We start from the raw sequence: 461373 nt of genomic DNA, 5'->3' as shown, positions 1-461373 counted from the left end.
TTTACATCTGGGCGATCAATAGTGGCAACGCGCTGGAAGCCAGCCTTGGCTATTACATCATGCCGTTGGTCATGCTGATTTTGGGGCGGATTTTCTTTGGCGAAAAGCTCAACCGGATTCAGATGCTATCGGTTGCGATTTGCACCGTCGGGGTTTTGAACCTTCTGGTGTTTTATGGCCACCTGCCATGGATTGCGCTCAGCCTGTCTACCCTGTTTGCCTTTTACGGTGTGATTCGCAAATTTGTGCCAGCCGACCCGATTGCCGGTCTTTTTGTTGAATGCGCCCTGCTTACACCAGCATCCTTGGCCTATATGGTCTGGCTGCAACGCCACGGCGACTTGGCATTTGGCAATATCGGGATTGAACAGGACGCGCTGTTGATCGGGCTTGGCATCTGTACGACGATACCGCTTGTGCTGTTTGCCTTTGCCGCACGCAACATGAAGTTTTCCGCTCTTGGTTTGATGCAATACCTCAACCCGACGATACAGTTCATCATCGCGGTTATGGTCTTTGGCGAGGCTTTCACCACAGCCCATATGGTGACATACGCGCTAGTATGGATCGGACTTGGCGTTTACAGCTGGGATAACCTGCGCACAGCACGCCAAAATCGCCGCAAGAGTTGACAGAACCGCAGGTTCCAGCCATATCTTCGACCATAAAGTTTAACTATTCCCGCGGCGGAAAAATCCCCGCCCAAAGCCAAGGACAATCATTATGACCGACAATCCGGTTTTCGAGCGTATCCAGAAGGACATCAACGATAACGATATCGTCGTGTTCATGAAGGGGACTGCGATGTTCCCGCAGTGTGGTTTCTCTGCTGCTGTTGTTCAAGTCATGGCTGAACTTGGTGTTCAGTTCAAAGACATCAACGTTCTGGTTGACCCGGCAATCCGTCAGGGCATCAAGGACTTTTCAAACTGGCCGACCATTCCGCAGCTTTACGTCAAGGGCGAGTTCCTTGGTGGCTGTGACATCGTCCGTGAGATGTTTGCATCGGGCGAATTGGCCCAGCACCTTAAAGAAAAGGGCGTTGCGGTCGCTGCCTAAGGCACCTGACCGGCATCCCAAAGAATTTAAAACGCGCTGTGCTTTGGCCAGCGCGTTTTTTCATACATGCATGTTACCAATGCGGTCGGCCTTGACGCATCATCTTACGCGCCAACGCCACACCTTCTGCGATCATAACCGCATGTGTCGTGAAACTATTTCTTGATGCTCACCCCAAATGTCCCCATCTTTGTCAGATAGAATTCTGCGCGTAACAGGGGATAATGAGCGGGATGAAATCAGCAATCAAAACAACGATCTGTATGGCACTTTGGCTTTTTGCCATTTGCGTCATCACCCCGCCTCCCCCCGCACATGCGCAAATGGCCGCCGTTGCCGCGATGGCCGGTTCGGGCGATGATGATCAAACCAGCATTGATCCAGCAACTCCCACCGACGATGCCGCAGCAAACGCTTTTAGCTATTACGGATTCCTTGACGCGGGTGTCGCGCGTACCAAAGAACGGATTGAACGCACCATAGAAGGCCTCTCGGCCTTCCCCAATGAACTTGATGCCACTGGCACCTTCATGTCGTCTGACATGGGACGCACCGGGCTGATGAAGTTGATCCTCTTTACCGCTGTTTTTGTTGCTGTCGGGGTGATTGCTGAAATCATCTATCGCCGGGTGGCGGCTCCGATGTGCGCCCATCTTGAAGCGCAGTCCCCCGTCAAATTTACGGATCGCCTCAAACAGATTGTCACGCTTTGCGTTCTGTCGCTGCTTTCGCTTGGTGTGTTTGCCATCGGATCGATCGGGACGTTCATGATTTTTGACTGGCCGCCGATTATGAAAAGCGCGCTGATGTCGCTTTTGATGGCGTTTTTCCTGCTGCGCATCCTCATGATCATTCTGCAATTCCTGTTCGCACCCAAGGCCGAAGGCCTGCGCATGATCAATGTTGATCCGCATACTGCCGCAGTTCTGACCCGCAGCCTGACACTGGCCGCAGGCGTTTCACTGTTTTCCTTTGGCCTCGCCGGTGTGTTTAGTGCTGCCCCCACCATGGTTCTGGGCGATATCATCCTGTTTGATATTGCCGTGGTGATTTCGGTGATTTCATTTTGTGTTGCCGCTGTTTCGCTTGGCCGCTTTTTTGCCGCGAACAAAGTCAGCGGCAATGTTGAAAAGCTTGCCTTGCCAACGTCCATCGCACGGCTTTGGCCCGTCATTGTCTGTGCGTGGCTGGTTCTGGTTGGTGGCGTTGCGGTCATTGGGGCCGAACGGATGCTAAAGGCCCTGCTGGCGATTGGCCTTGCCTGCCTGTTTGATGTCATCCTGCGCAATATCATCGAAAGCCAGCATCACAAGAAGGTCCTGATCGCCGATCAGGAAGCCGCCGACAAAAATGCCGCCGCACTGGCACATGCGACCGAACATGACGAAGAGTTCGAACCGGTAAAACCAAACCACCCGGTCTTTACCAAGGTTCTTAAACGTGGCGTGCGGTTGCTCGCCCTTGTATTTGTTCTGGCCAGTATGTGGCGCATCTGGGGTCTTGATCGTCTTGCCACGGCCAACGATGCCGGGATACTTGCCCGCATCATTGATGCCTCGACCGAGATCATCATGATCTTGCTGATTGCTGATCTGATCTGGTCGCTGATCAAGGCGTTTCTTGATGAACGCATGAATGCCTCAGGAGGCGATCACGGCAACGATGAAGGCGGTGGCACCGGCCTATCGCGGATTGAAACGCTGCTGCCGCTGCTTAAGAACTTTTCCTTCACGGTCATCGTCATCATGGTCACCATGGTCACATTGTCGTCCCTTGGCGTTGATATCGGCCCGCTGATTGCCGGTGCTGGCGTGGTTGGTCTGGCCCTTGGCTTTGGCAGTCAGGCGCTTGTGCGCGACGTTGTGGCGGGTGTGTTCTTCCTGCTCGATGATGCGTTCCGGCTTGGCGAATATATCGAGGTGGAAAACCTGCGCGGACGGGTGGAAAACATCTCGATCCGCTCGATGCAATTGCGCCATCACCGCGGTCCGTTGCAAACTGTACCGTTTGGCGAAATTAAATCCATCGTCAACCACAGCCGCGACTGGGTGATTGTCAAACTTGAATTCCGCGTGCCGTTCGAAACCGACGTCAACAAGATCAAAAAGCTGATCAAGAAACTCTCGGCCGACTTGCTGGAAGATCCGCTGATTGGCGACAGCTTCATCGAACCGCTGAAATCGCAAGGCGTGCGTCGGATGGAAGAATTCAACATGGTGATCGGGTTGAAATACACCTCAAAACCGGGCGAACAATTCACCATCCGCAAAGCCGTCTATCAAAGCGTGCTTGCGATGTTCAAGGAAAACGGCATCCAGATGGCATCGCGCAATGTGAAGGTCGATGTGCCGCCCGATGCTACGCCCGAACAAAAAAGCGAAGCCGTTGCGGCTGCGGCCCAGCAGGCCTCCGAACAGCTCAACCCACCAAAACCGTAACCAGTCGGTTCGATCCCAACGTCGCGAACGTAAAACAGCCCGGTGCCGTCCATCTGCACCGGGCTGTTTTGTATGTTGGACCCGCTGGCCGCACCCTAAGGCGCAATCGCCAAGCCCTTCGTAAAACAGAGATGTTAGCGCTAACATGGTCTAAGACGCCGACCCTTTAGACAAACAAAAACGCCCGCTGTTTCCAGCGGGCGTTTCGTATGGATCGTCGCGAAATCCGGTAAGGATTAACGCGAGTAGAATTCGATGACCAGATTCGGCTGCATCTGAACCGGGTAAGGAATTTCTGCGAATTTCGGTACGCGAACGAAGGTGCCTTTGAAGGCCTTCGCGTCAACGTCGAGATATTCCGGAACGTCACGTTCGTTCAGGGTCGCAGCTTCGATAACCATCGGGATTTCACGTGAAGCCTGTTTGACTTCAACAACGTCACCTTCTTTAACGAGGAATGACGGAATGGTCACTTTCTTGCCGTTGACAAGAATATGACCGTGGTTAACGAACTGACGCGCAGCAAAAACGGTCGGAACGAATTTCATGCGGTAGATCACAGCATCAAGGCGCTGTTCAAGAATACCAACGAGGGTTTCGGAGGTATCACCCGGACGACGCGATGCTTCTTTGAAGTAACGCAGGAACTGTTTTTCAGAGATGGAACCGTAGTAGCCTTTGAGCTGCTGTTTGGCGAACAGCTGGATACCGAAATCGGTCGGTTTTTTACGGCGGGTTGCGCCGTGCATGCCCGGTGCATATTCGCGCTTGTTCAGCGGCGATTTTGCACGACCCCAAAGGTTCACACCAAGGCGGCGGTCAATCTTATGCTTTGCAGCAATACGTTTCGACATTTGATAACTCTCTTTTTTAAGATCACTTTATTGTCCCGATAGTTTCCGTAACCCCAAACGCTTTAACAGCAGGACATACGGAACGGGGACGAAAACACCTGTTTCGACCCACTTTCTCGGAAGTAAGGCGCAATATAGAGATGATTGACCAAGAGTCAAACATTAATCACCGCATCCAAGCCCTGCATTTCTGCCGCTCTCTGATGCTTTGGCAGATCGCTTCTATGACCTGAATATCATCAGGCGAAACCAACCTCCCACCCCATAGGGTTTCACGGTCTAACCCGCTGGAATATATCGGGTAAGACCGTTCAATCCTGCGGCTTGTACTTCCCACCGCGCATGGCAACAATCATCCCGCGCAAGGTCTGGACTTCCTGGTGGGTCAGGTTGGACCTGTTAAAAATATTGCGGATGTTGCGCGCCATGTTGGGACGCTTGGCTTCAACACGGTAAAACCCGGACTCATAAAGTTCGTGTTCAAGATGAACAAACAGCCGCTCCAGATCTTCCTTGGTGGCCGGGAACGTATCATTCATCAGCATCTGATAATCGGGCACGTCAACACCAGCCTGCCACCATTCATACCCGATCAATAAAACCGCCTGCGCAAGGTTAAGCGACGTAAATCCGGGGTTCAACGGCACGGTAACAACAGCATCGGCCATCGCAATATGTTCGTTGCGCACCCCTGTCCGTTCCGGCCCAAACAACACGCCAACCTTTTCACCCTTGGCAACAACGCTGCGCAATTCGGGTGCCAGCCCCTTGGGCGTAAAGACCGGCTTGATTGCATCGCGGGTGCGCGCGGTTGTCACATAGACCCGGTTTAAATCGGCAACCGCATCTTCGTCGCGCTCAAACACCTTGGCATTGTCGATCACGATGTCTGCACCAGCCGCATTCGCAGTTGCGCGTTCATTGGGCCAGCCATCGCGGGGACGCACCAGGCGCAGATCAACCAGCCCGCAATTGAGCATCGCGCGCGCAGCCTTGCCGATATTGTCGCCAAGCTGCGGTTCAATCAGAATGATCACTGGCGGATTGGCAATGCCACCCGTTTCGGGAATAGCAGCACCTCGGGCGTCGCTCATCGCGTGGTTTCTCCGGTCGTCAAAGAAAGTCTGGGTACCGACATTCGGTCAATATTGGCGTTTCTTTAGCAAAAGCCAACTGGCAACGCCAGCATCCTTTGCGCCCCCACTCATCCCCAAAACAGCAAAACGGCCAGACAGAAAAACTGCCCGGCCGTTTAAATGACACCAACTGTCTTGAGCGAACGTCTTAGCCGTGCTGGCTGCGCACGCCGGACTTAAACAGCTTATAGGTAATTGAATCACGCAATGCGTTATAGGACGCCTCGATAATGTTGGTTGAAACGCCAACCGTAGACCAATTATGCCCTTCTGAATCCCGGCTTTCAATCATCACACGGGTCATTGCACGCGTGCCATCGCCACGCGTAATGATGCGTACCTTGTAATCGATCAGCTCGATTTGTTGAACGGCTTCAACATATTCTGGCACCGTCAAAAGCACCTTCCGCAGGGCCGCATCAAGCGCGTTGACCGGACCATTACCCTCGGCAACCGACATAAATTGATTTTCGCCGACAACGACCTTCACAGTTGCTTCGGACATAGTGATAACTTGTTCTTCCTGCTCATCACCCCATCGACGTTCATCAATCACCCGGAACGATGTGACTCGGAAATACCGAACCAACTCTCCCATAGCTTTGCGCGCCAAAAGTTCGAAACTTGCCTCCGCCCCGTCATAGGCATAGCCATCAAATTCACGCTGTTTTACATTTTCAACCAGCTTGCCAACCGCTTCAGATTTTGGGTCGACTTCCACCCCGATTTCACGGAACCGTGCCAGAATGTTTGACCGCCCGGCTTGATCCGACACCAGAATATGGCGCCGATTGCCAATCAATTCAGGTTCGACATGCTCGTAACAAGCCGGGTTCTTTTCCACGGCCGACACATGTAAGCCACCTTTGTGGGCAAAAGCGCTGTCGCCAACATATGCGGCCTGACGGGTCGGGTCACGGCTTAGCCGTTCATCAAGAATATGCGAAATCCGGCGCAACTGGGTCAGTTGTTCTTTTGAAACACCAACATCAAATCCCATTTTCAGCATCAGGGTCGGAATGATCGAAATCAGGTTGGCGTTGCCACACCGTTCCCCCAACCCATTCAACGTTCCCTGTACTTGACGCGCGCCGGCACGGACGGCGGCCAGTGAATTGGCCACCGCATTTTCCGTATCATTGTGGCAATGAATACCAACGTGGCCACCGGGGATCTGGCTGCAAACATCGGTTACGATATCAAAAATCTCGTCGGGCAGCGTGCCACCATTGGTGTCACACAAAACAACCCAGCGTGCCCCTGCTTCATAGGCGGCCTTGATCGCGGATAACGCATAGTCGCGGTTGGCTTTATAACCATCAAAGAAATGTTCAGCATCGAACATCACTTCGGACACTTTGGTTTTAAGATGCGCGACGGAATCCGCGATCATCGCCAGGTTTTCATCAAGTTCGATACCAAGGGCCTCGGTCACCTGAAAATCCCAGCTTTTCCCGACCATGCAGACAATCGGTGCATTCTGCGCCAAAGTCGCAAGCCCCGGATCATTCGATGCCGACCGCCCGGCACGGCGTGTCATGCCAAAGGCCGTCAGCTTGGAATTCTTCAATTTCGGCGGGTTGGCAAAGAATGCGTCATCGGTTGGATTGGCCCCGGGCCAGCCGCCTTCAATATAGTCAATCGACAATTCGTCCAGCGCCTTGGCAATTGCGGTTTTATCTGCGGCCGAAAAATCCACGCCCTGGGTTTGCTGCCCATCACGCAAGGTACTGTCATAAAGATAGACGCGCTTGTCTGACATATTCATTCCAACTGATCGTAGTCTTTCGAATCCAGAAACCGACCGGCCCCGGCGAGTCAGGCAAATTGCCGGAAAAGTGCCATCAGCGCAACAGCATTACGCAAATCCGACAATCGGAGCCGTTTTCCACTCATTTCGGTGGAAATACCCCTCTTTAGGATAGCAAACCTGTCCCCTTGGACTGTTGCGCCCCTCCTTATTCAATGCTTAACTCTACCATACATTGCAAAGTGTTTGGTTGCTGCTCCACCAATTGATGTAACCATCCACTGTCAAAGGACAAACGCCATGGCATTGAAAGCCACCACCGGCATCGACGTCATGATGCTTGCAGGGCTGACTTGGGAAAGATCAGGTAAGAACTGCTGGACGGCAACGGACCGGTTTGCCCATTACACCATTTTCCGCGACATTGACCAACGCTGGTACGGCGAATGGGAACGTGACGGGGAAAAAACCCGTGCCGACTGGTCATGCCCCATTTTGGAAACCTTTGCCGAATATATGGTTGATCACGCACGCCGTCAGCCAAACGAAAACGCCCACTAAGCCTACGCCATTGGACGCGCTTCACCTCTCCTCGCGACACCACCGTTTTTAATCATTTATGTGCGGCCAATGACGTGCGCCCGACAGGAAGATGACATTTTTTCTGTTATGTGATCGATGATCTGTTCTTGCGTTTGCTGTCACAGCGATTATGTGATGGACCATCACACGGTTTCATAACGCAAGGAAAATTCATGACGGACGCCATCCCTTTGCAGATCGACATTGTTTCAGACGTGGTCTGCCCATGGTGCATTATCGGCTACAAAAACCTCGAAGAAGCCGTTGCGCGACTGGATGGGCAAGTTGACATCACAGTCCGCTGGCACCCTTATGAGCTGAACCCGAATATGGGACCAGAAGGCCAAGACCTTTCCGAACATATCACCGAAAAATACGGCTTAAGCCCCGATCAAAGTGCAGATAACCGCGCACGGATCACCATGATGGGTGAAAATGTTGACTTTCCGATCCATTTCAGCTCCGACAGCCGCATCTACAATACGTTTGATGCCCACCGTCTGCTCTATTGGGCGGGTAAGGAAGGCAAAAAAGCACAGCAAACAGCCCTGACACTGGCCCTTTTCACCGCCTACTTCCAGGACGGCGAAAATCCCGGTGACCACGGGGTTCTGAACCGCGCTGTCGAAGAAGTCGGTCTGTCACCGGAACGTGCGGCCGAAATTCTGGCGAGTGATGAATTCGCCAAAGAAGTCCGCGCCGAGGAAGAAGAATTCGGCAATGCCGGCATCAGTTCGGTGCCGACTTATGTGGTTAATGGCAAGTTCGCCATTTCCGGCGGCCACCCGCCAGAAGTTTTCGAACAGGCGCTGAGCGAAATTGCCCGTCAGGGAGATGAAATTCTCGCTGATGCAGAGGCCAACCAGTAAGCCTTACAGAACTGAACGCCCCATAAAAAAAGAGCCCCAGCAAAATGCTCGGGCTCTTTTTTGCGCTTGGGATCAAGGCGACGTATCGAAACCTAGGGCAGGTAATCGGCCATTTCGGCATTAAAATAGGTTTTCGACCGGGGGCCGGTGATGATCGGATCAATCCGACGCACACATTCCTTGTAATGCTCGGTCTGGCGATGGGCCTGAAAATCGTCGTCAGAACGAAACACTTCGTAGATCATGAATTTGTGTTCGTTTTCTGGATCGCGCAGCACATCAAAACGAAGGTTACCCTCTTCGTGCGCACGCGTTCCTTCGTAATTGATGCGGAACGCTTCGATGAACTCATCGACATGGCCCAGCTTAACTTCGATATGCACCATTTGTACAAGCATGATGTGTCCTGTTTTTGTTTCTTGCGTTTAAATCAATTGCCGTGCGGGATTAAAGCCCCGGCGCTTTCCACATAGAGGTCGTCACCCCCTGATCGACCAATTGGCGCTGTGCGGCATATGCCTGCGCCCAGCGATCGCCCAACTCGTCATAAGCAGATTTAAGGGCCGCATTGGGCTCAAACGTGTTTTCCCACCGCACCCATTCCCGACCAAGGGCGGCCAGATCGTTATGAAGTCCGCCGCCAACGGCCGCTGCCGCGGCACAGCCAAGCGCGGTTGCTTCTTTAATCACCGGGGTTGCAACGGGAATGCCCGCCACATCGGCCAGCATCTGCGACCAATGCGGGCTTTTGGCGGCCCCGGCGGCAAAGACGATCTTGTCCGGGCGCTGACCACTTAGCGCGAAAATCGCATCAAGGTTGCGGGCCGCAACGATGCAGGCATTTTCCTGCAAGGCGCGGAACAAAACAGCCTTGCCTGATTTTGCCGGATCAATACTGAGATTCAGGAACGAAGGTGCTGCGTGATACCAACTGCCATATCGCATCACATCGGAAAAAATCGGGATCACACCGTACGCACCAAGCGGTACGTCCTTCGACAGCTTTTCCAGCAGGGTATAGGCCTTGCCCGGATCATCAACCTTGGCCAATTCTTCCTGGCCAAACGCATCGCGGAACCAGCGCATCACCGCCCCAACAAAGAAGCTGATGGCTTCGGCCTGATTAAGCCCGGTAATCACATGCGGGTTGATCCGCAAATTCATCGACGGATCAATCAGACTGGAATCAACATTGACAATCTGCTGCCAGAACGTGCCGCCCAAAACCGCACAATCGCCGATCCCGGTCACACCCAGCCCCGCCGTGCCAAGCTGGCAATCGCCACCACCGACAACAACGGTTGTTTTTGTTGACAACCCGGTTTCAGACGCGGCCTTTGCCGTCACATGCCCAACCGCCGTGCCCGTTTCATGGGCGGGCGGGAAAATATCATCGCGCAGACCCACCGCGCGCATGGCATCTGGCAGCCAGTTGCGTTCGCGCAAACCGAAAATACCGGTCGTCCCGGCATTGGACGGATCAGACGCAATCACGCCTGACAGTCGGGCAACAACCCAATCTGACAACATCGCAATGCGATCAATCTTGTCATAGATATCGGGCATCTGTTGGCGCAGCCAAAGAAGCCGTGGCAACGCGCCAAGGGCAAAGGTCTGGCCAGTCTGTTTATAAAGGTCTTCCTCAACGCCGGGGAATTCATCCTTAAGCTGGCGCACCTGATTGACGGCCCGGCCATCAACGTTCGCACAGGCCCAAATTTCCTGACCATCCTTATCAAACGCGACAATTGCCTCGCGCATGGATGTTGCACTGACCGCGGCAATATCATCGCCACTAATCTTTGCTTCTGACAGCGCGCCTGCAATGCAGTCACAAATTAGCTGCCAGTTGCCATCAACATCGAAATCCATTGAACCGGGAAAACGCGGATCTTCCTTGTGCCACCATTCACGCTGGCACGACCCACGTTGATTTCCGTCTTGATCAAATACCACTGCCCGACCGCTGCCTGTTCCGGCATCAATCGCAAGCAGGTAATCACCCGCTGACATTTCCTAGACGTCCTCCAACAATTTTTCTGCCGTTTTTTCATCCGTAATCAGGATGTTCAACATATTTTCCTTTAAGGGCGGCACGAATGGCGCGCACCTTTGCTTCCCCGCCCGCAGCGGCAATCACATTCTTGGATTTATTAAGCGATGCCAGCCGCGCCCCAATCACGCGTTCATGCAGCGAAAGATCGAGCACATCGCCGTTATCATCAAAAAACTGGCACAAGATATCGCCAACAGCGCCCTTGCGGCGCAGCGGTTCAACCTCGTCAGGCGTGACATAGCCACTGCGCACAACGGTCGAATCGCTATTGAGCTCGCCAATCCCCACCAGCTGATAGGCCGCATTCATCGCCATTTCGAGAACATTGGAAATGCCTGGTTCCCCCATCAGGGCCGATGCCACTGACGCGTCAGATACCACCAAGGGTGCGGGTAAAAGATGCACGCTGCTGCCCCAGTTGGCTGTCCGCATGCCATCGACATAGGTCGCAACACCGCCGGTCAAACTCACCAGCGACACATTGCGTTCATTTGCCATATGGCCAAGACGCTGGATGGTGTGACTAACCGTCGAGCCCCAGCCAACCGCGAGCAAATCATCACTGCCCAACCGCTGCATCAGGAACTGGGCCGCTGCCTGCCCCAGACGTTCATTGAGATCGCCATTTTCAAGATTGGGCACGACACGTACTTCGCGAAGGCCCCAAACATCCTGAAGACGCTGCTCGTATTCAAGGCACCCCTGATGGCGCGAATTAATCCGAACCTGAATGATGCCGGTGCGTTGACCACTTTCGAGCATGCGCGACACCTTGATCCGCGACAGACCAAGCTTGTCGCCGATTTCGCCCTGGGTCATGCCGTCGTTGTAGTAGTACCATGCAATACGGGTTAGAGTTTCCTCCTCCGCGTCCGCATAGCTCCAGTCACTTCCTTCCGACGCCATTTTCATATCCCTGCATCTTGACGATCTGTTCATTTGATTATTCATAAAACAAATGATCACGTCAACCATTGTCAGCGCCACTTCAAATTGCAGCTATTTATGCTGCGATGCAGCGTTAAATTTGGCTCATTATGGTCATATATTTACCTTCCTGTTTAAAAAATCATGGTTGTTGACGGATTTGGAATCATGTGATCAAATGTTTCTCATAAAAACAAATGAACAGGCCTCTAGGGATGGAAAACAACATAGAACCCCGGACATCGGTCCGTGTTACCGACATATGGAAATCCTATGGCGGCACAGCGGTCCTTAAGGGAATCAACATCGAACTGCTCGCAGGTCAGGTTCACGCGCTTTTGGGCGGGAACGGTGCGGGCAAGTCAACTTTGATGAAAACAATTGCCGGCCTGGTCAGCCCCGATCAGGGATCGGTGGAAATCAATGAACAGGTTCTGGGGTCTGCGTCCCCCGCTGCGGCTCAGGCGCTTGGCCTTTATCTTGTGCCGCAAGAAGCGCACATCCTGCCCAATCAATCTGTCTTGGAAAATATCTGCCTTGGCCTAAAAGCCAAACCGCGTGCGCTGCGCGACCAAGCAGAAGCCCTGCTGCGCGATCTTGCGGTGTCGCTTGATCTTGATGCGCAGGCCGCCACCCTTGAAATTGCCGACCGCCAGATTGTTGAAATCATGCGCGGCCTGATCCGCAAGGCCAGTGTCCTTATTCTGGATGAGCCGACCTCGGCACTGACCCCGCATGAAGCAAACGCGCTTTTTGATCGTGTGCGTCAGTTGCAGGCACAAGGTGTTGGCATCTTCTTTATTTCCCACAAGCTGCGCGAAATCCGTGAAATATGCAGCGTCATCAGCGTTCTGCGTGATGGGGCGATTGTTCTGTCGGGTGCGCTTTCCGATTACGATGACAATCATATCGTCGAAGCTATGACCAAAACCGTGCAATCAGCCGCCCCCACCACACGCGCCAACACGGATGTCGATTTCGAAGCCCGCGACATTTTGCTTGAAATCGATGGCTTCAGTGGCGAAGGATTTCGCGATATTTCCTTCAATGTCCGGGCTGGTGAGATTGTCGGTCTGGCCGGGGTCGTCGGTGCAGGCCGCTCGGAACTGGCTGAAACCCTGTTTGGCTTGCGCGATGCGCGCAGTGGCACGCTCAATCTGCATGGTGCGCCACTGACCAAACGCTCCCCCCGCGATTGTGTCGATGCCGGGCTTGTCTATCTGCCCGAAGACCGTCAGCAAAACGGATTGTTTCTTGAAGCATCCCTTGGCTGGAACATGTCGAGCTACACCATGCATCGTCTTGGGTTCTTCCCCAAACGTCAGGCCGAAACGGCTGCATTTAACGCGTTCCGCGACAGCCTTGGCATCAAATGCGAAGGCGAAGATCAGTCCGTTGGCCGTCTTTCAGGCGGCAATCAGCAAAAAGTCCTGATGGCCAAATGTCTCGCCGCCGACCCCAAGGTTCTGATTTTGGATGAACCAACGCGCGGTGTTGACGTTGCGGCACGTAATGATATTTACCGACTGATCCACGAACTGGCGGCCAAGGGGCTTGGGGTTGTTCTGATTTCATCAGATTTTGACGAAATCGAACAGCTCGCAGACCGGGTTGTGGTGATGGCGCATGGTGTGCAATGCGGCGCGCTCGAACGTGATGCCGTCACGGTTGATGCTATTGCCCATCTTGCCTTCGAGTCCGGGAGCCCTTCACATGCTTGATTTCTTCGCACGCAACCGCGTGGCGACCCTGTGTGCTGTCACCGTTCTGGCGTTTTTGCTAATCGGCGCTGCGGCACCGGGCTATTTGTCGCTCTCGACAGCGTCTGTTGTCATGTCCAACAGCCTCGTTTTGATGTCGGTCGCCCTTGGCACCATGCTGGTGATCCTGACCCGCAATATTGATGTTTCAAGCGGTTCGGTACTTGGCCTTAGTGCCGTTGTGCTGGGTCTTATGCTTAATGACGGTCACAGCCTTGGCGTTGCCATTGCCGCCTGCCTTGTGACCGGTGCTGTTGCCGGGCTGATCAATGGTCTTTTGGTGACCATGCTCAATGTGCCATCGATCATTGCGACGCTGGGCACACTTGGCCTGTTTCGCGGTGTGATGCTGATCCTCACGGGTGGCAACTGGATCGAAGAACTGCCCCAGTCGCTTAAAGGATTGGCCATCAATGGGACCTTGGGCGTTTCCATCCTGACGGTGATTGTCGTGGTGGCCCTGATTATTGTCGGGATTTGCGTCCGCCAGACCCGTTTCGGGCGTTATTTCTATGCGGTTGGCGATAACCGCGAAGCATCCCGCCATCTCGGCATCCCGGTGAAACTCGTGCAAATCGCGGCCTTTGTCGCCGCGGGCGTTTTGGCCGCCATCGCCGGAATGATCTTTGCCGCACAGATCGGCTTCATCCCCAATCAGGCTGGTAACGGGCTGGAACTCAAAGCCATCGCCGCAAACGTTCTGGGCGGGGTTAGCCTTCTGGGCGGGACCGGCACGGTTCCGGGCATTTTTGTTGGGGTAATTTTCTTGACCTCAATCGACAGTGCGCTGGTGTTCTTGAAAATTCCGGCATTTTGGAATGATTTCATCGCCGGTGCGGTTTTGCTGTTGGTGCTGTTGCTCGATGGGCGTGTGCGCATGGCCGTTGACCGCGCCATCCGCGCCAAACGCTATGCCGTTCATCACCACACCAACACCAATCAACCCGACCAATCCAATACATCCAATCGCGATGGCGCATCCGCGTCCCGCCCGCAGGAGGCAGGTGAATGATCAAACGTTATCTTCTGCGCTGGGAAACCGCCCTTCTGTTCATGCTGATCGCCGAATTTGCGATCTTTGGCATGATCAATCCGCGCTTCCTTAATCTGTCAAACCTGCTTTACAGCACCAGCGACTTTGCCCAGATCGGCATCGTTGCCCTGCCGCTGACCATCGTGATCATCGCGGGCGGGATTGATGTGTCCTTTGCGTCTGCTGTTGGCTTGTGCGCGATCGTGTTTGGCATTGCCAACTTCTTTGGTATGCCGCTGCCGATTTCCATTCTGGCGTCCCTTTTGACCGGTGCGATGGCGGGCCTGTTTAACGCCACCATGATCCATGTCTCACGCATCCAGCCGCTGGTTGTCACCCTTGGCAGTCTGTACCTGTTTGGCGGTGCGGCAACGGTTCTGTCGGGTGTTGTAGGTGCAGGCGGCTATGAAGGGATCGGCAACTTCCCCGATGTCTTTACGTCCTTTGCCTATGTTGAACTGACCGGTCTGCCCGCACCGTTTTTGGTGTTGCTGGTCGAAGCCTTGATCTTGTTTATCGTTTTGCACTATTCGCGCTTTGGCCGGTCGGTCTTTATGTGCGGGCTCAGCGAACATGCCGCGCGCTATAGCGGCCTTCGCATCAAAACGATCCAAACCATCACCTATGTCCTGACCGGCGTTTTTGCTGCGGTCGCAGGGCTTGTTTTGTCGTCCTATTTTGGATCGGCGCGTGTTGATCTTGGCACGGCAACATTGTTGCCCGCGATCACGGCGGCCGTTCTTGGTGGGGCCTCTATCTACGGTGGGCAGGGGTCGATTGTCGGCACCCTTCTGGCCACCCTGGTCATCGGTTATCTGCAGCAAGGCCTGCAAATGAGCGGTGTTCCCAGTCAGATTTCCAGTGCGCTCTCCGGTGCGTTGCTGGTGGTTGCGGTCGCATTGCGCCACGGAAGCGCAGTGTTGGCCGATTTTATAGCTGCGCGAATAATGGCGACGAACCGCAAACGCGCAGCATCATGAGGAGGAAAGAAATGTCAGGAAAAACTTTTAAATGGATGACTGCTGCGGCCTTTGCAGGCTCGCTTCTGGCAGCAGCTCCGGCCTTTGCCGAAAACCAGATCGCCTTTATCCCGAAACTGGTGGGCGTTGGCTTCTTCACCAGTGGCGGCAATGGTGCGACCACCGCAGGTAAGGAACTTGGGATTGATGTCACCTATGACGGCCCGACCGAACCAAGCGTTTCCGGTCAGGTCCAGTTCGTAAACAACTTCGTTAATCAGGGCTATAACGGCATTATCTTGTCGTCCGTCTCCCCGGATGGCCTGTGCCCGGCTCTGGAACGTGCGATGAAACGCGATGTTCTGGTCATGACCTGGGACAGCGACGTGAAACCGGAATGCCGCAGCTACTATATCAACCAAGGCACCCCGGAACAGCTTGGTGGTCTTTTGGTCAACATGGCCAATGACGGCGTCAAAAAAGAAAAGGCAAAAGTCGCCTTCTTCTATTCCAGCCCGACCGTCACCGATCAGAACGCCTGGGCAAATGCTGCCAAGGCCAAAATCGAAGCCGAACATCCGAGCTGGGAAGTTGTTACCACCCAGTATGGCTATAACGATGCGCAGAAATCTCTTCAGACCGCCGAAAGCATCCTCAAAGCTTACCCGGATCTTGACGCGATCATCGCACCCGATGCCAATGCCCTTCCAGCCGCAGCACAGGCTGCTGAAAACCTTGACCGCGCGGGCAAAGTTGCCATCGTTGGTTTCTCGACCCCGAATGTGATGCGCCCGTATGTCAAACGCGGCACGGTGGAGCGTTTTGGTCTTTGGGACGTTACCGAACAGGGTAAAATTTCAGTCTATGTTGCCAATCACGTTCTTGATAACGGCCCGATGAATGTGGGCGATACGCTCGATATTCCAGGTGTTGGCACCGTTGAAGTCTCCCCGAACAGTGTTCAGGGATACGAGTACGAAGCAGATGGCAACGGCATCATCCTGCTGCCAAACCGCACCGTCTTTACCAAAGACAATATCGACGACTTCGATTTCTGATCTTTGGACGAACGGGTACGGCCCTCCTGGGGGTGGGCCGTACCCGGATTTTCTTGCTGATTTTTTGATGGATTTACGGATACAGCCCGATGGAAAACCTTTGGAACGATAACGACGCGGCACGCTATGCCAATGACGCCAAAACAGCCGGTCAACCCGAAGCATTGGGCTTGCGCGTTTATACATCTCGCATCATCGGCCAGGTTGCCGACCTCGTCTTGCATGGCGGCGGCAACACCTCGGTAAAAGTAACCGATAATGACGGTAACGCCATCATGCATGTAAAAGGCAGCGGCTGGGATCTTGAAACCATCGAAGCCCCCGGCTTGCCTGCGGTGAAGCTCGCCCCACTTCACGCCGCACGCACAGAAAAAAAGCTTTCTGATCCGCAAATGGTTGCGCTTTTGCGCAGCAACCTGCTTGACCCCTCCGCGCCAAACCCGTCGGTCGAAGCCTTACTGCATGCCTATCTGCCGTTTGATTTTGTCGACCACACCCATTCCACTGCCGTCCTGGCCCTTGCCAACCAAGACAAATCCGAAGACATCATGCGCGAAATCTACGGCGACCGTCTGGCATTTCTGCCCTATGTCATGCCGGGCTACGACCTGTCGATTGCCGGTGCCGATCTTTTTGATCGTTTCCCCACTTGCGAAGGCCTGTGGCTTAAAAACCACGGATTGTTCACCTTTGGCACAACCGCCAAACAATCCTATGACCGTATGATTGATTTCGTCACCGATGCGGAAAACTATCTGACCGCCAAGGGCATTGCCCTTCCGGGACCAGAAACATCGGACCGCGATCTTGATCCAGCCATTGCCGATAAACTCAACACCGCCCTTCGTGCTGACGGCTCGCCCTTTGCCGATGCCATGGCGATGGATTTCCGAAGCACCCCATCGATCCGCAAATATCTGTCAAATGACGCGCTTGAAACCATTGCGGTGCGCGGCACGGCAACACCCGATCACGTGATCCGCATTAAACCGTTCCCGCTGATCATTGCTGCCGATGCCAGTCTTCAGGATATCGCGTCAGCGCTTGAGGATTACAAAGCCCGCTACCGCGCCTATTTCGAACGCAACGCCCCCAATGCCAGCGAAGAAAAAGTCATGCTTGATCCATGGCCGCGCATGGTCCTGATCAAGGGTCTTGGCCTTGTCGGGCTTGGTGCCAATGACAAGGCTGCGCGCATCGCAGGCGACCTTGGCGAACAAACCGCGCGCATCATCAATGCCGCCGAAGAAGTTGGAACGTTCCAGCCGATCAACGAGGCCGATCTGTTTGATATGGAATACTGGTCGCTTGAACAGGCAAAACTTCAGAAGAAATAACTCCCGCGGCTTCGGTGTTTTTCCCTTTGTTCCGCACCAAAGCTTAGCAAGCTCCCTTGACCCCTGCCTTTTGGCGGGGGTTCTTTTTTGCATGCTCGACAGACGGGAATGACCGGCATAGTCTTTGGCACCACCACCGCCAAACAGGAACGCCCCCATGCCTGAGCTTACAGAAATCACACAATACCTGCCCGGTATTTTGCTATCGTACCTTGCCTTGCTTGTGGGCGTCATCAGCCCCGGCCCAGCCTTGCTTGGACTGATGGGTGTTTCACTTGATCGCGGACGCCTTGCGGGGCAAAGCTTTGCCCTTGGCATCGGCACGGGTTCCTTTTCCATCGGGCTTTTAACCCTGACCGGGTTGTCGGCGGTTTTGGCGGCCTATGCTGATGCGATGACCGCCATTCGTATTTTTGGTGGGCTTTATTTGCTGTGGCTGTCGTATCGCGCATTTCGCACCGCATTTCGCAAACCCGTTCCTGCAAGTGCAAACGACGACGTTCCGGTGAGCGACCCAATCAGCAGGCGTGGCTATTATCTGCGTGGCTTGGCACTGCATCTTACCAATCCAAAGGCAATCCTGACCTGGATCGCGATCATTTCAATCGGCTTTACCCATGGTGCGCCGCTTTGGGTGGGGGCTGCCATCGTGATCGGGTGCGGGATGATTTCAACCTGTATGCATCTGATCTATGCCACAGCCTTTTCAACCGCCCCGGCGATTTCGATTTACCGGCGTGCCGCCGGATGGATCAATGGGGTACTTGGCGTTTTCTTTGCCATGGTCGGTATCAGGTTGCTGTTTAATCGATAAAGTTGGCATCAGGGCCGCGCCGGATCTTCTTTCTCGGTTTCTGATTCTGCTTCCGCTTCGGCCTCTGCTTCAGCCTGCTCTGCGGCCCACACGCCTGCGGTTTCCACAGCCATCGGCGACGCTGTTGGCAACACGCCCAGATAACTTTCGGTCTCATCGGCCGGCATCGCCTCACGCTTGGTCATGCGATAGAGCGCATAAAGCGCAATGGCGCCAAATGTTACGACAAGAACCAACCAGAATGCATATGGACCAAACTGCTGCATCGCCCAACCGGTGACAAGCGGGCCCGAAATGGCCCCAATGCCAAAGGTCAGAACCAGCGCCCCAGACGCGGCTGGCATTTCCTCAAGCGTCAGAAAATCATTGGTGTAGGCCAAGAACAATGCGTAAAGCGGCGTTGTCATGCCACCGGCAAAGAATGCCGCAGCCATCAGTGGCCAAAGCTGATCGCCGGCCATCCAGCCCAGTGCACAGGATATCCCCCCCATTAACGCCGCGCCAAAGATCAGCTTGCGCCGATCCATCCGGTCCGACAACCAGCCGATGGGATATTGAAACAGCAAGGCACCGGCAAACAGCATCCCAATAAACAACGCGATCTGTGCGGTGGTCAGGTCAATCTTGGTGCCAAAAACTGCCCCCATGCCTGATTGCGTGGCATACACACTGCCCAGCAAGAAAATCCCGACAGTACTTAGCGGTGCCTCGACAAACAATTCGCGTAACGGCATTGCTTTCGCAGCTTCGGTCACCGGAACCGAGGATACCGACAAAAGGATCGGCGCGAAAGAAACCGACACAAGGATTGAGGCCCCAATGAACAGCACCGATGTCCCGGCATCGCCCAGTGTCAAAAGCCCCTGCGCACCGATAATACCCAGCGTCTGTGCAATCATATAGGCCGACAGAACCTTACCGCGTGTTTCATTGGTCGCAGCATCATTAAGCCAGCTTTCCGCCGTGACATAGATGCCCGACATGCAAAACCCGACAAGAATGCGAAGTGGCGTCCACGCCCATGGCTCCGTCAATAAGGGGAAGGCAATCAGTGCCGCCGACATGAAGCTGCCAAGGGCGGCAAAAACACGCACATGTCCCACACGGCGCAGCATCACCGGGGTCAGGCGCGCACCCGACAAAAATCCGGCAAAATAGGCCGATGTGACAATGGCCAGTTCTGCTGAGGAAAAGTTTTCGATCCCGCCACGGACACCGATAAGGGTCGAATGCATGCCATTGCCCAGCATGATCAGGACGATCCCAAGCAAAAGCGCCCAGACACTAGACAAAACCTTGAACATCGAATGCCCTCTCACGCATGACAGTGGCGCCGGATCGTTGAGTTATGGATGGCTCAACGGACTGCTTGGCGTCTTGTTCACCATGATCGGCATCGGGCTTTTGATCAACCGATAATACAGCACGACAACACAGTAATTAATCAGTGGGTTCAACCAGTTCTGCCTGCGTCATCCGGCGGGTCGTCACCCCGTTTTTAAGATCAAGCCAGCAGCAAAAGACCGTTAGCCAAACCGCAATGAGCGGGACGACGGCGATTTCCTGATCCATCACCCACAACGTGGCACTGGCAATCAAACACCAGATCAAAGGAACCGGCACCAAAAGCCATCGCCAGGTCCCGCGTGCCATCAAAACAAAACCAAGCGTACCGAGGGTTGTTGGATCTGCTGCACTGCCAAACAGCTCGGCCTGCATAAGGTCCCGTCCTTCGAACAACCCGACGAACGGATAGACCACCAAGGCAATGCCGATAAACGCGGCCCCAATCATGGATGAAAAATCCCCGCGCCAGCCAAACCGCAACGGCAAGGGGCGTGCAGCAAAAACAGCCAAAAGCACGATCTCTGCGACGAACCCAGGCAGGACATAGGGCACAACCCAGTTGATCGGTTGATAGTATTGCCACATGAAACCGTAACTTACCCATGCCCAGATCAGCGACAGCACCACCAGAATAACCCGGTTGCCGCGATGGCCATGGCGTATCGCCAAACCTGCCGCAATGACCCCGGCAACAAGGGCCGATACCACCGCCAGCCCCCATGTTGTATTCATCGTTTCAAACAGCCGGAAATACACCCGCGGTGAAAACAGCAGGAAATCGGCTAAGCCATAGCTCCACCATTCGCTCATGACCGTGCCCCCTTCATATTAGAACCCCGATCACCGCAGCGATCTGTTCGCGCATTTTGTCATCGGGTAAAAGCCCGGTCGCCGCACGCATGTTTTCGGCTGCGTGCGCCGGTTTGGTCGTGGCCGGGATAGGACAAGTCACCGCCGGATGGGCAATCAGATATTTCAAAATCAGCTGCGCCCAGCTTTGCACCTGAAGTTCAGCGGCAAATTCCGGCAATGGCTCACCTTCGAGTTTCTCAACAAGGCTACCGCCCCGAAACGGACGGTTCACAATCACCGCAATCCCGCGATCATAGGCCATCGGCAACAGGTATTCTTCGACATCGCGGTCAATCGGGTTGTAGGTAACCTGAACGAAATCAAGGCGTTCGTTCTTCATCACCGCCATTAAATCTTCGGTGCGCCGTCCGTGTGACGTCGTCACCCCGACATAGCGCAGAAGACCTTGGTCTTTCAGCTTGAACAACAGTGGCAGATTTTCATTAATCCCCAACAGGTTATGCACCTGCAAAAGGTCAAACTTTTTAAGGCTCCAGCGGGCTTCGGTCTCGGAAAGCTGTTCCATTCCATCGCCAGCGGTCCAGATTTTGTCGGTTGAAAAGACCTGATCGCGGGCACCGAGCTTATCAAGCCCATAGCCGATAACATCCTGCGACGATCCATACATCGGGGAACTGTCAATCATCCGCCCGCCTGCAGAAAAGAAGGCCGACATCACGTCCGCACATTGATCGCGCAGTTCCATATCATTGCCGACATTAAAGGTGATCCAGCTGCCCAGTCCGACCGCCGGAATTTCTTCACCGGTTGACGCAATCGCCTTGCGGATCACATCGGGGCGTTTTTGCCCGGCAATTGTTTGCGCCCACAGCGGGCCCGCCCCGCCAAGCGCCGTCGCAGCGCCCAAGGCACTGAACGCACTGGCCGATTTCAAAAATGTTCGACGATCAAATTCAGACATGGTCCACCCCGTCTTACTGTTTCGTCCTTCATATTCCACAAGAATTGGGCAGAATTCTGCCATAACGCAACGGTTCCTGCATAAACCATACCAAACACCGCAGGAATCCGCGCATGTGCTGGGCTGCCCACTGTTGCTTACCAGGCGGCCAAAACAAAAGGCCACGACATAATATCGTGGCCTTTGATCGTATCAGATAAGATAGCTGAAACGTTTAAACCCGTTTCCAGCTCGTGCCATCTTTGAAGTCTTCCAGCAGAATGCCGCGTGCCAGCAAATCATTGCGGATTTTATCGGCTGTTGCGAAATCCTTGTTCTTTTTGGCGTCCGCCCGCTGATTGATCAGATCATCAATCTCGGCGGCTTCGTCTTCGCCCGCACTGCCGGTAAACCAATCTTCCGGGTCGGCTTCAAGAATACCAAGCAGCTTGGCCGCGGCGAGAATTTCGCCCTTGGCTTCCGCACGCTCGTATTTCTTTTCGGCCTTGTTGAACCGAGTGACCAGATTGTGGAATTCCGCAATCGCCAGTGGTGTATTGAGGTCATCACACAGCGCTTCAAGGAACAGACGCGGTACCGGCATATCTTCCGGCGTCACATCGGCACTTTGACGCAATGCTGTATAGAACCGATCAAGTGATTCCTTAGCCTGACGCAGGTTATCTTCGGTCCAGTTAATCGGCTGGTGATAATGGGTGCCGATCATTGCAAGGCGGATTGCTTCCCCCGGCCAGCTTTCCAGCAAATCATGCACGGTGACGAAATTGCCCAAAGACTTGGACATTTTTTCGCCTTCAACCATCAGGTGGCCGTTATGCATCCAGTATTTGGCATAGCTTGACCCCTGATTGGCACAGCAGCTTTGCGCCAATTCGTTTTCATGATGCGGGAACACAAGGTCCGAACCACCGCCATGAATGTCGAAATTCTCGCCCAGATAGCGCGTCAACATGGCCGAGCATTCAATATGCCAGCCTGGACGGCCCCGACCCCATGGGCTTTCCCAGCCCGGAATGTCGTCTTCGGACGGTTTCCACAAAACGAAATCTGCCGGGTCTTTCTTGTACGGTGCGACTTCAACCCGCGCACCCGCAATCATTTCCTTACGATCACGGCGCGACAGCTTGCCATAGCCATCAAACTTATCGACCGAAAACAGAACATGTCCTTCGGCGGCATAGGCAAAACCTTGTTCGATCAGGCTTTCACACATGGCAATCATTTCGGCGATATGTTCGGTCGCACGCGGCTCGATATCTGGCTTGGCCGCGTTCAAGGCGCCCATATCATCAAGATAGGCCTGATGGGTGCGTTTGGTGATGTCGGAAATCGTCTCGCCGCTGTCTTTGGCGCGCGCGTTGATTTTATCATCAACGTCGGTGACGTTTCGAACGTAGGTCACCTTGGGATAGATATGGCGCAAAACACGCACCAGCGTATCAAACACAACAACCGGGCGCGCATTACCAACATGGGCGTAATCATACACCGTCGGCCCGCACACATAGAGGCGCACGTTATTGGCGTCAATCGGCTCAAACACCTGTTTTTCGCGGGTGAGCGTGTCAAAGATACGAAGGGTCTTGTTCATTATAATTGTCCGTTTGGCTGTGGTGTCGGGTTAAATGCAGGCATTTATCGGCGATCAAAGCAGAATGCTTAGACCGCCTTCCCACACAGCCGGTTACGTGCTTTATCCCCGCCAATCAGAACCAGCATGGTCAACATTTCCGGGCCATGTTCACGTGCGGTCAGCGCCTTGCGCAATGGCATGAACAATTCCTTGCCCTTACGACCAGTCGCATCCTTAACCGCCGTCGTCCAAGACTTCCAGCTCGTCCCGTCAAGCGCGCCTTCAGGCAACAATTCCGCCGCCTGCTTTAAGAACTCGCCATCTTTATCGTCAATTTCCGGCACCACGGGCTGATGGATCACATCCCACCATTCCAGTGCCTCGGACACGCGCCAGCAGTTGCCACGCACCGCGTTCCAGAAGGTTTCATCGGCGGTTGCCATGCCCGCAGTAATCAGTTTGGGCCGTGCGGCTTCAAACGACATGTCATGAATGACTTTTTCATTCAGGCTGGCCAATTCGGCCGGATCGAATTTCGGGGTTGAACGCCCGTAATGATCGAGATCGAATTTCTCAAGCACTTCAGACAGACTTGCCGGTTCGATTTTATCGGACGCGCCAAGACCGGTCAAAAGACCGACCAATGCTTCGACCTCAAACCCGTCATTGCGCAGTTCACGAAGCGACAGGCTGCCCAACCGTTTTGAAAGCTGCGATCCACCAGGCCCCGCCAAAAGCGGCATATGGGCAAATTCAAGCGCACCGGGTTTCCCACCGAGGGCAAGATACAGCAAAATCTGCGACACGGTATTGGTCACATGGTCTTCGCCGCGAATGATGTGGGAAACACCCATTTCAAGGTCATCCACCACGGAACCAAGCATATACAGCAACGACCCGTCTTCACGGATCAAAACCGGGTCCGACACATGTTCGGTATCAAACGAACAGACCCCGCGCGCCAAATCATCCCATTCGACCATGCCGTCGGTCAGGATAAAACGCCAATGCGGTTTGCGGCCTTCGGCTTCCAGCGCAGCAATTTCATCATCGCTCAGCGTCAATGCCTTACGGTCATAGATAAACGCCTGATGACGCTGGCGGGCAGCCTTGCGTTTCCAGTTAAGTTCACCTTCGGTCTCGTAACACGGATACAGCAACTCGCGCTTTTTCAGATCAGCGATCGCCGCGTCGTATTTATCCTGACGCAGGGACTGGCGTTCTTCACGGTCCCAGTCAATGCCAAGCCATCTCAGGTCTTCACGGATGGCATCGACATATTCGTCTTTGGAACGAACTGGATCGGTGTCATCAAACCGCAGGATGAATTCGCCGCCTGATTTCCGGGCATAAAGCCAGTTCATCAGGGCAACACGGGCGTTCCCGACATGGAGAAGCCCGGTTGGGCTGGGTGCAAATCGCAGGACAGGTTTTGTCATTTCAAACTTTTCAGTTCAAGTGGTTCAGGTCACGAGGTTCGTGAAACCATTTGTAATAGGATAGCGTCTGTCACGGCCAAAGGCGCGCGGCGTAATCTTGACCCCCGGCGGGGCCTGACGGCGTTTATATTCCGCCCGATCGAGCAATCGCCAAACCCGGCGCACAGTCGCCTCGTCATGACCGCTATCCACGATATCGCGTACAGACCGCTCACCTTCAATCATCTGATGCAAAATATCATCAAGAACATCATAAGGCGGCAGGCTGTCTTCGTCTTTCTGATCCGGCCGCAATTCAGCAGATGGCGGCTTGGTAATGATCCGTTCGGGGATCACCATACCATCCGGGCCCATCGCACCAGCCGGTGTATTTTCATTGCGCCAATGGCATAGGTCAAACACGGTCGTTTTATAAAGGTCTTTCAAAACAGAATAGCCACCGCACATGTCGCCATACAGTGTCGCATAGCCGACCGACATTTCCGACTTATTGCCGGTCGTCAGCACCATGTGGCCAAACTTGTTTGAAAGCGCCATCAGGATCATCCCGCGCGAACGGGCCTGAATGTTTTCTTCGGCAATATCAGGATCACGTCCTTCAAATGCAGGAGCCAGCATTTGATCAAACGCGCCCATTGCCGGACCGATATTAATGCTTTCGATCCCGGTTCGCAGCATATTCGCACACAGTTCGGCATCCTCAAGGCTATCAGCCGAGGTATAAGGTGACGGCATCATCACCAGCCGCACGCGATCCGATCCCAGCGCATCGACCGCAACCGCGGCCGACAACGCACTGTCGATCCCGCCCGACATGCCAATGACAACGCCGGGAAAACCATTTTTATTGACGTAGTCACGCAAGCCCAGAACAAGGGTCTGATAAATCGCATCAAGGCCGGTCGGGTGTGCGACCTTGGGCGCATCGGATGCGCAGGCCCATGTGCCATCATCACCCTTGACCCAGTTTGATGTGACAACCCCCTCGGCAAAGCACGGCAATGCAACGCCAAGCGATCCATCACCGTTCAAACCAAACGAGCCGCCATCAAAAACCAGCTCGTCCTGACCACCCACTTCGTTGCAATAGATCATCGGCGCGCCGGTTTCACCGACGCGGTCTGCAATCAGTTGACGACGCAAGCCCCCCTTGTGGGCTTCAAACGGTGATCCGTTGGGCACGAGGAAAATCTCGGTCCCAGCCTTGGCAAGATGGGCCACCACATTGGGCGTCCAGACATCTTCACAGATTGGCACACCAATTTTGACGCCCTTGAATGAAATCGGCTCGGGCATGGGACCGGCGGCAAAGACGCGCTTTTCATCAAACACGCCATAGTTCGGCAGGTCCTGCTTGGCCCGGACGTCAACAATCTTGCCCTGCTCGATCAAAAGAACTGCGTTAAAGCGTGTGCCATCAATGTCCCATGGTGTCGTCAACAGCAATGCCGGACCCTTGGTGCGTTTGGCCGTATGGGTGCAAATCGTATCCACCGCTTCGCGCAGATGGCGCATGAACGCAGGCTTCATCACCAGATCCTCGGGCGGATAGCCCGACAGAACCAGTTCAGAATACAAAACGATATCCGCGCCCTGATCAGCCGCAGTTTCCCAGGCCGCCACAACCTTGTCCCGGTTACCGGTTACATCACCGACAATCGGGTTGAGCTGGGCAATCGCAATGGCAAGCATATTTGTCATGATGTTGGAATAGGAGCCCCCCCGCGTGCTGTCAATTGCCGAATAACGAATATCGCCTGTTCCAAACTTGCAATGCCGGGAAAATTTCACCCAAAACCGGATCAAGTCATTGTGTTTAAACGCCTTGGATCAGCAAACACTAATTGATAATGACTTGCAAAATCGATCAAAGATCGCTCTATTGCCCGCGCTGTAAAGTGCAGCGCACAAAAAATCAAAATTTAAAATACGAGCAAACACATGAGCACCACCAAAAATTCAACGGCCCCTATGCCCGCCGTCACCGTTTCCTATATCCCCGGACGCGAAGCTTCCGAAAACCTTGGCATTGTTTTTGGCAGTTCGGTCAGAAGCCGCAACTTCCTGTTTGATATTTTTGCCGCATTCAAAAACCTGTTTGGCGGTGAAGTACGGTCCTATACCCGTCTTCTCGACGACGCGCAGAGCGAAGCGACCAGCCGCATGCTCGAACAGGCCAAAAAGCTTGATGCAGATGCTGTTGTTGATGTGCATTTTGCCACGTCACAGGTTGCCTATAAAGCGGCTGAAATCTTCGCCTATGGCACCGCTGTTCGCCTGAAATAACGGTTAGGATTCCCAAAAATGGAAGAAATCATTCTTCCGGGAATTTTGCTGACCATCCTGATCGGAATTGCCTATCTGACCGGCCGCGTGGCCGATGGGGTACATGACCGCGCGCTAAAACGCGATGAGTCGTTACTGCCCCGGCAGGTTCTTGATTCAGGAAGCAACATTCCCGGTGACATAAAACTGCACGACACTGCCATGGTAACCGGCAAAGTCGTGATTGCCGAAGATCGTTTTCGCAATCTTCTGGCACGTTTGCGCATTTTTGTCGGTGGGCGCCTTAGTGCGCATGAAGCATCGATAACCCGCGCCAAACGCGAGGCCATGTTGCGCCTGCGCACCAACGCCAAGGGTGCCAGCCATATTATCGGTATTCGGTTTGATTCCGCACAACTAAGTCGCGGCATGATCGAAATGATTGTATCTGGCACCGCCCTTTATACCGATCATCGACCAAAGGGCGGCTTTCCATCCGCGCTGCCCGATGACGGGGTCAATATCAGCCACCGTAACCTGCTCGTCGAATTCCTGTCGGCAAGCACGGCATTTCTTCTGATTTGCTGGGGAATTTATGCGGCCAGCGGCCTGTTGGTCGAATGGGCCAGCCATGAAATCTCGGTCGAGGACGAAGTTGCCATCTGGTCGCAGCTTGAACCCGAGCTGATCAACCATCACCGCACCTCAGACGACCGCAGTCTGGCGGAAAACTATCTGGTTGATCTGATCAATTCGATCCCCAAAACGGCTCTAGGTCCGGCAGCGGCCTATGATTTTGACGTCGTGATCGTTCCCGATCCGACACCAAATGCTGCGGCCCTTCCCGGCGGATTGATCCTTGTTCATACGGGCATGATTGATCTGGTCGAAAGTGAAAATGAACTGCTATCGATCCTGGGTCATGAAATCGGCCATTACAACGGGCGCGATCACCTTGAAGGATTGGGCCGCGAAGTTGTCGGCGTTGCCCTGTCAGCCATGATGTTTCAGACCGATGCGGTTTTGACCACCTGGATTGCCGGTTGGCCAAAAATGCTGACCGACCTTGATTATTCACGCAGTCAGGAACTTGATGCCGATAATTGGAGCCTCAAAATCCTGATGGCGAAATATGGGCATGTTGGTGAAGTTGCCCGAACGTTTGAAAAGCTTGGTCAAATGCAGGGCGGGCACAGTGTCATGGATTATCTGGCAACCCACCCGCACCCGCAGGACCGGGTTGACCGGCTGTATAAAATGGCCCGCGACCAAAACCTTCCGATGGGCGAACCTGTCAACCTGGAAGAAGCCTTCGAAGACTTCCTTGTGCGTACCGGCGAAATTCCGGAAAGCGCGCGTGAGGAAGGCCGTAAATTTAGCCTCACAACCACGAAAGACTGATACCCATGCGTGGATTTCTTTTCCCCTTCCGCTTCCTAAGCGTAAGTGGTCGCCCGAACATCGAGTTTTGGCTCACCCAATGCGTCATTTTGGCATCCACAATAATCGGTGTGTATCTGGCAAGTTTTGCGGGTTTTCAGATCGCCGTTGACTTTGATCGGTATCAGACGATGTCCGATGTCAGCAATCTGGAAAAATCGCTCGAAGCTGAGTTTGGCGACAATATCGAAAAGGTCGAAACATGGATCGCCGATTATCCAGAGGCCCCGATGACGTGGCACGCCCAAACGCTAGCACCGCGCGAAGCCCACAAACTCGACGATATGGTTTGGCAAACCATGCGCTATTCCGACCGCACGCTTGAGGTAAACCCAAAAGTTTTGACCGGTGTGCGCCGCTTTTATGGCGATATCGAAGCACAGATGACCATTTTGTTCATGCAGCAGAATGCAAATGGCTATGCCCGCAAAGCCATGGAAAAAATGACAACAATCGTTGCCACGGCCCGTCGAGACGTCCTGCCGCTACTGCAATCGGAAATCAAACGTTTGGATAGTGAATTGGCTGATATGGCCAATTAGGCTCGATTGACACCGAAACAAGACACATCAAACAAACCGGGGCGACATCAGTGGCCCCGGTTTTGTTTTGTCTTCGATGTGATTTTGGCAGGAACCGTGAAAGCTACAAATCCAGTGCAGCGTCGATTTCGTCCTGGCTCATGGTTTTGGCCGATCCATGAATGATCCCGCTGGCAACATCCATGAACCGTTGCAGCGATTTGGTGACGGCATTGGCGGTTTCACGCAGCAGTTCCTCGTTGCCCTCAGCAATGATCGCATCAAGCTGCGTATTGGCGTGGCCCACAATCGTATTGAGGTGATTAATGGTTTCTTCAAATGGATCGCGGAACCGGCTTGGCACATGATCATAGGCCTCAATCGCCAGTTCGCGGTCGGAAAAGGCACTATCGCGGAAATGATCCTGATAGCTTTTTGGAGCCCACTCTTTGCAATCCTCGATCATGTCAGGCATGTCAGGGACCATTTCGAGCAACATGACGATTTCGTTGAAGTGATTCAGATAATCGGTCGCCAAAAGCGTCGTGGAGGAAATATTCGTTCCCTCAACCTTTTTCTGCCACGCAGCAAAATCCGCTTCATTCGTCATATTTATGTGCGACCCTCAATCCCTAATATCCATCAGGTATTAGCCTGTATTTGTCTATACTTAAGAATATTCGATGCCGTTGGGTAGAGGTAAAATGAAACAATCAGCGTCAATTGATGCGGATTTGCTGTTTTTCAATCGAATGAAGACCAACAAAATCACGTAAAACGTGTTCTGACCTCAAAGTTGACGTCTAAAGGATGTCATGGACCTCATCAGCACCAAGTACCAACCGCCGGTCCACCATGTGCCATAGCTAACAAAACAAAGGCGCCCGGTTTCCCGGACGCCTTTGCCAAAACAGATCAATCCCAAGACAGATCAGGCAGAAGCCGCAAGCAGCTCACGCGCATCATCGCGTTCCTGTTTGATCATCTCAGCCATCAGGAACGCCAGTTCCAATGCCTGCCCGCCATTCAGGCGCGGGTCACAATGGGTGTGATAACGATCAGACAGGCTGTCTACCGTCACTTCACGTGCCCCACCGATGCACTCGGTCACATCGGTTCCGGTCATTTCAAAATGAACACCCCCGGCATGGGTCCCTTCGGCTTTGTGCACGTCAAAGAACGATTTAACTTCCGAAAGAATCGCATCGAACGGACGGGTTTTATACCCGTTGGTGGCCTTGATCGTGTTGCCATGCATCGGATCGCACGACCAAACCACCTTGCGGCCTTCGGCCTTAACACGCTTGACCAGACGCGGCAGATGATCATTGACCTTCTCTGCGCCCATGCGGGCAATCAGGGTCAAACGACCAGCTTCGTTTTTCGGGTTCAGAATATCGATCAGACGGATCAAATCATCCTCGTCCATCGTCGGGCCACATTTCATGCCAATCGGGTTGTTCACACCGCGCAAGAATTCGACATGGGCCTCATCGGCCTTACGTGTCCGGTCCCCGATCCACAGCATGTGCGCCGAACAGTCGTACCAATCCCCTGTCAGACTGTCCTGACGGGTCAATGCCTGCTCATAGCCCAGCAAAAGCGCCTCGTGGGAAGTATAGAAATCGGTTTCGCGCATCTGCGGTGCGGTTTCGGCAGTGATGCCGCACGCCTGCATGAAGGCAACCGCTTCATCAATCTGGGTGGTCATTTTGCTATAACGCTCACCGGCCGGGCTGCCATCGACAAATGACAGGTTCCAACGGTGGATTTTGCTGAGATCAGCAAAGCCCCCTTGTGCAAACGCACGCAGAAGGTTCAACGTCGATGCCGATTGGTTATAGGCACGGATCTGGCGCTGCGGGTCGGGAATGCGGGCTTCTGGCGTGAACTCGATGCCGTTGATGTTGTCACCACGGTAACTTGGCAGTTCAACACCATTGATGGTTTCGGTATCGGCCGAACGCGGTTTGGCAAATTGACCGGCCATACGACCGACCTTGACCACCGGGCATGCTGCGCCATAGGTCAGAACAACCGCCATCTGCAACATGACCTTAAAGGTGTCGCGGATGTTGTTGGGATGAAATTCCTTAAAGCTCTCGGCGCAATCGCCGCCCTGCAGCAGGAAGGCCTTGCCTTCTGCAACCGCACCAAGCTTTTCTTTCAACGCGCGTGCTTCGCCAGCAAATACCAAAGGAGGATAGCTGCCGAGCTTCTTGCTCTACGGCCCCGAGGGCCTGTGCATCCGGATAAGTCGGCATCTGCTTTACAGGCAGGTTGCGCCAGCTATCAATGCTCCAGCTCTTGCTCATTTGCTTCCTCTCAATCGTGCATGATCATTGTCATGCCGCATTATAACACAAATCCACTTCGCCAGCGGAATTCCGCCGTGCCGTCGGTCATTTAACCGGGCCAAACTTGATACGGGTTTTACCACCGCATTTCCACCCCTTCTCGACTTAAGGATGATAAAAACCCGCAATTTTTTGCCAAGACACATAAAATTCACGCAAAATTCCACTCAAGACCAGCAATTTGCGATGGGGTGGTCGCCGATTGCCTCTTGCTCCTGACATTGATGTATGTGCGAATCCGCCGATCCGCAATCATCAGACCATTTGCGCATCGCAAAGATAAAGGGCACACTGCGCCGCGCCAGCCACCATCATTCGGAAACCCGATGTCCATAGAAACAATTGCCATTATTGCCTGCGCCTATTTTATTGCGGCATTCGTAAAGGGTGCAACGGGCTTGGGGTTCTCGACATCGGCCCTGCCAATTCTGGCACTTGGCATCGGGTTAAAGGCCGCCATGCCGCTTGTGATCATCCCGTCATTGGTCAGCAACAGCATTATCATGGTGCAAGCCGGACATTTCCGCGAAACCGTCAGTCGCTTTTGGCCAATGTTTCTGGCGACCATTCCGGGACTTCTGATCGGGCTTGCCGTCCTGGAAATGGTCGATGGCCTGATGGCTGGGGCCATATTGGGACTGGTGCTGATGAATTACGGGATGTTTACGCTATTGCGCCCCGGTCGCCCGATGTCAGATCGCGTTGCCGACCGCATTGCGCCGATTTCGGGCTTTGCCACCGGATTGGTCAATGGCATTACCGGGTCACAGGTTATGCCGGTTTTGCCGTTTCTACTGTCGGTCCGGCTTGATCCCAAACGCTTCATTCAGGCGATCAACATTTCCTTTAGCTTATCAAGCATCGTCATGGCCTTTGGCCTGTCGCGTCTGGGGCTGATGACACTTGATTCCGTCTGGATATCACTTGCCGGACTGATACCGGTGTTTTTGGGGACCAAGCTCGGCGGCATCGTGCGTAACCGCATGGATGCCGCCACCTTCCGCAAGGTCGTTCTGGTCATGCTGATCATTTTTGGCGTGATGCTGATTGGTAAGTACGCGACTCTTTAGCACTATCTTCTAGCGACACCTTACTAGCGATCCGGCCAAGGCTTTGCTATCAACGCATGATGAAAACAATTGCCCGACCGGCTTATGCCGAAACCGAAGAAAAGAAATCACGTTTTCTGGCCGAGCTGGTTTTCTATGAAGACCTTGCAACGCGCATCGGGGAACTGCGCAGTCTTCACCCCAAAGCCAATCACCACGTCACGGCCTATCGTTATCTCAATGATGAAGAACAGCTAATTGAACATGGCAAGGATGACGGCGAACCATCCGGCACATCGGGTGTTCCCTGCCTTAAGGTCTTGCAAGGACGCGACCTGATCAATGTCGCGGTCATTGTTACGCGTTATTTTGGCGGCACAAAACTTGGTACGGGCGGGCTTGTGCGCGCCTATAGCGGTGCGGCCAATGCCGCCTGTAGCGAAGCCGAGATTATCGATTACATCCAGCAAGGCGAAGCCGAGCTTTTTGCCGAATTTTCCGATGCCGGAACACTCGAACAGGCCTGTGGTCAGGATGGGATCACGGTGCTGGACCGGCAATTTGACACCACAGGCACACGTATCAAAATCGCCGGACCGCGTGACACCCTGAAAGAACTTTCCGCACGCTTTTCGCCACCCGAGAAGACAGAAGATTAAGCTTTCGCAGCGCGTGACGTGCTTTGGCGGACCTGTAATTCAAATCCGAGATCGACAATCTTTTTGTCCGGGGTTTCGCCCGAAAGGACGGATTAAATCATCTCAACCGCATGTCTGCCAATCGCATAACGATCCGTGCGGATTGAGGTCAGCGATGGGTGGGCTGCCGCCATCATTTCAAGATCGTTAAACCCGATAATCCCGATGTCGTCGGGAACGGAAAGCCCTGCCTTCTGGCAGCCAAACAAGGCACCAAGCGCCATGTCATCATTGTTACAAAAAACCGCGTCCAGATCAGGACGCCGGGCGCAAAACTGTGCGATCAGTTCAGCCCCAAGTGAAACACTTGATGATACGGTGGTGGTCATAATCAGATCAGGGTCATAGCGCCCCCCGAACTGAAGGGCTTCCTTAAATCCTTCAAGACGGCGATGTGACCTTGGGTCCATACGCGCACCAAGAAAACCAATGCGCTTATACCCTTGCTGCACCAGATGAAGCCCGGCGGCCTTACCGCCCTCAAAATGCGAAAAGCCAACAATCATATCAATCGGGTCATCGCCAACATCCATGATTTGCACCACCGGACATTCGGCATTTTCCAACAATTGACGGGTTACATCTGTCTGATCGGTTCCGGCAACAATCATCGCCGATGGGCGCTGCCCCAAAAATGTGCGCACCAGTCGTTCTTCTTCGGCCGGGACGTAGCGCGAGTTGCCCAGTTGAACCTGAAACGCGCCCTGACCGAACGCGTCGTAAATCGCGCGCAAACTTTCGGCAAAGACGTTATTGGTCAGAGACGGCACGATCACACCGATAATATTGGACCGCGTTGATGCCAACGCACTGGCATGCGAATGGGGCACATAATTGAGTTTTCGCACCGCATTGTTGATTTTACGGCGCAGGTGATCGGACACCATTGATGGATCGCGCAAGGCGCGTGAAACGGTGATGGTGCTGACCCCGGCCTTGTTGGCAACATCAGCAATTGTTGGCCGCCCGGCCCCTTTGCGTTTCCTCATACCCTTACATTTATTACGTCTTTTGATAATGGACAAGTCTCTTGTGAATTAGGCTGTTGACTCGATGTTAGCGCTAACATTATGTTAGCGCTAACATCGCAAACAACAGGGCAAACAAAAGCGTAAAGCTGCCCTTTTATAAAAAAGAGTCGGGCGGAAATATCTTGATGGATCGGCAGATCAGCTATGTCGTTGTTATGGGCGTCTCGGGGTCGGGAAAAACCGAAATCGCCCGGCGCGTTGCAAAGGCAACCCGCAGCCAGTGGCTTGATGCCGACGATCATCATCCGATTGAAAACGTCGAACATATGCGCAGCGGCAAACCGCTTACCGATGACATGCGCTGGCCATGGCTAGCCGCGGTTGCCGATGCGGCCCTTGCAAAGGCAGACACCCGTGCGTCGGACCTGTGTTCAGACACTGTTTTTATCGCCTGTTCTGCGCTCAAGCAAAGCTACCGCGATTTTTTATGCCGGAAACTCAGCCCGGCGACATTTGTGTTTTTGGACGGCACACGTGATGTGATCCAAACGCGGCTTGAAAGCCGGGTAGGACATTTCATGCCGTCCGCACTGCTAGACAGTCAGCTTGCAGTCCTCGAACCGCCGGGGCCGGACGAGAACTGCGTGACTGTCTCGATAGATGCCCCGATCGATACTGTTGTTGCCACGGTCACCGAACGTTTAAAGGCCAGCGAAAACAGCAGTCCTTCCTTTGTCAAAGAAAACACCGCCGGAAAACCGGTATTCCAGGGAGAAGATACATGACCAAGACCCTTAAATCGCTCGTAGGAGCAACCTTTGTTGCCAGCCTGATTGCAGCGGCCCCGTTTTCGGCCAATGCGCAGGAATTCACCCTTAAAATGCAGTCGAGTGACTCTGCTGGCGTTCCAAACTTTGAATTGGAACAGGACTGGGCAAAACGCGTTGGCGTTATGACCGGTGGCCGTGTTGAAGTTGAAATGCTTCCGGTCAACTCGATCGTTGAACATGCCGAAACACAAGATGCCATCGCAGCCGGCATTCTTGACGGCCACATCACCGACACCAGCTATTTCTCCGGTAAAGATCCGGCTTTCGGCCTGATTGCAAACCCGGTCGGTGCATGGTCTGCACCATCTGAAATGCTGCGTTTCGTCGAATATGGCGGCGGCAAAGAACTGATGAACAGCCTTTTGAACCCACGTGGCTTGCAGTTCATCGGTGCCGTTACTCCGGGTCTCGAAGCCTTTGTATCATCGGTCCCGCTTGATGGCGTTGCCGATCTTAAGGGCCTGAAAATGCGTGCCCCTGAAGGCATGGTACAGCAGGTATTTGCCGCAGCTGGTGCTTCGCCGGTGAACATCCCGCAGTCCGAAGTCTTTACGTCCCTTGATAAAAAAGTGATTGATGCGGCGGATGCCACCGTGTTCTCGACCAACCAGGCGATGGGCCTGCATGACATTGCCAAACATCCTGTCTATCCGGGCTTCCATTCCATGCCGATGCTGGAAGTTTCGGTCAACAAGACCAAATGGGATTCGATGCCAGCAGACCTCCAGGCCATCCTGGAAATGTCCATCCGTGATCTTGCCCATGACATGGACGCACGTCTTGCGATGAAAGACATGGAAGCTGTTGCTGCTGCCCGTAAAGACGGTGGTGTCACCATCCATAACTGGTCTGCCGAAGAGCGTGCCAAATTCCGCCAGATTGCCACCAGCCAGTGGGAAAAAGTGGCAGCACGTTCAGAAGACGCACAGCGCGTTTATGACACCCTGGTCAAATACCTGACCGCACAGGGCATGATCTAATCTTTTGATCACAAGACGGTTTACCGGCGGCATGGATCATGTCCGCCGGTAACGACTTGAATACAATCCGGCCGCATCCTGTATAAGAGACGATACCGGGTGACGAGGTCCTCCCTGTTGCCGGATTGTATTCACCGCATCGCAAGGAATGCTGAATATGGCTGTCAGCCCTGTAGACCCGACACATAATGATATCCCCGCAAGCATCGTACCTGATGCACTCCCCGAACAGGTTCCGGAAGTTTCCGGCCTGATGGGTCACGCAGTGGATAAGGTTAGTTCGGTTTTTGCCTATGGCTTCATACTTGCCATGGGCATTCTGATTTTTGAAATTTTCATGCGTCATGTTTTCAATAGCCCCACGCTGTGGGTCCATGAAACCACGACCTTCCTGTCTGCCATCGGCTTCGTGTTCGGCGGGCTTTATTGTGCCGCGCGTGACAAACATATCCGGGTTGTCATTTTCTATGACATTGTCGGGCCGAAAATGCGCAAATCCCTTGATGTCGCCATTTCGATTGTCTGCATGACGGCATCGGGTTTCTTTGCCTGGGCGGCATGGCTTATGGTCAAACGCGCAACACTCACCCCGACAGGTGACATTCATTTTGAAACCACAGGCAGTGCGTTTAACGCTCCCTATCCGGGCATACTGAAACTGTTCTTGCTGGTGATCCTGATCCTGCTGGTGGTTCAGTTTCTGATACATGCCATCAATTATGTCCGCAAAACGCCTGTCATGCCCGCGACCGCGAAAGAATGACACCCGTTTCAAGTTGATACCCCCATCAGTCATTGCACGGTCACCCATCTGATCGGCGCGACAGGATAGATTAAATGTTTGAATTACAGTCCCTAGGCATTGAATACGGCACACTTGCCATGTTCGTCCTGCTGCTTGGTTTTCTTCTAACGGGCATGCCGCTTGCGTTCGTAACGCTTCTGATCGCCCTTATATTCACCCTTGGCTGGTTTGGCCCGATGGCGGTGCCATTGATCACCAGCAGGGTATTTTCATTCGTTTCATCCTTTGTTTTTGTTTCCGTCCCGATGTTCGTCATGATGGCGGCCATCCTAGATCGATCGGGCATTGCCCGCGATCTGTTTGATGCCATGCGCCTGTTTGGCGGGCGTCTTAAGGGCGGGGTTGCGGTTCAGACGATCTTTGTTGCCGTCATTCTTGCTGCCATGAGTGGCATTATCGGTGGCGAAATCGTGTTGCTTGGCATGCTTGCCCTGCCCCAGATGCTGCGTCAGGGGTACGATAAAAACCTTGCTATCGGGGTGGTTTGTGCCGGTGGGTCGCTTGGCACCATGGTCCCGCCATCGATTGTCCTGATTATTTATGGTCTGACGGCAAACGTATCTATTGGTGATCTGTTTACCTCGGCCTTTATTCCGGGCTTCATGCTGGCGGGCTTTTATGTCGCCTATATCCTGTTCCGTTCTTATACCGGCAAAAACATTGCCCCACCGCCGAAAACCGAACATATCCCGCGCGAAGAGAAACTGCGTCTGCTTAAAGGTCTGTTCTTGCCGATGCTGGTCGTGTTCTGTGTTCTTGGCTCGATCTATGGCGGCATCGCATCCGTGACCGAGGCATCGGCCGTTGGGGTTGCCGGGGTTATTGCATCGACCATTGTCCGGCGTGAATTTTCGCTCGCGATGCTTAAAAGTGCGGCCCTTCAAACACTTTCGACCTGTGGCATGATTGTCTGGATCGGGATTGGCGCATCCGCCCTTGTCGGCGTGTTTAACCTGATGGGCGGGATCAAGTTTGTTTCGGCCCTGATTACGGGCATTTCGGACGACCCAACCACCATCATTCTGTTCATGATGCTGATCCTGTTTATCCTCGGGATGTTCCTTGACTGGGTCGGCATTGCGCTTTTGACCATGCCGATCTTTGTCCCGATCGTTAAAGACCTCGGTTACGACCCGATCTGGTTCGGGGTGCTGTTTGCCATGAACATGCAGGTCAGCTTCCTGTCACCGCCGTTCGGGCCCGCCGCGTTTTACCTTAAATCCGTAGCGCCCCCCGACATATCACTGGGCGATATTTTCAAGTCATTGCTGCCGTTTATCTGTTTGCAGATTTTGGCGGTCGCCCTGCTGATCATCTTCCCGGGCATTACCGGACGCTAACACACAAAGGCGGAGCCAACAGGCTCCGCCTTTGTTCATTTTTGCCATCCAGTATGATCTAACCGCGCTAGCCGTTGCGATAGAGATAGCTATAAGCATTAATCGCAGGCACCCCGCCAAGATGGGCATAAAGCACCCTAGATCCCTTGGGGAAATAGCCCTTGCGCACCAGATCAATCATGCCTTGCATCGATTTTCCTTCATAAACCGGATCTGTCATCATGCCTTCAAGACGACCGCAAAGACGGATCGCTTCGTTGGTTTCATCGGACGGCACACCGTACAGTGGATAGGCATAATCCTCGATTAATGTAATGTCGCGATCAGAAATGCCACCATCAAGCTCGACTAGGTCGGCGGTTTTCTGTGCAATTGCCAGAACCTGTTCACGGGTTTGTTCTGGTGTGGCCGAGGCATCAATCCCCACCACCTTGTCCGCCCGGCCATCGGCAGCAAAGCCAACCGCCATCCCCGCATGGGTTGACCCGGTAACGGTACAAACAACGACATAATCGAACTTAAAGCCAAGCTCGGCTTCTTGGGCGCGGACCTCTTCGGCAAAGCCAACAAAGCCAAGACCGCCATATTTATGCACCGATGCGCCAGCCGGGATTGGATAAGGCACCCCGCCATTGGCTTTTACATCCGCAAGGGCGGCTTCCCAACTTTCGCGAATACCAATGTCGAAACCTTCATCGACCAGCTCAATCTCCGCCCCCATGACGCGGCTCATCAAGATATTGCCAACCCGGTCATAAACCGCGTCGTTAAATGGCACCCAGCTTTCCTGAACCAGACGGCATTTCATACCAATCTTCGCAGCAATAGCAGCAACCTGCCGTGTGTGGTTGGATTGCACGCCACCAATCGTCACCAACGTATCGGCACCCGATTTGATCGCATCAGGCACGATATATTCCATCTTACGGACCTTGTTACCGCCAAAAGCCAGACCGGAATTGCAATCTTCGCGCTTGGCATACAATGCGACATCGCCGCCAAGATGTTCGGACAAACGCGGCAGAGATTCAATCGGCGTCGGGCCAAAGGTCAGCGGGTATTTTTCAAACTTGTTCAAGTTCATCGAGCACTCCCTGAAAACGGATTGGAACCGTGTTCAGGCTAGCGCAGCCAATATGAAAGGTGCTCTCGAGTTTAAGACAATAATTTCCGCCCAAGACTTACTTTAACCATTTAATATGGATATCCTTCCACAATATTACATCAAAATGAAAGGATATTGCATGCCCTCAGAGCTAGACAAGATTGATTACAAGATTTTACGCCTGTTGCAGCAAGATGGTCGCACGGGCAATGCGGAAATCGCCAAACGGGTCAATGTCAGTGCCGCAACTTGCCACCGCCGAACCCAGCGTTTGTTTGAAGACGGCTATATCCAGAACGTCCGCGCTCAGATCGCGCCCCACAAAGTAGATCGCGGGGCACTGGTGATGGTCGGTGTGGTGCTGGATCGCTCAACACCAGAAAGCTTTGGCGCGTTTGAAGCCGCCTGCCGCGCGTTACCGTTTATCCTTGATTGCCATCTGGTGGCCGGGGATTTCGACTATTTCCTTAAAATCCGCGTGCGCGACATGGCGGATTTCAATCATCTGCACGGCGATCAACTGATTGCCCTGCCCGGTGTGCGCCAAACGCGGACATTTTTTGTCATGAAAGAAGTCGTCGATAACGCGCCGTTGGCGTTTTGACCAATATCAGGAAACAAAAAAGGCGACATCCTGATCAATGAATGTCGCCTTGGGATCACATCCAGCTTCCTTGGTTTTAATCGCCAACCGGGAAGCGCATCGTCACAAATTCTTCGGCCGCCGAAGGATGAACCGCCACAGTTTGATCGAACTGGGCCTTGGTTGCACCCATGCGCACCGCAATGCCAATACCCTGAATGATCTCCGCCGCGTCCGGGCCGACCATATGGGCGCCAAGCACAACGTCCGTGGTTTTATCGACGATCAATTTCATCAGCGTTTTTTCATCGCGGCCTGAGAGCGTGTGACGCATCGGCTTAAAGGTGGATTTGTAAATCACCACTTCACCGCCCTTGGCGCGTGCTTCTTCTTCGGACAGGCCGACCGTGCCAACCGGGGGCTGACTGAAAACAGCGGTCGGGATGGCGTGATACGACATCGCGGATGGTTTACCGCCATAGATGGTATCGGCAAAGGCCATGCCTTCCTTGATCGCAATCGGAGTCAGTTGGACATGGTCGGTGACGTCCCCTACGGCATAAATGTTTTCAACACTGGTTTGCAGACCCTTGTTGATTTTGATCGCACCATTGTCCTTGGTGTCAATCCCGACCTGTTCAAGCCCAAGCCCCTTGGTGTTGGGTGCGCGTCCGGTGGCGAACATTATGGCGTCCACCTCCATCTCGCCGCCGCCGGTCAAAGTCAGTTTCAGGGTGCCGTCCGATTGCTTGGCAATCGCGGTGACATTGGTGTTCAGACGCAGATCAACACCCTTTTTAACGATTTCCTCGGCCAGATGATTACGGATGTCGTTATCAAAGCCGCGCAGGATTTGTTCACTGCGATAAAGTTGGGTGACCTGTGATCCCAGACCGGCAAAAATACCGGCAAATTCGACCGCGATATAACCACCGCCAACAATCACGATGCGTTTTGGCTGTTCCTCAAGGTGGAACGCCTCATTCGAGGTGATTGCGTGCTCGGCACCGGGGATGTCTGGCGTGGTCGGGTGGCCGCCCACTGCAACCAGGATACGTTCGGCGGTGACGTCCTTGCCATCGACGACAACGGTATGTGCATCCTTAAATGTCGCACGATGTTCAAACAGTGTGACGTTCGATCCGGCCAGAAGCTTGTGATAGATGCCGTTCAGGCGATCAATTTCCTTGTCCTTATTGGCGATCAGGGTTTTCCAGCTAAAGGTCGGCTCGCCGGGAAGGGTCCAGCCATAGGCCGATGCATCTTCGAAATCTTCGGCAAAATGCGCGCCATAGACCAACAGTTTCTTGGGCACGCAGCCCCGGATAACGCAGGTGCCGCCAACGCGGCTTTCTTCGGCGATGGCGACCTTGGCCCCATAGCCGGATGCAACACGGGCCGCACGCACACCGCCCGATCCGGCACCAATAACAAACAAATCAAAATCATAGTCGGACATACGACGATCCTTATTCTCGGTCATTTTGTGATATGGCGCCAAATGTAGGCAGATAATCCCAAGAGTCGAGGCATAATCAGGGATTATTGCCGTAAAATTCCCGTTACCGCATATGCCAATCGCAACAGGATCGTAGTACCGCCAACCAGAGATAGCATTTTTAAACTTTCTCGCTATATGTTGAATAGACGCAATGGGGATTGCAAAAACGATACAGGATTATCTTTATGAACGACCAAATGCACGGTCAGGACGCGTCCTTTAACACTGCACCAAGCTTTGTCGATGAACGTGGCGGCAATACCGCTCTTGTCTGCTATGGCTTGATGATTGCGACCTTGTTTACCGCCTTTGCCACCGGGTTGATTGCGCTGATCGTGTCTTATGTCGCACGCGAAGACGACGATCACTGGACCAACAGCCACTACACGTTCCTTATTCGCACCTTCTGGATCAGCATCCTCTATGCCATCATACTTGGGTTCTTTACCTTTGTGATTGGCTGGATCCCGCTTATTGGCTGGGCTGTTGTCGGACTTATGGGGCTTTTCGTCACCGCATGGTTTGTCGGTCGCAACGTCATTGGTCTTTTGCGGGCCCTTAGTGGTCGCCCGATTGATAATCCGCGCAGCTGGTTGTTTGGTTAAGCCCAGCCGGGTTTAAGGCAATAACTTGGTGCAATCGGCTTTGTCTGATTGCACCCGACTCCCCACATCGCTAAAGTCACCCGCAAGAACATTGGTTTGATACGGACAGGGAGTCGCACCGCCATGACATTGGCGTCGCAAGCCCCCGGTGACAAAATGCGCTGGGAAAATCTTCTTTCATCACATCGGCTGGAATTTCGGGATGGCAAAATACGCCTGCCCGAGGGTGCGCCTTATCCAACGCCTGATGGCAGAAGCCCGTTTCAGATTGATGTCGACCGGGTGATTTTCTCATCTTCGTTCCGGCGTTTGCAAAACAAGACGCAGGTCCATCCGCTGTCGGAAAATGACCATGTTCATACCCGCCTGACCCACACGATTGAGGTCGGGTCGGTCGGACAATCACTGGGCCTAATGGCCGGTGCGCATATTGTAAAACAGTTGCCCGATGATAGTGAAACAACCGTGGCCGATATCGGCTATATGGTGCAGGCGGCGTGTTTGGCGCACGATATTGGAAATCCCCCCTTTGGTCATTCCGGCGAAGACGCCATCAATGAATGGTTCACCACATCACGCCTTGCCAAGGATGAACTGACATCACGTTTGTCGGGTCCCGAACTTGAGGACCTCCGCCATTTTGAGGGCAATGCCCAAGGGTTGCGGATTATCAGCCAGCTTGAGATGAAGCGGTTTGACGGGGGGTTGAACCTGACCTACGGGACGCTGGGCAGTTTTATCAAATACCCACGCAGCACATCGGTGCCAGACAGTCGCCGCCGCGAATATACCGGCCTTAAAAAACCGGGTTATTATCAGGCCGAACGCGATATTGCGTCTGCCATTGCCAAGGTGTGTGGCATGTCCCCGCTGGACGGGTTTGATGGGGCATGGCGCCGTCATCCGCTGGTTTACCTGGTCGAGGCGGCCGATGATATTTGTTATTCCGTGGTTGATCTTGAAGATGGCTGGGAATTGGGCTGTGTGACGTTTGAGGAAGTCGAACGGGCCCTGGCCCCGATTGCGCGCCATCCTGATAAATATGATGGGGATGCCAATCAACGCTGGACCGATTTGCGCACGGAAAGCTGGTACACCGAAAAATCGGAAAATGACCGCATCGGGTTCTTGCGCGGCAAGGCGATTGGCAATCTGGTCAAGGCCGCAGTTGATGCCTTTATCGCCAATGAAGACGCGCTTTTGACTGGCACGATTGAAGGGGACCTTCTGGCCAACACTCCACTTGGCGTTGATGCCAAGGCGTGTAAAAAACTCGCGGTCGAAAAGATTTATAACGCGCCGCATGTCCTGCCGATTGAGATGGCCGGGTTTGAGGTGATTAATGGCCTGCTCAACAGCTTTGTCCGGGCCACCATCGATATTGACGAGCATATCAATCACGGCAAGCGCCTGCCGCCGCAGGCTGACCGGATTGACAAGCTGCTGTCTGGCAAGATTTCAGACGCGCCCGACCTTTATAGCCGCCTGATGCGGGTGATGGATTACATTTCGGGCATGACGGACCGCTATGCGGTGACGCTGTTTCGAAAGCTGCAGGGCATTACGATTTGAGCATAAAAAACCCGGCCTGATTTGGCCGGGTTTTTATTTGGGTCTTTTGCGCCATCAAATGATGTAATGAATGCCGCATTCGGTTTTGTCCTGCCCGGCCCAACGCCCGGCACGGACATCGGTTGTGCCCGGATCGACCCGATCGGTGCAGGGCATGCAGCCAATGGACAGGAAACCTTCGGCCTGAAGGGGATGGCGCGGCAGGGCGCGGTGTTCGAAAATATCATCGATATCTTCGGGCTTATAGCCTGCCAACGGATTGATCTTGATCCGGGTGCCCGCGGCCTCGATTGCGGGAAGCGCGTCGCGTTCCCCACCATGGAAACGCTTGCGCCCGGTCATCCATGCGTCATAGCCCTCAAGCGCACGTTGAAGCGGCTCGACTTTGCGCAAATAGCAGCATTTCGCCACGTCAGAGGCAAACAGCATCCCGTCGGGATCGTCGGCTTTGAGCTTTTGCTCGTCCGGGTGCATGATACGGATGTTGGTCAGGCCAAGCTGATCGACCAGTTTTTCGCGATATGTATGGGTTTCACCAAACAATTTGCGCGTATCAAGGAAAATGACCGGCAGATTGGCATCGACCTCAGCCACCAAGGCCAGCAAGGCGGCAGCTTCTGTACCGAAAGACGAGGTCATGGTGATCTTGCCGTTGAATTCTTCATGTACCATCGGCTCGATCAGAGCAGCACCCTGCAAATTACCATAGCGGCTCATCAAAGATGCAACACGATCCGTGGCCTCTTCAAGAGACATGGAGCCGCCAGTCAGGATGTCTTCTTCACGCAATACATTCATGGCAACCATCCACGACGATCAATATATTCATCTGTCTTTTCAAGCAGCTGCTGCATATTTGCACCATTGGCTTTCCACTTTTCTCGTTCGGCAGAAAGCGCAGTAAGCCGATCTGACCAGTTTGGTTCCAGCCACTTATCTATCGCACGTCGTATACGTCCTGCAAGTCTTGGGCTATGACCGTTGGTAGAAATCGTGATCATCAGGTCACCACGCTGAACGCGCGCTGGCGAGAAAAAATCACAGTATTCCTTGACGTCTTCGACATTGGCAATCGTGCCGACCGCCTTGGCAATGGCGGCCAACTCGGCGGACTTTTCTTCGCCAAGGTCGATAATAAACATAATGGACGCCGCATTGACATCTGCCGAATTTGGCAAATAACGATGCAGCCGGTCACCAGCCTGTCGGGCCAGTTCAGGTATCGGGTCTTCAGAATAGACGGTGACGTATTTCGCCCCATCACCGTCAAGCTGTTGCAAACGGTTCAGCGTGGGCTGACCGTTGCCGACCAATGCGACCGAAAGCCGCGTCAGGTCCAGATTGATGGGAAACATCGTCGATCCTCTAAAGGGTTTCTATTGGTTAACGCTGACAATGAGTGTGGAGATTAAAAAATTCAATACATTTTTTATGTGTTTTTAATTTATACAACACTATATAATGTGTTTATTTAACATAGGCCTGAGTGATCTGGAGGCATTGAGATATCCGTACAGCTTTTCATGCATTTTTTGGAAAACCACCCTATATTGGGCCAAATTCCGCCAGCAAGCGTGCCAGCGCGCACTGAATGACGAGAGAACCACCAAATGCCCAATAGTGCCCCCTCCACCTTGTCAGGTAAGGTCCTTCAAAATCCGGCCCCTGATACAGTCGCCCATAAGAATGTCGCCATCTGGCTGTTTTCCTGTGCCGCACTTGTGTTCATCATGGTGGTGATTGGCGGGCTAACACGCCTTACGGAGTCGGGACTTTCAATTGTTGAGTGGCGACCATTTACCGGGATCATCCCGCCATTAAACGACGCGGACTGGGCTGCGCTTTATGCCAAATACAGCCAATACCCGGAATTTCAGAAAGTAAACGCCTGGATGTCCGTGGATGATTTCAAAAACATCTTCTGGCTGGAATTCATTCACCGGCTTTGGGGCCGTTTGATTGGCATTGTGTTCTTCATCCCATTCGTCTGGTTCCTTGCCAAACGCTCCATCGACGGTGCAACCAAGTGGAAACTGTGGGGACTTTTCATCCTTGGCGGGCTTCAAGGCCTGATGGGCTGGTACATGGTGATGAGCGGCCTGGTGGACCGCCCCGATGTCAGCCAGTATCGTTTGACCGCCCATTTCGGATTGGCGTTGGTGATTTTCATCGCTCTTTTGTGGGTTGGACTTAATCAGTACGCCCCGCGCCCCGTTGGCACAAACGGATCAAAACGTGGCTGGCAATTGCTGTGTCTGATTCTCTTTACAGCCCTTTCGGGTGGCTTTGTTGCCGGGCTGGATGCCGGATATGCCTTTAACACCTTCCCGCTGATGGATGGGCAACTGATCCCGGACGGCCTTTATGTGTTTGATCCAACGTGGCTGGCCCCGTTTGAAGACCATATGACCGTGCAATGGGATCACCGCTGGCTGGCCAAACTGACCTTTGTTCTGGTGCTGGTATTCTGGTGGCGGGCCGGAAAATGGGACCTGACATCTAATCAACGCTTTGCAACACATCTGGTCTTGGCCGCAGCCTGCCTTCAGGTGGCACTTGGCATTTCGACCCTGCTGTCCATTGTCTGGTTGCCGCTTGGCGTCGCGCATCAGGCTGGTGCGGTAGTACTCGTCGGAACCGCAACCTATGCAGCCTACAAGCTGCGCCGCGCAAACTGAAAAAACCATAAAAATTGCAACATCGCAAAAGGGCAGCCCGCGGGCTGCCCTTGTTTACCGTACACCCCTCATACCGATTTAGGTATCGGCGCGGTGCAGTGCCTTTCTAATCCGACGCATCGAAATCCAGATCGCAGCCAATACCACCGGCACCGCCAACCCGGTCGCCATCCGATCATTGATTGGAACGCCCGCATCCTTAAGTGCCTTAAACAAATAGCCCAGCAGACCCACCGCATAATATGTAATAGCGGCAACAGACAAGCCTTCGACGGTTTGTTGCAGGCGGAGCTGCAATTTGACCCGGCGGTCCATGCTGGCCAGCAGATCTCGGTTTTGGGCTTCCAGCAGGATATCAACGCGGGTACGCAGCAGGTTATTGGCGCGTGCCACACGTTTCGACAAAACCTCCAACCGATCCCCGATATTTTGGCAGGTCCGCATGGCGGGCGCCAAGCGGCGCTCCATGAACTCGGTGATGGTTTGCAGGCCTTCGACCCGTTCTTCGCGAAGTTCGATCAGGCGGGCCTGAACTATACGGTAGTAAGCGCGCGCCGCACTGAAACGGTAATTGAGCGATGCCGCCATTTCTTCGGTCTGGGCGGCAAGGTCGGTCAGTTTCGACAGCGTTTCTTCGTCATTGGTTTGTGTCTTGCTGGCCATTTCAGCGGTGATGTCTGACAGCCGGGTGTCAATCTCGGAAACCTTGGGGGTTGCACAATGGGCCAATGGAAAGGCCAGCAACGCCATCATGCGATAGACTTCGATTTCCTTGAGACGTTGAACCAAACGCCCGGTTTGAAGCTGTTCCATCCCCTGATCACGGATCAGAATGCGGCCAAATCCATCGCCATGCAGGCGAAAGTCCGTCCAGACCTTTGCCGTGCCACCCAAAACACGGCTGCCGGTCAGGCCGTTATGATCAAACAGGCGTGAAATTTCTTCGTCGTTACGCCCGGTTTTCTCAACCGCGATGTGCAGGCCAACAATCAACTGTCCGGGTGTCGCTGACAACCAATCCTGTGGGATCAAATTAATCACCGAGTCTTCGAACGGATCGTCAAACTCGGCGGACCTTTTAAAGACATAGACCGTGAATTCCGCATGACGTTCCCAAATGACGGTGAAACCGTCACAGGCAGCTTCGTAATATTTCTGGTCGGCCGCCGGGGGTGTCAGGCTGTATCGGCGGCAAAAAGACAGGAAGTGATCGCGTACGTCATCGTCAAGGTCTTCGCCCGCGTGAAACGCAATGCAAGAACATCGCGCCGGGCTTGAAACCCCACCAAACGGGCGGGCATGGATTTCATTATGGAGTGCGACACGCTGGGGATGTTCAACAAACATTGCCACGGGCTTTCATAATTGGCCATTGCGGTCTATATAAAACGTTCGGACTGCGGTTTTGAAACGTCGTTTTGAACCGCAAACCGACACACCCTGTATAGACGAAAGTCCAAGGTGACAGAAACCCCAGAAAGCATAAGGGAAAATACTGTCACAAGTGCTTTCATCATATGGGGAAAATCATTTGCCCGGCCAACGCTTTGACGGCCCCCAAGGAGGTTTCATGACCGATCTTCGCACCACCGACAATCTGTTTTTCGCCAAAGGTGATCTTGATCGCGAACGGCTTGAAAATCAGGTCAATGACGCGCTCGGCGCCGCAGAAGACGGGGAACTGTTTTTGGAATACCGCCAGTCTGAAAGTCTGGTCTGGGATGATGGCCGCCTGCGCAGTGCCAATTTTGATACTGCACAGGGGTTTGGCCTGCGCGCTGTTGCCGACGAAGCCACCGCGTTTTCGCACTCCAACGAACTCTCGAACGATGCGGTTGCCCGGGCTGCCGAGACCGTTAAGGCGGTTGGACAAGGGCGTTCCGGCAAAGTCGATCTTGGATCGATTGGTACCAATATATCGCTTTATTCGGATGTGAACCCGCTGGGCGAGGCAACGTTTGAAGCCAAAGTTGACCTTCTGGCACAGATTGATGCCTATGCCCGATCACGTGATCCGCGCGTAGCCCAAGTATCCGCATCGATTTCAGGCAATTGGCAGGCGGTGCAAATCTGGCGTTCTGGCGGGCAGCGCATTGGCGATATTCGCCCATTGGTTCGGTTCAACGTGTCGGTTGTCGTCAAACAGGGCGACCGGATGGAATCGGGCTCCCACGGTGAAGGCGGGCGGATTGGCTATGACGGTTTCTTTGACGAGAAAACCTGGAAATCTGCCGTCGACGAGGCGCTGCGTCAGGCCGTTGTGAATCTGGACTCCGTCGCCGCACCGGCAGGTGAAATGACTGTGGTGCTCGGTCCGGGTTGGCCGGGGATTTTGCTGCATGAAGCCATCGGTCACGGGCTTGAAGGCGATTTCAATCGTAAAGGCACATCGGCCTTTGCCGGTCTGTTGGGTCAGCGCATTGCATCCCCCGGCGTTACCGTTGTCGATGACGGTACCATCAATGATCGGCGTGGGTCGCTTTCGATTGATGATGAAGGCACCCCGACCCAGCAAACCGTTTTGATCGAAGACGGTATCCTTAAAGGGTTCATGCAGGACCGCCTGAATGCGCGTTTGACCGGGGTAAAGTCCACCGGCAATGGTCGGCGTCAATCCTATGCCCATGCCCCGATGCCGCGCATGACCAACACCTATATGCTGGGCGGTGACAAAGACCCTGCTGAAATACTGGCATCGGTCAAAAACGGTATCTATGCCGTCAATTTTGCCGGCGGGCAGGTTGATATCACCTCGGGTAAATTCGTGTTTTCCGCCTCAGAAGCCTACTTGATCGAAAATGGCAAACTTGGCGCGCCGGTCAAGGGTGCGACCCTGATTGGTAATGGCCCCGACAGCCTGACCAAGGTCTCCATGGTTGGCAACGACATGAAACTTGATAATGGCATCGGGACATGCGGAAAGGATGGACAGGGCGTTCCTGTGGGTGTCGGCCAACCGACCCTGCGCATTGACGGCCTGACCGTGGGCGGAACGGCGGTATAACCCGCCTCCCCTCCCGCACAGGGGAATGACCTGTTTTCATACAGATAACTTATCCTATTGTATGGTGATACTATGCTGATCATCACGAGGACACCCATCGGGCGCATGGCTTACATCATGCGCCCGTACCTCATAATCTGTCTAAAGTAGATTCAAAAAGATTTCGGATGCAGTCTGCCGGGTTTCGACACCTGAGCACCTTGCATTCGACCGGTTGGGAGACCGGAAAAATCTGCGAGATTTTGGGGGATGACTTGAAGACAAGCCGATCGCGGCACGGCACAGCATTATTGGCTGTGCTCGGGGTCTTGGTAATGGGGACAACCGGTGCCAATGCGCAACAAGGCGTTGATGTGCGCACCGACGAAGCACGTCAGTTTTCCGCTGATTTTGACCGGCTTACCGATGTTACCGAACGGGCGAACCGTTTGCTTAAAACCGATGATGGCGGCGACATCACCTATGGCGACATTCTGGCCAATCCTGATAACATTGTTTTGAATTTCCGCTGGGCCAAGGCACAACTTGGACGCGGTGATGTGCGCGGCGCATCGGCAACCCTTGAACGTATTCTGGTTCTTGATCCCGACCTTGCGCCGGTGCGTTTGTATTACGCGATTGTTCTGTATCGCCTTGATAGTCTTGATGAAGCACGTGCGCAGTTTGATCGCCTAAGGGGGATGAACGTATCGCCAGAAGTTGCTGCCGATATTGATCGGTATATCTCAGCCATTGAACGCCGTCGCAAACGCCTGCGGCAGGCCGTTACCCTGACACTGGGCAGTCAGATCGACAGCAACCGAAATGCCGCCGCATCAGACAAGGAACAGCTGGTAACCGGAACATTGACTCAAATCACGTCAAGTTCGGACAAACCAACCAATGACATCGCCTATATCGGGGCTTTGCGCTATGATCTGAGCTACGACCTTGGCTATCAGGAAGGTCATGAACTCTTTGCCAGTATGACCGGCTATGCCAGTGATCAGGTGCAACTGGACTCCCTTGACCTTGGATCGTTTTCGGTTGATGCCGGGGCGCGTATTCGCGGCGGATATTGGGTTTTGACACCGTCGGTCAACCAAACCGCACAATCGCTTTCCAAGGAAAAGTACCTGACATCGCGCACGGGGCGACTGCGCCTTGATTGGAACCCGCGCCCGTTCTTTAATTTGAACGGTGATATCAGCTATTCTGACGAACGCTATCAAAACACCTCTGAGTCCAGCGCACTGCGTCTGCATTCCGGGCAACGCTATGGCGCACGACTTGGCGGTAACTACACGTGGACACCCAATAACCGCACTACGGTTAATCTTTTTGCGGGTGAAAAAGACGCTGCCCGCAACTATTATAGTTATGACAGCTTGAGCGGCGAGCTAATCCATGCTTATCTATTTGGCGGGGGAAGTTACATAAGCGGAAGTATCCGCCATGGTATTGATCGTTATCGCGGCCCGGATTTTCTGGTGACCGGCAATTCGCCGCAACACCGAACGGATCGCAGCACACGGACACGGTTGACCTATGGCGCACCACTTTCGCAATTGCTGCCGTCTGATTTGTTTGGGGATAGCAAAGCGGCAGATCAGGTATACAGCTTTTTGGCACCGATCAATTGGTCCATCACGGGTGAATATCTGAACACAAAATCAAACATTCCCAATTACGAATATCACAATGCCCGGGCGCAGATATACCTGACCCGGCGATGGGAGTTCTAGGAATGCTAGACCATGTAACCGCCACCCGTCCCAACCGTCACTTTGCGCGATGGATGAAAACCTTTGCATTTGGTAGTGCCCTTGCGCTCTGCATGTCACTAACAGCACCGGCAAAAGCCGACCTTAACGCCGAAATGGCCGGTGTTTCTGCGGCGGTGACCGGGGAAGTTATCCTCGCGAAATCGGCGGGCGAAATCGGCACGTTGGTTGAAAGTGGCATGCCAGTTTATCTTGGGGATCGCATTACCACATCGCCCAATGCCGGGATGCAGATCCTGCTGCTGGACGAGACGGTTTTTACCATTGGCCCGAACAGCGACATTGCAATTGATGAATTTGTCTATGACCCGGTAACCGGCGATGGCCGCATTGTGGCCGACATGGCGCGCGGAGTGATGCGCTTTGTCACAGGTAAAATCCCACTCAACAATCCGGCCAGCATGAACATCAACCTCCCGGTTGGCTCCATCGGTATTCGTGGCACCATTGGCTTGATCCGCTCGGTCTCCGCCGAGCAAGCCAATGAAATTATGCCCGGCACATTTGATACATCCAGTCGGGATGGCGCCAATCAGCAGATTTTCATGGCAGTTAACCAAGGCCCCGGCCTGTCGCGCAATGACACCACATCGCGCCCCGGCGCCTTTGCCGTATCCGATCAGACCGGCAACAGCGAAAACATCACCGGTGAGAATTTCGGCGTCTTTGTCAGCAACTCGGTTGTAACCGAACCGGCGCGCTTTCCGCTTGGTGTAGCGACCTATGATTTTTCGGCCAATATTGTGCGCACGGCATTACGCCGGACCACGACCGACGGTGCCGAAACATCGAGCGCCACCACAGGGAACCAGCAGCCAACCCTGACATCGGGACAAGCCAGTCAGGCTAACACCCAGACGGGTTCGACCATGGCCGGGACCCTTGATGTTGCGATGGCACAAGCCAGTTCTACCGGCCCATCTTCGACAAAAGATGAAACGACGGAAATCCTAAACAATATTGAAAGCGTCAATAGCTCAGATGGTACCGATGATGCCGACAGTCCGTTTACGTATGATGGGCTACGTATGGTTACGAGCGGCACGGCAACAACTGGTAACCTGGCTGTAAGTGGCGGTGGGATTTCATACACTTTTGCCAGCACTATTGACTATGCAAACCGGCAAGTAAGCGTGTCATTTACTAATATTAATGACGGTGTCGGCACGGGCGGACAAGCATCATTTAGCAATATTGATTACACTGGATCTACTGGAAACGTGGCATTTGACAATAACGATTTCAGTTACAATGGTGCTTGCAACACGATGAATTGTAACCCATCCGCGACATTCACCGATGCCACAAATGTTGATTTCAATGTGAAAACGACGAATGTGCCCAATGGTAATGCATCCTCAGGCACATTGAACTGATCGTGTTAAAGCATCCAGATACATGCGTCTGAGTAAATCGCACCTTCTGACCGGACTACATTATTTGATCCCCTTGGCCGTCCTGCTGACCTGTATCTTTTTGCGGTGGCAGGATGTTCCGTTTGTGGATCAGTTGCGCCTGAGCGTTTTTGATACCTATCAGCGTATTTCACCACGGACTTACGAAGATGTCGGGGTGCGAATTGTCGATATTGACGAGCGCAGCCTTGAGGAACTTGGTCAATGGCCGTGGCCACGCACACGGCTGGCTGGGCTTCTATACCGTTTGCGGTCAGCTGGTGCGCAGGTTGTCGGGTTTGACATTGTGTTTGCCGAACCGGACCGAACATCCCCCGTCCGTGTTGTCAACGACTGGCCATCGGGTCCGGACACCGATAAAATCAAGGCTCTGGCCGATAACCTTCCCGATCATGATGCGCTGTTTGCCCAGTTCATTCGTGGCACGGGACAGGTGGTTACCGCCATCCAGCTGACCACCAAGAAAATCGATGAGTTGCCGCGCCAGATCGGCAATTTCAGCGTTGCTGGCGAGGCCGGACGCACACTTTCCGATTTTATTCCGGTGCTGCCCGGGGCGGCCAAAAACCTTGAAGCGATTGAGGACGCCGCCAGTGGCAATGCATTGGTCAATGTATCGCCCGAACAGGATGGCATTGTCCGCCGGGTGCCATTGCTCGCCGCCCTTGATCATGAGCTTCCCGCCATTGGCATGCCGGTATATCCCACACTATCGATGGAAATGTTGCGTGTGCTGCAAGATGCACCGCGCACCATGAATGTGCGGATGTCAGGCGCAAGTGGCAGCGAACGCTGGACACAATCACAGGGGATTGAGGCCATCCGGGTTGGCAACATCACAATCCCGACCGATCATGCCGGACACATGTGGGTACATTTCACCGGCCATCAGACGGATCGGTATATTTCCGCAGCCGACGTTATGAATGACGCGCTACCCAGCGGCAGTCTGCAAAACAAAGTTGTTCTGATCGGAACAAGTGCGGCGGGGCTTCTTGATTTGCGGTCCACGCCGCTTGACCGGGTTTTACCCGGTGTGGAAGTTCATGCCGAGATGCTTGAACAAATGATCCTTGAACATTTTCTGATCCGCCCCTATTGGGCGGCAGAGGCCGAAACCATTGCCTTATTGATACTCGGTCTATTTTTTGTTCTGGCCGTTCCACGTCTGGGTGCAATTTGGCCAGCGGTCATTGGCGGCAGCTTAGCCCTTGGCGCAATCACCTTTTCCTGGTGGGCCTATGACAGCCAATTGTTGCTGATTGATCCGGCCTATCCACTGATCAGTCTTTTGGCGGTGTATCTTGCGACCAGCTTGATCGGCTTTATGCGTACCGAGGGCGAACGCCGACAAGTCAGGTCTGCCTTTGCCAACTATCTGTCCCCGGCTCTGGTCGAACAGCTTGCCCGTCACCCTGATCGGTTGAAACTTGGCGGGGAAACCCGTGACATGACATTGATATTTTGTGATGTGCGCGGATTTACCGCGATTTCCGAGGGGTTCAAATCCAATCCGCAAGGCTTAACCCGCCTTATCAATCGGCTTCTGACCCCACTTACCGACTGCATCCTTCGACGTGAAGGTACGATTGATAAATATATGGGCGACTGCATCATGGCATTCTGGAATGCGCCACTTGATGTCAAAAACCATGCTCATCAAGCCTGTCAAAGCGCGCTTGCCATGCGCCGCGCACTTGACGAACTCAATACCGAACGCCAAACCGAAGCCACAAATGAAAACAGCCCGTTTATGCCGCTAAATGTGGGGATTGGGATAAATTGCGGAGACTGTCTTGTTGGCAACATGGGGTCTGATCAGCGGTTTGATTATTCGGTTCTGGGGGATGCGGTAAATCTGGCATCGCGTCTTGAGGGACAGTCGAAAAATTATGGCGTTGATATCGTTCTGGGCGAAGCTATCGCGAAACGTGTTGAAGACGATTTTGCCATTCTCGAACTTGATCTGATTGCGGTAAAAGGCAAAAGTGAAGCGGTCCATATCCATGCGCTGTTGGGCGATGCACGCTTGCGAAACTCGGATGGGTTTGCCTTGCACCGTAACGCACATCAAAACATGATAAGCGCATATCGCGCCCAGAATTGGGACGCCGCCGCGGCCTTGCTTGGTCAATGCCGTGAAATATCGCGCACCGCTGACAACTCTGGGCCGCTCGACGGACTTTATGATCTTTATGAAGAACGGATCCGCCTCTTCCGCGCAACACCGCCGCCCACCGACTGGAGCGGTGTTTTTGTTGCGATCAGCAAATAGTGCCTCTTGCCATGTGGTCGAAATCACAACACTCTGCTGAAGGCTAACCATTCCAGCCCCACCAGAAGACCACCGCCACCAAAGCGACAAAGAGGATTTGATGAACTTCTCATCTGACAATGTTTCGCCGATCTGCCCCGAAATCCTGTCTGCCATCGCAGCGGAAAGTGAAAGTGCCGCCCTGCCCTATGGCGCGGATGAGCAAAGTCAAAAGCTTGATGCCGTCTTTTCCGACCTGTTTGGCACAGAAGTCGCGGTTGTACCCGTCGCAACCGGCACGGCGGCAAACCTCATCGGTCTTTCTGGTCTGGTATCACCGTTTGGTGGAATTGTTTGCCACCATCACGCCCATATCAATATGACGGAATCAACCGGTGTTGCCTTTTATGGCGGGGGTGCAAAGCTTCTTGGCATGGATGGACCATTGGCCAAGATCGAGGCAGCGACACTTGATGCGTATTTGACCGCACACAGCCCCAATGGCATGCATTCGGTTGATCCAGAATGTGTCGCCATTACCCAGACCACAGAGTTTGGCACCGTCTATACTGTCGATGAAACCCATGCGATTGGCACGGTATGTCAGCAACACGACATGCGGCTGTTCATGGATGGTGCACGGTTTGCCAACGCGGTTGCCCATCTGGGCTGTCATCCGGCCGATATCACGTGGAAGGCAGGGGTCGATGTGTTGAGTTTTGGGGCGACCAAAAACGGCGCTTTGGCGGTGGATGCGATTATCCTGTTTGACCCGGAATTGCGCCGTCATACAGAAAAAAGCCGCAAGCGCGGTGGGCATCTGTTTTCCAAGCACCGTTACCTTGCCGCACAGCTTCTGGCCTATGTGCAAGATGACCTTTGGCTGCGCAATGCGCGCCATGCCAATGATGCGGCAATGACCTTGATGGACAGCCTGCAATCGCTTGGTGCGAAGGCGTCCTTCGCACCACAGGGCAATGAGCTGTTTATACATATGACTGACGAGCTTGCCGGCAAACTGCGCGATAGCGGACTGGTGTTTCGCCCGTGGGCATCCATCGGCCCGGATGCCTATCGTTTTGTTTGCGCTTGGAACAGCCCGATTGATGTGATCAGGGCCCTTCCCAAAACCATCGCCGGGTAACAGCGATCATTTTCAAAACACAGACGGCCTTGTACGGATGGTGGCGACCATTGCCATCATCAAGGATTGCGTGTGATAACGTCGTTCATAAACACAAACGGCCCCATCCGCTTTAGCCACCAAGATACATGCGAGAAAACCGATGAATTTTGCGTCTGATAACGTATCGCCCTTTTGCCCCGAAGTCCTTGAAGCCATCAGCCATGAGGGCAAAAGCAACGCCCCGGCATATGGCGGCGACGATATCAGCCAGCAACTTGATGCGGCCTTCTCAGACCTGTTTGACAAGGACGTCGCGGTTATTCCCGTTGCCACGGGCACCGCAGCAAACTGCATCAGCTTATCCGCCCTTGTATCGCCGTATGGCGGTGTGATTTGCCATCACGAAGCCCACATCAACGAAGATGAAAGCACGGGCGTTGCCTTTTTCACCGGCGGGGCCAAGCTTCTGCCAATGGATGGGCCGACGGCAAAGCTTGAAGCCAGCACCCTTGACCAGTTTATCGCCGGGCAGGTTAATCGCGGCGTGCATTCTGTTTCACCAGAATGTGTTGCCATTACCCAAGCAACGGAACTGGGAACGGTGTATACGCAGGCTGAAGTCGGCGCAATTGGTGACGTTTGTAAAAAACACGGCTTGCGCCTGTTTATGGATGGGGCACGCTTTGCCAATGCGGTTGCGCATCTAGGTTGCCATCCCGCCGACATCACGTGGAAAGCTGGCGTTGATGCCATCAGCTTTGGCGCGACCAAGAACGGCGCGATGGCCGTCGATGCGATTGTGCTATTTGACACCAGCCTGAAAACCCGCGTTGAACAGGCACGTAAACGCAGCGGACATTTGCATTCCAAACACCGGTATCTTGCGACCCAGCTTCTGGCTTATGTCAAAAACGATGTTTGGCTGAAAAATGCGGGCCATGCGAATGATGCAGCAACAGTTCTTGCCGATATTCTGTGCCAGCACGGAGCCACACTTGCCCATCCGTCAGACGGCAATGAATTGTTCGTAAATCTTGACACCGATCTTGCCGAGAAACTGCTTACGGCTGGTGTTCAATTTCATCCGTGGCCGTCGCTTGGTGCGACTGTTTATCGTTTTGTCGCGGCATGGAGCACGGATATCGCGCAAGTCCAAGAACTTAATGCACGCATAAGTTAGTTTCTGGTGCTTGCGGGGGACGTTATTCAAACGAATCATTGAAATTCAATGGGATATGAATCGTTTAAAACCACATCTCCAACACGTGATATTCGCGTTTCCCCGCCTAAGCCCCGAAAAAAATGCACACCTCCCATACGCAAACGCGGGGGTGATTTTCATAAAAATAACAAACACTTGACATAAATTCATCATTCAAGGGGCTTGCCTTATCTACGTAGAACCACGCAGCAAGCGTTGACGATACCTAGAAACCCTGATTATTTTCCCTCGTCGATTACCAACATAGAGTGTTGTTGGATCGGGTAACCCCGTCCGTTCCAATGCGCACACTGCCAAGCATGACTTTCAACAAGATCATGTGGTGTGTGCCATTGTGTTCGGGCCAGCCTTGAGGGAGGCATTTAATGAAAGCGAATTTCGTCAAAGCGGCAATTGGTGCAGGTCTGCTTGCAGCGACCGCACTTGCTGCTCCGACTGCTGCTTCGGCAAAAACCTTGGTATATTGCTCGGAAGGTAGCCCGGAAGGCTTTAACCCGTCGCTTTACACCGCAGGCACCACCTTCGACGCCTCCTCGCGTCAGGTCTTTAACCGTCTGGTACAGTTCAAGCGCGGCACCACCACCATCGTTCCGGGTCTTGCGACCAGCTGGGACGTGTCGGCTGATGGTCAGGAATACACCTTTAATTTGCGTAAAGGCGTCAAGTTCCATACCACCGATGCCTTCACCCCGACCCGTGATTTCAATGCTGATGACGTGATCTTTACCTTCATGCGTCAGTTTGACAAAAATCACCCGTACCATGGTGTTTCAGGCGGCTCGTACGAGTACTTCAACGCCATGTCGATGCCCGACCTGGTCAAAGACATTGTCAAAGTTGATGATTACACCGTCAAATTTGTTCTGAACCGTCCGGAAGCCCCGTTCATCGCCAATATGGCCATGGATTTTGCATCCGTCCTGTCGGGTGAATATGCTGATGCGATGATGGAAGCAGGCACGCCTGAAAATGTTGACTTGAACCCGGTTGGCACAGGTCCCTTCCAGCTTGTTCAGTATCAAAAAGATGCGGTTATCCGTTACAAAGCATTCCCGGAATACTGGGAAGGCAAAGCGGCAATCGACAATCTAATCTTTGCCATTACGCCTGACAGCACTGTTCGTTATCAGAAGCTGAAAGCTGGCGAATGCCATGTCATGCCTTATCCGAACCCGGCTGACCTGACGGCAATGGATGCGGACAAAGACATCACCCTGCTCAGCCAGGAAGGTCTGAACGTTGGTTATCTTGGGTACAACACCCAGAAAGAACCATTCACCGATGTGAAGGTTCGTAAAGCACTGACCATGGCGATCAACAAAGACGCCATCATCGAAGGTGTTTATCAGGGTGCCGGTTCGGCTGCGAAAAACCCGATCCCGCCAACGATCTGGTCATACAACAATGATACCGTTGATGATCCCTATGATCCGGAAGCTGCCAAAGCCATGCTGGCAGAAGCAGGTTATCCGGACGGGTTCAAAACCGATATCTGGGCCATGCCAGTTCAGCGTCCTTACAACCCGAACGCACGCCGTATGGCAGAGCTTGTTCAGGCTGACTGGGCAAAAATCGGTGTTGAAGCTGAAATCGTTTCCTACGAGTGGGGTGAATACCTTGATCGCACCAAAAAAGGTGAACAGGGTACCTTCATGCTCGGCTGGACCGGCGATAACGGCGATCCCGATAACTTCCTGGCAGTTCTGCTTGGCTGTGATGCCGTTGGCGGCTCAAACCGTGCACAGTGGTGCAACGAAGAGTTCGACAACCTGATTCAGCAGGCAAAAACCACTGCGGACGTTCTTGAGCGTACCCGTCTGTACGAAGAAGCTCAGGTTGTCTTCAAACGTGAAGCACCTTGGGCAACCATCGCACACTCGATCGTTTTCGAACCGATCCGTAACGAAGTTGTTGACTACAAGATTGATCCGTTTGGTGGTCACATCTTCTATGGTGTTGACATCAAAGAATAAGACGCACCAAAACCTTGTCGAAGAGGCCCGGACTTCCGGGCCTCTTTGCAATTCCGCAAAATAGAGAGAGACATCCACCCACAACCCTACCTGTGCGTGGATGCAATAAAGGCCCGATGGCATGCTAGGTTTCCTTTTACGCCGTTTGGGTGACGTCATACCCACCTTCTTTGGCGTTACCATTCTGGTGTTTCTGATGATCCACCTGATCCCGAGCGACCCGATCCAGATGATGGCGGGTGAACGCGGCGTTGATCCCGCACGTTACGCCGAACTGCAAAAGGAATTCGGCTTTGATAAGCCGCTTGTGGTTCAGTATTTCAATTATCTCGGCGGCGTATTGCAGGGCGATCTGGGTAAATCCTTTGTCACCAAACGCCCGGTGATTGAGGAATTCGCAACCCTGTTCCCAGCAACCATCGAGCTAAGTGTGATGGGCATATTATTTGCCGTCATAATCGGCCTGCCTCTTGGGGTAATAGCAGCAATAAACAGGGGGAAATGGCTCGACCATCTGACGATGAGCTTGTCGTTAACCGGCTACTCGATGCCAATCTTCTGGTGGGCATTGCTGCTGATCATGTTCTTTTCGACAACCCTTGGCTGGACTCCAGTGTCCGGACGTTTGTCGGTCTTTTACTATATCGAACCCACTACGGGCTTCATGCTGATCGATACTTTGCTCAGTGGCGAAAAAGGCGCGTTTACAAGTGCGCTCAGCCACTTGATCCTTCCGACCATAGCACTGGGAACCATTCCCATGGCGGTGATCGCACGTATGACACGGTCATCAATGCTCGAAGTTCTGGGCGAGGAATATATTCGTGTCGCACGCGCCAAGGGCTTAACCCCCATGCGCGTCATCATGGTTCATGCCCTGCGTAATGCACTGATCCCGGTGATCACGGTCATTGGCCTTCAGGTGGGTGTACTGTTTGCCGGTGCGATCCTGACCGAAACCATCTTTTCGTGGCCCGGCATTGGCAAATGGATTGTCGAGGCACTAAACCGTCGCGATTACCCGACCATTCAGGGTGGCATTTTGATGATTGCCTTTGTCGTGATGGGGGTGAACCTGTTTGTTGATCTGATGTATGGGGTGATTAATCCCCGTATCCGGCATAAACGTTAAGGAGCGCGGGACATGACAAGTCAAAACACGCCGTCGACCGCGCCGCAAAATGCCGCAGACGACACCATGAGCAAGCCACCAAGCCCGTTCATGGAAACATGGAACTATTTCCGTAAAAACCGCGGGGCTTACGCCGGATTGATCGTTATTGCGATCATCCTGTTTGTCGCCGCGTTCGCGACCTTTATCTCCCCCTATGATCCAATTATGCAGGACCGCTCCGCGTTCCTCAAACCACCAATCTGGATGGAAGGAGCCGATCCGCGCTATATCCTTGGCACCGATGCGGTGGGCCGCGATATTTTGTCGCGCCTGATCCATGGGGCACAGCTTTCAGTTTCCATTGGCGTTTTTGTGGTCATCATATCGATGGTCGCCGGGATCATGCTTGGCGTGACCGCCGGGTATTTCCGCGGCTGGATCGAAGTCGCCATCATGCGCATGATGGATACCATGCTGGCCCTCCCAAGCCTGATCATGGCGATGGCGATTGTCGCCATCCTCGGTCCGGGACTTGAAAATGCCATGCTGGCCATCGCGATTGTGCAGCTTCCCCACTATGTCCGCCTGTCGCGTGCATCGGTGGTGACGGAGCTTAACAAGGAATATGTTATCGCGTCCCAGATTGCCGGTGCCGGTCATATGCGCCAGATGTTTATCAACATCCTGCCCAACTGCATGGCACCGCTGATTGTTCAGGGGACACTTGGTATTTCCAGCGCCATTCTTGATGCTGCGGCCCTTGGCTTCCTGGGTCTCGGTGCGCAGCCGCCGCTGCCCGAATGGGGCACCATGCTGGCCGAAGCCCGCGAATTTGTTGGCTCCGCCTGGTGGGTGATCACCTTCCCCGGTCTTTGCATCCTCGTCACCGTGCTTGCCTTCAACCTGATGGGTGATGGTCTGCGCGATGCCCTTGATCCTAAAATGAAGCGGTAAGTTATGGCTCTTCTCGAAGTTAAAAACCTGACAGTCGAGTTCGGCTCCGAAGACAAGCCGTTTCGTGCTGTTGATTCAGTAAGCTACTCGGTTGATCGCGGCGAAGTCCTTGGCATCGTCGGTGAATCGGGCTCTGGTAAATCTGTGTCGTCGCTTGCGATTATGGGGTTGATCGATTTTCCCGGTCGCGTGACAGCAGACAGCCTGACCTTTGATGGTCAGGACCTTCTCAAAATGCCTGCCAAGAAACGCCGTGCGATTACGGGCAAAGACATCGCCATGATCTTTCAGGATCCGATGTCGGCCCTTAATCCATGCTTTACGGTTGAAGCCCAAATCATGGAGGCGCTTAAGGTCCATGAAGGCGGCAACAAAAAGCAGCGTCGTGAACGGACACTTGATCTGCTTAATCAGGTCGGCATTCCCGATCCGAAGTCACGCATGACGGCCTATCCGCACCAACTGTCGGGCGGCATGAGCCAGCGTATCGTCATTGCCATGGCGATTGCCTGTCAACCGCGCCTTCTGATTGCCGATGAGCCGACCACGGCATTGGATGTGACCATTCAGGCCCAGATCATCGACCTTCTGCTTAAATTGCAGGACGACAGCGACATGGGACTGCTTTTGATCACCCATGACCTTGCACTGGTGTCAGAAGCCGCCAACCGCATTCAGGTCATGTATGCCGGTCAGCTGTTTGAAAGTGGCCCAGCCGACAGCATCTTTGCAGCACCGCGTCATCCCTATACGCAGGCCCTGCTTGAAGCATTGCCAGAACGTTCAACAGGCAATGACCGACTGAGCACCATCCCCGGCGTGGTTCCGGGTCAGTATGACCGCCCGAAAGGCTGTTTGCTGGCACCGCGTTGCCGTTACGCCAATGATCACTGCATCCAGGATCGCCCGGAAGTCACCGATTTTAACGGACGTGATGTTCGGTGTTTTTATCCACTGAATGACCAAGGCCAGCCGACAGGTCAAGCCACCGACCAAACTACCGGGGAGACAGTATAATGAGCTTTCTCGATACCAAACCCGGTGTTCCGTTGCTGGAATCCGATGATCTTGTCCGCCACTACGATGTTAATCGTGGCCTTGGCAAACCCAGTGCCACGGTCAAGGCGCTGGACGGTGTTTCGTTTACGCTTGAAGCCCAAAAGACTTTGGCGGTTGTTGGGGAATCTGGCTGTGGCAAATCGACCCTTGGCCGTCAGTTGACCCTGATTGAAAAGCCAAGTGCCGGACAGCTTAAAATCAATGGTGAGGCTGTCGGTGATCTTTCCGACAAAGACGCCAAGATGTTCCGTCGCACGGTTCAGATGATTTTCCAGAACCCGTATGGGTCACTGAACCCGCGCAAAAAAGTCGGTCAGATCCTTGGCGAGCCGGTGTTGCTTAATATGGATCACCTTGGCCGTAAGGAACGCGAAGAACGGGTGCGCGACACAATGGCCAAGGTTGGCCTGCGCCCTGAGTTCTATGGCCGCTATCCACACATGTTTTCCGGTGGGCAGCGTCAACGCATCTCGATTGCGCGTGCGCTGATTTTGGAACCGAAAGTCATCGTAGCCGACGAACCGGTTTCCGCCCTTGACGTGTCGGTTCAGGCACAGGTTCTCAATCTGATGATGGACCTGCAGGAAGAGATGAATGTCGCCTATGTTTTCATCTCGCACGATCTTTCTGTTGTCAGACATATTGCAGATGACGTCATGGTGATGTATCTCGGTCGCGTCGCGGAAAAAGGACCGACCGAAGAAATCTTTGCCAAGCCATTACACCCCTATACACGGGCACTTTTGGCATCGGCGCCAAAGATTGATCCGGCACAACGCGTGAAGGCAGAACCGCTTACCGGTGAGCTGCCTTCGCCGATCAACCCGCCATCGGGCTGTGCGTTTCATAAACGCTGCCCGTTCGCCAACGAACACTGTGCACGGGTCCGCCCGGAACTGCGCATGTTCGAAGGCCGCGAGGTTGCGTGCCATCGGGTCGAAGAAATCGCCTGACAACAGGTGATCGCCCGGATTGCCAAACAGGTTTTCCGGGTAGACAAGGGAGCAAGGGGGCGCGCTGTAACCAGCTGCGCCCCTGCGCATTTCAGGGGTGTTTCCGCATACTACTGTCGGGATGATCAGACCGCGCTTCGTGACCGGCTGGTAAAGGCCAGCAAAACACCCGCTGCCATCAACAACGAACCGCTGATACGGTTGAGCCCGCGCATGTGGCGTGCTGAGCGGATCACACCCTTGACCTGACCACCGATCAGCCCGTAGCCCAGTAAAACCATGCCTTCAAGTGCGATAAACGTTGCCCCCATCACGGCAAACTGCCCGCCATAGGCGACATCGGGTGCCAAAAATTGCGGAAAAAGGGCGGTGAAAAACAGGATCGCTTTTGGGTTGCCGATGGCGGTAAAGAATTCCGTGCGCGCCAAAGTCTTCGCACCGGGATAGGGCATCAGGGCTTCAGCCGTGCCATCAGAACCAACATCCTTTCCTTCCGATACTTTGGCAAACCAGCTTTTAAGGCCAAGATAGACCAGATAAACCGCCCCGCCCCATTTGATGATCCCAAAGGCGATTTCGCTGGCACCCAAAACAATGCCAAGCCCCATCGCCGTCACAGTGATCATCAAGGCAAAGGCAATCAGCCGACCAATCCCGCCCACAGCCGCCGCGGACACACCGTGCCGCGCGCCGTTGAACATCGCCAGAAGATTGTTGGGCCCAGGGGCGATTGACACAAAGAATGTCGTACCTATGAATAAAAGCCATGTTTCAAGCTGCATATCGAAACGTCCTGATCGAAAATAAGTGACGCCCTGATTGCGCCCTAAAATCAATCGCGCGTCAATGACGTAATCATTTCCGATGCGGCGGGCCATTTCCCCGTGAGTGCCGTACGCTTGCCCATCGAGAAATCGGAAAAATCAAATCCGGGTGCCACGGTACAGCCCAAAAGTGCGAACTTTCCGCCCGGTTTCAGGCGGGCCCCTTGCCATACATTTTTCGGCACAACCATTTGCGGGGTTTGCCCGGCGAAAAGATCGGTTCCGATTTCAACATGCTTATGCGTGCCATCTTCAAACAGCTGAAGCTGTTCAACCACATCGCCCAGATAATGATGGAAAATCTCGTCACTGGTCAGGATGTGCATGCCTGAAAAGGTATCTGGGGTCAGAAGATAGTAAATCGCTGTTCCCGTACTGCGCACTCCCAGATACCGGTTGCCCGGATTACAGGTTTCGAAAGACCGGAATGTTTCGGCGTAATATCCGCCTTCGGGGTGGGGTTGCAGGCCGAGTTTTGCGATCAGGTCGTCAATCGTGATGGCATCTGGCATGGAGTACTTCCCTTTAATCAACGGCATTTATTTCCCGACATCATGACGAAGAAAGGGGAAAGGCGCAAACCTTCCCCCTGATATATTCAGCCCGACTTGATGGGGTCACACACCTAGTTGGTTTTGTGATCCATCTTGTCATGGTCCATTTCGCCGTGGTTCATCTCGCCATGATCCATTTCGCCCATGCCAGCCGGCCCTTTGGCAAGCGGACCAAGCACATTGATCATCACCGGCACATCACCCGCTTTTTCAAATTCAAGCGTCACGTTGATCATTTCGCCTTCGGTAAGCGGCTTTTTCAGGCCCATCAGCATGACGTGATAGCTGCCCGGCTTGAACATGACAGTGCCGTGCATCGGCACATCAATACCGCCTTCGACCTGGCGCATCTTCATGACGTTGTTGGCCATGATGTGGGTATGCAGTTCGGTTTTTTCCGCCAGATCACTGCGTACGCCAACAACCCGATCCGCGTCACCGTGATTGACGACTTCAAGGAAAGCAACACCGTTACGCACCTGACCAAGCGATGCTTTGGACCATGCGTCCTTGATTTCGATATCCGCGGCGAAGGCGCTGGAAACAACAAACAGCGATGTGATGGTCGCGATAACAGCAAACAGTTTTTTCATGGGATTTCATCCGTCTTTTGGCCTGTAATCCGTGCAAGGCCAATTTCATCAATGGGTTGTGGTTTGAAATCAGACAGAAACCGGTGGTGCACGCGAATGACGGATACGCGGAATTTCATGGCCCGCTGCCACGCCGATGGCATGGGCATAGGTGATGTGACCGATCTTTGACATCGGAGCAATGTCAGGCACACCCAGATCAACAAATACACCATGGTGAGTCGCACAAAGGGAACAGAACCCGTGCGCGGTATTATTCTCGCCATCTGGCGTCGGCAAGTCCTCCCCACTGAGCGATACGGCGCGAATACCATCGGGTGTGCAGATCAGCAGAAGATCACCACCGGGTGCGGCCTGTGCGCCAGAAACACCGATCCCCTGCCCGCCCAAAAATGCCGGGATAAAGCCCGATTGTGTAACACCGGCCAGCAAAACAACACACGCCATGCCCCAGACCTGAAGCAAACGGCTTAAAAGTCGGGCATAACTGGCACTATGTGAACAGGCAAAAACAGGCATATCCCTGATATGCACGATATAGCGTCCCTTCGCAATGACATTGATCATTGTAAAGCCATCGCAAACACATGATTATGACCACGCCAAAATAATGCGATTGGCCCCCTCCATGCATACATATGCAATTGCCAATCCCGTCACTCTGCCTCACCCAGCACTGCCAGATGCGGATTGGGCGGACAGTTTTTCCATCACCACATCCGACACGGGCATCACCCCTGAAATCGCCGCGCAAAAGATCATGCATTCCCGACCGGTCTGGGTCGCTCGATTGATGCAAGTTCGCGATCTTGTCATGCGACCATTCGGCTTAAAGCCCGGCGTAAATGACCCTGACAACCCCAACATTATTGGAATTTTCCCCGTGATCGCACGGGCGGACGACTCAATCACTCTGGGGCTGAACGACAAGCACCTTGATTTCCGACTTGTCATTGAAATTGATCATGTCGCAGAGGGGCAGACCGCGATCCGCGCCATCACGGCCGTAAAACGCCATAATATTCTTGGCCAAGCGTACTTGGCGACCATAACGCCGTTCCACCGCAAGATTGTTCCGACGATGCTCAATGCGGCCTATGGCGGTTAAGCTCTAACAACAAAGGCCGGACTGATATCCGCCCGGCCTTTGATCCAAAAAATGCGATGCCTGCGCGATCAGATCATGTCACGCGCCTGAACCAGTTCATCGAATTTATCCCCGTCAAGGAAACCAAGTGCGATGGTTGCTTCTTTCAGGCTACTACGATCCTTATGCGCCTTTTTGGCAACGGCGGCGGCATTGTCATAGCCAATATGCGGCGCCAAGGCCGTCACCAGCATCAGACTTTGTTCGACATAGTGATCGATCTTTTCCTGATCGGCTTCCAGCCCGGCAATGCAATTGTCGGCAAAGCTTGCGGATGCGTCGGCGATCAGGCGGATCGATTGCAGCAGGTTATAAATGATCACCGGTTTAAACACATTAAGGTCAAGATGCCCGTTTGATCCTCCAACCGTCACCGCAACATGATTGCCGATAACCTGCGCGCAGACCATGGTAAGCGCCTCGGCCTGCGTCGGGTTGACCTTGCCCGGCATGATCGACGATCCCGGTTCGTTGGCTGGCAGGACCAATTCACCCAACCCGCAACGCGGCCCCGATCCAAGCAGGCGAATATCATTGCCAATCTTCATTAGAGACGCCGCAAGAACGTTCATAACACCCGACATTTCAACGCAGGCATCATGGGCAGCCAAGGCTTCGAACTTGTTTTGGGCGGTTTCAAACGCAATGCCAGTGATGTCAGATGCCTGTTTGGCAAATTCAATATCAAAGCCCTTTGGCGCATTCAGCCCGGTGCCCAATGCAGTCCCGCCTTGGGCGAGTTTACGTAAACGTTTCATCGCATCATCAATGCGGTCCAGACCAAGTTCAATTTGCATGGCATAGCCGGAAAATTCCTGCCCCAGTGTCAGGGGCACGGCATCCTGCATATGGGTTCGGCCAATTTTCACGATATCGGCAAACGTTTTTTCCTTGGCTTCAAGGGTACTGCGCAGATGCTTTAACGCCGGTTTGAGGGTTTCCTCAATCTCGACCACGGCCGCAATATGCATGGCCGCCGGGAAACTGTCGTTCGATGATTGCCCACGGTTCACATGGTCATTGGGATGGACAGGATCACGCAGCCCCATCGGTTTACCAAGGATTTCACAGGCGCGGTTTGCGATCACTTCATTGGTGTTCATGTTGGTCTGGGTACCCGACCCTGTTTGCCAGACAACCAATGGAAAATGATCCAGCAACTTGCCATCGGCCACTTCACGCGCCGCCGTTTCAATCGCACGTGCAAGTTCCCCGTCCAGATTTCCAAGCGCAACATTGGCCCGTGCTGCAGCAAGTTTTTGAATACCAAACGCCTTGATCAGCGCATCTGGCATCCGCTCCCCGCCAATGCGGAAATTCTGGGTGGAACGCTGTGTTTGCGCCCCCCAATACCGGTCTGCGGGCACATCAATGGCCCCCATGGTATCTTGCTCGGTACGGGTGGTCACTTGATTGGTCACGATAGAAATCCTCCGTGTCAGAAAACAAACTGACCGGGGCGGGAAACCCGGCACGGCAATCCTCTCGGTACTGCCATTTGGGGAATATGGTCTGGAACCTGACATAACGCAAATCCGATTGAGACCAATTCTTAAGATGTCAGGCGATCTTCGTTTGGGCGTCCTGCCACGTCACAAGCTTGATGCCTGCGCGCTGAAGTTGCGAGATGGTTTTCTGCGACGGCACCAGATCCGTGATGATCCCGGTCAGGGCCTCAATCGGGGCGACATTTTCAAGATAACGCTGATCAAATTTGGTGTGATCCACCATCAACCAGGTTTCGTCAGACCGCTCCATCATCGCACGTTTGACCGCAACCGCACGCCGGTTTACATCACTAAAGCCCGGCCAAGAGACACCCGACGCACCGATAAAGGCGATATTGGCGTGAAACCGGCGCAGGAAATCAATGGTGTCACTTCCGTACACGGCATTTTCGCGAACATCAAAGCCACCCGGACACATCACCACGTCATCACGGTCGGCCACATCGCCCATGCCATGAACCACCGCATAGCAGTTGGTGATAAATGTGCGTGCCTGTGTTCCGCCGTTTAGTGCAAGATACGGTGCCAGCTGGGCCACTGTTGATCCGGCATCAATCATCACAACATCACCCGGGCGCACCAGATTGGCCGCAAGCATACCAATACGGTCCAGTCCGGCCACTGCGGTTGATTGACGTTCGATCAGGTCAGGCTGATGTCCCATGGGGCCCGCCGATGCCCCGCCGAACTCGCGCTTGATCAAGCCATCTTCGCTGAGCGCATCAAGATCACGGCGAATGGTTTCGGTCGCAACGTCGAATCGCTCCGCCAATGTGGCAACTCTCACATGCGGATGGAGCTTGAGTTCCTGCAGAATGCTCTGCTGGCGTTGTTTTTTTCCAATTCGCAAAGCAATTCCTCCCCCAATACTGGCGTTTTACCTGACTTACGGAGAACTTTAGCAATATTGATGGAAACCTTTTGTTACAGTTTTGTGTTGATTTCCAAACTTTTTCAAATTCATAATGTTGGGAAAAGTAACAATACCAAAACCACAAAATCACAAAATCGCTGGGAAAACCCGGCTTTCATAGGGAAGAAAGGTCACAACATCGTGTTTTCACATTCGAAAAAAACAGACACATTGAAGCTCACCACCTTGCTCGCAGCAATCGGTATGGTTGGCATGGCATCCGCTCCGGCTCATGCGGCGGATGATTGCATTGCGCGCGGCGATCTTGATCAGATCTATTGCGATATGGATGGCGATCTGGTTGCAGATGCACCGGCTGCGGATCAGCTGGTTGATCCTGATACCCTCGTCTTTGCCTATACCCCGGTCGAAGACCCTGCGGTTTATGCAGATATCTGGAATCCGTTCCTTGAACATCTCGAAAAAGTCACTGGCAAAGACGTTCACTTCTTTGCAGTTCAGTCGAACTCTGCCGAAGTTGAAGCCATGCGTTCAGGCCGCCTGCATGTTGCCGGCTTCTCGACCGGGCCGACCCCGTTTGCGGTGAACCTTGCCGGTGCGGTTCCGTTTGCCCTGATGGGTGCGGATGATGGTCGTTTTGGTTATACGCTTCAGCTTTATACCCGCACCGACAGCGGCATTGACACGGTTGCCGACCTTAAGGGCAAGCGCGTTGCGCACACCTCACCGACCTCGAACTCGGGCAACCTTGCTCCGCGTGCACTTCTTCCGGGTCAGGGCATCGTTCCTGAACAGGATTACGAAGTTGTCTATTCCGGCTCGCACGACCAGTCGATCCTTGGCGTTGTTGCTGGCGACTATGACGCTGCCCCGGTCGCATCCGAGGTGGTTGAACGTATGGCGCAGCGTGATCTGTATGATCCCAAAGAAGTCAAAATCATTTACGAGAGCAAGCCTTTCCCGACCACTTCGTTCAACTATGCCCACAATCTGAAGCCTGAACTGGTCGAGAAAATCAAAGAAGCCTTCTTTACCTTCGACATGAAGGGCACTGCCCTTGGCGAAGAGTTCAAAGGTGTCTCGAAATTCCTGCCGGTCACCTATCAGGATGACTGGGCCGTTATTCGCGAAATTCAGGCTGCCAACGGTGTCAAATACACCCCTGACAACCTGAAATAATTCACACCATCGCACACCACAGCAGGGCCTGATGATTTCGGGCCCTGCAATGGCCCATTTATATCCGGGGTAACGCAATGCTGCGTATCAAAGAACTCGTAAAACGCTATGGCGACGAAAAGGCAGTGTTGAAAAACCTGAACCTAGAAGTGCCGGGCGAAAGTGTCGTTTCAATCATCGGCGCGTCTGGTGCTGGTAAAAGCACCTTGTTGCGCTGTATCAACCGCCTTGTTGAGCCATCTTCAGGCTCCATCGAATTAAACGGCACTGAACTGACCAAGCTGGAAGGTAAGTCGCTGCGCCTCGCGCGCCGCCGCATTGGTATGGTGTTTCAGGGCTTTAATCTGATTGAACGCCTGACGGTCATGGAAAACGTTCAATCTGGCCGTCTCGGTTACCTTCCGGCATGGCGCGCTGTCAGCCGCAAATATCCGCAAGAAGACATCGACCGCGCTTTCCATCTGATGGAACGTGTCGGCATTGCCCACTATGCCAATAAACGTGCCAGTGAACTTTCCGGTGGTGAACGCCAACGTGTTGGTGTTGTGCGCGCCCTGATGCAGGAACCGGAAATTCTGCTGGCCGACGAGCCGACCGCATCGCTGGATCCGAAAACATCGCGTCAGATCATGGAACTGTTGCGCGCACTCGCATCCGAGCTGCAGCTGCCGGTTCTGATCAACATCCATAATGTTAACGAAGCCAAGGAATATACCCAGCGTATCGTTGGGATGCGGTTTGGTCGCATCATTTTCGATGGCGAACCTGTCGATCTGAGCAATGACGCCATGGATGAAATCTATGCCGGTGTTCCGGCCGAAGAACGCGGCGGCGCCGAAAGCAGCACTCATTTGCGTGAGGTTGCGGCAAAATGAATACGACCGTTGAAAAAACGGGTCGCACCTGGAAAAAGCCCCCCTTCATCGCCAATCCGGCGATCCGTTGGGCGCTGATCATTGGGATTGCGGCCTATGTCTGGTGGGCGATCACCACCCTACCATTCGATTGGGAACGTATTCAGCAAGGCATCCCGCGCGCCATACGTATCTTTAAGGGGGCCTTCCCCCCCAGCTTCCTACGCGGTGAATTGCTGTTTGACGGCTTTATGGAAAGCATCAAGATCGCGATTGTCTCGACCTTGCTTGGTCTGGCTCTTAGCATTCCGATTGCCTTTGCATCGGCCTCAAACGTTGCGCCCAAATGGCTTTACACCATTGGGCGTGGCGTGATCATCGTCGCACGTTCCTTCCATCCGGTGATCGTTGCCATCCTCTTTGTGAAGGCAGTTGGTTTTGGTCCCCTGGCTGGCATCTTGACCCTGACCATCTATTCCATCGGGTTCGTGGCCAAAATGCTGGCCGAACGGATTGAGGAAATCGATTGGGGTCAGGTCGAAGCCATTAAAGCAGCCGGGGGTGGCACGTTCGTCACCATGCTCTATGCCGTGATCCCGCAAATCATGCCGCGTCAGATTGGTCTTTCGATCTATCAGCTTGATAGCAACCTGCGTGCATCCGCCATTGTTGGCATCGTCGGGGCCGGTGGTATCGGATCGACCCTGCTCAATGCGTTTGGGCGCTATGACTATGACTTCGCGCTGGCGATTACGCTGTGCATCATTGCCGTTATCCTTGTCAGTGAAGCCATCAGCGGCCGGATCAGGAGGAACCTATGGTAGCCACCACACAAAATTCCGGCCCTGACGCCATCGCGCATCGCGAATGGGCGCGCTATACCTCCAAGCAACGCTGGCAGCGTTTTGGGGCGATGGGGCTTGTCGCACTTGCGGTTGTCTGGTCACTATCGACGATCAATGTCATCTGGCCATGGTTGTGGGATGCCCCGCAACAGATGGGCGATCTGTTTGGTCGTATGTTCCCGCCTTCGCTTGAGGGCTGGAAAGACATCGCATGGACGCTTTTGGAAACGATCAATATCGCGACCATCGCGACATTCTTTGCCGTTTTCCTATCCTTGCCGATTGCGCTGATTTCGGCCCAGAACACAACGCCAAACCGCTATACCCTGTGGCTTGGCCGGTTCATTCTGGTGTCGTCACGCTCGGTCAACACCATTATCTGGGCATTGCTGTTTGTCGCGGTGTTTGGCCCGGGGGTTCTGGCTGGTATTCTGGCCATTGTCTTCAGATCGCTTGGCTTCCTTGGCAAATTGCTTGGCGAGGCGATTGAGGAAATTGACCGTGCTCCGATCGAGGCCCTTGAGGCAGTTGGTGCATCGCGGTTCAAAATCCTGATTTACGGCGTAATCCCGCAAGTCATGCCGACCTTCTTTGCCGTATCGATCCTGCGTTGGGACATCAACCTTCGCGAAAGCACGGTTCTCGGTCTTGTCGGGGCTGGTGGTATCGGCATCATCCTTCAGGGTGCGATTGATACGTTTGCCTGGCAAACCGTTGCGACGATCCTTCTGGCGATTATCGGTCTTGTCATCATTGGCGAGGCGATCTCGGCTTACTTGCGTAAGAAGGTGATCTAACGTGACAAAAACGTACGACCTTCTGGTCGTAGGCGGCGGCATCAATGGGGCTGGTATTGCCCGTGATGCCGCCGGTCGCGGACTGTCTGTTCTTTTGGTCGAACAGCGCGACCTTGCCTCGGCCACGTCTTCCTCCTCGACCAAACTTATCCATGGCGGCCTTAGATATCTTGAACATTACGAATTCCGGTTGGTGCGCGAAGCCCTTCAGGAACGTGAAATTCTGTTATCCGCTGCCCCTCATATTATCTGGCCCCTGACCTTTGTTTTGCCGCACCATAAAGGTTTGCGCCCAAAATGGATGCTGCGGGCCGGGCTATTTTTGTATGACCATCTGGCAAGGCGTAAACGCTTGCCCGGATCGCGTTCCGTATCACTTAACGGGACGCCCAAAGGTGATCCGTTAAAGGCAACATTTGGCAGCGGCTTTTCCTATTCCGACTGCTGGGTCGATGATGCACGTCTTGTTGTGCTTAATGCGCAGGACGCACAGGCACATGGCGCTGAAATTCGCACCCGGACACAATGTAAAAGTCTGGTCCGTCATGCGGATCACTGGAACGCCCAACTGTCGCAAGACGATGGCTCAACGCAAGTGGTCCGGGCCCGTTCGGTGGTCAATGCCGCCGGTCCATGGGTAACCGAAATGGTGCAGAATGCCGGACTTGGGGATAAGGCCGCTGGCCTGCGTCTGGTCAAGGGCAGCCACATCATTGTCCCGCGCATTCACGACCATGATCATTGCTATATCTTCCAGAACGGCGATGGACGGATTGCCTTTGCCATCCCCTATCAGCGCGAATACACCCTGATCGGCACCACCGACATTCCCTATGACGGTGATCCGGCCAAAGTCAAAATCAGCAGCGATGAAATCGACTACCTGCTTGAACTGGTCAATGGGTATCTCGCCAAACCCGTCACGCGCGATGAAATCGTTTGGGACTATGCTGGTGTGCGTCCGCTTTATGATGACAAGAACGCCAATGCATCTGCCGTAACCCGCGATTATGTGTTTGATCTTGATACCGAGGACACCGAAAACGCCCCGGCGATCCTGTCGATCTATGGCGGCAAAATAACCACCTATCGCAGGCTTGCCGAACACGCGATGCAAAAGCTTGGCCCGGTTCTGGGCAACACTGCACCAGACTGGACAGCCTCGGCCATCCTTCCGGGCGGGGATATGGAGGATGGCGATTTTGATCGTTTCCTTGCCACCGCCAAGGCCAGGTTCGACTGGGTGCCGGATGTACTTTTGCACCGTCTGGCCCGATGCTATGGCACGGCCCTTTACAGGATTATTGGCGATGCCTCTGAAATTTCACAATTAGGACAAGAGGTTGCGCCAAATCTGTATGAATGTGAGTTGCTCTACCTGATTGCCAATGAATGGGCCACCACCACAGACGATGTTTTGTGGCGCCGGACCAAGCTTGGCCTCGGGATGCAGTCTGATCAGGTCGACGCAGTTACCCACTGGTTTGCCACCCAAGCCCGACTTGGTCAGGCTGCACAATAACCCCAAGGAACACGAAACTTAATCGCGCAGGTCATCCCATTTGATGAATTCATGGGCAATGAAATCTTCCATCATTGCGCGCCACATGCGTTCAGCCATGTCTTCGTCAAACCCATCAATGCGACACTGCGCCTTTATCTTGGCAATCACATCCTCGATGCGGTCTTCATCACGGACCGCATCGCGGGATGGCTTAATCCGTGCGGCCTGTTCGATATAGTTCAACCGTTCGGCCATCAATGCGACCAACAATCGATCAACACGATCCACATTTTCACGAACGTCAAACATGGTTTCGCAGTGATTGGCTTTGGCAGACATGGCAGCAAGGTTTCCTGATGTGTTTTCATGACAAAAAAGGCGGTGATTTCTCACCGCCTGATCCGTTGCCTTAGTAGGCATATTCCTTGAACAGCGGATCGACCGATCCGTTCCATTCAGTTTCATATTTATCCAAAAATTCCTCGGCCAAGGTCCGACCGCTTTCGGCGACGTCTTCGAGGCTGTCAAGGAAGTGGCTTTCATCATCGCCATAGCCATCCATGCGGCCACGGTTTTTCAAGCCTTGCTTGGCGATTGCCAGAACCTCTTTGGACAGGTCCTGAACCGTGCCGTTTTTGAACTTGGTGGCAAGGGCCGTGCGCGGCACATCGTTGCGCAATGCTTCGCGCTCGGAGGTGCTCAAATCACTGACCAAATTCCATGCCGCGTCCAGTGCCGCGTCATCATAAAGCAAGCCAACCCAGAACGCCGGCAACGCACAAATGCGTTTCCACGGGCCGCCATCCGCCCCACGCATCTCAAGAAACTTTTTAAGACGCACTTCCGGGAAGGCTGTGGTCATATGATCTGACCAGTCATTCATGGTCGGGCGTTCACCGGGCAAAACATCAAGTTTGCCATCCATGAAATCACGGAATGATTTGCCCGCCGCATTGATGTATTTGCCATCGCGGTAGACAAAATACATCGGCACATCAAGCATGTAATCGACATAGCGTTCAAAGCCAAAACCGTCTTCAAACACAAATGGCAACATGCCGCAGCGATCCGGGTCGGTATCGGTCCAGACGTTCGACCGTGCAGACAGAAAACCACTTGGCTTGCCATCAACAAACGGGGACGCGGCAAAAAGGGCTGTCGCAACTGGCTGCAAAGCCAAAGACGTTCTGAATTTTTTGACCATGTCGGCCTCGGACGCGTAGTCCAGATTGACCTGAATGGTCGAGGTCCGCAGCATCATATCAAGGCCGAGATTACCGACCTTTGGCATATATTCGCCCATGATCGCGTAGCGCCCCTTGGGCATCCACGGGATATCCTCACGCGCCCATTTCGGATTATGCCCGACACCAAGCATATCGATGCCAAGACCATCGCAAATTTCGCGCACTTCATGAAGATGGGTATGCACTTCACCACAGGTCTGGTGAATGTTTTTAAGTGGAGCACCCGACAATTCAATCTGCCCACCCGGTTCGAGAGATACAGAACATTTGTCTTTGGTAAGGGCAATCACATTGCCGTTTTCAATGACCGGTTCCCAGTCAAATCTTCGGGCAAGTTCGGTAAGAAGGGTTTTAACACCGCGTTCCCCCTCGTAGGGGATCGGGCGAAGATCATCGCGGGTAAAGGCGAATTTTTCGTGTTCGGTACCGATGGCCCAGTCACTTTTTGGCGTAGAGCCGGACTCGAACCATTCGACAAGCTGGTGCCGGCTTTCAATGGCCGGACTATCACCAGTGGAGGCGCTGACAGTCATAAGGGCTTCCCCTAATCTCTCGCAACCGGTTGGTTTGACCAATCGCCGAGGCGATCCTGAAACACCGTTAAAGCAGCAATTGCCGCCGTTTCAGCACGCAGGATTCGCGGACCGAGACTGACAGGTGTGGCAAAAGACTGTTTGCGGATACGTTCAAGTTCGTCGGCGCTAAAGCCGCCTTCAGGTCCAATCACGAGTGCATGGTTAATAACATTGACATTGTCGATAGCCGAGCCAGCGCCCTTTGCCAATAGCTGACTTAGCACTTCACCAATTGGTGACCCGGATCCCGTTTCGTCACAGAACAGCAAATGGTGGTTTTCCGGGCAATTTGCCACCCAATCGAGAAGACGCACTGGTTTAAATATTTCTGGCACCGTCAGGCGTTCGCACTGCTCGGCCGCTTCAATCACCTGTGCCTGCAATCGATCAATGCGCACTTTATCGGTAATGCCGTGCTGCGTAATGACGGGCTGCAGTCGCCCGACCCCCATTTCGACAGCCTTTTCGATCAGGAAATCAAGCCGCTGCTTTTTGATCGGGGCAAAGACAAGTGTCGGCCCGACTTCGGTCCCTTGTGCGCGCAATTGACTTTCAACAGCGACACTTCCCTTCTTTTTACGAAGCTCGCTTATGGTTGCCAACCACTCGCCATCAAGACCATTAAATATCTTTACCGGCGTTCCGGGCTTGAGCCGCATCACATGTTCAAGGTAATGAGACTGTTCAGGGGAAAGTTCGATCTCGCATCCCGGCGTGATAGGATCAGAGACGAAAAGGCGTTGGCGCGCACGGGCGGCGTCTGCTGTCATGGATATCCTCAAACATAGCCCAAAGCCGATAAATGGCCGGGTTTGAATTCGTTAGGCGTTACATAGGTCGATTATGACACAGGTCAACCAACCAATACAGACTGGCAAAAATGATATGCCCCAAGACGGCTGGATTGACCGTTTTGTACCAGCCCCCGCACGCCCCTATCTGAAATTGCTGCGCCTTGACCGGCCGATTGGCACGTGGCTTTTGCTGTTGCCCTGCTGGTGGTCAACCGCCATGGCGGGCAGCATAACCGCCGACATCACCGCAAAGCAGATTGTCATCATGATGGCACTGTTTGGGGTTGGTGCCCTGATCATGCGCGGGGCTGGCTGTGTGATCAATGATCTGGCGGATCGTAATTTTGATGGCAAGGTCGAACGCACCACCACGCGCCCGCTTCCCAGTGGTCAGGTAAAAGTCTGGCAGGCGTTGCTGTTCCTTGGTGTCATCTTGTTGCTGGGCCTCGCCATTCTGGTGCAGTTCCGTATTGAGGCGATCATTGTCGGCGTTTGTTCCTTACCGATCATCATCACCTACCCGTTCATGAAACGCGTCACCTATTGGCCGCAGGCCTGCCTTGGTCTGGCGTTTAACTGGGGTGCCTTGGTCGGGTGGACGGCGATAACCGGAACGGTGGAACCCGCCGCCATTGCAATGTACGCCGCCGGGTTCTTCTGGACGCTGGGCTATGACACGATTTACGCCCATCAGGACAAGGACGATGATGAAAAAATCGGCCTGAAATCACTGGCCCTGCGTCTGGGGGATGCAACCCCGAAATGGGCCAAGGGGTTTTATACCATGACCACCTTGTTGCTTGGCGTTGCCGGGATGCTGGCCGATCTGCACTGGTCGTATTTCGTCCTTCTGGGCCTTGCAGGCATTCATCTTGGCTGGCAGGTCGCGACGGTGAAACTTGATGATGCGGCAAACTGTCTGAAACGATTTAAATCCAACCGCGATTACGGTTTGCTGGTTCTCGGCGCAATCGTGATTTCGCACCTGATTGCCATTGCCTGATATCTAACGCGGTGGGGCTGGGTTTTTGAAATCAGCACACCATCTGTCTGATATCATTTTGTTTATAAGGGCGTGTTTATGACTGCACCGCTGGCCTTGATGATTGCCGGATTGATCCTTGCCGGGGTTGGCGCCCAATGGATGGCGTGGCGTGCTGGCGTGCCCGCCATCGTATTACTTTCCGCCCTCGGACTGATTCTTGGTCCGGGGACCGGGTTGCTGGATCCGGTGACCGATTTTGGCGCGCTGTTACAGCCCCTTGTTGCGGTTGCGGTGGCTGTCATCCTGTTTGAAGGCGGTCTGGCACTCGATTTTCGCGAACTCCGCCACAGTGTGAGCGGCATCTTGCGCCTCACCACCATCGCCCCGCTTCTGGCGTGGCTTCTTGGTGCGTTTGCAGCCCACTATCTGGCCGATTTGTCATGGCCGGTGGCCGCCCTGTTTGGCGGGATCATGATTGTGACGGGCCCAACCGTGATCGCGCCACTGTTGCGCCACGCGCGTATGGCCAAACACCCCAGCACCCTTTTGAAATGGGAAGGCATTGTTAATGACCCGATTGGCGCGCTGTTTGCCGTTCTGGCCTATGAAATCATTGTCGCCAGCCAGCGGGGAAACGGCCTGAGTGCCGCGATTGGGCATCTGGCCTTTAACATCCTGATTGCCATTGCAATTGGTCTGGTCGCCGGGCTTTGCACCGTGCAGGTGTTTCGTCGGGGCTGGATACCTGAATTCCTTAAAGCGCCGCTGGTTCTGGGTGTCCTTCTGACCTGCTTTGCCGGGGCGAACATTGTTCAGGAAGAAACCGGACTTTTGGCGGTCACCGTATTGGGACTTGTCATTGGCAATGCGCATTTGATGGCGATTGATGAAATCCGCCGGTTTAAGGAAACCCTGACCGTCATTCTGGTTTCAAGTGTCTTCATCATCCTGACCGCGACATTGGAATGGTCGATGGTTGAAGAACTCACATGGGGGCATGGGCTTTTTGTCATAGCGATGCTGTTTGTTGTTCGGCCTGTCTCAATCATCGGCGCATTGTCCTTTTCCAAAATAAACTGGCGCGAACGCATTCTGGTCGGCTGGATTGCTCCGCGCGGGATTGTCGCCGTCGCCATTTGCGGCTTGTTTGGTACCGAGCTTGTTGAACTGGGATATACCGATGGCGCGCTTTTGATCCCGCTTGCCTTTGCCATGGTGTTTTCCACGGTTGTCTTGCACGGCTTTTCAATCCGCCCGATGGCGCGATACCTTGATCTTGCGGTCAATGGGCCGCCCGGTGTGTTGATTGTCGGTGCACACCGCTGGACCATTGATCTCGCCACCCGTCTGGATGAACTCGACATCCCGGTGGTAATTACCGATTCACGCTGGCACAGCCTGCGCGCGGCCCGTGAAGCAGGATTGACCACGTTTTACGGTGAAGTCCTGTCCGAAGTGTTTGAGCATCACCTTGACACATCGGCCTTGGGCAAGCTGATCGCCACCACAGATAACGATGCATACAACACGCTTGTCTGTACCGACTTTGCACCGGAATTCGGGCGAAGGTCCGTGTTTCAGACCGGCATTCATCGCGCGCCCGATGATCGCAGTCGCCACAGTGCCAGTCAAACACTGGGTGGCCTGCCATTTTGTTCTGATCCACTGACCACAGATGACATTCGCAATGCCTATCGCAATGAGGCCAGCATCCGGCAAACCCGACTGACCGACAGTTTTGGCTGGGACGATTTTCTGGGTCACCATGAACAGGCGCCGCCGGTATTGGCACTCGTGCGCGGCAATCAGCTTTTTATCGGCACAGACATCCCCAAGGCCAAGGCACGTGATGTGATTTTGTATCTGGGCAATGGTGAAACAGATAGCACGGCGTAAAGAACCGCTTGCTCCACAGGGTCAAAGCCGATACTCCCGGCACATGATCATAGCCAAAGCACCAAAGCCCAGAGCACCCAAACCATGAGCGAAAACGTCTTTGCCGATGCCTTGGTACCCGACGTCGACGATCCGCAATTTTCCGATCTGATCGAAACCTTTACCGTGCCTGCGCGCGTACCGCTTGCACCGGAAATCGAGATGCATCTGGCGACCCACATCACCCCGCTTTGGCAGGCGACCGAGGATATGCTGGGTGTGCTTGATATCCCGCCCCCCTATTGGGCCTTTGCATGGCCGGGTGGACAGGCCATCACGCGCTACATCCTTGATCATCCCGAAATGGTCAGCGGTAAGCGGGTTCTTGATTTTGCCTGTGGTGGTGGCATGCAGGCCATTGCATGCGTCATGGCTGAGGCGGGTGAAATTCTGGCAAATGACATCGACCCGGTGGCCATCACTGCAACGCGCCTGAATGCCAAGCACAACGGTGTTGCCTTTCCGACCACAACCAAAAATCTTGTCGGCACCAGTGCGCCGGAAAAACGCTGGGATGTGATTTTTGCCGGGGACGTCTGTTATCAACAGGACATGGCAAATGCCGTTCTACAATGGCTGATGGCGGAAGCCCGCCTTGGCACGCGGGTTATTCTGGCCGATCCGGGGCGGACCTATGCCCCGGCCCATAACATTGACGAGCTGGAAACCTATGAGGTTCCGGTCGATGTCGCCGTCGAGGACACCGATACAAAATTCACCCGAATCTGGCAGTTATTGCCAGACCGGGAAAATTCTGTTTGATTGCTGGTCGCGTTAGCCCGCAATGCTCTTCACACAGCTGTTGAGCTCGTTAATGCCGTTAAACACGAACTGAATGTTTTTGGAAATATCGTGGGTGACACTTGTCTGTTCTTCGACAGCAGACGCAACCGTGTTGACATAATCACTGACCGATCCTGCCGATTCCGAGATTTCCCGTGTTGAATCAACCACCCGCTTGGTAATGCTCAGCATCGAGTTAATCTGCGCTTCGATCTGGTCGGTTGCCTTGGCCGTTTGGGTCGCAAGGTTTTTGACCTCGCCTGCGACAACGGCAAAGCCCTTGCCCGCATCGCCCGCGCGTGCGGCCTCAATCGTGGCGTTCAGTGCCAAAAGGTTCACCTGCTCGGCCAAATCGCGAATAATCTGAACCACACCGGACATTGATTCCGATGTGCTTTCCAGTTCCGTGCGAATGCCATCGGCCATTTCTGACTTGGCAACGATGTCATTCACCGCGATCTGGGACCGGTGCATGCTTTCACTGATTTCCTGAATGGCCGCCAGCATTTCTTCGGACGCACTGGCAACCGTCTCGGCACTGGCACTTGATCCTTCTGCAAGCCCCTCGGCGGTTGTGCGGGTCATGACCTGCTTGGTAACATCGGAGGCATATTTGACAACCTTGAACGGTCGCCCGTTCATGTCAAAAACCGGGTTGTAGCTGGCACTGATCCAGACGTCCTTGCCGCCCTTGCCCATGCGTTTGAACTCACCAGACTGATACTCGCCCCGTCTAAGCGCCTCCCAGAAATCTTTATACGCATCAGTTTTGACATACTCGGGATCAACGCACATGCTGTGGTTTCTCCCCTTCAAATCGGTCAGCTTGTATCCCATGGCGTTCAGGAAGTTTTCATTGGCATCAATAATTGTGCCGTCCATCTCAAACGAAATCACGGCCTGGGACTTACCGATTGCCTCAATCTGGCCTGCATAATCCGCCGCGCGCAGCTTTTCAGCCGTAACGTCGGTTGCGTATTTTACCACTTTGAACGGTCAACCATTCATATCAAGGATCGGATTATAACTGGCTTGAATCCAGACTTCCTTTCCGCCCTTGCCAAATCGCTGATACTCGGCGGACATGTATTTTCCAGACCGGAGCGTTTCCCAGAACTTCTTGTATTCCGGGCTTTTTGCATAAGCTTGCTCGACAAACATCTGGTGATGCTTGCCCTGCACTTCCGCAAGCGTATAGCCCATTGCATCAAGGAAATTCTGATTGGCCGCCAGGATCTTGCCGTCCATATCAAATTCAATGACGGCTTGTGACTTTCCAATGGCCTCAATCTGGCCTGCATAGTCAGACTGTTGGCGTTTCTGATCGGTTACATCGCTGGCGACTTTGAAAACTTTGTACGGCTTGCCATGTTTGTTGAGAACCGGGCAATAGGTCGCCTGAATCCACACGTCCTTGCCACCTTTGCCAAAACGATGGAACTCGGCTGTGAAAAACTCCCCGGTGGCAAGCCTTTCCCAGAACTCTCTGTATTCGGGACTTTTTGCATATTCCGGATCAACAAACATGCTGTGATGTTTGCCTTTAACCTCTTCAAGCTCATATCCAAGCAGTGACAGAAAATTTTTGTTCGCGGTGATGATCTTGCCATCCATCGTAAACTCGATCGTGCCCTGCGACCGCTTGATCGCGTCGATGATGTGCCCATCATCGTTTCCTGCACCAAACATCATCTTCTCCCTCTATATCAACAAGGTCCTGCCCCTAAGCCTTGACACGCAAATTTCCAGTTGCAGGAAACGGCATCCCCTCTACTTCCCCCCAGAAGCATCGTTTGTTTGGATGTTAGGTATGCTTTGCCCAAGCATCCCAGATCGCTCCGCCTTAGCAGTCAGTCAATCTGTTTGTGCATCAGCGTTATGTTGCCAGGAATTTATCTATTGCCGTCAAAATCCATCACCGCAATCTTTAAGTGCATAATAGATGTTCACAGAAACTGATCAAAATGAAACGCTATTTCGGAACACTAGTTCTACGTGGTGTCGGATTAGGCGTTTTTAAATAGCGCCCCACCAGTTTTCGTCGCAAGTCCGCATCATCTATCAACTTTAAAACGAATGTTGGATGCGGCGCATGCCCGGCGCGTCTGGCGATCTGGGATAACATTTCCCATTGACTGCGCGCGACAAAGCGTCGATTGCGCGCGGGAATATCGATAAGAGCAAAGGTATCGCCGTGATCAAATACGTGTCCGGCAACAGATTGATAACTGCCAACCCGGCCTGTTTTCAACCCACAATCAAGTGTGATTTTCGTGCCGTCGAGCTGACAGTATTGATAATGATCGGGCACTGATTCCGTGCTGTGCATATGACTAAGCTGCGTGGGTGTTAGCCATGTAACCGCCACCCTGACCGTTGACCCAGGCGAGGATGCCAAAGTTGCCGGAAGCGCCCCGTAACCGGCCATATGCGTGGAATAGACAATATCGTGGTCGTCCATCCAACCGAACGTCACCGGAACAGGTTCTTCATGATGATGGGGTGCTGCGAATTTGCGGGCCAATTGAACCGGCGCGCGGTTGGACCCAACGGCCAGAACCGGGGTCCGTCCAGCCGTCAGACGGTCTATATCCCCTGCAACCATCTGCCTGACTGTGCCATCCGCAAACAGGAAATCATAATCTGGCGCGTCATAGGGATACAAAAACGCGCGCAGGATTTCCTGCGCGCGTGGATGCTGTTCGATCTGCTCGCGCAACACGGGATCCGTGATTTTATGCGCATCAGAAATCGAAAACATGCAAAAGTCTGTCCCGCTTAGTCTTCGACAACGCGATAACGGCAATTGCAGTTATCGACATGTTGCCACGCCAGCTTTGACCATGCCTTTTCGGCATCTTCAAAAGTTTTATACGGACCATGGCGTTCTTCTTTGCCACCGACAGGGGTTTCAAATTCGGTGGTTTCATATTCACCACCGACAACCCAGTATTCGTCAGAACGTTCGATGCGATACCGCGAATTTGCGTCATCGACCGACTGCCAGGCCATTTTAGACCACTGTTTTTCCGCGTCTTCGAAGCTGCCAAACGGACCAACTTTGGTTTCTTCGCCAATCGGCTTATCAAAACCGGTATCCTGATAGGTGCCCCCGATAACCCAATATTTGGCCATCTGTGCGTCCTTCATGCTTTTGGTGATTTTCCATGCCGCGCGCTGTGGGTCACGCGACTCAATTCCTTGCCCTTGTATACCGAAATGATACGTCAACCAAAACCGCAAAGTTTCGTATAACCTTGCAACGCAGCATCCCGACTGTATTTGGGGACGCTGTTACAAAGTTACAAACGCTTCTTTGCCAACAAGCATGGTTGTCCCCAGACGCAGCAAAGCGTATGAAGACAATCAGATTTTAGTGCTCAGCAGATGACAGGTGCCATGCCCTATCAATCCCTTCGTGACTTCATGGATGCGCTGGAAAAAACCGGCCGTCTTGTTCGCGTCACTGAACCGGTTTCCCCCAACCTTGAAATGACGGAAATACAGACGCGTCTTCTGGCCGAAGGCGGCCCGGCGGTGTTGTTTGAAAATGTTGTCGGGGATGACGGCAAAAAATATGACATGCCGGTTCTGGTCAATCTGTTTGGCACGGTGGACCGCGTGGCAGAGGGCATGAACAGAAAGCCCGAAGAGCTGCGCGAAGTCGGCGAAACGCTGGCCTTCCTCAAACAGCCCGAACCGCCCGGCAGCCTCAAAGAAGCCTTTTCGATGCTGCCGTTGGCCAAGACCGTGATGGCGATGAAACCCAAAACGGTTTCAAAGGCGCCCTGTCAGGACGTCGTCATGATGGGCGATGATGTTGATCTGTCAAAAATCCCCATTCAGTCGTGCTGGCCGGGCGAACCGGCCCCGCTGATTACATGGCCGCTGGTCGTGACCCAAGGACCGTCGGCGGGTAAAAATGGCGGCGACAAACGCGATGTGTTTAACCTTGGCATCTATCGCATGCAGGTGCTGGGCAAGAACAAAACCATCATGCGCTGGCTCAAACATCGTGGTGGTGCGCAACATCACGCGCGCTGGAAAAAGGAAAAGCCTGATCCGCTGCCTGCCGCCATTGTCCTTGGTGCCGATCCCGGCACCATTCTGGCCGCCGTAACGCCTGTGCCCGATACTCTTTCGGAATATCAGTTTGCCGGGCTTCTGCGTGGTGCCAAGGTGGAGCTGGTCGATTGCAAAACCGTCCCGCTTAAAGTGCCCGCCACCGCCGAGATTGTGCTGGAGGGCTATGTCTCGCTGGATGAATACGCGCCCGAAGGCCCTTATGGCGATCACACGGGCTATTATAACTCGGTCGATGATTTCCCGGTGTTTAACATCACCGCGATCACCATGCGCAAAGACCCGATTTACCTCTCGACCTTTACCGGTCGCCCGCCAGATGAACCCTCGGTTCTGGGCGAAGCATTGAATGATGTGTTTGTGCCGATCTTGCAGCAGCAATTTACCGAAATCGTTGACTTCTGGCTGCCGCCCGAAGGATGTAGCTACCGGATTGCAGTGGTGTCGATGAAGAAGGCCTATGCCGGTCATGCCAAGCGCGTGATGATGGGCGTTTGGTCGTTCCTGAGGCAATTCATGTACACCAAATTCGTCATCGTCGTGGATGACGATATTGATGTGCGTGACTGGAAAGACGTCATGTGGGCAATCTCAACCCGGATGGACCCGGTGCGCGATATTACCACGGTGACCGACACCCCGATTGATTATCTTGATTTCGCATCCCCGGTCAGCGGCCTTGGCGGCAAGCTTGGCCTTGATGCCACCAACAAGTTCCCCGGCGAAACCAACCGCGAATGGGGCGAAAAAATCTATATGGACGATGACATCATCGACCGTGTCGATCAGAAATGGGAACGCTATGGCCTGCCCGGTTCAGGTAAGAAAATCTGGAAAGACTAAGATCGGTTCAATCGCGGGATTAAATCCCGTGAAAAACCATATCCAATGCGTTGGTGAGCTTGAAGGCATCTTCAAATTCACCAACCTTCTCCCCCAATTCAGATGTGCTGAGCGTCGCTATAAACTGCGGCAACAGCACCCAATCATCCCCACCAACTTTAATCACCGGATTAAGCCTGTCGGCAGGTTTTGGGAATTGGGAAATCGGTTTTAGGGGAACCACGACGCGGGTGCGCAGGTCCGATAGCAGATCCGACTGCACATCAACGACATACCCGGTTTCAAACCGGAAAATATCACCTTTTGCCATCAGAATTTTCGATGAGATGCCAACGGGATACCGTGTCGATCAACATAGCTGTTACTGGCATCGATCGCCGCCTTGTTTTCCTGCTTCCAAAGGGCAGCACGCTGCTTGGCGACAGCTTCGCGCAAACCCAATTCAGCAGTGCGGGAAATATTGATCCCCAGCGCCTTTGCTTCGTTCAAAAGATCAACATCTAGACTGATATTGGTAGGTTTTCGGTGTGGTTTGGCAGCGGTTACTGTCATTTCGACCTCCCCTTCATGCGCAAAACTTATGCGCATACTTTACCAACAAACCGACATTAACTCAATTGCGGAAAAACAGCCAGTGATCGCCATTGCCTGCTGGTTCTTGCGAATAGAAGAACTGCGGCGCATCGCACATGAAATCATCGACCCGGATCGCAAAGTTGCACAGCCTGTCATCGCCGATCACCTCGGCCATGAACTCGGTGCTATTTTCCTGCCAGCTCATGATCGGCGGGGCGGTTTCATCATGAATGCACAGCGCAACCTGTTCGGAGCTTTCAAACGGAAGATAGCGGATCTCACTTTGACCCTTGCCACCATGATTAGTGACAAACAGCATTGCAAATCGCGGACCTTCCGGACTGTCCAGATCAACCCACCCGGCAATCCGGTCGACCACATCATCACAGGTAAAGTCACCGGTCAGCATCTGATGACGGTAATTTTGCGCATATTGGCCACCTTGAATGCGCATTTCGGAATAAAGCTGATTGGTGGATACCGGATCGACCGTGTTCCCATCATTCAGAGGCGTCTCAGCATCTGCATTTGGACTTTCGCCGGCATACGCAAGACCGCCCGGCCCAGCAGAGATCGCGAAAAAAAGCCCCATCAACATTGCCTGCTTGCTCATATTTTTCCCGTGTGTATTTCGGCTTTCACAGCCATTTATGTGCCGTTTCTTTGAGTATAGCAAAACGGCGACAAAAATCGTCAAAAGACATACCCTTGCCGATCCCCCTTTATCGCGCCACCTTTGGGGCAGCAAGGCAAATGAACCAAAGACGAAACCTCTTTTTGTTTCGCCCCTTTGCGAATGCGCCTGCGCGCCCTATAAAGTAGCCATCACATTCCGAATTAAGGGAGCTTCCATGCCCAAGACCGACATGACACTTGATCGCATCACCGATCTTCTGGCCCGCGCGAAAAAAGCCGGTGCCGATGATGCCGACGCCGTTTATGTCGAAGGAACGTCGCTTTCGGTGGCCCAGCGTCTGGGCAAGATGGAAAAGCTTGAACGTTCCGAAGGGGCTGATCTTGGCCTGCGGGTTCTGATTGGCAAACAACAGGCGGTTGTTTCATCTTCCGACACCAGCGACGCTGCCTTGAATGAACTGATCGAACGCGCGGTCGCGATGGCCAAAAACGCGCCAGAAGACCCCTATTGCGGGATTGCTGATCCGTCTGAACTGGCCGAAACGTTCGATGTTGACGCGCTTGAGCTGTGTGAACCGGGCGAAGTCGATCAGGCAAAAATGATCGAATGGGCAACCGCCTGCGAAGAAGCCGCGCGCTCGGTCGAAGGCATCACCAATTCGGAAGGATCCGAAGCTGGCTGGGGCCGCCATCAGGTGACACTGGCGGCAACCAACGGCTTTGCCAATTGCTATGCCGGGTCCGGCAGCCACATTTCGGTTTCTGTTATCGCCGGGTCCGGCACGGCGATGGAACGCGATTACGATTATGACAGTGCCGTCTTTTCGACCGATCTGCGCGATCCGGTTGATATTGGCAAAAAGGCTGCCGAAAAAACCCTGCGCCGTCTGAATCCGCGCAAGGTCAAAAGCGCACATGTGCCGGTGATTTTGGACCCACGTGTATCGGCCTCCATCGTCGGGCACCTGTCAGGGGCGATCAACGGGTCGGGCATCGCGCGCGGGACGAGCTTCCTGCTCGATGCGATGGGCAGCGAGATTTTCGCTCCGCATATCAACATCATTGATGACCCGCATCGCAAACGTGGTCTTCGCTCCAAACCGTTTGATGCGGAAGGTGTCGCCAACCAGAAACGTCACCTGATTGAAAATGGTGTACTTAAAACCTGGATCATGGATTTACGCTCCGCCCGTCAGCTTGGTCTGAAATCAACTGGCAACGCATCGCGCGGTGCCGGCAGTCTTCCGGGGCCATCGACCACCAATCTGTATATGGAACCGGGCACGATTTCGCCCGCCGATATGATCAAGGAGATCAAATCGGGGCTCTATATCACTGAAATGATCGGCAGCAGCGTCAACGGTGTCACCGGCGATTATTCGCGCGGCGCATCAGGCTATTGGATTGAAAATGGTGTTCTGGCGTATCCGGTATCGGAAATCACAGTCGCCGGGAACCTCAAGGACATGTTCAAAACAGTCGTTCCCGCAAACGACCTGACCTTCAAATACGGTACCAACGCACCAACTTTGCGCATTGATGGCATGACCTTGGCCGGACAATAAGCTACGGTGAGAACCCATTAGATACACGACAAAATACCCGATCAGACTTTTGATCGGGTATTTTTTGTTGGAGCAGTACTGTTTTCGTTCTGAAGGTACTGGCTATTACCAAACCGGTTTCAAGGCCTGTCTCGCGCCCGTTTAACAAATAAGGCTCATTTCCCGTCAAATCTTGCAGTGGTTTGCTAGTCCGCTGAGATCTGCAAAACTGGCCTGGCACCTTTCGCGGTGGCATGGGCTTGCGCATTATGCTGCGTCGCATAAGCAGATGGCACCATCAGGCGCACCGGATAGGGCGACAGGCTGATTTCGCAGGGTAGTTTTCCGGCATTTTCGCCGTCAATCTGCAAGGGTGCAGGGCCGCAATGGCTTTTGATCGTCAGGCGTTCGGTGCGCACCAGCGACACATCACTTTGTTTGTGTAACCGGTTTAACGTCAAAGCCAAACCATAGCGCGCCAAAGCCCAGATGCCATTACCCGGCATCAACAAAACATCAAGCTGATTTGACGTCAGAGACGCATCATCGGATATCACAAACGCACCGCCATAATGTTTGGCATGGGTGACGATAACCCCAGATGTCCGGTAATTTTCGCGCCCGATGTTGACTTCAAAGTCGCGGTGACGCGGGAAAAAGATACTGCGCAATCCTTCAAGAACGTATGCGCCCTTGCCGATAAGGCGTTTTAGCCGCAAGGACACATTATCCACCGTATCGGCATCGGCCCCCATCCCGACCATCAGGAAAAACGCTCGGCCATTTACAACACCAGGCCGCACCCAAACCATGCCGGGATTATTGATATAGTCGGCAATTGCCGTGGCGCGCAGATTAAGCCCAACTTCGACCGCAAGCACATTGGCTGTGCCCAATGGAAGAATGCCAAGGGGTGGAACTTCATGACCATCAATCTGCGCATCCAGCAAACCATTCAATGCTTCGTTTAGCGAACCATCCCCACCGGCAACAAATAACCGTTTGTGCGCGCGGACCTTGCGCGCCAATTCACGGGCATGACCGGGATGGGTGGTTTGTAGCAGTTCAACCTTCACCCCGGCATGTTGCAGAATTTCTGAAAGAAACCGTTGTTTATTCCCACCGGCACGCGGATTGAAAATGATGGTCATTTCGGGCTGGGACATTCAGGTGCGACTTCCGCAATAAAACCGAAATAAAAAGTAAGTACCCGCTAGCATATGAAGAAAAATATGTAACAGTTGCTTTACAGAACCGCGAAATTTATGTGAACGGGTTATATATTCGCGCGATTTATTTTAAACCGATACTGGTTGGAGACAGTATCTGGCATCTTTAAAGTCAGTTTCCAGCCATCCTTTTGGCAGGATACGGAGGAGCGGCAATGACAGCGATGACGCTGCAACCGCATTACCGCACGGTCTGGATTTCGGACGTCCACTTGGGGACACGTGGATGTCAGGCAGATCTTCTTTTGGATTTCCTCAATGAAGTAACGGCAGACACCTATTATCTGGTGGGCGACATTATTGATGGCTGGCGTCTTAAGAAAAGCTGGCATTGGCCCGAAAGCCACCACGCCGTTATAACCACAATCATGGATAAGGCCAAGAACGGCGCCAAGGTCATCTTTGTGCCCGGCAACCATGATGAATTTGCCCGTGAATTTGTCGATATGACCTTTGGGCATATCGAAGTCAAAATGAACGACATCCATGAAACGGCCGATGGCAAACGCCTTTTGGTAATTCATGGCGATGAATTTGACGGTGTTGTCAAATATGCCCGATGGCTCGCCTATCTTGGCGATACGGCCTACAACTTCGCCATCACCCTTAACCGCTATTACAACGGCATTCGCCGTCGCCTTGGATATGGATACTGGTCGCTTTCGGCCTATCTTAAAAACCGGGTGAAGAACGCGGTTCAATTTATCTGCAACTTTGAAAATGCCGTCGCCCATGCCGCCGCCAAACGCAAGGTGGATGGTGTGGTCTGCGGGCACATCCATCATGCCGAAAAACGCATGATTGGGGATGTGCTTTATTGCAATGATGGTGACTGGGTCGAAAGTTGCACCGCCCTTGTCGAAGACATGAACGGCAAGCTTGAACTTCTCCATTGGGCGGAAATGCGCCAGATGGCCATGACCCATTCCACACCGGGCCGCGATGCTGCCAGTGCTCCGTCGCTTGGCCTTGGCAAACTGATTTCCATGTTCCGTATCGCCCATACTTCAGGCAAATCCGCATCTGCCGCGTCTGAAAAGCGCGGCGATGCACCGATTGGAAAGACTGCATGAAAATACTGATCGTAACCGATGCCTGGTATCCACAGGTCAACGGTGTTGTCCGTACCCTTGAAACCGTACGCGGCGAGTTGGGCGAGATGGGCCACGAGGTTCATGTCATCTCGCCTGATCAGTTTAAGACCATTCCGTGCCCGACGTACCCGGAAATCCGCTTGGCCCTGTTTGCCAAACGTAAAATGGCCAAGATGATCAAGGCCCTGCACCCGGTTGCCATTCATATTTCGACCGAGGGTCCATTGGGGCAGGCCGCCCGGGCCTATTGCCTAAAACAGGGACTGCCATTCTCGACTGCCTATCACACGCGGTTCCCTGAATACATCCACGCACGGTGGCGTTTACCGTTGTCGATTTCCTATCGTGGAATGCGCAAGTTCCATTCAAAATCACAATCGGTGATGGTCGCGACCGAAAGCCTGCGCGAAGAACTTTCTGACTGGGGGTTTGATAACCTGCATATCTGGTCGCGCGGGGTTGACCTTGACCTTTTCCGCCCACGTCCAGACGCAAGTTTTGGCGATTTTCCCAAACCACACTGGCTGTTTGTCGGACGGGTCGCTGTGGAAAAGAACATTGGCCATTTTCTGGATCTTGATTTGCCCGGCACAAAATTCGTGGTCGGTGATGGGCCGCAGCTGGCGGACTTGCGCCAGAAACACCCCAATGCGCAATTCCTTGGCAAAAAGGTCGGTGAAGACCTTGCAAACGCCTTTGCGTCCGCAGATGTTTTTGTTTTCCCCAGCAAAACCGACACATTCGGGTTGGTTATCCTCGAAGCATTGGCATCAGGCACACCGGTTGCGGTTTTCCCGGTTCAGGGACCCGCCGATATTGTCCGGGGCACAAAAGCCGGTGCAATTGACGCCGATCTTGGCAAAGCCGCCATGGCCGCCCTTGAACTCAAACCCGAAGATGCCCGCGCCTTGGCCGAACAATACAGCTGGCAAAATTCCGCTGGCCAGTTCCTGCACAACCTTGCACCATTTTCAGGTGGGTTTGACGGGCTGGAAGCCATCCGCATATCGGTTGATGATGCGGCACGTACGGTGGCATCTTTCACCACCGACGACGACACCACCGCGATCAGCGATCAACCACTTGGTCAGCCAGCGCAGTAATGCGCTGGTACGACCTTGGCGGATTAACCGTGGTTCAGGCTTTTGCGAAGAATACGATAAGCCAAAAGCCCATTGATCGCATCCGTCCCCAACCAGCTCCGAAACGGGCGCAGCATAAGGTAAACCGGGCGGAGAACCTTAACGATTTTGCGAAGCGGGACCATCTGAGGTGCGTCAAATCCGGCCTGATCGACATAGGCGCGCCACCCCGCGCGCAACAATTCAGGGCGTTTTTTAAATTCGCGCTGGATCGAAAAAACAAACAGCAGGATATCACGCGCCTGCGCATCAATGATCGGCATGCGTTCATTGGGATCTTCTTCAAAATCGATAAAGCCGATTTTATCATCATCCCGGATGGTCAGGTTACGCAGCAAGGGAGCACCATGCGCAACGCCCGCCTGATGAAGTTGAGCCAATCCTTTGCCCGCGGAATTAATCAATTTCGTGACGGCTTCATGATCCCCTGCACGAATAAATTCTTCGATCCGGGTTTGTAAAATGCCACCATTATCCCCAATCGCGATCCAGTTTTCGGTCACACAGACCAAATCGGGCACCAGAATGCCTCGTTCAGACAATTTGCGCAAAGTGTTTGCTTCGGTTTCAAGACCTTCTTCGCCGCCAGGCGAGACAGTCGGGCGCAACAAGGCAATGCCCGTAATGTTTGCAAAAAACCGTTGCAAATGATGCCAGCCCTTTTGTTTGGCCGGCACAGCTTGCTTGATCCAGATACGTCTATTCTTCCAGCGCAGCGCGAAAACGCGTGCCCCGACACCTTGCGCCATTGTATGTTCTACAAGTGCGTGCAGTTGCTCGTTCATTTTTTTATCTTATATGTCGTTGCGCGTAACCTGCTGATTGGCGGGTCAAATTTGTATCTCTCACATGCGCGCTGCAGCTTGCCGCCCATGCTCGAGCATGCTAGCAACAGCGCATATAGATCGACACACTTTGAAGCCCTATTCCATATAGAGTGTATCATATTGATACAACTTGGAAATGGCCGGAACGACTAGGAACAAATCATTGCCGAAGAATCCGATGGACCACACTGCTGAACACTGGCGCACTTGGCCCTTGGTCAAACGTATCGTGCAAGATGCGGTAAAGCCTTACTTCGGCAAGATTGTTCTCGCTCTGATTTGCATGGCACTTATGGCGGGTGCGACTGGTGGCTATGCCTATTTAATGGACCCGGTCATCAACGAAGTGTTTGTCAAACAAAACGGTGCAATGCTGGTTCCGGTCGGCGTGGCTGTTCTGTTCGCATTTGCCCTGAAGGGCTTTGCCAACTATGGCCAGTCCGTGTTGATGAGCTATGTCGGCGGGCGTATTCTTGCTGATATCCAGAACAAGCTTTACGAACATGTCATCCGGCTCGACATTGGTTTCTTCCATAGTACGAATACCGGTAAGCTTATAACGCGTTTCACCAGTGATATTACGTCCATGCGCGCGGCTGTTTCTGTCGCTCTGACCGGGTTTGGTAAGGATCTTCTGACGGCTATCGTCTTGATCGGTGTGATGTTCTATCAGGATTGGCAACTGGCCATCATCGCGTTCACAGTCTTTCCTGCGGCCATTTTACCGATTGCCCGGCTTGGCAAACGCATGCGCAAGGTATCAGCCAATACCCAGCAGCAAATCGGCGAATTTGCCACCCTTCTCGAACAGACTTTTCAAGGTGTGCGTCACGTCAAAGCCTATGGCATGGAGCCATACGAATGTTCGCGTATGGAAAAACTGGTCGAGACTGTTTTTCAGTTGAGCTTCAAGGCGCAAAAAGTCAGTGCCCGGTCCTCCCCCATAATGGAAACACTCGGCGGTGCAGCGATCACGACAATCATCATTTACGGCGGCAGCCGGGTCATTGATGGTGCAAGTGATCCGGGTAGTTTCTTCTCGTTCATTACCGCCCTTTTGCTGGCCTACGAACCGGTAAAGCGTCTGGCAAATATCAACATGAATTTGCAGTCAGGCCTTGCCGCGTCCCAGCGCGTGTTTATGGTGATGGACCTTGAGCCCGAAATCAAAAACGCCCCGGATGCCAAGAAACTTAGCGTGTCGGGTGGGAACATCAATTTCAAGAATGTTTCCTTCGCCTACAACCCGGAAATCACAGCCCTTCGTGATATTGACCTTGATATTAAGGCCGGTGAAACGGTTGCACTTGTCGGGCCTTCGGGGGCGGGAAAATCAACCATCCTGAACCTGATCCCGCGCTTTTACGATATTGATAACGGCGCCATCACTGTTGATGGTCAGGACATCCGCGACTTAACACTTGAAAGCCTGCGCCGTGCGACCGCACTGGTCAGCCAGGAAATCACCCTGTTTGATGACACTGTGCGCGCCAATATTGCCTATGGCCGTTCGGGTGCGACCGAAACCGAGATCGAAGAAGCCGCGCGCAATGCCGCGGCTCATGACTTTGTTGGGCAGCTTGAAGACGGTTATGACACCATCGTCGGCGAACATGGGGTTAAGCTTTCTGGTGGGCAGCGACAGCGTATCGCGATTGCCCGTGCAATGCTTAAAAACGCGCCGATCCTGTTGCTCGATGAGGCAACATCCGCACTTGATACCGAATCAGAACGCCATATTCAGGACGCGCTTGCGAAATTGATGAAAGGGCGCACCACCCTTGTCATTGCGCACCGGCTGTCGACCATTATTGATGCGGACAAAATTTGTGTGATCAATAATGGCCGCGTGACGGAACAAGGAAAACACGATGAATTGCTTGCACTTGGAGGGGCTTACGCACACCTCTATAATCTGCAATTCTCAGAAGAAAATGAAAACTGATCCGGGTAATTTCGGGATTTACGGGCGTGCAGTTGCATAAACGCATTATCAGAAGCGAAACCACGCGCAGCACCTTGTGTTGGCTTGCGGCGTCATATGTGCGCCTGATCCACGCAACCGGGCGTTGGCGCACCAAGGGCGGTGACCTTCCGGCGCATTACCTGACCGAGGGCAAACCGTTTATCGTCGCATTCTGGCATCAGCGCCTGTTGATGATGCCCTATACGTGGCGCTCGGTCGGGGGTGATCGTCCGTTTAACATGTTGATTTCATCGCACCGCGACGGGGAAATCATTTCGCGCACCATTGCCTATTTCGGGCCAAAGACCATTGCCGGCTCAACTGGTAAGGACAAAGGCGGTGCTGCTGCCTTACGTCAGATTCTAAAGGTACTAAAGGCAGGTGAAGTTGTAGGCATGACCCCGGACGGCCCACGCGGCCCTCGCATGCGCGCCTCAGACGGCATCATTCAGGCTGCCCGCATGGCTAATGTTCCGATTTTTCCGCTGACCTATTCGGCCTCCAACCGCAAAGTTCTTGGCAGTTGGGACCGTTTTATTCTGCCCTTACCCTTTTCGCGCGGCGTCTATCACTGGGGCGATCCAATCTATGTGGATCGTAAACTCGACGCGGCGGGTATCGAAGCCAAACGCCTTGAACTTGAAAATGCGCTGACCGAGCTCACTCAGAAAACCGACAGCGCACTCGGGCTTAGAATCATTCCGCCTGCGGGCCTTGACGCACTCCCCAAGCAGAAACGGTCGGCGATCGCAGCGGGGGAAACCGGTAAATGAGCCTGTTTTACGCCTATCGTGCGGCGACACGCCTGCTGGGTCCGGCTCTGTATCTGTATCTCAACCGTCGAAAAAATCTCGGCAAGGAAGATCCGGGCCGGATTGGCGAACGGTTTGGTCACCCAAGTGCTCCACGGCCCAAAGGCAAACTTGTCTGGATACATGGCGCAAGTGTTGGGGAATCTCTCTCTGCCCTGCCTGTGATTGATGAAATCCATCGTCGCTATCCCGACGTTTCAGTCCTTGTGACGACGGGTACAGTGACCTCGGCTGCCTTAATGCATGAACGCCTGCCAAAAGGCGCCATTCATCAATTCATCCCGATTGATCGCCAAGTATGTGTCGCGCGGTTCCTCCATCACTGGAAACCCGATCTGGCACTTTGGCTTGAAAGCGACCTTTGGCCCAATATCCTGACCAAGGCCAAGAAGGCAGGCACGCGCTTGGTTCTGGTCAACGGTCGCATCTCGGGAAAAAGCTTTAAGGGCTATTCGCGCTTTCCATCCTTTATCCGCCCGGTCATTGCCGCGTTTGATCTGATCCTGACACAGGGCGTGGAAGAAACGGAACGGTTTACCGCCCTTGGTGCAACCAATATCAAGGCTGTTGGCAACCTCAAATTCGCTGCACCGCCGTTGCCCGCCAATGACGAGGAACTTGGCAAATTGCGCGACCAAATCGGCAATCGCCCTGTGTGGTTGGCATCAAGCACCTTTGACGGTGAAGAACGCATTTCCGGTCAGGTGCATCAGAACCTTGCGCCTGCGCATCCGGGCCTTCTGACCATCATCGTCCCGCGCCATCCTGTGCGTGCGAATGACATCGAAGCAGAGCTGATTGCGCAAGGGTTGCAGGTATCGCGCCGCAGCCTGGGCCACCAGATCACCGAACAAACAGAAATCTATCTTGCCGACACCATGGGCGAGCTTGGCCTGTTTTACCGCATCGCGCCGGTGTGTTTTATGGGCAAATCTTTGTGTTCGACTGGTGGTCAAAATCCGCTGGAACCGGCCCGATTGGACTGCGCAATCCTGCATGGCCCGGATATGAGCAATTTTGCCATCATCAGCCAAGAGATGCTGGCTGCCGGAGCCTGCCGCCCTGCATCTGACGCAGATGACCTGACACGGCAACTTGGCGGGTTCCTCCGCGACCCGGCATCGGCACAAAAAGTCGCCGCGGCTGGCTTAGCCTATGTCAGTTCCAAGGCAGAAGTGCTTAACCGCACTCTTGATGCCATTGCACCTCTGATTGCAGACATGCCAACAAGCGGGGGCAACAATGCGTGATCCCCGTTTCTGGCAAGAAGACGGATTTCTTGCAACGGCAATGACCCCGCTTTCCTTACTTTGGCGCGCTGGCGGATGTGTTCGCACGATAAAAACAACGCCGCGCCATCCCGGATGCCCGGTGTTTTGTGTCGGCAACTTCACCGTTGGGGGTGCGGGGAAAACACCAACAGCACTTGCCCTTTTCGATCTATTGACCGCACTAGGCCGAACACCGCATTTCGTCAGCCGCGGATATGGCGGCTCCATGCGCGGGCCACACCGGGTTGACCCGGTATCTGATCGTGCAGATCAGGTAGGCGATGAACCGCTTTTACTCGCGGCACGTGGACCGACATGGGTGTCACGCGAACGGTTCCTTGGTGCTGAAATGGCCCGTGCTGCCGGGGCGGATGTCATTATTCTTGATGATGGATTACAAAACCCGTCTCTGATCAAGGATTGTAGCTTTGCCGTCATCGACAGCCAATACGGCATTGGCAATGGCCGGGTAATCCCGGCGGGCCCAATGCGCGAACCGCTGGATTCAGGGCTAGAAAAGGTCCGGGCCATTATTCTGATTGGTGATGAAACCCCGGACTTCATCACCAACCTTCATGCATCGGTTCCGGTCGTGCGTGCGCGCATTGAAACGGAAAATGGTGCCGATTTCGCCCACCAGCGGGTTCTTGCCTTTGCCGGGATCGGACGCCCTGCGAAATTCTATGAAAGCCTGCACCAATGCGGCGCGATGATCGCCGAGACCCAAGACTTTGCCGATCATCACCCGTTTAGCACACAGGAACTTTCCAATCTGCGCACGCGTGCACAAACACTGGGCGCACGTCTTGTCACCACACAAAAAGACCTGATGCGCTTGCCAAGTGAAAATCGCAGCGGCATAAGCAGCCTTAACATCCGTCTGGTGTTTGACGCACCAGATCAGCTGACCCAGATTGTTAAAACGGTGCTTGCCGATGGATAAGAACAGCAAATTTTACAAGATGCGCCAAAAATACCTTTCTCATCCGCTTCAAGGATTGGGCGCGCATATCCTGTATTGGTTCTTTGCGGCGATGCCGATTGATATGGCATCAAATTTTGCCGGTTGCCTGATGCGGAACCTCGGCCCAAAACTGGGCCAAACAAAAAAGGCCCGTAACAATCTCACCCGAGCCTTCCCGGAAAAATCCAAAGACGAAATCGAAGAAATCGTTGCCGATATGTGGGAAAATCTTGGCCGGTCGGCGGGAGAAATCCCCCATCTTCACAAGCTCCAACCCGGCAGCCCCCGCATCGAAATTGTCGGTCTTGAGCACGGGCTGGCATCGCGCGATGACGGTAAACCGGGATTATTCTTTACCGGTCATATCGGCAACTGGGAAGTCAGCATGTGCATCGCAACCGTCCTTGGGATGGATATGATGAGCGTTTATCGCGCGCCGGATAATCCATGGGTCGATAATCTGTTCACCCGCGCGCGCAAAACATTCAGTGGCGAGTTGGTCAAAAAGGGGCCGGATGGTGCCCGCAAACTGACGCGCTGCATGAAAGACGGCGGCCATGCCTGCATGCTGGTCGATCAAAAAATGACGGACGGCATCGCGGTTCCGTTCTTTGGGCGTGATGCCATGACCGCCCCGGCACTGGCACAGTTTGCGCTTAAATATGATGCCCCGATTGTACCCGTTCGTGTTGAACGGTTGAATGGTGCCTATTTCCGTATGACGTTTTATCCCGCCCTGACGATCCAGAAAACCGGTGATCGCCGCGCCGATATTGCCAACATCATGACGGAGATCAATGCCATCATGGAAAGCTGGATACGCGAACGCCCGGCCCAGTGGCTTTGGCCTCATAAACGCTGGCCGAACTGATCGGCGCACGCAAATGTTGCGCAGGGATAAAACGATGTTTCTGTCATTAACGGAATAAGAACTCCCATCGGGCACACTCGGCATTTGACGATGTTCGCATGACCTCAGGAGCCAGTTTGCCTTGTCCCGCATATTGATCATTATTTGCATGATACTGGCGGGATCAGTGTTTCTTTCCTGGCCCGGCATGGCGCTGGACAGTCAAACAGATCAAATCAAGGAAACGGCGCGCGAAATCCGTTTGCAGATTTCGCAACTGGACCTGCAATTAAAGGAACATTTACGAAAGGCGCTTGAAGAATTTGGCGATCGTCCGGTCGAATGCGCCCCGAATGAAGCCCGCCAAAGCCTTTCTGATTGTATTGCTGAAGACGGCGACACACTGACCCACACAACGATCACCGTCGCCAAAGTCAGCAAACAGGATGACGATCCGCTGGGGGATCTCAAAGATACCGAAGAACGGTTTGCCCTGTTCACCGAACAACTCAACAAAACAAATGATCTTTTGGCCAGTGCCGGTGCAACACTGTATCGCAGCGGCTTTGACATTACGCCTGAAATGGATCAGCTGCGCCGCAACGTGATTGTCTATGTTGAACGCAAACAGGCCAATGACCTGCGCACAAAACAGGCCCTTTTAATCGCAACGGTTGCCATCATTCTGATTGCGATATTCGGATTAATCTTCGCTGTGATCCGCCGCTTCCGATAGGGTTTGTGTCTGACATAAAATATCATGAGACAAATCACCTTGAACAATTTGGGAAAGCCCGTTACCCGGTAACAGACATTTCGCACCGTTGCAGTTCGCCAGTACGGTGCGATTGGTACTTGGCTCTCATAAGGAAACATCATGAGCGAAGCCTACTGGCAGGACATTCTCGTGGCCCTGCGCCAGATTATCCGGGCGACCGATTTGCATTCAAAACGGATGATGAAAAACTGCGGCCTGACCATTCCGCAAGTCATGGTGTTGCGCGCGATTGACGAGCTGCAAAATGTCACGGTCAAACGCATTTCCAACCATGTTTCGCTTAGTCAGGCGACAGTGACTACGATCTTAAACCGCCTAGAACAGCGAAACCTTGCCGAACGCCGCCGCAGCACCACCGATAAACGTGTGGTCAATACGGTCCTGACCGATGCCGGGCGCGAAATCCTGTCAACCGCGCCGACCATGCTGCATGAAGAGTTTATTTCCCAATTCGAAGCCTTGCCCGATTGGGAAAAGACCCAGCTCCTCACATCCATGCAGCGCGTGGCCTTCATGATGGACGCGGAAAAGATTGATGCCGCCCCGATCCTTGACCTTAGGTCTGATCCGACCCGGTAACGATCCGATGCCCATTCCGCCGGGCGTCCCCCACGGCAGAAAACGTTGCGCCATCTGCACTGACCTTGGCCGCATGCACCCCGCCAAAGAACATATCCTCAAACTCCCAACGTTGTTGGTTTTTGATGCTTAAGCCATCAAGAAGTGCCTCATCAAAGCCCGGCTCAACCGACAGAAGATCGTCTTCAACATGTAGTCTTGGGGCCGCAACCGCGCCATGCAGGGTCATGTCAAAGGCATCCATGTTCAGCATCACCTGAAGCATGGTGGATCGAATGCGGTTTGATCCACCTGATCCCAAGGCAACCGATGATCCATCCGCCCCCAGATAAAGGGCCGGGGTCATCATCGATGTCATCCGAACCCCACAAGGCCATTGATGGAAACCATCGGATGACAAATCTGCCTCACCCAGCATGTTGTTCATCATGATGCCGATTTTGGGCACCACCCGCCCGGATGACGACCCGTTTGATAGGGTTGCCGCCGCAAGGTTACCATCCTGATCAACAACCGAAATATGGGTTGTTCCGCGCTGACTAAGCGGGCGCTCGCCAATCATCATACGATAACTTTCGCACAACTCATCTGACAGGATAACCGGCGACGCACCGTACTCACCACGCGCAAGCCCGGTGGCATGTAAAACGCCCGACACGGCTTCAAGATGGCGGGCAGACCCAAACGACCCCAAGGCCATATCACGCGCCAGTTTAAGACCAAACCCAACCAGAACCCCTCCCGATGCAGGCGGGGGGTTCAGCACAAAGCGGCCTTTACGCCCGGCAACCAAAAGCGGGTCACGAACCAACACCCGGTAAGCCGCCAAATCCTTACGGGTCAAATAGCCACCTGATGCACGGCTTTCGCGCACAAGCGCATCGCCAAGGTCACCGTGATAAAACCCGTCAACACCGGTCCGGACCAGATAATCAATGCTGTGCGCTAAATCGGCTTGGTGATGAAGAACGCCGTCATCAAGCAATTCGAAGCCGTCCTCATCCTGATGACCGGGTTTGCCAAAGATTTTCCGGCTGTCGGGTGAAAACCCAAGTAACGGCTCAACAATACCCATCACATAGCGCTGAAACGCATCCAGTTCGATCCCGTCACGCGCAGCCATGATCGCAGGTTCGGCCAATTGCGCCATGGGTAAACCCGCAAGGTCGTCATGAATTTTAAACAGTCCGGCGACAACGCCCGGTGTTGCCACCGATCCGTAACCACCATGAAATTCCTGCGTGACCCCGCCAGCAAATGTCGCAAGGCGGCTTTCAAATTCCAGATTCTCACGCGCGCGTTTTTCAAGCGGGGTTTCAACAAAGAAATCATAAAGACGTGGTGGCTTACCAGCCGGTCGGGCCATCACAAACCCGCCGCCGCCAAGGGATGCCAAAACTGGTTCAGCCACACAGGCTGCCCACATCGCGGCAATCACTGCATCAAAGGCGTTGCCACCTTCCTCAAGCACACGGGCAGCGGCACCTGCGGTAACATCATGTCCTGCGGCAACGGCCCCGTGCTTTTTCATGGCATGCGTTTCCCGTTAGTTATTGGCGTTTGCCGCCTTTTGTGCGTCTTCCATCGGCGGGACCAGCAGTTGCGCATCCACGCGCGCCGCCCCGACATTGATCCGCCAATCCAAATGCGGTCCGGTGGCCCGGCCCGATGCACCGACTTTGCCGATCAAATCACCCTGTTTGACCACATCGCCAACTTTGACGTCGATTTCCGACAGGTGCAAGAATGCCGACACCATGCCAAGACCATGATCAAGAAACAGCGTCGCCCCGGAAAAATACATATCCGGGTGGGCCAAAGTCACGATCCCATCGGCTGGCGCAACCACGGGCGTTCCGGTCGGAACTGCAATGTCCACGCCCCAATGTGGGGACCGTGGCTCGCCGTTTAAAATCCGTTGTGATCCATAGACACCACTGATCGGCCCTAACGCAGGCCAGATAAAACTGCTTTCGAGGAATTTTTCGGTGAACCGTTCGGTGCGCGCTTCGCGGGCCTGACGGGAATCATCCTTGATCCGGTCCATCACGGCGGGGTCAGGTGTGACCATTTTCTTGGGCAAACCATCAATCCGCTGAATATCAAATTCACGATCCCCGATATCATAGGCAAAGTCTTCGACACTGCCATCCGCATGCTTGATCGTCAGTTTGGCGGGACCCTCATAATCGCGCGGGAAACCCAGAACAAACCGGCCATCGTCTGCAACCGTATCAATCGCCGCGCCATCTAGCAGAACCTGATCCCCGGCGTCAGTTTGACCAAACACAATTCCACCCTGAACAAATTGTCCCTGATAGGCTGGTTCTGCGGCCCTGACTGTGGTGGCCGCGAAGAGTCCAGCAGCTGCGATAAGGGTGGTGATTGCCAAGCGCATTACAAAAGGCTCCCTTGCCTGTCATCGTCTTTTGGTTGTGGGTCTTTCTTTTTGACGGCTTTTGGTTTGCTGGCCGTTTCGGGCTTTGATGTGGCAACCGCTTTAACTGGCATATCTTCGCCATCACGCGAACCACCTGACGTCGGGGCTGTCGGCGTTGATACAGGCCCAATTGTCGCATCGCCAGCCGTAACACGGGTCACGCCATCACCCAGCTCAAGATCATATCCCTGCCCGGTGATAATATCGGCGGATTTTTCCACCAGATTCCCCGCCCCGTCGCGCACCACGGCAAAGCCGCGTTTCAGGACATTGCGATAAGAATAACTTTCCAGCAGACGATCATAGCGCGCCAGTCCTTCGGCTTCACGCGTCAGGGTATTTTTAACCGCTGCACCCATGCGTGTACCAAGATCCGTAATCTGTTTGCGGGCCCGATCAACATCGCGTTTGGCGTCACTTGGGCGCAACCCGGCAGACGCGCGGTCTAGACGGGACTTTTGCAGTTGCAAGGCCGACTTCATCGCCCCGTCCAGCCGCACAGCAGCATTTTCAAGCCGCCCGCGTTTTTCCGAAAGCTGTTCACGCGGACTGACCAGCCGTGCGCTGGTTTCATTGAGCCGCGCACGGGCTTGGCTCACGACATTGACCGCCGAACGCGGCAACCGATCCGCCCAGTTGTCCAACATCTGATTGCGTTCTTCGAGCATCCTTTTGGGATCGCCCAAACCCCGCGCCAGACTCTCAAGGGCCGTCTTCTTTTCGACACCCAACCGCCGGACCGCTTGCGACAACCGCAATCCGTTTTCTTCGATCTGACCGATCAGGTCTCCTCGCACAGGCACGGCCTTTTCCGCCGCCCCGGTCGGGGTGGGTGCACGCAGATCAGATACAAAATCAATCAGGGTGGTATCGGTTTCATGCCCGACGGCGGAAATCACCGGAATGTCAGAATAGGCCACCGCACGGGCAACCACTTCCTCGTTAAAGGCCCATAAGTCTTCAAGCGATCCACCGCCACGCGCGACAATCAACACATCGGGGCGCGGAATATGGCCATAGGGCAAAAGATCGTTAAAACCCCGCACGGCTTCGGCCACCTGTTCGGCAGACCCTTTTCCCTGCACAATCACCGGCCATAACAAAACCCGGCGCGGAAAACGATCGCGCAGGCGATGCATGATGTCGCGGATCACTGCCCCCGTCGGGGATGTCACAATGCCAATCACATCGGGCAAAAACGGGATCGGCTTTTTGCGGTCCGCGTCAAACAGGCCTTCGCCCGCCAGCTTCTTTTTACGTTCTTCCAGAAGTTTTAAAAGCGCGCCTTCGCCCGCAACTTCCATCGTTTCGATGACAATCTGGTATTTCGACCGTCCGGGAAATGTAGTCAACCGCCCGGTAACGATGACTTCCATACCGTCTTCGGGCACAAGGCCAAGCTTCCCCGCCTGCCCGCGCCAGCAGACCCCGTCCAGAACCGCCTTATCGTCCTTAAGCGCTAGATACATATGGCCGCTGCTGGCACGCTTGAACCCGGAAATTTCACCGCGCACGCGCACAAACGAAAAGGCATCTTCAACGGTGTTCTTTAACGCGTTGGACAGGTCGGACACCGAAAATTCGGGCGCATTTCCCGATTTCGCGGGGGTTTCAGGAACCGGGGCAAAAGGGTCGAACAAATCTTGCGTCATCAAGGGCACTTTATGCTAAAAGCCCGCTTTAAATCATTGGCGGGATGAACTGTGCCACAAGCCTAGTTCATCCCGCACGGACCATCAAGCAATCGGACAAGTCGAAGGATAAAGTCATGAAGGTTCTGGTCGTTGGCGGCGGTGGACGCGAGCACGCACTTTGCTGGGCAATTGCGCGCAGCCCGCGCATTTCCAAACTCTGGTGCGCACCGGGCAATGCCGGAATCGCGGATTCGGCCGAATGCGTGACGATTTCCGATGGCGATGTTGACGGTCTGGTGACGTTTGCCAAGGACAACGCGGTTGATCTGGTCGTGGTTGGTCCCGAGGCCCCACTGGTTGCCGGCCTTGTCGATGCACTTGATGCCGCCGGGATCAAATCGTTTGGCTGTTCCAAGGCCGCCGCCCAGCTTGAAGGCTCCAAGGGCTTCATGAAGGACATGGTGGCAAAGTTCGGTGTGCCGACTGCTGCCTATGGACGGTTCACAACCCCGGATGATGCCAAAGTGTTTGTCAAAACACACGGCGCGCCGATTGTGGTTAAGACCGATGGCCTTGCCGCCGGTAAAGGCGTGATCATTTGTATGACAATTGACGAAGCCTTTGCTGCGATTGACGAATGCATGGTCGGCGGCAAGTTTGGCGATGCCGGTGCAGAAATTGTCATTGAAGAATTCCTTGTTGGCGAAGAAGCATCCTTCTTTGCGGTGTGTGACGGCGAAAACGTCATTCCACTGGTCGCTGCACAGGACCACAAGGCGGTTGGCGAAGGCGACACCGGCCCCAATACCGGCGGCATGGGCGCTTATTCCCCGGCCCCGGTTTTCACCAAGGACGTCGAAACCAAGGTCATGGAACAAATCATTGTGCCCACGGTTAAGGGCATGGCCGACGAAGGCCATCCGTTCAAGGGCGTTTTGTTTGCCGGTCTGATGATTGATGACGCGGGCAATCCGAAACTGATCGAATACAACATTCGCTTTGGCGACCCGGAATGTCAGGTCCTGATGACCCGGCTTAAATCAGACGTTCTTGATATCCTTGATGGGGCGGCCAGCGGAACCCTCGATACCGTCAAACCACAATGGTATGAGGAAACCGCCATGGTGGTTGTGATGGCGGCAAAAGGATATCCGGGGTCTTATGAAAAAGGCACCGAGATCAAAAACGTCGCCGCGGCAGACGCCATGGACAAGGTCAAGGTTCTGCATGCCGGAACCAAAATGGCTGGTGATAAGCTGACCGCGACGGGGGGCCGCGTTTTGGGGGTTACCGCACGCGGTGCGACTGTCACCGAAACGCAAAAACGCGCCTATGAGGCGGTTGATGCAATTGACTGGCAGGATGGTTTTTGCCGCCGGGATATCGGCTGGCGCGCGGTTGCTCGCGAACAGAAATAAGCCACCGCACCATCGCACTTTCAAAAGACCGGATTTACGCAATCCGGTCTTTTTTTATGTCTGCTTTCATTTCCGTGAAATCTGACACGACGTCTGTGTCTGTATTTGCACCCCCGGCATGATAGCGGATCATGCAGCGCCCCGGATGGATATCATCGGGTTCCACCGTTGCCGACACCCCAAAAACATCGCGCAGATTTTCTGGTATGAGGATATCTTGCGGGGTCCCAATTGCGCGTAATTTTCCACCATCCATCATCGCGATCCGGTCACAAAACATCGCCGCATGGTTCAAATCATGCAAGGCCGCAACCACTGTTACCGGCAATCGTCGGACCAGTTCAAGAATGCCCAGCTGATGACGGATATCAAGATGGTTGGTTGGTTCATCAAGCAACAGAAATTCCGGTTCCTGTGCCAGTGCGCGGGCGATATGGACCCGCTGTTTTTCACCGCCCGAAAGCGTGTGCCACATGCGGTCTTTCATCGATCGCATATCGACCGCGTCAAGGGCATCGTCCACCACCACATCATCATTTTGCGACCATGGCGACAGCAAACTGAGATACGGCGTCCTGCCAAGCGACACCGCCTCGGTCACCGTGATCCGGTCAATGGTGTCGGCCTGTTGTTCGACAAATCCGATGCGCCGCGCAAGATTGCGCCGCCCGATGTTTTTTAACGCCTGCCCATCCAAAATGGCATCGCCGCGCGATGGTCGACGAAGGCCGCCCAAAACCGACATCAATGTGGTTTTACCCGAGCCGTTCGGCCCGATCAGGCCAAGGAACTCGCCGGGTTTTACCGCGATTGTCACATCGGAAATGATTTTTTTAAAACCGGCCCGCCAATCAACATTTCGCAATTCAAAACTCATCGAAGGACCCTTCCATGACAGAGGATCAAGGCAAAGGCCGGCGCACCGATCAAGGCCGTGATCACCCCGATGGGCAGGACCTGACCCGGCACAATCATGCGTGAGAAAATATCGGCACAGACAAGAAACAGCGCACCAATAAGGGCCGATACCGGCAAAAGAGCACTATGGCGTGTGCCGACAAAAAACCGTGCGGCATGCGGAATTACCAAGCCAACAAACCCGATAGACCCAACAATACTGACCATCACAGCCGTCATCAGGGCGGCACAGCCAATCAGCACGACATAGGCGCGCCGAACAGGCACACCAAGGGAAGCGGCTGAATCCCGGCCAAAGGTGAAGGCATCCAGAGCACGCGAATAGCCAAAACAGATTACAAGACCAACAATGGCCACCGGCAAGGCCAACCAGACGTCGGGCCAGCGCACACCACTTAGATTGCCCAGCAACCAGAACATGATCCCGCGGGCTTCTTCAGCACTGGCAGATTTGGTCACGATAAAAGAGGTCATCGCATTGAAAAGTTGCGACCCGGCAACGCCAGCCAGAATGATGGCCCCGGTTCCCCTGCCCGCCTGAAGCGACAATAAGGCAACAAATGCAAATGCCACCAGCGACCCGATAAAGGCCCCGACCGACAACCCAAGTACCCCGGCCCCCAATCCAAGAATTGCGACACTGACCGCCCCGGTCGATGCCCCGGCCGAAATCCCCAACAAATAGGGATCGGCCAACGCATTGCGCAGCAAGCCCTGCAATACAGCACCGGCGACCGCCAATGATGCCCCGCAACTCGCCGCAACCACCGCACGGCTTAACCGGTAATTCCAGACAATGCCTGCATCAATGACATCAACCTCATGCCCGGCATTCCAGACATGATTGGCAATGGTATTGATGACGGTTTGCATTGGAATGGCCGTCTCACCAACTGATGCGGCAAAGGCCAATGTCACGCACAGAAGCATCAGCGCGGCAAGCGTCGCGCTGATGCGGTTGGTGAAGGCAAGTGAAAGCAGACCGATCAATTGCTGGCGTCCGTATGGAAGCCTTCAACGGCGTCGGCCAGTTTTTCGATGCCGTTGATCGTGCGGATCGTCGGGTTCATCGACAACGCATCAAGGACGATCACATGATCATTTTTAACCGCGTTCATTTGACGTGTGACCGGATCCGATTGTAGGAATTTCATCTTGAGTTCCCAGTCATCGGCCGGGAAGCGACGACGGTCCATCTTGCCAATCGCAATGATGTCGGGGTTGGATCGTGCAATTGTTTCCCAACCAACTTTTGGCCATTCATCGTCACTTTCGATGACGTTTTTCACGCCCAGTACATTGGCGATATAGGCCGATGCGCCTTTTTGCCCGGCAACAAACGGATCAACATCAAGTTCCGCACTTGAGAACCAGAACAGGGCACTGATCCCACGACCATCAACGTCACTGACGCGATCACGCGCCGCCTGTTCACGCGCACGAAGGTCCGCCGTCAGTTCGGCGCCGCGTTCTTCAACATCAAAAATCTGCGCCATTTCGGTAATCGTGCGATAAATCAAATCCATAGAAAACGCGTCAATGCGCGTGCCATCGCCGCCGGTGGTATTGTCCTTGCCCACGCAATCGGCGGGTGCGGTATAGACCGGAATGGAAAGCTCGGAAAACTGTTTAATGGTCCCCACCGCCCCATTGGGCCCGACATGCCACTGATATTGGTTGGTCACCAGATCGGGCTTCTGTCCGACGACACTTTCGAAACTGGGATCATTATCGGCGAGACGCGTTATTTTGGCATTGGCGTCGCGGTATTCCTCGGCAACCGGATTAAACCATACAGCCGTCCCGACAACCCGGTCGGCCAGCCCCAGCATATAAAGAATTTCGGTATTGCTTTGTCCAAGCGAAACAACACGTGTTGGCGCCTGATCGAAGGTCACCGTACGACCGCAATTTTCCAAGGTCAGCGGATAATCCGTTGCCGATGCATTTTGTGAAACAGATGCCAGCCCCGCAGCAAACACCCCGGCTGCAAGAACATGTTTGTTCAATGTGATCACTTTGTACCCTTTCCAAGGATTATGACGGCCAAGGAGACTTTTCCTGAAACCGAACATCCCAAATCAATACATGTTATGTTATAACATAACATAACCATTCCTGTCGTCAATGGACTGGCAAAAGTGTCGGGAAATGGCGGACGGTATCAGGGCCAAAGAAAGGGCGGGATGATTGATATCCTGCCAGCGACCGTAACACATGGCCGACATTTTCCGGGGCACCCCGCCCGGTCCAGTGTCGTGATGTTGGCAGGTCTCCTGGCTCGCGGGTCGTCACACTTTTTCTGCCTTCCCAGGGTAAACCCCAGTGGCATTTCATCAGAAAAGTACTCACCGCCTACAGTTGCGGGGGCAGCTTCGGTTGGCAACCTTGCCAATTGGCGCGGCTGCGTCGAATTCCCTTTATCCTTTACGGATACCAACACAATGAGGATGTCACACAGCCCCCCGTACCCGTCAAGCGAATTGCGGACAACACACGTCGCAGACGCATTTTAGCGTGCCTAATGAACGGAAGGTTCCGCCCCATCAAGCCCTGATGGCTGGCTTAGAATTGACGCCACGTCACGCATCGGTGGCGCCCCAAACATGCGGGCATATTCGCGGCTGAACTGGGATGTACTTTCGTATCCCACCTCATAGGCCGCACTGGCCGCATCCTTCATTTCGGCCAACATGATTTGCCGGGCCGTGGTTAAGCGCAGGCGTTTTTGATACTGCAGTGGGCTCATGGCGGTCACCTGCTTGAAATGATGATGGAAGGAAGACGCGCTCATATTGGCATGACTGGCCAATTCATCGACCCGGAGCGGTTTGTGGAAATTATCCTTCATCAAACGCAGCACGGCTGAAATCCGCTGCATATTGCTGCCGCCCATCGCCAGACGGGCAATCAAGGCACCCTGCCCGGTTCTTAACAGGCGGTAATGCACTTCGCGCATCAAAAGCGGCAACATCACCGGTATTTCTTCGGGGTGTTCGAGAAGCTCAACGACACGCAAGACCGCATCAACAAGTCCTGCGGATGTTTCTTCGACGAACAGGCCCCTGAAACTGTCGCCGTCGCCCCCGATGTTCAAATCCATGCAGGCAACAAGATCGCCAAGAATTTTCCCATCGAGATCAAGAGACAAACTGCGATAGGGCAGATCAGGTGTCGCATCAGTCACATGCCCGACCAATGGCAAGTCCACCGACGCCGCAAGCAACTGCCCCGGCGCATAGCGATAGACTTCCTGACCGAGCGTAACTTCCTTGGCACCGGAAATGATCAGACACAGACAGGGCTTGTAAATCGTTGGCACCTTAAGGGTTGGGCCGGTCGAACGATACATCCATACCGGTTCAACCGCTGTGCGCACAGCCCCATCCGGTTCACAGTATTTGTCAATTAAGTGACATAGCCGTTGAAAGTTATCCATCACCCAAACCCTTTGTTTTCCATGGCTCCAGTATACACCGCGAAACAGCATCGCAAAGTGCCTCAAACCAGATTTGGAGGATTAGGCAATCGATGTCGAGTTCTGTGTATTCATCAAACGCATCGAAAACGACACAGTAAGGCCATGACACAAACACACGGAGGATGTCATGTCGAACCCAGCCAATCACGTCGAAAACAAAACCGTTATCATCACCGGTGCCAGCAGCGGCATCGGCGAAGCCACCGCCAAACTTCTGGCCAGCCGTGGTGCAAACGTCGTTCTGGGTGCGCGCCGCACCGAACGACTTGACCAACTTGCCACCGAAATCGAAGCATCGGGTGGCAAAGCAATGGCGCGCGCGGTCGATGTCACCAACGGCGAAAGTGTCGAAGCACTTGTCTATCATGCAAAGAACATGTTTGGCCGTGTAGATGCGATCTTCAACAATGCTGGTGTCATGCCGCTTTCCCATATGGCGGAACTTAAAACCGACGAATGGGACAATATGATCAATGTCAATATTCGCGGCGTTTTGAATGGCATTGCCGCGGTCCTTCCGATCTTTAAGGAACAGGGCATCGGGCATGTAATCAATACCGCATCTATTGCCGCCCATGTCATCGCACCAAGTGCCGCCGTTTACTGTGCGACCAAATATGCCGTTTGGGCCATTTCCGAAGGACTGCGTCAAGAAAGCGAAAATGTTCGCGTGACGATCATTTCACCGGGCGTGGTCGAAACCGAACTTGGCCATGACATCACGGATGAAACCGGCAAGGAAATGCTAAAGCAGTTCCGTCAAATTGCCCTTTCCCCGGATGCCATTGCACGTGCTGTTCTTTACGCGCTTGATCAACCGGCAGATGTCAACGTCAACGAAGTCATCGTCCGTCCAACCGCGTCGGCATTCTAACTAATTCGAACCAAGACGCAGGCTTCCATCATGAGACGTCACGTTTTCTTATCACGTTTGATACTCCTGCTGATGGTGTTCGCACCATCAGCAGCCTTCCCGCAGGAGACAGAGATGAGAACAGCATTACAAACGTCACCGCATCCTTATGTCGGCATGTGGGTCACCGAGGATGGGTATGTCCGCCAGGAGTTGCGTTCTGACGGTCGCTATGACGAGGCACGCGGAACACAACAATCGGCCTATCAGGGCGATTATCAAATTTCGGGAAACTACGTTACCTATCAGGATGACACCGGTTTTACCGCCGATGGATATTTTGAAAATGATGTGCTGTATCACGGCGGCATGATGATGTTTCGCCAAGATCAAACCAACTGATCCCAGCACGCACCCGCAACCGCCCGGCAACTGTCGTCACGTTTATTTCAAGTATCGCAACTCCACCAAGATCGATATCGCCCGGCGGTATCGTTCTTTCTTATGAAATGCTATTCCTGCGGGGTACCATGCATAAGATGCAGTGATTACGACCTTGAATTTGCCATCATTTGTCCCGATTACCTCCACACTGTCAGGTATTATTCCGGCATATTCGATAAACGGGACTTGGTGAATGACAACTTCTTTGGAACGCAGACGTTTTTTGAAATCCGTGGCCGCCGCAGGTGTCATCCTGCCGGGCATGTCGATGTTTGGTGCGGCAATGGCCGCGAACGACACGCTTGAGCTTGGCGATGCGCAGAACTTTGATTTTGACGCACTGATCAACCGGGCGCGTACGATGGCAACGAAGGACTATGTTGCCCCCATCGCACCCGACCCCGAGATTGTCGGCAAGATCGATTACGACACCCACGGAAAGCTGCATTACAAACGCGACCATTCGCCGTTTGCCGATGGGTCGGGCACTTATCCGATGACGTTCTTCCACTTGGGTATGTATTTCGCCAAGCCGGTGCACATGTATCTGCTTGAAGACGGGGCGGCGCGTGAAGTTATCTATCGTCCGGATTACTTTGACATGCCCGAAGACAGCATTGCGCGTAAACTGTCCGACAACAGTGGCTTTGCCGGATTCCGCCTGCATGAAAACCTTGAACGCGATGACTGGAAAACCCAGGATTGGGCGGCATTTCTTGGTGCATCCTATTTCCGCGCCATCGGCGATGAAGGCCAGTATGGCCTGTCCGCACGTGGCATCACGGTCAATACCGCGACATCCGTCCCCGAAGAATTCCCCGATTTTCGCGAATTTTACATCGAACCTGCCAAATCGGCCGAAGACCCGGTAACCATCTATGCCCTGCTCGATGGGCCCAGCATTTCGGGTGCGTATAAATTCCTACTCTATCGTGGCAAAGGGGTCACGATGGACATCGAAAAGCACCTGTTTATCCGCAAAGACATCGAACGTCTTGGCATTGCGCCGCTGACCAGCATGTTCTGGTATTCCGAACAAAACAAATCATTCCGGTTTGACTGGCGCCCGGAAGTCCACGATTCCGACGGTTTGGAGCTTTGGACCGGCAGTGGTGAACGTATCTGGCGACAGCTCAACAACCCCGAAGTCATCCGCGCTTCCGCCTTTGGCGATCACACGCCACGTGGTTTTGGTTTGATGCAGCGCGACCGTGAGGTCAGCCATTATCTTGATGGGGTGCGCTATCACCGCCGTCCCAGCCTGTGGGTTGAACCGCTTGAAGACTGGAACAAGGGCGCTGTTCAGCTGATTGAAATTCCGACCGATGACGAAATTCACGACAATATTGCGTCATTCTGGGTGCCTGATGAACCGGCCAAGGCCGGCAACAGTTATCAGTTCAAATATCGTTTGTACTGGCAGGCTGAAAATCCGTTCCCGGTTGAAAAACTGGCCAAGGTCACCGCAACCCGCATGGGTCGCGGCGGGGAACCCGGTACGAACCGCCCCAAAGACGAGATCAAGTTTTCCGTCGAGTTCGAAGGCGATATTCTGGGCACCCTTGAATACGGCGAGTTCCCGGAAGTCATCGTTTCGACATCACGCGGCGAGATTGTCCGCACCAAGATAGAACCGATCATGGATACAAGGATCTGGCGGGCTGCGTTCGATCTTAAGGCAACCGGCACCGATCCGGTTGATCTACGCATGTATCTGAAACTTGATGATGCACCGCTCAGTGAAACCTGGATGTTCCAGCATCTGCCGGGACTTACCAACCAGCAGCAAGGCTAAGTCGGTACATACCGAAATACGACGGACCGGCATCATGACGATGTCGGTCCGTTTGCATTTAAGGTTTGCCGGTTAACCTTTGCGCTCAAGGGCGATGACCGTGTCGAGCACCATGCCTTCTTCGCCGTTCGGGCCCTTTGCCAAACGGTCAAGGTTATCGACGCAGATCTGCGTCCATTCAGTCAGGTCAAGGCTTAGGTTTTCGAGCGCCTCTTTTGGTTTTGGGTAGCATTTATCGGGCTTTTCCCATGACCATGATGGCACCGACCCATGCGACGTCACTAACAGCAATCCCCCTGGCGCAACCAGACGCGATGCACAGTTGATAATCGAATTACGTGCAAACACCACCGGGGATTCAAGAAACTGTGCGGTCACCAACGTAAAACTACCCGTGGGAAAATCGGTCATAAGATCTCGTTGATCAAATGTGATCTTTTCCAAAACGCCGTTGCGCACCGCGTTGGCGCGCGCATAGCCCATCGCGGTTGCGGAAATATCAATCGCGGTCACAGCCCAGCCATTTCTCGCCAGCCAGACCGCGTCGTCCCCCTTGCCACATCCAAGTTCCAGTGCCGCGCCGGGAGTCCGGCCAGTTACGAATTTCTTTAGCACCGCCGTTGGCAGACCGCTGGTTTGGGGTGAGGCCTTTTCATAATGCTGTTGCCAAAATTCCGTCGGGTCCATGTTCGGGTCAATCTTCATGTCGTGCCTCAATTCAATGACAAGTGCGTTCTCAAAAGCGAATCATGTATCATTTAAAGTTACATGATTCGCTGCACCTGTCAATTTCATGTATCTTTGGTTGTTTCATGTGTTAAAGATCAGACAGGATCGACCGACCAACAGGAGCCCTTTGATGCGTCAAGACAACCGCATGCCACGTGTGCTGCATGCCCTTTTGCACCTTGACCAGATGACGGATCCGGCAACATCCGATCTGCTTGCCGGGATGCTCAACACCAATGCGGCTGTTGTCCGGCGTACCATGGCGGGATTGCGCGATCAGGGGTTCGTCACCTCGACCAAGGGGCATGGCGGGGGCTGGGTTTTGGCCAAACCGCTGTCTGAGATCACACTGGCCGGGATTTATGACGCGCTTGGCGCGCCCAAACTTTTTGCGCTGGGCTGTGGCAACGAAGAATCACACTGTTTGATGGAACAGGCCGCCAATGCGGCGACCGCCAAAGCTTTGCGCGTGGCCTCAGAAACATTTCTAAGCGCGCTTTCGGCAATCACGATGGCCGATCTTGCCCGTGATTATGAAACCCGGATGAAAGAACTTGGCTTAAACCCGGATGATTACCGGTTTGATTCCAGCAAAATCCCCTAAGCTCCGATGCCGGGTATCAGCGCAGGCTGCCAAAGAAATCCTTCAGCAACTTACCGGCTTCAATCTCGCCAATGCCGCCATACACTTCCGGACGGTGATGGCATGATGAGCTTTCAAACACGCGTGGCCCGTGGTCAACGCCACCGCCTTTCGGGTCATAAGCGCCGAAATAAACCCGGCGCAGACGGGCAAAGGAAATGGCCGTGGCACACATCGGGCAAGGTTCAAGCGTGACATACAGATCGCAATTGGGAAGCCTTGGCTCGCCCTTGGCCCCGGCTGCCGCCCGAATGACAAGGATTTCGGCATGCGCAGTCGGATCGTTGAGTTCCTCGGTCAAGTTGCCTGCACGTGCAAGGACTTCGCCCGTATCGGCATCGACCAGAACCGCCCCCACCGGCACTTCACCGCGACGGGCGGCGGCACGGGCTTCTTCAAGGGCCATATCCATAAAGCTGTCTGCGCTCATGATTTTTCCATCCCGATCACGCACTGCACGGAGCAAGCGGCACAACTTGCCAGAGCGGCGTTTGTTTTTACTTGATGTTAGGGCCCGTTTAGGGTCTGAACCCAATAGGGTTATGCCCTCGCCATATGACAGTGCAATCTCGCACAGGATCGGTCAAGAGATCATCATGGGATGGTCCGTTGGATGATGCCAGTTTGGCCTTTGCACACAACGCATAGACCATCGGCGTGAATTGCCGTTGCCCTTAGGCGGTTGCAAGGGTAGTTTCCGCCAAGAATTATTCGCCGTAGGGTCAGGACCTATTAATTTGATTGAAATGGCAGTCGTTATATTTGCCAAATCCAAGGAAAAGCCCGCAGAACGGGTCGGCATCCCGAACAAGGGATTTGACGCAGGAGTTGACAAATATAACGACTGTCCTTCGGATCAATCGGATTTGCACGGGCTACTTTGTCGCAAAAACTTGAAAGATATATATCTTTCTGCATTCTTGCTTCGCCTATCCGCACAAATCTGATTGACCATTTCAGCCAAATTAATAGGCCCTGACCCTAGCATTACCACAAGCAAAGTTGCACCCGACATGACCACGCGCAAGCCGATCATTGGTATTACACTCGATTCCGAAGAACCGGGCGGTTATTCGAAATTCCCGTGGTATGCGCTGCGTGAAAACTATGCCGGTGCAGTTACGGCGGCCGGTGGTATTCCGATGCCGCTTCCCCACGAAGTTGATCTGGTGCCTGATCTTCTTGATCTGATTGATGGGCTGGTCGTGACCGGCGGTGCCTTTGATGTTTCGCCGTCCCTGTTTGGTGCGGACGAAGTCCATGATACGGTTGTCACCAAGGATCGCCGCACCAAATTTGAATGGGCCATGGCCGAAGGTGCCCTTAAACGCGATATGCCGGTTTTGGGCATTTGTGGCGGGCAGCAATTGTTGAACGTGATCCTGGGTGGGTCGCTTATTCAGCATATCCCCGACAGTGTCGAAAACTGTCTGGCCCACGAACAGCCTAATCCGCGCGATGAAGCCGGGCACGATGTCACGGTGGAGCCCGGCACGTTGCTTGCGAAAATTGTTGGCGATATCAAAACGCTTTCGGTCAATTCCGCCCACCATCAGGCGGTTGATGGGGTTGGCCCGGATGTCATCATTAATTCGGTCGCCCCTGACGGCGTGATCGAAGGCATTGAACATCCGAAATACCGTTATTGTCTCGGGGTCCAGTGGCATCCCGAATTTCATATCAGTTCGGGCGATGCGAAAATTTTCGACGCCCTGATTTCCGAGGCCCGCACATGAACGACAAGACCCCGACACCAGACGACAATGATGCCGACACCAAATCCGAACGCATAGCCAAACGCATTGCGCGGTCCGGTGTGTGTTCGCGTCGCGATGCCGAACGCATGATCGAAGAAGGTCTGGTTAAACTGAATGGCAAGGTGCTTGATACACCGGCCGTAACCGTCACCGACGAAGACGAGATTTATGTCAATGGTAAGCCATTGCCCGCAAAGGAAAAACCGCGTCTTTGGCGCCTGTTTAAAAAGCGCGGCCTGGTCACCAGCCACCGCGATGAACAGGGCCGCGACACGGTATTTGAACATCTGCCAAGCTATGTGCCGCGTGTCATTTCAGTCGGACGTCTTGATTTGAACTCCGAAGGGTTGTTGTTGCTGACCAACGACGGCGAATTGGCCCGTTATCTGGAACTGCCAGCAACCGGCTGGGCGCGCCGCTATCGTGTGCGTGTGCATGGCCGTATTGAAGAATCAAAGCTTAAACAGCTTGAAGAAGGTGTCACCGTTGATGGTGTGCACTACGGATCGATCCATGCCGAGGTTGATGTTCAAAAAGATTCCAACGCCTGGATGACGGTGACCTTGCGCGAAGGCAAAAACCGCGAAATCCGGCGCGTGATGGAACATCTTGGCTGGCCGGTCACGCGTTTGATGCGCGTGTCCTATGGTCCGTTCCAGTTGGGCAGCCTTGCCCCGGGTGATTGCGAAGAAATCACCGGCAAGGTGATGAAAGAACAACTCGCAGCCTTCTTTAAGGGTGATTACAGCAAGGTTTCTGAAAAGAAATCCGTGGCACGTGGCGGCACATCGCGCCCCAAAGCACCGCGCACTGTTTTTGGCCAACCCGCACAACGTAAACGTCAGCAAGGCGGTCCGGGCCAAAACCCGAACGCAAATGCCAATGGCACCGATGACGAGCAGCGCGATAGCCGTGCAGGCCGTCCAAGCCTTGGCCGTCCGGGGGCGGGTCGCTCCTATGGACGCCCATCGGACCGTTCCGAGGGTGACCGCAACGAGGCGGGTCGTGATGGCGGCAATGACCGTCGTGGCAATGATACCCCTCGTGGTGGGGCCTCGCGTGATGATAAGCGCAGTGCTTCGTCGCGCTCGGAAAAGCCGCGTATCGGCGCAGCCCCCCGTCCGGGTGGCCGTGGGAAACCGGCTGCCAGCAACGCCCGTCCAGAACGCGACGACCGTGATGATCGTAGTGATCGCAGTTCGGGCCGTCCGACCGACAAGGGACGCGGACGGTATGCGCCGGGTGGGACGTCAGGTTCTGACAAACCCGGTCGCGGCAGATTTGCCGGTTCCGATTCCAGAGATAGTCGTGGCCGAGATGGCTTTGGACGCGATGGCGCCAGAGATTCTGGTGGCAGAGACTCTGGTGGCAGAGACAGTGGAAACCGCGATAGCGGTGCGCGCGGCACAGGACCACGCGGCAGTACCGGCGGACGGAGCAGCAATGCCCGTGATGGCGGGCGTGACAGTGCGGGACGCGACAGCGGTGGACGCGACTCTGGAAACCGTGACGGGGGTTCACGCGGCACCGGTGCACGTGGCACTGGTCCACGGGGCAGCACAGCCCGTGATGGTGGCCGCGATACTGGACGTGGCGGTTCTCGCGATAGTGCCCGTGACAGCGGCCGGCGCGATGGTGCCGGGTTCGCGGGCGGTCGCGGCAAGCCGGGTGGCAAACCTGCCGGTCGTTCAGGCAATAGCACAAGCACCCCGGGCCGCAAGCCCGCAGGCAACCGCCCACGCGGCAAGAAGGACTAATCGAACATGCGGATTGTAGGTGGCAGTCATCGCGGCCGGGCTCTGATCCCGCCGGCAGGACGTGAAACACGCCCGACCCTTGATCGTGTACGCGAAGCACTTTTTAGCATCCTGTCGCATGCATCGCGCTGGTATGAGGATGATTTCCATCCGCTGTTTGATGGCGTGATCCTTGATGCCTATGCCGGATCGGGGGCCTTGGGCCTTGAAGCGATTTCACGTGGGGCAAGCAAGGCGGTTTTGTTTGACACCGACCGCAGCGCTCTGGCGGTGATCGAAGAAAACATCACCAATTTGAAGCTTGGCGAGCAAGCACGCGTCCAGCGTGCCGATGCCACCAAGCCTCCACGCTCATCTGTCCCCGCCAGCATGGTTTTCCTTGATCCGCCCTATGGCAAGCAATTGCTTGAAACCAGCATTACTGCCCTTGCTGCTGCGGGCTGGATTGATGGCAACACATTGATCATTGCCGAACGTGATCCACGCGACCCCGAAATCACGCTGGACGGGTTTGAACTGTGTGACAGCCGCAAATACGGAAAATGCCAGATCGATATCGGTCGATTTTCGGCCTGACCTAATATCCTTTGCGTAAAGCTGGCCGCCACATCTGCCTGCTGCAAAAACCCCTGATTTGTGGTAGCGTTTTGACGTTAAACGATATGGTTGAGCGCAATGAAACCCTTGCCCCAAATAGCACCAGACGTAGAATTTGGCCGTCGCCTGCGCCATTGGCGTCGCGAAAGCGACATCAAGCAGGCACGCCTTGCCGATATTCTGGGCGTCACGCAGGCAACCGTTTCGCGCTGGGAAAAGGGTATGCAACGTCCCGCCCCTGTGCAGCTTGACCTGATTGATCAGATGATGACGCGCAAGCGCAATTTCCGTCTGGATCAGGCAATCAAACGGCTTGTCATTCATTCGAACCAGCGCGTGCACCTGATCGAAGACCGATCACACCGGTTGCTCTGTGCATCACAGGCCCGCGAACATGAATGGCAACGTGATTGTTCCGATCTGCTGGGCACATCACTTTGGCGGTTTGCCACACCGGAAATTGCAGTTGCGGAAAAAAGCCTGCATGTCCTTGGCTGGCACGAAGATCAAACCGACCACCTGACATTTGAAACATCGCGACGCGACGGGGCACCAATGCGCATTGTCGATAGCTACATCCTGTGGGAACGTTTTTTCCTGTCAGATGGAACGGCCGTGCGGCTGACAACCGGGTTTGATCACGCGCCTCACACCATCTAACGCATTTTGCCATAACCACGCATATTTCATTCGTGGATATTCAAGGCGGTTTTCAGGTACATCTGAAATCCGCCTTTTGCATGTTTGCCAAGATTTAAAAGCACCGGCAAAACTGCACAACAAACCAAAAATAAAAGACACCAAACGGACACGCCCCACATGCCACCGATCATTGCAATTTCGATCCTGTATGGACTTGGACTGACAGCCTCAATGCAGGTTGGCTTAATCGGCCCTATTGCACCAGATCTGCGCGCGGGTTTTGGATTAAGTCAGGCGGAATTTGGCCTTGTGGCATCACTGATTACCGCTGCGGGTGCGCTGACCGCCATTCCAACCGGTGTTTGGGCCGCCCGCGCCGGATTGCGTAAATCGCTTGTTCTGGGCTGTTTGATGATGATCCTTGGCGCAACCATTTTTGCCACGGCCGATGTCGCCGTCATGCTGTATGTCGGACGGGTTGTTACCAGCATCGGCTATCTTTTGATCGTCGTCGGCGCACCAAGCTGGATGGCAGGATTTGATAATCCAAAAATTGTCGCCATGGCCATGAGCATCTGGGGCACGTTTATTCCGGTCGGCATTGCCATGGGCAACTGGGTCAGTGCGGCGGTGCTGGTTTGGCTTGACTGGCGGCTGGCGGTGGTGGCCTGCACGGTTCCGGTTGTGATCCTGTTACCATTGCTTGCCATTATGACGCCCCCCGCGACAAGCACACCACGTAAATCGCTTCTGGTCGGGGTAATGGGGGTTTTAAAATCACGTGCGGCCTTACGTGTCGCGCTGACATTTTCGGCCTTTGCCGGGGCGACCTCAGCCGCCCTTGCCTTCATGCCCGCAATGCTTGCCGATAATCTTGATATCGGCATCGCACCCGCCGCTGGAATCATTGGCACCACAGCCATTGTCGGCAATATCATCGGCAGCGTCGGGGCTGGCATGGCATTGGGCCGAAATATTGCCGGACGTCGGATTTTGATGCTGTTTTTACCCATAATGGCAGTTGCGATTTCCACCCTTTTTGTCAGCACGCATATGCCACTGAGCCTGACGGCACTGATCATATTTAACATCGGTCAAGGGGCGGTTGCGGGTACATGCTTTGCCCTTTTGCCCGGCATTGCCAAAGGTGGGCTTTCGATGCCCGCCCTTCAGGGGATGCTTGCCCAATTCGCCGAGATTTTTGTCGTGATTGTCCCACCTGTTGCTGGTGCGATGATCGATCGGAGCGGCTGGTCCGGGGCAGCGGGGGTTCTTGGCGCGCTTTACTTTGCCGGCTTCCTGATTTCACTGGGAAAATCGTCACAGAAACGCAGTGCAACATAAGGCGACCTATACGATACGATGACTTGACCTGTCCATCGAAGCAGGCGACTCTCATGCTCTGAAGCAGTCGGGAGTACTGCGAAGCTCGTAACAGGGAAAACGGAATGAAACTGATCAAGGCCATCTTTATCGGCACGATATTGCTTGGTCTTATGGTTGTTTCCGGCTTTTTCATCTGGCTTGCCCCGATCGGCGCCGGTTACAGCGCAAAGATCATGTGTTCGGCCATTTTTGTAAACAGGCTGCCATCCAGCCGGGCGCAGGCCGAAGATGTTCTGGCTGATAACAACCCGCTATTGTCATTGATTACGATCAATGTTGATCTGCGCAACCAGACTGTTAGCGCACATGCCTTTGGTTTTCGCAAACGCTGGGCGGTGTATCGACCACATCTGGGTTGCGTTCTAGCCAATGACGCAGACCAGATCACCCGTTTACGCAACAGCACCCCGCTTATCAGCCCCATCACGGCAAGGCCGCTTTTAACCGGACCATTGCCAATTGATGTCGAACGCCGTGCACTTACCGGCCTGTTGTTTGACGCGATGGATGAACCCGGCCCGAAACCAACACGGCGCACCCGCGCCCTTGTCATTTTGCATCAAGGCAAGGTGATTGCAGAACGTTATGACGACGGGATTTCGGCCAACACGCCCCTTCCCGGCTGGTCGATGACCAAAAGCGTGTTTAATGCGCTGCTTGGTCGGATGCAGTTCGAAGGCATGATTGGCGACATGGCCGACCCGGTCCTGATCAATGAATGGCACGCAGAAGCAGGCGACCCACGCGCGACCATCACCTATGACAACTTACTGCATATGAGCAGTGGTCTCGAATTTGATGAAAGCTATGCCAACCCGTTATCAGACGTTGTGCAGATGCTGTTTATCGAGCCGGCCGCCGCCGGGTTTGCCGTGTCCCAACCACTTGCCAATCCGCCCGGGGAGGTCTTTTCCTATAACTCCGGGACAACCAACATTCTATCGGCTGCAATCCGCAATCTGAGCGGATCGCGCGAAACATACCAAAAACGTCCGGCAGAACTTCTGTTCCGTCCGCTTGGCATTAACAATGCCGTGATTGAAACCGATCAGGATGGCTACTTTATCGCATCAAGCTTCATGCATGCCACCGCGCGCGATTGGGCAAAAATCGGCCAGTTGTTCCTGCAAGACGGCGTATGGGACGGCGAACGTCTTTTACCCAAAGAATGGGTGACGTATTCCACCACCCCGGCACCAGCCGCGCCAAATGGTAATTACGGCGCGCATTGGTGGCTTGATCTACCGGGCGGCACTGATAGCCGCCCTGGTGCACCGCAGGTACCCGATGATGCCTTTTTCGCGCTTGGACATGATGGACAATCCATCAGCGTCATTCCGTCAAAAGAACTGGTTGTTGTTCGTTTGGGCCTGACACGCAACCGCGATGGTTTTGATTTGCGCCAGTTCATCGCCAACCTGAGCCAGCTTTTCCCAACGGTTGACCCAAACGCCATCAAGCTGCCAGACGGCGAAGGCGAGGATCAGGGTGCAGGGCAGAACGAAAAACCTGCTGAATAAAGCCAGCTTAGATCAAACCAACAACATATCCCAGCAATGCCCCCCAACCCGACCAAGGCCCACACCGGCATGACCCGCCATTGCAGGATGGCAAAGGCCACAGCGACGCAGACGATATCGACAACATCATGAATGGCCCCGGTCCAGATCGGATCATATAAAACCGCCGCCAGCAAGCCGACCACAGCCGCGTTCACCCCCAGCAACCCTGCCCGCATGCTTTGCACATGCCGTACACGATCCCAGAACGGCAAAATGCCAATCACCAGCAACCATGCAGGCAGGAAAATCGCGATGAGTGTGATCAAAGCCGTAACCGAACTGATCAACCACGTGCCCGATCCCTCACCCGCATGAAGCACAGCCCCAAGATAGGCGGCAAAGGTAAAAATCGGACCGGGCACGGCCTGTGTTGCGCCGTACCCGGCAAGGAAGGCTTCCTGATTAACCCAACCGGGATCAACCACGGCAGCCTCAAGCAAGGGCAAAACAACATGCCCACCGCCAAACACCAACGCCCCACTGCGATAGAATCCGTTTATGACGGCAAACAGCCCGCTGTGATCAAAATGGGCGACAATCGGCAGTCCTGCGAGCAACACAAAGAACACGCCAAGCGCAAAAACCGCCCCCTTGGTGGAATGCGATGTTGGCGCATCGCAGCTCTCGGGCTCGGTTACAGTACGTAGTAGGATAAATCCGGCAATCATCCCGCCGATAATCACACCAAACTGTGCCAACACCGTATCGCTGACAATCATCACACCGGCCGCAACTACCGCAATGGTGGCACGTGGCACGTCCGGACACAGATTTCGGGCCATCCCGACAAGCGCATGGGCGACAACGCCAACCGCCACCAATTTGAGCCCCCGAATGACGTTATCAATCGCCGCCAGATCAAAGTGCACAAATGTCATGCCAAGAACCGCCAAGACAATCGCCGACGGCATGGTAAAGCCAAGCCACGCCACCAATGATCCACGCACCCCGCCAAGCGCCATGCCAATTCCCATCCCGACCTGTGAACTGGCCGGTCCGGGGGCGAATTGACACAAAGCCACCAGATCGGCATAGCGCGCATCACTTAGCCAGCGACGACGATGCACGAACTCTTCGCGGAAATAACTGATATGGGCGACCGGCCCGCCAAAGCTGGTCAGGCCAAGACGCAAAAAGATCAGGAAAACCTGCCAAAGTGTGACCCCATCGGATGGCAGAACACCTGTATCGGCGTTGTTTGCCCCGCCCTTATCCTGATCGGTTTTCGCCGCATCACTTGGTGTCTTTTGTGACATTGCCGGTCTCGTCCCCTGATCGTTTGGCATATTCGTGCCGCCAGACCATATCCAATGGCGCCAATGGCGAAAAGCCAAAAGCCGACCATTTGGCAATCGTCACTAAACCATAACAAAACCCCTGCCACGCGGTTTGAACCGAATGACAGGGGTTTGATTTTTAAATCGCAACGTCTTAACCGCCTTATCGGAAGGCTGGCTCGTCCAACGACCGCAATTTGCGCGAATGAAGCTGATTGACGTCCTGGCGCAGCGTATCGATCGTATCAAGCCCGACCTGAAGGTGCTGGCCGATACGCTGACGATAGAACGTGTTTGCCATGCCCGGCAGTTTCAATTCGCCGTGCACCGGTTTGTCCGACACACACAGCAACGTTCCATACGGAACGCGGAACCGGAAACCGTTGGCGGCAATGGTCGCACTTTCCATATCGACCGCAATTGCCCGTGACTGATTAAGACGGACAAACAGCTCGCTATAACGCAGTTCCCAGTTCCGGTTATCGGTTGTGGCAACCGTCCCGGTCCGCATGCGTGCCTTCATCTCGCGGCCTTTAAGACCAGTGATTTTGGTCACCGAATTTGCCAGTGCGACTTGCACCTCGGCAATTGGCGGTACGGGAACCCACAATGGCAGATCGGAATCGAGCACATGATCATCGCGGACATACCCGTGTGCAAGAACGTAATCCCCCAAAAGCTGACTACGGCGCAATCCGGCACAATGGCCCAGCATCAACCAGCAATGCGGTCGCAGGACCGCGATATGGTCGGTGGCCGTTTTGGCATTCGACGGGCCAACACCGATATTGACCAGCGTCACGCCCAACCCGTCTTCGCGGACCAGATGGTAGGATGGCATCTGAGGCAGTTGTGCTGCCGCCTCACCGCTTTCTTTCCACTTTTTGGGGGCGTTTTTGCTGACATGGACCTTTGGCCCCGGCTCGACAAAGGCGATATACGGACTTTCGGGATCATCAAGCTGTTCCTTGGCAAACTCGATAAACTCGTCGACATAGCGCTGATAGTTGGTGAACAGCACGAATTTTTGAAAATGTTCCGGTGCGGTTGCCGTGTAATGGCGAAGACGTGCCAGCGAATAATCAACCCGTTCACCCGAAAACAGCGACAGCGGCTTTGGCCCGGCTGTCACCCCGTAATGAACACCGTTTGCGATGTCATCATCGGTCCGCGCCAGATCAGGCATATCAAAGACCATCTGCAACTGACGGATATCGGTCGGGCCGATGCTATCGGTTGCGGTTTCGACCAGAAACGGCAATGGGATCGGACGATCCGACACACCGACAACAACCGGAACGTCGTGATTTTTCAGCAGAAGCTCAATCTGCTGGCGGTAATATTCTTCAAACACATCCGGACGGGTGAGCGTCGTGCCATAAACACCGGGGTCACGAGGCGCACCAAAAGACAATGTACTTTCGACATGCAGCTTTTCCGGCGGCACTTCAATTCCCAGATAGGGGTAGTATGCGCGCACAGGGGAAGATTGCTTACCTTCGCCAAAAAGATCAAAGGCCTCTTGGACAGCCTTGGCACCGTTCGCATAGATGTCCTTTATGCGATCAAGTGCCTTTTGGGCGTCGGTGAATTCAAACAGTTCTCTTACAGACCCGTGAACTTCTGAAACCATAATGGATGCTCCTTTTTGTTATTGTTGTTTGGTCCTGTTGTTTTGCGTCTACATGACTTTATTCAAGTGACAGCAAATAACAACAGCCCTTGGAGCGAGAGATTTATCACCGCCCGCCCGTCACCTGACAACCGAAAACTTTTTAGGTTTCCTCAATCAGCAGGCGAAGTCGTCTTCATGCCATTACATGCATGTTTCGCTTTGGCCCGGTTTGCCGTCGGTTTCAGCAGGTTATGACTTATATGTCGGGATGATTTTCAAGAATTCCAAATGACAGTTTTGATGCTCTGATCATAACAGCATCAAAAACACTGGCACGCCTTTGGCGTCGTCCTGTACGAAACTGGAATGCAGATAAAAAAGGGCCGAAACCGGGGGACGGTTTCGGCAATTTCGAGGAGGTGCCTTAGACGTTGAGGGAAAAGACGGTCAACCTCGATGTGTTTTCATTATCTGACCATTGGTCACTAAAGTCAATATTATTTTATATCAACTTCCATGCATGAAATGCATATCTCAACTGCATGCCCCTACTTTACTTGACAGTTCGCGCAATTTTTTCAGCCGACGAAACGCTTCGATATCAAATGTCCCGTCGTCACCTATATAGTCTGCTTGTATGTTTTCAACAACATCAGCTGCCCGCAGGTCACTTTTTACAAGACTTTCAATTTCTTGTTCTTCTTCTTTGTCACCAAGTGTCCCGCGAACGTAGGCAAGGATGTCCTCCTTGCCATAGATCGCAAGAACCGCACACATTTTAAGCTGCCTCTGAAACATAACGGGATGCATGTTCACGTGCTTCGATTCGACCGACTGACGCACGCAGTTTGCGGCGTGCACGGCCAACGCGGGATTTTACAGTCCCGATTTCCACACACATCTGATCCGCAGCATCCTGATAGGATACGTCTTCAACAGCCGTTAGCATGATTGCCTCACGTTCCTGCTCAGGCAGCTCTTCAAGAACGCGGTCAGCATCACGAAGCTGCAAACGCGCCATCTGATTGCTGCCATGGCCGTAAACGTCGCCCAGATCGTCCCAGTCCACTTGCGGACCACGTGTTTTTTCCCGGCGCTTGCCCGAAATAAACGTGTTGAACAGGATCCGGTGCAACCAGGCCTTCAGGCTCGTACCTTCTTCGAACTGATCCTTTTTGCTGATGGCTTTCAACAGGGTGTCCTGAACCAGATCCTGTGCACGGTCCATGCTGCCAGCCAGACGATATGCATGACGGCGCAACGCGGGTACATGATCTTCGATTTCATTCATCACTTGTTTAGACATCACAACCTCCTTGTTCGATGACCCAACCGTAACAAATAAAAATAATAGTTAAAGTAAAATCGTATACTTCACTTAGGCAATACAGTGAAGTTGCTGCATGTACATAACAACATCAACACACATATTTGACACATTATAGTTTACCGGCTGAATGTACATCCATTACTATACATAATTACTTTACATTACTTACTTAACTGAATGGACTTACACCAACTAAGCAAGATGGTTGTCTTATGGAACAAACAGCGGTAACGTAACTTACTCAAAAATTTTGAAGTGCCTTGATAATCAACGGCTTCAGGCGGATGTTAGTCCCGCAGTAAACGACAGGAAACCCACGTGGCATCCCCGAAAAGAACAGAAAAACTCCAGATTATGCTGGATGACGATGAACTAAAGGTCATTGATGATTGGCGTTTTGAACATCGTATGCCGACGCGTGCTGCCGCAATCCGCGAGCTTATCCGCCGCGGCTTGATCAACGAAAAGCTCGCTGAACCGGAAACCGATGGCAAAGCCACAACCGATTTCCGCGTCGAATCAGAATAAATTTTCTGTTTGATAATGAAAATGGCCCGGTAATTTACCGGGCCATTTGTCTTTTTCATGCTGTATCAGCCAGAATTTCGACTGACTTTTGACTTTCGCCCCTCGAATATGCGAGCGATTCCGGCCCCGAAACCTAAAACCAGCAACCATAAACCGTAATATCGCAATGCGCGCGAAGCCGAAATTGCAATAACAAACAGCCAAATCGGATAGGATGCTGCCCCGGCAGCCAATGCCGCAATTTGCATGGGGACTGGCGTGATACTGATGGCAAACACCACCCAGAACCCACCCGTTTCAAATTTGGTCTGCAAGTCGTCAAACTGCGCCTGACCGCCCGCCATATCAATTAACGGCTGGGCCAGATCGTCAAACAGCAGATAGGCCAAAAGATACAACGCCAATGCACCTGCGACACTGCCAGCAAGTGTCACTGTCGCGACAATAAAACCGCGCGCACGCGACGCGGCCATTACCGGCGCTATCACAATTTCAATGGGGATAGGGATGATTGTGGTTTCCATGAAGGACGCCAGCGCAATCCCCCAAAGCCCCTTTCGGCCCGCCGCCAGCGTAGCAAGACGGTCCTGCCAGATTTTCAGTTTTTGCCGCATCGACGATGGTGATTGTTGTTTTTCATTTTTTGCCATTCAGACAGCCCTTTGCATCGACCTAACGAATGTCCGCACAAAGAAACAGCCCGCCCGAAATGGGCGGGCTGCAACTCCCGGAACGTCACGTCACCGAGTTCAAGTTGTGATGTCTTACTCGACGGCTTGATCGTCCGAGAGAGCATTCTGAGCATCTTCAAGCGCGGTCATGGTATTTTTCTTTACCTCTTCCCAGCTTTCGGCGGACGCTTCCTTCGCGTCTTCGAACGCCTCACCGAGCTCGGCGCTTGCACCATTCCATGCCTCAGCAAGCTCATCGACAGCTTCTTCGCTGTCCTGTTTCACACTCGCTGATACCTCGTCATACTGGTCGCCCAACTGGTCACTTTTCTCTTCGACCCAAGCCAGAAACTCATCTTTCTCTTCATAGGTGAAGTCCTTCGCGTCTTCATACTCGCTCGCGACCTCGTCACCCATTTTGTTGGCGTCCGATTTCATTGCGTCGTCGGTTGCCATCGTATCTGCCTGGTCGGTCGTAGCAGTCGATCCGGCATATACAGGACCGGCAACAGCAAAAGACATTATCGTACCAACCATAAGTGCAGTTTTACTAAACATCACAACCTCCTTATTCGTGAAATACAGCGCAATTACTTGCACGCTGCTTACAATGATCAACGGATGGGTCAAAAGAATGTTCCAATTATGTTGATTTTAATTCATGGAACTTTTGCCTCCCCCTTTACGTTTTTAAAGCAACTACCCGCGATACGGCGTACGTCTTGCGCCTGTCGCAGTCGCATAAAGACGCTCAAGAAACCAAAGGAGTTTTGAGATGGCACATAGCAGTATGAAAACTGTTGCGAAGGAATTTCCCGTCGATGCCGGTGTCGATCGCAAGGATCGTCAGAAACTTGCCAAAATGCTCACCCGGATCGTTGGTTCGTCGCACGTGCTTTATGCCAAAACCCGCGGCGTTCACTGGAACGTTGTTGGACCGGCCTTTTATTCGCTGCATAAAATGACCGAAGAACACTATGAAGATCTGCACGTCGCCAACGACGATATGGCAGAACGCATCCGCGCAATCGGTTTCGCAGCACCGACCGGGATTACGGAAATGATTGAACATTCCGTCATCACCGATCAGGAAAAGCTCCTTCCGGCCAACGAAATGGTCAAGGAACTGGTCGAGGATCATGAAAAAATGGCCCGACTGATCCGTGACGGTGTTGCCGCAGCAGAAGAAGTCGAGGACGTAAAAACCGCCGACCTTCTGACCGAACGCATCGGCGTGCACGAAGAATCCGCATGGATGTTGCGTGCAACAATTTCCTGATCTTGCCATAATGCTGACCGGTGTCTGACACAGGCACCGGTCACAATGCATTTTTCCTTATCAAAGGGGATCCCGGTGAAAAACTCCGATCTAACGGGCAAAGTCAGTCTGTTGCTGACCAAATCAAAGCTTCCCGACGACTGGCGCCAGAATGGTGCCCAAGCCTTACGTGATGTGTTTGAAGATGCCGGGTATCAGACGAACCTGACCCTGTGTGAGGATCCATCCAAGATTTGTGACTGCATCATCAACGACACCGAACCGGGCGATATCGTTGTCGTTGGCGGCGGAGATGGCACAATGAATGCCATTCTTGATACCGTGATTGAACACAAGGTGGTGTTGATCCCCCTGCCCCTTGGCACGGCCAATGATTTTGCCCGCACACTGACATTGCTTGATGATCCCTTGACCGCCGCGCGTTCGGCAATTCATGGTCGGATCGCAATGATTGATGTTGGTCAGGTCAATGATCAGACTTTTGTAAATGCGGCGAGCATCGGCGTGCCCGCAGATGCCCGGCACCGCATCAATCCGGATTTAAAACGTGCATTTGGCGCTGTGAGCTATGCAGTGGCAAACTGGCAAAGCTGGCAGGAAATGACGCCGATGGATCTGTCGGTGACGTGTGGCGATAACGCACCACAGTCGCTGACACTTCGGCAGTTGACCGTAACCAATGGTCGTTATTTCGGTGGCGGACTGCGCCCAAGCGAAGCCAAGCGCCCCGATGACGGCTACCTTCATATGTTTGCCATCCGCGATAGCGTCGATACACTAAGCGGCATGGACATTGCCGCCGAACTTCTGTTTGGCTCGGTCGATGACAGCACCTATGCCCTGACCATGGAATGTGACGAGATCACCATCACCGGGCAGGATGGCGCACCGATCCTTGCCGACGGCGAAATCATCAGTAAACTTCCCGCACATTTCACCATCCATCGCCGCGTGCTTCCCGTATTTGCACCAAACACCTTTTTTGATCTCGATACAGACGGTGCCCCACAGGAAGAAAGCCCGCACGCAGACCTTACGCAGCGGGCCCTGATCAACGATATCATGGTAGATACCCTCGATTTTGCGATCCGTTTGGAAGCAATATTTCCAGTGGCCAAAAGCGGCACATTACGGGCGGTCTGCAACGATGGCGCACGCGATCTCCGCGCTATTTCCCGTCAGCTTGAACTAGCCCTACACAAATATGGCCTTCCGACATCGTCACCCGATCCGGATTTGCACAGCCTGGAAGAACTCCGTGACCATGTTATGGGCTGGTTGCTTGAAAACGCCGACCAGCGGCTGGCACATGGCCTTAAAACCCGCTCAGATGCCCTGTCAACGCAAACAGAGCAGATTGACATGACGCAATTGCCTGCTGATGCGCAACACCCTATGGACGCACTTAAAAGTGAAATCAGCCGCATCAGCGAAAGTTTTGCGGAACTAAAGGCATAACAAAAAGGCAGCCTCATCAGACTGTCTTTTCAAATTCTCTGTCCGCAGTTAAAATGCAACCGCAAATCTAATCTAGTCTTCAAGCCCGGCCAAACTGCGCGCAAAAGACCTTGCCTCGAACGGGCGTAAGTCTTCGGCGGCTTCACCAACACCAATCGCATGCACCGGCTTGCCGAATTTTTCGGCCAGCGCGACAACAACGCCCCCTTTGGCTGTGCCATCAAGCTTGGTGACAATCAGCCCGCTAACATTTGTTGCCTGGGAAAATGTTTCGACCTGTGAATGGGCGTTTTGGCCGGTGGTCGCATCAAGCACCAGAAGCGTATCATGCGGCGCCGTTTCATCGCGCTTGGTGATCACCCGGACAATCTTTTTCAGTTCGTCCATCAGATGCGCCTTGTTTTGCAGGCGACCGGCAGTATCAACCAACAGCACGTCATAGCCTTCGCGCTTGGCCTGATCAATCGCATCAAAGGCAAGACCGGCGGCATCCGCCCCGGTATCACGCGCAATCACCGGGCAATCGGTGCGCTCACCCCAGACTTTAAGTTGCTCGACCGCGGCTGCACGGAATGTGTCGCCCGCCGCCATCATGACCTTGAGGCCCTGATCCTTATATGTTTTTGCAAGCTTGCCGATTGTTGTGGTTTTACCCGATCCATTAACACCAACCACCAAAATCACATGGGGTTTCTTTGTCGGATCAATCACCAGTGGCTTGGCCACAGGCTCCAGGATTTTGGCAACTTCATCAGCGATAAATTGCTGAATTTCCGCAGAATTGACTTCTTTGTCGAACCGGGTTTTGGCCAGTTCCGCGCTCAGCTTGGCAGCAGCTGTAACCCCAAGGTCCGATGTAATCAGAAGATCTTCAAATTCTTCAAGCGCATCATCATCAAGACGGCGCTTGGTGAAGATGTCGGCAATCCCGGTGGTCAGCTTTGAGGAGGAGCGTTTCAGCCCGTTTTTTAACCGGGCAAACCAGCTTGTCTTCCCCTCTTCACTCATCCCGTAAGCTCCGCTATCAGTTTTCCATCTTCAAGGCCGGTGACTTTGGCCTTGGCTATTGTGCCCGCTTCTATCACGCGATCGAGCATAACGGGAGCAAAATGCTCCGTATGGCCGGTATTTTCCTTTTCAACCAAGACATTCTCGATCATGCCGATGCGTGATTTCAGGAATGTGTTGAGTTGAATATCCCCTGCGGCGCGCAAAGCGGCCGCACGATCCTTACGAATGTCTTTTCGCACCTGGGGCATTTTTGCCGCCGGTGTGCCGGGTCGTGATGAGTACGGGAAGACATGCAGGTAAATCAGGCCGCATTCGTCAACAAGACGCAGGGTATTTTCGGCCATCTCGTCAGTTTCGGTCGGGAAACCGGCAATGATATCGGCGCCAAACGTCACGTCGGATCGTAGATCGCGGACTTTTTCGCAAAAATCAACCACATCTTGGCGCAAATGACGACGTTTCATGCGTTTGAGAACCATGTCATCACCCGCCTGCAAACTGATATGCATATGAGGCATCAGACGCGGTTCGGTTTCGATCAAACGGAATAAGTCTTCATCAACCTCGACCGGATCAATCGATGAAATGCGCAGGCGCGGCAATTCAGGGACCTGTGCCAACAACCGACGCGACATCTGACCCAAGGTCGGTTTGCCGGGTAAATCATGACCATAGGACGTGATATCGACACCGGTCAGAACGACTTCCCCATATCCATTCGCCACCAATTCGCGCACCTGACTGACGATTTCGCCCATCGGCACACTGCGGGAATTGCCCCGGCCAAACGGGATGATGCAAAACGTACAACGATGATCACAACCGTTTTGGACCTGCACAAAGGCGCGCGCACGGCCTTCAAACCCGGAAACAAGGTGATTTGCGGTTTCCTCGACTGACATGATGTCGTTAACGACAACACGTTCGTGGTCGGGCATCAGGAATGTTTCGGCCTTCATCTTGGCATCGTTGCCAAAGATGCGGTCAATTTCGCCCATCTTGGCGAATTTGTCCGGGTTGACCTGAACCGCACAGCCGGTCACGAAAATCTTGGCGTCCGGATTTTCACGACGCAGGCGGCGAATGCTTTGCCGCGCCTGACGTTCCGCCTCGGTCGTGACCGCACAGGTATTGATAATGATCGCATCATCAAGTCCCGCATTTTTGGCATGGTCGCGCATCACCTCGGATTCATAGGTGTTCAAACGACATCCAAATGTAACGACGCGTGGCTCTTTGATGCTCGACATTTTGCGATCAATCTCAGGTTCGGGAAATATTCCACAATGTCCCTCAATGAAGGGCAAGTGCGGAGCGTCCGGCAAGGACAATCACCTTGCCGGGCGCTGGTTACATACGCTTTTGCACTGTTTAATGCAAGCCTGCGCCGTTCATGGCACACATGCACAAGACGCGCAAAACCACGCACTTTGGGCACATTTACAGTAGAACGATGTCTTACTCGGCAGCAAAGTGACGGTTGCGACCATCCTTTTTTGCGCGGTACAGCGCACTGTCTGCACGATCAATCAGTTTTGCCCCGCCTTCATGGGCAACATATTCCGCCGCACCGACCGAAACCGTCATATGGCCATATGAAGTCCCGGAATTCTTTGCCTTGATCTCACGTGCGGCGATGCGTTTACTCATATCGGCGGCAACTTCCATCGCATCATCAAGCGAGGTTTGCGGAAGCAAAATCGCGAATTCATCGCCGCCATAGCGCGCGACAATATCCCGACCCTTGATGTTGGCCTTAAGCATCGATGCGATCAAAACCAGAATTTCGTCGCCGATCCGATGACCAAACCGATCATTGATGGACTTGAACTGATCAAGATCCACCATCATCACACAAAACGGCTCGGCGTCTTCGCTGCTGTCATATTCCTTGGCAAGCTGGGACAACTGTTCTTCGAAATGCATGCGATTTGAAACGCGGGTCAGGCCATCTGTGTAAGACCGTTCGCGGGTTTGCTCAAGCTCGCGCTGAAGCAGAACAACGCGGTTAAGATATCCGTCCAACCGCACATGAAGGTTGTCGATGGTGGATTTCATGTCTTCGGTCTGGTTAACAATCTCGCCCACAACCGGCCCGACGTCCTTGTGCGCGCGAAGGGTCCCCAACGAACTTTTCAGCAGTTCACCATAACTGCGGATATTGTTTCGGGCCGACGTCAGGCATTCGTCACTGTTTTCGACAACATGTGAAAAATCTTCCATCCCGCGCTGAAGGAAATCGGCGGCCTGACGGTCAAAGATATACCGATAGTATAGCTGCAGAAGGGTATCCTCGGCGAGATCATCACCGCTGGCATTTACCGCATCAATAACCCGCAATATTTCCGGGTTTTCTGCAGCAAAATAAATGAACCACACATGATAAAGCTCGGGTGTTGGACGCAAACCGCGATCACGCAGGGCTTTCAGGGTTGCGTCGGCATATCCCCAATGACGCGATATCTGTTCTTCCGTCGCCGGCACAACGGTTGCTCCGGGTAATTTTATAAAAAAATCTCAATGGGTTATGATGATTTCGCATCAAATTCCGCACCAAGTTATCCTAATTCATCCCGCAGAGCCAGATTTACGCCGCAAAAACTATACTAAAGTGGTGGAATTCTTCCGGACTACTCACGCGCCCGGATCATCGTGCCTGCACCACGTTCTGTAAACAGCTCCAGCAAGACCGCATGCGGCGCACGACCATCAACAATTACAGATGCTTCAACCCCGTTCTGTACTGCATCCATGCAGGTTTCAGTTTTGGGTATCATGCCGCCTTGAATGGTCCCGTCCGCGATCATCTCATTGATATGGTCAATGGTGGCGTCCCGAACAAGGTTCTTGTCTCCATCAAGTATACCTTTTACATCCGTCAGCATATACAAACGGCTTGCACCAACCGCCTTGGCGATCGCGCCAGCAGCGGTATCAGCATTGATATTGTATGTCTGCCCGTCTTCGCCAACACCGATGGGCGAAATAACCGGAATAATGTCGGTATTGATAAAGCAATCAAGCACATGCGGGTCCACTTTGACCGGTTCGCCGACAAAGCCAAGATCGAGCACTTTTTCGATATTGCTTTCAGGATCACGTTTGGTCCGCGTCAGTTTACGCGCGGTGATAAGATTGGCATCCTTACCGCACAGACCAACAGCAACGCCGCCAGCGGCATTGATGTTTGAAACAATTTCCTTGTTGATTTTCCCTGCCAGAACCATTTCGACAACGTCGATGGTCTGTTGATCGGTCACCCGAAGACCATCAACAAATTCCGACTGGATATTAAGCTGCTTAAGCATCTGGCCAATCTGCGGTCCCCCGCCATGCACCACAATCGGGTTCATGCCGACCTGCTTTAAAAGCACCACATCCTGTGCAAACAAACGCGCCAGTTCGGGGTCACCCATCGCGTGACCGCCGTATTTAATCACAATCGTCTGACCGTTAAAGCGACGCATATAGGGAAGAGCTTCGGATAGGACCTTCGCACGGGCCAACGTCCGGTATGCGCTGGATTCCGATTGATCTTCTTCAGAACGGATTTCTTCGTTCATCCTACTCTTCCCCATATTAACGCATCAGACCGGAAATTTTACAGCAGCGACGCGATTTCAGCGCGCAATTCGGCCAGTCCGGTATTCTTTTCACTCGACGTCGCAAAGATTTTTGGCAAGGCCGCTGGATGCTTAACCAGTGCATTGACCACTTCCTTGATACGTTTTTCGAGCTGTCCCTTTTTTAGCTTATCAGCCTTGGTCAGCACAACCTGATAGGTCACGGCACTTTCATCAAGCACCTTCATCATGTCGAGGTCGGCTTTCATAAAGCCATGCCGTGAATCAATCAACACGAAGACACGCCGCAGGGTTACCCGACCACGCAGATACTGCTTGATCAGGTTTTGCCAAGTATCAACGATGTCTTTTGGGGCTTGTGCAAAACCATAGCCCGGCAAATCGACAACATGGCAGGCGCCATCAAGATCAAAATAGTTAAGCTGCTGCGTCCGGCCTGGTGTGTTGGACGTACGCGCGATGTCCTTACGGCCCGTGATCGCGTTGATCAGGCTGGATTTACCAACATTGGACCGTCCGGCAAAACAGATTTCCGTTTTGTCTTCAGGCGGCAATTGCTCAAGCTGGGCAACACCCAAAAGAAAGGTAACCGGGCGGGAAAAAAGTTTCCGCCCGGCTTCAATTTGCGGTGCTTTGTATGTCGGTATTGACGTTACCGACGGCAGGTTCTCGTCTGTCATCGTTCTTCCTTCCCCATGATCCGGGGATCTTCCCCGAAGGGAAGATCAACCCAGAAAGGGTAGATGGGGATTAAATCCCCATCTTATACATGATGTAGCGCTGCTGAATGATCGACAGCGTGTTGTTCCAGGCCCAATAGATCACAAGACCAGCCGGGAAGCTTGCCAGCATGAAGGTAAAGATCAGCGGCAAGAACATCATGATCTTGGCTTGGGTCGGATCGGCAGGCGCCGGGTTGAGTTTCTGCTGCAGGAACATGGTAAGCCCCATGATCAGCGGCCAGACACCAATCATCAACATCTGCGGCGGATCAAACGGGATCAGACCAAACAGGTTGAACAAAGACGTCGGATCCGGAGCAGACAAATCCTGAATCCAGCCAAAGAACGGCGCGTGACGCATCTCAATGCTCACAAACAGTACCTTGTACAGTGCAAAGAACACCGGGATCTGTACAATGATTGGCAAGCAACCCGAGGCAGGATTGATTTTCTCACGCTTGTACAGCGCCATCATTTCCTGTTGCTGACGTTGGCGGTCATCCTTGAACTGCTCGCGCATTTCAGTGATCTGCGGCTGCAGCTTTTTCATCGCACTCATGGATTTGTACGATTTATTCGCCAACGGGAACATGACTGCCTTAACGGCGACCGTGATCAGCAAAATGGCAACACCGAAGTTACCAACAAGATGATACATCCACTGTAGAACAAGGAAGAACGGTTTGGTCAGGAAGTAGAACCAGCCAAAATCAATCGCGAGATCGAAGTTGGTGATGCCGTAGTCCTCGGCATAAGTATCAAGCAAGGTCACTTCCTTGGCACCCGCAAACAGACGGGTTTCCGCCTTTGCTTCGCTGCCATTGGCAACCGTGCGAGCTGCACCAAGATAATCGGTCTGATACTTGTCCGTATTTTCAGCAAAATGGTGGCTGAAACGCGTGGTCATTTCCTCGTCCGAGGAAGGTGCCAGCGCAACCAGCCAATATTTATCGGTGATGCCAAGCCAGCCGCCGGTGGTTTTCTTTTCAACCGCACCGTCATCGGCAAGATCATCATAATCGATCTCGGTCAAAGTACCGTCGATCACGCCAAGCGGACCTTCATGCAGGATATAGAACCCTGCGGTCTGCGGCTTGTTCTTGCGCGAAATCAGACCGTAAGGATGCAGGGTAACTTCGCTACCGCTGTTATTGACCACTGACTGATTAACGGTGAACAGATAATTCTGATCGATGGAAATTTCGCGTTTGAAGGTCAGGCCGGCACCGTTATCCCAACTTAGCGTAATCGGGTTATCGACCGTCAGGGTGTCACCACTTGCGCTCCAGCGGGTTTCGCTGCTGGGCAGAACAACATCCTTGCCCGTACCGACCCAGCCGAACTCCGCGAAATAGGCATCACTGCTGCCGGTCGGGTTCAAAACATGGATCAGCGGGCTGTCGGGTTCTTCGGTTTCGTGATAATCCTGAAGCTGGATATCATCAATCACACCACCGACAAGACGTATCGAACCTTCGACGCGCGGCGTATCAATTGCGATACGTGGTGACTTCGCCAGTGCATCATCCCGATTAACGGTCGGGACAGCAGGCTGTCCCCCCGGGACACTTGGCCCACCGGTGGATGCCTGCGGCGGATTACTACCACTTGCATCAAGCTGTTCGCGAACTTGCGCTTCACGAACCTGAGTATCAGGCTCGGGCGCGAAGAAGAATTGCCAACCGATGAGAATCACAACTGCCGATGCAATTGCGACCCATAGGTTACGTTGTTCGTTCATCGCTTCTTTCCGCTTTTCTCAGCCAGCATCAACCGACCGATTATTCTATTTACATGACGAAAGCGCCGGGGATCGGTTTTCACCATCCGACGACGCTTTGTTTTGTTCGCAGCCACATTCGGGCACCGGATCATAACCATGACCACCCCATGGATGGCAACGCATTATCCGTTTAAATCCCATCCAGCCGCCTTTTATTGCCCCATGACGGGCCAATGCTTCCATCATGAAAGCCGAACAGGTCGGCTGATAACGGCAAGACCACCCGATATAAGGCGATAAAAAGAGCTGGTAACCGCGAACTGCGATTTGAAGAAGACGTGCAAGGGGACCGGGGGATGGACTCGAAGAGTTCATGTCGCAGGACCTCCTGCTTTTGTCGAACCGCCGGGCTTCTTTGCGCCGCCCCCCTTACGGGGACGACGAGAATTTGCCGGAGACGGCTTTGCATCAGGGACTTGGCGCAGGGCAAACCGCATATCATCAACCAGCTTTTCAAAAGGCCGATCAATGGTTTGGTTCCGACCGATCACAACATAATCCCAACCGGGCAATGCGAGTTCAGTCATCAATTGCTCTGCCACAGCACGCAAACGCCGCCGAACGCGATTGCGGACGACGGCCTTTCCCACCTTTTTGGTGACAGTAAAGCCTACTCGTACGAGCAGGTCTTCACCGGCGTATTCTGTATCCGGTTTGATCCCCGGGCGTGGTGCGCCCTGCAGGATCAATCCCTGTGTAACCCATTTTCGGCGGGTGCCCGCAACACGGAGGAATTCCGTACGCTTTTTAAGGCGTTCCACCGAAATGGTCACAACATTAGGCCGACAGACGCTTGCGGCCCTTGGCGCGGCGTGCGGTAAGCACACGGCGGCCACCGACGGTCGCGCTGCGGGAACGGAAGCCGTGGCGGCGTTTCCGTACGAGATTGCTAGGCTGGTAGGTGCGCTTCACTGCACTTACTCCGTTCTAAATAAGGTAATCCGATAAAATTCGAGGTCCGCTGTATAGGACTTCACACCCATGCTGTCAACTCGTGACAAGGTGTTGGTCCCCAGAAAACCGGCAATGCCGTCGGGATTTTGTCCCGACGGCACCCGAAATGCGAATTCGTCACCATTCGATACGTTCGACGTTGGAGAATGTCAACTCAGAACCGTCCGAAAAGACGATAGTTCCCGACGAATTGGTAGAAAGTTCCAGATGGTGCTTTTTCGAATCGGTGATTTCACCTTCATCAAGGATCAGGGTCCAGTCACTCGAGTTGATTTTGCCGCCACCTATGCCGTTCAATTCGATTGTATCGGTAGTCCAGCCATTGGCCCCACCATCTACAGAATCATTGCCTTCGCCCATGTTAAAGATGAACAGATCCGACCCACCGTCACCATAAAGCGTATCGTCGCCTATGCCGCCGATCAGGGTGTCATCATCATCCCCGCCAAACAGCGTGTCATTACCATCACCACCATCAAGGGTATCCCGGCCTGCGCCGCCCAGAAGAGTGTCGTCACCTTCATCGCCATACAGCTTGTCATTGCCCCCGCCACTGCTCAGCGTATCGTCACCTGAGCCGCCATAGAAGGTGTCCTTGCCCCATCCGCCGGTCAGGGTGTCGTTATCCGCTCCGCCGTCGAAATAGTTATCGCCGCCGTCGGCAACAAGAATATCGTTCCCATCGCCGCCAAAGAAGCTGTCATCCCCCCAAGTACCGTGGATGGAGTTGTTACCGCCCTCACCCCAGACTTTGTTTCTACCGTCGCCAACATCGATATTGTCATTACCATCCCCGGCATTGACCGTATCATTGCCGCCGCTTGCGGTGATGCTGTCGTTACCGCTGCCTGTCTCGATGATGTTATTCCCACCACCCGCGGAAATCGTATTGTTGCCATCTCCGGCATAAATTTTGTCATTTTCCGAACCGGTGCTGATGGTATCGTTACCAGCCCCCGCCCAGATGGTGTTTTTGCCTTCGCCAGCGGTTATTTCGTTGTTGCCGTCCCCACCAATGATCGTGTCGTCGTCACTTCCTGACGTAATGCGGTCATTGCCCGATCCGGTTACGATGTAATTTTCACCCTCGCCTGCGCTGACGTAGTTGTCGCCATCGCCCCCAAGGATTGTGTCATCACCACTCCCGGCATACAGGCTGTCATTGCCTGCACCGGTTTCAATATGGTTATTACCCTCGTTGGCATAGATGATGTTGTCACCGTCGCTGGCATAGATACTGTCGTCATCGCTGCCGCCAGTGATGTAGTTATTCCCCGATCCGCCATAGATCGTATTTTCGCCTTCACCACCGTGAACGGTATCATTGCCAGCACCGGCATCAATGTAATCGTCACCACCGTCGCCGGTGACACTGTCGTCACCGTCGCCAGCATAGATTACGTCATTGCCATTCCCGGCCCAGATCGTGTCATTGCCGGCATTGGTTGAAATCGTGTCATGACCGCCACCAGAACCGATGGTGTCATTGCCCGATCCGGTTTCGATGCTATCATTCGAACCAGATCCCCAGACAACTTCATCCGCAGCAACCATTTCTTCAATCGTGACGTCAAGAATGGCGGTGGTCGTTGCGGTGTCATCGCCATCGCGCGACTGCACAGAAACATTGAGCTCAAACGTGCCGGAATAGTCACTGGCCGCGGCAATCGTCAGGCCAACCAACTGCGCGGACGTCAGGGTCCAGGTACCGTCACCGTTGTTGGTCCCGGCAGACAAAGTTGCCCCCGACGGCACGCCACTGATGGTAATGCTCAGCGTTTCGCTGCTGTCGGTCACGGCGGCATCGATATCCAGTGCAACGCTGTTACCTTCGTCACCGCTGGCATCCGACACCTCAAGGGTTGGCATGTCGGCAACACCCTCAACATCAACTGTGACGGTATCAGAAACACTTGCGGTATCATCACCATCGGTCGAGGTCGAGGTCACCGTCACGATCAGATCAAACGATCCGCTGTAATCGTCCATCGGTTTGATTGTCAGTCCGTCCAAGTCTCCCGCTGACAGCGTCCAGGTGCCATCCCCGTTATTGCTACCAGCCGACAGAGTTGCCCCATCCGGAACGCCAGAAATCGTAACAGAAAGAACTTCGGACGCGTCACTTAGCCCTGCGTCGATATCAAGTGCAATGTTGGTATCTTCATCACCAGATGCGTCACTTGCATCAAGTGTCGGCGTATCGGCCACACCGGCAACATCCACCGTGATGGCATCGGTGACACTCGCGGTATCTTCGCCGTCGGCCGAGGTCACCGTGACACTCAGATCAAACGATCCGCTATAGTCATCCGCCGGCTTGATCGTCAGTCCGTCCAGATCACCTACCGACAAAGTCCATGTGCCATCACCATTATCGGCACCAGCCGACAGGGTCGCACCATCTGGAACACCAGAAATCGTAACGGAAAGAATTTCGGACGCGTCGCTTAGACCTGCGTCGATATCAAGCGCGATGTTGGTATCTTCGTCACCAGATGCATTAATCACATCAAGCGTCGGCGTATCGGCAACACCGGCAATATCAACTGTGATGACATCGGTGACACTCGCAGTATCTTCGCCGTCGGCCGAGGTCACTGTCACACTCAGATCGAATGATCCCGAATAATCATCCGCAGGGGTGATTGTAAGACCTTCAAGATCGCTCGACGACAGCGTCCAAGTACCATCACCGTTATCGGTACCTGCGGACAGAGTTGCACCGTCTGGCACACCAGCGATGGTGACAGACAGAACTTCGGATGCATCCGTCAGCCCCGCATCAATTACAAGTTCAATCGCACTCTCTTCGTTGCCAGATGCATCTGCAACATCAAGCGTCGGCGCATCTGCAACACCCGTCACATCAACCGTGATTGATCCACTGGTCGTCGCAACATCTTCGCCGTCCGCAGACTGCGCCGTCACACCAAGCTCGAACGAACCGCTAAAGTCATCTGCCGGTGTAATCTTCAGTCCTTCAAGATCACCCGACGATAGCGTCCACGTCCCATCCCCATTATCCGTACCAGCCGACAGGGTCGCACCATCCGGGACACCAGAGATCGTCACTGTCAGCGTTTCCGAGCTATCTGTCAGGCCTGCATCAATATCAAGCGCAATGTCAGAATCTTCAGCACCCATAGCATCTGCAAGTTCAAGTGTTGGCGCGTCGGCAACACCGGCGACATCAACTGTGATCGAACCGGATGTGGTCGCGACATCTTCACCGTCGGCAGACTGTGCCGTCACACCAAGGTCGAACGAACCGCTAAAGTCATCCGCAGGCGTAATCGTCAAACCTTCAAGATCACCCGACGACAAAGTCCACGTACCATCACCGTTATCGGTACCGGCAGACAGGGTCGCACCATCCGGAACACCGGAGATGGTTACTGTCAAAGTCTCGGAGCTGTCGGTAAGACCCGCATCGATATCAAGCGCAATTGCGCTGTCTTCTGAACCGCTGGCGTCGGAAACTTCAAGCGTGGGCAGATCAGCATCACCAATCACATCCACCATTACCGTGTCAGAAACACTTGCGATATCAACGCCGTCTTGTGTGCTCGCCGTAATTTGAAGATCGAAACTACCGCTATAATCAGAAGGCGGTGTAACCGAGAGCCCCGCCAGATCATCCGACGACAAAGTCCACGTACCATCACCGTTATCGTTACCAGCAGACAGCGTAGCACCGTCCGGCACACCGGAGATCGTAATCGTTAAGGTTTCTGAAATGTCGGCAAGACCTGCGTCAATGTTGAGTGCAATCGCCGAATCTTCACTACCAGACGCGTCCAAAACATCAAGCGTCGGCGCATCCGCAATACCGGCGACATCAACCGTGATCGAACCACTGGTCGTCGCAACGTCTCCGCCATCGGCAGACTGTGCCGTCACACCAAGGTCGAACGAACCGCTAAAGTCATCCGCAGGTGTAATCGTCAAACCTTCAAGATCACCTGAGCTCAGCGTCCAGGTGCCATCCCCATTATCCGTACCAGCAGAGAGGCTTGCGCCCTCGGGCACCCCAGAGATCGTGACAGACAGAACTTCACTGGAGTCCGTCAGGCCTGCGTCGATATCAAGTGCAATAGCCGAATCTTCATTGCCAGATGCATCCACAACATCAAGGGTCGGCGCATCCGCAACGCCCGCAACATCGACTGTGATCGAGCCACTCGTCGTCGCAACGTCTTCACCATCCGCAGACTGTGCGCTCACACCAAGGTCAAACGACCCACTAAAGTCATCAGCAGGTGTAATCGTCAGACCTTCAAGGTCGCCCGACGACAACGTCCAAGTGCCATCACCGTTATCCGTACCAGCCGACAAAGTCGCACCATCGGGCACGCCACTGATCGTAACCGTCAGAACTTCCGAACTATCGGTAAGACCGGCATCAATATCGAGTGCAATCGCACTGTCTTCGGTGCCAGACGCATCCGCCACATCAAGCGTCGGTGCATCAGCAACACCGGCAACATCGACGGTCAAACTGTCGGTCGTTACGGCAACGTCTTCGCCATCTGCAGACTGTGCACTGACACCCAGATCAAAGCTGCCAGAGAAGTCATCGGCAGGCGTAATCGTCAGGCCTTCAAGATCACTCGATGACAGCGTCCAGGTGCCATCACCGTTATCCGTACCAGCCGACAGGGTCGCACCATCCGGAACACCGGAGATCATGACAGACAGAACTTCACTGGAATCTGTCAGACCAGCGTCGATATCGAGTGCTATCGCACTGTCTTCCGAACCGCTGGCATCCGACGTTTCCAACGTCGGAGCGTCAGAAACACCCACGACATCAACCGTGATCGAACCGGACGTGGTCGCGACATCTTCACCGTCGGCAGACTGTGCACTGACGCCAAGATCGAAGCTACCTGAGAAGTCATCCGCTGGCGTGATCGTCAGACCTTCAAGATCACCCGACGACAAAGTCCACGTACCATCACCGTTATCGGTACCGGCAGACAGGGTCGCACCATCCGGAACACCGGAGATGGTTACTGTCAAAGTCTCGGAGCTGTCGGTAAGACCCGCATCGATATCAAGCGCAATCGCCGAATCTTCACTGCCAGATGCATCCACAACATCAAGGGTCGGCGCATCCGCAACACCAGCTACATCAACCGTGATCGAACCACTGGTCGTCGCAACGTCTCCGCCATCGGCAGACTGTGCGCTCACACCAAGATCAAACGAACCGCTAAAGTCATCCGCAGGCGTAATCGTCAGACCGTCCAGATCACCTGCCGACAAAGTCCAAGTACCATCACCGTTATCCGTACCAGCTGACAAGGTTGCGCCGTCCGGAACACCAGAGATGGTAACCGTCAAGGTTTCAGAGCTGTCGGTAAGACCCGCATCGATATCAAGCGCAATTGCCGAATCTTCACTGCCAGACGCATCAGACGTTTCCAACGTCGGCGCATCCGCAACGCCCGCGACATCAACTGTCAGACTGTCGGTCGTAACCGCAACATCTTCGCCGTCGGCAGATTGCGCCGTCACACCAAGATCAAACGAACCACTAAAGTCATCCGCAGGTGTAATCGTCAGACCTTCAAGGTCGCCCGACGACAAAGTCCACGTACCATCACCATTATCCGTACCCGCCGACAGGGTCGCACCATCAGGCACACCGGAGATCGTGACTGTCAGCGTTTCGGAGCTGTCGGTAAGTCCTGCATCGATATCAAGCGCAATCGCACTGTCTTCCGAACCGCTGGCATCCGCGACATCCAGCGTCGGCGCATCGGCAATACCCGCTACATCAACTGTGACTGATCCACTCGTCGTTGCGACATCTTCGCCGTCGGCAGACTGAGCCGTCACACCAAGGTCGAACGAACCGCTAAAGTCATCCGCAGGCGTAATCGTCAAACCTTCAAGATCACCCGACGACAAAGTCCACGTACCATCACCGTTATCGGTACCGGCAGACAGGGTCGCACCATCCGGAACACCGGAGATGGTTACTGTCAAAGTCTCGGAGCTGTCGGTAAGACCCGCATCGATATCAAGCGCAATCGCCGAATCTTCACTGCCAGATGCATCCACAACATCAAGGGTCGGCGCATCCGCAACGCCCGCAACATCGACTGTGATCGAGCCACTCGTCGTCGCAACGTCTTCACCATCCGCAGACTGTGCGCTCACACCAAGGTCAAACGACCCACTAAAGTCATCAGCAGGTGTAATCGTCAGACCTTCAAGGTCGCCCGACGACAACGTCCAAGTGCCATCACCGTTATCCGTACCAGCCGACAAAGTCGCACCATCGGGCACGCCACTGATCGTAACCGTCAGAACTTCCGAACTATCGGTAAGACCGGCATCAATATCGAGTGCAATCGCACTGTCTTCGGTGCCAGACGCATCCGCCACATCAAGCGTCGGTGCATCAGCAACACCGGCAACATCGACGGTCAAACTGTCGGTCGTTACGGCAACGTCTTCGCCATCTGCAGACTGTGCACTGACACCCAGATCAAAGCTGCCAGAGAAGTCATCGGCAGGCGTAATCGTCAGGCCTTCAAGATCACTCGATGACAGCGTCCAGGTGCCATCACCGTTATCCGTACCAGCCGACAGGGTCGCACCATCCGGAACACCGGAGATCATGACAGACAGAACTTCACTGGAATCTGTCAGACCAGCGTCGATATCGAGTGCTATCGCACTGTCTTCCGAACCGCTGGCATCCGACGTTTCCAGCGTCGGTGCATCCGCAACACCCGCAACGTCAACCGTGATCGAACCTGAAGTGGTCGCAATATCTTCACCATCGGCAGACTGCGCCGTCACACCAAGGTCGAACGAACCGCTAAAGTCATCCGCAGGCGTAATCGTCAGACCTTCAAGATCGCCCGACGACAACGTCCAAGTGCCATCGCCGTTATCCGTACCAGCCGACAAAGTCGCACCGTCCGGAACACCAGAGATCGTGACAGACAGAACTTCACTGGAATCTGTCAGACCCGCATCAATATCAAGTGCAATCGCACTGTCTTCCGAACCGCTGGCATCCGACGTTTCCAGCGTCGGTGCATCCGCAACACCCGCAACGTCAACCGTGATCGAACCTGAAGTGGTCGCAATATCTTCACCATCGGCAGACTGCGCCGTCACACCAAGGTCGAACGAACCGCTAAAGTCATCCGCAGGCGTAATCGTCAAACCTTCAAGATCACCCGACGACAAAGTCCACGTACCATCACCGTTATCCGTACCAGCCGACAGGCTCGCACCATCGGGAACACCAGAAATCGTGACGGAAAGAACTTCCGACGCATCGCTTAGACCGGCATCAATATCAAGCGCAATCGCACTGTCTTCCGAACCGCTGGCATCCGACGTTTCCAACGTCGGAGCGTCAGAAACACCCACGACATCAACCGTGATCGAACCGGACGTGGTCGCGACATCTTCACCGTCGGCAGACTGTGCACTGACGCCAAGATCGAAGCTACCTGAGAAGTCATCCGCTGGCGTGATCGTCAGACCTTCAAGATCACCCGACGACAAAGTCCACGTACCATCACCGTTATCGGTACCGGCAGACAGGGTCGCACCATCCGGAACACCGGAGATGGTTACTGTCAAAGTCTCGGAGCTGTCGGTAAGACCCGCATCGATATCAAGCGCAATCGCCGAATCTTCACTGCCAGATGCATCCACAACATCAAGGGTCGGCGCATCCGCAACACCAGCTACATCAACCGTGATCGAACCACTGGTCGTCGCAACGTCTCCGCCATCGGCAGACTGTGCGCTCACACCAAGATCAAACGAACCGCTAAAGTCATCCGCAGGCGTAATCGTCAGACCGTCCAGATCACCTGCCGACAAAGTCCAAGTACCATCACCGTTATCCGTACCAGCTGACAAGGTTGCGCCGTCCGGTACACCAGAGATGGTAACCGTCAAGGTTTCAGAGCTGTCGGTAAGACCAGCACCGATATCAAGCGCAATAGCTGAGTCTTCGCTGCCAGACGCATCAGACGTTTCCAACGTCGGCGCATCCGCAACGCCCGCGACATCAACTGTCAGACTGTCGGTCGTAACCGCAACATCTTCGCCGTCGGCAGATTGCGCCGTCACACCAAGATCAAACGAACCACTAAAGTCATCCGCAGGTGTAATCGTCAGACCTTCAAGGTCGCCCGACGACAAAGTCCACGTACCATCACCATTATCCGTACCCGCCGACAGGGTCGCACCATCAGGCACACCGGAGATCGTGACTGTCAGCGTTTCGGAGCTGTCGGTAAGTCCTGCATCGATATCAAGCGCAATCGCACTGTCTTCCGAACCGCTGGCATCCGCGACATCCAGCGTCGGCGCATCGGCAATACCCGCTACATCAACTGTGACTGATCCACTCGTCGTTGCGACATCTTCGCCGTCGGCAGACTGAGCCGTCACACCAAGGTCGAACGAACCGCTAAAGTCATCCGCAGGCGTAATCGTCAAACCTTCAAGATCACCCGACGACAAAGTCCACGTACCATCACCGTTATCGGTACCGGCAGACAGGGTCGCACCATCCGGAACACCGGAGATGGTTACTGTCAAAGTCTCGGAGCTGTCGGTAAGACCCGCATCGATATCAAGCGCAATCGCCGAATCTTCACTGCCAGATGCATCCACAACATCAAGGGTCGGCGCATCCGCAACGCCCGCAACATCGACTGTGATCGAGCCACTCGTCGTCGCAACGTCTTCACCATCCGCAGACTGTGCGCTCACACCAAGGTCAAACGACCCACTAAAGTCATCAGCAGGTGTAATCGTCAGACCTTCAAGGTCGCCCGACGACAACGTCCAAGTGCCATCACCGTTATCCGTACCAGCCGACAAAGTCGCACCATCGGGCACGCCACTGATCGTAACCGTCAGAACTTCCGAACTATCGGTAAGACCGGCATCAATATCGAGTGCAATCGCACTGTCTTCGGTGCCAGACGCATCCGCCACATCAAGCGTCGGTGCATCAGCAACACCGGCAACATCGACGGTCAAACTGTCGGTCGTTACGGCAACGTCTTCGCCATCTGCAGACTGTGCACTGACACCCAGATCAAAGCTGCCAGAGAAGTCATCGGCAGGCGTAATCGTCAGGCCTTCAAGATCACTCGATGACAGCGTCCAGGTGCCATCACCGTTATCCGTACCAGCCGACAGGGTCGCACCATCCGGAACACCGGAGATCATGACAGACAGAACTTCACTGGAATCTGTCAGACCAGCGTCGATATCGAGTGCTATCGCACTGTCTTCCGAACCGCTGGCATCCGACGTTTCCAACGTCGGAGCGTCAGAAACACCCACGACATCAACCGTGATCGAACCGGACGTGGTCGCGACATCTTCACCGTCGGCAGACTGTGCACTGACGCCAAGATCGAAGCTACCTGAGAAGTCATCCGCTGGCGTGATCGTCAGACCTTCAAGATCACCCGACGACAAAGTCCACGTACCATCACCGTTATCGGTACCGGCAGACAGGGTCGCACCATCCGGAACACCGGAGATGGTTACTGTCAAAGTCTCGGAGCTGTCGGTAAGACCCGCATCGATATCAAGCGCAATCGCCGAATCTTCACTGCCAGATGCATCCACAACATCAAGGGTCGGCGCATCCGCAACACCAGCTACATCAACCGTGATCGAACCACTGGTCGTCGCAACGTCTCCGCCATCGGCAGACTGTGCGCTCACACCAAGATCAAACGAACCGCTAAAGTCATCCGCAGGCGTAATCGTCAGACCGTCCAGATCACCTGCCGACAAAGTCCAAGTACCATCACCGTTATCCGTACCAGCTGACAAGGTTGCGCCGTCCGGAACACCAGAGATGGTAACCGTCAAGGTTTCAGAGCTGTCGGTAAGACCAGCACCGATATCAAGCGCAATAGCTGAGTCTTCGCTGCCAGACGCATCAGACGTTTCCAACGTCGGCGCATCCGCAACGCCCGCGACATCAACTGTCAGACTGTCGGTCGTAACCGCAACATCTTCGCCGTCGGCAGATTGCGCCGTCACACCAAGATCAAACGAACCACTAAAGTCATCCGCAGGTGTAATCGTCAGACCTTCAAGGTCGCCCGACGACAAAGTCCACGTACCATCACCATTATCCGTACCCGCCGACAGGGTCGCACCATCAGGCACACCGGAGATCGTGACTGTCAGCGTTTCGGAGCTGTCGGTAAGTCCTGCATCGATATCAAGCGCAATCGCACTGTCTTCCGAACCGCTGGCATCCGCGACATCCAGCGTCGGCGCATCGGCAATACCCGCTACATCAACTGTGACTGATCCACTCGTCGTTGCGACATCTTCGCCGTCGGCAGACTGAGCCGTCACACCAAGGTCGAACGAACCGCTAAAGTCATCCGCAGGCGTAATCGTCAAACCTTCAAGATCACCCGACGACAAAGTCCACGTACCATCACCGTTATCGGTACCGGCAGACAGGGTCGCACCATCCGGAACACCGGAGATGGTTACTGTCAAAGTCTCGGAGCTGTCGGTAAGACCCGCATCGATATCAAGCGCAATCGCCGAATCTTCACTGCCAGATGCATCCACAACATCAAGGGTCGGCGCATCCGCAACGCCCGCAACATCGACTGTGATCGAGCCACTCGTCGTCGCAACGTCTTCACCATCCGCAGACTGTGCGCTCACACCAAGGTCAAACGACCCACTAAAGTCATCAGCAGGTGTAATCGTCAGACCTTCAAGGTCGCCCGACGACAACGTCCAAGTGCCATCACCGTTATCCGTACCAGCCGACAAAGTCGCACCATCGGGCACGCCACTGATCGTAACCGTCAGAACTTCCGAACTATCGGTAAGACCGGCATCAATATCGAGTGCAATCGCACTGTCTTCGGTGCCAGACGCATCCGCCACATCAAGCGTCGGTGCATCAGCAACACCGGCAACATCGACGGTCAAACTGTCGGTCGTTACGGCAACGTCTTCGCCATCTGCAGACTGTGCACTGACACCCAGATCAAAGCTGCCAGAGAAGTCATCGGCAGGCGTAATCGTCAGGCCTTCAAGATCACTCGATGACAGCGTCCAGGTGCCATCACCGTTATCCGTACCAGCCGACAGGGTCGCACCATCCGGAACACCGGAGATCATGACAGACAGAACTTCACTGGAATCTGTCAGACCAGCGTCGATATCGAGTGCTATCGCACTGTCTTCCGAACCGCTGGCATCCGACGTTTCCAACGTCGGAGCGTCAGAAACACCCACGACATCAACCGTGATCGAACCGGACGTGGTCGCGACATCTTCACCGTCGGCAGACTGTGCACTGACGCCAAGATCGAAGCTACCTGAGAAGTCATCCGCTGGCGTGATCGTCAGACCTTCAAGATCACCCGACGACAAAGTCCACGTACCATCACCGTTATCGGTACCGGCAGACAGGGTCGCACCATCCGGAACACCGGAGATGGTTACTGTCAAAGTCTCGGAGCTGTCGGTAAGACCCGCATCGATATCAAGCGCAATCGCCGAATCTTCACTGCCAGATGCATCCACAACATCAAGGGTCGGCGCATCCGCAACACCAGCTACATCAACCGTGATCGAACCACTGGTCGTCGCAACGTCTCCGCCATCGGCAGACTGTGCGCTCACACCAAGATCAAACGAACCGCTAAAGTCATCCGCAGGCGTAATCGTCAGACCGTCCAGATCACCTGCCGACAAAGTCCAAGTACCATCACCGTTATCCGTACCAGCTGACAAGGTTGCGCCGTCCGGAACACCAGAGATGGTAACCGTCAAGGTTTCAGAGCTGTCGGTAAGACCAGCACCGATATCAAGCGCAATAGCTGAGTCTTCGCTGCCAGACGCATCAGACGTTTCCAACGTCGGCGCATCCGCAACGCCCGCGACATCAACTGTCAGACTGTCGGTCGTAACCGCAACATCTTCGCCGTCGGCAGATTGCGCCGTCACACCAAGATCAAACGAACCACTAAAGTCATCCGCAGGTGTAATCGTCAGACCTTCAAGGTCGCCCGACGACAAAGTCCACGTACCATCACCATTATCCGTACCCGCCGACAGGGTCGCACCATCAGGCACACCGGAGATCGTGACTGTCAGCGTTTCGGAGCTGTCGGTAAGTCCTGCATCGATATCAAGCGCAATCGCACTGTCTTCCGAACCGCTGGCATCCGCGACATCCAGCGTCGGCGCATCGGCAATACCCGCTACATCAACTGTGACTGATCCACTCGTCGTTGCGACATCTTCGCCGTCGGCAGACTGAGCCGTCACACCAAGGTCGAACGAACCGCTAAAGTCATCCGCAGGCGTAATCGTCAAACCTTCAAGATCACCCGACGACAAAGTCCACGTACCATCACCGTTATCGGTACCGGCAGACAGGGTCGCACCATCCGGAACACCGGAGATGGTTACTGTCAAAGTCTCGGAGCTGTCGGTAAGACCCGCATCGATATCAAGCGCAATCGCCAAATCTTCACTGCCAGATGCATCCACAACATCAAGGGTCGGCGCATCCGCAACGCCCGCAACATCGACTGTGATCGAGCCACTCGTCGTCGCAACGTCTTCACCATCCGCAGACTGTGCGCTCACACCAAGGTCAAACGACCCACTAAAGTCATCAGCAGGTGTAATCGTCAGACCTTCAAGGTCGCCCGACGACAACGTCCAAGTGCCATCACCGTTATCCGTACCAGCCGACAAAGTCGCACCATCGGGCACGCCACTGATCGTAACCGTCAGAACTTCCGAACTATCGGTAAGACCGGCATCAATATCGAGTGCAATCGCACTGTCTTCGGTGCCAGACGCATCCGCCACATCAAGCGTCGGTGCATCAGCAACACCGGCAACATCGACGGTCAAACTGTCGGTCGTTACGGCAACGTCTTCGCCATCTGCAGACTGTGCACTGACACCCAGATCAAAGCTGCCAGAGAAGTCATCGGCAGGCGTAATCGTCAGGCCTTCAAGATCACTCGATGACAGCGTCCAGGTGCCATCACCGTTATCCGTACCAGCCGACAGGGTCGCACCATCCGGAACACCGGAGATCATGACAGACAGAACTTCACTGGAATCTGTCAGACCAGCGTCGATATCGAGTGCTATCGCACTGTCTTCCGAACCGCTGGCATCCGACGTTTCCAACGTCGGAGCGTCAGAAACACCCACGACATCAACCGTGATCGAACCGGACGTGGTCGCGACATCTTCACCGTCGGCAGACTGTGCACTGACGCCAAGATCGAAGCTACCTGAGAAGTCATCCGCTGGCGTGATCGTCAGACCTTCAAGATCACCCGACGACAAAGTCCACGTACCATCACCGTTATCGGTACCGGCAGACAGGGTCGCACCATCCGGAACACCGGAGATGGTTACTGTCAAAGTCTCGGAGCTGTCGGTAAGACCCGCATCGATATCAAGCGCAATCGCCAAATCTTCACTGCCAGATGCATCCACAACATCAAGGGTCGGCGCATCCGCAACACCAGCTACATCAACCGTGATCGAACCACTGGTCGTCGCAACGTCTCCGCCATCGGCAGACTGTGCGCTCACACCAAGATCAAACGAACCGCTAAAGTCATCCGCAGGCGTAATCGTCAGACCGTCCAGATCACCTGCCGACAAAGTCCAAGTACCATCACCGTTATCCGTACCAGCTGACAAGGTTGCGCCGTCCGGTACACCAGAGATGGTAACCGTCAAGGTTTCAGAGCTGTCGGTAAGACCAGCACCGATATCAAGCGCAATAGCTGAGTCTTCGCTGCCAGACGCATCAGACGTTTCCAACGTCGGCGCATCCGCAACGCCCGCGACATCAACTGTCAGACTGTCGGTCGTAACCGCAACATCTTCGCCGTCGGCAGATTGCGCCGTCACACCAAGATCAAACGAACCACTAAAGTCATCCGCAGGTGTAATCGTCAGACCTTCAAGGTCGCCCGACGACAAAGTCCACGTACCATCACCATTATCCGTACCCGCCGACAGGGTCGCACCATCAGGCACACCGGAGATCGTGACTGTCAGCGTTTCGGAGCTGTCGGTAAGTCCTGCATCGATATCAAGCGCAATCGCACTGTCTTCCGAACCGCTGGCATCCGCGACATCCAGCGTCGGCGCATCGGCAATACCCGCTACATCAACTGTGACTGATCCACTCGTCGTTGCGACATCTTCGCCGTCGGCAGACTGAGCCGTCACACCAAGGTCGAACGAACCGCTAAAGTCATCCGCAGGCGTAATCGTCAAACCTTCAAGATCACCCGACGACAAAGTCCACGTACCATCACCGTTATCGGTACCGGCAGACAGGGTCGCACCATCCGGAACACCGGAGATGGTTACTGTCAAAGTCTCGGAGCTGTCGGTAAGACCCGCATCGATATCAAGCGCAATCGCCAAATCTTCACTGCCAGATGCATCCACAACATCAAGGGTCGGCGCATCCGCAACGCCCGCAACATCGACTGTGATCGAGCCACTCGTCGTCGCAACGTCTTCACCATCCGCAGACTGTGCGCTCACACCAAGGTCAAACGACCCACTAAAGTCATCAGCAGGTGTAATCGTCAGACCTTCAAGGTCGCCCGACGACAACGTCCAAGTGCCATCACCGTTATCCGTACCAGCCGACAAAGTCGCACCATCGGGCACGCCACTGATCGTAACCGTCAGAACTTCCGAACTATCGGTAAGACCGGCATCAATATCGAGTGCAATCGCACTGTCTTCGGTGCCAGACGCATCCGCCACATCAAGCGTCGGTGCATCAGCAACACCGGCAACATCGACGGTCAAACTGTCGGTCGTTACGGCAACGTCTTCGCCATCTGCAGACTGTGCACTGACACCCAGATCAAAGCTGCCAGAGAAGTCATCGGCAGGCGTAATCGTCAGGCCTTCAAGATCACTCGATGACAGCGTCCAGGTGCCATCACCGTTATCCGTACCAGCCGACAGGGTCGCACCATCCGGAACACCGGAGATCATGACAGACAGAACTTCACTGGAATCTGTCAGACCAGCGTCGATATCGAGTGCTATCGCACTGTCTTCCGAACCGCTGGCATCCGACGTTTCCAACGTCGGAGCGTCAGAAACACCCACGACATCAACCGTGATCGAACCGGACGTGGTCGCGACATCTTCACCGTCGGCAGACTGTGCACTGACGCCAAGATCGAAGCTACCTGAGAAGTCATCCGCTGGCGTGATCGTCAGACCTTCAAGATCACCCGACGACAAAGTCCACGTACCATCACCGTTATCGGTACCGGCAGACAGGGTCGCACCATCCGGAACACCGGAGATGGTTACTGTCAAAGTCTCGGAGCTGTCGGTAAGACCCGCATCGATATCAAGCGCAATCGCCAAATCTTCACTGCCAGATGCATCCACAACATCAAGGGTCGGCGCATCCGCAACACCAGCTACATCAACCGTGATCGAACCACTGGTCGTCGCAACGTCTCCGCCATCGGCAGACTGTGCGCTCACACCAAGATCAAACGAACCGCTAAAGTCATCCGCAGGCGTAATCGTCAGACCGTCCAGATCACCTGCCGACAAAGTCCAAGTACCATCACCGTTATCCGTACCAGCTGACAAGGTTGCGCCGTCCGGTACACCAGAGATGGTAACCGTCAAGGTTTCAGAGCTGTCGGTAAGACCAGCACCGATATCAAGCGCAATAGCTGAGTCTTCGCTGCCAGACGCATCAGACGTTTCCAACGTCGGCGCATCCGCAACGCCCGCGACATCAACTGTCAGACTGTCGGTCGTAACCGCAACATCTTCGCCGTCGGCAGATTGCGCCGCCACACCAAGATCAAACGAACCACTAAAGTCATCCGCAGGTGTAATCGTCAGACCTTCAAGGTCGCCCGACGACAAAGTCCACGTACCATCACCATTATCCGTACCCGCCGACAGGGTCGCACCATCAGGCACACCGGAGATCGTGACTGTCAGCGTTTCGGAGCTGTCGGTAAGTCCTGCATCGATATCAAGCGCAATCGCACTGTCTTCCGAACCGCTGGCATCCGCGACATCCAGCGTCGGCGCATCGGCAATACCCGCTACATCAACTGTGACTGATCCACTCGTCGTTGCGACATCTTCGCCGTCGGCAGACTGAGCCGTCACACCAAGGTCGAACGAACCGCTAAAGTCATCCGCAGGCGTAATCGTCAAACCTTCAAGATCACCCGACGACAAAGTCCACGTACCATCACCGTTATCGGTACCGGCAGACAGGGTCGCACCATCCGGAACACCGGAGATGGTTACTGTCAAAGTCTCGGAGCTGTCGGTAAGACCCGCATCGATATCAAGCGCAATCGCCAAATCTTCACTGCCAGATGCATCCACAACATCAAGGGTCGGCGCATCCGCAACACCAGCTACATCAACCGTGATCGAACCACTGGTCGTCGCAACGTCTCCGCCATCGGCAGACTGTGCGCTCACACCAAGATCAAACGAACCGCTAAAGTCATCCGCAGGCGTAATCGTCAGACCGTCCAGATCACCTGCCGACAAAGTCCAAGTACCATCACCGTTATCCGTACCAGCTGACAAGGTTGCGCCGTCCGGAACACCAGAGATGGTAACCGTCAAGGTTTCAGAGCTGTCGGTAAGACCAGCACCGATATCAAGCGCAATAGCTAAGTCTTCGCTGCCAGACGCATCAGACGTTTCCAACGTCGGCGCATCCGCAACGCCCGCGACATCAACTGTCAGACTGTCGGTCGTAACCGCAACATCTTCGCCGTCGGCAGATTGCGCCGTCACACCAAGATCAAACGAACCACTAAAGTCATCCGCAGGTGTAATCGTCAGACCTTCAAGGTCGCCCGACGACAAAGTCCACGTACCATCACCATTATCCGTACCCGCCGACAGGGTCGCACCATCAGGCACACCGGAGATCGTGACTGTCAGCGTTTCGGAGCTGTCGGTAAGTCCTGCATCGATATCAAGCGCAATCGCACTGTCTTCCGAACCGCTGGCATCCGCGACATCCAGCGTCGGCGCATCGGCAATACCCGCTACATCAACTGTGACTGATCCACTCGTCGTTGCGACATCTTCGCCGTCGGCAGACTGAGCCGTCACACCAAGGTCGAACGAACCGCTAAAGTCATCCGCAGGCGTAATCGTCAAACCTTCAAGATCACCCGACGACAAAGTCCACGTACCATCACCGTTATCGGTACCGGCAGACAGGGTCGCACCATCCGGAACACCGGAGATGGTTACTGTCAAAGTCTCGGAGCTGTCGGTAAGACCCGCATCGATATCAAGCGCAATCGCCAAATCTTCACTGCCAGATGCATCCACAACATCAAGGGTCGGCGCATCCGCAACGCCCGCAACATCGACTGTGATCGAGCCACTCGTCGTCGCAACGTCTTCACCATCCGCAGACTGTGCGCTCACACCAAGGTCAAACGACCCACTAAAGTCATCAGCAGGTGTAATCGTCAGACCTTCAAGGTCGCCCGACGACAACGTCCAAGTGCCATCACCGTTATCCGTACCAGCCGACAAAGTCGCACCATCGGGCACGCCACTGATCGTAACCGTCAGAACTTCCGAACTATCGGTAAGACCGGCATCAATATCGAGTGCAATCGCACTGTCTTCGGTGCCAGACGCATCCGCCACATCAAGCGTCGGTGCATCAGCAACACCGGCAACATCGACGGTCAAACTGTCGGTCGTTACGGCAACGTCTTCGCCATCTGCAGACTGTGCACTGACACCCAGATCAAAGCTGCCAGAGAAGTCATCGGCAGGCGTAATCGTCAGGCCTTCAAGATCACTCGATGACAGCGTCCAGGTGCCATCACCGTTATCCGTACCAGCCGACAGGGTCGCACCATCCGGAACACCGGAGATCATGACAGACAGAACTTCACTGGAATCTGTCAGACCAGCGTCGATATCGAGTGCTATCGCACTGTCTTCCGAACCGCTGGCATCCGACGTTTCCAGCGTCGGTGCATCCGCAACACCCGCAACGTCAACCGTGATCGAACCTGAAGTGGTCGCAATATCTTCACCATCGGCAGACTGCGCCGTCACACCAAGGTCGAACGAACCGCTAAAGTCATCCGCAGGCGTAATCGTCAGACCTTCAAGATCGCCCGACGACAACGTCCAAGTGCCATCGCCGTTATCCGTACCAGCCGACAAAGTCGCACCGTCCGGAACACCAGAGATCGTGACAGACAGAACTTCACTGGAATCTGTCAGACCCGCATCAATATCAAGTGCAATCGCACTGTCTTCCGAACCGCTGGCATCCGACGTTTCCAGCGTCGGTGCATCCGCAACACCCGCAACGTCAACCGTGATCGAACCTGAAGTGGTCGCAATATCTTCACCATCGGCAGACTGCGCCGTCACACCAAGGTCGAACGAACCGCTAAAGTCATCCGCAGGCGTAATCGTCAAACCTTCAAGATCACCCGACGACAAAGTCCACGTACCATCACCGTTATCCGTACCAGCCGACAGGCTCGCACCATCGGGAACACCAGAAATCGTGACGGAAAGAACTTCCGACGCATCGCTTAGACCGGCATCAATATCAAGCGCAATCGCACTGTCTTCCGAACCGCTGGCATCCGACGTTTCCAACGTCGGAGCGTCAGAAACACCCACGACATCAACCGTGATCGAACCGGACGTGGTCGCGACATCTTCACCGTCGGCAGACTGTGCACTGACGCCAAGATCGAAGCTACCTGAGAAGTCATCCGCTGGCGTGATCGTCAGACCTTCAAGATCACCCGACGACAAAGTCCACGTACCATCACCGTTATCGGTACCGGCAGACAGGGTCGCACCATCCGGAACACCGGAGATGGTTACTGTCAAAGTCTCGGAGCTGTCGGTAAGACCCGCATCGATATCAAGCGCAATCGCCAAATCTTCACTGCCAGATGCATCCACAACATCAAGGGTCGGCGCATCCGCAACACCAGCTACATCAACCGTGATCGAACCACTGGTCGTCGCAACGTCTCCGCCATCGGCAGACTGTGCGCTCACACCAAGATCAAACGAACCGCTAAAGTCATCCGCAGGCGTAATCGTCAGACCGTCCAGATCACCTGCCGACAAAGTCCAAGTACCATCACCGTTATCCGTACCAGCTGACAAGGTTGCGCCGTCCGGTACACCAGAGATGGTAACCGTCAAGGTTTCAGAGCTGTCGGTAAGACCAGCACCGATATCAAGCGCAATAGCTGAGTCTTCGCTGCCAGACGCATCAGACGTTTCCAACGTCGGCGCATCCGCAACGCCCGCGACATCAACTGTCAGACTGTCGGTCGTAACCGCAACATCTTCGCCGTCGGCAGATTGCGCCGCCACACCAAGATCAAACGAACCACTAAAGTCATCCGCAGGTGTAATCGTCAGACCTTCAAGGTCGCCCGACGACAAAGTCCACGTACCATCACCATTATCCGTACCAGCCGACAGGGTCGCACCATCAGGCACACCGGAGATCGTGACTGTCAGCGTTTCGGAGCTGTCGGTAAGTCCTGCATCGATATCAAGCGCAATCGCACTGTCTTCCGAACCGCTGGCATCCGCGACATCCAGCGTCGGCGCATCGGCAATACCCGCTACATCAACTGTGACTGATCCACTCGTCGTTGCGACATCTTCGCCGTCGGCAGACTGAGCCGTCACACCAAGGTCGAACGAACCGCTAAAGTCATCCGCAGGCGTAATCGTCAAACCTTCAAGATCACCCGACGACAAAGTCCACGTACCATCACCGTTATCGGTACCGGCAGACAGGGTCGCACCATCCGGAACACCGGAGATGGTTACTGTCAAAGTCTCGGAGCTGTCGGTAAGACCCGCATCGATATCAAGCGCAATCGCCAAATCTTCACTGCCAGATGCATCCACAACATCAAGGGTCGGCGCATCCGCAACGCCCGCAACATCGACTGTGATCGAGCCACTCGTCGTCGCAACGTCTTCACCATCCGCAGACTGTGCGCTCACACCAAGGTCAAACGACCCACTAAAGTCATCAGCAGGTGTAATCGTCAGACCTTCAAGGTCGCCCGACGACAACGTCCAAGTGCCATCACCGTTATCCGTACCAGCCGACAAAGTCGCACCATCGGGCACGCCACTGATCGTAACCGTCAGAACTTCCGAACTATCGGTAAGACCGGCATCAATATCGAGTGCAATCGCACTGTCTTCGGTGCCAGACGCATCCGCCACATCAAGCGTCGGTGCATCAGCAACACCGGCAACATCGACGGTCAAACTGTCGGTCGTTACGGCAACGTCTTCGCCATCTGCAGACTGTGCACTGACACCCAGATCAAAGCTGCCAGAGAAGTCATCCGCAGGCGTAATCGTCAGACCGTCCAGATCACCTGCCGACAAAGTCCAAGTACCATCACCGTTATCCGTACCAGCTGACAAGGTTGCGCCGTCCGGTACACCAGAGATGGTAACCGTCAAGGTTTCAGAGCTGTCGGTAAGACCAGCACCGATATCAAGCGCAATAGCTGAGTCTTCGCTGCCAGACGCATCAGACGTTTCCAACGTCGGCGCATCCGCAACGCCCGCGACATCAACTGTCAGACTGTCGGTCGTAACCGCAACATCTTCGCCGTCGGCAGATTGCGCCGTCACACCAAGATCAAACGAACCGCTAAAGTCATCCGCAGGCGTAATCGTCAGACCTTCAAGGTCACCTGAACTCAACGTCCAGGTGCCGTCACCATTATCCGTACCAGCAGACAGGGTCGCGCCATCCGGAACACCGGAGATGGTTACCGTCAGAGTTTCGGAGCTGTCGGTAAGACCTGCGTCAATATCAAGTGCAATTGAGCGATCTTCGTAACCACTCGCGTCAGACACATCCAACGTCGGCGCATCAGCCGTGCCGCCAACATCGACGGTAAGTTCTTCCATCACGACGGCGGTGTCATCGCCGTCGGTGGTCAACACCAGAACGGTCAGGTGGATTTCGCCGCTGAAGTCATCCGCAGGCGTGATCGTCAAACCTTCGAGTTGTTCAGGCGTGAGCGACCATGTGCCATCACCATTGTCGGTACCAGCCGACAGGATCGCCCCGTCCGGAACACCGGAAATCGTGATAGACAGACTTTCACTGTCATCAAGAAGCTCGGTATCAATGCTAAGCGCGATCGCGCTGTCTTCAGAACCACTGGCATTTGAGACATCAAGGGTCGCGCCATCAGCAACACCGGCAACATCAACCGTCATGGTCGAGCTGCTTGATGCCGTTGTCCCGTTGCTTTCGCGGCTGGTTGCCGTCACGCCAAGGTCGAAACTGCCGCTGAAATCGTCGGCTGGCGTGATGGTAAGTCCCGCAAGTTGGCCCGCCGAAAGTGACCAGGTCCCATCGCCATTATCGGTGCCTGCCGACAGGGTTGCGCCATCTGGAACACCGGAAATAACAATTGTGAGCGTCTCATTGCCGCTATCAAGGTCATTGAGTGCCGCAGAAACATTAAGCGAAATCGCGCTATCTTCCGAGCCACTGATATCACCGGCCTCAAGGTCAGGCGCATCGGCAACTTTGGCGGCTTCGACAACATCTTCGACGATGTCGTCAACGGTATCGTCTTGCGTATCCTCGGTCTCGGCAAGAGCTTGTTCCTCCGCCTCAACCTCAGCAGCCTGCTCTACGGCTGGCACGACATCCGGGTTAAGGCCCTCACGGCCTTCACGGCCGGGAACGTCGCGTTCACCGCGCAAATCGGTTGTGTCATTGGTCGAAAGATTGCTTTCGGGCAGGTCAACCGTGCTGAGATCCGATTTAAGCGACACATCATCCGCCCCCGCCGCACCGGCACTGGAATCAGCTGTGTCTGCACCTGTATCGACGTTACGATCAAACTCGACCTGTTCGGCCTGAGCTATGGTCTGCTTTTCGGTGGCTTCAGCAGCCTGACTGCGTTCCTGACGCTGACTGGATGCATTGCGACGACGGAAGGTTTGCTGTTGCTCGCCCTGTGGGTTAAAGACCTGATTGCCGTAGTGGACAGATCCTAATTCCTGATCGGGGACGCTGGGGGCATTGGCCTGATCATCATGCAGCTCGACCAGCTCTTCGCTTTCGTCCCCCTGATCATCACCGCGCAACAAATCATTCGGTGCATCTTCTTGATTGAAGTCACCGTTGCCATTGTCACGTGCGTTTTCAGTTTCGCGAGGATCGTCCGCCATTCACCCACTCTCCGTAAAGTGCGAGATGGATACACCCACCCCACACGTTCTATACATTAGTATAGACTCCCTGATTTAAACCAGAGAAATGTGCGGCCGGGCAGTAGAAATGAGCTTTTTCATTTCCAGCGGGACCAATTAAATGCTCATCGTTCAGAGAACGCCTGATCAAGCGAGACATAAACCGGTTTCAGCAGATACTGCAGAAGGGTCCTCTCCCCGGTCTGAATATCCGCCTGAACGGTCATCCCGGGTATGATCTTTTGAGCAGAAGCCCCCTCACCGACAGAGTCAGCGTTAAGAGCAACTTTACCTTTATAATACGGTTGGCCATCTTCGTCTACAAAAGTAGAGGCCGATATCGATACCAATTCACCCTTGATACCACCATATCGTATAAAGTCGAAGGCACTGACTTTAACCGTGACCGGCTGACCAAGATGAACATGTCCGATATCCTCAGTCGATATACGGGTTTCCGCAATCAGCACGTCGTCTGCCGGGACCAGTTCCATCACCACCTGTGCCGGAGCAATCACCCCGCCAATGGTTGAGAATTGAAGCCCCTTGATATAGCCACGCGCAGGCGCCACGATTTCAAGTCGCGCGACACGATCACGTAATTTCCGCAAGGTTTCGCTGGCCTGTGCGATTTCACCGCCAAGACGACCAAGCTCTGTAATGGCTTCTTCGCGTTGACTTTTTTCCAACTCATTAAGCCGCAAGTTTGCTTCGGCAATAGTTTCGCGTGCACGTGCCTTTTCGGCAATTACCCCCGAAAGACTGCCCTGTGCTTCGTTCAATTCCCGTTGGATATTGAGAAACAGCACCTTGGAGTTCAGCCCCTGCTCATAGAGCGACCGGCGCATGGTGACTTCCTGATTTAGCAGGCCAAGCGACTTGCGAAGGGTCGCTTCCTGCTGGCTTAGCTGTGCCAGCTCCGCATTGCGTTCCTTGATCTGAACCTGAAGAATTTCGGTCTGATTGGCATCAAGTTCAGTCTGGATATTATAGATTTCCTGCTGATTAAGCGCCAACTCAGGATACTGCCCCAGCATTGTCGAAAAATCAGGCACGCGGCCTTCGGCCAGTGCGCGATAGCGTTCAGCTTCCAGACGTAAATTGCCAAGTTTGGTTTCGGTTTGCGAAAGCTCCGCCTGCGCTGATTCGGGCTTAAGGCGGATCAAAACCTGCCCTTTTTCAACCAGATCACCATCACGGATCATGATTTGATCAATGATCCCGCCTTCAAGGTGCTGGATTTTATTCACCGCCCCCGTTGGCATAACCTGACCAAATGTGATCGCGGTTTCCTTGATTTGCGTTGTCGCCGCCCATGCAATCAAGGCCAGAAAACCGACCGAAAGCATAATCAGGGCGGACCGCACAAAGATCGAAATCCCGCCTTCTTCAAGCAATACCGCATGCGACAAATAGCGCGCCATACGTCGTGAACGACGGAAACGCTCGATCGCAGTATTCTGAACTGCCACGTCACTCATAGGTAGCCTCCGTCTATCACTTGCTGCTTGATCCGTTCGGGCGGCGCATCGCCGCGCAACTGTCCGGCTTCAAGCACAAGTATGCGATCGGCCAGATCAAGATGGCTTGGCCGATGGGTAATGAGGAAGATGGTCGAGCCGCCCCGCAAACGGTTGATCGTATGCTGAAACGCCCGATCTGCTTTTTGATCCAGACCGTTGGTCGGCTCATCAAACAAAATGACCGGGGCTTCGCGAACAAATGCACGCGCCAAGGCAAGGCGCTGCAGGAAGCTTGCGGAAAAGCGCGAAGAATGCTGATCACCGACACGTGTCGAGAAACCCTTGGGCAAATTTTCGATATCTTGCAAAACGCCAGCCGACATGCAGGCCATGCGCAAATCATCCTGTGATGCCACCGGGTTCGCCAGACGCAGGTTTTGCGCAATGGAGCCGCGGAAAAATTCAATATCCTGCGGCACATATGAAATCGCCTGACGCAGCGTTTGCGGATCCATCTGGCGAATATCGGCCCCATCAATCAAAACCGCACCAGCCTGGGGTTGATACATCCCCGCGACCAGCTTAATCAACGATGATTTACCTGCACCATTTGCCCCGACAACGGCAATGACCTGTCCCGGTTTAATATCAAAATTAACCCCGACAAGTGCCGGATCTGACTCCGGGCTATAGCGGAAACTGACGCGGGAAAAACTGACAGCTCCTGCAAAACGGCGCTGATCAACGGAACGCGGCACCAAGTCACCTTCGGGCGCAATCGTCATAAGCCGGTTAATCTGGCGCACACTGCCGCGCAGTTGCGCCAACCGCGGCATACCGATAAAGGCTTGATTGATCGGGCCAAGAACACGCCACGCCAACATCATCGATGCCACAAGGGCACCGACACTCATTTGGGCATTCATCACCTGATAGGCCCCGAAGGCCAACACCAAAGCGCCAGATGAAATCATAAGAATCTGTGCCAGCGTGTTGATCACGTTATTGACCATCGAAACCCGGAAACCGGCATAGGCCGTATCAGCCGAAATTTCGCGAAACCGCGACAACCAGCGTTTTTCCGACGCGGTATATTTCAGGGCCGACATCTTTCCGACCGTTTCGACCAGAAATTCCTGACGGTTGGCACCATTGCGCCCAAGCTCCGACACCCGACGAGAAACGATGGGGAAGGATATAAGGCCAATCAGAACAAAAACGCCAATCAGCGCAATCGGAACCATGGCAAGCCAGCCACCGAGATAGAACATCACAATCAAAAAGATCGGCACAAACGGCATTTCAAGCATCACCATGGCCATCGGACCGGTGAAAAACTCGCGCACACTTTCAAAATCACGAATACGCGAAATCTGGACACCGACCGGTGCACGCTCGGTGAATGCCGGCGGCAGTGCTAGCAACCGTTCAAAGATCGCCCCACTGACCAGCGTATCCAGTCGCGCCCCAAAATGGCTGACGATCTGGCTGCGCAATGTGCGCAGCACCCATGTCATGATCAGGATGATGCCGATACCAATTGAAAACTGGATCAACATTGAAATCGACCGCGTCCCAATCACGCGATCATAAATGCCCATCACGAAGATCGGCGTCGCCAATGCCATGATGTTGAGCACAAAGGTAATCAGTAACAACTGATACCCAAGCTGCGAAAACCGCGTCGCAATACCGCCAAACCAGCCGCGCTTGTCATCTTCAAAATAACGTTCGCGACGGTTTGCGCTGCTGAATTGATAGAGCCTGCCGGGCAAGGACGACGCCTTGATCACTATCTCACGGTCGGTGCCGCCGTCATAAACCCGAATGCCGTTTGCTTCCGGACGAATGACAACCAGTGCGGTGCCGTTATCTGGCACAAACAGGCACGGCATCAGACGGTCATCAATCTGGCTAAACACCACATCGATTTCGCGCGACTGATAATTCAAATGCGCGAGGACATTACGAAAATCAGTCAGATCAAGCGCCTGATCCATATGCGGCAAAGCTTCGGCGACCTGACGGGGCAGGCCGCGCCATCCCAAGGCCTGAAGCAACGGCCAAAGACAGGCATCAAAGTCCGACTGCGAATCTGTGCTGGCAAGGCCCATGCGGTAATTTTGGGCAAATTCCATGTTGTCGATATTCATGACGACGCCCCCGCCTTAACAGACACTGTGCCTTTTGAACCCACCTTTGCAACCCGTTGGTTGGTCCGCTTAAGAACCGGCACAAGCCGTTGATCAACCAGGCGGTATTGCTTGTTGGCCAGCGCAATCAATGACGGACGGTGTGACACCATCACAAGCGTGCAATGTTTCTTCAATTCCAGCATCAGGCTGGTCATGATGTTGTCACCCGCGATATCAAGCGAGCTATTAGCTTCGTCAAACAGCACAATACGGGGATAATCAATCAACGCACGGGCAACGGCGATCCGCTGTTTTACCCCGCGCGGCAGGGTTTCCGATGCCTGCCCGCCCACTTCGGTGTCATAGCCGTGCGGCATGCGCATGACGATATCATCAAGCCCAAGACGGCGGGCAATTTCGACCACACGTTCAACGCCGATGTCCTTGCGAAAACCGGTGATGTTTTCAATGATCGTCCCTTTGAACATCACGCCATGTTGCGGCAGATAGGCAATCTGGCGACGAATGGATTCAGAACTGTAGTTACCGATTTCCCTGCCATCGAGCAGGATTTCGCCCTGATCCGGACGCAACGCCCCCATCAACATCCACAGCAACGTGGTTTTACCGGTCCCGTTGTCACCGGTAATGGCAACAGATTCACCCGGCTCAATCACCAGATCAAGACCATCAAACACCTTTTTGCCATCGCCGTGTGCAAAGGACACATTGAGCAATTCAATCTTGCCATCAAGCAACGGCATCTCGGGCGAACCATCATCGTCTTCTGGTTCTATTTCAAACAGTTCCTGACAGCGCTGGCGCGCCACCCGGATATTCTGAAACTGGGTCCACAAGCTCATGGCGCGCTGAAGGGGCTGAATAGATCGCCCGGCCAGCATGGTACAGGCCGCAAGCCCCCCAACCGTCAGATCCGCATCAATCACCAGAACACTACCAACCGCGGCAACCAGAACCATGGTCAGCATTGAAAATGTCGCACTGGCATTGACGGCCGCATGGGCGGAACGTGCCGCGACAAGGTCGTCTTCGGCGCACTGAACCTGAAGCTGCTCATGACGACGGATCATCAAGTTTTCCATCGCCATCGACTTGATCGTATGTACCCCGGTAAGGGTTTCGATAATGAAATTATAGCGCCGCTCATCAGACTGGCTGCGCTGATCAAGCGCCTTGCGCAATTGCCGCCCCAGCACGAGTGCGGTGATAAAAAACGCAATCAGAATGCCCAGCGGAACCGCAACAAGCACCCCGCCGATCACCGCAATCAGGCCCAGGAACAGAACAATGAACGGCAAGTCGATGACCGCGCCAATCGCCTGACCGGAATAGAAATCACGCAACATGTTCAGACTGTTAAGGCGCTGCAAATGTAACCCGGGGGCGGTTTTGTCATAATCGGTCAAACTTGCCGACAGCAGATGCCCAACAGCGGCCTGTGAACTGCGATGTTCAAACTTTGCTGCGGACAACGAAGAGATATAGGCCCGTCCCAAACGCAAAATGGCCTCAATCATCAACGCAGCCATCACACCAAGAATAAGCAGGGTCAGTGTCGGGATCGAATTATGCGGCAACACACGGTCATAAACTTGCAGCAAGGTAATCGGCAACGCCAGTGACAACAGGTTGATCACCAATGCGGCAACCAACAAGGCAAAGCGGCCTGTCTGCAAATGCGACAATGTCCCGATATTCAATGCGGGATGTCGTCTGGCGTGACGTGTCATAGGGCCGACATACTCCGTGACTCCAAATCCATACCACCCAAAAGGTGGTTAACTATACCATTAGATAGGATCAATAACTGATCCCTTCCTCACTGGCAAGAAATTCCTGATCTGCGTACAACCCGATACGAAAGGCTACCAACAGTATAATACACGTGCTCCTTACTGTGTTCGCGTATCCACCCGTCGCAGATCACACTAACTTGAAAGAATCACATCAATTTCAATGATTTTAGGCGTCCTCGTCGTCGCCGCGCAAACGATCAAGCGCACGTCTTTCTGCCTTTGTCGGCCGTCCGGAACCTGCTTCACGCGCGCCCACAGGGGCGGTGCGAATATCAGACGCAACTTCCTTTTTTGCCACGCGCGGCGGGGAATGATCGGTATAAAGCGCCTGTGCCTCAGGGGCGGGACCGCGACGTTCGCCAAGTGCGACCACTTCGACCACACGAAGATGCGGACCCTGAAAGAATTGCAGATGATCGCCCGCCGATACCGTCGCACTGGCCTTGGACACCGACTGACCGTTTAAAACAATATGGCCCGCCTGGCAGGCTTTGCTGGCAAGTGACCGCGTTTTATAAAACCGTGCGTGCCACAGCCATTTATCAACCCGAAGTTTTTCTGCAAGTTCCGTCACGACCGTCTCGGTCCCCGTATCATTGATCAAACATCCTTTAACGCAACAGGCCTTCAAACGCAAAACGGCGACCCAAAAAGGATCGCCGTTCTGGAAATTCATATGCTACGCGATCAGCCTTTGGCTTCAAGCATTTCCTTGAGCTTGGCAAAGGGCGAGTCTTCGTTGATCTTGTTTTCTTTCACCGGTGCAGGATTGCGCCCACCTGGTTTTCCAGAACGATCACCGTTACCACCACCACGGTTCGGACGATTACCACCCTTACCTTTTGGTGCGCCTTTACCACCGCGTGCGTCCTGACGCGGACCGCGCTGGCCACGACCAGCAGCACCACCGCGCTTGCGACGATCAACCCGGACGAAGAATTTAACTTCGACCAGTTCATCACCATCCGCGTCGGTTTCAACCGGTTTTGCATCGGCGGCGTCTTCACCAGCACCCGCCTCAGCCTTGGCAACAACAGGTTCAGCCGCTGCTTCTGGCTCTTTGGCGACTTCTTCGGCTTTCGCCTCGACAGATGCTTCTGCTTCGGTTGGTGCTTCTGCATTTGCAGCAGGCTCAGCAGCATCCGCCTTGACGGCATCCTTGGCTGCATCAGCATTTTCTGCTTTCGCAGGTGCTGGCGCATTTTTCTCGGCCTCTTTGGCTTCAAGCGTCGATTTCTTGACCTTGGTCACCTCGGCACGCCAGCCAAGTGCGGTAAACACGCCTTCAGCCTGTTCGACCGTACAGCCCAGAAGTGACAGAAGATCGGGATCAGGACGGACTTTGCCATCGTTTTCCCGTGCCTTCTGACGCAGCAACGCGGCAAAGCGTTCGAGCATATCAACACGTGCGGCCAAAGGCCCCACCGGCATATAGCCAGCCGCCAGATAGAACCCCTTGGAGTTCGCGCGATCATTGGGCACCGACGTGCGGCCCGCAGGCGGCAGCTCTGGCAATGCATCAAGTTCGCGCGCAACGGCCCAAAGAATACCACGCAGCTCAACCGGATCGGGCTTAAGCGCGTCAAGCACATGGACGGTTTCAACACCCAAACGCACGCCAAGCTTGGCAAGTGCTTTGCGGTCTTCGTCCGACAAATCCTTGACCAGGCTTTCAAGTTCCGAACGCGGAACACAGCCCAGACCTTCGTTCAACTGGAACAAAAGCCCCCGAATAGGCCCGGAAAGCTGACAGTCACGCAGACGGGTCAGCATTTTAAGCCGCGTTTCGATATGGGAATTGATGAAATTCTGCAGACGTGTTCGCACACGTTCGCGGGTCGGACCGTCAAAGAACTCGCTGTCGATCACATGGACCTCAGGAGACAGAACCGTGTCACCTTTTTTCAGCACGCCAACCTGCGCACCGCTCCAAATGACATCGAGCTGCCCATTCACCGAGAATTTATCGTCTTCATCGGTTTCAAGTTGTTTGACGCGCTGGGCGATTTCGCCTGTCAACGCGCGACGTGCGGCACTGGCAATTGCCTTGCCTTCGAAAGCAGCATCGGTTTCATCAGCGATGAAACGGAATCCTTCAAGACGGCCGACAAATTCACCTTCGACCTGTACTTCACCATTCGCAGTGATGGTAGACATGAGTTCAGACTTGTCCTTGAGACTTTTCAATAAAACCGAAGTTCGTCTATCGACGAACCTTTGGGTCAGGCGTTCATGTAGCACATCTGACAGCTTGTCCTCAATGGCACGTGTACGTTCCTGCCAATGATTGGCATCTTCGAGCCAGTGATGCTTATGCGATACATATGTCCAGACGCGAATACCTGCCAAACGTGATGATAACTGATCGATATCACCATCATAACGATCCAGACGCAAGACTTGTTCGCCCAACCAGTCGATTGGCAGTCTGCTTCCGGGTTTCGCCAGATAACGATAGATAGATGTTAGCAGCCTTGGATGCGTATCGGTATGGATATTTCTAAAGTCGGGAATCTGGCAGACTTCCCAAAGTAATTGCACCCGATCCGGTGCAGTTGCAATCCGTGCAACGTCTTCGTTCTGGGCCAGATGCTCCAACATAATTTCATCAACCGGCTCGCGCGCCAAAATCAGGGACGGGTCATCTGACCGTCGACGCAATGATTTTTGCAGCGCATCGACGCTGCGAAATTCAAGTCGCGCATTCCGCCAAAACACTTTTGCCAGCGGTTCGAATTCATGTGATTCGATTTGTTCGATGATGTCGGGATCAATTCCCGAAAGGTTGCCCGTCACCCCGAACGACCCGTTGTTCATGTGGCGTCCTGCACGCCCGGCAATCTGTGCGGTTTCCGCCGCCGAAAGCGACCGGTTGAATTTGCCATCATACTTGTGCATGGCGGCAAAGGCGACATGGTCAAGATCAAGGTTAAGCCCCATGCCGATTGCGTCCGTCGCAATCAGGTGCTCAACCTCGCCATTCTGGAACATTTCGACCTGGGCATTACGCGTACGCGGGCTCAGCGCGCCAAGCACCACCGCCGCCCCGCCCTTCTGACGCCGCACCAGCTCGGCAACGGCGTACACTTCCTGTGCTGAAAACGTCACAATGGCTGATTGCGACGGAAGACGCTGGATTTTTTTGGCCCCGTTATAGGTCAGGGTCGAAAAACGCGCGCGCGTGTCAAATTCAACATTCTCAACCAGCTTGCGGATCACCGGACGGATCGTTTCCGCCCCCATAAACATGGTTTCCGAACGTCCGCGCGCATGCAACAGCCGGTCGGTAAACACATGCCCGCGTTCAGGGTCCGCACACATCTGGATTTCATCAACACCCAGGAATTCGACCTGCTTGGCCACCGGCATGGCTTCAACGGTGCACATGAAATAACGGGCTGTTTTGGGCAGAATGCGTTCTTCGCCGGTAATCAGCGCCACCGCACCCTTGCCAACCTTGGCCACCGCGCGGTCATAATTTTCGCGCGCCAAAAGACGCAGCGGGAACCCGATCATCCCGGTCGTGTGTGCCAACATCCGTTCCATGGCCAGATGGGTCTTGCCGGTGTTGGTCGGCCCCAATATGGCAAGGATACGAGGACCGGATCGGGTTGAAATCTGCATCAAACTCTTTCAATGGACAGCCCAATGATCCGGGCCGCCCCATTCATCTGGCCTTTCAACACTCGAACCGCTGTAATGTCAAGCATTCAGCCCGCAGCCTCCCATGCGTCCGACGCAGGACCAAACAGTCTGCGGGGGAATTACGGTGCGTCGGGCTCATCCATCTCAAGCAACCTGGCCCCCGGCCCGGCCTGTGCCAACTCATCATAAGGGTTGCGCAAGGGACAGTCGGAAATTGACAAACACCCACAACCGATACATTGCCCCAATTGATCCCGAAGCCGGGTCAATTGATCAATCCGTTCATTCAGATCATCGCGCCACTGCGAGGACAGCTTTGCCCAATCCTCGGCCGTTGGCACCGTATTGCGTGGTAATTTATCAAGGGCTGCCCCAATTTCCGCAAGCGGAATACCTGTTTTCTGCGCCACCTTGATAATCGCAAGCTTACGCAGAATACCGCGATGAAAACGGCGTTGATTGCCATCGGTCCGGATGGAGCTGATCAGGCCTTTACGCTCGTAAAAATGAACGGCCGAGACGGAAATTCCGCAACGGCGTGCGACATCGCCAACACTTAAATATCGCTGTAATGGTCCGACTTCCGCCATTTTTAGGTTCCCTGCCTGTGACAAGCAGGATGCGCACTTTCCTGCTTGACCTGAACTATAGTTAAGGTTTTATAGCATTACTCCTTGTTGCGAAAACATCAAGGAGTCAAACCCGTGAAAGAGACATTTAATCTTGCTGTCATTTACGGCAGTGCGCGCGAAGGACGGTTCTGTGACACGGTCGCGAACTGGGCTTTAGAAACCCTGAAAAAAGACCCGGAACTGTCCGTTGAAACGATTGATCCTGCTGTTCTGGACCTCCCGTCACGTCATGCTGACGACCAGCATCCGGGCATTGCGGAACTGCACACGGCCCTGAGCGAGGCGGACGCCTTCATCGTCGTCACCCCGGAATATAATCACAGTTTTACCGGCGAGCTTAAGTTGCTGATTGATGCCGCGAAACCGCAATGGCGGCGTAAACCGCTGGCATTTGTATCCTATGGCGGGATGTCTGGCGGCTTGCGTGCTGTTGAACAGTTGCGCCTTGTCTTTGCCGAACTGCACGTTGTCACCATGCGCGACGTGGTCAGTTTTGCCAATGTTTGGGACCTGTTTGACTCCCAAGGACAGCCAATCAACGCCACCAGCAGCGAAAATGCCCTGAACAACATGGTCGGTGACTTGAAGTGGTGGGCAACAGCCCTTCGAAATGCCCGCTATCCACACGCACCTCAGGCATCACAGGCACCACAAAAGATGCTGGAGGTTTGTGCATGAGTGATCCCCATCAAACACCGACGGATGAAATCATCACCATCAGTCAGGTTGCACCAAAACCCGGCCAATATGATGCCTTTGTCACGCTTCAGACAGCATTTCAAACCCGCGTTGCCCCGGAAATCGACGGCCTTCTTGGCGGGCGTTTGTTCCGCGGAGACGACGGCAAAACGCTTGTCATCATGTCCCGTTTTCGATCTCGCGCGGACCTGAAAAACTGGACGTCATCACCCCGGTTTGCCGAGCACATGCTTCGTGTCCGGCCAATGATTGAACCGGCAAACCCCGGCCGGTTCACCGTCCTTTACCAGTCAGGCAACGTTTAAGCCCACGCACATTATCCTGTGCAAGCGACACAATTGCGTTTCGGAAATCCCTTGGGTCTGCCCCCATGGACCTGCCCCCTTGCACCACCCGCCGATGGGGACTGTTCCGAAACACAAAACGGGGCGACCAACCGGTCGCCCCGTCCTTATATTTAATCCCAACAGGGACCTTAATGGTTCCGCATCTTATCGGCATATTCCTTGAGCTGTTGACGGGCGGCCTGAAAACTGTTTTTAAGTGCGATGTAGACATCCTCATGCGCGTGGTCGGCACTGTCGCGTTTCACCATGATTTCCTTGCCCGGCACATGGATGCCGAAATGCACGGCAAAGCGATTTCCGTGTTTATGAGACGCTTGTGGACGTTCGACAATGACATGACAACTGGTCATGCGATCAAAGGTGTCTTCGAGTTTTTGCACCTTGTAATGAATACGCTCATCAAGCGCATCTGACTGATCAACATCGCGATAGGTGATCTGAACGGGAACGTTCATGATACGGCCTCCTGTTATACAGCCTTGGACGTGTAGCAGGGCATTGCACCCCACCGTTTCACCCCGGATGCTTTGCAGCATCGGGACATTTGGGAACGCGTATTGTGTGGTTTGCGCGCCCCCGGAAAAAACCGTCTATATCTATACTTAGGATAGAGGACTTGCGCTGCAAGGTGCCTTGACGCATATCAAGCACGGCTTATGCTTTAACCCTTTGAGTTGCTGAACCTTCTGCTAATATCGGGGATGGTCAGTAGATGATTGAAATACAGGAGAAAAAAGAGGTCATGACGGAAGAAAAAATGCGGTTCGAGGCCGAGGTTAGCCGACTGCTCGATATCGTTGTCCATTCGCTTTATTCCAACAAGGACATCTTCCTGCGCGAGCTGATCTCAAACGCATCCGATGCGTGTGACAAGCTGCGCTATGAAGCAATTGCCAATCCGGATCTGCTTGCAGGGGATGCTGACTTCAAGGTCCGCCTGCTGACCGATGATGTTCGTAATGTTCTGACGATTGCCGACAACGGGATCGGGATGAACAAGGAAGACCTGATTGACAACCTTGGCACCATTGCCAATTCCGGCACTGCCAAATTCCTCGATGCGGTTGCCAAATCCGACGCGCCAAAAGATGTCGATCTAATCGGTCAGTTTGGGGTCGGATTTTATTCGGCCTTCATGGTCGCTGGCAAAGTCGATGTCGTCAGCAAAAAAGCCGGTGAAGATCAGGCGTGGAAATGGTCATCGGACGGCAAAGGTGAATACACTATCGCCGAGGCCGAAATGGAAGGCCACGGCACGCAAATCACCCTGCATCTAACCGACGAATACAAAGAATTCACCGACGAACACCGCCTGAAACACATCGTCAAAACCTATTCCGATCATATCGGCATTCCGGTTGTTTTGATGAAGGGCGACGGGGACGAGACGCTGAACGAGGCATCCGCCCTCTGGACTCGTCCGAAATCAGAAATCACCGAAGAACAATACAAAGAGTTTTACAAACACAACTCGCACGCCTTCGATGATCCGTGGAAAACCATCCATTACCGCGCCGAAGGTGCAATTGAATATACCGGCCTTCTCTATCTGCCGACCATGCGTCCGTTCGATCTGTATGAGCCACAACGCAAAGGCCATCTGAAACTTTACGTGCGCAAGGTGTTCATCACCGAGGGTGCCGATGACCTGCTGCCGCCATGGCTGCGGTTTGTATCAGGTGTGGTTGACAGTCAGGACCTGCCGCTGAACGTCTCGCGCGAGATGCTCCAGCACAATCCGGTTCTGACCAAAATCAAAAACGGCCTGACCAAGAAACTCCTGTCCGAACTTGAAACAGCGGCGAAAAAAGATGCCGACGGGTTCGAAACCTTCTGGGAAAACTTTGGCGCCGTCGTCAAGGAAGGCCTGTATGAGGATCCGTCAAACCGCGACCGTATCCTCAAGATCGCCAAATTCCGCTCAACCAAGGATGATGGCTGGACCACGCTTGCCGACTATGTCGAACGCATGAAGGATGGCCAGAAGGCGATTTACTACATCAGCGGCGAAGACATCGAGGCCCTTAAACGCAGCCCACAGCTTGAAGGCTTTGCCGCCAAGGGCATCGAAGTCCTGCTTCTGACCGATCCGGTTGATGAATTCTGGCTGCCATCGGTTGGCCAGTTTGACGAAAAAGACTTCAAATCCGTCACCCGTGGCGGTGCTGACCTCAATGACGTCAAGGCCGATGACAAAGACGATGCCAAGGACGACAAAAAGGACGATGCCGCAAGTGACGCATCGCTTGATGCCCTGATTGCATCGATCAAGATCGCCCTTGGCGACGGGATCAAGGACGTTCGGGAATCGGATCGCCTGACCAGTTCCGCCTGCTGCCTGATTGCCGATGAAACCGGCATGGATTTGCGCATGGAACGTCTGATGAAACAGCACAACCGTGTCGATCAAATCAGCCCGCGTATCCTTGAAATCAATGCCAAGCACAGCCTGATCAAAAAGCTGTCAGACATTGCGATTAAGGATGCCAAGGCCCCGATCCTGAATGACGCGGCCCTGCTTCTGCTTGATCAGGCCCGTATTCTTGAGGGCGAGGCGCTTCCTGATCCGGTCAATTTTGCACGTCGGTTGGATTTGATCATGGAAAAGGGTTTGGGCGCCTAACCCACTCCGCTTGCCAATGAACATGCAAAACGGCGCGTCAAAAGATGCGCCGTTTTCTTTTGGATTTATGCAAAATTTAAAATGCTTATTTACCAACACCGTTCATAAAGACCCACATACAAGACAGACCGGAACCCGTCGGGAAGGCCCAAACCACCATGACTGCGATGATGAACTGGCAAAAACTGCTGTCACCGGCCCGGCTTGGCACCCGTCATTCCAGCGTTGGCGCCTTTGGCCGTTCCGATTTTCACAAGGATTATGACCGGATCATCTTTTCCGCAGCGTTCCGGCGCCTGCAGCGCAAGACGCAGGTGCACCCGCTGCCCGAAAATGACAATGTCCATACAAGGCTCACCCACAGCCTTGAGGTGTCCTGCATCGGGCGTTCATTGGGCCTGATGGTCGGTCATCGGTTGCACGAAAACGGAAGCCTCCCGGCATCGATCGAACCCGATCACATGGCCGCCATTGTTCAGGCCGCAGCCCTTTCCCATGACATCGGCAACCCGCCCTTTGGCCACGCCGGGGAATATGCCATTCGTCAGTGGTTTGAAGATGCCGCACCGGAATACACATCATCGCTTAGCCCGGAACAGTTCGCCGATTTGACCACCTATGAAGGCAATGCGCAGGGGTTTCGTCTTCTGACCAACAAACGGACTGGTCTGTATGATGGCGGCATGCGACTGACCTATGCGACGCTGGCAAGCTTCATCAAATACCCTTGGTCGGCCGCCGGAAGCCCCTTCCCGCAAAAGAAGAAATTCGGCGCCTTCCAAAAGGAATTCGCCCTGCTCGAAGAAGTCGCCGAGGCGACGGGCCTTATCCGTACACACGCGCAAGCCTTTTGCCGCCACCCGCTTGTCTATCTGGTCGAGGCCGCCGATGATGTTTGCTACGCCCTGATTGACATCGAAGACGGGGTTGAACTTGAACTGGTTGATTTCACGGTTCTCGAAAACATGCTTTTGCCGTGCATTTCCGAAGAACTTCCGGCCGAATATCACCGCGAAACCAACATCAGCCGCAAAATTTCGTTCCTGCGCGGTAAAATCATAACCGGGTTGCTTGATGCCTTGGTCGATGCCTTTGTCGCCAACGAAGAAGCCCTTCTTGCCGGTGAATGGAAAGGCGAGCTTCTGGGCTCCGCTACTGGCCCCTATAACGAGCTGATCACAACGGCCAAGTCATTTTCTGAAAAGCAAATCATCCTCAACCGGCGCAAGGTTCAGATCGAGGTCGGGGCATTCGCCCACCTTGAAACCCTGCTTGATACGTTCTGCCGTACGGCCTTTGATGTGCACCATGCCACATCTGACGCCGATATTCCCTATCGTGCCGGGCGGGTGCGCGAATTGATCGGCACCGACGCCATGCCGATTGGCGCATCCCTGTATGATCTTTATCTGGTGATCCTTGATTACGTCTCGGGCATGACCGATGATTTTGCCGCCCGACTTGCGCGCGACATTGGCGGCGGGCAGCACTGACCCATGTGGTTGCTTGGTCCCTTTATCGCACGCTATCGCCGCCGAACCGCATTCTTTGCCGCCGCTGCTTTGGCCGCCATCGTTTACGGCCTTGTTAAACAAAGCACGCGTCCGGAAATGCAGGCATGGTATTGGCCCACCATATCAGGTGCAATCACCTTTATCCTGACCCGGTTTATTATTTCGCGCATTCTTGCGCGGTTTGTCGGCGGCGTTCGGCGTCACCTGCATTAAGCACAAACAAAGAAAGGCAGGCCCAAAAGCCTGCCTTTACTCTATGGATTTCCACGTTCATGCATGAACACAACGTGGATCGGGTCCGTTATTCCTGACCGCCACCCATGGCGCTGCTGATTTTCTTGTCAGTGTTATACTGACTAAGCGCATAGACAGCCCAGATCGCGGCCGGAATCCAGCCCAGAAGCGTGATCTGCAAAATCAGGCAGATAATCCCGGCAAAAGGCCGCCCAATGGTAAAGAACAGTAACCAGGGCAGAAGAAGTGCGATCAAAAGACGCATGGATGAAATCCCCTTTGATGTGGGACGGCGTTACATGCCGTCTTCGAAAGTAACAGTCACGACGCGATTGCCTTGTTCGGCAACACCGTCCGCGGTTGATACCGGAACATTGGCTTCGCCACTGATGCTAATGGCAAGCTTGCTTGCCGGTACACCACCCGCACGCAATGCGCTAACAACCGCATCAACACGCGATTTGGCAAGAATGTCGTTGTACATCGCATCGCCAGCACGGTCAGCATAAGCAACCAGACTGATCATTGCCGGGTTGTATTTGGCATAGGCTTCTGCAATGCCGTCAACAACCGACATGCCTTTGCTGTCGATTTCAGATTTGTCGAACCCGAAATAGACATTCATCGGAACCGGCATTGCCATTGGCATTGCTTTGGCCACCGGGCCGGTATCAATTTCGGCCTGAACAATTGCCAGTGCCTGATAGAAGGCAGAACGGCAATTGTCGATGTCTTCCTGCTGGATGTTTTCTTCGAGTTCCTGCATCCAGCAATCGAAGCTCGTCTGCGCGCGTGCAGCAGGCGATGCTGCCTTGTTACGTCCACCACCGTCAAGTGCGGCAAGAAGGTCAGCACGGGCGACTTCAATTTCGCCCATTGAGCCTTCTGGCAAGGTACGCTCGGCAATCATCTGCGGACCACTATCCTGTCCGGCAGCGGCCATTTTCGAACGGCTGGTGAAATACCGCGCGTCGGCCCAGTCGGCCTCGTCATACTCGGCCTGTGCCAGATCGGCGTAATTCTGGTGAAGGGCTGCGTCAAAAGCCGACCCTTCGTCGGCCATGTCACGTACCCCGGGAATATTCATGTTCGCGCACGCGCTAAGAAATGCAGCGGCGGATACAACGGCAAGCAGTTTAGCTTTCATCGGTGTTACTCCTTGTCTGACCGACAATCAGGTCCCAAACCCATTTCATTATCGCGAATATGGTGGCATCTGTTTTTCCGATACCTTGCACATCCGCTATGATGGCCATTTTGGCCTTTTGTTTTTTCCGATGTCGTTCTTGCAGTCGATCAGATCATTTCCAATCTGACCCCGAATTTTGACCCGGCAAAACGCCCGGATCAAATGCCCCAAGACAACATTGTTCCTGGATATAACTATCCCTATTCAGAGATATATAGAAGTCGAATTCATGAAAAAAAGCAGTGGGATAGAGAAAATTCACATTCTCATAACACCGAACATCCGGGTTTGACCGGATACAACCAGCAATTTCCAAGCGCCCAGACCATTAGATACTCAAGATATACACCATCCATTTTTACCAATGAAAAATGGCCCGACACGTCTTTTTACGTATCGGGCCATCTTTGTTCTGATCATCTCTTGTTACGAGACGGACAATTATTCGGCCTTGTCAGAAGATCCACCAAACAGACCTTTGACAGCACCACCAAGCGCATCTGCGCCATCTTTGATCTTGCCGCCACTGCCGCTGGCGGCACCGCCAACAGCGCCCATCACGCCTTTGCTAAGGTCGCCAACGCCCTGCATCAAGCCGTCAACATTCAGGCTTGAAACCGACTTGAACACTGACGTGTTGATCGCGGTCAGGATTTCACCGGCAACCTCGGCCGGGGTGGCACCATTGTCTTCCTTGCCAACATCTTTGAGATGGATTTCCGGCAAGCCAACCGACATCTTCTTACCCTGCAAGAAGCCTGCGGAAACACTTACGTCACCATCACGGATATAAACGTTATCAATGATGACCTTTGTCCCAGATGCATTTTCCGATGAAGCATCCTCAGCACCATCAGCGCCGCCTGCACCGGTCGGCCCTGATACACGCTGAACAAAACTTTCAACATTGCGCTGAATGGTGGCGATGTTTGACGTGTTGTTGCCAAGCTCATAGGTCACGCTGGGTGCTGCAATGATAACTTCGATAACCCGAATGGTGTCGCTGGTAAGCGTCGATCCATCAAGTCGGACCGAAATATTGCCAAGCGAGAACGCGTAATCGGTATTGAACCCATCCGGGTTGCCAACAATCAACCCATTGATTGCGGCCGAATCCTGTGTGGTATCAATCGCAACGCTATCCACCGACACATCAGCCAGCGTCACACGTGTGCCCGCCTCTTCGATCGTGGATTTAACGATATTGTCGAGATTGACATACACATAAACAAGCCCTGCAACGACGATCAAAACGATCACCGTCAGACCAATCAGTATCTTTTTCATTGCCCGTATCCTGCCTTGTTTGTCACCGAAACAGTGCGCCATTCAGAAGATGGGCACAATTCCAGCCTTGTTCAACCATAAGAGTTGCGCCGTTCGACGCGACAATCAAGTTGTTTCCCATGAAAAAACAGCGGACTAGGTTTCCCATGCGCGCTGTTTTGGTATCAAAAATCGGTATCTTTTCTCAGAGATTGAACTCAACCACCACAGGTGCATGATCCGATGGCTTTTCCCAATCACGGGCCAGATCATACACCGAAGCTGTCCGGGTGGTTCCCGCCATGTTTGGCGTTATCCAGACATGATCAAGACGCCGCCCCTTGTTGCTGGCTCGCCAGTCGCGCGCGCGATAGCTCCACCAGCTAAACAGTTTTTCGGGTTCCGGCACGACTTCACGCACCGCATCAATGAAATCACCGGACTGGCGGAACTTTTCAAGGATTTCGACCTCGACCGGCGTGTGGCTAACCACACGCAGCAGCTTCTTATGCGACCAAACATCATTTTCCGATGGCGCGATATTGAAATCGCCAACCAGAACCGCTTTGCGATTTGGGTCGGTTGCCCGGCGATCGGCCCACCAGCTGGTCATTTCATCAACAAACGACAGTTTGTGTGCAAACTTCTCATTAATCGCCGGATCGGGTTCATCGCCGCCTGCCGGGATATAGAAGTTATGCAGTTCAACCCCGTTCTCAAACTTCGCCATGCAATGACGGCGGTCTTCCTTGCCACAGAAATGCTTGATGTCGGTTTCAACAAACGGCAAACGCGATACGATGGCCACGCCGTTATAGCTTTTCATCCCATGGTTATGGCGATGGACATATCCGGCGGCCTCGAATGCGTCATGCGGGAAATGCTCATCGGGGCATTTCAGTTCCTGCAAACACAGCGCATCTGGCTGCTGATCCTCAAGAAACTTAACCACCTGCTCAATGCGCAGACGAACGGAATTGATGTTCCAGCTTACAATTTTCAAAACGGGCTCCGTTTTATCTTAGTCGGGATGGTGCGGGATGGAATCGGCTTCTGACCCGAAATCCCAAAACACAAAGAACTACGTCAGCGTCACGGAAAGTTCGGCCACATCAGCAATGACCAAATCCATGCGATCCCCCCGAACAACCTGACCAACACCCTCGGGCGTTCCAGTGAACAACAGATCGCCGGGTTTCAGCTCAATCAGGGTCAACAAATGCACAAGCGCATCGACCACCGGCCAGATCATTTTTGCTGTCGTGTCATCTTGTCGGGCCGTCCCGTTGACAGACAGTTTCAAATTGGTCGCATGCGGATTGCCCGCATCGGACTTTGGCCTGATCGCTGAAACAACCGCACAACCATCAAACGATTTCGCCATATCCCACGGCAAACGGCGTTCTTTAAGGTCGGCCTGAACATCACGTCGGGTCATATCAAGCCCGGCGGCATATCCGAAAATCGCATCTTCGACGGCCGCACGGTCAAGGTCCTTGCCCCCGCGTGACAAGGCCACCACAAGTTCGCCCTCATAGTGCAAGTCTTCTGTCGCGGACGGATATGGCAAATCGCCATTCCCCACCACCAGACAATCGGTCGGCTTCATGAATATACAAGGCGGAGTATCAGACGGATCGGATCCCATTTCGCGCACGTGATCGGCATAGTTTTTACCAATGCAGAAAATGCGGTTTACAGCAAACAGTTGATCGGAATTTGCAATTGGAATGGTGGTTGGTTCGGCAGCAGGAAAAATCAAATCCATGGTGGCCTCCTTTGATCAGGATATCTTTGCCATACTGATAGCTAAGCCACGGGCAAAAGGAAATGCCCGACCACACCCAAGGGAAATAAAAACAGAACATCTCCTGCCAATTCCTGTCAGGAACCAGTAAAGACGGCCTGCCAAATCGGCAAACCGAGCAATATTCTCAAAGCTTGGTTCAAAGGATTGTTTTTAATAAAGGCCAAAAATGCAAGGCCACCCCGCCGTCACAATGCCGCGGGGACCGTCAGTACAAGAATCTTTGCCTTGTTTACAGCTGCAACACGGTAGGAAGCAGCAACACCCTGCGGGATCACGACTGTTTCACCGCTACTTAAAGTTTGCTGATCCTTGCCAACCAAGACATGCAAGCGGCCAGACAGAACTACAACAACCTTGTCAGCATGAATGTCTCTTATTTCTTGAATCCGCCACGGGCCGTTAACAACCCGAGTTTCGCCCAACAGTCCCATAAGGGCTTCAGAGGAATTGATCGCCGATGATACCGAGTTGAGATTACCTTGTCGTGACTCTTCGTGAACCGAGCCAATCACTAAGTCACGTTCAGTTCTTGTCTGCTGACATCCCATATCAAGGCTCCCATACAAGGATATATCTGTGTTCTGCAGACAACTTCTGCAGCAAGATTGAACACATCAATATCCCCAAATGAGGAGGCAACCGTATAGTACGATATTATACCTATGTATTAAATGAAAACAGCGTTCTTCATTGACCTACAACAGCCCTTCGATCACCCGATCAGGTGGAGTATGCCCATCAACGAAGGTCTTGATATTGATCAGAACCTTTTCGCCCATATCAACACGGCCCTCGATGGTTGCCGACCCCATATGGGGCAGCAGAACCGCATTTTGCAGCTCCAGCAATTTTGGACTTACTGCCGGTTCATGTTCAAAAACATCCAACCCGGCCCCGGCGATTTCGCCGTCCGACAACATCCGGGTTAAGGCTGGCTCATCAACGATTTCACCACGCGCCGTATTGACTAAAATCGCGTGTGGTTGCATCAGTTTCAGGCGGCGTGCGGACAACAAATGATAGGTTGCCGGCGTATGCGGGCAGTTGACCGACACCACGTCAACATGCGCCAACATCTGGTCCAGGCTTTCCCAATAGGTTGCATCAAGTTCTTCTTCGGTATCAGGATGCACACGGCGACGGTTGTGATAATGCACCGACAATCCAAACCCCTTTGCCCGACGCGCCAGCGCACGACCAATACGCCCCATACCGACAATGCCAAGACGCTTGCCCCAGATGCGGTGACCCAACATCAATGTCGGCCCCCACCCGGCCCAGTCACCTTTACGGATCACGCGTTCGCCCTCGGCCAAACGGCGCGACACCGACAGGATCAGCGCCATGGTCATATCGGCGGTATCTTCGGTCAGGACATCGGGTGTGTTGGTCACCGTAATGCCACGCGACCGTGCGGTTTGCAGATCGACGTGATCAACACCCGTCCCGAAATTGGCAATTAAACGCAGGTTCGGCCCCGCATGGGCAAGAACAGCCGCGTCAATCTTGTCAGTGACGGTCGGGACAAGAACATCTGCCTGTTTGACCGCATCAATCAGTTCCTGTTTGCTCATGATCGCGTCATCTATGTTAAGACGGGCGTCAAACAGTTCCATCATGCGGGTTTCAATCGCTTCCGGCAGCTTGCGGGTTACGACAACGAGCGGTTTTTTCTTGGTCATGCGCCGTTCCTATGCGGTCTTTTAACTCTTTTGCTGGCAAAATGGTCTACGTCGGGGCTTTGCACCTTGCCGCATTGCAGTGATGGCATGCCAAAAGGTACAAAAGCAAGGATTTTGACATCATTTTTGTAATTTTATTTCGCGTTCGTTTTTCGAAATACTGATGCGACATGCCGAAAAAAGCAGGGAATACCAGCAACATGCCGCGAATTTTTCGCACCTTTTTGTATCGTTTGATGGCTTTGGCGATTTTCGCAAGCCTCGCGACACCCATCGTGGCAAGCGCACAAGAATCCGGCTTACCCATTCCGCGCTTTGTCGCACTGCGGTCAGACAAGGTATTTTTGCGATCCGGGCCGGGGCTGCGATACCCAAAGATCTGGATATACCAGCGCCGCAACATGCCGATGGAAGTTGTGTCGGAATTTGATACTTGGCGCAAAGTCCGTGATTGGGAAGGCAGCGAAGGCTGGGTACATCAAAGCCTTCTGGTTGGGGCACGTCATGTGATTGTCACTGATGACACCATCACGCTGTATTCCGCCGCCGATGAAAACGCGCGCAAGATCGCGCTGGTTTCCGCCAATGTCATTGGCAAAGTCGAAGACTGCCCGGCAAGCATGAACTGGTGCCAGTTGCGCTTTGGTGATTTTGAAGGTTGGGCGCCGCGCCAAGGCTTCTGGGGCCTTTATGAGGACGAGCAGGTCGAAGGATAACGCCGTTCACTGGCATGATTTTTATGTTGCCTGAAACACGGATACTTAAACACACATGCGGCGAGTGCTCATTGATCAGGCGTCAATCGAAACCCGATTGCTTGAACCACCCGAAGATGATCCGCTGTGCGCGGATGTCCCATTGCCACCGTTGTCATATCCGGTGAACGCTGGCTGACTGCGGCTTTGCGGTGCGGTTCTTTCGCCTAGTGTCTGCTGCTGGGTAAATCCAAACGCCTGATCCTGATCGTCAGTGTTTGGTGCAAACGGATCAAAGGCATAAGGATCTTCCACCCGTTCTGGGATCGGATCAGATTTCGGTTCTGGCAGGCCAAAGCCACCAACAGTCACTGTCTGATTTTCAAGCTGGGCCGAAATATTCCCAAGATAAGCCTGCAGGTTTTCAGAAATACGCGCCTGCGTTTCTGCGGCGGGATCGCTTTGCGATGCGGCGATCTGAGCCTGCAGAACAGTATCACCGGCAACCTGTGAAATCCGGTTTTGATCCTGTGCCACGGCCAGACTACCGCGATCAGAATTGAGTGAAATTTCCCGGTCCCGCAGGGCTTCTTGCGCTTCGTCCACCAGGGTCCGTGCATTGGCAACAGCCGTATTGTCTGACAGATCAATTGACGAAAGGCCGGTCGCAAGGTCCTCGGATGCCGACGCAAAAAGTTCGACATCAATCTGGTTATCCGATGACGTACCAGAACCGTCCTGCAAGGTGATGGTCTGGTCTTCGGCCAGAAGGTTTCTGTCTTTGAAACTGCTGTTGGCGGCAATACCGTCAATATCAGCAAGATAATCTTCGATCTGGGCGGTTAACTGGGCGCGTTGCTGCTTGGAAAGGTCACTGTTTTCTTCGGCAAACTCGACCAGCGCATCAATTTCATCAAGCGCGTCACCGATGCGCGACAAATCTGTTGAGGCCTGTGACAACAGGTCACTGGCACCACCAAGCGATCCGCGCAAATTTTCAAAGGTGTAATTGGCATTGCGCAGGAAATCTGCATTGCGGTCAGAACGCAAAGAACTTTGACTGGACTGGCTGGCGTCAGAGTCGATTAACCTATTCTGCGGTGCAATCGCACGCGCAGTGTTGGTATAGATCGGAAGTTGACTACCCAGCGGTTCCATTGCTTTTCCGCACAAACAAGCCGGCAAGACAACTACATGTTGCGCAAACAAGGGTTCTGAGGAAATTCATAAACCCTTATAAACCTGACCATCCTGGTGTCCGGCGGAAATATCAACCGATAGTATAGTGTATTAGCAGAGAAAAATTAAGCCAAAATGCATAACCATGCACACCTAATCACCTAAGATGTGCATCATTCGGTCAAATTGGCCTATTCATGCGCCGCATTTTGGCGGCCACGGGATTACGTACGACGCAATAATGCAAACATTTCAAGATGCGGCGACCACAGGAACTGATCAATCGGCACAACCTGCTCAAGCTCGTACCCGCCATTGCGCAAAACACGTATGTCGCGGGTAAAGGTTGCCGGATTACATGACACCGCAATGACCCATTCCGGTCCGGTTGCCGCCAGTTGTTCTGCCTGTGACAGGGCACCTGCCCGCGGGGGATCAAACAACACCAGATCAAGGTTGCTAAGCTCATCGCCGGTTAACGGCTGGCGGAACAAATCACGTTTGATGACCTGTATCGGGCTACCAGACTGGCCCACCGCATATTGCAACAACTCCACCGCACGTGGATCACTTTCAACCGCCAAAGTTGACCGGCGTTTGCCTGCAAGTGCCAACGCAAAGGTAAAGCTTCCGATACCACAAAACAGATCGGCGACCTGACGCGGCTGTGCTTTTTCAAGTACCGATGTCACCGCAGCGACAAGGGCGTGTTCCCCTTCGCGGGTTGCCTGCAAAAAGCCGCCCGGTGGCACCGCAACATCGACACCCTGAAACCTGACAACAGGTATACGTCGGGCCGCGACAGGCTCATCGGGTTCATCACCAGTTTTCCAGCTCAGACGCGCAAGGTCATTGTCATCGGCAAACTCGGCCAGATCCTGACGCATATCAAGATCCGGGTCCTTGGCCGCATGAACGACAACATCCAGCCCGTTATCGGCCAGTGTGACGAAGACTTCCTTGATATCACGCGCATGATCGGGCGGGCAGGCCTCAAGGAACGTTACAAACGCCGCACGAAAGGCCATCAACTCAGGACGTAAAACGGCACAATCTGGAACATTCAAGACCGTGTGGCTAAATCGGCCATGGAAACCAACATGCACCCCGGTTGCCCCCACATGCACAGAAAATCCTGCGCGACGGCGACTTTGTGCCGGGGAAACTTCGACGGGTGCGACAAGCCGTTCGGCATCATCGGCGTCAAGACCGGCACGCTGAACCGCGACCTTGGCTTTTTGACGTTTCCAGTCGCGATACTGGTCGTCATCCATATGCTGAAGCGCACAGCCGCCGCATTCCTTGAAATGCGAACACCGTGGCTCATTGAAAAGCGCCGTGCGCGCGATTTCCGCGACCACTTCCGCACCATATCCATCACCGCGTTTCGACCGCAACGCCACACGAACTTCGTCGCCGGGCAAAACGCAATCGACATACACCAGAACTGATCTGCCGTCTGGTGCGCTGACATGCGCAATGCCGTCGCCGCGTGCGCCAACTTGTTCAATCGTGACCGGGGCTTCAAATCCGATCAATGGATCGCGCCGGGCTGATTGACGTTTGCGTCCGCCGCGTGCACGGGGGTTGCGCTGATGATGTTTCATAAACTCTCTCTCGGAGGTGATCTTCGCCACTTTTGACCAGGAAAAATCTCGACGGGTACCTGACGCACGCCTGAGATACACCAGATGGGCCGCTCAGAACAGGGCCGTCTGGTTAAATATACGTCCCGATTTGCATGACACCCCAGACAAATCGCCCTGCACGTAACCTTTGATCTAAAAATTAATGCGCAATTGAACGCGACCAACCCCTTAAAATCGTGTAAGAATACCCCCATAAAACACTTGTAAGTGCTTAACGCAGGGTAGAACGCTGATCATTGAATTTACAACAATGACCCGCACAACAGCGTAAAACCCTCGTCGTTTGCGCAACGTCGCAAAGATACAGAACACCTTAAATGCTCTAACGAATATTGCGCATTTGACATATTCAGGGCGGGGGGCGCCTGAATGAGATGTCGTTCTTGGGGAAGACATGGAAACTGAAAACAGACAGACGACCGAAGAAAAAGCCGCGACACAACAATCGCGCGTCAAAAGGCACGCACTGTTGGCGGCATTTCTGACCGCCGTTTTCTTCGCATCAGCAACATTCTTCTTCTGGACAGCCGCAATCGAGAACCGTCGGGCGATTTTGGCATCTGCCGCAAATATCACCGCCACCGCGATTGCCCAGCAGGTCAAACAGATTGTCGAGGCCAATCTTGGTGTTCTGGAAAGTTTTGCCGACATTTGGCAAGACGGCCCGCCCGAGGACGAACGCGCCTATCTTTCGGTTGCAACCCCGTTACAGGCCCGTTTCAGTGCCCTTCAGGCAATTAACTGGATTTCGCCAAATTACATCATTCTGTACGTCGCCCCGATCAAGGGCAACGTTCCGGCCATGGGCGCTGATTTAAAACGCCACCCTGTCGCGGGACCGGTTTTGGACATCGCACTGGATCAACGGCGCGCCCAAATCACGCCAACACTTGAACTTCTTCAAGGTGGACGCGGATTTGCCGCCTATAGCCCGGTTCTGGGACGCGATGGACAAATCATCGGCGTCATCAACGGGGCCTTTCGCATTCGGTCCATGCTTGCATCTGTCATCAATACCGAACAGGTCAATGATTACACCGTGCGCGTGCGCGAAAATGATACCGTATTGTTTGAAATCCGCGGCGAAGGTGATGACGAAACCCTTCAACATACTGCCGCAGCCGACATTGTCGGTCGCCAATGGCATATCGACGTCATTGCCGATCCGAAACTGGCAAGTGCTGGCACGACAAACCCGCAGCTGATTTTGATCCTGGGGGTTCTTGCCACCATCCTGTTTACGATTGCGATCTTTGTTCTGGCAAACCGCCAACAGGCCGCAGCGCGCCGAACCATGCATCACATCAATGCCGGTGATGACATTAATGATCTGGCGTTGTCGATTACCAAGCTTGATGGTCATTTGAAATCCATGTCACCGGAAACGGCTGATTTCTTTGACCTGCGTGAAGAAGATTACGGCTTCATCCGGTTTTACAATCTGGCCCCCGAATTCCAGTCAGACGGCAGTTCATCGCGCAGATCGCAGGAAAAAATGCTCCTCGCCATCAACCGTGGCGACGATGAAGTGCGCCGCGAATGGATTGTGCGCAGCTCCGAAGGCGTTCACGTCGTCTGTAATCTGGCGATGAAACCATCAACGGCCAATCCTGATTGTGTGGACATCACCCTGCACCACAATCCGGCGGCAAATGCGTCGGTCAACCGTCTGCGGTATCTTGCAACACATGACCCGCTGACCGGGCTTCCCAATCATGCCCTGTTTGATGACCGGCTTAATCAGGCGGTTGCGCATGCAAAACGCTATGAAAAGCTGCTGTCCGTACTGGTGGTCGATATCGACAATTTTCGCGCCGTCAATGACCGGTTTGGTGCGGATGTCGGTGATGAAACATTGCGAACCATATCGGGCCGCTTGCGCGCCACTGTGCGCGAAAAAGACAGCTGTGCTCGGTTCTCGGGCGACATGTTTGCCATCATCGCCACCGACCTTTCCGAGGCCGAAGGTGCCGCCCTTGTCGCTGAACGCGTTGTCGAAGCCATATCCCAACCTATCCAAACCGGCGGGAACGAGGAAATCCGGCTGCATGTCAGTGTCGGTGTTGCGCTGTATCCCAATGATGCCCGCGCACCGTCCCAATTGCTGGCCAATGCAGATGCGGCCATGTACCGTGCACAGAAATCAGCGGAATCGTCTTATTGCTTCTTTGTCGAGACGATGAACAATGTGATGCACGCGCGCCTGTCGATGGAAACGCAGTTACGTCGTGCTGTTGATGAAAAACGCTTTGTTCTGGAATATCAACCGCGCTATCGCACATCGGATCAAAACCTGACCGGGTTTGAAGCCCTGCTGCGCTGGATCGATGATAGTGGCAAGCGTCGCCTGCCGCCTGATTTCATCGCGGTCGCCGACCGTACCGGGCTTTTGTCGCCACTGGGTCACTGGATCATTGAAACCGTTTGCAAACAGATCGCCGAATGGCGCGATGCCGGTTATGCGCCGGTTCCGATTGCGCTGAATGTGTCCAGCCGTCAATTCATTCAGGCCGACCTGATCAAAAACATCCTCGACCTGACAGCCGAATACGAAATTGATCCGGGCATCATCGAAGTTGAGGTTTCCGAAGACATTGCCATGCGCGATCCCGAACGCGCCCTTGGACAGTTCTATCGCTTTGCCGAGGCCGGGATTGGCTTGACCCTTGATCACTTTGCCGCGGGCAATACATCCCTTCGGTATCTCAAACGGTTCCCGATCCAGCGCATCAAACTGTCAAAGTCGCTGTTTGACTTCGCACTCGATGAGCAACCTGAAAATAGCATTTTGCAGCCCGCAATCCGGCTGTGCAAAAGCCTGAACCGCAAAGTTGTCGCCGTCGGCGTCGAAACCGAAGAACAACTGGCCATGCTGAAATCAGCCGACTGTGACGAGATTCAGGGTTTCCTGTTGTCCCGGCCGGTAGATGCCTCAAAAACCACTGGCCTTTTGCCCCGGTTAAGCAACGCCGATCCGTCGCCAACCGCCAAAAGCTGATTTTCAAACACAGAAACCACCATAAAAAAACACCTGTCGGCATCCGCCTGACAGGTGTTTTTTTGCTCTTTTGCGCGAAGTCGGCCTACAGCAAAAACAGGGCTGCCAAACCAAGGAAGGCAAAGAACCCAACCACATCGGTAATCGTGGTCAAAAAGACCGATGAGGATACCGCCGGGTCAATCCCGGCACGCTCCAGACCAAGCGGGATCAAGGCACCAAACAAACCGGCAAACAGCAGGTTAATGATCATGGCAACGCCAATGACCGATCCCAGCAAGCCATCCTCAAACCAGAACCAGGTCACCCCGCCGGCCAGAAACGCAAACGCCAAGCCATTCAGGCCACACACCGCGACCTCCTTGCGGATCACACGCCATGCGTTGGTACTGGTAAGCTCACGCGTGGCAATCGCGCGCACGGCAACCGTAAGGGTCTGTGTGCCTGCATTCCCGCCCATTGAGGCCACGATTGGCATCAGGACGGCAAGCGCGACCAGTCTTTCAATCGTATTTTCAAACGCACTAATGACCATGGACGCCATGATCGCCGTGCCCAGATTGATCAAAAGCCACGTAAACCGCGACCGGGTGGTATCAAGGATCGCACTTGAAAGGTCATCTTCCTCGCCAACACCGGCAAGGCGCATCATGTCTTCTTCATATTCTTCGTCAATAACGTCAACCACGTCATCGACCGTGATCACACCGACAAGACGCCCGCTGTCATCGACAACCGGCGCAGAAATAAGGTCACGTTGACGGAACAGATGGGCGACGTTTTCCTGTTCTTCGGTCACAACGACCGTGCGCATTTCATCCGATTCCATGACATCGCGCACAAGGACCGGACGGTTGGTGCGGATCACGCGTGATAACGGCACAATCCCGACCGGGCTATAGCGCGGGTCAACAATGATGATGTCGTAAAAATCTTCCGGCAGGTTCTTTGCCGAGCGCAGGAAATCAATCGTTTGCCCAACCGACCAATAATCGGGGATCGCCACCAGCTCGCGCTGCATGATACGACCGGCGGTATATTCCGGATACGACAGCGCCTCTTCAACACGCGCGCGTTCAATATCAGAAAGCGCACCGAGAAGTTCGCGTTGCTCTTCCTTATCGAAATCCTCAATGACTTCGACCACGTCATCGGAATCAAGTTCCGAAATCGCCTCGGCAACAACATCCGTGCCAAGACGGCTGATGACCTCTTCACGCAGTTCGTCATCAAGCTCGGTCAGAAGTTCCGGGTCAAAGTCCGGCCGGATCAGATCAACAAGCTGTTCACGCTGATTGCTGCTTGCCCACCCCAAAAGGTCGGCAATATCGGCAAAGTGAAGTTCGGAAATAAGTTCGGACGCGCGCGAATGATCATCTTCGCCAAGCGCATCAAGGACTTCACGCCCATATTCAGGTGTCAGATCAACATAGTCGTCGCTGCTGGATGTGCTATCCGCAGGACGGTCGAGTTCTTCGACGTCACTTGTCATCTGCCCCTCCTGATGTGCGTGCTGGTTTTACGTCCTGCAACCTGATTGGGTTCAGACCCTAAAAATGCCGTGCCGGGGATCGATTGATCGATCTCCCGACACGGCTGTTTCTGCGCTATCACATGGCCCCGGTCAAGGGGCACAATTGCAGATAGATTTTATGCGCCTTCCTGACTGCGGGTAACCGCATCAACCACGGCAATGGCTGTCATGTTGACAATGCCACGCACCGTAATCGACGGGCTCACCACGTGGGCGGATTTCGCCGCACCGACCAAGATCGGCCCCACCGGCAAACCATCACCCAACATTTTGACCATGTTGTAGGAAATGTTGGCCGCATCAAGCGTCGGCATCACCAGAAGGTTGGCCGATCCCTTAAGCATCGAATGGGGGAAAATGCGATCACGGATCGGCTGCGAAATCGCCGCGTCCGCATGCATTTCACCTTCGATCTCAAGATCAGGTGCCTGCGTTCGAATCAGTTGAAGCGCATCACGCATCTTGCACGCCGATTTGTTTTCGTGACTGCCAAAGTTGGAATGCGAAATCAACGCCGCCTTTGGCGTAATCCCGAACCGTTTGACCACGTCGGCGGCCATAATCGCGGTTTCCGCAACATGCTCAGGGGTCGGATCAACCGACACATACGTATCGGTCAGGAAGAACGTCCCCTGTTTCATGATCATCATGTTGACCGTGGAAAAATCGGTCACACCTTTGCGCAAACCCACAAGGTTGCGGACATAGCGCAGATGACGCAGGAAACCGCCCTGACAGCCACACAGCATCGCGTCAACTTCGCCACGGCGCAGCATCAGGGATGCAATCACGGTTGGACGTGTCCGGACAATCGCACGGGCATATTCCGGGTTGATCCCGCGACGGCCCATGATGTTGTGGAAGTCCTGCCAATCCTGTTCGAAATGCGCATTGTCGTCCGGATCGTGAATTTCGATCTGCTCATCTGGCACGATGCGCAGGCCAAGCTCGGTAATCCGTTCAAGAATGACACTGCGACGCCCAATAAGCACTGGGTGGCAAATGCCGTCATCGACAAGGACCTGACAGGCCTGAAGCACACGGCGCGATTCGCCCTCGGGATAGACAACGCGTTTTTTATGCGCACGCGCCATATCAAAGACCGGCTTCATCACCAGACCGGACCGGAAGACAAAGCCTTCAAGCTGCTGGCGATAGGCATCAAAATCTTTGATCGGGCGTTTGGCAACACCACTGTCCATCGCTGCCTTGGCCACGCGCGGCGGAATTTCGATCATCAAACGCGGATCAAACGGTTTGGGGATCAAATATTCCGGCCCGAATTTAAGTTCCATGCCGCCATAGGCGGTTGCGACAATGTCCGATACCTCGGCCTTTGCCAGATCGGCAATGGCGTGCACCGCGGCAATCTTCATTTCCTCGTTGATCTCGGTCGCACCAACATCAAGTGCCCCACGGAACAGGAACGGGAAACACAGAACGTTATTCACCTGATTGGGATAATCGGTACGTCCGGTGGCCATCACCGCATCGGGGCGGATTTCCTTGACCAGTTCAGGGGACACTTCCGGGGTCGGGTTTGCCAACGCCATGATAATCGGGCCTTCGCCCATCTTGCGAAGCTCTTCCTCACCCATGACGTTTGGTGCCGAAAGACCAAGGAAAATATCAGCCCCTTCGATCACATCGCTTAGCGTACGGGCATTGGTTTCAATGGCATATTCGTCTTTCCACGGGTCCATTTCATCTTTACGGCCCTTGTACACCACACCAAAACGGTCCGTGACCGTGATGTTGTGTTTGGGAAGCCCCATGGACACCAGCAAGTTCAAACACGCCAAGGCGGCCGCACCGGCCCCCGACGTCACAAGGCGGACCTTGTTGATATCCTTGCCCGTGACACGCAAACCATTAAGGACGGCTGCGGCAACGCAAATTGCCGTGCCATGCTGATCATCATGGAAAATCGGGATGTTGCAGCGTTCGCGCAGGGCTTTCTCGATGATGAAGCATTCCGGCGCCTTAATGTCTTCGAGGTTAACCCCCCCGAAAGTCGGCTCCAGTGCGGCCACAATATCGATAAATTTCTGCGGGTCGGTCTCGTCAACTTCAAGGTCAAAGACATCAATATTGGCGAACTTCTTAAACAGAACCGCCTTGCCTTCCATAACCGGTTTGGACGCCAGCGGACCAATCGGCCCAAGACCAAGCACCGCCGTCCCGTTGGAAATCACGCCGACCAGATTGGCACGCGCGGTATATTCCGCTGCGGTTTCCGGGTCTTTGACGATTTCCTCACAGGCGAATGCCACCCCCGGCGAATAGGCCAGCGCAAGATCGCGCTGGTTCGCAAGGGTCGTGGTTGCTGTTACGGACAATTTCCCCGGGGTGGGATACCGGTGATAGTCCAAAGCTGCTTCGCGCAGCTTGTCATTTCGATTTGCCATTATAATACCTTTTAATCTCAGGTATTTACATTAATTAACCATCAAGTGGTTAAATCCTGATAATTCATTTTAGTGGGATATACAGACTAAAGCAGTTTCCCATACGTTTGAAGCATTCAGTGTGTCGTTCCGCCAAAGGGCTGCATTGCGTAATTTTCAACGCGGCACTGCACAATAAATCAATCACTTGCACCGGCACGGCCCGTGGCCAAACATCCTGTCTGATCCTTGCTGTTCCAAACGCATTGTAGGACATATATCAGCAGGAACCAAAAACGAAAAAACCCGCCATTTCTGGCGGGGTCTTTTTCATGATATCCTATGGCCTGAGCCAAGGGCCAGAATCAAAAAAGCCCCCTCTTAAAAAGAGGAGGCGTTTTTGGTGCGGTCGAGAAGACTCGAACTTCCACGGGGGTTAGCCCACAGCGACCTCAACGCTGCGCGTCTACCAATTCCGCCACGACCGCATATGTCGTAACAACAAGGCTACTGAGGTAAGTTTGTAGGCTTGCCTTGCTGCGAAAAGGGAGATAGCAAATTGATTACCCCTGATCAAGGGCTCATTTCACTTATTTGACAGGAAAAATGCAAAGCATCGCCCCAACCGCGCAAATCCCCGACTGGCGCACCGCCTCCGGGTTGGTTTCATACCCCGAAGCACTGGCAGAAATGGAAGCCCGCGCTGACGCCATCCATGCGGGAAAAGCAAGGGAACTCATATGGTTTTTGGAACACCCCCCGCTTTATACATCGGGAACCAGCGCGCATATCGAGGACCTTGTCGATCCGGATCGCTTTCCTGTTTATAACGCCGGACGCGGCGGACAATATACCTATCATGGACCGGGCCAACGCATCGCGTACCTGATGCTGGACCTTAAAACACGCGGTCGTGACGTGCGCGCCTATGTTCATAACCTCGAAGAATGGGTGATTCGCACCCTCTCCCTGCTCGGTGTCACCGGCGAACGCCGCGATGGACGTGTTGGCATCTGGGTGGTGCGCGATGACGGCCGCGAAGACAAGATTTCCGCCATCGGGGTGCGGGTGCGTCGTTGGGTGACCTTTCATGGCATCGCGATCAACGTATCACCCGACCTGTCGCATTTTGGCGGCATTGTTCCCTGCGGCATTGCCGACCACGGCGTCACAAGTTTGGCCGACCTTGGCGTCGATATTTCTATGGAAGAACTCGACCGCCTGTTAAAACAAACCTTTACGGAAATCTTTCCCGGAACATCTGCATGAGTGACAGGTCGCAATCGGCCCCAGTAAAAGCCGCTGCCAAAAGCCCCGCCAAAGGCCATAAAATGCCTGGAAGTGTTGCTGACGGCGGAATGGCGGATGCCGAACGCGACATTCTGGCCGAACTCGACAAGGCCCTTGGCGAACATGTTGCCTTGCTGCTGCGCTGGAACAGGATACTGGTGCTGCCCGATTCTCCGTTGCCATCGGACGTCGATGGCAACGACCATGACCATGACCATGACGCTACCCATCACCATGATTGTGATTTCGGGGCCTGGTACGCGATCAACCGCCATAACCGGTTGATTGACCAGCCTGCAATGCATGCACTGGCAACAACGCATCAGCAACTTCACGAGTCGGCCAGACGACTTATCGAAGGCCGTGAGCTTGACGGCGAAGTTGACCCCGCTGAATTCGATATGATGGCCTTACGGGCCGAATCCTTTTTTTCCCAACTGCGCCGCCTTGAACGCGCCTTTAGAACCGCCCGATCCGATGTCGATCCTCTCACGGGCACCTATAACCGGCAAACCATGCTGGGCGACCTGAACGCCGAACGCGAACGCGCAATCCGGACCGAAGTCCCAACCGCCGTTGCTCTGGTGGACCTTGATCACTTCAAGGCCGTTAATGACACCCACGGCCATCAGACCGGTGACATGGTCCTGCAATCGATTGCCGGCATCCTGCAATCGCATGTACGCCCGTTTGATAAGGTTTACCGTTATGGCGGTGAAGAATTCCTGATCTGCCTGCCCAACGCCGACATGACACAATGTGCGCGCGTACTTGAACGGTTGCGCCGCGTGGTCGAGGCATCCCCCGTCCCCATCACCGAGACAACCACCTTGCCGGTAACCGCATCGATTGGCGCAGCCCCGATGACCAAGGGGCGCAGCGTCGAACAAATCATCGAAAAGGCCGATCAGGCGCTTTATGCCGCCAAGCAAGGCGGCCGCAACCGGGTCCGCGTCTGGCGTAATCCGGACGATAAAAAACCCGCAAAAAAGCACAAAAAATAGCGCATCGGCTCGCACCTTCCCGACAAAGCCGCAACGATACGCGCCGTAAACTTCAACCGGCAAAGCAACGCTTGATAGGATGTGTCACATTCTGATCAAACCGGCGTCGTCAGGTTGATGCCGATAAATTGATCAAAAATATCAAAAACCTTTCGGCACGCGGGCAACGCAAAACCACACGCTTTTTCAGTTTATTAGCCGTTTGATGGGCCAAAACCACACAGCAAGATAAAAATTTCAACCAAAGCGCAATCTTGTCTTCACAAGTTAGAAACATATCTGCAAACTATAATAATAAAAAGCAGCAGGGCTTTGCCCACCACAGAATAGCTGCACGCTTGGGAGGGAATTCGTTTCGATCTGAACGGAGGCCCATGAATGACAAGTTCTATGAATTTTGCGCCTGGCGACCCTGCCTTGATGCTGACGGTTCTGCGCAGTGCCGGGGAAAACCTTGATCGCAGTATGCTTTTGGGGCGTGTTTTGTCCCTTTTCTGTACTGACGATGATGGCAATCAGGTTGCCATTGAAGACAACGCTGACCTGCAGCGTCGCATCGAAAATGCGGTTACCCATCTTGAAATGGCGGGTCTGATTTGCCAGACAGCCGGGGCGGAACTTTCCATCACCTCACTTGGCACGGCCATGATGATGGCTTACCCGCTTGGTATTGATGACGGCGTTTTGTGCTCTCTTCCCGCTTTCCGCAACCAGATGTATGAAACCAACGCACCGGTGGTCCGCCAGCGCTATCTGCCAAATTCGGCCCTTGGCTCTGGATTTTCCGCAGGGCTCGATGCGCATCGACTGACTGAAAACCCCTATCCATCAGACTCTCGCGACCATGAAGACTGGCTTATGGGCTGGGATGAGGCCCTTGATCAAAGCAAACGCGAAGCAGAAACGCTTCTGAACTAGCGCCGCGTTTTGATCTTGGAATGTAAAAAGAAGATATGTGACCACTACCGAATTGCGTGGGAATATGTGTGCTGCGTTAAGCTACATTAATCCCGCATCGCATCATCGGTAGTGTGATTTGAATTCCCGGCAACACCCGCCGGTATGGCCGCCAAGCATCTGCTTTTGATCGGCCTGCTTCCTGTCCGCGTGATCTCGCTGCTGGCATCAAATACCTGTCACAGTGCACCAGATCCGGGCAAAGATACCCTTCCCCTTATGCGCAGCGACAGCCTCCTCAAAACCCGACGACAGAACACGTCCGTCATAGCGTTTTGAGAAACGGCATCATATTCGGCGCCCCTATTGGCGGTCGGGGATATTGGGTGAGAATATTGAAATGACGTTGGTTTGGTCATCTTTGACAGGGGCGGCATCGCCGTCCTTGGTTTCAGGACCATCCGAAACCACCGGTCCGCAATTCAGTCCGGAATTGATCTGATCGGCATGTGCGCCAACATCGGAAACCGGCACAGACGCATCCACCATCAAACGATGCCCATCAAGATGCTTGTCTGCCTTTTGATGTTCGGCATCCGTCAATCGGCGTTCTTCGCGTGACCGCCCATGCAAGGCACGATTGGCATCGGCCTTTTTGGCCTTCTGATCGCGTTGCTTGCGTTTGCGTTCCTGCCGCAGATTAACGAGGTCGCCCATAGCACCTTGCTTGTTGTCCGTCACACATCATTTGGCCACACCAACAGTTGGCATGATCAGACTATAATGTGTTTGCACAAGCCCCAAAAAACAAGCGGGCGCCTCGAAATATCGAGGCACCCGCCATAGCCGTTCTTAAAATCCGTTCTGTCTGCCGACTTAGCGCACGAAGACGTGGACCTCATTGGCAGAAACAGATGCGCTGGTCGCATCAGAAGCACGCACGCGCGACCCTGGCATGCCCATATCGGCCAACGACCGAAGAACTGCCTGCGCGTTGCGCTTGGATTTATTGGAATTCAGCGCAACCTGTGCCGGGGTGCCCCGGTTCGGTGTCACCGCAACAACATCAAAGCTTGCCTGCGGGCGACGCTCCAGAACGCGGTTAACCGCGTTATAAAGGGCCTGCTCGTATTTCACGCTGGCACTATCAAACCGGATCACCACAAGCGGGCGGTCACTGGTTGATGCCATGCGCTGGCTGCTGGGCGCTGGTGCGGCCTGCGACTGGAAGACACGCTTGGAAAGTGAGTCCCCGAAAATCTCGCCATTCTTAACAGCCAGTGCAAGCGCGTTAAGGTTCGCCCGCTCCGTACTGACATAAGATGTCTGGCGCGAAAGGCTTTCGCTGATTTCGTTCAGAAGACGGTCAATCAGCACCGTGGTGCGGTTGGTTTCGTCTTCAAGCAGTGCCAACTGACGATGGTCTTCGTCAACAGCACCGGAAACCTGATAGGCCGAGCGAACGGACTCAAGCAAGAAGGTTGACAGGGTCGAATCTGCTGCAACCTTGTTGGCCAATGAGTTCAACGCGGCGATATCGTCGTTCACACGGTCAAGTTCAGACTGTGCGGTGTTCCACTGCTGGACCAGAACCGGGTTACCCGGCGTGGTGCCAACTTGCAGGCGCGCACTGATCGCCGCCACAGTGCCATGATAGGCCTGCGAATGCGATACGGTCTGTCCACGCAACTGCTGTAATTCATTATTGTGTTGGTTCAGAGCCGACTTAAGACGGTTCAGCTCCTGCTGCATGTTTTCAACCCGCGAACCAACAAAGGTTCCGGTCTGTGACACACCGGTTAACGGCTGCGTGCTTTGCGCCGCATCGTAACTGGTTGCGGCATCACTCCCCATCGGTTCAGAAGCAGCGACAGCGGAATTTTCCGTATCGGAGTCTGATCCGGCAAGTGTCGGCCAAAGGGCCTCAGAAGAAAAAGAACATCCCCCCAGCATCAGGGCGGCGCCAATCAAGGCAAGGTAGGTTTTACGAACGGCCATTTCGATCTATTACCTAAGTAGAAATATGCGAATCTCCCTGGGCCCGCTTTTTATGAGAAGAAACAAGCCCCTGTTCCCCCGGGATTGAATGCATCTTAGTCTACGACCACTTGTGGAACAAGACGCATTTGCCCCTTTTTTGCCGAGTCCTCTCCATAATGCCGACAAACGGGACAAAGCCGGGCAAAACAACGCCCTAGCAAGGCGGAAAATGGCCCTCACGGGAAAAATACGGTTTTTTGAAATTTACTGCTTGCAATGACCCGCTCGTTTGCATAAGTTCCGCTCCGCCGACGGGGAGTTCGTACAGAGCAAACCGGCGGAAACGCTAGACAAAGCGCCCGTAGCTCAGCTGGATAGAGTATCTGACTACGAATCAGAGGGCCGGAGGTTCGAATCCTTCCGGGCGCACCATCGGAAGGCTCGACGTTCACGCGTCGAGCCTTCGCCATTTAGCGTAGAACATAAAATGCGCCCGTAGCTCAGCTGGATAGAGTATCTGACTACGAATCAGAGGGCCGGAGGTTCGAATCCTTCCGGGCGCACCATTGAAAGGCTCGACGTTCCCGCGTCGGGCCTTTGTCATTTGCCCGGAACAGTCTTGCGCAAACCTTCCCCAATCCCCCCTGACTTTCCCCGCGAAAATGTGACCCATATCACTGCGTTGCCCACAAAAAGGGCCTCAAAGCACGACTTTGCCCATATCGGTCTTGCCGTTTGCCGCCCCCTAAACATATCGAGCATTGGGCAAAGTAAAAAAATGCAGGAGATGTTCATGGATATCGGAAAACTTCTAAGCGATGTTTTGGGAAACTCGGGTGGCGGGCGTTCGACAATGTCCGGAAAACTGGGCGGTATCGCAGACAGCCTCGCCAACAAAGGTGGCAACACCAGCGGCAATACTGGCGGTAAATCTGGCGGCTTGGCCAACATGGTTGGGAATAGCCTGGGCAGTGGCGTTGGTGGCGGATTGGTGGGGGGTGCGATCAGCGGCGGCTTGATGTCGGCCGTCCTGGGCTCCAAGAAAGGCCGCAAAATGGGTGGGAAAGTGCTGGCCTATGGCGGCACAGCCCTTGTTGCCGGTCTGGCTTACAAGGCATGGCGCGATTACAAAAACAACGCGTCCCCCAAGGATCACAGTCAGGACAGCGACCTTGACCACGTCCCTGCCGACAGCGGCTTTTCCCCGGAACTCGAACGCAGCCGCGACAACGCCGATTTTCGCCTGACCTTGATCCGCGCAATGATCGCAGCAGCCAAATCCGACGGACATATTGATCAGACGGAACATAAACGCATCGCCAAACAGATTGAGGCCCTTAACCTCGGCCCAAACGAAAAGGCATTCCTGTTTGACGCCTTTTCCGCTGATTCCGACCCGATGCAGACCGCCAAGCTGGCACGCACTCAGGAACAGGCCGCAGAAATCTATCTTGCGTCCTGTCTGGCAATCGACCCGGATGATCCAGAGGAAGAACGCTATCTTGAACGCCTTGGTGACTGCCTCGACCTTGCAATGGATTTACGCCGGCACCTTGATCATCAGGCCATCAGCGTCCGTCAGAATATGCTTGAAACCACCCCGGTCAGCTAAGCCCTTTTGCTTTAAAGCAGCCCAATCCGTAATGGCCCAATCCGGAAGCATTCCAACGCTTTGAACCTTTTCTGACATGCCCAAGGCGATCAAACCGATTACGTGCATCATCGTAAAAAAACGCAGCCCCGCACGAACACGTGCGGGGCTGCGCTGCTTAAATGGCCTGCGACTTACATGCCCGGCATGATCACGGTATCAATGACGTGGATCACACCGTTATCGGCCTTAATATCGGCCGAGGTAACAGTTGCGCCGTCAACCATCACGCCGTTCATGGCATTCACATCAATCGTGTCGCCCTGAACGCTTTTGACCATCATTTCCTTGCCTGCGATATCACCTGACATCACTTTGCCCGGCACAACGTGATAGGTCAGAACGGCCACAAGCTTGTCTTTGTTCTCCGGCTTGAGCAGATCCTCAACCGTACCGGCGGGCAATTTGGCAAAGGCCTCATCGGTCGGTGCAAATACCGTGAACGGGCCTTCACCCTTTAAGGTATCGACCAAACCTGCGGCCTTCACTGCGGCAACCAGTGTCGTGAACGATCCGGCAGATACCGCCGTGTTGACAATGTCTGCGGCCTTGGCCGACATTGCGCCAAAGGTCAAAGTCGCACCGGCAACAACTGCAAGAACGGTTTTTTTGAACGCACGCATCTCTCAAACTCCTGTAAGTTTGTTATGTTGAACATTGCTGTTCGAAATTACGCTGTCGGGATGCTTACGGGGCCGTCATGACGATCAGTTCATTCATATGATTGTGATCATCTGCTAGTAATCCGTTTGTGCCATCGGCACGTATCTGCGGCCTTGCGATCGCGGGTATAATTATCACTGCATGTCGGGCGACTGCGATGATATGCTCAAGCCTCGCCAATGCCCACGCGACCTTGAATATGACGGAGATTCTCAAATGAATGCCAATGCGCGGATCACCATTTCCTGCAATGACCGGGTCGGTCTTGTGTCCGACATCTCTGGCCGTATTTTTGACATCGGCGCCAATCTGGGACCGACATATTTTGCCCTTGAGGATGGCACGGCAAAATTCGAAACCAGCTGTGAGTTGCCTGACGGCTGCCCGGTGAGCGAATGCGCAACCGCACTGAACGCGCTGTCACTGGAAAATGCGGATATCAAGGTGGAAGAAATCGTTGCCATCCCGGAACTCACCACAGCGCCTGGCGCAACCCACATGATCGAATGTTCCGGCATTGATCAGCCCGGCCTAATCGCGCGTCTGTCAGAAATCTTTATCGAATACAACGCCAACATCGTGCGCCTTGCCGCCTCAAGCACCGATGAAAAGGACGCCCGGATTTACACCACACGCTTTGCCGTTACCATCGCGCCAGAACGGGCTAGCAACTGTCTGGCAACACTGGCCAATACGGCCGGATCAATGCGGCTGGTGTTTAAGTTTGACGAGCTTTAAGGGGCATGCCCCGGCTCAGCCAAGAATATCGTCATCAGCAAAGTCGAAATTGCTGCTGTCCAAATCGGATTTTTCAACACCATCAAGCACCACACCATAGGTGTGCCCGCGACCGTTGCTAAAATCGATATAGACACCTTCGTCGGTTTGCTGGGCATGCGCCAGCACGTCACTAATATCGTGAATGCCGCTATTGTCCTGAAACTCGGAACCAAGTGCGATACGGTCACCATAGCGCCCCGCCTGAAAATCACCTATCCGGTCGCGCTCAGGCCCGTCTTCGTATTCATTCCAGACGAATGTATTAGCCCCGCCGCCATCTTGGCGCCATTCGGTTCCGCCCAGAAGATAATCATTCCCGTCACCACCCTCGATGGTATCCGCGCCATAAGCCCCGATCAGAAAGTCATGTCCGCCACCGCCAGAAATAACATCATCGCCAAACCCGCCATACAGTTCGTTGCGGTCCTGATTTCCAATGAGGAAATCGTCTTCTGCTGATCCGATGATGTGGGTGAAACTGGAAATGACATCCCCTTGCGCATCCCCGCCAGACACAACGCCGGTCTCGATATTGGCATAAACGCCCTCTGAACCCGTACTCAATGTCTTTTGATACACCAGCCAGTTTTCGCCATCCCCACCATCAAGAACATCCGCACCGACACCGCCTTCGATCCGGTCGTCACCCGCCCCGCCAAGCAAAATGTCATTTCCGGCACCGCCGTTAAGCAAATCCTTTCCGTCACCGCCAAGGATGGTATCGTCACCGACGGTAACGCGAACTCCGTCATAGCCGTCACCGGCCAGTTGATCATTGCCATCGCCACCAATGATCAAATCATCCCCGGCATAGCCATCAATATCGTTGTCTTTGTCGCTGCCAATCAAAACGTCTTCGAAAGACGATCCATAGACATCTTCAATGCTTGAAAATACATCCCCGTCCGCCTCAGCACCACTGACTTGCGATGTCGCAAGATTGACGTAAACCGACGAAGACGCGTCGCGATAGTCGATCCGGTCCTGCCCGTCACCGCCGATCATAACGTCCCGGCCCGGCCCGCCATTGAAATAGTCATTCCCGCTGGTACCCAGCATCGTGTCATTCCCGGCATCCCCGTGCAGCGCACCACCGTCACCGCGCGCCTCAAGCAGGTCATCCCCGTCCCCGCCATGCAGGTAAACGTCATTATAAAGGCCACTTGCCCCCACCAGATGGTCGTCATGGTTTGAGCCATGAACGGTAAGGCCACGCACAGTTAAAAATACGTCGCCGTTGGCATCCCCGCCGTCAAATAGGCCGGCATCGAAATCAAGATGCACAGCTTCGGGCGAATGCGCATATGTCACCGCCCCCGACGTCAGATCAAACTGATCTGCACCAGCCCGGCCTTCCACCAGCTTCCAATGACCACTAAACGCGTCGTCATATCTGGTTCCGGTGATGCTGATGTTCGCAAAATCGGCCTGAACATCGCTCCGGTCAACATCACCCGCACCGTCACGAACATAGGTTGTGCCATCCCGATACAGATATGCGCGTTCGATCGCCACATCAGAATCAGCGTAATCAAGCGTCACATCCTGCCAGTCTTCGGTCAGAACAAATGTATCCGATCCCGGCCCACCGATCAGGGTATCGCCAATACCAACCGCCTCAAGGCGATCATCGCCCGCAAACCCGTATATCTGGTCAACATCGGCAGTCCCGATCAGGCTGTCATTTGCATCTGTTCCGATGATCTTGGCCATGGCGTCCTCCACTGGGTTGATCGGGCTTAACACTCCACCGATTACAGATCGTCAATCGGCAGTTCACCATCGTCGTCATCATCAAAAACGACATGCTCCGATGTCAGTTCATCAAGCGTGACCCCGTCAATCTGAACGCCATATCCATAATGACGGCCATCGGCGAAATCGACATACACGCCTGTGTCATTTTCGCTGGCGTGGTCCAGAAAATCATCGAAACTTTCAATCCCGCTTTTTTCCTGAAACGTTTTGCCAAAAACAAACCGGTCGCCCTGTTCACCGGTGTCAAAATCGGTAATGCGGTCACGCTCGGCACCGCCTTCAAAAACCGTCCATAAAAATGTATCTGATCCGGGCGCGCCACAGGCATCCCGACCATCACCGGTCAGAAGATCATTGCCATCCCCGCCTTCAAGGGTGTCATTGCCGCCACCGCCCGTCAGGACATCGTGGAAATCACCGCCGCGCAGATGATCGTCACCGTAAAATCCGTCCAGATGGTTGCGCCCCTCATCACCGATAATCACATCGGCGACACCCGAACCACGCACATTTTCAAACCCGTCAAACACATCTCCATCGGCGGTGCCACCCGATGCGGTCCCGGTCGCAAGGTTAATCGCCACCCCTTCGGTGCCGTTATCATTGTAATCAAGGGTATCCACCCCGGCCCCACCCGACAGGATGTCGCCATCGGCCCCGCCGCTAAGGCGATCATTCCCATCGCCGCCAATCAGAATGTCATTACCGTCCCGCCCGGTCAGGGTGTCATTGCCATCGCCGCCCAAAACGGTGTCGTCACCGGACGTATCGCCAAGATAATCGCCATACAGAAAATCATCCCCGTCACCCCCGATAAGAAGGTCACTACCGCCCCGCCCCCAAAGAACATCGCTTTGATCACTGCCAATCAGGGTATCGTCAAATTCCGTGCCATAGACGACTTCAATGTCACGCAGCACATCCCCCTCGGCTTCACCGCCAAATCCTGTGCCGGTTGCAAGATTGACGTGGACCGCATCCGTGGCATTTTCACCCTCATAAAACACCGCATCCCGGATGCCCGAGCCACCGTCCAACACATCCGCCCCGGCCCCCCCGGTCAGCCGGTCGTTTCCACCCCCGCCAACCAGTGTATCGTCCCCGTTTCCACCAAACAGGGAACTGATGCCATCATCGCCAATCAACGTGTCATCGCCATCCATGCCATACAGCGTACTGTTTGCCGTGGTTTCATACAGAACGTCGTCACCATCTGTTCCGATAAGCGGCACGATCATGCCCTCCGTCAAAGGTGCGCAAATAGAGGGTGGATTGGAATTTCGATCTGGATCAATGCCCTCGCCTGACGCACAGCTATCCAAGATAATCGGCGAAAATGACATTGTCGGGCGTCAATTCGTCAACTGTCATGTCATCGATTTGCACCCCATAGGCATAATGCCGCCCATTGGCAAAATCGATATAGACGCCGTCTTCATTATCGCTGGCATGTTCAAGGAAATCATCGAAGTCCTCGATGCCGCTTTTTTCCTGGAACGTTTTCCCAAACATCAAATGATTGCTGTATTCCCCGGCATCGGGATTGAAATCGGTGATGCGGTCGCGTTCAGCCCCGCCTTCAAACACACGCCAAACGAACGTCCCGCCGGTCAGAAGATCATTGCCGTCGCCCCCTTCGACCCAATCGTCTTGGCCATGCCCACCATTAAGAACGTCATGCCCGTCACCGCCAAAAACATGGTCATCGCCCGTGCTGCCATAGATCACATCCCGGCCAGCACCGCCCGACATGTAATCGTCGCCGAACCCGCCGTTCATTACGTCATCACCGTTACCGCCAAACATAACATCATCGGCGACATGGCCGGTCATCATGTCATCACCATTCCCACCCCACATAGAGGTTGGATCAGGTTCAATGAAATCATCGTAATAAACGTTAAGGGCGGTCAGCGTATCATTGCCCTCCCCGCCATAAAGGTGATCGCCCCCGTCATTGCCATGCAGGGTATCGTCGCCATCCCCGCCATCAAGCGTATCGCGGCCGCCCATGCCGTGCTGCTGGCCATGCAAGATGTCATCACCAGCCTCGCCATAGACAAATGTGCCCGAAAGGGTGTCGTTTCCCTCCCCGCCATAGATCGAATCATATCCGTAAAAGCCGTCGATCACGTTGTCGCCGTCATTGCCGATCAGGACGTCTGAATAGCGCGACCCGAATATATCCTCGACGCCGGTAATGACGTCACCCTCGGCATGGCCGCCACTGACAATCGCCGCACCATCCGTCAACTCGACATGAACACCCTCGTTGGAATGGATGAATGTGGCTTCATCCTGACCGTCTCCGCCATTGATGAAATCGGCACCCGACCCGCCATTCAGTGTGTCATCACCGCCATGGCCCAGCAGTGTATCATTGCCCCACTCACCCCAAAGTTCATTGGAACGCTCGCTCCCGACAAGGAAATCATCCCCGCCAGCTCCCATCAGGATACCGCCGCGCTCTTCACCGGCAATCAAGGTGTCGTCATGATTGGAGCCACGCACATTAAGATCGGGGGTTTCTTCCGTGTCATCGAGAATTGAAATCTGGTCGCCGTCCGCATCACCGCCAACACCGGTCATGCTGTCCTGATCAAAAATGACACCTTCTGGTGATTTGACGTATGTGACTGTTGCCTCATAAGGGCCGAAATTTCTGACATCCCGATAATCAAATATGATCGTATCGGCACCGCCGCCGCCATCAACGGAATAAAATTCCCCCTGAAGATAATCATCATGATCGGAACCGGTGAGGTCGAACTCCTGCTCATGGTAATAATCGTCGTTGTAAAACTCTAACGTATCGCCCTCGGCATCACCGCCATGTCCGGTAAGCTCGATATCGCGAGTCTCGCGGTCGTCATTATAATGATTGTAAAACTCGACATGAACCGGGTCGTCTGACAGTTCATAGGACAGCGTATAATCCTGGCTCGTCCGGGCAATAAAGGTATCTGCCCCAAGACCACCGATAATGGTGTCTCCACTGCCGAAATAGATGGTGTCATCACCTTCCAGACCATAGACAGTGTCATTGGTCCATTCGTCCCAGATTACGTCGTCTTGATTTGTACCGATGATGCGCGCCATTGGAATCCTCCATAAATAATGAAAAGACTCCAAAAGACTAACACCACAAAACTAATCGTAAAACGATAATAACAATAAATATATTGAACCAATAATTGTGTATTTTTACTTCAAATTTGAATTAATATTATTCGAAATTTCATTCGAATACTGAACATTTTCTTATATTCAGATGGAAATTCGATTGCGTCCAGCTTGCTTGGCCTCGTAAAGCTTCTGATCGGCGCGCTTCAAAACCGCCCAAGGGTCTTTTACATCCTCGTCAATTTCCGAAAGACCGACTGAAATCGTCACCGATACGGTTTTGTTTTTCTCGGGCACGGTGATTTTATTCTCGGCAATCCGTTTGCGCAGGGCCTCAAGCGGTTCATGGACTTTTTCTGCCGTGCGCCCGGCAAAGACAACCGTGAATTCTTCCCCGCCGTATCGGTATGCCTTGCCGCCCCCGCCAACACGGCCCAACTCACGCGCGACCTTTTTCAGGACAATATCGCCAACGTCATGCCCATAGGTGTCATTGAACTTTTTGAAATGATCAACATCAAGCATGGCAATCGCATACTGGCTGCCAAGTTCCGCCATGGCATGGCCAAGCGCACGCCGCCCGGCAAGCCCGGTCAAATCATCGACAAACGCCATCCGCCACGCTTCCTGCGCCAATCCGGCCAGTACCACGGCAGTCGCCGCCAGATAGCCATATTGAATGGCACCGGGGCCTATCACCGTTGCCACTGTGATGGCAATGATTGCTGCAGCAAAACTTGTCTCAAGCGGCTTATGACGGATCAACAACAAGATCACCGCAACCACAGACAGGATCATGGCCGGATGCGGCATGACCGACAGAAACCCGCCATCATTTATGAACCGGGTATCAAGCACGCGATAAAGTGCCAAGCCAACATCTGGCTGCCCTGCCAGCATCAACATGACAAAAATCTGCAACCCAAGCACCAGCATCCTTGCAATGCCACGCGGGTTTAAAACACCGCGTTCCGCCGTAAAACCAAGGATCAACAAGTTTGCCGGGATCACATAAAGGGTCGCAATGCGTAAAAAGGCCATTCCATCGGGCGAGAACCCGCCACCGTTGCCCACCAAAAGCCAGTAACACACCAGCAAAAGCAGCATGACAAAAACCGCGCGCCCACGGTTGAACCACCACGCAATCGCCCCGCCCAACCCAGCCAGAAGAAACGGGCCATACCGCACCAGCCCCGAAAGTTCCGCCGGCACAAGGCCGGGCGATATCGCCAGCACCAAACAGGCCCCCATGATCAACAATGGGGCCAGTCCGACAGAAACAAGGGTGGAATAAGCGCGACGCATGGGTCGTTTGATACTACCTGCAGATGGGGCAACGCGTGTTGGGAAATGATCCCGAACCATTATATCGGCGGTAATCTAACGGCTGTTGGGTTAAGGGGCTATTGCTTTGTCCTTCGTAGTTGCAGTTTTTCTTATTGAGCATCGGTCTGCACCCAAAGCACAATACGACCCGGTGTTTTTAAGCTTGCCAGCATTCGCATCTGCACCATAAATTGAAACCCAGCCTACTGCGGCGCACAATGATCGCAGAAAAGCAGACTGTCACGGCGGCCACGGTACGATCCCGAAAACGGGACGCAATAACACGCCACAAGAATACGACAAAGGCATCGCACGGCGAACTTGCCGACGCGTTGCCGTCTTGAAATGACAGGTTTTGGAGAAACGTTATCATGAGCTTCACAACACCGACCCCGGCCCCCGCGCGCCTGAACCGGTCCGAACTTGCCGTTCCCGGCAGCCGGATCGAACTGTTTGAAAAGGCCGCCAAATCAAAAGCCGACGCCATTTTCCTTGATCTCGAAGACGCAGTTGCGCCCAGTGACAAGGAACAGGCACGCAAAAACATCATCGCTGCGATCAATGACATTGATTGGGGCAATAAGGTGCTGTCGGTGCGCATCAACGGACTTGATACCCATTATATGTACCGCGATGTGGTTGATGTGCTTGAACAGGCTGGCGACCGGCTTGATCTGATCATGATCCCCAAGGTCGGGACGGCGGCTGATGTGTATGCCTTGGATATGCTCGCCACCCAGATTGAAACCGCCAAGGGCCGCAAAAAACGCATCGGGTTCGAACTGATCATTGAAACCGCCCTTGGCATGCAAAACATCCACGAAGTCGCCGCCGCCTCACCGCGCAATGAAAGCCTGCATTTCGGGGTGGCCGATTACGCCGCCTCGACCAAGGCGATGACAACCGGCATTGGCGGCCCAAACCCGCATTACGGCGTTTTGACCGATAAGGACGGCGACACACCACGCAATTACCATTGGGGTGACATGTGGCATTACGCCATTGCCCGCATGGTCGTCGCGGCCCGCGCCAATGGTCTGCGCCCGATTGATGGCCCGTTTGGGGATTTTTCCGACCCGGATGGCTACCGCGCACAAGCCGCGCGCGCCATGGTGCTGGGCTGCGAAGGAAAATGGGCCATCCACCCCAGCCAGATCACCCTTGCAAACGAAGTCTATTCCCCGTCAGACGCCGAAGTCACCAAGGCCAAACGCATTCTTGAAGCCATGGCAAAAGCTCAGGCCGAAGGCGCCGGTGCGGTTGCACTTGATGGTCGCCTGATTGATATCGCCTCCATCAAACAGGCCGAAGTCATGGTCAGGCAAGCAGACGTCATCGCCGCACTTAACGAAAGCTGACGACCAAATCGTCCCGCCATAACACCCGTTAAACTCAAAGGGGCGCCATTATCTGGCGCCCCTTTGTGATGTCTTGCATCAGGTCCGGCTGTCACACCGCGAAGTTTCCGACTACTCCGGAATGGCCTCAAAGGTGATTTTGCCAATCGCCTTGCCGCTTTCAAGAAGGATATGCGCCTTTCTCAGGCTTTCAGGCGTCAGCGGACCAAAGCTTTCAGTGGCTGTATTTTTGATCACACCGTCGTCAACCAGTTGGGCGACGGTCGCCAACAATTTATGTTGTTCGATCATGTCGGGCGTTTCAAACATCGAACGGGTAAACATAAACTCATAGGAAAAGCTGGCCGATTTCGCCTTGAGCAAATCCACATTATGCTCTTTCGATGCTTCGGTAATCGTCACGATCCGTCCCTGCGGGGCAATGATTTCGGTCATCACGTCAAAATACTGATCGGTTTCAGATGTGCAGAAAATGTAATCAACCGCAGCAACATCAAGGGCGGCCAATTCATCCTTAAGCGGACGGCGATGATTGATCACCTGATCGGCACCCAGTTTTTTGACCCAGTTGGTGGTCTCATCGCGCGATGCGGTGGCAATCACGTTCAACCCGGCCAGCTTGGCAAGCTGGATCGCGATGGAGCCAACGCCCCCCGCACCACCAATGATCAGGATGGTTTTGCCCGCATTGGCATCGGTTGCAGAACGGTCAATCAACAGTCGGTCAAACATCGCCTCCCAGGCGGTGATCGTCGTCAAGGGCAAGGCCGCCGCCGCTGCGAAATCAAGCGATTTGGGCTTTGGCGCAACAATGCGTTCATCGACAAGCTGAAATTCGCTGTTTGACCCGGAACGGGTTACATCGCCCGCATACCAAACCTCATCGCCCGGACGAAACAGGGTGACATCTTCACCAACGGCCTCAACCACGCCTGCTGCATCCCAGCCAAGCACGGTAAATTCACCTTCCTTGGCCCGACCCTTACGTACTTTAAAATCAACCGGGTTCACCGCGACACCCTTTACCCGCACCAGAATATCGCGACCTTCGGCGGTCGGCGTGTCGGTGTCAATCTGGGTAAAAAGGCCGGGCGTCTCGACCGGGGCAGGTTTGTTAATACCAATGGATTTCATATTTGTATTCCTTGTAACGCACGTTTGATTTGTGAATGCGCCGAAGATACCTCATAATGCCCTCAATAAGAAGTACGCACAATTTCGACCCATAGTGTCATTTTGTATACTAATGGACTTTACTGCGGATTTCAGAGCATCAGGAGATTAAATATGGACCGTTGCGCACCCAATCGCAGCCCCGGTTGCCCGGTGGAAGGCGCACTTGATGTCATTGGTGGCAAGTGGAAAGGCGTTGTGATGTACCATCTGCTTGATGGCACCAAACGCTTTAACGAACTGCACCGCATGATGCCGGGTGTCACCCAGCGGATGCTCACCCGTCAGCTGCGTGAGCTTGAGGCAGACGGACTGGTGCATCGCGAAGTCTATGCCGAAGTTCCGCCCCGGGTTGAATACAGCCTGACGGCAAAGGGCGACACCCTCCGCCAGATCATTCTCGCCCTTAAGGCATGGGGCGAAACCCATGTACCCTATTACGCGCACGACAAAAAACAGAACCCCGAACGCCTCAAGGCATGATCGGCGATACACGCCGTAATGACCCCGGTGCGGCCAGATAATTGCGACCAGATAGTCGGCTGCGAACGACGTCGCCCACTTAATGAACTTTAGGGTCTGCTCATCCCGTCAAGGTCGCGCGCCATTTTCCAGAATGTCGCACGATCATATCCGTCGTGCATACCTTCGCCGACGATCTCGAACCCGCGTGACTTGAAATAGGCAACATTGCCCGTCAGTTCAACACGCACATGCAGACGCATCTTTTCCTTGCCGCGGCGCGCCGCATCGTCACATGCCGCAGTGACCAATGCCCTGCCAATTCCGCCTTTCTGAATGGCGGCATCAACGGACAGTTTATACAGATAGGCATCCCTGCCAGTATCCTCGACCCAGACTTGCCCAACAACCGTCCCCGTCTCATTGGTTGCCAAAAACAGTCTGTCTCGGGCGAAACGCCACTGAAGCTCGGATACCGTGACCGATTTTGCTGAACTTGGCGGATTAACAATGCCGTCTTGCGCGGCAAACGCTGCCAAAAGCATTTCCGTCAGGTGTTGAAACGGGACTTCTTGGGGGTTTGAGGGGCAAATAATCTGAATACTGGACGTCATGGGGCAACCGTGTGCAAACTGTCATTATGTTTTGTGAAACATACGCCATAATTCTTACGTAAACGGAAAATATGTGTAACGGCTCCCTCAACGCTTGACGTAGCGGGCCGATATACTATGTTCCGGCCCATTGTTTCCCAGTCGGATATGATGCCCTGATGCATAACTTCCTCGATTTTGAAAAACCGATCGCCGAACTTGAAGGCAAGATCGAAGAACTCCGTCATCTTACCGGTAATGACGAAGTCAATATCGCAGATGAGGTCGCACGCCTGCAGGATAAGCTGACCAAACTGCTGCAAGGCACCTATGGCAAGCTGACCCCGTGGCAAAAGACGCAAGTTGCACGCCACCCTGATCGGCCGCATTTCACCGACTATATCGGTCATCTTTTCGAAGATTTCACCCCGCTTTCCGGCGACCGCCTGTTTGGCGAAGACGAGGCCATCATCGGTGGTCTTGCCCGTCTTCAGGGCCGCAGCGTGATGGTGATTGGCCACGAAAAAGGTCACGACACCGAAACCCGTGTAAAACACAATTTCGGCTCGGCCCGCCCGGAAGGCTACCGCAAGGCGGTTCGCCTGATGCGCATGGCAGAACGGTTTAACATCCCGGTGGTCACACTGGTTGATACCGCCGGGGCCTTCCCCGGTGCGGATGCCGAAGCACGCGGTCAGTCAGAAGCCATCGCACGGTCCATCGAAACCTGCCTTGATATCAAGGTGCCGTTGATTTCGATCGTCATCGGCGAAGGTGGATCAGGTGGTGCGATTGCACTTGCTGTCGCAAACACCGTGCTGATGCTTGAAAACTCGATCTATTCGGTGATCTCGCCAGAAGGCTGCGCATCGATCCTGTGGCGTTCCGGCGACGAGGCCAAAACCGCCGCCGAGGCCCTGCGCCTTACCGCACAGGATTTGCTTCAGCTTGGCGTGATTGATGACATCATCCCGGAACCGCTTGGCGGCGCACAGCGCTCACCAGCCGAGGCCTGCAAACGTGTTGGTGCTGCCATCATCAAGGCCCTTGAAAGCATGGATGACGTCGAAGGCGGCGTTCTTAAAGCCCGCCGTCGCGACAAGTTTCTTGAAATGGGCCGTAAAGGCCTGAACTGATTTTTCCATTCAGGACGCAGATCATCTTCGGGTGACTGCGTCCTGTTGTTATTTCATCCGGCGCTGTCTGCCGTCGGTGATATCCGGCAAGCCCGCGCCAATTTCCGACCCTGTCGGGAGGCACCAGACCATGTTGCGCCGGTTTATTGAATCCAGCCGTTTTCAGAACTTCATTACGGCTGTCATTGCCCTTAACGCCATCATTCTCGGGCTTGAGACATCCTCAACAATCATGGATGTGGCGGGACCGTTCCTGCATGCACTTGATCAGATCGCGGTCGCAATTTTTGTCGTCGAATTGGCGATGAAGCTTTTTGTTTACCGCCTTTCGTTCTTTAAGCGGTCCTGGAATGTTTTCGATTTCACCATCGTTGCCATTACGCTCCTGCCCGCCGGACAGGGGCTTTCAGTACTACGCGCCTTGCGTATTTTGCGCGCATTCCGCCTGATATCGACGGTTCCCTCCATGCGCAAAGTGGTCGAAGCCCTGATGCGGGCCATTCCCGGTATGATTTCGGTTCTGACCCTATTGTCGCTGGTGTTTTATGTATCCGCCGTCATGGCGACCAAACTGTTTGGCGCAGGCTTCCCTGAATGGTTCGGATCCATCGGGGCGTCGCTGTATTCCCTGTTCCAGATCATGACCCTTGAAAGCTGGTCGATGGGCATTGTCCGCCCGGTGATGGAATCCTATCCGCATGCATGGATGTTCTTTGTGCCATTCATTCTGGTGACAACGTTTGCGGTTTTGAACCTGTTTATCGCGATTGTGGTTGATGCCATGTCCACCCATGTCGATGTCGAAGGATCCCAGACTCGCGACGAGATCGAAAGTGATCATGGTGAAATCATGAATGAACTTCGCGAACTGCGCCACGAACTCGCCAAACTCAACGCCCGCGTGGAACGTGACGAAAAGGCACCCAAGATAAAATAGCGATCCCGGCCCTCACCTTAACCGACATCGGGTCAGCCTTTCCGCTGCCGAAAAACTTCAGGCTTTTCTGATAAAGCGGGTGTTTCAGCTATCCTGCGGCTTTGCCCATCGCACCGAACTTGAAATTTTCTGCCATGCAGCCCCCGGTCCGGTCGGTGACGTTGCCAGATATCTGATTTTTTGCATCACGTGATCACGGGCGATTGCGCGTCTGCTACTGGCTGCTTTGTGCGACGCCATGGCATTTTCCAAACAAATTAATTCATCTTTCTGGAATGTTGCTCTAGTCTTTCGTCAAAAGGTCGGGAGAACGGGGAAAATGAAGCTTACTTTTGCGGGGACAGGGTCGGCATTTTGTATGGCAGCCGACAACTTTCAGAGCAACATGGTTCTGGAAACCACCCCGTCGGGTGACGAACAGCCAAAACGCCTGCTGATTGACTGCGGTTCAGATGCGCGTCATTCGCTGCGTAAACTTGGCTGTATGCCAAATGACTTTGAGGCCGTCTATATCAGCCACCTGCATTCAGATCACATTGGTGGTCTGGAATGGATGGCGCTTGCCAACTATTTTATCTTTGACGGGCACCGTGTCGATCTGATCACCGCACGCGAGCTGATCGAACCGCTGTGGGAACATTCGCTTCGCGGTGGTCTGGAAACCAGCGACCACGGCAACAGCACGCTGTCCTCCTATTTCGATGTTATCGCTCTTGAACCCGAAGACGGGTTTGAATGGCAGGGTCTGAAGTTTGATGTCATCCCGGCGGCCCATGTCGTGACCGAGGAAAAAACCATGTTTTCCTTCGCGCTGTTCGGGCACGCAAAAAACAAAAGCTTTTTCCTGACAACAGATGCGATATTCGATCCTGATGCACATATGCCCTTCTACAAAAAGGCAGATATCATTTTTCAGGATTGCGAATTAGGTCCACGTCGTTCAGGTGTACACGCCCATTATGATCAACTTGTCACGCTCCCTGCCGACGTAAAGGCAAAGATGTGGCTGTATCATTATCAGGCATATGATAAGCCCGATGCCAAAGCAGACGGTTTTTGCGGATTTATCAGCCCGGAACAAAGTTTCGACCTTGGCTAATTCCACGTCTGGTTGGTAATCTGCGCGATAACAATAAACAGCGAGCAACCGGAACAATTTGTTCCTGACCAACAAAACGGGACGCGCGAATGCCAAAATCGGTTTTTGCCTATATCTGGCGATATAGCCGCCTGCAACAGATCATCCTGACTTTGGTGACGCTGTTTTCATTTCCGTTTCTGTATTATTCCCTCGACCTGCCCAAACTGATCGTCAACGAAGCGATCGGCGGCGCGGGCTCGCCCTATGACGTTCTCGGGGTCGAACTCGATCAGATCGAATATCTGTTTGCCCTGTCGGGGATTTTCCTCGCCCTTGTTTTCGTCAATGGCGGGTTCAAATACTTCATCAACGTCTATGTCGGCGTGATGTCCGAAAGACTATTGCGCCGGTTGCGTTATAACCTGTTTGAACGGGTATTGCGGTTCCCGTTGCCGCATTTTCGCAAAACCAGTCAGGGCGAAATCGTCTCGATGATCACGGCCGAGGCCGAACCGCTTGGCGGTTTCTTTGGCGAGGCCTTTTCGCTCCCCCTGTATCAGGGCGGTATTCTGGTTACGATTTCGGCCTTTATCTTTATTCAGGACCCGTTGATGGGCTTGGCGTCCATCGCGTTCTATCCATTGCAGGGATATTTGATCCCGAAATTGCAAAAACGCGTCAATCTGCTGGGTAAGCAGCGGGTACAGAATGTCCGCCGGATGTCCGAACATATTGGCGAGGCGGTTGGCGGTGCCACCGACATCCGTGCCAACGAAACCCACGGGTTTGAGCTGACCCACTTTACCCAGCGTTTGGGACGGATTTTTGAAATCCGCAAGGAAATCTACTTCCGTAAATTCTTTATCAAGTTCCTCAATAACTTCATCGCCCAGATCACCCCGTTCTTCTTCTATTCGATTGGCGGCTATTTGGTGATTGTCGGTGATCTTAGTTTCGGTGCACTGGTCGCAGCCCTTGCCGCCTATAAGGATATGTCCGCCCCATGGAAGGAACTTCTGGCCTATTATCAACGCCTTGCCGACGCGCGAATTAAATATGACCAGCTCCACGAACAGTTTGAACTGCCCGATCTGTCATCTGAACATCAACTGACCGTGCCGCTGTCACCGCGCCTGAATGGCCCGCTTGATGTGACCGCCCTGTCATGGACTGACGATGACGGAACCCGCGTTGTTGAAAATGTGTCGTTTAACATGCCCCTTCCGGGTACCGCCCTTCTGACCGGCTCTGCCGACAGTGGCAAATCGCAAGTCGCCCGATTGCTGGCACGGATTCTTGACCCGACAAGTGGTCGGATTCAGTTCAACGATATGGATGCCACCAATCTTCCGGCCGCCATCATCGGTCAACGTCTGGCCTATATCGGCAGTGATGCCTATCTGTTTAACGGCAGCATTTCCGATAACCTGCTGTATGGCCTGAAACATCGTCCGATCATTGTCGATCAGACAGCCGCCACCAGCGACGAAGCCCCCCAAACGGGTGACAATGATAATGCGGTTACACGTGCGGACGAAAAAGACAAAGCCGTTGCCAGCAAGTCCAAAGCATACAATGACCTAGTCGAGTTCCCATTGCCGAACTTTGTCGATCAGATTGACATTTCAGATCCGGCAGCCCTGCCATGGCAATTCACCCGCGAGATGTATGACGAGGTTCAGCGATCAGGCAACATTCCCTATGACCCGTCGGCGAACTGGATTGACTATGTCGGACCGGGCTTCTCATCACGCGAAGAATTGCACGGCGAACTGATGCGTCTGCTTGAGGTCGTCGGTCTGGACCGCGACATCTATCGCATTGGTTTGCAACGCCGCGTTGATCCGGCTGCACATCCCGAACTGGTTGCATCGGTCCTGACCGTCCGACCACGCCTAAAGGAAATTCTTGATCAACGGCAATTGTCCGACCTTGTCGAACCCTATGACATTGAAAAATACAATGACAACGCACCGGTGGGTGTGAACCTTGTGTTTGGCACGCCGTCGCAAACCCACTTTGAACGGTTTGAGTTCCTGTCTCATCCGTTCATGCAGCAAACCCTGCGCGATACCGGTCTTTATGAACGCATGGTCAGAATGGGCCGCGAAACACTTGATCTGATGATCGAACTGTTTACCGGCCTGCCCGCAGGACATGAGTTCTTTGACCGCTACAGTTTCGTGTCGGCCGATGAAATTCCCGAAGTGAAGAACATCCTCAAACGGACCGAAGGCGTTGCCTTTGACGACATCCGCAAAGAAGATCAGTTGCATCTTCTCGACGTCGCCATGCAGTTGACACCCGCCCGTCACCGTCTTCGGGTGATTGATGACGATTTCCGTCAACTGGTCTTGTCTGCACGTCCTAAATTCCACGAAAACCTGCCAGACTCACTGGCGAAATTCATCGACTTCTTCGATGGCGATGGCTATACCCCGGCCGCCCCGATCCTTGATAACTTGCTGTTTGGTCGCTTTGCCTATGGCCGTGCAAATTCCGAAGAACGCGTGGGCGAAGTCCTGTTTGAAATCGCCCATGAAGGCGGCCTTTACGAAGAACTTGTTGCTCTTGGCCTTGAAAGTCAGGTCGGCGTTGGCGGCAGCCGCGTCTCGCAAACCCTGCGTCAGAAAATCGCCCTTGTCCGCGCCCTGATCAAAAACCCTGATCTGCTGGTGGTTGACGAAGGCCTGTCTGCGCTCGACCGTGAAACCCGCGAAAACGTCATCGCCTATCTCACCGGACAGAATGACAACACCAGTCTTCTCTGGGTGGATGGTGATGATAACGACAATGAAAAGTTCGATGCTTTACTGCATATGTCGAACGGAAAACTGGTTAAGCGCCGTGGTCAGTCGTCAGACGATCAAACGCCTGACAACACCGAATCCGACGAAGAAACCACTGTCGCCGATGGTGACATTGATCAGGAAGTCCGCCTACTTCGCACCATTCCGCTGTTTGCCGGGCTTGATGCAAGCGTGGTCAAACTCCTCGCCTTTACGAGCCCGCGCCTGACCTTCAAACATGGTGAGGTTCTGGTCAAACAGGGCGATCCCGGCGATGCTGCCTATATCGTTATTTCCGGTCGCGGTGAAATCTGGCTGACCACCGACGAAATGCAAACCGTAAAACTGCGCGATGTAAACCCCAAGGAAGTGATCGGCGAAATCGCCCTTCTGGTCGATGCCCCCCGGTCCGCAACCATTCGTGCGGTCGAGGACATGACCGTTCTGAAACTCGACAAGGCCGAATTCCTTGGCCTGGTCAGACAGGATCAGGCGGTTGCCATCCAGTTGATCCGTGTTCTCGCTGACCGTCTCGACCAAACCACCAAACAGCTCAGCAGTAAAAACAACGATTAATCTAAGGCACCTTATTTGCAAAAAACGCAGCATCGGCTCCAACCAATGCTGCGTTTTTTATTGTGTTTGAGACAAACTATATAGTGTTACGACATTTTGCGAATGGCCGCAGGTTTCCAGTTCTCTGGACGCTCGGTACTGCCATCCTCGGTAAAGGCACCGAGTGCGGCATACACGCGTGTTTCCGGTTTGGCTGGAACCATAACCTTGCTTTCAAGATAGCGCCAAAGATGGCCTGAAACGGCCTTGCCATGATTACGGCGATCAAACCGATAGGCCCGCGCTGTCGCCCGTCGGTATGCTTCTGCCTGATGACGTTTGGAAATTCCCGGTGCTTCCGTCATCAGGGTATAAAGGGCAAGAACCGACTCATAACGCGACCGCCCCTTTTGCGAAGATAACCGTCCCGGTGCCGCGTCCGGTAACAAGCCAACTGCACCTTTTAAATGCACACCGGCCCCGGTTCGAAACAAACGCAAGAACAACATCTGATCAGGCGACACCAACGCCTTGTTGCAGCCCCCTGCACGCAGATAGAATGCGCGTCCAATCAGCATCGATGTTGAATTGGCCGGGCAATTACGGATGAAAAAGCTAAGCCCATCATCAATACTTTGAAATTCTTCGGGCAAATCTGTGGCGGGTCGATCCAGTGGATCTTTATCGCCGCCAAACTGGAAATACTCCAGATCACCCCACGCGTGTTCCGTGTTATGGCGCGTACATGCGGCCAAAAGGTTTCGTGTTGCATCGGGCGCTAACAAATCATCCCCGTCGCAAAACTTGATCCAGTCACCTGTTGCCGCCTCAACCCCGGCATCATGGGCAACCGACGCCCCCTGATTGACCTGACTGACAACCTTGACCGCAAAGCCTGCATCCTTGGTACATTCCTTGATGACCTCAACCGAACGATCCGTTGAACCGTCATCGACAAAGACATACTCGCGCTCAAAGTCACCAATCTGCGCATCAAGCGATCTAATCACTAACGGCAGATATTCTGCTTTGTTAAAAACCGTGACAACGAAGGAAACTTTGGTCATGCGGACTATTTCTTTATATGTTTGGCAAAGGAAGCTTGAAGGTTTCGCACCTGACTGCACATCGGTCAACTCTTCCGCGTTAATCGGATCGGCAATTTAATCCATCTTCACACCACCCAAAGCACGGAACCCTCCGCAATTTCATGAATAAAATCGCATCCATCCTGATTGCCTCTCTGTTTGCCATCGTCATGCTTGGCGGGTTTATCGCCCTTCTGGGCGGCAGTATCTTGGGGGGATTGATGTTTCTGATCGGCATTCCCTTTGCCTTTCCGATGTTGACCAGCATCGTCGTGCTGTTTTTTGCCGTGATCATTGTCCGGACTGTCATGGAAAAACGCCGTCAGAAACGCGAAATGCAGAAATACCTGAAATCCTCAGACGACTGATTCCCCTGTGTTTCACGCCTCTGGCAGAAGAAACATTCCTATTTGACCGGCATCAGCCAAAAAAAACGCATCATTTGGCACGCACTTCGGACACCTCCTCTTGCCACGCCCTGATAGCTTCCTTGCAGTTCAACAAACAAGCTGGTCGCAAATGCGTCAGCCCGTTTCAAGGAGGTTCCGATGTCGGCACAATCAAAAGAACAGCGTTGCGTATCCCTAAGCCAGCTCGCTGATCTGCGCCTGCTGCGTGAACATGCGTACATTGATGGCCGCTGGTGCTCGGCCGACAACCTTCAGGTTATCGAAGTCACCAACCCGTTCGATGGCAGCTTCATCGGCACCGTCCCGAACATGAGCATCTTTGAAACCCGCAAGGCCATTGCCGCGGCCAAGGAAGCCTTCCCGGCATGGTCGGCCATGCTGCCACAGGACCGCGCAAGCGCACTTCGCCGCTGGCATGATCTTCTGATCGAAAACAAAGAAGACCTCGCCCTTCTGATGACGCTTGAACAGGGCAAACCCATCAATGAATCGCGCGGCGAAATTGACTACGCCGCAAGCTTCATCGATTTTTACGCCGAAGAAGCCAAACGCGTGAACGTCGAAAACATCACGTCCCACCTGCCGGGCCGCAACATGTCGGTCAAACGCGAAGCCATCGGTGTGACGGCTGCCGTCACCCCATGGAACTTCCCGTGCGCGATGATCACACGCAAAGCCGCCGCCGCACTGGCTGCGGGCTGCACCATGATTGTCCGCCCCGCAACCGAAACCCCGTTTTCCGCAACCGCCTTGGCCGAACTGGCTGAACGTGCGGGCATTCCGGCAGGCGTGTTTAACGTTGTCACGGGTGATCCAAACCCGGTGGTTGGCGAGCTGTGCGGCAGTACCGATGTGCGCGCCCTGTCGTTCACTGGCTCAACCGAAGTCGGTCGGCTGTTGCTGTCACAAGGGGCCCAGACGATCAAGAAAATGTCGATGGAACTCGGCGGTCATGCGCCCTTCATCCTGTTTGATGATGTCGATCTTGACGAAGCCGTCGCCCATGCGATCAACGCCAAATTCGCCACCAGCGGTCAGGATTGCCTTGCGGCAAACCGCATCTTTGTCCAGCGCGGCATCTATGACGAATTCCTCGACAAATATGCCAAGGCAATTGGGCAATTGCGGGTTGGCAACGGCATTGAAGAACATGTCGAAATCGGCCCGCTGATGCATGACCGTGCGGTTGCCAAATGTGATGAGCACGTCTCTGATGCACGCGCCAAAGGTGCGCGTGTTCTGACCGGTGGCAAGAAAATGGGCGGACTGTTCTATGCCCCGACCCTGCTTGCCGATGTCACCGATGACATGCAAATCTACCGCGAAGAAACATTCGGCCCGGTCGCACCTGTCATGCCCTTTGACACCGAGGATGAGGTCATCGCACAGGCCAATGACAGCGAATATGGTCTGGCGGCATATCTGTTTACCAACGATCATGACCGCGCAAACCGGGTATCAAACGCGCTTGAATACGGTATGGTTGCGCTTAACTGCGTAAAAATTACCGGCGCCCCGGTTCCGTTTGGCGGCGTCAAGCAATCTGGTCTGGGCCGCGAAGGATCGCGCCATGGCCTCGAAGAATTCACTGAACTCAAATACGTCTGCGCTGCGTTTAAACAGTAACGCGCGCCTCAGACACCACCGCATTCACATGGGAGAACAACAATGAATGTCATCAAAAACACCACGGCCGACCTGCAGGAAATGGACCGGGCGCACTTCATGCACCCGTTGACCCACATGCGCCAGCACGCCGATGGGGAGACCCCCAACCGCATCATCAACGGCGGCAAGGGCATTTACATCCATGACACCGAAGGCCGCGAAAGCCTCGATGCCTTCGCTGGTCTGTACTGTGTGAATGTTGGCTATGGCCGGACCGAAATTGCCGATGCGATCTATGCGCAGGCCAAGGAACTGGCTTATTACCACACCTATGTCGGGCACGGGAACGAGCCGGTCATTCGTCTGTCAGAGCGCATCATCAAAAGTGCCCCCGAAGGCATGCAGCGCGTCTATTACGGCATGTCCGGATCGGACGCCAACGAGACCAACATCAAACTGATCTGGTACTACAACAACATCCGTGGCCTGCCGCAGAAGAAAAAGATCATCTCGCGCTGGCGCGGCTATCACGGCTCCGGGATCATGACCGGCAGCCTGACCGGCCTTGCTGCCTTCCACAATGCGTTTGATCTGCCGCGTGCGCCGATCCTGCACACCACCTGCCCGCACCATTACTGGAATGCAGAAGCCGGTGAAACCGAGGCCGAATTTGCCAAACGCTGCGCAGACGATCTGGAAAAAATGATCCTGCGCGAAGGTCCTGAAACCGTTGCCGCCTTCATCGGCGAGCCGGTCATGGGCACGGGCGGCATCATCACCCCGCCAGAAGGCTACTGGGCCGCCATTCAGGCCGTCTTGAACAAATATGATGTGCTTCTGGTCGCTGACGAAGTTGTCACCGCCTTTGGCCGTACCGGGTCCTATTTCGGCTCCATGCACTACGACATGAAACCGGACCTGATCACGATTGCCAAGGGTGTCTCATCGGGCTACCTGCCGCTGTCGGGTGTGATTGTTGGCGAACGTGTGTGGAAAGTTCTCGAACAGGGTTCTGATAAAATGGGCCCAATCGGCCACGGTTGGACCTATTCGGCCCACCCGGTCTGTGCCGCGGCTGCCAATGCCAACCTTGATATTGTCGATGGTGAAAACCTGACCGGCAATTCGGCCGAAACCGGTGGCTACATGCAAAAACGCATGCGTGAAACCTTTAGCGACCATCCGCTGGTCGGCGAAGCACGCGGTGTTGGCCTGATGGCCGCCCTTGAATTCGTTGCCGATAAAACCAAAAAAGAACGGTTTGATCCGAATGCGAAAATCGGTCCGCGCGTCTCGGCGGCCTGCCTTGAACGCGGCATGATCGCACGTGCAATGCCGCACGGCGACATCCTTGGCTTTGCACCGCCACTGTGCATCACCAAGGCCGAAGTTGACAAAGTCATCGACATTGCCAAACAGGCCGTTGATGCGGTTGCTGACGAAGTTGCCGCAGGCAAATAATCAAGCTGTAACGTAAAATATCCATGCTTTTTCAGGGGCCGGTCAGATGACCGGCCCCTGTTTTTATGTGCGCAAAGAATGCATCACGCGGCAACCGACTAACATTCGGTAACGTATTTACCGTTTTTGCCTTTGGTTGACGAAACCGTACAAGACCCGATCTGGCTGCCCGATGAATTGATGATATTCAGCTTGATCTCGGCACCATCGCCCTCAGACCACCAGATACCGCCCCCGGAACCAATAAGGTTCAGCGTCGTCGAAGAACTGCTGGGGATTGCGGAAACGATTGTCGCATTGTCGGCATTGCTGAGCGCTGCTTTGACGGTAACGCCTGCTTTATCGGGCGACTTTTCACCCCATTCAGCCGGGCTCATCGACACCCCATTGGGCGACAGAACCTCGGCATTCGCCGACGTCATAAACGTCCCCAACAGCACGAACGCCATCATCACTGCCGGGAACAGAATATCCCGCAGCGCTTGAGAAAGATTAAAATCATTCACAGCCTTTTCCTTTCAAATGTGGACTGATCGCACCCGCCAACATGATGTTAACAGGTGCTCCATATCTGACGCACAAAGCCCCTGTGCTGTGAGAATCCCCAACGAACCTGCCAAGCCCAAAACAAAAACCCCCGCAGAAAAATCTGCGGGGGTTTTGTGAAGTCGTTACGTGATAAAGGCGGAAGCCTTACATCGCGGTACCGAATTCCTTACGAAGCGCATCAAGAACTTCCTGGGTGTCGCCACCAACTTCGTCGACAAGGCTTGCGCCAATGCCTTTGGAAGCTTCTTTAAACGCGGCACGCTGTTCGTCATCAAGGCGAATGACCTTGATGTCAGGCTTGGCTTCCTTGATACGGTCAAGGGCTGCTTCATTTGCCTTGGTCTGCGCATCATAGATGAAGTCATCAAGCTCAGCCTTAACCTCGGCAAGCATCTCTTTACGCTCATCTGACAGACCGGCATAGAAGTCAGCATTCGATACCACGGTGGTGGTGTACTGCTGCTGACCGGCATAGATCAGATAATCGGTAACTTCGTAGAATTTTGCACTTTCGACGAAGAAGATCGGGTTAACCTGTGCGTCGATAACGCTGGTCTGAAGACCCGAATAAACTTCACCCCACGGCAGGGCAACCGGATCAGCGCCAAAGGATTTATAGCTCTCGATCAGGATCGGCGAGGTCATGACACGGAATTTCACACCGTCGAAATCAGCCGGTTTTTCAACTTCTTTCTTGGTGGTCCAAACCATTTCCCCTTCCGGGTACATGGTATAAAGCTTGAGACCCTTGGACTCGAAATCCTTGCTCAGGCCGTCATAAATGGTCGGGCTGCCCGACAGGACTTTTTTGTTGACCTCGTTGTCCTGCGACAACAGGTACGGCACGCCAAAGACCTGAATTTCAGGCACGAACGTACCCAAGTGACCCGGCGATGCGTTCGAGAACTGAACTGCACCCGCAGACGTCAATTCGGTAATGTCATTTTCCGTACCGAGCTGACCATAGGTGTAGATGGTCACGGACACGTCGCCATCGGTTTTTTCTTCAACCAGGCGTTTGAATTCCTGTGCATACAGGTCCTGAACATCGCCCGGGCTTTCTTCGTGGGCAAATTTCCATTCTTCTGCATGGGCGGCGGTTCCAGCTACTGCGAACAAAGCGGCAGCAGACAGGGTCGCCTTGAGGAGTTTGTTCAAACTCATATCGAAGTCTCCCTTATTGTACGCACAACGTCCGGGATCTGCCCGGTTACGGCGGCGTTATGATTGGCACATCAATTTTATGAACGTGCGAAGTGTTGAAATGTTCCTGCATCAGGTCAATGCTAGTTTTGTATCAGGACATAATAACTTTGACGTCTACACATTTACCCGCAGGTCATGTTAGGGTCAGGCCAAATTAAAGGGTGGAAAAGCATAATGTGGTTGCCAGACATCGATCTGAGTGGCGAAACCGGGCCCAAATACAAGGCACTGGTAGAAGCGATCATCACCGACATCGAATCGGGACGACTCCGACATGATGTCCGCATGCCCACCCACCGTGAACTGGCCTACCGCCTCAAAGTCAGCGTTCAGACCGTCAGTGCCGCCTACAAGGAAGTCGAACGTCAGGGATACCTCAGATCCGAACGACGACGCGGCACATTCGTTCAGGCCCGCCTGACCGACCGTGCGTCCTCCTTTATCCTTGATAACCGCCAACCCGACCTGATTGATCTGTCGATTGTTCGAACCGCCTATACCGACTTTCACAATGATCTGTCGCGCCAGATGCATGCCCGCCTGGCCGAAGAAACAATGCATGGCTGGATGGAAAGTTGCCGTCCGGTTGCCGGATTCGAATATCACCGCGAAATCGGCTCCAAATGGCTGGCAACCATGGGGATCGACTGCACCATCCCCAACCTTCTGATCACCAATGGCGCCGCGCAGGGGGTGTTCACCGCCCTTGCCACCATTGTGCAGCCTGATGATGTTGTCCTGACCGAAAGCCTGACCGACCATGGGGTGATCGGCACCGCCAGTATCCTTCGCTTCAAGCTGGGGGCGCTTCCCACCGATGAACAGGGCATCCTGCCCGAGGCCTTTGAACGCGAATGCCATCAACGCCAAGTCCGCGCCCTTGTCGTCACACCGATTTTCACCAATCCGACCAATTGCCTGATGGGGTTGGAGCGGCGCAAAAAAATTGCCGAAATCGCCGAACACTACGGGGTTTACGTCATTGAAGATGACGTCTATCGCCCGCTGCTTGAACAAAACCTGCCCCCAATCACAAGCTTCCTGCCCAAGCTTGGCTTTCACGTTTCAAGCCTGACCAAGATTGTCATGCCGGGGCTTCGCACCGGTTTTCTGACCGTCCCGCAGCACCTTTCAATCCGCGCCAGCAGCGTTTTACGCGTCACTGGCTGGATGGGGACTCCATTGATGGCCGAGATCGGCGCACGCTGGATTGCCGATGGAACCGTCGATCAGGCCGTCACAGTCCAGCGCGCCCTGATGCGTGAACGACAGGCCCTTGTCGCCGAAATCCTTGGTGATGCGGTTGTCCGTCATCACCCGACATCACTCAGTGCCTGGGTGCGTATCCCCGCCCATTGGCAGGAAGAATGGTTTGCTTCTGAACTGCGCAAAAATGGCGTGGCTGTTACGATTTCCGACCCGTTCATGACCGTTAAGGTCCCCCGCCCCAACGCCATTCGATTGTGCCTTGGCGGGGCTGTCGATACCCCGGCATTGCATCACGGCTTGATGCAGATCCGTCACACAATGGATCAAATGCCGGGTGTCCATGCCTTCGACGTTATGTATTGATTTTTGTCTCATGACAAAAATGTGATTGAACCGTCACAAAGCGTTTTTATTCTGATCCTTCACGCGTGAAGCGAAGACGACATGTGCGGGAGGGAACCGATCACTGCACACAGCGTTTTTTATAATGTCTCGCACGCGCATCAAGGAGGTCGTATGTCAGCTTCAAATGGGGAAACCCCCGCCCCGGGTGGTGGGGTATTGGGTATTCTAAAACGACTTGATGACGGGTTGTCCGTGATCGAGCGTCAGCTTCTTGGCTGGAGCATTGTGATCATGGCGGTCAATACCGTCGCCAACGTGATCATGCGTCTTGTCTTTAGTTCGAGCATTTTCTTTTCCGAAGAACTCAATCAATTTTTGATCATTCTCGTCACATTCGTCGGCATCAGCGAGGCCGCCCGGATGGGGCGCCATATTCGCATGTCGGCCTTTACCGATATGCTCGGCCCCAAGGCCAGCAAGGTCATGATGATTATCATCACACTTGGCACAGCATCTCTGTTGTTCCTGCTGGCGTGGTATTCAATTGATTACGTCTCGTCTTTGATCCAGTCCAACCGACTGACGCCTGCGTTGCGTATTCCATACTATTTCACCGTCCTCTGGGTTCCATTCGGCCTGACCGTAACGGGCATCCAGTTCGTCCTTGCCGCAGCAACGAACATCTTCAGGCCGGGGACACATCTGTCCTACCGGGTCGAAGATACGTTCGAAGCTGAAGATATTCACCTGTAAGGAGAACGGAAAAATGGATCTTGGAACCACAATCCTTCTGGTGATGCTTGTACTGCTCGTACTTGGCTTCCCCATGATGGTCCCGCTTGCCACCGCCAGCGTCGTGGCATTTGCCTTTTACATGCCCATCCCCGAACGCATCCTCATTCAGCAAATGGTGACGGGCATATCCCCGGTCGCCCTGATTGCGGTGCCGATGTTTATCTTTGCCGCCGATATCGTGACAAAGGGGCATACCGCCAACCGGCTGATTGACCTTGCCATGACCTTTGTCGGTCATGTGCGCGGCGGTCTTGCCGTCACCACCGCCCTTGGCTGCACCATGTTTGGCGCGGTCTCTGGCTCGACGCAGGCCACCGTGGTTGCCATGGGCGGCCCGCTGCGCCCGAAAATGCTCAAGGCTGGCTACGAAGACAAATTCGCCATGGCCCTGATCATTAACGCCAGTGACATCGCCTTTCTGATCCCGCCATCGATTGGCATGATCGTGTTTGGTGTTGTCGGCAAAGTCTCCATCGGTGAGCTTTTTCTGGCGGGTATCGGCCCTGGCATTTTGATCTTGCTGATGTTCTCCGCCTATTGTGTCTATTACGCCAAAAAGAACAACATCCCGACCATCCCGCGCATGAACTGGACCGAACGTGGTAAGGCCATCATCAATGCTGGTCCTGCGATCATGTTCCCGGTTCTGATTGTCGGGGGCATCTATCTGGGCTGGGTCAGCCCGACCGAGGTTGCCGCTGTCTCCGTCGTTTATGCCATCATTCTTGAAGTGCTGATTTTCAAATCGGTCAAATGGTCTGAACTGCTTGATATTGCCAGATCGACCGGCCTGATCACCGCCGTTGTGTTTATTCTGGTCGGCGCGGGCACGACATTCTCGTTCGTGATTTCCTTTGCCCAGATCCCGCAACATGTGATTGGTGCGCTGGGGCTCGAAGGGGCCAACGAATACGTTGTTCTGGCCGCAATCTCCATCGCCTTCTTCATCGGGTGCATGTTTGTCGATCCGATTGTCGTGATTCTGGTTCTGACCCCGATCTTCATGCCGTTGGTACATGCGGCGGGCCTTAACCCGGTTCTGGTGGGGACACTTGTCACCCTTCAGGTGGCCATCGGCTCGGCCACACCGCCGTTCGGCTGCGATATCTTTACCGCCATCGCGATTTTCCGACGACCTTATGCGGAGGTCATTCGCGGCACGCCACCCTTCATCATCATGCTGCTTCTGGCTGCCGTTATCCTGGTGCTTGTGCCGCAAATTGCATTGTTCCTGCCTGAGCTTGCCTTCCACTAAGTCCGGCAAATCAGCAAGAACCGGGTTCGCCGAAGCGACCTAAACACGAAACCGAAACAGGGGTGGTCCAAACAACATGGTTTGGACCACCCCGCCTCTTGGAGTTCAGGATGATGTCCGTATCCCCAGCGGTCACGCCAGAGCCGGTAAACCTGTCCTATTCGCCCGATCCTGTCGGACCGGCAGGGCGGATCGGATTGATTACACTTGCCACCGATTTCAACAGCGAGGATGACCTGCGCGGCATCCTGCCCGGCGACGTGCGCCTGTTCACCACCCGGATTGAAAATGCCAACCCGGTTACGGTCGAAAACCTGCGCGCCATGGCCAATGATTTACCCCGTGCCGCACGCACTTTGCTGCCCGGCTACGGCGTTGATGTTGCCATATTTGGCTGCACATCGGGCACCGCCGTCACCGGATCGGACAAGATCGCCGCCCTGATTAATCAGGGCATGCCGGGCGTCTCCGTGACCAACCCGCTTCTGGCGGGCGAATTGGCCTTAAAGGCAGTCGGTGCGCAAAAAATTGCCATCGTCACCCCCTATCTTGCCGATGTGACCCGCTCGGTCGCGGATGGCTTTATCGACAAGGGGTTCACGACAACCCGTGTGATGGGCTTTGGTCTGGACAATGATTTCGATATGACAGCGCTTCCACCCGGCGCCATTCTTAAGGCGGCCCTTAACGCCGATACGCCTGATGCCGATGCGGTGTTTATTTCCTGCACCGCCATCCGCTCCGCCGAAATCGTGGCCGAGGCCGAACAAAAATTGGGCAAGCCCGTGATCACCAGCAATCAGGCCCTGATCTGGCATGCCCTTCATCTGATGAAATACACAAAGCCGGTCACAGGGTTCGGAACCCTGTTTGACCATGCCCCACAACCTTTAAAATAAGTCGAGGTCGCCATGAAAGACCCCATCACATTTGCTGATGTTCTTTCTGCCCGCAAAACCATCGCGGGCCACGTGATCCATACGCCGTTGCGTCCGTCCACGTCGCTTTCCGACCGGATCGGAAGCCCCGTCTGGCTGAAATGTGAACAGCAACAATACACCGGCAGCTTCAAGCTGCGCGGGGCGGCCAATGCTGTGTTGCGCCTGACCGACGCGCAAAAGGCCAAGGGCGTTGTCGGTGTCTCCACCGGCAACTATGGCCGGGCGCTGGCCTATGCCGCGCACAATGCCGGGGTCCGCTCGGTCATCTGCATGTCTGAGCTGGTCCCGCAAAACAAGGTCGATGGCATCCGCGCCCAAGGGGCCGAAGTCCGCATCATCGGTCAGTCACAGGACGAGGCCCAGCACGAAGTTGACCGTCTTGTCGCCGAAGAAGGCCTGACCATGCTCCCGCCCTTTGACCACGCGCACATCATCGCCGGTCAGGGGACGCTTGGCCTTGAAATCATCGAAGCCCTGCCAGATGTTGATACCCTGCTTGTGCCCCTGTCGGGTGGTGGTCTTTTGGCCGGTGTTGCACTGGTGGCAAAATCGATCAATCCAAACATTCGCGTGGTCGGCATCACCATGGAACGCGGCTGTGCCATGATCACAAGCCTGCAAGAAGGCAAACCAACCGCAGTCAAGGAACTGCCGACTTTGGCCGACAGTCTGGGCGGCGGCATTGGCGAAAACAACCAATACACCTTTGATATGTGCGGTGATCTCACCGATGATTTCGTGCTGGTCAATGAAGCCCAGATCGCCGATGGCATCCGGGCGGCCTATCACGATGATCAACAGGTCATCGAAGGATCGGGTGCTGTGGGCATTGCTGCCCTTCGCGCCGGGTTGATTGATAATCCGGGGCGCACGGTTGCCCTGACCACGGGCTGCAATATCGACATGGCGCTGCATAAACGGATCGTTGGCGGCGAAGACGTTAACCTGATGGCGGAGTAACCGACATGCCAAACATCAGAATCCTCACCGAAACCGATCTTCGCAAGGTCATCGACCTTGATCACGATGCCATTGATTGCGTGCAAAACGCCTTTGTTGCACTGGCGACAAAGGATGTCCGCATGCCGCCGATCCTGCGTCTGGACATTGACGACTATAATGGCGAGGTCGATGTCAAAACCGCCTATGTCCCCGGTCTGGATGGCTTTGCGATTAAAATAAGCCCCGGCTTTTTTGACAACCCCAAACTCGGCCTGCCCTCGGTCAACGGGTTGATGAACCTGTTTTCATCGAAAACCGGCATGCTGGAAGCCGTCCTTCTTGATAACGGCTACCTGACCGATATCCGAACCGCCGCCGCTGGCGGTGTTGCCGCCAACCATCTGGCCCGCAAGGATGCCAAACATGCCACGATTTTTGGCGCGGGTGTGCAAGCCCGATTGCAGCTCAAGGCCCTGACACTGGTGCGCAATATCATCTCGGCCACCATCTGGGCCCGTGATCTGGCAAAGGCCGAAACTTGTGCCAAAAAGGCATCGCTTGAACTTGGCATTCCGGTATCGGCCACCAGTGATGGCAAGGATGCGGCCGCCAATGCCGACATCATCGTTACCACCACGCCCGCACGCGAACCGGTTCTGATGGCCGATTGGGTCAAACCGGGCACCCATGTCACCGCCATGGGGTCGGACGCCGAACATAAAAACGAAATTGACCCTGCCCTGATCGGGCAGGCCGACCTTTATGTCTGCGACAGTCAGGCACAAACCCGTATCCTTGGTGAACTTCATCACGCCATTGATGCCGGGGTTGTGACGGCTGACGCGACATTCCCCGAACTTGGACAGGTCATTGCCGGAAATGCTTCTGGCAGAACATCCGATGATCAGATTACCATCTGTGACCTGACCGGGACTGGTGTTCAGGACACCGCAATCGCCACCCTCGCCCGAAGCCGCTGTGACGCAGCAGCAGCCGGGATAGAGGTATCTTCGTAACAACAAAAGGAACATGGGTCAGGAAAGCTGAAACCCCGCCTTTTTCTGGAGGCCTGCGATGAGCCAGGTTGAATTGAATTTCACGCGCGAAGAATATGCCGAGCGCTTGGAGAAAACCAAAAAAGCCATGGTGGAGAAGGGACTTGATCTGTTGATCGTGTCCGATCCGTCAAACATGGCCTGGCTGACCGGCTATGACGGCTGGTCATTTTATGTCCATCAATGTGTGCTTGTTCCGATTGAGGATGATCCAATCTGGTTTGGGCGTTCCCAGGATGGAAACGGGGCAAAGCGTACGGTCTATATGACCCATGATCGCATCATTCCCTATCCTGATTACTACGTACAATCGACCACACACCATCCGATGGATTATCTCTCCGAGGTGATCACAAATCGCGGATGGGGATCGCGCAGAATTGGCGTTGAAATGGACAATTACTATTTCTCCGCCAAGGCTTTCCTACAGCTCCAAACTCATTTGCCCAATGCAACGTTTTCCGACGCCACCGCCCTTGTAAACTGGCAACGTGCGATCAAGTCGGAAACCGAAATTTTCTATATGCGTCAGGCCGCCCGCATTGTTGAAAACATGCACGAACGTATTTTCGAAATCGTCGAACCGGGCATGAAGAAAAACGAACTGGTCGCGGAAATCTTCCGTACCGGCATCGCCGGTGTGGACGGAATTGGCGGGGATTACCCGGCAATTGTGCCGCTTCTGCCATCGGGTGCCGATGCCGGTGCACCGCATCTGACATGGGATGAAAAACCCATTCCGGGCAATTCCGGAACGTTTTTTGAAATTGCCGGATGTTATCGCCGCTACCACGCGCCACTGTCGCGCACGATTTTCCTTGGCGATCCGGACCAAAGGTTCCTTGATGCTGAAAGTGCCCTGATCGAAGGCCTTCAGGCCGGGCTTGAGGCCGCCAAACCGGGCAACGTCTGCGAAGACATCGCACTGGCCTTCTTTGGCGTTCTGCAAAAATACGGCATCGAAAAAGACAGCCGCTGTGGCTACCCAATCGGGCTGTCCTATCCGCCCGACTGGGGCGAACGCACCATGAGTTTGCGTCCCGGTGATAAAACGGTTCTTGAACCGGGCATGACCTTCCACTTCATGCCGGGTCTCTGGTTTGATGACTGGGGGATCGAAATCACCGAAAGCATGATGATCACGGAAACCGGCAGCAAAACACTGACCAGTTACCCACGGCAGCTGTTCGTGAAGAACTAGCCACCGGCGATCACACCAACACCGCACCGGGCCGACGTGCCAAACGGCAATATGCCAAGCCGCTCGTCCCCGGTGCAACAGTACCAATGCCGAATTTCGACGGTCGCGACATTCGGCCCTTCAAGGATACGACCATGACAAAAGCCTCCCCCATCAGCCCGACGATCCCGCTTGATCGCGATGGCATCCATCACGGCTTTTTAAAGCTGCCCTATTCGCGTGACGATTCCGCATGGGGGGCTGTGATGATCCCCATCACGGTTATCCGCAATGGGGCTGGCCCCACCGCCCTTCTGACCGGCGGCAATCACGGCGATGAGTACGAAGGCCTCGTGTCCCTGTTCAAACTGGCGGGCTCCCTTACCCCGGCCGATGTCACCGGGCGCGTGATCATTCTGCCCGCGATGAATTATCCGGCATTTCGTAATGCATCGCGGACATCGCCAATTGATGCGGGCAACATGAACCGGTCTTATCCGGGCAAACCCGATGGCACGGTCACTCAGAAAATCGCCGATTACGTCCTGCGCTATCTCGTGCCCGAGGCCGACATCGTTCTCGACATCCATTCGGGCGGCAAGACGCTTGATTTCATCCCGTTTGCCGCAGCCCATGTCCTGCCTGACAAGCAACAGGAAGCCCGATGTGTGGCCGCGATGAAGGCGTTTGGCGCGCCCTATTCGATGATGATGCTCGAACTCGATGCGGTTGGCATGTTCGATACCGTCGTCGAGGAAGCTGGCAAAACCTTTGTCACCACCGAACTTGGCGGCGGTGGATCCACCACGGCAGAACGCATAGCCATTGCTGATCGCGGTGTGCGCAATATTCTGATCCATGCCGGGATTGTCGGCGGTGAAATTGAAGCCGCCCCGAATGGCACCGCCATGCTTGATATGCCCGGCGATGACTGCTTTGTCGCGTCTCAAGACTCAGGCCTGTTTGAACCCTGCGTTGATCTGGGCGATATGGTTAAAAAGGGCGATTTGATTGCCCGCATTTATGATGTCGAGTGCACCGGCACAGCCCCGCGCGAATATCATGCATCGCGTGACGGGATATTATCGTGCCGTCACTTCCCCGGCCTGATCAAGATGGGTGATTGTCTGGCCGTGATTGCAAAGGTGCTGTGACCATGATCAGGCTTGATGAGCTGGATCTTAAAATACTCAAAACCCTGCAACGCGAAGGGCGCATCACCAAGGTCAAACTGGCCGAGGCGGTCAACCTGTCGCCAAGCCCGTGTTGGGAACGCCTCAAACGCCTCGAAGACTTGGGCGTGATTTCGGGCTATCACGCCCATATCAATCTTGAAAAGCTGGTCAAACCGACCTTGGTGTTGACCGAAGTCACCCTGCGCCATCATCAGCATGGCGATTTCCAGATTTTCGAGAAAGCCGTGCAGGACATCCCCGAAATCGTCGAATGCTATGCGCTTGGCGGCGGGGTCGACTACATGCTCAAGGTGCTCTGTCACGATGTTGATGCCTATCAACGCCTGATCGACCGCCTTCTGGTGTCTGATATCGGTATTGATCGCTATTTCACCTATATCGTCACCAAAAAGGTCAAAACCACCGCCATCACCCCGATTGAAAATCTGGTTGAGTCCCCCGAACGGAAATAACCGCTGTTCTTGTCGTGGTGTTGGGCTTTCAATGGTTATGTGATCGTCACGGGCCGGTCTGATCAAGTTCAGGCTGGCCCGTGATGACCGCACTTTTTGCCAAAATCGGCGAGTAGCAGCGCCGTTATTGCGTGGAAAAGGCTCGGCAAAACCGCACGCGAAAAACCATATTTACCATTCACGTTTAAGGCGAAACGGCGACAAAATACCGGCCAAAAAGCCATAATCATCGGAAAAATGGCCGCAAATTTGCCTGTACTGCCCCGTAACCTCCGTTTCAAATGATATGGAGGTTATGCGTGTCTGGTTCCGATCAAGAAGATCAAACCGCCGCCAATAATGGCGGCGATCGCGTTTTTATTTCTGCCTTTTTTGTTGGTATTGCCGCGATCAGCTTTGGTCTGGGTGCGTTTGTCGTGCTGGCAGAAGTGCCGCCTTATCAATCGATGAAAAATGCGTGGCGTGCCGGGACGGCCCTTTGGGAACAGCGCACCAAATACACCGATGTCGAACGGCTTGATTTCTGGGCCCCGGCCAGAAGCGATCAGACCGGCGTTACCATCCATGATGCCAATCGCGCGCAAAATGGCCTGACACTTTATTCATCGGGCGATGGTCCCCATGCCGTGCTGATCGATATGGATGGCAATATTGTCCATGAATGGCGCATGCCCTTTAGCATGATCCACGATGAAACATCCCCGATCCCCAATCCGCAAAAAGACGACTTCATGCATTGGCACACCGCCAAGATGGCACCCGATGGCGGGTTGATTGTGCAATACACGGCGGCGGGCGACACCCCGTACGGCTATGGCATGGCCAAGATCGACCAAAATTCCAAACCGGTGTGGAAATATCTTGGCACCGCCCACCATGATTTTTCCATCGCCGATGATGGCCGGGTCTACGCCCTGACACAGGAATTCCGGTTCAACACCTATGCCAACCGCAAACAGCTGACCCCGCCGCGTCTGGATGATTTCGCTGTGATCCTGTCACCCGAAGGCAAGGAGATCAAAAAGGTCTCGATCCTTGATGCGCTGATCAATTCAAGCTACGCCAACATGGTTGATTTTGCGCCCTATTTCGCCAATGAAGATATTCTTCATACCAATACAATCCAGTTGATTGACGCCGACACCGCAAAGAACTTTGCCTATGGCAAGGAAGGCGATGTTGTCGTGTCCTTCCGCGATCTTGGCATCATCGCCGTGCTTGATATGGATGCGGAAAAAATTGTCTGGGCCACCCGCGGTTCATGGCTGGGGCAACATGACCCCGATGTCCTGCCCAACGGCGATATCTTGCTGTTTGACAATCAGGGGCAGCTTGCCGACCCGGATGCCGGACAATCGCGCGTTTTGCAAATTGATCCGGCAACCAACGCCATCACGTGGCAGTACAAGGGCACAGCGGCCCATAAGTTTGACAGCAACATCCGTGCTGATCAGCAACGCCTGCCCAATGGCAATACACTGATTACGGAATCAAGCGGCGGCAGACTGTTTGAAGTCACCCCGACCGGCGACATCGTGTGGGAATTCCACAATCCGATCCGTCGCGACGATCCTGATAATCCCGACAAAAAACTGATCCCCGTTGTGTCGCAGGCCGAACGCATCACCGATGCGCGTGCGGCCCTGTATCGCGACACTGTCCCTGCCTCCAACACCGGAGCCGCACAATGAAACAGACCCGAAACGCAATGACACATGCCCAACGCATGTCCGCCCCCAGCTCAAAAATGCTCACCATCGGCACCACAGCGGCCCTTTCCTGTGCCATTTTGCTCACCGCCTTTCCGGCCCATGCCTATGTCGGCCCGGGTGCGGGGTTAAGCCTTCTGTCCGCCCTTTGGGCGGTCTTGGCCGCGATCCTTGTTGCGGTTGGCTTCGTTCTGATGTGGCCCATTCGCAAAATGATGCGCAAACGCAAAGCCAATCGCACGACGGCGCAAAACAGCACGACCGAAAGCTCAAAACATTCAAGTTCGTGAACACACCGCATCATTGACGCACAACAGGACGGCACATAATGGGACTTTTTGACTGGCCCGCCCCGGCATTCACAACTCTCGACGACTTGATGGGCGACGCCATTGGCCCGTTTGGCCGGGTGCTGATCTGGGGGCTGCTCTGTGCGGTGATTTCCATGGTCCTTTATCGGGTTTTATCGCCGCAAACCCGGATCAAACAGATCAAGGCCGATGTCAAAACCGCCCAAAAAGCCATGACTGACGACGATGGCGAGGACTTCGCCCACGGCATGCGTCTGGCCAGGGCACAGCTTGGGCATTCCTTCAAACTGGTCGGCTTTGTGATCGGTCCGGCGGTTCTGGCGTCCATGCCCGCCCTTGCCATGATTGTCTGGCTGGACGGGCAATATGGGTATCGCTGCCCGGCCCCCGATCAGACCGTTGCAATTTCGGTCGAACCACAAGGCACCCCGATTGAGCAAGTCGGCATTAATTCCGACGCCCAAGACAGCAGCTGCCCAACCGTCCAGATCCCCGGAACTCTTGACGGCCAAACCCATGTCATTGCCCCGGCTGCGGCCATTCCGGTCATGCACCAAAAAGTCTGGTGGAACCATTTGATTGGCAATCCGGCGGGCTACTTGCCCGACGATACACCCGTAACGCAATTACGCTTTGACCTGCCCGCACAGGAAATCATCGCCTTTGGTCCGGGCTGGGCACGTGGTTGGGAACTGACATTCTTTGTCGCCCTGTTGTTGGCATCCCTGGGGATCAAGAAAGGATTTCGGATCGAATGACCAATCCAACCGGCACCACATCTGACAAGGTCGTTTCGCAAAAATCGCCAAAACCCGAAGCCTTCCACGTTTCGGGCTGGGATCACTGGCTCAGCGGCCTGATCGCCCGTCACCCGGCCAAATGGATCCGGCTTGGCAATTTCGAAACGAAAATGGCTGCTGATGCCATCGAAGATATCGAAATTGAAAAACCGATTTTTGTTGCCGGTCTGGCACGGTCGGGCAGCACAATCTTGCTTGAAACCCTTGCCCAGCACCCCGATGCCGCCACCCATCAGTATCGCGATTATCCGCCTGTTTTTACCCCGTGGTTCTGGAACCGGTTTGTCGATCTGGCACCGGGCAAAAAGAACGTGGCTGTTGAACGCACCCATGCCGATGGCATCAACATCACCCCCGAAAGCCCCGAAGCGTTCGAAGAAATGATCTGGATGGCGTTTTTCCGTCATCTCCATGACGTTGGGGACAACAACACGCTTGATGAACACATCAGCAACCCCGCGTTCGAGGCATTCTACCGTGACCACGTTCGAAAACTGATCCATGTCCGCGGCGGCACGCGCTATGTGTCCAAGGCAAACTATCTCGTCACCCGGATGGAATATCTGTTGTCGCTGTTTCCCGATGCGCGCTTTGTTTTACCCGTGCGCGATCCGGTTTGGCACATCGCATCCCTGATCAAGCAACACACTCTTTTCTGTGCCGGGGAACAGAACAACCCCCGTGCGGTTGCCCACATGCAGCGTGTCGGGCATTTCGAATTTGGACTGGACCGCCGCCCGATCAACACCGGGGACTTGCACGCAACCCTCGACATCATGAATCTTTGGAAAAACGGCAAGGAAGTCGAAGGATGGGCGCACTACTGGTCCAACCTGCATCACTATCTGGCAGACCGGTTAACCGTGAACAAGAACCTTGAAAAGGCAACGCTTGTTGTGCGCTACGAGGATCTGGTGGCCGATCCGGCGGGCAAGTTGCGCACGCTGTTTGATCACACCGGGCTTGCCGATGCCCAACCGATCATTGACCGCGTGGCCCCGACGATCCATGCGCCAAGTTACTATCGCCCGAATTTCGGTGACGATGAAATCGACCAAATCCGCGACATCACCATGATTGCCGCCAAACGGTTTGGCTATGACGTCAGGCCCGCCGAAACACGGCAGGCCTGACGTTCTTAAAATCAGTGATGGTCGCTTTTGCGGCCCGTCGCCGTATGGAAGAAATCCCACCCGGCCAGCACAAGCGTAATTATCGACATGATCGCCAGATCCCACCGCGGGACATATGCAATCAAAATAGCGACAAATCCGGTAAGGATCACAAAAGCCAGAAGCGCCATCGCGCGGTTTAGAGTATCACCCGTCATCAGGCATCTCCCTGCGTGCTGAGATATGTTTTCAACCAGTTTGCGGTGCGCAGCAAACGTGCGTCATTGCCAATCTTCCCGACAAGCTGAACGCCCATCGGCATGCCGTTTTGCGACCACAGCAACGGAATGGTGATCGCGGGCGTGCCACAAAACGTCCAAAGCCCGTTAAAGATCGCATCCCCCGTGGTGTTTAAGTTCGCCGGTGCTTGCCCGGTGGCCGCCGGTGTGATGATCACGTCACACCGCTGGAAAACTTCCTCCAACCCGGCATTAAACAATCCCCGCCAGTCAAGGGCGGCCAAGTAATCGCGGGCCGTCACATCATTGCCCTTGTCGATGGCGGCAATGATTTCCGATGACAATTGCGCACGGCCACGCTTTTCATAGGAATAATAATGCTTGGCCATCTCGGCGAAATTGATCTTGGCCCGCAAGGCGGCCGCATCATCAAATGCCTTGGGCAACGGTGCTTCAAAGCACTGATCGCCCAAAACACTGGTGATTTCGCGAAACGCCATCACGGTTTCCTCATCGGCCAGTTCATCGAACTGTGGCGGCCGGATAAAGGCAAACATCGGGGTGACCAACGGATCGCTTTTGGCAACATCAAGCAACCTTGGCGTCGGGCTTGGCGACGTATAAGGATCGCCCGCGTCATAGCCAAACAGGCTTTCGGCCACCATCGCCGCCCCATTGATCGAATTGGCAAACACACCAATGGTATCAAGCGTCGGGCTTTGTGGCAGAACCCCGGTTCGGGCAATCGCGCCAAAACTTGGCTTGAACCCGACCACACCGCAAAACGATGCGGGCCGGATCACTGATCCCCCGGTTTGTGTCCCCACCGCAAGTGGCACCATGGCTGCGGCAACGGCGGCGGCCGACCCGGCAGACGACCCACCGGGTGTATGCTCCGGATTGTGCGGGTTTCGGGTTTTGGATGGATGCATAAAGGCAAGCTCGGTTGACACCGTTTTGCCCATAATGATGGCCCCGGCGGCTTTAAGCCGTGCCACCAGAACCGCATCTTCTTCGGGCACCCGCCCTTCGTCCAACGGTGTCCCGTTGGACGTCGGAATGCGTGCGGTATCAATGACGTCTTTCAGCCCCACCGGCAACCCATGCAACGGGCCAATAGCGGCCCCGGATTGACGCCGCGCATCAAGGGCCCGGGCCTGGGCAATGGCAAAATCACTATCAAGCCATGCCCACGCCTGCACCTGTGGTTCGATCTCTTCGATACGCGCAAGGCACGCCTCGACATATTCGACGGCGCGCACCGCCCCGCTGGCAAGGCGGTCGCGCAGTTCGACAACATCAAGTGTCAGGAGTGGATTGATATTACTCATTACAATTTCCCAAAGCCTTTTGCATTTAACGCGCACCATAGAACAGATCAGGCAGATGGAAAACGATCTGCGGGAAAGTGTACATCAACACCATGCTGACAATCACCATGAACAGGAACGGCATGATCCCCTTAAAGATATCGGTCAACAATATCCCCGGAGGGGCAACCCCCTTAAGGTAATAGGCCGACATCGCCATCGGCGGGGTCAGGAACGAGGTCTGCAAGTTCAACGCCACCAGAATACCAAAGAACAGCGGATCAATATCAAACAGCGGCAGCAATGGCAGGAAGATCGGAACAAAGATAATGATGATTTCCGACCATTCCAAAGGCCAGCCAAGCAAGAAGATGATCAGCTGCGCCAACAGCAGGAACTGCAATGGTGTCAGATCAAGTCCACTGACGAACTCGGAAATAACATGCTCCCCGCCAAGGTATGAAAACACCGACGAGAACGTATAAGACCCGACAAACAACCAGCACACCATCGCCGATGTCCGCACCGTCAGGTAAACCGACTCACGCAACCGATCAAACGTCAACGCGCGGTAAGACGCCGCCAGAATGATACCACCAAGCGCGCCAATCGATGCCGCCTCGGTCGGTGTTGCCAACCCAAACAGGATCGATCCCAAAACCGACAGGATCAGGAAAGCCAACGGGAAGAACGAGGTTGCCAGCATCCACAAAACTTTGGGCAGCGGCACTTCAGGAACTTCTTCCTTGGTCGGACGCGGGGCTGCTTTTGGCTGCAACATCGAACGGCCAACGATATACAGAAGATACAAACCCACCAGTGTCAGGCCCGGCAACAACGCCCCGGCATAAAGCCGCACAATCGAAACACCCGATGCCGCGGCATAAACAATCAACATGATCGACGGCGGGATCAGAATGCCAAGCGTCCCGCCGGCACAAATAATCCCCGCAGCAAAGCTTTTGTCATAACGTGCTTTAAGCATCGCAGGCAGGGCCAGCATCCCCATCAGGGTCACAACAGCACCCACAATCCCGGTCGCGGTTGCAAACAATGCACAGGTGACAAGGGCTGCAACCCCCAGCGATCCGGGGATATTGCGCGCGGCAACATTCAGGGTGCTAAACAACCGATTGACGATGTTTGACCGTTCAACGATGTAGCCCATAAACAGGAACAACGGCACCGCTGTCAGGACCTCGTTGGACATCACCGTATAGGTTTGGTTGATAAATAAATCGAATATTCGGTTGTTAAACGCCCCTTCAAACCACGTAATCGCGGATGTCAGGGTGTCACTGTCTTCGGCAAGTCGGTTAAAGGCCCGCCACATCCGACCGTCATCGAAATAGGCGTAATATCCAAAACCAATCCCCAAAGCCATCAGGGTAAAGGCCACCGGAAAGCCCAGAAATACGAGGATAATAAAGATGCCCAGCATCATTAGGGCGACATGTGCGTCAATCACTTTGGCAGCTCCGTTCGGGGGCAATCACTGTTGGGGTCCAAGTCAGTCCGAAGTTCAGGACCCATCGCTTTTGGCGACACCCTGCTTCATCAGAAGTTCTTCGGTTTCCTGGACATCGTCTTCTGCATTGCGCCAGTACCCTTCACGGATACACATGATGCAGCGCATCACCTGTGCGATGCCCTGAATGAACAGAAGAATGCCCGCGGCAACAATAACGGCCTTGAATTGAAAGATCGGAACGCCCGCCGGGCTGTTCACACTGACCTCGCCATATCCCCAGGACCGGGCGGCATATTTCCAACCCGAAAAGATCAGTGCGATCACACCGGGGAAGAAGAAAAACAGATAAAGAACCAGATCAACCATGCCCTGCGTTCTGGGTTTCCAAAGACGATACAGGAAATCCCCCCGCACATGCCCACCGCGTGACAGGGTATAGGCCCCGCCCATCATGAACATCGTGCCATACATGATAAATGACACATCCAGCGACCAGGTCGTCGGCGCATTAAATAGGTATCGCGAAGCCACTTCATAACTCATGCCAAGCGTCATCAGGATGATAAGCCACCCAAACGCCTTGCCAAACCACGCCGACAGCTTGTCCGCAAATTCGATAAATCTGATCATGAAACCTTGTCCGTTCGCATCTTGACCACCCCGCCCGCCGAACCCGGCAGACGGGGTGGTCAGGGTCATCTAAACACTGAAAAACCTATGGGTTGATCAGAGTTTCAGTTTGCCCGGGAAGTAGTGTTCGTATGCGAGCTGATAATCAGGTGAGTTCATCAGTTCGTAATAGGTCACACGTTCCACCCATGCACGCTGGCTATCGAGAACCCGTTTCATGAACGAATCTTCTTCAAGCGTCGGGATCAGTTTGTCCCAGGCCTCAAGCTGTGCTGCCAGGATGTCTTTTGACGTCCGGTGAACTTCCACACCTTCGTCTTGCAGTTTCTGCAAGTCGGCAGAATAGTTGTCCATGGCAAGGGCGGTGTTTGACGTCGAAGCCGCCTCAACACTGTGCAGCAAGATGGCCTGAAGGTCCGGGTCCATGTCTTCAAGAAGCCCTTTGTTAAACAGGAACTCGAAGCTTTCAGACGCCTGATGGTATGACGACAGATAGTAGTTTTTCGCCACATCCTGTGCGCCAAAACGCATATCAGACGACGGGTTGTTGAACTCGAACGCGTCAATCACGCCACGTTCCATCGCCGGCACAATCTCACCGCCCGGAAGCTGGGCAACGGACATGCCCATCGACTGCAGAAGGTCTGCTGCCAGACCCACCGTACGGTATTTAAGGCCTTCGATATCGCTAACCGCATTAATCTGATTTTTGAACCAGCCAAAAGGCTGTGCTGGCATCGGGAAGCCCAGACGACCAACAATATCAAGTCCCATAACGTCCTGGGTCAGCTCGCGGTAGAACTCCTGACCACCCCCGGCATAGTACCAGCTCAGCATGGTGGTGGCAGAACCACCAAACACCGGACCGGTCCCAAACAACGATGCGGCCTTGTTTTTGCCGTACCAGTAAACCGGCACGGAATGGGCAATATCAATCACGCCGTCATTGACACCGTCGAGAACCTGAAACGCGGCAACAACCGCACCAGCAGGCAAAAGATCGACTTTCAAACGACCACCCGACATGGCTTCAACACGATCAACATATTGTTGGGCAAACGTCATCCAGATGTCAGATGACGGCCAGGACGTCTGCATTTTCAACACCATCGGTGCTGGCTGTGCATGAACAGCAGGGGCTGCAAACAGCCCGGATGCTGCGGCACCACCGGCAACCACACCGGTCGCCCCCTTGGTCAGGAACGAACGACGCGACACTTCGACGGACTTCTTGCCTTCAGAATTAACTTTCGTATTCATTACTTCCTCCCAGAAATACCGCCATAAATCGACAACCATTGCCGACAAACGAACGGTAAATTCAGCCTTCAAAAGCCCCTGACCTTTTTGTTGAAGATCATGTCGATGCGCTTTCCCCGTTTCGGGACCAAAAACCGGCACGCATTTTGTTATTGTTAAAGCTTTGAATTCACTGATATTTGACGGTTAACCCGCCTTGTTAGGCCACCCGGTCACCCGGTTCACGACCCTTAAAATAAGCATCAAGATTATCAAGCGCGCGATACCCCATCGCATCGCGCGTTTCCTCGGTCGCGGACCCTATATGTGGCAACAGGAAAACGTTTTTCAACGCGCTAATCCGTTGATTTCCACCCGGTTCATCGCAAAACACATCCAACCCGGCCGCAAACAGCTTACCGCTTTCAAGCGCATCTGCAAGGGCCGCCTCATCGACCAGATTGCCGCGCGCCGTATTCACAAGGATCGCGCGATCGGGCAACAATGCAATCGTATCTTTGTTAATTATTCCGGTGGTTTGCGGTGTGGCGGGGCAATGCAGTGACAGCACATCGGAATTGGCAAACAATCCCTCGACCGTATCGTGGAACACAGCCCCTTTGGCCAGATGCTCGGGAACGGGTTTGCGATTGTGATAGTGAACTATCATTCCAAAACCGCGCGCACGTTCGGCCGCGACCTGCCCGACACGTCCCATCCCAAGAACGCCAAACCGCTTGCCGGTCACTTGCCGCCCGACCATAAAGGCCGGCGACCAGAAATCCCACTTACCGGCCCGGATCATCGCATCACCTTCCGCCCCGCGCCGTGCCGCACCAAGCATACACAGCATGGCAATTTCGGCCGTCGCATCGGACAAAACATCCGGCGTATTGGTCACAACAACCCCGGCATCCTTGGCGGCCACCAGATCGACGTGATCAACCCCCACCGAATGGTTGGCGATGATTTTTAACCGTTTGGGCAATGCACTGATCACATCGGCAGAAAAATGCTCGGAATGACACGGAAGTACCGCGTCCACATCCTGACATTTGGCAATCAGCTCATCGGTCGCAAAAACGTGGTCGTCGGCATTTATCACCACATCATAGTCGCGCGCTGCCCGTGTCTGGACGGCGTCGGTCAGTTTGCGTGTGATAAGAAGCCTTGGCTTGTCGGGCATTAAAACGCTCCCGGTGTTTCCCTGACAGGACTGGTTTATTTATTATTTTCCAAGCAAACACCTATACGGAAATTCCATCAATAGGCGATCAATCAAAGGGCTATTCTTTTTCACTTCGTGGAAAACCAACACGCGGCATCCTGCGTCTTTGCCATAAGATGGCTGTCGCCCACGGCCCGGAAACCTTGATCAAACAAGCCCTTAGATCGCCTTATCCATCCGAGTCGGAAAAAATAAGCCTCTCCTGTCTCATCGGCAAAGCTCGCGATGAAAACCGCCTATGACCGCGAAAGACGCCGTTAAATCGGCCCAAAAGCCACAAAAAAAGGCCGCTGCTTCATAAAAGCAACGGCCTGCAACCGACACACGTCGGCGGGAAGAACACGGTTAAGTTCCTTGTGTGGTCACAGGTTTCCCCAGAAAACCTGCCCCCTTAAAGTCGAACCCACGTTGCCCCTTCCCGTCCGGAACGCACGACGGCTTCGACAAATTTCATGCCGTTTAGACCTTCCTGGATGCCCGGCACCAAAAGCGATGCGGCATCTGGCGCGGTGCCATTTAAAAACGCACCAAGTTGGTCGGCAAAATCGGTATAAAGGTTGGCAAACCCTTCAAGATATCCTTCCGGATGCCCCGGTGGTACACGCACACCGCGAAGCCCCTCGGCACCGATGCCCGCCCCACCGCGCGTCATCAATTCCGGACGGCCGTCAAGTGGACGGAAATGCAGATGATTGGGGTGCTCCTGCGCCCATTCAATCCCGCCTTTGTCGCCGTAAACCCGCAATTTCAGGCCGTTTTCGTGGCCCACGGCAACCTGACTGGCCCACAGCATCCCACGCGCGCCATTGGCATAGCGCATCAGGATTTGCACATTATCGTCAAGCTTGCGACCCGCAACGATGGCATCCACATCGGCACACAGTTCGCTGATTTCCAAGCCCGAGACGAAATTTGCAAGGTTATGCGCATGGGTGCCAATATCGCCCAGCGCGCCGCCCATGCCCGCCTTGGCCGGATCGGCCCGCCAACTGGCCTGTTTGTTGTTGGTATCTTCCACACGGGTCGCCATCCAGCCTTGTGGATATTCAACCTGTACAAGGCGAATATCGCCAAGCTTGCCATCGGCCACCATCTGGCGGGCTTCGCGCACCATCGGATAGGCGGTGTAATTATGGGTCAATGCAAACAGAAGACCCGTTTCCTTGACCTTGGCTGCAAGCTGCTCGGCTTCATCCACGGTCAAACACAGCGGCTTGTCACAAATCACGTGAATACCGGCATCAAGCATCGCCATGGCGGCGGGAAAATGAACATGGTTTGGCGTGACAATCGCGCACACATCAATGCCATCGTCGCGCGCGGCTTCCTGTTTTGCCATCGCCTCAAAACTGTCGTAGCTGCGATCGGCTGCAATAAACAGTTCCTCGGCCGACGCACGGGCAACATCTGGCTTGGACGATAACGCGCCTGCGACCAGTTCATAACGATCATCAAGCCGGGCGGCAATGCGATGCACCGCCCCGATAAATGCCCCGTGGCCGCCGCCAACCATACCCAATCGAATGCGACGGTTAAGGGGGGTCGTTTTGCTCATGTCTGCCTCCAAATATCGTGTTGCCTGCCGGTGCCTGTTGATGTCTGATCACACCAGATCAGACACCATATGACCGGACCTTAACTTAGTCCAAGAATACGGCGATTGGCCGCCTCGTCCGTGCCACCATCGGCAAAATCGTCAAATGCCTTTTCCGTCACGCGAATGATATGGTTCTTGATGAACTCCGCCCCTTCGCGTGCCCCATCTTCGGGATGTTTAAGTGCACATTCCCATTCCAGCACGGCCCAGCCATCAAAATCAATCGCGGCCAGTTTTGAGAAAATCGCCCCAAAATCAACCTGACCATCGCCAAGCGACCTGAAACGCCCCGCCCGATTTGCCCAGCCCTGATAGCCGGAATAAACGCCCTGGCGTCCGGTCGGGTTAAATTCGGCATCCTTGACATGGAACATGCGAATACGGTCGGCATAAATGTCAATGAAATCAAGGTAATCAAGCTGCTGAAGCACGAAGTGGCTTGGGTCATACAAAATGTTCGCGCGGGCATGATTGTTCACCCGCTCAAGGAACATCTCAAACGTCACCCCGTCAAACAGGTCTTCGCCCGGATGAATTTCATAGCAAACATCCACACCGCATTCCTCGGCAACATTGAGGACCGGGGTCCAGCGTGCGGCCAATTCATCAAACGCGGTTTCAATCAAACCGGCCGGGCGTTGCGGCCACGGATAGACATATGGCCAGGCAAGTGCGCCGGAAAATGTTGCGTGGGCATCAATGCCCATATTTTGCGATGCCTTAAGGGCTGCTTTAACCTGATTGACCGCCCATTCCTGACGGGCTTTGGGATTGCCGCGTACTTCGGGCACGGCAAAACCGTCAAACATTTCATCATAGGCCGGATGAACCGCAACAAGCTGACCCTGTAAATGGGTCGAAAGTTCGGTTACTTCCACACCATGTGCGCCAAGTGTCCCTTTGACCTCGTCGCAGTAATCCTTGCTGTGTGCTGCGCGTTCAACATCAAACAGGCGTTTGTCCCAGCTTGGGATCTGCACCCCTTTGTAGCCAAGTGACGCAGCCCATTTTCCGATGGAATCAAGACTGTTAAACGGGGCGTCGTCACCTGCGAACTGCGCAAGAAACAATGCCGGTCCCTTGAGCGTTTTCATCGATAACCTCTTAGCGCTGTGGCAGTGTTAAATGGGAAAAATCGGGACCGGGCAACCATCATGCCACCCGATCCCGTTTGCAGTTCCAGCCTTAGAACGGGCTGTCAGGGAAATAGAAGTTCTTGGCGTTTTCTTCGGTAACGACAGTCGCACCAAGGATATAACGGCCTTCAACCGGCACACCAGACGTGAACTTCAGCGCGGTCAGTTCCATCGCGGTTGCGATCATTGCCGGCGGATACAGAACATCAATCGGCGTCAGTTTGTCGCCATCCATCACACGTTTGATGATGTCTTTCATGCCAGCGCCACCAACGATGAACATCTCATCAGTACGGTCAGCCTGTTTGACAGCTTCGATCACGCCAAGCGCGATATCATCATCCTGTGCCCAGACAGCATCGATTTGCGGGAAACGCGACAGGAAGTCCTGCATGACTTCATAGCCATCATCGCGGTTCCAGTTGGCATGCTTCATATCAAGCACTTCGATGTTTGATCCTTCGATGGATTCGATAAACGCATCCACACGTTCGGTATCAACCGTGGTCGGAATACCGCGCAGGATAACGATCTTGCCTTCGTCATCGAGACGTTTACGGATGTATTCACCCGATACACGGCCCAGTTCCGGGTTATTCCCCGCAACATAAACGTCCTCAATCCCCGGCAGGGACAAACCACGGTCAACCACGGTAACAAACTTGCCAGCTTCTTTAACCTGCTGAACCGGAACGGTCAGCGGATCAGACTCAAACGGCAACACCACAAGTGCATCGATGTTTTGAACCGACACCAGATCTTCAAGATCATTGGCCTGCTCGGTTGCGCCATTTGCCGAAACAACGATGACATCGATGTTCGGATAGGTGGCTTCAATCCGTTTTTCGGCCTGCTCGGCATGCCAGTTCAGACCACCGGCCCAGCCATGGGTCGCTGCTGGAATGGAAACACCGATCTTAATTTTTTCCTGTGCCATCGCACCGGTAGACACAAGGCCAAGACCCAGAACACAGGCGGCCCCCAGATATTTTGCAAACGTTTTCATCAACGCTTCCTCCTGATCAAAAAAAATGATGCATTTTCACATTCATCCCGGACGTTGATCGCCGGTTATTTGCTCTTTTTGCGTCGCCAGTCCCCGCGCTGCAGGAACACGGCAACGATGATAATCAGCCCCTGAACTGCTCCGTTCAGATAGTTACTGATCGCATCCGTCAAATTCAGAATATTACCAATCGTGGTCAGCATGATCGCACCAACAACCGTGCCCCAGATGCGGCCATAGCCACCCTTAAGCATCGTGCCGCCAATAATCACGGCCGCAATCGCTTCAAGTTCCCACAGAACCCCGGTTGAACTTGATGCCGACCCCAGACGCGGCACATAAATGATCGTCGCAATCGACACACACAGCCCCTGAATGACATAGGTCAGGGTCTTGATACGATCGACATGGATGGCTGAATAACGCGCGACCTGCTCGTTCGATCCAATGGCAAAACATTTGCGGCCAAACGGCGTCATGTTAAGCAAAACATACCCGGCCACCGCGACGGCAAAAAACACCAGAACCGGGATCGGAATGCCAAGGATATCGCCGTAATAAATCGGGCGATACACGCCGCGGATATCAAAATCGAGCGACAAGGTCCCGCCGTCGGCCATATAGGTCACAAGTGACCGATAAATCCCCATGGTGCCAAGGGTAACAATGAACGCTTCGATCTTGCCCTTGGTGCTGACAAGCCCGTTAATCGCCCCGGCCCCGATGCCAAGGATCACGCTCAGCACGACACCCAGCAGCACGGTTTCAACCCCCGCTCCCAGTGTCTCGACCAGACCGTTCATCACGACAATCATCGCACCTGAAATAAACGCCGCCATCGACCCGACCGAAAGGTCAATGCCGCCGGCGGTAATCACGAATGTCGCCCCCACCGCGATGATGCCGATAAAGGCCGCACGGGTGAAGATGTTCGACAGGTTGCCGCCGCTCAGAAAGGCGTCATTAATCGCCGTCCCCAAAACAAACAGACCAACCAGCGCCAAAAACGGGCCCAGCGCTTTAAAATCAATGCTAAAGCCGCCCGAAGTCTTCTTTGTCGGTGCTTCGTTGCGCTCAACGCTACTCATGAACAGACGCTCCCTGCTTGCCTGAGATTCCTGTCGCGTGCCGCATGATCTCATGCTCATTGCGGTCGTTACCTTCGAGAACGCCGGTAATGCGCCCGGCTGCCATAACCACGATACGGTCAGACAACCCCAGCATTTCTGGCATCTCGGACGACAGAAGAATGACGGATTTTCCGCAATCGGTAAGATCGCCGATGAAATGATAAATCTCGCTTTTGGTGCCGATATCGATGCCGCGTGTCGGCTCATCAATGATCACGATGTCCGGGTCGGTTTCCATGACCTTGGCCAGAAGCAATTTCTGCTGGTTACCACCAGAAAAATCACCGACCTTTGATTTGCGATCAGCAGCCCGGATATCAAACGCCTCAATGGCGGTCTCAAGGGCGGCTTCCTCGGCCTTGCGGTCAATGAACACCCGCCCGAATTTCTCAAGGGCCAGCAACGTCAAATTGGGCCGCATATCCATATTAAGCAGCAGCCCGCTGCCTTTGCGGTCCTTGGTCAAATAGGCAATGCCGCATTTCTTGGCATCTTGCAGACTGTTGATTTTGACAGGCTCACCGTTGCGCTCAATGCGCCCGCTGCTGCGCTCACGCAACCCGATGATGGCTTCCATAAGGGCTGTGCGCCCCGCACCAACAATCCCGGCAAAGCCCAGAACCTCGCCCCGCCTCAGATCAAAGCTGGCGTCGCGCACCTGCCCATCAACCGAAACATCACGCACCGACAATACGGTGTCAGCACTGTGATCGGGGGCCCGTTCGGGGAACATCTGTTTGATATCGCGCCCGACCATCAGCCGCGCCATATCATCCTTTTCGACCTCCGCCACCATTTCGGTCACGACGTGGTGGCCATCGCGCAACACCGTCACCCGGTCGGCAATCGCTTTGATTTCATCAAGCTTGTGAGAAATATACAGGATCGCGACACCCTGTTCGCGCAGGCGCTTGATCTGATCAAACAGGATGTCAACTTCGCGCCCGGTCAGAACCGCGGTTGGCTCATCCAAAATCAGGATGTCGGCCTTTTTGCTGAGCGCCTTGGCGATTTCAACCATCTGACGGTCCGACACCGCAAGATCGCGAATGCGTGCGCGCGGATCGACATCACATTGCAGCTGATCCAGAAGCTCCTGCGCCTGTGCGCGCATGGTTGCCTTATCAAGGAACCAGCCGCGCTTGATCTCACGGCCCAGAAAGATGTTTTCTTCGACGGTCAGTTGCTCGGCAAGGTTCAATTCCTGATGGATCAGGATCACGCCGTGGCCTTCGCCAACTTCGCTATCAACGAAACTGACCGGCGCCTGATCAAGGATCAACTCGCCACTGGTTGGCTGATGATAGCCCGAAAGAATTTTAACCAGCGTGGATTTGCCCGCACCATTTTCGCCCAAAAGCGCATGGACCTCGCCCGCATGCAGATCGATGGAAACATCGAAAAGCACCTGTGCCGATCCGAATGACTTGCAAATCTGCCGACCGGACAGGCGTACGCGCCCCTCCTGATCGGGATCAACGGCGTGAACGGCCGCATCCGTCATGAATATATCCTCCCTAGCGTCGCATTTTCGCGATCATCTGTTGAAATACCAACGGTTCCAGCTCTTGCCCTACTTGACCGGTTTATCGCGTCTGCTGGCAAGGCGTGTTCCGCGCCGTGGTCTTTACGACCACAAGCGGGACACAACGATGTCCGGCGGGCGCGATAAACCGGCCCTTTGGGTGGGCCAAATTCGTCCATCGGCTGCGTTCCGTCGCTTGCCCATATCCCCGATATGACCTGCACGACGCGTCTGGCCGCGCGGACGAATTTGACTCCATCAAGCAGGGCAAGAGCTGGAATCGTTGATATTTACCTCTGTGTAAACGTTTTCATTTTTCATGTAAACCTTTACATTTACGTTACAGTGACCAAAATCACCCAGCGCACCACCGTGTTGAATGCCGCTGGACAGCCTGTGACCGGCGGAGTAGGAAGAAGCATGCACGAAAAAATCGCGACGATTGAAGATGTTGCCCGCCACGCAGGGGTATCGATTGCCACTGTCAGCCGGGCTTTGCACAAACCTGATGTGGTTTCCCAAACCACACGCGAAAAAGTGCAGGCCGCGATTGCGACCACCGGCTATACCGCCAATGTCATGGCCCGAAACCTGCGTTTGAACCGTTCGGGCATGATTCTTTTGCTGGTGCCCGACATCGGAAACCCGTTTTTTTCAGCAATCCTCTCTGGCATTGAACAAGGGGCCAGCAAGGCGGGCTACAATGTCCTGATCGGTGATACCCAAAACGACCCCGACCGCGAAGCCACCTATGCCGCCTATCTGCGCAGCAATCAGGCCGACGCGATGATCCTTTTGAACGGGCGTCTTCCCGCACCACTGGCCAATTCCCCGGCCAATGCCACCCCGCCGGTCGTCATTGCCTGCGAACGCATCCCCGGATGTGGCTTGCCCACGGTGATTATCGACAATGAACAGGCCGCCTTTGAGGCCACCACCCATCTGATAGACCATGGCCACCGCAAGATCGCCAATGTTGCCGGGCCGGGCAACAACATCCTGACCATCGATCGCACCGCCGGATACCGCCGGGCCTTGAGCGAACATGGCATTGCAATTGATCCCAAACTGACCTTTGTCGGGGATTATTCAATCGATGCCGGGATTGCCGCCGGGCGCAGCCTTCTGGCCGATCCCAAAACGCGCCCGACGGGGCTGTTTTGTGCCAGTGACGGCATGGCCATCGGCGTGATTGTTGCGGCCAAGGAACTTGGCCTGCGCGTGCCACAGGACGTCTCGGTGTTTGGCTTTGATGATATTCATCTCGCCGCGGCCTATGACCCGCCGCTCACCACCGTGCGTCAACCGCGCCGCCGTCTGGGCGAACAGGCCATTGCCCTGTTGCTTGATCGGCTTGATCCCAAGACCCCGACCAAAACCGGCAAAACCGATCCGGTCATTGTCCCGACCGAATTGATCATCCGGCAAAGTACCGGCCCCTGCCCGCAAGGCTGACATCCAGACTAACGGCCCTGACGTCAGGTTCCTTAACCGTTGCCAATGTTGCGCCACTCATCATAAACCGCCCGCGCCCGGCCTTCATGATCCTCGCTTGATTTCGCACTTTCAGATGCAAAAATCTTAAACCGGATGCCATTGGGATCGCGCACAAAAAGGCGGCGTGACGTGCCATCATCTTCGTTATGATAGACAACCTTGTGCTGAAACAGGTGGTTCTGCCACGCAATCACATCGCGCGCCGACCGACACCGCAACCCGATGTGAAACACATCATCGGGCATCTGCGGATCATCGGCATACGGCCCGTTATCGGCCGGCCAGTCATAAAAGGACAACCGCGTGCCGTCGCTTAAGGCATAGGTGATCAGCAGGTAATCGCTTTTCCAGGATGGGCTATAGCCACTTTCCGCATGCACAAGTGTTGCCCCCATGACGTTCAAGTAAAACGCGTCTGTCGCCGCAAGATCACGGGTTGGAAATGCAAGATGATCGACACTGACTGGTGCAGCTGTCATGTATGCCTCCGTTGGTCTTATTTGCCCTTCTCAACAGATGGTGAATTTCGCTCCAAAATCAATCCGATGTCCTGCTTTTGAAATCGTCATGAAATCACAACATGCAACCATGTGCGAAATCACAGTACATATAGGCCGATTACCGTATTGACCCCCTTGCCCCCCGCTGCTATTGGGTCGCGGAGCATAGCTTTACGGAACATACCGGCAATCGCGCGCGTTGTTACCCATATTCAAATGACGCGCATTTGGCATCACCGCCTTTGATGGGGGACATAAACGATGAATGACCATAGTTTATCCGTCTCCGGATCATGGATGACGCAGCGTTTCCCCGACCATTAGAGGATCGCACCACATGTTGGTGCGCCTGATGGACCGTCCGGCTTTGGCGTTTTAGGCCAAAGCCCCCAATCATCCCACATCCCCGTGACATAGTTGTAGAGAGCCGCCCATGCCCGCAACGCCATATTACCTGATCGACAAGTCCAAGCTTTTGCGCAACATGGAAAAGATCGCCTATGTGCGCGAACATTCCGGGGCAAAGGCGCTTCTGGCCCTCAAATGCTTTGCCACATGGTCGGTATTTGATTTCATGGCCGACTATATGGACGGCACCACGTCGTCATCGCTCTATGAAGTCAAACTGGGCCGTGAAAAATTCGGCAAGGAAACCCACGCCTATAGTGTCGCCTATTCGGACGGCGAAATTGGCGAGGTGATTGAAAATGCCGACAAGATCATTTTCAATTCCATCAGCCAGCTGACCCGCTTTGGCGATAAGGCCTCAAACATCGTGCGCGGCCTGCGCCTGAACCCGCAGGTCTCCACCTCCAGCTTTGATCTCGCCGATCCGGCCCGCCCGTTTTCGCGCCTTGGCGAATGGGATGTCGCCAAGGTCGAAGCGGTAATGGATCAGATTTCCGGCTTCATGATCCACAACAACTGCGAAAATGACGATTTCGATCTGTTTGACCGCATGTTGAGTGACATCGAACAAAAATTCGGATCGCTTTTATCGCGTGTCGAATGGGTAAGCCTTGGCGGCGGCATTCACTTTACCGGTGACAATTACCCGCTTGATAAATTCTGTGCGCGCCTTCGGGCCTTCGCGCAAAAATTCGGCGTACAGGTTTATCTCGAGCCCGGCGAAGCCTCGATCACCAAAAGCACAACGCTTGAGGTCACCGTGCTTGATACCCTGTTTAACGGCAAAAATCTGGCGATTGTCGATAGCTCGATCGAAGCCCACATGCTCGACCTTTTGATCTACCGCGAAAATGCCAAGGTTCTGCCCAACACCGGCGACCATGCTTACATGATTTGTGGCAAATCCTGCCTTGCCGGGGACGTTTTTGGCGACTTTAATTTTGAACATGAAATCAAGGTCGGCGACCGCATCTCGATTGACGATGCCGCGGGCTACACCATGGTCAAGAAGAACTGGTTTAACGGGGTCGGCATGCCGTCCATCGTCATCCGGGAACTGGACGGCACAGAACGCGTTATTCGCGAATTTGACTTTACTGACTTCGTCTCAAGCCTTTCGTAACCCGAAAGGGCTGTTTTCATAGCGAACCGGGGCAGAACAAAGCCTGCCCCCACCTCTCAAACAAGGGAGTTTTTGGCCCGACATGAAAAAGAATGTTCTGATTATTGGTGCCGGTGGCGTCGCCCAGGTGGTTGCCCATAAATGTGCACAGCATAACGACGTGCTGGGCGATATTCATATCGCCTCACGCACTGCTGTGAAGTGTCAGCAGATCATCGACAGCATCCATGAAAAGAAGGCGCTTAAGAACCCCGGCGTTCTTGAAGGCCACGGCTTGGATGCCACCGATATTGATGCGACCGCAGCCCTGATCGAAAAAACCGCAAGCCAGATCGTCATTAATGTCGGATCGCCCTTCGTCAACATGCCCGTCATGTCGGCCTGTATCAAAACCGGCGTTGCCTATCTTGATACCGCCATCCATGAAGAGCAGGACAAAATCTGCGAAACCCCGCCATGGTATGCCAACTATGAATGGAAACGCCGCGAAGAATGCGAAAAGGCCGGCGTCACCGCCATCCTTGGCATCGGGTTTGATCCGGGTGTTGTGAATGCCTATGCCAAACTGGCGGTCGAGGATTACTTCGATAAAATTGACTCGATTGACATCATCGACATCAATGCCGGCAGCCACGGCAAATATTTTGCCACCAACTTCGACCCGGAAATCAACTTCCGCGAATTTACCGGCACCGTCTATTCCTGGCAGGACAGCAAATGGCAGTCCAACAAGATGTTCGAGATCAAGAAAATCTGGGACATGCCAGTCGTCGGCGAAAGCCAAACCTTCATGACCGGCCATGACGAAGTCCATTCCCTGTCACAGAATTTGGACGTGCCAAATGTGCGCTTCTGGATGGGCTTTGGCGATCACTACGTCAATGTGTTTACCGTGCTCAACAGCATCGGTCTTCTGTCCGAACAGCCGGTCAAAACCGCCGAAGGACAGGAAGTCATTCCGCTCAAGGTCGTAAAGGCCTGCCTGCCCGATCCAAGTTCCCTTGCCCCGGAATACACCGGCAAAACCTGCATCGGCGATCTCGTCAAGGGTACCAAGGACGGCAAGGACACCGAAGTCCTGATCTATAACGTTGCTGACCACAAAGACGCCTTTAACGAAGTCGGCAGCCAAGGCATTTCCTATACCGCTGGCGTGCCGCCGGTGGCGGCCGCCATGCTGATTGCAACCGGCGAATGGGACGTCAAAAAAATGGCCAACGTCGAAGACCTGCCCGCCAAGCCGTTCCTGAACTTGCTCAACGGCATGGGCCTTCCAACCCGTATTAAAGACGCCAATGGCGACCGGGCACTGGATTTTAGCTAAGCCGCTCTCATTCGGATGTAACAGTTAAAATGGCGGGCCATCGCATACTTGGCCCGCCATTTTTTTGGCAAGAGAAAGCGAGATTTCATAATGAAGTCAAAAGGGATTTGCGCAATGCGCGTGCAATTTCCGGACATGATTGGCATGTGAAAAAGGGAGACATTTGCGTATTTAATCTGTGGACGAATTTGTATTCACAAAAATGTGCGATGTTTGTAATGCAAAAATGTATTGCTTCAGTACAAATTTTATTTGTATAACAAGCTTACAAAAGGTGGCAAAAAGACCACCTTTTAAACAGATAGCCCCCTTGGCCGTCCGTAGCCCCCGTGAGAACGGATTAATAGCAGGCTACCGACCCCAAGGGGTTTTTTTTTGTCTGTTTCTATAATTTCAAAAATAAAATCATTGGGGAGAAATATGCAGCGCATGGCAATTATGATTGACGGGGCGTTCTTTCTGAAGCGTTTCCCGGTTGTCTTCCCAGGTAAGGATGCCCGTGATCCTGAAGTGGTTGCAGAGACTCTATTCCGAATGGCAATCTCTCACCTTAAGCCAAAAAACCCCAATGCCAAGCGTTCCGATCTATATCGCATTTTCTTTTACGATTGCCCGCCACTAACAAAGCGCGTGCATACGCCAATTGAAAAGAAAGTCATAAACTTTGAGAAATCAGATGAGGCGATTTTTCGAAATGCGCTGCATCTTAACCTGACCAAGCGCAGAAAAGTTGCCCTTCGATTGGGGCATTTGAACGACAAGAATGCAAATTGGTCATTACGGCCGCGTGTGATGCAGGATCTGATAAAGCACAAACGTAAATGGGAAGAGCTTGCCGATCATGATTTCGTTTATACGGCAAAGCAAACTGGTGTTGATATGCGGATTGGTGTCGATATCACACAACTGTCTCAGAAGCGTCTGATCGACCAAGTTGTTTTGGTTGCAGGAGATAGCGACTTCGTGCCCGCAGCCAAACTGGCTCGTAGAGAGGGCGTTGATTTTATTCTTGATCCAATGTGGAACCATATCCATCCAGATTTACATACACATATTGATGGATTGAGATCGATGACCCGCAATCCGGAAATGGTTGCGAATGAAGCAGAAGCGCAAAAGCAGGTCGTTGACGATCTTGATATTGAATAACTTCCCAGAAAAGGCAGGGTAGGAAAGTCAAGTAGGGTAGCGGATGTCAAAAAATAGCCTACGTCGAAGACCTGCCCGCCATACCGTTCCTGAACTTTCTCAACGGCATAGACCTTCCGACCCGCATCAAAGATGCCAATGCCGTGCCTCAGTGCCCGCCATTTTTTATGCCGAGTCCTGACCTTCTGGTCAGGAAGCCGACTTTTTAACCCACAACCGGGCGTTTATCCCTTTCCCGCGCGGCACACATCTACGCCCTATACCTTCGGTCGCGCAATGCGCGAAAACGTTGGGTTCCCTTATGGTTTCGCCCAAAATAATCCCATCCTTACGCATAGGATTCTGGGCATTTCGCACACGCAAAAATAAACCTTTCAAAATCAACGGTTTGACAACCGAAACCGCTTTCGGTAGCGTCTCAAACTCTTTCCGAAAGCGGTTTCGGAAAAGAAGCAAACATCCCCACAAAGGTGATGAAGAAAAGATAAGGGAGGTTCCGTGCCACGCGCGCCACAACGTAGCGAGACCATGTCTATTGCCCGACTGGCAAAGCACCTTGGCCTGTCCGAGGGCACGGTTTCGCGCGCGCTGAACAACTATCCCGACATTGCCGACAAAACCATCGCGCGTGTGCGCAAGGCCGCCGATGAACTGGGTTATCGCCCGTCCACCACCGCCCGGCGTTTGGCGCGTGGTGTGGTTGAAACCATTGGCTTTGTCCTGCCCGCCCGTCATGGGCATCAAATTGACCCGTTTCTGGCCGAAATCCTTGATGGGCTGGCGACCGAGCTTGCCCTGTCGGACTGGGATTTGCTGGTTGCCGCCGTCCCCGAAGGCCATGACGAAGTCGAAGTCATGGACCGCCTGATCCGGTCTGGCAAAGTGGGCGGTTTTGTCATTGCCCGCACCCGGCGCCACGATCCGCGCATCGACTATCTGCGCAAATCGCATATCCCCTTTGTCGTGCAAGGCCGCACCGAAGACTGCGACGATTACGCGTGGCTCGATATCGACAATGAAAAGGCCTTCATTGAAGCCATGGACCATCTTATTGGTTTGGGCCATCGCAAGATCGCCTATCTCGGCGGCGATCCCGACCTGAACTATGCGTGGCAACGCCGGTCCGGATATCTGAGCGCGGCAAAAACCCATGGCTGCGATGTTCTTGATGGCTACCTTCATGACGGCATCACCGATGAAATGGCCGCCCGGCACGCCGTTGCCGACCTCCTCAAACATCCCGACCGCCCCACCGCAATCCTCTGCGTCACCGATGCGGTCGCCATTGGTGCGATCCATGCGCTGGCCCATGCCGGGATCACGGTTGGCGAAGAAATATCGGTTATCGGTTTTGATGGCCTGCCAATGGGCGAGGCCATCCACCCCGGCCTGACCACCATGAGCCAGGCCAGTTATCAGGTCGGCCGCGCGGTTGGCCGGATCGTCGTCGCCCAGGCGAACGAGACCAAAGAGGCCAACGCGCCTGCATCCGAGTTTTCCCAGATTCTATGGGAAGCAACGCTGACCATCCGTGGATCAGCCAATCCGCCAGCGCCAAAGCTGGTCACCAATGCCAAGGGAGGCATCTCATGAAAACAAGATTTACGCTGACTCTCGCAGCCGCTGCTCTGCTGGTTTCCACCAGCATGGCAAGTGCGCAGCTGCGTTTCTGGACCATCGAAGAACAGCCAGACCGCCTTGCCAAGCAACAGGAAATGGCCAAGGCGTTTGAGGAAAAAACCGGCACCGCCGTCGAAGTCATCCCGGTCACCGAATCCGAACTGGGCACACGGGCCACGGCCGCCTATGCGGCGGGTGATTTGCCTGACGTGATTTACCTGACCCTGCAATATGTCCTGCCATGGTCCGAGGCCGGTATCCTTGATACCGAAGCCAACAACGAAGTCATCCGCGATCTTGGGGCCGATACGTTCGCCCCGGCCGCCTTGTCGATGGCCGATTTTGATGGTGAAACCGCCGCCGTTCCGTCCGATGGCTGGACCCAGATGGTGCTGTACCGCAAGGACCTGTTTGACGAAGCCGGATTAGAAGCCCCTAACAGCTACGCCAACATTCAAAAGGCGCTGGAAAAACTGCACAATCCGCCGGAAATGTATGGCTTTGTCGCCGCAACCAAGATCGACGACAACTTCATGAGCCAGGTGCTCGAACATGTCCTTCTGGCCAATGGTGCCACCCCGGTTGCCAAGGATGGCTCGGTCGGGTTTGACAAGGCCAAGCTCATTGAAGCACTCGAATTCTATAAATCCATCGCCAAGGCATCGCCCCCCGGTGATCTGTACTGGAAACAGTCGCGCGAAGTCTATTTCGCCGGTCAGGCGGCGATGATCATCTGGTCGCCCTTCATTTTGGATGAACTGGCGGGCCTGCGCGACAGCGCCCCGCCCACCATCAACGATGACCCGACATCGGGCGAACTGGCATCGAAAACCGGCATCGTCACCCGTCTGACCGGCCCGTCCAACCCGGATGGGGCCGCATGGGGGGACATCAACTATTTCGGCATCACCAATGACGCCGATACCGATGCCGCCGAAGAATTCGTCAAATTCTCGATGGACGAGGGCTATGGCAATACATTGTCCATCGCCCCCGAAGGCAAATTCCCGGTCCGCAATGGCACCGCCGACGAACCGGAAAAATTCGTCGATATGTGGTTGACCCTGCCGGTTGGCGTGGATCGTAAAAAACCGCTGTCCGAACTGTATGATCCGGCCGTGATCCACGAAATCGTTTCGGGGCTTGAAACGGCCAACCGCTGGGGTGTCGCCGAAGGCCAGTTGGCCAAGGCATCGCGCATCATCAACAGCCAGATCATCAACACGCTGGTCCGCGAATATATCGACGGCGAACGTGATGCATCGGCAACGGCTGATTTGATCAACGAAGAAATCGCCGCCGTCGAATAAACGATCTTGAATTCGGGGCGGGCTGATTTTGGGCCGCCCCGGATATCTGGTTTTCACAACGGACCAAAGACGATGACAACGTCCCACAGCACCCAGACACCATCCGCAACAGCACCGCCCAAAAAATCAAACCTCGGCCCTATGGCCCGGCGCGAAGCACGCCTCGCACTCTGGATGCTCGCCCCCACGTTTATCATTGTCCTGGGCGTTGTGCTGTTTCCGTTGCTGGCCAATTTCTGGATTTCGGTAAAGCCGGTCAAACTGTCTGATTTGCGCCCGCCAACCCCGGTGGTGTCCGAACGTATCCGCGGCGACATGGATGTCGCGGGCGAAGAATTCCGCATTCAGTACCGCATGCGAAATTCATCGCAAACCGGGGCGATTGACGATGTTGTTCTGACCGATACCCTGCCGACTGGCATCACCGTCACCGACATTGACCCGGCCTGTGAAATCACCGGTCAAAACGTCACCTGCCGTCTCGACCGGCTTGACGGCGGGGACCGTCAACGCCTTGAACTCAAAGCCACCGCCGATGCCGATTTTGCCGCCAATCCGGTCTCGCCCCGCGACAGCGAACCAACCTTGACCGGCAATTCGGAAAACATTCTCACCAACAACCAGTTCACGCTTGATAACTTTGCGCGCATCTTTGATTCCCGCGAATTCTGGAGCGTGCTTTGGGTCACCATTGCCTATACCGTCTTTGGCACCTTGGGCGCACTGGTCCTTGGTCTGTTTGCCGCACAGATTTTAAACAAGCCCTTTAAGGGCCGCGCGATCATTCGCGGCCTTTTCCTGTTTCCCTATGTCGCACCCGTGATCGCGGTCGCCTTTACATGGGTGATCCTGCTTGATCCGTTTAACGGCACGTTCAATGCCATTTTGCAACGCATGAACGTCACCGATGCCGGGGTAAACTTCTTTGGCCAACGGGCGCTTCCGATTGATATCTTTGGCCTGACCATTGAATTCCCGTTGGCCCTTGCCACCGTGATCGCCTTTGAAGCATGGCGGTATTTCCCGCTGTCGTTCCTGTTTATTCTCGCCCGGATGCAGTCGATCTCCTCAGACATGTATGAGGCCGCCGAGGTCGATGGTGCCTCCCCGCTGCAACAGTTCTGGCACATCTCCCTGCCGCAGCTTCTGGGCATTCTATCGACCCTGTTTTTGCTGCGCTTCATTTGGACGTTCAACAAATTCGACGACATCTTCCTTCTGACCGGCGGGGCTGCGGGCACGCGAACCCTGACCGTCGATGTCTATGAACAGGGCTTTGCCCTTTCAAACCTTGGGGCCGGGGCGGCCGTGGCCGTCGCCATCTTCATCCTGCTTCTGGTCTTTGCCGTGTTCTACTTCAAATTCGTCCATCGGGAGGATCAGTAATGCGTATTGGTACGGGTCTTCTACTCGCCCTGATTTCGGGCCTGATCTGGGGCGTGATTGCCATTGTCATTACCGGCATCTCCCTGACCCTGATTACCGGGCTTGCCGCCACCCCGATCATTTCGGCCGGGGCGCTTGCCGGGGCGGTCAATGCCGCGATCATTATCTCGCGCGCCCCCAAAAACCGCACACCGGGATTGTATCTTGTCGCCTTTGCCGCCGTGGTGATTGCGATGATGCTGGTGTCCTTTGGTATGCCGTTCAGCCTGTCATTCTCGCAAAACTCTGCCACTCAGGCCTTTGGCGTTGGCCTGATTGCACTGGCCATCACCTTTGCCAACCGCATGTGCCTGATGGATGCGCATGCGGGGATGCTCAAACGCTACAGCCTTGATCTTGTCATTGTGCGCGTGTTCAAGGGGCTTGGCTTTGTGTTTTTCAGCGTGATCGTCATCCTGCCCTTCTATGTGATGGTGATGACCAGTCTTAAGAACCAGCAAGACCTGTTTTTGAACCCGCTTGATCTGTCGATTGATCTCTCGCAGGGTTTTGCCAGCCTGACCGACAGTTATGTCGAACTGTTTACCCAGTTCAATTTTGGCAGCTTCCTTCTGACATCGACCATTGTCTCCGTCTCGACCGTCCTTATCACGCTGGCCTTTTCCATTCCCGGTGCCTATGCGGTGGCGCGCCTGAAATTCCCCGGCCAGACCGTGCTTTCAAGCTCGATCCTGCTGATTTACCTTGTGCCCATGATCGTTCTGGTGATCCCGCTTTATGCGGTGTTTAGCCAGCTTGGCCTGCGCAACTCGCTGGTTGGCCTTTTGATTGTCTATCCGGCCACCACGGTTCCCGTCGCCCTTTACATGCTTCAGGGATATTTTCGCGGCATTCCCGCCGAACTTGAAGAAGCCGGTTTGATGGATGGTCTGTCGCGCCTTGGCGTGATTTGGAAAATCACCTTGCCACTCGCCCTTCCCGCCCTTGCATCGGTCTCGCTTTATGTCTTCATGATTGCCTGGAACGAGTTCCTGTTTGCCTTCATGTTCCTGGATGATCCGGGCATCTTCACCCTGTCGCGCGGGGTTGTCTCGCTCAATTCCTCCGAGGTTCCCCGTCAGCACCTTATGGCCGGTGCAGTAATTGCCACCGTGCCGATATTGGCGATTTTCCTCTGGTTTGAACGCTTCCTTGTTCAGGGCCTGACGGCCGGGAGTGTCAAGGGATGATCAGATCACCGATCCATCAAATGCCCGTACAGCATTCCACACCACCCACACAACAAACGCCCACCGCCAAAGATCAGGAGGCCAAATAAAATGGGTCAGATCGAACTCAAAGACATCCGTAAATCATTTGGCGGTGTCGAGGTTATCAAAGGCATCGACCTTCAAATCGACGAGGGCGAGCTGGTTATTTTCGTCGGCCCGTCGGGCTGTGGCAAATCCACCTTGCTGCGTCTTATTTCCGGTCTGGTCGAGGCCAGCGACGGTCAGATCATCATTGATGGCGATGACGTGACGGGCAAACCGCCCGCCGAACGCGAACTTTCCATGGTGTTTCAGTCCTATGCGCTCTATCCGCACAAGTCCGTGCGTGAAAACATGGGCTTTGCGCTGACGGTGGCCGGCATGCCCAAATCCGACATCACCGCCAAGGTCGATGAGGCCGCCGCAACCCTCAAACTCGAAGACTACCTTGACCGCAAACCCAAGGCCCTGTCGGGTGGGCAGCGTCAACGCGTTGCGATTGGCCGCGCCATTGTCCGCGAACCGCGTGCCTTTTTGTTTGATGAACCGCTCTCGAACCTTGATGCCGCCTTGCGCGTTGAAATGCGCCTTGAAATCGCCCGTCTGCATCAAAAACTTGGTGCGACCATGGTCTATGTCACCCATGATCAGGTCGAAGCCATGACGCTGGCCGACAAGATCGTCGTGCTGCAAGCAGGCCAGATCGAACAAATCGGCTCCCCGCTTGATCTGTATCGCCATCCCGGCAACCTGTTCGTCGCGCAATTTATCGGATCGCCCAAAATGAATGTCGTCGATTGCACCGGTGTTGGCACCACGCTCACCTTTGGCGATGGCAACACATCCGATATTGCCCGCAATGCCGACGGGGCGACCAAAATGGGCATCCGTCCCGAACATATGTCACTTTGTTCGGAAAAGGACGGCATCCTTGTCGGTCAGATTGATGTCATGGAACATCTCGGCTCGGACAGCTTTGCCTATGTCAATGTCACCGATGTCGGCCTGTTCACCGTGCGCATCGTCGGCCATTCCGCCGCATCGGTCGGCGATGTGGTCGGGCTGACATTTGGATCGGAAAATGTGCATCTGTTCGATGCCGCCGAAAAAACCATTCCGGCCTGATCGATGACGCATTTTAATCCTCATACAATTAAAATGCGGTCAAATGTCACCCAAATGGCGGACCTTCGTCGGGTCCCTGGTTCGCCATTTGGTCATTTGCTTAAAATGAATAATAAAGATGATTATTCAAAAAATATGAATAATAAAAACAGCCCGAACCGCTACTTCAGCGACCCCAGAACCGCCAGACTTTCATAGCGTTTGATATAGGGTTCATGAAACACCCGATCGACAAATGCGCTGTATTCTTCCATGTCAGTGACTTGAATTCGCAACACAAAATCATGTGCACCCGTCACATGATGACATTGGACAACTTCGGGCATTTTGGCAAAGGCCTCACGCATCAACATATACCGATCCGGCCGGTCGCGCTCCATGGTCAAAAGCACGATAACCATCATCTTTTTGCCAAAAACCTTAGGCGATACAATCGCAACATCGCGCTCAATCACGCCGGTTTCGCGCAACCGCTGAACCCGGCGCAAACAGGCCGCCGACGACAGCCCGACACGGTCGGCAAGCTCGCTGCCCGTCAAACGGCTGTTTTCCTGCAACAGTTCAAGCAGGCGATGGTCGAATTTATCAAGCTCCGCCACGGTTCAGTCTTTCCGGTTCATCATAATGTAACACCCTGTAAACAAGGATGACCCAAGCTGCGCGCGAAAGAAAATCGTTTTTATAAAATTTTTGCGGAAATCTCGCACCGAATGGCAAAGTTTGCACGCCAAACAACATATCGCAGGCGTAGTTTATCTGTGGGTTCAGAGGAAACTCTAACCCCTTATTAGCAAACAAACTCGCGAGCCAGCATCATGCCAGCACAAGTTACGACTGATCCCCTCGTCGCCACCACCAATGTTGCGCCGGTTTCGGGCGCATCTGTCTGGCGCTGGCTCGTCCTTTTGCCCCGCAAATGGGCACACGCATACAAGATCGCCCGCGACACCCAAATGCTGCGGTCGGCCCCGCGCGAAGTTCTTGACGATATCGGCATTGCACGCCGCGACGTTCAATTCGCCTGCGAACACGGTCGCCTGCCGAACTGATTACTGATTACTGATTACCCATTCCCCATCGGCAAACTGGCGCCCCACCCTGTTTGCCGATGTGATGAAAAGCCTGCCGGTACATATCCTGTATCGGCAGGCTTTTTTTCTTTTCAGGGTGGTTACCCGTCGGTTACCCACAGCCCCGCAATGATCAGCCAACAAGTCAAAAGAGAGATGAGGCGGTCATGCAATATCAGCTTAAGATCAATGGTGAATCCCGAACCGTTGACGCCGAACCGGGCACCCCGTTGCTGTGGGTTCTGCGCGACGAACTACAGCTTACCGGCACCAAATTTGGGTGCGGCGTTGCCTATTGCGGCGCCTGTACGGTGCATGTCGATGGCTATCCGACCCGGTCTTGCCAGACCTTTGTCGAGGATGCGGTTGAAACCGAAATCACCACCATCGAAGGGGCCACCGACAAAGTTGCCGAGGCCGTTCAGGCCGCATGGCGTGAAAAGGATGTGGTGCAGTGTGGTTGGTGTCAGTCCGGCCAGATCATGTCGGCCATCGGACTTCTGACCGAAAACCCCAGCCCGACCGATGCCGACATCAAGGAATACATGTACGGCAATGCGTGCCGATGTGTGACCTATGTCCGCATTAACGAAGCCATCAAGCTCGCATCGCAAAAGCTGGAGGCCTAAGCCATGACAATCAATGTTTCACGCCGTGGTTTCCTCAAAGCATCGGCTGCTGGCACCACCGCCCTTTTGGTCGGTGTAAACGCCAAGGGTGTTCTGGCTGCGGGCAGTACCGCATCCGCCGCCACCGATTTGAACCCGTTTGTTAAAATCGATGCCGATGGCACGGTAACTGTCATCATCAAGCATTTTGAAATGGGTCAGGGTACCACCACCGGGCTGACCACACTGGTCGCCGAAGAACTTGATGCCGACTGGGATGCGGTTGCCATTGATTTCGCACCGGCCAATACCGAACAGTATAAAAACCTGTTCTTTGGCGCACAGGGCACCGGTGGGTTGACCTCAATCGCCAACTCGTTCATGCAATACCGCGAAGCCGGTGCAGCCGCACGTGATCTTTTGGTCCGGGCCGCCGCCCAGAAATGGGGCGTGGACGCCAGCAGCATTTCGGTTGAAAACGGCATGCTGACATCGGGTGGCAATTCTGCGCATTTCGGTGAATTTGTTGCCATCGCCGCAACGCTTGAAGCAATCGAAAAACCAACGGTTAAAACCCCCGATCAGTTCAAACTGATTGGCAGCGAAAAACTGCACCGCAAGGACAATACCGGCAAAACCAATGGCACCGCGATGTTTGCCATGGATGTCAATCTGCCGGGCATGATCTATGCCGCGATCATGCGCAGCCCGAAATTTGGCGGCACGGTCGTATCGTTTGACGATAGTGGTGCTAAAGACGTTGGTGGCTTTATCGCCGCACAGGTTCTGCCCAACAAGGCAGGTGTGGTGGCGTTTGGCAAAAACACGTGGGCGGCGTTTCAGGCCCGTGATGCGCTGTCGGTTGAGTGGGGTTTCAGTGCCGCCGAAACGCGCAGCACCGATGCCATGATGGCCGACCATAAGGCGATGCTTGATGCCCCGCAATTTGACGTCAATCACGAAGTCCCACTGGCCTCCGTCGCCCCGATTTTGGCCGACGCGGTCACAACGATTGACGCAGAATTCGATTTCCCGTTTCTGGCACATGCGCCGCTCGAGCCGGAAAACTGCACGATTGAACCCACCGAAAATGGTGTTCGCGTCCATGACGGTTGCCAGTTCCCGACCTTTACCCAGCCAATGGTCGCCGCAGTTCTTGAACTTGATCCGTCACAGGTCGAGGTCAAAACACTTTATGCCGGTGGATCATTTGGCCGTCGTGCCAATGCCACGTCTGATTACAATACCGAAGCCGCGATGGCCTTTGCCGTTTCCGGGCGCAAGGTTCCGGTCAAACTGGTCTGGAGCCGCGAAGACGACATTAAAGGCGGCTATTACCGCCCCATGGCCGCCCATCGGGCAAAAATCGGTCTTGATGCCGATGGCAAAATCATCGGTTGGGACCACCGGCTTGCGGTCAAATCCATTGTCAAAGGCACGCCGATGGCCGGGATGGTTCAAAACGACATTGATCCAACGTCCGCAGAAGGGGTTGCTGAAAGCCTGTATAACGTGCCGAATTTCGGCATTGGCCTCAGCGATTTCCAAACTCCGGTTCCGATCAACTGGTGGCGTTCGGTGGGACATACCCATACCGGGTTTGTCATGGAAACCCTGATGGATATGGTCGCCACCCAAACCGGGCAAGACCCGATTGAGATGCGCCTTTCGATGCTCGATGGTGGTACGGCCAATCAGGCCCGCATGATCGAAGCCATCAAACTGGTCCGTGACATATCGGGCTGGAAAAAAGGCGATAAGCGCGGCTTTGCCAGCCACCTTTCGTTTAATACATGTGTTGCGGTTGTTGCCGATATCACGGTTGAGGAAACCAGTGTGCACGTAAACAAACTGTTCATGGCCGTCGAATGCGGGGTTGCCATCAACCCCGATGTGATCCGGGCACAGATGGAAGGCGGGGCTGGCTTTGCGCTCAGCGCCATCTTGCGCAATCAGATCACGCTGACCGACGGGGAAGTCGATCAATACAACTTCCCGGACTATGAGCTTCTGCGCAACGAAGAGATGCCTGAAATCGAAGTCGCAATTGTTCCGTCAAACAATGCACCAACCGGTGTTGGCGAACCGGGCGTTCCCCCGACCGGACCGGCTGTCGCCAATGCCATTTTTGCACAAACCGGAAAGCGGATCATGGATCTTCCAATGACCAAGGCCGGTTTCGACTTCGTGTAAGGCATACTGCCCGGAGAACCAAATTTCTTCCCCCCCTCCCTTGTGTTCTCCGGGCAGCCCTATTTCCCTTGAAGGGAACAGATAATGAGCAACCAACTTTCTGCGATGCTAAACGCCTGGCATGCGAACCGTGACGCCACCGAATGGGTTCTGGGCACGGTGTATCGCACCGACGGGTCGGCCTATCGCAAGGCCGGGGCCATGATGCTGATCAATGGTCATGGACAGCAGTTCGGCCTGCTTAGCGGTGGCTGCCTTGAGGCCGATATTATCCGCAATGCCCGCAAGGCCATGATCACCAGCAAGGCGGTGATGCTGGTCTATGATGGCAATGACGAAGATGATCTGTCGTTCAAGCTTGGCGTTGGGTGTGGCGGCACGGTGTACATCATGTTGCAACCTGTCACCGCCCAAAATGATCTGGGCCTGTCCGATTTACATCACGCTTTGACGCAGCGCGAAAGTGGTCGGTATTTTCAGAAAGTCGGCGACGTTGCCGGGCATTTTGAAACCAGCGATATCGCCGCACAACAGACCGCCCATATCGAAAAGCGGACCGATGATGACTGGCTGATCACACCGATCCGCCCTGAACCCCATGTTCTGGTGGTCGGTGGCGGGCTTGATGCGCGCCCCGTGATTAACATTGCCCATGAAATGGGATGGGTAACGACACTTGTTGATCCGCGTGCGGCCAATGCACGCGCCGAACATTTCGCACATGCAGATACGATTTTGCGCAAGATTGACAATGACCTTGCCCGCCACGTGTTTGAGGCCAAAGTCGATGCCGTTATCCTGATGGCCCATAGCATCAGCATTGATGGCGATGCCCTTGCGGTCCTTAAAAACACACCGATCAAACATCTGTCGGCCTTGGGACCAAATCATCGCTTTGCCGAGGTGTTGAAACACGCCGGGATCACCCGTTCTGATCTGGCATTTGATATTTCCAGCCCTGCCGGTCTTGATATCGGCGGACAATTGCCAGAAAGCATTGCCCTTTCGATGCTGTCGGGCATTCATGCCGGGCTGTTTAAACAAAGTGCCGTGCCCGCTGTTTCCGCTGTTCCCGCCATGGCGCGTGCCGCAGAATGATACCGTTAGCGTGATGAACACACCTGCCAAGGCCAAGCCCCCGCCCCACCCTCTTGCCTTGCTGCTTCTTGCCGCAGGTGAAAGTGCACGGTTTGGCGGACGCAAACAGCTTGCCGATATCAACGGCAGCCCGATGATCTGCCACACCATCAAGGCATTAAGCACGATTTCCGGGGCAGATTTGTTTGTTGTTCTGGGCGCGTTTCAAGACGAAATCGCACCTGTGATCAACGCGCCTGCCCAAATTATCACGAATGACAACTGGGCATCGGGCATGGGCAGTTCCATCGCGGCCGGAATGGCAAAAATCCAGCATCACGGGTCTTATGATGGGGTTTTGATCGCACTGTGTGATCAGATCCGTCTCGGGCCCGCCGATTATGATAAACTGATTGCCGCGTTCAACGGTCAGAGCATCGTGGCCACCCGCCATGATAATGGATTTGGTGTTCCGGCGATTTTCCCGGCGCGTATGTTTAAATCGCTCGCGGCGCTTAATGGGCAGGCAGGCGCACGCAAGGTTCTGAATGGGGCGCACCATGAAGTGATTGGCGTCGATCTGCCAAATGCGGCAGATGATATCGATACACAAGATGATCTGATCGCAATGCGCGTGCAGAACACCTAAATAAGCGATTTGGCGACGACATGAGTGTTTCGGGCAGCCCCCGATTGGAAGTGCGGCATGCTTGACCGCCGCAGGAAAAGAGACGACGTGAATGAAAGCAACTGCAAACATCATGGTCCTTCTGGTCGAGGACAACATGGATATCGCTGCCACCATCAGTGATTATCTGACGATAGAAGGCGTTGAATGCGACCATGCCTATGACGGGGAAACTGCGTACCAGCGCGCGCTGACCGGCGAACATGACGTCATCCTGCTTGATGTCATGTTGCCGTTTCGCGATGGTATCAGCATTTGCCGGGCCCTGCGCGATGAAGGCATCGACACGCCGGTTTTGATGCTGACCGCACGCGACACACTCGAAGACAAGGTCGAAGGATTTCATGCCGGGGCGGATGACTATCTGGTTAAACCGTTCGAGCTTGAAGAACTTTTGCTCCGTACGCGGGTCCTGTCACGTCGGCGCAGCGGAGAGGTCAAACGGTTTGCCCTGCGCGATTTGATGATTGATTTTGAAAACCGGTCGGTTGTCCGGTCAGGTCAAAACATCAATGTTTCGCCGACCGGCTGGACCATTTTGGAGGTGCTGGCACAGAACAGCCCACGGGTTGTTACCCGGTCGCGCCTGTCGATGGCGCTATGGCAGGGGGACCCGCCCGACACCAATGCGCTGAAAACGCATCTTTACAAATTGCGTCATCGGATCGACAAACCGTTTGAGCAAAATCTGATTCACACCATTCCGGGCCAGGGCGTGGCCCTGCGCGAGTAACTGTTATGAACACCACCTGTTGTGCCCCCAAAACCCGATCCTTTTCGCGCTTTGTGCGCAATTACGTCTTGCTAGGATTGGTGGTCACGCTGGTTCTTTATACTGCGGTGCTGAATTTCTACATGCTCTATGGCAAATGGATGGTCGCGGCCTTTCAGCTTCAACTGATTGCCGAGCAATATGACGATCAGCTTGCCCGCGACCCGGATGCTCCGTTGCCCAAGGGGTTCAACATTGAATCCTTTGAACGTTTTGACGAACTGCCCGCAGAGCTGCGCGCGCATGCACGCCCCAATGACCTCGAACTTAACGAACTTTTCTATATCAACACGGATCAATATGCCGACCAGAAAGACCCAGAAAATCCGATCTTTCTGGTTTTTCCCCATCAGCTTGCCGATGGTCGCGAAATCCTGATTTTGCAGACCTATCATGTCGGCGACGGCGAAAGCGTCTTTTTTGAGCGCCTGCACAATCTGGCCCTGCTTTCGATCCCGTTTGCCATGGCGGTTATTGGCATCTTTGCCTGGTTCCTGTGGATCATTGGCAAACGCCTGACCAAGCCATCTGAAAACCTGCAAGACTGGGCCAACAATTTGACGACCGAACGGTTGGCCGATCCGATCCCTGATTTCGGGTTCGAAGAGCTGAATGACGTTGCGCGTGAATTGCATCGGTCGGTCAATCAGATTGACCAGTTTGTCGCGCGCGAACGTGAATTCCTGCGCCAAGCCAGCCATGAATTGCGCACCCCTGTGACCATTGTGTCTGGCAATGTTGAATTGCTGGAAAAAAGCCCGCTGAACCAGACCCAATCGCGGGTCATGACGCGGATCAAACGGGCAAACCGGAACATGCAGCAACTGCTGGAAACATTGTTGTGGCTGGGCCGGGACAACGCACCGGTCGGCAGCACCGAACACATCAGTTTCGCAGCCTTCATCGAACAGGAAATCAGTGACCTTTCTTATTTGACCGACGGCAAGCACGTCACATGCAGCTTTATCCCCGACAGCGAAGACACCGTGATTGCCACGTCACGGGCGGCCTTGATGATTGTCATATCCAACCTGATCCGCAATGCGTTTCAACACACCCCCAAGGGGCAGGTAACCATCACGCTAAAGGGGACGGCATTGACCATCAAAAACACAATTTCAACCTGCACGGGTGAATGTGCCACCCCGCAGGGCGAGGGCATCGGCCTGCAACTTGTCCGGCGTATTTGCGCGCGCCTGAACTGGCATTGCACGCCGACCCACCTTCAAAATGGTGGCATGTCGGTGACCTTTGACCCCGGCCCTGATACGCTGGTCAAACCAGAACCGGAACTTGTGACAAGCTGATCACGGATGGAATATGGTCGCAGCCGGATGGGCAAACGTCACCCGGCCATCCTTCATCCCCCAGATCGGACGACTGATTTCCGAGATCACCTGTGCGCGGCTTTTGGCGGGCAGGACAATAAAGCTTGCGGCCTCACCCACCGCGATTTTGCTGGATCGTCCCAGCAATTTGGCCGGGGCATCGGCCACCATGGCAAAGCAGGTTTCAAGTTCCGCCTCGGTCGAAAGTTGGCTGACATTGGCATAGAGATTTGCCATGCGCGACAGCGAACAATCGCCATAGGGCGTAAACGGGTTCAACACATTATTGGTCGCAATCGTGCAGCAAATCCCGTGCGCGGCCAGTTTGTGCGCCGGGGCGACACCACAAGGGACCGAATGGTCATGATCGCGCCCGGTCAGGAAAAGATCGGTTGCCGGTAAAACCGTCAAGCCAATCCCGGCGTCGCGCATCAGCGCAATCGTGTCATCAAGTTGTGCCTTGGGCAGGACGGATAATTTGGTCACATGGCCAATCATCACCCGTCCCTGCCAGCCAAAGGCGATGGCTTGTTTGGCAACTTCGTCCAAATGCCGCCAACTGGCATCCAGATCGAAATCCAGATGGAAATCCAGATCAACGTCATAGTCACGCGCCATTTCAAACAGGCGCAAAATCTGTCCTTCGGGATCGGTATCCATATAGGGACACCCGCCGAGCAAATCCGCGCCGTTATCAAGGGCTGCGCGCAGTAGTTCTTCGGTCCCCGGATAATTAAACAGGCCTTCCTGCGGAAAGACGCAGATTTCAATATCCATCGCCCAGGCGTAATCGGCCTTCAGGCGCTTAATCGCGTAAAAGCCCGCCAAACCAATGCCCGGATCAATTTCAACATGGGTGCGCACCGCATTGGTGCCCTCGGTAATTGCCTTTTCAATGACGCGTGCGCCGCGTGCGTAAATGTCATCTTCGGTAAAGCCGCTTTTGGCGTTGGCAACCGCGCTGATTGCCCCTTGGAGCGTGCCGGTTTTGTTTTTGGCCCGACCCAGGATACAGGCCTTATCAAGATGCAGGTGGCTTTCGACAAAGCCGCAACTGATCAACTGACCACCCGCATCAAAAACCGGCGCCTCAAAAACCGGGGCATCGCCGGTTAGTGACGTGGCAATCTCGATAATCTTTCCGTGGCCAACGGCAATATCAACCAGCGTGTTGTCACCGGGCAGGCAGGCGTTCCTCACCAGATAATCAAGCATCTTACTGTGCAACCTTTTTGGGTTCTTTTGTGGTTTGTTCGGCACCGCCAAGATAGGCGGCAATCAGGCGTTCATCGCGGCGAAGTTCGGACGCCTTGCCTTGGGCAACTACCTGTCCCTGTTCAAGGACATAGGCATAATCGGCCACGGAAAGCGCCATGGTCGCCATCTGATCGACCAGAAGGATCGTCACCCCGTCATCACGCAGTTCACCCAGAATGGCATAGAGTTCTTCGGTCATGGCAGGGGCCAGACCAAGGGATGGCTCATCAAGCAAAAGTGCCTTTGGCTTTGCCACCAATCCACGCGCAATCGCCATCATTTGCTGTTCACCGCCCGACAAATGTCCGGCCAGACTGTTGATGCGATCACGAAGGCGCGGGAAGCGTTTCAGGATGGCTTCGAGTTCATCCTTACTGACCGGTTTTGGTTGTTTATAGGCACCCAGTTCGATGTTTTCGCGCACGGTCAGTTCGGGGAAGACCTGCCGTCCTTCGGGGACAAGGATCAGGCCCTGTTCGACAATCTGATGGGGGGCCAGCGTATGGATATATTCGTTGTTTAAAACAATGCTGCCTTTGACCGGGCGCAACAGCCCGGCAAGGGCGGTCAGAAAGGTTGATTTACCCGCCCCGTTTGCGCCCAGAAGGGCGACCATTTCGCCCTGTTGGACTTTTAAATCAACCGATTGCAAGACCGGTGCGGCACCATATCCCGCCGTCAGACGCAGGGTTTCAATTACCGGGGAAGCACCCGGCTCAAACGGAATGGGACGCGGGCGGGCCTTCATTTCCCCATCGCCAAGATAGGCCGCGATCACCTGTGGATCGTTTTGGACCGCCTGCGGCGATCCGAAAATGATCGGTGTTCCGGCATCAACCGCCAGAATATGATCGGAAATGCCCATGACCATTTCCATGTCATGTTCGACCAACACCACCGTCATCCCGGCATCGGCCAACTGACGCAACAGTTTGGCCAGTGACACCTTATCGGCATGCATCAAACCAGCTGCCGGTTCATCAAGCAGCAACACGCCGGGTTTGGTGGCAAGTGACCGGGCAATTTCGACCAATCGGCGATCCACATGCGGCAAATCACCGGCCCGGGCATCAATATCGCCAGCATAACCGCAAAATGCCAAAAGTCCTGCCGCGTGGCTGCGGTTTTTGTCCGATGCAATCACCGAAAACGGTGTGCCAAACCGCCCGACCGGAAGGCCCGCGATCACATTGTCGATCACGGACATGTTTTCAAACAGACGGGTTGCCTGATAGGTCCGCGCAATGCCACTGCGTGCGGCAAAGTCGGTGGGGCGTCCGGCAATATCCTGATCACCGATGCGCACCGCCCCGTCGGTTGGTTTGTAAAAGCCGCTAATGATATTCAAAAGCGTGGTTTTACCCGCCCCGTTCGGGCCGATGATCGATGTTACCTGTCCCGGCTTGGCGGCAAAGGAAACGCTGTTGACCGCCTTGACCCCGCCAAAGGCAATCGACACATCATCGACAATCAAGCCGTCAGATTTTGGGTATGATTTGAGCCCGGCTTCAATGTCGGCGGGTGGAACGGCCTTAACACCACATTTGGCAATCGGGATGAAGCGTTCAACAACCCCAACCAACCCGCGCGGTGCAATCAAAAGCACCACAATCAAAAGCGCGCCAAAAATCAGCAGGCGATATTCGGCAAAATCAGACAGGAGTTCAGGCAATAAAACCGAAACCGATGCCCCGACCAATGGCCCCAGCACCGTCCCCGCCCCGCCCAGAATGACGGCAAACAGATACAGGATCGACTGGCTGATCGGGAAGTTCGAAGGTGCGATAAACATCATCAAAGGTGCGTACAACGCACCCGCCAGACCGGCCATGGCAGCCGCAATGGCAAAGCCAGATGCCTTGACCGCAAAGGCGTTATAGCCAAGGGAACTGGCGGCGATTTCGGCATCGCGCATGCTGGTCATGGCCATGCCCCAGCCACTAACGGCCAGACGCCGGAACGCCAGCAAACCAATCCCGCCGACAATCACACACAGCATCACAAGATCACGCTCGGCAAAAACGTAAGATCCGATTTGCGGCATTGGAAAGCCCATCAGGCCATTTTGCCCGCCGGTCAAAGACCGCCATTCAATTGCGCCATGCTCAACAATAAAGGCGAATGCAATGGTTACCATCGCCAAAAACGGCCCGGCCTTCCGGACCGCCGATATGGCCAGCACACAGCCCGCAATCGCGGCAATCACGGTTGCCGCCACCAGCGAGAACCAGAAATTCACCCCGGCCAAAGTCAGGATCGCACTGGCATAGGCACCAATGGCAAAGAACCCGACCTGCCCCAGTGATACAAGACCGGTCAAACCATACAGGACGTTCAGACCGACACATAAAACCGTGGTGATGGCGACAAGGCCAATGATGAACTGGGTATAGCCGCCAGTGATCGAAACGCCGATCAGACCACCGATGACGGCGAGAATAATCGTGCAATCGAGTGCCACGGGTTTGTTCAACTTCGGGATGGGATTTTTGAATTTGGGAAGGCTTTTCATCATCAGACCTTTTTGATCGCAGCACGGCCAAACAGGCCACTTGGTTTGATGGTCAGAACCGCGATCACCAAGGCAAACACGACAATGAAGGTATAGGACGAGCCGAGATAGGTGGTGACACCGGCCTCGACCAGCCCATAGATAAATCCGGCCAGCATCACCGCATAGGCCGATGTCATCCCGCCCAGAATGGCAACCGCGAACGCCTTAAGGCCAAACAACGTGCCCATATCGGAATGTACGGAAAACAACGGCGCGATCAAAAGCCCGGCACAGCCCGCCAGCATGGATGAAATGGCAAACGATCCGGTCACCATGACGGTGGTGTTAATGCCCATCAGCTTGGCGGCCTGAAGGTTTTGCACCACGGCCAAAAGTGCGCGCCCCTGACGGGTATGGCGAAACAGCGCGTGCAAGGCCAGTGCGACACCAATGGCGGCAATCGGGATCAGGATTTGTTGCGGATACACCCCGGTGCCAAACACATTCCAGCTTTCACCGACAAGGTTTGACGGCAATGTGCGCGGCTCATTGCCAAAGGTGAACAGCACCACGTTATCAAGCAGGATACCGCCCGCAACCGTTGCCATCAGCCAGGCTTCGGAATTGCGAATGGCAAACGGGCGGACAAGGAAAAACTCCACCAGAATACCGGCCACACCACAACACAGGATCGCCAGCGGATAGCCCAGAATAACCGGAAAGCCATATTGTTCACAAAACACAAACCCCAATACCGCACCGAGCATCACCATGCTGCCTTGCGCGAAATTGACTTTTGAGGACACCGAATAGGTGATCTGAAATCCGAGTGCGACCAGTCCGTACATACTGCCAAGACCGATGCCGGTAATCAGGGCTGCGATTAAGAGTGTCATTGCCGGTTACCTGCTTGTCGATTGCACATAGGTGCAGCGTTCAAAGGGATAAAACCCCTTGCGGCACAGAGCACCGCAAGGGGTGAAAAAGATCGATTATTTGATCGGAATGATCTGACCTTCGACGAAATGCGCGAAGGTGTAATCTTCGGGACCAAGCGCGTCCTGATCATCCGGGGTGAACGGCATGTCATAGGTTTTGATCATGCCTTTGATGCCGGAAATCTCGTACATGGCTTGGCGAATGGCCGCACCATCGGTCGAGCCAGCCTTTTCAATTGCAGCAGCCGTCAAAAGGGTTGCGTCATAGGCATTGGCAATGCCGGTTGCCGGGGTCACATCGGCCAGCGTTTTGATCTCAGGGAACTTTTCCTGAAGCTTGACAAACATCGGATCGGCCGCATCGGTAAACAGATAGGTCTGAATGAAGTGGACCTTTTCGCCAGATTTACCGGCAAGTTCGGTGAAACGACCACCGGCCGGGCCCCAATGCGAAGAAATCGGCACATCCCAACCCATACGATCAAGCGATTTGATCACCTGTGCGGTCGGGGCAACGTTGGCCACGACAAACAGGGAATCTGCACCGTTTTCTTTTAAGCGGGTCAGCTGCGGGACAACGTCAACGTCGTTTGATTCAAACTTTTCAATCCCGGCATGTTCCATACCGCGTTTATCAAGTGCCTTGAGCAAACCCTTTTCGTTGGACTCACCCCACGAGTTGTTGATCAGGATCATGCCCGGTTTTTTCGCACCGTAATTGGCAATCAGATATTCAGTGATCGCTTCGTTAACATATTCATCCACGGCCGAAACACGGAAGACATAGTTTTCATCCGCACCGTTTTTGGTGATCCCGGTGCCTGCTGCCCACGGGCCGATGAACGGAATTTTCTGCTGATTGACGAACGGGACAATGGCGAAGGAAACCGGCGTATCAAGACCCCCAATGATCGCAGCAACACCTTCGCGCTGGGCTAGTTCACGTGCAGCAACCAGACCTTTTCCCGGGTTGCCTTCATCATCACGCGATACAAGTTCAAGCGGCTTGCCAAGAACGCCACCGTCGGCATTGATCTTGTCAATCGCAAGCATAATACCACGCGTAATCGCCTCACCCGATTTGGCCGACTGACCACTTAGCGCAGCAACAAGGCCGAGCTTGACGGTATCTTCGGCACGGGCGTTATGGGCGGGCAAGACGGCGGAAAACATCAGTACCGCCGCAGCACCCAGAAGGGCGGCACGGCGCGTGAGTTTCGGGATAGGCGAAGAAATAGGCATGTGAGACTCCCTGATTATATGACTTTTACAGTTGGTCGTCGCAGTTTCACGGTGCGCGCCAAATGACCTTCGCACTGCAGCAAGGGGCGTGCCAAAAACAGGAATTCAATATAATCAGATAGTTACGAGATTTTTAACCGTGTGAAATTTGTGCATTGCCTTATGTATACGCAAATTGCATGCAATTATTGCATAAAATTAGTGCATGCAAATTTTCTGCTCACGTATTATGCTTATCGCAGATCAAATGCCGTGAATGAGGATTTCCAAATGACTGAGACACCCGCACAAAACGTGCTTGATACCCTGCCGCCAGAAGCCAAAACCGTGCGCGATTTCCTGGATGCATCGATGAAGCCCGACCCGGATCTGGCCGCGACATTCATGTCTGATGATGTTGTCATCACCTTTACCGATGGTCAGAAATACGACCATCCGGCAGGCACAACCGCGTTTAACGCGGCACGTTATAAATGGGTGAAAAAGAAGTTCGGTCAGTTTGACGTCGCTAAGAATGACGATGAAACCGTGGTTTACAGTACCGGCTGGCTGTACGGCGAATGGCCGGATGGCACAGCGTTTGACGGCAACCGGTATGTTGATCGCTTTGTGATCAAAAACGGCAAGATCGTCAAAATGGATGTCTGGAATGAAAGTGCCGAACGCATTCTGGTGCGCAAGGGCATTCGGGCCTAATCACAGCTAGCTGGTGACACGGATGCAAAGGCACCCCGATATCCCTGATAACCGACTGATCTTGCGGACGGGTGGTTATGCGCACGGCGGTTTGCGTATATCACGCGCCGCCGTCACGCACCTTTTTGGCATAGGGTTCAAGCGCATCAAGATACACAAGCGGCCCGCCCTCGTCAGTGGTGAAAAGGGCCCGGTCGGCAACGGCATTAAGATGATGGCGCATCAATTTGCGCGCGGTTTCCTCATCGCCCGTCGCCAGGGCTTCGATGATCTGGCGGTGTTCGGCAATGCCGCAATCGGTCGAATGGGGCCGGGCATACAGCGACAGCGTCAAGCCACAGCGATAGCCGATTTCTTCGACGTAGCGCAGCAAAACCGGGCTTCCAGCAAGTTTTGCCAACAAGATATGAAACTCCGTCGCCAGCCGGATCGATTTTGGCTCGGCCGCGTGTTCGGCCTCGACTTCCTTGGCAAGGTGGCCTTCAAGTTCGGCAATGATGTCCGGCGTCATATTCTTGATCACCCGGCTGATCACAAGGTCTTCGATCTGGGTGCGCAATTCAAACAGATCGCGGGCTTCTTCAAGGCTGGGCTTGGCAACCATCGCCCCCTTGTTACGGCGAAGCTCAATCAGGCCTTCGGCGGCAAGGCGTTCAAGCGATTGGCGGATCAGCGTGCGGCTGACGCCAAACCGTTCGCCAAGCGAATCTTCGGGCAGCTTCATACCGGGCATCAATACCCGTTCAAGAATGGCCGACCGCAATGCCGAACTGATCATGTCGGTGCGATGTTTTACCTTATCAGATGCCTTCATGCCGATCCGTCACGTTTGATGCGCCATACAATTTACCCGTCTCGTTTGTATAGTTGATTGCATACAATTTAGCCACCACAGATACCCCTATCTGAATTTACGGAAAGAAACCGCTGCCATGACCGACATAACGGCCCCTTCCACCTTCCGCGCCATGGTCACAAGCCCCAGCACCGCCGCCAGCCAAGCCGGGGCAAACGTGCTGCGCGATGGCGGCACCGCGATTGAGGCGGTCGTCGCCACAGCCGCGATGTTAGCGGTAACATGCCCGCATTTCTGCGGTATTGGCGGGGATGCGGTCTGGATGGTGTCGGACAAATCGGGCAAGGTTCAATCGTTCCTTGGCATTGGTCAGGCAGGTGAAAATGCCTGTGAAACCATCACACCGGGCACCGCGATTTCCCTTCGCGGACCGGGATCGACATTAACCACCGCCTGCACGGTCGATTCATGGCAGCATGCCCTTGATCATTCGACGCGTCATTGGGGCGGGAAACAGCAGCTTTCGGATTTGATCGCCCCGGCGATTGATTTGGCCGAAAACGGTTTCCCGATGAGCGCGTCACAATGCTTCTGGCTGGATTTTCGCAAAGACGAGTTTGAAAAATGGCCGGGATTTGCCGAAATTTTTGCCCCAAATGGCCGTATGCCCAAACCCGGTGAAACCTTTAAACAACCGCAACTTGCCGATAGCCTGAAACGGATTGCCGCCCACGGTGCGCGTGACTTTTATGAGGGCGAACTGGCAAAGCGCATTGTTGCGGGCCTGGCGAACACCGGATCGCCCATCACCGCAAACGATCTTGTCAAAACACGCACGCGCACGACCGATGCCCTGTCGCTTGTTTATGGCGATGTGACCCTGTTTTCCCCGCCTGCCCCGACACAAGGATTGGCAACCTTGATGACCATGGGCATCTTGCGCGAACTGGGGTCAAAGAACTGGGCCGAAGGCGCGGCCGATCATTACCATCTGGTGGTTGAGGCGATTAAACGCGCGTTTCTGGCACGCGACCGCATTGCCGACCCGGATTTCAATCTTGATGATCTGAGCGACATGTTGACCGATGGTGTTTTGACATCCGCCGCCGACGATATTTCAACCGCGCACGCAATGGATTGGCCCCACCCGTTCCGCCATGGCGATACAGTGTTTTTGGCGGCAACCGACGCACAGGGCAATTGCGCCAGTGTGCTGCAAAGTACCTATTTTGATTGGGGCAGCGGAGTTGTCGCGGGCGATACCGGCATCATCTGGCAAAATCGGGGGGCTGCCTTTAGCACCCAGCCCGGTCACCCCAATGAACTCAAACCCGGCAAACGCCCATTTTATACCCTCAACCCCGGCTTGGCGCTTAAGAACGGCAAACCGCATTTGCTGTATGGGACGCAGGGTGCGGATGGACAGCCGCAAACATTGGCGATGCTCCTTAGCCGTTTACTTGATTTTGGCCTGTCGCCTGCTGAGGCATTGGCAAAACCACGCTTCTTGCTGGGCAAGACATTTTCAGATGCCAATGACAGCCTGAAACTTGAAGCCGATGCCGGGGATGACGTGTTTGATGCCCTTGCCAAACGCGGGCATATCTTGCGTGAGATCGAAGCCCAAAGTGCCCTTGCCGGTCAGGCGGGGATCATCCGCATTGATGAAGACGGTTTTGTCGATGGGGCGCATGACCCGCGCAGCGACGGCATGGCGATTGGGGTTTGAAACGGGCTATCGCGGGCAATGATCAGGATGGGCGTTTTCAAACGCCTTGATGGTACTGCATCGTTCGGCAATGGCCTTGATCCGGTGAAAACGGCTGGTATCAACGCCCCAGCGATGGGCATTATAAAGCTGCGGGATCAGGCAGATATCGGCCATGCCGGGCCGACCCCCATGACAGAAATCGCCTTGGGAAGCTTCAGGACCTTGGGCCAGCATGGCCTCAAACCCGGCCAGACCCGATCCGATATATTTTGCCATCCATTCTGATCGCGCCGCATCGGGGTCCTCGCCGTGGGTGGTGGCCATATCCATGACATGGCGCACCACGCCAAGGTTACAAACGGGATGAATATCCATCGCGATCACGTGTGAAAGTGCGCGAACCCGTTGGCGGGCCAAGGTATCGGTGGGCAACAATCCCTGCCCCGGTCGGGTTTCATCAAGATATTCAAGGATCGCCACCGACTGGGTCATCATGATCCCGTCAATCTCAAGCGCGGGCACCAATCCTTGGGGGTTACGTTGCCGGTACGCGGGCGACTTATGCCCCCCGGCGAGCAAATCCACCGGCACCGTGCGGTACGCAATGCCCAAAAGCCCCAAGGCAATCCGCAGCCGATAGCTGGCTGAGGATCGCCAGTAATCATATAAAACGACCTCAGCCATGATCCGCCACCTTAGCCCTTATATTGCGTGACGGTCTGATCGATCGCGCCAAAGATCGATGTGCCGTCTTTTCCCAGCATCTCGATCTTGACCCGATCACCGAACTGCAGGAACGGGGTTTTGGCCGCACCGGTTTCAATGGTTTCAATCATGCGGATTTCGGCAATGCAGGAATATCCCGCCCCGCCTTCTGCGACCGGCTTGCCCGGGCCCCCGTCCAGTTTGTTTGACACCGTGCCCGACCCGACCACACTGCCCGCGCCAAGCGGGCGTGTGCGTGCGGCATGCGCAACCAGTTGGGCAAAATCAAAGGTCATATCAACACCCGCGTTGGCCCGGCCAAACGGTTTGCCATTCAAATCAACGTTCAAAGGCAAATGCACCTTGCCCCCATCCCACGCATCGCCAAGTTCGTCCGGGGTGACGGCAACCGGCGAGAAGGCGGAAGATGGTTTGGACTGGAAAAAGCCAAATCCCTTGGCCAGTTCGCCGGGAATCAACCCGCGCAGCGACACATCATTGACCAGCATGATCAGGCGGATGGCATCGCGTGCCTGATCAAGGCTGGCACCCATCGGGACATCGTCGGTGATAACCGCAATCTCGCCTTCCATATCAATGCCCCACGCAGTATCGGCCATTGCAATATCATCACATGGCCCCAGAAAACGGTCCGATCCGCCCTGATACATCAGGGGATCAGTCCAGAATGTTTCGGGCATTTCCGCACTGCGGGCTTTGCGCACCAGTTCGACATGGTTGACATAGGCCGATCCATCCGCCCACTGAAACGCGCGCGGCAAGGGGGAATGGAGCTGGGTGGTATCAAGGGCTTCGCGTTTGGCAATCGATGACCCGGCGGCGATTTCATCAGCCAGTTCGGTGAGACGCGGCGCAACAATCGCCCAGTCATCAAGGGCGGCCTGCAAGGTGGGCGCAATCGCGCTGGCATCGACATAATGTGAAAGATCACCTGTCACCAGAACAAGTTGGCCATCGCGTGTACCGTTTTTAAGGGTTGCAAGTTTCATTGGGTTTCATGCCTCCGGCATTCTTGTCGTTAAGTCCAGAAAATCGTCTTTTTGTCGTTTGGCCATTAAGTTTGGGCTTTAAATTTGGGCTTCATGGGCGACCTTGCGGGGTGCCGTCAAATTTGCGTTCAAGCCCGTCCCAGCATTCAAGATAATCATCCTGAAGGGTTTCAAGTTCGGCGGCGAATTTGGTCAGTTGCTGCGGGAATTGGGTTTCGAACATAAACGCCATGGTGCCTTCGAGTTTTTCCGGACCAAGGTTGCTGTTCGATGCCTTTTCAAACCCGAACGCATCCGGACCATGGGCCAGCATCATGTTGTGCAAACTCATGCCCCCGGGCACGAACCCCTTTTCCTTGGCGTCATATTGCCCGCAAATCAGGCCCATGAATTCGGACATGATGTTGCGGTGATACCATGGCGGACGGAAGGTGTTTTCGGCGACCATCCAGCGCGGCGGGAAAATGACGAAATCGATGTTCGCAGTCCCGGCCTCGCCCGAGGGGGCGGTCAGAACGGTAAAGATCGACGGATCGGGATGATCAAACAAAATCGCCCCGACCGGCGAAAAGGTCCGAAGATCATATTTGAACGGCGTGTAATTACCATGCCACGCCACCACATCCAAAGGCGAATGGTCGATGTTGGTTTGATGGAACTTGCCACACCATTTGATCAAAATCCGGCACGGGGTTTCTTTATCCTCATAAGCCGCCACGGGCGTTTTAAAATCGCGCGGATTGGCAAGGCAGTTGGCCCCGATGGGCCCGCGTTCGGGCAGGGTGAATTTTGCGCCGTAATTTTCACAGACATAGCCCCGCGCCCCGCCGTCAATTCCGGCTTTGACGATAGATACCTTGAACATCATACCGCGCGGGATCAAGGCGACCTCAAGCGGTTCAACATTCATGATGCCAAGTTCGGTGAAAATCCGAAGCGTGCCACTTTCGGGCACGATCAGCATTTCACCATCGGCATTGAAAAAGTAATCATCGACCATATCGGTATTGCAGACATAGACGTGGCTTGCCATGCCGCTGAGCGTCATGGCGTCCCCGGCCGTGGTCACCGTGCGCATGCCGGTCATAAAGTCGGTTGGTTCGGACGGCATCGGGACCGGGTCCCAGCGCAACTGCCCAAGGGCCAGACTATGATCGCCGACGCAAGGGGCGGTTTTCCAATCAGGCAGGGAGAGGGATTTAAACCGGCCATTGTGGCGCACACTGGGGCGAATACGGTACAACCATGACCGTTCATTGGTGCCGCGTGGTGCGGTAAAGGGTGATCCAGAAAGCTGTTCGGCATACAGGCCATACGGGCATTTTTGCGGGCTGTTCTGCCCTTGGGGCAGTGCACCGGGCAGGCATTCCGTTTCAAAATCATTGCCAAAACCGGGCATGTAAGACAAATCGCTGCTTGCGCCGTTTTGGGCGGTTTTGCGGGTTGCGATATGATCGGTCATTGCCTTTTCCCTAACAATATTTGATATAGTTACATTCGTAACCATTATTTTTGTAACTATCAAACGGCCTTTTTCAGCCATGAAACCCGAGTTCGATTTACACAGCTTTCTGCCGTTTCTGATGCATCACGCCAGCGAAAAGGTCAGTTTCGGTTTCCGCGACATTTATCGCGATCAATACCGGATGACCCGATCCGAATGGCGCGTTCTTGCCACCCTTGGCCAATATGGCGCGCTGACTGCGACCGAAATCGTTACCCATACCGGGCTTCATAAAACCAAGGTTTCGCGCGCAGTCTTTTCCATCGAGCAGCGCCGCTGGTTAAAACGTCGTCAGGACGAACAGGACCGCCGTATTCAGCGCCTTGAATTAACCTCCCAAGGCCAGTCGGCGTTTGCGTCGCTTTGCAAAGCAGGCATTGCCTATGACCAAAAAGTCCGCGACTTTCTGGGTGAGGATGATTTCAGTCGGCTGTCTGCCCTCCTGACGAAGCTGAACGATCTTTGATCAGCATTCCTTTGCCACCTCAATCTTCGTCACGCGGATCACCGCCCCAACTTTGGGTGAATGCATCAATTTCAGTGCGGAACGCATCGAAGGCCGGGTGTCCGGGTTGAAAATAATCGGCCTTGGGGTTCATCAGCGTCACACAGCACGCCACCGCCCCGTCCAAATTGTAAACCGGCGCACTGATCGCCGATAAGCCGGGCACAATATCGCCTTCGATCACCGCCGCGCCGCGCGCCCGGGTATCGGTAACAAGGCGATCCACCGTCGCATCATCCCAATGCAGGATGTCTTGTTCGGCGTGAATGACATGTTCGATCGCACTTCTGGGCATGGCCGACAAAAAGGCCTGCCCGGTGGCTGAGCGCAAAAGCGGCATGACCGTTCCCAACCCCATGGTTGATATGATCGGCGGACCGCCATGTTCGGTGCGGATCAGAACCGGGCCGCGTTCACCCCAGATTGCCAGATGCCCGGATGAGCGCAATTCAATGGCCAATTTTCGCAATAAACGCCCGGCACGCATGACAACGTCATTGCGCTCAATCGCCGAAATTCCCATACGAAGCGCCATCGGGCCCAGCCCATAAAGCCCGGTTTGGTCATCCTGCCACGCAAGACCGATCCGCACCAGACTTGCCAGATAACGATGCACCTTGGCCGGTGACATATCGACCGCGGCGGCCAGGTCCTTTAGCGGGACCGGGAATTTGAAATCGCATAAAGCGGCAATGATGACACCACTGACCTCAACCGACTGGATGCCTTTGCGCGTGTCCGCCGCATCGGTTGCACTCATTGCGTCTGGTGCATCCAAGTCAACCTGATCGGTCAAAAGGTCTTTTGTCGGAAACTGGGTCAAAAAATTACCTTTATAAATTTCATATTGCGTAATTCATTATATATATCATAATTCCAAAGCAAAGAGGAAATCACATTCGGCGTCGGATCAAACCCGATGGACTGGATGCGCAATCCCCATCCACCGGCCAGGCTCAATAAGACCGGAAATGCCGACGCCCAAACAAACAACAACCCCATGATCAAGAAAACAGGGAGAGGAACATGAAACCGATGAATTTACGCAAAACGGTGATGAGCATTCTGGCCGGGGCCACCATGCTTGCCGGGGCCGGTGTGGCACAGGCCGCCGACATCACCCTTAAGGTCAGCCACTATCTGCCGCCAAGCCATGGTTTTCAGGTCGATTTTCTTGAAAACTGGGGCAAGCAGCTTTCGGAAAAGACCAATGGCAAGGTTGAGGTGCAAATCTTTGACGCCACATCCGCCTTTGGCAAGATCGACCGACAGGCCGATCAGGTGCGTGCGGGCGTGATGGATATGGCCGTGGGCCTCAATGGCATTCCGCGTGATCGCTATCCTGCTGCGTCGGTCATTGAAATGCCGTTCCTTGTGAAATATGCCGATTCCGGGTCGGAAACGCTTTGGAACCTGTATAAGGAAGGCCTTCTTGGCAGTGACTATCAGGACTTTAAGGTTCTGGGTCTTTTCACCCATGAAGGCGGGCTGATCCATACCCTCGATACCCCGGTGAGATCGCTTGACGACCTTAAGGGTCTTCGTCTTCGCACCCCAAGCCCGGCGGTTTCGGCCATGCTTGAATCGTTTGGCGCATCGCCGGTCGGACTGCCGCCATCAGCGATTTACGAAAACCTGCAGAAAGGCAATATCGAAGGTCTGGTAACGACCTGGGATCTGGTCAATGCGGTGAAGGCCAACGAGCTTTTGAAATATCATACCGATGCGGCGGCCTATACCGCCGGGTTCTATTTTGTGATGAACCAGAAGAAATATGACAGCCTGCCCGAAGATGTCCGTGCGGCAATTGATGAAATTTCCGGCGATGCACTGGTGAGTAAATTCGGTGACTGGTGGACCAAATGGGAAGCGGTTGGCAAAGCGGCCGCCGAAGAACGCGGCAATGAAATCATCGTCATTGATGATACGACGCGCGCGGAATGGCAGGCATCGGTCCAGCCGATGATCAAGGATTACCTTGAAAGCCTGAAAGAAAAAGGCGTTGCCGATCCGCAAGCCGTTTACAAACGTGCGCAGGAATTGGTCGCTGAATTTGACGCCAAATATCACGCTGGCGACAAATGACGCAACGCGCTTACAAATCTGGTGGATCGCGGCTTTATGCCGCGGTTGACCACCTTGACCGCGCGATGAACAGGCTGACCGACATTCTGGCATTTGTCGGCATGTCAGCCCTTATTGGCGCGATTGGCATTGTGGTTGTTGATATTGTCTGGCGGCGGATCGGCGGGCAATCGATGGTTGGCGTGGTTGATTTGACCCAGTTTTGCGTCATGGCGGCGGCCTCATGGGCAATCCCCTATGCCTTTAGTGCGCGCGCCCATGTCACGGTCGATCTGATCGGTAAAAACCGTCTTCGCATCCTTTTCAACACCATCGACAGGTTGATCCCGCTTCTCTGCGCCGGGATCATGGCCTTTTTGCTGTATCTGTCCTGGGGGCGGGCGATGGAGCAATGGGATTACGGTGATGTGTCGCAAAACCTTGCGATCCCGATGGTCCTGTTCTGGGGCTTTTTGCTCAGCGGCATGGCGATCTCGACACTGGTGTGTCTGGTGCATTTTCTTAAAACGCTTTTAACCAACGAGACTATTTGATGGCCACCGAATGGGCAGGATTAATCGGGTTTGTTGTCGCCCTGACACTCGCACTTTTGCGCGTCCCCGTCGCGATTGCGATGGCAGTTGTCGGCATTGGCGGCTCCTTGCTTTTGACCGACTGGATGTCGGCAAGCTATGTGATGGCAAGCCTGCCGTTTGAAGCCATTTTCCCTTATGGGCTGTCGGTTGTTCCGCTGTTTATTTTCATGGGTGTGTTTGCATCCCATTCCGGCCTGTCGGGTAATCTGTTTCGCGGCATCACCGCATTTTCCGGGCATCGTCCTGGCGGTTTGGCCGCATCAAGTGTCGGGGCCAGTGCCGTGTTTGGTGCGATTTGCGGATCGTCGCTTGCGACTTGTGCAACCATGGGCCGGGTGGCCTTGCCCGAAATGCAAAAACGCGGATACGCCAAAAGCCTTGCCGGGGCGTCAATTGCGGCGGGTGGGACGCTGGGCGTTTTGATCCCGCCGTCGATCCTGTTGGTGATTTATGCGCTGATGACTGAACAATCGATTGGTGCACTGTTTGCCGGCGCGATGATCCCGGGGATTTTGGCGACCATCCTTTATATCGCGTCCATCCGCCTTCAGGTAATGCGCAATCCGTCGCTTGCGCCGGTCAGTGACTATGTGCCGTGGTCGAAACGCTGGGGTGCTTTGCTTCAGATGTGGGATGCGATTGTTCTGATCGTCCTTGTCATTGGCGGGATTTATGCCGGACTGTTTTCCCCGACCGAGGCGGCGGCTGTTGGCGCGGGTGGGGCACTTTTGTTTGCGGGCATTCGCAAAAAGCTTAACTGGGCGACATTGCGTGCGGGCATTCGCGAAACGGCGGGCATGACCGGAATGATCTTTTTGATCCTGATCGGTGCGGCCCTTTTTAACTTCTTTATTGAAACAAGTGGGCTGACCCAGACACTGGTCAACTGGATCACCACACAGGGGTACTCACCGCTTGCTGTGCTGGTAACGCTTTTGGCGTTTTACATCGTTCTGGGCTGCTTTATGGACAGCCTGTCGATGATCCTTCTGACCGTTGTTCCGGCCTTTAACGTCATTACCGGGGTTGGCTATGACCCGGTGTGGTTTGGGGTTTTGCTGGTGTCGGTGGTTGAAATCGGCCTGATCACCCCGCCGATTGGCATGAACCTGTTTATCATTCAGGGCGTGTCATCGGATATGACAATTACCACCCTGTCGCGCGGTATCCTGCCGTTTTTGGCGGCGGACATTGTCCGCGTGGTTTTAATGGTGGCTATTCCCGGTCTTATTCTTTGGCTGCCACATCTTTTGGGGTTTGGCGCCTACTGACCCTGATCAACAACATCCCAGCAAAAAGGCCCGAAACAGCATCACCTGTTTCGGGCCTTTTTCATGAGGTTTCGCTTCAATCCCTATTCGGCGGCGTCGACTTTCAGGACACCACGGCGAATTTGGTCTTCTTCGATGCTTTCAAACAGGGCGCGGAAGTTGCCCTCGCCAAAGCCTTCGTCGCCTTTGCGCTGAATGAATTCAAAGAAGATCGGCCCGATTACGGTTTTCGAGAAGATTTGCAGCAGGATTTTGGTCATGCCGCCATCAATCACCCCTTCGCCGTCAATCAGGATGCCGTGCTGTTTCATCCGGTCAATCGGTTCATCATGACCCTGCACCCTGTCATGTGATTTTTCGTAATAGGTTTCCGGCGGGCCGGGCATGAATTTAAGCTCGTTGGCCGCAAGCTTATCCGTGGCGTCGTAAATGCCGTCCGTGCCGACCGCGATATGCTGAATGCCCTCGCCTTTGTATTTCTTAAGGTATTCTTCGATCTGGCTTTTATCGTCGGTCGATTCGTTCAGCGGAATGCGGATTTTACCACAAGGTGAGGTGATTGCGCGGCTAACCAAACCGGTGATTTTCCCGGCAATGTCAAAGAAATGGATCTGGGTAAAGCCAAACAGATCACGATAGAAATCCCACCATTTATCCATATTGCCGCGATAGACATTATGGGTCAGATGGTCGAGGTAATAGAAGCCAACCCCTTCTGGTTTTGGATCGCGTTCACCCAACCAGTCAAATTCCGCGTTATAGGCCGATCCGGCTTCATCATAGGTGTCGATGAAATAAATGATGGAGCCGCCGATCCCGACAATGGCTGGCACATCGAGTGTCTTGTCATTGCCAACATAAGGTTCTGCCCCCTTGGAGACCGCATGATCAAAGGCATGCTTGGCATCGACCACACGCCACGCCATTGACGGCGCACACGGGCCATGCTTTTGCACAAACGTCATTGCGTGGCTGCCCGGTTCGGCATTGAGGATGTAGTTGATATCGCCCTGACGCCAGACGGTGATGTTTTTGGTTTTGTGCTTGGCGACCGGTACATAGCCCATGCGGGTAAACAAGGCTTCAAGTGTTGCGGCGTCTTCATGGGCGAACTCGACAAATTCAAACCCGTCCGTACCGGCGGGATTTTTGTCGGTGATGGTGGCGCGCGGCGCATCATGGGGGAACGGGCCCATATGAAGTCTCCTCTGACTGGAATTATTCAATTTCTGATTAATCCAATCGTGCGCCAAACCGCGCGCAAAGTGCATGCATTTATGGTTGATTCTGACTACGTAATGCACACATCATGCATAGTTCATCAAAATAGCGCGGATATCATGCAACTTGATAAATTAGACCTTAAATTGCTGGCCGAACTGCAAAAGGACGGCCGCCTGACCAACAATGACCTGTCTGAGCGGATCGGGCTTTCGGCATCACAATGTTCGCGCCGTCGTGCGCGGCTTGAAGATGACAAGGTCATTCGGGGATACCGTGCCGATATCGACCGTCAGAAAATGGGGTTGGGGTTGCTGGTAGTGATATCCGTCACGCTTGCCACCCATAACCGTGACAATGCCAAACGGTTTGCCCGCCTTCTGGCCGATTTGCCCGAGGTCCTTGAGGCCTTTTCCCTGACTGGGGAGATGGATTATCACCTTAAGGTCGCAACACGCGATCTTGCCGCATTGTCGCATTTCGTCAATGAGGTGCTTTTGCCCCATGACTCGGTCCAGCATGTCAAAACATCAATTGTCCTAAACGTGCTGAAGGATTTTGAGGGGGTGGCCGTTGGTGCGCAAACCTGAAATTTGACCCGCACGCCCATACGAAAAAAGACCGCACCCGAAGGTACGGTCTTTTCTGTTTCGAAACTCCCCCTATCCCTGAGCTTCGAACTCCCCCCAAATCAAATCGTTAGATCGCGAGATACTGGTCACGCAGTTCTTCGTTATCGAGAACCTCTTGCGCGGTGCCATCAAAGACGATTTCGCCGCTGTCCATAATGATCGCGCGATCCGCAAGCTTGAGTGCCGCAATGGCATTTTGCTCAACAATGATCGTGGTGATGCCCAGTTTTTTGACGTTTTGCAGCGTCTTTTCAATTTCCTGAACAATCACCGGTGCCAAGCCTTCGTATGGCTCATCAAGCAACAGAAGCTTGATATCGCGGGCAAGTGCCCGGCCAATTGCCAGCATCTGTTGTTCACCACCCGAAAGCGTGATGGCTTCCTGTTCCGCCCTTTCGCCAAGACGCGGGAACAGTTCATAGATGCGTTCAATCGACCAGCCGATCGGCTCGGCAATCTGGGCCAGTTCAAGGTTCTGCTCAACTGTCATGCCCGGAATGATCCGACGATCTTCTGGCACAAGCTGAAGCCCAAGCTGGGCCGCCTGCCATGCCTTCATGGTGTGAAGCGGCTGATGGTCGAGCCAGATTTCACCATGCTTGAGTTCCGGGTTCGCCATGCGGGCCAAGGCCCGCAAGGTCGATGTTTTACCCGCCCCGTTACGCCCCAAAAGGGCCAGGATTTCACCTTCACGGATATCGAAGGACACACCTTGCACGATATAGCTTTCGCCGTAATAGGCATGCAGGTTATGGACCGAGAAAAACGCCGGGTCACCGCCCTGATTGCGAACAGGTTCCGTTTTTGGCACTGCGTTCATACCGCTTCCCCTCCGAGGTAGGCTTCTTTTACTCTGGGATCATTGCGCACTTCTTCAGGGGTGCCTTCGGCAATAATCGCTCCTTGCGCCAGAACACTGATGCGGTCGGCCAGACTGAACACAACATGCATGTCATGTTCAATAATCACCTTGGTCATGCCGCGTTCCTTGATCCTTTGCAGCAGTTCAATCGTGCGGTTGGTGTCATGGCGCGACATACCGGCAGTCGGTTCATCAAGCAGGAACAGCTTGGGACGCTGGCCCAAACACATTGCCAGTTCAAGCCGGCGTTTATCGCCGCGCGACATCGAACTTGCGATCTGATCCTGATGATCAATCAACCCGACATCCTCAAGAAGATGTTCGGCTTGCTCGCGGATTTCATTTTCCGCAAACAGGCTTTTGAGGAAGCCCATTTTGAATTCGCCATCGCGCTTGGCAAAGGCCGGGATCATCACGTTTTGCAACAATGACAAATCCGGGAAAATTTCCGGTGTCTGGAAGACACGCGCAACCCCAAGCTGGTTAATCTCGTGGGGTTGTTTGCCCGTCAGGACCTCGTCACCAAGCAAAACACGCCCCCGGTTAGGGGCAAGACGCCCGACGATCACGTTCAGAAGCGTCGATTTCCCCGCACCGTTCGGACCAATGATGGCATGAACTGTGCCTTCCTTGACCCGAAGATTGATGTCAGACAACGCGCGCAAACCGCCGAAATTCTTGTCCACATCGGTTACATCAAGAATGTATTCAGACATCAATCAGGCCTCCTTCGTCGAAGGTTGTTCTTTTTCTGTGTCTTTGGGCGCCGATGGAGATGACAAACGGCTGCTGACAAGACGCCACAGGCGACTAATCCCTTCCATGATGCCACCGGGCAAGAAGATCACGATCAGCATAAACACCAGACCAAGTGTCAGATGCCAGCCATCGCCAACAAACAGGCTCAGAACCGATGCGAATGCATTTGCCATCCAGTCCGGCAGGAACGAAAACGCATTCAAAAGAACTGAATCGTTAAAGGCCGACAGGATATTCTCGAAATATTTGATGACGCCCGCCCCAAGCAACGGCCCGATCAGCGTTCCAACACCGCCAAGAATGGTGATCAGGACAATCTCGCCCGATGCGGTCCATTGCATGCGTTCAGCACCTGCCAACGGATCGGTGACCGCCAGAAGAGATCCAGCAAGCCCGGCATACATGCCCGAGATGACAAAGGCCGTCATCAAATAGGGACGGGTATTATACCCGGTGTATCCCATACGGCTCTGGTTTGATTTGATCGCACGCAGTTTCAGGCCAAATGGGGACCGGAAGATGCGCAGATAGATGAAGAACGAAATCAACATCAAGGCCGCACAAATATAGAACCCGGAATAGCCGATGCCTTCAATCCCAAACAGGTTCGGGGTCGGAAGCGACGCATCAGCCTGAATACCAGCCGCACGATCCAGAATACGCGCATCCCCCTGGGTCAACTGCAGACCGGTTTCACCATTGGTGATCGGGGTCAGAACAGAATAGGCCAGGTTATAGGACATCTGCGCAAATGCGAGTGTCAGGATCGAGAAGTAAATCCCCGAGCGGCGCAACGAGACAAACCCGATGGCCAGCGCAAACAACCCTGACAGCACAGTTCCGAAAATCAACGCCGGAATAACGTTCATCGACAGCAGTTTAAACGACCAGACAGCGGTGTAAGAGCCCACCCCGAGAAAGGCCGCATGGCCAAAGGAAAGATACCCCGTAAGACCAAACAGAATGTTGTAACCAATGGCAAAGATGCCAAAGATCATGAATTTCTGCATCAGGTCAGGATAGGCCGCTCCAAAGGGCTGCAGCCAGATCGGCATGGTCAGGACCACTGCCGACAGAATGACCATGTAAAGGATATCCTGCTTTGGCGAGACGATTTTTGTGTTTGTCATTTTAGCTCTCCATCACACCGCGACGACCCATCAGACCACGCGGGCGGGTCAGCAGAATAACGACGGCAACAAGGTAAATGATGACTTGGTCAATGCCCGGGAAGATATCTTTCACCTCGGTCATGGATGAGAAGGACTGCAAGATACCCAGCAGGAACCCTGCGAGCACCGCACCGGGCAAAGAGCCCATCCCCCCGACAACCACCACGACAAATGACAGCACAAGGAAATCCATCCCCAAATGGTAATCCGGGGGCAGAACTGGCGTGTACATCACGCCTGCAAGGCCTGCGACCACCGCAGCCATGCCAAACACAATCGTAAAGCGCCGTTCGATGTTAATCCCAAGAAGCTCGACCGTTTCGCGGTCCGCCATCCCGGCGCGCACAACCATCCCATAGGTGGTGAAATGCAGGAACGAGAAAACAAGCCCGATGGTCACAAGAGAGAACGCCAGATAAATCAGACGCCACCAAGGGTAAACAACAGCTTCGCCAAGGCCGAACACGGCCCCGATTGCAGCAGAACCGGCAACAATATCCGGTGCCCCCTGCGGGATCGGATTGGCGCCAAAGAACGCCTTGATCAGTTCCTGCATCACAATGGCCAGGCCAAAGGTCACAAGGATCTGGTCGGCGTGTGGACGTTTATAGAAATACCGGATCAAACTGCGTTCCATCACGATGCCGATCAACAACATCACGGGTATCGCAAGAATGATCGATAACGGCACCGACCAGTCAATGATTGCCGTCCCGGTATCGCCAAACCAGACTTCAAGGTAAGGCGTTTCCTTGTAGGCATCAAAGAAGGTCACGGATTCATCTTTGACCCGCAAAGACAGGGTCAGGATTTTTTCCAGTGTCACCGCACAAAAGGCGCCCATCATAAAGATGGCGCCATGGGCAAAGTTCACCACACCGAGCGTGCCGAACACCAAAGTCAAGCCAAGTGCGATCAGTGCGTAAGCACCGCCCTTGTCCAAACCATTGAGAATTTGAAGAAATATAGCGTCCATCAGTTATCCGCCGCGTATTCGTAAAGGACTTAATGAAAAGACCAAAGAGACCTGCGTGCTGGCAAATGGGCCGACCATTCGGAAATGGTCGGCCCTGCTTGCATTATTTGGACTGTATCAAACCTGATACGGCCCCAGTTCCCCACCGAACATGTCGGCCGGATACTCAACCTGTGCACGCGGCACTTCTTTGACGACTTCAAGAAGGTCAAAGTTGGACTGTGGTTCTTGTTTACCACGTACAACCAGAACGTCTTTGAAGCACTGATGGTCTTCTGCACGGTACAGGGTCTTGCCGTTACCAGCGCCATCGAACTCGAAACCTTCGAGCTGTTTGATGACTTCCCAAGGTGCAAACGTACCGGCCATTTCACACGCGTTTGCATAAAGCAGCGTCTGAACATAGCAAGTGTGCGCAGCCTGGGACGGCGGGAAGCCGTATTCCTGACCAAAGGATTTCACAAAGGCCTGTGAGCCTTCATCCTGCAGCGACCAATGCCAGTTGGTGGTACCCAGAATGCCTTTTGCAGCATCGCCAGCACCCTGTGCCATCAGGCGGGAATACAGCGGAACAACGACTTCGAAGTTCTTGCCATTTACCTGTTTGTCACGCAGACCGAACTGAACAGCCTGAGTCAGCGAGTTGACCATATCCTTACCATAGTGGTTCAGGATCAGGACATCGGCGCCAGAGTTCAGAACCGGCGTGATATACTGCGAGAAGTCACCTGCACCAACCGGGGTACGGACAGTGTTCACAGTTTCCCAACCGATATTCTCGGTTGCGGCTTTGATCGATTCTTCCTGAGTCCAACCCCAAGTGTAATCGGCCGTCAGGTGATAGGCGCGACGTTCTGCGCCATATTCATCCAAAAGAACCGGCGCAATTGCCTGACCGGACATGTAAGCGTTGAAGAAATGGCGGAAGCCATAACGCTTTTTGTCTTTACCCGTTGTATCGTTCGAGTGGGTCAAACCCGCCATAAAGATCACACCCATTTCCTGGCAGAGACCCTGAACCGCGACAGCAACGCCCGAGGACGAACCACCGGTAATCATGGCAACGTTGTCTTTTTCGATCATGCGTTTTGCCGATGCACGTGCCGCGTCGGATTTGGTCTGGGTATCACCGGTCACGAACTCGACTTTCTTGCCGAGGATACCGTTGCCCTTAAGCTCAAGCGGCTTGATGGTATTGAGCATCCCGCCGTCGCCTTCACCATTGAGGTGTTTGACCGCAAGCTGATAGGCACGCAATTCGTCAGCACCCTCATCGGCATACGGACCGGACTGCGGTACGTTAAAGCCGAGTTTGATGCTGCTGGCATTGCCCGGGTCGCCCCGGAAAGTCTGGGCGTGGGCGTTCTTGATGAAATGCATCGGGAAAGTGCCGCCGATAAGGGCCGCACCTGTGGTTGCCGCGGATCCTTTAAGGACCGTACGACGTGATACATTCAGGATATTTTTGGTCTCCGACATGGTTTTCCTCCCCAATGTCTTGGGATTTGTTTCAGAAAAATCTGAGGCCTATTTTCTGGTTTGTTTTTTTCACGACCTGTCAAAACAATGGGGGTGCGTTGAAAATGAATCAACACCTAGTTGATATAGAAGAGTTTTTTTGTAAATATATAGATGGACGTTGTGAAAATTTGTAAATTTTGTCAAAAATGAGACTTTAGTATGACCCGTCAGGCCCCCATCGGACATCGTATTCGCGGTCGTCGTAAAGACATCGGCATGACCCAGAATGCGCTGGCCAAGACCGCCGGGATTTCGCCGTCGTACCTGAACCTTATCGAACATAACCGACGTTCGATTGGGGGTGGGCTGCTGATGCGCATTGCCGAGGCGCTGGACATTCAACCCCATACATTGTCAGGTTCAGAAGAAAGTCGCCTCTTATCAGACCTCAGCGAAGCCGCGTCTGATCCGGTGTTTCGCACAACCCCGATTGAACGCAGCGAGTTTCCGTCCATGATCGCCGCCGCACCGGGCATGATTGCGGCTTTTCTGTCGCTGTATCGCGCCTATCGCAGCGGGCTGGACAATGTCGATGCCCTGTCCGAGCGCCTTAGCCACGATCCATTTTTGACCGAAGCCAGCCACTCGATCCTGACGCGGATCACCTCGATCCGTTCTGTTGCCGAGATTTTCAACGATTATGACGACCTTCCCAATGAACAACGCGCGCGCTTTAACGCCACACTGGTGCGTGAATCACAGAGACTGGCCGAATCCGCGACCGAGATTTTCAACTTTCTTGAGCGCGGTGATGCCGGACGCCCGGCAACAAGCCCGGCCGAAGAAGTCGATGATCTGCTTAATGACAATGCCAACTACTTCCCGTCGCTTGAGGATCAGGCCGCGAATATGCGCCCGGCGATTGACCCGGACGGTGGATTGTTCCTGACCGACCTGATCAACTACCTTGAAAGCCATCACAAGATCAGGGTTGAACGCTTACCCTCTGAAGAATTCCCTACCGGCGGGTTTGAGTGGGACCAGAAAACCAAAACAGTGCGGTTTTCGCGCGCATTGCCAATCACGTCCGCACGGTTTCAGGCAGCGCGCACCATCTGCAGCATCGAGGCGATTGATGCCATCAACGGCGTTCTTGATAAGGCATCGATTAGCAGCGATGCCGGACGACACCGCGCAACCGAGGCGTTGGTGTCCTATTGTGCCGCGGCCCTCTTGTTTCCTTATGAACAGTTTCTTGCCGATGCGCGCACGTTCCGCCATGACATTGAATTGCTTCAGCAACGCTATGCGGCAAGCTGGGAACAGATTTGTCACCGCCTGACAACCTTACGGCGCACCGGGTCGGAAGGCATTCCCTTCCACCTTTTGCGAACCGATATTGCCGGTAATATTTCCAAGCGGTTTTCAGCATCGGGCTTGCAACTGCCGCGCTATGGCGGGGCCTGCCCGCGCTGGGCGGTGCATGAAGCATATCTTGCCCCCGAACGGGTCATTCCGCAATTTGTCCGCCTGCCTGACACAAGTGAATATTTGTTTGTCGCGCGTGCACTTCGCACAGGGGCGGGCGGATACGGGGTTCCGCAATCGGTTTATTCGGTGATGATTGGCTGTGATACGGCCTTTGCCCATGATGTGGTCTATGCCGATGGGCTACCGCTTGAGCGGCCCGATTCAGCCATTCCCGTCGGGATATCGTGCCGACAATGCCCGCGCGAAGATTGTCGGCAACGGGCGTATGAAATGTCGGATACGGCACTTGTATCGCCCGGCGCATAGTCACACGTGTTTTGCAGGATCCTTGCAATTTTAACGCACATTGGCACCCTGACTGATCGCATGAACCATACCACCCCAAAGTAGCATTATAATTCGATCAATTAACGGTTAGGATTGGCCGCATAAAATCCGAAAAATCGGGGAGAACGTCCTTTGAATAAGAGACCCAAGGTCCTGATCGCCGAAGATGAGGAAACCATTGTTGAGTCACTTAGCTTTTTGATGGAAAAAGAAGGCTATGATGTCAGCGTGGCCACAGATGGCCAAACCGCGATTAAAATGATCGCCCGCGACATTCCCGACATGGTGCTCCTTGATGTCATGATGCCCGGCTGTGACGGGTTTGAAGTCGTACGCGCCGTGCGCGCCGATCCGAAAACCAAACCGATCCCGATCATGATGCTGACGGCCAAAACACGCGAAGTCAACCGGCGCAAGGGACTGGAACTTGGCGTTGATGACTTTGTTACCAAGCCCTTCTCAACCCGCGATGTCGTATCACGGGTCAAGGCCCTGCTTGAACGAACGGAATGCTAACGCAGCCTTCACCCAATTGGCAGGAGCCCCATCATGACACCACCACGCAGATTGACGGAACGGGCATTTGTTTTGGTACTTGCCGCGTTTTTTGCATGGATACCGCCGCTGGTTGGGGTCTTTTCGCTTGATGGGCAAATCTTTGGCCTGCCGATCCTGTTTGTGTATTTTTTTGCTGGATGGGCTGTCCTGATTGCACTTTGCGCCATTCTCACGCGATCGTTGCGTAAAGTCGCCCAGTCAGAGAGGCCATAGACTATATGCTCTCCTCTGAACTGGTCATCTTGGTATCGATTGGGTATGTCGGCTTATTGTACGCCATTGCATGGTGGGGCGACAAACGTGCGCGCGACGGGCGATCATGGGTCCGCAATCCAACCGTCTATACGCTTTCGATTGCAGTATATTGCACATCCTGGACCTTTTACGGGGCGGTCGGCACGGCCGCGCGTAACGGGCTTGAATATCTGACCATTTACCTTGGCCCGACGGTAATCTTCCTTGGCTGGTGGTTTTTGCTGCGCAAGATGCTGCGCATTTCCAAGGCGCACCGCATTACCTCAATTGCCGATTTTATCTCGTCACGGTACGGCAAAAGTACGCAGCTTTCTGTATTGGTCACCTTGATCGCGGTGATTGGCACAACGCCTTATATTGCCCTTCAGCTCAAAGCGATTGCCACCAGCTATACGGTTCTGACCGTCTGGGATTACGGCATGACCCAACCGGTTACCGAAACCATAAGCGTGTTTTCAGACAGCGGCTTCTGGGCCGCCGTTGGGCTGGCCCTGTTTGGTATTCTGTTTGGCACGCGCTTCATTGATGCCGATGAACATCACGAAGGCATGGTTGCGGCCATTGCCTTTGAAAGTCTGGTTAAGATGTTTGCCCTTCTGGCGGTCGGCATCTTTGTTTGCTTTGTGATGTATGACGGGATTGATCACCTGTTTTCACAGGCACTCAACACGCCTGATACCGCCAAGCTTTTGCAACTGCCTGAAGATGGTAGTGCGCGCTGGATGACATTGATGATGCTGTCGATGGCGGCCATCCTGTGCTTGCCGCGCCAGTTTCAGGTGATCATTGTTGAAAATGTCGATGAACGCCATTTACCCACCGCAAGCTGGGCCTTTCCGCTTTATTTACTGGGCATGAACCTGTTTGTCCTGCCGATTGCGCTGGCGGGGCTTGGCGCCCTTCCGGCATGGTCGGACCCGGACTTTTTTGTCATATCCGTGCCGCTGTTTGAAGGCCAGTCGCTTCTGGCTCTTTTGGCTTACGTCGGGGGGCTATCGGCCAGCACCAGCATGGTGATTGTTGCGACCATCGCGCTTTCGACCATGGTGTGTAACGATTTGATCGTGCCGGCCTTGCTACGCATTCGGCCGTTTCGCATGACTGAACGCGATGATTTGACCGGGCTTTTGATCTTCATCCGGCGCGCATCCATCGTCGTCGTCGTATTTTTGGGCTTTGCCTATTACCGGTCCGCCGGGGCCAGTGACGCCCTGGCTGAAATCGGGCTGATTTCCTTTGCGGCCACGGCACAGTTCATCCCGATCATGATTGGCGGGCTGTATTGGAAAGGTGGCACAAAAACCGGCGCACAGGTAGGGCTTGTGGTTGGTTTTCTGATTTGGACCTATACGCTTTTGCTGCCGTCGCTTGCCGATAGCGGCTGGATGAACCCGGCCCTGATCCTGAACGGTGCGTTTGGTCATCCGTGGTTGCGCCCCGAAAGCCTGTTTGGGCTTTCCGATTTCGAGCCACTGACCCATGCGCTGATCTGGTCAATGTCGCTTAATACCGCATTTTACGTTCTGATCAGCCTGTTCACATCGCCAAGTGCGCTAGAACGCATTCAGGCAACCCTGTTTGTCGATGCCTTTTCGCGCAAGGGTCAGGATACCGTTATCTGGCGGTCATCGGCATCGGTCGATGATCTTTATGAACTTGTCGAACGGTTTTTGGGCCGTGAACGCGCGTTTCATTCGTTCCGCGACTTTGGCTGGGAAAAAGACACACCATGGCGCGGCAAGGGGGAGGCAAACGCCGATATGATTGCCTTTACCGAACGGCTTTTGGCCGGGTCAATCGGGGCCGCATCGGCGCGTGTGATGGTGTCATCGGTGGCCAAGGGCGAAATGGTCAGCCTTGAGGAAGTACTTGAAATACTTGAGGAAACATCGCACGTTATTGAATATTCCCAGCGGCTTGAACAAAAATCGGCGGAGCTTGAAAAGGCTGCTGCCGAGCTGCGCGCGGCCAATGACCGGCTCAAAGAACTCGACCGGCTTAAGGATGAATTCCTGACCATGGTCAGTCACGAATTCCGAACACCTTTGACCTCTATCCGGTCATTTTCCGAAATTCTGGTTGATACCCCCACCCTTGATCACGAACGGGCTGAACATTTCCTCAGCATCATTGTGCGTGAAAGCGAACGCCTGACCCGCCTGATTGATGATCACCTTGATCTGGCCCGGCTTGAAGCCGGTCATTCCGATTGGCGGGCGATTGATGTTGATCCGCGTACCGTGCTTGATGAAAGTGTCGATGCGGTCAAAGGGTTGCTGGATCGCAAGGGGGTTGCGCTTACCACCGATCTCGCCGCACAGACCGTGATGCTGCATGTTGATCGGGACCGCCTTACACAGGTGTTCATCAACCTGTTGTCGAATGCGGCAAAGTTTTCGGATCCGGAATATCCCAGCGTTTCTGTCCGGGGCGAGGCCATGGACGGTGGGTATCTGGTATCGATCACCGATAATGGCCGCGGCATTGCCCCCAACGAGCTTGAGATCATTTTTGATAAATTCTCACGCGGGGGGAAATATGCCGATGATAAGCCCAAACCATCGGGATCAGGATTGGGCCTGGCGATTGCCAAACATGTTGTTGAACATTGTCAGGGCAAAATATGGGCCGAAAGCCCACCGGGTAAAGGCGCGACATTCCGTGTCTTTATCCCCGGTCATGTGTTTGCCCCAAGCACATAACGACCCTTCAGACCCCAATCATGAATCGGGACGATCACCTGTCAATGCGTCCGTCATTCTGCTGTGTCCCACCGCATCCTGACCACAGGCGCACGCTTTTTCGCATGCACTTTTGCCCACTCGGTCCCCAGCAGATATTTATATCAGTTTTTCAATATTCTATCGCAAATTTCACCCGTGCTTTCACCATAGGAATCCTATCCCATCAGGGATAATGGATAAATTTTAACTCGACTCACAGGATCGGTTCGATTAACACTGACGCACTTGGTTAATCGTTTAATCACGTCACTTGACTTGAAACAGTTTCACGTTTCTGGGGAGGCCCCCTTGGCTGCATCGCGTATCGGACCGAACATGACCCAGATCGCCAAAGCCGTTGGCGTGTCGTCGGCGACTGTGTCCAACGCGCTTTCTGGCAAGGGTCGTGTATCGGCCGATCTGGTCGAAAAAATCCGCGCGACAGCCGCCGAACTTGGCTATGTCCCCAGCAATGCCGGGCGCGCGCTTCGCACGGGGCGATCCAATGTTTTGGGTCTGGTCCTGCCGGATATTTCCAATCCGCTTTTCCCGCAAATCGCACAGGCGATGGAAGTCGCCGCATCCAATGCCGGATACGGGGTTTTGATTGCCGATTCACGCGGTGACGTCACCACCCAGACACAGGCCATCGCACGGCTGATTGAACGCGGCGTTGATGGGCTGGTGGTTATTCCACGCCGCGGGACGCGCATCGGGTCGGTAAGCTGCCCGGTTGCCATGGTTGATACCCCGTCAACACCGGGCAACACCGTTTCAGCCGACCATTGGGAAGGCGGAGCAGAAATCACCCGTCACCTTCAGGACCTTGGCCATCGCAATTTCCTGTTTGTCGGCCATGATCAGGCGTCAAACGTGCAAAATGACCGCATTGGCGGCATGAAAGCCGCCCTTGGTTCCGATACACGCCATCAGACGATCTGGATTGAAACGCTGCTCAATGCGCAGCCAGACCGCACGTCGCTTGGCCTGATGGATCATGTAAAATCCGGCGTTACGGCGATTGCCGCGGTTTCGGATTTGCATGCCTTGCGCGTTCTGACCGAACTGCAAACAGCGGGCATCAAGGTTCCGCAACAGGTCAGCGTTACCGGTTTTGATGATCTGGTGTTTGCGCCAGTGGTTACCCCATCGCTCACCACGGTGCATATGAACATGACGCAGATCGCACAAATCGCGATTGCCGCCCTGATCACAGAAATCGAAATTCCCAAAACAATTGATCCCAATATTGAACACAAGAACGGTGCGGCGGTTTCACACACTGTCAAAGCCGATACGTCCAAGGTTTCCATGGAACTGATGGTGCGCGCCTCAAGCGGCCCGGCAGTTTCACCCGCCACACCAAGCCCGAATGGAGAAATTCTATAATGGCGATTAAAAAGCTGATGATGGCATCTGCCGCGCTGATTCTAAGCGTCACCGCTGCCAAGGCCGAAGAAAAAACCCTGACCATTTCCGTTTATGGTTTTGCACAGGATGCCTTCAAGGAACACCTGTATGAGCCGTTCGAAGAAAAATGTGGCTGTGAACTGGTTGTTGAAACTGGAAACTCCGTCGAACGTCTGGCCAAAATCGAAGCCAACAAGGAAAACCCGGTCATTGATCTGGCGGTGATTTCCATGCGCGATGCGCTTTCGGCGGCACGCAACGGCCTGACCGACAAAATCGACAACAGCAAGCTTGCCAATTTTGACAAGCTTTATGACATTGCCAAAGACCCCAATGGCGATGGCATGAGCATCGGCTACACCTTCTATGCAAGTTCGATCGCCTATCGTTCTGACAAGGTCACCATCAACAGCTGGGCCGATCTTCTGTCTGACGATCTTGCCGGGCGCGTGGCATTGCCAAACGTTACCACGACGCAAGGCCCGCTGACCCTTTATATGCTGGGCAAGGCACTGGGGGATGAAGACCCGTCGCTTAAAACTCCGATTGCCAAGGTTGGCGAGAAAAAAGACGACATCGTCACCTTCTATGTCCGGTCGTCCCAACTGGTTCAGTTGATGCAGCAGGAAGAAATCTGGGCTGCACCGATTGGCCGTTTTGCATGGGCCGGTTTTTCCAAAATGGACATGCCGATCAAATGGGCGACGCCAAAAGAAGGCCAGTCTGGCGGCATGAACGTTATGGTCCTGACCAAAGGCAGCAAGAACCGCGATCTCGCACTTGAGTTCATGGATTTCTGGTTGTCGACCGACATTCAGACCGCCCTGGCCGAGAACCTTGTCGACAGCCCGGCCAACAAGGATGTCGTGGTATCTGATGAGGTTGCCGACAACCTGACCTATGGCGCAGAAACGGTTAAGAACCTCCATCTCATCCCGTCTGAAGTTGCCCTGGATAACCGCGAAAACTGGTTATCGCAATGGAACAACAAGGTCGGTCAATAAGGCGCTGGATCTGAATTCGGGGCTGGTGACCGCACCGGCCCCGATGATCGATCCAAGACGCTAAACGCGACGCCCCACCTCCCCGTCGCGCCACCATTTACTTAACTTATCGACGACAAGGTTGCTGAGATGTTTCAGAACCGGGCCGAGGCCTTTGCGCTGGTCCTGCCTGCCGCGATCTTTGCCGGTGCCATCTTTTTGGTGCCCGTGGTGATCCTTCTTTCCGAGGGATTCCGATCCGGTGATAGCTGGACAATACAAGCCTATATCGACTTTTTTGCGCAGCCGCTTAATCAGGCGGTGTTTCTGCGCACCCTGAAACTTGCTGCCATGGTCACAGCCGCATCTGCGGTCATCGGTTATGCCGCAGCCTTTGCAATTGTCAATTTGCCGCCCAAGGGCAAAGGCCGCATCACCGGGCTTGTCGTTTTGCCGTTGATGATTTCGCCGGTTGCCCGGACATATGCATGGATCGTCATTCTGGGCCGTACCGGCATTGTCAACGAGGCACTGGTTGCTGTGGGCTTAAGCGATGAGCCGATCCGCTTCCTGTTTACCGAAACCGCGGTGTTTATCGGGTTGCTGCAACTGTTCTTGCCGTTGATGATCATTTCACTGATCAGCGCGCTTGAGAACATGCCACGCGATGCGGTCCCCGCCGCACGGGTTCTGGGTGCGAACTGGCTTCAAGTGTTTACCAAGGTCATCCTGCCGCTGACCAAGGAAGGTCTGGTTATTGGTGGAACACTTGTGTTCACTGGATCCATGACCGCCTACATCACCCCGGCCATTCTGGGTGGGTCAAAAGTTCTGATGCTTGAAACGCTACTGTATCAGCGTGTGACGATGGCCAATGATTTTGTCTCGGCCTCGGTGATTGCCCTGATCCTGATTGTGATGGCGTTTGCCGCCAACCTTTTGCTTAAACGACTGGCAACTGCGAGGAACAAGCGATGAGTAACAAGCTTTATGCCCCGATCATCTTGTTGCTGGTTCTGACCTTTTTGATCGGTCCGTTCATCATCATCATTGCCGCGTCGCTGTCAGCGGGTGAAACATTGTCCTTCCCGCCACAGGGATTGTCGTTGCGCTGGGTGATCAAGGTGTTTGAGGTCGAAAGTTTCCGGGCCAGTTTTGGCATTTCGATGTTTCTGGCAATTGGCGGCACAATTGCCGCCCTGATCCTTGGCATCCCGGCAAGCTATGCGCTATCGCGTTACAAGGTGCCGGGTGCCGAAACCATCCGCACCATCGTGTCATCGCCAATCATTGTGCCCGGTATCATCGTTGGTTTGGCGTTGCTGCGTTATTTCGTTGTGCCGTTTAATTTCGGCATTCTGTTTGCACTGTTTCTGGCCCACACCGCCCTGATCCTGCCCTATGCCGTGCGGGTGGTATCGGCCAGCCTGACCAACCTTCGATCCGACATCGAAGAAGCCGCCGTGTTGTTGGGCTGTTCGCGCGTTGGTGCCTTTTTCCGGGTGGTGATGCCCAATATTCGCGGTGGTATTCTGGCCGCCTTCATTCTGGGGTTTGTCACCAGTTTTAATCAGGTGCCCGTGTCGCTGTTTCTGTCTGGTCCGGGTGTGCGCACCCTGCCAATCGACATGCTCTCCTATATGGAGATCACCTATGACCCATCGGTCGCAGCCCTGTCGGCCCTTCTTGCTTTCATGTCGCTGGGCATTGTCTTTCTGGCCGAACGTTTCCTAGGATTTTCCCGCTATGTCTGATTCCCGTTTTCTGTCTCTTGAAAAACTGACCCTGTCCTATGGCAAAAACGTTGCCGTGCCGGAGATGGACCTTGATATCGCCAAAGGCGAACTTGTCGCCCTGCTTGGCCCGTCGGGCTGTGGCAAAACCACAACCATGCGCGCCATTGCCGGGCTGATGGAACCGGCATCGGGCGCCATTGTTCTGGACGGCACAAACATCACCCGCGTTCCAGCCAACAAACGCCCGGTCGGGCTGGTGTTTCAATCCTATGCGCTTTTCCCGCATCTCAACGTTTATGAAAACGTCGCCTTTGGCCTGAAACTGATGGGTGTTAAGGGCAAGGACCTTGAAACCCGTGTAAACGATGGCCTTAAAACCGTCGGTCTGTCGCAATATGCCACGCGCAAACCCGCCGAACTTTCCGGTGGCCAGCAACAGCGCGTGTCCCTTGCGCGATCCATGGTGATGGAACCCAAGGTCTTGCTGCTTGATGAGCCGCTTTCGAACCTTGATGCGCGCCTGCGACTTGAAATGCGCACCGAGCTACAGCGTGTGCAAAAAGAAAGCGGCGTGACGATGATTTTTGTTACCCATGATCAGGTCGAAGCCCTTGCCATGGCGGACCGTATCATCGTGATGCTCGATGGTCATATCGAACAGATCGGCACCCCCGAAGACATCTATAACAACCCGGCGTCCGATTTCGTGGCCGACTTTGTTGGTTTTGAAAACGTGTTTGAGCGGGTCGGCAACACCATCAAAACCGCAAATGGCGACGTTGCCATTTCGGGCAACATTGATGATGCGACCAAGGGTCTTGCCTGGCGTCCGTCCATGGTAACCTTGGGCGAAGGCCCCTATGAGGGAACCGTGCGTGGCACATCCTTTGCCGGGGGCACACGCGAATACCTGCTTGATACCCCGCTTGGACAGATCAAGGCCGAATGTGATGCCGCCCTTCCGGCACATAATTTTGGCGCGTTGCTTAAATTTGATCTTCCGGTCGCCAAGGCTGCCCAGCTTGCCCGCACCGGGAGCCTGTAATGGGACTTTGGATCGACACCGATATGGGGTTTGACGATCTGGCTTCTGTGCTGGTTCTAACCCATGCCGGACGCCAGATTGACGGCATGTCTTTGATTGCGGGCAACAGTCCGCTTGAAACCGTGCGCAGCAATGCGGCCAGTGCGGCCAAACTGTTTGGCTGGGATTTTCCGATCTTTACCGGGCGTGAAAAGGCTGTTCTGGGGGGGCTTGAAACCGCACAGGCCATCCTTGGCCCACGCGGCATGCAAAGTGCAGGCGCACATTTGCCTGAATGTCGCCCTGTGACTGAACGCTGTGCTTTTGGCGCCCTGTGCAAGTGGCTTGAACAGCCTGCCGCTGGGGATGACAAAAAACATATTCTGGCCCTTGGTCCACTTGGCAATCTTGCCGCTTTGGCCTTGGCCCGTCCAGATTTGGCCCGCAAGATTGATCAAATCACCTGGATGGGCGGTGCGGCGGGGCGCGGCAATCATACAGCCCTTGCCGAATATAATGCCTTTGCCGATCCCGAAGCGCTGGCAATTGTACTGGCCCATGAATTGCCTGTTCGCATGGTTGAACTTGATCTGTGCCGCAAGGTTATTGCGACCCCGGACGATGTCCATGCCATCCGCATTGCGGGCGGCCAGAATGCCAGCCTTTTGGCCGATCTGACCGACGGCTACATCAATATCGGGATTTCACGTGGACGCAGTGGCATGGCGATTTTTGATCCGGTTGCCGCAATTACACTCCTTGACCCTGACGTTGTGCAATTTGCCAACACCCATGTTGCGGTTGACACCAGCCAAGGTGTCGCGCGGGGGCAAACCCATATTGATCCCACCGCAACCGCCAAATTCAATGCGCAATATGGTGTCACGGTTGATGCTGATCGTGCACGCACCATGATCTTTGACGCGCTAAAGGCAGAAGCCGCAAAATGACAGACAGAAATTCAGAACCCCTTGACCTGCATGACGATGCCTTACGTGCGCGCGCGGTTGCTGCTGCCCGTGGCGATGCCCCGTTTGACGTGCTGATCGTCGGTGGGAAAATCGTTGATATGGTCACCGACGAAATCCGCCTTGCCGATATCGGCATTGTTGGAAAAATGATCGCCAGTGTCCACGAACCCGCCACCCGAAGCGATACCCGCACCCTGATCAGTGCACGGGGCAGGTTTATCAGTCCGGGCCTGATCGACACGCACATGCATGTTGAAAGCTCGATGACGACGCCTGCAACCTATGCCGCAACCGTCGTGCCACGCGGTGTCACCACCACGGTCTGGGACCCGCATGAATTTGGCAATGTGCTGGGGCTTGACGGGGTGCGCTGGGCAACCGATGCGGTGCGTGATTTGCCGTTGCGCGTCCTTACCCTTGCGCCGTCCTGCGTTCCCGCCGCACCGGGGTATGAAGTATCAGGGGCTGATTTTGATGGCGATGCCATGACTGAAATGCTGTCATGGCCAGACATCCACGGCGTTGCCGAGGTCATGAACATGCGCGGCGTCATCGACCGTGATCCGCGCATGAGCAGCATAGTCCAAGCGGGCCTGACATCGCAAAAACTGGTGTGCGGCCATGCACGGGGACTGGAAAACAGCGACCTTGCCGCCTTTATCGCTGCCGGCATCGGATCGGACCATGAGCTGGTGTCAAACGACGATCTGATGGCCAAACTGCGAGCCGGGTTGACGATTGAAATGCGCGGATCGCATGACCATTTGCTGCCGGGGTTTGTGCAAACTCTCAATGAGCTTGGATTCCTGCCACAAACCGTCACACTTTGCACAGATGATGTTTTCCCCGATGATCTGGCCAACGCAGGCGGGCTTGATGATGTTGTGCGGCGTTTGGTGCGTTATGGCATGAAACCCCAATGGGCCTTGCGCGCCGCAACGCTGAATGCTGCCACGCGTTTGGGGCGCAATGACTTAGGGCTCATTGCGGCCGGACGGCGGGCCGATATTGTCATTTTTGATGATCTTGACGGCTTTGTCGCCCACACCGTTCTTGCCAATGGCAAAATGGTCGCAAAATCTGGCGAACTTCAAACACAGCCCACGGCCCTTGACCCGGCCCCGCTGACCGACACCATGAAGATCGCCCCGCTGACAGTCGATGATTTCCGCATTGCTGCGACCGGTGACAAAGTCCGTATCGCCACCATTGATCGCCCTCGCTTCACCCGCTGGGGCGAGGTTGAGGCAGACGTCAAAGACGGTTTTGTCATCCCGCCCGACGGCACGACTTTGATCGCGGTCGCCCATCGCCATGGCAAGGTTGATGCCACACCACGTGTGGGCCTGTTGGAAAACTGGGGCACTTGGCGCGGTGCGGTTTGCACCACTGTTTCGCACGACAGCCACAACCTGACTGTTTTTGGCGGCAACCCCAAAGACATGGCAATTGCCGCCAATGCGGTGATCAAGGCCGGTGGCGGAATGGCGGTTGCGTCAAACGGTAGACTTGATGCGATCTTGCCGCTGCCGCTGTGTGGGCTGGTGTCCGATGCCCCGATGGATCAAGTCGCCGAACAATTCTCCCACATCCGGGCGGCTACCGATGCCATCGTTGACTGGAACCCGCCGTATCTGGTGTTCAAGGCGCTGTTTGGCGCGACCCTTGCGTGCAACGCGGGCCCCCACCAAACCGATCGCGGCATTGGCGATGTCGAAATCGGTAAACTTCTGGAAACGCCGGTGCTGAGTTCCCAGTAATCAACGACAGAAATTTCCGCACAATCGCGATGAAAATGACGATGAAAAGGGGCGGGTAATTCCGTCTCTTTTCATTTTAAATGTCACTCCCTTTGGGGATGCCCAGATGACGCAATCGCGTTTTTCTTGAAGTCTTCAAGATTTTTGGCACCTGCGAAAATCAGGTTGCTGTGCATTTCATCCATCAGCATTGAAAGCGCGTCAAAGGCCCCTTCCTCACCCGCCGCGGCCAAACCATAAAGCGGTAAACGCCCGACCAGAACGGATCGACTGCCAAGGGCAAGGTATTTCAAAACATCGCTGCCACGGCGCACGCCGCTATCGGCCATGATAGCAATCTTTTCGCCAACTGCAGCGGCGATACCCGGCAGGACGTTTGCCGGGGCCGGGGCGACATCAAAGTTCCGCCCGCCATGGGCCGAAACCACAATGCCATCGGCACCAGCCTTCACCGATTGCACCGCGTCCTTCTCCGACAGGATGCCTTTGATGATGATCTTTCCAGACCAGCGATCACGAATTTGCGCAATATCATCCCATCCAAGACCACTTTCAATTTGAACGTCTTGAGCGACGGCATCGCGGGTGATTGCCGTTTTGAACTCGGCAGGATAATGCGCGTAGCTGGGCATGCCGCTTGTCATTAAATACCGCATCATGACCGATCCCAGCCAAGCCGGCCGGGATAGAACATCCGCCACCCCGCGAACTGACGGCACGAAGGGAACAGAAAACCCGTTATGCTGGTTATATTCGCGCTTTGGCGACAGCGGCGTATCCGCCGTAATTACAAGAATTGACACCCCGGCATTACGCGCACGATCAAGCAATTGCCACGTCAGTTCCCGGTTCTTCCAGACATAAAGCTGAAGCCAAAGTTCAGAATCTGGCGCACCTTCGCGAATACCCTCAATGCTAGTGACCGATTGGGTCAACACACAAAACGGTATCTGCAACCGGCTGGCCGCGCGCGCAAGTTTAACTTCCCCGTCATAGGAGACCAATCCGGCCAAGGCCGTCGGCGCTACAATTAACGCTGCGGGATAACTGCGATCAAACAGCTCTGCTGTCATGTCACATTGCGACTGACCGGAAAGAACGGATTGCTTGAACTTGATACGGTCAAGTGAATGCCGAATATCGGCCATGGCCAGCTCAGCCTCGGTACCGCGGTCGATATATTCAAACAATCCTTTGGGAAGGCGTTTGCGCGCAGCACCTCGAAAGTCTTCGGCATTCAAGAGTCTGGCCATTGATCAGCTCGTTAATACCCACAGTACAACTGCTTCTTCCGGGCCTTTGCGGGTCCAGACATGTTCGGCACTGGCGTCATAATACATCGAGTCACCTTCGTGCAGCTCCAGCGGCTCGTAAATCTTGCTGTGCACGACGACGGTCCCGCTCAGGATGGTCATGAATATTTCGGCATCGGTTTTGGGCCAGACGTCATATTCCTCAACATCGCGCGCAACCACACGGGTCTTTATCGGCGTGATTCGTTTGTTTTTCAGATCCGCACACAAAAGCTTATTATCGCAGTTGCCTGACAGATGCGGTTTTCCTTCTTCTGCCCGTGTAACACTGCGACGGCCAAGCAGGGTGGGTTGCGTTTCCGGATCGGCCAGCAGGCTTAGCACATCCATTTCAAATCCGCGTGCAATGCGCTGGATCGTTGAAATGGTCGGCGAAAGCTCACCGCGTTCAATTTTGGAAAATGCGGATGCCGAAATTCCCGACGCCTTGCTGGCGTCCTGCAAGGTCCAGCCACGCCCTTTGCGCAGTTGATGCAACCGTGGTCCAATTTCGTCGGATTTATTGCTGGCGGGATTCCCCTGCCGACGGTTGGACTGGAAATCTTCCAGATCGACGTTCATTCCGTAATATTCCTTTTGCAAACATCGTCACTTATGTGTCCGACCCCATATAGCCTGACAACCGTTACTTGAATCCACTGCGATTCCAATGAACCAACAGCAGCATATCCCATCTTGGGAAATATGCCACATTTGATAAAAAATATACTATAGGAAAAATTTTATCGTATTTTGTTGACATCAGTCATATCGGATATATTCTGATTTCACCGGATGCAAACCGATTTTGCGATGCTCTTCTCGCCCAATCGTCGCTGCACAACCTTTCGGATGCATCCGGTAACAAAGCCGTCAATTGCAGCCCGGCATGAATGCCCGACGCAACTGATCATAACTTTATCAGGGAAATACCAGGCCACCTTCGAAGCGCCACTGCTTTGTCCGTTGCCCGGTAAAGGAGAAAGAATGACCTTCATTCGGAAACTTCGGCATGTCACCCTCGCCGCCACCATCGGCCTTGGCACCGTACTGTCCGCATCCGCCAATGCACAAACCATTGTCAAATTCGCCCATGTTGATGGCGAAGGCGACCTTCTGAACAATCCGTATTGGACCTTCACCGAAGTTTTCGACAACGTTCTGCAAAACCAATCTGGCGGTCGTTTCAAACTTGAAGTTTTCCCGAACGGTCAGCTTGGCGATCTTGAATCCCTTGCCGAACAAAACGCCATTGGCGTTGTCGACATGGTTGGTGGTCTGAACGCGGGCCATCTGGCGGCTTACTATCCGCCAGCACAGATTCTAGAAATGCCCTATACCTTCCCGACCACCGAAGTTGCGCGCAAGGTTCTCAATGACGGGCCGTTTGGTAAAAAATTGTCCGACATGATTGCAGAAGGCAGTGGTGTCCGCGTCATGAGCTACCTGACTGGTGCGTTCCGTAACTTCTCGAACTCGGTCCGCCCGATCCATACACCAGAAGACATGAAGGGTCTGAAAATTCGAACCCAGACCGTTCCGCTGCACATGGAAATGGTTAAGGCCCTTGGCGCATCACCGACCCCGATTGCATGGGCAGAGCTTTACAGCGCACTTCAGACCGGTGTTGTCGATGGTCAGGAAAACGCGCCTTACACCATGCTTTTGACCAACCTTCAGGAAGTTCAAAAGTACTACACGCTTGATCATCACCTGATCAACATGCCGCTGATCACGATCAATGATGATTTTTATCAGGGTCTGAGCGCTGAAGACAAAGAGATCTTTGACAATGCATCAAGCGAAGCAACCTTTGCGATGCTTGGCATTATTGCCGCCAAGGAATCACAGGATCTTAAAGTGATCCGTGACGCAGGCGTCGAGATTTATCAGCCGACCCCGGCCGAATTCCAGAAATTCGTCGATGCCACCAAAGAACCAATCCGTGCCTTCATGGAAGAAAAAGTTGGTGCCGACCTGATCAACGAACTTGAGACTGCCGTCAAAGCCGCGCAGGAATAAAATGACAAGGTCCGGGAACCCATTTCCCGGGCCTTTTCAATAGCTGCTAGATTTGCGAATTGCGTCCGGTCCATCCGTGCGCTGTTCTGAAATCCGTGTTGTCATCCGCAGAAAACACGGTCCGAGAGAGGGCCCCCCATGCTTCTGTTCCTTGAAAAACTATCGACGACCATCGCAAACCTGACGTCGATTGCTGCCAGACTGATGCTGGCATCGGTCGCGGTTGTCCTGTTCGTTCAGGTCGTTCTACGTTTTGGTTTCAGCTTTTCGCTCCCCTGGCCCGAAGAAGCATCGCGCTTTCTGATGATCTGGGTCGTCATGCTGGGCGGCAGCCTGCTTGTTCGCGACGAACAGCTGGTCTGTGTTGATTTCTTCGACGCCTTCTGGCCGCGCCGGTGGCTTGGCTATCGCAATGCCTTTTTCCGTTTGCTGCTCGCAGGGCTATTGGCTGTCCTGCTTGTCAAAGGCTTTGATTCGGCAATCTTTGGCCTGCGTCGCACCTCCGCTGCACTGAACCTTTCATGGTTCTGGATTTATCTTGCCGTTCCGGTCGGAGCCGCCTTGATGCTTTTCCACATGGTTGTTCTTGCCCTTCGCGACATCATTAAAGGTCCGGACGCAGAACAGGAAGCATCACTTTTACGCGCAGAGCTGTAAGGGCACACTATGGATTACGCACTTATCACCATGATCGGGTTGTTGCTGCTGTTGATGTTCCTCGGCAGCCCCGTGATCTTTGCCATCGGCTTTGCCGGTCTTTCCTATTTCTTCGTCAAACCCGGCATGACCGACATGCTGCACATGTTTTCCCACAAGTTCTTTACGGGAATGGATGTCTTCATCTGGTTGTCGATTCCACTGTTTATAATCGCCGGCGAGATCATGACATCTATCGGGATGACAGACAGACTTGTCCAGTTCTCGCGCCTTCTCGTGGGGCGCTGGCGCGGAGGTCTTGCCTATGTCAACGTTGTCGGGTCGATGATGTTTTCAGGTGTCTCGGGCTCGGCACTTGCCGATATCTCCGCCTTGGGTCCCGTCGAAATCGACATGATGAAAAAGGACGGATATGACGCGGACTTTGCCGCCGCGGTCACGGTAAGCTCGGCCATTCAGGGGCCGATCATCCCACCGTCAATCCCGTTGATCATCTTTTCAAGCCTGACCAACACATCGGTTGCCGCACTGTTCCTTGGCGGGGCTATTCCAGGTGCCTTGATGGGAATCGCGCAGATTATCGTGATTTATTTCATTGCACGTAAAAACAACTTCCCGGCCAACCCGATCAAGGCCCTGACCCTTGGTCTGGCATTTAAGATTTTCTACAATGCCTTCTGGGCGTTGTTCATGCCGTTGATCATTATTGGCGGGATCATTTCAGGTATTTTCACAGCCACCGAAGCCGCATCCATCGCGGTTGCCTATGCGATTGTTGTGGGTATCTGCGCCTATCGCAGCCTGTCGCTGAAACAGCTTTGGGCCATCCTTGACCGCGCGGTGCGGACCTCGGCCTCGGTCTATCTGATTGTCGGTTTTGCCAGTGTCATCAGCTGGATTTTGGCCAACGAACGGGTGCCATCCGAGCTGACCATGCTGGTCGAGACACTCGACCTGCAACCCTGGATGCTGCTGCTTTGTCTGAACATCTTCTTCCTGATCAACGGTCTGTGGATCGGGGATTCTGTTCAGCTGTTGCTGTTTGCCCCGCTTTTCACCCCGATCGTTGCAGCGATGGGTGTCGATCCGGTGCAGTTTGGCGTGATCATGGTGGTCAACGTCATGATCGGCCTGATGACACCGCCCTATGGACTTGGCTTGTATCTTGGATCAGCCATTAGCGGACAGCCCCTCGCCAACATTGTCCGAAAAAGTTTCCCGTTCCTGATATCGAACCTGATCGTCTTGATGATCGTGACCTACATCCCGGCGGTGTCACTGACCCTGCCGCGACTGTTTGGCTTCTTGAACTAATCACAATATCGCCACCACCCAAAAGACAAGAGACTTCACATGACGCTTACCAAAAACGATATCAATGGTCTTTATACCGCCATTGTAACGCCCTTCACCGAAGACAAATCCGTCGATCACAAAGCGTTGTCTGATCTGGTAACCCGGCAACTTGCAGCGGGTGCTACTGGCATCGTTCCGATTGGCGGGACCGGCGAATACCCAGCCCTTTCACGTCAGGAACGCAAGGACATTGTCAAAACCTGTGTCGATGCGGCGGGTAGCGCCCCTATCATTCCCGGCGTCCTTTCGACCGGCTTTCCCGATGCCGTCGAAGCCGGCAAGGATTTTGAAGACGCCGGTGCGGCCGCAGTCATGACCGTGACCCCCTATTACGCAGCGGGCACACAGGATGGCATGCGCGAATATTTTGCCAATTACCGCAATGAAATCGGTGTTCCGGTTTTGCTGTATGAAATACCGCGCCGCACGACTGTCGCAACCAATGCCGAAACCATTCAGGCCATGGCAGAAGACGGATCGATCATTGGTATGAAATGCTCGAACTACGACATGCCAGCCTTCATCAAAACCATGAAACTGGCCGGTGACAAAATGGCCATCCTCAGTGGTGAAGAACCCCTGTTTGCCACCCATGTCACCATGGGCGCGAAAGGCGGGGTTTTGGCATCTGCCAACGTTTATCCAAAAATCTGGATTGAAGTCTTTAACCTTGCACGCGAGGGCAAGCTGAACGAAGCGCTTAAGCTTCAGACAAAGCTTGATACTGCAATTGATGCGATTTTCCGCGAAACCAATCCGGGGCCACTTAAGAAATACATGGAAATGGCTGGCTATTCTGCGGGTGGCGTTCGCTTGCCGCTTGAAGGCCCATCAGCCCCGACCATTACGGCACTTAAAACCGCATTCGATGCCGCATCGCTTGCAAACGTAGCCTGATTTTTCTTTCCAAGGACCAGCCATGATTGATCGTCTCCAAAAAATCCTCGGCGATAAAGGTTTGATCACCGATCCTCAAGAAATGCACCCTTACTTGATCGATTGGCGAGATCGCAGGAAAGGCAATGCCGTGTGCGTTGCGCTTCCAGCCAATGTCGAGGAGGTCTCCCGGACGATGAAAGTGGCTTCCGAGGAAGGACAGCCGGTATTTCCCCTTGGGGGGAATACCGGCCTCTGCTACGGCGGGGTTCCTGAAAGCCCGTCGCCCGAAGACAAACCCGGTATCGTGATTAGCCTTCAGCGGATGAAACAGATCCGCGAAATTGATGCCGCGGCCAATATCGCAACTGTTGACGCGGGTGTGATTCTGGCTGAATTGCACGAAAAATGTAAGCCCCACAAACGGCAGTTCCCATTGTATCTGGGCAGTGAGGGCAGCGCACAGATCGGCGGCCTGATTTCGACTAATGCCGGGGGCACCGGGGTGGTCAAATACGGCCCGATGCGAGATCTAGTTTGTGGTATCGAAGTTGTTTTGGCCGATGGGCGCATTCTGAGCGATCTTGAAGGCTTAAAGAAAAACAACACCGGGTATGACCTCAAACACCTGTTTATTGGGGCCGAAGGAACCCTTGGCATTGTCACCGGTGCCGCACTTCGCCTGCATCCCGAAAACACCAATGATGCCCATGCGTGGGTGTCGGTTGACAGCCCCGAAACAGCTGTCCGCCTATTTACCGAATTTCAGGATAAATGCGGTCCTTATATCGAAGCCTTCGAACTGCTTTCTGGTACTGAAATTGACGCGGTTGTCCGCCATATCGACCGCATACATGTGCCGTTCGAAACAGTCCCTGACTGGTCACTGATGATTGAACTGACCTCGACTGACACATCAGTTGATCTGAATGGCGTGTTTGAGGAAATTCTTGGTAAAAACCTTGAAAACGGATCGGTTCTTGATGCCTTTATCGCCAGCAACTCGGCGCAAGCTGAACAAATCTGGCATATCCGTCATTCCGTGACCGAAGCCAACAAACTCGAAGGCATGGGCCTTGTCCATGACGTCGCGGTGCGAGTGTCCAAAGTCCCGGCCTTCATCGCCAAGGCCAAGGATGTCACCGCAGAAAAATTCCCGATGGCGACACCAATTTTGGTCAACCATCTTGGCGATGGTAATGTGCATTACATCCTGATGTTCCCGCATGAGTATTGGAACAGTTTGGATGATCCCGATGCTGTCACCCACGATGTTCAGGCGTGTGTCCATGACATCGCAGCCAGTTTTGGTGGTACCTTTAGTGCCGAGCACGGTGTCGGACGTAAACTAACCGACGAGTTAAAACGCCTGTGTGATCCGCTGCGCTATGAACTGATGCAGACCGTTAAACGCAGCTTTGACCCCGATAACCGGATGAACCCAGGCGTTCTGTTTGAACAGCACAAGTCAAACTAACGCCAGGCACACGCCACAAAACAACAAAGGGCAGCGATCAGAGCCTGTGTCAAAACCCCGCTGCTCCTGTAGCGGGGTTTTTCATAAACTGTGTGTGTTTTCCTCATACGGGGGCGAGCAAGAGCCTTTCGAAGATGTTTTTTGCCCCGAGGATGTTGATGGCGCGCTTGAGATTGAAAGCTGTGACGGATAAGGCCATTTCTGCCTTGACCGCAGGCAAGCCCCGGCACAGGAACCTCGGTGTTCCCATCATGTGTTTGAGAATGCCAAACGGATGTTCGACAAGGGATTTTCGTCGTGTCATCGCCTCGGGATGGTCCGCCATGCGTTGGGCCGTTTGCTCGAGGGGCCCCTCAAGCAAATGGCGGCTGACCCGTCGCCGGTCGACTTTGGTGCAACGGGATTTGTGCGCACAGGCGGCGCAATCCTTCGGATCGGCCACGTAATTGGCGCTCTGGTTCTTGCGCGAGGCATTCTCGAAGGACAGGACATTTCCTGCCGGACAGATATAATGCTGCTTGGCTGCATCCCAGTCGAAGTCGGACTTTTCAAAGAAATCACCATGCGTGTTACGTGAGCGAGGATGGGGAACAAAAGCGGTGATGCCATCTTCGTCACAGGCCGCGATCTGCTCTGCATCGGCATAGCCCGCATCGGCCAGAATATCTATCTTTGTGCGCTCAAGCACGTCCTTTGCTGCTTTGGCGACCCGATGCAATTCATTCTGGTCCGATGTCGCCTGTGTCACTTCATGATGAGCGATCAGCCCGTGGGCATCATCGACCGCAGACTGAAGATTGTAGCCGACAATCCGGCCTTTGCCTGATCGCATGATCCGGGCATCCCCATCTCCGATAACCACCTGTGTCTGTCCCATCTCGTCCATCAGAAGCACCGACTGGGCCAGATCGGCTTTCTGCGCGCGCAACTTTGCAAGGGTTGCACGCACATCACCTGTTTTACCTCCTGTGCCGCCCGGGACGTCCGACGGGGTGTCCGACGGGCCATCCGTAGCATTCTGGCTATGGTCAATGGCGTCCATCTCTGCGAGATAGTCCGATATTTGCCGGTCAATATCGGCGATCCGCTTTTGAAGCTGTGATTTCGTCCAGACTTTTTGCGGACTGGTATCTGCCTGGAATTTCGATCCGTCCACGGCCAGGCACTGACCCGCGATCAGCCCTTCCCCGCGCAGAAACAGCACAAGACTGCGACAAACCCGGCCTATCCCCTCCCGGTTCGTTCGGCGGAAATCGGCAATCGTCTTGAAATCAGGGGCCAAACGGTCCAGCAGCCACAAAAGTTCGATATTGCGGTGGCATTCGCGTTCCAGCCCCCGGCTCGAACGCAAACGGTTCAGATAGCCATACAGATACAATTTCAGAAGAACGCAAGGATGATAGCCCGGACGACCTGTCGCCTTTGGCTGCACCCGGACAAAACCCAGTGCCTGTAGATCAAGGGCCGAGACAAAGGCATCAATCACCCGCACCCCATTGTCATCGGCAACAAGATCATCAAGCCGGTCCGGGAAAAGTGTTCCCTGTTCGCGACTGGTTCCTTCGATAAAGCCTGACATAAAAAAACTGCCCGAAATTCATCCTCCGGGCAGTTTCTCAAATCAGACAACGCTTGGGAAGCCTGTTTTCACACAGGCTCGATCAAGCTGCCCTTTGTCTGTTTATCACCTGATTTGATGCATCATCTGGTCAGATCAGGATCAAATACCGAGTTATCAAGGAAACTGTCGGGTCCGACAAACGCGCGGTCCTCGGCACCGTTTGTGCCTTCTACACGCCAATCATGTGCCGGCACGGCAACATCAAGCCCCTTAACCGCCGTTCGATAAAGGTCTGGGCGATAGACTTGCCGGATCACCTGATTAAGGTCGGTGTTGGCGGGCACCTGCCCCCATCGTTTCATCTGTGCGCCGACCCAGCTTGCCTGTGACAACCACGGGAAGGTCGCGGTATAGCGATAAAAAACATGCCGATCGGGCACCTCAATCGGGGCTTCGCCGGGGCGCAGAACCGGACGCCCGTCAAGTGACGCCTTAAGCACATCATAGGGTGCACCGACATTGGATTCTTCTGACAACATCTGGGCAAGTTCAGCGCGATTGCCCGGTTGATCGGCCCATTCCGCCGCCCGGACAAGGGCCCGCACAAGTGCCGAAACCGTGTCAGGATTTGAATCCACCCAGTCCTGCCGCACACCAAGGACCTTTTCCGGACTACGCGACCAGATGTCGTCTTTCAACGCGACAATGACCCCATCACCATGGAAAACAGCACGCTGGTTCCACGGCTCCCCGACGCAATAGCCATCCACCCAGCCATTGCGCAGACTGTCAAACATGCGTTGTGGCGCAATCACCCCGATATTGACATCCTTGTCCGGATCAATCCCGGCGGCAGCCATCCAGTAGCGCAGTTCGTAATTATGGCTTGAGAACGGGAAAACAGTTGCAAATGACATGACCGGGCGGCCCGATGCCCGGTCTTCGTCGATGACTTTTTTCAACGCACGCGCCGATAAGCCACGTGGCCCATGCATCGCCGCAGGATCGGCTTCAAGCATCCGTTGATATAGCCGCGTGGACACCGTGATCGCATTACCACCCCGGCCAAGCGCCATCGGCACAACAAGATGCTGCACCGGAACGCCACCCAATCCAAGGCGCGCTGCAATCGGGATACCGGCCAAAAGGTGGGCGGCCTCATAAACGCCATATGACAGCTTGTCACGAATGGCCGCCCACGACATTTCGCGTATCAGTTCAAGTTCGATGTTTTCCTGATCGGCAAATCCCATGGCGCGCGCAACAACCGGGATGGCGCAATCAACCAATGGCACGAAGCCCAGACGAACCTTGTTCCCCATTCCCTAAAACTCCAACTGAAACGCAGTGATGACGCTTTGCGCGATCTCATAGATCTTGCGGTTCTGTTTCATGGCGTTCTTTCGAAGAAGGTTATAGGAATCTTCTTCTGTCAGACCCTTTTCCTTCATCAAAATACCTTTGGCCCGCTCAATCAGTTTGCGCTCATTGAGTTTGGCTTTTGCTTCGTCGCGTTCACGGCGCAACTGATCAAAAACATTAAACCGCGAAATTGCCATTTCAACAATTGGACGAATGCGGTCTTCGCGCAACCCGTCCACCACATAGGCACTGACCCCGGCGGCAACCGCTTCGTGGATCATGCTTGAATCACTTTTATCAACGAACATGGCAATCGGGCGCGCAATGGCACGCGACACCTGAAACATCTGTTCGAGCGTATCGCGATCCGGGTTTTCCAGATCAATAATGATGATATCGGGTGCCAGTGCCTGAATACGTTCGACCAGATTGTGAGACGTCCCGATCCGGGCCACACGGGTATAGCCACTTTCAACCAGTCCGCGCTCGACAATCGCCGCACGGTCAGGGTCTTCGTCAATCACCAGAATGTTGAAGTCTTCTGTCCTTACCAAGTTATCCCAAACTCCCTGACGGCCGAGGCCTCTCTGTCTGTGTTATCTTCTCCGGCATTTTTTTCGACCGGTTGAAGGACCGGGATGCGACACGGGCCGCATCCCGAAAAATCATTGTTATGCGTTTATTCCGCAGGTACCGGCTGACCCGATCCAGATGTGCCCATACGTTCTGCATGCGCACGATCAAACCGTTGCTGTTCTTCAGCCTGGGTTGCTGCCGAGAAACGGACAGCCAAGGCCGCAAAAGAGCACACAATCACGGCACAACCGAGATAAAAAAGCCCTTCCTGATAGGTGAGCGCCTCGGACTTGAACAAAAAGCCTGCGGCAACCGCACCGGCATTTCCACCGGCCCCGACAATGCCCGCGACCGAGCCAAGTGCCTTGCGGTTAACGAACGGCACAATACCGAAAGTCGCACCTTCTGACATCTGAACAAACAGCGAGAAGACAATCATCACGGCAACGGCAATGACCAAGGCATCCATCATCGAGAAGGCAACAAGTGCGATGCCTTCGACAAACAATGCGAAAAACAGGAATTTGACCCGACCCGAAAGGCCGCCTTTGGCGGCAAACTTATCGGAAAACACGCCACCCAGCGTCCGGGCAAAGATGTTCATCAGGCCAAACAGACCGGCAATCACACCCGCCGTGGCAAGGCTGAGATCAAAACGGTCAAAGAAGTAGATCGCCGCAATATTATTGATGGTCAGCTCAACGCCAAAGCATGCCCCATAAACAAGGAACAAGGCCCAAACGCGGTAATCAGACATCGCGGCCATCATGCCTTTGGTCGCACCGGCATGATCATCCTCGGCCGACAACGCGCCACTTTTACGCATTTCGGCATAATTGCCTTCCGGGCAGTCGGTGGTGAAGACCCAGTAAAGAACCGCAACCACAAGCATGATCGCGCCCGGGAAGACCATCGCCAAACGCCAGCCCATGGTTTCGGAAAGCCCAAACCCGAGGATCATGGCAAGGATCAGTGGCATGACCATCTGCGTCACACCACCGCCAAGGTTCCCCCAGCCGGCTGTTGTGGCATTGGCCGTACCGACAACATTGGGCGCAAACATGGTGGAGGTATGATATTGCGTGATCACAAAGGATGCGCCGATTGAGCCAATCGCCAGACGCGCAAGCAGGAAGGTTTCATAGCTATCGGCAAGCCCAATCAGCATCACCGGCAGCGACCCAAGCACCAGCAAGCCGGTATAGGTTTTGCGCGGACCGATCTTGTCACACAGTGGGCCGATCAGAAGTCGCACAAGAACCGTGATGGCAACCGATGCAATGATCGTACTGCCGATTTCACTTTTGCTTAAGCCAAGATCATCGCGGACCAGCGGCATCAGCGGTGCGATCCCGAACCAGCCGAAAAAACACAGGAAAAATGAAAGCCAGGTCAGGTGAAAAGTGCGCATCTGGACAGTCTTGAGACTGAACAGGTTTATGCGTGTAGCCTTGTTCTTGATTTCCATAACGGTGAAGCCCTTCGTTTTGGCCGAACAGAGCATCTTGAGTGCCGTGAACAACCGACGGTTTTTGCTATGGGCCTTCATGCTTCATCAGATGGATTCCGCAGGCGGCCCGTCATTCGGATCGAACGCGCTGCGCGGTCATCGCGCGGCAGTTCCAAACGTCTGATCGTCCGCCGTTGGACGAAGAACTGTGAGCCACCCGTCATTGGGCCTGCTTTCGTCAAAGCTGCTCACACGGAAATAGGATATGCAAACACCGCGCCAATTTTTCCGCGATGCGGGATAAAACTTTCAACATATTGAAATATAACAAGTTTAGCTGATCGCGACTGCAACGTAAAAAATGGAACGCCTGAAAATCAGGCGAACATGCACAAAAATAGATCACTCACATTTTGTGCTGTTTATTTTTTGTGCGATTTACTGCTTTACCCGAATATCAGGCAATCGCCACTTCCTATGATCAGCTATATATCTCAGTTGCTTACGAGATAATTTACCGAAATTCACATTCTGGCACGGCACTTGAATACAGAAACACATGAGCGCGGGCAGTGTCGCCTGCAGCTCCGGCCAAGATGCCGATCCCATATATAAAGAATCCAATGACGGGTTCCCCGGATAATGACGTCCGTTGCGACATGCCTTTTTCGAAGGCAGACCGCATCGGGCGTTTTTTTGTGCCAACTTCGCATCCCGCGACGAGGAGCCAGAGACAAATGAACCACGTCCCTGCCGCAATAAAGACCGCAAAAGCCCGCCTGGTTGTCATCGGCAACGGCATGGCCGGCATGCGCACCGTAGAAGAAATCCTGTCCCGCAATCCGGACAAATACGACATCACCGTTTTCGGCGCAGAGCCCCGGGTTAACTACAACCGCATCATGCTGTCGCCGTTGTTGTCAGGTGAAAAGGGTTTCGATGAAATCGTCATCAACACCCCGGAATGGTACAGCGAAAACAACATTCACCTTTATTCCGGTGATCCCGTCGTTTCGATTGACCGCAACCGTAAGGTTGTTATTTCCAAAAGCGGAACGGAAACCGAATATGACCGGTTGTTGCTGGCCACCGGTTCCGACCCGATCATTATTCCGGTCCCCGGCCACAAACTGAATGGCGTTGTCACTTTCCGTGATGTCGATGATGTCGATACCATGCTGGGTGCTGCCGCCAAAGGTGGCCCGGCCGTGGTCATCGGTGGCGGGCTTCTTGGCCTTGAAGCAGCAGTTGGACTACAGGCACGCGGCATGAACGTAACGGTCCTGCATCTTGCGGGCCATGTCATGGAACGCCAACTTGATCCTTCGGCGGGTTACCTTCTTGCGCAGGAGCTCGAGCGCCGCGGCATCAAGGTCATTACCGCTGCCGATACAGGCGAAATCGTCGGCACCGAAAACGTTACCGGCGTTCGCCTTAAGGACGGCACCATGATCCCGGCGGATCTGGTGGTTATGGCTGTTGGTATTCGCCCCAATGGACGCCTTGCCACGGATGCCGGGCTTACCGTCGAACGCGGCATTGTCGTTGATGATGTCATGACCACCAGTGATCCGGCTGTTTTCGCGGTTGGTGAATGCGTACAGCATCGCGGTCAATGCTATGGCCTTGTGGCCCCATTGTTTGAAATGGCCAAATCCTGTGCCGATCATTTGGTTGAAATCGAAACCCTTGGCTATGCCGGTTCGGTCACCTCGACCAAGCTCAAGGTGACCGGGGTTGATGTTTTCTCTGCCGGGGATTTTTCCGGCGGCGGTGACACCGAAGAAATCGTGTTCCGCGATGCCGGTCGCGGTGTTTACAAGCGTATCGTTCTTGAAGACGGCAAGATCAAGGGCGCGGTCCTTTATGGCGACACATCAGATGGTGGCTGGTACTTCCAGCTAATGAAAGACGGGCAGGACGTCACCGAATTACGTGACACGCTTGCCTTTGGTCAGGCATTTGCCGGGGGTGCTGCCGGAAACCCGCTTGATGCCGTTGCAGCCCTGCCTGATGATGCAGAAATTTGCGGCTGCAACGGCATTTGCAAAGGATCCATCGTTTCGGCCATCACTGAAAAGGGGCTCACCACCCTTGATGAGGTCAAGGGCCATACCAAGGCATCCGCGTCCTGTGGATCATGCTCCGGTCTGGTTGAAAACCTGCTGGCAGCGACCTTGGGCGGCGATTATCAGGTCGCAGCCGTCAAACCGATTTGCACCTGCACCGAACATGATCATGACAGCGTGCGCCGCCTGATCGTTGCCAAGAAACTCAAATCCATGCCCGCAGTCATGCAGGAGCTCGAATGGGCATCATCGGATGGGTGCCATGTCTGCCGTCCGGCGTTGAATTACTATCTGCTGGCGGCCTGGCCAAACGAATATGTTGATCACGGTGCATCGCGCTTTATCAACGAACGTGTTCACGCCAACATCCAAAAAGACGGCACCTATTCGGTTATTCCGCGCATGTGGGGTGGCTTGACCAACCCGCGCGAATTGCGCGCTATTGCCGACGTTGCCGACAAGTTTGAAATCCCGACCGTCAAGGTCACCGGCGGGCAACGTATTGACCTTCTGGGTGTGAAAAAAGAAGACCTTCCGGGCGTCTGGGCCGATCTGAATGCGGCGGGCATGGTATCGGGCCATGCCTATGGCAAATCACTGCGTACCGTCAAAAGCTGCGTCGGGCAGGAATGGTGCCGCTTTGGTACCCAGATGTCGCTCAGCATGGCGGTTGAACTTGAAAAAATGACATGGGGATCATGGATGCCCCATAAATTCAAGATGGCCGTATCGGGCTGCCCGCGTAACTGTGCCGAAGCCACGATCAAGGATTTTGGTGTGGTTGCAACCGACGGTGGCTGGGATCTTCATGTGGGTGGCAATGGCGGCATTCACGTCAAGGCGACCGAGCTTCTGTGCAAGGTTACCACCGACGAGGAGGTCATGGAATATTGCGGTGCCTTCATCCAGCTATACCGCGAAGAAGCCCGTTATCTTGAGCGCACCGCGCCATGGATCGAGCGGGTTGGCCTGAAACACGTTCAGGACCAGATGGTCGATGACGCAGCCAACCGCAAGGCGCTGTTTGATCGCTTTAAGGTCAGTCAGCAAAAAGCACAAATAGACCCATGGGCAGAACGCGCGAGCCAAGGCGTTGATGCCCATGAATTCACCCCCCTTCCCATGGTCGCAGCGGAGTAGGAAAATGACAGACATTCTAAGCTGGATTGATGTCGGGCCTGTGGCCAACATCCCGCGCCAAGGTGCCCGCACCCTGCAAACCGAAACCGACCGGATTGCCATTTTCCGCACTCTTGATGATCAGGTCTACGCGCTTCTTGACCGCTGCCCGCACAAACAGGGGCCGCTGGCACAGGGCATTGTCCATGGTCATTTCGTAACCTGCCCGCTCCATAACATGGTGTTCTCGCTTGAAACCGGCGAGGCACAGGGACCTGATGATGGCTGTGCGGCCAAGGTCGAATGCAAAATCGTTGACGGGACCGTGCGTGTCGGACTAACCGAACTGCAAGCCGGACTGCGCCATGCGGGATGAGGTCAAAACAACCTGCCCCTATTGCGGTGTTGGCTGTGGCCTGATCATTTCGCCAACCCGTGATGGATTTGCTGTCGGCGGCGATCCCGATCACCCGGCCAACTTTGGGCGGATATGCTCCAAAGGGGCCGCGCTGATTGATACAATCACGGCGGAAACCAAACGTGATTTCCGGTTACTCGAACCGGAGGTTGACGGCGCAAAAACCGATTGGTCGACGGCCATATCCGCAACCGCCGACCGCCTGCGCGACACCATCGCGCAGCACGGGCCAAAATCGGTGGCGTTTTATGTTTCCGGTCAACTTCTGACCGAGGATTATTATGTCGCCAACAAACTGATTAAGGGCTTCATCGGATCGCCCCATATCGACACCAATTCGCGTCTGTGCATGGCATCGACAGTGGTCGGGCACAAACGTGCGTTTGGTGCGGACGTGGTGCCGGGCTGTTACGAAGATTTGGAAATTGCCGATCTGGTCATTCTGACCGGATCAAATTTGGCATGGTGTCATCCGGTGCTTAATCAGCGCCTGCGCGCGGCCAAGGAAAAGCACGGCACGAAGATTATCGTGATTGATCCACGCCGCACGGCAAGTTGCGATATTGCCGACTTGCACCTGCCGATCAAACCGGGCAACGACGTTGCCCTGTTTAATGGCTTGCTGGCATGGCTTGATCAGACCGGCAATACCGACCTTAAATACGTCGCCCGCCATGTTAGCGGCTATGAACAGGCCGTGGCAGAGGCCCGTGCCGACTGCCCCGATCTCGAGACAACCGCAAAAAAATGCGGGCTCGACACCCATGATAGCGCTGATGCATTCGGCTCAGGTCTGGGGAAACTGGAAACGTTCTTTAGCTGGTTTGCCGCCTTTGATCGCACCGTGACGGTGTTTTCACAAGGGGTCAACCAATCGTCAAGCGGATCGGACAAGGTCAATTCGATCCTTAATTGCCATCTGGCAACCGGTCGGGTTGGGAAACCGGGCTCCAGCCCGTTTTCTGTCACTGGCCAGCCCAACGCAATGGGCGGGCGCGAGGTTGGCGGCCTTGCCAATCAGCTCGCCGCCCACATGAACCCCAATGATCCGGTTGATGTTGATCGCGTCAAACGGTTCTGGAAATCAGACGTTCTGGAACCGGGCGAAGGCCTTAAAGCGGTTGATATGTTTCGCGCGATTGAAACCGGCGAGATCAAGGCCGTCTGGATCATGGCCACCAATCCCGCCGTCAGCCTGCCCGACGCCGATCGCGTCCGGCTGGCTCTGTCGCGGTGCCCGTTGGTGATTGTATCTGATGTGGTCAGTGACACCGACACATTGCGCCACGCCCACATCAAATTACCCGCATCTGGCTGGGCGGAAAAATCGGGCACCGTCACCAATTCCGAACGCCGTATTTCACGCCAACGCCCCTTCCGCGATGCTCAGGGCAATGCCAAACCCGACTGGTGGATCATGTCCGAAGTCGCCAAATCCATGGGATACGGCAAATCGTTCAAATATAGCGGTCCAAGTGATATTTTCGCCGAACATGCCGCCCTGTCAGAATTTGAAAATGATGGGCTGCGCGCCTTTGACATTGGCGTCTGGCACAAGGCAAAAAAATCCGCCTATGACGCAATGGAGCCCTTCCAATGGCCCGCATCGCGCAAGAACCAGCCTATTACCGGCGCTGAACGCCTTTATGGCAATGGCATTTTCACCACATCAAGTGGCCGTGCGAAAATGATCGGGGTTGAACATATCATCCCGCAATCACAAACAAGTGCCGATTTCCCGTTGGTCGCCAACAGTGGTCGCTACCGCGATCAATGGCACACCATGACACGCACTGGAACGGCAGCACGCCTGTCGGCCCATCGCCCCGAACCGCTGCTTGAAATCTGCGCTGAGGATGCCGCCCGTTACCGGGTCAAAGACGGCGGCCTCGCCCGGATCAACAGCAAACACGGCACATCGCTGATGCGTGTTGCAATCACGGACGCGCAGGCCCCCGGACAGGTTTTCGTTCCGATGCACTGGAACGATGTCTACTCGGCCGCGGGAGGGATTGGTCGGCTCACGCCCCCCAATGTTGACCCCCATTCGGGCCAACCCGAAACCAAATATACGCCGGTGTCAATCGAACCGTTCGTGGCCAAATGGCAAGGGTTGCTGTTTTCAAGCACTCCGGTTGATCTTGCGCATCTGCCCTATTGGGTCGGGGCCACCGGGCCGGGCAGCATGATCTATGAAATCGCCGGCGAACAATCATGCATGTTCAAATCACTTCTACCCATGGCGGCCAACACCAACGATGAACAGATCATTGAATATAGCGACAGCAAAAAAGGTATTCACCGTTACGCCAGATTAAGCGGTGACCGCATCACCGGTGCGCTGTTCATCGGTCCGGACCGCCCGGCCCTTGGGCGCGACTGGATATCAAACCTGCTGGCGGCAGATGCCCTTGCAACGCCGGAACGCAACGCCTTGCTCGCCGGGCGCATGCCCGATGCCGGTGCAATTAATGACCGTCTGATCTGTTCATGCTTCTCGGTCGGATTGGCCGCCATCAGCAAGGCCATTGTCGACCAAAACGCCGTTTCCCCAACCGATATCGGCCGCTTGCTTCAGGCTGGAACGGGATGTGGTTCCTGTTTGCCGGAAATAAAGGAGATTCTCGATGACGCACTACCGCGCGCCGCTGAATGATCGCATCCGTGATCCGGGCATGGGGACCACCAACCCTGACCGGACCGAAAACTATGCCTATTTCCCGGCTTTCATTCATGTCACCGGCAAGAAGGTTCTTGTTCTTGGCGGCGGTGAAGTTGCCACCGGAAAACTTCGCATTTTAAGTAAAAGTCAGGCCAAGATCACGGTCGTCGCACCCGAAATCTGTGACGATATCGCTGTGATGGTGGACGAAGGGCGCATTGTTTGGGAAAGCACGCCCTTCGTTGACACCATGGTCAATGGCGCCGCGATGGTGTTTGACGCCACCGACGATCCCTACCTTACCGCACGCGTAAAGGCGGCAACCAAACGGCGCAACATCCTGTTGAATGTTGTCGATAAAACCGCACAGTGTGATTTCATTGTGCCTGCCATCCTTGATCGTTCGCCGGTGATGATCACGATCTCGACCGGGGCCTGTGCCCCGGCACTGGCCCGCATCATTCGTCAGCGCCTTGAAACGGTTCTGCCCGCCACCATGTCGCAGCTTGCCCGAGTTGCACGCGATGCCCGGCAAAAGGTTGCCGATCATTTGCATGACAATGTATCGCGCCAACGGTTCTGGACGCATTTTTTCCAGCGTGGATTACAAACCCACTCTGCACGGTCCATTTGCCCAGAAGACGTCGATCTTGCCCTTCGTCAGTTCGTGCCCGATGGCAGTTCGGCAACCGTGCCCGGCGGCCAAACACTTATGGCGGATGTTCATGTTGATAACGCGTTTGACCTGCCGCACGGCATTGCGCGTGCGATTGAAACCGCCGACATCGTCTTTCACGAAGATCACATTGCCGATGACATCCTGACCCTTGCGCGTCGCGATGCCACCGTCATCCCGATTGGCTGCATCACGCTTGACGAACACCCCGAACGCAAACGCGAAAGCATTGCCCAGCAATCAAAAATCTTTGCGCGACAGGGTTTTAATATCGTCACCCTGACCCAGCCGATCACGCATTAACCCCCTTCATATGTCCCCCTGTGGATTATGGCCCCCTGTCATCCACAAACTAAAAGCCGCGTAAGTTTCCTTACGCGGCTTTCTTTCTGCAATCAGCCGATTGCTTATTTCATTGTCGGCATCACAAACTCAGCACCCTTGCGAATGCCGGTCGGCCAGCGAGACGTGATGGTTTTAAGCTTGGTATAGAACCGAACACCTTCCGGGCCATGCATGTGATGATCGCCAAACAGCGATGCCTTCCAGCCGCCAAACGAATGGAACGCCATCGGAACCGGGATCGGTACGTTAATACCGACCATGCCGGTCTGGGTACGTGCAGCAAATTCGCGGGCGGTATCGCCATCACGGGTAAAGATCGCAGTCCCGTTGCCGTATTCGTGGCTATCCACAAGATCCGCAGCCGTTTCGAAATCATCGGTACGAACAACCGACAGAACCGGGCCAAAGATTTCTTCCTTGTAGATGCTCATATCCGGGGTGACATCATCAAACAGGGTGCCGCCGACGAAATAGCCGTCTTCATAGCCCTGAAGATTGATACCACGGCCATCAACAACCAGTTTGGCACCTTCTTTGACACCCTTGTCGATATAGCCAACAACCTTGTCCCGATGCATCGCGGTGACCAGCGGCCCCATCTCGGCTTTCGGATCCGTACCCGGTGCGACATGCAGTTCATTGATGCGCGGTACGAGCTTCTCAATCAGGGTATCGGCGGTTTCCTTACCGACCGGTACTGCGACCGAAATCGCCATGCAACGTTCACCTGCCGATCCATAAGCCGCGCCCATCAGGGCATCAACCGCCTGATCCATATCGGCGTCCGGCATAATGATCATGTGGTTTTTCGCACCACCCAGCGCCTGACAGCGTTTACCCTGCGCGGTTGCGGTTTCATAGATGTATTTCGCAATCGGGGTCAACCCGACAAAGCTGATCGCGGTGACGTCGGCATCGAACAACAACGCATCAACCGCTTCCTTGTCGCCCTGAACAACGTTGAACACGCCGTCCGGCAAACCGGCCTCGGTCAGCCATTCTGCCATCAGAAGCGACGCCGACGGATCACGTTCTGACGGCTTGAGGATAAAGCAGTTGCCGCACGCAAGCGCGACCGGGAACATCCACATTGGCACCATGGCCGGGAAGTTGAACGGGGTGATACCGGCAACGATACCCAACGGCTGACGCACAGAATGGCTATCCACCTTGGTACCGACGTTTTCGGTGAATTCACCTTTCAAAAGCTGCGGCGCGCCGGTGGCGAACTCAACAACCTCGATCCCGCGGGTGACTTCGCCCAGCGCGTCGGACAACACCTTGCCGTGTTCGGCCGTGATGGCTGCGGCCAGTTCTTCGGACCGGTCTTCAAGAATGCCAAGGAATTTATTGAGAATACGCGCCCGACGCAGCGGGGTTGTGTTTGCCCACTCCGCACGCACAGCCGCCGCCGACTCAACTGCCGCCCGGACTTCGGATTTTGACGCAAGATCGACGGTGCCGCTTTGAGCACCTGTGGCCGGATTGAAAACAGCCGCCGTACGGCCAGATGTTCCGGCAACGCGTTTGCCGCCAATGTAATGGGTAAGCTGGTTGGACATGGGGGTTCCTCCCGATAAACCTGATTTTTCGATTGCCTGATCGTATGACCGGCAAAGTGGCGACATTATGGGTATGCACACCGATGCACATCAACTATCATTTATGCAAATTCGATGTGCAATTTTTAAAGTCGTCAGTTCTTGTAAGGATTTGATCGTGGATTGGGATCGCTTTCGCATTTTTCTGGCCGTCGCCCGGCAGGGACAAATCCTTGCCGCCGCCCGTCAACTTGGCCTCAACCATGCCACCGTCGGGCGGCAGTTGACCGCGCTTGAACATGACCTTGGCACGAAGCTGATTGAGCGGCGCACCACCGGGTCGGAGCTGACCACGGCCGGGCGTGAACTCATGATCGCGGCGGAAGCGGCTGAAGCGGCCTTCCTGCGCGCCGGAACGGCAGTGTCGAACCAGACCGAAACCATCAGCGGCACGGTCCGTGTTGGCGTTCCTGACGGGTTGGGCAACTATTTCCTCGCCAGCGAGATGGCGGCATTTTCCGCCCAGCACTCCGACCTTGTCATTCAGCTTGTGCCTCTGCCGCGCACTTTTTCCCTATCCCAACGCGAAGCCGACATCGCCATTACCCTTGATCGCCCCAAACAGGGCCGTCTGGTGATCAAGAAACTGACCGATTACACCCTCAGCGTCTATGCCACGCAAGCCTATGTCAACCGGTTCGGCTCTGTCGAAACCGAGGCCGACCTGACCGACCGCCTGTTTGTCACCCATATCGAAGATTTGATTTACAGCCGCGCTCTTGATTATGCTGCGCGCCTTGGCAAACTGATGCGCCGTCGCTTTGAATGCGGCAGTGTGGTCGCCCAGATGGAGGCCGTGCGCAACGGTCACGGCATCGGCATCCTGCATGATTACGCCACCCAGGGCATCCCCGACCTGATCCGTTTGCTGCCTGAAATCCGGTTCACCCGCAATTACTGGATGCTGCAACATCCCGACACCAAAGACACCAGAAGTGTCGCCGCCGTTGCCGAACATCTTACCCGTGTTGTGCGTGCGGCGCGTGATCGGTTTGTTGTTGCCTGACAGCATACAAAAACAGGCGCAAGGAATGATGTCCTTGCGCCTGTTTTTGTGTCGCATCTTTTATCAAGCGGTCGCTGCTCCGTTAGGGCGACAGCAGAAACTCACTTGATCAGATGACTATTGGTCACTTTTTGCGCCAATCAAATTCAATGGCTTTTTCAGCCGACATCTTGCGCAAAGTCTGTTCAAAATAGTCGCGGATCTGGTCAAGTCCGGCGTTGTCAGACGCCGACATGGCAACTGTCAGGAAAGACGAGCTTGCGGTGATTTCACACACCCCCTGCTCGAACGCAAGAAGACCCTTGTTGCTGTCACGCAACTCTGCCTGCACAGAACCATCCGGCTCGCCGGTAAAGCCCTTTAAATAAACGGGTGCGTTACGTACATAGATATCTGCAAAACAATAGTTGGCGTCCATATTCTGATCCAATCCGACTTCAGACAACTGTGTATTCCCAGACGTATTCTTGCCTTCCTGATCCACCAAGCCGGCTTCCTTGTCATCCGTGTCGACCGCAGTCTTTACGCTGATGGAACCCTGATCATCACCTGACATCACATCGCACCCGGCATGGTTTGAATTATCGCTTAACATGAATACCATGCTTCGTATGCGCGTAACAATAGTGACCGTTGGTCAATAATATATGAAAGCATTACGCCGAAATTGATCTCGATTAAACAGAAAATGTTGCGAATTTGCGCCACCGCAAGTCAGACGGCGAAAATAACTTGCCGCACCGCACCCATCATAGCTGAATTGTCGGTCAGTTGACCGGGAATTCAGCACGCCCAAAAAATCCGATTTTTTGTTTTATTATTTAGTTACAGACAGATAGATCACATCAATTGGCACGCGCCAAAAACCACCGCCGACAGGCAAAAGTCAGACGAATGTAATGTAAACTTTTTGTGAAATCAGCTGTCTAGCGCCCAAATTCCGCTGATCACTCACGGCGACACACAGGGACACTGAGAATTTGCAAGACGATGCGGGTTTAACCCTACCTATTAATCGAGTCTGGATGCGACTTTTCCCTGGCGTCTACCATGACCAACCTGCTGGCAAAATCCACTGGCACGGGCAGGACGACCGGGGATAAATCAAGCTGAACATCGGGGTCACTTTCCCCCGTCGCTTTAAAAATGGCTTCATACCGGCACCAGGCATCGTAAAAGTCAGAGACGGACGTCGTGCGTGGCAAACCAAGCTGTACTGCCATTTGGGGAATAGAGCGACCTTCATCGCGATATTCAAGATCAACCCCGATCAAAAGCCCCGGATCAACCGCAACCGCAACCACCACCCAACCGCGACTATGGCTAATGCTTACGCCGTGACGATGACCGGCAATTTCCGCCCAAGGACGACCGTCCTCGTCCTTAAAGCATGTTGCATCGTTCCCCTTTGCGACATCGGCAACAAGGTCGCACAGCATATCCCACGCCAACAATGACGACGCTTGGCGCGCTGCACTTCGTTTCAACGTCGCATCTTCAAGTTTGTGGATGGCCGAAACAACCCTGCCATCAAAGTGGAAAAAGCGCGTTGCGTCCGATGAGTTAGACTTCCCAAGAGTGGTACTTGCCGCCACCTGCACAATCCATTATTGCTGAATTACAATCACGCGCCCTGCATCGCTGGTAAAATCGTTCCAAGAACGGCTTTTGGGCGGTGCCTGGACGCCCCCGCACTGGTCACGGGGCAATTTGACCCAAACCGACATGATTGAGTCAGTTTTCCACCCATTAATCAAGGCAGATCAAAATGCGTAGTTTGAAACTTGCTTCTGTTTTTGTCGTTGTCGCAGTGCTCGCAGCATGCTCGGCAACCGTTCAGAACTTCTCCAATCAGCCCTTCCCCGCCGATGTCGCCAAACTCAGCATGGCCGAGATTGAAGAAACCATCATTGAAACCGCTTCGACACGCGAATGGATTGTTCAGCGCGAAGGCGAAGGCCAGTTGACCGCAACCTATGCTCCGCGGTCGCACAGTGCAAAGGTTGCCATCTCGTTTAATCAGAAACAGTACTCAATCATTTACGCCGATAGTAGTAATCTCCAATATAATGGTACAACGATTCATCGGAACTATAACCGGTGGGTTAATAACCTGAGACAGGACATCCTGCGCGCGGTTTCGGCCCGTGCGGCACTTGCCAACTAGGACACCAGATGACTTTGCTGTGCGCCCGACTGTCACGTTGGGCTTTGTGGGAAGATACCAACGGTCAGGCCAGCCTGACCTTGCACACATCCGAAAACACGTCGGCTGTATCCTACCCGTCGGCCCAGAACGATCTGGCGCGCAGCATTAAACCCGGTTGGCGGCGGCGGCTTGACCTGTTTGGTCGCGCCGCCGCCGAAACGCTTACCCAGATGATCTCCCCCGCCGACAACCCGCATATTGTTTTCTGTTCCCGGCACGGCAACATCAACCGCACGGTCAAGCTTCTCCATCAGGTCGCAACCAACGAGGCCCTTTCCCCGGCGGATTTCAGCATGTCGGTCCATAATGCCTTTGTCGGTATTGCGTCGATCAACTGGTCGATCACCCAGAGCCATACGGCCATTGCCGCAGGCAATGAAAGCCTGATCGCAGGACTGACCGAAACCATATGTCAAATGATGGCAACGCAAAGCCCCGTTATTCTGTGCTATGTCGATTTGCCGTTACCCGACGTCTATGCCAACACTTTTGCAGAACCCCAGACCGGGGTTGCCTTTGCCATGCGCCTTGATCCCGATAAAGCCATCACCCCTGAGCCGCCGAGCATAGGCAAAGCCCTCACATTCTCATCCTGCGGAGCAGATCAGGCACAGGCCGCTGCCACATCTCCATATGATCAGATCAAAAACCTGACGGCCTTTTTTGTATCCCCCTCTGCCCGCCCTCTAACTCTTGGCAGCAGCACCACCGCATGGACCGTTTCGCGTCATGACTAAGTATGGCTGCGCCGAAATAGTGCAAAGCACCCAACACAGGAACCTGAACTGGTACTGGCGCCTTTTTGGCACTGGCTTGGCGTTTTCCATCTTCGGGCTGGGTGGCCTATTCATGGCGCTGACCATTTTCCCGATCCTGATGGTGATTTTACGCAATCGCGCAAAGCGGCGGAAATATGCCCAACTGGTGATTTGCCGTGGCTTTCGCCTGTTTGTCTGGATGCTCGATGTAACCGGCGTTGCAGAAGTCAAAACCCGGCATATAGACCGTCTGCGCAATGCCAGCGGTGTTTTGATTATCGCCAACCATCCGACCTTGCTTGATGTGGTAATGATCCTCTCGCAACTTGATCGCTGCCAATGCGTGGTTAAACATCAACTGTTTCGCAATCCGTTTTTGTTTGGAGTTGTCCGTGCCGCCGGATTTATTCGCAATGATGACAACCCGGAAAACCTGATCACGCAGGCCCGGCATCATTTGCGCGAAGGGGCAAATATTATGATCTTCCCCGAGGGCACCCGCACACCCAGCAAAAAAAGGCTTGGAAAATTGCAACGCGGCGTCGCAAACATTGCGATAGAGACACAAGCCGACTTGATTCCTGTGGTTGTGCACTGTAATCACGATACCTTGAAAAAAGGGGTCCCGTGGTATCGCATTCCTCCGTCGAAAATTCGCTACCGACTGGACGTCGATCATCCGTTATTATTTAGAGACATTAATGATCCGGACTTGCCGCGCGCCAAACAGTCCCGCGCCTTAACCCGGTTTATCAAAGATTACATTCTGGACAGACTTGAAAATGACTTCGCTGGAAACCGAACTTAAAGCCTTCATCATAGAAACCCTCAATCTCGAAGATGTTGACGTCAACGATATCGACAGCGAAGAAGCTTTGTTCGTTGACGGTTTGGGGCTTGATTCAATTGATGCCCTTGAACTGGGGGTTGCCCTTCAAAAGAAGTATGATGTGCGCATTGATGCCAAGGATGAAAACGTCAAAACCCATTTTGCGTCCGTCCGTAATCTTGCGAACTTTATTCAGGCATCGGGGAAACAGGTCTAGTCATGCATAGCCGCGAAGAAATCTATAACCAGTTGCATACCTACCTCGTTGACCTGTTTGAAGTCCCGGCAGAAGACATCACCCCGGACGCGCACCTGATGGAAGACCTCGATCTTGACAGTATCGATGCCGTCGATCTCATCGTGAAGTTTCAGGAACTCACAGGCAAAAAAATTCCGGCGACAGAATTCAAATCGGTTCGAACAGTCGATGACGTGGTCGAGAAGATTCATGTCCTGGTCAGCTCCTAACCGCATCGCCACACTCGTCCTGTCCCTGCTGGGTGTGGTGTATCCGGTACTGGTCTATTTTGGATTGTCGTCATTTTCATCGCGTGTCATCCTGTTTTTGCTTTTGGCTGCCATTGTCGTCCGCGCCATCCTGTTTCTAATCAACAGGAAGCATCTGCAGGCCGGACTGGCCTTACTCGTCGCCATTATTCTGTCCCTTGCCGGGATCGCCAGTGAACTGGTCGCCATCCGCTTTTACCCGGTCATTGTTGCTACCACCCTTGCAGCGGTTTTCACCGTCTCGCTGTTTTCGGGCATGCCGATTATTGAAAGGTTTGCCCGCATGCGGTCGGCAGAACTAGATGGCTATGCCCGTGCCTATACACGTAAGCTGACCAAGGTCTGGATCGGGTTTTTCATTGCGAATGGGCTTATTGCCGGATGGACGGCCCTTTATGCCAGTCTGGAAACATGGACGCTCTATAACGGGCTGATATCCTATGTTCTGATCGGCATTTTGTTTGTTGGTGAATGGCCCGTGCGTCGGCTTCTGCGCGCCCGTCACGACCGTCACACCCAGAACCGTCCCCGTCAGGAACAGGTATGAGCGTTTTTTTCGAACATCTATATGACGACAAAAACGCGCAGACGCCCCTGTGTCTGGAAAACGGCGTGACCTATTGCGTTACGGATATCGTTCGCGACATTGACCATTTGGCTGCCTCGATCTCGACCGGGCAACGCATCGCAATTTACTGCCAATCCGCACGCCGGTTTCTGATTGCCCTTGCCGCGGTCTGGCGCAGTGGCGGTACAGCCATCCTGCCCGCAACCGACAAACCCGGTTACCTTGATGAGATCAATCAGCAGTTTGATCTGTATCTTGATGACGATGCCATTGATGCCCGTCTGGTGAGCCCGACGGACATTTCCGCCTTTGACATGCGGTTACCAACCAGCACCGCATGCGCGGCCATTTTCTTTACATCGGGGTCAAGCGGACAGCCCAAACCGGTCATAAAATCACTCGCCCAGATCGAAGACGAAATTCAAACCCAAATTCCCCTTTGGCATCCCATAATGCCACAGGGTGCCCGCATGATCGGGCTGGTGTCGCATCAACATATTTACGGCCTGATCTTTCGCATCATCTGGCCTGTCATCACCAAACAGACGTTTAGTGCAGACCCAACGCCGTTCTGGGACATGATCATTCCTGACATGGCCGCCGGTGACGTTTTGATTACAAGCCCCGCTCAGCTTAAAAACCTGCATCCCGACCTTGAAGCTGCACCGCGCCCGTCACTGGTGTTGTCATCGGGCGGGCCGCTTGATTTTGCCACTGCACAGGAAGCCACCCGCGTTCTGGGCATTTGCCCGACGGAAATTTACGGCAGCACGGAAACCGGCGGCATTGCGTGGCGCCAACAAACCGGGCCATTGTCTGCATGGACCCCATTACCGGGCCTGCAAACCAGCCTTAATGATGCGGGATGCCTGCGCGTTTGCGCCCGCCATATTGCCGGGAATGACTGGTATCAAACCGAAGACCGCGCAACAATTGACAGTGATACCGGATGTTTCACCCTGCACGGTCGCGCCGACCGGGTGGTGAAGGTCGAAGGCAAACGCATATCCCTTGGCGCGGTTGAACAACATCTGCGCCAAAGCGATCTGGTTCAAGACGCCGTTGCCTTACTGGCCGACGAAAATGATCGCCGCTTGGCAGTAGTCGCGGTTCTGACCGAACCCGGCAAGGATCACTTGCAAAAACGTGGCCCGTTTCGCATGGGTCGGTTGCTGCGCCGTGAAGTTGCCCGATTTGAAGACGACGCAGCACTCCCGCAACGCTGGCGCTTTGTCGACCAACTCCCGACCGACAGTCAGGGCAAACGCCCCTTGCATCTTTTGCGCGCCCTTTTCACCAAAAATGCCAATCTTGGGCCGGTCATTCATAGCCAAACCCGTGATGGGCAAAAGGCCATTCTTGGCTTAACCCTTCGTCGCGATATGACCTGTTTTCAGGGACATTTTCCAGATCATCCGATCCTTCCCGGTGTTGTTCAACTGCACTGGGTTGTTCAAACCGCCGCCACCCTTTTTGGCAGCCCGAACACGGTCGGAGAGGTCAGCCAGCTTAAGTTCCGCCGACCAATATCGCCCGATGACGAACTTAAACTTGATCTTGATTTTGATGTCACCGGGCCAAAGGTGCGATTTAGCTATCATTCCGACGCGGGCGGCGTTCATAGCTCCGGTACAGTCAAGTTTCGCATCGCCAGCCAGGATCAGGAAACCGCACCGTGAAAATATGCGCCCTGATCCCGACCCATAACCACCATCAGGTTTTGGCCGATGTTGTTGAGCACGTACGCACCCATGACCTGCATGTTTTCATCATTGATGATGGGTCCGACGTTGCGACCGAACAAAAAGTCCAGTCCCTGCACGATCCGGAACACGGGGTAACCTGCCACCGCTTGGCAATCAACAGCGGCAAGGGTGTTGCCGTCATGCAGGGTATGGCACATGCCAGTGCGGCGGGATTTACCCATGCGATTCAGATTGATGCCGATGGTCAACATGACCTCGACCAGCTTTCGGAAATGCTGACACAGGCCCGCCGCCATCCAAACGCGCTGATCACCGGCCTTCCGGTCTATGACGACACCATCCCATTGGGCCGTAAAATCGGCCGTTGGATCACCCATGTCTGGGTCTGGATTGAAACCCTGTCGACCACCATCCGCGACAGCATGTGCGGGTTTCGCGTCTATCCGATCAAGCAAAGCCTCGCGGTCTGGCACGACGAAGGTGCGGGTAACAAAATGGATTTCGACACCGAACTGATGGTGCGGATGTATTGGCGCGGGGTTCCGATCATTCATGTGCCGACAAAGGTCACCTATCCCGAAGGCAATACGTCAAACTTTCGCATGTTCGAAGATAACCTTCTGATCAGTGCGATGCACACAAGGCTGGTTTTTGGCATGCTTGGCCGCCTGCCCGGCTTTATCTGGCGCGGTGGAAAATTTGCCAAGCCCAGCACAGATGCCTCAAACCACTGGTCTGAAATCGACGAACGCGGCATGTATTTTGGCGTGCGGTTTCTTGGCTGGGTTTACCGCGTTGCCGGACGGCGGGTTTGCCTTGCCATCATGCTGCCCGTCATTACTTATTTTTATCTGACCGGCGGCATTGCACGGCGCGCATCGCATGATTTTCTGACCCGTGCACACCAGAATGGTGCACCCGTTGCCCCAACCCGTTGGAACAGCTTCCGTCATTTCCTGCGCTTTGGTGAAAGTGCGCTTGATAAAATCGCCGCTTGGTGTGGTGAATTAAAACTGGGCGATCTGGAATTGCCCGATGACGCCGACAACCTCTTTGCCTATATGCCGCGTGATCAGGCCGCAGTGCTGCTGGTATCGCATTTTGGCAATATGGAACTGGTGCGCGCCATCGCCAGCCGCGACCGCGATTTCCGCGTCAATGTCTTGCTGCATCAAAAAAATGCCGCCCGGTTTGGCCGCGTCGTGCAAAAACTGGCGCCGGAAAGCCAGGTCGATCTGATTGAGGTCACCGACATTGGACCCGATACCGCCATCATGCTGCGTGAGCGGGTTGAACGCGGGGAATGGATTGTCATTGCCTCGGACCGGGTTGCGATTGGTGCACGCGATAAATCCGTCGCAGTTCCGTTCCTTGGCCAAGATGCACCTTTCCCGCAGGGACCGTTTATTCTGGCGTATCTGCTACAATGCCCAGTCTATATGGCAGCGGCTTGGCGCACGGACAAACGTTTTAAAATCGCGTGGCAAAAACTGGCCGACAGTCTGACCTTACCGCGTCAAAACCGAACCGACGCCATCGCAGCCTATGCCAGCCAATATGCGCAATGGCTTGAAAAGATAGTTGTTACTGAACCACTACAATGGTTCAATTTCCATGACTTCTGGGCAAAGAAAAAGGACGGTAATGACCGATAACCACATCAATGTAATCTTTGGCGAAAACGATCTTACGGTCGAAGATGTCATTGCCCTGTCCGAACAACGCGCCCAGCCTGTGCTTTCAGGGGATCGCGATTTTCGCACCCGCATTCAAAAGGGTGCTGATTTCCTAGATCAGCAACTGCGCGACAAGGGCCATATTTACGGTGTGACCACCGGCTATGGTGATTCTGTTTCACGCCGCGTGCCACCCGAACTGGTTGCGGAACTACCACTTCATCTGAGCCGCTTTCACGGCTGTGGGCTCGGCGATATTCTTGGCCCCGAACAGGCACGCGCCGTTTTGGCCGTGCGTCTGGCATCGCTTTGCACCGGCTATTCCGGTGTCAGTGTCGATTTGCTCAATCAACTGGTAAACCTGCTTGCCCATGACATTACCCCGCTGATCCCCGAAGAAGGATCGGTGGGTGCCAGTGGGGATCTCACCCCGCTTTCCTATGTTGCCGCTGCCTTGATCGGCGAACGCGACGTTCTTTATCGCGGTCTGAAAACATCCGCCCAAGACGCATTGGAAACCGCCGGATTAACCCCACTGACCTTGCGCCCCAAAGAGGCGCTTGCGATCATGAACGGAACGGCCGTAATGACCGCCTTGATGTGTCAGGCCTTTGTCCGTGCCAATTATCTGTGCAAACTCACATCGCGTATTACCGCCCTTGCCAGCATGGGATTACTTGGCAATCCCGCCCATTTCGACAAACGTCTTTTTGCCGCCAAACCCCACCCCGGACAGGCCCAAATCGCCGCATGGATTGAAGACGATCTGTCATCACTGGGTGATGACTATCAACCAGCCCGGCTTCAGGATCGCTATTCGCTGCGCTGCGCACCGCATGTAATCGGGGTTCTGGCCGATATGATGCAGGCCTTCCGACGTACCCTCGAAATTGAGCTCAATAGTGCCAACGACAACCCGCTTTTGGATGTTACGGAAAACACCATCCTGCATGGTGGGCATTTCTATGGTGGGCATGTCGCCTTTGTGGCCGATGGCATGAAAACGCTGGTGGCCAATCTGGCTGATTTGATGGATCGCCAGATGGCGCTTCTGGTCGATACCAAATTCAATCACGGACTGGCATCGAACCTGTCTGGGGCCGATCCCGACCGCACATCAATTAATCACGGACTTAAGGCCGTTCAAATCGGCGCATCCGCCTGGACGGCCGAGGCATTGAAACACACCATGCCCGCCAGCGTCTTTTCGCGCTCCACCGAATGTCATAATCAGGACAAAGTCAGCATGGGCACGATTGCCGCACGCGATTGCCTGCGCGTCCTGCAACTGACCGAACAGGTCGTGGCGGCAAACCTTTTGGCTGTTGGTCAGGCCATCGCGTTGCGCGAAAAATCTGGCGAATTAACCAAGGAACAACTCGGCCCCAAGGTTTCGGCCTTTATCGACAACCTAAAGGAAGACATTCCCTTCATCGCCGAAGACCAACCGCTTGAAGGCACCTTGCGCCTTCTGGTGTCGCGCATTCAGAACCGCCACTGGGCGCTTTATGATGAAGAAATCCCGTCATGATCAGTGCATCAGTCACCGAAACGATCCAGTTTTATCATCTTGATCCGATGAATGTCGTCTGGCATGGCAACTACGTGCAGTTCTTTGAAAATGCACGCTGTGCTCTTTTGGAAAAGATTGACTACAACTATCCGCAAATGGATGCATCAGGCTATGTCTGGCCGATTGTTGACATGCGGGTCAAATATGTTGGCCCGTGCACCTTTGGGCAAAAAATCACCATCACAGCAACCTTACACGAATTCGAAAACCGCCTGAAAATTGATTATCTGATCACGGATGCAAAAACCGGCACCAAACTGACCAAGGGCTTTACCATTCAGGTCGCCGTTGAAAAAGACACCGGCGAAATGCTGTTTCGCAGTCCCGACTTCCTGATTGAGAGGCTGGAGGCCATGACCCCATGACGCACCGCTGGTTTTTACCATTGGCAGTATCCGCCTTGACTCTGTTCCTAGTCGCAATGCTGTCGGTAATTCCAGCACGCGCCGACGGAACCGCGCCCAAGGCAGATTTGCCGTCCGCCGCCATGCCAACCCCGATCAGCGATCAGCAATATCTGACCGGCACCTTTGCCCTTGACCGCCATCTTGACGGCTTTGACGCCCCGCTGACCTCGACCGGTGAATTTGCCCTGTCGCCCCACAAAGGTCTGATTTGGCAAAACCTGAAACCGTTTCCCGATACCACCGTGATGAACGATCAGGGAATTACCCGCAAACATGATGACGGCACATTTGAAACCATTGCATCTGGCGCCCGGTTTCATCAGTTCATCGCGCTGATTTCAGCCGTTCTTGCCGGAAACTGGGAACCGCTGTCTGATCAATTCACCATCACACCGACAAAGACCGCCACAGCACCGAACTGGCAAGTCACACTGGCCCCAAAGAACAACAACGGATTGTCCGAACAGGTCAGCCAGATCATTGTTAAGGGCGATGAGTTTGTCACCCACGTCACCCTGCACAAACCATCAGGTGATCGCGACGAAATCACGTTGAGCAACCAAAAACGCCACGAGCTGCCACTTCCCGATGATCTTGCCAATCTGCTTTCGGGAAACCCTGATTGATGGCAGTGCGGGGGGGTATATGGGGTATTTTCCTGTTGATCATGGCGACCTTTGCCATTTGGCAGGTCACATCGGGCAATGCCCGGATTGATGGCGATGTCCTGTCCCTGATCGGGTTGGAGAAAACCGACGATGCTGCCCGCAAACCCGATATCGAAACCGTGCGCGACTTACTGGCAAATGATGCCAATCAGGCCATCATCATGGTGTCGGCCAACCAGCAAGATATGCTTGAAACGGCAACCCGTACGTTGGCTTCTGACATCACAAACATTCCGGGCACAAAGTCGGTTTCTATGCCGGGATATGACGCGGGAAACCTTGCGCGGCTTTCAGATTTTTACCTGCCCCATGCGCAAAGCCTGCTGTCGGACAGGGACCGGGCACTTTTGCGTGACGGCAACGGTGAAGCGGTTTATCAAAACGCCGTCAAAACGCTGTATGCGCCTGCTTCAATGCTCAGTGCGGCATCGCTCCGTGCTGATCCGTTTTCCCTGCTTCCCGGTTTTCTGGCCGAACTGGGCAACAAACTTGGCTCTTCCGGGATCGTGCAAAGAGACAACCACTTCCACACCCCGATCCTTATAACCCTGACCCTGGACCTTCGGCGTCAAGGACGGGACATCGCATGGGTGGGCAAGGTCAATGACGCCATCGCCAACGCCCAAAGCACCGCAGATCAATCTGACGGGCTCACCATCGCAAAAACCGGGCAAGTCTTTTTCGCTGTGGCCGAGGCATCAGCGGCAAAATCCGATGTCCAACGCATCGCCATCATTGCGACCCTTGGCATTTTTGCCATGGTGCTTAGTGTGTTTTTCTCCCCACTCCCGTTAATCGGCACCTTGATCACGGTCGGCAGCGGCTTGATCGCCGGTATTGCTGCCGTCACCCTCATTTTCGATGGCATTCATGCCATTGCGCTGGTCTTCGGGGCCAGTCTAATCGGGATATCGGTCGATTATGCGCTGCATTATCTGGTGCTACCCGCCGATGAAAAATCACCGACGGCCCGGATTGCGACGATCCGTTCCGGCCTAAGCCTTGGCCTTTTGACCTCGGTTTGCGGCTTTGCGGTTTTGGCCATCAGCCCGGCCATCCTTCTGGCTCAAATCGCGGTTTATTCCATCGCCGGGCTTATCGCGGCCTATGTCACCGTGCTTTTCATCCTCCCACTTTTGCCCGTGCGAAGCGTCAAGCACCGGTCGCTCATCCCGCGTGCGTATCAGAAACTTGATGATACCTTGCGCCGCCTACAACTGCCCCGGTTGGTCCGGGGGATAGGTGCGCTTGCCATCCTTGGTGGATTTGCGGTCTGCGTTTTGTTCATACCAACCGACGATGACATCCGCCATCTCGGGCATGGCAACGACCCCCTGACAACGCAGGCGCGCCTGATCGGGGATACCATGGGCATGGGCGGTAACCCCGTCTTTATCCGGATTGATGGCGCAGACAGCCAAACCCGCCTTCAAACGGGCGAGGCCGTACAAAACGCACTCCGCCCCCTGATCAAAGACGGCACTGTCGGGTCTGCCTTTGGTTTGTCGGACATGATCCCATCAATCAAACGACAGGACGAAAACCGTACCCTGATCAAAGATCAGCTCTTTGAAGCCTACGCACCAAAACTGGCCCCGCTGCTTCCGATCAACATTCAAACGCCCAACCCCGACGCCCCTTATTTACAGGCCGACGAAGATGCCTTTGCCCAGTTCCCGGAACTGGCAAACCTGCGTGATGGCATGACCGATATCGTCCGGCTAAACGCCGTGACCGATGCCAATGCCGTTGCCACGGCAATTGCCAACATCGACGCCGCCCGTTTGATCAACCCGCGTGCCACCATCACCGACCAGTTTACCCGTTATCGCAACGGAGCAACGATGGGATTGGCGATTGCCTTGCTGATTGCCGGGGGCCTTGCCATGGGACGCTATGGCATGATCCGTGGGCTATGTGTTTTGGGAACGCCTGCGGGGGCGATGCTTGTTGCCCTTGGCGGGGCGGCTGCAATCGGGATCACAATCAATTTCTTCACCATCATGGCACTGTTTCTGGTGTTTGCCATCGGGGCTGACTACGTGATCTTCTTTTCTGAAAGCCAAAAGCACGGCCAGCAGGATGCAACCCGGTTTGCCGTGTTTTTATCGCTGATCAGCAGCATTCTGGCCTTTGGCCTGCTCGCCAGCAGTTCTGTTCCCGTGGTCAGTGCCATCGGAACCATCATGGCCATTGGACTTCCAACTGCATGGGTGCTGTCCTATGCCATGTGCCCCACATCCGTGAAAGCCGATCAATCCGATGTCTGACAATCATTCTGAAAGCCACCTCATGACCGATTGTGACATCGCCATCATCGGTGCCGGACCAGCCGGAACGGTTGCCGCCAAATTTCTTCGTGATGCGGGATTAAGCGTGATTGTGCTCGAAGCGCAAACCTTCCCGCGCTTTGTCATCGGCGAAAGCCTTCTGCCTCACTGCATGAATGTGCTTGAGCGGGCCGGTTTGCTTGATGCGGTTGAAAAGGCCGCTTTCCAGCACAAAAACGGGGCCATCTTTGAACGCGGACCACTTTATCAATCCATTGATTTTCGCGAAAATTTCGAAGACAGCGGATGGGGCACCACCTTTCAGGTTCAACGCAGCCGCTTTGATCACATTCTCGCCCAAACCACCATCGACGCCGGGGTCAACATCCGTTTTGGGCATAAGGTCACCGATGCGGTCTTGCGCGATGGTGACTGTACCCTCGACTATGAAAATGATGCGGGTCAAACCGGTCGAATAAGATCGACATTTGTTCTCGACGCCAGTGGTTATGGCCGGGTCCTTCCCCGGATGCTCGGCAGCGCCAAATCCGGTCAATTGGCAGAACGACGCGCCATCTTTACCCATATGCGCGACCATATATCCGACCCCAATTATGACCGGGAAAAAATCCTGATCACGGTCCACCCCGTCCGCTCCGAAATCTGGTATTGGCTGATTCCGTTTTCCGATGGCACGTCCTCTGTCGGGGTGATTTACCCCGATCAGGACCCGGAATTTGATGGTCTTGATGATCAGGCCATCTTTGATCGCCTGATCGGCGATACCGGCCTTGGTCCCCTTCTGGCCAAGGCCGAACCAACCCGTCCGCTGAATGCCATTGCCGGATACAGCGCGCAATCGGACACCCTTTTTGGCGACGGCTATGTCCTTCTCGGCAATTCTGCTGGTTTCCTTGATCCAGTTTTTTCATCGGGTGTGACCATTGCCATGCATTCCGCCGAACTGGCGGCAAAGGCGCTTATTGCGCGTCACAATGGTCAGGCCGTCGATTGGGATGCGGATTACGCCATTCCGCTTAACCGGGGTGTGGAAACGTTCCGTTCATATGTCGATGCATGGTATGACGGACGTCTACAAACGATTATTTTCAATCAGCCCGATGATGATACAAAACTCAAACGTATGGTTGTTTCGATCCTTGCAGGATACGCCTGGAACCTCGACAATCCGCTGGTAAGCAAAACCGACCGTTATCTGGAGATGTTGCACGACCTATGCGATCCATCCTGATCCTATTCATGACCCTGTCTCTGAACGCATGCGTGACGGATTTTGCCGACCTGACGGTCCCGAACCCGTTTGCGTCCAATCCTGCGTATACGGTTGCACTGGCACCGGGGATCACCATCGAGTTACCGGAAAACCCGTGGGACAATGTTCAAAGCCTTGAGGCCACCCAACAGGTCACTGCACAATGGCGCCCCCAAAACGGTCAGCCGAGCACGGCCACTTTCCTTGCCCGGATTTCGGCCCAGCCCGGTCAGGTTAGGATTGCCGTTCTTGATGACCTTGGCCGCCGGGCCATGACCATTGACTGGACCCTTGATGGGCTCAACATCGTCAAGGCCGACTGGGTGCCAGATGCCCTTGACCCTGAACGGTTGCTTGGCGATATGGTCATGACCTATTGGCCCGACGATGTTGTCAGTGACGTGGTCGACCAATCCATGACCGTCGAGGAAACCATGGGTCAACGCACCATCCGCACCACCGGTGATGGATTGGTGTTTGTTACGATTGAAAAACCGATCCGCGACCCGTGGCAGGGTGTGGCAACCCTGCGCAATATGAAACTGGGCTATACCCTGACCATCAGATCGCAGAGACTGGGGTCCTGATGATGTCGGTGACTTCTACCTTTCTGTCGGCCCTTGGTATTGTCTCCGCCCTTGGACAGGGGATAGAGCAAACATCGCGCACCCTGTTTGGCGACCGCCCGGCGGACATGATTGCCCATGACGATTTTCTGGTTGATCGCACCACCATGCTTGGCACCGTAACCGGCCCGCTTGCCCCCGTGCCCGATCATCTTACGCAATATGATACCCGCAACAACCGCCTGCTATGGACCGCCACGGCTCAGATCACCTCTGAAATTAACGATCTGATTACGACCTTTGGCAAAGACCGCATCGGCATCATTCTGGGCACCAGCACCTCGGGCATCGAAGAAGGCACCACCGGGTATCAGGACATGCTGCAAACCGGCACATGGGCCCCCGGTTTTCGCTATGAGCATCAGGAAATCGGATCGCCTGCCGCGTTTTTGCGCGATGCGCTGGGTCTGTCGGGTCCTGCCTATGTGATTTCGACCGCCTGCTCCTCAAGTGGTAAGGCCTTCGCATCCGCCCTGCGATTGATGGATGCGGGCATGTGTGATGCCGTCATTGTTGGCGGGGTCGACAGTCTGTGCCGCCTGACCGTGCGTGGATTTGATGCGCTTAATTCCATTTCCGAAGGCATCTGCAATCCGCTCAGTAAAAATCGTGACGGCATCAATATCGGCGAAGGCTGTGCGCTGTTCACGCTGCGCCGGGACACAGGCGACATTGCCCTGATGGGGGTTGGTGAAACATCCGATGCCCATCATCCCAATGCCCCGCACCCCGACGGGACCGGGGCAATTGCCGCGATGAAATCCGCACTGGCGCATGCCGGACTGACGCCTGATGATATTGGCTATATCAACATGCATGGCACCGCGACCCCGCTAAATGACAGCATGGAAAGCACCGCCATCGCACAGATATTCGGCCCATCCGTCGCCGTCAGTTCAACCAAACCCATGACCGGTCACACACTGGGTGCAGCAGGCGCGATTGAGGCCGCCATTCTTTGGCTTTCACTACAACAGGCACATGATGGCGCGCCATTGCCCCGCCATCACTGGGACGGTGTTACTGACCCGGCTGTTGCCGAAATGAACCTCGTCGAACAATCGGGGCAGCGACTTGCACCGAACGATAGGCTTGCCATGATCAGCAATTCCTTCGCCTTTGGCGGCAGCAACGTATCAGTCATTCTCGGACGCGGTTTTATCCCCGCGCGGATGCCATCATGACCAGCACATCCACAAAGACCATGCCCGACATTGCTGAACTGGTCCCGCATGCCGTCCCGATGCTACTGATTGATCGGGTCTGCGATGCCGGGCCTGATCATCTTCAGGCTGAAGTCACGATTCAACAAACAAGTATGTTTTTTGAAAAAGACCACGGCGTACCCACCTATGTCGGGATTGAATATATCGCACAGGCCGTCGCCGCATATGGTGGCTGGCGCGCCAAATCTGCCGATCCTGCCGCAGCTCCACGCATCGGCTATTTGCTTGGTACCCGCAAAATGACGATGACCCGCGACTGGTTTGAACCGGGCACCCGATTAAATATATATGTCGAAAATGTTTTCGAAGATGGCGAAATGGGCGTCTTCAAAGGCGAAATTCGCGACGGAAATGATGTGATTGTCTCTGCCCAGATCAATGTCTTTCAACCCGGTGACACAGACGCCATTCTTGCCACATCCCACACGACCCACAACCAAGAAACGACAACGCCATGACAGAAACCATTCTGGTAACAGGTGCCAGCAAGGGCATCGGGGCCGCCACCGCCAAACGCCTTGCGCGCGATGGATATGATGTCATCGTTCATTATCATTCCGACCGCGATGGCGCGCAAAGGGTCCTAGATGACGTCGTTGCCATGGGACGCACCGGGCGTCTTATCCGCTTTGACATTGCTGACCGCGATGCCACCCGCACAGCCCTTGAAGCCGACATTGCCGAACATGGCGCGCCGTTTGGTGTGGTGCTCAATGCGGGCCTGACCCGTGACGCCGCCTTTCCCGCCCTTGAAGATGACGATTGGGATGCGGTGCTGCATACCAATCTGGACGGGTTTTATAACGTCATAAAGCCCCTCATCATGCCGATGATCCAGCGCCGAAAGGGCGGTCGTATTGTCGCACTGACCTCCATCGCCGGTCTGGCGGGCAACCGCGGGCAGGTCAATTATGCCGCGTCCAAGGCCGGGATCATTGGCGCAGTCAAATCGCTAGCGCTTGAACTGGCTAAACGCAAAATCACCGTCAATGCCGTCGCGCCGGGGGTGATTGAAACCCAGATGACCGATGAATTGCCCGCCGATGAGGTCAAAAAAATGATCCCGATGCGCCGATATGGTACGGCCGATGAAGTTGCCGCGACCATTGCATTTCTGTGTGGAGGCGATGCCGCCTACATCACCCGTCAGGTCATCAGTGTAAACGGGGGCATGCTATGACCCGGCGCGTTGTTGTCACCGGCATGGCCGGAATTACGGCCTTGGGCGATGATTGGCCCACCATTTCAGCCCGGATGTATGCGGGCGAGACCGGCATTCGCCGCATGAATGACTGGGATGGGCGCTATGATCTGCGCACCCGCCTTGCTGGCCCGGTTGAGGACTTCACGCTTAAGGGCAAGCTTACCCGCAAACAATTACGCAGCATGGGCCGTGTTGCACAGATGTCGGTTGCCGCCACCGACAAGGCGCTTGAGATGGCCGGGCTTCGCGATGATACCGCCACCTTGCAGGGCGGACGCCTTGGCATTGCCTATGGGTCATCATTTGGCAGCACCCCGCCGGTGATGGGCTTTACCAAGCTGATGGAAACTGGCGATAGCAACGCCATCACCGCGACCAGCTATATCCAGATGATGAGCCATACCTCGGCGGTCAATATCGGCGTTTTATACGGCATTTGCGGGCGGATCATTCCAACATCAACCGCCTGCACATCCGGCAGCATGGGGATCGGCTATGCTTACGAAGCCATCAAATACGGCATGCAGGATTTGATGATTGCCGGTGGTGCCGAGGAACTCTGTCCGACCATGGTCGCGGTGTTCGACACCCTGTTTGCCACCAGCGACAATAACGACCACCCCGAAATCACCCCGCGTCCCTATGACGCAAATCGGGACGGGCTGGTGATTGGCGAAGGAGCCGGGACGCTGATCCTGGAAGAATACGAACATGCCAAGGCGCGCGGGGCGACCATTTATGGTGAAATCGTCGGGTTTGCGTCCAATTCCGATGGCGCCCATATCACCCAGCCACAAGCCGACAAAATGGAAATCGCCCTGCGTAAATCGCTTGAGGATGCGGGGCTGACCCCGGCCGATATCGACATCGTCAATGGCCATGGCACCGCCACCGACCACGGCGATCTGGCCGAAAGCAAGGCCACCCGTGCCGTGTTTGACCGCGCCATTCCGATCCATACCCTTAAGGGCCACTTTGGCCATACGCTGGGCGCCTGTGGTGCGATCGAGGCATGGCTGGGACTGGAAATGATGCGCGACGGAAAGTTTGTTCCGACCGCAAACCTTAAAACCCCCGACCCGGCCTGTGCGGAGCTTGATTATATCAAGGACACCGCACGCAGCCTGTCGGCCCGATATATGATGAGCAATAATTTCGCCTTTGGCGGCATCAACACGTCGCTGATTTTCACGCTACCATAGGCCTCAACCACCAGCCTTCACCTCATGGGAAAAGCCTGACAATGCGCATTGCCATCCTTGATGACTATCAAAACCTTGCCCTGTCCTCTGCCGACTGGTCAGAAGTTACGTCAAAAGCCGATGTCAGCGTCTTTAACGACACCCTCACCGATCCCAACGCACTGTGCGAACGCCTCAAACCGTTTGATGTGCTCTGTGTGATGCGCGAAAGAACGCCCTTGCCTGCATCCGTTCTGTCAAACCTTCCCAACCTCAAACTGATTGTCACCACCGGCAAACGCAACGATGCGATTGATGTGACCTATGCCAACGATCATGGCATAACAGTCTGCGGCACCAATTCACCCTCCACCGCAACACCGGAACTGACATTCGCATTGATGCTGGGTCTGGCGCGCGGTGTTGTGCCGGAAAACACGTCCATGCGCACCGGCGGCTGGCAGGTCGGGCTTGGGCAGGACCTTGCCGGATCGACCCTTGGCATCATCGGGCTTGGTCGGCTGGGTGCAAAGGTTGCAACCATCGCCAAGGCCTTTGACATGCGCGTCACGGCCTGGAGCCAAAATTTAACCAAGGAACGCTGTGCGGAACTTGGCGTCGAATACATGCCAGACAAAGAAGCCCTTTTGACCGATGCCGATTTTGTCACCATTCATCAACGCCTGTCCGACCGAACCACTGACATGATAAGCACCGATGAATTCAAATGCATGAAAAAAACCGCCTATCTGATTAACACATCTCGTGGCCCGATTGTCGATGACGCGGCCCTGATAGAGGCGGTTAACAACCGCGAGATTGCCGGGGCCGGTCTGGATGTCTATGACATCGAACCGTTGCCCGCATCCCACCCACTGCGCCGCTGCGATGGTCTTTTGCTGACCCCGCATCTTGGCTATGTCACGCGCCATACGTGGGATGTATTTTACGGTGAAACGGTCGGTGCCATTATGGCATGGCTTGCTGGAAAGCCGGTTCGCGTGATTACGCCCTGACATCCCGTCTTTTAATCGTCGATTATGCACAGATGTAACCGGGCTCACATTCATAACAATGATCTCGCCAATGTGACTTGCCATCCCTGTGAACTTCCCGCACCGTCTAAACAGCGTTCAAATCACATCCTCAAACCCCTGCCCCCGGCCTACACCACCTTTTAAATGCCTGAATTCAATCGTCGTCACCATCTCTGCACCACTTAGTCACACCGACGAAGGAGCACACGATGAAACGTTTGACTGCCAAGGATTTTTCGCCAGAGCTTCTTGAGCTTTATGATTTTTATGCCCACGGGATTATTTCCCGGCGCGAGTTCCTTGACCGGGCAGGGCGTTACACAGTGGGTGGCATTACCGCTGCGGCGGCTCTAAGTGCCATGAGCCCGGATTACGCGCTTGCCAATCAAGTTGAATTTACCGATCCCGATATCGTCCCCGAATACATCACCTATCCATCTCCCAACGGCCATGGCGATGTGCGCGGATATCTGGTTAAGCCCGCCAACGCGACCGGCAAGCTTCCCGGCGTTGTCGTGGTGCACGAAAACCGCGGTTTGAACCCCTATATCGAAGACGTCGCGCGCCGCGTTGCCAAAGCGGGTTTTATCGCCCTTGCCCCCGATGGCCTGACATCGGTTGGCGGATATCCCGGCAATGATGACAAGGGCCGTGAACTGCAACGCGAGGTCAACCCGACCAAGCTGATGAATGATTTTTTCGCCGCCATTGAATTCCTCACCACTCATGATGCCACAACCGACAAGATCGGCATCACCGGCTTTTGTTATGGTGGGGGTGTTGCCAACGCGGCGGCGGTGGCCTACCCGGAACTGGGGGCTGCTGTACCATTTTATGGACGTCAGGCAGACGTCACAGACGTGCCCCGTATTCAAGCCCCGATATTGCTGCAATACGGCGAGCTTGATGAACGCATCAATGCCGGCTGGCCCGACTATGAAGCGGCGCTCAAAGCCAATGATAAGGTCCATGAGGCCCACATCTATCCCGGTGCCAATCACGGGTTCCACAATGATACCACCCCGCGCTACGACAAAGACGCGGCCGAACTGGCATGGCAACGCACCATCGACTGGTTCAACAAGTACCTGACTTAACGCAAGCTAACAGAAACCGGCGATCCTGATGGACCGCCGGTTTCTATGTTTAACATCAAATGCCAATTGTCAGTTCAACGGACAGCCACCGGATTAATGATCATCTGCACCGCACCTTTAAGCTTGGCCTGACCCAGTACAAACAAGAACTCATGCGCACGGTCTGCAGCAAGGTCGCGAGTGACAATGTTTTCCAGGATATAAACCCCGTTTTCGGCCAGAAGTTTGACGTGAACCGGGAAAAACGCCTCCGGGTCTTCATGCGGGACGGCTTCAAGCCCCCATGTATCGGCCCCAACGGCGACAACACCCTGATCAGCCAGCCAGGACGCGGCCGCAAGCCCAAGACCAGGTTCGGTACGGCCATAAAGCCCATCATCCTTGCCCACCAGATCAAGCCATCCGGTATGGATCAAAACCACATCACCTTTGCGAATTTCTGTTCCGGCCGCTTTTTGCGCCTTCATCAGATCATCAAGGGTAATCACATACCCACCGTCAAGGCGATCTGTTCCCTTGATCGCTGCAATATCAAGCAACACACCCCGCGTCGCAATCGGTGGCACATTTTCAATGCCAAGCTTGGTCAGACCGGTGGCCATGACAAAGTCCTCGGCATGATTATTGTTATAATAGGTGTGATGATCGCCAAGATGACCAAGGCCATCAATCTGGGTCCCGACGCCCAGCCAGCCAGTGAACATATCATCGTTATATGTTCCGGAATTGCTGCCGATGGTTTTATTCCCGCTTTGACTGGGCGAGAATACTGTTACCGCAACACCACGCGGCGCAAAGGCCGGTGTTTCGCGTGAAATTTCCATCCCCAGTGAATAGACCTTTCCCGTTGAGATCAGCTTGATCGCTGCCAGGGTTGTTTCTGCACTTAGATTATTGGCCGCCCCGATCTGGTCATTCGGACCAAATTTTGAGGCAAACCGGTCTTCGGCATGAACAGCATTGGCACAGGCCATGCCCAGAATAACCGACGCTGCGATCAGGATTTTTGATTTACGCATTGTTTCCTCCCTAAGTTGATAAGGACTCAAGGATGGGCAATTAACATGCCAAGAAAACAACTAGGGAAACCGTGAAAAATTGCGTTATAAAGAGCGAAATTCGATCAACCTTGAATTTAGAATGATCGGTTATCGCTCAAATGCGAAATCACTCACAACAAACATAAACACGACGCGCATAAGGTCCCTTCCTTTCGGCAAAATTACCGCCCAACCAAAAATTGCATAACACCATTAAACTTTAACAGTTTTTTTTCATGTACCACTTGAAAACCATGCTTAAACAACGTCATATTCCAACCTCAAGGTTTCGGGGGAAATCAAAAAGTTCAACGCAAAAAAACACCCAAAGACACGTTTCTTGAGCGAGCATTTTGATTTCAGCACCAACGTTTGAAGGGCCAGACGTTGCAAAAAGAACAAGCAAATATGATGGCTGGGAAGGATAAGGACCATTATCCTCTTACATCGCCACAAGCAGCTATTTGGCTGGATTTGGCCAAAGGCCGTGATCCCGTACAATATAATATCTGTAATGTTATTGAGTTCGCTGGAAAACTCGATATAGACCTTTTGCACCGGGCCATTGTCCAGTGTGACGGGGAAAATGATGCCCTGCGCCTGCATTTTTCAAGTCATCAAGGCGAGGTCACTCAGTTCTTTGTTGATGAATGCCGACCAACAGACTTTGGTGTCATTGATCTGCGCTCTGAGGACGATCCAAAGGCCGCGGCCTTCCGCGAAGCCAAAGCCCTTCAAACCCGCCCTCTTGCATTTGAGGTTGGCGAGAACTGTCGTCATCAGGTCCTGCAGCTAGGCGACGACCTTTTCTGGTGGGTCCGTGTTTATCACCATCTTGTGTGTGATGGATACGCGGGGCACTTGATCGCCGAACGGACAGCATCGATCTATAACGCGCTATGCGCAAAGAGCGATATTCCCGAATGCCCATTCCATTCCTACCGCGCGTTTGTTAAAGCCGACGCTGCCTATTCTGATGGGCCCGCATATCAAAATGATCTGGTCTATTGGCGCGAACGCCTGACCCCTGACAGGCCACCATCCACGTTTTCGGCCCACCCGGTTGGAGAGGCACAGAAAAGTGCTCAATTTACCGACACTCTTGATGACGCGACGCTAAAGTCATTACAAAGCGTATCACGCGCATGTGGCATGTCAGCAACCGCGATGACAACGAGCCTTTTTGCCATCCTGCTCGGGCGGATTACACATCAAAATCATCCAGTCTGGAATATGCCGATGCTCAACCGGCTTGGTAAGGCTGAGCGAAACACACCCGGCACATTCACATGCGTCGCCCCCTACGATACAAATTTAAGTGAACACAAAAGCATAGCGGAACTGGGAAAAAACATCTTCGCCACATCCCGCCGAGATGTGCGTCATGCCCGCATAACCCCGCTGCGTTTACGGATGGCCAGTATTGGCGCAAAAAGCCTTTCGGCGTCAGGTGCTAATTTCAACAGTCTTGATTCTGCAACACCGATTGCTTTTTCCGGCCTTTCAACCCGACGCATCAACATTCAGGTTGGCCCGGCCAATGACCTGAGCCTGGCATTCTTCAGCGAAGCAATATCCCCCACCCAATCAAGAGCAGAACTGATCTGGCAATTTGATGCCAATCGCATTGATGAACCTGCCGTCAGACAAATTGCAGATCAGTTTGAACTGCTTCTTAAAGCAGTTTTGGCCAATCCCGATCAGGATATCGCGGCCCTTGGCAATCTTGTGACGATTGACCAAGAAAGCCTTGGTCTGAACAACAACACGTCACATAGCGAAAAACTGTCCGCCAGTTCGCATGAAACCCCGGTTCTCGCATCAGAAGATGAAAAACAACTTGCAACAGACATCACCCGCATCTGGACCGGGTTGATCCAAAATGACGATATTGGGCCAGATGACAACCTGATTGAAGCTGGCGCGCATTCGCTGCTGCTGCCCCGCGCGCAATATGCACTGTCGCGACTTGTAGGTCATGATCTTTCCCTGCTTGAGATTTTTGAACACCCAACCATCAACGGCCTGACACGTTATATCTGCGATACCTTTCCCAGTGTTAAGGTGGCCTCGGCTAACCACGGTCAAGGTATCGACGGCGCACCAGACACAAACACCGTTGTCGGGACGCACCAAGGCACTCCTGAGCCGATCGCACAGGATAGACAACAGATTGTCGCTGACATCACCCGTATCTGGGCCGTGTTGCTTGAAAATGACGATATCGGGCCGAATGAAAATCTGATCGAAGCGGGTTCTCATTCGCTGCTACTGCCCCGCGTGCAGTACGAGCTTTCGGAACTCTTCGGGATTGATATGTCCCTGCTTGAGATTGCCGAGTGTGCATCAATCAATGCCCTCGCTGACCGTATCTGCGAAACCTGCCCCAATTTCGAGACGGTGCGTGAAAACGCAATCACCAACGCCCCCTTGTCAGAAGAAACAAGTGTCCCCGTGCGATCTTTGCCAAAAGAAATCCCGGTTATCTGGCAAAATGGCCTTCACATATTGCAGTTCAGCGCCCCGACCCGTAGCGAACTCGACGCAATTACCGCACATGCTTCCGCGCAACTAAGCCATGATGGCTCAGCTAACCAGCTCACCCCTCTGGCAACGGAACTGGCAGTAGCCGAACCTCATTCAGAACGTGCCGTGATCCTCGCGCACGATACAGCATCAGCCATTGACGCACTTACGTCTAACCATTCGCCAATGCGCATCGACGCAAGCCTTTCGGGCGATCCAATCGAAACCTTCTTGCTATTTCCCGGCCAAGGATCGCAACGTCCGGGGATGGCCCGTGCCCTGTTTGATGCGGACCCGGAGTCCGCCGAACTGATCAATCGCGCCTGTAAAGAAGTTATCGGCTTTTCCGGCCCGATTGACCTGCGTGATTTGCTTTTATCGACCGCCCCCGCGCCTGCCGAAACAGAACAACTTGCCAACACCGACTATGCCCAACCGGCTTTGTTTATATTTGAGTATGCACTTGCGACCTGGTTGATGCGGTATGGCGTCACGCCATCAGGTTTGGCTGGACATAGTATCGGTGAATATGTCGCAGCTTGCATCGCAGGCGTCATGTCCTTTGAAGATGCCCTGCGCCTTGTTGTGATGCGCGGCAAACTCATGCGCCAAACCGCCCCCGGTGCGATGTACGCCCTTTCCATGCCCGAAGACGACGTTACCCATATTCTGACGCATTTTGGCTCCAAGCTGTCCTTGGCGGCGAAAAACGGACCGCGCCAGCATGTGGTTGCAGGTGATATCGCGTCTATTGATCGCCTTGAAAATCATCTGAAAGCGACGGGTAAATCTGGCAGGCGTCTGGTGGTCTCACGCGCCTTCCATTCTGATCTGATGGATCCTATCGTTGCGGCATTCCGTGATGAAGTTGCCACAATTAGCCTGCACGCACCAAACATCCCGATCCAGTCGAACTTGACCGGAAAATGGCTGACCGATGAAGACGCGACAAACCCGGATTATTGGGTGCGCCATTTGCGTCATGGTGTCCGGTTTGCCGACAATATTCATGGCCTGTTGTCATCCGCCCCCACAGGTCTGTTTATTGAATGCGGTCCGGGCCAGACGGCAACCCGTCTGGCAGCGGTGAACGGGGTCAAGGCAGAACACTGCATTGCCCTGCAATCTGCCTCCCCGCGCGAAAGCACATTAGAGAAAACGCTTCGGGGACAGGATGCACTCGCCTATGGCCTGGCAACCATGTGGGCACATGGCGCACAGCTTGCGTTTAGCTCTGGAACAACCGGCTCCGCAGAACCGCAACAGCAACCGGCACAAACCTCAAATGACGAGGAAGATCTAAAACCCGGCCCCATCGTGTCTGCGTTTCCGGCCCATCCTGCAGTCGAGGGGCAATGGCTGGCCCGTCGCGATCAGCCAGCAGACAACAGCCATCACATTATTGTCAGCTTCCGATTGCCTCAAAAAACCGATTTTAAAGACGCCAAACGCGCCATTGAACAGGTCATAGAGCGCCATGACGCCCTGCGTTCCACATTTGACGAGCACCAAGGTCAGCTGCAGCATCGCGTTCACGCCACTATGCCGGTCCCGATTAGAGAACTTGATCGCGTTGAAAACATCCGAATTGGCCTGTTTGATTTGCGAAACGGTCCGCTGGCCCGAGTTGGCTATATTGCGCAAAATAGCTCCCGTCCGCCGATCCTTGCACTTGCCATTGATCACATTTGCTTTGATGGACAATCCGCCCCCACCCTCGAACGCGCGTTTCTCGACGCCCTACATGGTATCAAGACACCCCATCCCGAAACGGCAGAATCCATTGCGAGGCGCGGGCATGAGGATTTGGCCGGCAACCGTGGGAAAACAGGAAAAAATTTCTGGAAAGAACGCAGTGAATTGCTGCTAGCAACACCATTGCCTGCCGGATCAGATGCGACACATCCTGGTCGTTCCACGCGCCTGTTTAAGAAACTGAGCAGCCAGCAGGTTGACGCCTTTACGACGCTATCGCGCCATATTAAAACCGCGACGCCGACCGCCATCTGGAACGCACTCATTCTGGCTGTGATTGCACGCCACAAGGAACATGGCGTCGCGGTTCTCGGGCAACCGTTTTCCGGGCGACATGGTCGCGAGAACCAACAGATCATCGGTTGCTTTGCCAACGTTTTGCCAATTGCGATCAAGGTTGACCTGCAGGCAGGCTTTGACGTCTTGGTCGGCACTGTCGCCCGCGAAATACTATCGATGCTCGATATCCAGGATTATCCGTTATCGCGTTTGATCAAAGATCTGTCACAGATGGCAAAAGCGCCGGTCGACCTGCCGTTTGATGCGGTCAGCACGATCGAAATCAACGAAGATATTGACGACATCAACGATATTGATTTCGGTGCGGGAAAATTCCCGCTGATGGCAACACTGCTCAAATGCGGTGCCGGAACATTTATCGCAATTGAATATAAAACATCGGTTTATGGCCCTCAATGGGCAGATCGCTTTGCCGAACGCTTACTTTCCTTCCTTGGCAGCTTGGCCACAGAACCGGATAAACCACTGGGTGAGATTGATATTCTGCCAAGTGACGAACGGCAGTTTTTAATCGAAGACCTTAACGCAACACATTCCCAATACCCGCGCGACACGGGGCTTGGTGAATTACTTGCGTTGCGCATTCAAGACCCCGCCTGTGCCAATCGCATTGCAATTAGTGATGGCAAAACCAGGATCAGCTATCGCGACCTTGGCATCTTGCTGTCAGAACAATCAACCAAACTCGACGAGATTGGTGTCCAGCCCGACCAAACCGTCGCCCTTGCCACAGAGCGAAATACCGATGCGATTATCGCCCTTCTGAGTTTGGTCTGGCATGGCAATGCCTACCTGCCAATCGACAAATCCCTACCGGCAAATGCAATTGCCGATTTGATGGACGAATGCGGCGCACACACGCTTCTTTGTAGCCCCCACGAGCAGGATCGTCTGGCGGAACTGGCTGCACGTTTTAATGTTGCACCCCTGCCAAAGGCACAGGCCAATGGGGCCACCGCCAAATTCAAATCCCCTGCGAAACGGTCAGGTGATGATCTTGCCTATGTCATGTTCACATCAGGATCAACGGGTAAACCAAAAGGCGTTCTTGTGCCCAATCGGGCCGTTGCACGCCTTGTTTTGAACAACCCCGCCATTCCGTTTGATGAAAACGACGTCATTGCACAGGCAGCTTCTCTTGGCTTTGACGCCGCCACACTTGAAATCTGGGCACCGCTTTTGAACGGCGGGCGCTTACATGTCCTTGACAATGAGGCCCTTTTTAACCTTTCGACACTGAGCACCACACTTGCCGATGCCGGTGTCACGACAATGTGGATGACAGCCAGCCTGTTCAACCTCATTGCTGACGAAACACCAGAATCGTTCAAATCGCTCAAACGTTTGATGAGCGGCGGCGAGGCCCTGAGCCCTGCCCATTTGCGCAAGGTCCGTGCGGCCTGTCCTGACGTCATGCTTATCAACGGCTATGGCCCAACCGAGAACACAACATTTACCTGTACACATTTGATCACTGAAAATGATCTTGGAACAGGTCACATTCCGATTGGGAAGCCGATTGGCAATACCCGCATCTATGTTGTCGATGGCGACGGCCAACTGGCCCCGGTCGATGTCTGGGGTGAACTGTACGCCGCTGGAGACGGGCTTGCACTTGGCTATACCGGTGCCCCCGAACGCACCGAAAAATCATTCGTAAAGATTGATGGCATTGACGAAGAGCGCCTTTACAAAACCGGGGACCGGGTACGTTGGCGCCAGGATGGCACCATCGAATTTGGCGGGCGCCGGGATGGGCAGGTCAAAATCCGCGGCCACCGCATTGAACTGACAGCCATCGAACAGAAACTCTCAAGCCTTGCGGGCATTCGCAACGTCTGTGTCTTACCGATTGGTACCGGTGCAGACGCGTTTCTCGGTGCCGCGATTGCCGCGGACAATGATGACAGGGACGCGTGGGCAGCCACCCTTGCCCGCGATTTCCCCGACTATATGGTCCCCGAACGTTTCGTGGTTTTCCCGCATCTTCCCGTGAACGCAAATGGCAAGGTTGACCGTAAAAATCTGCAAGCGGCTATTGCCCAAGCCGATCATATTCGTGCTGTCGAAAAAACGCAAAGCACGCCATCCGAAGACCTTATCGCGGGCCACTTTGAAACACTGTTCCCCGGCAAGGCAATTACGCCATCGTCTGATTTCTTTGCCCTTGGTGGTCATAGTCTTCTTGCCATGCGTCTTGCTGGCATGATCGAAACCCACACAGGCCAGCGCCCGAAAATTCAAGACATCTTTACCGCACGCACGGTCGCAAATATCGCCACACTGGTCGGGGATGGAAAGCATGCGCCCGCACAGGAAATCCTGCCCCGGATAAACGCAGACCGCTTTGCCCTTTCAAGTGGACAGGCGCGCTTGTGGGTATTGCAACGCATGCAGCCCGAACTGGCCGTTTATTCTGTACCGATTACGTTTGAGTTGACCGGCAAAGTCGACGTATCCGCGTTACAGCGCGCACTCCATCACCTTGAAGACCGCCAGCACGCTTTGCGTTTACGCTTTACATCCGACCTGGACCACCCGGACGGTGTTGTTCAGGTTCTTGCACCGCCCGGATCATGGGCGTTGCGCCATCATCATATGGATGAAGCAACAGCCAACAACTTTGTCGCCGCCGAAACGGCCCGCTCATTTGATCTTGAGGATCGGCCACTGGCACGTGCTGATCTGATCACGCTGGGCCCGGACCATCACCTGTTGATGATATCGCTGCATCACGCCATATGCGATGGCTGGTCGATGCCGATATTGCTGGGCGAATTGACCGCCTTTTACCAAGCCGAACTCAATGGCGGCACGCCGTCACTGCCCCCGATCACCCATCACTATGAGGATTTCGTAAGCTGGCAACGCGCCTATCTTGCAAAGGACGCTGGTAAAGCGGCCCTGACGCGCTGCAAAGATCGCCTTCTTCCGCTGGCAGAGCCCCTAAACCTGCCAACAGATTATCCACGTCCGGCCGAACGGCGCTTTGCCGGTGATTTTCAGGCCGTTGAATTTAGCAACACGACATCGCAACTGATTGACCAAGCCGCCGAGCGGTATGGCACAACAGCGTTTAGCATCCTGACGGCCCTCACACAGGTTCTGCTTTATCGTCACTGCGGGCAGACCGATATCCCGATGGGTATGCTGGTCGCCGGGCGGGATAATGCGTCGCTGGAAAATGTCATTGGTTTCTTCGTCAATACGGTCGTTCTTCGCCAGAAGGTCGATCCAGATGCACTGTTTGACGCCCATCTAACGACCACCACAAAAACCATCATGCAGGCCCTGTCCGATCAGGCTGTGCCGTTTGAGGACGTCGTCAATGCCGTCAATGCGCCGCGTGATTTGTCGCGCAATCCGCTGTTTGACGTGCTGGTTGCCTGGCAGGACGACATGCCCGAAATTCACACCTTTGGCGACATGGGCATCTCGCTGCGCGAAACCGAATTCCCCTTTGCCAAATTTGATCTGGGTTTCTATTTTTTCCGCAAAAACGCAAAGCTTTCCGGCCATATCGAGTTTGACACCGCCCTGTTTGACCGGGCAACGATTGCATCCTTTGTCGAACGGCTTGAAACGCTGTGCCATGCTGCCCTATCGGGGATGATAAATGCGCCGCTATCAGCTCTGTCGATCCTGCCCGATGCTGAACGCGCCCAAATTGACCAGTTCAATGCCACCCAAAAACACCTGCCGATAGATCGCAGCATCTCAGAACCGTTCCTTGATCAGGTCGCAGCAATACCCGATACCATCGCCGTTCGCGACGATACTGACGCGCTCAGTTATGCTCAGTTTGCCCGACGCGCAGCCGGGATCGCCGAAATACTGCGCGGGAAATCAGTCAAACCCGGCGATGTCGTCGGCGTTGCGGTGCGCCGTTCGGCTAACATGCTGGCCGCCATTCACGGCATTCTTCTGGCCGGTGCGGCCTATAGCCCGCTTGATCCGGACCATCCCGAACAACGCCGCAAAGACATGCTTGATGATTTAGGCGATGGGTTTGTAATCACAACGCCTGATCTGACCGACCTGTTTAACCCGACGAAAACCATTGTTCTTGATGGTCATGAAGATGCCGATATACCCACGCTGATAAGCGGCCCGGACGATCTGGCCTATGTTTTATTTACATCCGGCTCCACCGGCCGCCCCAAGGGGGTCGAGATCGCCCATCGCGGTGTGCTGAACCGTATCCTTTGGATGCAGGATGCCTTCCCGCTGGGTCCCGATGATGTGATCTTGCAAAAGACACCGATCACCTTTGATGTATCGGTCTGGGAACTGTTTTGGTGGTCATGGACTGGTGCACAAGTTGTGTTGCCCGCCCCCGGTGCTGAACGCGATCCCCGCCAAATTGCCGATGCCATTTGCCAAAACCGTGTGACGACAATGCACTTCGTGCCGTCGATGCTGGCAACGTTCCTGTTTGCCGTCGAAAGCGGCATGGTTGATATCGAAAAGCTGGCAACGCTCAGGCGTGTTTTCGCCAGTGGCGAGGCCCTTGATGCGGCTGTTGTGCAACGGTTCAACGCTTTGTTATTCGATAAATTCGGCACCGAACTTCACAACCTTTATGGCCCGACAGAGGCCACGGTTGATGTCACCTGGCAGGCATGTTCGCCTCATCACACAGGCAGTGTCGTTCCAATTGGCAAACCGATTGCCAATACCACGGTGCATATTCTGTCGGGCGATTTCAAACCGCTTCCCATCGGGGTTGCCGGTGAAATCATTCTGGGCGGTCCGCAAATCGCACTTCGATACCGCAACCGCCCTGAACTCAGTGCAGAAAAATTCCCAAGCGATCCAACATCACCGGGAAGCCGCCTGTATCGCACCGGTGATCTGGGGCGCTGGCGCCGTGATGGCACCGTCGAATATCTGGGCCGCATTGATCATCAGGTCAAAATTCGCGGATACCGGATCGAGTGCGGCGAAGTCGAAGCCGCCCTTGAAAGCCACCCGAATATAGAACGCGCACCGATCAAGGCGGTCAAGGTCGCGGGCCTTGATGAACTGCATGCGTTTGTCCTGGGCACGCCGGATCTTGACGTTGCAACATTGCGCGAACACCTGCGCAAATGCCTGCCCGAATATATGATCCCCGCGCGGTTCTTTGCGATTGATCATCTGCCTCTGACCAGCAGTGGCAAGGTCGACCGTAAGGCTCTTGCCGGTAAACCGATCCGCGCCAATTTGGCCAAAAGCACCGCACCTGCAAAATCTGCTGCGCAGCCCGCCCAAAAGACCCAGGCTGCAACCCGCACCATCGAAGCCGACATTACGCGGTTGTGGGCAGAAGTCCTGCCCGACGTAACCCCGACGCGGGACGACGGGTTCTTTGACGTTGGTGGTAACTCGCTGTTGCTACTTCGTCTGTTTGAAAAAATTGATGCCCGCTGGCCCGGCAAAATCGCGATTGTCGATCTGTTTGCCAATCCGTCGATTGCCGGTCAGGCCGACCTGATTACCCGTGATACAAACATCCCGACCGACAGCGGATTGACCACATCCGAAAGTGCCATTCTTGCCAATGATGAACCGATTGCAGTGATTGGCATGGCGCTTCAGGTTGCCGGTGCAGACACGCCAGAACAATTCTGGACCGATGTCGCCGCCGGGCGTGATCTTGTCCGCCCGTTGCCCGCCGCACGCGCCGCCGATGCCCGCGAACTTTATCATGCAATAGGCAAGCCCGTCCCGGCACGTTTCCGCGAAGTCGCCTATCTTGATACCCTGTTTGAATTTGATGCACAGCGCTTTCGTCTTGCACCGGTTGATGCCGGGTTGCTTGATCCCGATCAGCGCCTGTTCATCGAAACCGCCTTGATGGCGATGGAAGATGCCGGTTATGGCGGCAACGCTCTTAAGGGGCAAAAGGTCGGTGTGTTTGCCGGTGGAGGCACCAATCCGGTCTGGCGCATGGCGATGGATCACATCCCGCCCGCCAAGGCAGAACAGGCATTTGCACTCAACGTGCCGTCAAACATCGTCACCCGCCTGTCCTTCCTCAAGGATTGGCACGGTCCGGCCAATGTTATTGATACCGCCTGTTCGTCTTCACTGGTTGCCGTCCATCACGCCTGTCAGAACCTGCGCAATGGCAGTTGCACGGTGGCCATTGCCGGCGGGGCCAAACTCCTGCCCTGTCCGCCGGATGCCGATAACGGCTTTACCATCGACTCATCGACCGCCCGTACCCGTGCCTTTGATACCGGGGCCGACGGTACTGGCATGGGCGAAGGCAGCGTTATCTTCGTGCTCAAACCTCTTAGCAACGCTCTAAAGGATGGCGACCCCATCCACGCGGTTATTCGCGGCAGTGCGGTCAATCAGGATGGCACCTCAAGCGGTGCGGCCGCCCCCAATCCGGTGATGCAGGCCGAAGTTATCAAGGACGCGGCACGTTCCGCCGACATTGATCTTGCCAGTGTGTCGTATTTCGAAGCCCACGGAACCGGCACATCCCTTGGTGACCCGATTGAGATTGATGGCCTGACACGCGCGTTTGCGGGAATATCGGGTCAAAAAGCTCTCGCCTTTATCGGATCGGGCAAGGGCAATTATGGTCATCTTGATGGCACCGCAGGCGCACTGGGTCTGGCCCGCGCCATCATGGCGCTGCGCCATGATCAAGCCCCACCACAACCCTATTTTGAAACCCCAAATCCCAAGATCAATTTTGACCGTGCCCCGGTTCAGGTCGCGCAAAAACGCGTAAAACTTCCCGATCAGGGTACTGCGCGCCGGGCCGGCATTAGTTCGTTCGGGCTCAGTGGCATTAACGCGCATATAGTGATCGAAACCGCACCAGAGCGGACGAACCGTCCGCAATCAGAATTCAAACCCGATACGCTGTTTGTCTTTGCCCTGTCGGCAGGTAGCGTTGATGCCCTGCGCCAATATGCCGCAAACCTTCATCACCGCATCAGCAACGATCCGTCATTGGCCCTATGTGACATTGCCCTAACACTCGCATCCGGGCGTGATGCGTTAAAACATCGCTTTGCCTTTATTGCACACATCCGTACAGAACTTCTTGATCATTTGCTTGGACTGGCCACCGGGATTGAAACGCCAAGCAGTGTCAAAACCCCAACAAACGACAATTGCGAGGTCGTACTTAACAACCCGGCGACTGCACAAACCCAAATTGATTGCTACCTTAACGGTGGAAACTTGCTATGGCCTGCCGATGCCAAGGCACGGCGCGTTTCGCTGCCCCCGGCCCCGTTTGTCCGTAAAACATGCAAACCTGTTTTCGAAACACGCCCCCAAACCACATCACAAGGCATCCTGCAGGGGCCGGTCGAAACACCAACCGCGCGTGTGTTTAGCATCGCCATCAATGACCCTGCTTTCTGGCCTTTGCACGAACACAAACTCAATGGCCATCCGACACTGGTCGGCATGGCTGTTCCGGCCCTGATGGCAAAGGCAGCGGCCAGCCTTTCCTCCACGCCAAATCAACCAATCTGTCTGTCCAACCTTGTCTGGCACTCGGCACTGGTTGAAAACAGCTTACCAGACGGCAAAGTCAGCCTGTCCTTTGACCATGACGGTAAGGTTGAGCTCGCAGGACGCCTTAAAAATGGTACTTGGCGCGTCTTTGCCACCGCCACTTGGCATTCGACCCCTGCCATAACAATGGCACCCACATCATCGCTTGAGGACATCCGTCTTCGCGCCATTAACAAGGTGCCCAATTCAACATTTTCCAACCAGTTTGGCCCGATCAACGTCAGTGATCGTTGGGATTGCACCCTGTCGCTACAGTTCGACAGCACCGAAACAGTCGCGATTAAACACCTGCAGCTAAAGCCCGCCTATCTGCACGATATAAATGACTGGCTGTTGCATCCTGCACTTGGTGATGTTGCGTGCAGCATGCCCTTGATGAAACTCGGAACCGGATATGTCCCGGTCGGCATTGATCAGATAACCCTGCACGGTATTCCAGCCGGTGATGTTTATGCCTGCAGCGAAGAACGCGCTGATGGCATCTTTGAAATTGCCCTGTATGACGCCAAGACCAGTCAGCTTGTTCTGTTGGCCACCGGTGTTAACTTCGTCAAAACCGGGCAGACCCAAACGCAGGGTCGCCCCGAACTTCTTGCCACTGTTTGGCAACAATCCCCCTTGCCCGCTGCCCCCATTCCATCGGACAGCCTGTTCATCAGCAACACTGACTTCTGGCCTCTCCCCGATGGATGTAAACACATCCACCCCAACGCCTTGTCCAAGAATGATCTGGCAACGCGATCACATGCTGTATTGGCCCTGTCCGCAGATGAAAACAGCGCACGCCGAACCGCCGATACCCTGCGCACCATTCTGCACAACATGCAGGGTCGGTTACGGTTGGTTGTTGTTGGCAGCGGCGCCTTTACCATTGCCTCCGATCCGATCACGCCAAACCCGGATCAATCGGCGGTGGCGGGGCTCATCCTTGCGATTGCCAAGGAAGAACCGCAGCTTGATATCAGCTTTGTCGATCTGCCCGCCCATGAGGCCCTCGAACATCTTGGCGCTGAACTATCCAACAGTGCCGCACAGGATCCCGTCACCGTCTATCGCAATGGCGCGCGCCATGTGCGTGACCTTGCCGCATCGGTAATCGACCAACAAAGCCCGGTAGGCTCGTGGCCAGATCACGGTGTTTGCGTTGTCACCGGCGGAACAGGTGGCTTTGCCATCGCACTGGCCGAAGAATTCGCTGCGAACGGAAAGGTGCAGTTGGCCTTGCTCGGCCGGCGCGGCGAAACCATGCTTGATGACGCCATCAAGTCCAAGATCGCGGCCCTGCGTGATCGGGGCTTCACGCTATCGGTGCTCCCCTGCGATATCACAGATCGCGCATTACTCAGCACGACCCTTGACGTCATCCGAAACCGGATGGGACCGATCACGGCCATCGTCCATGCTGCGGGAATTGCTGATGGCGGCTTCCTTGCACGGCGCGATATGGCGGATTTTGATGCCGTCCTTGCGGCAAAGATAATCGGGGCGCGCAATCTTGATCAACTAACCCGCGATGATCCCCTCGAGGCCTTCGTCATGTTTGGCAGCCTGACCGCCATCAGTGGCGCCCCTGGTCAAACTGCCTATTGTGCGGCAAATGCATTCCTCGATGGGCTTGCCCATTATCGTGCGGCAAACACACGCCCGGCGCTGACAATCGACTGGTGTGCACTCAGCGAACAAGGCATGGCCGCACGCCATAAGGTCCGGCTTGAAGACGGTTCATGGATTTCGCCCAAAGACGCCATCCCATTGTGGCGTTCGGCAATTTCGCATGCCACCGCACAGTTGACCGTCCTGGATCCCGCGGTCCTACGCAAGGCGCCGTCCTCTGTGGCCAACAGCAATGACATTGCAGCAGCATCCAAGACCCAAACGAAGGTAGATGCCCCCAATGCCCAAACGGCCAGCGAAATTATCGCGTCAATCTGGTCTGAAACCTTGGGCTATGAACATATCAGCCACGATGATGATTTCTTTGCCCTTGGCGGTGACTCCATCACCGGCATGCAAATCGTAGACCGGGTGAACAATGATCTTGGCGTTTCCCTGACCATCTCGGACCTGTTTTCCGCACCAAACATCGCATCCATTGTCGAACTGGCCGGTTTCCAACCTACCTCAATCGCGCCGACGACAACGGCACTTACCCACACCTCTATCGATGTCAGCGATCCGAAAACAACCATCTGTAAAATCTGGGCAGAAACGCTTGGATATACCGCTGTTGAACCGGATGACGATTTCTATGCACTCGGCGGAGATTCCATTACCGGCATGCAAATCATTGATCGCATGACCAGTGAACTTGGGCACAATCTCACGCTGACCGACCTGTTTGAACATTCCAGTGTTGAAAAACTCGCCCAAAAATTGCACCTGACGCCCAAACCAGCCATAGGATTAAACGAGGCCTCATCCCCCTTCACACCAGAGCCGAAAATAGCCCCTGCCGGTCCGACGGATGATCCGCGCCGCGCGCCAACGCTTGACCGCTATCCGCTTGCAGCCGAACAAATCTCGGTTCTAAATGCCGCGCAAAAAGGCAACATGGGAACCGCCTTCAACCTGCCCCATGCCTATATCCTTAGTCCGCAGTTCGATATCGATAAGCTTGCTGCTGCGATCAGAAAACTGACCGAGCGCTATGATCTTCTGCGGACCCGGATCATTTCCGACAGCACCACGGAAAGCTGGCAGATGGAAATTTTGCCCGTGGATCAAGCGCTCCCGGATTTGACCGTGCGCTCCGTCGCCGGATCACTTGAAGATGCCAGCACTGCACTGGTGGCACCTTTCGATCTTGATACTGAATTCCCTGTCCGCTGGGCGTTACTGCAAGATCAATTTGGAAAAACATTATTGTTCTTTGATATTCACCATGTGCTGGCCGATGGTTTCACCACCGAACGTCTGCTTGGGGAACTCTTTGGACTTTATACCGGCACCGAACTGCCACCGCTTAAGTACCAGTTACAAGACTATGCATGGTGGAGCCAGACCGACGACAGCCGCCAACGTTTGGCGGCGGCCCGGAACTATTGGCAATCACTTTACGCTGATCATCTGCCAAAGCTTGACTTGCCATCAAACCGTCCGCGCCCCGCCTATCACACCTTCAATGGTGAGATTACATCATTCGCTGTTGACGCAGAACTGCTTGGCAACGCGCGCAAGTTCGCTGCCCGTAACCATGTCACCATGTTCACACTTGTCATGGCAACGTGGTTTACCGTGCTGGGCCGGATGGCAAAGACCGATGATCTCGTCATTAGTGTGCCGGTCAGTGCCCGCGATGTCGGCGGTTTCCGCGATCTCGCGGGGATGATGGTTTCGCTTCTGCCCTTGCGTATGCACCTTGATGGCGATGAAACCGTCTCAAACCTTCTGGCACGCATGCAAGAACATCATGTCAGCGCCATGCGCCACCGCGCTTACTTCCTTGATCAATTGCTTGATGATCTCACGCCACCTGCGTCACCGGATCGCACATTGCTTTCGGAAGTATCACTTTCCTACATGAACTACGAAGCAACCACGCATGCGGCTGGCCTGAACGATCAGGCGCCGCAACCGGTGATCGTCGATCGCCATCATTGTAAAAATGATCTCGGTATCTTCATACGCGACCTGCCGGGTAAAATGACGGTCGCCTTTGACTATTACGCCGACATGTTTGACCGCGCATCTATTGACGCCCTTGGTCAGGTCTTTGCCGCCACCCTTGAACGCCTGATACAATCGGGAACGCAGCCCATTGGCGGCATTGACCTTCTATCTGGCACCCCAATTGAAGCGCTGAAACACTGGCATCATGATGCGGCCAAACCGAAAGCCCCGACCGAGGTTTCCAACACCCTGTCGGCAGAACCGTCAGGCACAGAAATCGTCGTTGCGGACATCTTTACCGAGGTTTTCAAAAAGCCGATCAGTGATCCAGCCACCAGCTTCGTTACTCTTGGTGGACATAGTTTGCTTGCGATACGCATCGTAAACCGTCTTGCCGACAAAACCGGCACACGCATCAGCATGGCTGATTTCTTTGCCACTCCAACCATCGCCGGGTTGGCACTACTGATCGACCAAACGCTGACAACCGACACAACAACACAAAATACGACAATACCATCCGCGCCCGAACTGGATCTTTATCCGGCCAGCCACGCGCAGAAACGCCTTTATCTTCTGTCACAGATGGCCGGCGATACCGGCGCATATGGCATGTTGTTTGTGCTGCGCTGTAGCGGGTCATTACAGCGTCCAATCTTGGAAACCGCGCTTCGAAATCTTGTTGATCGCCATGAACCGCTGCGCACCGCATTCGAAGAACATGACGGTGTTATCAAACAGCGCGTTCACCCGACATCGACCCCCGACATCATCAACAGTGATGTGTCGGCCCTTGCTGATCCGGCACGTGAAGCTCTGCGCCTAACCCGCGAAGAAGCCGCAAAGCCGGTCAAACTGGACCAACCGCCACTGATCCGCGCCCACATGATCAAGATTACTGATGACGAATGTTTGCTGTTGATCGCAACCCACCACATTGTCGGCGATGGCTGGTCATCACGTATTTTAACCCATGAACTGGGCGTTCTGTATCAGGCCGCACTTACTCAAACATCGCCCGACCTGGCGGCCTTGCCCATCACCTATAAAGACTTTGCCCATTGGCAGTCGCAACAAGACTGGACCGATGCCGCGAACTACTGGCGTGAGAAGCTTAAAAACGCGCCGGACCAAATCATGCTGCCCACAGATTATCAGGCACCCGCTGTGCAATCCTATCGCGGGGCACATGCCCATATGATGATTGACGATAATGTCCTGCGCGGATTGCACGCGCTGGCACGCGCTCACAAAGCAACATTATCATCTGTTGGTATGGCGCTGTTTTCCGCCATGCTGTATCGTCTTACCCGACAGGACGACATGGTCATCGGCATGGGTGTTGCCGGTCGCGAGAAAACCGAAACGGAGGGCCTGATTGGTTTCTTCGTCAATGTTCTGCCGATCCGGGTCAAACTTGATGCCGATACCGAACTCGATACATTGATTGACGAAATCCATCGCGATGTTACCGCCGCCCTTGATCGTCAGGACTATCCGTTTGACGAACTTGTGCGCGCCGTAGCACCCAAACGCAACGCCAACCGCCAGCCGCTTGTGAATGTCGTTTTCGAATATCAGCGGTTTGGCGCACTGACCAATACGGATGAAACCAGCGGCGGGCTGCCAATCGCAAATACCGATCATGACAGTCTCCTGCCTGACAACATGGATGCCTTTGTCGATAACACGACGGCAAAGCATGACGTTATCCTGTTCCTGACCGAGGACGGCGATCAGGCCCGTTTTACACTGGAATACGACACCGATCTTTTCGGGGCGGAAACAATGCAAAAATGGCTTGGCTTCCTGACAAAATTTGCCGCAGCAGCGGCACAAAACCACACGAACAAAAACGCCCAAAGGGATGCATAAATGAAAATCGCCGACTTTGACTTCGACAGTTTGGAAACGTCCAATCCCAACGGCGAAACTGCGTCCACGGCATCCCTTGGCAGTATCGTTGCACAGTTTGCGACCATTGCGTCTGAGTATCCCAACCGCATTGCGATTGAGGACGAGGCGGACAGCGTCTCCTTCGATCTGCTTGATCGCCAAAGCAATCAGATTGCCAATTTCATCGTCGGGCTACAATTGCCCGACGCGGCAATGATTGGTGTGATGACCGGGCGCAACCGCCATTATATTGCTGCCATTCTTGGTGTTTTGAAATCCGGCCACGCCTTTGTGCCCCTTGATCCCAATGTTCCGTTAATCCGGCGCATTGCCATTGCGCGCAATGCCGTAACCCCGCTTATTTTGGCTGATGCCAAACATGTTGGCGATCTTCATCAGATGCAGTGGCGGTGTGATTGCGTCAAACATGTCATGTGTCTTGATCATGATGCGATTGACAGCATCTCCGAAATGCCCGGCTCCCTGATGTCGACCGAACTTTGGGATCACCTTGCCGGGGATACGGCTGATAACGTGCTTGCGGGTGGCTGGAAAAGTGCCTTTACCGGTCAGCCGATTGCCCCATCGGCCATGGATGCGTTTGGCAACAATGCGCGGACCAAGGTGTCCAGCCTTGTTTCAAGCGATGCCAATGTCCTTGAAATCGGCTGCGCATCTGGTTTCACGATGAAACATATTGCCCCGGTTGTCGGGCACTATGTCGCAACCGACCTGTCACGTCGCAATGTCGAACGCACCGAAGCTCTGGCAATTCATTCGGGCATGACGCATGTGATGGGCCGTCAGCTTGCCGCCCATGACATAGACGTGTTTGAGGAAGGCTCCTTTGACCTGATCATCCTTAACAGTGTGATTGAAAACTTCCCGGGCTTCGGCTATTTGCGTCAGGTTCTGGCCAAGGCGGCCAAACTTCTGGCCCCCGGTGGCGCGATATATCTTGGCAACATCTGGGATGCGGACCGTCGCGATGCCTATCTTCGCGATCTCGCGCAATTTGCGTCTGATAATGTCGGTATGGGATATGACACCCGGCTTGATTTCCTCGAAGACCTGTTTGTCCCTGAGGCCTTCCTGACCGACTGGGCTTTTGAACATGGCGGGTTCAAGGTGACCCGATCCGCCATCGATGCCCCCGGCTTTGATCCGGCCCCCTACACCTTTGATCTTGTGCTGTCGCCAGATAACGACGTTACATCGTCGTCGGGCACTCGCATGCGCCATGACCTTTCCAGTCTTACGGCCATATCGGATGACGCACCGGCAATTTCCACCAACACCTCGGACCTTGCCTACGTTCTGTTCACCAGCGGCACGACCGGCATGCCCAAAGGGGTCATGATCGAACATGGATCGGTGGTCAATCTTGCCCAGTCGGTTCTTGATACGCAGCTCAAATTGATCGGTGCAAATAATGCCGATACCTGTCTGAACCTGACCTGTGTTGCACCCTTTGCCTTTGACGGATCGGTCGTTCAGATTTTTGCGGCCCTTTTGCACGGTCACAGCCTGCATATTCCCAGCCTCGAAACCCGAACCGATCCCGAAGCCCTGCATAACTTTATCGCTGACCACAAAATTGATCAGCTTGATGCCACGCCAAGTTTATTTTTCCTGCTGGTCAACCATTGGCAGCAAACCGGTCAATCCTGCCCCGCACAGATGGTGGTGCTTGGTGGTGAACCGGTTGCATCGGATTTGGTCGAACGGTTTTTTGCCCTACCCGGTCACGGCAACATAAAGCTGGTCAATGCATATGGCCCAACCGAATGCTGCGTTTCAGCCGCCCAATATGTCATGACGTCCAACAACTTCCGACAAATCCTGCCGCCACCCATTGGATCACCGATCAATGGTGTCACGATCAACATCTGCGATGATAAAAACCGTCCCCTTCCTGACGGCGTTCCCGGTGAAATCCTGATTGGCGGGGCTGGCGTTGCGCGGGGGTATCTCAATGACGATGCTCAAACCAATCAAAGCTTTATCACCCGCCCCGACGGAACGCGCTGGTATCGCAGTGGTGATATCGGCCGCCGGCGCAATGATGGCGAAATCGTCTTTGTCGGGCGCGAAGACGGTCAAGTCAAAGTGCGTGGCAACCGGGTTGAACTGGCCGAAATTGAAAATACCATCACCAAACACCCGCTGGTGCGCCACGCTACGGTGATCCTGCACAAAGCAGCTGGTCAGGGGGCCGAAAATATTGTCGCTTATCTCACCACCGATGCCGGTTTTGACATTGCCTCTTGCCGCATACAACTCGAACAATCGCTACCGCCCTATATGGTTCCGGGCTACATCATCTGTCTTGATCAAATCCCGCTGACCTCAAACGGCAAGGTCGATAAATCAAAACTCCCGGCCCCGTCGAGCAACCAATCAACCGTGACTGACAAGCCAAAAGAACCGTTGCAGTCCGATCTTGAACGCACTGTCGCCGCGCTGATGGGCGATGTGCTTGACTGTTCCGTCGATGATGCCAATGCCGATTTCTTCGAGCTTGGCGGCCACAGTGTTCTGGCGGTTCAATTCCTGTCCAAACTCACTCAATCGGTTGATGTCAAAATCCCGCTAAGTGATCTGTTTAGCGGCGCAACTGTTGGAAAACTTGCTGCCTGCATTGAAGCCCGTCTGCGCGATGACAAGGCCAAAAACCCGATTGTCTCGGTCAACCCCGAAGGCAAAGACATTCCGATGGTTTGCTTCCATCCGGTCGGCGGCAACATCCTGTGTTATCAGGAACTCGCCCGCGCACTTGGCCCGCAACAACCGGTTTATATGGTTGAATCACGTGGCCTTGACGAAGGACAGGGCCTGAACGCCACCGTCGAAGAAATGGTCGCATCCTACCTTCCGGCCATACGTGAAGCCGTTCCAACCGGACCGATTCGCGTCACGGGTTGGAGTTTTGGCGGATTGCTGGCCTTTGAGGCGGGATACCGTTTGGCGCAAGCTGGCGTTGATGTGCGCAGCATCAGCCTGCTTGATGCCATCGCCGTACCCGATTCCGTGCGCGAAATGCTGCGTAAGGACGAGTTTGAATATCTTGCCGATATCTTTGGCGAACTTGGCATTGTTCAGGCCGAAGACCTACGCCCCCTGACCCCCGAAGAACGCATCGATTATCTGCTCGAACATGGCAAAAAATCCGACCTTCTGCCTCAGGAAGCTGACCGCGATACCATGCGCCGCCTGCTGGCTGTTTTCCAAAACAACGCTCTTGCGGCCGTGCATTACATTCCGCCGAAAATCGAAGATATCGATATCCTGCTGATCCGCCCGGAAACCATTGTCCGCGGCGCACCGTTTATCGAGGGGGATGACTTTAATGGCTGGCGCAAATTTACGGCCGAAAACCTAAAACTTTCCATGGTGCCGGGCACACATGGCACCATGATTGTCGGAGCAGACATCAGCTATGTCGCACAGGTCATGCAAGCGCAAATCGAACGGACAACCTGAACAGATCAATCACACCCGAACCAGAATTGATCAAGGCGTAGCACCCTTGTTCAAAGTACCTGTATTACCGGGAACTTACCGCAAGCTTGGACCCGCACCTTCAAACTCGGTCCGGGCAGGCATGGTCAGGGCAAGCCAGCCTTTTGCCCCTGGCCAGACATGTGTTTGATACTGACCAAAATTTTCATATCGCAGTATGAAACACGTGCCCTTCTGCGTGATGTCTGATGGGGTATAAAGCGTAAGCGGGCTCATCATCGCGGTCGTCAATGTCTTTGCCAGACTTTCCCGCGCCACCCAAAGCAAACTGGCCATCTGCAAATCGGATAAGGCTAACCCGTCACACTGCGCACGGGTTTTCGGGTCAAGCCCCGCAAGTACGGGCCCAACATCCTCTTGTGACGGCACATCAACATCAATCCCCATCGGATGGGCGCGATGAAAAATCAGTGCCGCGCCATAGCTTTGCGAATGTGAAATTGATACGCCCAGCTGCGCAATATCGCACTCTTTTCTTTCACTGATCATTATTGGTTGATCAAATACGCCGTTTTCCACCGAAACATCGGATGGATCTAAATCCGGACAGTGTTGGTGTAACGCCAGCTTGGCCGCCAACCGACCTGCCACAAAGCTATCGCGGCGACGGGCATGTTTAAAAGTTTCGAGCCGATCTGTTTCGCGCATGTGAAAAGATGACGTGATCAGTTCCGCGCGGTCTTCTGGCGTCAGCACGTCAAGGTCAACCACCGCCAGCGTCGCACGCAGGATTTTATCCGCGTCAAAGCTGCCCGACTGTGTCGGGCGCAGCAGGTCAAACGATTGCAGTTTCACGGCATCAGACGCAGTCACGTCGCGGCCTCATCATAGCGGGACGGGTAGATGGGGCAAAGTACCCTGCCCCACAAACAAAAGGAATGCCCAAAGCATGCTTTGGGCATTCCTGAAAAGATATCGGTAATCTGGTCCGAAAACCCGATTACGCTTTGGCTGTTAACGCATTACCAGCAGGTTTTGCTGTCGTCTTACTGCCGCCCTTAACAAATTCCGACGCTTTGCGCTTGCCTTCGGCAAACTCGTCCTTGAATTTTTCAGATGCTTCATCCGCGTCAAAATCGGCAATCGTCCCGCCCTTGGCAAAGTGCCATGCAAAGACACGCCCCAGCCCATAGGTGCAGGCCGCGGCAAAGGTCGGCATCGCCACAACACCAAAGATCGTCCCGACAACCGGAACACGACGGATCAGGCGTGCCGTCGCATAGCCGACCCCCGTAACCGGCAATACCGTTGCCACCAGTGTTGCGATCGAACTTTTGATCGCATTTTCCGAGAACGGCACACCATACGCATCACACAGTTTCGCAACCATGCGAAGCTGGATGGTGCTGCTTGCTGCCATCTCAAGGAAAGGAATTGGAACAAGCCCACCAACCGCCGCATAGGCAGCATGGCGATGAATGCACCCACGCACGACAGCGCGGAGCTCAGCTTCTTCTTCTACAGCAACTTCTTCAGTCTCGTCGACTTTATCTGCTTCGCTCATCATGGCCTCTTTGCAATTATCTGTTGGCTGGCAAGGTTACAAAACGAATACCTAATTTATCCGCAGCTTAACCCAACTTACGGTTTATCGCAACAAACAGAAGTTGTTACTGTTTTAAGTCCGACTTCATTTCCGGCACGGCTGCGGGCTCGCGTCCGGCCGGTGCCTCGGCACGTGATCCACTTGGATCGTAAACCGGGGCGATGGACTCCATCACCTTTTGCATCGTGCCCGGTGCGGTTGCTTCTTCAACATCTGGTGTTGCCGAACCGGCTTTCGGTGCGTCTGGCTTCATCGCCGGTGTCGGCTGGCCGCCTGGGGCATTCGGATTTTTGGGCTTGGCCTGGCTTGATGACGGCCCCGTGCCATCAGGGTCACGAAGCCCCGGTGAAATGGCATTCTGCGGCGAGATTTCAGTACCGCGTGCGTTAAAATCATTCGCCGCTGGCAATGTTTCCTGCCGATCCCCGGTCAATTCGGCACCGGGTTCCTCAGACTCCCGCGACGTCCCCGGCGCATCGGCTGTATTCAAAATCACCGGAAGCCCGTCTCGGCCCCCGATAATAATCGTCTTGCTGTTGCGTGATGTCGCCAGCGACATGGTCGCTTCAATCCCGCGCAGACGCAGATATTCCTCGGTAATCGTTTTGGCGACAATATCCTGGAATTCACGGATACCTTCGGCCTCGATCTTCTTACGCTGCTTTTCTTTTTCTTCGCGTGCCAGACGGAAATCATATTCCAGCATCGCCTGATACTGTTCGGCCTTGCGTTCAATCGCATCGGCAACACGCTGTGGCAGTTTAACCGACCGGATCAAAACATCCTCAACCGTCACAAGCCTTCCCTGAAAGCTCTGATTAACCAGGGATGAGCCAAGCTGATTGACCATCCGTTCAAGGATCTCCGCCTGAATGAACGCACGCGTTTCGGTATAAAGTTGTTCAGGGGTGTAACGTGAAATCAACTCACGCGCATGCGATCCGATTTCCGGGTAAACAAGGACTTCCGGGTAATCTGGTCCCACAAGTTTATGCAGCATCCCGGCCGCTTCACGGTTAATGCGATACCGCACAGCAATGTCGACTTCCATCGACAAACCGTTGGATGAAATGGTGTCATAGACGCGCGCCTGATTTTGCAAACGTGCATCGTAAATAAACATTTTATCCCATGGGAAGATCAGCTGAACGCCTTCGCCGTAGCTCCGTTCGACAACTGTCCCGCCAAAGAAGCGATACCACATGACCCCGACATGCCCTGACGGAATGGTGATAAAGATCTGCGGCGCCAGCGCGATCATCCCAATCAGGACGAAAAAAATCGTGATCAGAAAACTGGTCTGATAGCGCTTTACAACACTTTGCAACCCATAAACGATCCGCCCGGCAATCCCGCGTGGACGCCCGTCGTCGTCGTCCCCTCTATCGGGACCGCTTGCGGACATTGTGGTGCCATCAACCATTCGTTATCTCGTTCTCGTATGCTTTTTCTGAAAAGTCGATTGCACGTCAGTAGTCTTCGATATCTTTGATTTTTTCACGAACTTCGCGCGACGGACGGGCGACAAGCTGCACCAAAAAGTCCCCAATCGGCGTAATCACAACCGCCAGGATGAAATGCCCAAGAAACCCGAACGAGGTTTTACGCCCCAAAAGACCGCAAACGATCGCGGCAAGTAAATAAAGTATGATAATCATTAATTGCATAACTTTGGATTCCGACGCCCGAGTTTACCCTGCTGGATCGATCATGCCGCTTTCGCGTCTTTTACGACCGTGAAGCCTTCTTTGAATTTTTCTTTAAAGTACGGCTCTGCCTGTTTCGGATCGAAATCCTTCAAGGTCCCGCCTGCCGCATAATGCATCACAAAAACACGGCCCAGCGCATAGGTAAATGCCGCATTGAAACCCGGCATGGTCAGAATGCTCAAGGACGTACCAAGCACCGGCAAGGCCTTGGACAACCCGGAAAAAATACCCGTCGCCAAAAACGATTTTCCTAAAACACCACCGGTAATACTGGTCATCATCGTCGCGATGACAGCCTGTCCACTGCTCTTGCGAAAATCGACATTATAAAGACTGCTCAGTTCCGCCAGCATTTTAAGCTGCACGGCAACCACCGCGGTCGAGTCCAGAACGGGAATGGGAATAAGGCCGGTGCCAGCAGCCCAAAGCATATTACGCCGAACAATGCCGCCAGCAAGCCGCTTTTGCTTGTTGCGCTTCAACTGTTCTAACCGTGCATTGCCCATATCACCCCCCGGTTTTGTTAAGTACCTAAAGCATAAACGCTAAATTTTCACACTGCAAACCGATTCAGGGGCTTATACGCACTTGACCGCAGCACTTAGGCAACCGACGATAGCCTTTTAAGAATAAAACGCCTGCCACAAAGGACCATAATGTTGGATTGCCCTTTCCGCGCTTTCGCAGGAGCATTGCAGTGAGCCTGGCAACAAAGATCGGTGTTGCACTTTTTCTCGTGCTTGCAGCTGCACTTGGCATGACAACCGTGCTGAACTACCTGCGCTTTGATCAAACGCTAAGAACCTTGGTCACACAGCGGATCAACGTCGTCAGCAACGAAACCAGTCAGGACCTCCTGGCCGGGATTGATCTGGGGCTGCGTCTGGAAAATATGGAAAACCTTGGTGCGATTCTGGATCGCCGCCTTGGCATGTCGCGCGAAGTCACCCACATCGCCGTACAAAACTGTCAGGGAACGATCATCACCCAGACAGCTCCCGATACGGCCACCAAGACCGCCCAAGGTGCCGGTACCACGGCAGCACCGCCGGACGCACAGGACAAAACATCATGGACTCGCTTTACCGATCAGGGCGTCATCGCCGTGACACCCCTGCGCGATAGTCTGGGCCAATGTGCCGGTATGCTGGTAATTACCGCCGACAGCGGTGAATATTTCCGTAAACTCGATAGCGCCTTTACCGAAATGTGGAAATCGGCCGCCATCGGGATGCTCGCCATCATTCCTGTTCTGGGCCTTCTGGTGGTTTTAATGCGTCGCCGCCACCGGGTATTTTCCGAACTCCACGAAGATATCGAACGCGCACTCGCTGGTCAGGCCGGCACCAGCACCGCCCATGACAAGGATGTTCTTACCGAAAGCGAGATGGACCTGATCGCGCTGTATCGCGAAATCCGCGATCAGTTGCCAAATGATGATCCCCAGACAGATCGCGATACATCGGTGGAGAAATCCACATGACCAAGAACACCAAACCAAAATCTCCTCTGCCCGGTGCGGCGAAAACATCCCATCGCCGCATCGTGCCAAAGGGCACCATCTGGATTTTACTGCTGTTTAGCACCTTGGCACTATGTGTTGCGCTGATCGGGATTTCATGGCGCGCGGCCGATCTTGCGCGTGCCGACCTGCAATCGGAAATCCGTGAAAAGGCCGAAATCGAAGCCAGAACACTGGCCGAAAAAATCGAACATGCCTTGGAACTTGGCATCCCGCTCGACGCGATTGTCGGGTTCGAAGATGTCGTGCATCAACTGCAATCTGGCGACCCGGACCTGAGCTTTGCTGCAATCGTGCACGGGCAGGACCTGCTGCATGTCGGCGGCATGGCGCGTGAAGCGATCAAACAGGCACTTGCCAGTGACAGTGATGCCGGCACCGACACACACCCCAACATCATCACCCGTGTCACGCTGGGCCATGACGCCCACAACGATCATGTCGAAAATGATCTGGCAATTGTCATTGGTCATGACCGCGCCGCCCTGATGCGCCCGGTCACCGACAATCTGTTTGATATCGCGATCATTTTCATCATCACGCTGGCACTGTCGTTTGAACTTGTCTTACTGGTTCTGACCGTCAATGTCGCCCTGCCCGCCCGGGTTGCCCGACGGGTTTTAACCAATGTCCGTGAACGTAAATTCACAATCCTGCATGGTCAGTCAACACGCGATGAAATCGGCAGTTTCATGGAACATATCAACACCGTGATCAGCCGCTCGGCGCAAAAGGTCGGCACCCGACCGCACCGGGAACGCGAAGTCAAACTGATCGGCGTGCGCTTGCTGGCCTTCATGTTTGTTCTGGCCGAAGAACTCGCCCGTCCGATCATGCCCGCGTTCTTTAGTCAGGTTACCGCACCGACCATCGATGGGCAGCTTGGTGCGGGGATCGTCATGGCAACACATCTTCTGATGGTTGCCATCGCCATGCCACTCTGCAGCCTGTTTCAGGAACGGATCGGATCGTTGCGCATGTATCTGGCCGGGGCCCTTCTTGCCACCATTGGCCTGTGCGGAACGGCCTTTGCCACCGGTCTTTGGGATCTGATCCTGTGGCGCGCATTATCGGGCATCGGCTACGCCACAACCTTTGTCGCCTGTCAGTCCTATGTTCTCGATGCGACCAATGACAGCAACCGCACACAGGGGACGGCCATGATGGTCAGCGGCATTATGCTTGCCGATATTTGTGGCCCGGCGGTTGGCGGTATTTTTGCCGGTCACTTTGGTGACGCCATCACCTTTGTCGCCGGGGCCGCAATGGCCTGTCTGGCGGTTGCATTGGCCTTCTTCCTGATGGACAACACAGTACGTGGCAAAACATCCCCCCCTGTCCCCACGCGCAAAGCCTTCAAGGCCATGCTGGGCAATCGACGACTACAAGTCTTGGTCCTGTTTGCCGCCGTCCCGGCCAAACTGATCCTCAGCGGGTTTCTTTATTACCTGACCCCTTTGATCTTGTTGCAATCAGGTGCCACCACCGCCGAAACTGGGCGTGTGATCATGCTCTATGGTCTTGTTGCTCTTCTGACAGGTTGGGGGGTCGCGCGCTGGACTGATAGCAAACAAAATGAAATTCGGGCTGTGGGCATTGGCGGCGGACTAACCGCAACCGGCTTGTTGCTGGCAGGCTTCATGCCGCAATATGCAACCTTTGCCATCGCTGTTGCCATGCTTGGTTTGGCACAGGCAACCTCAATCCCGGCTCAACTTTCTGCCAGTCTGAAAATCAGTGCTGATTTCACCCGCGATCATGGATCGGGCCCGGTGCTTGCCGTTCTGCGACTGGCAGAACGGCTTGGCGGCGCCTTGGGACCGTTGCTGGCTGCCGGATTAACCTTGTGGGTTGGCACCGATGCGGCCGTCTTGTGTTTCGGGGCGATTGCCGCGGTTGCGGTGATTTTCTTTGAAATCATGATCGGTCACGTGCCCGAAGATCAAAAAACCAAACCCTCCGTGCAGGAGGACGCACCATGACCCATCTGATCAATTTTTTGCGTATTCTCACCGTGCTTGTGCTGGCCGTCACGTTTTCCGCGACCAGTGTTTTGGCGCAAACCAACAGCCCCGATCCGTTGAAAATTGCAATGATCCTTTGGCGCGGCGAAACACGGGTCGAAGACGGTTTTCGGGGCTTTTTTGCCGACCGCGGCATTCCTGTCGATCTTCAGATTTATGATGTTGAACGCGATCTTTCCCGCATCCCGGGCATCATCGCGACCTTACGCAAAAACCCGCCTGATCTTGTCTATACCTGGGGTACCGGGATCACATCCAACGTTGTTGGCAAATATAATCAGGTCGATCCCGATAAAAACATCACCGATCTTCCGGTGGTGTTTGTCATGGTGTCGTCTCCTTGGAAAACGGGCATTGCCGCCCCGCCCGGACAATCGCGCCCCAACATCACCGGGGCAACTCACATTGCCCCGCTGCCTGCACAAATTCAGGCCATCCGCGCGTATCGCCCGATGACCAAGCTGGGGGTTGTATATAATAACGGTGAAGACAACTCGGTTTCCAACGTCGAAGAACTGACCGCACTTGGGGCCGAAATGGGGTTTGACGTCCTTGCCGCCCCGCTTGGCCAAAACGGCGATCCGTCCTCAAGTGATATCGCGCCCGCCGTTGCCGACCTTGCCAAACGCGGCGCGGATATCCTCTATATTGGACCCGACAACTTTATTGGCACGTACCGCGACGCCCTGACCGATGCGGGCTTTGATAACGGTCTGGCCGTCTTTAGTGCCACGGAACTTGAAGTCCGCGACGGGCAGGCAATGCTGGGTTTGGTCAGCCGCTATGAACTTGTCGGGCGGTTAGCCGCAAGCAAGGTCGAAGACATCCTGATCAATGGCGTCTCACCGGCAGATATTCCCATTGAAACACTTGACCGGTTTTCTTATCTGATCCGGCTGTCATCGGCGCGCAGGCTGGCACTCTATCCACCACTTTCGTTGCTTGATTACGCTGAAATTATCAAATGACTGTAATTACCCGTCTGAATGAAACCCATCTGTCCGCCGTCATTGCGTTGCATCACGATGTGCTTGCCGATGCCGACCCCACACTCGTTGCCGGTGAAACAGACATCTTTTTTCAGCAGCATCTGTCTGACTGCGGCCAGATATTTGGCATCCTTGATCAAGATACCCTGCTTGCCTATGGCGTCTTGGGGTTACCACGCCCCGGTGATCTTAATTTCGGAGCCGATCACGGCTTACCGCCCGACCAACTAAAATCGGTGGCGCATATCGACGGCGTTGCGGTCAGACGCGATTGTCGTGGGCAGAATTGGCAATATAAATTGACGTGTCATCGTCTAAACGCGGCACGCACTGCCGGACGTGAAATTGCACTGACCACCGTCGCACCAGGCAATGTCGCAAGCCTGATCAACATTCTGTCTGCCGGAATGATCATTCGTGGTCTGAAGGAAAAATATGGCGGCCATCGGTTTTTGATGCGCGCTGACCTCGGCAAAAACCCAATGCCCCACCAAACCAATGAAATCACCCATTGGTGCCCGGCAACAGATTTTGAAAACTGTCATCGCATGCTAAAGTCCGGCTATGTCGGCGTGACTTTTCGTAAGGCCACCTCGCAAAGCGCCCCAGACATCGGCTGGTTGCCGCTTGACTGCACGTAGGTGGTTTCACTGCATGTAGGTGTAAGGCGTTTTTGCTGCTTTTGACACGCTATCTGGCTCATTGTAGAATTGCTGCCAGTCGCAGGCATGCAGATCAGTTTCCCAATAGCATGCCGCCCCTTTATGGAACGGCAGGAAATTGCCCTTCTCATACATGTCATCGGCCATAACACTGCGAAAGGTCGGAAACTCGGTTTTCAGCTGTTCGATATTCTCGTGTATTATGCGGGTCACCCAGTACACCACATACGGATCGGCCACTTCATAGGCCATCAGTGACGCCTTGAAACCATATGAGTTAATTGCCTGTTCCTGCCGGTCATACGTCCTCGCCGGAAGGACCTGATCAAAGAAATAATGGTTTGCCGAAACCAGTTTCTGGGTCAATGGTCCGCCCATGCCAATCACTTTGGCATCACAGGAAAGGCTGTCTTCAATGATGGATGCCGGATGCCCGATCCAAAGACCAAACGCATCAATATAATCTTCGCAAATACCAAGCCGGTTGTAGTCCTGCGCAACGCTGTAGACCGTTTCCATATCGTCAAGCGTGATGCCATATTGACCCAGCAGTTCCAGCCACAACTCGCGTGATGCCGACCCTTCCGGACCAATATTAATCCGCTTGCCGCGTAAATCCGCAATGCTTTCAATTCCGGAATCCTGACGCACAATCAAAAGCCCCATCTCGTCATGCAATGACATGACAGACCGCGCGCCCGGGATAGGATTGACCCCAGCCTGAGCTTCCCAGTTGTTGTTTGATTGCACAATCGCCAGCTGGACCCGGCCTTCTTTCATCAATTGAATATTGCTGCCAACCCCCTGGGATCGAAGCGGGACGCAATGAACACGATGACGTTTGTAGCTGCGACGAATCATGTCGCAGATTTTCGCTGCCACCTGAAAATACACGCCATTCGTACTGCCGCTATAGATCGCGGCGTAATAGGACCGTTCGCTTTTGCCATCGCCCATAATTTCTGTGGCGTTCGACAATGCAATCAGACTGTCAGGATCGCGCGCCTTGCGCCGATATTGCGACAGGGGAATGGCATCGGGTTTATAAAGCCACCCATCAACCATATCGGGGTTACTGTCGCTGATCTTGATATCATCCGCATCATACTGATCGACATCAAAAGCCTCGGTTTGGGGCGCACTGGCCTGCGCAGAGTCCGCCGTTGTCGCGTCTTGCGCGAAACCAGCAACCGACATCCCGCAAACGAGATACAGCGATACAATCGTCCATCTTATTGGTTTAGTCAGGCCGTCCGATGAAAACCACAAGGTCAATTCTACCACAACCAGTTTGCGCAACAGGCTTTACTGTACTGGATTTTATCGCGCACCGTCGAGATTCAATCTTGCGCATTGCAAAGTTTCTCAGACATTTAACCTGTATTCTTAAGCAAATTGTATTTGACGATCCAAAGAGCCCTTATCATAACCATTAGTATGTATATTCAGACGCCACCCTTGCCACTCAGGATCATGCAGTGACCGGTTTAAACGCCTTCACCCCCGGACGCGACGAGGTTTATCAGGCCTTTGATCTGATCTCGTCCTGGCCGGACTACAGCCCAAGCCCCTTGCTGTCATGTCCGGGCTTGGCCAATGAGCTTGGCATTGGCAAGGTCTGGATCAAGGATGAAAGCAAGCGGTTTGGCCTTGGCGGGGTTAAGGCCCTTGGCGCGCCCTATGGGCTGAAACGTCAACTCCTTAAACGCGGCATCGAACCCGGAAGTCCTCAATGCCGCGACTATACCGCCATCGCCGCCACCGATGGCAACCACGGCCTTGCAACTGCGTGGGCGGCGACGAAATTCAATTGCCCGGCAAAAATCTATGTCGGAAGCGACGTTGACCCGGCACGCATGCGGCGTATCCGCGATAATGGCGCGAAACTGGTTTATGTCGATGGCACCTATGATGATGCAGTCCTTGCCGCCAGCGACGCGGCAACCGCATCGAATGTCCTACTGATCACCGACACCGATTACAGTGGCGATCTGGATGTGACGCGCGACATCATGGCGGGCTACGCCGTGCTGGGTGTCGAATGCGCCCGTCAACTTCGTGCCCGAAATGAAACCCTCGACAGCATCTTTCTGCAATGTGGGGTCGGCGGCATGGCGGCGGGCTGTGCGATTGGCATGTGGCATGAAACCGGGCAAAAGCCAGTGGTCTGTTCTGTCGAACCTGAAACCGCTGCCTGCGTTAAAACCAGCATCGAACGCGGTGCATTGACGCGTGTGCCGGGAAAACTTCTGACCCGAATGGTCGGGCTGTCGTGTGGTTGTCCCAGTCTGTCGGCATTTGAAATTCTTCAAGACGTCTGCATTGGCAATATCGTGATTAACGATGCCATTGCCAAACGCGTACAGGACCAGATGACACTTGGTGTCCGCAACGATCCACCGCTTGATACATGGGACACCGGGATATCGGGTATTGCCGGGTTGTGGCATGTAGCGCAAAACCCCGAACTACGGGACCGCTTTGCGCTCACAAGCCAAAGTCGCGTGCTTGTGATCAACAGCGAAGGTGCTATTCCCGACCAGTATCTTCAGCCAAATGTTTGATGCGTATTTGATGGATATTTCACGAAACATATTTGGGCCGCTGGACAGTTCATCAGGCCATGCTACAGTTGATCCATCAACGCCGGGTTTGTTTTGGAGGCCGTTAACTAAATGAAGTTGCTGGAATTGTTATCTTGGGGCGATAACAACCTTGTCATCCGGCTTGGCGTTGCGGGTGCACTTTCGGGTGTCGGCAGCGCAGCACTTCTTGGTATCGTCAACACGGCCGCCGAAGAAATCTCCGATAACGGCATTGACGAGGTGAACTGGGCGCTTGCCGCGACCTTTATCGTGCTGGCCGTTGTTTACTTCCTTGCCGAAGTATTTTTGATCAGCACAATTGCCCGGCAAATCGAAAACGGCATTGACCGGGTCCGCAAAAAGCTGTTGTCGCAAATCGCCGTTGCCGACTTTGCCCAGATTGAGATTTTCGGCCAGTCCCGCCTTTTTGACAGCATCACCCAAAGCACACAGAACATCTCGCAAAACTCCCATATGATCGGCATGGCTTTTAGAAGCCTGCTGCTGCTGGTTGCTGTCATGGCCTATGTGTTCTGGCTGTCGATGCTGGCGTTTTTCATCATTGTCGTCGTGGTCGGGGTCGGCATTCTGATCTATCTGCGGATGGGCAAAACGCTTTCGATGTGGTTTGGCAAACTTCATCAGGTTGAAACCATCCTGTTTGACCGGGTGTCCGATTTGTTTGCGGGCATCAAGGAAGTCCGGATGTGGTCCAAACGCAGCGACGCCTTCAAGGTCGCCTTTGACAATGCGTCTGACAACAAGGCCGAGATCGGCAAAAAAGCCCAAACCATGATTTCGCGTCAGATGATCATGGGCATTTCGGCCTTCTATATCCTGCTGGCCATCATCGTCTTTATTGTTCCGGTATATTCCGACAGTTTTGATGCCGACGTTGCCAAAATCAGTACTGCCGTCCTGTTCATGATCGGCCCGATCAGCATCATTGTGCAGTCAATGTCGGTTCTTGGCATGGCCGAACGATCGGCCGTTCGCATGATGCAACTGTCAAAGGACCTCGAAGACATTCGCGAACCGATTGCCGAAGACGGCATGCCGCTCAGCGATCCTTTTGATCACGTCAGTTTTGAAAATGTTGTCTTCACCTATCCCAACCGTGATCCGCGCCACGGGTTTGAATTGGGCCCGATTGACTTATCCGTCAAACGCGGTGAGCTTTTGTTTATCACGGGCGGCAACGGGGCCGGCAAATCGACCTTGATCAAGCTTCTGACCGGTCTGTATCGTCCTGTTTCTGGCAAGGTCAGCATCAACAATACCCAGCTTGGCCCGCAAAGCATGTCGGCCTACCGCAATCTGATCGCGACCGTTTTTTCAGACTCTCATCTGTTTGAGGAACTGTTTGGCACAACCGATATTACCACCGAGGATGCGCAATACTGGATCGAACGGTTTGAGCTTGCCCACGTGACCGGCATTCGCGATGGACGGTTTATCACCATCGCCCTGTCGGCTGGACAACGCAAACGCTTGGCCCTGATCACGGCCATTCTTGAAGATCGACCGATCATTGTGCTTGATGAATGGGCCGCCGATCAGGACCCGTATTTCCGCAAAAAGTTCTACCGCGAAATTCTGCCTGAACTTAAACAACGCGGCACGACCATCATCGCCGTCACCCATGACGATCATTATTTTGATGTTGCCGACCGTCGATTGCACCTTGATACCGGCAAGCTGAGCGAGCTTGATCTCACTGACCCGCGCGGGAGGATCTGACATGATGCTGTTCAATGTCCTGCGCACGCGCGCGAACATCAATATGCGCACTGTTGTCGCCCTCCTCGTCATGGCGGCGGTCTCAACCACCATGGTTCTGGTCATCGTCAACATGGCCTCGTCTCAGGCCGAAGAGGGCACCATCAGCGCGCGCCTTCTGGCCTTGATGGCGCTGTCATTGATCGGCTTCATCTGGTCGCAGCACACCGCAGACACGCTTGTCTCAGGCGAGGTCGAACGCATTCTGCATCAATTCCGCTTGTCCCTGTTTGACGAAGTCCGCACATCCTCCCCCGAAACGCTTGAAACCGTTGGTCAGGGCCCGATACAGGCCGCCATGACCCAGGAAATGCAGACCATATCAAACACCCTGCCGATGCTGATGAACGGCATACAGCAACTGGTTCTGATCGTGTTTGTCAGCCTGTATCTTGCGTGGTTGTCGCTGTTTGCCTTTGCCATGATCGCCGTGCTTGCTGCATTGGCTGTCAGCATTCACCTGTATCGCATCAAACGCATTAATGCCGCTGTCCGCGAAGCCGCCGAGGACGAAGGCAAATTGTTTGGCGGGCTGACCGATCTGCTTGATGGTTTTAAGGAAGTGAAGATGAACAGTCTTCGCCGTGAAACCCTGCTGTCGCGGCTCAAAACCCGGTCGGAACGCACCCGCGACACCAAGGCCACCATCAAACAACAATGGACCCGTGAAACCGCCGCCGTGCAACTTGCATTTTATATTATGATGGCGGCCATGGTTTTCATCGTGCCGATGTTCACATCCGACTATCATGACGTCGCGGTGCAAACCACCACCGCCACCCTGTTTTTGTTTGGCCCCATCGGCTCGACCATCATGACGTTGCCGGCCTTTAACGACAGCGAAGCCGCCCTTGCCAAAATCACCAGCCTGCAAGAAGAACTCGGTGATGCGCTCAGCAAACAGCACCAGCGCGAAGCCAATGCCACCGACAGCAAAGACGCCCGCGCACCGCTTACCGACATCACGGAAATTGCGCTGAACGATGTGCGCTTTACCTACCCCGGCCCAACTGGCGGGTTTTCCGTCGGCCCGCTGAACGCCAGCTTCAAACGGGGTGAAATTACCTTTATCACCGGGGGCAACGGGGCGGGAAAATCAACCATGATTGCGCTTCTGACCGGTCTTCGCGCCTTTGACAGCGGGGAAATTACGGTCAATGGCACGCCTCTGGGTATTGATCAGCTCCAGAACTACCGCGATCAGTTTGCCTCGGTCCTGGCGGGCTACCATCTTTTTGACGCCCTTTATGGCATTGACCCGATTGACGAGGATAAGGTCAACGCCCTGCTCAATCAGATGGAAATCGCCAATAAGGTAACGCTTGAAAACAACGCCTTTTCAACAACATCGCTGTCGCAGGGCCAACGCAAACGCTTGGCCCTGATCACCGCCCTTCTCGAAGAAAAACCCGTCCTCGTGCTTGATGAATGGGCCGCCGATCAGGACCCTCATTTCCGTTCGGTCTTCTATGAAAAAATTCTGCCCGACCTGCGCACACAGGGAAAAATCCTGATTTGCGTCACCCATGATGACAGATGGTTCCACCTTGCGGATCGCATCTATCATGTCCGCGATGGGCAGTTTGACGAGACCAGTAGCACCTAGGCCCGAACGTCGATCAATCGCCAAACGCCTCCGCAACCACCGCTGCCACCGCATCCTGATGTTCGGTGATAAAGAAATGCCCGCCAGCATAAACATGCTTGGTAAACCCGCCCGTGGTTGCCTTCTGCCAACCCTCAAGGTCGCCTGGCACCGGGCTTGTATCCGCATCCCCACCAAACACGGTAATCGGGCAGGATAGTTTGGCAAGGTCTCCGGAGTATGCGGTTTCCGAAAGCTTGAAATCGGCGCGAAGCAGCGCTTCAAACAGGTCCCGATATTCCTGATTTTCAAGAATTTCGCTTGGCGTACCGCCATATTTGGCGATCTCTTGCCAGAATTGGTCGGACGACAACCCATGCAAGGGTGCTCGTTTCATCGCAATATCGGGGCTACGCCGTGCCGCCAAAAACAAATGCTCTGGCCCACAATCCCCTTCTATACCCTCAACAACCATCTTACACGCCAGATGGTGCGAAATGATCGCCCCCATTGAATAACCAAAAAACGCATAGGGCTTGTCGGTCAACGGCCCGATGGCCGTATGGATGGCCGCAACCATGCCATCGATTGTATCAATCAATGGTTCGCCAAACCGCTGCTCGCGGCCCGGAAGGCACACCAGCACAAGCTCAATATCGGCGGGCAAACGGCTACGCCACGACCGGTAAAAGGATGCCCCACCGCCGGCAAACGGAAAGCAAAACAGCCGCCGCCGTGCGGGCACCTGCCCCGGTAAAGTCACGAACCATTTGCTGCTGTCCATCAAGACCCCATGCGCGAACCAGAAAACGACAAACCCCTTGTTATCATCGTTTTAGCCGTAACTCCAACGCGCACGATTTTCACGCCTGACATCACCCAAAACAAAGCGCCCCCGACAGTTATCGAGGGCGCTTTTAAGCATATCTCTTTGCAACCTGATCAGAAAACCACACTCGGCAACCAGACTGCCAGTGACGGCCACAACCAGATCACGAAAATGCCAAACACCTGAAGGGCGATGAACGGCACCACCCCTTTGTAAATCTGGCCGGTGGTGATTTCCGGCGGGGCCGCACTGCGCAGGTAAAATAACGAGAACCCGAACGGCGGGGTTAAGAACGATGTCTGAAGATTGATCGCAATCAGGATCGCCAGCCACACCGGATCATGCCCCATCATGATCAAGCCGGGCGCAATAAGCGGCAGCAAGATCACCGTGATTTCAACGAAATCAAGGAAGAAGCCCAGAACGAAAATCACCGCCATGCAGAAGAACAGCGCACCCGTCGGGCCGCCCGGCATGGATTCAAGGATTTCCGCAACATGGTCTTCACCGCCCAACCCGATAAACACCAGCGAGAACATGCTGGCCGTCAGGATGGTGGCAAAAATCATCGACGACACGGTCATGGTTGATGTCAGTGCGGATTTCAAAACATCCGCCTTCCACGCCTGTTTCAAACAGGCGGCAATCGCCACAATCCCGGCAATCGACAGCACGACATACCCCGCCCCCAGCACATAATCAAACCCGGTCAGGTCACTGCGCTGCAATCGCACCGGTGCGACACCGGCCATAATCGCCAAAATCAAAAGGGCGGCTGTGCCCAGCAACACCAGATTGCGATTGGCCCCCTGACGCACACCGGCCATCAGGATCGCCCCAATCGCGCCGACCGATGCGGCCTCGGTCGGGGTGGCGATCCCGCCAAGGATCGCACCAAGTACGGCGATAATCAGCAACACCGGCGGCAACACTGCGCCGAACACCTCCCCCATACTGGGTCGGCCATCGTCACTTTGAACCGGCGGCATGTCCTGCGGGCAAAAATACCCGCGCAGCAAAATATAGATGATGTAAATCGCCACCAGTGTCAGGCCCGGGATCAAGGCGCCTGCAAAAATCTGCCCGACGGAAATGGTTTCAATCGTGAATTTGCCCTGCTCATACTGCGCCTGCTGATAGGCCGATGACATCACATCTGACAGGATAATCAACAATGTCGATGGCGGGATAATCTGCCCCAATGTCCCGGCCGTGCAGACAAGCCCGGATGCCAGTTTCGGGTTATATCCCGTGCGCAACATGGTTGGAAGTGCGATCATGCCCATGGCAATCACCGTCGCCCCAACAATCCCGGTCGATGCCGCCAAAAGCGCACCGACCAACACCACCGAAATGCCAAGCCCGCCGCGCAACTGGCCAAACAACCGCCCCATGGTATGAAGCAAATCCTCGGCGATGCGCGATCGTTCAAGAACAACCCCCATCAGGACAAACAACGGAATGGCGATCAAAACATCATTGGTCAGCGTGCCAAAGACCCGCTGTCCGAACGCGCCCATCAGACCGATGTTCATTGTATCGGTAACCCAGCCGAGATAGCCAAACGCCACCGCAACACCGGCAATCGAAAATGACACCGGGAAACCCAGAAGGATGCAGCCCATCAAGGCAACAAACATCAATAAATCAAGATATTCCATTAGTCTTGCGCACCCCTGTCTTCAGCACCGCCGCGCAAAATAATGATTTGCCTGAGCAAACAGGCCACAGACTGAATAATCAAAAGAAGACAAAACGCCGGGATCAGTGATTTCAAAAGCCACACAGCCGGAATACCCCCAACCGAAATCGCCCCTTCCATCATGGATACAGAATTAACCACCGACGGCCATGTCCAATACAGTAAGGCCGCCATCGACGGAATTGCCAGAAACACATAGCCAAACGTATCTATGCGCGCCTTGGTGGTGTCCTTGGCGGCGGCATAGAAAATATCGACCCGCACATGTCGATCCACCAAAAGCGTGTAACCCGCACCAAGCATGAAAAGCCCGGAATGCAGGTACAAAACGCTTTCATTCAGCGCAATAAAGCTGAACCCGAAAACATAGCGCAGCAAAACCACGGAAAACTGCAAAAGAACCATCAACAGCGCAAACCAGCGCACCGTCATCCCGGTCCAGTGGTTCACAAGATCAAGCCGATCAGCAAGGCGTTGCATCAAATCCCCCAGAAAGCAAAAACCGGCGCAAGGGCAACCCCTTGCGCCGGTTAGCATCTTTATCAGAAGCCAAGCACCTTGGCGCGTGCATTCATCTGACCATTATCGGCATAGGTCATATACCCGCCAATCAGGTCACGATACGCAACAAAGCTTTCGGTTACTTTGCGCGTCAACGCATCGTCGCTTTCGCGCAATTCGCCAATCACTTCGGCCGCTGCTTCACCCATGGCGGTGATCACTTCTTCTGGCAACATACGGACTTTGACGTCCTGCTCGGCCACCAGTTTCTGCAATGCCATCGCGTGTTTGGTCTCATACTCGGTCCAGACTTCATTATAAAGACTGTCACAGGCAAATTTGACCACGGCTTTAAGATCATCGGGCAGATCGGCAAATGCCTTGGCATTAACCGCACATTCCTCGGCTGAGGACGGCTCACCAACACCCGGCCAGTAGTAGTTTTTGGCAACCTGATAGAAACCAAGCGCACTATCGGACCACGGACCAATGAACTCACCGGCATCAAGCGCACCTGACTGCAACGCCTGGAACATGTCGCGCCCACCCATAGCCTGAACCGCCATGCCAAGTTTTGAGCACATCTCGGACGCAAGGCCGGTCGTACGGAATTTAAGCCCCTTAAGGTCATCAACCGAATTGATTTCATTGCGGAACCAACCGGCCCACTGCGGGCCAGAGTTCCCGCACAGGAACGGTTTCAAACCAAACTGACCATACATTTCATCATACAGGTCCTGACCGCCACCATGGGCCAGCCAACCGGCCTGCTCGTCGGCACGCAGGCCAAATGGCTGCGATCCGAACAGAAGGATGCCTTTGGATTTTGACCCCCAATAGGCCGGAACTGCGTGATAAATTTCTGCTGTGCCTTCGGCAACCGCATCAAACACACCATTGCCCGGAACAAGTTCGCCCGCAGCATGCAGTTTGACTTCAATCCGCCCGCCCGAAAGGGTGGTGATACGATCGGCCAGTTTCTGCGCCGCAACGCCCGGCCCAGGAAGATTTTTCGGCCATGCGGTGACCATGTTCCACTGGCGTTTATCCTGTGCGATGGCAGGGGTGGCAAAAGTTGCGGCCGCGGCCGCTGCACCAACACCGGCAACACCGGCGGTCAGAAAATCACGTCTTTTCATTGTTAAGCCTCCTTGATTGAACCCTGATCAGGGGCGGGGAGCCCCCGCACCTGTCGTTTAACGTATCGAATTTATTTGCCGAGAATCCCGGGCAGATTAAGCCCGTGTTCACGTGCACAATCGAGTGCAATGTCATATCCTGCATCGGCATGACGCATCACACCGGTTGCCGGATCATTCCAAAGAACGCGTTCGACCCTACGTGCGGCATCTTCTGTGCCGTCACAACAAATCACCATGCCCGAATGCTGCGAAAAGCCCATTCCGACACCGCCGCCATGATGCAACGAAACCCATGTGGCCCCCGATGCGGTATTAAGCAGCGCATTAAGCAGCGGCCAGTCACTGACCGCGTCCGAACCATCTTGCATGGCTTCGGTTTCGCGGTTCGGGCTTGCGACCGAACCACTGTCAAGATGGTCACGTCCGATCACCACCGGGGCTTTCAACTCACCATTCTTGACCATTTCGTTAAACGCCAGCCCCAAACGATGGCGTTGCCCCAGCCCGACCCAGCAAATACGCGCCGGAAGCCCCTGGAACGATATCCGATCACGGGCCATATCCAGCCAGTTGTGCAAGTGCTCATCATCGGGGATCAATTCTTTGACCTTCTGATCGGTCTTGTAAATATCTTCCGGATCACCCGACAACGCTGCCCAGCGGAACGGACCAATCCCCTTGCAAAACAGCGGTCGGATATAGGCCGGAACAAAGCCGGGAAACGCAAAGGCGTTTTCCAAACCTTCTTCAAGCGCGACCTGACGGATGTTGTTGCCGTAATCGACCGTCGGGATACCGGCATCATGGAATGCCACCATCGCCTCGACCTGAACACGCATCGACGCGCGGGCTGCTTTTTCGACTGCTTTCGGATCTGATTCCTGCTTCTCGCGCCACTGCGCAACCGTCCAGTTTTGCGGCAAATAACCATGCACCGGATCATGGGCCGATGTCTGATCCGTCACAATATCCGGACGCACGTCGCGCTTGACCAATTCCGGGAACACATCGGCCGCATTGCCAATCAGGGCCACCGATTTGGCCTCTCCCGCCTTGGTCCAGCGATCAATCATCTCCAGCGCCTCATCCAGCGAATGGGTCTTGGCATCGACATAACGGGTCCGCAGGCGGAAATCAGCGCGGGTTTCGTCGCACTCAACCGCCAAACAGCACGCCCCGGCCATCACAGCCGCCAACGGCTGTGCGCCGCCCATGCCGCCCAGACCACCGGTCAGAATCCATTTGCCTTTAAGGCTACCGTCGTAATGCTGACGCCCGGCTTCGACAAAGGTTTCATAGGTGCCCTGCACAATGCCCTGCGACCCGATGTAAATCCACGAGCCCGCCGTCATCTGGCCATACATCGCCAGCCCTTTTTTATCGAGTTCGTTGAAATGGTCCCAATTGGCCCAATGGGGCACAAGGTTGGAATTGGCAATCAAAACACGCGGGGCGTCCTTGTGGGTTTGAAACACCCCAACCGGCTTGCCCGACTGCACCAAAAGGGTCTGGTCGTCTTCCAGTTCTTTGAGGCTGGCAACGATCTGATCGAAATCCTTCCACGTCCGGGCCGCACGGCCAATCCCGCCATAGACCACCAGTTCATGCGGATTTTCGGCAACATCAGGATGAAGGTTATTCATCAACATGCGCATTGGCGCTTCGGTCAGCCAGCTTTTCGCGGTGATGTCGGTCCCAGTTGCCGGGTAAATATCGCGCTGATTATGACGTGGATTGTTGCTTTGATTGGTCATGACTTACCTCGTAGCGCTGGGGCCAATGCGGCCAAAGTTTCAAGAATTTCAGAAAGATGCGTGCGCAGTTTTGCCGCCCGCGTCTCGTCATAGGTCCAAGGCGCTGCCTCGGCCGACAAATACGTCGATTGTGCCAATTCCATCTGGATGGCGTGCTGATTGGTCTCGGGGCGGCCATAATGGCGCGTGGTCCAACCGCCTTTGAAACGACCATTCAAAATGGATGAATATCCGTCGGCCTGCGCACAAATATCCTGGGTCAGCATCTCAATCGTGTGGTCACAGGTCGTGCCCAGATTGGTGCCAATGTTGAAATCAGGAAGCGTGCCCTCAAACAAAAACGGAATGTGTGACCGGATCGAATGGCAATCATACAGGATCGCAATCCCATGCTTGGCGCGCACCCGCTCCAATTCCGCCCAAAGGGCCGCATGATAAGGGGCGTGGAACTGTTTGGCGCGCTCTGCGATGTCGTCTTCGGTCGGGGCAACATCCCAGATGTTTTCACCATCAAAATCGGTCAGCGGCACCAAGGTTGTGGTATTCTGACCGGGATACAGGCTTTCCCCCGCCGGATCGCGGTTGGCATCAATGACGTATCGATGAAACGTCGCACGCACCGTGGTTGCACCGTCCAAAACACCATCATACAGGGTATGGATATGCCAATCGGTATCGGCCAGTTCGCGTCCACGATCATTGAGTTCGGTGGCAATCTCATCGGGCACATACGTCCCGGTATGGGGCAGCCCCAAAACAATCGGGCTATCGCCGCGCTTGATTTCAACCGGATCAATCATGCTTAAACACCCCCGCCAACGACAAAGCCTGAAAGACCGGCTGTATTTACAAGCGTTCCGTTGGTCACCAGTTCACCGGCCTTGGCCAGATCAGGCGCCATGTAACGGTCCTGCTTTACGGTCGCGATATCTTTGCGCACGGCTTTAAGAACATCCTGCAAACCGGCACTGGTTTTAAGCGGGGCTCTAAATTCAACGCCTTGGGCGGCACAGATCAACTCAACACCAAGGATATAAGACAGATTGGTATTCATCCGTGCCAGTCGGCGCGCCCCGTGGGCCGCCATCGACACATGGTCTTCCTGATTGGCACTGGTCGGCGTGCTATCGGTCGAACACGGGTTGGCCAGATGTTTGTTTTCACTCATAAGGGCGGCGGTTGTGACCTCGGCAATCATTAGACCAGAATTCAAACCCGGCTCAGGTGTCAGGAATGGCGGCAAATCGTGTGACAAGGTTGGATCAACCATAAGCGCCACCCGGCGCTGCGCGATTGCCCCGATTTCGGCGACCGCAAGCGCGATTTGATCGGCGGCAAAGGCCACCGGTTCGGCATGGAAATTCCCGCCCGAAACAATCCGGCCATCTTCCTTAAGGACGAGCGGATTATCAGTCACCGCATTGGCTTCGATTTCCAATGTCTGCCCGGCGAAACGCAGCAAATCCATCGCCGCCCCTGTGACTTGCGGCTGACAGCGGATGCAATACGGGTCCTGAACGCGGGTGTCGCCTTCGCGGTGGCTTTCGCGGATTTCCGATCCGTCCATCAAATCGCGCATCGCACGCGCCACATTGATCTGGCCCGGATGGCCGCGCAATGTATGAATTTCATCGACCAGCGGGGCGGTTGATCCCATAATCGCATCGGTCGAAAGCGACGCGGTCACGATGGAGCTTGCCGCATTGCGCCACGCCGAAAACAGCCCGACCAACGCACAGGCAGTCGAAAACTGCGTGCCGTTAATCAGCGCCAAGCCTTCTTTCGGTCCTAGCACCACCGGCGTCAAACCGGCCTTGGCAAGGGCATCGGCACCGGGCATGGTCGCACCGTCATATACCGCCTCGCCCGCACCGATCATCACCGCTGCCATATGGGCAAGCGGGGCCAAATCACCCGATGCGCCAACCGATCCTTGCGATGGCACCACCGGGGTTACGCCCTTTGCCAGCATGCCTTCGATCAGATCGATAATATCCCAACGCACACCCGATGCCCCGCGCCCGAGCGACAGCAATTTCAACGCCATCATCAACCGTGTGGTCGCGATATCAAGCGCTTCCCCCACCCCGCAACAATGGCTCAGGATCAAATTGCGTTGCAGGGTTTCGGTATCCTCCGATGCAATCTTGACCGATGCCAGTTTGCCAAACCCGGTATTGACCCCATAGACCGCATCTTCGCCATCGGCAGCGGCGCGCACCATCGCATGTGCGGCCTCAACCCCGGCCTTGGCCGACGGATCAAGTTTAACCGCGCGCTGATCGCGCCAGATGGCTTCAAGATCCGCCAGTTTTGCCGATGCAGGAACGAGCATCAAAGGTGTGGTGTTGCCTTGGGTCTGGTTATGGGTCGCGGTCATTATGCATCCCTTTAGAATACAGCGTTGTGGGGCTTAGGCATTGGATTAGGGTTGGGTTGGTCTTGCGTCTGTTTTAATGAGTTAGCTAACTGACTTTCTCACGGAAACACCGCCAAAAATACGATCAAATAACGGATTGAACCCAATGCGATATGAAAGCTCGGCCGGGTGGCTGACGTCCCAGATCGCCAGATCGGCCCGCATGCCCGCCTTGACCTGCCCCGTATCATTCAATCCAAGCGCACGCGCAGCATGAGCCGTCGCCCCAACCAATGCTTCTTCGGGCGTCAGACGGAAAAACGTGCAGGACATATTCATGGTCAGCAAAATCGACATCAATGGCGACGTCCCCGGATTACAATCGGTGGCAACCGCCATCGGAACCCCATGTTTGCGAAACGCCTCAATCGGCGGCAACTGGGTTTCATGCAGGGTGTAAAATGCGCCGGGCAGAAGGATGGCGACCGATCCGGATGCAGCCATCGCTTTGGCGTCATCCTCATTGGCATATTCGACATGATCGATGGAAAGCGCGCCGTAACTGGCCGCCAGCTTGGTGCCACCAATATTGGAAAGTTGCTCGGCATGCAGCTTGACCGGAATGTCCAACTCACGGGCGACATCAAACACCCGCGCAATCTGATCGGCATTAAACGCAATCCCTTCGCAGAACCCGTCCACCGCATCGACCAGCCCTTCGGCGTGTGCTGCACGCAATGTCGGGATGCAAACCTCGTCAATATAACGGTCCGGTTCGCCCTTGAATTCCACCGGGGTGGCATGCGCACCAAGGAAGGTGGTCTTGATCCGCACCGTGCGATGTTTCTCGATTTCGCGCGCTGCGCGCAGCATGTTCAGTTCGGTCTCTCGGTCCAGCCCATACCCGGACTTGACCTCAATCGCGCAAACACCTTCGGCCAAAAGCGCATCCACGCGCGGCAGAGCACTTTTCAAAAGCTGATCAACATCCGCCTCACGGGTTGCGGTCACGGTCAACACAATGCCACCGCCCGCGCGTGCGATTTCTTCGTAGCCCGCACCCTCAAGACGCATCTCAAACTCGACCGCCCGGTTGCCGCCATGCACCACATGGGTATGGCAATCAATCAGTCCGGGGGTAATCAGGCGACCTTCAAGGTCATGATAGGGGAATTTTGCGGGGTCTTGATATTCGGCCGGGATGGCATCGGCATCGGCGTCGCCGACCCAGACGATCTTATCGTCCTTGATCGCGACGGCACCTCTATTCCTCATACAATAAGAAAATCGGTCCCCGTCGGACGTTTTATCGATGGTTGCGATTTTTGCATTTCCCAGCAACATGCGAAGCATCACCCCTTGATAAGTTTGTTATTAACGATAATATGTACGTACATAATAACTCTGTCAAGACGGGTATAGGCAATGACGGTTCTTTGGGCAAAACAGGCACTTACGACAGCGGGCTGGGAAAACAACGTCCGGGTTGAAATCGATCAAACCGGCAGAATATCAAGCATTCAGGCCGCTTCCCCCGCGACCGGAACCCATGTTGGCGCGCTTTTGCCTGCCATCGCCAACCTGCACAGCCACGCCTTCCAACGCTCCATGGCCGGATTGACCGAAAAACGCGGTCCAGACCCGCGTGATACCTTCTGGACGTGGCGGCAATTGATGTTTCGGTTTCTCGATCAATTGACCCCCGATCACGTGCAAGCCATTGCTTCCTTTGTACAAATGGAAATGCTCGAAGCTGGGTATGCCAACAATACCGAGTTCCATTACCTGCACCATCAACCCGGTGGCGCGCCTTATGACAACATTGCCGAAATGGCCGAACGCATTGCCGCCGCCGCCAATATCACCGGCATCGGCCTCACCCTTTTGCCGGTCCATTATCAATTTGGCGGCTGCGACAAACGCCCGCTTGGCGATGGTCAAATCCGGTTTGGCAATGATCCGGAACGCTTCGCTAAATTGCATGAGAAATCAGCCAAGACATTGAAATCCCTACCGTCTGATACCCGCATGGGTGTCGCACCGCATTCGCTGCGCGCAGTGGGTCGCGAAGATTTAATCGCCACGACGAAGCTTTCCAAAGACGGTCCGATCCACATGCATCTTGCCGAACAGATCGCCGAGGTCGATGAGGTCAGTGCATTCTGGGGCAAGCGCCCGGTCGAGTGGTTGCTGGAAAATGCCGATGTGAATGAAAACTGGTGCCTGATCCATTGCACCCAAATGGCCGAACATGAAACGCTGGGATTGGCCAAAACCAGGGCGGTTGCGGGGCTTTGCCCGATTACCGAAAGCAGCCTTGGCGATGGCATTTTTGATGGCGTGCGCTACCTTGGTGCGGGCGGCACGATTGGGATCGGATCGGATTCCAACATCCGCATTTCGCTGTCCGAGGAACTCCGCACCCTTGAGTACAGCCAGCGCCTGCGCGACAATTCACGCGCCGCCCTTGCCACCCCGGATCAGTCCACTGGCCGCCGTTTGTTTGAAGCGGTTGCGAAAGGCGGCGCACAGGCCGCCGGCCGTGATGCGGGTCGAATTGAAGTCGGCGCATTGGCCGATTTGATGGCCCTTGATGGCACGGCTGTTGACCTAATCGGTCGAACAGGCGATACGATCCTCGATACATATATCTTCGCCGGAGATGATCGCATGGTGCGTGATGTCTGGTCGGCGGGTCGCCATGTTGTGACCGACGGCCACCACATTGCCCATGACGCCATTACGGATGAATATCGCAAGGTCATGGAACAACTCAAGGCATCGGTGTGAGCACCAAGACCCAAATAACGCAGCAAGCAGCGCATGATACAGCCCCCAAGTCATCGACCGGGGGAACTGTGGAGACAGTGAACGGGATGCCGACTGTAACCTCGCGCAATAAGACAGCCGGGGATACGGCAACGCCAGCCCGTGCCCCACGTCGTCGCGCAGCACTGGCAGCCCAAACCAACTGGCAAAGCGTGCATGACGAGGTTTTGCGTCGCATTCATACCCGTCAATGGAAACCGGGGGATTTGATCCCCAAGGAAGTTGAGCTGGCCGAACAGCTTGGCTGTGCGCGCGCCACCGTGAACCGTGCGCTGCGCGAGCTGGCAACTGAGGGATTTCTTGATCGCCGCCGCAAGGCCGGAACGCGCGTTGCCAGCCATCCGGTGCGCCGTGCCAAACTTGATATTCCGGTCATAAGGCTTGAGATCGAAGGCCGGGGGCAGAAATATGCCTATGGTCTGCTGTATAGTGAACGCCGCACTCCACCGCCAGAAATCTGCACCAATCTGGCCGTGACACCGGACAGTGATATGCTCCATATCACGTCGCTTCATCTGGCTGACGGCAAACCCTATATGTTTGAAGAACGCTGGGTTTCGGTTGCGGCCACACCAGCCATCGCCGAGGCGGATCTCTCAAAAATCAGTGCCAATGAATGGCTGGTGCTGCATGCGCCTTATACCAAGGGCGACATTTCATTTTCCGCCGTGCTGGCATCGGAAACCGAAGCCAAAATCCTGCGCACCTACAAAGACGCGCCCTTATTCCTGATGGAACGCACAACGTGGAATGGCGATCACGGGATCACATCCGCACGCCTGCTGTTCGCACCGGGATATCGGATGCATTCGGCGATTTAGGATCAAAACCCGAAACCGCCGTTGCGTCATCGTACGGAAAATCTTGGGCATCCCCCGCTGTACACGACCACTTATTCCGCGCGGTTGTGCAGAGCCCAGTCGCCGTCGGAAAAGCGATCGCGAGCGAATTGGTTTTGATGCCAATAGGGGTAAATCAACGGTGGTTGGCTAACACGGTCAAGGCGATCAAGATCGTCCCGATCGAGCTTCACATCAATTGCTCGGAAGTTGTTGATAAACTGTTTCTCGTTACTGCCGCCGACGACAAGTGATGAGACAGCAGGCCGCGTCAACAGCCAAGCCAATGCAATCTGCGCCGCCTCAACGCCATGTTTTTCACCCACCGAAACCAGAACATCAACGATGTCCCACAAACGATCCTGATCCCGGATGGGGGGTTCTGTCCACCCCGCCGCCTGACGGGATCCTTCTGCCACCGGCTGACTACGGCGATGCTTGCCCGAAAGCAACCCCGCCGCCAAGGGGCTCCAGACCAAAACCCCAAGTCCTTGATCGACGGAAATCGGCAAAAGTTCATATTCTGCTTCGCGGGCTTCAAGGGTGTAATGGATTTGCTGTGTGACGAACCGTACATTGCGATCACGTTCGGATGCCTGCAGGGATTTCATGATATGCCAGCCCGAATAGTTCGAACAGCCGACATAGCGCACCTTGCCCTGCGAGACGAGTGTATCAAGAGCGGCCATCTTTTCTTCGACCGGAGTGACGCCATCCCATTCGTGCATGTAATAGATGTCGATGTGATCGGTGCGCAAATTTTGAAGCGTCTTTTCGCATTCCCGGATCAGGTGATAACGACTAACCCCTTCGTCATTCGGACCATCACCAATCCGCATCCGGGCCTTTGACGTCACCAGAACCTGATCGCGTCTACCATCCAGAACCTCGCCAAGGATTTGTTCGGACAGGCCCGTCGAATACATGTTCGCGGTATCGAAAAGGTTCACCCCATGATCAATGCAGCAATCGACAAGACGACGCGCCTCGGGCACCTGTTGCGAACCGACCATGGCGAACGGTCCTGCCCCACCAAATGTAAATGTCCCCATCGAAAGGGCTGAGACTTTCAACCCTGATCTTCCTAGTGTCCTATATTCCATATCTCGGTCCTTTCGATGAATATCAATGCGGTGTGGCGCAAGGAGGAAAAGGCTACAACATGATCATGCTGTGGCCTCGCAGATCAGCCTTTAACAAAGCGGGCGATCGTTTCAATCAGCAGGAAGGCAACCGTGCCACCGGCATCTTGAAGACCTTTGCTTTTATCGGCAAAAGCTGCGGCTTTGCCATGCTGGGCCACCAAGTCCTTGGTTGCTTCCAAGGCAGCCTGTCCGGCATTCGAGGCGGCAACAACGGCATCGACCAATGGGACGCTTTGGTCTGCCGACTGTTCAAGGCTTTGGGCAATTGGCTCTAGCACATCCAAAACCGTTTTGTCGCCAAGCTTGGCCTTACCGCGTTCGGCGATACCATCGGTGTAAGCCCGCCAGAAGGCCGCCATTTCACCGGTTCCAATCGTATCGGCATCATCAACAGCCTTACCACCGCGCATAAAACCAGTCGCGGTCAATGTCCCCATGGTGGACGGGGCGGCCTTTGCCATCGCGGCACCGGCCATTTTAAACTGCTTGCCCAGCGGTTCGTTCGTCATGCCTGAAACAGTATTAGATGCGGCTTCGAACGCGGAATTCATCGTAATGCCAAGGTCACTGTCGCCAACCTTGGCATCGAGTGCGATCAGTTCATCACGCTTGTCGCGAAACGTCGCGTGAAATGCCTCGAACAGAGCAGCAATATTTCCAGTATTAATCGTGTCCATTTCGGCCTCTGATAATGCTCACTGTGCGAAATGTTTGAAGAACGGCGTGTCAGCCTTCGCAGCCATCATGCGATCAAGTTCGTCGTCAAGATGCAGAACCGACACCGACGCACCAGCCATTTCCATCGAGGTGGCAAATTCACCAACCCAGACATGTTTGACATTGATGTCACGTTCACTCATCAACTGGGAAACACGGCGGAACATGATGTACAGTTCTTCAAGCGGAGTGGCGCCAAGACCGTTGACCAGAATGGCAACATCATCGCCCTTTTTGTACTCCTGCTCGGTGAAGATTTTTGCCATCATCTCGTCAACAAGCGGATCGGCAGCCGTCAGGTTTTTACGGGTAATGCCGTTTTCACCGTGGATGCCCATGCCGATTTCCATTTCATCGGCACCGATTTCAAAGGATGGTTTGCCGACTTCTGGGATAATGCAACTGCTGAGCGCAACACCGATGGTACGCGTGCGGTCTTTGGCCTTTTCGGCAACGCGGACGACGTCTTCAAGCGACATGCCTTCCTGCGCGGCGGCACCGGCGGCTTTATACAGGAAAAAGATGCCCGCAACGCCGCGACGCTTGTGTTCTTCGCCAACGACAGAAGACGCAACATCGTCATTGCCAACTACCGACATCACCTTGATGTCTTCAAGGTCGGCCAGTTCGGTTGCCATATCAAAATTGATGATGTCGCCTGTGTAGTTGCCATAGATGTAAAGAACACCGGCCCCCTGATCGATATGCTTAGTTACTTCAAGCATCTGATCGGCACTGGGTGACTGGAACACGCCGCCAACGGCCGCGCCATCAAGCATGCCTTCACCGACATAGCCCAAAAACAATGGCAAATGGCCCGACCCACCGCCGGTCGCAATGCCGACTTTGCCTTTGACCGGTGCGGCTTTTACATAGCACCGCTTGTCATCGGCAACATAGGTGACCTCTTTGTTCGCCAGATAGATGCCTTCAAGCATTTCATCAACGAAGTTCTTCGGATCATTCATAAACTTTTTCATGATTTTCTCTTTATTTCGCAGGTTTGAATTTGCGCTGGCGGGTTACGAAGAACGCCGCGGCAAGCAGAATGAACGCGCCGACAAACACCCGTTGCCAGGTGCTTGGAATTCCAACCATCACAAGAACATTATCGACGACAACCACCAGCAAAACGCCCAGCATTGTGCCAACGACCGACCCGGTTCCACCGGTAATCCGTGCCCCGCCCAGAACGACCGCCGCAATCACCGCAATTTCCGTCCCGACAAGGTCGAACGGGTTAGCAAGCCGATTGGCTGTCACCTGAACAATGCCCGCCAGACCTGCCAAAGCCCCGGCGTAGCCAAACACAAACAGATGGACGATTTTGACGTTGTAACCCAAACGGGCGGTCACATCGGGGCTTCCCCCTAATGAGAAAATAGCGCGCCCCATCAGAGTTCGCCGCATGATCCACCAGGTCAAAATGGCGGCTGCAGGCAAAATCAGGAAGTACATTGGCAAACTGACAATTGCGCCGTTTGCAGTTTCAAATTCCAGCAGCGAGATACGGCCAAACGTGCCCATCGGACCCGGCAATTCCATAATCCAGGTCGTACCAATAAAGGCCAGAAGACCGCCACGGAAGAGATACTGCGTACCGATGGTAACAATCAGAGACGGCACGCGGAGCGTATACACAAGAAAGCCGTTCAAAACACCAAGTACAATCCCGCCCAAAACCGCAATCAGAAACACCAGATAAATTGACATATCCGGCGCGTGGTTTACCGCAAACAATGTGATCGAATACATCGTGAGTGCCGCAATCGCGGTAAATGACACATCAATGCCGCCTGCAGCCAGCACCACGAAAACACCCAACGCAAACAACCCGGTGACAACACTGGCACGGCCAATATCAATAAGGGTAGATGGTTGCAAAAAGGCCGGGTTGGCAATGGTGACCGCAATACAAATGGCAATCAAAAGACCAAGTGTGACCAATTCCGGTTTCTTGGCAATCAGGTCACCAAGACCGCGTTTTTGTTGTAACTGCCCAGATGCCGACACATGCCCCGCAGCAGATTTATTTGAGGTTCCAGCCGAACTCATGCTGCACCTTCCTGTACTGAACCAAGCATTGCCTGGTAGATATCGTCTTCACTTGCAGATGCCCCATTAAGCTCGGACACAACCTCACCAGCATTCATCACAAGTATGCGGTCACAGTTTTGCAGAAGTTCGGGCAGGTCATCGCTGACGATGATCAGACCCATACCGTCTTCTGCCATTTTCTGGATTGTCTGATAAATCGCGTCCTTGGAGCCAACATCGACCCCGACGGTCGGGCCATGCAGCACCAAAATTTCCGGGTTGATGCTTAGCCAACGACCAATCAGCACGCGTTGCTGATTGCCCCCCGAAAGCGATGACACCGGCAATTCGATATCGGCGGTATTGAGGCGCATGTCTGCTGAAATATCCCGAGCAATTTCCTTGCCCTTTTTCATGTCGAGAATGCCCATAAAACCGGCCAGTTTGCGCAGGATCAGGACAACTTCGTTTTGATAGATCGACTTGCTTAAAAACAGGCCTTCTGACAGCCGGTCTTCGGGAACATAGGCAATTCCTGCATTGATTGAATCAGATGCCGTTGCGATACGTACATTTTCGCCATTGATCGATATTTTGCCACTTGCGGCCGGTCGGATACCGGCAATCGCCAGAGCAAGCTCGTTGCGACCCGAATCCGACAGACCGGTAATGCCAAGAACCTCGCCTTTGCGCAAATCGAACCCGATATCGTGAAAACGGCCAGGCACACTGTAACCCGACACTGCCATCAGCTTTTCTTGTGATGGCTTTGCATCACGGTAGCGTTTTTCACTGATCTGGCGACCGGTCATCAGCTCGGCCAAATCAGCACGGCTGTAACTTTCAATCGGTCCCTGGGCAACACATTTCCCGTCACGGAACACGATGGCGTTTCCGCCAATGCGATAACATTCTTCGAGTTTGTGGGTCACGAACAAGACAGCCACATTCCGTGACCGCAGGCGCGACACCACATCAATCAGGTTTTCAACTTCACGACGGGTCAGCGATGTGGTCGGCTCATCCATAATCACCAGACGCGCCTCACAGGCAATCGCACGTGCAATCGCAACAAGCTGGCGCGTCGCCAAAGGCAACTGGGAAACGACGGTAGACATCAGCTCAGACGTCACGGCAAGTCCCACTTGCGACAGAGCCTTGGTTGCCGTCTCCTTCATCCGTGCCCGGTCGATGCGGCGCAAAAGCCTACCGTGACCTTCGACCAGTTGCTCCCCAAGGGCAACATTTTCCATTACGCTTAGATTGGGGATCAGTGAGAGATCCTGATAGACTGTCTCAATCCCAAAATCGAGCGATTGAATCGGCGTAAGTTGCTCGAACACATCACCATCAAGAACGATCTGACCGGCGCTGGGTGGATGTGCCCCAGCCATGATCTTGATCACAGTACTTTTGCCACAGCCGTTTTCCCCCAGCAGGTGGTAAACCTCGCCGGCTTCAAGTGACAGATCGACACCGCGCAGGGCATGGACACCGCCAAAACGTTTGTGGATGTTTCGCAGTTCAAGAAAATAGCGATTTTTCTGCGTGTTTTGCGTCACCAGTCAGACCCTTTCTGCTGACAATTCCCGGCTTAGTACTTTCCGGCCCATGGCAAGGCCGGGCAGCCCGAAACATGCCGAGACACATTCCGGACTGCCTCAAGCAGGTTTGCTTAGAAAAGGTAGTCTTTGTAGGTTTCTTTATCGGCTAGGACCATGCCGTTGCCGACAATCAGAAGTCCTTTGCCAGCCCCCGGCTTGACGGTTACGTGTTCGTAACCTTCAACACCAAGATCCATGCCATCGGTGATTTCCGTGCCTTCAAGCATCAGTTTGGCAACCGCGTTCATTGCCATGCCCGCTTTCTGCGGATCCCAGAAACCAATTGCAGTGATCGCACCAGATTCCAGATAAGCGGTCAACGGGTTCGGAAGACCTGTCCCTACCAGGCAGACCTTTCCGGCAAGACCGGCTTCTTCAATCGCGCGACCGACACCTAGAACATCATTCCCAGCAGATGTCTGGAAGCCTTTGATATCAGGATGTTTACGCAGGATTTCCTTGGCTTTTTCGTAAGTACCGTTGGCATCGTCGAACGATTCATTGTTCGGATCCACCAATTCCATACCCGGATATTTTTCGGCATTTTCTTCGCCAGCACCGACCCACTGCATGTGCGTACGGCTGCCAAGCGAGCCGACAAATGTCGTCCACTTGCCTTCACCGCCCATGCATTGGGCCAAACGTTCGTTCAATGCGGCACCGTAATCGCTGTTATCGAATGCTTCGATATCCGCATTGGTGTTGACCTGGTTATCGGCTTCGTGGGTGACAATGATTGTGCCACGGTCCATGGCACGGCCAAGGATACCTTCGAGAATGTCAGGATCCATCGGCACAACAGCCAATGCATCCACACCGGTTGCCACAAGATCATTGACGATCTGAAGTTGCTGTGCTGAATCAGCCGTTGCCGGGCCGACCTGACGGATGTTCATGTCCGGGTTTTCTTCGGCAAACTTGGTTACACCGGTTTCCATACGGTCAAACCACGGAATCCCACTAATTTTGACAACGGTGGTGATGGATTTGGTATCCTGTGCGGATACCGGGGTTGCAAAACCAATTGCCGACATTGTGGCAAGTGCAAATGCAGTCGTTTTCATCAGATTGGCGATTTTCATAAAGCTTCCTCCCAAATTGGAAATCTTCTGTTTAGCCAGATGTTTCCCTCTGTTTTTTAATTACTTCTGGGCGTGAGGGCTGCGCACAGAAGCAGAGATCGCATGTTTTTGCAGGTTGATCAGATCAAGCAATCTGAACCGCCCGATCGCCAGGAACCCAAGCAACAGAGCCCCCCATGCGAAATCGCGAATAAAGTTTGAAAGACCCATGAAGTTCAGCATGCTCGACATCATCTGCAGCGTGATTGCCGACAGAACGACGCAAATCACACGCCCGTAGCCACCTTCGGGTTTAACGCCAGCCATCACCGCAATTAGGATCGCGACCAGAAGGTACGACGTGCCGTAATCCCACTTCACATTGATGGTGCGCGCGGCAATGATAATGCCAGCCAACGAAGACAAAATGCCGCTAACGGTATAGGTCGAAATGATCACTTTATTTTTCGGGAAACCGGCATATTCGGCGGCTTTGGGATTTGCCCCATTCATCATCAGCCACATGCCGAACGGCGTATAGCGCAGAACGAAACCGATAACGCAGGCAACTCCGATAAACAAAAGGAAGCTGATCGGAATTTCAAACAGTAGCCCATTGCCAATTTCATAAAGCGGCCCCGGCGCGCCGACCCGGACAGAGCGCCCATCTGAAATCGCAACAGCAAGCCCGATGAACAGCATTTGCGTGCCCAGCGTACAGAGGATCGCTGTGATTTTGAGATAGGCAATCAGTAAACCGTTCAGCAAACCGCCCAAAAGGCCAGTCGCCAAAGCAACCACGATAAAGACCACGGAAAAAACCGTAGGGTCTTGGGATGCCGAAAGGAAGCTTGCTGCAATCGTGGCCGCCGTCACACCTGAGAGATTTGCCAACGCAATACCCGACAGCTCAATCCCGCCATTGCCCACACACATCGCCAGCAACACACCAATCGCCAAAAGACCGATTTCAGGGACTTGACCTGCCATCGACTGAAGATTGAACAGCGAAAGATAGTTTCCGTCAGACACAATTGCGCCAGCCGTCATCAATGTGATGATCAGCCCGATCAGAACGGTTAAGTGCCCGTCAAAGAAGCGCATGGATCCCCCATACATTTAGTAAATTTTTATGTTTGTTGACTAAAAACTATCAATTCATTTTTATGTTGGCAAGCATCTGTTTGACACAAACTGTTACGGAGTAGTTGCATTGGCGTTTGACAGGATGTTTACTAAACAACATAAACAAAGAATAATCAGGGAAAGCGCATCAGGGTTAACACTATGAAAAAAAATAACAAACCGACGATCAAACAGATTGCCGAACAGGCTGGGGTGTCGCCTTCCACAGTGTCACTGGTCCTCAATGGCAAGGGGGAAATTTCCGGCGTCACCCGATCGCGCGTGCTTGAAGTTGTTTCATCCCTGAATTACACACCGCGCGCCCCAAAAAACCGGATGCACACCGCCAAAACCATCAAATTTCTCAAGATTGCCAAGCACGGGCACACGGTCAATCGTGACCACAGTCACTTCATTTCAGATTACATTGACGGCATGTCGTCCGAGGCGACGAGTCGCGGCTACAAGTTGCAGGTTCTCAGCTATGAAAATGTCACCGCGAACGACATTATCGATGTTCTGGCGAACTCGGATGCTACGGCCGCCATCATTCTTGGAACCGAGCTGACCCGTGAAGACATTCAGAAGATACAGGACTTCCGATTACCGACTGTTTTCATTGATTCTTTTTACGATCTGATTGATGCAAACTTCGTTGATATGAACAATGGCGATGCGGTTTATACTGTGCTTTCACATCTAAAAGATCTTGGTTTTAGTAAAATTGGCTTTGTTGGCAGTGAAACGAAAACCCGGAATTTTGCACTCCGCAAGGAAGCTTTCCTAAAAAACATGGATCACCTCGGCCTTCGGGTGAATAGCGACCACATCCTGTCCATCGGATCGACTCTCACATCTGCTTATGACGAAAGCGTAAAGGTCCTATCCAAAACGGGCAGCGTCGCCGAAGCCTATTTTTGTGCCAATGACGTTATGGCTTATGGTTTCACCAAAGCGTTGAAAGAAAAGGGATATCGCATCCCACAGGATGTTTCGGTTGTCGGGTTTGACAACTTGCCCATGAGTGCCACTTTGGACCCGTCACTTACAACCATCGATGTGTCGAAACGTAAAATCGGGAGCATGGCTGTCACCGTACTCGACGAGTTGCTAAATGCTGACGGCCCCTTGCCTGCGGTCAAAGTTCAAGTCGGGGCAAAACTGGTCGTCCGAGCAAGTACTACGGCACAGAAAACTTGATAATACTACTGACAAACGGACGAACGAACGTTGCTCATCGGATATATGATGAAGAAAATGGGGTTAGAAAATAGCGCCTGAGTGCTATTCATACCGACATCATTTTGAGCCCTAAAAGTGGCAAGGTGCCATTACAAGTCAGAGCTTTGTCTTGCTGCTTTTCATCGAATACGGCAGAAACTTCAATACAAGCAGAGACAAAGAACAAACCTAAATCGCCATTCTGTTCGCAGGGAACGCCCGTGTCCGCCTTTCATTGGTCGCGCAATCAACGTCTGAGCCTTGTCGCCCGATATACGTTGTTATCGGTGGGGGTTGTTGTGTGCGCGCTGATTGCGTTGAGCTTTTTGTATCAGCGATTTTCCAATGAACTGATTGATCGCCTGACCGGGGAGCGGCTGAGCGCGCAGGTCGCCGCGACATCGAACAAGCTTTCAGCATTTCTCGATGCACGCATTTATCAGTTGGTCACGCTTTCCAACCACCCGGCCCTGCCGGCATTTATTGACGCGCCCAATACGCCGCAAGCGGACGAGGCGCTGACCCTGTTGCGGGTTGAGGCGGACTCCCCCGATTTGTATGGCGTGCTGTTTTTTGACCGGCAGGACAATCTTGATCGTCTTGTCGCCGGGCAGGCCGCATCCGGTCCGCCCTATTGGTCGAAAACCGACTGGGACATCAGCGGACTTCCGCGGGTCACCCATGAAGGGGTCGAGTTTATTGGTCCGAAATTGCCCGAAAATGGTAATTCCGGCTGGCTGTTGATGCGTCAGCAAATCCGCGATTCCGGACTGGGTCAAAACGTATCGGTGGCCCTTCATATGCGTTTGGCATCCTTGACCGAACTTCTGGCAAGTGCCGGGGTTGCTGGCGTGATTGAGCCATTACTGCGCACACCGGGCGGTGTGGTACTTGACCCGACGGGACGCCCGGCCGAGGTCACCGGCGAACTGGTCGAGGGGCCCAGCATCCTTCCAGGCTGGAACATCGTCATGAGCGTTCATCCGGGCACCATTTTACAGCCAATTGATGAAACCCGACTGTGGCTTTATGCCACCGCCATTCTGATTATTGCGGTGATTTTGGCGATCTTCTTCGCCCTGTCGCGCAGCCTGCGCCGCCGGGTGGATACATTGGTGCAGGGTGCCAATAGCATCGCATCGGGCGACCTATATTACCGCCTGCCCGAAGGCCGACGGCGCGATGAAATCAGTACAGTTGCCAAGGCGTTCAATACCATGGCCTGGCAGCTGAAAGATTTGATTGATCGCACGGTGCGGGCCGAAAAGCTTGCGGTTCTCGGGCAGTTTGCAACCGGGGTGGCGCATGAGGTTCGCAATCCGCTGGCGACAATGAAAACCACGGTTCAGGCATTAAGCCGGCGCGAACAAGACGAAGAACGCATCACGCTTTTGGATGATATGGGTAGTCAAATCGACCGGTTATCCCGTGTGGTCAATGATTTGTTATCCTATGGCCGTCCGGGCGAAGCCGCACCACAGGCCACTGCAATCCGCGAGTTATTCCGGCAAACATCGATCCTGCTTGAACCGGTTGCCGATGAGGTACACGTCCGGTTCTTTACCAGCGGGGATTCGCGGCTTAACGTCTATGTCGATCCTGAGCAAATCTTACAAATCCTGCTAAACCTTGGCATTAATGCCGTGCAGGCCTGTAATGCGGGGGGAACGGTGAGTTTGCGGGCCGAGGATCACGGCGACACGGTTGAAATTCGGGTTACCGATGATGGGTGTGGCATCGCGCGTGAGCATTTACTTGACGTCACCCAGCCATTTTTTACCATGAAAAGCAAAGGTACCGGATTGGGACTGACAATCAGCCAGCAATTGGTTGACGCCAATCACGGTACGATCAACATCGAAAGCGCCCCGCAAGAGGGCACGACGATAATATTGACGTTCCCGGCCAGTGGCCCCGGGATTGGTCAGGAGGAAATAACAAAAAATGCCCAGGCAGATCAGAATACTGATCGTCGACGATGAGGAGTCTTTCGTCCGATCCTTAAGCTTTGCGCTTCGTACAGAAGGCATGGACGTCACAGGTGTTCATTCCGGCGAAGACGCCTTTTTGTCGGTGCGCAAACAGCAATTTGATATCATCCTGCTTGATCTGCGTCTTCCGGGTGCGGATGGCATGGAGGTACTTGCCAGCATCCAGAAATTGGATATTAGCATTCCGGTCATCATGATTTCGGCCCATGGCGATACGCGTGCGGCCGTTCAGGCGGTTAAAAACGGGGCTGCGGATTATCTTAGTAAACCGTTTGAGCTTGATGAGTTGATCCACACCATCAAAACCACGCTTGATCAAAGTCAGGTCGCGCTGGAACTTGATTATCATCGCCGCCGTGATGCTGTGCCCGCCAACGGGTTAATTGGTGATTGTGCCGCCATGAGCGCCCTTCGCACCACCATCGACCGGGTCGCACAAAGCAGTGCGAGCCGTATTTTGCTACTGGGGGAATCCGGGACGGGCAAGGCATTGGTCGCACGCGCCATCCACAGCCAAAGCCCACGCCAAGACCGCGCCTTTGTCGAGGTCAATTGTGCCGCATTGCCCGAACAACTGATTGAATCGGAATTGTTCGGGGCGGAAAAAGGGTCCTATACCGGCGCGCATCAAAAACGCACGGGGTTGGTACGACTGGCCGATAGCGGCACGTTGTTTCTAGATGAAATTGGCGAATTGCCCCTCGCCCTTCAGGCCAAGTTTTTGCATTTCCTTGAAAACGGCGATTATCGCCCGGTCGGGGCAGAACGGTCTGCATCGGCGGACGTGCGGGTGATTGCCGCGACCAACCGCGATCTTGCCGAACAAGTCCGGCTTGGTCAGTTTCGCGAAGACCTGTTTTATCGATTGAACGTCATTACCATCGATATTCCCGCCCTTCGTGCACGCGGCGAAGATATCCTGAGCCTTGTCAGCCATTTCGCAGATCGACAGGCACAGGCCGAAGGATGCCGCCCGATCGAGTTTGACAGCGAAACGCAAGGTATATTGCGCGCCCACCCGTGGCGCGGCAATGTGCGTGAGCTTAAAAACCTGATTGAACGTCTGACGATCCTCTATCCGGGCAAAACCATCAGTGCAGATGTGCTGCCCGGTGAGTTTCATCAAACCGATGATCCGCATCCGTCCGATGGCACGAACCGTTTATCAAATGCTACCCATCCGCAGTTACAGGACCGCCTTGATGTCACCGAACGCCACATTGTGCAGGACGCCCTTGAACAGGCGGACGGGCACAAAGGTCGGGCCGCAGAAATTCTTGGCATTTCGCGCCATGCCTTAAAACGCCGTTTACAGCGACTTGGCCTGCAATAATCCTTTTCGCCACTGACCGAATTGAACCCTTATGAGCGATAACCGCTCATAAGGGTTTTTCTTTTGGAGCGAAAGCCGCTCAAACACGCGATCAAACCCAGCCACCCAAACACCCAGAAACGTTCAAAACCGCGCCCTGACAGGCTTCGCGACGCATTCCTCCAAACTGGCACAGCCTTTGCGCAATAGCCCAACAAAGGTACAAACACGAATGGAACAACCATTCGTAGGGAGGATACGTCATGGAGATGCTCAAACACCCGGTTTCCGGGTGCATCACCATAATTGTCGCAACGCTGGTCTTGTTGGCGGGGATACCCGCACAGGCAGAACGTTTTGAGCTTGGCGCCACATCCGCAGAAGCGGACGCAGTTGTCGGCTGTTTGTACCCAATGACCGGACGATCGGCGACCTATGGTCGTGACAGCATCGCCGGGATCAAGATTGCCCTTGATGACCTTGCCCAGGAAGCCAAAGCCGGGTTACCCGCACCAAAACTGCGCGTCATTGCCGATGATCCACGGTCCAAGGCATCCTATGCGGTACGATTGGCGCAGGATTTCATTGCCAATGACAAGGCACAGTTCTTTTGCGGCATTGTCTCATCGGGTGTTGCGCATGCGGTTAGTGACCTTGCCCAGCGCGAAAAGATCATCATGGTCGGCACCGATCATGCGTCTTCGCGGCTCAGCATCGAGGCCGGGCATAAATATTATTTCCGTGTGACCAATGACAGCTGGACGTCGATGGCCGCCGGTGCCCGATACCTGCGCGATCTGCAAAAACAAACCGGTTGGCGCAAACTGGCGTTTATCGGCCCGGATTATGATTACGGTCATGTGTCATGGACCGACCTTCAACTCGCCCTTTCCGATCTTGGTGTGGCGTATGAAACCGTCGGGTCACTTTGGCCAAAGCTGTATGAGCCAGACTACTCAATCTATATAAACGCGCTTCAGTCGGCCAAACCCGACATCGTTGTGACCGCACTTTGGGGCGGAGATTTCATTGCCTTTATCAAGCAGGCCGCCACCACGCGGTTCTTTGAAACCACGCGGCTGGCCAATTTTGACACCGGGGCGAATTACGATGTGATGACCGCCCTTGGCGATCAACCGTATCCGGGGCTGATCCTGTCGGCGCGCCATCATAACAACTGGCCCGATACCGGACGCAACAAGCGGTTTGTCACCCAGTTCCATGAAATGACCGGGCGTTTTCCGACCTATGCCGCCGAAGGCGCCTATACCGGGATCATCGCGATTGCACGCGCGATTGAAAAAGCCGGTGGAGCCAATGACGACGCGGCACTGATCAAAGCGCTTGAAGGGTTGCAACTGGCCCTTCCGGAAGATCCCCCCGGTTTCGCATCCTACATCGATCCAGATACCCACCAGATTGTCCAGGCGCAAGCCGTGGGCACGGTCGTCCATAACGAAGATTTTCCGCCATCAAAACTGATGGTGGGGAATTGGGCGATCTACGACGCCGAAGACCTCAAGCCGTCAAAAGAGATGGTCAAACGCCGCCGCGACGCGGTGGCGGGCGGGTCGGAGGCAGTACCACCGCCAACACCATAGAGCTTTCCTAGGGAGGAAAACGTGAAGAATAATAAAGCAACTTTTAGCAAATATCTGGTTTCGGGCGTCGCAGCCCTTGCCCTGACTGCCGGTATGGCAACGGGCGCATCAGCAGCCGAAAACGGCAAATTCCGCGTTGGTATCGTGACATTCCTGTCAGGTGCCGCAGCGGGCCCGTTTGGTGTTCCGTCTGCCAATGCTGCCAAGGTTCTTGTTGAAGCACTCAACAAAGGCGACCTTCCGGCCCCATACGACAAAATGGGCATCAATGGCGTAGAAATCGAAGCTGTGATCATTGACGAAGCCGGTGGAGCCACCAAGCAGGTTGAAGAATACCGTAATCTGGTTCAGCGCCAGAAAGTCGATGCGGTTATCGGTTATGTTTCATCGGGTGATTGTCTTGCCATCGCACCGGTCGCCGAAGAGCTTAAAACCTTCACCATCGCATATGATTGCGGGACTCCGCGCCTGTTTGCCGACAATGCAGATGCCCAGTACATGTTCCGTACCGGCCTTGACGCATCCGTTCGACAACATTGGTGCTGTGCGCTATCTGGCCGCGACTCGTCCGGACGTCACCCGTCTTTCGGGCATCCAGCAGAACTATTCCTGGGGTCAGGACAGTTGGGCCGACTTTACCGCAGCGGCTGCGAAACTTCTTCCTGAGTCAGAAATTGTCGAAGAACAGTTCCCGAAAATCTATCAGGGGCAGTACGGCGCAGAAATTTCTGCCCTGTCGGTTAAACGCCCGGAAATCGTTCACTCCTCCTTCTGGGGTGGTGACATGGAAGCACTTGTCTTGCAGGCAAATGCCCGTGGCCTTCTTGAAGATGCGACCGGCCTTCTGACCTGTGGTGAAGCAAGCTTTGCCACCTATAAGGATCAGGCACCCAATGGCATGATCATTGGCGCACGTGGCCCGTTTGGTGCATTTGCACCGGACAACGCGCTGAACACCTGGTTCAAGGGTGCGTACACCGCAGCCTATGATCTTGATCCGGTCTATCCGGCAACCAAAATGGCGCAGGCGATCCTTGGCCTGAAGTTTGCTGCTGAAAATTCCGGCGTTGCCGACAAGGAAATCCCGACCGCTGAACAGCTTGCATCCGGCATCAAGGGCGCAACTTTTGAGTCAGTTTCGGGTACCGTCGAAATGGCGCGTGCCAATGGTCATCAGGCCATGCAGGGCATCACCTACGGCGAATACCATTACGAAGACGACAAGGCATCCATCGTGAATAAAGTCTCGTTCTCTGGCGAGTGTGTCACACCGCCAGAAGGCGTTTCTGCTGCTGAGTGGATTGCCGAGGGTTTCCCGGGCGCTCAGTGTAACTAAGCGCATTCTCCCTGTGACTGCGGACATCCCCATTGCGGGATGTCCGCCCCTTTTCCTGCACATTGGATATTTGTGATGACAAGTCTTCTTGCCGTCCTGATTGATGGTTCGATCTATGCATCGTGGCTGTTTCTTGTTGCCGCTGGCCTGACCGTTATTTACGGCGTGATGCGCATTCTGAATATGGCGCATGGCAGTTTTTACGCCATTGGGGCCTATTCTGCGGCGTCACTGGTTGGCTGGTATTTCAACAACGGCATTGGCCCCGCATGGATCAGCTATCTGTTGCTGGTTGGTGCCGCACTGGTTGCCGGCCTGATTGTTGGTGTGATTGTCGAACGTGGATTGCTGCGCCTGATGTATGGCCGCGACGAAATCCTGATGGTGATCATTACCTATGCGCTTTTGCTGATCCTTGAAGACACGATGAAAATCGTCTGGGGGGTTAGCCCGTATTTTGCCTATCAACCCTATACAGAACTTGGGCGAACGGCGTTCGGGTTGCTTAAGGTGTCAAATTACGATCTGGCACTGGTCGGTGTGTCCGCCGTTCTTGGCCTTGGCCTTTGGGCGTGGCTGGAACGCACCAATCAGGGCAAGGTCCTGCGTGCAGTGATCCATGACCGCGAAATCGCGGTTGCCATGGGTGTCAATGTCCGCCTGATGTTTACCATCACCTTTGTTTTGGGCACCACGCTTGGCGCGCTTGCCGGTGCATTGACGGCACCTGCCATTTCGGTTGTGCCGGGCATCGGGATCGAAGTCATCGTCCTGGCCTTTGCAGTTGTCGTTATTGGTGGCCTTGGCAGCATCGGTGGTGCGGCTGTTGGTGCGTTTCTTGTCGGACTGAGCCGTGCTGCGGCCGTGCATTATGCGCCAGAGTTCGAACTTTTCGTCATTTACGGCGTGATGTCGCTGGTTTTGGCGTTCCGCCCAGAAGGCCTGTTTGGCCGCACCATGGCGAGGAAAATCTGACATGCGTTTTGATAAAACTGAAATCTCGCTTGCGCTGGTCGCAATCGCCTGTGTCCTGTTTGGTTTTGTATCACCCGGCTGGCTGATCTTTCTTTTGACCATTGCCCTTGCCAAGGCGCTTGTCGTGCAGGGTGTGGTCATGCAGATGCGGTCGGGCCTCGTGTCATTTGGTCAGGGTCTGTTTTACTGCATTGGGGGGTATACCGTCGGCATGGGCGGCCAGTTCTTTGGCATTCATGATGCGGTTGCCGCCCTTGCACTGGGTATGGCGGTTGCGATTGTTGTTGCCATGATCCTTGGTCTGCTTTTGACCCGATACCGCGATATCTTCTTTGCGATGCTGTCACTGGCGTTTTCCATGATCCTGTTTGGCGTTCTGGTCAAAAGTCAGGGACTGGGCAGCACGGATGGCTTTAACGTTCATAACTGGACCCTGTTTGGTTGGGCGCCGGAAACCGGTGCGGATAGCCAGCAAACCGTCTTTACCATGACCATTCTGTCTGGTTTGGTGATCGCGGTGATGATCCATCGTTACACCAAGGCCGGTATCGGTGTGATCTGCGAGGCGGTGCGTGAAAACGAAGTTCGGGTGGAATATCTTGGCCTGTCCCCGCGTTGGCTTTTGTATGGCAACTATGTTGCAGCCGCCTCTGTGTCCGCACTTGGTGGTGGCTTAACCGCCCTTGCCACCGGTCACGTTGATCCTGAAATGGCCTATTGGACCACATCGGGCGAATTTATTTTCATTGCCCTTCTCGGCGGTCTTGGCCATGTCGCGGCACCTTTTATTGCCGCCATCGTCTTCTCGGTCGTTCGGACCTATTCGATCGAATTTGTGCCCAACACCTGGCAGATGATCCTTGGTTTCACCTTGCTTGGCGTCATCGTATTCCTGCCCAAAGGTCTTTGGAGCCTGGTCTCACGTGAAAAGTCAGGAGAGCGCACATGACCAACATTCTTGAAACACGTTCCCTGAACAAAGAATTCGGTGCCGTGATTGCGGCCAAGGATTTAAACGTGCAGGTCGCCAAGGGCGAAGTCGTCGGTGTTATCGGATCCAACGGGGCGGGCAAAACCACCTTTATTAATATGGTCACCGGTTACTTGAAACCGACACGGGGTGAAATTCTGTTCAATGGCAAATCGATCCTTGGACATTCCCCGCGCGCCATTACCCGTGCGGGCATGGCACGATCATTTCAGGTGGCACAACTGTTTCCTGATATGTCGGTGATCGACAATCTGATTGTCGCACTTGCCGCAGCAGAAAGCCCGCGGCCCAGTTTCCTAAGTCCGCTTCGAAGCGACGCCCGCATCGCGCGGGCCGAGGAAATTCTGGCAGAATTCGGCATTGAAAATTACCAAAATTCAAAAGTCACTGCCGTTCCGCAAGGGGCGCGTAAACTGGTTGATATCGCCATGGCGCTGATTGGCAATCCGCAGATGTTGCTGCTTGATGAGCCAACCAGTGGCGTCAGCATGGATGAAAAAACCGGCCTTATGGATACGGTGATGAATGCGGTGCGCCAACATGGTGTGACGGTTCTGTTTGTTGAACACGATATGGACGTTGTCGAACGCTATGTCTCGCGCGTGTTGGCGTTTTACAGCGGCGAAATTATTGCCGACGGCAAACCCGCAGCAGTCCTTGCCGATAACCGGGTCCGCGACCTTGTGACCGGCCATCGTCCAACTCATAAAAAAGGGAATGGCGCATCATGACCCTGGAAATCAAAAACCTGAATGTTTCCATCGGCAATATTCCGATCCTGCGCGATGTGTCGTTGTCGGTGCCATCGGGACAGATGTTTGGTCTTATTGGTCACAACGGTGCGGGTAAAACCACATTGATGCGTGCCATTATGGGGTTGCTTGAAGTTGACGGCGGCGACGTCAGCTTTGACGGCAACGACCTTCGCAAAATGGCGGATCACGCGCGGGCCAAAAACGGCATCAGTTACATGCCCGAAGACCGTCGCCTGATCCCGTCGCTTACGGTTGAGGAAAACATCCTGATGCCCGCATGGACAAACGGCATTACCGATGCAACGGAACGGCTTGAGTGGGTTTATGACCTCCTGCCGGAAATTGCCCAGTTCCGGCAACGCCGGGCTTTGCAATTATCTGGTGGGCAGCAAAAGCTGGTATCGCTTGGCCGGGCGTTGATGCCGGGTCGCAAATTATTGCTGCTTGATGAACCGTTCGAGGGTGTCGCACCTGTTTTGTCGCGGCGTCTATCGGAAGTCATCGCCAATCTGGGCCGCAGTGGCCTTTGTGTTCTGATTTCTGAATCAGATGACAGCCATTCATCCGATCTGGTGACGGGCAGCTATCGCATTGAACGCGGCACAGTTCACGCCGCCGACATGCAGCCCGCATAAGCGCCCCGAACAAGACGAGGTTTTCCATGTCCGACTTTACGTTTGAAACAACGCCGCGCGTGATTTGCGAATTTGATGGTGCGCTTAAGCTTGGTGCTTTGTGCAACGAGCTTGGTGCAAAACGCGCTGTTCTGATTACCGATCCCGGCCTGCAAAAGGTCGGGCTGATTGATGCCCCGTTTGATGCGCTTAAGCAGGCCGGGATCGAAACACTGCTTTGGACGCGGGTTGAAGCAGATCCGCCCGAAAGCACCATTCTTGAGGCGGTCAAAGGGGCGGCTGATTTCAAGGCCGATATCATCATCGGACTTGGCGGCGGATCCTCGATGGATACTGCCAAATTGGTGGCCCTTTTGTGTGGTCAGGATCAAGAGCTTTCTGACATATACGGTATCGGTCTGGCCAAAGGGCCCCGCCTGCCGCTTATTCAGGTGCCGACCACGGCGGGAACTGGATCGGAAGTTACCCCGATTTCAATCGTCACCACCCCGACACAGGAAAAGAAGGGGGTTGTATCCCCGTTGCTTTATCCTGATATCGCCCTTCTTGATGCCAAACTGACGATGGGACTTCCAGCATCCATCACGGCCATGACCGGCATTGATGCCATGGTGCATGCCATTGAGGCCTATACCACCAAGCATAAGAAAAATGCGCTGTCTGATGGTCTGGCCATTCGTGGTTTGCAACTGATGACCAGCACGATTGACGATGCGGTTTCAAAAAAACCAAGCCGGGCCGCGCGCGAAGCCATGCTGCAAGGATCGATGATGGCTGGAATGGCATTTGCCAATGCGCCTGTGGCGGCGGTTCATGCACTTGCCTATCCGCTGGGTGGGCATTTTCATGTGCCGCATGGACATAGCAATGCCTTGGTCCTGATCGAGGTCCTGAAGTTTAACCGTGACGCTGCATGCCGCCAGTATGGCGAACTGGCCCGTGCGGTTTTGCCGGGTGAACGGTTTGCCGATGATGATGCTGCCTGTGATCGGTTCATTGCGTTCATGACCGACATGGTCAACCGCATGCCATTTGCCAAAACGCTGCGCGAAGTTGGTGTCAGCGAAAGCGATCTGGATATGCTCGCCACTGACGCGATGAAGGTCGAACGCCTTTTGATCAACAATCCGCGTGAGATGACCTTTGACGCGGCGCGCGCAATTTACGCCAGCGTGCTTTAAGGACGGAGCCCCACAATGCTTATGTTAAATGATCCCGGCCTTTGGCAGACCAAGGGCCACATCAATGGCGCATGGATTGATGCGACCAGCGGCAATACCTTTGCCGTTCTTGATCCCGCGACCGGAGAGCACCTTGCAAATGTGCCCGATATGGGGACGTCTGAGACTCGTCAGGCAATCAACAGTGCCAATGATGCACTTCCGGCATGGCGCGCACGCACCGCCAAGGACCGCGCAGCTGTTTTGCGCAAATGGTTTGACCTGTGCATGGCTGCCAAGGATGACCTTGCGCTTTTGATGACCCGCGAACAGGGCAAACCGCTTGCCGAGGCAGCAGGCGAAGTTGCCTATGGGGCGTCCTTCATTGAATGGTTTGCCGAAGAAGGCAAACGCATTTACGGCGATGTCATTCCATCGCACGGGGCTGACAAGCGCATCATCACCATCAAACAGCCAATTGGTGTTGTTGCCGCCATCACGCCGTGGAACTTCCCGATGGCGATGATCACGCGCAAATGTGCCCCGGCACTGGCTGCAGGCTGCACGGTTGTGATCAAACCGGCGGAAGACACCCCGCTTACGGCATTGGCATTGGCCGAACTGGCGAAACGTGCCGGGTTCCCCGACGGGGTGATCAATGTCGTTACCGCATCGCATGGGGCGGAGATCGGCAATGAACTCACATCCAATCCAATTGTCCGTAAACTGTCGTTCACCGGCTCCACACAGGTCGGCAAACTTTTGATGCGGCAATGTTCCGATACGGTGAAAAAGGTCAGTCTGGAGCTTGGCGGCAATGCACCGTTCATCGTGTTTGACGATGCTGATCTTGACGAGGCCGTGGCCGGTGCGATTGCATCAAAATACCGCAATGCGGGACAAACCTGTGTCTGTGCCAACCGTATTCTGGTGCAAGAGGGTGTCTATGATGCCTTTGCCGAAAAACTGGCCGAGGCCGTTGCAAAGCTGCGTGTTGGCAATGGCATGGAAGATGGCATTACCCAAGGTCCACTGATCAATACCAAGGCCATCGAAAAGGTCGAAACACTGGTCGCCGATGCGATTTCCAAGGGGGCGACAGCCATTCTTGGTGGTGCCCGCCATCGTCCTGACAGCAACTTTTTCACCCCGACCATCTTGACCGGGGTGACCGATGACATGCGGATGTTTTCCGAGGAAATCTTTGGTCCGGTCGCGCCGCTGTTTAAGTTCAGCAGCGAGGATGAGGCCATCCGCATGGCAAACGACACGCCGTTTGGGTTGGCAGCCTATTTCTATGCCCGTGACATTGGCCGGATCTGGCGTGTCGGCGAAGCGTTGGAATACGGCATTATCGGCATCAATGAAGGGATCATTTCAACAGAATCCGCCCCGTTTGGCGGTGTCAAAGAATCCGGGATCGGCCGCGAAGGGTCGAAATACGGCGTCGATGACTTTGTTGAAATCAAATACATGTGCCTCGGCGGTCTTGCCGGAAAAGCCAACTGATCTGCGATCAAGGAGCCCCACCATGAGTTTCATGTTTCGAAGTGTCGCGCGCATCGTTTGCGAGGCAGGTGGCATTGCCAGAGTCGGCCTGCTGATGAAGGAACTTGGTGCCACCCGTGTCACCATCATTTGCGATCCGGGCATTGTCGCCCTTGGTTTTGCCGATCAGGCGCAAAAATCACTGGAATCGGTTGGCATCGCCGTGCGGGTCTTTTCCGACGTTGCCGCCGATCCACCCCAGCATGTCGTCCAACAGGCGATTGACGGCGCCAAGGACTGGAAGGCGGACGGGATTATTGGCCTTGGCGGCGGAAGCTCGCTTGACAGTGCAAAGCTGGTTGCGCTGTTGGCCAATAGCGACCAAACCATCGAAGAAATTTACGGCATAGACAAAGCGACAGGTGATCGCCTGCCGCTGATCCAGATCCCGACCACGGCGGGAACTGGATCAGAAGTGACATGGGTGTCGGTAATTACCGATCCAGATCACCTAAAACAAGTTGTCTATACTCCGCAATTGATGCCCGACATCGCATTGCTTGATGCGGAACTGACCTATGGCTTGCCGCAAAAGGTCACAGCGGCCACAGGCCTTGATGCGATGGTCCATGCGATTGAAGGTTATACCAGCCGGACGCGTAAAAACCCGATTGCCGATGGCATGGCGATCACCGCCCTGTCGCTGCTGGGCAAAAACCTGATGAAGGTGATTGAAAACCCGGGCGATAAGGATGCGCGGTCTGCCATGCTGCAAGGGTCCCTGATTGCCGGGATGGCATTTGCCAATGCGTCGGTTGCCGCCATTCATGGGTTGGCTTATCCGCTTGGTGCACGGTTCCATATCCCGCATGGCCATGCCAATGCGTTGGTGATGGCGCAGGTTCTGCGGTTTAACCTGCCAGCGGCACGCACACTTTATGCGGAGCTGGCCCCGTGCCTGATTGAGGATGCCGATTTCGCATCCGACGATGAGGCTGCCGAGGCCTTTGTCCGCCGGATTGAAGAAATGGTGCCCGCAAGCGGTCTTGAAACCCGGCTACGTGATCTTGGCGTTACCGAAGATTCGCTTCCTGAAATGGCAGAAGAAGTCTTCACCAAGATATACCGCCTAATCGAAAGCAACCCACGCGACATGACCGCCAAGGATATTGAGGCAATCTACCGCGAGGTTTACTAACCAAGACGATCACATAGGACAAACACCCCCAGTACCCTAATCAGATATCGGGGGTGTTTGTTCTGGCTAAAAAAAACGATGAAGCCCAGAAACAGCAAAACCCAACCTTTTCAGGAAAAGCGTGCAGCTCAACCTATCGTTTCCTGGTGCCAGAACACCAGTGTTTTAAAAGTTCCTGACAGAATCGACGTCATGAATAAGTGTTAACCACAGACATCAAAACTAAATCGTCATTGGTCATTTGCCACAACAGTCTGCCGCTGTGTGCCAAGCCCCTCAACAGACAGTTCGACGATATCACCGGCACTCAAAAAGCGCGGCGGCGTCAGGCCCAGACCCACACCTTCTGGCGTTCCCGTCGCGATAATATCGCCCGGCATCAGACGCATAAAGCCAGACATATAGGATATGATTTCAGCCACGGAGAAAATCATGTCGGCGGTTGAGCTATTCTGCACAGTCTCGCCGTTCACAGAAAGGCTCAAGGCCAGATTTTGGGGGTCGCCTGTCTCATCAGGTGTGACCAGCCACGGGCCAAGCGGGCCGAAATTTGGTGCTGATTTTCCTTTGATCCATTGGCCGCCGCGCTCGATCTGATAGGCGCGCTCGCTGACATCGTTGATCGTACAAAAACCGGCGACGTAATCGAGCGCTTCATCTTTGCTGACGTAGCCGCACGGGCGGCCGATGATGATGCCCAGTTCGACTTCCCAGTCGGTTTTCTCAGAGCCGCGCGGCAAAATGATCGGATCGTTTGGCCCGCAAATGCTTGATGTTGATTTTGAAAAAAGAACGGGTTCTTTCGGCTCGGGATTGTTGGTTTCGCGCGCATGGCGGGCGTAATTCAAACCCACCGCATAAAAGTTGCGTGCCGCACCAACGCACGGGCCGATGCGCGTGGCGGCATCAATGATTGGCAAATCGGATAGATCACGCTCCGCCAATGCCGCCAGTTGCTCGCAGGTCACGGTTTCTGGGGTGAAGTCGGCAATCACGGCGGAAAGATCGCGTATGTTGCCTTCAGAATCAAGGCATCCGGGCTTTTCACTTCCGATGGGGCCGTGGCGGAGAAACTTCATACTTCAGTCCTTTCAAAACGTTCTTTTAGGTGCGCGCTCAGGCAGAGCGCAAAATCATGTCGGCGGCTTTTTCCGCGATCATCACCACTGGTGACGCGGTGTTGCCCGATACAATGCGCGGCATGATCGACGCATCAACAATGCGCAGACCGGTGACACCACGCACACGCAATTGCGGGTCAACCACCGCAGCGTCATCAACGCCCATGCGGCAGGTTCCAACGGGATGGAAAATGGTTGTGCCGATATCCCCGGCGGCACGCGCCAGACTGGCATCGTCTGTGATGTCCGCCCCCGGAAGGTTTTCGTGTGGGGCATATTTTTTCAATGCCTGCATGGTCATCAAGTGCCGCGCCTGACGCAGCGCGCAAACCGCAACCTCCACGTCGCGACTAGCACTAAGATAACGCGGTGCAATCTCGGGCTGTGCGGATGGTCCGGTGCTTGATATGTGGGTCGAACCACGGCTTTCGGGGCGCAGGTTGCACACCGACACCGTCACCGCCGGATAGGGATGAAGCGGCTCCCCGAGTTTGTCGGTCAACAGCGGCTGAATGTGATATTCAAGGTCCGGCGTTGCGATTTCGGAACTGCTTTTGGTGAAAATGCCAAACTGGCTCGGTGCCATGGACAATGGGCCCGACCGGTTCCACAAATAACGCGCCCCCATTCCGATTTTTCCCGACCATGAATTGGCCACCTGATTGAGCGTGCGGGCATTTTTAACCCGGAAAATCATCCGCAGCTGTAGATGATCTTGCAGGTTTTCGCCTACATCGGGCATATCGCAATGCACATCAATGCCCGCACTTTTAAGGCGTTCACCCTGCCCGATGCCCGATGCTTCAAGCAGTGCCGGGGAATGGATTGCACCAGCGGCAAGAATGATCTCCGATTTTGCCGTCGCCTGAAAAACAGAACCTTTATGCGTTATTGTCACGGCATTGGCACGGCCATCCTCAAATGTGATCTTTTGAACATGGGCATGGGTTAAAAGGCGCAAATTGGGGCGCTTAAGCGCAGGCTTAAGAAACGCCCGTGCCGCACTCCAGCGACGCCCGCCGTTCTGGTTGACCTCGAAATAACCAGCACCCTCATTATCACCGCCGTTAAAATCATCGGTCGGCGGCACACCCATCTCTTCTGCGGCGCGCTGAAAATCATCGAGCAGATCCCATTTAAGGCGTTGGCGGGCGACTTTCCATTCGCCACCCTTGCCGTGGATTTTGCCATCCCCGCCCGGCCGGTCCTGGGATCGGATAAAATACGGAAGGACATCATCCCAACCCCAACCGCTATTTCCCATCTGTGCCCAGCCGTCATAATCGGCGGCCTGCCCGCGCATGTAAATCATGCCGTTGATTGAGCTGCATCCACCCAGAACCTTGCCGCGCGGATACGCCAGCTGGCGCCCGTTCAAGCCTGCCTCTTTAGTCGTTTTCATCATCCAGTCGGTGCGCGGATTGCCCATGCAGTAAAGATAGCCGACAGGAATGTGGATCCACGGATAATTGTCTTTGCCGCCTGCCTCAATCAGCAGAACACGGTTGGCCGGGTTGTCGCTCAGCCGGTTTGCCAATACGCATCCAGCCGTACCCGCACCAATGATGATATAATCGTACTCGCCGTCTAAAGTGCGTGTCATGTCGGTACCTGGGAATTAGTAAATTGCGATTGCCGGAAACAGGATCAGCAGACCGACGGCCAGGACCTGAAGGCAAATGAACGGCGCAAGCGATCTGAATATCTCGCCAAGCGTGATGTCGGGCGGCGTCACGCTTTTCAGATAAAACGCGGCGGGCCCGAAAGGCGGTGTCAGGAAAGAGACTTGCATGTTCATGGCAAACAGCACGCCGAACCAGACCGGATCATACCCAAGTTCAAGAATGATCGGCACGAAAATGGGCATGGTCAAAAGCGCGATGCCGACCCAGTCAAGAAACATGCCGAGGATGAAAAGAATCAGCATCATGAACAGGATAATGACCATCGGCTCTTCTGAGATGCCGGTAATCAGCTGCGAAATAAAGCGGATGCCGCCCATGAGATTATAAACCCCAACCAGTGCGCTTGCGCCGATGCCGATCCACATGATCATGCCGACTGTTGCCAATGTGTGCAGTGCTGCATCCATCAGCATGCGAAACGAGAATTCCCGACGCAAAATGGTTGAGACAATGACGCCTGCAACGCCGATGGCGGAAGCCTCTGTGACCGATGCGACGCCGCCATAAATGGAGCCGAGCACAGTAAATACCACCAGTAACGGCAGGACGAGGCCCCGCAGCAGCGGCAGGTTATCGCGGAACGCGACACGCTCCACAGGTGCGGGCGGTGCGGCATTCGGGTCAAGATAGGAGCGCAGAAGAATATAGGCGATATAGAGCCCGGCCAGCATGAAACCCGGCAGGAAGGCTGCGGTAAAAAGATCGCCGACCGAGATATTGGCGGTCAGGCCGTAAATGATCAGGACGATCGATGGCGGCACCATTGTGCCCAGCGAGCCGCCGGCGCACACAACGCCGATTGCCAGGCGCCGATTGTAGCCAAGGCGTAGCATCTGTGGCAGGGCGACAAGGCCGAGTAGTACAATTTCACCGCCGATAATGCCGCTCATCGCCGCAAGAATGACGGCCACGAAAATCGTCTGGACGGCGACACCGCCACGAAGGCGGCCGCCGACGAGTTTCATCGCGTCAAACAGGTCGCGCGCAATGCCCGAACGATCGAGGATTGCCGCCATCAGCACGAACATCGGCACCGAGACAAACACAAAGGATGACACGAAACTGTAAACGCGGCTGGTGATCAAAGGCACCGAGCTTGGGCCGAACCAGCCCACCGCGAAAATCAGCGCGACAAGCAGGGTCACCATTGCAAGCGGCGTTCCCGTTAACAACAGCGCGACCAGAACGGCGAACATCAGCAATGTTCCCCAACCGATCCCCAGTGCCTTGAGGTTCAGTCCAAGATCAAGAAGGTCAAACATCGTCATGCCCTTTTGGCGCTTTGGTGCCGCGTGCGTAATTGAACGTCAGGATGAGGAACTGGATGCTCATGGTAACGAGTACGCACAGCAGGAATATTTTCAAAACTGCGGGAGCGGGCGAGTTCCAGGCGCTTCCGCTGGTTTCCAGAGCGAAGCTGCCGTCTGGGCGGAACATTGCCTTTTTAACCATAAGCCACGAAGCCCATGCGAAAAACAGGCTGGCCCCCAGACAAGCGATTGAAATGACCACATCGAGCACATTGCGTGCAGACGACCTGACAACATCATAAATCAGGACAACGCGGATATGCGTGTTGCGTGCAACACAGTAAAGACCGCCGAAGATAAAGGTGACGGCACTTAAAAATATGGTTGTCTCATGCGCCCACATCGTCGGCCGATTGAACACATAGCGCAGGAAAACCTCCGTTACGAGGATCGCCATCGCCGCGAGGATACAGACCGCAAATGCACGCGCGGCGACTGTTATGGCGCGTCCAAGCCAACCGGCCTGCGGAAGAGCTTCGCTTTGAGGCGCGCCGGTTTGCGGCACATCGGGTGCGGTGGGTTTATGATCGGAGGGCGCGGACATGGCTGGCCAATCGTTTCAAGCAGAATGATGATCGGAAAAATATCCGGGCGCGATCAACGCGCCCGGAAACATGGTGTCAGTCCAACAGACCTTGCGATTCCAGATATTCGGTCAGCAAGTCATAGACCTTCTGCGCATTTTCAGACTGCGCAGCGACCTTTGACCACTGGTCCATTGCAATCGTGCGGAATTTTGCACGTTCTTCGGCCGACCAGTTGTGAACGGTGATGGACGGATCTGCTTTTGCTTCCGCCACAGCTTTCAGGTCATTCATCGACAGTTGGGCAACGGCATCCTGTGCAAAGTCACGCACGGAAACCGTCATGATTTCCTGCAGGTCTTCGGGCATCGAATTCCATTTCTCAAGGTTCATCGATACTTCGACCAGCGGCATGGAATGGAAGCCCGGATAGACAGGGTGGACGGCAACTTTATGCAGGCCCTGCTGGTGGTTGGTTGAAAACACCGTGGAATCAGCCGCATCAATCACGCCCTTGTCGAGCGAGGTATAAACCTCCGAATAGGGCAGGTTCACGGGAACCGCACCCGCAGCGGCAAAGACTTCCTGAATGAGCCCTTCGGGCGCACGCACTTTCAGGCCTTTAAGATCGGCAACCCCGTCAAGCGGGCGGTCAGACACAAAGCCCTCAAGGCCGGTTGTCGTCGCGCCGACAAAACGCAGGCCGTACGGCTCTTCAAGTTCATTCATCAACTCATAGCCGCCGCCGTAATTGATGAAACGGAACATTTCATCAGGCGACGCCCATGCGCCAATCGGATTGGCGACAAGGCCAAACGCCGGGTCCTTGCCGGAAAAATAGCTGACATCGGTGATGTGGCCATCGAGAATACCGGAGCCGACAGCTTCCTGTGTCTCGCTGTAATTAACAACCGCGCCAACCGGCAGAAGTTCGATGGCAATACGCCCGCCCGACATTTTATTAACGCGTTCGGTCCACTCTTTTTGAATGGCGAAGTTGGGGTTTCCGGCCGGATCAACCGACTGGAATGTAAGATCAAATTCCTGTGCTGCGGCCGTGGTGCCGCTCATCAGAAGTGCTGCAAACGCAACGCCGAGATATGTTTTTTTCATAATGTTTTCCTCCCTGATTAAAGCATGTTTTAGCGATCCCATGCCTTTGGACCATTTCGCAAGTCAGTTCGTAAGTCAGACTGTCTGCCTGCACCAAGATTAGCTAGCTTGGCTCAAACGGGTTTGCGCCGGTGCGTTAACCAGATTACGCAGCGTACCGTCGCGCAGATATTGCATCGCGGTTTCAACCGAGAGGCGGCGCGCGTCCGCCACACTTTCAGGACTCGACCATGCCGCATGCGGTGTCAAAAACAATCGCTCGCCGACAATCGGATCCTTGCCATTGGCATAGGCCAGCGCGATTGCATCTTCGGGTGCGGGCGGTTCGATCGGCAGCACATCAATACCCGCACCGGCAATCGTGCCGTTTCGCAAGGCATCAAGCAGTGCGTCAATGTCGATAATTGCGCCGCGTGCGGTGTTGATCAGTATTGCATGGGGCTGCATCGCGGCCAGCCTTTCCGCGTTGATCATCTTGTGGCTTTCAGCAGTCAGCGGGCAGTGCAGGCTGACAACGTCACTTTGCGCCAGAAGATCCTCAAGCCGATCACAGCGGTCAACACCGGCGGCAATTTCAGTGCCTCTCGATACGAGCGGATCATACGCCAGAACGCGCATGCCGAACGCCTTTGCCCGAAGGGCCGTGGCAATGCCAATGCGGCCAAGACCGACAACGCCGAATGTTTTGCCGCGAAGTCGTGCCAGCAGCGGGGCACGGGCATGGTCAAATCCGCCCCGTGGCGAGTCCATCAGGTTTCTGTGGTACGAACCGATACCACGGCGCATCGTCAGCATCAGCGCGATGGCATGATCGGCAACCTCGCTTGTGCCGTAGTCCGGCGTGTTGCACACCGGGATGCCCGCTTCGGCCGCTGCATCCAGATCAATATGGTCAAATCCGACACCGGCGCGCACGATGATCCGGCACCGGTCAAGCTTTGCAATCACCTCGCGGGTCACCGGCATTTCATGCCACACCACCATCGCATCGCATGTGCCCAGCACATCGGTTGGAATATTTTCCGGCAAACGTTCCCGGAAAATATTCCAGTCAACCTGATCGCCGGCCGTGCGGCGCTCAATCTGCGCGTCGTCTGGATACTGGGCATCGGGTGTGAGTAGGCGGAAGCGTGACATAAGGACCTCTTCGGGGTTCATCGGCATCAGGTATCATCAAATCGTTATTCTAGAATTCTAGAATTTTAATGACTTGTCAACTGTGATTCTTTGGTGTTTGATAGCTGAGCAAAATCAGGGGATTGATGGCAATTGTTGCCCTCACGGAACTGATCTGAAAATGCGAAGGAGAGTGCTGTGTCGCTCACTCAAGAGGCTTGTGAACGACTTCGCGGTGCGATCGTGTCGGGCAAGCTTGAATTTGGCGAGCGGCTGTCCGAGGAGCAGATTGCCCGTGCGCTGGGCATGAGCAAAGCACCCGTGCGCGCGGCGTTCACAGATCTGCGCGATATGGGGCTGGTCAGCATTGTGCCGCAGGCCGGGACGTATGTTTTTACACCCACGCCGCAGGACGTCAAAGAGATGAGCCATTTTCGCGCGATGCTTGAGCGCGAGGCACTCGGCAGCGCGCTGGTGCGTGACCCGGATGGTCTTGTGCAAGGGCTATCAGCGGCGATCGCGCAAATGCAGCACGCGATTGATGTTCAGGAATTCACGCTCTACAGCCGTGCAGACAGTGCATATCACCGTGTGATTCTGCGTCATGCCGGCAACCGCTATCTGGAAAAAGCCTATGATCTGACGGCTACGGCGCTGGAAGCTCTGCGCGCTCATTTGCAATCGGGTGCAGGGGATTTCTGGCAGCGCTCCTTTGCCGAACACACGCAGATGCGCGACTTGATGGCGAAACACCAGTTTGATGACGCGCAGGCCTTGCTCGAAGAGCACATTCTGGTGATCAACCGGTCGATTTCACTGCCGTCTGCGAACATCAACCAGCGTACTAAAAGCCGCCGACGCTCTGATGAAGAGTATGCAATGTTGCTGTCGTAATCACTTTTATCGCGCTCGTGGGATATCTGGATACTAGCAGCCACATACGGTGCGCGTTGCTACCAGTGGCTTGCGTAAAAACGGCTTTGAGATTTCGCGCGCAAAGGTAAAGAAAACCGTGAGGCGGCCTATGCGATAGCCAGTGACAATGGCTGCGGGCCCCTGCCATACATGCGGAAAAGGCCAGCACCACAGCGCAAGCACCGAACCGTCGATGTCACATCAAGTACCGGGACTAAACACCTGAAATATCGGCGTCGTACTTCATTAAGAAGTTTGCGGTATTTAAGGCCTTAAAGCCATCTCTGAGAAGGCGCTCCAAACAAAAATACGGAATGGCCCAATTTTCCCATACGGAATGAGCATATCTGGCGCGATTATTAAATTGCTGAAAGCAAGGGAAAGTGTGATGGTGCCCCCGGGGAGAATCGAACTCCCACTCTCAAAGAGAAACAGATTTTGAGTCTGCCGCGTCTACCAATTCCGCCACAGGGGCAGGCTATATGGGTGCGTGCTGCACCCCCATCAACGGGCGGGATAATAGCTGTAATTTTCGTGGGGTCAATGGGGGTTTATGCAAAAATGCAAGGATCCGGCCCACAATGAACTGCAGCGTTGCGATTAGGGGCAAAATACGCTTTGATCGGCGCGTATTTGGCGGGTAAGAACCCGACACATGTCAAATTTCGATCAACTCATAAAATAACACTTAGATTAGAAGGCGCACCCGCCGTGCTTCGCAGCCTGTATGACTGGACCATGAATCTTGCCGCCCACCGCCACGCGGGATTGGCACTGTTTTTCATTGCTGCGATTGAAAGCTCGGTCTTTCCGATCCCACCCGATATTCTTTTGATCCCCATGATCATTGCCGCACCGACCAAGGCATGGCGTTATGCGCTGATCTGTCTTGTGGGGTCGGTTCTTGGCGGGATAGTTGGTTATGGCATCGGGTATTTCCTGTTTGAAGCCGTCGGCCAGCCCGTTCTTCAGCTTTATGGTTATGCCGCAAAGTTTGATCAATTCCGCGATTACTATAATGAATGGGGTGCCTGGGCGGTGTTTATCGCCGGTGTGACGCCGTTCCCCTATAAAGTCATCACGATCCTGTCAGGGGTTACGGCCCTTGATCCTGTTGTGTTTACCGTTGCCTCGATCTTTGCGCGTGGATTGCGGTTCTTTGTCATTGCCGCCCTGATTTGGAAGTTCGGTCCGGCAATTCGCGACTTTATCGAACGGCGATTGGGCCTCCTTTTCACCATATTTGTTGTGGTTCTTATTGGTGGCTTTGCCGCGATCAAACTTGTGCCGCATGGCTAAGGCCGTCCCCGCCCAAAACAGCATCCACGCAATACGGACCTCTTGATAATGAAACAGTACCGCACCCGCACAATGTCAGCCTTTCCACCGGTCGCACTTTTGCTGGTATCGGTTGGCAGCCTTGGCTTTGCCTTTTACGCGCAATATGTCCAGAAGCTTCTGCCGTGCGTTTTGTGCCTGTATCAACGCATGCCATTTTATGGTGTCGCGGGACTTTCGGTTATTGCGTTATTGCTGCTGCGCTTTCCAGCTGCCGCACGGTTTGTTATTTATCTGTGTGGCATTACATTTGCGGCCGGCACCGCAATTGCGTTTTATCACGTCGGCGTACAAGAGCTTTGGTGGCAGGGTCCAGCCATGTGCGGCGGCGTTGAAAGTGGTGCCAGTTCAGTTGCCGACCTTAAGGCGCAACTCATGGCGCAGCCGATTATCCGCTGTGACAAGATCGACTGGAAACTGTTTGGTATCACCATGCCAACGGTCAATTTGTTCTTTTCTGCGGCATTGACGGTCTTTTGCCTGATCGCACCGTCACGCTGGATGAAGAAATAAACCATACAAAATCACACCTTTGATGTGATAGCGGTTTACGCACAGTCAAAACCCGCCTGACACCTCAGGCGGGTTTTTTCACAACACGACACACCTAAAAAGCGAACAATACCGCGCAAAATGAACAAATACTCGATTGATAATGCGAATTGTTATTGTTTGCAGGATATTCCCGGTTATATTCAGTCAGCGATTCTTGGCGGTTTCGCACAACATTGTTTTACACCACACGGACCTGAGCTAAATTGCGCGACAGCACGTTCCATCCACACATGACCAGTCAGATCGAAGGTATTTCCCTTCGTGATGATCTGCGTTTCCGTCGCTGGAATGCAGCCATTACCGATCTATGGCATGTCGAATGTGAACAGGAAGCTGGCGGGACATACGTTTCGCAAGCCCCGCGTCTGGTTGCCTTTCTTGACTGTGTTGGCGACGCCCGTGTTCAGGTCAAGGCTGCGGGTGATGAACTTCGTCAGGATCAGCATGGGCAGGGGTGTCTGTCTTACATTCCAGCGGGCATGGAAGTTTCTTCTGAAATTCTCGGAAAATGCCGGCTGCGTCATCTTGATATCCATCTTGATGTCAACGCGATTGAAACCAGTCTTGGCACAACGGTTGATCGTACTGCACTGGAAACCCCGCGCATCGGGTTTTGCGACCCGCGTATCAATGCATTGGTCCGGCTGATTGCCGATGATCTTGAAAACGGCATATCCGGGCCGCAGATTTACGGCGACGGGCTTGTAACCGCCCTGACCGCTGCCTTGCTTGAACCGCGCAAGCCCGAGACCTTACCGCGCAAACGCGGCAAACTTGCCCCGCATCACTTGCGCAAATCGGTTGCCTATATTGAACAAAATTGCGGTCGCACCATCCGTCTGGATGAACTTGCCCAGCTGACCAGGCTTTCCCAGTCCTATTTTTGCTCGGCATTTCGCGCCTCAACCGGCATGCCACCACAGCAATGGCAGATGAAGGCACGGGTCGAACGTGCCATGGACCTTCTAAGCCAGAGTAGCACATCGCTTGCCAATGTTGCCGCCAGCGTCGGCTTTGCTGACCAAGCCCACCTCACCCGTGTTTTCCGCCGAATCGTCGGAACCACCCCCGGTGCATGGCGCAAAGAAACCGCCGCCTGAAATTAAACCAAAATTCGTTCAATACACCCAAATCCAGTTCAATATTCACACCCCTCTGACGTGATACCGAAAGGCCATCATGGAAGATGACCCGCAGGTTCCCGCCAAGCTGGTCGTCGTAAAAGACAACCGACACAGGGAATTGCCAAATGCGTTTTACACGACAGAAACTGTCTTCGACCCTAATGCTCGGCACTGCAGTCGCGCTTATTTTTGCCGCCCCGAATTATGCACTGGCGCAGTCCGCAGATGACGCGACAGCAAGCGACGGCGAAACCACCGAAGCACTCATCATCGAAGGCGAAGCCGTGCTCGAGGCCGGCGATCCAACCCCGCCGGTCTATGCCGGTGGACAGGTTGCCACAGGTACCCGACTTGGCGCCTTTGGCAACAAGGACATCATGGATACACCGATTGCTGCAACCGGCTATACCAGCGAGTTGATCAAGAACCAGCAGGCGCGCGATATCTCCGATGTCATGGATAACGACCCGTCGGTCGTCAACACCAACGGATTTGGCACCTTTGCCAACCGTTTCACCATTCGTGGCTTTGATCTGACGGCTGATGATGTCTCTATTGACGGACTTTACGGCACGGCACCGCGCCAATCGGTCGCGCTTGAAATGTTTGATCGTATTGAAGTCATCAAAGGGGCATCAGGCTTTTTGAATGGCATGGCACCGTCTTCTGGTGGTTTGGGGGGCAACATCAACCTTGTTCCCAAACGCGCCGGTGATGATCCGGTAACCAGCTTCACCGGAAGCTATGGTGCAACCAGTGAATTTGGCGGTCATTTTGATTTTGGCCGTCGCTTTGGCGCTGATGATCAGTTTGGCGTGCGCACCAACATCATGCACCGGGCCGGTGAATCCTCCATCGAGGATGAAGATCGCGAAACATCGCTTGGCTCAGTCGCCCTAGATTTTCGCGGTGACGACACCCGGATCACATTTGATGCTGCGATTAACAAACTACACGTTGAAGAAGGTCGCCCGACCGTCAGGGCAAACAATCTGACATCGATTATCGATGCACCGTCCGGTTCGCACAACTTCGCCGTGGATGGCTCATTTAGTGATCTTGAGGACAAGTTCGCCCAGTTGCGCTTTGAGTATGATGCAACCGACAGCTCGATGCTTTACACCGCAATTGGCGCACACAATACCGACGAGGACAGTGACTATTCTTCGGTCACCTTGACCGGACTTGATGGTTCCGGCAACTTTGGAAGCTTTGCATCTGTTTATCAACGAGATGACTTCACTGGCGTTGCAGGTATCCGTCAGGAATTTGAAACAGGCTCGGTCAAGCACGAAATCAATGCCGGAACCACAGCCATGTGGCAGGAAGTCCGGACGAGCTGGAATTTCGGCACCGCGGTTGCTGGCAACATCTATAATAGCGGTCCATCAACAGTCGTCTTTGGCGATGCCGGAGACGCAAAAGTCAGTTCACACAACATACTGACCAGCTATTTCCTGTCTGATACCCTAAGCTTTATGGATGACAGCATCCACCTGACCGGTGGTGTGCGCCGTCAGAATGTCAAATCGCGCGGTTATGACAGCTCAACCGGCGCGAAGAACTCCAACTATGACTCGTCGGCCAACTCACCGATGGCGGGCATTGTTGGCAATGTCACGGATCAGATTTCCTTGTATGCTAACTACATTGAAGGCCTATCGGCAGGCAAGACCGTTACTGAAGCAGCAGCCACCAACCGCGGCGAAACTCTTGCCCCTTACAAGACTGAACAGATGGAAATTGGTGCAAAGTTCGACTTCGGCACCTTTGGCGGCGGCATTGCCCTGTTCCAGGCTGAAAAGCCGTCGGCCTTCCTGAACTCCAGCGACGTCTATACCACTGACGGGGAACAGCGTAACCGTGGTCTTGAGCTGACGGCCTTTGGTGAACCGATAGTTGGTACGCGGATCTTAGGTGGTATCACCTTTATCGACGCCGAACTGACCAAAACCGAGGACGGCACCAATAACGGCAATACGGCACCTGGTGTTCCGGAGTATCAAGTAACCCTTGGTGCGGAATATAACCTACCCTTCCTTGATGGTGCAACGGTGGGTGGTCGTCTGATCCATACCGCCTCGCAATACGTCAATTCCGGCAACACGGTGGAAATCCCGTCCTGGACGCGGTTTGATATGAGCGCACGCTATGTGACCGAACTTTATGACTACCCGGTTACGTTCCGAGCCAATATCGAAAACCTGACTGATAATGACTATTGGGAAACCGCCAGTACGGAAACCTCTTATATGACCGTGGGCAAGCCACTTACCGCGACTTTCTCGCTGACGGCGGATTTCTAATCAGTTGAAGTTTTCGAACCGAGAAGACTAAAAAGCAAAAAGCCGACGGAACTCTCCGCCGGCTTTTTGCTTGTGTTGGCAATGCGATCAGAAATCGTATTCCAGTTCGGTATCCCAGTATAAAAAATCCCGCCAACTTTCATGAAGATAGTTTGGCGGGAAACGGCGTCCTGTATGCTGGAGTTCGTGCATCGTGGGCTGTCCCGGCGTCCTGCGCAGTCGCAGGCCTGCCTCGCGCACCGATCGGCTGCCTTTAAACAGGTTACATGTCGAACAGGCCGTGACGATGTTTTCCCAGTTGGTACGTCCCCCACGTGACCGCGGAATGACATGATCAAATGTCAGCTCATTGGTCGGCAGACGATCGTTGCAGTACTGACAGGAAAACTGATCACGTAAGAACACGTTAAATCGTGTGAAGGCCGGACTGCTTTTAAGCGGAACATATTCCTTGAGCGAGATAACGCTGGGAAGCTTCATTGTGAAGGATGGCGAATGAACTTCGCGATCATATTCCGAGAGAACATTAACGCGATCAAGAAAGACCGCCTTGAGCGTATCCTGCCAGGACCATAGAGACAGCGGGAAGTAACTCAACGGCCGGAAATCGGCGTTAAGAACTAGTGCAGGACACACATTGGGCGATAAATGCATACCATTCGCTCCACCGTGTTTACCGAGTCGCTTCCTTTATTTAGCAGGTTCGGGAATCTTGGAAGATGAAGATATCGTGACGTTCCACAACCTAGCGCGACGCGGCCACATAAACCACTGATAGAGCAAAGTATAAACCAATTTTACAAAAGCGCAAAGACCGTGTTCCGCCGAGTCGCGTTTACGTGTTCGCACACCGGCTCAAGCCAAGAAAAGCCAGACGACAGCACGGATATCGCAGCCACAAAAAAAGCCGCCCATCCATGATGGTGCAGCAATTCATGCAGCTTAAACCCAAGCCAGATATATTCAGAAAAAACGAAGGGCCCGCCAGAAGCGAGCCCTCGTAAAATCTATGCGTAAAGCAGAAGCCTGATTAGGCAGCTTTTGCTTCAACAGCTTTGGCAACCTGGCGTTTGATTTTCACCAAATCAGCCGGAAGCTTTGCATTTGCAGTGCTGAGCAAAAACGCATCCAGACCACCACGTTTTTCGATGGTGCGGACAGCATTGGTGGTCAGACGCATACGCACCGAACGACCGAGCGACTCGCTAAGCAGCGAAGTCGGCTGCAGGTTCGGGAGGAAACGACGTTTGGTACGATTGTGGGCGTGGCTCACATTCATGCCGACCAAAACGCCTTTGCCGGATACCGGGCAGCGACGTGCCATGACCTGATCTCCTGGTCTATAAATTCGCAAAAGGACGCTTGGCCTGAACACGCAGGCCCGCGCTTGGAGCCGGGTTATTACCGCCTCTGACCAATGCCGTCAAGCCTTCATCAACGCAATTACGCGACAAAAACGCCGATCTGGTGTGTTTTGCCACCAATTTTGGGTATGGGCCGTATTTTCCCCAACTCAACCGCAAGGAATCAGCCTCTTTTCAAACCAGCGCGACAATATCACAGCCATGTTTTTAGGGGAAATCGACCGAATTGGATGCCCGCACATACCGATTCTCCCGCCCGAAAGCATATATATAAAGTCGGACATCGCAGGTCGCCGGGGCCCGACTGGAAATTGACACGGATCAAAGTAACGACGTGCATGTGCTGATAGCTTTATCCTCACAGAATTCAAGATTATCTTTCAAAGCAAGGTGCGAAATGAAAACAGATAGCAATGTGTCCCTTCCCCTTTTGGGAATTCTGCTGGTCGCGGTTATCGGGCTGGTCTTGTATCTGGTTGGCTTTGTTCTGGCCCATTTCGGCATACCGATCGCATCGGCCTGGATTTATGTCGCACTGGCACTCGTGCCCGTTGTCTTTGTCGTCCTGTTTGATTTCAGCCGCTAGCACCGCGCACTTAGCGCACGACACAAAAACGGCCTGCCATAAATCATGGCAGGCCGTTTTGCGTTCTACAGACGCCTTAGAGTCAGAACCTAGACTGATGACTTCTTAGCTTGCCAGTGCGGATCTAAACAAGGGCCCTTGGCTGGGCGAGCGAAGAAATACCCCTGATAGGCATCAACACCCATGCTGGCCAGTTCTGCGCGCTGCTGATCGGTTTCGACACCCTCGGCAATGACGTTAAGACCAAACCGATGCGCAATCAGAATAGCGCCTTCAATCACCACGCGGGCATTTTCATCCATTTTTAGAACAAAGGACTTATCAATCTTGACCGCATCGACCCGGATTTGATGCAACCGCGACAAGGAGGAATACCCCGTTCCGAAATCGTCAATGTGAACTTCAATACCCATGTCATGAAGAACCGATAAAACATCGGCAATCAGCATGATCTGACGTTGGTCAAAAATGGATTCCGTGACTTCAAGAATCAAACGGTTTGCCGGAAGTCCTGTTTCACGCAGGATACCTTCGACCATCCGTGCAAAGTTTGGCACAACGATCTGACGTATGGAGACGTTGACCGCCACCTTGGTTGTCGGTGAAATGTCCTGCCAGCTGTTAAGCGTCGCACAGGCTTCCCGCAACACCCACTCACCGATCCCGACGATCTGAGCCGATTCTTCGGCAATTGGAATAAACTCATCCGGCGTGATGGTCCCAAGCTCAGCACTGTTCCAACGAAGCAGCACCTCATACGAGGTGATGGCGCCGTCCTTCGCCCTGACCACGGGTTGATATGCAAGATAGAACTCATTTCCCTGCACAGCCCGACGGAGCGCCTGATTGATGCTCAAACGCCGTTCCTGTTCAAGCAGAAGCGTACTGTCATAGTTATGGACGTTGCCGCGGCCTTCGCGCTTGACCTCGGCAGCAGCCAGATCAGCCCAGTGGATCAACTCGGAAATGCCCGGATTATGGCCGGAGGCAAAGGCAACACCGGTGCTAAAACCAACATGCAGGGTATGACCGGAAATATTGATAGGTTGATTGACCGAGTCACGGGTCTTTTTGATGGTTGCCATAACCAGCGAGTGAAGATCATCAATCGGGGCCGCCAGCACCATCAGGAATTCATCCCCACCCCAACGGCCAACCGCATGTTGTGGCCCACCAAACTGACGCAACCGCGCACCAACGACGCGAAGCACTTCATCGCCGATTGCGTGGCTTAGCCCGTCATTGATTTGTTTGAAATGATCAAGGTCAATAAACAGAACGGCAAAATCAAGATCCCCTCCCCGGCCACAGACCTCGTCAAACCATTCGACAATTCCGTCACGATTCAAAAGCCCCGTTAACGTATCGTGGACCACCAGATTGCGGAGTTCCTCCGTACGCTGTGCCACACGGGCCTCAAGCTTGGCATTCCAGTCTTCGGTAATGCGGTTCTTGTGCCGTAAATCTTCGACCAGCCCCTCGTTGCGGTGATGGAGGATCAGGGACCGAAACAGAACGACATGGTTGTTACGATGGGTAAACAGCATGACGAACAGGAATATGATCGCCAAAATGGCCAAAATGTAATTGAGCCCCGACATCGCGAGCAAAAGAATGGCTGGAGGGAGCAACAAAATGACCAGATATACCCGTCCGACAATGAAAATCGGCGCAAGTATGCCGGTGGCACCACCCGCAAGACCGGAAAAAATAATCAGAGTCAAAAACTGGCTTTCGCTGCGTACATTGGGGATTTGCAGAACCCCAATCACCGCCCACAGCACAACAGCAATCAACACACCGGCAACATATTCTTGATACCAGTGTCTATAATCCCGATCATCAAGTTCAGGCGTTTTCTGACGTACCTTATAGTACCGGAAACCTGACCATAAACGCACAAGACACACGGCCAGAACGGCGGCGAACCAGAGCAAGGTGTTAAGAACAACTTCGCCCTGCACCCAGAACATCACCAAGAGCCCTGCCCCTGCGGCAAGGTTGACCAGAATGTTCGCCCAGCTATTGCGATATGCAAGATCAAGCTGATCCCGGCGCACCTTGCCGATCAGATCTTTATCTGCTTCGTGACCGACATCCGGATCGACAAAGCGCTTTGCGAACCTTTTGACCAAACTGGTGGCTTTTTGATCCATCAGTACTTTTCGCCTCTGCTTCATCGTACGTATCTATGATCCTATACATAGGTACTAAATCAAGCCAGAACGAATATACAAACAACGCACGCGTAAAAAGAGCGGAAATAGCGACTTCCCACCAAAAGTCACAAGGTTTTGATTTCATTCATGAAGAAACCCCGAATAGCCCCGCTGTCGCGCAACTGTTCGGGGGTAATTAGGGTCTGAACCCAATCAATAATCAGAAGATTTCAAACACCTGGCCGGTCTGAAGTCCTTCAACAGACTTGGCATACCCCAGTGCCGCACGGGCGGCTGGGACCGGATCATGCCCACGGAAATAAGGAGCATAACCTTCCATCGCCTCAAGGATCACACCCGGACTGACCGCGTTGATACGCTGGCCCGGCTTCATTTCAATTGCCGTGGCTTTGACAAAGGACTCGATTGCACCATTGACCATTGATGCCGAACTGCCATAGCGGATCGGATCACGGGACAAAATACCGGTGGTCAGGGTGAAAGATGCGGTCTCGGCAACATAATCCCGGCCAATCAGCACAAGATTGACCTGCCCGAATAATTTGTCATCAATCCCGATACGGTATTTTTCCTCGTCCATGTCGGCAAGGTCTCCGAAATGGACTTTGCCGGTTGTTGACACCACTGCATCAACCGCACCGACTTTTTCAAACATCGCACGGATCGATGCCGTGTCTTTGAGGTCAACTGTCACATCGCCGCTGTTGCGCGATGCACGAATAATATCATGGCGTGCGGACAGTTCGGTATCAACGCCTTTGCCGATGATCCCCGATGCCCCGATCAATAGTACCTTCATCATCTGTCTCCATATGTCGAATTTCCAATGAATGAAGGATTTCACAAAACAGTTCGGTCGATAATCTGGCAATTTTCGAACACATTGTTTAGTATATTAAACAATGAAAGATTATCTTAGCGAAATGCGCAGCTTTGCTGCGGTGATTGAACAGGGCAGCTTTACCGATGCCGCCCGTGCAACCGGCGTGTCCAAAGGGCTGATCAGTCAACATGTCAAACGGCTTGAGGATGTGCTGGGTGCACAATTGCTGTTTCGCTCCACCCGCAAACTCGAACTGACCGAAATCGGGGGGACTTTTCTGACCTATTGTCAGAACATCACCCAAAGTGCCGATGCCGCGTTTGAAGCGGTCGAAGCACTGCGCGGTGAACCGGTTGGCAGCGTGCGCATCACGGTGCCGGTATCGTTTGGCGAGATGTTCTTACAAGACATTATTGTCGAATTTCAAAAGATCCATCCCCGCATCCAGATCGAAATGGAACTGGAAAACACGTTCCGCGACTTGCAGGCGTCACACATTGATATCGCCCTTCGCGCCGGACTCACCAACGATCCCGATCAGGTTGCCATCCCGCTGGGCCAGCTATCCGAACTGGTCTGCGCCAGTCCGGCATATTGGCAACAACACACCAAACCGCAAACGCCCGATGATCTTTCGGATCATAATTGTCTGGTCAACTTTCAATATTATAAGGACCGGAAATGGGTGTTCTTTTCTCAAAGTGGTCCGCAGTCGATCACTGCACAGGGTAACTTGCGGTTAAACCACTATCCACTTATCCGAACTGCCACCGTGCAGGGGCTGGGTGTTGCCCGCCTGCCGCGCTATGTCGCGATGCCTGAAATCCACGCCGGGCGGCTTGAAACCGCTCTGGAGGACTATCGTTCCCCCTTGCGACCGATCTACCTTGTGTATGCTTATCAGGGCAACCTTCCGGTCAAGAACAGGCTGATGATTGATTTCATTCGAAACTGGTTTACCGAACGCCCTGACCTTCTGGAAACCAATGGGCCAAACAGCACCTAAAGGCCGTTTTGCTTAAACCTGATCGGTCATCGCGATAATATCTGACGGTTCAAGCCCATCTTCACGCATGGACCGCAGGGTTTTGGATTTATCCCGTTTGGCAAATCGTTTGCCATCCGGCCCGGTCAGAAGGCCATGGTGGTGATATTCCGGCACGTCATAGCCCAGAACTTCTTGCAGCAACCGATGCAGATGGCTGGCAAAGAACAGGTCCTCACCACGGGTAACAAGGCTGATGCCCTGCAAATGGTCATCGTGGGTCACCGACAAATGATAGCTGGTCGGAGTCTCTTTGCGGGCGAGGACAACATCGCCGAAAATTTCCGGTGTAGCAATCTGACGCCCCGCCGCACGGTCAAACCAGAACAGTTCCCGACCAACCCGGCCAACTGCTGCCGTCATATCCAAACGCAGGGCATAACTTTCACCTGCGGCGATACGGTCACGACGTTCTTTGGCAGAACAGGCGCGACAGGTTCCCGGATAGAGCGCCCCATCCGGTCCATGCGGGGCATTACCAATCTGGGCCACTTCCGCCTGAATGTCTTTACGCGTGCAGAAACACGGATACAGCAGTCCCATATCCGTCAGGCGATCAAGAACGTTTTGATAATCCGAAAAATGATCTGATTGCACACGAACGGGTTCTTCCCATTCAAGCCCCAGCCACGCGAGGTCCTGATAAATCGCATCAAGATATTCTGGCCGGCAACGGGTTTGATCGATGTCTTCAATCCGCAACAGGAACCGGCCATGTGGCCCGGACTGTTTGAACGAAAACAGTGCCGATGCCGCATGACCAAGGTGCAAATAGCCAGTTGGGCTTGGCGCAAATCGGGTAATTGCTGTCATAGCGTCAGCACCGTCCCCCAAGAAATTTACCAGCGGTCGCGATCACCTGCGGCACGGTCACGCGCCTGCCCGGTATCAGCCGGAACGTGGCGGATTGGACGTTTGGGCTGGCGCGCACCTTTTTCATCGAACAGATCGGAGAGTTCGCGCAGCATCGCGCCACCCAGTTCCTCGGGGTCGTTGATGGTCACGGCACGCTGGTAATAACGTGTGACATCATGGCCAATCCCGATCGCCATCAGTTCAACCGGTGACTTGGTTTCGATCCAGTCGATGACTTCGCGTAAATGTCGTTCAAGGTAATTGCCTGAATTGACCGACAGGGTGGAATCATCGACCGGCGCACCGTCGGAAATCACCATCATGATCCGGCGTTGTTCAGACCGGCCGAGCAAGCGTTCATGCGCCCACAGAAGCGCCTCGCCATCGATGTTTTCCTTAAGCAACCCTTCGCGCAGCATCAAGCCAAGGTTCTTGCGCGCACGACGCCACGGCGTATCGGCCGCCTTATAGATGATATGACGCAGATCATTGAGACGCCCCGGTTTTGGCGGCTTGTCCTGCTCGACCCAGCGTTCACGCGACTGCCCACCTTTCCACTGACGGGTGGTGAAACCGAGAATTTCGACCTTCACCCCGCAGCGCTCCAGCGTACGGGCAAGAATATCGGCAGAAAGGGCCGCAATCGTAATCGGACGACCGCGCATCGAGCCGGAATTATCAATCAGAAGCGTGACAACCGTATCGCGGAAATCGGTATCCTGTTCCTGCTTGAACGACAGGGATGTGGATGGAGTCGAGACAATCCGGGCCAGCTTGGCAGCGTCAAGAATGCCTTCTTCAAGATCAAAGTCCCAGCCACGGTTTTGCTGCGCCATCAGGCGGCGCTGCAACCGGTTGGCCAAACGTGACACCACGTTTTGCAAATTCGCCAGTTGCTTATCAAGCATGGCCCGCAGACGGGAAAGTTCCAGCCCTTCGCACAGCTCATCAGCCGTGACGATTTCATCGAACTCTCGCGTGAACGGCTCATACCCACGTTCAAGCGGCTCATTGCGACCATCGAACTCAGGTTGTTCACCCGGTCCGGCAGGCTGTTCTTCCTGCGACATGGCTTCAAGCTGTTGATCGTCGATATCTCCTTCGCCAGCTTCGGCGTCTTCGGTGCCAGCGTCCTGCTGATCATCACTGCCATCGGGTTCAGAATCGTCGTTCTGCCCCTGCTGGCCGCCCTGGCTTTCCAGATCCTCCTGATCAGGATCGTTTTCGCCACCTTGTTCCCCGTCATCCTCGCTATCCTGATCAGGCGGGGAATCATCGCCAAGGTCATCTTCAAGCGACAAATGATCGAGCAAACGGCGCATGCTGCGCGCAAAAGCGTCCTGATCATCAAGAACATCGCGCAGATCGCCAAGGTCGGCCCCTGCCTTGTCTTCGATATGCGACCGCCACAGATCAATCAGTGGCTGTGCTGATTCAGGGGCTTTTTCACCCGTAAATACCTCACGGGCCAGCATGCCGATGGCATCGGCAAACGGTGCATCTTCGCGTGCCGTCAGCCGGTGATATCCTTTGGCGTGACAATCCTGTTCGAAATGTTCATGCAGGTTTTTACGCACACCGGGAAAATACCGCGACCCAACCGCTTCGCAGCGCGCAGTTTCAAGTGCGTCGTACACAGCCTGTGCTTCGGCGGTTTCGGGCATACGCCGGGCGTGCAATGCCGCATCATGATGGCGCATTTTAAGCGCCCAGCCATCTGCAACACCGCGTAAATCAGCGACCTCGCCCTTTGGCAGGGCTTGCTTGGGCATTGGCAAGCGGACGTGTTCACCATATCCGCCAGGCCGACCACCTTTGACAAAGCCTACTTCCAGATCATTACGCCCGGCAAGCGCGCGAAACGTCGCCGCCGTGCCGCGCAAAAACCCGGAAAGAGCCTCATCATTTTTCATTGTCTCACCCGCCTTGGGAACCAACTCGCCGATCTGCTTTAATGCCATGGGATCGCTGCTTAACGAACCATCACATTAATGGCTTCTTCGGGCAGTTCTTCGCCAAAGCACCGTTGATAGTATTCAGCCAGGATCGGACGTTCGACTTCATCGCAACGGTTCAGGAACGTTACGCGGAAGGCATAAGATATATCACCGAAGATCTTGGTGTTTTCCGCAAGGGTGATCACAGTACGCGGGCTCATCACGGTTGAAATATCACCCGCAACAAACCCGTGCCGTGTCAGGTTGGCAAGCGCAACCATGGCTTCGATTTTCGAACGGCCTTCTGGTGTGTCAAAATCAGGCACCTTGGCGGCGATGATGTTGGTTTCATCTTCGACCGACAGATAGTTCAGGGTCGCAACAACCGACCAACGGTCCATCTGCGCCTGGTTGATCTGCTGGGTACCGTGGTAAAGGCCCGTGGTATCACCAAGGCCAACCGTGTTCGAGGTTGCGAACAGGCGGAAGTGTGAATGCGGATGGATGACCTTGTTCTGATCAAGCAGTGTCAATTTACCGTCAACTTCCAAAACACGCTGGATGACAAACATCACATCCGGGCGACCCGCATCATATTCATCAAACACCATCGCGACCGGGCGTTTAAGCGCCCACGGCAAGATGCCCTCGCGGAATTCGGTAACCTGTTTGCCATCCCGCAAAACAATTGCGTCCTTACCGATCAGGTCAATACGGCTGATATGGCTATCAAGGTTCACGCGTACACACGGCCAGTTCAAGCGTGCCGCCACCTGTTCGATATGGGTCGATTTACCCGTGCCGTGATACCCTTGGATCATCACACGGCGATTGTGGGCAAAGCCCGCCAAAATCGCCAATGTGGTATCGCGGTCAAACCGATAGGTCGGATCAATCGCCGGCACATGTTCGCTGCCCTGGCTAAAGGCAGGGACGTCCATATCGGCATCAATCCCGAACGTATCACGGACGGAAATGGTGGTATCAGGCGTATCCAGCGGATGTTCGGCTGCTGCACCTGTCGCTTCGTAACCTTGGCTCATAAGTACTCGCGCATTATCTTGGACCGACGCTGGTGGCGCGGTCGTTTCATTAAACTTGCTCATTAATAGCGGCTAAGTCGCATCACACAAAGGGAAGATGCGCAAAAAATCTCTATTACCGCAAAAGGATTAATCGATAAGCCATCCTACGGGCCGGTTCGACAATCGGATTTAACAAAAATCCACTCAGGATCAAAGTGAAACACGCGATTCAAGATCGCGGATATAGCTCATCAAGGACGAATAAGCCGCACTGATCATTTTAAACCGCTCCTCTGCCACTTTATCCCCGCCATTTGCGTCCGGGTGATACTTCTTTGACAGGGCCTTATACTTGGTTTTCAGCTCATCACGGGTGAACGGCCAGCCAAGATCAAGCGTCGCCATGGCCTGTTGTTGTTCGGATGGCATGCCAAGCGCCCCTGCACGGCGCTGAGCTTCTTCGCTTTTGCGTTTTTGCTCTGCGCGCGCCCGGTCATCGGCCCCGGGACCATGATGGGTTTGATCGCCGTCTTCGTTAAAAAAGCCGAACCCGTCCCGGAATTTGAAATTGAACGGCTTTTTGGACCCGCGAATGTGACCGAACTGCCAAGTGGGGCGCTGCCAGTGCGTATCACGGCGCATGTCACTTTCAATATCTTCGGCCTTCATGCCGGCATAGTAGTTCCAGGATTTGTTGTATTCGCGCACATGCTCGAGGCAGAACTGATAATACTCACTCAGCTTGCGATCTTTGGGCGCACGAAATTCCCCATGACCGTCACAGTCTGGCCAATCGCATTCGGGCAAGACCGGTTCGTCATGGTAAAGTGTTCTGCGCTTGTTGCGGTGTCCTCGGTTCATGTGCGTCTATATGTTCTGGATATCGCTGCTCGCAATATCATACGGTTCGATTAAATGCGATAAAAGGCTTGAAAAACTGCCGTCGCATGACAGAACGTCACCCTACGTTTCGTTTTTTGCAGTGATCTGCAAACATCCAATGGAAATAGAGGCTCTTATCATGCAGGTCGCCAATCAGATCCGTGACATCCTGACCAAAGAATTTACACCGGCCAAACTCGAAATCATCGACGATTCGTCGAAACATGCCGGTCATTCGGGTGCAGACCCGCGCGGCGAGTCCCATTTTTCAGTTCTGGTTGTCTCTGACAAATTTGATGGGGAAAACCGTGTCAGCCGTCAGCGACTTGTTTATAGCGCCCTTGACGAGCTTCTCAAGGACCGGGTCCATGCGCTCGCCCTGAAAACCATGACCTCGGCCGAGTACGAAGCAGTAGCGGCACAAAGAAACACATAAGGAGATTTCCACATTGTGAAATCAACCTAGACGATCCTCCCGTTTAAGCGCATTGCTTTAAGAACAAGCCACGCCTGCAACCATTGCAGGCGTGGCACAGATACCGGTCAATGGTATCTGTTTTAAACGGGAGGACTATGTAATGAACAAGCGCCTTATCGGGGCGACCATTGCCCTTGTCTTATCCGGTACCGCACATGCGCAAGCACCTGCGCCGGACAATCTCGAAAAACTATCCAACTTCCAATCAACCGGAACGACAGAATTCACCGTCATTGAACAGGGTGGCGACTATGCCGCCGGGATCAAAAAGACCCTTGAAGGCATCACATTGCCGCCCGGGTTCAAGATTGGTCTCTATGCCATTGTTCCCGACGCCCGCCATATTGCCGTTGGCCCACAAGGGGTTGTTGTCTTTGTTGGCACCCGCAAAGACAAGGTCTGGTCGGTCACCGACCGCAACAAGGACCGCGTTGCTGACGAGGTGAAGGATTTTGCCCCATCCCTTCGTTTTGCCATCCCGAACGGTCCATGTTTCTCACCTGACGGCATGCTGTATATCGCCGAGCAGAACCGCGTCCTGACGTTCCCGGCTGCGGAATTTTTCTATGAAAGCCCGGACGTCGCAGCATTTAATGTCGTAAAACAAGGCGATCTCATCCCGCCAGCAGAAGAAAGCTACAATCACACCGCACGTGTTTGCAAAATAGGTCCGGACGGGAAACTTTATATCTCGCTCGGTCAGCCGTTCAACGTGTCTCCACCTGAAAAACTTGATCTGTATCGCGACCACGGGATCGGCGGTATCATCCGCATCAATACCGATGGTACCGAGCGTGAAGTGTATACTTACGGGGTGCGCAACTCCGTTGGTCATGATTTTCACCCGCAAACCGGCGAATTGTGGTGGACCGATAATCAGGTCGATGGCATGGGCGATGAAATTCCGCCCGGCGAAATCAACCATCAAACTGCCGCTGGCCAGCACTTTGGCCATCCATGGTATGGCGGCGGCGATGTCCGTACCAATGAATATGCCGGACAGGACGTCCCCTATGACGTCGTGATGCCCGCGGTCGAAACCGTTGCCCATGCCGCCGACCTTGGCATGAGCTTCTATACGGGCAAGATGTTTCCGGCCAAATACAAGAACGCCATATTCTCGGCCCAGCACGGGTCATGGAACCGCACGACACCGGTCGGTGCGCGTGTGATGGTGACCTTTATTGATGCCGAAGGAAACGCCAGCATCGAACCCTTTGCCGAAGGCTGGATTGACGAGAATGACGAATATCTCGGCCGTCCGGTAGATGTCGCCCAACTGCGCGATGGTTCGATCATTGTCTCAGATGATCTTGCCGGTGCACTGTATCGCATCTGGTATGAGGGTAATTGATGCGTATTCTAATGATCGCACTCCTCGGCGGGCTTTTGCCCGCCGGGGTTCTATTCGCCCAAAACACCGACGTCCCCGCCCCTGACGCCACCGCCAACCAAATCACCGGTGACTTGAAGGATGGCCGTAAGGTTGCGGGCATGTGCCGAACCTGTCACGGGCTGGATGGCAAGGCCCGCATTCCGATTGCACCACATATTGGCGGGGAAACCGTTGACTATCTGATGGCGCAATTGCACGCGTTCAAAAGCGGCGAACGCGAACATGAAATGATGACTGTGGTTGCGCGCGGATTATCCGACGACCAAATCAGGGATGTCGCAACATGGTTCAATCATTTTGACGTTGTGACCACCTTACCTGCAGGCAAGACAGAAGACGACGCACCGGAGCTATGTGTTGGCTGTCATGGCGCAACCGGTATTTCGGATTTGCCCGATGCCCCCAATTTGGCCGGGGAAACCAACATTTACATCGAAACCCAGATCAAGGCATTCCGGACCGGTAAGCGCACACATGACGTCATGACCCCGATTGCCAAAGATCTGACAGACGCCGAAATGCAGCAGGCATCAGACTGGTATAGCCAGATCGACATCAAGATCACTGATCCGTCGGGGAAATAAATCACCGCCAACAGCGTAGACCGGGAAGTTTAGCTTTCGGGGCGCAATGCGGCGGACACATCCAAACCAACGGTGAGTGCCGCCATGACGTTGCCGGTATCCGGATCAATTACAGGAACGGTAATCTGCGACAGGAAAGAACGGGTCGAGCCATCAAAAAGGATGTCATCAATCTGGGCATGGCCGCGATTTAGGTTATCGGTCATTTGGAATTTCGTCTCGTCTGACTGATCAAAATCAGACGTCACCCGGTTCATGCCGATCACTTCGCCACGAAGATTGAAAACAAAGGCTTCCGCGACATGACCACCCGATGCCTGTTGGAATTTCCGCAAATATTGCGACAAATCGTTTTCCAAGATGTTGGACGCCGCAAGACTGATGTCACCGTTGCGGACTTTGGCGATCCATTCAACATCAAGCAGTTTACGGGTTTCTGTGTCGTAGGTTGCACCATCCAGTTCGGTGCGAATTTTTATGATCAGCTCCGATGCGCCCGCCAGTTTTTCTATTGATGGCAATTGATCGCGTTCAATCGCCGCCCTTTCCCATGGCTCCAGATTCATCGGAACGGTTTCACAAAATTCCAGATTGTCGTTGAGATCATTCAACATATTGGGGAATTTTTGCAGATACACTTTTGAAAAATAAACGACCAACGGTGCATAGCGTTCAAAGCGCAGTTCGAAATTTTCCGACCCTAAGCCAAGCTCAGTGCGGGCAGCTTCGAAACTTTGTTTATCAACCAGCGCATAATCCACATGGCCTGCCATCACTTGGGAAACCAATGACGAGAATGATGGCGCACGGTTAATATCAGCGTAGCCTTCTTCCAAAAGCCATTCGGCTTCATTCGATCCAAGGATGGCACCAACCGCAGACATATCCCCCGGTTTGTTACGCAGGCCAGAACGGGGCTCATCGGCCTCCGCCCGTTTGGAGATCCAGACCCACTTTTCCAGTGCCAGTGGATGGGACGGCACAGCATATTCGTCCATAAACGTGCTAAGGCGGGCAAGGAAAAAGCCATCGGCCCTGCCGCTTCTGACCATTTCACGGTTTCTCAGGCGCGGGGCAACCGCAAGCCCATATCCAATGCCAATCCGATCAAAGGCACAGTTAAGCACGGCAATGGAATAACCGCTTAGCATACCGTCCTGTAATTCCTGATACGGTGGTTGAAGGTTGGTTTGCAGGATCAAAAACGTATCCATGCCGTCGCCAGTCGTCTGGCCGACTTCTACGACAGGCAAGGCAAGTTCTTGTGCCGATGCTAGCGAGGCGTTACCAACACCAGCTACCCCGCAGCCCAACAACACCGTCAGCATCCCGCGCACGAACATATCGCGCAAACCTGTATCGCTAGGCAACATGGGTTCTTTTCTGCATCGCGAAGACATCATTGGTCGCCTGATAAACGCTGTGGTTGTGACCTTAATGATATTGGAAATCTGCAAGGGACTTGCAAGACAATGCCGGTTTTGTTTTCAGAGCTCCCGCAGGTTGTCGTCATCTTCGTCGATGGGTTCATCACCGGTATAGAAACTTGGTGCTATACGCTTAACCGCAGCACCATCACTACGCCAGCCATGACAGGTATTAATCAGCGGCATTTTTCGTTTCTTTGGCGTGGCATCACTGGCGGGATCGGGACCTTCACCCGCCGCCAGTTCCGCCAGACGTTTTTCCTCGGCCTCACGCGAAAGGATCGGAAAGATTGTCTGAAAGGCCGTGGTCGCCACGGGCCCCATCAATTCGGTCAGATGCGTGCATCCGTGAATGCCGCCAACCCGGTCTCTGATCTGCTTTCTAAGACCCGGACCAAGTTTCAGCCCAACCAGATTTTCATATGCCGGTGTAATCGCATCACATGCATTGAACGGCGCATAATCAGTGACGGCTTCGACCGTACGAATGACAAGATCATCACCAACTGTCACCCGCAGCCACATTTCATGAACCGGCACACCGGGCGGGATTTCGCCGCGGTCGTTGTTGGCAAATCCGTATGTTTTGGTATCGGTGATATGGCCTTCGATATCCCACAAACCATCTGTGCGGCGAAAACCCTGACAGGTCACAGTACGGGTGTGAATATGCTCGCGGGCGGCGGGGCTGGATAATGGCATAGAATTATCTCTCCTTTACGTAAACGTAAAGTCCTTCACCCATGTGATGTCAAGTAGCAAAGTCCTGATATGCCCAATCATTCTACGCCATGAAGGGACCCATGCCCCGTCATTGCGAAAGAATGGAGATAAAAAATTGAGTTAAATAAGCGTGTTAAGGCGTCTATGCCACGCCGTAATCCGACCCAAAGATGAACTTTTCGCGTTCGCGAACGTCTTCTTCGAGCTGGGCTTTCACCACGTTAAACAGATCACGGATCGAAACCATGCCAATCACCACATCCCCGTCGACAACCGGCAGGTGGCGATAACGACGTGCGCTCATAAGTTCTAGCGCATTCATCGCGGTATCATTTGGCGCCAACGTATCGGGATTTGCCGTCATGACTTTCGAAAGTGGTGTGGTGGCAGGATCTTCACCTTTTGCAACAACACGGTTCACAAGGTCGCGTTCGGTGAAAATACCGGCGAGCTTTGCCGTGTTATCGACAATGATAACCGCGCCGATTTTTCGTTCCGACATCATGTTGACGGCATCCATCACGGAATCGGCTGGGTTAAGGGTCGCGATGGATTGTTCCTTGACCACGCCTGGTACGATTTTCGTATCCATGCTTCTCTCTCTGCGGATTGCTGTTGCCACATGTCCAAACCCGATCAGATCATCTGGTGCTGCGCGATGAAACGCAGTGGACCTTATTTTAAAATGGTCCTGCGATCTTTTGGGTCAAGAGCTCAAACCTGATTTTAACCCATAAGTCGAAAAACTTAAAACTGTTTACGCCAAAATGGGAAATCAAAGCACGGCAACACCACCGGCAGAGAACGACCGCCTATTCGCGGTCGTCGGTGGTAAGGTCGGTCACTTCACGCATGCGGATTCGGGTGACCTGATTGCGAATTCGGCGCAGGACTTCGAATTCAAATCCGTGGAAACGGAACTGCTGACCAACATCGGGAATGCGCCGGGTTTCGTAAAGCAACAATCCTGCGACCGTTGCAGCCTCTTCGTCGGGCAGACGCCATGCGAAACGACGATTGAGGTCCCGAATGGTCACGTCACCGCGCACAATGACCGATCCGTCGGTTTGCGGCTGTACACCAATCACTTCAACATCGGTCTCATCGGCGATATCACCCACGATTTCCTCAAGGATATCTTCGAGTGAAACCACACCTTCAAACGCACCGTATTCATCGACAACAATTGCGAAATGCTCGTGACGTTCCTTAAACGCCTTGAGCTGATCGGCAAGGGTCGTTGAATTGGGGATGAACCACGCCTCGGAACTCAGTTCACGGACTTCTTTTGCCGTAGCCGGTTTGGCGCCGCGCACGACCGCCTTTAACACTTCACGGGCATGCAGAACGCCAACGATGTTATCGGGGTCTTCCTCATAAATCGGGATACGGGTGTGCGGACTGGCCAGAACCGTATCAAGGATTTCGTCCATAGGGCGGGTAATGTCGATCATCTGCACCTTGCGGCGATGCACCATGATTTCCCATACGCCAACGTCTTCAAGATCAAGCACACCATGCAACATCGTGCGTTCAGCATGATGGTCACCGACAACAACGTCATCGGCGTGCAGTTCAATCGCACCGCGCAATTCGCGTTCGCTGTCCATGCCCGGGCCTTCGCCGCTGCCAAACAGCCGCAAGGTTGCCTGAACAATCACCTGAATGCTTTGCGTGATGGGTGCAAAAACAACCACCAGAATGCTCATCGGGCGGGCCACACGCAGCGCCATGGTATCGGCATGCTGAAGCGCATAGGTTTTTGGCAGAATTTCCGAAAATACCAGAACAAGTGCGGTCATGGCGATGGTGGCGTAAACAACACCGTTTTCACCAAACAGTTCAATCATCACCGAAGTCGCAAGGGCAGAGGCCAGAATGTTGACCATATTGTTGCCCAGCAAAATCGCCCCAAGCAAACGTTCCTGATACTGGCGCAGCCTGTTAACCGTCGCGGCTCTGAGGTCGCCATCCTGTTCCTTGTGGTGCATGACCGGACGCGACGCTGCCGTAAGCGCGGTTTCCGAGCCAGAGAAAAATGCCGACAACATCAGCAGGAAAAAAATCACGACAATCGTGATTGTCATTCAGGGCCGTCTCCAAAGAGTGATCGCAACCGGACAACTTTGTCCGTAAATCACTTGTAAGGTCAATTGTCGCTACGTCAACGACTTCACAAGTCCGGCCGCTAAAAACGACCAGACATAAACAATCAGATTAATATGGATCGCACGATGCTCAGCCGCGACATGACCGGGTAATGGCCGCGCGCATTTTATCCACATCCATCGCCTTGGACGTAAACGCCTTGCCAATACCACGTGTCATGACAAACGTGATCTCGCCGTCGCGGACCTTTTTGTCACGCGACATATGACTGATGACCTTGTCGATATCCCAGTGCATGCCCGAAACTTCCGATGCCCATACCGGCAAACCGACCGATTTCAAATGCGCGACAATGCGGTCTTTTTCACCTGCGGGTGCCATACCCATGGCACCACACACGTCATGGGCAATCACCATGCCCATGGCAACCGCTTCGCCGTGCAGAAGTTTCTGCCCATAACCCGTTTCGGCTTCAAACGCATGACCGAATGTATGACCAAGGTTAAGCAAGGCGCGTTTGCCGCCTTCGCGTTCGTCTTCAGACACGATGCGGGCCTTTGCCGCACAGCTTTTAATCACAGCCTGACGGCGCTCAGGCCCGTCGGTATCGATAACCGCCTGCCCGTTTTCTTCAAGCCACGCAAAGAAGTCCGGATCATCAATCAGGCCGTATTTGGCAACCTCGGCATAGCCAGCGCGCATTTCACGTGGCGACAATGTGTCGAGAACGGCGGTATCGGCCAGAACAAGACGTGGTTGATGGAACGCACCGACAAGGTTCTTGCCCGATTTGGAATTAATACCGGTTTTCCCGCCGACCGAACTATCGACCTGCGACAAAAGCGTCGTTGGGATTTGTACGAAATCAAGCCCGCGCAGCAATGACGCCGCCACATATCCGGCCAGATCGCCAACAACCCCACCGCCCAATGCCATGATCACGGTCGACCGTTCAATTCCCATCGCCAGTATCTGTTCGACGACATCTGCGAACGTGGCAAAACTTTTGGACTTTTCACCCGACGGCACGACAACTTCGCGGTGCGCGATGTTTGCACCATCAAGGGACACCAGAACCGTGGGCAGATGTTTGTCGGCAACAACCGTATCACTGATGACGACAACCCCGGCTTTACGCACGAAGGGGGCGATGTATTTGGCGGTATCGGCCAAAAGGTTGCTACCCACAAGGATGTCATAGCTGCGCGCGCCAAGTTCAACGCGAAGAGTGTCGTGATTGCTCACTGTGTTAGCTTCCTGTTCTGATCAAATTGCCGTCATCGTCAAAGGACTTGGCCATCAGTTCAAGAACTGCGTCACAGGTTTCTTCTTTGGACGATTCATCACAATCAAAGATGATGTCGGCCCCGGCATAAATCGGGTAACGGGTCTCAATGAAATCTGCGAGAATCTTACGCGGATTGCCCCGGTTCAACAACGGACGATGTGTCCGTCCACTTGTCCGTTGCAACAGCAATTCAAGATCGGCACGCAGCCACACTGATACAGATTTTTCGAGAATGAGTTTTCGAGTGCGTTCACGAATAAAAGCCCCGCCGCCAGTGGCCAGCACAAGCTGTTCACCTTCGAGCAAGCGGGCAATCACACGCTCTTCGCCGTCGCGAAATGCTTCTTCGCCATACAGCTTGAAGATATCAGCAATCGAGCAGCCAGCGGCCTCTTCTATTTCGCGGTCGGCATCGACAAAATCCAGGTTCAGTTCCTTGGCGACCATACGGCCAATACAGCTTTTTCCTGCACCCATAAGGCCAATAAAAACCAAAGGGTAACCCTTAAGTCCCCGGCGGATTTTGGCAATCACGTCTTCGTGCAAACCCGACTCGGCAATGTTGCTCTCCATGTTCGGTTTGCAGTCCTGTAGTTCATCCGGTTTCAACAAAATTTACCTAATTCTTTAGGCCAGCTTAGCCTCGAACGCAAGCGAACCGCACGCTCTTTACGACAATTTACCGCGTAAAATTGTTCTCGCACGTTATATGCCGCGATTATGAATGCGGATCAGACAATTGTTCCTTGCGACTTTGCTGTTAACGCTCTGTGAGGAACCGACACCTATACTGCCTTGAAGTTGCCGAAATAGAATGTCATCCAGCCCGTTGAACATAAACCTGTATCACGGCACGGATGAGGCAAAGCCAAACAGTCTCAAGCGGGATCTTGCCCGATTGGGTATATCGCTGTTTGCGTATCTTGCATCTTTCTGCTTCGTCAGCATACTGGTAGACGCGTCATTCGCACAAACGCATCGAAGTCTGGATAAAAATGAAGATCTTATCGCGTATTATTCTGTTGCTGGTCCTTGCTGTAATCGTCGGCGGCGCCGTTTTCCTGGTCACCTGGGATATTCCGGCCCCAACCAGCCAAATCGAAGAAACCATCCCGAATTCGAGGTTCAATTAAGATGACATTGCGTTCCCGCCTGTTACTGCAGACCTGTTTGCTGGCAATGATGACGGGAACCGGACTTGCGCCGGGAACCGCCAATGCCCAGAATTCAGGACCTGTGCCCTTGTTTTTAAAACAGGAAGCACAGCAAGACGCAGTAACTCAACCCGGGAACGACATGCCTGCCAACAATGGCACAACCGGGTCAAACCCCGGTGGATTTGGGTCGGGTTCAACGTCTGTTAACAGTTTCCCGTCTGATCCAAATGCGGTTCAGTCCGTGACCCTTCAGGCTATTGATGCCGAAGCAGTCGGCACCCTTGATCCGTCCCAGGGCGGTCTTGGTGTTGATATGTGGAACGGTACGACACGTAAATCAGCTGCCAAGCTGGTTTCGGAACTTCCCGCCACCCCGGCCACACATACCGCACGTGATTTACAACAACGGCTGTTACTGTCGGTGGCCGCCCTACCGCAAGACACGCCCAAGGTCAGCCTGCTTGAGGCACGCGTTGCCAAACTGATCAACATGGGTGCGCTTGACGGCGCAATTGATCTGGTCCGCGCAACCCCGCAAGGATCGCGTGGCGCCATGCTGGCACAGGCCGAAGTCAACGCGCTTCTGATTGCAGGGCGCATCGATGACGCCTGCGCCACGATCGAAAGCTACAGTGCCAGTTACGATGAAATGTTCTGGCTAAAAGCAGCCGCCATGTGCGCGCTTCATGCCAATGATCCGACGTCTGCTGCATTTTCGGTTCAACCTTGTCCGTGAAATGGACGGCGAAAGCGACGCAACATTCTTTGGCCTGGTCGCGGCCATTCGCAGTGGAACCGCGGTTGATGCAGATCTTCTGACTGATTTACGCCCGATTGATATCGCGCTTTTATCTATCGCCAAGCAATCCATCCCGGAAAGTCAGCTTGAAACCGGAAATGCGGTGCCCATCATTGGCCTCACCAACGCGGTTGCAACCCCGACCGATGTACGCCTTGAAGCCGCCCGCAAGGCCGAAAATCTTGGCCTGATTAGTGCCCAACAGCTTGGCGATATATACAGCGCGGTTAATTTCGATCCGGCCGATCTTGAAAATGCCCTAGATGATGCCGCCGAAGGCGTTCAGGCGCGTCAGTACGCCAAACTTTATCAGGCTGCCGCAAAAAGCGATGTGCCTGCCGTACGTGCAGAAATACTTGCAGCCCTTTTTGAAACCGCCCAGATCGAAGGCGATTTCCTTCAGGCCGCGCGGCTTTGTGCGCCACTGGTGGAAGAAATTCCGATAAATGGTGATTTCTCTTGGTTTGCAATCACGGCCCTTAAGACATCCATCGCGGTTAACAGCATCGAACGTGCGGCAAGCTGGTTGCAGGTTGCCAAGTCTTCGGCAAATCCCGGCAATGACATTTCGTCACGCCTGAGCCTGCTTTACCCTGTTCTCGCGATATCGGGTCTCGAAGACACCGGCGCACCAAAACCAAACGATGATGCCGTTCAAGTCAATCAGGACGTCATGAATGGTGCGACCACCAACCAGCCACGTTTTGGTCTGGGGGGGGCGGTGACACCCGCACCGACACAACCATCGCGAACGGTCGATCTGCAGGCCCTAACCGATCATCGGTCCCGTATGACCGAATGGCAGGAAATACAAGCAGCCCGTTCCGATCAGGCTGCGGCAAGACGCAATGCCGAACTGGTTTTCAACCTGTATGACGGATTTGGCATCGAGGTTCCGGAAGGTGCGTGGAACAGCTTGCTGATTGCACCTTATGCCGAAGAACGCACAACCATCAGCAGTGCGGTCAATCATTACCTGCGCGCTGGCGCAACCGGCAATCAAAAGGCAAAAACCGTCGCAATGGCCATTCAGGCACAACAGATTGCAGCCATGCCAAATGCCGATCCAAAGGCACTTGCCGATACGGTTGCCGCCCTGACCATGGTTGGCCTTCAAGCAGATGCACAGCACTTGGCCGTTGAGCTTCTTCTGGCGTCTGATCGGTAACGGCACGTGCAATGACAAAGGCACCTGCAAGCGCGTTGATTTCGGCCTTTCTTGAAATGATGGCGGCTGAACGCGGGGCCAGTCCACATACGCTTGATGCCTATCGCCGCGATCTTGACGATTATGTTGGATCGTTAAAGGCAGGAAAATCTGATCCTGTGGCGGCGCGTGATGGTGATATGCGGCGCTATATGGCCGAACTCGGTGCGGCCGGGCTTGCACCGCGCACACAGGCACGGCGACTTTCAGCCGTTCGGCAATTTCACAAGTTCCTGTATTCCGACGGGTATCGCAACGAAGACCCATCGGCCAATATCGACAGCCCCCGGCAAGGCCAGACCTTGCCAAAGTTCCTGACGATCGATGAAATTGATCGCCTGATTACGGCAGCATCCAATCATTCCGGGATTAAGGGCAAACGTCTTTTAGCGATGGTCGAATTGATGTACGCCACGGGCATGCGGGTTTCCGAACTGGTCGAACTGCCCTATGCGGCGGCGGCACGCGATCCCCAAATGTTGATTGTCCATGGTAAGGGCGACAAGGAACGTCTGGTGCCGTTATCCGATCCAGCCCGTGATGCCCTGCGCGACTACATTGCAGTGCGCGATGCTTTTATTCCAGCAGACAAATCCGACGGCCATGCCAATCGCGCCGGGCAATCCTCATACCTTTTCCCGTCACGGGGAAAAACCGGACATCTGACCCGGCAAATGTTCCTAAACATGATCAAGGATCTGGCGGTTGATGCGGGTGTGGCACCGTCACGGGTATCTCCGCACGTTTTGCGTCATTCCTTTGCCAGCCACCTTTTGGCCAACGGGGCGGATTTGCGCAGTTTGCAAAAAATGCTCGGCCACTCGGATATTTCAACCACGCAAATTTATACTCATGTTCTCGAGTCACGGTTGCACGGTCTGGTGCAGGAACATCATCCACTGGCACATATGACCAAAACCGAGTAACGCACGCAGCCCCGCAAGATTTGTCTACTCCGTCCGTATAGGGAAACGACGATCATTTTACGAAAAAATGCACGTTTTCTGCGGTTGTCATATATTAGTAGCCGTACTGTCATCAAGTTGTTGCCAAACCTGAGCTAGAGCAAATCAAACAAAAACTGTCTTGATCCTATTCACTAGGGAACGAAAAACATTTTGGCAAATCGGGGAACTGCATTGGCTCATAATGCAGACAACGCAGTGACAACCAACAGACCCACCGCCCAGCCTATGGTGCTTAGAAATTGGCAACAGGTTGTCGACAAAGTTGACTTTGCCTTCCAGCCGATTGTCAGCCCGCACACCGGGCATGTTTTTGGCTATGAAGCGTTGCTAAGGTGTTGGGATAGTGCCGGGTTCGCATCCATTCAGGCTCTGTTTGATACGGCTTGGGAAACCGGCAATCTGCACAGCGTTGATATGATGCTGCGTGAAAAGGCGATTAAAAAGTTTGCCCGCCTCCCCGGTGCCACGCGCCTGAAACTGTTTTATAATTTTGATAATCGCGTCATTAAGACCGAAGATTACCAACCCGGACAAACCGCAAAATTGCTGTCGGATGCCGGGCTTGAGCGCGACACGATCTTTCTGGAAATTTCTGAACGCCACGACATCAGCAACGCCCAATATCTTCAGGACATTTTGGTCCGCTATCGCAGTCAGGGCTTTAAAATTGCCATCGACGATTACGGCAGTGGCTTTGCCCAGTTGCGCGCGATCTATGAGTGCGAGCCTGATATCATCAAGATTGACAGGTTCTTTATCGACGGCATCGACCGCGACCGTCGCAAGGAACTGTTTGTCACGCAAATCAATGCATTTGCCCATATGATTGCCGCACAAGTCGTCGCCGAAGGTGTCGAAACACGCGAAGAATTCCTATGTTGTCGCCGACTTGGCTGCGACCTTGTGCAGGGCTTTTTCCTTGCCCACCCGTCAATAGAATTGCCCGAACAAACAGACACCATCAAGATCGCGGCTGACCTTGCCGCCGACAACCGTCGGCAAACTGAACGTGACGACGATGTTGTTCGGTCTTACCTTCTCGATACACCGGCCCTGCCAAGCGACATTAACCCGGTTGATATCCTGACCTATTTTCAACACAACCCGGATATTTCGCTGGTGCCGGTGGTTAATCAGAATGGCGAACCACTTGGCGTGGTGCGTGATTCTGAATTTAAATCTTTCATTTACACCCCGTTTGGGCGCGAGTTGCTGCAAAATCCGGCCAACCGCACCAATATCAAACGGTTTTTGCGCCGCTGTCCGGTTGCCGATATCCGAACCAGCCTGTCGGAACTGCTTGAGACCTTTGTGAACACCAACGCAATTGACGGCGTCATCCTCACCGAGAACGGTCGATACCTTGGCGTGCTTGACCAAAGTGCGCTTTTGCATGCGGTAAATGAACGCAACACATTGAATGCACGTGATGAAAACCCGCTCACGCGCCTTCCAGGCAATAGTGCGATTTATCGTTATGCGGCAAATGCACTGTCGAACACGCGCAAACGTCGCTTTGCTGTCTATTTTGATTTCGACAATTTCAAACCATTCAATGACCGCTATGGGTTCCGTCAGGGCGACCGGGCGATCCTGTTATTCAAGGATATCCTTGGCAAGGTGCTAAGCCAGAATGACTGGTTTGTCGGTCATATTGGCGGCGATGATTTCTTTGCCTATGTTCAATCAGTCGATTTCGAAGAAGCCGTCGCCGCGGTTAAACGCGTTCAATCCATGTTCGATGAGCAGATCAAAAGCTTCTATGACGCCGAAACACGCGAAGCTGGCTATCTGACCGGTAAGGGACGTGACGGAATTGAAGCGCGGTTTGACCTGATGAGTGTCAGTGCGGCAATGGTGCGCATCCCCCCGGAACGCAGCGACATTACCCTTGATCATATTTCAATCGCGGCCGCCAAACTCAAAGCGACGGCAAAAAGCAGCCCCACGCGGTTCGCCAGTGCCTGTTATGAAATGCCCGGCACGAGCGATGAAATTGCGCATATCCCCGCCTAAAGCAGTTCGGGTTTATCGGTGTTTGGTCAGTTTTCATTGAATATCGCGCGAAATCGAAGACGCCTATACGGCTTTGAAAACAGTAAAATAATGCTTTTATTTATCTACGCTGCGTTTAATATCCCGTCAAAATAACACCACCTTAAACGAGCATTTCACGTCGATGGTCAGCGTTTCTTCTTCATCCGACCTGCAACAAGTCATTCCGGTTCGTCCAACGCGGCCAATCGCACCGCGTCAGCAACCCCAGCAGGATCAGCAACAGCAAGACCAGATTGTCGATAAGAACAATCAGGCTACCGTTACATCGGACGAAGAAATTGAACGCGCAGTGCGCGCCTTTGAACAGGACCGCAATCAAAAGCAACAGTTTGTCAGCAATGACGCACGTGACATCGTTCTTGAAAACGATATCGAACAATTTGGCGCCACCGGATATGATCCGTCCGGCACAGCGAATGCTGGTGCAAGCCCATCAAGTGGCCGTGGTCAGTATATCGATATCTACGCCTGATTTTCAGGCAGTGCCACCCGGCTGCACTGCTGAATACTGCAAAGATCAGTCGATCAGACCAACCGCCTTTTGCCAGTCATTCCAATCCCAGATCAAATCAGCCAAACGGTCATAGCCGGTCTTATCAGGATGATAGCCATCGCCACGGCGCAATGCGCGCTGCCAGGTTTCATCGGTCAACGTCGTGCCAAGCAGATCAAGATAGGGCACATTAAATCCACGTGCGGTTTCCAGATAAATCTGGTTAAGCCCTTCAAGCCGTTCATTGATTTCCTGACTTGATTTACCACCATCAATCACCGCCTGCGGCCCAATCCAAAGCGTCGGCGCCAGTTTACTAGCTTCACCAATGATCTCGGCAGCATTGCCCGCCGATTTGGCCGGTGATACCCGCATCGTGGTTTCCTCACCCCGGTCTTCGGCATGATTGGCATCATTAACGCCAAAACTGAACAACAAGACCGACGGAAATTCGGCCACCATGCGCAGTTCGGCTTCAAACTTCCAACGTGCTTTCAGGCCCTCGGTCGTTTCAGCGCGAATGCCAAGATTATAAATGGTGGTTTCGCGTTTTGCCTCGCCCAGCAAACGGCGGCCCAATCGCATCGGCCAGCCGCCTTTTTCCCCATCACGCACACCATTGACCAAACTGTCACCAAAACAGCAAATGCGATGTCCAGTAGTAGCTTTGCTCATTATGCTTCCTGTTCGTCCGTCATAGGGTGACTGGCAAGGTATTTGATCAATTCTGCGCTGTCGGGTTCACAGCCACGATCCAGCCAATATTCTTCGGCCTGCTTTAACAGCATGCCAATTTTCGGACCCGCCGGGGCAAGCTTGGCGGCCAGAATATCGCGACCTTGAATTGGCAGGTGTACTGGCTGCCAATCAGCGGCGGCTGCAATAAGGTTTTGCCAGCCTTTGTTTTCGTCTTGGGTACACCGCGGCGGGACAGAAGCACGCATGCTCCATGCCAAAAGAACCGCATCCCGAAAACGATCCGCCCCGATCCGATACAAATCACGCCGAACGGTATCGGCATCAAGGTCGGATTCAATCAGCGGCGCATGCGAAATCATCGCACTGAACCGATCTGTTTCGGTGTTTGATAACCGTAAGGACCGGGCGAATTCTTCGGCGATGTTAGCGCTAACATCGTTGTCATCTGTGGGCTTAAACAGTGCTGCCAAACGTCGAAGCGGATCGGGTTGAATGGCTGGGTCGGCCAATGCGGTACTATCAAGCCATTGCATGATGCGCAGGGTCGCCGTCTGGGCCAGTTGCGGCAAGATCACGGGTAAAATATCAAATCCGATCATCTCGCCAACCGTGCCCGCCGGGCTTTTGGCCAGCAGAAGCTTTAACATTTCATCGCGGATGCGTTCAGGCGAAATATCAAGCAATCCACGCGCGCCCTTGCGGCAGGCTTCGGCACCAACCGGGTCAATCGGGGGGCGGCCAAACCACGCCTGAAACCGGAAAAACCGCAAAATGCGCAGAAAATCTTCGGCGATGCGATTTTCCGCTGTGCCAATGAACCTGACACGCCCATCGCCCAGATCGGTTTGACCATCAAACGGGTCATAAAGAGTACCGTCCAGATCGCAATAAATCGCGTTGAATGTAAAGTCGCGCCGTTTGGCGTCTTCAAACCAGTTGTCGGTAAAGGTAACTTCGGCATGACGACCATCGCTTAAGACATCAACCCGCAACGTGGTAATTTCATACGCACCGGCATCGGTGATTGCAGTCACTGTACCATGCTTGATCCCGGTCGGGATTACCCGGATGCCCATCTTTTCAAGTGCGGATGTGGTTTGATCAGGACCAAGATCACAGGCGATATCAACATCATGCAAATCACGTCCAAGCAACGCATCGCGCACAACACCGCCAACAAAACGGGCACGCCCGCCGTGTTGTTCGATGGCGTCAAACACGCGTGCCGTATCTTCCGCGACCATAATGTCATAGGGCCGCAATCTGCCTGTTGCTTCCAATCCTGTCATCGCACAGTCTTGATGTCCGTCGGTTATTTAGGGTCAGGACCTAAGTTCAAATGTCGTGGGGTGTTATTTCTTGGGTTCGAAATAGCCCGGTTCGACAACACCGTCACGCAATGAAGGCGCATGATAAATGGAATCAGGCGGCGCACCAGTCCCAAGTGCCGTGTAAATAAGGATTGCTGCGGTTAACGCAACACCCGCACCAAACAGCAACAGCCACGGACCTTTGCTCCAGGGTGGCACGATATCGTGGCCTTCGCGGATGGCTTTGGCACGTGCCAGCTTCAACCAGATGCCATAGATGACAAACGGCAGTATCAGGGGCAGGCCAATCTGAATGATTTGTCTTAGCATTACGCTTTATCCCTGAACGTCATTTATATGTGCATCTCGGTGCGCGATGCTCGCAGGACTTCGCTGAAATTAACCAGCATCCCGGCGGTCGCCCCCCAGATATAATATTCCCGGTACGGGATGGCAAAATATCGCCGTCGTGTGCCTTCAAAGGTCACGGTTTGCAGTTTCTGGTTGCCCGGATTGAGGATAAATTCCAACGGGACTTCAAATACTTCGGCCACCTCGTGATCATCTGGTACCAGATCAAACGGCGGTGTCACAAGCCCGATCACCGGGGTCACCTGATAGCCCGTCACGGTATAATAATCATCAATGCGACCAATCAGTTCAATATGGCCCCGATTAAGACCAATTTCTTCCTCGGTTTCGCGCAAGGCCGTTTCTTCGATGGTGACGTCGAATTCTTCCTGCCTGCCGCCGGGAAAGCTGATTTGTCCGGCATGATCACTTAAATGATCCGTCCGACGGGTTAAAATGACATGTAATCCATTGGACCGTTTGACAAGTGGAACAAGAACCGCCGCCGGGCGGGCAATCAAATCCCCGTCAGCAAAGGCGCGCGCGCGTGATTTTGATCCGGGATAATCGACAGCGTGATCACCACGGCGCTGTACGGCATCACCGCGCGGGGCATTCAGTGCGGCAATGATTTCAGCTGGCGTCATTAAACGGTCTCCATACGGCCAATCTCAAAAAACTGTCCGTGACTATATACACCTATACTCGTCATCCCGGTGTCAGGTTCAATGATTTCCTCAGCCAATTCGACAAGTTGATAAAATACCGCCCGGTTCAGGCGCGCCTCAAGCCCGCGTTCAAGCGCGATATAAGGCGATGGTTCATCGGTTTCAGGATCATGTTCAACCCGCAACGCATGATCGCCGTCCAGTTCG

The 461373-nt window shown here is 54.1% G+C and carries 383 protein-coding genes, 4 tRNA genes, 1 pseudogene and 1 riboswitch (2 of these 389 running past the window's edge); of the genes and pseudogenes, 208 read left to right on the top strand and 180 right to left on the bottom strand.

Translation table 11 applies throughout. From position 1 onward, the window contains the following. The 3 genes from rarD to AC0VXT_RS04140 form a co-directional block, all read left to right on the top strand. Positions 1-632: the 3' portion of an EamA family transporter RarD gene (gene rarD, locus AC0VXT_RS04150; protein ID WP_475547622.1), read on the top strand. It extends 277 nt beyond the left edge of the window; only the last 632 of its 909 coding nucleotides appear in the window; its start codon lies off the left edge, out of view; it ends in the stop codon at positions 630-632. A 91-nt stretch (positions 633-723) separates the two neighbouring features. After that, positions 724-1059, top strand: coding sequence for a Grx4 family monothiol glutaredoxin (gene grxD, locus AC0VXT_RS04145; RefSeq protein ID WP_022731825.1), 336 nt, complete (start codon positions 724-726; stop codon positions 1057-1059). A 233-nt stretch (positions 1060-1292) separates the two neighbouring features. After that, on the top strand, positions 1293-3497 hold the full coding sequence (locus tag AC0VXT_RS04140) for a mechanosensitive ion channel family protein (protein ID WP_475547621.1): 2205 nt from the start codon (positions 1293-1295) through the stop codon (positions 3495-3497). A gap of 236 nt (positions 3498-3733) precedes the next feature. On the opposite strand, the gene rpsD is transcribed toward AC0VXT_RS04140, so the two are convergent. The 3 genes from rpsD to cimA all read right to left on the bottom strand — a co-directional run bounded on the left by rpsD (position 3734) and on the right by cimA (position 7249). Then, positions 3734-4351, bottom strand: coding sequence for a 30S ribosomal protein S4 (rpsD, locus tag AC0VXT_RS04135; protein WP_022731823.1), 618 nt, complete (start codon positions 4349-4351; stop codon positions 3734-3736). A gap of 311 nt (positions 4352-4662) precedes the next feature. Beyond that, the gene (locus AC0VXT_RS04130; RefSeq protein WP_475547620.1) at positions 4663-5445 is read right to left on the bottom strand and encodes an RNA methyltransferase; all 783 of its coding nucleotides are present in this window, start codon (positions 5443-5445) and stop codon (positions 4663-4665) included. Between the two features lie 190 nt (positions 5446-5635). After that, positions 5636-7249, bottom strand: coding sequence for a citramalate synthase (cimA, locus tag AC0VXT_RS04125; RefSeq protein ID WP_475547619.1), 1614 nt, complete (start codon positions 7247-7249; stop codon positions 5636-5638). Positions 7250-7537: 288 nt separating this feature from the next. Here cimA and AC0VXT_RS04120 point away from each other — a divergent pair, with 288 nt between their 5' ends. Both AC0VXT_RS04120 and AC0VXT_RS04115 read left to right on the top strand, forming a co-directional pair. Next, entirely contained in the window at positions 7538-7798 is a 261-nt protein-coding gene (locus tag AC0VXT_RS04120; protein WP_022734021.1) for a hypothetical protein, read from the top strand. A 194-nt stretch (positions 7799-7992) separates the two neighbouring features. Next, positions 7993-8688: a DsbA family oxidoreductase gene (locus AC0VXT_RS04115; protein WP_475547618.1), complete on the top strand. Its 696-nt coding sequence runs from the start codon at positions 7993-7995 to the stop codon at positions 8686-8688. Between the two features lie 92 nt (positions 8689-8780). Here AC0VXT_RS04115 and AC0VXT_RS04110 read toward each other — a convergent pair whose 3' ends face one another. From AC0VXT_RS04110 to AC0VXT_RS04100, 3 genes are read right to left on the bottom strand one after another with little or no spacing between them, the layout of a single operon-like run. Continuing rightward, a complete protein-coding gene (locus AC0VXT_RS04110) occupies positions 8781-9086 on the bottom strand; it encodes an antibiotic biosynthesis monooxygenase (protein WP_475547617.1) in 306 nt (101 codons plus the stop codon). Positions 9087-9135: 49 nt separating this feature from the next. Next, a complete protein-coding gene (gene lsrK / locus AC0VXT_RS04105) occupies positions 9136-10701 on the bottom strand; it encodes an autoinducer-2 kinase (RefSeq protein WP_475547616.1) in 1566 nt (521 codons plus the stop codon). Positions 10702-10738: 37 nt separating this feature from the next. Beyond that, positions 10739-11650, bottom strand: coding sequence for a sugar-binding transcriptional regulator (locus AC0VXT_RS04100; RefSeq protein ID WP_475547615.1), 912 nt, complete (start codon positions 11648-11650; stop codon positions 10739-10741). 236 nt (positions 11651-11886) lie between these two features. Between AC0VXT_RS04100 and lsrA the strand changes: the two genes are divergently transcribed. The 6 genes from lsrA (at position 11887) to AC0VXT_RS04070 (ending at position 18632) form a co-directional block, all read left to right on the top strand. After that, positions 11887-13392, top strand: a complete 1506-nt coding sequence (gene lsrA / locus AC0VXT_RS04095; RefSeq protein WP_475547614.1) for an autoinducer 2 ABC transporter ATP-binding protein LsrA — start codon at positions 11887-11889, stop codon at positions 13390-13392. Then, a complete protein-coding gene (lsrC, locus tag AC0VXT_RS04090; RefSeq protein ID WP_475547613.1) occupies positions 13385-14443 on the top strand; it encodes an autoinducer 2 ABC transporter permease LsrC in 1059 nt (352 codons plus the stop codon). The genes lsrA and lsrC overlap by 8 nt, the downstream gene beginning before the upstream one ends. After that, positions 14440-15444, top strand: a complete 1005-nt coding sequence (locus AC0VXT_RS04085; RefSeq protein ID WP_475547612.1) for an ABC transporter permease subunit — start codon at positions 14440-14442, stop codon at positions 15442-15444. Before lsrC ends, AC0VXT_RS04085 begins: the two co-directional genes overlap by 4 nt. Before the next feature lie 11 nt (positions 15445-15455). Beyond that, entirely contained in the window at positions 15456-16481 is a 1026-nt protein-coding gene (gene lsrB / locus AC0VXT_RS04080) for an autoinducer 2 ABC transporter substrate-binding protein LsrB (protein WP_475547611.1), read from the top strand. Positions 16482-16570: 89 nt separating this feature from the next. Then, positions 16571-17818, top strand: coding sequence for a class II aldolase/adducin family protein (locus AC0VXT_RS04075; protein ID WP_475547610.1), 1248 nt, complete (start codon positions 16571-16573; stop codon positions 17816-17818). Between the two features lie 157 nt (positions 17819-17975). Beyond that, complete coding sequence (locus tag AC0VXT_RS04070) at positions 17976-18632, top strand: LysE family translocator (protein ID WP_475547609.1); 657 nt, start codon at positions 17976-17978, stop codon at positions 18630-18632. Positions 18633-18640: 8 nt separating this feature from the next. On the opposite strand, the gene AC0VXT_RS04065 is transcribed toward AC0VXT_RS04070, so the two are convergent. The 6 genes from AC0VXT_RS04065 to AC0VXT_RS04040 form a co-directional block, all read right to left on the bottom strand. Continuing rightward, complete coding sequence (locus AC0VXT_RS04065) at positions 18641-19936, bottom strand: MFS transporter (RefSeq protein WP_475547608.1); 1296 nt, start codon at positions 19934-19936, stop codon at positions 18641-18643. 136 nt (positions 19937-20072) lie between these two features. Then, positions 20073-20789 (bottom strand): DUF6064 family protein, encoded by a 717-nt coding sequence (locus tag AC0VXT_RS04060; protein ID WP_475547607.1) that lies wholly within the window; start codon positions 20787-20789, stop codon positions 20073-20075. Positions 20790-20802: 13 nt separating this feature from the next. After that, positions 20803-21753, bottom strand: coding sequence for an aldo/keto reductase (locus tag AC0VXT_RS04055; protein ID WP_475547606.1), 951 nt, complete (start codon positions 21751-21753; stop codon positions 20803-20805). Between the two features lie 214 nt (positions 21754-21967). Beyond that, positions 21968-23344, bottom strand: coding sequence for a cysteine--tRNA ligase (gene cysS, locus AC0VXT_RS04050; RefSeq protein ID WP_475547605.1), 1377 nt, complete (start codon positions 23342-23344; stop codon positions 21968-21970). A gap of 68 nt (positions 23345-23412) precedes the next feature. Continuing rightward, a complete protein-coding gene (gene gltX, locus AC0VXT_RS04045) occupies positions 23413-24765 on the bottom strand; it encodes a glutamate--tRNA ligase (RefSeq protein ID WP_475547604.1) in 1353 nt (450 codons plus the stop codon). Positions 24766-24789: 24 nt separating this feature from the next. Next, positions 24790-26466: an NAD+ synthase gene (locus AC0VXT_RS04040; protein WP_475547603.1), complete on the bottom strand. Its 1677-nt coding sequence runs from the start codon at positions 26464-26466 to the stop codon at positions 24790-24792. A 240-nt stretch (positions 26467-26706) separates the two neighbouring features. Between AC0VXT_RS04040 and AC0VXT_RS04035 the strand changes: the two genes are divergently transcribed. The 3 genes from AC0VXT_RS04035 to AC0VXT_RS04025 are packed head-to-tail and all read left to right on the top strand — an operon-like array spanning position 26707 to position 29012. Continuing rightward, positions 26707-27051 (top strand): YbjQ family protein, encoded by a 345-nt coding sequence (locus AC0VXT_RS04035; RefSeq protein ID WP_101301946.1) that lies wholly within the window; start codon positions 26707-26709, stop codon positions 27049-27051. Positions 27052-27069: 18 nt separating this feature from the next. After that, the gene (locus tag AC0VXT_RS04030; RefSeq protein ID WP_475547602.1) at positions 27070-28431 is read left to right on the top strand and encodes a M48 family metalloprotease; all 1362 of its coding nucleotides are present in this window, start codon (positions 27070-27072) and stop codon (positions 28429-28431) included. A gap of 5 nt (positions 28432-28436) precedes the next feature. Beyond that, positions 28437-29012 carry a hypothetical protein gene (locus AC0VXT_RS04025; RefSeq protein ID WP_475547601.1) on the top strand — a complete coding sequence of 192 codons (576 nt, stop codon included), beginning with the start codon at positions 28437-28439 and terminating at the stop codon, positions 29010-29012. 103 nt (positions 29013-29115) lie between these two features. On the opposite strand, the gene AC0VXT_RS04020 is transcribed toward AC0VXT_RS04025, so the two are convergent. Both AC0VXT_RS04020 and AC0VXT_RS04015 read right to left on the bottom strand, forming a co-directional pair. Further along, complete coding sequence (locus tag AC0VXT_RS04020) at positions 29116-29601, bottom strand: hypothetical protein (protein WP_475547600.1); 486 nt, start codon at positions 29599-29601, stop codon at positions 29116-29118. A 321-nt stretch (positions 29602-29922) separates the two neighbouring features. After that, positions 29923-31306: pseudogene (locus AC0VXT_RS04015) on the bottom strand (class II 3-deoxy-7-phosphoheptulonate synthase). A 368-nt stretch (positions 31307-31674) separates the two neighbouring features. On the opposite strand from AC0VXT_RS04015, the gene AC0VXT_RS04010 reads away from it, so the two are divergent. Together AC0VXT_RS04010 and AC0VXT_RS04005 are read left to right on the top strand one after the other, a co-directional pair. After that, on the top strand, positions 31675-32418 hold the full coding sequence (locus AC0VXT_RS04010; protein ID WP_475547599.1) for a sulfite exporter TauE/SafE family protein: 744 nt from the start codon (positions 31675-31677) through the stop codon (positions 32416-32418). Between the two features lie 56 nt (positions 32419-32474). Continuing rightward, complete coding sequence (locus tag AC0VXT_RS04005) at positions 32475-33056, top strand: IMPACT family protein (RefSeq protein ID WP_475547598.1); 582 nt, start codon at positions 32475-32477, stop codon at positions 33054-33056. 92 nt (positions 33057-33148) lie between these two features. Here AC0VXT_RS04005 and AC0VXT_RS04000 read toward each other — a convergent pair whose 3' ends face one another. Continuing rightward, complete coding sequence (locus AC0VXT_RS04000) at positions 33149-34084, bottom strand: LacI family DNA-binding transcriptional regulator (protein ID WP_475547597.1); 936 nt, start codon at positions 34082-34084, stop codon at positions 33149-33151. A gap of 167 nt (positions 34085-34251) precedes the next feature. Here AC0VXT_RS04000 and AC0VXT_RS03995 point away from each other — a divergent pair, with 167 nt between their 5' ends. From AC0VXT_RS03995 to AC0VXT_RS03980, 4 genes are all read left to right on the top strand, one after another. Further along, positions 34252-34851 carry a gluconokinase gene (locus tag AC0VXT_RS03995; RefSeq protein ID WP_475547596.1) on the top strand — a complete coding sequence of 200 codons (600 nt, stop codon included), beginning with the start codon at positions 34252-34254 and terminating at the stop codon, positions 34849-34851. Beyond that, the gene (locus AC0VXT_RS03990) at positions 34848-35876 is read left to right on the top strand and encodes a TRAP transporter substrate-binding protein (RefSeq protein ID WP_022734042.1); all 1029 of its coding nucleotides are present in this window, start codon (positions 34848-34850) and stop codon (positions 35874-35876) included. Before AC0VXT_RS03995 ends, AC0VXT_RS03990 begins: the two co-directional genes overlap by 4 nt. A 157-nt stretch (positions 35877-36033) precedes the next feature. Beyond that, positions 36034-36639 (top strand): TRAP transporter small permease subunit, encoded by a 606-nt coding sequence (locus tag AC0VXT_RS03985; protein WP_276653840.1) that lies wholly within the window; start codon positions 36034-36036, stop codon positions 36637-36639. Between the two features lie 74 nt (positions 36640-36713). After that, positions 36714-38021, top strand: a complete 1308-nt coding sequence (locus AC0VXT_RS03980) for a TRAP transporter large permease (protein ID WP_022734044.1) — start codon at positions 36714-36716, stop codon at positions 38019-38021. A gap of 67 nt (positions 38022-38088) precedes the next feature. Here the strand turns inward: AC0VXT_RS03980 and AC0VXT_RS03975 are convergent, their stop codons facing one another. After that, positions 38089-39105, bottom strand: a complete 1017-nt coding sequence (locus AC0VXT_RS03975) for a 1-aminocyclopropane-1-carboxylate deaminase (RefSeq protein WP_475547595.1) — start codon at positions 39103-39105, stop codon at positions 38089-38091. A 160-nt stretch (positions 39106-39265) separates the two neighbouring features. Here AC0VXT_RS03975 and AC0VXT_RS03970 point away from each other — a divergent pair, with 160 nt between their 5' ends. After that, a complete protein-coding gene (locus AC0VXT_RS03970; protein WP_475547594.1) occupies positions 39266-39730 on the top strand; it encodes an Lrp/AsnC family transcriptional regulator in 465 nt (154 codons plus the stop codon). Positions 39731-39806: 76 nt separating this feature from the next. Here the strand turns inward: AC0VXT_RS03970 and gor are convergent, their stop codons facing one another. Continuing rightward, positions 39807-41168 (bottom strand): glutathione-disulfide reductase, encoded by a 1362-nt coding sequence (gene gor / locus AC0VXT_RS03965; protein ID WP_475547593.1) that lies wholly within the window; start codon positions 41166-41168, stop codon positions 39807-39809. A gap of 227 nt (positions 41169-41395) precedes the next feature. Between gor and AC0VXT_RS03960 the strand changes: the two genes are divergently transcribed. Together AC0VXT_RS03960 and AC0VXT_RS03955 are read left to right on the top strand one after the other, a co-directional pair. Further along, the gene (locus AC0VXT_RS03960; protein WP_475547592.1) at positions 41396-41815 is read left to right on the top strand and encodes a DUF4870 family protein; all 420 of its coding nucleotides are present in this window, start codon (positions 41396-41398) and stop codon (positions 41813-41815) included. A gap of 123 nt (positions 41816-41938) precedes the next feature. Further along, positions 41939-43387: a deoxyguanosinetriphosphate triphosphohydrolase gene (locus AC0VXT_RS03955; protein ID WP_475547591.1), complete on the top strand. Its 1449-nt coding sequence runs from the start codon at positions 41939-41941 to the stop codon at positions 43385-43387. A gap of 54 nt (positions 43388-43441) precedes the next feature. On the opposite strand, the gene AC0VXT_RS03950 is transcribed toward AC0VXT_RS03955, so the two are convergent. Beyond that, complete coding sequence (locus tag AC0VXT_RS03950) at positions 43442-44185, bottom strand: phosphoadenylyl-sulfate reductase (RefSeq protein WP_475547590.1); 744 nt, start codon at positions 44183-44185, stop codon at positions 43442-43444. Continuing rightward, positions 44182-44742 (bottom strand): precorrin-2 dehydrogenase/sirohydrochlorin ferrochelatase family protein, encoded by a 561-nt coding sequence (locus tag AC0VXT_RS03945; protein WP_475547589.1) that lies wholly within the window; start codon positions 44740-44742, stop codon positions 44182-44184. The genes AC0VXT_RS03950 and AC0VXT_RS03945 overlap by 4 nt, the downstream gene beginning before the upstream one ends. Positions 44743-44997: 255 nt before the next feature. Between AC0VXT_RS03945 and AC0VXT_RS03940 the strand changes: the two genes are divergently transcribed. After that, the gene (locus AC0VXT_RS03940; protein WP_475547588.1) at positions 44998-46065 is read left to right on the top strand and encodes a COX15/CtaA family protein; all 1068 of its coding nucleotides are present in this window, start codon (positions 44998-45000) and stop codon (positions 46063-46065) included. Between the two features lie 78 nt (positions 46066-46143). Here AC0VXT_RS03940 and AC0VXT_RS03935 read toward each other — a convergent pair whose 3' ends face one another. After that, complete coding sequence (locus AC0VXT_RS03935) at positions 46144-47412, bottom strand: DUF3422 family protein (protein WP_475548561.1); 1269 nt, start codon at positions 47410-47412, stop codon at positions 46144-46146. 223 nt (positions 47413-47635) lie between these two features. On the opposite strand from AC0VXT_RS03935, the gene tldD reads away from it, so the two are divergent. The 11 genes from tldD (at position 47636) to AC0VXT_RS03880 (ending at position 62902) form a co-directional block, all read left to right on the top strand. Continuing rightward, on the top strand, positions 47636-49069 hold the full coding sequence (gene tldD, locus AC0VXT_RS03930) for a metalloprotease TldD (protein ID WP_102785475.1): 1434 nt from the start codon (positions 47636-47638) through the stop codon (positions 49067-49069). Positions 49070-49383: 314 nt separating this feature from the next. Further along, positions 49384-50793 (top strand): tetratricopeptide repeat protein, encoded by a 1410-nt coding sequence (locus tag AC0VXT_RS03925; protein WP_475547587.1) that lies wholly within the window; start codon positions 49384-49386, stop codon positions 50791-50793. A gap of 2 nt (positions 50794-50795) precedes the next feature. After that, the gene (locus AC0VXT_RS03920) at positions 50796-52208 is read left to right on the top strand and encodes a FecR family protein (RefSeq protein ID WP_475547586.1); all 1413 of its coding nucleotides are present in this window, start codon (positions 50796-50798) and stop codon (positions 52206-52208) included. A 22-nt stretch (positions 52209-52230) separates the two neighbouring features. Then, positions 52231-54522: a CHASE2 domain-containing protein gene (locus AC0VXT_RS03915; protein WP_475547585.1), complete on the top strand. Its 2292-nt coding sequence runs from the start codon at positions 52231-52233 to the stop codon at positions 54520-54522. 100 nt (positions 54523-54622) lie between these two features. After that, positions 54623-55645 (top strand): threonine aldolase family protein, encoded by a 1023-nt coding sequence (locus AC0VXT_RS03910; protein WP_475547584.1) that lies wholly within the window; start codon positions 54623-54625, stop codon positions 55643-55645. Positions 55646-55787: 142 nt separating this feature from the next. Beyond that, positions 55788-56807 (top strand): threonine aldolase family protein, encoded by a 1020-nt coding sequence (locus AC0VXT_RS03905; protein WP_475547583.1) that lies wholly within the window; start codon positions 55788-55790, stop codon positions 56805-56807. Between the two features lie 407 nt (positions 56808-57214). Beyond that, on the top strand, positions 57215-58822 hold the full coding sequence (locus tag AC0VXT_RS03900) for an ABC transporter substrate-binding protein (protein WP_475547582.1): 1608 nt from the start codon (positions 57215-57217) through the stop codon (positions 58820-58822). A gap of 121 nt (positions 58823-58943) precedes the next feature. Further along, a complete protein-coding gene (locus AC0VXT_RS03895) occupies positions 58944-59954 on the top strand; it encodes an ABC transporter permease subunit (protein ID WP_412777082.1) in 1011 nt (336 codons plus the stop codon). Positions 59955-59966: 12 nt separating this feature from the next. Beyond that, complete coding sequence (locus AC0VXT_RS03890) at positions 59967-60890, top strand: ABC transporter permease subunit (protein WP_475547581.1); 924 nt, start codon at positions 59967-59969, stop codon at positions 60888-60890. 3 nt (positions 60891-60893) lie between these two features. Then, positions 60894-61907, top strand: a complete 1014-nt coding sequence (gene dppD, locus AC0VXT_RS03885) for a dipeptide ABC transporter ATP-binding protein (RefSeq protein ID WP_475547580.1) — start codon at positions 60894-60896, stop codon at positions 61905-61907. After that, complete coding sequence (locus tag AC0VXT_RS03880) at positions 61907-62902, top strand: peptide ABC transporter ATP-binding protein (RefSeq protein ID WP_475547579.1); 996 nt, start codon at positions 61907-61909, stop codon at positions 62900-62902. Before dppD ends, AC0VXT_RS03880 begins: the two co-directional genes overlap by 1 nt. 125 nt (positions 62903-63027) lie before the next feature. Here AC0VXT_RS03880 and AC0VXT_RS03875 read toward each other — a convergent pair whose 3' ends face one another. The 4 genes from AC0VXT_RS03875 to AC0VXT_RS03860 form a co-directional block, all read right to left on the bottom strand. Beyond that, positions 63028-63684, bottom strand: a complete 657-nt coding sequence (locus AC0VXT_RS03875; RefSeq protein WP_475547578.1) for a LysE family translocator — start codon at positions 63682-63684, stop codon at positions 63028-63030. A 50-nt stretch (positions 63685-63734) separates the two neighbouring features. Further along, positions 63735-64238 carry a cupin domain-containing protein gene (locus AC0VXT_RS03870; protein WP_475547577.1) on the bottom strand — a complete coding sequence of 168 codons (504 nt, stop codon included), beginning with the start codon at positions 64236-64238 and terminating at the stop codon, positions 63735-63737. A gap of 113 nt (positions 64239-64351) precedes the next feature. Beyond that, a complete protein-coding gene (locus AC0VXT_RS03865) occupies positions 64352-64873 on the bottom strand; it encodes a copper chaperone PCu(A)C (RefSeq protein ID WP_475547576.1) in 522 nt (173 codons plus the stop codon). Positions 64874-64942: 69 nt separating this feature from the next. Next, on the bottom strand, positions 64943-65440 hold the full coding sequence (locus tag AC0VXT_RS03860) for a hypothetical protein (protein WP_475547575.1): 498 nt from the start codon (positions 65438-65440) through the stop codon (positions 64943-64945). A 61-nt stretch (positions 65441-65501) separates the two neighbouring features. On the opposite strand from AC0VXT_RS03860, the gene AC0VXT_RS03855 reads away from it, so the two are divergent. Next, a complete protein-coding gene (locus AC0VXT_RS03855) occupies positions 65502-65981 on the top strand; it encodes a DUF2867 domain-containing protein (protein WP_475547574.1) in 480 nt (159 codons plus the stop codon). Between the two features lie 68 nt (positions 65982-66049). Here AC0VXT_RS03855 and fumC read toward each other — a convergent pair whose 3' ends face one another. Continuing rightward, a complete protein-coding gene (gene fumC / locus AC0VXT_RS03850) occupies positions 66050-67441 on the bottom strand; it encodes a class II fumarate hydratase (protein WP_475547573.1) in 1392 nt (463 codons plus the stop codon). A 139-nt stretch (positions 67442-67580) separates the two neighbouring features. Next, positions 67581-68378 (bottom strand): DeoR/GlpR family DNA-binding transcription regulator, encoded by a 798-nt coding sequence (locus AC0VXT_RS03845; RefSeq protein WP_475547572.1) that lies wholly within the window; start codon positions 68376-68378, stop codon positions 67581-67583. A gap of 234 nt (positions 68379-68612) precedes the next feature. On the opposite strand from AC0VXT_RS03845, the gene phnD reads away from it, so the two are divergent. The 5 genes from phnD (at position 68613) to glpD (ending at position 73599) form a co-directional block, all read left to right on the top strand. Beyond that, positions 68613-69581: a phosphate/phosphite/phosphonate ABC transporter substrate-binding protein gene (phnD, locus tag AC0VXT_RS03840; protein WP_475547571.1), complete on the top strand. Its 969-nt coding sequence runs from the start codon at positions 68613-68615 to the stop codon at positions 69579-69581. Positions 69582-69658: 77 nt separating this feature from the next. Beyond that, positions 69659-70456 (top strand): phosphonate ABC transporter ATP-binding protein, encoded by a 798-nt coding sequence (phnC, locus tag AC0VXT_RS03835; protein ID WP_022734079.1) that lies wholly within the window; start codon positions 69659-69661, stop codon positions 70454-70456. Next, positions 70453-71259, top strand: a complete 807-nt coding sequence (gene phnE, locus AC0VXT_RS03830; RefSeq protein ID WP_101301891.1) for a phosphonate ABC transporter, permease protein PhnE — start codon at positions 70453-70455, stop codon at positions 71257-71259. The genes phnC and phnE (AC0VXT_RS03830) overlap by 4 nt, the downstream gene beginning before the upstream one ends. Further along, entirely contained in the window at positions 71253-72077 is an 825-nt protein-coding gene (gene phnE, locus AC0VXT_RS03825) for a phosphonate ABC transporter, permease protein PhnE (protein WP_022734081.1), read from the top strand. Before phnE (AC0VXT_RS03830) ends, phnE (AC0VXT_RS03825) begins: the two co-directional genes overlap by 7 nt. Position 72078: 1 nt before the next feature. Then, positions 72079-73599 (top strand): glycerol-3-phosphate dehydrogenase, encoded by a 1521-nt coding sequence (glpD, locus tag AC0VXT_RS03820; protein ID WP_475547570.1) that lies wholly within the window; start codon positions 72079-72081, stop codon positions 73597-73599. Between the two features lie 18 nt (positions 73600-73617). Here glpD and AC0VXT_RS03815 read toward each other — a convergent pair whose 3' ends face one another. From AC0VXT_RS03815 to AC0VXT_RS03805, 3 genes are all read right to left on the bottom strand, one after another. Next, complete coding sequence (locus AC0VXT_RS03815) at positions 73618-73920, bottom strand: chorismate mutase (protein WP_475547569.1); 303 nt, start codon at positions 73918-73920, stop codon at positions 73618-73620. Positions 73921-73990: 70 nt separating this feature from the next. After that, positions 73991-75361, bottom strand: a complete 1371-nt coding sequence (locus AC0VXT_RS03810; RefSeq protein WP_475547568.1) for a glutamate--cysteine ligase — start codon at positions 75359-75361, stop codon at positions 73991-73993. Positions 75362-75372: 11 nt separating this feature from the next. Then, positions 75373-76173, bottom strand: coding sequence for a 16S rRNA (uracil(1498)-N(3))-methyltransferase (locus tag AC0VXT_RS03805; RefSeq protein WP_475547567.1), 801 nt, complete (start codon positions 76171-76173; stop codon positions 75373-75375). Positions 76174-76246: 73 nt separating this feature from the next. Here AC0VXT_RS03805 and ubiA point away from each other — a divergent pair, with 73 nt between their 5' ends. The 3 genes from ubiA to AC0VXT_RS03790 all read left to right on the top strand — a co-directional run bounded on the left by ubiA (position 76247) and on the right by AC0VXT_RS03790 (position 79879). Further along, complete coding sequence (ubiA, locus tag AC0VXT_RS03800; protein WP_475547566.1) at positions 76247-77200, top strand: 4-hydroxybenzoate octaprenyltransferase; 954 nt, start codon at positions 76247-76249, stop codon at positions 77198-77200. A 78-nt stretch (positions 77201-77278) separates the two neighbouring features. Then, positions 77279-79078 (top strand): cation:proton antiporter, encoded by a 1800-nt coding sequence (locus tag AC0VXT_RS03795; RefSeq protein WP_475547565.1) that lies wholly within the window; start codon positions 77279-77281, stop codon positions 79076-79078. An 84-nt stretch (positions 79079-79162) separates the two neighbouring features. Continuing rightward, on the top strand, positions 79163-79879 hold the full coding sequence (locus tag AC0VXT_RS03790; RefSeq protein ID WP_475547564.1) for a class I SAM-dependent methyltransferase: 717 nt from the start codon (positions 79163-79165) through the stop codon (positions 79877-79879). Positions 79880-79891: 12 nt separating this feature from the next. Here the strand turns inward: AC0VXT_RS03790 and AC0VXT_RS03785 are convergent, their stop codons facing one another. The 4 genes from AC0VXT_RS03785 to AC0VXT_RS03770 all read right to left on the bottom strand — a co-directional run bounded on the left by AC0VXT_RS03785 (position 79892) and on the right by AC0VXT_RS03770 (position 83050). After that, a complete protein-coding gene (locus tag AC0VXT_RS03785; RefSeq protein WP_475547563.1) occupies positions 79892-80887 on the bottom strand; it encodes a methyl-accepting chemotaxis protein in 996 nt (331 codons plus the stop codon). A gap of 9 nt (positions 80888-80896) precedes the next feature. Beyond that, positions 80897-81592, bottom strand: a complete 696-nt coding sequence (locus tag AC0VXT_RS03780) for a PAS domain-containing protein (protein WP_475547562.1) — start codon at positions 81590-81592, stop codon at positions 80897-80899. Positions 81593-81872: 280 nt separating this feature from the next. Next, on the bottom strand, positions 81873-82661 hold the full coding sequence (locus AC0VXT_RS03775; RefSeq protein WP_475547561.1) for a hypothetical protein: 789 nt from the start codon (positions 82659-82661) through the stop codon (positions 81873-81875). Positions 82662-82678: 17 nt separating this feature from the next. Continuing rightward, positions 82679-83050, bottom strand: a complete 372-nt coding sequence (locus AC0VXT_RS03770) for a DUF4170 domain-containing protein (protein ID WP_475547560.1) — start codon at positions 83048-83050, stop codon at positions 82679-82681. A gap of 249 nt (positions 83051-83299) precedes the next feature. On the opposite strand from AC0VXT_RS03770, the gene AC0VXT_RS03765 reads away from it, so the two are divergent. Then, positions 83300-84826, top strand: a complete 1527-nt coding sequence (locus AC0VXT_RS03765; protein ID WP_475547559.1) for a UbiD family decarboxylase — start codon at positions 83300-83302, stop codon at positions 84824-84826. Positions 84827-84845: 19 nt separating this feature from the next. On the opposite strand, the gene AC0VXT_RS03760 is transcribed toward AC0VXT_RS03765, so the two are convergent. From AC0VXT_RS03760 to AC0VXT_RS03750, 3 genes are all read right to left on the bottom strand, one after another. Then, a complete protein-coding gene (locus AC0VXT_RS03760) occupies positions 84846-85136 on the bottom strand; it encodes a CcdB family protein (RefSeq protein ID WP_475547558.1) in 291 nt (96 codons plus the stop codon). After that, a complete protein-coding gene (locus AC0VXT_RS03755) occupies positions 85136-85378 on the bottom strand; it encodes a type II toxin-antitoxin system CcdA family antitoxin (protein WP_475547557.1) in 243 nt (80 codons plus the stop codon). Before AC0VXT_RS03755 ends, AC0VXT_RS03760 begins: the two co-directional genes overlap by 1 nt. A 61-nt stretch (positions 85379-85439) precedes the next feature. Continuing rightward, on the bottom strand, positions 85440-86015 hold the full coding sequence (locus tag AC0VXT_RS03750) for a hypothetical protein (protein WP_475547556.1): 576 nt from the start codon (positions 86013-86015) through the stop codon (positions 85440-85442). A 238-nt stretch (positions 86016-86253) separates the two neighbouring features. Here AC0VXT_RS03750 and AC0VXT_RS03745 point away from each other — a divergent pair, with 238 nt between their 5' ends. Then, positions 86254-87603, top strand: a complete 1350-nt coding sequence (locus AC0VXT_RS03745; protein WP_475547555.1) for a TldD/PmbA family protein — start codon at positions 86254-86256, stop codon at positions 87601-87603. A 185-nt stretch (positions 87604-87788) separates the two neighbouring features. Here the strand turns inward: AC0VXT_RS03745 and AC0VXT_RS03740 are convergent, their stop codons facing one another. Beyond that, positions 87789-88748 (bottom strand): diacylglycerol/lipid kinase family protein, encoded by a 960-nt coding sequence (locus tag AC0VXT_RS03740; RefSeq protein ID WP_475547554.1) that lies wholly within the window; start codon positions 88746-88748, stop codon positions 87789-87791. 218 nt (positions 88749-88966) lie between these two features. Here AC0VXT_RS03740 and AC0VXT_RS03735 point away from each other — a divergent pair, with 218 nt between their 5' ends. Next, a complete protein-coding gene (locus tag AC0VXT_RS03735; RefSeq protein WP_475547553.1) occupies positions 88967-89884 on the top strand; it encodes a UDP-2,3-diacylglucosamine diphosphatase in 918 nt (305 codons plus the stop codon). Continuing rightward, a complete protein-coding gene (locus tag AC0VXT_RS03730; RefSeq protein ID WP_475547552.1) occupies positions 89881-91008 on the top strand; it encodes a glycosyltransferase family 4 protein in 1128 nt (375 codons plus the stop codon). The genes AC0VXT_RS03735 and AC0VXT_RS03730 overlap by 4 nt, the downstream gene beginning before the upstream one ends. 23 nt (positions 91009-91031) lie before the next feature. Here the strand turns inward: AC0VXT_RS03730 and AC0VXT_RS03725 are convergent, their stop codons facing one another. Next, the gene (locus AC0VXT_RS03725) at positions 91032-91832 is read right to left on the bottom strand and encodes a lipopolysaccharide kinase InaA family protein (RefSeq protein WP_475547551.1); all 801 of its coding nucleotides are present in this window, start codon (positions 91830-91832) and stop codon (positions 91032-91034) included. A gap of 220 nt (positions 91833-92052) precedes the next feature. On the opposite strand from AC0VXT_RS03725, the gene AC0VXT_RS03720 reads away from it, so the two are divergent. The 7 genes from AC0VXT_RS03720 to AC0VXT_RS03690 all read left to right on the top strand — a co-directional run bounded on the left by AC0VXT_RS03720 (position 92053) and on the right by AC0VXT_RS03690 (position 99094). Then, entirely contained in the window at positions 92053-93819 is a 1767-nt protein-coding gene (locus AC0VXT_RS03720) for an ABC transporter ATP-binding protein (protein ID WP_475547550.1), read from the top strand. 26 nt (positions 93820-93845) lie between these two features. Continuing rightward, positions 93846-94613, top strand: a complete 768-nt coding sequence (locus AC0VXT_RS03715; protein WP_475547549.1) for a lysophospholipid acyltransferase family protein — start codon at positions 93846-93848, stop codon at positions 94611-94613. Next, on the top strand, positions 94610-95902 hold the full coding sequence (locus AC0VXT_RS03710; RefSeq protein ID WP_475547548.1) for a 3-deoxy-D-manno-octulosonic acid transferase: 1293 nt from the start codon (positions 94610-94612) through the stop codon (positions 95900-95902). Before AC0VXT_RS03715 ends, AC0VXT_RS03710 begins: the two co-directional genes overlap by 4 nt. Further along, positions 95895-96866, top strand: coding sequence for a tetraacyldisaccharide 4'-kinase (lpxK, locus tag AC0VXT_RS03705; protein WP_475547547.1), 972 nt, complete (start codon positions 95895-95897; stop codon positions 96864-96866). Before AC0VXT_RS03710 ends, lpxK begins: the two co-directional genes overlap by 8 nt. Then, positions 96859-97758 carry an LpxL/LpxP family acyltransferase gene (locus AC0VXT_RS03700; protein ID WP_475547546.1) on the top strand — a complete coding sequence of 300 codons (900 nt, stop codon included), beginning with the start codon at positions 96859-96861 and terminating at the stop codon, positions 97756-97758. Before lpxK ends, AC0VXT_RS03700 begins: the two co-directional genes overlap by 8 nt. A gap of 166 nt (positions 97759-97924) precedes the next feature. Then, on the top strand, positions 97925-98473 hold the full coding sequence (locus AC0VXT_RS03695) for a hypothetical protein (RefSeq protein WP_475547545.1): 549 nt from the start codon (positions 97925-97927) through the stop codon (positions 98471-98473). 141 nt (positions 98474-98614) lie between these two features. After that, positions 98615-99094, top strand: coding sequence for a MarR family winged helix-turn-helix transcriptional regulator (locus tag AC0VXT_RS03690; RefSeq protein ID WP_022734106.1), 480 nt, complete (start codon positions 98615-98617; stop codon positions 99092-99094). Here AC0VXT_RS03690 and AC0VXT_RS03685 read toward each other — a convergent pair. Genes AC0VXT_RS03685 through xseA form a run of 3 tightly spaced genes read right to left on the bottom strand, consistent with a single transcriptional unit; the run spans position 99072 to position 103186 of the window. Further along, positions 99072-100625: a gamma-glutamyltransferase gene (locus AC0VXT_RS03685; protein ID WP_475547544.1), complete on the bottom strand. Its 1554-nt coding sequence runs from the start codon at positions 100623-100625 to the stop codon at positions 99072-99074. The genes AC0VXT_RS03690 and AC0VXT_RS03685 overlap by 23 nt on opposite strands. A 15-nt stretch (positions 100626-100640) precedes the next feature. Beyond that, positions 100641-101492, bottom strand: coding sequence for a M23 family metallopeptidase (locus tag AC0VXT_RS03680; protein WP_475547543.1), 852 nt, complete (start codon positions 101490-101492; stop codon positions 100641-100643). Next, on the bottom strand, positions 101492-103186 hold the full coding sequence (gene xseA / locus AC0VXT_RS03675) for an exodeoxyribonuclease VII large subunit (RefSeq protein ID WP_475547542.1): 1695 nt from the start codon (positions 103184-103186) through the stop codon (positions 101492-101494). Before xseA ends, AC0VXT_RS03680 begins: the two co-directional genes overlap by 1 nt. A gap of 116 nt (positions 103187-103302) precedes the next feature. Between xseA and purD the strand changes: the two genes are divergently transcribed. Beyond that, positions 103303-104586 (top strand): phosphoribosylamine--glycine ligase, encoded by a 1284-nt coding sequence (gene purD, locus AC0VXT_RS03670; RefSeq protein ID WP_475547541.1) that lies wholly within the window; start codon positions 103303-103305, stop codon positions 104584-104586. Between the two features lie 34 nt (positions 104587-104620). On the opposite strand, the gene AC0VXT_RS03665 is transcribed toward purD, so the two are convergent. From AC0VXT_RS03665 to AC0VXT_RS03650, 4 genes are all read right to left on the bottom strand, one after another. Next, a complete protein-coding gene (locus AC0VXT_RS03665) occupies positions 104621-105463 on the bottom strand; it encodes an ABC transporter ATP-binding protein (RefSeq protein ID WP_475547540.1) in 843 nt (280 codons plus the stop codon). Next, positions 105460-106494, bottom strand: coding sequence for a FecCD family ABC transporter permease (locus AC0VXT_RS03660; protein WP_475547539.1), 1035 nt, complete (start codon positions 106492-106494; stop codon positions 105460-105462). The genes AC0VXT_RS03665 and AC0VXT_RS03660 overlap by 4 nt, the downstream gene beginning before the upstream one ends. After that, positions 106491-107522 (bottom strand): ABC transporter substrate-binding protein, encoded by a 1032-nt coding sequence (locus AC0VXT_RS03655; RefSeq protein ID WP_475547538.1) that lies wholly within the window; start codon positions 107520-107522, stop codon positions 106491-106493. Before AC0VXT_RS03655 ends, AC0VXT_RS03660 begins: the two co-directional genes overlap by 4 nt. 231 nt (positions 107523-107753) lie before the next feature. After that, positions 107754-107960: riboswitch (cobalamin riboswitch) on the bottom strand. A 65-nt stretch (positions 107961-108025) separates the two neighbouring features. Further along, a complete protein-coding gene (locus tag AC0VXT_RS03650) occupies positions 108026-108943 on the bottom strand; it encodes an AraC family transcriptional regulator (RefSeq protein ID WP_475547537.1) in 918 nt (305 codons plus the stop codon). 169 nt (positions 108944-109112) lie between these two features. On the opposite strand from AC0VXT_RS03650, the gene AC0VXT_RS03645 reads away from it, so the two are divergent. The 3 genes from AC0VXT_RS03645 to AC0VXT_RS03635 all read left to right on the top strand — a co-directional run bounded on the left by AC0VXT_RS03645 (position 109113) and on the right by AC0VXT_RS03635 (position 112077). Next, complete coding sequence (locus AC0VXT_RS03645; protein WP_475547536.1) at positions 109113-109859, top strand: SDR family oxidoreductase; 747 nt, start codon at positions 109113-109115, stop codon at positions 109857-109859. A 114-nt stretch (positions 109860-109973) separates the two neighbouring features. Then, the gene (locus tag AC0VXT_RS03640; protein WP_475547535.1) at positions 109974-110240 is read left to right on the top strand and encodes an Atu4866 domain-containing protein; all 267 of its coding nucleotides are present in this window, start codon (positions 109974-109976) and stop codon (positions 110238-110240) included. A 235-nt stretch (positions 110241-110475) separates the two neighbouring features. Continuing rightward, a complete protein-coding gene (locus AC0VXT_RS03635; protein ID WP_475547534.1) occupies positions 110476-112077 on the top strand; it encodes an OpgD/OpgG family glucan biosynthesis protein in 1602 nt (533 codons plus the stop codon). 72 nt (positions 112078-112149) lie between these two features. Here the strand turns inward: AC0VXT_RS03635 and AC0VXT_RS03630 are convergent, their stop codons facing one another. Next, on the bottom strand, positions 112150-112782 hold the full coding sequence (locus tag AC0VXT_RS03630; RefSeq protein ID WP_475547533.1) for a class I SAM-dependent methyltransferase: 633 nt from the start codon (positions 112780-112782) through the stop codon (positions 112150-112152). Between the two features lie 154 nt (positions 112783-112936). Here AC0VXT_RS03630 and AC0VXT_RS03625 point away from each other — a divergent pair, with 154 nt between their 5' ends. Further along, positions 112937-113410 (top strand): RrF2 family transcriptional regulator, encoded by a 474-nt coding sequence (locus AC0VXT_RS03625; RefSeq protein ID WP_475547532.1) that lies wholly within the window; start codon positions 112937-112939, stop codon positions 113408-113410. A gap of 16 nt (positions 113411-113426) precedes the next feature. On the opposite strand, the gene AC0VXT_RS03620 is transcribed toward AC0VXT_RS03625, so the two are convergent. Further along, on the bottom strand, positions 113427-113879 hold the full coding sequence (locus AC0VXT_RS03620) for a nucleoside deaminase (RefSeq protein ID WP_022734120.1): 453 nt from the start codon (positions 113877-113879) through the stop codon (positions 113427-113429). A gap of 583 nt (positions 113880-114462) precedes the next feature. Here AC0VXT_RS03620 and AC0VXT_RS03615 point away from each other — a divergent pair. From AC0VXT_RS03615 to AC0VXT_RS03590, 6 genes are all read left to right on the top strand, one after another. Then, positions 114463-115185, top strand: coding sequence for a gamma-glutamyl-gamma-aminobutyrate hydrolase family protein (locus tag AC0VXT_RS03615; protein ID WP_475547531.1), 723 nt, complete (start codon positions 114463-114465; stop codon positions 115183-115185). Next, positions 115182-116963 (top strand): pseudouridine synthase, encoded by a 1782-nt coding sequence (locus AC0VXT_RS03610; RefSeq protein ID WP_475547530.1) that lies wholly within the window; start codon positions 115182-115184, stop codon positions 116961-116963. The genes AC0VXT_RS03615 and AC0VXT_RS03610 overlap by 4 nt, the downstream gene beginning before the upstream one ends. 6 nt (positions 116964-116969) lie before the next feature. Then, a complete protein-coding gene (rsmD, locus tag AC0VXT_RS03605) occupies positions 116970-117539 on the top strand; it encodes a 16S rRNA (guanine(966)-N(2))-methyltransferase RsmD (RefSeq protein WP_475547529.1) in 570 nt (189 codons plus the stop codon). 99 nt (positions 117540-117638) lie between these two features. Further along, positions 117639-118220: a helix-turn-helix domain-containing protein gene (locus AC0VXT_RS03600; protein ID WP_475547528.1), complete on the top strand. Its 582-nt coding sequence runs from the start codon at positions 117639-117641 to the stop codon at positions 118218-118220. A gap of 159 nt (positions 118221-118379) precedes the next feature. Continuing rightward, complete coding sequence (locus AC0VXT_RS03595; protein WP_475547527.1) at positions 118380-119546, top strand: MFS transporter; 1167 nt, start codon at positions 118380-118382, stop codon at positions 119544-119546. Between the two features lie 104 nt (positions 119547-119650). After that, complete coding sequence (locus AC0VXT_RS03590; RefSeq protein ID WP_475547526.1) at positions 119651-121108, top strand: serine hydrolase domain-containing protein; 1458 nt, start codon at positions 119651-119653, stop codon at positions 121106-121108. Here the strand turns inward: AC0VXT_RS03590 and chrA are convergent. The 4 genes from chrA to AC0VXT_RS03570 form a co-directional block, all read right to left on the bottom strand. Further along, positions 121072-122406 (bottom strand): chromate efflux transporter, encoded by a 1335-nt coding sequence (gene chrA, locus AC0VXT_RS03585; RefSeq protein WP_475547525.1) that lies wholly within the window; start codon positions 122404-122406, stop codon positions 121072-121074. The two genes, AC0VXT_RS03590 and chrA, sit on opposite strands and share 37 nt — an antisense overlap. 184 nt (positions 122407-122590) lie before the next feature. Next, a complete protein-coding gene (locus tag AC0VXT_RS03580) occupies positions 122591-124060 on the bottom strand; it encodes an AMP nucleosidase (protein ID WP_412777133.1) in 1470 nt (489 codons plus the stop codon). 516 nt (positions 124061-124576) lie between these two features. Next, positions 124577-124819, bottom strand: a complete 243-nt coding sequence (locus AC0VXT_RS03575; RefSeq protein WP_475547524.1) for a hypothetical protein — start codon at positions 124817-124819, stop codon at positions 124577-124579. 1 nt (position 124820) lies between these two features. Next, positions 124821-125348: an RNA polymerase sigma factor gene (locus AC0VXT_RS03570; protein WP_022734130.1), complete on the bottom strand. Its 528-nt coding sequence runs from the start codon at positions 125346-125348 to the stop codon at positions 124821-124823. Positions 125349-125690: 342 nt separating this feature from the next. Between AC0VXT_RS03570 and AC0VXT_RS03565 the strand changes: the two genes are divergently transcribed. After that, positions 125691-125900 carry a hypothetical protein gene (locus tag AC0VXT_RS03565; protein WP_022734131.1) on the top strand — a complete coding sequence of 70 codons (210 nt, stop codon included), beginning with the start codon at positions 125691-125693 and terminating at the stop codon, positions 125898-125900. Between the two features lie 65 nt (positions 125901-125965). Here the strand turns inward: AC0VXT_RS03565 and AC0VXT_RS03560 are convergent, their stop codons facing one another. Continuing rightward, positions 125966-126550: a YqaA family protein gene (locus AC0VXT_RS03560; protein WP_475547523.1), complete on the bottom strand. Its 585-nt coding sequence runs from the start codon at positions 126548-126550 to the stop codon at positions 125966-125968. A 114-nt stretch (positions 126551-126664) separates the two neighbouring features. Next, entirely contained in the window at positions 126665-127201 is a 537-nt protein-coding gene (locus tag AC0VXT_RS03555; protein WP_475547522.1) for a hypothetical protein, read from the bottom strand. A gap of 145 nt (positions 127202-127346) precedes the next feature. Between AC0VXT_RS03555 and AC0VXT_RS03550 the strand changes: the two genes are divergently transcribed. After that, positions 127347-127850, top strand: a complete 504-nt coding sequence (locus tag AC0VXT_RS03550; protein ID WP_475547521.1) for a Dps family protein — start codon at positions 127347-127349, stop codon at positions 127848-127850. Between the two features lie 75 nt (positions 127851-127925). Then, entirely contained in the window at positions 127926-129308 is a 1383-nt protein-coding gene (locus AC0VXT_RS03545) for a diacylglycerol/lipid kinase family protein (protein ID WP_475547520.1), read from the top strand. 72 nt (positions 129309-129380) lie between these two features. On the opposite strand, the gene ftsY is transcribed toward AC0VXT_RS03545, so the two are convergent. From ftsY to soxR, 16 genes are all read right to left on the bottom strand, one after another. Further along, positions 129381-130316: a signal recognition particle-docking protein FtsY gene (gene ftsY, locus AC0VXT_RS03540; RefSeq protein ID WP_475547519.1), complete on the bottom strand. Its 936-nt coding sequence runs from the start codon at positions 130314-130316 to the stop codon at positions 129381-129383. Next, on the bottom strand, positions 130313-131569 hold the full coding sequence (gene mtaB, locus AC0VXT_RS03535) for a tRNA (N(6)-L-threonylcarbamoyladenosine(37)-C(2))-methylthiotransferase MtaB (protein WP_475547518.1): 1257 nt from the start codon (positions 131567-131569) through the stop codon (positions 130313-130315). Before mtaB ends, ftsY begins: the two co-directional genes overlap by 4 nt. A gap of 208 nt (positions 131570-131777) precedes the next feature. Next, positions 131778-132803: a GGDEF domain-containing protein gene (locus tag AC0VXT_RS03530; RefSeq protein ID WP_475547517.1), complete on the bottom strand. Its 1026-nt coding sequence runs from the start codon at positions 132801-132803 to the stop codon at positions 131778-131780. 146 nt (positions 132804-132949) lie between these two features. Beyond that, positions 132950-133882, bottom strand: coding sequence for an acetylglutamate kinase (gene argB / locus AC0VXT_RS03525; protein WP_022734139.1), 933 nt, complete (start codon positions 133880-133882; stop codon positions 132950-132952). Between the two features lie 38 nt (positions 133883-133920). Beyond that, entirely contained in the window at positions 133921-134583 is a 663-nt protein-coding gene (gene yihA, locus AC0VXT_RS03520; RefSeq protein ID WP_022734140.1) for a ribosome biogenesis GTP-binding protein YihA/YsxC, read from the bottom strand. Between the two features lie 70 nt (positions 134584-134653). Next, a complete protein-coding gene (gene yidC, locus AC0VXT_RS03515) occupies positions 134654-136366 on the bottom strand; it encodes a membrane protein insertase YidC (protein ID WP_101301799.1) in 1713 nt (570 codons plus the stop codon). Between the two features lie 45 nt (positions 136367-136411). Next, positions 136412-136723 (bottom strand): membrane protein insertion efficiency factor YidD, encoded by a 312-nt coding sequence (yidD, locus tag AC0VXT_RS03510; RefSeq protein ID WP_022734142.1) that lies wholly within the window; start codon positions 136721-136723, stop codon positions 136412-136414. After that, entirely contained in the window at positions 136720-137181 is a 462-nt protein-coding gene (gene rnpA / locus AC0VXT_RS03505; RefSeq protein ID WP_475547516.1) for a ribonuclease P protein component, read from the bottom strand. Before rnpA ends, yidD begins: the two co-directional genes overlap by 4 nt. Positions 137182-137185: 4 nt before the next feature. Continuing rightward, positions 137186-137320 (bottom strand): 50S ribosomal protein L34, encoded by a 135-nt coding sequence (gene rpmH, locus AC0VXT_RS03500; RefSeq protein WP_033369208.1) that lies wholly within the window; start codon positions 137318-137320, stop codon positions 137186-137188. Positions 137321-137479: 159 nt separating this feature from the next. Continuing rightward, the gene (locus AC0VXT_RS03495; protein ID WP_475547515.1) at positions 137480-159673 is read right to left on the bottom strand and encodes a hypothetical protein; all 22194 of its coding nucleotides are present in this window, start codon (positions 159671-159673) and stop codon (positions 137480-137482) included. A 146-nt stretch (positions 159674-159819) separates the two neighbouring features. Next, positions 159820-161175, bottom strand: a complete 1356-nt coding sequence (locus tag AC0VXT_RS03490) for an HlyD family type I secretion periplasmic adaptor subunit (protein WP_475547514.1) — start codon at positions 161173-161175, stop codon at positions 159820-159822. Further along, entirely contained in the window at positions 161172-163310 is a 2139-nt protein-coding gene (locus AC0VXT_RS03485) for a peptidase domain-containing ABC transporter (RefSeq protein ID WP_475547513.1), read from the bottom strand. Before AC0VXT_RS03485 ends, AC0VXT_RS03490 begins: the two co-directional genes overlap by 4 nt. After that, the gene (locus AC0VXT_RS03480) at positions 163307-165043 is read right to left on the bottom strand and encodes a peptidase domain-containing ABC transporter (protein WP_417825107.1); all 1737 of its coding nucleotides are present in this window, start codon (positions 165041-165043) and stop codon (positions 163307-163309) included. Before AC0VXT_RS03480 ends, AC0VXT_RS03485 begins: the two co-directional genes overlap by 4 nt. Positions 165044-165275: 232 nt before the next feature. After that, positions 165276-165683 carry an RNA-binding S4 domain-containing protein gene (locus AC0VXT_RS03475; protein ID WP_101304928.1) on the bottom strand — a complete coding sequence of 136 codons (408 nt, stop codon included), beginning with the start codon at positions 165681-165683 and terminating at the stop codon, positions 165276-165278. Positions 165684-165796: 113 nt separating this feature from the next. Continuing rightward, positions 165797-168733 carry a helicase-related protein gene (locus AC0VXT_RS03470; protein WP_475547512.1) on the bottom strand — a complete coding sequence of 979 codons (2937 nt, stop codon included), beginning with the start codon at positions 168731-168733 and terminating at the stop codon, positions 165797-165799. Positions 168734-168873: 140 nt separating this feature from the next. Beyond that, positions 168874-169344: a redox-sensitive transcriptional activator SoxR gene (gene soxR, locus AC0VXT_RS03465; protein WP_475547511.1), complete on the bottom strand. Its 471-nt coding sequence runs from the start codon at positions 169342-169344 to the stop codon at positions 168874-168876. A gap of 114 nt (positions 169345-169458) precedes the next feature. Here soxR and AC0VXT_RS03460 point away from each other — a divergent pair, with 114 nt between their 5' ends. Both AC0VXT_RS03460 and AC0VXT_RS03455 read left to right on the top strand, forming a co-directional pair. Then, complete coding sequence (locus AC0VXT_RS03460; protein ID WP_475547510.1) at positions 169459-170064, top strand: NADPH-dependent FMN reductase; 606 nt, start codon at positions 169459-169461, stop codon at positions 170062-170064. Beyond that, positions 170061-170390 (top strand): putative quinol monooxygenase, encoded by a 330-nt coding sequence (locus tag AC0VXT_RS03455; RefSeq protein ID WP_475547509.1) that lies wholly within the window; start codon positions 170061-170063, stop codon positions 170388-170390. The genes AC0VXT_RS03460 and AC0VXT_RS03455 overlap by 4 nt, the downstream gene beginning before the upstream one ends. Positions 170391-170560: 170 nt before the next feature. Here AC0VXT_RS03455 and AC0VXT_RS03450 read toward each other — a convergent pair whose 3' ends face one another. After that, positions 170561-170887, bottom strand: coding sequence for an HPF/RaiA family ribosome-associated protein (locus tag AC0VXT_RS03450; protein ID WP_475547508.1), 327 nt, complete (start codon positions 170885-170887; stop codon positions 170561-170563). Between the two features lie 287 nt (positions 170888-171174). Here AC0VXT_RS03450 and htpG point away from each other — a divergent pair, with 287 nt between their 5' ends. The 3 genes from htpG to AC0VXT_RS03435 all read left to right on the top strand — a co-directional run bounded on the left by htpG (position 171175) and on the right by AC0VXT_RS03435 (position 174782). Beyond that, entirely contained in the window at positions 171175-173055 is a 1881-nt protein-coding gene (gene htpG / locus AC0VXT_RS03445; RefSeq protein WP_475547507.1) for a molecular chaperone HtpG, read from the top strand. 158 nt (positions 173056-173213) lie between these two features. Further along, complete coding sequence (locus AC0VXT_RS03440) at positions 173214-174548, top strand: deoxyguanosinetriphosphate triphosphohydrolase (RefSeq protein ID WP_475547506.1); 1335 nt, start codon at positions 173214-173216, stop codon at positions 174546-174548. A 3-nt stretch (positions 174549-174551) separates the two neighbouring features. After that, positions 174552-174782, top strand: a complete 231-nt coding sequence (locus AC0VXT_RS03435; RefSeq protein ID WP_475547505.1) for a hypothetical protein — start codon at positions 174552-174554, stop codon at positions 174780-174782. Between the two features lie 88 nt (positions 174783-174870). On the opposite strand, the gene AC0VXT_RS03430 is transcribed toward AC0VXT_RS03435, so the two are convergent. The 7 genes from AC0VXT_RS03430 to AC0VXT_RS03400 form a co-directional block, all read right to left on the bottom strand. Further along, a complete protein-coding gene (locus AC0VXT_RS03430) occupies positions 174871-175068 on the bottom strand; it encodes a YqaE/Pmp3 family membrane protein (RefSeq protein WP_101304913.1) in 198 nt (65 codons plus the stop codon). A gap of 30 nt (positions 175069-175098) precedes the next feature. Further along, complete coding sequence (locus AC0VXT_RS03425) at positions 175099-175950, bottom strand: OmpA family protein (RefSeq protein ID WP_475547504.1); 852 nt, start codon at positions 175948-175950, stop codon at positions 175099-175101. Positions 175951-176433: 483 nt separating this feature from the next. After that, a complete protein-coding gene (locus AC0VXT_RS03420) occupies positions 176434-177279 on the bottom strand; it encodes an AsmA family protein (protein WP_101304915.1) in 846 nt (281 codons plus the stop codon). A 184-nt stretch (positions 177280-177463) separates the two neighbouring features. Further along, positions 177464-178261: an exodeoxyribonuclease III gene (gene xth / locus AC0VXT_RS03415; RefSeq protein ID WP_475547503.1), complete on the bottom strand. Its 798-nt coding sequence runs from the start codon at positions 178259-178261 to the stop codon at positions 177464-177466. Between the two features lie 78 nt (positions 178262-178339). Beyond that, positions 178340-179026 (bottom strand): fumarylacetoacetate hydrolase family protein, encoded by a 687-nt coding sequence (locus AC0VXT_RS03410; protein WP_475547502.1) that lies wholly within the window; start codon positions 179024-179026, stop codon positions 178340-178342. Between the two features lie 227 nt (positions 179027-179253). After that, positions 179254-179616: a cupin domain-containing protein gene (locus AC0VXT_RS03405; RefSeq protein ID WP_475547501.1), complete on the bottom strand. Its 363-nt coding sequence runs from the start codon at positions 179614-179616 to the stop codon at positions 179254-179256. Between the two features lie 147 nt (positions 179617-179763). Further along, complete coding sequence (locus AC0VXT_RS03400; RefSeq protein WP_475547500.1) at positions 179764-180750, bottom strand: 2-hydroxyacid dehydrogenase; 987 nt, start codon at positions 180748-180750, stop codon at positions 179764-179766. Positions 180751-180950: 200 nt separating this feature from the next. Between AC0VXT_RS03400 and AC0VXT_RS03395 the strand changes: the two genes are divergently transcribed. Continuing rightward, on the top strand, positions 180951-181466 hold the full coding sequence (locus AC0VXT_RS03395) for an SH3 domain-containing protein (protein WP_475547499.1): 516 nt from the start codon (positions 180951-180953) through the stop codon (positions 181464-181466). Between the two features lie 75 nt (positions 181467-181541). Here the strand turns inward: AC0VXT_RS03395 and AC0VXT_RS03390 are convergent, their stop codons facing one another. Both AC0VXT_RS03390 and AC0VXT_RS03385 read right to left on the bottom strand, forming a co-directional pair. Continuing rightward, the gene (locus AC0VXT_RS03390; protein WP_475547498.1) at positions 181542-182603 is read right to left on the bottom strand and encodes a hypothetical protein; all 1062 of its coding nucleotides are present in this window, start codon (positions 182601-182603) and stop codon (positions 181542-181544) included. Between the two features lie 245 nt (positions 182604-182848). Continuing rightward, on the bottom strand, positions 182849-184231 hold the full coding sequence (locus AC0VXT_RS03385) for a class I SAM-dependent RNA methyltransferase (RefSeq protein WP_475547497.1): 1383 nt from the start codon (positions 184229-184231) through the stop codon (positions 182849-182851). Between the two features lie 436 nt (positions 184232-184667). On the opposite strand from AC0VXT_RS03385, the gene AC0VXT_RS03380 reads away from it, so the two are divergent. Continuing rightward, positions 184668-187271, top strand: coding sequence for a bifunctional diguanylate cyclase/phosphodiesterase (locus AC0VXT_RS03380; protein ID WP_475547496.1), 2604 nt, complete (start codon positions 184668-184670; stop codon positions 187269-187271). Positions 187272-187356: 85 nt separating this feature from the next. On the opposite strand, the gene mgtE is transcribed toward AC0VXT_RS03380, so the two are convergent. The 3 genes from mgtE to AC0VXT_RS03365 form a co-directional block, all read right to left on the bottom strand. Continuing rightward, entirely contained in the window at positions 187357-188763 is a 1407-nt protein-coding gene (gene mgtE / locus AC0VXT_RS03375; protein WP_022734356.1) for a magnesium transporter, read from the bottom strand. 158 nt (positions 188764-188921) lie between these two features. Next, the gene (locus tag AC0VXT_RS03370) at positions 188922-191213 is read right to left on the bottom strand and encodes an NADP-dependent malic enzyme (RefSeq protein ID WP_028791873.1); all 2292 of its coding nucleotides are present in this window, start codon (positions 191211-191213) and stop codon (positions 188922-188924) included. 380 nt (positions 191214-191593) lie between these two features. Next, positions 191594-191680: transfer RNA gene (locus AC0VXT_RS03365), tRNA-Leu, on the bottom strand. Between the two features lie 118 nt (positions 191681-191798). On the opposite strand from AC0VXT_RS03365, the gene lipB reads away from it, so the two are divergent. From lipB to AC0VXT_RS03350, 3 genes are all read left to right on the top strand, one after another. Continuing rightward, the gene (lipB, locus tag AC0VXT_RS03360) at positions 191799-192461 is read left to right on the top strand and encodes a lipoyl(octanoyl) transferase LipB (protein WP_022734358.1); all 663 of its coding nucleotides are present in this window, start codon (positions 191799-191801) and stop codon (positions 192459-192461) included. Next, positions 192458-193486, top strand: a complete 1029-nt coding sequence (locus tag AC0VXT_RS03355) for a diguanylate cyclase (protein WP_475547495.1) — start codon at positions 192458-192460, stop codon at positions 193484-193486. The genes lipB and AC0VXT_RS03355 overlap by 4 nt, the downstream gene beginning before the upstream one ends. A gap of 378 nt (positions 193487-193864) precedes the next feature. Further along, positions 193865-194404 (top strand): hypothetical protein, encoded by a 540-nt coding sequence (locus tag AC0VXT_RS03350; RefSeq protein ID WP_028791874.1) that lies wholly within the window; start codon positions 193865-193867, stop codon positions 194402-194404. A 342-nt stretch (positions 194405-194746) separates the two neighbouring features. Here AC0VXT_RS03350 and AC0VXT_RS03345 read toward each other — a convergent pair whose 3' ends face one another. Then, a complete protein-coding gene (locus AC0VXT_RS03345; RefSeq protein WP_475547494.1) occupies positions 194747-195100 on the bottom strand; it encodes a DUF4169 family protein in 354 nt (117 codons plus the stop codon). Between the two features lie 159 nt (positions 195101-195259). Then, the gene (locus AC0VXT_RS03340) at positions 195260-196381 is read right to left on the bottom strand and encodes a hypothetical protein (RefSeq protein WP_022734363.1); all 1122 of its coding nucleotides are present in this window, start codon (positions 196379-196381) and stop codon (positions 195260-195262) included. 337 nt (positions 196382-196718) lie between these two features. Here AC0VXT_RS03340 and AC0VXT_RS03335 point away from each other — a divergent pair. From AC0VXT_RS03335 to AC0VXT_RS03325, 3 genes are all read left to right on the top strand, one after another. Then, positions 196719-196795: transfer RNA gene (locus AC0VXT_RS03335), tRNA-Arg, on the top strand. A 57-nt stretch (positions 196796-196852) separates the two neighbouring features. Continuing rightward, positions 196853-196929: transfer RNA gene (locus AC0VXT_RS03330), tRNA-Arg, on the top strand. A gap of 227 nt (positions 196930-197156) precedes the next feature. Then, the gene (locus tag AC0VXT_RS03325; protein ID WP_475547493.1) at positions 197157-197975 is read left to right on the top strand and encodes a tellurite resistance TerB family protein; all 819 of its coding nucleotides are present in this window, start codon (positions 197157-197159) and stop codon (positions 197973-197975) included. A gap of 173 nt (positions 197976-198148) precedes the next feature. Here AC0VXT_RS03325 and AC0VXT_RS03320 read toward each other — a convergent pair whose 3' ends face one another. Next, entirely contained in the window at positions 198149-198637 is a 489-nt protein-coding gene (locus AC0VXT_RS03320) for a fasciclin domain-containing protein (RefSeq protein WP_475547492.1), read from the bottom strand. Positions 198638-198893: 256 nt separating this feature from the next. Here AC0VXT_RS03320 and AC0VXT_RS03315 point away from each other — a divergent pair, with 256 nt between their 5' ends. After that, positions 198894-199415 (top strand): ACT domain-containing protein, encoded by a 522-nt coding sequence (locus AC0VXT_RS03315; RefSeq protein ID WP_475547491.1) that lies wholly within the window; start codon positions 198894-198896, stop codon positions 199413-199415. A gap of 15 nt (positions 199416-199430) precedes the next feature. On the opposite strand, the gene AC0VXT_RS03310 is transcribed toward AC0VXT_RS03315, so the two are convergent. The 4 genes from AC0VXT_RS03310 to AC0VXT_RS03295 all read right to left on the bottom strand — a co-directional run bounded on the left by AC0VXT_RS03310 (position 199431) and on the right by AC0VXT_RS03295 (position 205643). Next, positions 199431-201170, bottom strand: a complete 1740-nt coding sequence (locus AC0VXT_RS03310) for a calcium-binding protein (protein WP_475547490.1) — start codon at positions 201168-201170, stop codon at positions 199431-199433. Positions 201171-201211: 41 nt separating this feature from the next. Beyond that, on the bottom strand, positions 201212-202447 hold the full coding sequence (locus AC0VXT_RS03305) for a calcium-binding protein (RefSeq protein WP_475547489.1): 1236 nt from the start codon (positions 202445-202447) through the stop codon (positions 201212-201214). Between the two features lie 82 nt (positions 202448-202529). Further along, entirely contained in the window at positions 202530-204314 is a 1785-nt protein-coding gene (locus tag AC0VXT_RS03300; RefSeq protein ID WP_475547488.1) for a calcium-binding protein, read from the bottom strand. Between the two features lie 168 nt (positions 204315-204482). Further along, positions 204483-205643: a GGDEF domain-containing protein gene (locus tag AC0VXT_RS03295; RefSeq protein WP_475547487.1), complete on the bottom strand. Its 1161-nt coding sequence runs from the start codon at positions 205641-205643 to the stop codon at positions 204483-204485. A gap of 392 nt (positions 205644-206035) precedes the next feature. Here AC0VXT_RS03295 and AC0VXT_RS03290 point away from each other — a divergent pair, with 392 nt between their 5' ends. Beyond that, positions 206036-207022 (top strand): HpcH/HpaI aldolase/citrate lyase family protein, encoded by a 987-nt coding sequence (locus AC0VXT_RS03290; protein ID WP_475547486.1) that lies wholly within the window; start codon positions 206036-206038, stop codon positions 207020-207022. A 111-nt stretch (positions 207023-207133) separates the two neighbouring features. Here AC0VXT_RS03290 and AC0VXT_RS03285 read toward each other — a convergent pair whose 3' ends face one another. Then, positions 207134-208156, bottom strand: a complete 1023-nt coding sequence (locus AC0VXT_RS03285; RefSeq protein WP_475547485.1) for a zinc-binding alcohol dehydrogenase family protein — start codon at positions 208154-208156, stop codon at positions 207134-207136. Between the two features lie 153 nt (positions 208157-208309). On the opposite strand from AC0VXT_RS03285, the gene AC0VXT_RS03280 reads away from it, so the two are divergent. Further along, a complete protein-coding gene (locus tag AC0VXT_RS03280; protein ID WP_430471046.1) occupies positions 208310-208678 on the top strand; it encodes a winged helix-turn-helix transcriptional regulator in 369 nt (122 codons plus the stop codon). A gap of 89 nt (positions 208679-208767) precedes the next feature. Here the strand turns inward: AC0VXT_RS03280 and AC0VXT_RS03275 are convergent, their stop codons facing one another. Further along, entirely contained in the window at positions 208768-209202 is a 435-nt protein-coding gene (locus AC0VXT_RS03275) for a GNAT family N-acetyltransferase (RefSeq protein WP_475548560.1), read from the bottom strand. Positions 209203-209429: 227 nt separating this feature from the next. Here AC0VXT_RS03275 and AC0VXT_RS03270 point away from each other — a divergent pair, with 227 nt between their 5' ends. From AC0VXT_RS03270 to AC0VXT_RS03255, 4 genes are all read left to right on the top strand, one after another. Continuing rightward, entirely contained in the window at positions 209430-210386 is a 957-nt protein-coding gene (locus AC0VXT_RS03270) for an acetyl-CoA carboxylase carboxyltransferase subunit alpha (protein ID WP_101302645.1), read from the top strand. A 130-nt stretch (positions 210387-210516) separates the two neighbouring features. Further along, positions 210517-211323 (top strand): ion transporter, encoded by an 807-nt coding sequence (locus AC0VXT_RS03265; protein WP_475547484.1) that lies wholly within the window; start codon positions 210517-210519, stop codon positions 211321-211323. 319 nt (positions 211324-211642) lie between these two features. Continuing rightward, entirely contained in the window at positions 211643-212422 is a 780-nt protein-coding gene (locus AC0VXT_RS03260) for an MBL fold metallo-hydrolase (RefSeq protein WP_475547483.1), read from the top strand. An 89-nt stretch (positions 212423-212511) separates the two neighbouring features. Then, positions 212512-215769, top strand: a complete 3258-nt coding sequence (locus AC0VXT_RS03255) for an ABC transporter transmembrane domain-containing protein (RefSeq protein ID WP_475547482.1) — start codon at positions 212512-212514, stop codon at positions 215767-215769. Between the two features lie 86 nt (positions 215770-215855). Here AC0VXT_RS03255 and AC0VXT_RS03250 read toward each other — a convergent pair whose 3' ends face one another. Continuing rightward, positions 215856-216815 carry a glycosyltransferase family 2 protein gene (locus tag AC0VXT_RS03250; protein WP_475547481.1) on the bottom strand — a complete coding sequence of 320 codons (960 nt, stop codon included), beginning with the start codon at positions 216813-216815 and terminating at the stop codon, positions 215856-215858. Positions 216816-216958: 143 nt separating this feature from the next. Between AC0VXT_RS03250 and AC0VXT_RS03245 the strand changes: the two genes are divergently transcribed. The 3 genes from AC0VXT_RS03245 (at position 216959) to AC0VXT_RS03235 (ending at position 220315) form a co-directional block, all read left to right on the top strand. Then, positions 216959-217204 carry a hypothetical protein gene (locus AC0VXT_RS03245; protein WP_475547480.1) on the top strand — a complete coding sequence of 82 codons (246 nt, stop codon included), beginning with the start codon at positions 216959-216961 and terminating at the stop codon, positions 217202-217204. A 180-nt stretch (positions 217205-217384) separates the two neighbouring features. Further along, a complete protein-coding gene (locus AC0VXT_RS03240) occupies positions 217385-218872 on the top strand; it encodes an NAD-dependent succinate-semialdehyde dehydrogenase (RefSeq protein WP_475547479.1) in 1488 nt (495 codons plus the stop codon). Between the two features lie 42 nt (positions 218873-218914). Beyond that, positions 218915-220315, top strand: coding sequence for an aminotransferase (locus AC0VXT_RS03235; protein ID WP_475547478.1), 1401 nt, complete (start codon positions 218915-218917; stop codon positions 220313-220315). 98 nt (positions 220316-220413) lie between these two features. On the opposite strand, the gene AC0VXT_RS03230 is transcribed toward AC0VXT_RS03235, so the two are convergent. Both AC0VXT_RS03230 and AC0VXT_RS03225 read right to left on the bottom strand, forming a co-directional pair. Then, a complete protein-coding gene (locus tag AC0VXT_RS03230; RefSeq protein ID WP_475547477.1) occupies positions 220414-220821 on the bottom strand; it encodes a hypothetical protein in 408 nt (135 codons plus the stop codon). Positions 220822-221008: 187 nt separating this feature from the next. Next, a complete protein-coding gene (locus AC0VXT_RS03225; protein WP_022731372.1) occupies positions 221009-222028 on the bottom strand; it encodes a TRAP transporter substrate-binding protein in 1020 nt (339 codons plus the stop codon). A gap of 216 nt (positions 222029-222244) precedes the next feature. Here AC0VXT_RS03225 and ehuR point away from each other — a divergent pair, with 216 nt between their 5' ends. The 7 genes from ehuR to doeA all read left to right on the top strand — a co-directional run bounded on the left by ehuR (position 222245) and on the right by doeA (position 229813). Then, positions 222245-223642, top strand: a complete 1398-nt coding sequence (gene ehuR / locus AC0VXT_RS03220) for a MocR-like ectoine utilization transcription factor EhuR (RefSeq protein ID WP_101302663.1) — start codon at positions 222245-222247, stop codon at positions 223640-223642. 153 nt (positions 223643-223795) lie between these two features. Beyond that, a complete protein-coding gene (locus tag AC0VXT_RS03215) occupies positions 223796-224377 on the top strand; it encodes a TRAP transporter small permease (RefSeq protein WP_022731374.1) in 582 nt (193 codons plus the stop codon). A 13-nt stretch (positions 224378-224390) separates the two neighbouring features. Then, positions 224391-225674, top strand: coding sequence for a TRAP transporter large permease (locus AC0VXT_RS03210; protein ID WP_475547476.1), 1284 nt, complete (start codon positions 224391-224393; stop codon positions 225672-225674). A gap of 110 nt (positions 225675-225784) precedes the next feature. Beyond that, positions 225785-226573 carry a maleate cis-trans isomerase family protein gene (locus AC0VXT_RS03205; protein ID WP_475547475.1) on the top strand — a complete coding sequence of 263 codons (789 nt, stop codon included), beginning with the start codon at positions 225785-225787 and terminating at the stop codon, positions 226571-226573. A 12-nt stretch (positions 226574-226585) separates the two neighbouring features. Then, complete coding sequence (gene eutB, locus AC0VXT_RS03200; protein WP_475547474.1) at positions 226586-227575, top strand: hydroxyectoine utilization dehydratase EutB; 990 nt, start codon at positions 226586-226588, stop codon at positions 227573-227575. 5 nt (positions 227576-227580) lie between these two features. Next, complete coding sequence (gene eutC, locus AC0VXT_RS03195; protein ID WP_475547473.1) at positions 227581-228573, top strand: ectoine utilization protein EutC; 993 nt, start codon at positions 227581-227583, stop codon at positions 228571-228573. A gap of 58 nt (positions 228574-228631) precedes the next feature. Further along, positions 228632-229813: an ectoine hydrolase DoeA gene (gene doeA, locus AC0VXT_RS03190; RefSeq protein WP_475547472.1), complete on the top strand. Its 1182-nt coding sequence runs from the start codon at positions 228632-228634 to the stop codon at positions 229811-229813. Between the two features lie 10 nt (positions 229814-229823). Here the strand turns inward: doeA and AC0VXT_RS03185 are convergent, their stop codons facing one another. After that, a complete protein-coding gene (locus AC0VXT_RS03185) occupies positions 229824-229949 on the bottom strand; it encodes a hypothetical protein (RefSeq protein WP_417824899.1) in 126 nt (41 codons plus the stop codon). On the opposite strand from AC0VXT_RS03185, the gene doeB reads away from it, so the two are divergent. The 6 genes from doeB (at position 229948) to AC0VXT_RS03155 (ending at position 235393) form a co-directional block, all read left to right on the top strand. After that, complete coding sequence (gene doeB / locus AC0VXT_RS03180) at positions 229948-230946, top strand: N(2)-acetyl-L-2,4-diaminobutanoate deacetylase DoeB (protein WP_475547471.1); 999 nt, start codon at positions 229948-229950, stop codon at positions 230944-230946. The two genes, AC0VXT_RS03185 and doeB, sit on opposite strands and share 2 nt — an antisense overlap. A gap of 2 nt (positions 230947-230948) precedes the next feature. Continuing rightward, positions 230949-231440 (top strand): Lrp/AsnC family transcriptional regulator, encoded by a 492-nt coding sequence (locus tag AC0VXT_RS03175; RefSeq protein ID WP_101302674.1) that lies wholly within the window; start codon positions 230949-230951, stop codon positions 231438-231440. A 299-nt stretch (positions 231441-231739) separates the two neighbouring features. Further along, a complete protein-coding gene (locus tag AC0VXT_RS03170) occupies positions 231740-233131 on the top strand; it encodes an arylsulfotransferase family protein (protein ID WP_475547470.1) in 1392 nt (463 codons plus the stop codon). Then, positions 233128-233439 (top strand): hypothetical protein, encoded by a 312-nt coding sequence (locus AC0VXT_RS03165; protein WP_475547469.1) that lies wholly within the window; start codon positions 233128-233130, stop codon positions 233437-233439. Before AC0VXT_RS03170 ends, AC0VXT_RS03165 begins: the two co-directional genes overlap by 4 nt. Positions 233440-233477: 38 nt before the next feature. Next, positions 233478-234218, top strand: coding sequence for a hypothetical protein (locus AC0VXT_RS03160; RefSeq protein ID WP_475547468.1), 741 nt, complete (start codon positions 233478-233480; stop codon positions 234216-234218). Beyond that, positions 234215-235393, top strand: a complete 1179-nt coding sequence (locus AC0VXT_RS03155) for a sulfotransferase family protein (protein ID WP_475547467.1) — start codon at positions 234215-234217, stop codon at positions 235391-235393. The genes AC0VXT_RS03160 and AC0VXT_RS03155 overlap by 4 nt, the downstream gene beginning before the upstream one ends. A gap of 11 nt (positions 235394-235404) precedes the next feature. Here AC0VXT_RS03155 and AC0VXT_RS03150 read toward each other — a convergent pair whose 3' ends face one another. From AC0VXT_RS03150 to AC0VXT_RS03100, 11 genes are all read right to left on the bottom strand, one after another. Beyond that, positions 235405-235590 carry a hypothetical protein gene (locus AC0VXT_RS03150; protein WP_475547466.1) on the bottom strand — a complete coding sequence of 62 codons (186 nt, stop codon included), beginning with the start codon at positions 235588-235590 and terminating at the stop codon, positions 235405-235407. After that, complete coding sequence (locus tag AC0VXT_RS03145) at positions 235590-236942, bottom strand: amidase (protein ID WP_475547465.1); 1353 nt, start codon at positions 236940-236942, stop codon at positions 235590-235592. The genes AC0VXT_RS03150 and AC0VXT_RS03145 overlap by 1 nt, the downstream gene beginning before the upstream one ends. A 25-nt stretch (positions 236943-236967) precedes the next feature. After that, positions 236968-238389: a TRAP transporter large permease gene (locus AC0VXT_RS03140; protein WP_475547464.1), complete on the bottom strand. Its 1422-nt coding sequence runs from the start codon at positions 238387-238389 to the stop codon at positions 236968-236970. Positions 238390-238443: 54 nt separating this feature from the next. After that, positions 238444-239022, bottom strand: a complete 579-nt coding sequence (locus tag AC0VXT_RS03135) for a TRAP transporter small permease subunit (RefSeq protein WP_028791409.1) — start codon at positions 239020-239022, stop codon at positions 238444-238446. 96 nt (positions 239023-239118) lie between these two features. After that, positions 239119-240282, bottom strand: coding sequence for a TRAP transporter substrate-binding protein (locus AC0VXT_RS03130; RefSeq protein ID WP_475547463.1), 1164 nt, complete (start codon positions 240280-240282; stop codon positions 239119-239121). Between the two features lie 199 nt (positions 240283-240481). Beyond that, a complete protein-coding gene (locus AC0VXT_RS03125) occupies positions 240482-241447 on the bottom strand; it encodes a 2-hydroxyacid dehydrogenase (RefSeq protein ID WP_475547462.1) in 966 nt (321 codons plus the stop codon). A gap of 433 nt (positions 241448-241880) precedes the next feature. After that, positions 241881-243044 carry a Gfo/Idh/MocA family protein gene (locus AC0VXT_RS03120; protein ID WP_475547461.1) on the bottom strand — a complete coding sequence of 388 codons (1164 nt, stop codon included), beginning with the start codon at positions 243042-243044 and terminating at the stop codon, positions 241881-241883. Between the two features lie 80 nt (positions 243045-243124). Then, positions 243125-244180, bottom strand: coding sequence for a sugar phosphate isomerase/epimerase family protein (locus AC0VXT_RS03115; RefSeq protein ID WP_475547460.1), 1056 nt, complete (start codon positions 244178-244180; stop codon positions 243125-243127). Between the two features lie 91 nt (positions 244181-244271). After that, positions 244272-245228 (bottom strand): ABC transporter substrate-binding protein, encoded by a 957-nt coding sequence (locus AC0VXT_RS03110; RefSeq protein ID WP_475547459.1) that lies wholly within the window; start codon positions 245226-245228, stop codon positions 244272-244274. A 65-nt stretch (positions 245229-245293) separates the two neighbouring features. Continuing rightward, positions 245294-246316 (bottom strand): ABC transporter permease, encoded by a 1023-nt coding sequence (locus AC0VXT_RS03105; protein WP_101302695.1) that lies wholly within the window; start codon positions 246314-246316, stop codon positions 245294-245296. Next, complete coding sequence (locus AC0VXT_RS03100) at positions 246309-247862, bottom strand: sugar ABC transporter ATP-binding protein (protein WP_475547458.1); 1554 nt, start codon at positions 247860-247862, stop codon at positions 246309-246311. Before AC0VXT_RS03100 ends, AC0VXT_RS03105 begins: the two co-directional genes overlap by 8 nt. Positions 247863-248303: 441 nt before the next feature. Between AC0VXT_RS03100 and AC0VXT_RS03095 the strand changes: the two genes are divergently transcribed. Beyond that, a complete protein-coding gene (locus AC0VXT_RS03095; RefSeq protein WP_475547457.1) occupies positions 248304-249338 on the top strand; it encodes a LacI family DNA-binding transcriptional regulator in 1035 nt (344 codons plus the stop codon). A gap of 32 nt (positions 249339-249370) precedes the next feature. On the opposite strand, the gene AC0VXT_RS03090 is transcribed toward AC0VXT_RS03095, so the two are convergent. Continuing rightward, the gene (locus AC0VXT_RS03090; protein WP_475547456.1) at positions 249371-249859 is read right to left on the bottom strand and encodes a VOC family protein; all 489 of its coding nucleotides are present in this window, start codon (positions 249857-249859) and stop codon (positions 249371-249373) included. A 454-nt stretch (positions 249860-250313) separates the two neighbouring features. On the opposite strand from AC0VXT_RS03090, the gene AC0VXT_RS03085 reads away from it, so the two are divergent. The 8 genes from AC0VXT_RS03085 (at position 250314) to AC0VXT_RS03050 (ending at position 260575) form a co-directional block, all read left to right on the top strand. Beyond that, positions 250314-251411, top strand: a complete 1098-nt coding sequence (locus tag AC0VXT_RS03085) for a carboxynorspermidine decarboxylase (RefSeq protein WP_475547455.1) — start codon at positions 250314-250316, stop codon at positions 251409-251411. A gap of 82 nt (positions 251412-251493) precedes the next feature. Further along, positions 251494-252735 (top strand): saccharopine dehydrogenase family protein, encoded by a 1242-nt coding sequence (locus tag AC0VXT_RS03080; protein ID WP_475547454.1) that lies wholly within the window; start codon positions 251494-251496, stop codon positions 252733-252735. Positions 252736-253164: 429 nt separating this feature from the next. Beyond that, positions 253165-253884, top strand: a complete 720-nt coding sequence (locus AC0VXT_RS03075) for an NYN domain-containing protein (RefSeq protein ID WP_475547453.1) — start codon at positions 253165-253167, stop codon at positions 253882-253884. 498 nt (positions 253885-254382) lie between these two features. Continuing rightward, on the top strand, positions 254383-255477 hold the full coding sequence (locus tag AC0VXT_RS03070; protein WP_475547452.1) for a substrate-binding domain-containing protein: 1095 nt from the start codon (positions 254383-254385) through the stop codon (positions 255475-255477). Further along, positions 255474-256814: an ABC transporter substrate-binding protein gene (locus AC0VXT_RS03065; RefSeq protein ID WP_475547451.1), complete on the top strand. Its 1341-nt coding sequence runs from the start codon at positions 255474-255476 to the stop codon at positions 256812-256814. The genes AC0VXT_RS03070 and AC0VXT_RS03065 overlap by 4 nt, the downstream gene beginning before the upstream one ends. 72 nt (positions 256815-256886) lie before the next feature. Continuing rightward, positions 256887-258200: a carbohydrate ABC transporter permease gene (locus AC0VXT_RS03060; protein ID WP_475547450.1), complete on the top strand. Its 1314-nt coding sequence runs from the start codon at positions 256887-256889 to the stop codon at positions 258198-258200. Continuing rightward, positions 258200-259429, top strand: coding sequence for a carbohydrate ABC transporter permease (locus tag AC0VXT_RS03055; RefSeq protein WP_475547449.1), 1230 nt, complete (start codon positions 258200-258202; stop codon positions 259427-259429). The genes AC0VXT_RS03060 and AC0VXT_RS03055 overlap by 1 nt, the downstream gene beginning before the upstream one ends. Before the next feature lie 90 nt (positions 259430-259519). Continuing rightward, positions 259520-260575 carry an ABC transporter ATP-binding protein gene (locus AC0VXT_RS03050; RefSeq protein ID WP_475547448.1) on the top strand — a complete coding sequence of 352 codons (1056 nt, stop codon included), beginning with the start codon at positions 259520-259522 and terminating at the stop codon, positions 260573-260575. Between the two features lie 161 nt (positions 260576-260736). On the opposite strand, the gene AC0VXT_RS03045 is transcribed toward AC0VXT_RS03050, so the two are convergent. Then, positions 260737-261174, bottom strand: a complete 438-nt coding sequence (locus tag AC0VXT_RS03045) for an Lrp/AsnC family transcriptional regulator (protein ID WP_022731414.1) — start codon at positions 261172-261174, stop codon at positions 260737-260739. 216 nt (positions 261175-261390) lie between these two features. On the opposite strand from AC0VXT_RS03045, the gene AC0VXT_RS03040 reads away from it, so the two are divergent. The 7 genes from AC0VXT_RS03040 (at position 261391) to AC0VXT_RS03010 (ending at position 268290) form a co-directional block, all read left to right on the top strand. Next, on the top strand, positions 261391-261624 hold the full coding sequence (locus tag AC0VXT_RS03040; RefSeq protein WP_102784216.1) for a hypothetical protein: 234 nt from the start codon (positions 261391-261393) through the stop codon (positions 261622-261624). Positions 261625-261812: 188 nt separating this feature from the next. Further along, positions 261813-262274, top strand: a complete 462-nt coding sequence (locus tag AC0VXT_RS03035; RefSeq protein WP_022731416.1) for a (2Fe-2S)-binding protein — start codon at positions 261813-261815, stop codon at positions 262272-262274. A 3-nt stretch (positions 262275-262277) separates the two neighbouring features. Further along, positions 262278-264446, top strand: a complete 2169-nt coding sequence (locus AC0VXT_RS03030) for a xanthine dehydrogenase family protein molybdopterin-binding subunit (RefSeq protein ID WP_475547447.1) — start codon at positions 262278-262280, stop codon at positions 264444-264446. Positions 264447-264530: 84 nt separating this feature from the next. After that, positions 264531-265544, top strand: coding sequence for an XdhC family protein (locus AC0VXT_RS03025; protein WP_475547446.1), 1014 nt, complete (start codon positions 264531-264533; stop codon positions 265542-265544). A 13-nt stretch (positions 265545-265557) separates the two neighbouring features. Next, positions 265558-266172: a nucleotidyltransferase family protein gene (locus AC0VXT_RS03020; protein ID WP_475548559.1), complete on the top strand. Its 615-nt coding sequence runs from the start codon at positions 265558-265560 to the stop codon at positions 266170-266172. Between the two features lie 91 nt (positions 266173-266263). Continuing rightward, on the top strand, positions 266264-266944 hold the full coding sequence (locus AC0VXT_RS03015) for a response regulator transcription factor (protein ID WP_475547445.1): 681 nt from the start codon (positions 266264-266266) through the stop codon (positions 266942-266944). Positions 266945-266949: 5 nt separating this feature from the next. Next, positions 266950-268290 carry a sensor histidine kinase gene (locus AC0VXT_RS03010; RefSeq protein ID WP_475547444.1) on the top strand — a complete coding sequence of 447 codons (1341 nt, stop codon included), beginning with the start codon at positions 266950-266952 and terminating at the stop codon, positions 268288-268290. On the opposite strand, the gene AC0VXT_RS03005 is transcribed toward AC0VXT_RS03010, so the two are convergent. From AC0VXT_RS03005 to AC0VXT_RS02990, 4 genes are all read right to left on the bottom strand, one after another. Then, positions 268291-269526, bottom strand: coding sequence for an amidohydrolase family protein (locus AC0VXT_RS03005; protein ID WP_475547443.1), 1236 nt, complete (start codon positions 269524-269526; stop codon positions 268291-268293). Between the two features lies 1 nt (position 269527). Then, the gene (locus tag AC0VXT_RS03000; protein WP_475547442.1) at positions 269528-272083 is read right to left on the bottom strand and encodes a branched-chain amino acid ABC transporter ATP-binding protein/permease; all 2556 of its coding nucleotides are present in this window, start codon (positions 272081-272083) and stop codon (positions 269528-269530) included. Continuing rightward, on the bottom strand, positions 272083-272958 hold the full coding sequence (locus AC0VXT_RS02995) for a branched-chain amino acid ABC transporter permease (protein ID WP_277278538.1): 876 nt from the start codon (positions 272956-272958) through the stop codon (positions 272083-272085). Before AC0VXT_RS02995 ends, AC0VXT_RS03000 begins: the two co-directional genes overlap by 1 nt. Positions 272959-273054: 96 nt before the next feature. Continuing rightward, positions 273055-274242 carry an ABC transporter substrate-binding protein gene (locus AC0VXT_RS02990; protein ID WP_475547441.1) on the bottom strand — a complete coding sequence of 396 codons (1188 nt, stop codon included), beginning with the start codon at positions 274240-274242 and terminating at the stop codon, positions 273055-273057. 270 nt (positions 274243-274512) lie between these two features. On the opposite strand from AC0VXT_RS02990, the gene AC0VXT_RS02985 reads away from it, so the two are divergent. Continuing rightward, the gene (locus AC0VXT_RS02985) at positions 274513-274938 is read left to right on the top strand and encodes a nuclear transport factor 2 family protein (RefSeq protein WP_475547440.1); all 426 of its coding nucleotides are present in this window, start codon (positions 274513-274515) and stop codon (positions 274936-274938) included. A gap of 100 nt (positions 274939-275038) precedes the next feature. On the opposite strand, the gene AC0VXT_RS02980 is transcribed toward AC0VXT_RS02985, so the two are convergent. Then, positions 275039-275752 carry a GntR family transcriptional regulator gene (locus AC0VXT_RS02980; RefSeq protein WP_475547439.1) on the bottom strand — a complete coding sequence of 238 codons (714 nt, stop codon included), beginning with the start codon at positions 275750-275752 and terminating at the stop codon, positions 275039-275041. A gap of 118 nt (positions 275753-275870) precedes the next feature. On the opposite strand from AC0VXT_RS02980, the gene AC0VXT_RS02975 reads away from it, so the two are divergent. Beyond that, positions 275871-277463, top strand: coding sequence for a gamma-glutamyltransferase family protein (locus AC0VXT_RS02975; RefSeq protein WP_475547438.1), 1593 nt, complete (start codon positions 275871-275873; stop codon positions 277461-277463). 6 nt (positions 277464-277469) lie between these two features. Here AC0VXT_RS02975 and maiA read toward each other — a convergent pair whose 3' ends face one another. The 3 genes from maiA to hmgA all read right to left on the bottom strand — a co-directional run bounded on the left by maiA (position 277470) and on the right by hmgA (position 280622). Continuing rightward, positions 277470-278129 (bottom strand): maleylacetoacetate isomerase, encoded by a 660-nt coding sequence (maiA, locus tag AC0VXT_RS02970; RefSeq protein WP_475547437.1) that lies wholly within the window; start codon positions 278127-278129, stop codon positions 277470-277472. Between the two features lie 11 nt (positions 278130-278140). Further along, on the bottom strand, positions 278141-279160 hold the full coding sequence (locus AC0VXT_RS02965; RefSeq protein WP_475547436.1) for a fumarylacetoacetate hydrolase family protein: 1020 nt from the start codon (positions 279158-279160) through the stop codon (positions 278141-278143). A gap of 91 nt (positions 279161-279251) precedes the next feature. Beyond that, the gene (gene hmgA / locus AC0VXT_RS02960; RefSeq protein WP_475547435.1) at positions 279252-280622 is read right to left on the bottom strand and encodes a homogentisate 1,2-dioxygenase; all 1371 of its coding nucleotides are present in this window, start codon (positions 280620-280622) and stop codon (positions 279252-279254) included. A 79-nt stretch (positions 280623-280701) separates the two neighbouring features. Here hmgA and AC0VXT_RS02955 point away from each other — a divergent pair, with 79 nt between their 5' ends. Continuing rightward, positions 280702-281130 carry a MarR family winged helix-turn-helix transcriptional regulator gene (locus tag AC0VXT_RS02955; RefSeq protein ID WP_417823081.1) on the top strand — a complete coding sequence of 143 codons (429 nt, stop codon included), beginning with the start codon at positions 280702-280704 and terminating at the stop codon, positions 281128-281130. Positions 281131-281149: 19 nt separating this feature from the next. Here AC0VXT_RS02955 and AC0VXT_RS02950 read toward each other — a convergent pair whose 3' ends face one another. Continuing rightward, positions 281150-281992: an IclR family transcriptional regulator gene (locus tag AC0VXT_RS02950; RefSeq protein ID WP_475547434.1), complete on the bottom strand. Its 843-nt coding sequence runs from the start codon at positions 281990-281992 to the stop codon at positions 281150-281152. Between the two features lie 203 nt (positions 281993-282195). Between AC0VXT_RS02950 and AC0VXT_RS02945 the strand changes: the two genes are divergently transcribed. From AC0VXT_RS02945 to AC0VXT_RS02935, 3 genes are read left to right on the top strand one after another with little or no spacing between them, the layout of a single operon-like run. Beyond that, positions 282196-283254, top strand: a complete 1059-nt coding sequence (locus AC0VXT_RS02945) for a TRAP transporter substrate-binding protein (protein ID WP_475547433.1) — start codon at positions 282196-282198, stop codon at positions 283252-283254. Beyond that, a complete protein-coding gene (locus tag AC0VXT_RS02940) occupies positions 283251-283787 on the top strand; it encodes a TRAP transporter small permease (RefSeq protein WP_475547432.1) in 537 nt (178 codons plus the stop codon). The genes AC0VXT_RS02945 and AC0VXT_RS02940 overlap by 4 nt, the downstream gene beginning before the upstream one ends. Further along, positions 283787-285100 carry a TRAP transporter large permease gene (locus AC0VXT_RS02935; RefSeq protein ID WP_475547431.1) on the top strand — a complete coding sequence of 438 codons (1314 nt, stop codon included), beginning with the start codon at positions 283787-283789 and terminating at the stop codon, positions 285098-285100. Before AC0VXT_RS02940 ends, AC0VXT_RS02935 begins: the two co-directional genes overlap by 1 nt. 83 nt (positions 285101-285183) lie before the next feature. Here the strand turns inward: AC0VXT_RS02935 and hppD are convergent, their stop codons facing one another. Beyond that, positions 285184-286296 carry a 4-hydroxyphenylpyruvate dioxygenase gene (hppD, locus tag AC0VXT_RS02930; protein WP_475547430.1) on the bottom strand — a complete coding sequence of 371 codons (1113 nt, stop codon included), beginning with the start codon at positions 286294-286296 and terminating at the stop codon, positions 285184-285186. 144 nt (positions 286297-286440) lie between these two features. On the opposite strand from hppD, the gene AC0VXT_RS02925 reads away from it, so the two are divergent. Continuing rightward, positions 286441-286911 carry an Lrp/AsnC family transcriptional regulator gene (locus AC0VXT_RS02925; protein WP_276651458.1) on the top strand — a complete coding sequence of 157 codons (471 nt, stop codon included), beginning with the start codon at positions 286441-286443 and terminating at the stop codon, positions 286909-286911. Positions 286912-287020: 109 nt separating this feature from the next. Here the strand turns inward: AC0VXT_RS02925 and AC0VXT_RS02920 are convergent, their stop codons facing one another. The 5 genes from AC0VXT_RS02920 to AC0VXT_RS02900 all read right to left on the bottom strand — a co-directional run bounded on the left by AC0VXT_RS02920 (position 287021) and on the right by AC0VXT_RS02900 (position 292201). Next, positions 287021-287773, bottom strand: a complete 753-nt coding sequence (locus tag AC0VXT_RS02920) for an ABC transporter ATP-binding protein (RefSeq protein WP_022731439.1) — start codon at positions 287771-287773, stop codon at positions 287021-287023. Next, positions 287770-288531 carry an ABC transporter ATP-binding protein gene (locus AC0VXT_RS02915; protein ID WP_022731440.1) on the bottom strand — a complete coding sequence of 254 codons (762 nt, stop codon included), beginning with the start codon at positions 288529-288531 and terminating at the stop codon, positions 287770-287772. The genes AC0VXT_RS02920 and AC0VXT_RS02915 overlap by 4 nt, the downstream gene beginning before the upstream one ends. A gap of 3 nt (positions 288532-288534) precedes the next feature. Next, positions 288535-289704: a branched-chain amino acid ABC transporter permease gene (locus tag AC0VXT_RS02910; RefSeq protein ID WP_244271213.1), complete on the bottom strand. Its 1170-nt coding sequence runs from the start codon at positions 289702-289704 to the stop codon at positions 288535-288537. 1 nt (position 289705) lies between these two features. Beyond that, on the bottom strand, positions 289706-290722 hold the full coding sequence (locus AC0VXT_RS02905) for a branched-chain amino acid ABC transporter permease (protein ID WP_022731442.1): 1017 nt from the start codon (positions 290720-290722) through the stop codon (positions 289706-289708). Between the two features lie 117 nt (positions 290723-290839). Then, the gene (locus AC0VXT_RS02900) at positions 290840-292201 is read right to left on the bottom strand and encodes an ABC transporter substrate-binding protein (RefSeq protein ID WP_022731443.1); all 1362 of its coding nucleotides are present in this window, start codon (positions 292199-292201) and stop codon (positions 290840-290842) included. Positions 292202-292402: 201 nt separating this feature from the next. Between AC0VXT_RS02900 and AC0VXT_RS02895 the strand changes: the two genes are divergently transcribed. The 11 genes from AC0VXT_RS02895 to AC0VXT_RS02845 all read left to right on the top strand — a co-directional run bounded on the left by AC0VXT_RS02895 (position 292403) and on the right by AC0VXT_RS02845 (position 305421). Continuing rightward, entirely contained in the window at positions 292403-293980 is a 1578-nt protein-coding gene (locus AC0VXT_RS02895) for a helix-turn-helix domain-containing protein (RefSeq protein ID WP_475547429.1), read from the top strand. A gap of 153 nt (positions 293981-294133) precedes the next feature. After that, entirely contained in the window at positions 294134-294517 is a 384-nt protein-coding gene (locus AC0VXT_RS02890) for a response regulator transcription factor (protein ID WP_475547428.1), read from the top strand. A gap of 33 nt (positions 294518-294550) precedes the next feature. Then, the gene (locus AC0VXT_RS02885; protein ID WP_022731446.1) at positions 294551-294772 is read left to right on the top strand and encodes a hypothetical protein; all 222 of its coding nucleotides are present in this window, start codon (positions 294551-294553) and stop codon (positions 294770-294772) included. A gap of 5 nt (positions 294773-294777) precedes the next feature. Next, positions 294778-297516 carry an ATP-binding protein gene (locus AC0VXT_RS02880; protein WP_412777224.1) on the top strand — a complete coding sequence of 913 codons (2739 nt, stop codon included), beginning with the start codon at positions 294778-294780 and terminating at the stop codon, positions 297514-297516. Between the two features lie 330 nt (positions 297517-297846). Then, positions 297847-298926, top strand: coding sequence for a LacI family DNA-binding transcriptional regulator (locus AC0VXT_RS02875; protein ID WP_475547427.1), 1080 nt, complete (start codon positions 297847-297849; stop codon positions 298924-298926). Next, positions 298926-299951, top strand: coding sequence for an ABC transporter substrate-binding protein (locus AC0VXT_RS02870; protein ID WP_240626431.1), 1026 nt, complete (start codon positions 298926-298928; stop codon positions 299949-299951). The genes AC0VXT_RS02875 and AC0VXT_RS02870 overlap by 1 nt, the downstream gene beginning before the upstream one ends. 129 nt (positions 299952-300080) lie before the next feature. Then, positions 300081-300908, top strand: coding sequence for an ABC transporter permease (locus AC0VXT_RS02865; RefSeq protein ID WP_101302770.1), 828 nt, complete (start codon positions 300081-300083; stop codon positions 300906-300908). Beyond that, positions 300905-301684, top strand: coding sequence for an ABC transporter permease (locus AC0VXT_RS02860; protein WP_475547426.1), 780 nt, complete (start codon positions 300905-300907; stop codon positions 301682-301684). The genes AC0VXT_RS02865 and AC0VXT_RS02860 overlap by 4 nt, the downstream gene beginning before the upstream one ends. After that, positions 301677-302711: an ABC transporter ATP-binding protein gene (locus tag AC0VXT_RS02855; RefSeq protein WP_475547425.1), complete on the top strand. Its 1035-nt coding sequence runs from the start codon at positions 301677-301679 to the stop codon at positions 302709-302711. Before AC0VXT_RS02860 ends, AC0VXT_RS02855 begins: the two co-directional genes overlap by 8 nt. Then, entirely contained in the window at positions 302711-303640 is a 930-nt protein-coding gene (locus AC0VXT_RS02850) for a nucleoside hydrolase (RefSeq protein ID WP_475547424.1), read from the top strand. Before AC0VXT_RS02855 ends, AC0VXT_RS02850 begins: the two co-directional genes overlap by 1 nt. After that, complete coding sequence (locus AC0VXT_RS02845; protein ID WP_475547423.1) at positions 303637-305421, top strand: adenine deaminase; 1785 nt, start codon at positions 303637-303639, stop codon at positions 305419-305421. Before AC0VXT_RS02850 ends, AC0VXT_RS02845 begins: the two co-directional genes overlap by 4 nt. A gap of 83 nt (positions 305422-305504) precedes the next feature. Here the strand turns inward: AC0VXT_RS02845 and AC0VXT_RS02840 are convergent, their stop codons facing one another. Further along, positions 305505-306674: an alpha-hydroxy acid oxidase gene (locus tag AC0VXT_RS02840; RefSeq protein WP_475547422.1), complete on the bottom strand. Its 1170-nt coding sequence runs from the start codon at positions 306672-306674 to the stop codon at positions 305505-305507. A gap of 3 nt (positions 306675-306677) precedes the next feature. Further along, positions 306678-307295: a helix-turn-helix domain-containing protein gene (locus AC0VXT_RS02835; RefSeq protein WP_276651435.1), complete on the bottom strand. Its 618-nt coding sequence runs from the start codon at positions 307293-307295 to the stop codon at positions 306678-306680. A 405-nt stretch (positions 307296-307700) separates the two neighbouring features. Between AC0VXT_RS02835 and AC0VXT_RS02830 the strand changes: the two genes are divergently transcribed. The 5 genes from AC0VXT_RS02830 (at position 307701) to AC0VXT_RS02810 (ending at position 313101) form a co-directional block, all read left to right on the top strand. Further along, entirely contained in the window at positions 307701-308735 is a 1035-nt protein-coding gene (locus tag AC0VXT_RS02830; RefSeq protein WP_475547421.1) for a TRAP transporter substrate-binding protein, read from the top strand. A 138-nt stretch (positions 308736-308873) separates the two neighbouring features. Then, positions 308874-309392 (top strand): TRAP transporter small permease, encoded by a 519-nt coding sequence (locus AC0VXT_RS02825; RefSeq protein ID WP_475547420.1) that lies wholly within the window; start codon positions 308874-308876, stop codon positions 309390-309392. 9 nt (positions 309393-309401) lie between these two features. Continuing rightward, the gene (locus tag AC0VXT_RS02820; RefSeq protein ID WP_101302787.1) at positions 309402-310706 is read left to right on the top strand and encodes a TRAP transporter large permease; all 1305 of its coding nucleotides are present in this window, start codon (positions 309402-309404) and stop codon (positions 310704-310706) included. Between the two features lie 39 nt (positions 310707-310745). Further along, positions 310746-311645, top strand: coding sequence for a 4-hydroxy-tetrahydrodipicolinate synthase (gene dapA / locus AC0VXT_RS02815; protein ID WP_475547419.1), 900 nt, complete (start codon positions 310746-310748; stop codon positions 311643-311645). 175 nt (positions 311646-311820) lie between these two features. Beyond that, complete coding sequence (locus AC0VXT_RS02810; RefSeq protein ID WP_475547418.1) at positions 311821-313101, top strand: FAD-binding oxidoreductase; 1281 nt, start codon at positions 311821-311823, stop codon at positions 313099-313101. A 103-nt stretch (positions 313102-313204) separates the two neighbouring features. On the opposite strand, the gene AC0VXT_RS02805 is transcribed toward AC0VXT_RS02810, so the two are convergent. From AC0VXT_RS02805 to AC0VXT_RS02790, 4 genes are all read right to left on the bottom strand, one after another. Continuing rightward, positions 313205-314680, bottom strand: a complete 1476-nt coding sequence (locus AC0VXT_RS02805) for an IS1182 family transposase (protein ID WP_475547417.1) — start codon at positions 314678-314680, stop codon at positions 313205-313207. 122 nt (positions 314681-314802) lie between these two features. Next, positions 314803-315984, bottom strand: a complete 1182-nt coding sequence (locus AC0VXT_RS02800; RefSeq protein ID WP_475547416.1) for a CmpA/NrtA family ABC transporter substrate-binding protein — start codon at positions 315982-315984, stop codon at positions 314803-314805. A gap of 3 nt (positions 315985-315987) precedes the next feature. After that, a complete protein-coding gene (locus tag AC0VXT_RS02795) occupies positions 315988-316578 on the bottom strand; it encodes an ANTAR domain-containing response regulator (protein WP_022731449.1) in 591 nt (196 codons plus the stop codon). A 125-nt stretch (positions 316579-316703) separates the two neighbouring features. After that, positions 316704-318011, bottom strand: coding sequence for a NarK family nitrate/nitrite MFS transporter (locus AC0VXT_RS02790; RefSeq protein WP_240626433.1), 1308 nt, complete (start codon positions 318009-318011; stop codon positions 316704-316706). Between the two features lie 776 nt (positions 318012-318787). Here AC0VXT_RS02790 and nirB point away from each other — a divergent pair. The 4 genes from nirB to AC0VXT_RS02770 are packed head-to-tail and all read left to right on the top strand — an operon-like array spanning position 318788 to position 325297. Next, entirely contained in the window at positions 318788-321259 is a 2472-nt protein-coding gene (gene nirB, locus AC0VXT_RS02785; RefSeq protein ID WP_101302795.1) for a nitrite reductase large subunit NirB, read from the top strand. Positions 321260-321263: 4 nt separating this feature from the next. Continuing rightward, on the top strand, positions 321264-321614 hold the full coding sequence (nirD, locus tag AC0VXT_RS02780) for a nitrite reductase small subunit NirD (RefSeq protein WP_022731453.1): 351 nt from the start codon (positions 321264-321266) through the stop codon (positions 321612-321614). Then, positions 321604-324312, top strand: coding sequence for a molybdopterin-dependent oxidoreductase (locus AC0VXT_RS02775; protein ID WP_475547415.1), 2709 nt, complete (start codon positions 321604-321606; stop codon positions 324310-324312). Before nirD ends, AC0VXT_RS02775 begins: the two co-directional genes overlap by 11 nt. Beyond that, complete coding sequence (locus AC0VXT_RS02770; RefSeq protein WP_475547414.1) at positions 324284-325297, top strand: precorrin-2 dehydrogenase/sirohydrochlorin ferrochelatase family protein; 1014 nt, start codon at positions 324284-324286, stop codon at positions 325295-325297. The genes AC0VXT_RS02775 and AC0VXT_RS02770 overlap by 29 nt, the downstream gene beginning before the upstream one ends. 104 nt (positions 325298-325401) lie before the next feature. Here AC0VXT_RS02770 and AC0VXT_RS02765 read toward each other — a convergent pair whose 3' ends face one another. After that, positions 325402-326901, bottom strand: a complete 1500-nt coding sequence (locus AC0VXT_RS02765; protein WP_475547413.1) for a CoA-acylating methylmalonate-semialdehyde dehydrogenase — start codon at positions 326899-326901, stop codon at positions 325402-325404. A 157-nt stretch (positions 326902-327058) separates the two neighbouring features. On the opposite strand from AC0VXT_RS02765, the gene AC0VXT_RS02760 reads away from it, so the two are divergent. After that, a complete protein-coding gene (locus tag AC0VXT_RS02760) occupies positions 327059-327946 on the top strand; it encodes a LysR family transcriptional regulator (RefSeq protein WP_475547412.1) in 888 nt (295 codons plus the stop codon). A 124-nt stretch (positions 327947-328070) separates the two neighbouring features. Here AC0VXT_RS02760 and AC0VXT_RS02755 read toward each other — a convergent pair whose 3' ends face one another. Both AC0VXT_RS02755 and AC0VXT_RS02750 read right to left on the bottom strand, forming a co-directional pair. Next, on the bottom strand, positions 328071-328541 hold the full coding sequence (locus tag AC0VXT_RS02755) for a DUF2218 domain-containing protein (RefSeq protein ID WP_475547411.1): 471 nt from the start codon (positions 328539-328541) through the stop codon (positions 328071-328073). A gap of 409 nt (positions 328542-328950) precedes the next feature. After that, entirely contained in the window at positions 328951-329541 is a 591-nt protein-coding gene (locus AC0VXT_RS02750; RefSeq protein WP_475547410.1) for a 4'-phosphopantetheinyl transferase family protein, read from the bottom strand. 173 nt (positions 329542-329714) lie between these two features. Between AC0VXT_RS02750 and AC0VXT_RS02745 the strand changes: the two genes are divergently transcribed. The 20 genes from AC0VXT_RS02745 to yghX all read left to right on the top strand — a co-directional run bounded on the left by AC0VXT_RS02745 (position 329715) and on the right by yghX (position 348761). Continuing rightward, the gene (locus AC0VXT_RS02745; RefSeq protein ID WP_022731460.1) at positions 329715-330113 is read left to right on the top strand and encodes a hypothetical protein; all 399 of its coding nucleotides are present in this window, start codon (positions 329715-329717) and stop codon (positions 330111-330113) included. Between the two features lie 8 nt (positions 330114-330121). Continuing rightward, on the top strand, positions 330122-330892 hold the full coding sequence (locus AC0VXT_RS02740; RefSeq protein ID WP_475547409.1) for a beta-ketoacyl synthase chain length factor: 771 nt from the start codon (positions 330122-330124) through the stop codon (positions 330890-330892). Between the two features lie 112 nt (positions 330893-331004). Then, positions 331005-331721, top strand: coding sequence for a lysophospholipid acyltransferase family protein (locus tag AC0VXT_RS02735; RefSeq protein ID WP_475547408.1), 717 nt, complete (start codon positions 331005-331007; stop codon positions 331719-331721). Beyond that, on the top strand, positions 331696-331959 hold the full coding sequence (locus AC0VXT_RS02730) for a phosphopantetheine-binding protein (protein WP_101302813.1): 264 nt from the start codon (positions 331696-331698) through the stop codon (positions 331957-331959). Before AC0VXT_RS02735 ends, AC0VXT_RS02730 begins: the two co-directional genes overlap by 26 nt. Positions 331960-331961: 2 nt before the next feature. Continuing rightward, complete coding sequence (locus AC0VXT_RS02725) at positions 331962-332210, top strand: acyl carrier protein (RefSeq protein WP_475547407.1); 249 nt, start codon at positions 331962-331964, stop codon at positions 332208-332210. Beyond that, positions 332191-332796: a COG4648 family protein gene (locus AC0VXT_RS02720; RefSeq protein WP_475547406.1), complete on the top strand. Its 606-nt coding sequence runs from the start codon at positions 332191-332193 to the stop codon at positions 332794-332796. The genes AC0VXT_RS02725 and AC0VXT_RS02720 overlap by 20 nt, the downstream gene beginning before the upstream one ends. Beyond that, entirely contained in the window at positions 332793-334496 is a 1704-nt protein-coding gene (locus AC0VXT_RS02715) for an ApeI family dehydratase (RefSeq protein ID WP_475547405.1), read from the top strand. The genes AC0VXT_RS02720 and AC0VXT_RS02715 overlap by 4 nt, the downstream gene beginning before the upstream one ends. Next, complete coding sequence (locus AC0VXT_RS02710; protein ID WP_475547404.1) at positions 334493-336178, top strand: glycosyltransferase family 2 protein; 1686 nt, start codon at positions 334493-334495, stop codon at positions 336176-336178. The genes AC0VXT_RS02715 and AC0VXT_RS02710 overlap by 4 nt, the downstream gene beginning before the upstream one ends. Beyond that, on the top strand, positions 336168-337730 hold the full coding sequence (locus tag AC0VXT_RS02705) for an HAL/PAL/TAL family ammonia-lyase (protein ID WP_475547403.1): 1563 nt from the start codon (positions 336168-336170) through the stop codon (positions 337728-337730). Before AC0VXT_RS02710 ends, AC0VXT_RS02705 begins: the two co-directional genes overlap by 11 nt. Next, a complete protein-coding gene (locus AC0VXT_RS02700) occupies positions 337727-338137 on the top strand; it encodes an acyl-CoA thioesterase (RefSeq protein WP_475547402.1) in 411 nt (136 codons plus the stop codon). The genes AC0VXT_RS02705 and AC0VXT_RS02700 overlap by 4 nt, the downstream gene beginning before the upstream one ends. Beyond that, positions 338134-338805: a LolA family protein gene (locus AC0VXT_RS02695; protein ID WP_475547401.1), complete on the top strand. Its 672-nt coding sequence runs from the start codon at positions 338134-338136 to the stop codon at positions 338803-338805. Before AC0VXT_RS02700 ends, AC0VXT_RS02695 begins: the two co-directional genes overlap by 4 nt. Further along, on the top strand, positions 338805-341117 hold the full coding sequence (locus tag AC0VXT_RS02690; RefSeq protein WP_475547400.1) for an MMPL family transporter: 2313 nt from the start codon (positions 338805-338807) through the stop codon (positions 341115-341117). The genes AC0VXT_RS02695 and AC0VXT_RS02690 overlap by 1 nt, the downstream gene beginning before the upstream one ends. Further along, on the top strand, positions 341110-342369 hold the full coding sequence (locus AC0VXT_RS02685; protein ID WP_475547399.1) for an NAD(P)/FAD-dependent oxidoreductase: 1260 nt from the start codon (positions 341110-341112) through the stop codon (positions 342367-342369). Before AC0VXT_RS02690 ends, AC0VXT_RS02685 begins: the two co-directional genes overlap by 8 nt. Before the next feature lie 8 nt (positions 342370-342377). Further along, complete coding sequence (locus AC0VXT_RS02680; RefSeq protein WP_475547398.1) at positions 342378-342977, top strand: DUF3261 domain-containing protein; 600 nt, start codon at positions 342378-342380, stop codon at positions 342975-342977. 8 nt (positions 342978-342985) lie between these two features. Beyond that, positions 342986-344200 (top strand): beta-ketoacyl-[acyl-carrier-protein] synthase family protein, encoded by a 1215-nt coding sequence (locus AC0VXT_RS02675; RefSeq protein WP_475547397.1) that lies wholly within the window; start codon positions 342986-342988, stop codon positions 344198-344200. Next, positions 344197-344700 carry a hotdog family protein gene (locus tag AC0VXT_RS02670; protein ID WP_475547396.1) on the top strand — a complete coding sequence of 168 codons (504 nt, stop codon included), beginning with the start codon at positions 344197-344199 and terminating at the stop codon, positions 344698-344700. The genes AC0VXT_RS02675 and AC0VXT_RS02670 overlap by 4 nt, the downstream gene beginning before the upstream one ends. Continuing rightward, entirely contained in the window at positions 344697-345422 is a 726-nt protein-coding gene (gene fabG, locus AC0VXT_RS02665) for a 3-oxoacyl-ACP reductase FabG (protein ID WP_475547395.1), read from the top strand. Before AC0VXT_RS02670 ends, fabG begins: the two co-directional genes overlap by 4 nt. After that, positions 345419-346648 carry a beta-ketoacyl-ACP synthase gene (locus AC0VXT_RS02660; RefSeq protein WP_475547394.1) on the top strand — a complete coding sequence of 410 codons (1230 nt, stop codon included), beginning with the start codon at positions 345419-345421 and terminating at the stop codon, positions 346646-346648. Before fabG ends, AC0VXT_RS02660 begins: the two co-directional genes overlap by 4 nt. A 41-nt stretch (positions 346649-346689) precedes the next feature. Further along, positions 346690-347643, top strand: a complete 954-nt coding sequence (locus AC0VXT_RS02655; protein WP_475547393.1) for a D-2-hydroxyacid dehydrogenase family protein — start codon at positions 346690-346692, stop codon at positions 347641-347643. Positions 347644-347873: 230 nt separating this feature from the next. After that, a complete protein-coding gene (gene yghX / locus AC0VXT_RS02650; protein WP_475547392.1) occupies positions 347874-348761 on the top strand; it encodes a YghX family hydrolase in 888 nt (295 codons plus the stop codon). 74 nt (positions 348762-348835) lie between these two features. Here yghX and AC0VXT_RS02645 read toward each other — a convergent pair whose 3' ends face one another. Further along, positions 348836-349780 carry a cyclase family protein gene (locus AC0VXT_RS02645; protein WP_475547391.1) on the bottom strand — a complete coding sequence of 315 codons (945 nt, stop codon included), beginning with the start codon at positions 349778-349780 and terminating at the stop codon, positions 348836-348838. A gap of 429 nt (positions 349781-350209) precedes the next feature. Here AC0VXT_RS02645 and AC0VXT_RS02640 point away from each other — a divergent pair, with 429 nt between their 5' ends. Together AC0VXT_RS02640 and AC0VXT_RS02635 are read left to right on the top strand one after the other, a co-directional pair. After that, a complete protein-coding gene (locus AC0VXT_RS02640) occupies positions 350210-367396 on the top strand; it encodes an amino acid adenylation domain-containing protein (RefSeq protein WP_475547390.1) in 17187 nt (5728 codons plus the stop codon). Then, a complete protein-coding gene (locus AC0VXT_RS02635; protein ID WP_475547389.1) occupies positions 367397-370900 on the top strand; it encodes an AMP-binding protein in 3504 nt (1167 codons plus the stop codon). Positions 370901-370975: 75 nt separating this feature from the next. Here the strand turns inward: AC0VXT_RS02635 and AC0VXT_RS02630 are convergent, their stop codons facing one another. From AC0VXT_RS02630 to AC0VXT_RS02610, 5 genes are all read right to left on the bottom strand, one after another. Then, positions 370976-371752: a 4'-phosphopantetheinyl transferase family protein gene (locus AC0VXT_RS02630; protein ID WP_475547388.1), complete on the bottom strand. Its 777-nt coding sequence runs from the start codon at positions 371750-371752 to the stop codon at positions 370976-370978. Positions 371753-371879: 127 nt separating this feature from the next. After that, positions 371880-372443 (bottom strand): YcjF family protein, encoded by a 564-nt coding sequence (locus tag AC0VXT_RS02625; protein ID WP_475547387.1) that lies wholly within the window; start codon positions 372441-372443, stop codon positions 371880-371882. Positions 372444-372549: 106 nt separating this feature from the next. Next, on the bottom strand, positions 372550-373908 hold the full coding sequence (locus tag AC0VXT_RS02620) for a prohibitin family protein (protein WP_475547386.1): 1359 nt from the start codon (positions 373906-373908) through the stop codon (positions 372550-372552). Between the two features lie 46 nt (positions 373909-373954). Next, complete coding sequence (locus AC0VXT_RS02615) at positions 373955-374152, bottom strand: hypothetical protein (RefSeq protein WP_022731487.1); 198 nt, start codon at positions 374150-374152, stop codon at positions 373955-373957. A gap of 41 nt (positions 374153-374193) precedes the next feature. After that, positions 374194-374700, bottom strand: coding sequence for a YcjF family protein (locus tag AC0VXT_RS02610; RefSeq protein ID WP_101302854.1), 507 nt, complete (start codon positions 374698-374700; stop codon positions 374194-374196). 191 nt (positions 374701-374891) lie between these two features. Between AC0VXT_RS02610 and AC0VXT_RS02605 the strand changes: the two genes are divergently transcribed. Genes AC0VXT_RS02605 through AC0VXT_RS02590 form a run of 4 tightly spaced genes read left to right on the top strand, consistent with a single transcriptional unit; the run spans position 374892 to position 379370 of the window. Continuing rightward, a complete protein-coding gene (locus AC0VXT_RS02605; RefSeq protein WP_475547385.1) occupies positions 374892-375677 on the top strand; it encodes a hypothetical protein in 786 nt (261 codons plus the stop codon). Next, positions 375674-377698 (top strand): MFS transporter, encoded by a 2025-nt coding sequence (locus AC0VXT_RS02600; RefSeq protein WP_475547384.1) that lies wholly within the window; start codon positions 375674-375676, stop codon positions 377696-377698. Before AC0VXT_RS02605 ends, AC0VXT_RS02600 begins: the two co-directional genes overlap by 4 nt. Beyond that, a complete protein-coding gene (locus tag AC0VXT_RS02595) occupies positions 377695-378708 on the top strand; it encodes an ABC transporter substrate-binding protein (RefSeq protein WP_475547383.1) in 1014 nt (337 codons plus the stop codon). Before AC0VXT_RS02600 ends, AC0VXT_RS02595 begins: the two co-directional genes overlap by 4 nt. After that, positions 378705-379370 carry a hypothetical protein gene (locus tag AC0VXT_RS02590; RefSeq protein ID WP_475547382.1) on the top strand — a complete coding sequence of 222 codons (666 nt, stop codon included), beginning with the start codon at positions 378705-378707 and terminating at the stop codon, positions 379368-379370. Before AC0VXT_RS02595 ends, AC0VXT_RS02590 begins: the two co-directional genes overlap by 4 nt. 6 nt (positions 379371-379376) lie before the next feature. Here AC0VXT_RS02590 and AC0VXT_RS02585 read toward each other — a convergent pair whose 3' ends face one another. Beyond that, entirely contained in the window at positions 379377-380675 is a 1299-nt protein-coding gene (locus AC0VXT_RS02585) for a TAXI family TRAP transporter solute-binding subunit (RefSeq protein WP_475547381.1), read from the bottom strand. 194 nt (positions 380676-380869) lie between these two features. Here AC0VXT_RS02585 and AC0VXT_RS02580 point away from each other — a divergent pair, with 194 nt between their 5' ends. From AC0VXT_RS02580 to AC0VXT_RS02570, 3 genes are all read left to right on the top strand, one after another. Then, positions 380870-381955, top strand: coding sequence for a pyridoxal-phosphate dependent enzyme (locus tag AC0VXT_RS02580; RefSeq protein ID WP_475547380.1), 1086 nt, complete (start codon positions 380870-380872; stop codon positions 381953-381955). Positions 381956-382066: 111 nt separating this feature from the next. Beyond that, positions 382067-383716: a cyclic peptide export ABC transporter gene (locus AC0VXT_RS02575; RefSeq protein WP_475547379.1), complete on the top strand. Its 1650-nt coding sequence runs from the start codon at positions 382067-382069 to the stop codon at positions 383714-383716. A 1-nt stretch (position 383717) separates the two neighbouring features. Beyond that, the gene (locus AC0VXT_RS02570) at positions 383718-385361 is read left to right on the top strand and encodes a cyclic peptide export ABC transporter (protein WP_475547378.1); all 1644 of its coding nucleotides are present in this window, start codon (positions 383718-383720) and stop codon (positions 385359-385361) included. A gap of 13 nt (positions 385362-385374) precedes the next feature. Here AC0VXT_RS02570 and AC0VXT_RS02565 read toward each other — a convergent pair whose 3' ends face one another. The 8 genes from AC0VXT_RS02565 to hutI all read right to left on the bottom strand — a co-directional run bounded on the left by AC0VXT_RS02565 (position 385375) and on the right by hutI (position 394902). Then, positions 385375-386124: a thioesterase II family protein gene (locus tag AC0VXT_RS02565; RefSeq protein ID WP_475547377.1), complete on the bottom strand. Its 750-nt coding sequence runs from the start codon at positions 386122-386124 to the stop codon at positions 385375-385377. Positions 386125-386282: 158 nt separating this feature from the next. Next, a complete protein-coding gene (locus AC0VXT_RS02560) occupies positions 386283-387830 on the bottom strand; it encodes a TRAP transporter large permease (protein ID WP_417823028.1) in 1548 nt (515 codons plus the stop codon). Further along, the gene (locus tag AC0VXT_RS02555) at positions 387830-388351 is read right to left on the bottom strand and encodes a TRAP transporter small permease subunit (protein ID WP_475547376.1); all 522 of its coding nucleotides are present in this window, start codon (positions 388349-388351) and stop codon (positions 387830-387832) included. The genes AC0VXT_RS02560 and AC0VXT_RS02555 overlap by 1 nt, the downstream gene beginning before the upstream one ends. Before the next feature lie 62 nt (positions 388352-388413). Further along, a complete protein-coding gene (locus AC0VXT_RS02550; RefSeq protein WP_475547375.1) occupies positions 388414-389511 on the bottom strand; it encodes a TRAP transporter substrate-binding protein in 1098 nt (365 codons plus the stop codon). A gap of 71 nt (positions 389512-389582) precedes the next feature. Further along, entirely contained in the window at positions 389583-391268 is a 1686-nt protein-coding gene (gene hutU / locus AC0VXT_RS02545; RefSeq protein WP_475547374.1) for a urocanate hydratase, read from the bottom strand. Further along, positions 391265-392068 (bottom strand): N-formylglutamate deformylase, encoded by an 804-nt coding sequence (hutG, locus tag AC0VXT_RS02540; RefSeq protein WP_475547373.1) that lies wholly within the window; start codon positions 392066-392068, stop codon positions 391265-391267. The genes hutU and hutG overlap by 4 nt, the downstream gene beginning before the upstream one ends. 2 nt (positions 392069-392070) lie before the next feature. Continuing rightward, the gene (gene hutH, locus AC0VXT_RS02535) at positions 392071-393648 is read right to left on the bottom strand and encodes a histidine ammonia-lyase (RefSeq protein WP_475547372.1); all 1578 of its coding nucleotides are present in this window, start codon (positions 393646-393648) and stop codon (positions 392071-392073) included. 81 nt (positions 393649-393729) lie between these two features. After that, positions 393730-394902, bottom strand: a complete 1173-nt coding sequence (gene hutI, locus AC0VXT_RS02530) for an imidazolonepropionase (protein ID WP_475547371.1) — start codon at positions 394900-394902, stop codon at positions 393730-393732. Between the two features lie 150 nt (positions 394903-395052). On the opposite strand from hutI, the gene AC0VXT_RS02525 reads away from it, so the two are divergent. Both AC0VXT_RS02525 and AC0VXT_RS02520 read left to right on the top strand, forming a co-directional pair. Further along, entirely contained in the window at positions 395053-396417 is a 1365-nt protein-coding gene (locus tag AC0VXT_RS02525) for a formimidoylglutamate deiminase (RefSeq protein WP_475547370.1), read from the top strand. Positions 396418-396503: 86 nt separating this feature from the next. Beyond that, a complete protein-coding gene (locus AC0VXT_RS02520) occupies positions 396504-397277 on the top strand; it encodes a GntR family transcriptional regulator (RefSeq protein ID WP_475547369.1) in 774 nt (257 codons plus the stop codon). Positions 397278-397348: 71 nt separating this feature from the next. Here AC0VXT_RS02520 and AC0VXT_RS02515 read toward each other — a convergent pair whose 3' ends face one another. From AC0VXT_RS02515 to AC0VXT_RS02485, 7 genes are all read right to left on the bottom strand, one after another. Further along, a complete protein-coding gene (locus AC0VXT_RS02515) occupies positions 397349-398368 on the bottom strand; it encodes an aldo/keto reductase (protein ID WP_475547368.1) in 1020 nt (339 codons plus the stop codon). Between the two features lie 113 nt (positions 398369-398481). Beyond that, complete coding sequence (locus tag AC0VXT_RS02510; RefSeq protein WP_475547367.1) at positions 398482-399117, bottom strand: dihydroxyacetone kinase subunit L; 636 nt, start codon at positions 399115-399117, stop codon at positions 398482-398484. 18 nt (positions 399118-399135) lie between these two features. Beyond that, a complete protein-coding gene (locus tag AC0VXT_RS02505) occupies positions 399136-400137 on the bottom strand; it encodes a dihydroxyacetone kinase subunit DhaK (RefSeq protein WP_276652741.1) in 1002 nt (333 codons plus the stop codon). A gap of 10 nt (positions 400138-400147) precedes the next feature. Next, a complete protein-coding gene (locus AC0VXT_RS02500; RefSeq protein ID WP_475547366.1) occupies positions 400148-401212 on the bottom strand; it encodes an ABC transporter permease in 1065 nt (354 codons plus the stop codon). After that, positions 401209-402756, bottom strand: coding sequence for a sugar ABC transporter ATP-binding protein (locus AC0VXT_RS02495; RefSeq protein WP_475547365.1), 1548 nt, complete (start codon positions 402754-402756; stop codon positions 401209-401211). The genes AC0VXT_RS02500 and AC0VXT_RS02495 overlap by 4 nt, the downstream gene beginning before the upstream one ends. 113 nt (positions 402757-402869) lie before the next feature. Further along, positions 402870-403880: a substrate-binding domain-containing protein gene (locus tag AC0VXT_RS02490; protein ID WP_475547364.1), complete on the bottom strand. Its 1011-nt coding sequence runs from the start codon at positions 403878-403880 to the stop codon at positions 402870-402872. A gap of 60 nt (positions 403881-403940) precedes the next feature. Continuing rightward, the gene (locus AC0VXT_RS02485; RefSeq protein WP_475547363.1) at positions 403941-404963 is read right to left on the bottom strand and encodes an ABC transporter permease; all 1023 of its coding nucleotides are present in this window, start codon (positions 404961-404963) and stop codon (positions 403941-403943) included. A 183-nt stretch (positions 404964-405146) separates the two neighbouring features. On the opposite strand from AC0VXT_RS02485, the gene AC0VXT_RS02480 reads away from it, so the two are divergent. The 13 genes from AC0VXT_RS02480 (at position 405147) to AC0VXT_RS02420 (ending at position 419647) form a co-directional block, all read left to right on the top strand. Beyond that, positions 405147-406184: a LacI family DNA-binding transcriptional regulator gene (locus AC0VXT_RS02480; RefSeq protein WP_475547362.1), complete on the top strand. Its 1038-nt coding sequence runs from the start codon at positions 405147-405149 to the stop codon at positions 406182-406184. Between the two features lie 242 nt (positions 406185-406426). Then, positions 406427-408187, top strand: coding sequence for a sensor histidine kinase (locus tag AC0VXT_RS02475; protein WP_475547361.1), 1761 nt, complete (start codon positions 406427-406429; stop codon positions 408185-408187). Continuing rightward, a complete protein-coding gene (locus tag AC0VXT_RS02470; RefSeq protein WP_475547360.1) occupies positions 408150-409529 on the top strand; it encodes a sigma-54-dependent transcriptional regulator in 1380 nt (459 codons plus the stop codon). The genes AC0VXT_RS02475 and AC0VXT_RS02470 overlap by 38 nt, the downstream gene beginning before the upstream one ends. 242 nt (positions 409530-409771) lie before the next feature. After that, a complete protein-coding gene (locus AC0VXT_RS02465; protein ID WP_475547359.1) occupies positions 409772-411109 on the top strand; it encodes an ABC transporter substrate-binding protein in 1338 nt (445 codons plus the stop codon). Between the two features lie 21 nt (positions 411110-411130). Beyond that, complete coding sequence (locus AC0VXT_RS02460) at positions 411131-411775, top strand: ABC transporter substrate-binding protein (protein ID WP_475547358.1); 645 nt, start codon at positions 411131-411133, stop codon at positions 411773-411775. Next, positions 411663-412445 carry an ABC transporter substrate-binding protein gene (locus AC0VXT_RS02455; protein ID WP_475548558.1) on the top strand — a complete coding sequence of 261 codons (783 nt, stop codon included), beginning with the start codon at positions 411663-411665 and terminating at the stop codon, positions 412443-412445. The genes AC0VXT_RS02460 and AC0VXT_RS02455 overlap by 113 nt, the downstream gene beginning before the upstream one ends. Positions 412446-412520: 75 nt before the next feature. Then, positions 412521-413420, top strand: a complete 900-nt coding sequence (locus AC0VXT_RS02450; RefSeq protein ID WP_475547357.1) for a branched-chain amino acid ABC transporter permease — start codon at positions 412521-412523, stop codon at positions 413418-413420. Between the two features lies 1 nt (position 413421). Continuing rightward, on the top strand, positions 413422-414369 hold the full coding sequence (locus AC0VXT_RS02445; RefSeq protein WP_475547356.1) for a branched-chain amino acid ABC transporter permease: 948 nt from the start codon (positions 413422-413424) through the stop codon (positions 414367-414369). Continuing rightward, positions 414366-415142: an ABC transporter ATP-binding protein gene (locus tag AC0VXT_RS02440; RefSeq protein WP_475547355.1), complete on the top strand. Its 777-nt coding sequence runs from the start codon at positions 414366-414368 to the stop codon at positions 415140-415142. The genes AC0VXT_RS02445 and AC0VXT_RS02440 overlap by 4 nt, the downstream gene beginning before the upstream one ends. Next, on the top strand, positions 415139-415801 hold the full coding sequence (locus tag AC0VXT_RS02435; protein ID WP_417822987.1) for an ABC transporter ATP-binding protein: 663 nt from the start codon (positions 415139-415141) through the stop codon (positions 415799-415801). Before AC0VXT_RS02440 ends, AC0VXT_RS02435 begins: the two co-directional genes overlap by 4 nt. 26 nt (positions 415802-415827) lie before the next feature. After that, positions 415828-416982: an iron-containing alcohol dehydrogenase gene (locus tag AC0VXT_RS02430; RefSeq protein WP_475547354.1), complete on the top strand. Its 1155-nt coding sequence runs from the start codon at positions 415828-415830 to the stop codon at positions 416980-416982. Between the two features lie 15 nt (positions 416983-416997). Beyond that, on the top strand, positions 416998-418470 hold the full coding sequence (locus AC0VXT_RS02425; RefSeq protein WP_475547353.1) for an NAD-dependent succinate-semialdehyde dehydrogenase: 1473 nt from the start codon (positions 416998-417000) through the stop codon (positions 418468-418470). A gap of 22 nt (positions 418471-418492) precedes the next feature. Continuing rightward, positions 418493-419647, top strand: coding sequence for an iron-containing alcohol dehydrogenase (locus AC0VXT_RS02420; protein WP_475547352.1), 1155 nt, complete (start codon positions 418493-418495; stop codon positions 419645-419647). Between the two features lie 230 nt (positions 419648-419877). Here AC0VXT_RS02420 and AC0VXT_RS02415 read toward each other — a convergent pair whose 3' ends face one another. The 6 genes from AC0VXT_RS02415 to AC0VXT_RS02390 form a co-directional block, all read right to left on the bottom strand. Next, positions 419878-420726, bottom strand: coding sequence for a fumarylacetoacetate hydrolase family protein (locus AC0VXT_RS02415; RefSeq protein ID WP_475547351.1), 849 nt, complete (start codon positions 420724-420726; stop codon positions 419878-419880). 37 nt (positions 420727-420763) lie between these two features. Beyond that, on the bottom strand, positions 420764-422371 hold the full coding sequence (locus AC0VXT_RS02410; protein ID WP_475547350.1) for a GMC family oxidoreductase: 1608 nt from the start codon (positions 422369-422371) through the stop codon (positions 420764-420766). A gap of 15 nt (positions 422372-422386) precedes the next feature. Further along, positions 422387-423715 (bottom strand): TRAP transporter large permease, encoded by a 1329-nt coding sequence (locus AC0VXT_RS02405; protein WP_475547349.1) that lies wholly within the window; start codon positions 423713-423715, stop codon positions 422387-422389. Continuing rightward, positions 423708-424268, bottom strand: coding sequence for a TRAP transporter small permease subunit (locus tag AC0VXT_RS02400; protein ID WP_475547348.1), 561 nt, complete (start codon positions 424266-424268; stop codon positions 423708-423710). Before AC0VXT_RS02400 ends, AC0VXT_RS02405 begins: the two co-directional genes overlap by 8 nt. Positions 424269-424383: 115 nt before the next feature. Continuing rightward, positions 424384-425400: a TRAP transporter substrate-binding protein gene (locus tag AC0VXT_RS02395; protein WP_475547347.1), complete on the bottom strand. Its 1017-nt coding sequence runs from the start codon at positions 425398-425400 to the stop codon at positions 424384-424386. 99 nt (positions 425401-425499) lie between these two features. After that, complete coding sequence (locus AC0VXT_RS02390) at positions 425500-426537, bottom strand: C-terminal binding protein (protein WP_475547346.1); 1038 nt, start codon at positions 426535-426537, stop codon at positions 425500-425502. Positions 426538-426714: 177 nt separating this feature from the next. Between AC0VXT_RS02390 and AC0VXT_RS02385 the strand changes: the two genes are divergently transcribed. Then, complete coding sequence (locus AC0VXT_RS02385; protein WP_475547345.1) at positions 426715-427410, top strand: GntR family transcriptional regulator; 696 nt, start codon at positions 426715-426717, stop codon at positions 427408-427410. Between the two features lie 410 nt (positions 427411-427820). Here the strand turns inward: AC0VXT_RS02385 and AC0VXT_RS02380 are convergent. Next, positions 427821-427906, bottom strand: a tRNA-Leu gene (locus AC0VXT_RS02380). A gap of 236 nt (positions 427907-428142) precedes the next feature. Here AC0VXT_RS02380 and AC0VXT_RS02375 point away from each other — a divergent pair. The 4 genes from AC0VXT_RS02375 (at position 428143) to AC0VXT_RS02360 (ending at position 432754) form a co-directional block, all read left to right on the top strand. Next, on the top strand, positions 428143-428730 hold the full coding sequence (locus AC0VXT_RS02375; RefSeq protein WP_475547344.1) for a YqaA family protein: 588 nt from the start codon (positions 428143-428145) through the stop codon (positions 428728-428730). A gap of 48 nt (positions 428731-428778) precedes the next feature. Next, positions 428779-429282, top strand: a complete 504-nt coding sequence (locus AC0VXT_RS02370) for a disulfide bond formation protein B (protein WP_475547343.1) — start codon at positions 428779-428781, stop codon at positions 429280-429282. Positions 429283-429554: 272 nt separating this feature from the next. Beyond that, entirely contained in the window at positions 429555-430424 is an 870-nt protein-coding gene (locus tag AC0VXT_RS02365) for a helix-turn-helix domain-containing protein (protein WP_475547342.1), read from the top strand. Between the two features lie 149 nt (positions 430425-430573). After that, positions 430574-432754: a TonB-dependent receptor gene (locus AC0VXT_RS02360; protein ID WP_475547341.1), complete on the top strand. Its 2181-nt coding sequence runs from the start codon at positions 430574-430576 to the stop codon at positions 432752-432754. Between the two features lie 87 nt (positions 432755-432841). Here the strand turns inward: AC0VXT_RS02360 and AC0VXT_RS02355 are convergent, their stop codons facing one another. Both AC0VXT_RS02355 and rpmB read right to left on the bottom strand, forming a co-directional pair. Then, a complete protein-coding gene (locus AC0VXT_RS02355; RefSeq protein ID WP_102784332.1) occupies positions 432842-433408 on the bottom strand; it encodes an HNH endonuclease in 567 nt (188 codons plus the stop codon). A gap of 376 nt (positions 433409-433784) precedes the next feature. Next, positions 433785-434078: a 50S ribosomal protein L28 gene (gene rpmB, locus AC0VXT_RS02350; RefSeq protein WP_022731553.1), complete on the bottom strand. Its 294-nt coding sequence runs from the start codon at positions 434076-434078 to the stop codon at positions 433785-433787. A 437-nt stretch (positions 434079-434515) separates the two neighbouring features. Here rpmB and AC0VXT_RS02345 point away from each other — a divergent pair, with 437 nt between their 5' ends. Next, complete coding sequence (locus AC0VXT_RS02345) at positions 434516-434704, top strand: hypothetical protein (protein ID WP_101302953.1); 189 nt, start codon at positions 434516-434518, stop codon at positions 434702-434704. A gap of 89 nt (positions 434705-434793) precedes the next feature. On the opposite strand, the gene AC0VXT_RS02340 is transcribed toward AC0VXT_RS02345, so the two are convergent. Both AC0VXT_RS02340 and AC0VXT_RS02335 read right to left on the bottom strand, forming a co-directional pair. Next, positions 434794-436860 (bottom strand): putative bifunctional diguanylate cyclase/phosphodiesterase, encoded by a 2067-nt coding sequence (locus tag AC0VXT_RS02340; RefSeq protein WP_475547340.1) that lies wholly within the window; start codon positions 436858-436860, stop codon positions 434794-434796. A gap of 223 nt (positions 436861-437083) precedes the next feature. After that, positions 437084-437686: a short chain dehydrogenase gene (locus AC0VXT_RS02335; RefSeq protein WP_475547339.1), complete on the bottom strand. Its 603-nt coding sequence runs from the start codon at positions 437684-437686 to the stop codon at positions 437084-437086. A 100-nt stretch (positions 437687-437786) separates the two neighbouring features. On the opposite strand from AC0VXT_RS02335, the gene AC0VXT_RS02330 reads away from it, so the two are divergent. Further along, positions 437787-438713: a LysR family transcriptional regulator gene (locus AC0VXT_RS02330; protein ID WP_475547338.1), complete on the top strand. Its 927-nt coding sequence runs from the start codon at positions 437787-437789 to the stop codon at positions 438711-438713. 12 nt (positions 438714-438725) lie between these two features. On the opposite strand, the gene gluQRS is transcribed toward AC0VXT_RS02330, so the two are convergent. The 4 genes from gluQRS to AC0VXT_RS02310 all read right to left on the bottom strand — a co-directional run bounded on the left by gluQRS (position 438726) and on the right by AC0VXT_RS02310 (position 443430). Continuing rightward, a complete protein-coding gene (gene gluQRS / locus AC0VXT_RS02325; RefSeq protein ID WP_475547337.1) occupies positions 438726-439565 on the bottom strand; it encodes a tRNA glutamyl-Q(34) synthetase GluQRS in 840 nt (279 codons plus the stop codon). Between the two features lie 26 nt (positions 439566-439591). After that, on the bottom strand, positions 439592-441520 hold the full coding sequence (gene cobT, locus AC0VXT_RS02320; RefSeq protein ID WP_475548557.1) for a cobaltochelatase subunit CobT: 1929 nt from the start codon (positions 441518-441520) through the stop codon (positions 439592-439594). Positions 441521-441579: 59 nt separating this feature from the next. Continuing rightward, positions 441580-442587 carry a cobaltochelatase subunit CobS gene (gene cobS / locus AC0VXT_RS02315; RefSeq protein ID WP_475547336.1) on the bottom strand — a complete coding sequence of 336 codons (1008 nt, stop codon included), beginning with the start codon at positions 442585-442587 and terminating at the stop codon, positions 441580-441582. A gap of 192 nt (positions 442588-442779) precedes the next feature. Further along, on the bottom strand, positions 442780-443430 hold the full coding sequence (locus tag AC0VXT_RS02310) for a J domain-containing protein (protein WP_022731561.1): 651 nt from the start codon (positions 443428-443430) through the stop codon (positions 442780-442782). Positions 443431-443590: 160 nt separating this feature from the next. Between AC0VXT_RS02310 and AC0VXT_RS02305 the strand changes: the two genes are divergently transcribed. From AC0VXT_RS02305 to AC0VXT_RS02295, 3 genes are all read left to right on the top strand, one after another. After that, positions 443591-443887, top strand: coding sequence for a BolA family protein (locus tag AC0VXT_RS02305; RefSeq protein ID WP_475547335.1), 297 nt, complete (start codon positions 443591-443593; stop codon positions 443885-443887). A 142-nt stretch (positions 443888-444029) separates the two neighbouring features. Continuing rightward, a complete protein-coding gene (locus AC0VXT_RS02300; RefSeq protein WP_475547334.1) occupies positions 444030-445283 on the top strand; it encodes a PQQ-dependent sugar dehydrogenase in 1254 nt (417 codons plus the stop codon). Continuing rightward, positions 445283-445909, top strand: a complete 627-nt coding sequence (locus tag AC0VXT_RS02295; protein WP_475547333.1) for a c-type cytochrome — start codon at positions 445283-445285, stop codon at positions 445907-445909. The genes AC0VXT_RS02300 and AC0VXT_RS02295 overlap by 1 nt, the downstream gene beginning before the upstream one ends. Before the next feature lie 29 nt (positions 445910-445938). Here the strand turns inward: AC0VXT_RS02295 and AC0VXT_RS02290 are convergent, their stop codons facing one another. The 6 genes from AC0VXT_RS02290 to AC0VXT_RS02265 form a co-directional block, all read right to left on the bottom strand. After that, a complete protein-coding gene (locus AC0VXT_RS02290; RefSeq protein ID WP_475547332.1) occupies positions 445939-447282 on the bottom strand; it encodes a hypothetical protein in 1344 nt (447 codons plus the stop codon). A 114-nt stretch (positions 447283-447396) separates the two neighbouring features. Then, positions 447397-448038, bottom strand: coding sequence for a DUF2889 domain-containing protein (locus AC0VXT_RS02285; protein ID WP_475547331.1), 642 nt, complete (start codon positions 448036-448038; stop codon positions 447397-447399). Between the two features lie 163 nt (positions 448039-448201). Next, positions 448202-448651 (bottom strand): CBS domain-containing protein, encoded by a 450-nt coding sequence (locus AC0VXT_RS02280; protein WP_475547330.1) that lies wholly within the window; start codon positions 448649-448651, stop codon positions 448202-448204. 220 nt (positions 448652-448871) lie between these two features. Next, positions 448872-450146, bottom strand: coding sequence for an HlyC/CorC family transporter (locus AC0VXT_RS02275; RefSeq protein ID WP_475547329.1), 1275 nt, complete (start codon positions 450144-450146; stop codon positions 448872-448874). Between the two features lie 151 nt (positions 450147-450297). After that, positions 450298-451413 carry a 3-dehydroquinate synthase gene (gene aroB, locus AC0VXT_RS02270; RefSeq protein ID WP_475547328.1) on the bottom strand — a complete coding sequence of 372 codons (1116 nt, stop codon included), beginning with the start codon at positions 451411-451413 and terminating at the stop codon, positions 450298-450300. 4 nt (positions 451414-451417) lie between these two features. Beyond that, positions 451418-452029 (bottom strand): shikimate kinase, encoded by a 612-nt coding sequence (locus tag AC0VXT_RS02265; protein WP_101302973.1) that lies wholly within the window; start codon positions 452027-452029, stop codon positions 451418-451420. 561 nt (positions 452030-452590) lie between these two features. Here AC0VXT_RS02265 and AC0VXT_RS02260 point away from each other — a divergent pair. From AC0VXT_RS02260 to AC0VXT_RS02240, 5 genes are all read left to right on the top strand, one after another. After that, positions 452591-453349: a hypothetical protein gene (locus AC0VXT_RS02260; RefSeq protein WP_475547327.1), complete on the top strand. Its 759-nt coding sequence runs from the start codon at positions 452591-452593 to the stop codon at positions 453347-453349. After that, complete coding sequence (locus tag AC0VXT_RS02255; protein WP_475547326.1) at positions 453306-454580, top strand: hypothetical protein; 1275 nt, start codon at positions 453306-453308, stop codon at positions 454578-454580. Before AC0VXT_RS02260 ends, AC0VXT_RS02255 begins: the two co-directional genes overlap by 44 nt. 11 nt (positions 454581-454591) lie before the next feature. Beyond that, entirely contained in the window at positions 454592-455545 is a 954-nt protein-coding gene (locus AC0VXT_RS02250) for a site-specific tyrosine recombinase XerD (protein ID WP_475547325.1), read from the top strand. Positions 455546-455782: 237 nt separating this feature from the next. Next, a complete protein-coding gene (locus AC0VXT_RS02245; protein ID WP_475547324.1) occupies positions 455783-457603 on the top strand; it encodes an EAL domain-containing protein in 1821 nt (606 codons plus the stop codon). A gap of 163 nt (positions 457604-457766) precedes the next feature. Continuing rightward, on the top strand, positions 457767-458117 hold the full coding sequence (locus tag AC0VXT_RS02240) for a hypothetical protein (protein ID WP_475547323.1): 351 nt from the start codon (positions 457767-457769) through the stop codon (positions 458115-458117). Between the two features lie 45 nt (positions 458118-458162). On the opposite strand, the gene AC0VXT_RS02235 is transcribed toward AC0VXT_RS02240, so the two are convergent. The 5 genes from AC0VXT_RS02235 to AC0VXT_RS02215 all read right to left on the bottom strand — a co-directional run. Then, positions 458163-458813 carry a GDSL-type esterase/lipase family protein gene (locus AC0VXT_RS02235; protein ID WP_475547322.1) on the bottom strand — a complete coding sequence of 217 codons (651 nt, stop codon included), beginning with the start codon at positions 458811-458813 and terminating at the stop codon, positions 458163-458165. Beyond that, on the bottom strand, positions 458813-460126 hold the full coding sequence (locus tag AC0VXT_RS02230; RefSeq protein WP_475547321.1) for a CCA tRNA nucleotidyltransferase: 1314 nt from the start codon (positions 460124-460126) through the stop codon (positions 458813-458815). Before AC0VXT_RS02230 ends, AC0VXT_RS02235 begins: the two co-directional genes overlap by 1 nt. Before the next feature lie 63 nt (positions 460127-460189). After that, positions 460190-460477, bottom strand: a complete 288-nt coding sequence (locus AC0VXT_RS02225; RefSeq protein WP_475547320.1) for a hypothetical protein — start codon at positions 460475-460477, stop codon at positions 460190-460192. 23 nt (positions 460478-460500) lie between these two features. Next, positions 460501-461145, bottom strand: a complete 645-nt coding sequence (locus tag AC0VXT_RS02220) for a CoA pyrophosphatase (protein WP_475547319.1) — start codon at positions 461143-461145, stop codon at positions 460501-460503. Then, positions 461145-461373: the 3' portion of a DUF1285 domain-containing protein gene (locus AC0VXT_RS02215; RefSeq protein ID WP_101303021.1), read on the bottom strand. 350 nt of this gene lie beyond the right edge of the window; the window shows 229 of its 579 coding nt (coding positions 351-579); its start codon lies beyond the right edge, outside the window; the stop codon is at positions 461145-461147. The genes AC0VXT_RS02220 and AC0VXT_RS02215 overlap by 1 nt, the downstream gene beginning before the upstream one ends.

The organism is Thalassospira sp. Z349TD_5 (genome assembly GCF_056173045.1).
The sequence above is the reverse complement of the archived record's forward strand: the minus strand, read 5'-3'. Positions and strand labels throughout refer to the sequence as shown.

Excerpts from the sequence above, each read along its gene's own strand:
- AC0VXT_RS03780 (WP_475547562.1), bottom strand. The coding sequence starts at position 81,592 with ATGATGTTTGGTGCAGGAAACGATGATGGGCACATCATCGACGCGATC.
- AC0VXT_RS03030 (WP_475547447.1), top strand. The coding sequence starts at position 262,278 with ATGACAATCAATGTTTCACGCCGTGGTTTCCTCAAAGCATCGGCTGCT.
- AC0VXT_RS02655 (WP_475547393.1), top strand. The coding sequence starts at position 346,690 with ATGCGCATTGCCATCCTTGATGACTATCAAAACCTTGCCCTGTCCTCT.
- AC0VXT_RS03980 (WP_022734044.1), top strand. The coding sequence starts at position 36,714 with ATGTTTGAATTACAGTCCCTAGGCATTGAATACGGCACACTTGCCATG.
- AC0VXT_RS03580 (WP_412777133.1), bottom strand. The coding sequence starts at position 124,060 with ATGGTTTCAGAAGTTCACGGGTCTGTAAGAGAACTGTTTGAATTCACC.
- AC0VXT_RS03095 (WP_475547457.1), top strand. The coding sequence starts at position 248,304 with ATGCACGAAAAAATCGCGACGATTGAAGATGTTGCCCGCCACGCAGGG.
- AC0VXT_RS03615 (WP_475547531.1), top strand. The coding sequence starts at position 114,463 with ATGACCACGCGCAAGCCGATCATTGGTATTACACTCGATTCCGAAGAA.
- AC0VXT_RS03770 (WP_475547560.1), bottom strand. The coding sequence starts at position 83,050 with ATGAAGGACGCACAGATGGCCAAATATTGGGTTATCGGGGGCACCTAT.
- AC0VXT_RS03665 (WP_475547540.1), bottom strand. The coding sequence starts at position 105,463 with ATGAGTTTTGAATTGCGAAATGTTGATTGGCGGGCCGGTTTTAAAAAA.
- AC0VXT_RS02755 (WP_475547411.1), bottom strand. The coding sequence starts at position 328,541 with ATGTTAAGCGATAATTCAAACCATGCCGGGTGCGATGTGATGTCAGGT.
- AC0VXT_RS03340 (WP_022734363.1), bottom strand. The coding sequence starts at position 196,381 with ATGGCCGTTCGTAAAACCTACCTTGCCTTGATTGGCGCCGCCCTGATG.
- AC0VXT_RS02925 (WP_276651458.1), top strand. The coding sequence starts at position 286,441 with ATGCAACTTGATAAATTAGACCTTAAATTGCTGGCCGAACTGCAAAAG.
- AC0VXT_RS03590 (WP_475547526.1), top strand. The coding sequence starts at position 119,651 with ATGAAACTGATCAAGGCCATCTTTATCGGCACGATATTGCTTGGTCTT.
- AC0VXT_RS03805 (WP_475547567.1), bottom strand. The coding sequence starts at position 76,173 with ATGACAGCAGACGCCGCCCGTGCGCGCCAACGCCTTTTCGTCTCTGAT.
- AC0VXT_RS02370 (WP_475547343.1), top strand. The coding sequence starts at position 428,779 with ATGAAACAGTACCGCACCCGCACAATGTCAGCCTTTCCACCGGTCGCA.
- AC0VXT_RS03970 (WP_475547594.1), top strand. The coding sequence starts at position 39,266 with ATGCCCTCAGAGCTAGACAAGATTGATTACAAGATTTTACGCCTGTTG.
- AC0VXT_RS03725 (WP_475547551.1), bottom strand. The coding sequence starts at position 91,832 with ATGAACGAGCAACTGCACGCACTTGTAGAACATACAATGGCGCAAGGT.
- AC0VXT_RS03315 (WP_475547491.1), top strand. The coding sequence starts at position 198,894 with ATGAATGCCAATGCGCGGATCACCATTTCCTGCAATGACCGGGTCGGT.
- AC0VXT_RS03285 (WP_475547485.1), bottom strand. The coding sequence starts at position 208,156 with ATGAAATCCATTGGTATTAACAAACCTGCCCCGGTCGAGACGCCCGGC.
- AC0VXT_RS03650 (WP_475547537.1), bottom strand. The coding sequence starts at position 108,943 with ATGGATAACTTTCAACGGCTATGTCACTTAATTGACAAATACTGTGAA.
- AC0VXT_RS03035 (WP_022731416.1), top strand. The coding sequence starts at position 261,813 with ATGCAATATCAGCTTAAGATCAATGGTGAATCCCGAACCGTTGACGCC.
- AC0VXT_RS02670 (WP_475547396.1), top strand. The coding sequence starts at position 344,197 with ATGACCAGCACATCCACAAAGACCATGCCCGACATTGCTGAACTGGTC.
- AC0VXT_RS03075 (WP_475547453.1), top strand. The coding sequence starts at position 253,165 with ATGGCAATTATGATTGACGGGGCGTTCTTTCTGAAGCGTTTCCCGGTT.
- AC0VXT_RS03900 (WP_475547582.1), top strand. The coding sequence starts at position 57,215 with ATGAAAGCGAATTTCGTCAAAGCGGCAATTGGTGCAGGTCTGCTTGCA.
- AC0VXT_RS02410 (WP_475547350.1), bottom strand. The coding sequence starts at position 422,371 with ATGACACGCACTTTAGACGGCGAGTACGATTATATCATCATTGGTGCG.
- AC0VXT_RS02260 (WP_475547327.1), top strand. The coding sequence starts at position 452,591 with ATGACATTGCGTTCCCGCCTGTTACTGCAGACCTGTTTGCTGGCAATG.
- AC0VXT_RS02430 (WP_475547354.1), top strand. The coding sequence starts at position 415,828 with ATGTCCGACTTTACGTTTGAAACAACGCCGCGCGTGATTTGCGAATTT.
- AC0VXT_RS03490 (WP_475547514.1), bottom strand. The coding sequence starts at position 161,175 with ATGAGTGACGTGGCAGTTCAGAATACTGCGATCGAGCGTTTCCGTCGT.
- AC0VXT_RS02615 (WP_022731487.1), bottom strand. The coding sequence starts at position 374,152 with ATGCAATTAATGATTATCATACTTTATTTACTTGCCGCGATCGTTTGC.
- AC0VXT_RS03435 (WP_475547505.1), top strand. The coding sequence starts at position 174,552 with ATGTGGTTGCTTGGTCCCTTTATCGCACGCTATCGCCGCCGAACCGCA.
- AC0VXT_RS02500 (WP_475547366.1), bottom strand. The coding sequence starts at position 401,212 with ATGAGTTCGGCTGGAACCTCAAATAAATCTGCTGCGGGGCATGTGTCG.
- AC0VXT_RS02745 (WP_022731460.1), top strand. The coding sequence starts at position 329,715 with ATGCGTAGTTTGAAACTTGCTTCTGTTTTTGTCGTTGTCGCAGTGCTC.
- mtaB (WP_475547518.1), bottom strand. The coding sequence starts at position 131,569 with ATGTCGAGCATCAAAGAGCCACGCGTCGTTACATTTGGATGTCGTTTG.
- AC0VXT_RS03600 (WP_475547528.1), top strand. The coding sequence starts at position 117,639 with ATGAAACCCTTGCCCCAAATAGCACCAGACGTAGAATTTGGCCGTCGC.
- AC0VXT_RS02695 (WP_475547401.1), top strand. The coding sequence starts at position 338,134 with ATGACGCACCGCTGGTTTTTACCATTGGCAGTATCCGCCTTGACTCTG.
- AC0VXT_RS03025 (WP_475547446.1), top strand. The coding sequence starts at position 264,531 with ATGAGCAACCAACTTTCTGCGATGCTAAACGCCTGGCATGCGAACCGT.
- AC0VXT_RS03570 (WP_022734130.1), bottom strand. The coding sequence starts at position 125,348 with ATGTCTAAACAAGTGATGAATGAAATCGAAGATCATGTACCCGCGTTG.
- AC0VXT_RS02730 (WP_101302813.1), top strand. The coding sequence starts at position 331,696 with ATGACTTCGCTGGAAACCGAACTTAAAGCCTTCATCATAGAAACCCTC.
- AC0VXT_RS03385 (WP_475547497.1), bottom strand. The coding sequence starts at position 184,231 with ATGAAACATCATCAGCGCAACCCCCGTGCACGCGGCGGACGCAAACGT.
- AC0VXT_RS03880 (WP_475547579.1), top strand. The coding sequence starts at position 61,907 with ATGAGCTTTCTCGATACCAAACCCGGTGTTCCGTTGCTGGAATCCGAT.
- AC0VXT_RS04070 (WP_475547609.1), top strand. The coding sequence starts at position 17,976 with ATGCCTGAGCTTACAGAAATCACACAATACCTGCCCGGTATTTTGCTA.
- AC0VXT_RS03685 (WP_475547544.1), bottom strand. The coding sequence starts at position 100,625 with ATGAAAAAGCACGGGGCCGTTGCCGCAGGACATGATGTTACCGCAGGT.
- AC0VXT_RS02355 (WP_102784332.1), bottom strand. The coding sequence starts at position 433,408 with ATGCATTTATCGCCCAATGTGTGTCCTGCACTAGTTCTTAACGCCGAT.
- AC0VXT_RS03625 (WP_475547532.1), top strand. The coding sequence starts at position 112,937 with ATGCGTCAAGACAACCGCATGCCACGTGTGCTGCATGCCCTTTTGCAC.
- AC0VXT_RS03130 (WP_475547463.1), bottom strand. The coding sequence starts at position 240,282 with ATGAATACGAAAGTTAATTCTGAAGGCAAGAAGTCCGTCGAAGTGTCG.
- AC0VXT_RS03745 (WP_475547555.1), top strand. The coding sequence starts at position 86,254 with ATGCCCAAGACCGACATGACACTTGATCGCATCACCGATCTTCTGGCC.
- AC0VXT_RS03440 (WP_475547506.1), top strand. The coding sequence starts at position 173,214 with ATGACTGCGATGATGAACTGGCAAAAACTGCTGTCACCGGCCCGGCTT.
- AC0VXT_RS03280 (WP_430471046.1), top strand. The coding sequence starts at position 208,310 with ATGGACCGTTGCGCACCCAATCGCAGCCCCGGTTGCCCGGTGGAAGGC.
- AC0VXT_RS04035 (WP_101301946.1), top strand. The coding sequence starts at position 26,707 with ATGAGCACCACCAAAAATTCAACGGCCCCTATGCCCGCCGTCACCGTT.
- AC0VXT_RS02335 (WP_475547339.1), bottom strand. The coding sequence starts at position 437,686 with ATGATGAAGGTACTATTGATCGGGGCATCGGGGATCATCGGCAAAGGC.
- AC0VXT_RS02810 (WP_475547418.1), top strand. The coding sequence starts at position 311,821 with ATGAAAGTGGCTTCCGAGGAAGGACAGCCGGTATTTCCCCTTGGGGGG.
- AC0VXT_RS03120 (WP_475547461.1), bottom strand. The coding sequence starts at position 243,044 with ATGAGCAAAACGACCCCCCTTAACCGTCGCATTCGATTGGGTATGGTT.
- AC0VXT_RS02280 (WP_475547330.1), bottom strand. The coding sequence starts at position 448,651 with ATGGATACGAAAATCGTACCAGGCGTGGTCAAGGAACAATCCATCGCG.
- AC0VXT_RS03645 (WP_475547536.1), top strand. The coding sequence starts at position 109,113 with ATGTCGAACCCAGCCAATCACGTCGAAAACAAAACCGTTATCATCACC.
- AC0VXT_RS02775 (WP_475547415.1), top strand. The coding sequence starts at position 321,604 with ATGCGGGATGAGGTCAAAACAACCTGCCCCTATTGCGGTGTTGGCTGT.
- tldD (WP_102785475.1), top strand. The coding sequence starts at position 47,636 with ATGACCGATCTTCGCACCACCGACAATCTGTTTTTCGCCAAAGGTGAT.
- AC0VXT_RS02995 (WP_277278538.1), bottom strand. The coding sequence starts at position 272,958 with ATGACACTCTTAATCGCAGCCCTGATTACCGGCATCGGTCTTGGCAGT.
- AC0VXT_RS02435 (WP_417822987.1), top strand. The coding sequence starts at position 415,139 with ATGACCCTGGAAATCAAAAACCTGAATGTTTCCATCGGCAATATTCCG.
- AC0VXT_RS02660 (WP_475547394.1), top strand. The coding sequence starts at position 345,419 with ATGACCCGGCGCGTTGTTGTCACCGGCATGGCCGGAATTACGGCCTTG.
- AC0VXT_RS02880 (WP_412777224.1), top strand. The coding sequence starts at position 294,778 with ATGCTCTCCTCTGAACTGGTCATCTTGGTATCGATTGGGTATGTCGGC.
- AC0VXT_RS02295 (WP_475547333.1), top strand. The coding sequence starts at position 445,283 with ATGCGTATTCTAATGATCGCACTCCTCGGCGGGCTTTTGCCCGCCGGG.
- AC0VXT_RS03620 (WP_022734120.1), bottom strand. The coding sequence starts at position 113,879 with ATGAGCGCAGACAGCTTTATGGATATGGCCCTTGAAGAAGCCCGTGCC.
- lsrA (WP_475547614.1), top strand. The coding sequence starts at position 11,887 with ATGGAAAACAACATAGAACCCCGGACATCGGTCCGTGTTACCGACATA.
- AC0VXT_RS02225 (WP_475547320.1), bottom strand. The coding sequence starts at position 460,477 with ATGCTAAGACAAATCATTCAGATTGGCCTGCCCCTGATACTGCCGTTT.
- AC0VXT_RS03910 (WP_475547584.1), top strand. The coding sequence starts at position 54,623 with ATGAACTTCTCATCTGACAATGTTTCGCCGATCTGCCCCGAAATCCTG.
- AC0VXT_RS02645 (WP_475547391.1), bottom strand. The coding sequence starts at position 349,780 with ATGCGTAAATCAAAAATCCTGATCGCAGCGTCGGTTATTCTGGGCATG.
- cobT (WP_475548557.1), bottom strand. The coding sequence starts at position 441,520 with ATGAAAAATGATGAGGCTCTTTCCGGGTTTTTGCGCGGCACGGCGGCG.
- AC0VXT_RS03055 (WP_475547449.1), top strand. The coding sequence starts at position 258,200 with ATGCGTATTGGTACGGGTCTTCTACTCGCCCTGATTTCGGGCCTGATC.
- AC0VXT_RS03225 (WP_022731372.1), bottom strand. The coding sequence starts at position 222,028 with ATGAGTTTGAACAAACTCCTCAAGGCGACCCTGTCTGCTGCCGCTTTG.
- AC0VXT_RS03390 (WP_475547498.1), bottom strand. The coding sequence starts at position 182,603 with ATGGAACCGCTGGGTAGTCAACTTCCGATCTATACCAACACTGCGCGT.
- cobS (WP_475547336.1), bottom strand. The coding sequence starts at position 442,587 with ATGAGCCAAGGTTACGAAGCGACAGGTGCAGCAGCCGAACATCCGCTG.
- lsrC (WP_475547613.1), top strand. The coding sequence starts at position 13,385 with ATGCTTGATTTCTTCGCACGCAACCGCGTGGCGACCCTGTGTGCTGTC.
- AC0VXT_RS02635 (WP_475547389.1), top strand. The coding sequence starts at position 367,397 with ATGAAAATCGCCGACTTTGACTTCGACAGTTTGGAAACGTCCAATCCC.
- AC0VXT_RS03630 (WP_475547533.1), bottom strand. The coding sequence starts at position 112,782 with ATGAAGATTGACCCGAACATGGACCCGACGGAATTTTGGCAACAGCAT.
- purD (WP_475547541.1), top strand. The coding sequence starts at position 103,303 with ATGAAGGTTCTGGTCGTTGGCGGCGGTGGACGCGAGCACGCACTTTGC.
- AC0VXT_RS03960 (WP_475547592.1), top strand. The coding sequence starts at position 41,396 with ATGAACGACCAAATGCACGGTCAGGACGCGTCCTTTAACACTGCACCA.
- AC0VXT_RS03300 (WP_475547488.1), bottom strand. The coding sequence starts at position 204,314 with ATGGCGCGCATCATCGGTACAAATCAAGACGACGTAATCTGGGACGAA.
- AC0VXT_RS02685 (WP_475547399.1), top strand. The coding sequence starts at position 341,110 with ATGTCTGACAATCATTCTGAAAGCCACCTCATGACCGATTGTGACATC.
- AC0VXT_RS02830 (WP_475547421.1), top strand. The coding sequence starts at position 307,701 with ATGACCTTCATTCGGAAACTTCGGCATGTCACCCTCGCCGCCACCATC.
- AC0VXT_RS03205 (WP_475547475.1), top strand. The coding sequence starts at position 225,785 with ATGATGTCCGTATCCCCAGCGGTCACGCCAGAGCCGGTAAACCTGTCC.
- AC0VXT_RS02715 (WP_475547405.1), top strand. The coding sequence starts at position 332,793 with ATGAGCGTTTTTTTCGAACATCTATATGACGACAAAAACGCGCAGACG.
- AC0VXT_RS03635 (WP_475547534.1), top strand. The coding sequence starts at position 110,476 with ATGACAACTTCTTTGGAACGCAGACGTTTTTTGAAATCCGTGGCCGCC.
- AC0VXT_RS02915 (WP_022731440.1), bottom strand. The coding sequence starts at position 288,531 with ATGTCTGAATACATTCTTGATGTAACCGATGTGGACAAGAATTTCGGC.
- AC0VXT_RS03485 (WP_475547513.1), bottom strand. The coding sequence starts at position 163,310 with ATGAATATCGACAACATGGAATTTGCCCAAAATTACCGCATGGGCCTT.
- AC0VXT_RS03595 (WP_475547527.1), top strand. The coding sequence starts at position 118,380 with ATGCCACCGATCATTGCAATTTCGATCCTGTATGGACTTGGACTGACA.
- AC0VXT_RS02505 (WP_276652741.1), bottom strand. The coding sequence starts at position 400,137 with ATGAAAAAGTTTATGAATGATCCGAAGAACTTCGTTGATGAAATGCTT.
- AC0VXT_RS03975 (WP_475547595.1), bottom strand. The coding sequence starts at position 39,105 with ATGAACTTGAACAAGTTTGAAAAATACCCGCTGACCTTTGGCCCGACG.
- AC0VXT_RS04025 (WP_475547601.1), top strand. The coding sequence starts at position 28,437 with ATGCGTGGATTTCTTTTCCCCTTCCGCTTCCTAAGCGTAAGTGGTCGC.
- AC0VXT_RS02485 (WP_475547363.1), bottom strand. The coding sequence starts at position 404,963 with ATGCGCTTCTTTGACGGGCACTTAACCGTTCTGATCGGGCTGATCATC.
- AC0VXT_RS03860 (WP_475547575.1), bottom strand. The coding sequence starts at position 65,440 with ATGATCAATGTCATTGCGAAGGGACGCTATATCGTGCATATCAGGGAT.
- AC0VXT_RS02555 (WP_475547376.1), bottom strand. The coding sequence starts at position 388,351 with ATGCAACGCCTTGCTGATCGGCTTGATCTTGTGAACCACTGGACCGGG.
- hutI (WP_475547371.1), bottom strand. The coding sequence starts at position 394,902 with ATGAGGAATAGAGGTGCCGTCGCGATCAAGGACGATAAGATCGTCTGG.
- AC0VXT_RS02690 (WP_475547400.1), top strand. The coding sequence starts at position 338,805 with ATGGCAGTGCGGGGGGGTATATGGGGTATTTTCCTGTTGATCATGGCG.
- AC0VXT_RS03560 (WP_475547523.1), bottom strand. The coding sequence starts at position 126,550 with ATGGCAAAAAATGAAAAACAACAATCACCATCGTCGATGCGGCAAAAA.
- AC0VXT_RS04010 (WP_475547599.1), top strand. The coding sequence starts at position 31,675 with ATGTCCATAGAAACAATTGCCATTATTGCCTGCGCCTATTTTATTGCG.
- AC0VXT_RS03175 (WP_101302674.1), top strand. The coding sequence starts at position 230,949 with ATGATCAGGCTTGATGAGCTGGATCTTAAAATACTCAAAACCCTGCAA.
- AC0VXT_RS03610 (WP_475547530.1), top strand. The coding sequence starts at position 115,182 with ATGAACGACAAGACCCCGACACCAGACGACAATGATGCCGACACCAAA.
- hmgA (WP_475547435.1), bottom strand. The coding sequence starts at position 280,622 with ATGACCGATCATATCGCAACCCGCAAAACCGCCCAAAACGGCGCAAGC.
- AC0VXT_RS02985 (WP_475547440.1), top strand. The coding sequence starts at position 274,513 with ATGACTGAGACACCCGCACAAAACGTGCTTGATACCCTGCCGCCAGAA.
- AC0VXT_RS03345 (WP_475547494.1), bottom strand. The coding sequence starts at position 195,100 with ATGGGCGACCTCGTTAATCTGCGGCAGGAACGCAAACGCAAGCAACGC.
- AC0VXT_RS03995 (WP_475547596.1), top strand. The coding sequence starts at position 34,252 with ATGGATCGGCAGATCAGCTATGTCGTTGTTATGGGCGTCTCGGGGTCG.
- AC0VXT_RS04100 (WP_475547615.1), bottom strand. The coding sequence starts at position 11,650 with ATGGCGTCGGAAGGAAGTGACTGGAGCTATGCGGACGCGGAGGAGGAA.
- AC0VXT_RS02955 (WP_417823081.1), top strand. The coding sequence starts at position 280,702 with ATGAAACCCGAGTTCGATTTACACAGCTTTCTGCCGTTTCTGATGCAT.
- AC0VXT_RS02980 (WP_475547439.1), bottom strand. The coding sequence starts at position 275,752 with ATGAAGGCATCTGATAAGGTAAAACATCGCACCGACATGATCAGTTCG.
- hppD (WP_475547430.1), bottom strand. The coding sequence starts at position 286,296 with ATGGGCCCGTTCCCCCATGATGCGCCGCGCGCCACCATCACCGACAAA.
- AC0VXT_RS03750 (WP_475547556.1), bottom strand. The coding sequence starts at position 86,015 with ATGAGCAAGCAGGCAATGTTGATGGGGCTTTTTTTCGCGATCTCTGCT.
- yihA (WP_022734140.1), bottom strand. The coding sequence starts at position 134,583 with ATGACAGACGAGAACCTGCCGTCGGTAACGTCAATACCGACATACAAA.
- AC0VXT_RS02720 (WP_475547406.1), top strand. The coding sequence starts at position 332,191 with ATGTCCTGGTCAGCTCCTAACCGCATCGCCACACTCGTCCTGTCCCTG.
- AC0VXT_RS02920 (WP_022731439.1), bottom strand. The coding sequence starts at position 287,773 with ATGAACGCAGTGCCAAAAACGGAACCTGTTCGCAATCAGGGCGGTGAC.
- AC0VXT_RS02965 (WP_475547436.1), bottom strand. The coding sequence starts at position 279,160 with ATGAAACTTGCAACCCTTAAAAACGGTACACGCGATGGCCAACTTGTT.
- AC0VXT_RS03290 (WP_475547486.1), top strand. The coding sequence starts at position 206,036 with ATGAGCTTCACAACACCGACCCCGGCCCCCGCGCGCCTGAACCGGTCC.
- AC0VXT_RS03410 (WP_475547502.1), bottom strand. The coding sequence starts at position 179,026 with ATGGATTTGATTTTTCCTGCTGCCGAACCAACCACCATTCCAATTGCA.
- AC0VXT_RS04020 (WP_475547600.1), bottom strand. The coding sequence starts at position 29,601 with ATGACGAATGAAGCGGATTTTGCTGCGTGGCAGAAAAAGGTTGAGGGA.
- AC0VXT_RS03925 (WP_475547587.1), top strand. The coding sequence starts at position 49,384 with ATGGGGACAACCGGTGCCAATGCGCAACAAGGCGTTGATGTGCGCACC.
- AC0VXT_RS03895 (WP_412777082.1), top strand. The coding sequence starts at position 58,944 with ATGCTAGGTTTCCTTTTACGCCGTTTGGGTGACGTCATACCCACCTTC.
- gor (WP_475547593.1), bottom strand. The coding sequence starts at position 41,168 with ATGTCCGACTATGATTTTGATTTGTTTGTTATTGGTGCCGGATCGGGC.
- AC0VXT_RS03495 (WP_475547515.1), bottom strand. The coding sequence starts at position 159,673 with ATGGCGGACGATCCTCGCGAAACTGAAAACGCACGTGACAATGGCAAC.
- AC0VXT_RS02870 (WP_240626431.1), top strand. The coding sequence starts at position 298,926 with ATGGCGATTAAAAAGCTGATGATGGCATCTGCCGCGCTGATTCTAAGC.
- AC0VXT_RS03240 (WP_475547479.1), top strand. The coding sequence starts at position 217,385 with ATGTCGGCACAATCAAAAGAACAGCGTTGCGTATCCCTAAGCCAGCTC.
- AC0VXT_RS03050 (WP_475547448.1), top strand. The coding sequence starts at position 259,520 with ATGGGTCAGATCGAACTCAAAGACATCCGTAAATCATTTGGCGGTGTC.
- AC0VXT_RS03740 (WP_475547554.1), bottom strand. The coding sequence starts at position 88,748 with ATGTCCCAGCCCGAAATGACCATCATTTTCAATCCGCGTGCCGGTGGG.
- AC0VXT_RS02250 (WP_475547325.1), top strand. The coding sequence starts at position 454,592 with ATGACAAAGGCACCTGCAAGCGCGTTGATTTCGGCCTTTCTTGAAATG.
- yghX (WP_475547392.1), top strand. The coding sequence starts at position 347,874 with ATGAAACGTTTGACTGCCAAGGATTTTTCGCCAGAGCTTCTTGAGCTT.
- AC0VXT_RS02305 (WP_475547335.1), top strand. The coding sequence starts at position 443,591 with ATGCAGGTCGCCAATCAGATCCGTGACATCCTGACCAAAGAATTTACA.
- AC0VXT_RS03790 (WP_475547564.1), top strand. The coding sequence starts at position 79,163 with ATGAGCGAAAACGTCTTTGCCGATGCCTTGGTACCCGACGTCGACGAT.
- AC0VXT_RS03425 (WP_475547504.1), bottom strand. The coding sequence starts at position 175,950 with ATGAAAGCTAAACTGCTTGCCGTTGTATCCGCCGCTGCATTTCTTAGC.
- AC0VXT_RS03420 (WP_101304915.1), bottom strand. The coding sequence starts at position 177,279 with ATGAAAAAGATACTGATTGGTCTGACGGTGATCGTTTTGATCGTCGTT.
- AC0VXT_RS03735 (WP_475547553.1), top strand. The coding sequence starts at position 88,967 with ATGACAGCGATGACGCTGCAACCGCATTACCGCACGGTCTGGATTTCG.
- AC0VXT_RS02550 (WP_475547375.1), bottom strand. The coding sequence starts at position 389,511 with ATGAAAAGACGTGATTTTCTGACCGCCGGTGTTGCCGGTGTTGGTGCA.
- AC0VXT_RS03990 (WP_022734042.1), top strand. The coding sequence starts at position 34,848 with ATGACCAAGACCCTTAAATCGCTCGTAGGAGCAACCTTTGTTGCCAGC.
- AC0VXT_RS03020 (WP_475548559.1), top strand. The coding sequence starts at position 265,558 with ATGAACACACCTGCCAAGGCCAAGCCCCCGCCCCACCCTCTTGCCTTG.
- AC0VXT_RS03765 (WP_475547559.1), top strand. The coding sequence starts at position 83,300 with ATGCCCTATCAATCCCTTCGTGACTTCATGGATGCGCTGGAAAAAACC.
- AC0VXT_RS04005 (WP_475547598.1), top strand. The coding sequence starts at position 32,475 with ATGATGAAAACAATTGCCCGACCGGCTTATGCCGAAACCGAAGAAAAG.
- AC0VXT_RS02620 (WP_475547386.1), bottom strand. The coding sequence starts at position 373,908 with ATGGTTGATGGCACCACAATGTCCGCAAGCGGTCCCGATAGAGGGGAC.
- AC0VXT_RS03295 (WP_475547487.1), bottom strand. The coding sequence starts at position 205,643 with ATGCGTCGCGCTTATTCCACCCTTGTTTCTGTCGGACTGGCCCCATTG.
- AC0VXT_RS02425 (WP_475547353.1), top strand. The coding sequence starts at position 416,998 with ATGCTTATGTTAAATGATCCCGGCCTTTGGCAGACCAAGGGCCACATC.
- AC0VXT_RS03700 (WP_475547546.1), top strand. The coding sequence starts at position 96,859 with ATGGATAAGAACAGCAAATTTTACAAGATGCGCCAAAAATACCTTTCT.
- AC0VXT_RS03575 (WP_475547524.1), bottom strand. The coding sequence starts at position 124,819 with ATGTGTGCGGTTCTTGCGATCTATGGCAAGGAGGACATCCTTGCCTAC.
- AC0VXT_RS02470 (WP_475547360.1), top strand. The coding sequence starts at position 408,150 with ATGCCCAGGCAGATCAGAATACTGATCGTCGACGATGAGGAGTCTTTC.
- soxR (WP_475547511.1), bottom strand. The coding sequence starts at position 169,344 with ATGGCGGAAGTCGGACCATTACAGCGATATTTAAGTGTTGGCGATGTC.
- AC0VXT_RS03355 (WP_475547495.1), top strand. The coding sequence starts at position 192,458 with ATGAGTGACAGGTCGCAATCGGCCCCAGTAAAAGCCGCTGCCAAAAGC.
- AC0VXT_RS02360 (WP_475547341.1), top strand. The coding sequence starts at position 430,574 with ATGCGTTTTACACGACAGAAACTGTCTTCGACCCTAATGCTCGGCACT.
- AC0VXT_RS03470 (WP_475547512.1), bottom strand. The coding sequence starts at position 168,733 with ATGCAGATTTCAACCCGATCCGGTCCTCGTATCCTTGCCATATTGGGG.
- AC0VXT_RS03380 (WP_475547496.1), top strand. The coding sequence starts at position 184,668 with ATGGAAACTGAAAACAGACAGACGACCGAAGAAAAAGCCGCGACACAA.
- AC0VXT_RS03945 (WP_475547589.1), bottom strand. The coding sequence starts at position 44,742 with ATGTTTCCCATCAATCTGGACCTGACGCGGCTTTCGGTCGCATTGGTC.
- AC0VXT_RS02570 (WP_475547378.1), top strand. The coding sequence starts at position 383,718 with ATGATGCTGTTCAATGTCCTGCGCACGCGCGCGAACATCAATATGCGC.
- eutB (WP_475547474.1), top strand. The coding sequence starts at position 226,586 with ATGAAAGACCCCATCACATTTGCTGATGTTCTTTCTGCCCGCAAAACC.
- AC0VXT_RS03145 (WP_475547465.1), bottom strand. The coding sequence starts at position 236,942 with ATGAGTAATATCAATCCACTCCTGACACTTGATGTTGTCGAACTGCGC.
- AC0VXT_RS03935 (WP_475548561.1), bottom strand. The coding sequence starts at position 47,412 with ATGTTTGTTGAACATCCCCAGCGTGTCGCACTCCATAATGAAATCCAT.
- AC0VXT_RS04000 (WP_475547597.1), bottom strand. The coding sequence starts at position 34,084 with ATGAGGAAACGCAAAGGGGCCGGGCGGCCAACAATTGCTGATGTTGCC.
- AC0VXT_RS02390 (WP_475547346.1), bottom strand. The coding sequence starts at position 426,537 with ATGTCACGCTTCCGCCTACTCACACCCGATGCCCAGTATCCAGACGAC.
- yidC (WP_101301799.1), bottom strand. The coding sequence starts at position 136,366 with ATGAACGAACAACGTAACCTATGGGTCGCAATTGCATCGGCAGTTGTG.
- AC0VXT_RS03150 (WP_475547466.1), bottom strand. The coding sequence starts at position 235,590 with ATGACGGGTGATACTCTAAACCGCGCGATGGCGCTTCTGGCTTTTGTG.
- phnC (WP_022734079.1), top strand. The coding sequence starts at position 69,659 with ATGCTGCGTATCAAAGAACTCGTAAAACGCTATGGCGACGAAAAGGCA.
- AC0VXT_RS02525 (WP_475547370.1), top strand. The coding sequence starts at position 395,053 with ATGACGGTTCTTTGGGCAAAACAGGCACTTACGACAGCGGGCTGGGAA.
- AC0VXT_RS02405 (WP_475547349.1), bottom strand. The coding sequence starts at position 423,715 with ATGTTTGACCTTCTTGATCTTGGACTGAACCTCAAGGCACTGGGGATC.
- AC0VXT_RS03710 (WP_475547548.1), top strand. The coding sequence starts at position 94,610 with ATGAGCCTGTTTTACGCCTATCGTGCGGCGACACGCCTGCTGGGTCCG.
- AC0VXT_RS03000 (WP_475547442.1), bottom strand. The coding sequence starts at position 272,083 with ATGATGAAAAGCCTTCCCAAATTCAAAAATCCCATCCCGAAGTTGAAC.
- AC0VXT_RS02990 (WP_475547441.1), bottom strand. The coding sequence starts at position 274,242 with ATGCCTATTTCTTCGCCTATCCCGAAACTCACGCGCCGTGCCGCCCTT.
- AC0VXT_RS04030 (WP_475547602.1), top strand. The coding sequence starts at position 27,070 with ATGGAAGAAATCATTCTTCCGGGAATTTTGCTGACCATCCTGATCGGA.
- AC0VXT_RS03640 (WP_475547535.1), top strand. The coding sequence starts at position 109,974 with ATGAGAACAGCATTACAAACGTCACCGCATCCTTATGTCGGCATGTGG.
- gluQRS (WP_475547337.1), bottom strand. The coding sequence starts at position 439,565 with ATGACAGCAATTACCCGATTTGCGCCAAGCCCAACTGGCTATTTGCAC.
- AC0VXT_RS02770 (WP_475547414.1), top strand. The coding sequence starts at position 324,284 with ATGACGCACTACCGCGCGCCGCTGAATGATCGCATCCGTGATCCGGGC.
- phnE (WP_101301891.1), top strand. The coding sequence starts at position 70,453 with ATGAATACGACCGTTGAAAAAACGGGTCGCACCTGGAAAAAGCCCCCC.
- AC0VXT_RS04085 (WP_475547612.1), top strand. The coding sequence starts at position 14,440 with ATGATCAAACGTTATCTTCTGCGCTGGGAAACCGCCCTTCTGTTCATG.
- AC0VXT_RS03430 (WP_101304913.1), bottom strand. The coding sequence starts at position 175,068 with ATGCGTCTTTTGATCGCACTTCTTCTGCCCTGGTTACTGTTCTTTACC.
- AC0VXT_RS02825 (WP_475547420.1), top strand. The coding sequence starts at position 308,874 with ATGCTTCTGTTCCTTGAAAAACTATCGACGACCATCGCAAACCTGACG.
- AC0VXT_RS03760 (WP_475547558.1), bottom strand. The coding sequence starts at position 85,136 with ATGGCAAAAGGTGATATTTTCCGGTTTGAAACCGGGTATGTCGTTGAT.
- ehuR (WP_101302663.1), top strand. The coding sequence starts at position 222,245 with ATGTGGTTGCCAGACATCGATCTGAGTGGCGAAACCGGGCCCAAATAC.
- AC0VXT_RS02415 (WP_475547351.1), bottom strand. The coding sequence starts at position 420,726 with ATGAAGTTTCTCCGCCACGGCCCCATCGGAAGTGAAAAGCCCGGATGC.
- AC0VXT_RS02285 (WP_475547331.1), bottom strand. The coding sequence starts at position 448,038 with ATGCCATTATCCAGCCCCGCCGCCCGCGAGCATATTCACACCCGTACT.
- AC0VXT_RS02520 (WP_475547369.1), top strand. The coding sequence starts at position 396,504 with ATGCCGACTGTAACCTCGCGCAATAAGACAGCCGGGGATACGGCAACG.
- AC0VXT_RS02705 (WP_475547403.1), top strand. The coding sequence starts at position 336,168 with ATGACCGATAACCACATCAATGTAATCTTTGGCGAAAACGATCTTACG.
- AC0VXT_RS04115 (WP_475547618.1), top strand. The coding sequence starts at position 7,993 with ATGACGGACGCCATCCCTTTGCAGATCGACATTGTTTCAGACGTGGTC.
- hutG (WP_475547373.1), bottom strand. The coding sequence starts at position 392,068 with ATGATTGATCCGGTTGAAATCAAGCGCGGCGATAGCCCGATTGTTTTG.
- AC0VXT_RS03890 (WP_475547581.1), top strand. The coding sequence starts at position 59,967 with ATGACAAGTCAAAACACGCCGTCGACCGCGCCGCAAAATGCCGCAGAC.
- AC0VXT_RS02940 (WP_475547432.1), top strand. The coding sequence starts at position 283,251 with ATGACGCAACGCGCTTACAAATCTGGTGGATCGCGGCTTTATGCCGCG.
- AC0VXT_RS03155 (WP_475547467.1), top strand. The coding sequence starts at position 234,215 with ATGACCAATCCAACCGGCACCACATCTGACAAGGTCGTTTCGCAAAAA.
- mgtE (WP_022734356.1), bottom strand. The coding sequence starts at position 188,763 with ATGACAAGTGACGTCGAAGAACTCGACCGTCCTGCGGATAGCACATCC.
- AC0VXT_RS03775 (WP_475547561.1), bottom strand. The coding sequence starts at position 82,661 with ATGTTTTCGATTTCTGATGCGCATAAAATCACGGATCCCGTGTTGCGC.
- hutH (WP_475547372.1), bottom strand. The coding sequence starts at position 393,648 with ATGACCGCGACCCATAACCAGACCCAAGGCAACACCACACCTTTGATG.
- AC0VXT_RS02905 (WP_022731442.1), bottom strand. The coding sequence starts at position 290,722 with ATGGACGCTATATTTCTTCAAATTCTCAATGGTTTGGACAAGGGCGGT.
- rpsD (WP_022731823.1), bottom strand. The coding sequence starts at position 4,351 with ATGTCGAAACGTATTGCTGCAAAGCATAAGATTGACCGCCGCCTTGGT.
- AC0VXT_RS02865 (WP_101302770.1), top strand. The coding sequence starts at position 300,081 with ATGTTTCAGAACCGGGCCGAGGCCTTTGCGCTGGTCCTGCCTGCCGCG.
- AC0VXT_RS04065 (WP_475547608.1), bottom strand. The coding sequence starts at position 19,936 with ATGTTCAAGGTTTTGTCTAGTGTCTGGGCGCTTTTGCTTGGGATCGTC.
- AC0VXT_RS04075 (WP_475547610.1), top strand. The coding sequence starts at position 16,571 with ATGGAAAACCTTTGGAACGATAACGACGCGGCACGCTATGCCAATGAC.
- AC0VXT_RS02290 (WP_475547332.1), bottom strand. The coding sequence starts at position 447,282 with ATGTTGCCTAGCGATACAGGTTTGCGCGATATGTTCGTGCGCGGGATG.
- fabG (WP_475547395.1), top strand. The coding sequence starts at position 344,697 with ATGACAGAAACCATTCTGGTAACAGGTGCCAGCAAGGGCATCGGGGCC.
- chrA (WP_475547525.1), bottom strand. The coding sequence starts at position 122,406 with ATGTCACAAAAGACACCAAGTGATGCGGCGAAAACCGATCAGGATAAG.
- AC0VXT_RS02445 (WP_475547356.1), top strand. The coding sequence starts at position 413,422 with ATGCGTTTTGATAAAACTGAAATCTCGCTTGCGCTGGTCGCAATCGCC.
- AC0VXT_RS02465 (WP_475547359.1), top strand. The coding sequence starts at position 409,772 with ATGGAGATGCTCAAACACCCGGTTTCCGGGTGCATCACCATAATTGTC.
- AC0VXT_RS03720 (WP_475547550.1), top strand. The coding sequence starts at position 92,053 with ATGGACCACACTGCTGAACACTGGCGCACTTGGCCCTTGGTCAAACGT.
- AC0VXT_RS03865 (WP_475547576.1), bottom strand. The coding sequence starts at position 64,873 with ATGAAAAAACTGTTTGCTGTTATCGCGACCATCACATCGCTGTTTGTT.
- AC0VXT_RS02340 (WP_475547340.1), bottom strand. The coding sequence starts at position 436,860 with ATGGATCAAAAAGCCACCAGTTTGGTCAAAAGGTTCGCAAAGCGCTTT.
- AC0VXT_RS02835 (WP_276651435.1), bottom strand. The coding sequence starts at position 307,295 with ATGAACGTCGATCTGGAAGATTTCCAGTCCAACCGTCGGCAGGGGAAT.
- rsmD (WP_475547529.1), top strand. The coding sequence starts at position 116,970 with ATGCGGATTGTAGGTGGCAGTCATCGCGGCCGGGCTCTGATCCCGCCG.
- AC0VXT_RS04110 (WP_475547617.1), bottom strand. The coding sequence starts at position 9,086 with ATGCTTGTACAAATGGTGCATATCGAAGTTAAGCTGGGCCATGTCGAT.
- AC0VXT_RS02565 (WP_475547377.1), bottom strand. The coding sequence starts at position 386,124 with ATGGACAGCAGCAAATGGTTCGTGACTTTACCGGGGCAGGTGCCCGCA.
- AC0VXT_RS03270 (WP_101302645.1), top strand. The coding sequence starts at position 209,430 with ATGCATAACTTCCTCGATTTTGAAAAACCGATCGCCGAACTTGAAGGC.
- AC0VXT_RS03810 (WP_475547568.1), bottom strand. The coding sequence starts at position 75,361 with ATGACTGTCAGCGCCTCCACTGGTGATAGTCCGGCCATTGAAAGCCGG.
- AC0VXT_RS03680 (WP_475547543.1), bottom strand. The coding sequence starts at position 101,492 with ATGCGCTTGGCAATCACCACCCTTATCGCAGCTGCTGGACTCTTCGCG.
- AC0VXT_RS03855 (WP_475547574.1), top strand. The coding sequence starts at position 65,502 with ATGCATACATATGCAATTGCCAATCCCGTCACTCTGCCTCACCCAGCA.
- AC0VXT_RS03275 (WP_475548560.1), bottom strand. The coding sequence starts at position 209,202 with ATGCTTTTGGCAGCGTTTGCCGCGCAAGACGGCATTGTTAATCCGCCA.
- AC0VXT_RS03250 (WP_475547481.1), bottom strand. The coding sequence starts at position 216,815 with ATGACCAAAGTTTCCTTCGTTGTCACGGTTTTTAACAAAGCAGAATAT.
- rpmB (WP_022731553.1), bottom strand. The coding sequence starts at position 434,078 with ATGGCACGTCGCTGCCCGGTATCCGGCAAAGGCGTTTTGGTCGGCATG.
- doeB (WP_475547471.1), top strand. The coding sequence starts at position 229,948 with ATGACAAAAGCCTCCCCCATCAGCCCGACGATCCCGCTTGATCGCGAT.
- AC0VXT_RS03985 (WP_276653840.1), top strand. The coding sequence starts at position 36,034 with ATGGCTGTCAGCCCTGTAGACCCGACACATAATGATATCCCCGCAAGC.
- AC0VXT_RS03040 (WP_102784216.1), top strand. The coding sequence starts at position 261,391 with ATGCCAGCACAAGTTACGACTGATCCCCTCGTCGCCACCACCAATGTT.
- AC0VXT_RS04040 (WP_475547603.1), bottom strand. The coding sequence starts at position 26,466 with ATGACAAATATGCTTGCCATTGCGATTGCCCAGCTCAACCCGATTGTC.
- AC0VXT_RS02975 (WP_475547438.1), top strand. The coding sequence starts at position 275,871 with ATGACCGACATAACGGCCCCTTCCACCTTCCGCGCCATGGTCACAAGC.
- AC0VXT_RS02610 (WP_101302854.1), bottom strand. The coding sequence starts at position 374,700 with ATGGGCAATGCACGGTTAGAACAGTTGAAGCGCAACAAGCAAAAGCGG.
- AC0VXT_RS02560 (WP_417823028.1), bottom strand. The coding sequence starts at position 387,830 with ATGGAATATCTTGATTTATTGATGTTTGTTGCCTTGATGGGCTGCATC.
- AC0VXT_RS03265 (WP_475547484.1), top strand. The coding sequence starts at position 210,517 with ATGTTGCGCCGGTTTATTGAATCCAGCCGTTTTCAGAACTTCATTACG.
- AC0VXT_RS02855 (WP_475547425.1), top strand. The coding sequence starts at position 301,677 with ATGTCTGATTCCCGTTTTCTGTCTCTTGAAAAACTGACCCTGTCCTAT.
- AC0VXT_RS02945 (WP_475547433.1), top strand. The coding sequence starts at position 282,196 with ATGAAACCGATGAATTTACGCAAAACGGTGATGAGCATTCTGGCCGGG.
- AC0VXT_RS02365 (WP_475547342.1), top strand. The coding sequence starts at position 429,555 with ATGACCAGTCAGATCGAAGGTATTTCCCTTCGTGATGATCTGCGTTTC.
- AC0VXT_RS02600 (WP_475547384.1), top strand. The coding sequence starts at position 375,674 with ATGACCAAGAACACCAAACCAAAATCTCCTCTGCCCGGTGCGGCGAAA.
- AC0VXT_RS03255 (WP_475547482.1), top strand. The coding sequence starts at position 212,512 with ATGCCAAAATCGGTTTTTGCCTATATCTGGCGATATAGCCGCCTGCAA.
- AC0VXT_RS02510 (WP_475547367.1), bottom strand. The coding sequence starts at position 399,117 with ATGGACACGATTAATACTGGAAATATTGCTGCTCTGTTCGAGGCATTT.
- AC0VXT_RS02265 (WP_101302973.1), bottom strand. The coding sequence starts at position 452,029 with ATGGAGAGCAACATTGCCGAGTCGGGTTTGCACGAAGACGTGATTGCC.
- cysS (WP_475547605.1), bottom strand. The coding sequence starts at position 23,344 with ATGAACAAGACCCTTCGTATCTTTGACACGCTCACCCGCGAAAAACAG.
- AC0VXT_RS02680 (WP_475547398.1), top strand. The coding sequence starts at position 342,378 with ATGACCCTGTCTCTGAACGCATGCGTGACGGATTTTGCCGACCTGACG.
- AC0VXT_RS02765 (WP_475547413.1), bottom strand. The coding sequence starts at position 326,901 with ATGTCCAACCAGCTTACCCATTACATTGGCGGCAAACGCGTTGCCGGA.
- AC0VXT_RS02420 (WP_475547352.1), top strand. The coding sequence starts at position 418,493 with ATGAGTTTCATGTTTCGAAGTGTCGCGCGCATCGTTTGCGAGGCAGGT.
- ubiA (WP_475547566.1), top strand. The coding sequence starts at position 76,247 with ATGACACAGGTCAACCAACCAATACAGACTGGCAAAAATGATATGCCC.
- AC0VXT_RS02640 (WP_475547390.1), top strand. The coding sequence starts at position 350,210 with ATGATGGCTGGGAAGGATAAGGACCATTATCCTCTTACATCGCCACAA.
- AC0VXT_RS03210 (WP_475547476.1), top strand. The coding sequence starts at position 224,391 with ATGGATCTTGGAACCACAATCCTTCTGGTGATGCTTGTACTGCTCGTA.
- AC0VXT_RS03160 (WP_475547468.1), top strand. The coding sequence starts at position 233,478 with ATGGGACTTTTTGACTGGCCCGCCCCGGCATTCACAACTCTCGACGAC.
- AC0VXT_RS04055 (WP_475547606.1), bottom strand. The coding sequence starts at position 21,753 with ATGTCTGAATTTGATCGTCGAACATTTTTGAAATCGGCCAGTGCGTTC.
- AC0VXT_RS03550 (WP_475547521.1), top strand. The coding sequence starts at position 127,347 with ATGGCACATAGCAGTATGAAAACTGTTGCGAAGGAATTTCCCGTCGAT.
- AC0VXT_RS03915 (WP_475547585.1), top strand. The coding sequence starts at position 52,231 with ATGCGTCTGAGTAAATCGCACCTTCTGACCGGACTACATTATTTGATC.
- AC0VXT_RS02590 (WP_475547382.1), top strand. The coding sequence starts at position 378,705 with ATGACTGTAATTACCCGTCTGAATGAAACCCATCTGTCCGCCGTCATT.
- AC0VXT_RS02300 (WP_475547334.1), top strand. The coding sequence starts at position 444,030 with ATGAACAAGCGCCTTATCGGGGCGACCATTGCCCTTGTCTTATCCGGT.
- AC0VXT_RS02595 (WP_475547383.1), top strand. The coding sequence starts at position 377,695 with ATGACCCATCTGATCAATTTTTTGCGTATTCTCACCGTGCTTGTGCTG.
- argB (WP_022734139.1), bottom strand. The coding sequence starts at position 133,882 with ATGAACGAAGAAATCCGTTCTGAAGAAGATCAATCGGAATCCAGCGCA.
- AC0VXT_RS03950 (WP_475547590.1), bottom strand. The coding sequence starts at position 44,185 with ATGAATGTATTGCGTGAAGAAGACATCCTGACTGGCGGCTCCATGTCT.
- AC0VXT_RS03450 (WP_475547508.1), bottom strand. The coding sequence starts at position 170,887 with ATGAACGTTCCCGTTCAGATCACCTATCGCGATGTTGATCAGTCAGAT.
- AC0VXT_RS03005 (WP_475547443.1), bottom strand. The coding sequence starts at position 269,526 with ATGCTTGATTATCTGGTGAGGAACGCCTGCCTGCCCGGTGACAACACG.
- AC0VXT_RS04140 (WP_475547621.1), top strand. The coding sequence starts at position 1,293 with ATGAAATCAGCAATCAAAACAACGATCTGTATGGCACTTTGGCTTTTT.
- AC0VXT_RS03455 (WP_475547509.1), top strand. The coding sequence starts at position 170,061 with ATGAGTGATCCCCATCAAACACCGACGGATGAAATCATCACCATCAGT.
- AC0VXT_RS02235 (WP_475547322.1), bottom strand. The coding sequence starts at position 458,813 with ATGAGCAAAGCTACTACTGGACATCGCATTTGCTGTTTTGGTGACAGT.
- AC0VXT_RS03320 (WP_475547492.1), bottom strand. The coding sequence starts at position 198,637 with ATGCGTGCGTTCAAAAAAACCGTTCTTGCAGTTGTTGCCGGTGCGACT.
- AC0VXT_RS03400 (WP_475547500.1), bottom strand. The coding sequence starts at position 180,750 with ATGACCAAGAAAAAACCGCTCGTTGTCGTAACCCGCAAGCTGCCGGAA.
- AC0VXT_RS03085 (WP_475547455.1), top strand. The coding sequence starts at position 250,314 with ATGCCCGCAACGCCATATTACCTGATCGACAAGTCCAAGCTTTTGCGC.
- AC0VXT_RS02240 (WP_475547323.1), top strand. The coding sequence starts at position 457,767 with ATGGTCAGCGTTTCTTCTTCATCCGACCTGCAACAAGTCATTCCGGTT.
- phnE (WP_022734081.1), top strand. The coding sequence starts at position 71,253 with ATGGTAGCCACCACACAAAATTCCGGCCCTGACGCCATCGCGCATCGC.
- AC0VXT_RS04130 (WP_475547620.1), bottom strand. The coding sequence starts at position 5,445 with ATGAGCGACGCCCGAGGTGCTGCTATTCCCGAAACGGGTGGCATTGCC.
- AC0VXT_RS02800 (WP_475547416.1), bottom strand. The coding sequence starts at position 315,984 with ATGGGGAACAAGGTTCGTCTGGGCTTCGTGCCATTGGTTGATTGCGCC.
- lipB (WP_022734358.1), top strand. The coding sequence starts at position 191,799 with ATGCAAAGCATCGCCCCAACCGCGCAAATCCCCGACTGGCGCACCGCC.
- AC0VXT_RS03370 (WP_028791873.1), bottom strand. The coding sequence starts at position 191,213 with ATGGCAAATCGAAATGACAAGCTGCGCGAAGCAGCTTTGGACTATCAC.
- AC0VXT_RS02575 (WP_475547379.1), top strand. The coding sequence starts at position 382,067 with ATGAAGTTGCTGGAATTGTTATCTTGGGGCGATAACAACCTTGTCATC.
- yidD (WP_022734142.1), bottom strand. The coding sequence starts at position 136,723 with ATGAACTCTTCGAGTCCATCCCCCGGTCCCCTTGCACGTCTTCTTCAA.
- AC0VXT_RS03690 (WP_022734106.1), top strand. The coding sequence starts at position 98,615 with ATGAGCGAAGCCTACTGGCAGGACATTCTCGTGGCCCTGCGCCAGATT.
- AC0VXT_RS02900 (WP_022731443.1), bottom strand. The coding sequence starts at position 292,201 with ATGTCGGAGACCAAAAATATCCTGAATGTATCACGTCGTACGGTCCTT.
- xseA (WP_475547542.1), bottom strand. The coding sequence starts at position 103,186 with ATGACGCAAGATTTGTTCGACCCTTTTGCCCCGGTTCCTGAAACCCCC.
- AC0VXT_RS02700 (WP_475547402.1), top strand. The coding sequence starts at position 337,727 with ATGATCAGTGCATCAGTCACCGAAACGATCCAGTTTTATCATCTTGAT.
- AC0VXT_RS03905 (WP_475547583.1), top strand. The coding sequence starts at position 55,788 with ATGAATTTTGCGTCTGATAACGTATCGCCCTTTTGCCCCGAAGTCCTT.
- AC0VXT_RS02735 (WP_475547408.1), top strand. The coding sequence starts at position 331,005 with ATGGCGCTGACCATTTTCCCGATCCTGATGGTGATTTTACGCAATCGC.
- AC0VXT_RS03920 (WP_475547586.1), top strand. The coding sequence starts at position 50,796 with ATGCTAGACCATGTAACCGCCACCCGTCCCAACCGTCACTTTGCGCGA.
- AC0VXT_RS03060 (WP_475547450.1), top strand. The coding sequence starts at position 256,887 with ATGACAACGTCCCACAGCACCCAGACACCATCCGCAACAGCACCGCCC.
- AC0VXT_RS03875 (WP_475547578.1), bottom strand. The coding sequence starts at position 63,684 with ATGCAGCTTGAAACATGGCTTTTATTCATAGGTACGACATTCTTTGTG.
- eutC (WP_475547473.1), top strand. The coding sequence starts at position 227,581 with ATGCCAAACATCAGAATCCTCACCGAAACCGATCTTCGCAAGGTCATC.
- nirB (WP_101302795.1), top strand. The coding sequence starts at position 318,788 with ATGAACCACGTCCCTGCCGCAATAAAGACCGCAAAAGCCCGCCTGGTT.
- AC0VXT_RS03350 (WP_028791874.1), top strand. The coding sequence starts at position 193,865 with ATGACAAGTTCTATGAATTTTGCGCCTGGCGACCCTGCCTTGATGCTG.
- AC0VXT_RS03010 (WP_475547444.1), top strand. The coding sequence starts at position 266,950 with ATGAACACCACCTGTTGTGCCCCCAAAACCCGATCCTTTTCGCGCTTT.
- AC0VXT_RS02255 (WP_475547326.1), top strand. The coding sequence starts at position 453,306 with ATGATCCGACGTCTGCTGCATTTTCGGTTCAACCTTGTCCGTGAAATG.
- AC0VXT_RS03815 (WP_475547569.1), bottom strand. The coding sequence starts at position 73,920 with ATGTCTGCCAAAGCCAATCACTGCGAAACCATGTTTGACGTTCGTGAA.
- AC0VXT_RS03090 (WP_475547456.1), bottom strand. The coding sequence starts at position 249,859 with ATGACAGCTGCACCAGTCAGTGTCGATCATCTTGCATTTCCAACCCGT.
- dapA (WP_475547419.1), top strand. The coding sequence starts at position 310,746 with ATGACGCTTACCAAAAACGATATCAATGGTCTTTATACCGCCATTGTA.
- lsrB (WP_475547611.1), top strand. The coding sequence starts at position 15,456 with ATGTCAGGAAAAACTTTTAAATGGATGACTGCTGCGGCCTTTGCAGGC.
- AC0VXT_RS02275 (WP_475547329.1), bottom strand. The coding sequence starts at position 450,146 with ATGACAATCACGATTGTCGTGATTTTTTTCCTGCTGATGTTGTCGGCA.
- AC0VXT_RS03940 (WP_475547588.1), top strand. The coding sequence starts at position 44,998 with ATGCCCAATAGTGCCCCCTCCACCTTGTCAGGTAAGGTCCTTCAAAAT.
- AC0VXT_RS02220 (WP_475547319.1), bottom strand. The coding sequence starts at position 461,145 with ATGACGCCAGCTGAAATCATTGCCGCACTGAATGCCCCGCGCGGTGAT.
- htpG (WP_475547507.1), top strand. The coding sequence starts at position 171,175 with ATGACGGAAGAAAAAATGCGGTTCGAGGCCGAGGTTAGCCGACTGCTC.
- AC0VXT_RS03065 (WP_475547451.1), top strand. The coding sequence starts at position 255,474 with ATGAAAACAAGATTTACGCTGACTCTCGCAGCCGCTGCTCTGCTGGTT.
- AC0VXT_RS03235 (WP_475547478.1), top strand. The coding sequence starts at position 218,915 with ATGAATGTCATCAAAAACACCACGGCCGACCTGCAGGAAATGGACCGG.
- AC0VXT_RS03185 (WP_417824899.1), bottom strand. The coding sequence starts at position 229,949 with ATGGTCGTATCCTTGAAGGGCCGAATGTCGCGACCGTCGAAATTCGGC.
- AC0VXT_RS02850 (WP_475547424.1), top strand. The coding sequence starts at position 302,711 with ATGGGACTTTGGATCGACACCGATATGGGGTTTGACGATCTGGCTTCT.
- AC0VXT_RS02895 (WP_475547429.1), top strand. The coding sequence starts at position 292,403 with ATGACCCGTCAGGCCCCCATCGGACATCGTATTCGCGGTCGTCGTAAA.
- AC0VXT_RS03105 (WP_101302695.1), bottom strand. The coding sequence starts at position 246,316 with ATGAGTAGCGTTGAGCGCAACGAAGCACCGACAAAGAAGACTTCGGGC.
- AC0VXT_RS02450 (WP_475547357.1), top strand. The coding sequence starts at position 412,521 with ATGACAAGTCTTCTTGCCGTCCTGATTGATGGTTCGATCTATGCATCG.
- AC0VXT_RS02440 (WP_475547355.1), top strand. The coding sequence starts at position 414,366 with ATGACCAACATTCTTGAAACACGTTCCCTGAACAAAGAATTCGGTGCC.
- AC0VXT_RS03080 (WP_475547454.1), top strand. The coding sequence starts at position 251,494 with ATGAAAAAGAATGTTCTGATTATTGGTGCCGGTGGCGTCGCCCAGGTG.
- AC0VXT_RS02740 (WP_475547409.1), top strand. The coding sequence starts at position 330,122 with ATGACTTTGCTGTGCGCCCGACTGTCACGTTGGGCTTTGTGGGAAGAT.
- gltX (WP_475547604.1), bottom strand. The coding sequence starts at position 24,765 with ATGACAAAACCTGTCCTGCGATTTGCACCCAGCCCAACCGGGCTTCTC.
- AC0VXT_RS03310 (WP_475547490.1), bottom strand. The coding sequence starts at position 201,170 with ATGGCCAAGATCATCGGAACAGATGCAAATGACAGCCTGATCGGGACT.
- AC0VXT_RS03795 (WP_475547565.1), top strand. The coding sequence starts at position 77,279 with ATGACTGCACCGCTGGCCTTGATGATTGCCGGATTGATCCTTGCCGGG.
- AC0VXT_RS02395 (WP_475547347.1), bottom strand. The coding sequence starts at position 425,400 with ATGAAAAAAACATATCTCGGCGTTGCGTTTGCAGCACTTCTGATGAGC.
- AC0VXT_RS02910 (WP_244271213.1), bottom strand. The coding sequence starts at position 289,704 with ATGACAAACACAAAAATCGTCTCGCCAAAGCAGGATATCCTTTACATG.
- AC0VXT_RS03135 (WP_028791409.1), bottom strand. The coding sequence starts at position 239,022 with ATGATCAGATTTATCGAATTTGCGGACAAGCTGTCGGCGTGGTTTGGC.
- dppD (WP_475547580.1), top strand. The coding sequence starts at position 60,894 with ATGGCTCTTCTCGAAGTTAAAAACCTGACAGTCGAGTTCGGCTCCGAA.
- AC0VXT_RS03110 (WP_475547459.1), bottom strand. The coding sequence starts at position 245,228 with ATGAAAACGTTTGCAAAATATCTGGGGGCCGCCTGTGTTCTGGGTCTT.
- AC0VXT_RS03260 (WP_475547483.1), top strand. The coding sequence starts at position 211,643 with ATGAAGCTTACTTTTGCGGGGACAGGGTCGGCATTTTGTATGGCAGCC.
- AC0VXT_RS03215 (WP_022731374.1), top strand. The coding sequence starts at position 223,796 with ATGTCAGCTTCAAATGGGGAAACCCCCGCCCCGGGTGGTGGGGTATTG.
- AC0VXT_RS03165 (WP_475547469.1), top strand. The coding sequence starts at position 233,128 with ATGAAACAGACCCGAAACGCAATGACACATGCCCAACGCATGTCCGCC.
- AC0VXT_RS03955 (WP_475547591.1), top strand. The coding sequence starts at position 41,939 with ATGACATTGGCGTCGCAAGCCCCCGGTGACAAAATGCGCTGGGAAAAT.
- AC0VXT_RS02790 (WP_240626433.1), bottom strand. The coding sequence starts at position 318,011 with ATGCGCACTTTTCACCTGACCTGGCTTTCATTTTTCCTGTGTTTTTTC.
- AC0VXT_RS02820 (WP_101302787.1), top strand. The coding sequence starts at position 309,402 with ATGGATTACGCACTTATCACCATGATCGGGTTGTTGCTGCTGTTGATG.
- AC0VXT_RS02845 (WP_475547423.1), top strand. The coding sequence starts at position 303,637 with ATGACAGACAGAAATTCAGAACCCCTTGACCTGCATGACGATGCCTTA.
- cimA (WP_475547619.1), bottom strand. The coding sequence starts at position 7,249 with ATGTCAGACAAGCGCGTCTATCTTTATGACAGTACCTTGCGTGATGGG.
- AC0VXT_RS03125 (WP_475547462.1), bottom strand. The coding sequence starts at position 241,447 with ATGCCCGACAAGCCAAGGCTTCTTATCACACGCAAACTGACCGACGCC.
- AC0VXT_RS03100 (WP_475547458.1), bottom strand. The coding sequence starts at position 247,862 with ATGACGGATGCGGCCGTTCACGCCGTTGATCCCGATCAGGAGGGGCGC.
- hutU (WP_475547374.1), bottom strand. The coding sequence starts at position 391,268 with ATGACCAATCAAAGCAACAATCCACGTCATAATCAGCGCGATATTTAC.
- AC0VXT_RS02860 (WP_475547426.1), top strand. The coding sequence starts at position 300,905 with ATGAGTAACAAGCTTTATGCCCCGATCATCTTGTTGCTGGTTCTGACC.
- AC0VXT_RS04060 (WP_475547607.1), bottom strand. The coding sequence starts at position 20,789 with ATGAGCGAATGGTGGAGCTATGGCTTAGCCGATTTCCTGCTGTTTTCA.
- AC0VXT_RS02230 (WP_475547321.1), bottom strand. The coding sequence starts at position 460,126 with ATGACAGGATTGGAAGCAACAGGCAGATTGCGGCCCTATGACATTATG.
- AC0VXT_RS03730 (WP_475547552.1), top strand. The coding sequence starts at position 89,881 with ATGAAAATACTGATCGTAACCGATGCCTGGTATCCACAGGTCAACGGT.
- doeA (WP_475547472.1), top strand. The coding sequence starts at position 228,632 with ATGAGCCAGGTTGAATTGAATTTCACGCGCGAAGAATATGCCGAGCGC.
- AC0VXT_RS03870 (WP_475547577.1), bottom strand. The coding sequence starts at position 64,238 with ATGCCAGATGCCATCACGATTGACGACCTGATCGCAAAACTCGGCCTG.
- AC0VXT_RS02840 (WP_475547422.1), bottom strand. The coding sequence starts at position 306,674 with ATGGCCAGACTCTTGAATGCCGAAGACTTTCGAGGTGCTGCGCGCAAA.
- AC0VXT_RS02885 (WP_022731446.1), top strand. The coding sequence starts at position 294,551 with ATGACACCACCACGCAGATTGACGGAACGGGCATTTGTTTTGGTACTT.
- AC0VXT_RS03395 (WP_475547499.1), top strand. The coding sequence starts at position 180,951 with ATGCCGCGAATTTTTCGCACCTTTTTGTATCGTTTGATGGCTTTGGCG.
- AC0VXT_RS03405 (WP_475547501.1), bottom strand. The coding sequence starts at position 179,616 with ATGGGATGTCAGCAGACAAGAACTGAACGTGACTTAGTGATTGGCTCG.
- AC0VXT_RS03015 (WP_475547445.1), top strand. The coding sequence starts at position 266,264 with ATGAAAGCAACTGCAAACATCATGGTCCTTCTGGTCGAGGACAACATG.
- AC0VXT_RS03480 (WP_417825107.1), bottom strand. The coding sequence starts at position 165,043 with ATGACACGTCACGCCAGACGACATCCCGCATTGAATATCGGGACATTG.
- AC0VXT_RS02805 (WP_475547417.1), bottom strand. The coding sequence starts at position 314,680 with ATGTCAGGCTTTATCGAAGGAACCAGTCGCGAACAGGGAACACTTTTC.
- AC0VXT_RS03115 (WP_475547460.1), bottom strand. The coding sequence starts at position 244,180 with ATGAAAACGCTCAAGGGACCGGCATTGTTTCTTGCGCAGTTCGCAGGT.
- AC0VXT_RS02310 (WP_022731561.1), bottom strand. The coding sequence starts at position 443,430 with ATGAACCGAGGACACCGCAACAAGCGCAGAACACTTTACCATGACGAA.
- ftsY (WP_475547519.1), bottom strand. The coding sequence starts at position 130,316 with ATGAGTGAAGAGGGGAAGACAAGCTGGTTTGCCCGGTTAAAAAACGGG.
- AC0VXT_RS02480 (WP_475547362.1), top strand. The coding sequence starts at position 405,147 with ATGAAAAAAAATAACAAACCGACGATCAAACAGATTGCCGAACAGGCT.
- grxD (WP_022731825.1), top strand. The coding sequence starts at position 724 with ATGACCGACAATCCGGTTTTCGAGCGTATCCAGAAGGACATCAACGAT.
- AC0VXT_RS02625 (WP_475547387.1), bottom strand. The coding sequence starts at position 372,443 with ATGAGCGAAGCAGATAAAGTCGACGAGACTGAAGAAGTTGCTGTAGAA.
- AC0VXT_RS03245 (WP_475547480.1), top strand. The coding sequence starts at position 216,959 with ATGAATAAAATCGCATCCATCCTGATTGCCTCTCTGTTTGCCATCGTC.
- AC0VXT_RS02330 (WP_475547338.1), top strand. The coding sequence starts at position 437,787 with ATGAAAGATTATCTTAGCGAAATGCGCAGCTTTGCTGCGGTGATTGAA.
- AC0VXT_RS02345 (WP_101302953.1), top strand. The coding sequence starts at position 434,516 with ATGAAAACAGATAGCAATGTGTCCCTTCCCCTTTTGGGAATTCTGCTG.
- lsrK (WP_475547616.1), bottom strand. The coding sequence starts at position 10,701 with ATGTCAGCGGGTGATTACCTGCTTGCGATTGATGCCGGAACAGGCAGC.
- nirD (WP_022731453.1), top strand. The coding sequence starts at position 321,264 with ATGACAGACATTCTAAGCTGGATTGATGTCGGGCCTGTGGCCAACATC.
- AC0VXT_RS03325 (WP_475547493.1), top strand. The coding sequence starts at position 197,157 with ATGGATATCGGAAAACTTCTAAGCGATGTTTTGGGAAACTCGGGTGGC.
- AC0VXT_RS02935 (WP_475547431.1), top strand. The coding sequence starts at position 283,787 with ATGGCCACCGAATGGGCAGGATTAATCGGGTTTGTTGTCGCCCTGACA.
- AC0VXT_RS04120 (WP_022734021.1), top strand. The coding sequence starts at position 7,538 with ATGGCATTGAAAGCCACCACCGGCATCGACGTCATGATGCTTGCAGGG.
- AC0VXT_RS02490 (WP_475547364.1), bottom strand. The coding sequence starts at position 403,880 with ATGAAAATCGCCAATCTGATGAAAACGACTGCATTTGCACTTGCCACA.
- maiA (WP_475547437.1), bottom strand. The coding sequence starts at position 278,129 with ATGGCTGAGGTCGTTTTATATGATTACTGGCGATCCTCAGCCAGCTAT.
- AC0VXT_RS02725 (WP_475547407.1), top strand. The coding sequence starts at position 331,962 with ATGCATAGCCGCGAAGAAATCTATAACCAGTTGCATACCTACCTCGTT.
- AC0VXT_RS03755 (WP_475547557.1), bottom strand. The coding sequence starts at position 85,378 with ATGACAGTAACCGCTGCCAAACCACACCGAAAACCTACCAATATCAGT.
- lpxK (WP_475547547.1), top strand. The coding sequence starts at position 95,895 with ATGCGTGATCCCCGTTTCTGGCAAGAAGACGGATTTCTTGCAACGGCA.